Annotated in this window: 374 protein-coding genes, 9 tRNA genes, 3 rRNA genes, 15 pseudogenes, 1 CRISPR repeat array, 6 riboswitches and 1 other annotated feature (2 of these 409 only partly in view); of the genes and pseudogenes, 270 read left to right on the forward strand and 131 right to left on the reverse strand. The window is 45.1% G+C overall.

Translation table 11 applies throughout. From position 1 onward, the window contains the following. Together NST70_RS00925 and NST70_RS00930 are read right to left on the reverse strand one after the other, a co-directional pair. A protein-coding gene (locus tag NST70_RS00925) for a C45 family peptidase (protein WP_340714039.1) crosses the window boundary here: on the reverse strand, positions 1-614 show its 5' portion. 451 nt of this gene lie to the left of the window's left edge; only the first 614 of its 1,065 coding nucleotides appear in the window; its start codon is at positions 612-614; its stop codon lies beyond the left edge, outside the window. A 107-nt stretch (positions 615-721) separates the two neighbouring features. Further along, on the reverse strand, positions 722-1,462 hold the full coding sequence (locus NST70_RS00930; protein ID WP_014096467.1) for a polysaccharide deacetylase family protein: 741 nt from the start codon (positions 1,460-1,462) through the stop codon (positions 722-724). A 138-nt stretch (positions 1,463-1,600) separates the two neighbouring features. On the opposite strand from NST70_RS00930, the gene NST70_RS00935 reads away from it, so the two are divergent. The 19 genes from NST70_RS00935 to rocF all read left to right on the forward strand — a co-directional run bounded on the left by NST70_RS00935 (position 1,601) and on the right by rocF (position 17,068). Further along, positions 1,601-1,828, forward strand: a complete 228-nt coding sequence (locus NST70_RS00935; RefSeq protein ID WP_014096466.1) for a hypothetical protein — start codon at positions 1,601-1,603, stop codon at positions 1,826-1,828. A 331-nt stretch (positions 1,829-2,159) separates the two neighbouring features. Next, a complete protein-coding gene (locus tag NST70_RS00940) occupies positions 2,160-3,551 on the forward strand; it encodes a cytochrome ubiquinol oxidase subunit I (RefSeq protein ID WP_014096465.1) in 1,392 nt (463 codons plus the stop codon). Further along, complete coding sequence (gene cydB, locus NST70_RS00945; RefSeq protein WP_014096464.1) at positions 3,551-4,561, forward strand: cytochrome d ubiquinol oxidase subunit II; 1,011 nt, start codon at positions 3,551-3,553, stop codon at positions 4,559-4,561. Before NST70_RS00940 ends, cydB begins: the two co-directional genes overlap by 1 nt. A gap of 328 nt (positions 4,562-4,889) precedes the next feature. Then, positions 4,890-6,638, forward strand: coding sequence for a thiol reductant ABC exporter subunit CydD (gene cydD / locus NST70_RS00950; protein WP_017551209.1), 1,749 nt, complete (start codon positions 4,890-4,892; stop codon positions 6,636-6,638). Further along, positions 6,613-8,337 carry a thiol reductant ABC exporter subunit CydC gene (gene cydC, locus NST70_RS00955; RefSeq protein ID WP_035182943.1) on the forward strand — a complete coding sequence of 575 codons (1,725 nt, stop codon included), beginning with the start codon at positions 6,613-6,615 and terminating at the stop codon, positions 8,335-8,337. The genes cydD and cydC overlap by 26 nt, the downstream gene beginning before the upstream one ends. Positions 8,338-8,550: 213 nt before the next feature. Then, complete coding sequence (locus tag NST70_RS00960; RefSeq protein WP_026684497.1) at positions 8,551-9,339, forward strand: glucose 1-dehydrogenase; 789 nt, start codon at positions 8,551-8,553, stop codon at positions 9,337-9,339. A gap of 466 nt (positions 9,340-9,805) precedes the next feature. After that, positions 9,806-11,359: ribosomal RNA gene (locus NST70_RS00965) — 16S ribosomal RNA — on the forward strand. A 165-nt stretch (positions 11,360-11,524) separates the two neighbouring features. After that, a 23S ribosomal RNA gene (locus tag NST70_RS00970) occupies positions 11,525-14,457 on the forward strand. 406 nt (positions 14,458-14,863) lie between these two features. Continuing rightward, positions 14,864-14,979 (forward strand): 5S ribosomal RNA (gene rrf / locus NST70_RS00975). The 16S, 23S and 5S rRNA genes sit together here with 9 tRNA genes alongside, the layout of an rRNA operon. 7 nt (positions 14,980-14,986) lie before the next feature. Beyond that, a tRNA-Asn gene (locus NST70_RS00980) sits at positions 14,987-15,058 on the forward strand. A 6-nt stretch (positions 15,059-15,064) separates the two neighbouring features. Next, a tRNA-Thr gene (locus NST70_RS00985) sits at positions 15,065-15,137 on the forward strand. 11 nt (positions 15,138-15,148) lie between these two features. Next, positions 15,149-15,223 (forward strand) — tRNA-Glu (locus tag NST70_RS00990). A gap of 11 nt (positions 15,224-15,234) precedes the next feature. Next, positions 15,235-15,307 (forward strand) — tRNA-Val (locus tag NST70_RS00995). Positions 15,308-15,314: 7 nt separating this feature from the next. Beyond that, positions 15,315-15,390, forward strand: a tRNA-Thr gene (locus NST70_RS01000). 5 nt (positions 15,391-15,395) lie between these two features. Then, positions 15,396-15,480: transfer RNA gene (locus NST70_RS01005), tRNA-Tyr, on the forward strand. A gap of 64 nt (positions 15,481-15,544) precedes the next feature. Continuing rightward, positions 15,545-15,616: transfer RNA gene (locus NST70_RS01010), tRNA-Gln, on the forward strand. A gap of 47 nt (positions 15,617-15,663) precedes the next feature. Further along, a tRNA-Lys gene (locus NST70_RS01015) sits at positions 15,664-15,736 on the forward strand. Positions 15,737-15,776: 40 nt separating this feature from the next. After that, positions 15,777-15,848, forward strand: a tRNA-Gly gene (locus NST70_RS01020). A gap of 320 nt (positions 15,849-16,168) precedes the next feature. Then, positions 16,169-17,068, forward strand: coding sequence for an arginase (gene rocF / locus NST70_RS01025; RefSeq protein WP_014096460.1), 900 nt, complete (start codon positions 16,169-16,171; stop codon positions 17,066-17,068). 104 nt (positions 17,069-17,172) lie between these two features. Here rocF and NST70_RS01030 read toward each other — a convergent pair whose 3' ends face one another. Continuing rightward, positions 17,173-17,346 carry an aspartyl-phosphate phosphatase Spo0E family protein gene (locus NST70_RS01030; protein WP_014096459.1) on the reverse strand — a complete coding sequence of 58 codons (174 nt, stop codon included), beginning with the start codon at positions 17,344-17,346 and terminating at the stop codon, positions 17,173-17,175. 175 nt (positions 17,347-17,521) lie between these two features. On the opposite strand from NST70_RS01030, the gene sigW reads away from it, so the two are divergent. From sigW to NST70_RS01075, 9 genes are all read left to right on the forward strand, one after another. Further along, positions 17,522-18,085, forward strand: a complete 564-nt coding sequence (gene sigW / locus NST70_RS01035) for an RNA polymerase sigma factor SigW (RefSeq protein WP_014096458.1) — start codon at positions 17,522-17,524, stop codon at positions 18,083-18,085. A gap of 12 nt (positions 18,086-18,097) precedes the next feature. Further along, entirely contained in the window at positions 18,098-18,712 is a 615-nt protein-coding gene (locus tag NST70_RS01040) for an anti-sigma factor (protein ID WP_014096457.1), read from the forward strand. Between the two features lie 146 nt (positions 18,713-18,858). Further along, entirely contained in the window at positions 18,859-19,686 is an 828-nt protein-coding gene (cdaA, locus tag NST70_RS01045) for a diadenylate cyclase CdaA (RefSeq protein ID WP_014096456.1), read from the forward strand. Beyond that, the gene (locus NST70_RS01050; RefSeq protein WP_014096455.1) at positions 19,679-20,929 is read left to right on the forward strand and encodes a CdaR family protein; all 1,251 of its coding nucleotides are present in this window, start codon (positions 19,679-19,681) and stop codon (positions 20,927-20,929) included. Before cdaA ends, NST70_RS01050 begins: the two co-directional genes overlap by 8 nt. 36 nt (positions 20,930-20,965) lie before the next feature. Continuing rightward, positions 20,966-22,318: a phosphoglucosamine mutase gene (glmM, locus tag NST70_RS01055; protein WP_014096454.1), complete on the forward strand. Its 1,353-nt coding sequence runs from the start codon at positions 20,966-20,968 to the stop codon at positions 22,316-22,318. A 464-nt stretch (positions 22,319-22,782) separates the two neighbouring features. Continuing rightward, positions 22,783-24,585 carry a glutamine--fructose-6-phosphate transaminase (isomerizing) gene (glmS, locus tag NST70_RS01060; RefSeq protein ID WP_035182814.1) on the forward strand — a complete coding sequence of 601 codons (1,803 nt, stop codon included), beginning with the start codon at positions 22,783-22,785 and terminating at the stop codon, positions 24,583-24,585. A 1,205-nt stretch (positions 24,586-25,790) separates the two neighbouring features. Continuing rightward, entirely contained in the window at positions 25,791-26,216 is a 426-nt protein-coding gene (locus tag NST70_RS01065) for a hypothetical protein (protein ID WP_026683805.1), read from the forward strand. A 92-nt stretch (positions 26,217-26,308) separates the two neighbouring features. Further along, positions 26,309-26,824, forward strand: coding sequence for a ClbS/DfsB family four-helix bundle protein (locus tag NST70_RS01070; RefSeq protein ID WP_026683804.1), 516 nt, complete (start codon positions 26,309-26,311; stop codon positions 26,822-26,824). A 195-nt stretch (positions 26,825-27,019) separates the two neighbouring features. Beyond that, complete coding sequence (locus tag NST70_RS01075) at positions 27,020-27,772, forward strand: acyl-ACP thioesterase domain-containing protein (RefSeq protein ID WP_035182811.1); 753 nt, start codon at positions 27,020-27,022, stop codon at positions 27,770-27,772. A gap of 194 nt (positions 27,773-27,966) precedes the next feature. On the opposite strand, the gene NST70_RS01080 is transcribed toward NST70_RS01075, so the two are convergent. The 6 genes from NST70_RS01080 to NST70_RS01105 all read right to left on the reverse strand — a co-directional run bounded on the left by NST70_RS01080 (position 27,967) and on the right by NST70_RS01105 (position 34,838). Further along, positions 27,967-28,830, reverse strand: coding sequence for a hypothetical protein (locus NST70_RS01080; protein WP_035182809.1), 864 nt, complete (start codon positions 28,828-28,830; stop codon positions 27,967-27,969). Beyond that, a complete protein-coding gene (locus tag NST70_RS01085; protein ID WP_104851081.1) occupies positions 28,827-29,753 on the reverse strand; it encodes an oxidoreductase in 927 nt (308 codons plus the stop codon). Before NST70_RS01085 ends, NST70_RS01080 begins: the two co-directional genes overlap by 4 nt. A 627-nt stretch (positions 29,754-30,380) precedes the next feature. After that, entirely contained in the window at positions 30,381-31,592 is a 1,212-nt protein-coding gene (locus NST70_RS01090) for an MFS transporter (RefSeq protein WP_014096450.1), read from the reverse strand. Positions 31,593-31,684: 92 nt separating this feature from the next. Next, the gene (locus NST70_RS01095; protein WP_104851082.1) at positions 31,685-32,320 is read right to left on the reverse strand and encodes a glycine-rich domain-containing protein-like; all 636 of its coding nucleotides are present in this window, start codon (positions 32,318-32,320) and stop codon (positions 31,685-31,687) included. A gap of 640 nt (positions 32,321-32,960) precedes the next feature. Further along, entirely contained in the window at positions 32,961-33,833 is an 873-nt protein-coding gene (locus NST70_RS01100) for an MFS transporter (RefSeq protein ID WP_235601861.1), read from the reverse strand. Positions 33,834-34,106: 273 nt separating this feature from the next. Next, positions 34,107-34,838, reverse strand: a complete 732-nt coding sequence (locus NST70_RS01105; RefSeq protein ID WP_061565118.1) for an NAD-dependent protein deacylase — start codon at positions 34,836-34,838, stop codon at positions 34,107-34,109. Positions 34,839-35,187: 349 nt separating this feature from the next. On the opposite strand from NST70_RS01105, the gene NST70_RS01110 reads away from it, so the two are divergent. Continuing rightward, entirely contained in the window at positions 35,188-36,921 is a 1,734-nt protein-coding gene (locus NST70_RS01110) for a methyl-accepting chemotaxis protein (protein ID WP_035190179.1), read from the forward strand. A 78-nt stretch (positions 36,922-36,999) separates the two neighbouring features. Here the strand turns inward: NST70_RS01110 and NST70_RS01115 are convergent, their stop codons facing one another. From NST70_RS01115 to NST70_RS01125, 3 genes are read right to left on the reverse strand one after another with little or no spacing between them, the layout of a single operon-like run. Next, positions 37,000-37,857, reverse strand: a complete 858-nt coding sequence (locus NST70_RS01115; protein ID WP_342475523.1) for a DUF4097 family beta strand repeat-containing protein — start codon at positions 37,855-37,857, stop codon at positions 37,000-37,002. After that, a complete protein-coding gene (locus NST70_RS01120) occupies positions 37,850-38,410 on the reverse strand; it encodes a DUF1700 domain-containing protein (protein WP_276210794.1) in 561 nt (186 codons plus the stop codon). Before NST70_RS01120 ends, NST70_RS01115 begins: the two co-directional genes overlap by 8 nt. After that, positions 38,403-38,726, reverse strand: a complete 324-nt coding sequence (locus NST70_RS01125) for a PadR family transcriptional regulator (RefSeq protein WP_046721647.1) — start codon at positions 38,724-38,726, stop codon at positions 38,403-38,405. The genes NST70_RS01120 and NST70_RS01125 overlap by 8 nt, the downstream gene beginning before the upstream one ends. A 340-nt stretch (positions 38,727-39,066) precedes the next feature. Between NST70_RS01125 and NST70_RS01130 the strand changes: the two genes are divergently transcribed. Next, the gene (locus NST70_RS01130) at positions 39,067-40,821 is read left to right on the forward strand and encodes a methyl-accepting chemotaxis protein (protein WP_061565119.1); all 1,755 of its coding nucleotides are present in this window, start codon (positions 39,067-39,069) and stop codon (positions 40,819-40,821) included. A 173-nt stretch (positions 40,822-40,994) separates the two neighbouring features. On the opposite strand, the gene NST70_RS01135 is transcribed toward NST70_RS01130, so the two are convergent. Continuing rightward, on the reverse strand, positions 40,995-42,401 hold the full coding sequence (locus tag NST70_RS01135) for an MFS transporter (RefSeq protein ID WP_017550289.1): 1,407 nt from the start codon (positions 42,399-42,401) through the stop codon (positions 40,995-40,997). Between the two features lie 66 nt (positions 42,402-42,467). Continuing rightward, a complete protein-coding gene (locus tag NST70_RS01140; RefSeq protein WP_342475529.1) occupies positions 42,468-43,037 on the reverse strand; it encodes a cysteine hydrolase in 570 nt (189 codons plus the stop codon). Between the two features lie 102 nt (positions 43,038-43,139). On the opposite strand from NST70_RS01140, the gene NST70_RS01145 reads away from it, so the two are divergent. Continuing rightward, positions 43,140-43,751, forward strand: a complete 612-nt coding sequence (locus NST70_RS01145) for a helix-turn-helix domain-containing protein (RefSeq protein ID WP_326244451.1) — start codon at positions 43,140-43,142, stop codon at positions 43,749-43,751. Between the two features lie 151 nt (positions 43,752-43,902). Here NST70_RS01145 and NST70_RS01150 read toward each other — a convergent pair whose 3' ends face one another. Both NST70_RS01150 and NST70_RS01155 read right to left on the reverse strand, forming a co-directional pair. Continuing rightward, positions 43,903-44,361, reverse strand: a complete 459-nt coding sequence (locus NST70_RS01150) for a hypothetical protein (protein WP_026104499.1) — start codon at positions 44,359-44,361, stop codon at positions 43,903-43,905. Positions 44,362-44,366: 5 nt separating this feature from the next. Beyond that, positions 44,367-45,155, reverse strand: a complete 789-nt coding sequence (locus tag NST70_RS01155) for a hypothetical protein (RefSeq protein WP_026683802.1) — start codon at positions 45,153-45,155, stop codon at positions 44,367-44,369. A 586-nt stretch (positions 45,156-45,741) separates the two neighbouring features. Between NST70_RS01155 and NST70_RS01160 the strand changes: the two genes are divergently transcribed. The 6 genes from NST70_RS01160 to NST70_RS01185 all read left to right on the forward strand — a co-directional run bounded on the left by NST70_RS01160 (position 45,742) and on the right by NST70_RS01185 (position 50,698). Then, positions 45,742-46,908 carry an MFS transporter gene (locus NST70_RS01160; protein ID WP_014096437.1) on the forward strand — a complete coding sequence of 389 codons (1,167 nt, stop codon included), beginning with the start codon at positions 45,742-45,744 and terminating at the stop codon, positions 46,906-46,908. Positions 46,909-46,934: 26 nt separating this feature from the next. Further along, on the forward strand, positions 46,935-47,837 hold the full coding sequence (locus tag NST70_RS01165) for an ATP-grasp domain-containing protein (protein WP_014096436.1): 903 nt from the start codon (positions 46,935-46,937) through the stop codon (positions 47,835-47,837). Positions 47,838-47,897: 60 nt separating this feature from the next. Further along, positions 47,898-48,122, forward strand: coding sequence for a hypothetical protein (locus tag NST70_RS01170; RefSeq protein ID WP_046721642.1), 225 nt, complete (start codon positions 47,898-47,900; stop codon positions 48,120-48,122). Between the two features lie 15 nt (positions 48,123-48,137). Further along, on the forward strand, positions 48,138-49,226 hold the full coding sequence (locus tag NST70_RS01175; protein WP_014096435.1) for a metalloregulator ArsR/SmtB family transcription factor: 1,089 nt from the start codon (positions 48,138-48,140) through the stop codon (positions 49,224-49,226). A 180-nt stretch (positions 49,227-49,406) separates the two neighbouring features. Continuing rightward, positions 49,407-49,706, forward strand: coding sequence for a YkvR family protein (locus tag NST70_RS01180; protein WP_026104497.1), 300 nt, complete (start codon positions 49,407-49,409; stop codon positions 49,704-49,706). After that, positions 49,703-50,698: an LLM class flavin-dependent oxidoreductase gene (locus NST70_RS01185; RefSeq protein WP_014096433.1), complete on the forward strand. Its 996-nt coding sequence runs from the start codon at positions 49,703-49,705 to the stop codon at positions 50,696-50,698. Before NST70_RS01180 ends, NST70_RS01185 begins: the two co-directional genes overlap by 4 nt. 1,255 nt (positions 50,699-51,953) lie before the next feature. On the opposite strand, the gene NST70_RS01190 is transcribed toward NST70_RS01185, so the two are convergent. Beyond that, a complete protein-coding gene (locus tag NST70_RS01190; protein ID WP_014096432.1) occupies positions 51,954-53,183 on the reverse strand; it encodes an MFS transporter in 1,230 nt (409 codons plus the stop codon). A gap of 466 nt (positions 53,184-53,649) precedes the next feature. On the opposite strand from NST70_RS01190, the gene NST70_RS01195 reads away from it, so the two are divergent. The 3 genes from NST70_RS01195 (at position 53,650) to NST70_RS01205 (ending at position 56,403) form a co-directional block, all read left to right on the forward strand. After that, positions 53,650-54,885, forward strand: coding sequence for an IS256 family transposase (locus tag NST70_RS01195; protein WP_026684065.1), 1,236 nt, complete (start codon positions 53,650-53,652; stop codon positions 54,883-54,885). 174 nt (positions 54,886-55,059) lie between these two features. Beyond that, the gene (locus NST70_RS01200) at positions 55,060-55,599 is read left to right on the forward strand and encodes a GNAT family N-acetyltransferase (protein ID WP_014096430.1); all 540 of its coding nucleotides are present in this window, start codon (positions 55,060-55,062) and stop codon (positions 55,597-55,599) included. Positions 55,600-55,914: 315 nt separating this feature from the next. Further along, on the forward strand, positions 55,915-56,403 hold the full coding sequence (locus NST70_RS01205; RefSeq protein ID WP_014096428.1) for a GNAT family N-acetyltransferase: 489 nt from the start codon (positions 55,915-55,917) through the stop codon (positions 56,401-56,403). 387 nt (positions 56,404-56,790) lie between these two features. Here NST70_RS01205 and NST70_RS01210 read toward each other — a convergent pair whose 3' ends face one another. Further along, entirely contained in the window at positions 56,791-57,195 is a 405-nt protein-coding gene (locus tag NST70_RS01210; protein WP_014096427.1) for an NUDIX hydrolase, read from the reverse strand. Between the two features lie 682 nt (positions 57,196-57,877). Here NST70_RS01210 and NST70_RS01215 point away from each other — a divergent pair. The 5 genes from NST70_RS01215 to NST70_RS01235 all read left to right on the forward strand — a co-directional run bounded on the left by NST70_RS01215 (position 57,878) and on the right by NST70_RS01235 (position 62,557). Then, the gene (locus tag NST70_RS01215) at positions 57,878-58,498 is read left to right on the forward strand and encodes a hypothetical protein (protein WP_017550280.1); all 621 of its coding nucleotides are present in this window, start codon (positions 57,878-57,880) and stop codon (positions 58,496-58,498) included. Between the two features lie 212 nt (positions 58,499-58,710). Then, on the forward strand, positions 58,711-59,979 hold the full coding sequence (locus tag NST70_RS01220) for an MFS transporter (protein ID WP_014096424.1): 1,269 nt from the start codon (positions 58,711-58,713) through the stop codon (positions 59,977-59,979). Between the two features lie 197 nt (positions 59,980-60,176). After that, positions 60,177-60,617, forward strand: coding sequence for a GNAT family N-acetyltransferase (locus NST70_RS01225; RefSeq protein ID WP_014096423.1), 441 nt, complete (start codon positions 60,177-60,179; stop codon positions 60,615-60,617). A gap of 212 nt (positions 60,618-60,829) precedes the next feature. Next, positions 60,830-61,621, forward strand: coding sequence for a lipid II flippase Amj family protein (locus tag NST70_RS01230; protein ID WP_014096422.1), 792 nt, complete (start codon positions 60,830-60,832; stop codon positions 61,619-61,621). A gap of 195 nt (positions 61,622-61,816) precedes the next feature. Then, positions 61,817-62,557 (forward strand): CPBP family intramembrane glutamic endopeptidase, encoded by a 741-nt coding sequence (locus NST70_RS01235; protein WP_014096421.1) that lies wholly within the window; start codon positions 61,817-61,819, stop codon positions 62,555-62,557. Positions 62,558-62,627: 70 nt separating this feature from the next. On the opposite strand, the gene NST70_RS01240 is transcribed toward NST70_RS01235, so the two are convergent. Further along, positions 62,628-62,864 carry a hypothetical protein gene (locus tag NST70_RS01240; RefSeq protein WP_014096420.1) on the reverse strand — a complete coding sequence of 79 codons (237 nt, stop codon included), beginning with the start codon at positions 62,862-62,864 and terminating at the stop codon, positions 62,628-62,630. 555 nt (positions 62,865-63,419) lie between these two features. Then, entirely contained in the window at positions 63,420-65,105 is a 1,686-nt protein-coding gene (locus tag NST70_RS01245) for an IS1634 family transposase (protein ID WP_014096930.1), read from the reverse strand. A 397-nt stretch (positions 65,106-65,502) separates the two neighbouring features. Between NST70_RS01245 and NST70_RS01250 the strand changes: the two genes are divergently transcribed. The 3 genes from NST70_RS01250 to ltrA all read left to right on the forward strand — a co-directional run bounded on the left by NST70_RS01250 (position 65,503) and on the right by ltrA (position 70,705). Then, positions 65,503-66,918: an ISLre2-like element ISBco6 family transposase gene (locus tag NST70_RS01250; protein WP_342475533.1), complete on the forward strand. Its 1,416-nt coding sequence runs from the start codon at positions 65,503-65,505 to the stop codon at positions 66,916-66,918. A gap of 377 nt (positions 66,919-67,295) precedes the next feature. Continuing rightward, positions 67,296-68,585, forward strand: a complete 1,290-nt coding sequence (locus NST70_RS01255; protein ID WP_014096418.1) for a hydroxymethylglutaryl-CoA reductase, degradative — start codon at positions 67,296-67,298, stop codon at positions 68,583-68,585. A gap of 710 nt (positions 68,586-69,295) precedes the next feature. Next, positions 69,296-70,705, forward strand: coding sequence for a group II intron reverse transcriptase/maturase (gene ltrA / locus NST70_RS01260; protein ID WP_043052493.1), 1,410 nt, complete (start codon positions 69,296-69,298; stop codon positions 70,703-70,705). A 67-nt stretch (positions 70,706-70,772) separates the two neighbouring features. Here ltrA and NST70_RS01265 read toward each other — a convergent pair whose 3' ends face one another. After that, on the reverse strand, positions 70,773-71,957 hold the full coding sequence (locus NST70_RS01265) for a hydroxymethylglutaryl-CoA synthase (protein ID WP_017552043.1): 1,185 nt from the start codon (positions 71,955-71,957) through the stop codon (positions 70,773-70,775). Between the two features lie 143 nt (positions 71,958-72,100). Here NST70_RS01265 and NST70_RS01270 point away from each other — a divergent pair, with 143 nt between their 5' ends. Both NST70_RS01270 and NST70_RS01275 read left to right on the forward strand, forming a co-directional pair. After that, positions 72,101-73,516: an ISLre2-like element ISBco6 family transposase gene (locus tag NST70_RS01270; RefSeq protein ID WP_100183691.1), complete on the forward strand. Its 1,416-nt coding sequence runs from the start codon at positions 72,101-72,103 to the stop codon at positions 73,514-73,516. Positions 73,517-73,963: 447 nt separating this feature from the next. After that, the gene (locus tag NST70_RS01275; protein ID WP_014096414.1) at positions 73,964-75,142 is read left to right on the forward strand and encodes an acetyl-CoA C-acetyltransferase; all 1,179 of its coding nucleotides are present in this window, start codon (positions 73,964-73,966) and stop codon (positions 75,140-75,142) included. A 236-nt stretch (positions 75,143-75,378) separates the two neighbouring features. Here NST70_RS01275 and NST70_RS01280 read toward each other — a convergent pair whose 3' ends face one another. Beyond that, positions 75,379-75,717 (reverse strand): DsrE family protein, encoded by a 339-nt coding sequence (locus NST70_RS01280; RefSeq protein ID WP_014096413.1) that lies wholly within the window; start codon positions 75,715-75,717, stop codon positions 75,379-75,381. A gap of 129 nt (positions 75,718-75,846) precedes the next feature. After that, complete coding sequence (locus tag NST70_RS01285) at positions 75,847-76,305, reverse strand: CBO0543 family protein (RefSeq protein ID WP_014096412.1); 459 nt, start codon at positions 76,303-76,305, stop codon at positions 75,847-75,849. A gap of 162 nt (positions 76,306-76,467) precedes the next feature. Between NST70_RS01285 and NST70_RS01290 the strand changes: the two genes are divergently transcribed. The 7 genes from NST70_RS01290 to treR all read left to right on the forward strand — a co-directional run bounded on the left by NST70_RS01290 (position 76,468) and on the right by treR (position 86,455). Then, positions 76,468-77,445: a D-glycerate dehydrogenase gene (locus NST70_RS01290; protein ID WP_342475535.1), complete on the forward strand. Its 978-nt coding sequence runs from the start codon at positions 76,468-76,470 to the stop codon at positions 77,443-77,445. A 1,502-nt stretch (positions 77,446-78,947) separates the two neighbouring features. Further along, complete coding sequence (gene opuFA / locus NST70_RS01295) at positions 78,948-79,904, forward strand: osmoprotectant update ABC transporter ATP-binding subunit OpuFA (RefSeq protein ID WP_014096409.1); 957 nt, start codon at positions 78,948-78,950, stop codon at positions 79,902-79,904. Then, positions 79,897-81,426 carry an osmoprotectant update ABC transporter permease/substrate-binding subunit OpuFB gene (gene opuFB, locus NST70_RS01300; protein ID WP_017550606.1) on the forward strand — a complete coding sequence of 510 codons (1,530 nt, stop codon included), beginning with the start codon at positions 79,897-79,899 and terminating at the stop codon, positions 81,424-81,426. The genes opuFA and opuFB overlap by 8 nt, the downstream gene beginning before the upstream one ends. 532 nt (positions 81,427-81,958) lie before the next feature. Beyond that, positions 81,959-82,441 carry a PTS glucose transporter subunit IIA gene (locus NST70_RS01305; RefSeq protein ID WP_014096407.1) on the forward strand — a complete coding sequence of 161 codons (483 nt, stop codon included), beginning with the start codon at positions 81,959-81,961 and terminating at the stop codon, positions 82,439-82,441. 30 nt (positions 82,442-82,471) lie between these two features. Continuing rightward, positions 82,472-83,890 (forward strand): PTS system trehalose-specific EIIBC component, encoded by a 1,419-nt coding sequence (gene treP, locus NST70_RS01310; protein WP_014096406.1) that lies wholly within the window; start codon positions 82,472-82,474, stop codon positions 83,888-83,890. A 128-nt stretch (positions 83,891-84,018) separates the two neighbouring features. Next, positions 84,019-85,695, forward strand: coding sequence for an alpha,alpha-phosphotrehalase (gene treC / locus NST70_RS01315; protein ID WP_014096405.1), 1,677 nt, complete (start codon positions 84,019-84,021; stop codon positions 85,693-85,695). A 40-nt stretch (positions 85,696-85,735) separates the two neighbouring features. After that, entirely contained in the window at positions 85,736-86,455 is a 720-nt protein-coding gene (treR, locus tag NST70_RS01320) for a trehalose operon repressor (protein ID WP_061565655.1), read from the forward strand. A gap of 91 nt (positions 86,456-86,546) precedes the next feature. Here treR and NST70_RS01325 read toward each other — a convergent pair whose 3' ends face one another. From NST70_RS01325 to gnd, 4 genes are all read right to left on the reverse strand, one after another. Next, on the reverse strand, positions 86,547-87,875 hold the full coding sequence (locus tag NST70_RS01325) for a gluconate:H+ symporter (protein WP_035190551.1): 1,329 nt from the start codon (positions 87,873-87,875) through the stop codon (positions 86,547-86,549). 421 nt (positions 87,876-88,296) lie between these two features. Beyond that, positions 88,297-89,853: a gluconokinase gene (gntK, locus tag NST70_RS01330; protein WP_061565654.1), complete on the reverse strand. Its 1,557-nt coding sequence runs from the start codon at positions 89,851-89,853 to the stop codon at positions 88,297-88,299. 150 nt (positions 89,854-90,003) lie between these two features. Beyond that, positions 90,004-90,696 carry a GntR family transcriptional regulator gene (locus tag NST70_RS01335; RefSeq protein ID WP_017550602.1) on the reverse strand — a complete coding sequence of 231 codons (693 nt, stop codon included), beginning with the start codon at positions 90,694-90,696 and terminating at the stop codon, positions 90,004-90,006. 60 nt (positions 90,697-90,756) lie between these two features. Further along, complete coding sequence (gene gnd, locus NST70_RS01340; protein WP_061565653.1) at positions 90,757-91,665, reverse strand: phosphogluconate dehydrogenase (NAD(+)-dependent, decarboxylating); 909 nt, start codon at positions 91,663-91,665, stop codon at positions 90,757-90,759. A gap of 766 nt (positions 91,666-92,431) precedes the next feature. Here gnd and NST70_RS01345 point away from each other — a divergent pair. Both NST70_RS01345 and uvrC read left to right on the forward strand, forming a co-directional pair. After that, complete coding sequence (locus tag NST70_RS01345) at positions 92,432-92,893, forward strand: flavodoxin (protein ID WP_014096398.1); 462 nt, start codon at positions 92,432-92,434, stop codon at positions 92,891-92,893. Beyond that, positions 92,890-93,975 carry an excinuclease ABC subunit UvrC gene (gene uvrC, locus NST70_RS01350; RefSeq protein WP_052749688.1) on the forward strand — a complete coding sequence of 362 codons (1,086 nt, stop codon included), beginning with the start codon at positions 92,890-92,892 and terminating at the stop codon, positions 93,973-93,975. The genes NST70_RS01345 and uvrC overlap by 4 nt, the downstream gene beginning before the upstream one ends. Before the next feature lie 13 nt (positions 93,976-93,988). Here uvrC and NST70_RS01355 read toward each other — a convergent pair. Further along, a pseudogene (locus NST70_RS01355) lies at positions 93,989-94,105 on the reverse strand (ATP-binding protein); the annotation flags it as partial. A 114-nt stretch (positions 94,106-94,219) separates the two neighbouring features. Between NST70_RS01355 and NST70_RS01360 the strand changes: the two are divergent. The 7 genes from NST70_RS01360 (at position 94,220) to NST70_RS01390 (ending at position 102,625) form a co-directional block, all read left to right on the forward strand. After that, positions 94,220-94,972 carry a Crp/Fnr family transcriptional regulator gene (locus NST70_RS01360; RefSeq protein WP_035182739.1) on the forward strand — a complete coding sequence of 251 codons (753 nt, stop codon included), beginning with the start codon at positions 94,220-94,222 and terminating at the stop codon, positions 94,970-94,972. A 202-nt stretch (positions 94,973-95,174) separates the two neighbouring features. Further along, a complete protein-coding gene (locus NST70_RS01365; RefSeq protein ID WP_035182737.1) occupies positions 95,175-97,118 on the forward strand; it encodes a cation-translocating P-type ATPase in 1,944 nt (647 codons plus the stop codon). Positions 97,119-97,139: 21 nt separating this feature from the next. Then, positions 97,140-97,361, forward strand: a complete 222-nt coding sequence (locus NST70_RS01370; protein ID WP_014096394.1) for a heavy-metal-associated domain-containing protein — start codon at positions 97,140-97,142, stop codon at positions 97,359-97,361. 1,252 nt (positions 97,362-98,613) lie between these two features. After that, positions 98,614-98,810, forward strand: a riboswitch (cobalamin riboswitch). Further along, on the forward strand, positions 98,767-98,985 hold the full coding sequence (locus NST70_RS01375; RefSeq protein ID WP_158657222.1) for a hypothetical protein: 219 nt from the start codon (positions 98,767-98,769) through the stop codon (positions 98,983-98,985). (Overlaps the previous riboswitch by 44 nt.) After that, positions 98,936-101,170 carry a ribonucleoside-diphosphate reductase subunit alpha gene (locus NST70_RS01380; RefSeq protein WP_014096391.1) on the forward strand — a complete coding sequence of 745 codons (2,235 nt, stop codon included), beginning with the start codon at positions 98,936-98,938 and terminating at the stop codon, positions 101,168-101,170. Before NST70_RS01375 ends, NST70_RS01380 begins: the two co-directional genes overlap by 50 nt. Further along, a complete protein-coding gene (locus NST70_RS01385) occupies positions 101,155-101,637 on the forward strand; it encodes a flavodoxin (protein ID WP_014096390.1) in 483 nt (160 codons plus the stop codon). The genes NST70_RS01380 and NST70_RS01385 overlap by 16 nt, the downstream gene beginning before the upstream one ends. Beyond that, a complete protein-coding gene (locus NST70_RS01390; protein WP_014096389.1) occupies positions 101,582-102,625 on the forward strand; it encodes a ribonucleotide-diphosphate reductase subunit beta in 1,044 nt (347 codons plus the stop codon). Before NST70_RS01385 ends, NST70_RS01390 begins: the two co-directional genes overlap by 56 nt. A gap of 322 nt (positions 102,626-102,947) precedes the next feature. Here NST70_RS01390 and NST70_RS01395 read toward each other — a convergent pair whose 3' ends face one another. Together NST70_RS01395 and NST70_RS01400 are read right to left on the reverse strand one after the other, a co-directional pair. After that, the gene (locus NST70_RS01395; protein WP_014096388.1) at positions 102,948-103,562 is read right to left on the reverse strand and encodes a glycerol-3-phosphate acyltransferase; all 615 of its coding nucleotides are present in this window, start codon (positions 103,560-103,562) and stop codon (positions 102,948-102,950) included. After that, positions 103,559-104,644, reverse strand: a complete 1,086-nt coding sequence (locus NST70_RS01400; protein ID WP_168985818.1) for a glycosyltransferase — start codon at positions 104,642-104,644, stop codon at positions 103,559-103,561. The genes NST70_RS01395 and NST70_RS01400 overlap by 4 nt, the downstream gene beginning before the upstream one ends. 268 nt (positions 104,645-104,912) lie before the next feature. On the opposite strand from NST70_RS01400, the gene NST70_RS01405 reads away from it, so the two are divergent. From NST70_RS01405 to NST70_RS01425, 5 genes are all read left to right on the forward strand, one after another. Further along, on the forward strand, positions 104,913-105,842 hold the full coding sequence (locus NST70_RS01405) for an Rpn family recombination-promoting nuclease/putative transposase (protein WP_014096386.1): 930 nt from the start codon (positions 104,913-104,915) through the stop codon (positions 105,840-105,842). A 1-nt stretch (position 105,843) separates the two neighbouring features. After that, positions 105,844-106,080: a hypothetical protein gene (locus NST70_RS01410; RefSeq protein ID WP_014096385.1), complete on the forward strand. Its 237-nt coding sequence runs from the start codon at positions 105,844-105,846 to the stop codon at positions 106,078-106,080. Further along, positions 106,077-106,340 carry a hypothetical protein gene (locus NST70_RS01415; protein ID WP_014096384.1) on the forward strand — a complete coding sequence of 88 codons (264 nt, stop codon included), beginning with the start codon at positions 106,077-106,079 and terminating at the stop codon, positions 106,338-106,340. The genes NST70_RS01410 and NST70_RS01415 overlap by 4 nt, the downstream gene beginning before the upstream one ends. Before the next feature lie 132 nt (positions 106,341-106,472). Next, the gene (locus tag NST70_RS01420; RefSeq protein ID WP_014096383.1) at positions 106,473-106,970 is read left to right on the forward strand and encodes a thioesterase; all 498 of its coding nucleotides are present in this window, start codon (positions 106,473-106,475) and stop codon (positions 106,968-106,970) included. Positions 106,971-107,113: 143 nt separating this feature from the next. After that, complete coding sequence (locus tag NST70_RS01425; protein WP_014096382.1) at positions 107,114-108,043, forward strand: EamA family transporter; 930 nt, start codon at positions 107,114-107,116, stop codon at positions 108,041-108,043. Positions 108,044-108,056: 13 nt separating this feature from the next. On the opposite strand, the gene NST70_RS01430 is transcribed toward NST70_RS01425, so the two are convergent. The 5 genes from NST70_RS01430 to NST70_RS01450 all read right to left on the reverse strand — a co-directional run bounded on the left by NST70_RS01430 (position 108,057) and on the right by NST70_RS01450 (position 111,799). Further along, on the reverse strand, positions 108,057-108,371 hold the full coding sequence (locus NST70_RS01430; protein ID WP_014096381.1) for a multidrug efflux SMR transporter: 315 nt from the start codon (positions 108,369-108,371) through the stop codon (positions 108,057-108,059). Then, entirely contained in the window at positions 108,371-108,712 is a 342-nt protein-coding gene (locus NST70_RS01435; RefSeq protein WP_014096380.1) for a multidrug efflux SMR transporter, read from the reverse strand. Before NST70_RS01435 ends, NST70_RS01430 begins: the two co-directional genes overlap by 1 nt. Positions 108,713-108,805: 93 nt before the next feature. Further along, positions 108,806-109,588 carry a TSUP family transporter gene (locus NST70_RS01440; RefSeq protein WP_013858187.1) on the reverse strand — a complete coding sequence of 261 codons (783 nt, stop codon included), beginning with the start codon at positions 109,586-109,588 and terminating at the stop codon, positions 108,806-108,808. Positions 109,589-109,727: 139 nt separating this feature from the next. Continuing rightward, positions 109,728-110,753 carry an iron ABC transporter permease gene (locus NST70_RS01445; RefSeq protein ID WP_081355881.1) on the reverse strand — a complete coding sequence of 342 codons (1,026 nt, stop codon included), beginning with the start codon at positions 110,751-110,753 and terminating at the stop codon, positions 109,728-109,730. Continuing rightward, the gene (locus NST70_RS01450; protein WP_014096378.1) at positions 110,753-111,799 is read right to left on the reverse strand and encodes an iron ABC transporter permease; all 1,047 of its coding nucleotides are present in this window, start codon (positions 111,797-111,799) and stop codon (positions 110,753-110,755) included. Before NST70_RS01450 ends, NST70_RS01445 begins: the two co-directional genes overlap by 1 nt. Positions 111,800-111,955: 156 nt before the next feature. On the opposite strand from NST70_RS01450, the gene NST70_RS01455 reads away from it, so the two are divergent. The 4 genes from NST70_RS01455 (at position 111,956) to NST70_RS01470 (ending at position 116,963) form a co-directional block, all read left to right on the forward strand. Then, on the forward strand, positions 111,956-112,918 hold the full coding sequence (locus NST70_RS01455; RefSeq protein WP_014096377.1) for an ABC transporter substrate-binding protein: 963 nt from the start codon (positions 111,956-111,958) through the stop codon (positions 112,916-112,918). A gap of 346 nt (positions 112,919-113,264) precedes the next feature. Then, positions 113,265-114,680 (forward strand): ISLre2-like element ISBco6 family transposase, encoded by a 1,416-nt coding sequence (locus NST70_RS01460; protein ID WP_342475533.1) that lies wholly within the window; start codon positions 113,265-113,267, stop codon positions 114,678-114,680. Between the two features lie 398 nt (positions 114,681-115,078). Next, the gene (locus tag NST70_RS01465; protein WP_014096376.1) at positions 115,079-115,894 is read left to right on the forward strand and encodes an ABC transporter ATP-binding protein; all 816 of its coding nucleotides are present in this window, start codon (positions 115,079-115,081) and stop codon (positions 115,892-115,894) included. 31 nt (positions 115,895-115,925) lie between these two features. Continuing rightward, positions 115,926-116,963 carry an NAD(P)/FAD-dependent oxidoreductase gene (locus NST70_RS01470; RefSeq protein ID WP_328229864.1) on the forward strand — a complete coding sequence of 346 codons (1,038 nt, stop codon included), beginning with the start codon at positions 115,926-115,928 and terminating at the stop codon, positions 116,961-116,963. Between the two features lie 139 nt (positions 116,964-117,102). Here NST70_RS01470 and NST70_RS01475 read toward each other — a convergent pair whose 3' ends face one another. Next, the gene (locus NST70_RS01475) at positions 117,103-117,741 is read right to left on the reverse strand and encodes a hypothetical protein (RefSeq protein WP_017550727.1); all 639 of its coding nucleotides are present in this window, start codon (positions 117,739-117,741) and stop codon (positions 117,103-117,105) included. 1,054 nt (positions 117,742-118,795) lie between these two features. Here NST70_RS01475 and NST70_RS01480 point away from each other — a divergent pair. The 13 genes and pseudogenes from NST70_RS01480 to NST70_RS01540 form a co-directional block, all read left to right on the forward strand. After that, the gene (locus NST70_RS01480; RefSeq protein ID WP_235430871.1) at positions 118,796-119,362 is read left to right on the forward strand and encodes a membrane-spanning protein; all 567 of its coding nucleotides are present in this window, start codon (positions 118,796-118,798) and stop codon (positions 119,360-119,362) included. Next, positions 119,355-119,942, forward strand: a complete 588-nt coding sequence (locus NST70_RS01485; RefSeq protein WP_014096372.1) for a hypothetical protein — start codon at positions 119,355-119,357, stop codon at positions 119,940-119,942. Before NST70_RS01480 ends, NST70_RS01485 begins: the two co-directional genes overlap by 8 nt. Positions 119,943-120,326: 384 nt before the next feature. Continuing rightward, the gene (locus tag NST70_RS01490; RefSeq protein WP_035182699.1) at positions 120,327-121,046 is read left to right on the forward strand and encodes a YebC/PmpR family DNA-binding transcriptional regulator; all 720 of its coding nucleotides are present in this window, start codon (positions 120,327-120,329) and stop codon (positions 121,044-121,046) included. A gap of 196 nt (positions 121,047-121,242) precedes the next feature. After that, on the forward strand, positions 121,243-122,262 hold the full coding sequence (locus NST70_RS01495; RefSeq protein ID WP_014096370.1) for an STAS domain-containing protein: 1,020 nt from the start codon (positions 121,243-121,245) through the stop codon (positions 122,260-122,262). Between the two features lie 187 nt (positions 122,263-122,449). After that, entirely contained in the window at positions 122,450-123,694 is a 1,245-nt protein-coding gene (locus tag NST70_RS01500) for an acyl-CoA dehydrogenase (RefSeq protein WP_342475552.1), read from the forward strand. Beyond that, positions 123,672-124,445, forward strand: a complete 774-nt coding sequence (locus NST70_RS01505; protein ID WP_026685136.1) for an SDR family oxidoreductase — start codon at positions 123,672-123,674, stop codon at positions 124,443-124,445. The genes NST70_RS01500 and NST70_RS01505 overlap by 23 nt, the downstream gene beginning before the upstream one ends. An 85-nt stretch (positions 124,446-124,530) precedes the next feature. After that, a pseudogene (locus NST70_RS01510) lies at positions 124,531-126,145 on the forward strand (long-chain fatty acid--CoA ligase). Between the two features lie 68 nt (positions 126,146-126,213). Further along, entirely contained in the window at positions 126,214-126,777 is a 564-nt protein-coding gene (locus NST70_RS01515; protein ID WP_017550721.1) for a TetR/AcrR family transcriptional regulator, read from the forward strand. 265 nt (positions 126,778-127,042) lie between these two features. Next, positions 127,043-127,255, forward strand: coding sequence for a hypothetical protein (locus NST70_RS01520; RefSeq protein ID WP_017550720.1), 213 nt, complete (start codon positions 127,043-127,045; stop codon positions 127,253-127,255). A gap of 248 nt (positions 127,256-127,503) precedes the next feature. After that, positions 127,504-127,908, forward strand: a complete 405-nt coding sequence (locus tag NST70_RS01525; protein ID WP_017550719.1) for a thioesterase family protein — start codon at positions 127,504-127,506, stop codon at positions 127,906-127,908. A gap of 42 nt (positions 127,909-127,950) precedes the next feature. Further along, positions 127,951-129,009, forward strand: coding sequence for a phosphotransferase family protein (locus NST70_RS01530; protein WP_017550718.1), 1,059 nt, complete (start codon positions 127,951-127,953; stop codon positions 129,007-129,009). Positions 129,010-129,392: 383 nt separating this feature from the next. After that, on the forward strand, positions 129,393-130,811 hold the full coding sequence (locus tag NST70_RS01535) for an NAD-dependent succinate-semialdehyde dehydrogenase (RefSeq protein WP_342475554.1): 1,419 nt from the start codon (positions 129,393-129,395) through the stop codon (positions 130,809-130,811). Between the two features lie 327 nt (positions 130,812-131,138). Then, positions 131,139-132,614: pseudogene (locus NST70_RS01540) on the forward strand (IS1182 family transposase); the annotation flags it as partial. A gap of 979 nt (positions 132,615-133,593) precedes the next feature. On the opposite strand, the gene NST70_RS01545 reads toward NST70_RS01540, so the two are convergent. Further along, entirely contained in the window at positions 133,594-134,997 is a 1,404-nt protein-coding gene (locus NST70_RS01545; protein WP_342475555.1) for a glycosyl hydrolase family 28-related protein, read from the reverse strand. Positions 134,998-135,166: 169 nt separating this feature from the next. Between NST70_RS01545 and NST70_RS01550 the strand changes: the two genes are divergently transcribed. From NST70_RS01550 to NST70_RS01575, 6 genes are all read left to right on the forward strand, one after another. Beyond that, positions 135,167-135,472, forward strand: a complete 306-nt coding sequence (locus tag NST70_RS01550; RefSeq protein ID WP_017550713.1) for a TIGR04104 family putative zinc finger protein — start codon at positions 135,167-135,169, stop codon at positions 135,470-135,472. 325 nt (positions 135,473-135,797) lie between these two features. Continuing rightward, positions 135,798-135,902: riboswitch (SAM riboswitch) on the forward strand. Between the two features lie 91 nt (positions 135,903-135,993). Further along, positions 135,994-136,719 (forward strand): phosphoadenylyl-sulfate reductase, encoded by a 726-nt coding sequence (locus NST70_RS01555; RefSeq protein ID WP_017550712.1) that lies wholly within the window; start codon positions 135,994-135,996, stop codon positions 136,717-136,719. A 396-nt stretch (positions 136,720-137,115) separates the two neighbouring features. Beyond that, entirely contained in the window at positions 137,116-137,874 is a 759-nt protein-coding gene (gene cobA, locus NST70_RS01560; protein ID WP_017550710.1) for a uroporphyrinogen-III C-methyltransferase, read from the forward strand. A 6-nt stretch (positions 137,875-137,880) separates the two neighbouring features. Further along, positions 137,881-138,621 carry a sirohydrochlorin chelatase gene (locus NST70_RS01565; RefSeq protein WP_035190345.1) on the forward strand — a complete coding sequence of 247 codons (741 nt, stop codon included), beginning with the start codon at positions 137,881-137,883 and terminating at the stop codon, positions 138,619-138,621. A 286-nt stretch (positions 138,622-138,907) separates the two neighbouring features. After that, complete coding sequence (locus NST70_RS01570; RefSeq protein WP_013858204.1) at positions 138,908-139,534, forward strand: NAD(P)-binding protein; 627 nt, start codon at positions 138,908-138,910, stop codon at positions 139,532-139,534. Between the two features lie 144 nt (positions 139,535-139,678). Then, positions 139,679-140,209, forward strand: coding sequence for a YbaK/EbsC family protein (locus tag NST70_RS01575; protein ID WP_013858205.1), 531 nt, complete (start codon positions 139,679-139,681; stop codon positions 140,207-140,209). Positions 140,210-140,934: 725 nt separating this feature from the next. Here NST70_RS01575 and NST70_RS01580 read toward each other — a convergent pair. Next, on the reverse strand, positions 140,935-142,038 hold the full coding sequence (locus NST70_RS01580) for a glycerol dehydrogenase (protein WP_061565028.1): 1,104 nt from the start codon (positions 142,036-142,038) through the stop codon (positions 140,935-140,937). Between the two features lie 232 nt (positions 142,039-142,270). Here NST70_RS01580 and NST70_RS01585 point away from each other — a divergent pair, with 232 nt between their 5' ends. After that, a complete protein-coding gene (locus tag NST70_RS01585; protein WP_017550704.1) occupies positions 142,271-143,863 on the forward strand; it encodes a long-chain-fatty-acid--CoA ligase in 1,593 nt (530 codons plus the stop codon). Positions 143,864-144,346: 483 nt separating this feature from the next. Next, positions 144,347-144,432, forward strand: a riboswitch (cyclic di-GMP riboswitch). Positions 144,433-144,510: 78 nt separating this feature from the next. Next, entirely contained in the window at positions 144,511-145,551 is a 1,041-nt protein-coding gene (locus NST70_RS01590) for a GGDEF domain-containing protein (protein WP_046721611.1), read from the forward strand. Between the two features lie 291 nt (positions 145,552-145,842). Here NST70_RS01590 and NST70_RS01595 read toward each other — a convergent pair whose 3' ends face one another. Then, complete coding sequence (locus tag NST70_RS01595; RefSeq protein WP_026685146.1) at positions 145,843-146,067, reverse strand: hypothetical protein; 225 nt, start codon at positions 146,065-146,067, stop codon at positions 145,843-145,845. A gap of 124 nt (positions 146,068-146,191) precedes the next feature. Then, a complete protein-coding gene (locus NST70_RS01600) occupies positions 146,192-147,127 on the reverse strand; it encodes an EamA family transporter (protein ID WP_046721597.1) in 936 nt (311 codons plus the stop codon). A 215-nt stretch (positions 147,128-147,342) separates the two neighbouring features. On the opposite strand from NST70_RS01600, the gene NST70_RS01605 reads away from it, so the two are divergent. After that, the gene (locus tag NST70_RS01605; RefSeq protein ID WP_061565029.1) at positions 147,343-148,236 is read left to right on the forward strand and encodes an NERD domain-containing protein; all 894 of its coding nucleotides are present in this window, start codon (positions 147,343-147,345) and stop codon (positions 148,234-148,236) included. Between the two features lie 498 nt (positions 148,237-148,734). Then, a complete protein-coding gene (locus tag NST70_RS01610) occupies positions 148,735-148,962 on the forward strand; it encodes a hypothetical protein (protein ID WP_225620943.1) in 228 nt (75 codons plus the stop codon). On the opposite strand, the gene NST70_RS01615 is transcribed toward NST70_RS01610, so the two are convergent. The 3 genes from NST70_RS01615 to NST70_RS01625 form a co-directional block, all read right to left on the reverse strand. After that, a complete protein-coding gene (locus tag NST70_RS01615) occupies positions 148,954-149,895 on the reverse strand; it encodes a cation diffusion facilitator family transporter (protein WP_342475557.1) in 942 nt (313 codons plus the stop codon). The genes NST70_RS01610 and NST70_RS01615 overlap by 9 nt on opposite strands. A 295-nt stretch (positions 149,896-150,190) precedes the next feature. Further along, positions 150,191-152,026, reverse strand: coding sequence for a glutamine--fructose-6-phosphate transaminase (isomerizing) (gene glmS, locus NST70_RS01620; protein ID WP_026684856.1), 1,836 nt, complete (start codon positions 152,024-152,026; stop codon positions 150,191-150,193). Between the two features lie 477 nt (positions 152,027-152,503). Next, positions 152,504-153,160: a hypothetical protein gene (locus tag NST70_RS01625; protein WP_061086638.1), complete on the reverse strand. Its 657-nt coding sequence runs from the start codon at positions 153,158-153,160 to the stop codon at positions 152,504-152,506. Positions 153,161-153,767: 607 nt separating this feature from the next. On the opposite strand from NST70_RS01625, the gene mvk reads away from it, so the two are divergent. From mvk to NST70_RS01655, 6 genes are all read left to right on the forward strand, one after another. After that, positions 153,768-154,712 carry a mevalonate kinase gene (gene mvk, locus NST70_RS01630; protein ID WP_225620944.1) on the forward strand — a complete coding sequence of 315 codons (945 nt, stop codon included), beginning with the start codon at positions 153,768-153,770 and terminating at the stop codon, positions 154,710-154,712. Between the two features lie 485 nt (positions 154,713-155,197). After that, positions 155,198-156,178, forward strand: a complete 981-nt coding sequence (gene mvaD / locus NST70_RS01635; RefSeq protein WP_061577367.1) for a diphosphomevalonate decarboxylase — start codon at positions 155,198-155,200, stop codon at positions 156,176-156,178. Positions 156,179-156,522: 344 nt separating this feature from the next. Then, complete coding sequence (locus tag NST70_RS01640; RefSeq protein ID WP_251459981.1) at positions 156,523-157,623, forward strand: phosphomevalonate kinase; 1,101 nt, start codon at positions 156,523-156,525, stop codon at positions 157,621-157,623. A gap of 148 nt (positions 157,624-157,771) precedes the next feature. Then, complete coding sequence (locus NST70_RS01645) at positions 157,772-158,416, forward strand: SDR family oxidoreductase (protein WP_251459983.1); 645 nt, start codon at positions 157,772-157,774, stop codon at positions 158,414-158,416. Between the two features lie 195 nt (positions 158,417-158,611). Next, the gene (locus NST70_RS01650; RefSeq protein WP_017550691.1) at positions 158,612-158,803 is read left to right on the forward strand and encodes a hypothetical protein; all 192 of its coding nucleotides are present in this window, start codon (positions 158,612-158,614) and stop codon (positions 158,801-158,803) included. Continuing rightward, a complete protein-coding gene (locus tag NST70_RS01655) occupies positions 158,803-159,387 on the forward strand; it encodes a zeta toxin family protein (RefSeq protein WP_017553215.1) in 585 nt (194 codons plus the stop codon). The genes NST70_RS01650 and NST70_RS01655 overlap by 1 nt, the downstream gene beginning before the upstream one ends. A gap of 243 nt (positions 159,388-159,630) precedes the next feature. On the opposite strand, the gene NST70_RS01660 is transcribed toward NST70_RS01655, so the two are convergent. Continuing rightward, positions 159,631-160,968: an IS1380 family transposase gene (locus NST70_RS01660; protein WP_080966412.1), complete on the reverse strand. Its 1,338-nt coding sequence runs from the start codon at positions 160,966-160,968 to the stop codon at positions 159,631-159,633. A 723-nt stretch (positions 160,969-161,691) separates the two neighbouring features. Between NST70_RS01660 and NST70_RS01665 the strand changes: the two genes are divergently transcribed. The 3 genes from NST70_RS01665 to NST70_RS01675 are packed head-to-tail and all read left to right on the forward strand — an operon-like array spanning position 161,692 to position 166,890. Then, positions 161,692-163,614, forward strand: coding sequence for a PTS mannitol transporter subunit IICBA (locus NST70_RS01665; protein WP_035182661.1), 1,923 nt, complete (start codon positions 161,692-161,694; stop codon positions 163,612-163,614). A 46-nt stretch (positions 163,615-163,660) separates the two neighbouring features. Continuing rightward, complete coding sequence (locus NST70_RS01670) at positions 163,661-165,751, forward strand: BglG family transcription antiterminator (protein ID WP_035182659.1); 2,091 nt, start codon at positions 163,661-163,663, stop codon at positions 165,749-165,751. A 5-nt stretch (positions 165,752-165,756) separates the two neighbouring features. Continuing rightward, positions 165,757-166,890, forward strand: coding sequence for a mannitol-1-phosphate 5-dehydrogenase (locus tag NST70_RS01675; protein ID WP_035182663.1), 1,134 nt, complete (start codon positions 165,757-165,759; stop codon positions 166,888-166,890). Positions 166,891-167,887: 997 nt separating this feature from the next. Here NST70_RS01675 and NST70_RS01680 read toward each other — a convergent pair. Beyond that, complete coding sequence (locus NST70_RS01680; protein ID WP_014096333.1) at positions 167,888-169,057, reverse strand: MalY/PatB family protein; 1,170 nt, start codon at positions 169,055-169,057, stop codon at positions 167,888-167,890. Positions 169,058-169,174: 117 nt separating this feature from the next. On the opposite strand from NST70_RS01680, the gene NST70_RS01685 reads away from it, so the two are divergent. The 10 genes from NST70_RS01685 (at position 169,175) to hxlB (ending at position 178,046) form a co-directional block, all read left to right on the forward strand. Then, entirely contained in the window at positions 169,175-169,822 is a 648-nt protein-coding gene (locus NST70_RS01685; RefSeq protein WP_017550905.1) for a carboxymuconolactone decarboxylase family protein, read from the forward strand. Between the two features lie 206 nt (positions 169,823-170,028). Further along, entirely contained in the window at positions 170,029-170,313 is a 285-nt protein-coding gene (locus NST70_RS01690) for a hypothetical protein (protein ID WP_035182657.1), read from the forward strand. Between the two features lie 258 nt (positions 170,314-170,571). Then, positions 170,572-170,841 carry an ACT domain-containing protein gene (locus tag NST70_RS01695; protein WP_013858224.1) on the forward strand — a complete coding sequence of 90 codons (270 nt, stop codon included), beginning with the start codon at positions 170,572-170,574 and terminating at the stop codon, positions 170,839-170,841. Between the two features lie 15 nt (positions 170,842-170,856). Beyond that, positions 170,857-172,212 carry a PFL family protein gene (locus tag NST70_RS01700; protein ID WP_017550904.1) on the forward strand — a complete coding sequence of 452 codons (1,356 nt, stop codon included), beginning with the start codon at positions 170,857-170,859 and terminating at the stop codon, positions 172,210-172,212. A 154-nt stretch (positions 172,213-172,366) separates the two neighbouring features. Further along, complete coding sequence (locus NST70_RS01705) at positions 172,367-173,401, forward strand: LacI family DNA-binding transcriptional regulator (protein WP_017550903.1); 1,035 nt, start codon at positions 172,367-172,369, stop codon at positions 173,399-173,401. A 448-nt stretch (positions 173,402-173,849) separates the two neighbouring features. Then, entirely contained in the window at positions 173,850-174,605 is a 756-nt protein-coding gene (locus tag NST70_RS01710; protein WP_211062461.1) for a TIM barrel protein, read from the forward strand. Beyond that, positions 174,592-175,551, forward strand: a complete 960-nt coding sequence (locus tag NST70_RS01715) for a sugar kinase (protein ID WP_071452311.1) — start codon at positions 174,592-174,594, stop codon at positions 175,549-175,551. The genes NST70_RS01710 and NST70_RS01715 overlap by 14 nt, the downstream gene beginning before the upstream one ends. 25 nt (positions 175,552-175,576) lie before the next feature. Next, the gene (locus NST70_RS01720; protein ID WP_342475565.1) at positions 175,577-176,881 is read left to right on the forward strand and encodes an MFS transporter; all 1,305 of its coding nucleotides are present in this window, start codon (positions 175,577-175,579) and stop codon (positions 176,879-176,881) included. Continuing rightward, positions 176,878-177,498, forward strand: coding sequence for a 3-hexulose-6-phosphate synthase (gene hxlA, locus NST70_RS01725; protein WP_342475567.1), 621 nt, complete (start codon positions 176,878-176,880; stop codon positions 177,496-177,498). The genes NST70_RS01720 and hxlA overlap by 4 nt, the downstream gene beginning before the upstream one ends. Continuing rightward, positions 177,495-178,046: a 6-phospho-3-hexuloisomerase gene (gene hxlB, locus NST70_RS01730; RefSeq protein WP_151697632.1), complete on the forward strand. Its 552-nt coding sequence runs from the start codon at positions 177,495-177,497 to the stop codon at positions 178,044-178,046. The genes hxlA and hxlB overlap by 4 nt, the downstream gene beginning before the upstream one ends. A 369-nt stretch (positions 178,047-178,415) precedes the next feature. Here the strand turns inward: hxlB and NST70_RS01735 are convergent, their stop codons facing one another. Together NST70_RS01735 and NST70_RS01740 are read right to left on the reverse strand one after the other, a co-directional pair. After that, complete coding sequence (locus tag NST70_RS01735; RefSeq protein ID WP_258435242.1) at positions 178,416-178,550, reverse strand: hypothetical protein; 135 nt, start codon at positions 178,548-178,550, stop codon at positions 178,416-178,418. A 388-nt stretch (positions 178,551-178,938) separates the two neighbouring features. Then, a complete protein-coding gene (locus NST70_RS01740) occupies positions 178,939-179,490 on the reverse strand; it encodes a spore coat protein (RefSeq protein ID WP_285957667.1) in 552 nt (183 codons plus the stop codon). Positions 179,491-179,582: 92 nt separating this feature from the next. On the opposite strand from NST70_RS01740, the gene NST70_RS01745 reads away from it, so the two are divergent. The 4 genes from NST70_RS01745 to NST70_RS01760 all read left to right on the forward strand — a co-directional run bounded on the left by NST70_RS01745 (position 179,583) and on the right by NST70_RS01760 (position 183,711). Next, positions 179,583-180,515, forward strand: a complete 933-nt coding sequence (locus tag NST70_RS01745) for an aldo/keto reductase (protein ID WP_035182649.1) — start codon at positions 179,583-179,585, stop codon at positions 180,513-180,515. A gap of 89 nt (positions 180,516-180,604) precedes the next feature. Beyond that, positions 180,605-181,171: a nitroreductase gene (locus NST70_RS01750; RefSeq protein WP_179234154.1), complete on the forward strand. Its 567-nt coding sequence runs from the start codon at positions 180,605-180,607 to the stop codon at positions 181,169-181,171. 231 nt (positions 181,172-181,402) lie between these two features. Beyond that, on the forward strand, positions 181,403-182,770 hold the full coding sequence (locus tag NST70_RS01755; protein WP_014096321.1) for an amino acid permease: 1,368 nt from the start codon (positions 181,403-181,405) through the stop codon (positions 182,768-182,770). Positions 182,771-183,342: 572 nt separating this feature from the next. Beyond that, positions 183,343-183,711: a hypothetical protein gene (locus NST70_RS01760; protein ID WP_041817942.1), complete on the forward strand. Its 369-nt coding sequence runs from the start codon at positions 183,343-183,345 to the stop codon at positions 183,709-183,711. An 88-nt stretch (positions 183,712-183,799) separates the two neighbouring features. Here the strand turns inward: NST70_RS01760 and NST70_RS01765 are convergent, their stop codons facing one another. Continuing rightward, positions 183,800-185,293, reverse strand: coding sequence for a peptide MFS transporter (locus tag NST70_RS01765; protein ID WP_104851112.1), 1,494 nt, complete (start codon positions 185,291-185,293; stop codon positions 183,800-183,802). Between the two features lie 348 nt (positions 185,294-185,641). Next, positions 185,642-187,132, reverse strand: a complete 1,491-nt coding sequence (locus tag NST70_RS01770; RefSeq protein ID WP_017550893.1) for an amino acid permease — start codon at positions 187,130-187,132, stop codon at positions 185,642-185,644. A gap of 99 nt (positions 187,133-187,231) precedes the next feature. Further along, a riboswitch (Lysine riboswitch) is annotated at positions 187,232-187,425 on the reverse strand. 457 nt (positions 187,426-187,882) lie between these two features. Here NST70_RS01770 and NST70_RS01775 point away from each other — a divergent pair. From NST70_RS01775 to NST70_RS01810, 8 genes and pseudogenes are all read left to right on the forward strand, one after another. Further along, positions 187,883-188,425, forward strand: a complete 543-nt coding sequence (locus NST70_RS01775) for an XRE family transcriptional regulator (protein WP_026684611.1) — start codon at positions 187,883-187,885, stop codon at positions 188,423-188,425. A 26-nt stretch (positions 188,426-188,451) separates the two neighbouring features. Continuing rightward, positions 188,452-189,552, forward strand: a complete 1,101-nt coding sequence (locus tag NST70_RS01780) for an ABC transporter ATP-binding protein (RefSeq protein WP_017550890.1) — start codon at positions 188,452-188,454, stop codon at positions 189,550-189,552. Continuing rightward, the gene (locus NST70_RS01785; RefSeq protein WP_035182646.1) at positions 189,549-190,340 is read left to right on the forward strand and encodes an ABC transporter permease; all 792 of its coding nucleotides are present in this window, start codon (positions 189,549-189,551) and stop codon (positions 190,338-190,340) included. The genes NST70_RS01780 and NST70_RS01785 overlap by 4 nt, the downstream gene beginning before the upstream one ends. Before the next feature lie 3 nt (positions 190,341-190,343). Further along, on the forward strand, positions 190,344-191,153 hold the full coding sequence (locus NST70_RS01790) for an ABC transporter permease (protein ID WP_017550888.1): 810 nt from the start codon (positions 190,344-190,346) through the stop codon (positions 191,151-191,153). Beyond that, positions 191,150-192,223 carry an ABC transporter substrate-binding protein gene (locus NST70_RS01795; protein ID WP_035182645.1) on the forward strand — a complete coding sequence of 358 codons (1,074 nt, stop codon included), beginning with the start codon at positions 191,150-191,152 and terminating at the stop codon, positions 192,221-192,223. Before NST70_RS01790 ends, NST70_RS01795 begins: the two co-directional genes overlap by 4 nt. A 443-nt stretch (positions 192,224-192,666) precedes the next feature. Beyond that, complete coding sequence (locus tag NST70_RS01800; protein ID WP_342475578.1) at positions 192,667-193,005, forward strand: hypothetical protein; 339 nt, start codon at positions 192,667-192,669, stop codon at positions 193,003-193,005. 221 nt (positions 193,006-193,226) lie between these two features. Continuing rightward, the gene (locus NST70_RS01805; protein ID WP_026684065.1) at positions 193,227-194,462 is read left to right on the forward strand and encodes an IS256 family transposase; all 1,236 of its coding nucleotides are present in this window, start codon (positions 193,227-193,229) and stop codon (positions 194,460-194,462) included. A 51-nt stretch (positions 194,463-194,513) separates the two neighbouring features. Further along, a pseudogene (locus tag NST70_RS01810) lies at positions 194,514-195,935 on the forward strand (IS1182 family transposase); the annotation flags it as partial. A 608-nt stretch (positions 195,936-196,543) separates the two neighbouring features. On the opposite strand, the gene NST70_RS01815 reads toward NST70_RS01810, so the two are convergent. Continuing rightward, on the reverse strand, positions 196,544-197,935 hold the full coding sequence (locus NST70_RS01815) for a hypothetical protein (RefSeq protein ID WP_342475579.1): 1,392 nt from the start codon (positions 197,933-197,935) through the stop codon (positions 196,544-196,546). A 1,061-nt stretch (positions 197,936-198,996) separates the two neighbouring features. Between NST70_RS01815 and NST70_RS01820 the strand changes: the two genes are divergently transcribed. Next, positions 198,997-200,406 carry an amino acid permease gene (locus tag NST70_RS01820; protein WP_014096311.1) on the forward strand — a complete coding sequence of 470 codons (1,410 nt, stop codon included), beginning with the start codon at positions 198,997-198,999 and terminating at the stop codon, positions 200,404-200,406. A gap of 61 nt (positions 200,407-200,467) precedes the next feature. Here the strand turns inward: NST70_RS01820 and NST70_RS01825 are convergent, their stop codons facing one another. From NST70_RS01825 to NST70_RS01835, 3 genes are read right to left on the reverse strand one after another with little or no spacing between them, the layout of a single operon-like run. After that, positions 200,468-201,187, reverse strand: a complete 720-nt coding sequence (locus NST70_RS01825; RefSeq protein ID WP_014096310.1) for a lactate utilization protein C — start codon at positions 201,185-201,187, stop codon at positions 200,468-200,470. Further along, complete coding sequence (locus NST70_RS01830; RefSeq protein WP_017550637.1) at positions 201,184-202,614, reverse strand: LutB/LldF family L-lactate oxidation iron-sulfur protein; 1,431 nt, start codon at positions 202,612-202,614, stop codon at positions 201,184-201,186. The genes NST70_RS01825 and NST70_RS01830 overlap by 4 nt, the downstream gene beginning before the upstream one ends. A gap of 23 nt (positions 202,615-202,637) precedes the next feature. Next, complete coding sequence (locus NST70_RS01835; RefSeq protein ID WP_017550636.1) at positions 202,638-203,357, reverse strand: (Fe-S)-binding protein; 720 nt, start codon at positions 203,355-203,357, stop codon at positions 202,638-202,640. A 488-nt stretch (positions 203,358-203,845) separates the two neighbouring features. On the opposite strand from NST70_RS01835, the gene NST70_RS01840 reads away from it, so the two are divergent. Then, positions 203,846-205,249 carry an amino acid permease gene (locus tag NST70_RS01840; protein WP_061087278.1) on the forward strand — a complete coding sequence of 468 codons (1,404 nt, stop codon included), beginning with the start codon at positions 203,846-203,848 and terminating at the stop codon, positions 205,247-205,249. Between the two features lie 318 nt (positions 205,250-205,567). On the opposite strand, the gene NST70_RS01845 is transcribed toward NST70_RS01840, so the two are convergent. From NST70_RS01845 to NST70_RS01855, 3 genes are all read right to left on the reverse strand, one after another. Next, positions 205,568-205,861: a hypothetical protein gene (locus NST70_RS01845; protein ID WP_342475581.1), complete on the reverse strand. Its 294-nt coding sequence runs from the start codon at positions 205,859-205,861 to the stop codon at positions 205,568-205,570. A gap of 195 nt (positions 205,862-206,056) precedes the next feature. Further along, positions 206,057-206,185 (reverse strand): hypothetical protein, encoded by a 129-nt coding sequence (locus tag NST70_RS01850; protein WP_268810711.1) that lies wholly within the window; start codon positions 206,183-206,185, stop codon positions 206,057-206,059. A 56-nt stretch (positions 206,186-206,241) separates the two neighbouring features. Beyond that, positions 206,242-207,399, reverse strand: a complete 1,158-nt coding sequence (locus NST70_RS01855; protein ID WP_017550634.1) for an iron-containing alcohol dehydrogenase — start codon at positions 207,397-207,399, stop codon at positions 206,242-206,244. A gap of 270 nt (positions 207,400-207,669) precedes the next feature. Here NST70_RS01855 and NST70_RS01860 point away from each other — a divergent pair, with 270 nt between their 5' ends. From NST70_RS01860 to NST70_RS01875, 4 genes are all read left to right on the forward strand, one after another. Further along, on the forward strand, positions 207,670-208,923 hold the full coding sequence (locus NST70_RS01860) for an ammonium transporter (protein ID WP_061564838.1): 1,254 nt from the start codon (positions 207,670-207,672) through the stop codon (positions 208,921-208,923). 169 nt (positions 208,924-209,092) lie between these two features. Then, positions 209,093-210,694 (forward strand): sensor histidine kinase, encoded by a 1,602-nt coding sequence (locus NST70_RS01865; protein ID WP_061564837.1) that lies wholly within the window; start codon positions 209,093-209,095, stop codon positions 210,692-210,694. Beyond that, positions 210,691-211,371, forward strand: coding sequence for a response regulator (locus tag NST70_RS01870; RefSeq protein WP_014096293.1), 681 nt, complete (start codon positions 210,691-210,693; stop codon positions 211,369-211,371). Before NST70_RS01865 ends, NST70_RS01870 begins: the two co-directional genes overlap by 4 nt. A 316-nt stretch (positions 211,372-211,687) precedes the next feature. After that, the gene (locus NST70_RS01875) at positions 211,688-212,989 is read left to right on the forward strand and encodes a CitMHS family transporter (protein WP_035189148.1); all 1,302 of its coding nucleotides are present in this window, start codon (positions 211,688-211,690) and stop codon (positions 212,987-212,989) included. Positions 212,990-213,263: 274 nt separating this feature from the next. On the opposite strand, the gene NST70_RS01880 is transcribed toward NST70_RS01875, so the two are convergent. After that, positions 213,264-214,271 carry a glycosyltransferase family 2 protein gene (locus NST70_RS01880; RefSeq protein WP_342475583.1) on the reverse strand — a complete coding sequence of 336 codons (1,008 nt, stop codon included), beginning with the start codon at positions 214,269-214,271 and terminating at the stop codon, positions 213,264-213,266. A 550-nt stretch (positions 214,272-214,821) separates the two neighbouring features. On the opposite strand from NST70_RS01880, the gene helD reads away from it, so the two are divergent. Further along, complete coding sequence (helD, locus tag NST70_RS01885; protein WP_342475585.1) at positions 214,822-217,113, forward strand: RNA polymerase recycling motor HelD; 2,292 nt, start codon at positions 214,822-214,824, stop codon at positions 217,111-217,113. 896 nt (positions 217,114-218,009) lie between these two features. Here helD and NST70_RS01890 read toward each other — a convergent pair. The 5 genes and pseudogenes from NST70_RS01890 to NST70_RS01910 form a co-directional block, all read right to left on the reverse strand. After that, positions 218,010-218,279 (reverse strand): hypothetical protein, encoded by a 270-nt coding sequence (locus NST70_RS01890; protein WP_035189152.1) that lies wholly within the window; start codon positions 218,277-218,279, stop codon positions 218,010-218,012. Positions 218,280-218,302: 23 nt separating this feature from the next. Further along, a pseudogene (locus NST70_RS01895) lies at positions 218,303-218,458 on the reverse strand (IS200/IS605 family element RNA-guided endonuclease TnpB); the annotation flags it as partial. Positions 218,459-218,567: 109 nt separating this feature from the next. Continuing rightward, a complete protein-coding gene (locus NST70_RS01900) occupies positions 218,568-219,113 on the reverse strand; it encodes a hypothetical protein (RefSeq protein WP_035189154.1) in 546 nt (181 codons plus the stop codon). 289 nt (positions 219,114-219,402) lie between these two features. After that, the gene (locus NST70_RS01905; protein ID WP_071452323.1) at positions 219,403-219,654 is read right to left on the reverse strand and encodes a hypothetical protein; all 252 of its coding nucleotides are present in this window, start codon (positions 219,652-219,654) and stop codon (positions 219,403-219,405) included. Further along, complete coding sequence (locus tag NST70_RS01910; protein WP_014096284.1) at positions 219,644-219,859, reverse strand: helix-turn-helix transcriptional regulator; 216 nt, start codon at positions 219,857-219,859, stop codon at positions 219,644-219,646. The genes NST70_RS01905 and NST70_RS01910 overlap by 11 nt, the downstream gene beginning before the upstream one ends. A gap of 514 nt (positions 219,860-220,373) precedes the next feature. On the opposite strand from NST70_RS01910, the gene NST70_RS01915 reads away from it, so the two are divergent. The 7 genes from NST70_RS01915 (at position 220,374) to NST70_RS01945 (ending at position 229,355) form a co-directional block, all read left to right on the forward strand. Then, positions 220,374-220,934 carry a glycerol-3-phosphate responsive antiterminator gene (locus NST70_RS01915; protein WP_014096283.1) on the forward strand — a complete coding sequence of 187 codons (561 nt, stop codon included), beginning with the start codon at positions 220,374-220,376 and terminating at the stop codon, positions 220,932-220,934. A 468-nt stretch (positions 220,935-221,402) separates the two neighbouring features. Beyond that, the gene (locus NST70_RS01920) at positions 221,403-222,203 is read left to right on the forward strand and encodes an MIP/aquaporin family protein (protein ID WP_035189159.1); all 801 of its coding nucleotides are present in this window, start codon (positions 221,403-221,405) and stop codon (positions 222,201-222,203) included. A 12-nt stretch (positions 222,204-222,215) separates the two neighbouring features. Further along, positions 222,216-223,706 carry a glycerol kinase GlpK gene (gene glpK / locus NST70_RS01925; protein ID WP_251460352.1) on the forward strand — a complete coding sequence of 497 codons (1,491 nt, stop codon included), beginning with the start codon at positions 222,216-222,218 and terminating at the stop codon, positions 223,704-223,706. Between the two features lie 747 nt (positions 223,707-224,453). Further along, positions 224,454-226,082 (forward strand): glycerol-3-phosphate dehydrogenase/oxidase, encoded by a 1,629-nt coding sequence (locus tag NST70_RS01930; RefSeq protein WP_035182630.1) that lies wholly within the window; start codon positions 224,454-224,456, stop codon positions 226,080-226,082. Between the two features lie 270 nt (positions 226,083-226,352). Beyond that, the gene (gene dctA / locus NST70_RS01935) at positions 226,353-227,621 is read left to right on the forward strand and encodes a C4-dicarboxylate transporter DctA (RefSeq protein WP_071452328.1); all 1,269 of its coding nucleotides are present in this window, start codon (positions 226,353-226,355) and stop codon (positions 227,619-227,621) included. 304 nt (positions 227,622-227,925) lie between these two features. Further along, entirely contained in the window at positions 227,926-228,606 is a 681-nt protein-coding gene (locus NST70_RS01940; protein WP_014096278.1) for a Crp/Fnr family transcriptional regulator, read from the forward strand. 485 nt (positions 228,607-229,091) lie between these two features. Further along, positions 229,092-229,355 (forward strand): hypothetical protein, encoded by a 264-nt coding sequence (locus NST70_RS01945; RefSeq protein WP_342399944.1) that lies wholly within the window; start codon positions 229,092-229,094, stop codon positions 229,353-229,355. 282 nt (positions 229,356-229,637) lie between these two features. Here the strand turns inward: NST70_RS01945 and ric are convergent, their stop codons facing one another. The 3 genes from ric to NST70_RS01960 all read right to left on the reverse strand — a co-directional run bounded on the left by ric (position 229,638) and on the right by NST70_RS01960 (position 233,261). Then, positions 229,638-230,342 carry an iron-sulfur cluster repair di-iron protein gene (gene ric / locus NST70_RS01950; RefSeq protein WP_014096275.1) on the reverse strand — a complete coding sequence of 235 codons (705 nt, stop codon included), beginning with the start codon at positions 230,340-230,342 and terminating at the stop codon, positions 229,638-229,640. A gap of 561 nt (positions 230,343-230,903) precedes the next feature. Continuing rightward, a complete protein-coding gene (locus NST70_RS01955) occupies positions 230,904-231,440 on the reverse strand; it encodes a YceI family protein (RefSeq protein WP_014096274.1) in 537 nt (178 codons plus the stop codon). A 702-nt stretch (positions 231,441-232,142) separates the two neighbouring features. Further along, positions 232,143-233,261: an NADH-dependent flavin oxidoreductase gene (locus NST70_RS01960; RefSeq protein ID WP_035189164.1), complete on the reverse strand. Its 1,119-nt coding sequence runs from the start codon at positions 233,259-233,261 to the stop codon at positions 232,143-232,145. A gap of 143 nt (positions 233,262-233,404) precedes the next feature. Between NST70_RS01960 and NST70_RS01965 the strand changes: the two genes are divergently transcribed. The 5 genes and pseudogenes from NST70_RS01965 (at position 233,405) to NST70_RS01985 (ending at position 242,655) form a co-directional block, all read left to right on the forward strand. Next, the gene (locus tag NST70_RS01965) at positions 233,405-233,878 is read left to right on the forward strand and encodes a hypothetical protein (RefSeq protein WP_035189167.1); all 474 of its coding nucleotides are present in this window, start codon (positions 233,405-233,407) and stop codon (positions 233,876-233,878) included. A 1,140-nt stretch (positions 233,879-235,018) separates the two neighbouring features. After that, the gene (locus NST70_RS01970; RefSeq protein ID WP_035189171.1) at positions 235,019-236,041 is read left to right on the forward strand and encodes an HD domain-containing phosphohydrolase; all 1,023 of its coding nucleotides are present in this window, start codon (positions 235,019-235,021) and stop codon (positions 236,039-236,041) included. A gap of 433 nt (positions 236,042-236,474) precedes the next feature. After that, a complete protein-coding gene (locus tag NST70_RS01975; RefSeq protein ID WP_340703157.1) occupies positions 236,475-237,857 on the forward strand; it encodes a glycine--tRNA ligase in 1,383 nt (460 codons plus the stop codon). Positions 237,858-238,279: 422 nt separating this feature from the next. Further along, a pseudogene (locus NST70_RS01980) lies at positions 238,280-239,755 on the forward strand (IS1182 family transposase); the annotation flags it as partial. An 820-nt stretch (positions 239,756-240,575) separates the two neighbouring features. Next, a riboswitch (cyclic di-AMP (ydaO/yuaA leader) is annotated at positions 240,576-240,725 on the forward strand. Positions 240,726-240,834: 109 nt separating this feature from the next. After that, positions 240,835-242,655: an APC family permease gene (locus tag NST70_RS01985; RefSeq protein WP_014096266.1), complete on the forward strand. Its 1,821-nt coding sequence runs from the start codon at positions 240,835-240,837 to the stop codon at positions 242,653-242,655. A gap of 174 nt (positions 242,656-242,829) precedes the next feature. On the opposite strand, the gene NST70_RS01990 is transcribed toward NST70_RS01985, so the two are convergent. After that, a complete protein-coding gene (locus tag NST70_RS01990; RefSeq protein ID WP_014096265.1) occupies positions 242,830-243,666 on the reverse strand; it encodes an undecaprenyl-diphosphate phosphatase in 837 nt (278 codons plus the stop codon). A gap of 175 nt (positions 243,667-243,841) precedes the next feature. Between NST70_RS01990 and NST70_RS01995 the strand changes: the two genes are divergently transcribed. From NST70_RS01995 to NST70_RS02035, 9 genes are all read left to right on the forward strand, one after another. Next, positions 243,842-244,027, forward strand: coding sequence for a twin-arginine translocase TatA/TatE family subunit (locus NST70_RS01995; protein WP_013858271.1), 186 nt, complete (start codon positions 243,842-243,844; stop codon positions 244,025-244,027). Between the two features lie 390 nt (positions 244,028-244,417). After that, positions 244,418-245,443, forward strand: coding sequence for an AI-2E family transporter (locus NST70_RS02000; RefSeq protein WP_014096264.1), 1,026 nt, complete (start codon positions 244,418-244,420; stop codon positions 245,441-245,443). A 305-nt stretch (positions 245,444-245,748) separates the two neighbouring features. Then, positions 245,749-246,477: an amino acid ABC transporter ATP-binding protein gene (locus NST70_RS02005; protein WP_014096262.1), complete on the forward strand. Its 729-nt coding sequence runs from the start codon at positions 245,749-245,751 to the stop codon at positions 246,475-246,477. A gap of 209 nt (positions 246,478-246,686) precedes the next feature. Beyond that, on the forward strand, positions 246,687-247,034 hold the full coding sequence (locus tag NST70_RS02010) for a hypothetical protein (RefSeq protein ID WP_342475593.1): 348 nt from the start codon (positions 246,687-246,689) through the stop codon (positions 247,032-247,034). A 239-nt stretch (positions 247,035-247,273) separates the two neighbouring features. Further along, positions 247,274-248,089: a transporter substrate-binding domain-containing protein gene (locus NST70_RS02015; protein WP_014096261.1), complete on the forward strand. Its 816-nt coding sequence runs from the start codon at positions 247,274-247,276 to the stop codon at positions 248,087-248,089. A gap of 65 nt (positions 248,090-248,154) precedes the next feature. Next, positions 248,155-248,808, forward strand: a complete 654-nt coding sequence (locus NST70_RS02020; protein WP_035189180.1) for an amino acid ABC transporter permease — start codon at positions 248,155-248,157, stop codon at positions 248,806-248,808. A gap of 25 nt (positions 248,809-248,833) precedes the next feature. Beyond that, positions 248,834-249,541: an amino acid ABC transporter permease gene (locus NST70_RS02025; RefSeq protein ID WP_014096259.1), complete on the forward strand. Its 708-nt coding sequence runs from the start codon at positions 248,834-248,836 to the stop codon at positions 249,539-249,541. 175 nt (positions 249,542-249,716) lie between these two features. Then, the gene (locus NST70_RS02030; protein ID WP_026685189.1) at positions 249,717-250,118 is read left to right on the forward strand and encodes a GntR family transcriptional regulator; all 402 of its coding nucleotides are present in this window, start codon (positions 249,717-249,719) and stop codon (positions 250,116-250,118) included. Next, positions 250,106-251,191: a DUF5808 domain-containing protein gene (locus NST70_RS02035; protein ID WP_342475596.1), complete on the forward strand. Its 1,086-nt coding sequence runs from the start codon at positions 250,106-250,108 to the stop codon at positions 251,189-251,191. Before NST70_RS02030 ends, NST70_RS02035 begins: the two co-directional genes overlap by 13 nt. A 43-nt stretch (positions 251,192-251,234) precedes the next feature. On the opposite strand, the gene NST70_RS02040 is transcribed toward NST70_RS02035, so the two are convergent. After that, positions 251,235-251,558 carry a helix-turn-helix domain-containing protein gene (locus NST70_RS02040; protein WP_014096256.1) on the reverse strand — a complete coding sequence of 108 codons (324 nt, stop codon included), beginning with the start codon at positions 251,556-251,558 and terminating at the stop codon, positions 251,235-251,237. A gap of 359 nt (positions 251,559-251,917) precedes the next feature. On the opposite strand from NST70_RS02040, the gene NST70_RS02045 reads away from it, so the two are divergent. The 5 genes from NST70_RS02045 (at position 251,918) to NST70_RS02065 (ending at position 257,012) form a co-directional block, all read left to right on the forward strand. Next, complete coding sequence (locus NST70_RS02045; RefSeq protein WP_342475597.1) at positions 251,918-252,100, forward strand: hypothetical protein; 183 nt, start codon at positions 251,918-251,920, stop codon at positions 252,098-252,100. A 715-nt stretch (positions 252,101-252,815) separates the two neighbouring features. Beyond that, entirely contained in the window at positions 252,816-254,090 is a 1,275-nt protein-coding gene (locus NST70_RS02050) for a VTT domain-containing protein (protein WP_046722012.1), read from the forward strand. Positions 254,091-254,121: 31 nt separating this feature from the next. Next, on the forward strand, positions 254,122-254,721 hold the full coding sequence (locus NST70_RS02055) for a DedA family protein (protein WP_019720492.1): 600 nt from the start codon (positions 254,122-254,124) through the stop codon (positions 254,719-254,721). An 845-nt stretch (positions 254,722-255,566) separates the two neighbouring features. Next, positions 255,567-256,526 (forward strand): LCP family protein, encoded by a 960-nt coding sequence (locus NST70_RS02060; protein WP_342475599.1) that lies wholly within the window; start codon positions 255,567-255,569, stop codon positions 256,524-256,526. A gap of 66 nt (positions 256,527-256,592) precedes the next feature. Beyond that, on the forward strand, positions 256,593-257,012 hold the full coding sequence (locus tag NST70_RS02065; protein WP_342475600.1) for a hypothetical protein: 420 nt from the start codon (positions 256,593-256,595) through the stop codon (positions 257,010-257,012). A gap of 133 nt (positions 257,013-257,145) precedes the next feature. On the opposite strand, the pseudogene NST70_RS02070 reads toward NST70_RS02065, so the two are convergent. Continuing rightward, a pseudogene (locus NST70_RS02070) lies at positions 257,146-258,621 on the reverse strand (IS1182 family transposase); the annotation flags it as partial. A gap of 638 nt (positions 258,622-259,259) precedes the next feature. After that, a riboswitch (SAM riboswitch) is annotated at positions 259,260-259,361 on the forward strand. A gap of 67 nt (positions 259,362-259,428) precedes the next feature. Between NST70_RS02070 and NST70_RS02075 the strand changes: the two are divergent. Beyond that, the gene (locus tag NST70_RS02075) at positions 259,429-261,264 is read left to right on the forward strand and encodes a bifunctional homocysteine S-methyltransferase/methylenetetrahydrofolate reductase (RefSeq protein WP_342475601.1); all 1,836 of its coding nucleotides are present in this window, start codon (positions 259,429-259,431) and stop codon (positions 261,262-261,264) included. Positions 261,265-261,523: 259 nt separating this feature from the next. Next, positions 261,524-264,988 (forward strand): methionine synthase, encoded by a 3,465-nt coding sequence (gene metH / locus NST70_RS02080; RefSeq protein WP_342475602.1) that lies wholly within the window; start codon positions 261,524-261,526, stop codon positions 264,986-264,988. Positions 264,989-265,714: 726 nt separating this feature from the next. Here the strand turns inward: metH and NST70_RS02085 are convergent. After that, positions 265,715-265,900 carry a CsbD family protein gene (locus tag NST70_RS02085; RefSeq protein WP_017550938.1) on the reverse strand — a complete coding sequence of 62 codons (186 nt, stop codon included), beginning with the start codon at positions 265,898-265,900 and terminating at the stop codon, positions 265,715-265,717. Between the two features lie 489 nt (positions 265,901-266,389). Further along, positions 266,390-266,866 carry a competence protein ComK gene (locus NST70_RS02090; RefSeq protein WP_014096247.1) on the reverse strand — a complete coding sequence of 159 codons (477 nt, stop codon included), beginning with the start codon at positions 266,864-266,866 and terminating at the stop codon, positions 266,390-266,392. Between the two features lie 289 nt (positions 266,867-267,155). Between NST70_RS02090 and NST70_RS02095 the strand changes: the two genes are divergently transcribed. After that, the gene (locus NST70_RS02095; protein ID WP_276210883.1) at positions 267,156-267,749 is read left to right on the forward strand and encodes a sigma-70 family RNA polymerase sigma factor; all 594 of its coding nucleotides are present in this window, start codon (positions 267,156-267,158) and stop codon (positions 267,747-267,749) included. A gap of 8 nt (positions 267,750-267,757) precedes the next feature. Here NST70_RS02095 and NST70_RS02100 read toward each other — a convergent pair whose 3' ends face one another. Further along, positions 267,758-268,570, reverse strand: a complete 813-nt coding sequence (locus tag NST70_RS02100) for a hypothetical protein (RefSeq protein ID WP_342475605.1) — start codon at positions 268,568-268,570, stop codon at positions 267,758-267,760. Positions 268,571-268,860: 290 nt separating this feature from the next. Here NST70_RS02100 and NST70_RS02105 point away from each other — a divergent pair, with 290 nt between their 5' ends. The 14 genes and pseudogenes from NST70_RS02105 to NST70_RS02170 all read left to right on the forward strand — a co-directional run. Next, complete coding sequence (locus tag NST70_RS02105) at positions 268,861-269,598, forward strand: Wzz/FepE/Etk N-terminal domain-containing protein (RefSeq protein ID WP_342475606.1); 738 nt, start codon at positions 268,861-268,863, stop codon at positions 269,596-269,598. Then, complete coding sequence (locus tag NST70_RS02110) at positions 269,588-270,283, forward strand: CpsD/CapB family tyrosine-protein kinase (RefSeq protein WP_342475607.1); 696 nt, start codon at positions 269,588-269,590, stop codon at positions 270,281-270,283. Before NST70_RS02105 ends, NST70_RS02110 begins: the two co-directional genes overlap by 11 nt. Positions 270,284-270,409: 126 nt before the next feature. Beyond that, positions 270,410-271,174, forward strand: coding sequence for a CpsB/CapC family capsule biosynthesis tyrosine phosphatase (locus tag NST70_RS02115; RefSeq protein ID WP_342475608.1), 765 nt, complete (start codon positions 270,410-270,412; stop codon positions 271,172-271,174). A 319-nt stretch (positions 271,175-271,493) separates the two neighbouring features. Next, positions 271,494-272,387 (forward strand): annotated as a pseudogene (gene galU / locus NST70_RS02120) (UTP--glucose-1-phosphate uridylyltransferase GalU). 20 nt (positions 272,388-272,407) lie between these two features. Continuing rightward, positions 272,408-273,079 carry a sugar transferase gene (locus NST70_RS02125; protein ID WP_342475610.1) on the forward strand — a complete coding sequence of 224 codons (672 nt, stop codon included), beginning with the start codon at positions 272,408-272,410 and terminating at the stop codon, positions 273,077-273,079. Between the two features lie 49 nt (positions 273,080-273,128). Next, positions 273,129-274,409 (forward strand): oligosaccharide flippase family protein, encoded by a 1,281-nt coding sequence (locus tag NST70_RS02130; RefSeq protein ID WP_342475611.1) that lies wholly within the window; start codon positions 273,129-273,131, stop codon positions 274,407-274,409. Beyond that, the gene (locus tag NST70_RS02135; RefSeq protein ID WP_342475613.1) at positions 274,402-275,526 is read left to right on the forward strand and encodes a glycosyltransferase family 1 protein; all 1,125 of its coding nucleotides are present in this window, start codon (positions 274,402-274,404) and stop codon (positions 275,524-275,526) included. Before NST70_RS02130 ends, NST70_RS02135 begins: the two co-directional genes overlap by 8 nt. Further along, positions 275,519-276,778 carry a hypothetical protein gene (locus NST70_RS02140; RefSeq protein WP_342475615.1) on the forward strand — a complete coding sequence of 420 codons (1,260 nt, stop codon included), beginning with the start codon at positions 275,519-275,521 and terminating at the stop codon, positions 276,776-276,778. The genes NST70_RS02135 and NST70_RS02140 overlap by 8 nt, the downstream gene beginning before the upstream one ends. 87 nt (positions 276,779-276,865) lie before the next feature. Then, positions 276,866-277,939 carry a glycosyltransferase family 4 protein gene (locus NST70_RS02145; RefSeq protein ID WP_342475616.1) on the forward strand — a complete coding sequence of 358 codons (1,074 nt, stop codon included), beginning with the start codon at positions 276,866-276,868 and terminating at the stop codon, positions 277,937-277,939. A gap of 72 nt (positions 277,940-278,011) precedes the next feature. After that, positions 278,012-279,013: a UDP-glucose 4-epimerase GalE gene (galE, locus tag NST70_RS02150; RefSeq protein ID WP_342475618.1), complete on the forward strand. Its 1,002-nt coding sequence runs from the start codon at positions 278,012-278,014 to the stop codon at positions 279,011-279,013. Between the two features lie 36 nt (positions 279,014-279,049). Further along, positions 279,050-279,388: pseudogene (locus NST70_RS02155) on the forward strand (transposase); the annotation flags it as partial. A gap of 273 nt (positions 279,389-279,661) precedes the next feature. After that, positions 279,662-280,690 (forward strand): dTDP-glucose 4,6-dehydratase, encoded by a 1,029-nt coding sequence (gene rfbB / locus NST70_RS02160; protein ID WP_342475620.1) that lies wholly within the window; start codon positions 279,662-279,664, stop codon positions 280,688-280,690. Between the two features lie 407 nt (positions 280,691-281,097). Further along, positions 281,098-281,250, forward strand: coding sequence for a hypothetical protein (locus NST70_RS02165; RefSeq protein ID WP_342475622.1), 153 nt, complete (start codon positions 281,098-281,100; stop codon positions 281,248-281,250). Between the two features lie 173 nt (positions 281,251-281,423). Then, positions 281,424-281,657: pseudogene (locus tag NST70_RS02170) on the forward strand (transposase); the annotation flags it as partial. A gap of 210 nt (positions 281,658-281,867) precedes the next feature. On the opposite strand, the gene NST70_RS02175 reads toward NST70_RS02170, so the two are convergent. Then, positions 281,868-283,421 (reverse strand): IS5 family transposase, encoded by a 1,554-nt coding sequence (locus tag NST70_RS02175; protein ID WP_265114716.1) that lies wholly within the window; start codon positions 283,419-283,421, stop codon positions 281,868-281,870. Between the two features lie 447 nt (positions 283,422-283,868). Here NST70_RS02175 and NST70_RS02180 point away from each other — a divergent pair, with 447 nt between their 5' ends. From NST70_RS02180 to NST70_RS02195, 4 genes and pseudogenes are all read left to right on the forward strand, one after another. After that, entirely contained in the window at positions 283,869-284,480 is a 612-nt protein-coding gene (locus tag NST70_RS02180; protein ID WP_342475624.1) for a hypothetical protein, read from the forward strand. A gap of 51 nt (positions 284,481-284,531) precedes the next feature. After that, positions 284,532-284,888: pseudogene (locus NST70_RS02185) on the forward strand (xylose isomerase); the annotation flags it as partial. A 59-nt stretch (positions 284,889-284,947) separates the two neighbouring features. Next, a complete protein-coding gene (gene xylB, locus NST70_RS02190) occupies positions 284,948-286,447 on the forward strand; it encodes a xylulokinase (RefSeq protein ID WP_342475625.1) in 1,500 nt (499 codons plus the stop codon). A 346-nt stretch (positions 286,448-286,793) separates the two neighbouring features. Beyond that, entirely contained in the window at positions 286,794-290,633 is a 3,840-nt protein-coding gene (locus tag NST70_RS02195) for an Ig-like domain-containing protein (RefSeq protein WP_342475627.1), read from the forward strand. Between the two features lie 147 nt (positions 290,634-290,780). Here the strand turns inward: NST70_RS02195 and NST70_RS02200 are convergent, their stop codons facing one another. From NST70_RS02200 to NST70_RS02210, 3 genes are all read right to left on the reverse strand, one after another. Next, positions 290,781-292,130 carry an MFS transporter gene (locus NST70_RS02200; protein ID WP_342475628.1) on the reverse strand — a complete coding sequence of 450 codons (1,350 nt, stop codon included), beginning with the start codon at positions 292,128-292,130 and terminating at the stop codon, positions 290,781-290,783. Between the two features lie 102 nt (positions 292,131-292,232). Further along, the gene (locus NST70_RS02205) at positions 292,233-293,786 is read right to left on the reverse strand and encodes an FGGY-family carbohydrate kinase (RefSeq protein WP_342475630.1); all 1,554 of its coding nucleotides are present in this window, start codon (positions 293,784-293,786) and stop codon (positions 292,233-292,235) included. Between the two features lie 44 nt (positions 293,787-293,830). Beyond that, a complete protein-coding gene (locus NST70_RS02210) occupies positions 293,831-294,607 on the reverse strand; it encodes an SDR family oxidoreductase (RefSeq protein ID WP_035191019.1) in 777 nt (258 codons plus the stop codon). A 242-nt stretch (positions 294,608-294,849) separates the two neighbouring features. Between NST70_RS02210 and NST70_RS02215 the strand changes: the two genes are divergently transcribed. Both NST70_RS02215 and NST70_RS02220 read left to right on the forward strand, forming a co-directional pair. Next, the gene (locus NST70_RS02215; RefSeq protein ID WP_035191016.1) at positions 294,850-295,974 is read left to right on the forward strand and encodes an ROK family transcriptional regulator; all 1,125 of its coding nucleotides are present in this window, start codon (positions 294,850-294,852) and stop codon (positions 295,972-295,974) included. Positions 295,975-296,252: 278 nt separating this feature from the next. After that, positions 296,253-297,392, forward strand: a complete 1,140-nt coding sequence (locus NST70_RS02220) for a zinc-dependent alcohol dehydrogenase (RefSeq protein ID WP_035191013.1) — start codon at positions 296,253-296,255, stop codon at positions 297,390-297,392. Positions 297,393-297,794: 402 nt separating this feature from the next. On the opposite strand, the gene NST70_RS02225 is transcribed toward NST70_RS02220, so the two are convergent. Further along, the gene (locus NST70_RS02225; protein ID WP_003352379.1) at positions 297,795-297,935 is read right to left on the reverse strand and encodes a ribbon-helix-helix protein, CopG family; all 141 of its coding nucleotides are present in this window, start codon (positions 297,933-297,935) and stop codon (positions 297,795-297,797) included. 87 nt (positions 297,936-298,022) lie between these two features. On the opposite strand from NST70_RS02225, the gene NST70_RS02230 reads away from it, so the two are divergent. Then, positions 298,023-299,141, forward strand: a complete 1,119-nt coding sequence (locus tag NST70_RS02230; RefSeq protein WP_014095882.1) for an RNA-guided endonuclease TnpB family protein — start codon at positions 298,023-298,025, stop codon at positions 299,139-299,141. 180 nt (positions 299,142-299,321) lie between these two features. Next, positions 299,322-299,966: pseudogene (locus tag NST70_RS02235) on the forward strand (alpha/beta fold hydrolase); the annotation flags it as partial. Between the two features lie 119 nt (positions 299,967-300,085). On the opposite strand, the gene NST70_RS02240 reads toward NST70_RS02235, so the two are convergent. The 5 genes from NST70_RS02240 to NST70_RS02260 form a co-directional block, all read right to left on the reverse strand. Further along, on the reverse strand, positions 300,086-303,223 hold the full coding sequence (locus NST70_RS02240) for an SH3 domain-containing protein (protein WP_342475633.1): 3,138 nt from the start codon (positions 303,221-303,223) through the stop codon (positions 300,086-300,088). A 375-nt stretch (positions 303,224-303,598) separates the two neighbouring features. Continuing rightward, entirely contained in the window at positions 303,599-303,727 is a 129-nt protein-coding gene (locus NST70_RS02245; protein ID WP_017552072.1) for a hypothetical protein, read from the reverse strand. A gap of 761 nt (positions 303,728-304,488) precedes the next feature. Beyond that, complete coding sequence (locus tag NST70_RS02250) at positions 304,489-304,632, reverse strand: YjcZ family sporulation protein (protein WP_014096210.1); 144 nt, start codon at positions 304,630-304,632, stop codon at positions 304,489-304,491. A 154-nt stretch (positions 304,633-304,786) separates the two neighbouring features. Continuing rightward, a complete protein-coding gene (locus NST70_RS02255; RefSeq protein ID WP_017552073.1) occupies positions 304,787-305,044 on the reverse strand; it encodes a hypothetical protein in 258 nt (85 codons plus the stop codon). A gap of 130 nt (positions 305,045-305,174) precedes the next feature. Further along, complete coding sequence (locus NST70_RS02260) at positions 305,175-305,957, reverse strand: DUF2268 domain-containing protein (protein ID WP_328229124.1); 783 nt, start codon at positions 305,955-305,957, stop codon at positions 305,175-305,177. A 126-nt stretch (positions 305,958-306,083) separates the two neighbouring features. On the opposite strand from NST70_RS02260, the gene NST70_RS02265 reads away from it, so the two are divergent. Next, the gene (locus tag NST70_RS02265; RefSeq protein ID WP_342476180.1) at positions 306,084-306,797 is read left to right on the forward strand and encodes a class I SAM-dependent methyltransferase; all 714 of its coding nucleotides are present in this window, start codon (positions 306,084-306,086) and stop codon (positions 306,795-306,797) included. Positions 306,798-307,106: 309 nt separating this feature from the next. Next, the gene (locus NST70_RS02270) at positions 307,107-307,790 is read left to right on the forward strand and encodes an Rpn family recombination-promoting nuclease/putative transposase (protein ID WP_061577534.1); all 684 of its coding nucleotides are present in this window, start codon (positions 307,107-307,109) and stop codon (positions 307,788-307,790) included. 137 nt (positions 307,791-307,927) lie between these two features. Here the strand turns inward: NST70_RS02270 and NST70_RS02275 are convergent, their stop codons facing one another. After that, a complete protein-coding gene (locus tag NST70_RS02275) occupies positions 307,928-310,597 on the reverse strand; it encodes a glycoside hydrolase family 70 protein (protein ID WP_237340457.1) in 2,670 nt (889 codons plus the stop codon). A gap of 525 nt (positions 310,598-311,122) precedes the next feature. Here NST70_RS02275 and NST70_RS02280 point away from each other — a divergent pair. The 8 genes from NST70_RS02280 to NST70_RS02315 all read left to right on the forward strand — a co-directional run bounded on the left by NST70_RS02280 (position 311,123) and on the right by NST70_RS02315 (position 318,959). Beyond that, positions 311,123-311,875 (forward strand): HIRAN domain-containing protein, encoded by a 753-nt coding sequence (locus NST70_RS02280; RefSeq protein ID WP_061577535.1) that lies wholly within the window; start codon positions 311,123-311,125, stop codon positions 311,873-311,875. A gap of 946 nt (positions 311,876-312,821) precedes the next feature. Beyond that, complete coding sequence (locus NST70_RS02285) at positions 312,822-313,622, forward strand: SDR family oxidoreductase (protein ID WP_061577543.1); 801 nt, start codon at positions 312,822-312,824, stop codon at positions 313,620-313,622. A 36-nt stretch (positions 313,623-313,658) separates the two neighbouring features. Further along, a complete protein-coding gene (locus tag NST70_RS02290; RefSeq protein WP_235601146.1) occupies positions 313,659-315,638 on the forward strand; it encodes a BglG family transcription antiterminator in 1,980 nt (659 codons plus the stop codon). A gap of 26 nt (positions 315,639-315,664) precedes the next feature. Further along, positions 315,665-316,114, forward strand: a complete 450-nt coding sequence (locus NST70_RS02295; RefSeq protein ID WP_061577537.1) for a transcriptional regulator GutM — start codon at positions 315,665-315,667, stop codon at positions 316,112-316,114. Positions 316,115-316,133: 19 nt separating this feature from the next. Next, positions 316,134-316,682 carry a PTS glucitol/sorbitol transporter subunit IIC gene (locus NST70_RS02300; protein WP_061577538.1) on the forward strand — a complete coding sequence of 183 codons (549 nt, stop codon included), beginning with the start codon at positions 316,134-316,136 and terminating at the stop codon, positions 316,680-316,682. Between the two features lie 19 nt (positions 316,683-316,701). Beyond that, a complete protein-coding gene (locus NST70_RS02305) occupies positions 316,702-317,724 on the forward strand; it encodes a glucitol/sorbitol-specific PTS transporter subunit IIBC (protein ID WP_061577539.1) in 1,023 nt (340 codons plus the stop codon). Positions 317,725-317,868: 144 nt separating this feature from the next. Further along, positions 317,869-318,234, forward strand: a complete 366-nt coding sequence (locus NST70_RS02310) for a PTS glucitol/sorbitol transporter subunit IIA (RefSeq protein WP_061577540.1) — start codon at positions 317,869-317,871, stop codon at positions 318,232-318,234. A 35-nt stretch (positions 318,235-318,269) separates the two neighbouring features. Next, a complete protein-coding gene (locus NST70_RS02315) occupies positions 318,270-318,959 on the forward strand; it encodes a transaldolase family protein (RefSeq protein WP_061577541.1) in 690 nt (229 codons plus the stop codon). Between the two features lie 59 nt (positions 318,960-319,018). Here NST70_RS02315 and NST70_RS02320 read toward each other — a convergent pair whose 3' ends face one another. Further along, positions 319,019-320,539, reverse strand: coding sequence for an IS5-like element ISBco3 family transposase (locus NST70_RS02320; protein WP_043052461.1), 1,521 nt, complete (start codon positions 320,537-320,539; stop codon positions 319,019-319,021). Positions 320,540-320,832: 293 nt separating this feature from the next. Further along, the gene (locus NST70_RS02325) at positions 320,833-321,150 is read right to left on the reverse strand and encodes a helix-turn-helix transcriptional regulator (protein WP_061577637.1); all 318 of its coding nucleotides are present in this window, start codon (positions 321,148-321,150) and stop codon (positions 320,833-320,835) included. Between the two features lie 449 nt (positions 321,151-321,599). Between NST70_RS02325 and NST70_RS02330 the strand changes: the two genes are divergently transcribed. The 9 genes from NST70_RS02330 (at position 321,600) to NST70_RS02370 (ending at position 332,855) form a co-directional block, all read left to right on the forward strand. Next, entirely contained in the window at positions 321,600-322,595 is a 996-nt protein-coding gene (locus NST70_RS02330; RefSeq protein WP_061577638.1) for a LacI family DNA-binding transcriptional regulator, read from the forward strand. A gap of 45 nt (positions 322,596-322,640) precedes the next feature. Then, positions 322,641-323,072 carry an RbsD/FucU domain-containing protein gene (locus NST70_RS02335; RefSeq protein ID WP_061577639.1) on the forward strand — a complete coding sequence of 144 codons (432 nt, stop codon included), beginning with the start codon at positions 322,641-322,643 and terminating at the stop codon, positions 323,070-323,072. A gap of 61 nt (positions 323,073-323,133) precedes the next feature. After that, positions 323,134-324,642 (forward strand): sugar ABC transporter ATP-binding protein, encoded by a 1,509-nt coding sequence (locus tag NST70_RS02340; RefSeq protein ID WP_168985866.1) that lies wholly within the window; start codon positions 323,134-323,136, stop codon positions 324,640-324,642. A 29-nt stretch (positions 324,643-324,671) separates the two neighbouring features. Continuing rightward, positions 324,672-325,670: an ABC transporter permease gene (locus tag NST70_RS02345; protein WP_061577627.1), complete on the forward strand. Its 999-nt coding sequence runs from the start codon at positions 324,672-324,674 to the stop codon at positions 325,668-325,670. Positions 325,671-325,734: 64 nt separating this feature from the next. Continuing rightward, the gene (locus tag NST70_RS02350; protein WP_061577626.1) at positions 325,735-326,724 is read left to right on the forward strand and encodes an ABC transporter substrate-binding protein; all 990 of its coding nucleotides are present in this window, start codon (positions 325,735-325,737) and stop codon (positions 326,722-326,724) included. Positions 326,725-326,955: 231 nt separating this feature from the next. Continuing rightward, on the forward strand, positions 326,956-328,494 hold the full coding sequence (locus NST70_RS02355) for a rhamnulokinase family protein (protein ID WP_064505189.1): 1,539 nt from the start codon (positions 326,956-326,958) through the stop codon (positions 328,492-328,494). Next, complete coding sequence (locus tag NST70_RS02360; RefSeq protein ID WP_342475640.1) at positions 328,478-330,268, forward strand: L-fucose isomerase; 1,791 nt, start codon at positions 328,478-328,480, stop codon at positions 330,266-330,268. The genes NST70_RS02355 and NST70_RS02360 overlap by 17 nt, the downstream gene beginning before the upstream one ends. 196 nt (positions 330,269-330,464) lie before the next feature. Further along, positions 330,465-331,115: a class II aldolase/adducin family protein gene (locus tag NST70_RS02365; RefSeq protein WP_061577623.1), complete on the forward strand. Its 651-nt coding sequence runs from the start codon at positions 330,465-330,467 to the stop codon at positions 331,113-331,115. Between the two features lie 144 nt (positions 331,116-331,259). Next, the gene (locus NST70_RS02370) at positions 331,260-332,855 is read left to right on the forward strand and encodes an FGGY-family carbohydrate kinase (protein ID WP_168985867.1); all 1,596 of its coding nucleotides are present in this window, start codon (positions 331,260-331,262) and stop codon (positions 332,853-332,855) included. A gap of 120 nt (positions 332,856-332,975) precedes the next feature. On the opposite strand, the gene NST70_RS02375 is transcribed toward NST70_RS02370, so the two are convergent. The 8 genes from NST70_RS02375 to NST70_RS02410 form a co-directional block, all read right to left on the reverse strand. After that, positions 332,976-333,497, reverse strand: a complete 522-nt coding sequence (locus NST70_RS02375; RefSeq protein ID WP_061577621.1) for a YjbQ family protein — start codon at positions 333,495-333,497, stop codon at positions 332,976-332,978. Beyond that, positions 333,484-334,206 carry a triose-phosphate isomerase gene (locus tag NST70_RS02380; protein ID WP_061577620.1) on the reverse strand — a complete coding sequence of 241 codons (723 nt, stop codon included), beginning with the start codon at positions 334,204-334,206 and terminating at the stop codon, positions 333,484-333,486. The genes NST70_RS02375 and NST70_RS02380 overlap by 14 nt, the downstream gene beginning before the upstream one ends. Before the next feature lie 27 nt (positions 334,207-334,233). Continuing rightward, positions 334,234-335,070 (reverse strand): class II fructose-bisphosphate aldolase, encoded by an 837-nt coding sequence (locus NST70_RS02385; RefSeq protein WP_061577619.1) that lies wholly within the window; start codon positions 335,068-335,070, stop codon positions 334,234-334,236. Positions 335,071-335,146: 76 nt separating this feature from the next. Continuing rightward, the gene (locus NST70_RS02390; protein ID WP_061577618.1) at positions 335,147-335,431 is read right to left on the reverse strand and encodes a PTS sugar transporter subunit IIB; all 285 of its coding nucleotides are present in this window, start codon (positions 335,429-335,431) and stop codon (positions 335,147-335,149) included. Positions 335,432-335,461: 30 nt separating this feature from the next. Continuing rightward, positions 335,462-336,799 carry a PTS transporter subunit IIC gene (locus NST70_RS02395; RefSeq protein WP_061577617.1) on the reverse strand — a complete coding sequence of 446 codons (1,338 nt, stop codon included), beginning with the start codon at positions 336,797-336,799 and terminating at the stop codon, positions 335,462-335,464. A gap of 30 nt (positions 336,800-336,829) precedes the next feature. After that, positions 336,830-337,285 (reverse strand): PTS sugar transporter subunit IIA, encoded by a 456-nt coding sequence (locus NST70_RS02400; protein ID WP_061577616.1) that lies wholly within the window; start codon positions 337,283-337,285, stop codon positions 336,830-336,832. Positions 337,286-337,315: 30 nt separating this feature from the next. After that, positions 337,316-337,765 (reverse strand): PTS sugar transporter subunit IIA, encoded by a 450-nt coding sequence (locus NST70_RS02405; protein WP_061577615.1) that lies wholly within the window; start codon positions 337,763-337,765, stop codon positions 337,316-337,318. After that, positions 337,758-339,245, reverse strand: coding sequence for a PRD domain-containing protein (locus NST70_RS02410; protein WP_061577614.1), 1,488 nt, complete (start codon positions 339,243-339,245; stop codon positions 337,758-337,760). Before NST70_RS02410 ends, NST70_RS02405 begins: the two co-directional genes overlap by 8 nt. Before the next feature lie 298 nt (positions 339,246-339,543). Between NST70_RS02410 and NST70_RS02415 the strand changes: the two genes are divergently transcribed. From NST70_RS02415 to NST70_RS02450, 8 genes are all read left to right on the forward strand, one after another. Further along, positions 339,544-340,848 (forward strand): IS1380-like element ISBco2 family transposase, encoded by a 1,305-nt coding sequence (locus NST70_RS02415; RefSeq protein ID WP_104851506.1) that lies wholly within the window; start codon positions 339,544-339,546, stop codon positions 340,846-340,848. A 329-nt stretch (positions 340,849-341,177) separates the two neighbouring features. Continuing rightward, positions 341,178-341,519 carry a bh protein gene (locus NST70_RS02420; RefSeq protein WP_104851181.1) on the forward strand — a complete coding sequence of 114 codons (342 nt, stop codon included), beginning with the start codon at positions 341,178-341,180 and terminating at the stop codon, positions 341,517-341,519. Between the two features lie 177 nt (positions 341,520-341,696). Next, complete coding sequence (locus NST70_RS02425) at positions 341,697-343,361, forward strand: sigma 54-interacting transcriptional regulator (protein ID WP_328229191.1); 1,665 nt, start codon at positions 341,697-341,699, stop codon at positions 343,359-343,361. Between the two features lie 223 nt (positions 343,362-343,584). Continuing rightward, a complete protein-coding gene (locus NST70_RS02430; protein WP_118499574.1) occupies positions 343,585-344,694 on the forward strand; it encodes a DUF917 domain-containing protein in 1,110 nt (369 codons plus the stop codon). After that, on the forward strand, positions 344,678-346,231 hold the full coding sequence (locus NST70_RS02435; RefSeq protein WP_179234189.1) for a hydantoinase/oxoprolinase N-terminal domain-containing protein: 1,554 nt from the start codon (positions 344,678-344,680) through the stop codon (positions 346,229-346,231). Before NST70_RS02430 ends, NST70_RS02435 begins: the two co-directional genes overlap by 17 nt. Before the next feature lie 15 nt (positions 346,232-346,246). Beyond that, positions 346,247-347,563 carry a cytosine permease gene (locus NST70_RS02440; protein WP_104851185.1) on the forward strand — a complete coding sequence of 439 codons (1,317 nt, stop codon included), beginning with the start codon at positions 346,247-346,249 and terminating at the stop codon, positions 347,561-347,563. Positions 347,564-347,593: 30 nt separating this feature from the next. Continuing rightward, positions 347,594-348,688 carry a DUF917 domain-containing protein gene (locus NST70_RS02445; protein ID WP_014096174.1) on the forward strand — a complete coding sequence of 365 codons (1,095 nt, stop codon included), beginning with the start codon at positions 347,594-347,596 and terminating at the stop codon, positions 348,686-348,688. Next, on the forward strand, positions 348,688-350,265 hold the full coding sequence (locus NST70_RS02450; protein WP_328192666.1) for a hydantoinase/oxoprolinase family protein: 1,578 nt from the start codon (positions 348,688-348,690) through the stop codon (positions 350,263-350,265). The genes NST70_RS02445 and NST70_RS02450 overlap by 1 nt, the downstream gene beginning before the upstream one ends. Before the next feature lie 324 nt (positions 350,266-350,589). Here the strand turns inward: NST70_RS02450 and NST70_RS02455 are convergent, their stop codons facing one another. The 3 genes from NST70_RS02455 to NST70_RS02465 all read right to left on the reverse strand — a co-directional run bounded on the left by NST70_RS02455 (position 350,590) and on the right by NST70_RS02465 (position 352,735). Then, positions 350,590-351,573, reverse strand: coding sequence for a nitronate monooxygenase (locus tag NST70_RS02455; RefSeq protein WP_342475649.1), 984 nt, complete (start codon positions 351,571-351,573; stop codon positions 350,590-350,592). 2 nt (positions 351,574-351,575) lie between these two features. Further along, positions 351,576-351,932 carry an MmcQ/YjbR family DNA-binding protein gene (locus NST70_RS02460; RefSeq protein WP_061577657.1) on the reverse strand — a complete coding sequence of 119 codons (357 nt, stop codon included), beginning with the start codon at positions 351,930-351,932 and terminating at the stop codon, positions 351,576-351,578. Positions 351,933-352,216: 284 nt separating this feature from the next. Then, positions 352,217-352,735, reverse strand: coding sequence for a DUF1648 domain-containing protein (locus NST70_RS02465; protein WP_061577658.1), 519 nt, complete (start codon positions 352,733-352,735; stop codon positions 352,217-352,219). Positions 352,736-352,996: 261 nt separating this feature from the next. On the opposite strand from NST70_RS02465, the gene NST70_RS02470 reads away from it, so the two are divergent. The 7 genes from NST70_RS02470 (at position 352,997) to NST70_RS02500 (ending at position 361,899) form a co-directional block, all read left to right on the forward strand. Continuing rightward, positions 352,997-354,328, forward strand: coding sequence for a ComEC/Rec2 family competence protein (locus tag NST70_RS02470; protein WP_342475650.1), 1,332 nt, complete (start codon positions 352,997-352,999; stop codon positions 354,326-354,328). A 15-nt stretch (positions 354,329-354,343) separates the two neighbouring features. Next, on the forward strand, positions 354,344-354,556 hold the full coding sequence (locus NST70_RS02475; protein WP_260832379.1) for a DUF3006 domain-containing protein: 213 nt from the start codon (positions 354,344-354,346) through the stop codon (positions 354,554-354,556). Positions 354,557-355,232: 676 nt separating this feature from the next. Beyond that, entirely contained in the window at positions 355,233-357,380 is a 2,148-nt protein-coding gene (locus tag NST70_RS02480; RefSeq protein ID WP_061577661.1) for a CRISPR-associated helicase/endonuclease Cas3, read from the forward strand. Between the two features lie 3 nt (positions 357,381-357,383). Next, on the forward strand, positions 357,384-358,037 hold the full coding sequence (cas5c, locus tag NST70_RS02485) for a type I-C CRISPR-associated protein Cas5c (RefSeq protein WP_061577662.1): 654 nt from the start codon (positions 357,384-357,386) through the stop codon (positions 358,035-358,037). A gap of 18 nt (positions 358,038-358,055) precedes the next feature. Further along, the gene (gene cas8c / locus NST70_RS02490; protein WP_342475653.1) at positions 358,056-359,714 is read left to right on the forward strand and encodes a type I-C CRISPR-associated protein Cas8c/Csd1; all 1,659 of its coding nucleotides are present in this window, start codon (positions 358,056-358,058) and stop codon (positions 359,712-359,714) included. A 3-nt stretch (positions 359,715-359,717) separates the two neighbouring features. Beyond that, positions 359,718-360,641: a type I-C CRISPR-associated protein Cas7/Csd2 gene (cas7c, locus tag NST70_RS02495; RefSeq protein ID WP_211062502.1), complete on the forward strand. Its 924-nt coding sequence runs from the start codon at positions 359,718-359,720 to the stop codon at positions 360,639-360,641. A 515-nt stretch (positions 360,642-361,156) separates the two neighbouring features. After that, a CRISPR array of direct repeats spans positions 361,157-361,517; the repeat unit is 32 nt; unit sequence GTCACACTCCTTGCGAGTGTGTGGATTGAAAT. A gap of 37 nt (positions 361,518-361,554) precedes the next feature. Further along, positions 361,555-361,899 (forward strand): hypothetical protein, encoded by a 345-nt coding sequence (locus NST70_RS02500; RefSeq protein WP_260832380.1) that lies wholly within the window; start codon positions 361,555-361,557, stop codon positions 361,897-361,899. 968 nt (positions 361,900-362,867) lie between these two features. On the opposite strand, the gene NST70_RS02505 is transcribed toward NST70_RS02500, so the two are convergent. Next, entirely contained in the window at positions 362,868-363,218 is a 351-nt protein-coding gene (locus NST70_RS02505; RefSeq protein ID WP_328228352.1) for a hypothetical protein, read from the reverse strand. A gap of 824 nt (positions 363,219-364,042) precedes the next feature. Between NST70_RS02505 and NST70_RS02510 the strand changes: the two genes are divergently transcribed. After that, positions 364,043-365,698: an APC family permease gene (locus NST70_RS02510; RefSeq protein ID WP_260832383.1), complete on the forward strand. Its 1,656-nt coding sequence runs from the start codon at positions 364,043-364,045 to the stop codon at positions 365,696-365,698. Between the two features lie 126 nt (positions 365,699-365,824). Here the strand turns inward: NST70_RS02510 and NST70_RS02515 are convergent, their stop codons facing one another. Further along, positions 365,825-368,038: an Ig-like domain-containing protein gene (locus NST70_RS02515; protein WP_260832595.1), complete on the reverse strand. Its 2,214-nt coding sequence runs from the start codon at positions 368,036-368,038 to the stop codon at positions 365,825-365,827. A 498-nt stretch (positions 368,039-368,536) separates the two neighbouring features. Between NST70_RS02515 and NST70_RS02520 the strand changes: the two genes are divergently transcribed. Both NST70_RS02520 and NST70_RS02525 read left to right on the forward strand, forming a co-directional pair. After that, positions 368,537-369,505: an LCP family protein gene (locus NST70_RS02520; protein ID WP_061086658.1), complete on the forward strand. Its 969-nt coding sequence runs from the start codon at positions 368,537-368,539 to the stop codon at positions 369,503-369,505. Between the two features lie 341 nt (positions 369,506-369,846). Further along, positions 369,847-370,212 (forward strand): DUF5684 domain-containing protein, encoded by a 366-nt coding sequence (locus tag NST70_RS02525; protein WP_014096161.1) that lies wholly within the window; start codon positions 369,847-369,849, stop codon positions 370,210-370,212. Positions 370,213-370,349: 137 nt separating this feature from the next. On the opposite strand, the gene NST70_RS02530 is transcribed toward NST70_RS02525, so the two are convergent. After that, entirely contained in the window at positions 370,350-371,267 is a 918-nt protein-coding gene (locus NST70_RS02530) for an aldo/keto reductase (RefSeq protein WP_179234195.1), read from the reverse strand. Between the two features lie 181 nt (positions 371,268-371,448). Here NST70_RS02530 and NST70_RS02535 point away from each other — a divergent pair, with 181 nt between their 5' ends. The 3 genes from NST70_RS02535 (at position 371,449) to NST70_RS02545 (ending at position 373,073) form a co-directional block, all read left to right on the forward strand. Then, a complete protein-coding gene (locus NST70_RS02535) occupies positions 371,449-372,354 on the forward strand; it encodes a transposase (RefSeq protein WP_328228360.1) in 906 nt (301 codons plus the stop codon). Between the two features lies 1 nt (position 372,355). Continuing rightward, complete coding sequence (locus NST70_RS02540) at positions 372,356-372,619, forward strand: hypothetical protein (RefSeq protein WP_014096156.1); 264 nt, start codon at positions 372,356-372,358, stop codon at positions 372,617-372,619. Positions 372,620-372,749: 130 nt separating this feature from the next. Next, complete coding sequence (locus NST70_RS02545) at positions 372,750-373,073, forward strand: DUF3870 domain-containing protein (RefSeq protein ID WP_017550185.1); 324 nt, start codon at positions 372,750-372,752, stop codon at positions 373,071-373,073. Positions 373,074-373,340: 267 nt separating this feature from the next. Here the strand turns inward: NST70_RS02545 and NST70_RS02550 are convergent, their stop codons facing one another. Together NST70_RS02550 and NST70_RS02555 are read right to left on the reverse strand one after the other, a co-directional pair. Beyond that, positions 373,341-374,552, reverse strand: a complete 1,212-nt coding sequence (locus tag NST70_RS02550) for an acyl-CoA dehydrogenase family protein (protein WP_061577482.1) — start codon at positions 374,550-374,552, stop codon at positions 373,341-373,343. A 4-nt stretch (positions 374,553-374,556) separates the two neighbouring features. Further along, the gene (locus tag NST70_RS02555; RefSeq protein WP_046721832.1) at positions 374,557-375,735 is read right to left on the reverse strand and encodes a CoA transferase; all 1,179 of its coding nucleotides are present in this window, start codon (positions 375,733-375,735) and stop codon (positions 374,557-374,559) included. A gap of 725 nt (positions 375,736-376,460) precedes the next feature. Between NST70_RS02555 and NST70_RS02560 the strand changes: the two genes are divergently transcribed. The 7 genes from NST70_RS02560 (at position 376,461) to celB (ending at position 384,453) form a co-directional block, all read left to right on the forward strand. Continuing rightward, positions 376,461-377,474, forward strand: coding sequence for an NADP-dependent oxidoreductase (locus NST70_RS02560; RefSeq protein WP_046721833.1), 1,014 nt, complete (start codon positions 376,461-376,463; stop codon positions 377,472-377,474). 539 nt (positions 377,475-378,013) lie between these two features. Next, positions 378,014-379,213: an MFS transporter gene (locus tag NST70_RS02565; RefSeq protein ID WP_110133808.1), complete on the forward strand. Its 1,200-nt coding sequence runs from the start codon at positions 378,014-378,016 to the stop codon at positions 379,211-379,213. A 158-nt stretch (positions 379,214-379,371) separates the two neighbouring features. Then, positions 379,372-381,234 (forward strand): BglG family transcription antiterminator, encoded by a 1,863-nt coding sequence (locus NST70_RS02570; protein ID WP_328228353.1) that lies wholly within the window; start codon positions 379,372-379,374, stop codon positions 381,232-381,234. A 124-nt stretch (positions 381,235-381,358) separates the two neighbouring features. After that, complete coding sequence (locus tag NST70_RS02575) at positions 381,359-381,691, forward strand: PTS sugar transporter subunit IIB (protein ID WP_014096149.1); 333 nt, start codon at positions 381,359-381,361, stop codon at positions 381,689-381,691. A gap of 35 nt (positions 381,692-381,726) precedes the next feature. Further along, positions 381,727-382,038 carry a PTS lactose/cellobiose transporter subunit IIA gene (locus tag NST70_RS02580; protein WP_235801571.1) on the forward strand — a complete coding sequence of 104 codons (312 nt, stop codon included), beginning with the start codon at positions 381,727-381,729 and terminating at the stop codon, positions 382,036-382,038. A gap of 33 nt (positions 382,039-382,071) precedes the next feature. Next, positions 382,072-383,157 carry a MupG family TIM beta-alpha barrel fold protein gene (locus NST70_RS02585; RefSeq protein WP_342475662.1) on the forward strand — a complete coding sequence of 362 codons (1,086 nt, stop codon included), beginning with the start codon at positions 382,072-382,074 and terminating at the stop codon, positions 383,155-383,157. A 12-nt stretch (positions 383,158-383,169) separates the two neighbouring features. Further along, positions 383,170-384,453, forward strand: coding sequence for a PTS cellobiose transporter subunit IIC (gene celB / locus NST70_RS02590; protein ID WP_342475663.1), 1,284 nt, complete (start codon positions 383,170-383,172; stop codon positions 384,451-384,453). A gap of 62 nt (positions 384,454-384,515) precedes the next feature. Here the strand turns inward: celB and NST70_RS02595 are convergent, their stop codons facing one another. The 3 genes from NST70_RS02595 to NST70_RS02605 all read right to left on the reverse strand — a co-directional run bounded on the left by NST70_RS02595 (position 384,516) and on the right by NST70_RS02605 (position 387,823). After that, positions 384,516-385,928, reverse strand: coding sequence for a glycoside-pentoside-hexuronide (GPH):cation symporter (locus NST70_RS02595; RefSeq protein ID WP_342475665.1), 1,413 nt, complete (start codon positions 385,926-385,928; stop codon positions 384,516-384,518). 290 nt (positions 385,929-386,218) lie between these two features. Next, positions 386,219-386,395 (reverse strand): hypothetical protein, encoded by a 177-nt coding sequence (locus NST70_RS02600; RefSeq protein WP_014096144.1) that lies wholly within the window; start codon positions 386,393-386,395, stop codon positions 386,219-386,221. A gap of 9 nt (positions 386,396-386,404) precedes the next feature. Then, positions 386,405-387,823 carry an amino acid permease gene (locus NST70_RS02605; RefSeq protein WP_260832390.1) on the reverse strand — a complete coding sequence of 473 codons (1,419 nt, stop codon included), beginning with the start codon at positions 387,821-387,823 and terminating at the stop codon, positions 386,405-386,407. A 478-nt stretch (positions 387,824-388,301) separates the two neighbouring features. Here NST70_RS02605 and NST70_RS02610 point away from each other — a divergent pair, with 478 nt between their 5' ends. The 7 genes from NST70_RS02610 (at position 388,302) to NST70_RS02640 (ending at position 398,500) form a co-directional block, all read left to right on the forward strand. Beyond that, positions 388,302-390,608, forward strand: coding sequence for a helix-turn-helix domain-containing protein (locus NST70_RS02610; RefSeq protein ID WP_161788365.1), 2,307 nt, complete (start codon positions 388,302-388,304; stop codon positions 390,606-390,608). Between the two features lie 187 nt (positions 390,609-390,795). Further along, the gene (locus NST70_RS02615) at positions 390,796-391,986 is read left to right on the forward strand and encodes a glycine C-acetyltransferase (protein WP_035189687.1); all 1,191 of its coding nucleotides are present in this window, start codon (positions 390,796-390,798) and stop codon (positions 391,984-391,986) included. A gap of 60 nt (positions 391,987-392,046) precedes the next feature. Then, positions 392,047-393,033: an L-threonine 3-dehydrogenase gene (locus NST70_RS02620; RefSeq protein ID WP_152598486.1), complete on the forward strand. Its 987-nt coding sequence runs from the start codon at positions 392,047-392,049 to the stop codon at positions 393,031-393,033. Positions 393,034-393,410: 377 nt separating this feature from the next. Next, the gene (locus NST70_RS02625; RefSeq protein ID WP_029142376.1) at positions 393,411-393,839 is read left to right on the forward strand and encodes a MarR family transcriptional regulator; all 429 of its coding nucleotides are present in this window, start codon (positions 393,411-393,413) and stop codon (positions 393,837-393,839) included. Continuing rightward, the gene (locus tag NST70_RS02630; RefSeq protein ID WP_029142377.1) at positions 393,836-395,035 is read left to right on the forward strand and encodes an MFS transporter; all 1,200 of its coding nucleotides are present in this window, start codon (positions 393,836-393,838) and stop codon (positions 395,033-395,035) included. The genes NST70_RS02625 and NST70_RS02630 overlap by 4 nt, the downstream gene beginning before the upstream one ends. Positions 395,036-395,317: 282 nt before the next feature. Continuing rightward, positions 395,318-396,304, forward strand: a complete 987-nt coding sequence (locus NST70_RS02635) for a LacI family DNA-binding transcriptional regulator (protein WP_342475670.1) — start codon at positions 395,318-395,320, stop codon at positions 396,302-396,304. Positions 396,305-396,502: 198 nt separating this feature from the next. Beyond that, entirely contained in the window at positions 396,503-398,500 is a 1,998-nt protein-coding gene (locus NST70_RS02640; protein WP_342475672.1) for a beta-galactosidase, read from the forward strand. 387 nt (positions 398,501-398,887) lie between these two features. Here NST70_RS02640 and NST70_RS02645 read toward each other — a convergent pair whose 3' ends face one another. Continuing rightward, positions 398,888-399,565, reverse strand: a complete 678-nt coding sequence (locus tag NST70_RS02645) for an ABC transporter permease (RefSeq protein WP_014096133.1) — start codon at positions 399,563-399,565, stop codon at positions 398,888-398,890. Positions 399,566-399,976: 411 nt separating this feature from the next. Between NST70_RS02645 and NST70_RS02650 the strand changes: the two genes are divergently transcribed. Next, on the forward strand, positions 399,977-401,200 hold the full coding sequence (locus NST70_RS02650; protein ID WP_013858393.1) for an IS110 family transposase: 1,224 nt from the start codon (positions 399,977-399,979) through the stop codon (positions 401,198-401,200). A 155-nt stretch (positions 401,201-401,355) separates the two neighbouring features. Here the strand turns inward: NST70_RS02650 and NST70_RS02655 are convergent, their stop codons facing one another. From NST70_RS02655 to NST70_RS02665, 3 genes are read right to left on the reverse strand one after another with little or no spacing between them, the layout of a single operon-like run. Further along, positions 401,356-402,264, reverse strand: a complete 909-nt coding sequence (locus NST70_RS02655; protein ID WP_014096132.1) for an osmoprotectant ABC transporter substrate-binding protein — start codon at positions 402,262-402,264, stop codon at positions 401,356-401,358. Positions 402,265-402,279: 15 nt separating this feature from the next. Then, complete coding sequence (locus NST70_RS02660) at positions 402,280-402,933, reverse strand: ABC transporter permease (RefSeq protein WP_014096131.1); 654 nt, start codon at positions 402,931-402,933, stop codon at positions 402,280-402,282. Positions 402,934-402,944: 11 nt separating this feature from the next. Further along, the gene (locus NST70_RS02665; RefSeq protein ID WP_014096130.1) at positions 402,945-404,090 is read right to left on the reverse strand and encodes a betaine/proline/choline family ABC transporter ATP-binding protein; all 1,146 of its coding nucleotides are present in this window, start codon (positions 404,088-404,090) and stop codon (positions 402,945-402,947) included. A gap of 184 nt (positions 404,091-404,274) precedes the next feature. Between NST70_RS02665 and NST70_RS02670 the strand changes: the two genes are divergently transcribed. Together NST70_RS02670 and NST70_RS02675 are read left to right on the forward strand one after the other, a co-directional pair. Beyond that, positions 404,275-404,820: a GbsR/MarR family transcriptional regulator gene (locus tag NST70_RS02670; protein ID WP_014096129.1), complete on the forward strand. Its 546-nt coding sequence runs from the start codon at positions 404,275-404,277 to the stop codon at positions 404,818-404,820. Between the two features lie 14 nt (positions 404,821-404,834). Beyond that, entirely contained in the window at positions 404,835-405,395 is a 561-nt protein-coding gene (locus tag NST70_RS02675) for a maltose acetyltransferase domain-containing protein (protein WP_035189677.1), read from the forward strand. 262 nt (positions 405,396-405,657) lie between these two features. On the opposite strand, the pseudogene NST70_RS02680 reads toward NST70_RS02675, so the two are convergent. Beyond that, a pseudogene (locus tag NST70_RS02680) lies at positions 405,658-406,518 on the reverse strand (SDR family oxidoreductase); the annotation flags it as partial. A 99-nt stretch (positions 406,519-406,617) separates the two neighbouring features. After that, positions 406,618-406,758, reverse strand: coding sequence for a hypothetical protein (locus tag NST70_RS02685; RefSeq protein WP_014095675.1), 141 nt, complete (start codon positions 406,756-406,758; stop codon positions 406,618-406,620). 87 nt (positions 406,759-406,845) lie between these two features. Between NST70_RS02685 and NST70_RS02690 the strand changes: the two genes are divergently transcribed. Next, complete coding sequence (locus NST70_RS02690) at positions 406,846-407,964, forward strand: RNA-guided endonuclease TnpB family protein (protein ID WP_014095882.1); 1,119 nt, start codon at positions 406,846-406,848, stop codon at positions 407,962-407,964. 122 nt (positions 407,965-408,086) lie between these two features. Here NST70_RS02690 and NST70_RS02695 read toward each other — a convergent pair. The 3 genes and pseudogenes from NST70_RS02695 to NST70_RS02705 all read right to left on the reverse strand — a co-directional run. Next, positions 408,087-408,266, reverse strand: a pseudogene (locus NST70_RS02695) (SDR family NAD(P)-dependent oxidoreductase); the annotation flags it as partial. A 351-nt stretch (positions 408,267-408,617) separates the two neighbouring features. Then, positions 408,618-408,911, reverse strand: coding sequence for a hypothetical protein (locus NST70_RS02700; RefSeq protein ID WP_061087264.1), 294 nt, complete (start codon positions 408,909-408,911; stop codon positions 408,618-408,620). A gap of 150 nt (positions 408,912-409,061) precedes the next feature. Beyond that, on the reverse strand, positions 409,062-409,634 hold the full coding sequence (locus tag NST70_RS02705) for a cupin domain-containing protein (RefSeq protein ID WP_061087265.1): 573 nt from the start codon (positions 409,632-409,634) through the stop codon (positions 409,062-409,064). A gap of 303 nt (positions 409,635-409,937) precedes the next feature. On the opposite strand from NST70_RS02705, the gene NST70_RS02710 reads away from it, so the two are divergent. Both NST70_RS02710 and NST70_RS02715 read left to right on the forward strand, forming a co-directional pair. After that, positions 409,938-410,753, forward strand: coding sequence for an SGNH/GDSL hydrolase family protein (locus NST70_RS02710; RefSeq protein ID WP_013858392.1), 816 nt, complete (start codon positions 409,938-409,940; stop codon positions 410,751-410,753). Between the two features lie 623 nt (positions 410,754-411,376). Next, positions 411,377-412,093, forward strand: coding sequence for an MBL fold metallo-hydrolase (locus tag NST70_RS02715; RefSeq protein WP_251460587.1), 717 nt, complete (start codon positions 411,377-411,379; stop codon positions 412,091-412,093). A gap of 344 nt (positions 412,094-412,437) precedes the next feature. Here the strand turns inward: NST70_RS02715 and NST70_RS02720 are convergent, their stop codons facing one another. Continuing rightward, positions 412,438-413,916, reverse strand: a complete 1,479-nt coding sequence (locus tag NST70_RS02720) for a carboxylesterase/lipase family protein (protein WP_035191175.1) — start codon at positions 413,914-413,916, stop codon at positions 412,438-412,440. Between the two features lie 150 nt (positions 413,917-414,066). Here NST70_RS02720 and NST70_RS02725 point away from each other — a divergent pair, with 150 nt between their 5' ends. After that, the gene (locus tag NST70_RS02725; protein ID WP_342475680.1) at positions 414,067-414,615 is read left to right on the forward strand and encodes a magnesium chelatase domain-containing protein; all 549 of its coding nucleotides are present in this window, start codon (positions 414,067-414,069) and stop codon (positions 414,613-414,615) included. Between the two features lie 34 nt (positions 414,616-414,649). On the opposite strand, the gene NST70_RS02730 is transcribed toward NST70_RS02725, so the two are convergent. Beyond that, on the reverse strand, positions 414,650-414,790 hold the full coding sequence (locus tag NST70_RS02730; protein WP_014095675.1) for a hypothetical protein: 141 nt from the start codon (positions 414,788-414,790) through the stop codon (positions 414,650-414,652). A gap of 87 nt (positions 414,791-414,877) precedes the next feature. Here NST70_RS02730 and NST70_RS02735 point away from each other — a divergent pair, with 87 nt between their 5' ends. The 3 genes from NST70_RS02735 (at position 414,878) to NST70_RS02745 (ending at position 418,134) form a co-directional block, all read left to right on the forward strand. Then, positions 414,878-415,996 (forward strand): RNA-guided endonuclease TnpB family protein, encoded by a 1,119-nt coding sequence (locus NST70_RS02735; protein ID WP_014095882.1) that lies wholly within the window; start codon positions 414,878-414,880, stop codon positions 415,994-415,996. Positions 415,997-416,105: 109 nt separating this feature from the next. Continuing rightward, complete coding sequence (locus NST70_RS02740; protein ID WP_342475683.1) at positions 416,106-417,215, forward strand: ATP-binding protein; 1,110 nt, start codon at positions 416,106-416,108, stop codon at positions 417,213-417,215. Next, complete coding sequence (locus tag NST70_RS02745; RefSeq protein ID WP_014096120.1) at positions 417,160-418,134, forward strand: Rpn family recombination-promoting nuclease/putative transposase; 975 nt, start codon at positions 417,160-417,162, stop codon at positions 418,132-418,134. The genes NST70_RS02740 and NST70_RS02745 overlap by 56 nt, the downstream gene beginning before the upstream one ends. A gap of 69 nt (positions 418,135-418,203) precedes the next feature. Here the strand turns inward: NST70_RS02745 and NST70_RS02750 are convergent, their stop codons facing one another. Beyond that, complete coding sequence (locus NST70_RS02750; protein ID WP_043052461.1) at positions 418,204-419,724, reverse strand: IS5-like element ISBco3 family transposase; 1,521 nt, start codon at positions 419,722-419,724, stop codon at positions 418,204-418,206. A gap of 212 nt (positions 419,725-419,936) precedes the next feature. Here NST70_RS02750 and NST70_RS02755 point away from each other — a divergent pair, with 212 nt between their 5' ends. Next, positions 419,937-420,101, forward strand: a complete 165-nt coding sequence (locus NST70_RS02755; protein ID WP_013858399.1) for a hypothetical protein — start codon at positions 419,937-419,939, stop codon at positions 420,099-420,101. Positions 420,102-420,304: 203 nt separating this feature from the next. On the opposite strand, the gene NST70_RS02760 is transcribed toward NST70_RS02755, so the two are convergent. From NST70_RS02760 to nadB, 4 genes are all read right to left on the reverse strand, one after another. Then, entirely contained in the window at positions 420,305-421,387 is a 1,083-nt protein-coding gene (locus tag NST70_RS02760) for an iron-containing alcohol dehydrogenase family protein (RefSeq protein ID WP_251459683.1), read from the reverse strand. Between the two features lie 245 nt (positions 421,388-421,632). Further along, positions 421,633-422,730 carry a quinolinate synthase NadA gene (gene nadA / locus NST70_RS02765; protein WP_207369034.1) on the reverse strand — a complete coding sequence of 366 codons (1,098 nt, stop codon included), beginning with the start codon at positions 422,728-422,730 and terminating at the stop codon, positions 421,633-421,635. Next, complete coding sequence (gene nadC, locus NST70_RS02770; protein WP_110133825.1) at positions 422,727-423,578, reverse strand: carboxylating nicotinate-nucleotide diphosphorylase; 852 nt, start codon at positions 423,576-423,578, stop codon at positions 422,727-422,729. Before nadC ends, nadA begins: the two co-directional genes overlap by 4 nt. Then, positions 423,547-425,139, reverse strand: a complete 1,593-nt coding sequence (gene nadB / locus NST70_RS02775; RefSeq protein WP_110133826.1) for an L-aspartate oxidase — start codon at positions 425,137-425,139, stop codon at positions 423,547-423,549. The genes nadC and nadB overlap by 32 nt, the downstream gene beginning before the upstream one ends. An 83-nt stretch (positions 425,140-425,222) precedes the next feature. On the opposite strand from nadB, the gene NST70_RS02780 reads away from it, so the two are divergent. The 4 genes from NST70_RS02780 (at position 425,223) to NST70_RS02795 (ending at position 431,103) form a co-directional block, all read left to right on the forward strand. Beyond that, positions 425,223-426,350, forward strand: a complete 1,128-nt coding sequence (locus tag NST70_RS02780; protein WP_110133827.1) for an IscS subfamily cysteine desulfurase — start codon at positions 425,223-425,225, stop codon at positions 426,348-426,350. A 591-nt stretch (positions 426,351-426,941) separates the two neighbouring features. Next, the gene (locus NST70_RS02785) at positions 426,942-427,481 is read left to right on the forward strand and encodes an NYN domain-containing protein (RefSeq protein ID WP_014096110.1); all 540 of its coding nucleotides are present in this window, start codon (positions 426,942-426,944) and stop codon (positions 427,479-427,481) included. Positions 427,482-428,162: 681 nt separating this feature from the next. Beyond that, positions 428,163-428,954, forward strand: a complete 792-nt coding sequence (locus NST70_RS02790) for a formate/nitrite transporter family protein (protein WP_026104658.1) — start codon at positions 428,163-428,165, stop codon at positions 428,952-428,954. Positions 428,955-429,465: 511 nt separating this feature from the next. Further along, positions 429,466-431,103 (forward strand): methyl-accepting chemotaxis protein, encoded by a 1,638-nt coding sequence (locus NST70_RS02795; protein ID WP_035190228.1) that lies wholly within the window; start codon positions 429,466-429,468, stop codon positions 431,101-431,103. Positions 431,104-431,237: 134 nt separating this feature from the next. Here the strand turns inward: NST70_RS02795 and NST70_RS02800 are convergent, their stop codons facing one another. The 9 genes from NST70_RS02800 to NST70_RS02840 form a co-directional block, all read right to left on the reverse strand. Further along, on the reverse strand, positions 431,238-432,077 hold the full coding sequence (locus NST70_RS02800) for an energy-coupling factor transporter transmembrane component T (protein ID WP_017551918.1): 840 nt from the start codon (positions 432,075-432,077) through the stop codon (positions 431,238-431,240). Further along, positions 432,028-433,776 (reverse strand): ABC transporter ATP-binding protein, encoded by a 1,749-nt coding sequence (locus tag NST70_RS02805; protein WP_017551919.1) that lies wholly within the window; start codon positions 433,774-433,776, stop codon positions 432,028-432,030. Before NST70_RS02805 ends, NST70_RS02800 begins: the two co-directional genes overlap by 50 nt. A 20-nt stretch (positions 433,777-433,796) precedes the next feature. Next, complete coding sequence (locus NST70_RS02810) at positions 433,797-434,351, reverse strand: ECF-type riboflavin transporter substrate-binding protein (protein ID WP_014096104.1); 555 nt, start codon at positions 434,349-434,351, stop codon at positions 433,797-433,799. A 12-nt stretch (positions 434,352-434,363) separates the two neighbouring features. Next, positions 434,364-435,218 carry an S-adenosyl-l-methionine hydroxide adenosyltransferase family protein gene (locus tag NST70_RS02815; RefSeq protein WP_014096103.1) on the reverse strand — a complete coding sequence of 285 codons (855 nt, stop codon included), beginning with the start codon at positions 435,216-435,218 and terminating at the stop codon, positions 434,364-434,366. Positions 435,219-435,266: 48 nt separating this feature from the next. Further along, positions 435,267-435,530, reverse strand: a binding site (T-box leader). 226 nt (positions 435,531-435,756) lie between these two features. Then, on the reverse strand, positions 435,757-436,527 hold the full coding sequence (locus NST70_RS02820) for a 3-hydroxybutyrate dehydrogenase (protein WP_014096102.1): 771 nt from the start codon (positions 436,525-436,527) through the stop codon (positions 435,757-435,759). A gap of 25 nt (positions 436,528-436,552) precedes the next feature. Continuing rightward, positions 436,553-437,980, reverse strand: coding sequence for a GntP family permease (locus NST70_RS02825; RefSeq protein ID WP_061577403.1), 1,428 nt, complete (start codon positions 437,978-437,980; stop codon positions 436,553-436,555). A gap of 249 nt (positions 437,981-438,229) precedes the next feature. Further along, positions 438,230-439,687 carry a CoA-acylating methylmalonate-semialdehyde dehydrogenase gene (locus NST70_RS02830; protein WP_081106234.1) on the reverse strand — a complete coding sequence of 486 codons (1,458 nt, stop codon included), beginning with the start codon at positions 439,685-439,687 and terminating at the stop codon, positions 438,230-438,232. Positions 439,688-440,079: 392 nt separating this feature from the next. Continuing rightward, positions 440,080-441,276, reverse strand: coding sequence for an iron-containing alcohol dehydrogenase (locus NST70_RS02835; protein WP_328229146.1), 1,197 nt, complete (start codon positions 441,274-441,276; stop codon positions 440,080-440,082). Between the two features lie 141 nt (positions 441,277-441,417). Beyond that, the gene (locus tag NST70_RS02840; protein ID WP_168985893.1) at positions 441,418-443,196 is read right to left on the reverse strand and encodes a sigma-54-dependent Fis family transcriptional regulator; all 1,779 of its coding nucleotides are present in this window, start codon (positions 443,194-443,196) and stop codon (positions 441,418-441,420) included. 241 nt (positions 443,197-443,437) lie between these two features. Here NST70_RS02840 and NST70_RS02845 point away from each other — a divergent pair, with 241 nt between their 5' ends. The 4 genes from NST70_RS02845 (at position 443,438) to NST70_RS02860 (ending at position 450,882) form a co-directional block, all read left to right on the forward strand. Further along, positions 443,438-445,804, forward strand: a complete 2,367-nt coding sequence (locus tag NST70_RS02845) for a TIM-barrel domain-containing protein (protein ID WP_168985894.1) — start codon at positions 443,438-443,440, stop codon at positions 445,802-445,804. A 364-nt stretch (positions 445,805-446,168) separates the two neighbouring features. After that, the gene (locus tag NST70_RS02850) at positions 446,169-447,911 is read left to right on the forward strand and encodes a DUF2339 domain-containing protein (RefSeq protein WP_168985895.1); all 1,743 of its coding nucleotides are present in this window, start codon (positions 446,169-446,171) and stop codon (positions 447,909-447,911) included. Between the two features lie 241 nt (positions 447,912-448,152). Then, on the forward strand, positions 448,153-449,322 hold the full coding sequence (locus NST70_RS02855; protein ID WP_014096095.1) for an acyl-CoA dehydrogenase family protein: 1,170 nt from the start codon (positions 448,153-448,155) through the stop codon (positions 449,320-449,322). A gap of 66 nt (positions 449,323-449,388) precedes the next feature. After that, on the forward strand, positions 449,389-450,882 hold the full coding sequence (locus tag NST70_RS02860) for a long-chain fatty acid--CoA ligase (protein WP_260832404.1): 1,494 nt from the start codon (positions 449,389-449,391) through the stop codon (positions 450,880-450,882). A gap of 90 nt (positions 450,883-450,972) precedes the next feature. Here NST70_RS02860 and NST70_RS02865 read toward each other — a convergent pair whose 3' ends face one another. Both NST70_RS02865 and NST70_RS02870 read right to left on the reverse strand, forming a co-directional pair. After that, positions 450,973-451,968: an MBL fold metallo-hydrolase gene (locus NST70_RS02865; RefSeq protein WP_260832405.1), complete on the reverse strand. Its 996-nt coding sequence runs from the start codon at positions 451,966-451,968 to the stop codon at positions 450,973-450,975. Between the two features lie 70 nt (positions 451,969-452,038). Continuing rightward, positions 452,039-452,626, reverse strand: coding sequence for a TetR/AcrR family transcriptional regulator (locus NST70_RS02870; protein ID WP_061577408.1), 588 nt, complete (start codon positions 452,624-452,626; stop codon positions 452,039-452,041). Positions 452,627-452,815: 189 nt separating this feature from the next. Between NST70_RS02870 and NST70_RS02875 the strand changes: the two genes are divergently transcribed. Beyond that, positions 452,816-454,807 carry an FAD-dependent oxidoreductase gene (locus NST70_RS02875; protein WP_035182437.1) on the forward strand — a complete coding sequence of 664 codons (1,992 nt, stop codon included), beginning with the start codon at positions 452,816-452,818 and terminating at the stop codon, positions 454,805-454,807. Between the two features lie 154 nt (positions 454,808-454,961). Here NST70_RS02875 and NST70_RS02880 read toward each other — a convergent pair. After that, positions 454,962-455,248 (reverse strand): annotated as a pseudogene (locus tag NST70_RS02880) (ISLre2 family transposase); the annotation flags it as partial. A gap of 171 nt (positions 455,249-455,419) precedes the next feature. Here NST70_RS02880 and NST70_RS02885 point away from each other — a divergent pair. The 9 genes from NST70_RS02885 to NST70_RS02925 all read left to right on the forward strand — a co-directional run. Then, positions 455,420-456,505: a M42 family metallopeptidase gene (locus tag NST70_RS02885; RefSeq protein ID WP_026104662.1), complete on the forward strand. Its 1,086-nt coding sequence runs from the start codon at positions 455,420-455,422 to the stop codon at positions 456,503-456,505. A 334-nt stretch (positions 456,506-456,839) separates the two neighbouring features. Beyond that, a complete protein-coding gene (locus tag NST70_RS02890) occupies positions 456,840-457,244 on the forward strand; it encodes a DUF5082 domain-containing protein (RefSeq protein ID WP_342475695.1) in 405 nt (134 codons plus the stop codon). A gap of 3 nt (positions 457,245-457,247) precedes the next feature. Continuing rightward, entirely contained in the window at positions 457,248-457,535 is a 288-nt protein-coding gene (locus NST70_RS02895) for a hypothetical protein (RefSeq protein WP_014096087.1), read from the forward strand. A gap of 27 nt (positions 457,536-457,562) precedes the next feature. Beyond that, positions 457,563-458,330: a T7SS effector LXG polymorphic toxin gene (locus NST70_RS02900; protein ID WP_014096086.1), complete on the forward strand. Its 768-nt coding sequence runs from the start codon at positions 457,563-457,565 to the stop codon at positions 458,328-458,330. An 87-nt stretch (positions 458,331-458,417) separates the two neighbouring features. After that, positions 458,418-459,164 carry a hypothetical protein gene (locus tag NST70_RS02905; RefSeq protein ID WP_328228391.1) on the forward strand — a complete coding sequence of 249 codons (747 nt, stop codon included), beginning with the start codon at positions 458,418-458,420 and terminating at the stop codon, positions 459,162-459,164. A gap of 37 nt (positions 459,165-459,201) precedes the next feature. After that, positions 459,202-459,477 carry a hypothetical protein gene (locus NST70_RS02910; RefSeq protein WP_014096084.1) on the forward strand — a complete coding sequence of 92 codons (276 nt, stop codon included), beginning with the start codon at positions 459,202-459,204 and terminating at the stop codon, positions 459,475-459,477. Between the two features lie 221 nt (positions 459,478-459,698). Next, positions 459,699-460,130 carry a hypothetical protein gene (locus NST70_RS02915; RefSeq protein WP_230090520.1) on the forward strand — a complete coding sequence of 144 codons (432 nt, stop codon included), beginning with the start codon at positions 459,699-459,701 and terminating at the stop codon, positions 460,128-460,130. Between the two features lie 33 nt (positions 460,131-460,163). Beyond that, positions 460,164-460,379, forward strand: a complete 216-nt coding sequence (locus NST70_RS02920) for a hypothetical protein (RefSeq protein ID WP_035182436.1) — start codon at positions 460,164-460,166, stop codon at positions 460,377-460,379. 871 nt (positions 460,380-461,250) lie between these two features. Further along, positions 461,251-461,373, forward strand: partial view of a histidine kinase gene (locus NST70_RS02925; protein WP_225620958.1) — the beginning only. Its footprint extends 630 nt past the window's final position; 123 of the gene's 753 nt are visible here — the first part of the coding sequence; its start codon is at positions 461,251-461,253; the stop codon falls past the right edge of the window.

A 461,373-nucleotide genomic window follows, 5' to 3' on the forward strand; every position in this document is an offset into this window, starting at 1 on the left:
ACGACATAGCTGAATGAATGGCGGTGCGGAATTTCTTTTAACATGGCAACGGCTTCGTCAATATTTACGCATGATTCCAGCAGCAGCCTGCCAATCATGCAGCAAATAAACCCGTCGCCGGGACTTTTTCGATGGATAAACGTATAGCCGATGGCGAGCCCTTTTTCATTCATGCCGTCCATCCGCCCGGTGACGCGCTGGCTCGGCCCGGCAATCGCGTACCCCTGGTCGGTTGGCTGGTACAGGACATAGCGTCCTTCATAGGTTTTAGGATGGTAATCATAGTTGCGGATGAGATAGCCATCGCCTGTTAAAATCGAGCAGCCTGATTTTGTGTAATCCACCCGGTAGCCGCCAAATTCCTGCAAAACTTTTTCCATCGGCCATTTCAGTGCTTCCTGCAATCCGCACAACTCGTCCCAGATTCCGGGTGCAAAGCGGGTGATTGCGTCTTTCGTTTCGTTAAGGTCGATTACAAACCGCGGTTTTCTGACTTTCCATTGATTGTCGCGGTTTTGGATGGAAAGGGATTCTTTTAATGCAAGCCCCTGCATATAACCGAATTTTTCATGTGACCCGCGAAATTGGACCACCGTGCTGAAAATTTGCCTCATCATTTCAATTCACCTGCAAACCCATTGGGATATCCTTTCATATCATTTATTTTAACACATTGTATTTCTCTTCTCCTAACAACGATATACCAAGTGGGCCTGTGGCTTTAAGGAATCACTTTCGTTTCTGCTTTGCCGTTTGCAATCATTTCGGAAACGGTCACAAATTTTCCTTTATCCGACAAGTGGCGGATGATTTGCGGCAGGGCTTTGTTCGTCTGCTTTGCGGCATCAGAAGCGTGCAGCAGGATGATATCCCCGTTTTCGGCTGTGCTTGCTTTTTCAATAATTTTTGCGGTGCCCGGGTTTTTCCAGTCATCGGTGTTGACGCTCCAGTGAACCATTGTAAGCCCCAGTTGGTCCGCAATTTTTAATGCCGTTTTGTCAAAATGGCCGGTCGGGGAACGCAAAAGTTTTACATCCTTTATTTCAAGTTTTTTAAACACTTCTTGTGCCTTCTGCATATCATGCCGCACTTTAGCCGGTTCTTCATCCGTGTAATCCACATAGGCATAACCGAGGCTTCCGATCTCATATCCGGCTTTTTCAATCCTATTCACAATATCCGGGTGCTGTTCCGCCCACGCGCCTGACAGGAAAAAGGTTGCGGACTTTACGCCGTTTTTCTGCAGCGTTTTCAAGATAGGGACGGCTTTTTCATCGCCCCAGCCAATATTAAAAGTTAACGCAATGCCGTTTTCTCCTTTAAAAACGGCTTTCGGGGTGCCTTTTGCTGAAAAAGCTGCCGTCTGCGCCAGTGTTTGGGTATAGATCAATAAGGCAGTAAAAAACGAGACAATGACAATGAAAAGATACGGTTTCCAGTTTCGCGATTTCGTATGGTGCATGATTCAACCTCCCGTTAAAAACTGCACTTGTCTTATTGTATGCGCCATTTTTTCAGGATTATGCAAGGAAAAGTGCTGTGATATTTTCCTTAAATTTGGTAAAAATAGACGTACCATGAACAGAAAGGGTGCATGCGGGTGTTAGGTCTTGTCGTCCATGAAAAAGAGCTGCTGGAACTGCAGTATTTGTTGAAAAGAGAAATGGAAGAAATTTTACTTGACCTGAATGATGAGCGGATTGAGCGGGTCATCAAAAGGGCCATGAAAGAACGGTACCGGATTCTTTTTAAGCTCCTGACAAAAGTCGCGCCCCAAAGCGAATATGCCCAATTCGCCGTGTCCTATAGGCGGGAAATGAAACAGTAAAGAGCGGAGGCAGCCGCTCTTTTTTTTACGGTCTTTTGGAAAAGAAGAAGCGAAGAGCGTTCTGGAAAAAGGGAAATCACGGACCTTGACCGGAAAGAAGGACGCGAGTTGTCCCGGCCGCCCGGGTGAGCCGCACCCTTTTGATCACTCTTTCACAAAAAGTCAATAGGCCTGGAAGAATAATTTTCCAGAAAAATAATTTGTCAAATAATATTCGACAGTTTTTAACCGAATTGTCACATGGCTCCTATCTATACCATAAAAAGATTAAATATAATATAAGTGTAATGATAAAGTAACGGAAATATGGAAGAGGAGGGGATTTTGGGAAATGAGTGAAGTCATATTGGCACGGACCCAGTTTGCAACGACAACCTTGTTCCACTTCATTTTCGTGCCGCTTTCAATCGGATTGGCATTTATTGTCGCTGTCATGCAAACGCTTTACATGGTGAAAAAGAAAGAAATTTACAAGAAAATGACGAAGTTTTGGGGAACCTTTTTCCTCATCAACTTCGCAGTCGGAGTGGTGACCGGGATTATCCAGGAATTCCAATTCGGGATGAACTGGTCGACCTACTCGCGGTTCGTCGGGGACGTATTCGGCGCACCGCTTGCGATTGAAGCGCTGCTTGCGTTCTTTATGGAGTCGACTTTCATCGGCCTATGGATTTTCGGTTGGGACAGACTCCCGAAAAAACTGCATCTGGCCTGCATCTGGCTCGTCTCGATCGGAACGATGCTGTCGGCGCTCTGGATTATGGCCGCAAACTCGTTCATGCAAAATCCGGTCGGCTATACGATTCACAATGGCCGTGCCGAAATGAACAATTTTGCCGCCGTGCTGTTGAACCAAAAATTGCAGGTGGCTTACCCGCACATTATTTTCGGCAGCCTTGCCACCGGTGCGTTTTTCATCGCCGGCGTTTCGGCCTGGAATTTGATCAGGAAAAAAGAAGTGGCCTTTTTCAAACGGTCTGTTGCCATCGCACTTATCGTTGGTCTTCTCAGCGGGCTCGGCCTTGCCTTTTCCGGGCACAGCCAGGCACGTTATCTCATTAATGTCCAGCCGATGAAAATGGCTGCTGCGGAAGGCATCTGGCAAAACACCGGGGACCCTGCGCCGTGGACATTGTTTAGTGTCATTGATACGAAAAATAAAAAGTCGGAATACAGGGTGCAAATTCCGTACTTGCTGAGCTACTTATCCTATGGCAAATTTTCCGGATCTGTCAAAGGGATGAACGAGCTGCAAAAAGAATACACACAAAAATACGGGGCAGGCAATTATATTCCGCCTGTAAAAACAACGTTTTGGAGCTTCCGGATCATGGTTGCCACCGGCGGCATTATGATCCTGATGAGTTTGATCGGCCTGTACCTTGTCTGGAAGAAAAAAATTGAAAACAGCATGCGTTACTTGAAATGGCTGTTCCCTTGCATGTTTATCCCGACGATCGGCAACTCGTTCGGCTGGATTATGTCTGAAATGGGCCGGCAGCCATGGGTGGTAAACGGCTTGATGAAAACAAGTGCGGGCGTTTCGCCGAATGTTTCGGCCGGCGAGCTGCTGTTTTCACTGGTTGCGTTCTCGATTGTCTATACGCTGCTTGCCGTGGCAATGGCTTACCTGTTTATCCGCGTTATTAAACAGGGCCCGCAGGCAAAACCGATGGAAGACATTACTGCATCGGATCCTTTCAATACAAGGAGGGTTGTATAATGCAGTTAAATGAATTGTGGTTTTTGCTCGTTTGTGTGTTATTTGTCGGATTTGTATTTCTGGAAGGTTTTGATTTCGGAGTCGGGATGAGCACAAAATTCCTTGCCAAAAATGAGACGGAAAAACGGGTGCTCATTAATACGATCGGGCCGTTCTGGGATGCCAATGAAGTATGGCTCCTGACAGCGGGCGGCGCCATGTTTGCTGCTTTCCCGAACTGGTATGCCACGCTTTTTAGCGGCTATTACCTTGCCTTTGTCGTCCTGCTGCTTGCGCTTATTGCCAGAGGGGTTGCCTTTGAATTCCGCGGCAAACTCCAGGCAAGCAAATGGAAAGGTATTTGGGACTGGGCCATTTTGCTTGGAAGCCTCCTGCCGCCGTTTTTGCTTGGTGCTCTGTTTTCCGGGATGATCAAGGGGCTTCCGATTGACCGCTCGATGACGATGCATGCCGGATTTTTCGACATCGTCAACCTCTACACGATCGTCGGCGGGCTTGCTTTTGTCGCTCTTGTCTATCTGCATGGCCTGATGTTTATCCGTTTAAAAACGGATGGCGAAATCCGTGAACGTGCCGGAAAAGCCGCGATCAAAATGTATATCGCTACAGGCGCCGTCGTTGTCCTGTTTACCGTATTAACCGCTGTTTTTACAGACGCGTTTGTGAAACGGGGTGCCATTTTAATTCCGGTCTATGCCGTTGCCATCGTGCTTTATCTGGCACTGTATCCGCTTTTGCGGAATAAAAAAGAAGGATTGAGTTTTGCCGTAACCGGGTTGATTTTAATTCTTGTAACCGTCTCGTTTTTCATCGCACTTTTCCCGAACGTGCTGATCAGTTCAATGGGGGCGGCGAACAACTTGACGCTTTATAAAGCATCGTCAAGCCCGTATTCGTTAAAAATCATGACGATCGTCGCATGCACGATGGTACCGGTCGTGCTCGCTTACACGATTTGGAGTTACTACGTCTTCCGGAAACGGGTTACACCGCATGAATTGCATTATTAAAAAAGTTCAGGGGGCGGGGGTTAAAGATCGCCGTCCACTGCTCACCCGGGGAGCGGATTTCGGGCAAACCGGGTGTTTTCTTTTTCATTCGGCACCGTTTGGACGGGTGCGGAGAGAAGCAGATCAATACGGGAATAGGGAATGGATACTACTCCTGGAATGGAACCTTTTGGATGGGTACGGAGAGAAGCAGTCCGCATATTGCGGATTGAAGCAGGAACCTGGCACGATCTTAGGGACTCCGTACAGGTGAAAATATGCCAATGAACGAATCAAAAAAGCCCTGCGTATGGCGGAATGGCCCCATACCGGAGAGGAGCTGGTGCGGATGGATAAACATCTGATGCAGTATAAAGGCAGCTTAAAAACTTTTATCATTGCCGGATGCCTGACGATGATCCAATCGGTTGCTATTATCGTGCAGGCAGTATACCTGGCAAAAGCGATTGTCCATTTATACAAAGGGGTGCCGTGGCAGGAAGCAGCGGCTGAATTTGGCATCTTTTTCGCCGCCCATCTCATCCGCCACTTTTTGCAGTGGGCAAAGTCGCGGGTTGCGTTCCGGTTTGCCGGCCGCACGTCCCTCCATTACCAAAACTTGCTCGTTGAAAAGCTGTTTCGCATCGGACCGCGCGCCATCAGCAGGCATGGCACGGGCAATCTGGTGACGCTTTGCCTTGAGGGCATTCCGGAGTTCCGTACTTATTTAGAGCTTTTTATTCCACGGTTTATCGCGTGCCTGACGATCCCGGCTGTTCTCCTTGTGTATATTTTTTCACAGGATGTTGAAACCGGGATCACGCTGCTGGTTGTCATGCCGATTTTAATCGGGTTTTTGATTCTGCTCGGGCTCGCCGCGCAAAAGCAGAAAGAAGCGAGATGGGAAACGTACCAGCTGCTTTCCCGCCATTTTGTGGACTCGTTAAGGGGGCTCGTGACGCTGAAATTTTTAGGGCGGAGCAAAAGCCATAAAGAAGCCATTTGGGAAGTCAGCAACAAGTACCGGATTGCCACAAACCGCACGCTCAGGATTGCTTTTTTATCGTCGTTTTCCCTAGACTTTTTTGCGACTTTGTCCGTGGCGGTCGTGGCCGTGGAACTCGGGCTCCGGCTGATTAACGGGCAAATCGGATTTGAACCGGCCCTTGCGCTTTTAATTCTCGCGCCGGAGTATTTTATGCCGGTCCGCGATCTTGGCAGCGATTACCATGCCACGATGAACGGCAAAGAAGCGGGCGAGAAGATCCACCGCCTGCTTGCCGAAAAAGAAGACTTTGGAAACGGGCTTTCTTTTCCCGTCCCGGTTTGGAACGAACACAGTACATTAACAGTGGAAGGGCTCGAAAAACAGTCGCCGGAAGAAAACCGGGCGATCTTGCAAGATGTCACGTTTACCGCCCGCGGGTTTCAAAAAATCGGTGTGATCGGAATCTCCGGTTCGGGCAAATCGACGCTGATTGACCTGTTATCCGGGTTCTCCATGCCGGATGGCGGACGGATCAGGATTGACGGCCTGGAAGTTCCGCATTTGTCCTTTACAGAATGGCAAAAGCAGGTGAACTACATTCCGCAGCATCCGTATATTTTTGCAAAGACCGTACGGGAAAATATTGCCTGGTATGCGCCGGATGCGCCGCTTGAAAAGATTGAGGAAGCGGCCCGGACAGCAGGGCTTTCCGACCTCATCGCCAGCTTTCCGAACGGGCTTGATGAAAAAATCGGCCAGGGCGGACGGGTGCTAAGCGGCGGTGAAGAACAGCGGATTGCGCTTGCGCGGGCATTGCTGGATGCACGTCCGGTTATGCTTTTGGATGAGCCGACTGCGCATCTCGATATCGAAACGGAACAGGAAATTAAACAGCTGATGCTCCCGCTTTTTGAACGTAAACTTGTCTTTTTTGCCACCCACCGCCTGCACTGGGTAAAAGAAATGGATTTGATTTTGGTGATGGATGGCGGCAGGCTTAGAGAAGCGGGCACATACGATGAGCTGTACCGGAAAAAGGGCGCCTTTTACGAACTTGTCGAGGCGCAGCGGGGAGGGGTAGAACATGGCATACTTCAACCGGTATATTAAACCGTATATCCGCCAGTACCGGTGGCTGATGGCAGCTACTGTCCTGCTTGGCATTATTGCTTTTCTTGCTTCATCGATGCTCACCTTTACGTCCGGGTATTTGATCACAAGGGCTTCGGAAATGCCGGTGACGATTCTTTTGATTTATGTCCCGATCGTCGGCGTGCGCGCTTTCGGGATCGCGCGGCCGGTCGCCCGTTATTTTGAGCGACTTAGCGGGCATAATACGGTGTTGAAGATTCTTGCTGATATGCGCGTCAAACTGTATGAAATGCTCGAACCGCAGGCGCTGTTTATCCGCTCGCGTTTTCAGGCGGGGGATCTGCTCGGCACGCTTGCCGATGACATCGAGCACTTGCAGGACGCTTATATCCGCACCATTTTTCCTGTCGTGACGGCGCTGTTTTTGTTTTTATATTCTGTTTGCACGCTGGCTGCATTTGACTGGCAGTTTGCGTTATGGATTGCCTTATTAATGGGGATCGTCCTGTTTGTTTACCCGCTTTTATCCTTATATTTCATGAAAAAACGACAAATCGCGCTGAAAGAAACACAGAGCCGGCTGTACCGCAACGTCACGGATACTTTATTCGGCATCCGCGACTGGATCATCAGCGGAAAGAAAGAACGGTTTTTCAAGCAGTTTCATGAAGACAGCCAGGAAAGCCACGAAATGGAAAGGAAGATGTCCTTTTGGAATCATAACCGGAACTTTCAGCTACAGGTCATCTCGGGCATGATTTTAATATTGACCGGCATCTGGGCAGGGCATGCCGCAATGCATGGAGACATCGCCCCGACCTATATTGCGTCTTTTACACTTGTAACCCTTCCGATTCTGGAAGGCATCATCCCGGCATCCGTGGCGGTGGAAAAGATTCCGGCATACAAGGAATCCCTGCAACGGATTGACGCGATCCGGCAGTACGTCCCGGATAAAAGCAGGAATAGCGCAGTTCCTGGAGAGAAAGCGGATATCCGTTTGGAACATGTCTTTTACTATTATGAAAACGAACCGGCCGCAGCTTTGAACGATGTGTCACTCACCATTCCCCATGGGCAAAAAATCGCGGTGCTTGGCAAAAGCGGAGCGGGCAAATCGACGCTTCTCCATCTGCTGATTGGGGCGCTGCAGCCTGCTTCAGGGACCGTTTCCATCGGCGGGCATGCCCCGGCAGCATATGGCGAAGGGATTCACCAGCTGGTCAGTGTCTTGAACCAGAAACCTTATCTGTTCGCGACAACGGTCGAAAATAACGCTGCCCTCGGACGCCCCGGCGCCACATCAGAAGAAATAGAGGAGGCCATCCGGCAAGTCAAACTTGACCGGTATCTCCACTCCCTTCCAAATGGGATCCATACCCAAATGGAGGAAACCGGCCAGCGTTTTTCGGGAGGCGAGCGGCAAAGAATCGCCCTCGCACGGATCCTGCTGCAAAATACGCCTGTGGTCATTTTGGATGAACCGACTGTCGGACTTGATCCCCTGACAGAGAAAGACCTGCTCGATACGATGTTTGAAGTTTTAAAAGACAAAACGGTGATTTTCATTACTCACCATCTGGCCGGGATGGAAAAAATGGATCAGATCGTCTTTCTGGATGAAGGAAAAATCGCCATGCAGGGCACACACGCGGCATTGATGGAAAACCATGCGCGTTACCGCAAACTTTATCAACTGGACCGCGGGGACGCTTGACCAGCCCCCGCTTTTTCCAGTGCCACTGTTGCAGCATGGGTGCCTGCAAGTGAATTTGCCGTTTTTTATTTCTGCCCGTGCCGCGAAAGAAGCAGATGGGTTATCTATCGCCGGTTGCAAAAAATAGACACAATTTTTGAAAGCGTTACCATTGCTTTCTTCTTTACAAACCATTACACTGAAGATGAACCGAATTTGGAAAGGGTGGCGCCAGTGCAAACATTTGATTTCACAGGAAAAGTTGCAATCGTAACCGGCGGCGGGGGAGGAATCGGCCGCGAAGCATGCTTGAAACTGGCTGCGGGCGGAGCAAATGTCGTGGTCGCTGATTTATCTGATGAATTGGGAGAAGAAACGGCTGGAAAAATCCGTGAAAATGGTGGGGAAGCGATTTTTGTCCGGACCGATGTTTCCAAATCCAAAGATGTCCAACATTACGTCCGAACTGCGCTAGATACTTATGGAAAAATTGATATTCTTTTAAACAATGCTGGTTGGGAAGGAAAGATGAAACCGCTCATAGATTATCCCGAAGAAGTATTTGATAAACTGATGGGCATTAATGTACGCGGCGTCTTTCTTGGTATGAAGTATGTGTTGCCGCATATGATCAGCCAAAAAAGCGGCACCATTGTCAATACGGCTTCTGTTGCCGGCCTCGTCGGCACACCGGAAATGGTGGCATACGGCGCCAGTAAGCATGCGGTGATCGGCATGACGAAAACGGCAGGAATTGAGGCAGCTCCGTCCGGCGTCCGTGTCAATGCGGTATGTCCAGGGGTTGTGGACACAGAAATGATGAGAAAAATTGAAAGCGGTTTTGCCGGAGGTGATTCAGCAGCTGCTGAACAAACGAGGCAGCAAATGGCTGCATCCGCCCCGACTGGCCGCTATACACAACCGGAAGAAGTGGCGAATGTTCTGCTCTATCTTGCATCAGACCTGTCTTCCCATATCATTGGGCAAACGGTTGTCATTGATGGCGGGGCAGTCCTTTCCTAAAGTCCGGCTGTAATATCTATTATAAGAAATAACAATTTCGATAAATGGAGGGAAGCTCCCGGGTATACCGTCTGCAGTATAACGCCTGGCTGTACAGCGTAAACAAGTTGATTTGGCTTCCCTCCGTAAAGCTGAAAAAATATATAAAATAAATAAAATCTCTCAGCTCTGTTGCCTGCTGCAAAAAGTATCGTCATGCAAATCGGTGCCCAGGCTTGATGTAAAAACTCAAGTTCATTTTATATAGAATAAAAATATACAAAGGCTGTTGACATCGATTTGCTATCTTGGTATATTAATAAATGTCGCTGCTTCACATGAGGCAGGACAGATAAAAAAGTGTTGACAAAGCACTTTATACTTGATATAATATAAAAGTCGCTGTTATGAATAAACGGCGAAGATTGTTCCTTGAAAACTGGACAAAACGAAACGTCAAATTCTTTTTGAGCTTTTATCAAACATCTTTACTGAGAGTTTGATCCTGGCTCAGGACGAACGCTGGCGGCGTGCCTAATACATGCAAGTCGTGCGGACCTTTTAAAAGCTTGCTTTTAAAAGGTTAGCGGCGGACGGGTGAGTAACACGTGGGCAACCTGCCTGTAAGATCGGGATAACGCCGGGAAACCGGGGCTAATACCGGATAGTTTTTTCCTCCGCATGGAGGAAAAAGGAAAGACGGCTTCGGCTGTCACTTACAGATGGGCCCGCGGCGCATTAGCTAGTTGGTGGGGTAATGGCTCACCAAGGCAACGATGCGTAGCCGACCTGAGAGGGTGATCGGCCACATTGGGACTGAGACACGGCCCAAACTCCTACGGGAGGCAGCAGTAGGGAATCTTCCGCAATGGACGAAAGTCTGACGGAGCAACGCCGCGTGAGTGAAGAAGGCCTTCGGGTCGTAAAACTCTGTTGCCGGGGAAGAACAAGTGCCGTTCGAACAGGGCGGCGCCTTGACGGTACCCGGCCAGAAAGCCACGGCTAACTACGTGCCAGCAGCCGCGGTAATACGTAGGTGGCAAGCGTTGTCCGGAATTATTGGGCGTAAAGCGCGCGCAGGCGGCTTCTTAAGTCTGATGTGAAATCTTGCGGCTCAACCGCAAGCGGTCATTGGAAACTGGGAGGCTTGAGTGCAGAAGAGGAGAGTGGAATTCCACGTGTAGCGGTGAAATGCGTAGAGATGTGGAGGAACACCAGTGGCGAAGGCGGCTCTCTGGTCTGTAACTGACGCTGAGGCGCGAAAGCGTGGGGAGCAAACAGGATTAGATACCCTGGTAGTCCACGCCGTAAACGATGAGTGCTAAGTGTTAGAGGGTTTCCGCCCTTTAGTGCTGCAGCTAACGCATTAAGCACTCCGCCTGGGGAGTACGGCCGCAAGGCTGAAACTCAAAGGAATTGACGGGGGCCCGCACAAGCGGTGGAGCATGTGGTTTAATTCGAAGCAACGCGAAGAACCTTACCAGGTCTTGACATCCTCTGACCTCCCTGGAGACAGGGCCTTCCCCTTCGGGGGACAGAGTGACAGGTGGTGCATGGTTGTCGTCAGCTCGTGTCGTGAGATGTTGGGTTAAGTCCCGCAACGAGCGCAACCCTTGACCTTAGTTGCCAGCATTGAGTTGGGCACTCTAAGGTGACTGCCGGTGACAAACCGGAGGAAGGTGGGGATGACGTCAAATCATCATGCCCCTTATGACCTGGGCTACACACGTGCTACAATGGATGGTACAAAGGGCTGCGAGACCGCGAGGTTAAGCCAATCCCAGAAAACCATTCCCAGTTCGGATTGCAGGCTGCAACCCGCCTGCATGAAGCCGGAATCGCTAGTAATCGCGGATCAGCATGCCGCGGTGAATACGTTCCCGGGCCTTGTACACACCGCCCGTCACACCACGAGAGTTTGTAACACCCGAAGTCGGTGAGGTAACCTTTACGGAGCCAGCCGCCGAAGGTGGGACAGATGATTGGGGTGAAGTCGTAACAAGGTAGCCGTATCGGAAGGTGCGGCTGGATCACCTCCTTTCTAAGGAAATTAAGGAAAACTTCGTTTTCCACAATTAAGTTTGACGTTTCCGTTTTGTTCAGTTTTGAAGGTTCAATCCTTCAGTATGTGTTCTTTGAAAACCGGATAGGAGAAACAAACCAAGTAAACCGAGAATCGCTTATTTTTGGATTTAAACCTTTTTATGGTTAAGTTAGAAAGGGCGCACGGTGAATGCCTTGGCACTAGGAGCCGATGAAGGACGGTACAAACACCGATATGCTCCGGGGAGCTGTACGTAAGCTTTGATCCGGAGATTTCCGAATGGGGAAACCCCCTGTCTTTAATCGGACAGGATTCCTGCCTGAATCCATAGGGCAGGAAGGGCACACCCGGGGAACTGAAACATCTCAGTACCCGGAGGAAGAGAAAGCAATTGCGATTTCCCAAGTAGCGGCGAGCGAACAGGAAACAGCCCAAACCGGAAGGCTTGCCTTCCGGGGTTGTAGGACACTCATATGGGAGTTACAAAAGAACAGGTTAAGTGAAGCGGCCTGGAAAGGCCTGCCGGAGAAGGTAAAAGCCCTGTAACTGACACTTCGTTCTCTCCCGAGTGGATCCTGAGTACGGCGGGACACGAGGAATCCCGCCGGAATCCGGGAGGACCATCTCCCAAGGCTAAATACTCCCTAGTGACCGATAGTGAACCAGTACCGTGAGGGAAAGGTGAAAAGCACCCCGGGAGGGGAGTGAAAGAGATCCTGAAACCGTGTGCCTACAAGTAGTCAGAGCCCGTTAACGGGTGATGGCGTGCCTTTTGTAGAATGAACCGGCGAGTTACGGTCTCATGCAAGGTTAAGCTGAAGAAGCGGAGCCGCAGCGAAAGCGAGTCTGAACAGGGCGAAAGAGTATGAGGCCGCAGACCCGAAACCAGGTGATCTACCCATGTCCAGGGTGAAGGCAAGGTAACACTTGCTGGAGGCCCGAACCCACGCACGTTGAAAAGTGCGGGGATGAGGTGTGGGTAGCGGAGAAATTCCAATCGAACTTGGAGATAGCTGGTTCTCTCCGAAATAGCTTTAGGGCTAGCCTCAAGCGAAGAGTTTTGGAGGTAGAGCACTGTTTGGACGAGGGGCCCTCATCGGGTTACCGAATTCAGACAAACTCCGAATGCCAAAAACTTATGCTTGGGAGTCAGACTGTGAGTGATAAGATCCATGGTCGAAAGGGAAACAGCCCAGACCGCCAGCTAAGGTCCCAAAGTATACGTTAAGTGGAAAAGGATGTGGCGTTGCTTAGACAACCAGGATGTTGGCTTAGAAGCAGCCATCATTTAAAGAGTGCGTAATAGCTCACTGGTCGAGTGACGCTGCGCCGAAAATGTACCGGGGCTAAACGTATCACCGAAGCTGCGGATGGACACCATTTGGTGTCCGTGGTAGGAGAGCGTTCTAAGGGCGTTGAAGCCGGACCGGAAGGACCGGTGGAGCGCTTAGAAGTGAGAATGCCGGTATGAGTAGCGAAAGAAGGGTGAGAATCCCTTCCACCGAATGCCTAAGGTTTCCTGAGGAAGGCTCGTCCGCTCAGGGTTAGTCGGGGCCTAAGCCGAGGCCGAAAGGCGTAGGCGATGGACAACAGGTTGATATTCCTGTACCGCCTCTTCACCGTTTGAACGATGGGGGGACGCAGGAGGATAGGGCAAGCGCGACACTGGTTGATCGCGTCCAAGCAGTTAGGCCGGTGCGGAGGCAAATCCTTCGCGCCAAGGCGGAGCTGTGATGGCGAGGGAAATTTTAGTACCGAAGTTCCTGATTCCACACTGCCAAGAAAAGCCTCTAGTGAGGTGAAAGGCGCCCGTACCGCAAACCGACACAGGTAGGCGAGGAGAGAATCCTAAGGTGAGCGAGAGAACTCTCGTTAAGGAACTCGGCAAAATGACCCCGTAACTTCGGGAGAAGGGGTGCTTTTTGGGGTGTATGCCCCGGGAAGCCGCAGTGAATAGGCCCAGGCGACTGTTTAGCAAAAACACAGGTCTCTGCGAAGCCGCAAGGCGAAGTATAGGGGCTGACACCTGCCCGGTGCTGGAAGGTTAAGGAGAGGGGTTAGCCGTAAGGCGAAGCTCTGAACTGAAGCCCCAGTAAACGGCGGCCGTAACTATAACGGTCCTAAGGTAGCGAAATTCCTTGTCAGGTAAGTTCTGACCCGCACGAAAGGTGTAACGATCTGGGCACTGTCTCAACGAGAGACTCGGTGAAATTATAGTACCTGTGAAGATGCAGGTTACCCGCGACAGGACGGAAAGACCCCATGGAGCTTTACTGCAGCCTGATATTGAATTTTGGTACAGCTTGTACAGGATAGGTAGGAGCCTTGGAAACCGGAGCGCCAGCTTCGGCGGAGGCATCGGTGGGATACTACCCTGGCTGTATTGAAATTCTAACCCGCACCCCTTACCGGGGTGGGAGACAGTGTCAGGCAGGCAGTTTGACTGGGGCGGTCGCCTCCTAAAAGGTAACGGAGGCGCCCAAAGGTTCCCTCAGAATGGTTGGAAATCATTCGCAGAGTGTAAAGGCATAAGGGAGCTTGACTGCGAGACTTACAAGTCGAGCAGGGACGAAAGTCGGGCTTAGTGATCCGGTGGTTCCGCATGGAAGGGCCATCGCTCAACGGATAAAAGCTACCCTGGGGATAACAGGCTGATCTCCCCCAAGAGTCCACATCGACGGGGAGGTTTGGCACCTCGATGTCGGCTCATCGCATCCTGGGGCTGTAGTCGGTCCCAAGGGTTGGGCTGTTCGCCCATTAAAGCGGTACGCGAGCTGGGTTCAGAACGTCGTGAGACAGTTCGGTCCCTATCCGTCGCGGGCGCAGGAAATTTGAGAGGAGCTGTCCTTAGTACGAGAGGACCGGGATGGACGCACCGCTGGTGTACCAGTTGTCTTGCCAAAGGCATCGCTGGGTAGCTATGTGCGGAAGGGATAAGTGCTGAAAGCATCTAAGCATGAAGCCCCCCTCAAGATGAGATTTCCCACAGTTTGTACTGGTAAGATCCCTGAAAGATGATCAGGTTGATAGGTCCGGGGTGGAAGCGCGGCGACGCGTGGAGCTGACGAATACTAATCGATCGAGGACTTAACCAAATAGAAAAGCGGAGGTGCCTTGTTTAGCCCCGACAAGCGAATGTTCTGACCGGCATGGAGCCGTCTTTTGGCTCCGTGACGGGCAGGTTATTCGACCTCGAGGGGCTAGGCACCGGAGCTGGACAATAGAAAAGCGGAAGCGCCTCGCTCATCGGCGTACGGATTTCGGAGCTTTCGACTGAGATAAAGGAAACACGGCGAGCCCCTAAAGGCGAGCCGATGTTGACTTATCGTAGGGAGAAAGCGTAGAAATACGCTAGCCGATAGGCGCTGGAGCTAGACAATTCTCAAAGTTAGAAACGCATTCTCCGTTTACAGTTTTTTCTCCCATCCGGTTTTCAGGGAATCACATAATTCCTGTTGATAAGCAATGGAAACTTTGCTATAATGATTTTTGTCATTGAGGTCCGGTGGCGATGGCGGAAAGGTCACACCCGTTCCCATCCCGAACACGGAAGTTAAGCTTTCCAGCGCCGATGGTAGTTGGGGGTTTCCCCCTGCGAGAGTAGGACGCTGCCGGGCCCGATATTCCGCAGTAGCTCAGTGGTAGAGCAATCGGCTGTTAACCGATCGGTCGTAGGTTCGAATCCTACCTGCGGAGTTATATGCTTCCATAGCTCAGCAGGTAGAGCACTTCCATGGTAAGGAAGAGGTCATCGGTTCGAGCCCGATTGGAAGCTTATAGTTTTTTGGCCCGTTGGTCAAGCGGTTAAGACACCGCCCTTTCACGGCGGTAACACGGGTTCGAATCCCGTACGGGTCACCATTTACATATTTGGAGGATTAGCTCAGCTGGGAGAGCGTCTGCCTTACAAGCAGAGGGTCGGCGGTTCGAGCCCGTCATCCTCCATTTTTATGCCGGCCTAGCTCAATTGGTAGAGCAACTGACTTGTAATCAGTAGGTTGGGGGTTCAAGTCCTCTGGCCGGCACCATTTACGGAGGGGTAGCGAAGTGGCTAAACGCGGCGGACTGTAAATCCGCTCCCTCAGGGTTCGGCGGTTCGAATCCGTCCCCCTCCACCATCCATTTTTTTGGACATGCACTTTGGTGCATTTTTTTGGTGAGAGGGTTCATACTATAGATAATTGGGCCATAGCCAAGCGGTAAGGCAACGGACTTTGACTCCGTCATGCGTTGGTTCGAATCCAGCTGGCCCAGCCTTTTGCTATTGAATTGGCGTAGCCATTTGATATATAGATTTTTACGAGCCATTAGCTCAGTTGGTAGAGCATCTGACTTTTAATCAGAGGGTCGCAGGTTCGAATCCTGCATGGCTCACTCTTTTCTTTTTTTAAAGTGTGTGGTATTCTATAAATATGCGGAAGTAGTTTAGTGGTAGAACAACACCTTCCCAAGGTGTGGGTCGCGGGTTCGAGTCCCGTCTTCCGCTTCAAAGAGAAACGCTCAAAACCCTTTTTTATAAGAGGATTTTGAGCGTTTTTTATTTATCTGTAAATTGTTTTAACATCATGTACACTTCATTGTCTGTTAATGGGTGGTTGATGTTTAATCTAGTGGTGCAATTACCTTAGAAGCCCCCACCTGCAAAGCTAAAAAATCAGTGAACAAGAATGTTTGACTGCCGTCTGAAGGAGGATATTTTAACCAATTCCCATTTCTTCTGTATAATTATACAGAATTTTGTACAGTTGAGCCAATTGGAAAACAATTTTACAATGATAGATAGAGAGAAGGGAAGGGGGCAGTCAGATGGAGAAACATATTACAATAATGGGTGTTCCAATGGATCTTGGGCAGCGATATAAAGGGGTGGATCTGGGCCCGCAGGCGATCCGGTATGCAGGTGTGAAAGAAGGGCTCGAGAAACTCGGCTGCGCGGTTACCGATTTGGGCAATATTGAAATCGGCAGGGCGGAGCAGCTCCCTGATGATGAAGCCAATGCGAGAAATTTGAAATCGATTTCAAAAGCAAGCCAGTCCATTGCAGAGCATACAGATGAAATTGTAAAAAGCAACCGGTTTCCGCTTATTTTTGGTGGCGACCACAGTATTGCCATTGGCACAATTGCCGGCATCAGCAAGCATTACAGAAATCTCGGCGTCATTTGGTTTGACGCGCATGCGGATATGAACATTCCTGAGACAAGCCCTTCCGGAAATGTCCACGGCATGCCGCTTGCCGCCAGCCTCGGGCACGGGCATGCTTCTTTAACGGGCGTTTACGGCTATATTCCAAAACTGAAAGCGGAGCATGTTGTCCTGATCGGGCAGCGGGATTTGGACGAAGGGGAAAAGGATTTCATCCGTAATCTGGGCATAAAAATCTACACGATGGCTGAAATTGACCGGTTCGGGATGGAGAGTGTCATGACAGAAAGTATTAACTATTTAAAAGAAAGAACGGATGGCATTCATTTGTCGTTCGATTTAGATGCGCTCGATCCGCAAGAAGCCCCGGGTGTGGGAACGCCTGTATACGGCGGGATTCATTTCCGCGAAAGCAGGCTCGCCATGGAGATGCTGCACGATGCAGATGCCGTTGTTTCAGCCGAGGTTGTTGAAGTAAACCCGATCCTTGACAGCCGCAATCAAACGGCAGAAAAAGCTGTCCGCCTGATTGAAACATTGTTTGGAAAAAAACTTCTTTAAAAATAGCCCCTGCCGGCCGGTATCCGGCACTGCAAATAAAAAAACGGCAAATGATGTTTTGCCGTTTTTTTTATTTAAATCTATTCCATGGGTGTTCTGTTCACTTATCCCTGAAGTTTACTGCTTTTCAATTTGTTAAATTGATTGATGAGCTGGTCCAGATGCCTGCTTGCCTGTAAGACCTGGTCATCCCAGTATGCAGTGGTCGAAGCGAGCTGAATCATTTCACGTCTTTTTTCCTCAATTTCCAACATTAAGGCTCGGCTTTTCTGGTTCATCCCTGACTCCCCGTTCATATTCAAATTTGTAATATTTTATATCCATTTTACTAAAGATTTAAACATTTTTTCCATAACTTTGCTACAATAGACTTGAACATTTTTTTACTTTTTTTTGAAACCTTTTCAGGAGAAAACCGTAAAAATAACGTACCGCACAGGGCGGAGGGGGAAAATGGAAGCAACTGTAAACCGAAAAATTAAGCAGGTCATGAAGGGTGACCAAAATGCTTTTAATGATATCGTTGAATTATATAAAGATAAAGTATTCCAAATCTGTTTCCGCATGATCGGGAGCCGCACCGAAGCGGAGGATCTGGCGCAGGAAACATTTATCCGCGCCTATATCCATATTAAAAGTTTTAAGCAGGAACGGAAATTTTCATCGTGGTTGTACCGGATTGCTACTAATTTGTGTATTGACCGGATCCGCAAGAAGAAACCTGATTTTTATCTGGATGCGGAAATTTCCGGGACGGAAGGGCTGACCCTTTATTCAACCGTACCGGCGGAGGAAAAGCTGCCGGATATGCAGGTGGAGACACTTGAGATGCAGGAAATGATCCAGCGAGAAATTTTAAAATTGCCGGAAAAATACCGAATTATTATCGTTTTAAAGTATATTGAAGAATTATCTTTAAATGAAATCAGCGAAATGCTGGACATTCCGCTGGGAACGGTAAAAACAAGAATCCACCGCGGGCGTGAAGCGCTGCGAAAGCAATTGGGCAGGCTGTGAGGAGGGAAAAATATGGAGGCATGTTCTGAGAGAATTGTACTGTATATGCATGAATACTTAGATGAAGACATTCCGGAAGACCATAAAAAAATGCTCGAGTACCATTTGGAAACATGCCGCGCGTGCCGACAGCATTTTTATGAGCTGCAAAAAAGCATCTTTTACGTGCAAAGCCTTCCGAATGTCCAGGCGCCTCCCGGTTTTACAGGCCGCGTTATGAAAAATCTTCCAAGGGAGAAAAAGCGGGTCGGGGCGGGCCGCTGGTTGAAAATGCATCCGTTTCTCGCCTCCGCCGGCTTGTTCTTCATTTTAATGGCAGGCGCGATGTTTTCCGAGTGGCATAACCCGGACGAGTTTTCCGTAACGAAAAACAAAGACATCATTGTCCAGGGGCATACCGCAATTGTGCCGAAGGGAAAAGTGATTAAAGAGGACATTACGGTAACAAACGGCGATCTCCGGATTGAAGGGAAAGTGGAAGGGAATGTGACGGTGGTCCGGGGAAATGAATATATGGCCTCCGCGGGGGACGTTACCGGAAATGTGGAAGAAATTAATGAAGTTTTTGAATGGATTTGGTATAAAATAAAAGATACAGGACAGGATGCATGGAAGCATTTGAAATGAATATAAATATATTGGAGCGGGGCCGGATCCGGTTCCCGTTTCTTTTTCCAGATATACAAAAGCTGCTATTTCGCCGTGGGAAATGATATAATAGAACAGTTGAAGACAGAGGATATGAAGATTGATGAATTAATGGAGGCAGGGTCATGCATATTGCTGATTTCCCCATCTGGAGCTATCTCTCCAAAATTGTGGATATATTGGTCGTCTGGTATGTCATCTATAAATTATTAATGGTGATCCGCGGAACAAAAGCGGTCCAGCTTTTGAAAGGCATTTTTGTGATCATCATCGTCAGGAGTCTCAGCAGCTTGCTCGGGTTGCAGGCGCTGGCATGGATGATGGATCAGGCACTTACATACGGATTTCTGGTCGTGATTATTATCTTCCAGCCGGAGTTGCGGCGGGCCCTTGAGCAACTCGGCAGGGGAAAATTCTTTTCAAGAACGAACGGCCAGGAAGAAGATGAGCAGGCCCACCTCGTTGAAGCGATCGTCAAGGCGACCAGCTATATGGCGAAACGCAGAATCGGCGCCCTGATCTCGATTGAGCGCGGAACAGGATTAGGCGATTATATCGAAACCGGTATTCCGCTTGATTCTGTTGTGTCGGCTGAACTTTTGATTAATATCTTTATTCCGAACACCCCGCTTCATGATGGCGCCGTGATTATCCAGAAGCGGAAAGTGGCGGCAGCAGCCTGCTATTTGCCACTTTCCGAGAGCCCGTTTATTTCGAAGGAACTGGGGACAAGGCACAGGGCCGCGGTCGGGATCAGTGAGGTAACAGACTGTTTGACGGTGGTTGTATCCGAAGAGACGGGCGGGATAACGGTCACGAAGAATGGCGAGCTTCACAGGGATTTAAGCCTGGAGCAATTGCAGGAAATGCTGGAAGCCGAACTGAACTATACCCAGAAAACAAAGGAGCCTTCCTTGTCGAAATGGAACTGGAGGGTGAGAAAACATGGATAAACTGATGGACAATCGTTGGTTTATGAGGGTGCTGGCGCTTGTTTTAGCCATCCTGCTTTATATTTCAGTTGCGGTGGAAAACGGCGAAGGCAATAAAATTATCGGTTCCGCCACAAAAAACAGCAGTGGCGTAATTGAAAATATGCCGGTCCAGCTGATTTATGATAATAAAAACCTTGTTGTATCAGGCGCACCGAAAACGGTGGACGTGACTGTAACCGGCCCGAAAGTCATCGTCCAGCAGGTGAAAGCCGCTAGGGATTTCACCGTTTACATGGATTTAAGCAATGCACAAATCGGCAAGCAAAAAGCCAAATTGAAAGTAAAAGATCTTTCCGATAAACTGAAATACAAACTCAACCGTACGTATGCTACCGTATCGGTACAAGAAAAAGTATCCAAAATTTTCAACGTTGAGGCAGAATACGACAAAGATATGCTGGCAACCGGGTATGAAGCATCTGTGCCTGCTGTGGAGCCGGGTACTGTGAAAATTACCGGGGCGAAAAACGTCATTGACAGGATCAGTTATGTAAAAGCGACAGTGGAAATCAGCAAGCCGATTACGGAAAGTTTTACGAGGGCCGCGACAGTGAATGTCCTCGACCGGAATTTAAATAAACTGGATGTCTCGGTCAACCCGGATAAAGTGAATGTCTCGGTGAATGTGACCAATCCGAGCAAAACCGTCCCGATTTCCATTAACCCGGTTGGCAGTAACCGCGACAATTTGACAATAACAAGTATCACGACAAATCCGAAGAAGGTGACCATCTACGGCACCAGTGCCCGCCTTGCCGGGATTGAGACGCTGCCGGTTAACATCGACATCAGCAAAATTACGAAAGATACGACCATTGATGTTCCAATTACTCTTCCGGACGGTATCAATAAGGTGGATCCGGAAATGGTCACAGCGACCATCAAAGTGGAAGAAAAAAAGAATGAGGATGAGAAAACGCTGAGCAATATTCCGATTAAGGAAAAAGGACTGGCTGCCGGCTATCAAATGGATTTCCTTTCTCCAAAGAGCGGAACGATTGATATTATTGCAGACGGGAAAAAGAGCGATTTGGACAAGATTTCCGCCTCTGATTTTAACGTTTCGATCAATCTGTCCGGTCTGAAGGAGGGGGACCATGACGTTAGCTATATTGTATCGGGCCCGAAAAATGTAACGTGGAGGCTTTCCGGTGAAAAGGCGAAAATACGCATAAGTGACGCAGCACAAAAGACAGAATAACAGAACTGATATGCGGAAAAGAAGGAGCGAAACCTGATGACGAAATTTTTTGGTACAGACGGAGTAAGAGGCATAGCAAATTCTGAACTCACACCTGAACTTGCTTTTAAACTGGGACGTTTCGGCGGATATGTTTTGACCAAGCATGCGAATGAGCGGCCGAAAGTTCTGATTGGCCGCGATACGCGCATTTCCGGGCAGATGCTTGAGGGGGCGCTTGTTGCCGGGCTTCTGTCTATCGGGGCGGAAGCAATGCGGCTTGGCGTGATTACCACGCCGGGTGTTGCTTATTTGACAAAAGCATTGGGGGCGCAGGCCGGCGTCATGATTTCGGCATCGCATAACCCGGTGGAAGATAACGGCATTAAGTTTTTCGGCCCCGATGGTTTTAAACTGTCGGATGATGAGGAAGCGGAAATCGAAGAACTGCTCAATCAAGACACGGATGACCTGCCGCGGCCGGTCGGGAAAGATCTCGGCATTGTCAGCGACTACTTTGAAGGCAGCCAAAAATACCTGCAGTTCTTAAAACAGACAGTGGATGAAGAATTTACCGGTATTCATGTGGCGCTTGACTGTGCCAACGGTTCGACTTCTTCGCTGGCGACATATCTTTATGCTGATCTTGATGCAGATGTCTCGACAATGGGAGCATCCCCGAACGGTCTGAACATTAATGACGGGGTCGGGTCCACGCATCCGGAAGCGCTTGCTGCTTTCGTCCAGGAAAAAGGCGCGAATGTCGGGCTTGCATTTGACGGCGACGGCGACCGGTTGATCGCTGTTGATGAAAAAGGCCAGATCATAGACGGGGACCAGATTATGTATATTTGTGCCAAATACTTAAAACAAGAAGGGCTTTTAAAGAAAAATACCGTCGTTTCTACTGTAATGAGCAATCTCGGCTTCCATAAGGGCCTTGAAGCGCTCGGCATCAACAGTGTTCAAACGGCTGTCGGTGACCGGTACGTTGTCGAAGAAATGAAAGCAAACGGCTTTAATTTGGGCGGTGAGCAGTCGGGCCATATTATTTTCCTTGACCATAACACGACCGGGGACGGCCTTTTAACCGGACTGCAGCTGATCAACATTATGAAAATCGCGAACAAGCCGCTTTCCGAACTGGCTGCGGAAATGAAAAAGTACCCGCAGAAACTCGTGAATGTAAAGGTAACCGATAAATACCATGTTTTAGAAAACGAAAAAATAAAATCGGTGATTGATGAGGTGGAAAGGGAAATGGCCGGAAACGGGCGTGTTCTTGTCCGCCCTTCCGGAACAGAGCCGCTTGTGCGTGTCATGGTGGAAGCACAGACGGCGGAAGACTGCAGCCGGTTTGTTTCCCGGATTGCCGGGGCAGTGGAAGCGGAAATGGGTTTAAGAGAATAATTTTAAAAAATCCATCCCGGCTTTTCAATTGGTGCTGAAAAGAATTATTTTTTCCTGTGCATAAGGGGGCACGCAACAACCCTCTTATGCATATTTTATGTTGAGAATGGTAAAATATGTTGACGAAGTATCACGCATACGCTATGATAATGATGTTGTTTTCTCTTCACTTTACAGAAAAGGAGGATCGTTTGCGATTTTTTTCTAAAAGCGCCAGAACTGGGCCTGGGACGGATAGGTCCAGTTGACGAGGAGGAGGAGTATCGAGCTTTCGGCGGATGCCTCCCGGCTGCCACACACAGCCGTATGTTTTTCCACAAATCGGCGGGGCGACCCGGCGGACAAAGGGAAAAGCATGTGGGAAGAGAAAACGGATCAGCAGTTTTACAAAAATTTCAAGAGATAAGGGGGCAGGACTGCTCCCGGTAGTTCTTGCCCCCTTGTGATCCGAGGAGGAAGAACAAATGTGTGGTATTGTTGGTTATATCGGTACTGAAGATGCGAAGGAAATTTTGTTAAAAGGCTTGGAGAAGCTGGAATATAGAGGCTACGATTCTGCAGGGATCGCTCTCCGAAATGAAGCCGGCGTGCATGTGTTTAAAGAAAAGGGACGGATTGAAGATTTGCGCCGGATCGTGGATATGCGAATTGCGGCAACGATCGGCGTCGGCCATACACGCTGGGCAACCCACGGGGTTCCGAGCAGAGAAAATGCCCACCCGCACCAAAGTGCATCCGGCCGTTTTACGCTTGTGCATAACGGCGTGATCGAAAACTACACGCTTTTGCAAAAAGAGTATCTCACGGATGTTCCTTTAAAAAGTGATACCGATACGGAAATTATCGTGCAACTGGTGGAAAAATTTGCTTCAGAAGGCCTTGAAACGGCGGAAGCGTTCCGGAAAACGCTGACGCTTTTAAAGGGTTCTTATGCGCTTGCCCTCTTGGACGAAAAAGACGGCAATACGATTTATGCGGCAAAAAATAAAAGCCCGCTTTTGGTAGGCGTCGGCAACGGCTTTAATGTGGTAGCGAGCGATGCGATGGCGATGCTGCAAGTGACAGACCAGTTTATCGAACTGGCAGATGGTGAAATGGTCATCCTTACCCGCGGGCAAGTCACCATCCAGAATCTTGCCGGTGAAACGATCACCCGCCAACCGTATAAAGCAGAAATCGATGCAAGCGATATAGAGAAGGGTACGTACCCGCATTATATGCTGAAAGAAATCGATGAGCAGCCGCTCGTGATGCGGAAAATTATCCAGGCTTACCAGGATATCAACGGCAAATTGTCTGTTGACAGCCAAATTATCGATGCCGTAACCGAAGCTGACCGGCTTTATATTATCGCATGCGGCACGAGCTACCATGCCGGCCTTGTTGGCAAGCAGCTCATTGAGAAGCTGGCGAAAATTCCAGTTGAAGTCCATGTATCCAGTGAATTTGTTTACAATATGCCGCTTTTGTCAGAAAAACCGCTGTTCATTTTTATTTCGCAAAGCGGGGAGACAGCCGACAGCCGTGCCGTGCTTGTAAAAGTGAAAGAATTGGGTTACAAGACGCTGACGATGACCAATGTGCCGGGCTCGACTTTGTCCCGTGAAGCGGATTATACCCTATTGCTTCATGCAGGACCGGAAATTGCGGTTGCTTCGACAAAGGCATATACGGCGCAAATTGCCGTCCTTGCGATCCTTGCTGATGTAGCGGCAAAATCGCGTGGTTTCAGCGAAGACTTCGACCTGGTACATGAACTCGGCCTTGTGGCAAATGCGATGGAAGTGCTGTGTGGTTCAAAAGAAGAAATTGAACAAATGGCATATGACTACTTGACGGTCACCCGCAATTGCTTCTTCATCGGCCGTTCGATGGACTACTTTGTCTGCCTTGAAGGCGCACTGAAGCTGAAGGAAATCTCTTATATTCAAGCGGAAGGTTTTGCAGGGGGCGAACTCAAACACGGCACAATTGCCCTGATTGAGGACGGTACACCGGTTGTCGCGCTTGCTACGCAAAAAGACGTCAACTGGAGCATCCGCGGCAATGTCAAGGAAGTTGTCACCCGCGGGGCCAACCCTTGCGTGATCTCGATGAAAGGCCTGAATGAGGAAGGCGACCGTTTCGTCATTCCTCATGTACACGAATTATTGACACCTCTTATCTCAGTTGTACCATTGCAGTTGCTTGCGTATTACGCAGCACTGCACCGCGGCTGCGACGTCGACAAGCCGAGAAATTTGGCCAAATCGGTCACAGTCGAATAAACAAAAAAGCCCGGGGAAGCCAGAATGACTGGTTTTCCTGGGCTTTTTGTTTAATCAAATGATTGATTGAAGGGATGATACAAGGTAAAACAAGGCGATTTTATTGGCCCGGCTTCTTTGGATGAGGCCTTGTATCTCCCTGTTAAAAAGTCCGTCCCCTGCAAAAAAGTTGGTACCCGCTGTTAAATAGTTGGTACCTGACCGGCAGGAGACCAGGCCAATTCAGCAGGCAAATATGGTTGTTTTCCGGGTCATTTTCAACCCTAATTCAATAGAAAGACAAACTCGGGCTCGATCCAAAACGGGTCCAGTTTTTCTTTTGTACAGCGGCCCCAATCCTTTGTCCCGCATGGGCTCCGCCGTTCTCTAATCCTATAGCGTTAGAAGCTCCACTGTATGGAATTGGGCGATTCTCAGTCCTTTTTCATGTGGTTCCCAGCCAGCTCAGTTCCGTCATTTCTCCAATATTTTTTCTCTAATCAGGGAAGAACTTTTTGACATTTCCAGACTATGCTGAACAACCCAGCAACCTAATTTCTGGTAAAAATCAGGCGTTTTGGGAACCAACTTTTTAACATTGCCAGCGGTCATCAAAATGCGGTTGGAGCCTTGGGGGAGTAAGAGGAAAGGGGGATTTTGGCGGGGAAGGACTTTTTTACAGGGGAATAAATAGTAATATATATCTAAAATATCAAAAAATAGGTACCAATAATATTATTTTATGGTAAAATTTGTTGTGGTACTTCAAGTATCTTTTCAGGATCCGCAGCATTTGCTGCTGAGAAACCGAGTGAAACCACATCTTCTGTAGTACAACAAAGTCAGGCAACTCAAGCTCAAGCTTCATCTCTTGCAGTAGATCCTGGTATTCAATCTATTAACGGTCAGATGTCTACTCAATCAGAACCAACTTACATAAATAAGAAGGCTTTAAGATGGGCAATTGATAGTACTACTCCTATTACTAATCTAGTAGGTAAATATTTTGGTAAAACAGCTGTGAAAAAAGTAGGAAGCGTTATGCATAGTCATGTAAAACCTGCTCTACGTAAATTAGAAGCTTTAGATAAGGTAAACTAAAAGAAACTTTAATACGATGCTATGAAGGGACCACTTGGAGCTACAGCTGCAAGATTTGGTGCTAAAGCCATTGTAAAAGTGATTCAAATCTTTAGTCTCGTTTAAAAAAAGATAGGAGAATAAGTATGGATGCTAAAAATACCTCGCAAGTGATTGAAAATTTGGAGAACCAGGTAGAAAGATTAGATAAAGAAGTTTATAACTTAAATTCTAAGGTTGAACTTTTAGAAGGCCTTTTAATAAAAATTATTGAAAATCAAAAAATATCTCCTAATTTATTATTAGATATTGATTGCATTGCTGTAAAAAAAGATTTAAGTGGTGAAGAGCGAGCTGAGATTTCATTTTTCCTTCTCAAAGTTCAAAAAGAGTATATGCAAGAAGGTAAAGTTCCAAATTTAGAAGAATTTCATTCTGGATTATGTAATGTACTAGGTGTTACTCAAAATGAAAAAGAAGAATATCCAATTGAAATCTCAAAACAATTGCTTCAGAAGTATGACAAAATAGGTGAATTTCCAGTTGCAAAAGAAATTTTATCTAAAAGTTGAAATACCGAAATCTATTCTCACCCCTTGTTCTACAAGGGTTTAAAGCAAAAATAAAAGCATGAACACTCAAAACTCGGTAAGGGGTATTACGATTGCCAAAATATGAGAGTAAAAAAGCCTTGATTGATGAAATTACTAAGAGTGCAAAGTTATTTATTGATGAATTCCGTTCTATTAATAATCTTGATAAAGATGTATTTGTAAACGGAGTGGATAGAACGCCATCCCAGATGATTGCTTACCAACTGGGATGGTTAAATTTAATATTATCATGGGAACAAGATAACAAAGAGGGAAAAAATGTAATAACACCTGCGCCAGATTATAAATGGAATAACCTAGGGGGGCTTTATCAGAGCTTTTATGATAAATATGCAAATGATTCGATTGAAACGTTAATTGAACTGTTTAATCAGGATGTTCATAAAATCATTCAATTGGTTGAAAGCTATAATGACCAAGAATTATTTGGGCAAGGCGGCAGACAGTGGGCGTCTTCAACACCGTCCAATTGGCCAATTTGGAAGTGGATTCATATCAATACAGTAGCGCCATTTAAAACATTTAGAACTAAAATTAGAAAATGGAAAAAGATGAAAGGGATATAATTTTTAATGGATTTGCAGGATCAAATAAATTTAGAGACCTTTCGCAGCCGAAAGTGTACAAAAGGAGTGTCTTGGAGTACCCGGTATTTAAAACCCATCGAGAAAAATTTCCCACATAAGGTAAAGCGCTGTCTCTGCTCGTTTTCGAACGAATATGGTAAAATAAGGGCAGCTTATTTTAAGGGAGTTTTCAAAATGGCAAACGGATCATCTCTATATAAAGGACAGTATCATATAGAACTTAGGGATGTTGACTTTACGAAGAAGTTAAAGCTAAGCGCATTGTTCAGCTTGTTTCAAGACATTGCCAGCCTCGCTGCCGAGGATCTTGGTTATGGCATTGAGACATTGGAGAAGAAGTATAAGGTGGCATGGATTTTAACCCGCATTCGCGTGGATATCCTGCGCCATCCTACTTGGGATGAAAACATCACGATTGAAACGTGGCCGCTTCATCCAAGCAAGATTGATTTTGACCGCGACTTTCTTGTCAAAGATCACACCGGAGCGGTCATCACAAAAGCGGCATCAAAATGGGTCGTCATGGGTTTAAACGATCGGAAAATTAAACGAACAGAATCAATTAACATCCACTACCCTGAAAACCGTACGGAACGCGCTATTGAAGGGAAATTTGGGAAGTTCAAAGATTTTGGCGGATTAGAACCCGCTTATCAAAAAGTCATTGGGTACAGTGATATCGATTTTAACGGCCATCTCAATAACTCCAAATATGTCGATTACATCATGGATTGCTTTCTTCCGGATTTTCACAAAAGGCACCCCATTCATACAATAGAGATCAATTTCAATCAAGAAGCCTTGCCGGGAGATTCCATTACACTATACAAAGATATTTCCAAAATGGACGAGCACGAGCTTTATGTTGAGGGGATCAATCAAACCGATCATCATACCATTTTTAAATCGCACATCACGATTCATTAAGGGGCTCTCAATCAGGTCCAAGTTCATAAATTCCTTTAAATCATGGTGTCTGTGTTGTCTTATTTTTCAAAAGGATGAACCAATTGGCCATAACCAAGTTAATTAAGTCTGGCAGAACGAGTTTTATTGTTAAAGTTTGGTTTCAGAAATGACCGAATCCTATTGAGATTCGGTTATAATCGTTAGCCATATCATCACTTTTGCGATTGATCATGCAGAATGATTGGTTTATTATCTCGCATCGTCGCTTGATATAAACTTATGTCGCCGGTTTTCGGCACTCCAGATAATGCGGGAACGACAAAATTATCATTGAGTGAAATCGTCCAAACCGCCTGCTTTTGTTTCTCTAAAACGATGGCAAGCGTACCAAATTGTTTGATATGGCGCCAATCAAAAAATTCTGTACGCCCGCCCACAATAACCGTTATCCCTTTTGTATCGCTTACCACTTTGGTATTTTTTCCTTGCCACTTGCCTTGGATTTCCGACCCGACATAATAATAGGAACGACCATCTGACCGGTCACCGTATGTCGCAATGAATTGCTCGATCTTTCCGTCAGCTGTCTTATAAGTCACTGCGGCGATATCGTTGGCGAGCCATTTGACCTTAAACACCCCGTCTGTCTTATAGGGCAGTCTTTCTTTTGGCCGCGCAAGGATACCGAAATAAGACCTTAGATAGACGGCGTCGCCGGACTTCGTCTTTTCTTTGATCGACACCACATGTTTGTAATCGGGCGAGAGGCTTGTGATATTTTTTATTTCCTTGTTACTCGCAACAAGCAAGCCTCCACTTGCAAGGATGAAGACGACAGCCAAGCCACTGATAGCCCAAAGCCATATTTTTGAAGGTTTCAGGAGAAGTATAATGGCCAGCGCTAAAAAGATGAAGCAAAGGATATTGATGAAGTAAAAGAGCCTGTCATCGACATACTCCGCTTGAAATCTTTCATGCGCATATAGGCAGCCCATTTGCAAACAAAAGAAACCAACGGCGAAAAGAAGCAGCATCCACCCGGTCACTTTGATATATAATCCTTTTACCTGGCTCATTCGCCTACCTCCGTCGAAAACTCCCATGTCAACCCATTATCTTTTGATATGAACTTGCCTTTAACTTTTCCACCCTTATAATCGCCATTGGGACCTTGATTAACAAGTAGGACCAGGTGATCGCCTTCTTTTTTGGGGATTTCAGCCGTCACAAAGATCTTATGATACTTTGCCGGTATATTTATTTCCGCCCTCTTCCACGATTTTCCGCCGTCTTGCGTCACATGGAAATCCGGTTCCTCAGGATCAATCGTCCCATAAGACATAAATCCGGTTGATTCATCGATAAATCCACCGTCAGAAAGCAGCCGCGAATCCCCTGTAAAGCCGGTGATATGCCAAGTCTTACCGCCATCATAGGTTAAATAAGCATTTGAACCTTCTTGTGACATGGTCCGATAGCCGGTAAGAATCACATAACCGAAACGATCATTCAGAAACGCGACTTTTCGAATTCGTATGCCGGGAAAGTCTTTTTCAACAACCGCGCGCTGCCACGTTTTGCCTTGGTCAAGCGTATAAATGAGTAACGTTTCCTTATCTTCTGATTCATCTGAATAGAGGAATGCCGCCCGTTTTGCCGTGAGAACATAGCTATTTTCGATGAGTTCTTGTTCATTGCCGTTATATTCCCCCTTAAATAACTGATCTTTTTTTACCGGGACGGTGACCCAATGGCCGCCCTTATCAAACGTAATCTTAAGCTGATTGTTTGTTAACGCATAGCCATTCTTTTCATCCATATAATGCGGCTGAAGTGGCGTTGTTTGTTTAGGCTTTAATGGCGCGCCGTCGCCGTATTGTTCATCAATCGTTTGATCAAATGGAGGAGAGGGCAATCGCTGGGACTTATAGAACGAGATTGTCATGATGATGAAACCAATGATGATCACTCCGGCCACCATAAAGACGAATTTTTTCATCTTATACACCTTCATTTTTTAATAGTCCGAAGGCTTAAAAAGCGTCAAACATAAGAACGCTTTGTAAGTGTTTAGTACTTAAAATAAGCGGCCGAATTCGGTTAATCGCGGTCACTTATTCTTGGTATCAGATAAACAAAAATACGATCATTTTCAAACCGCGCCTGCAATTTTCAATCGGGTCAATTCGGTAGAAAAGAATTTGTATGTTAAGCCTTTGCCAGTTTTTTTCTTCTGAATTACGAAAGTAAAATAGAAGCTTAAAATAAAAAGGTGCCTCGAACCTCTGGTATAATTAGGTTTGACAAAAACTACTAAACCAGAAAGAGGAACCTTTAAGGTGAATTATATCACTTCTGTCTTGAAAATCAAATGTGTTTTTTATTTAAAGAAGAATACAAATTTTAGTCGGCTTCCCTCAATTTTGTAGTTTTTGAAAAAATGGAGTTGCGGAATATAGTCAAGAAAAAAGAAACTCTGCCCAAGATTAACCCTGGATCCTCTTTAGAGTAATAAGGGGGATGGCAACGATTCGTAAAATATATGGTCATTTTGGTGTTTTCTGCCGATAACCATGTTACCGGCAGCGTTTTTGGTGGCTTTCTCCAAAGAGTTTGACATATTCTCCTAAAGGTTTTTTGTTATATTCTCTATCGGGATATCTGATTTTATCTTAAATGAAGAATAAAACAAGGTAATCCGTAAGATGGCCATAACGGCGATTATCATACAAGTTATAAATATCCCAAAGGTTTCTATTAATCCCCAAGAAATGATCATAAAAGAAAGGGTGCCTAGATCTGCTGATGCCTCCATCACGCCCATTACTTTACCTTTTTCATATTGGGGGATCGCTTTAAAGGTTTCAGCTGAGAGCAAATTATTTATTACGGGGTTTCCCATCGTCATAATGGCAAATCCAACTATAAAGAATATCCAGTTTAAGGAGGCTCCCATCATAACAATGCCCCCACATACCAAAAAGACAGTTAGAAAATACAAAAATACCTTTGAAGCGAATAAAAGACTGGATCTTGATAATATCATATTGGATAAAATCACAAAAACACCACCAACGAGCCAAAAAATCGATATTTCAAAGTCAGCTACTTTAAAATGTCCTTCCAAAATATACACCGAAAGGCTCGTCATTACGGGGCCAATCATGCCACCTAGTAAATGTGAGAAAAAGTAAATCCGCAGTATTTTATCTTTTAAAGTCCTTTTCAAATATGCTAAGGAAAACCATGCAGTATCATGCGAGTGTTCGATTTGAATTTTTTCATCAAACCTCATGATTAAAAACGCGCACACGAGAAAAGAAGCAGAGTCTATGAGAATGGCGTACGAACTTAAAATACCAAAAATGAGTGGCCCGATAGTAAAACCTACAGTCTTACAAGTTGTAGTAAACGTGTTTTTCTTGCTTATTGCCCTTGCTAATCCTATGTTTGGATCTTTAATTGTCAAATCTCTAAACCATACTTCAAGACACAGATTAGCAAAATGCCCAAGTGATTGGGATAAGATCATCAAAGGGAATAAAAAAATAATAAAATGTTTAAATGATAGTAATGAAAATAATGTTATCATAACAAAGCAATTAAGAAAAAAGGAAGTAAATATCATCTTTTTAGAAGATACTTTGTCTATAAAATGTCCGCTTACAATGGTAGATATTATTCCCGCAATCGTTTCTGTAAGGTACAAACTTCCGGCATAAAGGAATGAGCCTGTTAGATTGAGGGCAAAAATGGGAAGACCGGTCCATGTTATTGCGGTACCTAGCGTATTAATGGTATCAACAAGTATTAATCTGTTTACTGCGTTGTTTAACATATTGGCACCCCCAAAAAATGCTTTTATGGCCAAAGGCAAGCCTAAATTAAAATAGGCTTGCCTTATAAACAATCGTTTGCTGACTTTTCACCTTAAATCTGAACCTTGGCTTGTTCAGTTTTTAATGGTTCGTTTAAGCAAGTCTTTTTTTCTTGTTCACCTTTCAACGGTTCATTATAGCAGGTTGCAGCTTTCAACGGTTCATTATAGCAGGTTCCAGCTTTCAATGGTTCATTGTAGCAGGTCGCAGCTTTCAACGGTTCATTGTAGCAGGTTCCAGCTTTCAATGGTTCATTATAGCAAGTCTTTACTTCAGCATTCGTGCTATTTTTGGCTAGTTCTTTAACTTTATCTGATAACGGTATATTATAGTCTTCTTTAAATTCAACGGACCATTTTTTCAAAGACTCCCTATATATATTCAATAAATGAGGAAGCTCAGATTCTTCTTTGCCATAACCAGGATTATGATCTAAAATACAACCAAAGTAATCCATGCAATCATTATAATATTTCTGTGGATGAAGAATATGAAGGTGCCACATTTCGTCAATATCATACGTAGGGCAGATTGAGGTGTAAGGATATTTTTTCACTAAATATAGGAATTTCAAGTATCTGTTTTTTATACATGTAAGTTCCTCTTCTGATAACCTACTTAAAACCCCATCACTCCTCCTAGCCGCCTCGATTAAGTCCACGCTCACATTTGGAAAATGTTTGCTCATATACTTTACCTCCCATATTTTATTTCCTACATCACTATAACTATGAGGGCTTACCGAAATTTATGTGTATGTTCATCAAATAAATGTCAACCTTATAGGACTTGCCTTAAAGGGAGATACTTATCTGCTCAAAAGTAACGGAGAGCTTTTTGTACCAAATAATTCCAATGGTCTCCGTGTCCCATTTTACATATTGAAACTATTTGCCGACAGCTTTCCTTACACATTATATTCGCGAAAAGTAGCCGAAATCCTTCTTTAATCTGTAATTTTTGCTTATTCAACAGGTCCTAAATAGCCAGTCCCGGATTCAACAGGAAAACAGTCCGATTTGGCAGGCAAAATTCAATTGAAAACCAAATTCAAACTGGATCCAAAACGGGTTCAGTTTTTCTTTTGACCAGTGTAATTTCTATCCTCGATGCAGATTAGGAGGGGAATTGAAAAAGTTTTTTAAGACTGTCGGTGAATGACATTGCATTGGCATTCATCATGATCTGGACCCAAGAAAAAGGTCATTTACGACATAAGACCATTTTATTAAGAAAGGTTGCGGGGTTGATCCTTTTCTAAGAGGAGGCAAGAAAGACCATCCTTTTTCGTTTTCAAGATGGTCTTTTTTAATCAAAATTCAATTTTTCTATCCCTTTCTTTTTGTTGATAAAATCACCAATTGTCCTAGTAAAGCCACTAGCACAAGACAGCCGGCTGCAAATGGAAGTTGGGAAGGTGTCAATCCAGCTACCATAACAACCCCTCCAAGCGCAGACCCTACTGAGCTCCCTAAATAATTGGCGGAACTGTTTAAAGCGACAACAGCGGGTCCGTGTTTAGGCTGTAGCTCGAGTAATACATGCTGTTGAGGGGCTAGTGAAGCCCATCCCATTGCACCCCAAATAAAGAAGGGTAGAAACATTAGAATAGGAACTCTAAGACCTAACGGCAGACTGAACATGGCTAATGCTAATAGAATTAATATACCGCCCGTAATCCAGCCTGGACGTCCTATTCGATCAATAAGAGTACCAATGAATAAGCTGCCGACAACACCACCAATGCCCCACGCCCAAAGATATGGTGTAACAGAATGGATTCCATCCAAGTTCTGCAAGATTGGAGCGATATACGTATAAAGCCCCAAACTTGCAATGCCTGTCACAAAAGTAATGCCAACCGTTGCTGTTACTCTTCCATTGGCCAGCATTGCAAGACGTTGCCGTAATGACGGTGGGGGCGAAGCTGGAATGTTTGGAAACCAGATGACAATCCCAATCATAGCAATGAGACCAAGTATCGTAATGAGCCATAACGTCCCATCCCAACCTGCATGCGCAGCAACTATCAATCCGAGTGGAACCCCCACGACCGTCCCCATGCTCATACCGCCTAATGTCATACCTAAGGCACGTCCGCGCTTCTTATCGGAAACAAGAGATGAAGCGGTTGCCGTGGCAAGCGGAGAATAAAGACCAGCTCCGATCCCTGCAATTCTTATACGATCAATCGTTTCCAAAGGGAATTTATCTATGCGGCTGGCGTACGAATGTCATCTTGAACATTTGTGAAATATACGCTCATAAAAAGGCATTCCGGCAAATATTTCAAAGTATACGGCTGATTGACTGGGTGTCGAAGCTGAAACGGAATACTGGAAATTGAAACGCCTGCAAATGTGGGGAGGGGGGAGTATGGCCATAACAACCCGAAAACAGGCAATTATAATTCCACTTTTAGCAATACCTTCAAACATATAATTCTAATTACTAAATATTTACCTATCGAATTTTCACACTTTTTTAATTGGGGATGATATCTTTTTATCCAGTTCTATAAGTAATTGACCGATCTTTTTATCATGAATCACTTGATCGGCATACCGATCAAATTGGGTCGGTTCCATGTTCACAATCACTAATTTTGCACCGTTCTCTTTGGCGATTAAAGGAAATTGGTTGGCAGGTGTAACGGATAAAGAGGAACCTAAAACGATAAAAAGGTTTGCTTTCTCCGCTTCCTCCAGAGCAAATTGAAAAGCTTCTTGTGGCAGCGCTTCACCAAATAATACGATATTTGGTCTTAGCACCCCGCCGCATTCACAGTAGAAATCGTTGTTGACATAGTTTTCACTACTATATTCTCTTCCGCACGTTTGGCAATGGACTTTTTTAAGGGTGCCGTGCAATTCAGCGACCCGCTTACTGCCCGCTTCCTGATGAAAGCCGTCCACGTTTTGAGTAATAATTGAGCGAATGAACCCTTGCTGTTCCCATTTGGCTAATATATAATGACCTTGATGCGGCCCAAATTCTTTTACGCCTAATACGCGTTCCCGATAAAACGCGATAAATGCTTCGACATTTTCATTCAGGGCTTTCGTACTGGCAATTTGACTTGGATCTTTCTTTTTCCACAGTCCGTTATGTCTTGAACGAAAATCCGGTAGTCCGCTTTCGGTTGACATCCCTGCTCCGGTAAAGACGACCGTATGACGGGATGACTTTAACCAATCTTCTAACATGAAATCCGCTCTCCTTATTTATGTTAGATAAGTTTCCCTACAAATCATTGTACGCTACCTGCCAGAAAACTTCAAAAAGCGAATGCTCTCTCTACATTTTCATTTCAAAGTGTACATTTAGATGTCAGAGTGCCCTCCCATTTTTTTGCTCATCTACCCCTTCGAGTAATATACAGAGTTTCTACTTTTTTAGCGAACCTTGCGTCATATTTTTAGCATACAATAGGACTTTAAATTCATTTCTATTCGCCAAATATAGCCGGAATATTGAATGGAAACGCTTGACTTGTGACTTTTTTCTTGTGAAAATAGTAATAATGTGGAAATCAATGGAAAGAGGGAGAGTGTTATGGGGATCTTTTTAAAAAAGTTAAAATCATGGGACCAGTACATGCATTATTGCGATGATACGGATATAACGGAAATTGGAGGAAGGGCACGGGAAAAATTAAATTACCTCGGTGTGGATCAGGAAACATTACAAAATGTTCGGGAAGCGGCAGCGATTATAGAGCCTTATAAGGAAAAGATGGTTCAAATTTTTTATGAAAGGCTTACTTCAGTTGAACAATTTCATAAACTCATTATGCGATATTCTACCCTCGACAGGCTGTATGAAACTTTAAAAACATATGTGGAGCAGTTTTTTCAAGCAGAAGTGGATCAAACCTATGTGCTTACAAGAATTAAAATTGGCAAAGTCCATAGCAGGATTAATTTAACGGCTGATAATTTTATTGCAGCCCACCATTTTTTGATTCAATCGATGGGCTCTATACTCATGAAGCATTTACATCATACGCCCGACAAAATGACAAAGGTTGTCCTTGCTGTTCAGAAGTTAGCTGCGTTTGACCAACAATTAATTGTGGAAGTCTATATGGAAGAAACGTTCAGAACTTTTTTGTTTGGTATGTCAGATATGCTGAATGAGACAACGAAAATTAATGAAACCAAACAATTAATTGAATCGATGAACAGGCAAATAGAAGAGACGGATAATGTTTCGGCGGCAACGGAAGAAATGAGCGCATCCATTCAGGAAGTGGCCCAATATGCAACCAAAGTTGCGGAAGGGACCGACCAGGCAGTCCAGTCTGTGTTCACAAGCAAAAGAGTAGTAGATCATGCGCTTGGGGATATTCAAATGGTCGGGCAAGTATATGAAAACGTGTTTGAAAAAGTGGAGCTGCTGGATAAAGAAATTCATAATACGAAAGATGTTATAAATGTGATCAGGGGGATAGCTGACCAAATCAATCTTCTTGCTTTAAATGCCAGCATTGAAGCTGCAAGGGCTGGAGAAAACGGGCTTGGCTTTGCTGTTGTTGCCTCAGAAATCCGGGAGCTGTCAGAACATACGAAAGTTCAAATTTCCAGTATTACATCGAACATGGAAGCGCTGCAAAAAGTGGCCAATGAGGTCATCCAAGAAATACAGCAAACAGGCAAAATTGTAAAGGAAAGTGTCGGCCATGCCGAACTTGCCGGTACAGAAATTATGGAAATTGTAAAAATGATGGAAAGTATCAATGAATCGATTACACAAATTGCCTCAATGAGTGAAGAACAATCCGCAACCATTAACGAAATTGCAAATTTAAATAATACAATAAGAAATCACAGTCAGCAGTCCCAGGAGATTGCACGAAAAACAGCAAAATTAGTATTTGATTTAAGCAAAAAAATGGATCACTTTAGGAAAAACTTTTTTACGATTAACATTAAGTTTAGCTCAAAAGATATTGTAAGAATCACGAAAACGGATCACCTGCTTTGGAAGTGGAAAGTATATAACATGCTGATGGGACTGGGAAATATTGATGAAAATGAGTTGACTTCTCACGAAACTTGCCGGTTAGGCCAATGGTATTACGGAAATTTGCCTGAAAATATCAGGAAAATAGATGCTTTTAAACAATTGGAAAAGCCGCATAAAGAAGTCCATCATTATGCAAGACAGGCAGTGGAAAGTTTTAAAAGGGGAGAGGTGAAAACTGGAGAAGGTGCGCTAAAACAGTTGGAAGAAGCCTCCAACCAGGTCTTAGAATTGCTGTCAAATATTGAAGCACAACTCCGGTAGCTTGTGCCCGGATTTAATAAATGCGAAAACACTATAGAAAAAGCGGGACATTACGAACGTCCCGCCGTTTTTAGAAATTCACTTTGTTTTTTCCACAGTGACACTTCCATCTGCAGTGAAAAGCTGGATCATAGATTTTCCCCTGCCGAACGTCATATTTCTGTTAGAGCTGCCAAAAACGTTAACTTTTCCATCTACTGTACTTGCACTGATTGTAGCATTATCCGGTTTTTTCTCCGTTTGTATTTTGATATTGCCGTCAATTGCTCGCAGTTCTACCGGATGATTCAAGTGACGAGTGATAAAAAGGATACTTCCGTCAGTGGTTTTACCCGAAACCCGGCTATCCAAATGCTTTAAAACTATTTTTCCGTCATCCGATTTTACTTTGACTAGGGAGGCTTTCACATTTTCAAAGGTGCTTGATCCGTCACTTGCCTCTGTCGTAATCGTATCCGCGTTGATACGGTTCTGTTCAATTTTTCCATCCCTTACATGGATGTGCATCTCTCTTGCCCGAAAATCCCCCGCCCGGACGCGCCCGTCGTTACTATTAATTTGCAATGATTCATACCATTTTTTCGGCACATACACTTTTAAAGACGAGGATGAAGGGAAGAAGTTGACGAAATTTCGTTGTTTATATTTTACATTGATGGAGAGCACAGCGTTCTTAACATCCGTAGACAAGTGATATGCAGAACCTTTTTCGGCCCTGCCTGATACTGTGATTTTTGCTGCCGAACCAGTCGCTGGTAAAATCTCAATTGCGGTATTATCGGTTGCGATCTGAATCCGGCTGAACTTTTCGTGGACGACTTTTTCTTCCAACTTGGCTTCTTGCCGGAAGACGGGCCTAAATGTAAGGAGGCTTCCAACAATCCCTACAAGTAACAGTACCAACGCCACAAGTGACATTTTCTTTATTTTATCCATTTTTCAGCCCCCCTTTGATCAGATTTACATTCCATCTTAAATAGCGGATAAAGCCTTGCATTAATGTACGGGTCGCAAAATACATCCCGATGACGACAAAAAACCCGATCCCGCAAGTGGCAATGGAAACAAATAAGTAAAAAAGCGTGAATGTTTCCGGATACAGGAGGATGTTTATGAGAAACAGGAAAGGAGAAGCCAAAAACACAATTCCTGTAATCCAGCCGGAAAAAATAATGCCGGCCAACGCAATAAATGGCCCCAGTACAATGGCCAAGTTGAAAAATCCCAATCCAATCGTGGCCCATACTGCGCGCAAAATATTTCCGAACGTTGCCTTTGTCTCCACTCTTTCCAGGTGGTAGGCCGCAACCATGTCTTTTGCAATCTGGTGCGGGGAACCAAGGGAAGCTGACATTTGTTCTTCTGTTTTTCCTTCCTGCAAGCCAATGGCGAAGTGTTCCTCAAAATCCTGCAAAATATCCTGGCGTTCATGGGCAGGAAGGCTTTTCAACGAAGATTCCAATTTGGATAAAAATTGTTTTTTATTCATGATTCACACCTTCTTTTATCAGTTGATTCACCCCATCAGAGAATGCCTTCCATTCCAGGAGCAGTTCGTGGAGAAAAGTCCTCCCGCTGTCTGTCAGTTTGTAATATTTGCGTGGCGGCCCCTCCGTAGATTCCTTTAAATACGTTGTGGAGTAACCTTCTTTTGTTAACCGCCTCAGCAGGGGGTAGATAGAGCCTTCGGAAATGTCAATCTGCTCCGAAATTTTTTGGACAAGTTCATATCCGTAGCGGTCCTGTTTATCTAATAAAACGAGCACACAGAGGTCCAAAACCCCCTTTTTAAACTGGACATTCAAACTTTCTTCACATCCTTCCCGTTGCACACCGGCCAGTACTGTTTTATATTCAGTACTGCCTTTAACAAGAGAATAACACACAGTATTAATTATTGCAAGGTACCGGAATCATTTTTTTCAAAAATCCGGAAAAAATTTTGGCAGTTGGTGCCGGGGAAGAAAGCGGCAGTGTAAAAACCCATTTTTGGAAAACATCCACTAGGACGAGGTTGGAACGCTGGTCAGAAAATTATAAAAGTAAAGGATTTCAAACTTTATCCGATAAAACAGGGTAGAAAACCGAATATTCTTGACCAAACGCGAGGTCTAAGAATGATTCTGAAAAAAGAGGGATAGCAAAATGAAGATCGCCAAATTGAAAGACTTTCACTCCATCCGGCAAAAGCTTATGGCCATTTCCATTGTTCTTTTGGTGGTGCCAATGCTTATTTTAGGTTTCTTAAGCTATAACCGCAGTGCCGCCAGTTTAAATGAACTGGGAAAAACCAATCTAAAAAATAATGTCAATGAAACAATCCGGTTGATAGCTGTACTGGATGAGGAAGTGAAAAGTGGGAAAATTTCTTTAAGTGACGCACAAGAAAAAGTAAAAATTGCCATTCTCGGTGAAAAGAAAAAGGATGGCACACGTCCGGTTAATAAAAGCATTGATTTGGGAAAAAACGGATACATGTTTATTTTGGATGATACAGGAACTGAAGTGGCGCATCCTTTTATAGAAGGAAAAAATATTTCAAATGAAAAAGATGCTGACGGGAATCATTATGCCAATAAAGTCCTTGGAGCCGGGAAAACAGGCGGATTTACCTATTTCTCATACAGTTACCCGAATGATCAACACAAAGTCGGCAAAAAAGTGGTGTATGCAAAAAAGGATCCTTACTGGGGATGGACGGTTTGTGCAGGCGCCTATATGTCAGATTTTAACCAGCCGGCCGAACAAATCCTTCACTCACTTTTAATCGTTATGGGCATCACACTTCTCGTCGGGCTGTTCATCATATGGCTGTTCACGAGAAGTATTGCAGCCCCGCTTGGAATGGTAATGGATCATATCAGAAAAATTTCGGGCCATGATTTAACGGCCGGGCACATCAAGGTCAAGACGAAAGATGAGATCCGCAAGCTGTCGGACGGCATTAACCATATGCAGGATGAACTGAAGGGCCTGATCCATGAGATTGCAGATTCTTCAGGGCTGTTGTCAAATTCCAGCGAGGAGCTTGCGCAAGCGGCTAATGAAGTAAAAACAGGGTCGCAGCAAATCACCGCAACGATGGAAGAACTGGCATCCGGAGCTGAAGAACAGGCAGATCAATCCGGAAAGCTGTCTGAAAATATGAAGCAGTTCACATCCAATGTGCAGGAGGCGAATGCACAGGCGGATGAGGTTCATCAATCTACAAATGAAATTATGACATTGGCGCATAAAGGGAATGAACTAATGGACCGCTCTTCGGGCCAAATGGAAAAAATTGATCAGGTCATCCAATCAGTTACCGGGAAGCTTCAGTCTTTGAATGAGCATTCGGAAAAAATTTCTAAACTGGTGACGGTCATTAAGGAGATTTCCGATCAAACAAATTTACTTGCTTTAAACGCAGCAATTGAAGCGGCGCGGGCAGGAGAAAGCGGAAGAGGATTTGCCGTTGTCGCAGAAGAAGTCCGGAAGCTGGCTGAACAAGTTGCAAGTTCCATTAGTGAAATCAGCGGGATTGTTGCAGGAACCCAAAAAGATGTGAAAGAAGTAACGGATTCTTTGCATGAAAGCTATGAGGAAGTACAGCAAGGCACAGAAACCGTTCGCGTAACAAAGGAAACCTTTACGCAGATCAATGAGCGGATTTCAGACATGGTTGCCCATATTCGAAAAGTGGCTGCCAATTTGTCAGGAATTTCCGGCACAACCGAAAAAATGAATGGTTCTATACAAGAAATCGTAGCGATTACTGAACAATCAGCAGCAGGTGTTGAGGAAACGTCAGCAGCAACCGAGCAAATTGGAAGTTCTATGGAGGAAGTGGCTGAAAGCGCGCATAAACTGGTGGAAATTGCGGAGCATCTTCATTCCCTTGTTTCAAAATTTAAGTTATAAGTGAACTGGTTTTTAAATAGCAAGCGGCATAGGCATTTAAGCGAAGGAAAGCAGACAACATCCGGCCAAAAGTTCACGCGGAAGGATTCTACATATCCCGCTGCACATGGCCAGAAAGAAACGGCATTTGCCCGGTTTAATCAAACGTTTGATTAAACCGGGCATTTTTAACTTTACCTTTTCACTCCGGCTTTATCGTTTACGATGCTTAACGAATGATCCAGCACGGTAATCAGGATGAGGAGCAAGGTGACGCCGCCACAAAATAAGCCGATATGATGAATTCCCGGCGTATTTGCCCCGGATTTTAAAAACAGCCCGTTTGCCGCCGAAGCAAGAATGGCGCCCAAGTACATAAATGTTCGGAGCAAGCCGGCTGAAGCCCCGATTTGTTTTGGATTCGCCTGATAATAGACGGCATTCTGGTTGCCCAGATTCAAAAGACCCTGTGGAATCCCCAGCAGAAGGACAATAAAGGCGATCAAAACAACACTCGTTGTATGATGAGTAAAAAGCAGCAATGAGACGGCGATAAACTGAACAATACTGCCAGCTATTAATTTTAAACGGATGGCGGGGCTTTTCCCGGTCACTCGGGTTACGGCAATGGCGGTTAAAGACATCGGCAACATCAGCAGCCCGCCGCTAGATGCGGATAAACCCCTTCCGTCTTCCAGCCATTGTGGAAACCCATAAATGAAGGAATAAGCAACCAGACCTGAAAGCAACCCTCTTGCATAAGTGAGAACCAGAGGGATATTCCCGCTGAATACCCGAATATCGATAAAAGGATTTTTTATTTTTAACTCGGCCGCAGCAAAAATGGCCCCTGCAATCCCTGCTACTATCAAAAAAGCAATCTTCGACAAGCTTGGATGCATGAGAAACAGCAAAAGGGAAGTTAATGTGATGCCAAATAAGGCAATGCCCGTAAAATCAATGGCAAGAAGCTTTTTCCCTTTCATCGCTTCTGGCGGGGCTTTAGGAAATCGGAAGTATCCCAATAAAATGCAAGCAAGCGATAATGGAATATTGACGATAAAAATGCTTTTCCAACCCCCGGCACCGATGAGTATACCGCCTAGGGCAGGCCCGATCACGGCAATCGTTTGGCTTGCTATTCCGAGCGTCGCCAGGATGCTTCCCGGGCTTGCTTCGCCTGTTCGTTCAGCTTCACTGCGAATCAGGTACATAGATGCGGGATACCCGGCGCACGTACCCAATCCGAGCAAAATTCTTGCTGCAACAAGCCACCAGAAACCCGGGGCAAAAATGGCAATGAAACTTGAAATTCCGACCAATGAAGTCGCTGTTAAAAAAAGGGAACGGGGTCCGAACAGATCAATCAGCTTCCCAACTACCGGCTGCCCAATGGCAGTAGCAAGATATAAAGCGGCAACAAGCCATGCGGTTTCTGAAGGCGGAACATGAAATGCCTGTCCGATTGGAATTAGCGCCACTGACATAATAGAAGAGTTGATGGGGTTGAGAATGGAACCCAAAATCATTGGCAATATCAGTTTTTGATTAAAGTGATTTTCAATTGCAGCTTTGTTTTTCTTTTTACCAGTGTGGAACAAGTTTCATTCCTTCCTTCGACTTGGTTGGCAGGGCCTGTTCTGCTGATTTCAAAACAGGCCCTTTTTTTAATCCAAAGTGCCGGCCCAGGTACTGACCGTCATTACTTTTGCCTGGACAGGGAATAATTTTTCCATCAGCATGTGGTGAATGTCGGGATTGCCATCATGGCAGGCATCCCGGAGTACGATTAAGGAATAATCTTTATCAGCGGCCTCCCGCAATGTCGATAAAACGACACCGCTTGTGGTAATGCCGCTAAGAATGAGTGTGTCAATTTCCTGGGCTTTCAAGATCATTTCGAGATTGCTGCCGGAAAAGGCGCTTATCCGGTATTTTGTAACAACCGGTTCATTTTCTAAAGGTTGAACGGATGGGTGGATCTGTGTCGCTTCATCGAAAATGGTCATGTCGCCGTATCCGGCAACCCGGGCATAAGTTGGATGGCCTTGGTTGATTTCAGGGTAACCTTTACTAAATCCAAGACGGACGAAAATAACCGGGATATGATGTGCACGGGCGCTTTCGATTGCTTTTTGATTCGGGCGCAGCATTGCTTCATTTCCGGCAAAACGGGATACCATGCCGTTTTGCATATCCAAGACCAACAATGCAGCTTTACTGGATTGATTTTGCATGAATTGTCAACTCCTGTTCATTTGGTTAATATTAAGAAGTGGAGAGCTCTCCAGTTCATATTAAACGGAGATGTCTCCGTTTGTCAACGATTTTTTCCGGGAGTGATAAAGTTGAAGGATGAAAAACCAGGCTCCGCACGGGCGGAACGGCGTGATGCAGCTGAGAATCGCCAACGTATATTGGCTACGGCAATCCGGCTGTTTGAGCAGTTCGGGGTTGAACAAGTCAGCATGAATCAAATTGCCACAGAAGCCGGGATTGGGCCGGGAACGCTGTACCGCCGTTATCGAAACAAAGGAGAATTATGTCTGGATTTGATAAAAGACAATGTGGTTTCGTGTTTCAAAGACATTCATACATATTTGGAACACAATCGGAAAGAGCCGCCGGAACAGCGATTAAACGGCGCTCTCCGTATATTTCTCCGTTTCAGGGAAAGCAAAATGCAATTGCTTAAAGGTGTGGAGGACGCCGGTACAACAAATCGAAAAAAGGCAGGAACACGCAGCCCTTTATATGATGAATTGCACCGGTTGCTGGTAGAACTGTATCATGAGATGAATAATGAAAAAGAAGCCGTTCGAAACAATGTCTTCAAAGCGGACATGCTGCTCGAGGCATTAAAAAGTGATGCCTACTTGTATCAACGGGAAGTGCGCGGATATTCCCCCGAGGAAATATTGGAACTGCTCTATATCACATTTGTTTCATGACGGATAAATTTATGGCCACTCGCCATGCATGTACACTGTATGTTGAGAGAATGGTAAGGGGAAGGGGAAACACTGTGGAATGTTTTTCACGATGTAAAGAGAGGCCATCCCCTTGGCAATGAGGATGGCCTGTTTGTACTTACAAAACCCATTATTTTAATTTTGCTACCCCTAATGCAAAATGGCTCCAAAGTATATTTTCAACCGATTCTGCTTGTGACAAATCACATTCAACAATTAAAATGATTTCAGCGTGTTTCCCTTTTAAAACACGCTTCTTTTTCTTTATGAACAGCTCCATTACAAGCCGGATGGCAAAACCCACAATAAACCCGGCAAATGCACTAATCAGCCCCCAGTAAATGGGCCCCCAGGCGAGTTTAAAGCCGATGCTTGCGCCGATTACAGAAAATGCAGTGGCGATCCCCATGCCGATATCAATTAGGCTTGTACCGTCCGAGCGGTGGAGCGTATCAAAAATTTTCCGTTCTTCTTTTCGGTTATCCAGCGGGACCGCAAATATATTTTCTTTCGGAATCCCTTTCTTTTCCAGTGTTGAAATGGCCATTTCCAAAAATCCGTTACTTTCGAATGTAGAAAAAAGCTGCAAACCAATCACTTCACTTTTTGTTCTTTTCGTATCCGGAAACCGTCCGGCTGGTAATGCCGGGTTAAATATTGTCGTAATTCTTTATCGAAAAGTTTGTTGTTTTCGACTGTATTCATATACGAATCATAAGCGGCAAACCCAAAGTGTGAAGGGATGAAAAGAAGCCATTCCGGGTTTATAACCGAAGTTGCTTCTTTTATTTTGCCCCAAAATAAAAGTATAACCGCTTCCTGGAAATGGGACTGGTAATAAAACACCACCAGCCATACGATGACAAAAATTGCTGTTAAAACTCTGTGTATATAGAGCTGCCCCAATCCCGGGACAAATAATGACCACATAACGGAAAGTAGGGGGTTGCGCTTATCCAGGTAGTTAATCTCCAATGCGCCCAATGAAAAAGAATTAAAACGGTGTTCCTCCCGTTCTGCTAACAGATAAATCTTATTCATATCCACGGTTGTGCGATAACTGTCCCAAATGCCAAAAAGGTAAACAGGAATATACATGAGAAGCCATCTTGTGTCCAGTACGGCTTTTGCCATGTCAATATTTCCTTGAAACGAGTAAATCATGGAAAGGTTCACATTTGCTTTCAAATTAACGACAACTTCCCAGATAAATAAAGCATATCCCCTGATATATTTGGATAACAGCAAATGCCCGAATCCGGGAAACGCTGCGGACCACCATGCAATGATATAAGGATTTCTTAAATGCAATTGCGTAGTCCCTAAAATACTAACATGTGCTTTATATCGCCTGGCTGTATTATCGTTACGATAATTGTCCATCTTATCCACCTTTAAAAAGCCCATTTAAGTTAGCTTGCCGAATACGGAGGACATTTATACGCGCGGTATTCTGACCGGGGTAATGGGATGAAACGGATTTGATTCTTAACATAACGGCATCCCCATAATGAAATGGTTGCCGTTCTTTACTGGTAAAAAGGGAAACCCCAAAAGCGGCCGCGCTTCATTGACAGTAATTTAACGGTTTTTGTACGTTTTATGGTTGACGTGTTGTTTCCCGCTTTATATAATTGATTGCGTAATTGTACAATTGCGCAATAGTAAAAATAAAGGAGATGACATGTTATGACTATGCCCTTAGAAAACCGGCGGAAATGGATGAGGCGCATTGAAACAGAAGCCCTCTTATTGCCGGAAAAAAAGCGTATGTCCTCCGGTGCAAATGATAGAGGGGTTTCATTATACAATTTAATAGAATTGGGTAAGAAAAAAGGGCTCCCATTATTTCCCTGGTTACCCGACATTGTACGGATTGTGGTTCACCGAAACATATCGGAGGAGCAAGTTGAACAAGCAGCCCGCATCATAAAAGATGTTTATGCAAGTTTTAAGAGGAGCGCCTTATATGTTTAGAAAAGTGAACGAAGGATGGATGTCCTTTTTAGTAAGATTTTTCAATTCCCTGGGGTTCTATATCTTTACCCCGCTTTTGGCACTATGGCTAACCGAAACCAAGTCCTTGGATTTGTCCAAAGCCAGTATCATTGTTGCCAGTCTGACTTTGTTTTCAAAAGCCGGGGGTGCATTCGTTGGCGGGTTGATCGACCGGCTGGGGGTGCGTTTAAGCCTCATCCTTGGATTATGGTCCAGCGGTGGTATACTGATGCTTATTCCCATCGTTCCATATTTTCCGTTATTCATTGCCCTGTCCGCATTGCTCGGTACTACCATCTCTTTATACAATGTCGCCTTGAAAACGCAAATATCGTTTATGAATGAGCATAAGCGCCTGCGCGCATTTGCGTTATTAAATATAGCCGTAAACCTCGGAGCTTCGATTGGGCCTTTGGCAGGCGGCTGGATCTTGGATTTAAAATCATTGTGGCTAATGTTTTTAGCCGCTGGCAGTTACTTTATAGCGGGAGGAGTGGCCTGTCTACTTCCTGAACCACCCATGGAAAAAGAAGAGAATCGTTTAAATCTATTTAAATACCTGTATTTAGAGAGATATCATTTGCTGAAAAGTCCGTTTTTCCGTTTTTTATTCGGATCAGGCTTACTCTGGTTCTTTTATATTCAAATGTTTTCCACTCTGCCTGTATATGTATCGGGTGAAATCAGCGGCAAGACAACGGGGCTTGTCTTCACACTGAATGCTGTAACGGTTATTGCCTTCCAAGGAATCTTTCCTTCCGTTCAGCCAAAGCTGAAAAAGGAACAATGGTATGCGTTGTCTTTTTTGTTGTTTGGTAGCTCCTTCTTTCTTCTTTGGATTGACCGAACAGTGTTTTCTATCTTTTTATCTATGTTCTTGTTCAGCCTGAGTGAAATCATTTGGACACCATTGATAGATACAGAGGTTTTACAAAAACATGGGAATTTGAGCTCTTCATGGGCCTTTGGCATTGCCGGCGTTGTATGGGGGCTATGGGAGTCCTTTGGAAGTTATGCAGGGTTAAGTTTGTTGAAATTCTTTCCGGGGAGATTATACTTGCTGTTGACTGTCATGACTGTGATAATCGGTTTAAGTTTGATTTTGCGATCACTGTCCATGAGAAAAGGTGAAAATTAAGAAATTGCGATGGGGGGTTGGAAACATTGAAGCGGCTCATCTTATTGGGCGCGAGTGAGGAGGGAATTTCAGCTGCTCACGCATGCGGGTATCATGTTATCGTAATTGAGCGTCCAAAGAAAAGCATTTCTGAAAAAGTAACTGCATTAGCGGAGGCCATCTATTTTGCGGATATTTGGGATACCGATGCCGCGCATAAAGTGGTCGAAAAAATTTTTTCCCAGTATGAAGATATTAAACTCATCCTTAGTTTTACGGAACTGGGACTTGAAACAGCAGCTTACTTGAGTGAGCGATACAATTTAAAAACCAATCCGTTTGAAACAGTAAGGCGGACAAGAAACAAAAATCTGATGAGAAATGCTTTTGCATCTCATGATGATTTGAAACTGCAAACTTTTTGCGGAAAGGCAGACAGACTCCCCGAAAAAATTTCCGGTCTGTTGCCGATGATCATCAAGCCCAATGACGGATTTGGCAGTCAAAATGTTGCTTATATAAAAAACCAATCGGATTGGGAAAAATGGCTGCGGACTCATGCCCAAAGTAAACTTGAGTGGATTTTGGAACCTTTTATTGAAGGCCCGGAGTTTAGCGTAGAAACAGTTTCATCTGAAGGGACGCATACGGTACTTGGCATTACGGAAAAGGAAACGAGTGGTATGCCAAATTTTATCGAAACCGGGCATATTGTGCCTGCGCTCCTGGAAACTGAGCAAAAACAGCAAATAGAAAAGATCGTCAAAAAAGCACTGACTGTTCTGGGCGTTCAATACGGTCCCGGGCATGTTGAAGTAAAATGGGATGTTGTCAACAAACGCCCGGTTGTAATTGAAGCACATACGAGACCGGGGCGGGGACTTTATTCCGTTTCTGCACTTTCTGTCCAGCGGTCTCAACCAATACGAACTTGGCATATTAAGCTTTGAAGGGAAACACAATCTTGATATGCAGCCACAGCATACAAAATTTTCACAAGTGAAGTTTTTATGCTTGAAGAAGGGCGATTGAGTGCTTTGGAGCTGAGGTCCTCTGTCCCGGAGCCTGTTGTGGAATGGAAAATTGCTTATCAAGTAGGGGAGCACATCCCCGGAAGCCGTGACTCGTTTACAAGAGGCGGGTACATCATTGCTTCATCCGATTCCAAAGCACTTGTCGCTAAAGCCATCGATGATTTTTATTCTCGTATTGTATGGAAAATAGATAAAATATAAGAAAGTTGTGGTCATATGGCAGTATTAACCCCTGATTCAAATGAATTTCAAATTAAATTGGAGTTTTTAACCTCTCCTGTCTTTGAAATGATGGCATCTTTAAGAAAATGCTATCTCATGCAAGGGCGGTTGGAATGGGAAGATATAAACTTGCAAAATTTTTATACGGAAAATCAAGGATTACTCAAAAGGTACTACGGCGGTTTTGAGATGGGGGCCCAGCTTGCTGAGCTTGTGATTGGGCTAAGCCAGCCCCATTCTATTCAGGATTTTATCCATTGGGTTCAACAGATGGATCGTCCCCGTTTTCTTTATTACTTATTGGGCCGGTATCTGGAGGTGGAGGAAATTGAAACCATTTTTGAAAACTCGCCCGAACCGTCAAATGAAATAAAGCAAAGAATTGAAAAAAAGGGCGGATTCGTGCACCAGGAACAGTTGGCTTTTGCGGAAAATTGGCCTGTTTGGCATCAAGAGTTGGTCGATTTATGGTCTGCATACTATGAGGAATATTTTTTTAAAATAGCAAGGCATGTGGCGTCTTTTTGGGAGCAAGCGAATGACAAACTGGCAAGGGACCTGAATACGAAAGGGCTAAATGAGGTTTTGAGAAGGCTGCTGAAGGGAAAAACGATTCCTGAACAATTTCCTGAGAATAAGCAAACCGAAGTGGTTCGCTTTTTTCCTTCTTACTTTGTTTCACCAAAGTTCATCCTGATTTGGGGATGGGGCGAATTAAATCTCGTTTATGATCTTACAGCATATGTGGACCAGCCATTGCCCGCTCCTTCCCCTTTTGAGATCAATGACACGCCGGCCACATTGGATGAAATCTCCTTTTTTGGCAAAGCGTTATCAGAGCCGATGCGTATACGGATTTTGTCTTTGATTGCAAGAAAGGAAGGAATCAAAGCCCAGGAGATGGCCGAAAAATTAGACCTGAACCCTGCCACGATCTCCAGGCACCTGAACATTTTGAAAAGTTGCAAGCTCATCACGGAAACCAAGCAAAAAAGCCATAATATTTACTTTATCAATCATAGCGAGTTCAGGCGCTGGGCAAAACAACTAGAAGGGGAGCAATTTTTAAAGGCTTTCGATTGATGCTTGATTCGGCCGGTTTGTTTTAGAAAGCAGCTAAGGTGCATTTCAAGCGCAACGGGTTGCTTTAGTCTGGGCACGTCCCTCGAGAAACACCGGCCGCACGGGCAAGCCTCTCTCCTGTACTTGGTGCAGCCGTGCATGTAGACTAAAAGGAGACAAAAGGTGAAAGCAGGTGTTGTTTTGGTATCCTATATCGTATTAAACAAACGGAAGATTGATGTGGAACGTTATCGGGAAGAGGACGTACAGGGGCTGAAGCAGATCGTGGTTGACTTCAAGGTCACAAGCGATGATTATCATGATATTGCCACCTTGCTGTATCAGGGAAAATTTGATGTGGAAGTGCCTGAAAAGGGGCTTGCTTTCAGGGGTGCGATCCGGGAATATTCTACTTCCATTACGAATCTATATGAAAAAGGCCAGGTCGGCGACTACCATTTAGCATTGCTGGAAGTGAAAGAAGGAGAGAACAAAGCGTGAAACTCAGTATTTTAGACCAGGCGCCTATTTCTTCCGGTCAAACAGCGAAAGACGCCCTGAACAACGCGATGGAACTGGCCCGTGCAGGAGAGTCATTCGGATACACGCGGTACTGGATTGCGGAACATCATGATTTGCCGGGTCTTGCCAGCAGTGCGCCCGAAGTGATGCTTGGATTTATCGGCGCGCATACGAGCACAATCCGGATCGGCTCCGGGGCCGTGCTTTTGCCGCATTATAAACCGTACAAAGTCGCGGAAGTGTTCAATTTGCTCTCCGTATTGTTTCCAGGCCGCATTGACCTCGGCATTGGCCGGGCGCCGGGTGGTTCTGCCGAAGCAACCAGCGCATTATCCGATCAATTTTTGCAAAAAGTGTACAAGATGCCGGAACTGGTGGAAGAATTGCTTCATTTTCTCCATCACGATTTTCCGGAAGACAATATTTTTTCCCGCGTCAAGGCTGCCCCTGTCCCGGCCGATCCGCCGCGTGCCTGGCTGCTTGGCACAAGTGGCAAAAGTGCCGTGTTGGCTGCCCGGTACGGCATGTCGTATGCGTTTGGCCAGTTCATGAGCGAACAGGATGGCACGGCAATTTTAAAGCAATATGAGCAGGCTTTTACGCCCCGTAAGCCGGGGGATGTGCCACAAACTTTGTTAACCGTTTCCGCAGTATGTGCCGAAACAGCTGAGAAAGCGGAAGAAGTGGCATGGAGTTCCCTGATATGGCAGCTGCAGGCGGAAAAAGGGGGACAAGCATCCGTGCCGTCTATTGAAGAAGCAAAATCTTATCCATTAACCGGAAAAGACAAAGAGAAATTGGCAAAAATGAAGCAAAACATGGTAATCGGGAATCCGCGACAAGTACACGCGGCATTCACCAGGTTACAGGAAAAATACGGAACGGATGAAATCATGATTTTGACGATTGCCCATTCTCCCCAGGACCGGATCCATTCTTACAGGCTTATTGCGGAAGAAGTGCTGGGGTGAAGCAAAGTACTGAATGGCCTTTAGCGGCAATAAAAGCCCACTTTTCCTAATTGATGGAAGATGTGGGCTTTTATCTATATGCTCCCCTAACTCGCCAAATGTCTAATGAAGGCTTGCTGAACGAATCCGATTTTAGTTTTCACCCAATTTATCAGCAAGCTCTAGAACTTTTTGCCAAAGCTGTCAGCATACTGTAAAAATCTGGGGATTTTGGTTATTCAGTAAGCCCTATGTTAAGGAAGCGCGGAAAAATGACATTGTTCCTTTACATAGAGGCTGTCTATGTTAAGGAAGTGTGGAAAAAAGACGTCCTTTCTTTACATAGAGTGCGTCTACGTTAAGAAAGCGTGAAAAAAAGACGTCCTTTCTTTACATAGAGCGCGTCTATGTTAAGGAAGCACGAAAAAACGACGTCCTTTCTTCACATAGGGCGCGTTTCAAAGTGTAAGCTTTTCCCTTCATTTTTTATAAAACCCTTGCATTAATTCTTGCCAAAGCTGCCAGCATCCTTGCCAAATCTAGAAATTTTGCTTATTCAATTCAGCAAGCCCTAATTAGAGGTTTTATCGAGACAGTTCTATCTAACCAGCGGATTGTCAATTAAACGCTCTCGTGCTTCAAGGTAATTTAATATTCGGGAAAAGTTCTAAGCATGTAAAGGAAGTATGGGATAAACCAAGTCAAGAGAAAGTCAAAGTACATTACGTGAAAGGCACAGATGTTTACTATTATTGGGGATATTCTCATGAAAATAACGAAATATCTTGTTTCATCATTTATTTTTAGTAGTATTATAGCCGAAAAAATAAATGGATCCAAAGAAGCATTGTTTAATAAAAAATACACTACAACTATAACCCGTCTTTAGAAACAGAGGCAGTGCCTTTTCTCGTAGATCCATCCATTTCATGACAAAATCGGAATTGGGAGAGGTGAAAAGGGTCTAATATCCCCAGCGTTGTTAACCCAAGTATGAACAGAACAACGCATGCAAAGAAAGGAATCGGCCAGGTTATTCCCGTCACCAAGTCAATGTTTTCCAATGAGTTTGGAAATCCTAAGACAACTGGTTAGGAGTGTGATCAAGTGGGATTGATGCAAATGGTTTTAATACTTGAACACCTAGCAATCCAAATACCACTTCAATAACCGCAAATTTTTTCAACCAGATCTCCTCCTGATCCAATCTTCCCGCCTTCCCGCTTTATCACCCGAATTGGCAAAAACCTGCTCGAAGTGAGAGCAGGTTTCTATTTTACTGTACATCTGAGGTGGTTTCATGCTGTTCCGTGATTAAAGTATTTTTCTTTTTTAAAAGAATAACAAAAGAAATCATCAAAAGCACGGATGCACCGATGAATGTAAAAATAATGTTGAACCGGTCTGAGACTGCCCCGGCCGCCACGGTAGAAAGCCCGAAAACGAGTGTGACCAAAGCATTTTGGGTGGAATAGATTTTCGGCAGCATCCGGTCGTCTGCAGTAGTTTGCAAGATCACTTGTAAAGAGATACCTTTAAGCTGGTCGAATATCCCGTTGGCCGCAATGAGCAGCAATGCTACCCATGGAACGGTATTGAAACCGAAAAACAGTGTGGTCAGGCACACCATCCCACTACCGGTGACCACAGTCAGGATCGGCCGGTTTTTGATGAGGGCGGACCTGTAGCCGACAAAGCCGGCCAGCAACATGCCGATAAAAAAGGCCGTGTTTAAGTACCCCCACCACGCAACCCCTGTTTTCAAGCGTTCCCGAATAAAAACATACAGGACGGCAGACAGCCAGGCCGTACTCGCAACTGTTTCAAAAACCATCAGCAAGTGAATCGTTCTTAACGCCCTGTTTTTAAAAATGATCTGCCATCCTTCCACCATTGCTTTCCTCAAAGCATTACCCTGTTTTTCCTGCCAGTTTGCGTGCTTCCTGTCCACAATGAAACCCATCATCAAGGTGGAAAGCATATACACACTAAAGGTGATCCAAAACATCCCGGTTGAACCGAATGAGGACAGGATGATCCCGCCAAGCGCCCAACCCCCTAATTGGATGGACTGGTCTGTAATAGAGACAAGGCTGTTTGCTTTTACGAGCTGATCCCGTGGAACAAGCCGGGGGATCATGGAACTCCTGGCAGGTGAAGCCCACCCGTCAAAAAATGAAATCAGCCCAACGAGCAGAAACAGCAAGGTAATTGTAGCAGGCTGAATGAAAACCATTGCGTAAACAGCTAATGCCATTAAGAGCAATGTTTTGATCAACTGCGAATACACCAGCACCTTTTTGAGCGAAAAACGGTCCAACAATATCGGTGCAATCAAGCCGCTGACAAACATCGTCAACGTGTTGGTGAATGGAACAAGCGACACAAACAGCGTCGATCCCGTGACAGAATAGACAAGGGAAATCAATGCGACAATATAAAACACATCCCCTGCATTCGCCAGGCACTGGCCAAACACCAGACATCCGAATGAGCGTTGCTTCACTGTGATCAAGCCCCTTTATTCAGTTTTTATAGCTGTTTAAGAGGCTTACATCACATTGGACAACGGCTCCTTTGGAAAGAATTTTTTGATAATAAATATTATAAAGTGTTTGGCGTTTGGCATCAATGCCAAAGTTGCCGCCTTTTAAATGTTTTAAGTCATGCATTGTACGGGATGTTAAGGATAAATCATAGTAATAAAGTTGGTGTATCTGAATGATTTTTTCCCTGTAGGAAAAGAGTTAAGTCCGTATAATTGTGTAAAAAGGGTTATCTGAATATGAGGGAATATGGAGTATAGGGGCTGTTTTTCTGGAGGGGGCTGGCCAGCCCCCTCCAGAAAAACAGCGGGATTTCATTTCTCTTGCCGTCTCTATCATTTTTTTATAGAAAATGAGCCAGAGCCCATCATCTCAGTTAGAATAGAGTTAACCAAAAAACTAAATTTCTAAAGGAGAGATTCAGGGATGGCTCAATTACAGATTACTCTAGATGAACAACTTTTGCATCAATTATTTCTTGGCGATTCAAAAGAATCGGGTATAAATGCCCTTTTGGAGGCGATTTTGAATCAAGTTCTGGAGGCACAGGCCAGCGAACAGCTGAAAGCCGAAAAATATGAACGTAATGAAGCTAGAATTGATTACCGAAACGGCTCCTACCCCCGCCAACTAAAAACCCGCGTGGGAAAGCTCTCTTTGTACGTTCCCAGGCTGCGCAACGGTCATTTTTCAACTGATCTCTTTCAGCGTTATCAGCGTAGTGAACAAGCACTGGTCCTGTCTTTGATGGAAATGGTGATTAATGGTGTTTCTACGCGCCGTGTCAGTCAAATCACCGAAGAGCTCTGTGGTTCAGACTTCTCGAAGTCGACCGTGTCGAATCTTTGTGGGCAGCTGGATCCCGTGGTTACGGGCTGGAATAACCGTCCCCTAGAGGGCAGCTATCCGTTTCTGTTTGTGGATGCAATTTATACAAAGGTGCGTGAAAATGGCCGTGTCCGTTCCCGGGGTGTATTGATTAGCTATGGTGTCAACGAGAAAGGCTATCGATCGATTCTTGGCCTAAAAGTCGATGACAGTGAAAGCACAGAGGCTTGGAAGAATTATTTTGATTGGCTAAAATCTCGTGGACTAAAGGGCGTAGATGTAATCGTTAGCGATGATCATGGCGGTTTAGTCAGCGCTGTTCAAAAAGCGTTTCAGGGAGCAACGTGGCAAAGATGTCAAGCTCATTTTCTGCGTAACGTACACGATCGGCTTCCAAAACATTTAGAGAGCGAAGGAACTGAACAAGTGAAAGCCATTCTCCACGCTCCAGACATTGAAACAGCACACACACTACTTCAGTCCTTTCTGAATACTTATCAGGATAAAGCGCCTAAAGTGACTGAAATGGTAGAGGAAGCCTTTGACGATGTCACTGCAGCACTCTCACTTCCGGAGCCGTATCGTCGTCGCCTGAGAACGACAAACGGCATGGAACGACTCAATGAAGAATTTCGCCGTCGGGAACAGGTTATCCGTATTTTTCCTAACCGGGATTCCGTAATCCGGCTAATGGGTTCTGTTCTCATGGAAAAGGATGAAAAATGGGCAGAAGGACGCCGCTATTTGAAGATGGAAGACTATTTTGAATGGAAAGCCAAACAACCGAAATCGTCTGACCAATCCAACAAAGCGACAGACATTTATTCGGGTTAATTACTCTATCCCGACTGAGAGGAATTTACACACAAAAAAAGACTTGACCTAGGAAAAGGGGGGTAATTTTCTCAATGGGTAATATTTTTCACAACAACAATGTCTTATCATTCGTTCTTGTGTCACCTTTTCATTATAATAGACTCAAATATTTAAAAAATGAGGGATCATATTATGCCATTATTAGCAAATAATAAAATTATATTGAGGAGCATATCTGAAAAAGACTTAGACGGTTTATTCAGTTTATATGCTAATGAAGAAGTCATGAGATTTTTTGGAAGAATGGCTGCTAAAAACAAGCAGGAGGTTTTAAAAATTATAGAACAAAATATTCAAATGAAAAAAGAAGGAACCGGCATAAGATATGCAGCTTATTTAAAAGCTACAGACGATTTTGTCGGAATCATCACGCTCAAAAGATACAATGCAAGAAATATGCGAGCTGAAATTGATTATATTGTAGCGCCTGAGCATCAGAGAAAAGGGTTGGCTACTGAAATGCTAGGGCTGTTTCTGAATGAAATATTTAACAAGTGGAATCTGGAACGAATCTCGGCATATGTTTTTTTGGAGAATACTGCATCATGTAAGCTACTGGAAAAGTTCAACTTCACAAGAGAAGGAATATTGCGCCATTGGACTTGTGTAAATGGTAAATTTTACGATTCTTACTCTTATAGTTTACTTTCTTCTGACCGGACACAAAAATAGTAAAAAAGAGTTGGGCGGTAACATGGAACTAAATTGGGGACTTCTGTCATGCATGGAATCGGGAAACGCGAAAGCCCTGAAGTATTCATTTGTTTTTTACTCCAAAACGAAAGAATTTCCGCAATTTGTCAGAGCAAATTCGCACTAGAAAATGCTTATGATTTTTTTAGGAGAGAAAAAGCAATTTCGTTTGACAAGTGATGATTTATTCAAGGTTCGATGGGAATATGAGGCATACGTCATGCTGCAACCGGGCGGTTCAGTTTTTTAGAAAGCCCGGCCGGTTTAATAACTGTATATTGTGAGGTTTTTACAATGGAAGAAATTCATTTAGAAAAGTTCGGATCTGATGATTTTGATGATTATTTAAAACTTTACTCTAACCCGGATGTAATGGCAATGATAACGGAACGGGCGTTGTCAATAGAGGAAGCAATGCAAAAATATCAAAAAGTATTAGATCGAAACCAAAAGTTTAAACAGTTTGGGACATTTAAAGTTTATGTCGGCTTAAAAAAATTCATCGGGCTCGGAAGCCTGGTTTTAAATGAAGAAGTGCCGAGTGAGGCTGAAATTGGATATATGTTACTCCCTGAATATTGGGGAAAAGGTTACGGCGGTCAAATTGCCAGTAAATTAATCAACGCAGCCAATCATGCCGGTCTGCATAAGCTTACTGCAATCATAGATCCAAATAACACTGCTTCAAAAAAGATTCTGTTAAAAAATGGTTTCTGTACTGTAAAGATTTGTGAGATGGATGGGCTTCCGGGAGAGATATTAGAAAAGCAGCTTAGTCAATAACAGGTAGTATTAACGGCCTTTCTCCCTTTTCTTTTTTTAATGCTTCAACAGGGTCACCCGGTATAAGACGAAGCCGGTCTGAATCTCCAAGACCTTGCACGTAAACAGGCCCATTTGTGTTATTAAGAATGGGCCTAAAACTATTTTAACTCACTGATGGTGCAGGCTCTCCAGCTTTTATTGTATTGGGGTGGGGGCTTTGTCCAACCTCATTTTTGTAGATCTCGATTGTTTTCGTCTGGTCACTTCTATTTCAAATCCTTGGGCTACAAGGAGCCTGTAACATCGTAAATACTCTCATATAAAATCGAAAACAGCATGCTGACAAACCGGATACAATCCAAAATTAGATTCGTTTAGCAAGCCCAAATTATAAGGGTTTGCTGACTATCCTTTTTTTTCGTAAACCAATTTTGCCGCCGCTGTTATTGAATGCCTGTATCCTTCTGGTATAAGTTCGTTTTCTAAATGGTTTATTTTAATCCATTTGTATTCTATATGTTCCTCGCTTATCTGAATATGTGACAAATTGTCGCATACACAGAAATATGTTACAATAAACACAAATTTATTTGGAAGGACTTCATATACCCACGAATCAATAATATTTTCAACGCTGCACTTTAAATTCAGTTCTTCTTTGATTTCACGTTTCACGCATGTTTCTGGACTTTCGTTTTTCTCGAGTCTTCCTCCCGGCAACTCCCATTCATTGCGTTCGTTTTTTAGCAGTAATACGTGACCGTTATGTATGATAATGCCTTTAACGGAAACAGGCAAAACAAAACTCATGTTATACCTCCAGTGGCAGTCATCTGTTTTTTATGCTCATTTTACTGCCAGGATTTTCACGTTCTTATTGTCTTTCCTGCTGCAAAAATAACACTGTTGTGGATGTAAATCAAGATTTGGAAAAACCAATAAGGAAAAAGTAGTTACGAGCCTGATAAGCGGTTTTCATTGCCTTTAAGCCAGTTCGGCCGTCATATGGCGGTCAAAAGCGTCATCTACAAAAATCAAGCAGGCAAGTCCATTGTGTAAGCCGGTATGCACCAGACATGATCAAACGAGTTTTATTTGCTAAAGATCTTTTTGACTGGTGTTTCAGCTTACCACCATTAAGTTTTTTTCTTTCGCCTTCGTTTTCCATATCGCAATCCTTCGTTCCACAGCCAATATACAATACTTTTCATTCTTCTATTCCTTGTCGAGGGAACAAGATTTAAGTTGAAAAATTTCTTAATAATATTTAGAATATATGATAAAATGAATACAAAAAACAGGATTTAATGAATAATCCGGCCATAGTGTTTAACGAAAAAGGGGACTGTTTTGCAGAATCTTTTACCAAAGGAGTTCTTGGTTCATTTAAGCGTACCGGGAAATACATACAAATCCAGCCTGCCCTGCCAGCTCAGTGTTAGAATCTGTACTTGATTTTAGAGTAATTTGGGAAAACTTGAGGAGGGTTCATATGCTGCTATTCCATTATCATTTTTGGACACCTCATTTAGAGGAAACAGAAAAATTCTATGTAGAGAATGGTTTTCGAACTTCACTTCGGACGGGGAAATACCAAGGAGAATATCAAACTTTCAATCCTCCTTTGGAATGGGATGATTTCCGGAACAAACCTATTACTTTCAGGATAATTGAAGTCAGGAGAGGTGCAATGAACATCACTTTTGGATTTGGGAAAAAGGTTATGTTTGATCACATTGGATTTTTAGTAACAAAAAAAGAACTCGATAAAATTTGTCACAATGCCCGGAGCATGAACTGGCCAGTTAACACGAATGATAGAAGAACTTTTATAGGAACGCCCTATGGTTTTAGAATTGAGCTTCAAAGTAATGCCGACTCAATAGATGGAACACGATCCAGTGAAAAAATGGAGGGATTGGAGTTAATTTTAAAAAAAGAGGGATTCGAAAGAGATTTATCTAAATTATTAAACAGTCCAGTTCATTTTATTCGCTCAAAAATAGGAGAAACCCCTACAATAAGTAAAGCAGTGATGAGTGGTATCCTTATTTCAAATCAAAAAGATCCCAATGGTGTAAATGTGATTGGGAAGGTTGGAGAAACGAATTAACAATAGCAGTACCCTGAAATGCAGCACAAAGCATTTAAAACAAAGCTATTAAAGAATAAGTGGGGAAGAAAAAGCGGAGGCCAAACTGATTATACGCTGTACCATCCCGGATGTGCACGATGTGATGCTGGTTGAAGACATATGAATCATTCGCTTAGGAATCATTTATAAACTTACCGAATCAGATTTTATGGCCTTGAGAGGATCAAATTATGAAATTTAGAGATTTTCACGTTAATATAAAAGTAAGAATTTTCGAATTATTTGCCAGCAGGTTAGTGGGTAACATGGTACTTCCCTTTATGTCTATATACTTGGCTGATCATTTTGGAACGAAAATTACCGGCTTACTGATCCTCATCAATGTATTTACCGGTATTACAATGTCACTTTTAAGTGGGTATATTGCGGATCAGTATGGCCGAAGAAATGTAATGATCACAGCTGAGTCTTTAAGACTTTGTTCATTTTTTATAATGACAGTGAGTAATTCCCCTTGGTTTGAATCTTATGGATTAACATTTATCGCAATGTGTATGAATAGTGTTTGCTGGGGACTTGCCGGACCTGCAAATCAGGCCATGCTTATTGATGTCAGTACGCCTGATCAGCGCAAGACGATTTATTCTATTATGTACTGGGCAAATAATATCTCTATGTCTATAGGCGGGATTATCGGAGCCTTTTTCTTCAAACGGTATCTGTTTCAGCTATTTTTAATTCTTACACTTATGACAGCGATCATCCTTATCGTCATTTTCTTGTTTATAAAAGAGACCCACAAACCTAGCAAATCGATAGCAACACCAAAAATGACGCCTAGAAAACATATTTTAGAAGTCTACTACACCTACAAGAAAGTAGTCCAGGACAGACTTTTTATAAGTTTTTTAACTGCAGCTGTCCTTTTGTTATCATTAGAAAACCAATTGACCAATTACATTGGAATAAAGCTGGATAAACATATGCCTATACAAGATTTTTTATTGTGGAAGATTGATGGATCCACCATGATGGGGCTATTAAGAAGTGAAAACACGATATTAGTAGCATTAATCGCTTTGTTTTCGGCCAAATTAACACAAAAATATAAAGATAAGAATATATTAGTAGTCAATTGTTTTATATATACAATTGGATTTTCCGGGATTGCGTTTTCAAATAATATTTGGGTTTTATTTATCATGATGGCGCTTCATACTTTAGGAGAAGTACTATTGGCTCCTGTTCAAGAATCTTACATGGCAACCATTCCTCCTGAAAACGCCAGAGGTGCATATTTAGCATTTTATAATTTACAATACGACTTATGTATGATCATAGTCGGAATAACTGTCTCGTTAAGTGGATTCCTGTCACCCTTCGTTATGGCTTGGATATTAACTGTAATCGGACTTTTAGGGACCTTTATTTTCTATTTCATCACGCCTAAGTTAGATATTTTAAAAGATAAAGCTATCAAAGAAGAAATGAGGATTTAGAGATTAATCATTGTAAAACAGTATAAGTGCAAGCAAGATACGTCTGTGGTATTTTCTTTCATTATGGTAAAGATGAAAAGCAGTTTTAGCGAATTTCTCGTGGAGAAAACGATGTACCAAGAAAAATATCGAGAGGATTAAAAATGGCCCTCAAGATTGGGGGATTTCAGTTCTATTGATCCGAGGGAGAGGGATAAATGGAAATAAGATTGCCGAATCAATTGGAAATGAAACAAATTCAACGTCTTACTTCGCAGGCGATTTATGAGGGGACAATGGGCGAAACAAAGCCAAATCTTGAAAAAGCAAAGGAAATCGTTGCATCCCTTTTAAAAAAGGGATGCAGCTACTTTGTTGCGGTTGAGGATCAGCAAGTTTTAGGATGGATACTAACCGGTATAAGCAAAGATTCTTTTACGGAGAAATCAGTCGGGTTTATTTATGAATTGTTTGTAAAGGAAGAGTTTAGAGGAAAAGGGATAGCGAAAGAATTAATGCTATACGCAAAACATTCCTTAAAAGAAGAAGGACTTACGGAGATACGCTTAAATGTATATGAGGGTAATCCGGCTATAAGATTATATGAAAAATTGGGGTTTCAAGTTAGAAGTGTTTCAATGGCTTTGAAATTGGAATAGCCAGCACTATTCTAAAACGTCCATTGGCGCTTAACCGGGTAAGATTTTGAGCAATGATAGAGGGAGAAATCATGGTTTTAAGTTGTTGGTAGCTAAATTGGTTTAGTAAAATGAAAGTTGAGCTTTGTGGCACCAAAGACTATGGAACAGAAGATAGAAGGGCTTGAATGGGAAGGATTGTCCGACGATCATTTACCCCAGGAGGTGGAAATATGGCCTTACAGATGATCATTGTGTTCATCTTGAATTTCATCATATCCTTGATTGGAACCCTAGCTTATTCGGTCAGAATGGTAGGGGTAAGAACAGGGAAGATTGCAGTATCTTTTGCCGTCTTCAATATTTTAACCTTGATTTCCAGGATTGCAGTGACATTTCAAGTACCGCTGCTGACGAAATATGTTGAAGGTCATACGGAGACAAGCGGCTTATTACATATTTTTAACCTTATCATCATTATTTCCGGAGTAGCCACTGCAGTTGGCGCTTTGCTCATTCCAACTTTCCAAAGACTATTTTACCGGGGCGTTTTGTACTTCTCGGCTGACCGGTCTATTCCTAAGCTGGTTCTGCACAGTTTTTCCAAGGCAGGTCTTCATTATATGAAGGACTGCGTTGCTGTACCTGTAAAAGAAAATATTTTACAGCTCAACTTTAGAAAGCTGCCGGTGAAAATTATTATTTACAATCTGGTAACAGTTGCTTTATTAACAGTTGGTTCTTTGGCGCCGATTTATGCGGGCAGTCTTGAACCGGATTTAAGGGCAACATGCATCACTTTATCTTCCATTATTAATGGAGTTGCAACCATTTTGATGTCGATCTTCATTGATCCGCAGCTATCCATCATGACCGATGATGTGATCGATGGCAAATGCAGTGAAGAGGATTTTAGAAAAGTGGTTGTTGCAATGGTAGGTAGCAAAACAGTGGGCACATTCGCATCGCTATTCCTGCTTATTCCTTCTGCCTATGCCATCGTTTTTGTAGCTAAAATGATTTGAAAATGGCCAAAAAGGGGCTTCCTAAATGTTCATTACAGCGGGATGCTAGAGGGTTGCTAGCATTTAAGAATGTTTCTTTTTTCCTTGATCAGCCATATGACACAGCTTATAAAAAGCGAACGCCGGAATACAGCCTGAGATTATGTTAAAATCATATTTGGTTTGAAAAATGATACGAATGGCTGGTGGGCGTTCATGAGAAAAACGCGTGATTGTTGGGTGATGATTTGTTCGATGGCATGGGTTGCCTTTGTTCTAATTTGTTTAAGATTCACCTTTGTCGCAAATTTTGGAGACATCACGAAAGTATTTGTTGAAGAATTGGTACTGCTTGTAAGTGTTTTCTTTTTAAATGTGTTGTTTTTAAAACAAAAAGTAACATGGCGGATAAAGTCTTCTTTTAAAGAAACACTGCTGATCATGATACCCGTTTTCTTTTTCTTTATGATTGATATATTGGTATCTTCCGGTCATGCATTGCTAAATATATTAAAGGCCGGCGGGATTTCAGTGATTGTCGCGCTCTTCGAAGAATATTATTTCAGGGGAATTATTTTTTCTAAAATCAATTTCTATTTAAACGAAGGAAAAGCGGCTTATGCAGGGAGAATAAAAGCCTGCCTGTATTCCGGGTTGATTTTTGGCGGATTTCATTTTATTAACCTTTTTCATCAATCATTTTATATTACAACGTTGCAGGTCATCCAGGTTACTTGTTTAGGCCTAGTTTTATGTGCCTTATATCTTCGCTCGGGAAGTTTAATACTCCCGATCATGCTTCATGCAGCAATCGATTTTATTAGTTTTATCAGTAGCGGGCCGGAAGTGGATGCCCATCTCACATTAAGAGGATGCCTTACGGGGGCAGTGGTTTATATTGTTATTGCATTTCTACTGTTAATTGGAGGCAGAAGGCGTATAGCTGCAAGGACATAACCTGCAAATGATGAAGGCATACTCCTCGCTTTATCTGTCTGCTGGTCCCATATAGTGAATCAGCAGCCGGTTAAATAAATGAGGGACTCCCATCAGCCATTGATCGACTATTGGGACAGCTCCTGTGCAGCCAACAATCTTTAGGAATATTTCTTTTTTCCTTGATGAGTTGTTCAAGTTCATTCAGATCTTCTTCTGTTGCCATGTTACGAATAAAAGAACGGGCGGAGGAGCGCAGGGGTAAATAGCGCCTGTGCTCTCTGTTTTTGTTATTATAAGAGGCCTGGTCGAACTTTTTATTTGTCATATGATTCCCTGCGTTTAAATAATTTTACGAAATACCATACAACAACGACTGTACCGATTACGGATAAAACAGCTCCGGAAACAAGATGAAGTGTTTGATTAAATCTGTCTCCGAAATAAAGATACAATGCAACAGCTGCCCAGAAGAAAATCAACAGTATTTTTTTCATAGTGTTTGTGCGATGCTAAGATATCGTTTTAGCGAGGAAGAAGATAATCCTCTCCACCTCTTTTCGGTTTGGCGGAAGGGTTTGATACAACCGTGTAGCGTTAATCTCCGCTGGTATTTATGCATCGGTGAAGTGATCCAGCATCGCTTTTCCCACTCCCTTTCTAAGATTAATTATACGAATGTATGATAAAACCGCCATAGAAAATAACAATTTTCTTATATCTTTTAACCCACATTTCGCACGTCTTAAATAAAATTCATTTTAATTTTTGAATGAACTATATTTAAACATTTTGGTGGGATGATATCTTCTTATTTTTGAGGAATTTTCGATAAAGTTCTATTGAATTCGACATTCTTTTCATGAATTCCTCCTGTTGTGTGTTATTCGCCTTTGTTTTCGACATTTTTTGACACGTATATTGATAGATCATACCCGCATAATTCAATGATTTTTTTGGCTTGTGAATCAATATTATCGGGTAAGAGCCTTAATTTTTGTCGATTTTGATTTATAAGGATCACGGTGATATCTTCTAATTGCTCTAACAATGCTTGACCTGTGGGTTGATAGAGTTTCCTTTTTCCTTTCAAGATTAGAGATAGGTTCTTTTCTTTCAGTTCTTTTCTAACTCGATATTCTAAAATTCCATAGATTAATAAAGCCATCACATACACAATCCCTAAGGCCTCAACCCTTTCCGGGGTTTTCAAGTAAATGGCATCAATCATTTGTGAATCTTTGATTAATCGGAAACGGGTCTCAACGGCCGACTGTCCTTTATAAACCCTCAAAACTTCTTGATTGGATAGTGTCTCCTCGTCTAATTTATTTGTGATTAAAACAAAAGTGCTGAGCATTCTTTTCTTATTTTCGATAAAATCATGATCTTTTTCAAACGATTCCAGTTGTATCTGATAGATTTGTTCTCGTTTTGTCTGTTCGTCCTTTTTAGGTCTTCCTCTCTTTTTTCGTTTGATAGGTTGATCACTCATCTGGACGTTTAGTTTATAACAGAAATATGAAGCCTTTTGTTTTTTCTTAAAAGATTGAATTGCTTCTAGTGCGTCCTCTTTACAATGAAAGATAACTTTACTTAGTTTTTCTATCTCTTTTTTTAATTTTATTTCTTCCTTTTCGATCGCCCGATTTAGGGTTTTCTCTTTTCGTTGATCTAAATTGTTTGAGTGGACAACAAGAAACCGGTAAGGAAGGTTTTGAATTTGTCTTTCAAAAGCTTGAATTTGGTAAATAGCTGCGTCTTTTTTATTGCTAAGTGAGCCTACCCTTTCCCAGTTATTGAGCAACCATGCCTCTTTCTTTAGTTCTGTGCTTAAACCGAATGTATCAGGTAAACGGGAAATAAACGATAAATTTTGTTGTTGAATTTCCGCTAGATTTTCCGTTGTGATTAATGCAGAATCGGCTTGATAAATGAGATTTTTCCAATCTTCATGGGAAAGGATTTTTCTCATCTTTTGAATGAATTCCACATTCCAAGATTTATCCGAAGTATTCCCATTTTCTACTTTTGCAAGGATAGGAATTCGTTCAGGTGTGACCCCCATCCCCAGAACGATTTGTTTTAAGTCAGGCCTATGGGCCTTACTATACCCGTACGTAATTTGCAGTCCATCTTCCTTCGGTTGTTTATATTCACCGTAAACAGAAATTGATGTTGTATCGTTATGGAGTACACCAATAGGAAGATTCAATTTTTTTAATGCTTTTAATGCAAGGGTGGAATATACTTTCCATGCTTCGGCTTTATACAAGTAATCTAATGCTCTTCCTAATGCATCATCATTTAATTGATCGGGTGAAATCGATGTATCGAAAAGCATCTCAGAATCTAGGTTTTGATAGAATTCATGAACCTTATAAAGGGGCTTGCCACTGCATAAAATGTTTAAGACAAGGGCTTTAATCCTTGTTCCGGGTGAGATATGACAACGGACAGAATCCCATTTGACTAAATTATTAATGGTCTTTTCGAGTTCTATTTCATCACACAGTTTAGATAAAAGTTGAGACGGCCCCACATGTAAGGTTAAAATTTGATCTGACATAAAAATTTCCTCATCTTCCTCTAGTTAGATAATCATTCAATTCTACAAAGAAGGAGAAAATTCCTTTAAAAAAATCACAAAATAGAAAAATTTACGTGCGGAATATGCGTTTTAACGAAAATCTCCGGCTTTTTTCGGAGATACCGAGAAAAAGGCAAAATTTTTATAATTCAACTATGAAGTGGAGAGCACCCCGTTTCTTCTGAGTAAACTAAATTATTAAAAAATTATCTACGTGGCTATTAAGATAAAAAAACGCACGAAGGAAGATGGCAAGCTGGAAAATTGTATGTGTAAAATTTTACTCGAAGGGGCAAATGAGTGGAAAAAAATGGGAAGACGCTCTATCATCTAATTGTACACTTCAAGATGAACATCTAGAGAGAGAGGTCTTCCCATGGATATTATATCAATAATTGCTGGATTATTAAAGGATACAAAGAGTCTTATCGAATTTGAAGAACAGCTTAAACTTCTGATGCAGAAGGCTTTTACACAATGGGTTGGGGAAATATTTGAAGAGTTAGATAAAACAATTAAACAGGAGAAGTTAGAGGAGGGCTGGGTGTACTGCCGGAGTGATAACAGAAACATTCAGTTTCTATTTGGAAGTGTGACCTTTAAACGCTCATTAATGCATGACAAGAGAGGAAATTCCCATTATCCTCTGGATGAATGGTTAGGGCTGGTACCACACCAACGATACAGCCCGTTAGTGGAATTAAAGGTGGCAGAGTTGGCAAGTGAGAACACCTATCGGGAAGTAGCTGATATTTTAAAAGAGTGGACAGCAGTGAGTCTTAGTCACACAACTGTAGGGAACATGGTAAAACACGTAGGGAAAACTCAGGCGGAAGCCGATAAGGCACTTGTAGAAGAGCTAGAAATAGCTGTTTCCCTGCCTGAGGGGAAGAAGGTAGACTACCTGTTTTCTGAAGCAGATGGTGTATTCGTTCGGGGACTAAAAAAGAAACAGAGTATGGAAGTCCACCACGCCATTCTCTATGAGGGATGGGAAACCAATGGTAAAAGGGTCTCCCTGCGTCAGCCCACAGTCATCATGACGACGGAAGACATTCAGACATTTTGGGATGAAGTCCAAGCCACAGCTGCCAACACCTATTCCCTCGAAAAAGCGCATGTCATTACAAACAGTGATGGAGGTGCTGGGTACACAGCTGAACGGTTTCAAACAGCATTCTCACAGTCGGAATTTCCGGTGCTCAACCAGCTGGATACCTACCACGTTGCACAAGCCATCATAAGGACATTTGGGGGCGGAAAGAGCGAGATCAAGGAGCAAATTAGAAAAGCGATTAGAACGCATGACCTGGACCAATTCACGTTATATTTGGATACGCACGAAAGCACCTTGACGGATAAAAAGGCCCTCAAGAAAATCAAGGAATTCCGTTCGTATATCTTGAAAAACTGGGACCGCATTTTTGACTGGAGAGACAGGGTGAAAAACGTGCCGGAAGGTGCGAGAGGCCTAGGAGCGATGGAATCGAATCAAAGGCATATCTCCTTCAGGATGAAAAAAAGGGGCATGCATTGGAGTGAACTTGGCGCAGAAGCCATGGTGAAAATCAAACAAGGCATACTCAATGGGACATTGAGAGAAGCCTATCTGAAACACCGTTCAAGAAGCGAGAGAAAGCAACGGAACTTGAAACAATTCATCAGGATGTCTCAACTACTCAAGCAGCCTGTACGCCCGTCAGTGGGCGTAAAGCACGGATCAGTTGCCCTGCATTCAAGCAGTTCATCGGCAATGGGACATTTAAGCAAAATATTAGAGCTTTCGTTTTAAGCCTGGCTCAGTGGGGACTGATCGTTGAGGCGCGCGAAATTTACGAGACTCCTGCGGGAAAAGCGAGCCAGGAGAGACCCCGCAGCGAGGTACGAGCGAGGAGGCTCGCCGGCCGCCCGCGGAAAGCGAGTGAATTTCGCGCGCCTCAACATCCCCGTTATCCATCTTTATACGGAAATATTACATCTTTTCCGAAAATTACACCGAGCAAGTAAAGCACGGTAGCCGAAAGTGTACAAAAAGAGTGTCTTGGAATACCCGATATTTAAACCTTGTCGAGAAAAACTTGACACATACGGAAAATTGGATGGCTGGTTTTCCCCCTGAAATGCGTTAAAATAAATGTATGCACTTTATCGCGCACAGAGGAGGAAAATATGGAAAAGCAACCTTTGCATAAATTTTACGAAAAAAACCGGCTTGAAAGAATCAAGGCGCTGGAACAGGCGAAGGCCATTTCAGCCGAAGATGCCGCGCTGCTTGAAAAAGGGCTTGTGCTGCCGGATGAAACGGCGGACCATATGATTGAAAACCAGATTGCCAAATATGAATTGCCATATGGTACGGCATTGAACTTTCTGATTGACGGAAAAGAGTATGTCGTCCCGATGGCGATTGAGGAGCCTTCTGTTGTGGCGGCGGCAAGTTCGGCGGCAAAAATCATCAACAAGGCAGGCGGTTTCCGAACGACAGTGAGCAATCGTATGATGATCGGGCAGGTGGCGTTAATGGAAGTTCCGGATCCGATCCGTGCGAAAACGGTGGTGATGGCCCATGAGGAAGAACTTTTGCAAACGGCAAATGAAGCCAAGCCTTCGATTGTGAAGCGGGGCGGCGGGGCCCGGAAATTGGAAGTCCGTCTGATCCCGGCTGATGAAAAAGCCGGCACACCTGCTTTTTTTGTTGTCCATCTCCATATTGATACGCTGGAAGCAATGGGTGCGAATATCATCGATACCATGGCGGAGGCGATCAAACCGCATTTGGAAGAGTGGACAGGGGGACGGGCATTAATGGGCATTCTCTCCAATTATGCCACTGAATGCCTGGCAACGGCCGAATGCCGGATTCCCGTGTCATTGCTTGAAAAAAACGGCATGTCCGGTGAAGAAGTCCGCGACCGGATCATTGAAGCCGCCCAATTTGCATACGCGGATCCTTACCGGGCTGCAACGCATAACAAAGGCATTATGAACGGCGTTGATGCCGTTGTGATCGCAACCGGAAACGATTGGCGCGCAATTGAAGCGGGTGCCCATGCCTATGCAGCAAGGTCCGGCAAGTATCGTTCCCTTTCTATTTGGAGCAAGGCAGAAAACGGAGACCTGCTTGGCAGCCTCACCCTTCCGCTTCCGGTCGGGACAGTCGGCGGCCAGATCAGCATCCACCCTGCTGCCGGTTTCAGCAAGCGGCTGCTGGGTTACCAAAATGCAAAAGAACTGGAATCGATCATTGTCTCCGCTGGGCTTGGCCAGAACTTTTCCGCCATCAAAGCTCTTGTAACAGACGGGATTCAAAAAGGGCATATGGCACTGCACGCCAAATCGCTCGCTATCACAGCAGGTGCCTCCGGAAGCGAAATTGACCGGGTTGCAGAAAAACTAAAACAAAGCGGGACAATTGATCTTGCTACGGCAAAGGAAATTTTAAAAGAAATCAGAGGATGACAGGCGGGGGCACTGAACACAGATAGGAAGAAAAAACACGCGGGTATGAAAAACGGCGCCAAGAATACCGAGGTACTGAACAAAATATAGAAAAAAAACGGTGAGACACGATTATGGTGATGTCCCACCGTTTTCTTCTTTTGGAGCTTTTCAGCGGCTTCTGGCAGGCAGGCGGTTTTTCCTAAAGCTGGATGGAACCACTGAGGCCCGTGCTTACGGCGACATCTCCGTTTTTGAAAAGTGGCCTGCGCTTATTCTCTTTAGCAAAAACGAGAGGCACGCTTTAAGCATGCCTCTCGTTTTTACAGTGCGCCGTGCATGGCGATTCGCTAGGCGGTGTAAGTCCGCTATGGGGGTAGGTAGCGACCAACCATTAGCCAAGAGCAAGGGTGTCCATCGTGAGATGGAATCTGAAGGAAGCTGGAGGCAAAATTCTGACCCGAGGAACACGAACATCATTAGGCGTACTCTCACAGGGTAAGGCTGCTGAACAAGTCAAAGCCCAAAAGCTATCCGGATGTGGAAACGTAAATGGTGCGGGTACATGGAATGAAAGTGAATCACCTTACCACGGGAGGTCTCATGGACAGGTGGAAACAGAGTATGAAACCTGGTTGAAACAAGATTTGCCGTGAGAAGTCAGCAGAAGCCATAGTACGGAGATGCCTGGAGCATCGAAGGAAGGGCTGAACTAAAGGAAGTGGAAGTCAATGAAAGTTACCGAAGAAACGAACAAATGCAGAAAACAGGAAGAAACCTGCTGTCAAAAAGATACTGCGGAACAGGAAGGATATGGCAGAGGGCATAGTTTCAAGAGGATAACTGAAAACAACACCACTAACACCAACAGACAGAACGAATGGATGCTCGAACGAATCCTTTCAAGTAATAACCTGCACCGTGCCTATAAAAAGGTAAAGAAAAACAAAGGTGCGGGCGGTGTCGATGGAATGAAAACAGGTGAACTTTTGGCATACCTAACTGAACATCAGAGGGAACTCGTCCTCTCCATTCGAAATGGGACATACAAGCCCCAACCCGTTAGAAGGGTAGAAATACCAAAAGACAACGGGAAAACAAGGAAACTTGGAATACCAACGGTAGTAGACCGAGTCATCCAACAAGCCATTTCGCAGGTCCTAGTCCCTATATATGAAAGAAAGTTCTCAGACAATAGCTATGGTTTCCGACCACATAGAAGTACACATCAGGCACTTCTCAAGTGCCAAAAGAATGTAAATGAAGGATACCAGTATGTAGTAGACCTGGACTTAGAACAGTACTTTGACACGGTAAACCATAGTAAGCTTATCCAGATATTGAGTGAAACAATTCACGACGGACGTGTAATCTCCTTAATCCATAAATTCCTAAATGCAGGTGTTATGATCAAAGGAATAAGGACAACAAATGATTTCGGTGTTCCACAAGGAGGACCACTAAGTCCGCTTCTTGCCAATGTAATGTTAAACGAATTGGATAAAGAAATGGAAGCAAGAAATCACCGATTTGTCCGTTACGCTGATGATGTGATCATATTCTGTAAGAGCCGAAGAAGCTGCGAAAGAACATACCATAACATTCTCCCATTCATTGAGAGGAAATTGCGACTCAAAGTGAATCGAGAGAAGACGATGATCACACATATTAGAAACATCAAGTTCCTGAGTTATGGATTCTACCTTTATGAAGGAAAATGCAAATTCCGGGTACACCCGAAGGGTGTTCAAAAATTAAAGGAGAAAATTCGCAGAATCACAGGAAGAAGCAACGGATTAAGCGTAGAGGAAAGAAAGAAAAGGCTAAACGACACTGTCCGAGGATGGGTAAATTACTACAAGCTAGCGGATATGAAAAGTCTGGTAACCAGACTGGACCAATGGACACGAAGAAGAATGCGAATGGTAACTTGGAAAAGATGGAAGAGAGTACGCACAAGATTTTATTGGCTCAAGAAATTAGGGATCAATAAAAGAAAGGCGTGGGAATGGGCTAACACAAGAAAAGGCTACTGGAGAATCTCCGGCAGCCATATATTAGCCAGAACCCTTACAAACGAACTCTTCCGAAGAGCAAGATATATAAGTTTTCTGGATTATTATCTGTCTGTACGGTCGTAAACTTTAGAACCGCCGTGTACGGAACCGTACGCACGGTGGTGTGAGAGGTCGGCTAATCAAATAATGATTAGCCTCCTACTCGATTGTTTTTATTAACGTATTGCCGCTTGTGCCCTTCGATTCCGGCAAGGCAAACGGTGGCCGGATCCTCGTTCACCGGCAAGGTAACGGCCGACCCGTCGTTTGGAAGCGATGTGGTAAAAATGGCTTCGTATTCGGCAACGCTAATTTCTTTTCGTGCCTCGAGCATTTGCTGATGGCGGGCCGGCTGCAAGGCTTTACGGTAGCCCGGCTGCAGGATCCCTGAGAAAAATTCCCCGACTGCGCCGGAACCGTAGCTGTACAGGCCGATCCTCGCACCTGCTTCTATATTTGTATTTTGTTCGAGCAGGGAAAGCAGGCTCAAATACAAAGCGCCGGTATAAATGTTCCCGACTATTTTGTTATAACTTTTGCTTGTTTCATAATGGGCCAGGAGTCTTTCGCGCCCGTCTTCATCCGTTTCATCCAACACCGTTCTCAGCGCTTTTAAGCCCATTTTTGTATACGGCATATGGAAGCAAATGGCTTTGAAATCACTTAGCGTAAAGCCGGTTTTTTCTCTGTACTGCTTCCAGACATTTTGGAAGAAACTGATGTATTTTTCATTGGAAAACTTGCCATCCACATAAGCGGAATCCGAATAGACCGGCCGCCAAAAGTCCATGATGTCTTCCGTATGATACACACTCGGTTCTTCAATCGCAAGAATTTTCGGATGGGCGCTTACGACCATAGCGACGGCGCCCGCCCCTTGGGTAACCTCTCCTGAAGTATTCAATCCGTATCTTGAAATATCGGACCCGAGCACGAGCACTTTGCTTTCCGGATGCAGGGCGATATGCCCTCTTGCCATTTGCAGCCCTGCCGTAGCACCGAAGCATGCTTCTTTCACTTCAACGGCCCGCACTTCCGGTTTTAAACCGAGCAGGCGGTGCACATAAATTGCAGCTGCCTTCGAGTGGTCGACGCCGGATTCCGTGCCGAAAATAACAAAATCGATCTTTTCTTTATCTTCGTCTGTTAAAATTTCGAGCGCCGCATTGGCTGCGAGCGTCACCGCATCCTGGGTCACCGGGGCGACGGCCATTTTTTCCTGGCCGATTCCGATTAAAAATTTTCCAGGGTCCTCATTCCGGGCAAGTGCCAGTTTTTCCATGTCAACATATAAATGCGGGGTATAAAACCCGATCTTGTCTATTCCGATTTGCAACTGCTATTCACACCTTTTTTACAGGAATTGTTAGTATGTGTAAAATTTTACTCGACGGGGCATATGAGTGGAAAAAAATGGGAAGACGCTCTATCATCTAATTGTACACTTCAAGATGAACATCTAGAGAGAGAGGTCTTCCCATGGATATTATATCAATAATTGCTGGATTATTAAAGGATACAAAGAGTCTTATCGAATTTGAAGAACAGCTTAAACTTCTGATGCAGAAGGCTTTTACACAATGGGTTGGGGAAATATTTGAAGAGTTAGATAAAACAATTAAACAGGAGAAGTTAGAGGAGGGCTGGGTGTACTGCCGGAGTGATAACAGAAACATTCAGTTTCTATTTGGAAGTGTGACCTTTAAACGCTCATTAATGCATGACAAGAGAGGAAATTCCCATTATCCTCTGGATGAATGGTTAGGGCTGGTACCACACCAACGATACAGCCCGTTAGTGGAATTAAAGGTGGCAGAGTTGGCAAGTGAGAACACCTATCGGGAAGTAGCTGATATTTTAAAAGAGTGGACAGCAGTGAGTCTTAGTCACACAACTGTAGGGAACATGGTAAAACACGTAGGGAAAACTCAGGCGGAAGCCGATAAGGCACTTGTAGAAGAGCTAGAAATAGCTGTTTCCCTGCCTGAGGGGAAGAAGGTAGACTACCTGTTTTCTGAAGCAGATGGTGTATTCGTTCGGGGACTAAAAAAGAAACAGAGTATGGAAGTCCACCACGCCATTCTCTATGAGGGATGGGAAACCAATGGAAAAAGGGTCTCCCTGCGTCAGCCCACAGTCATCATGACGACGGAAGACATTCAGACATTTTGGGATGAAGTCCAAGCCACAGCTGCCAACACCTATTCCCTCGAAAAAGCGCATGTCATTACAAACAGTGATGGAGGTGCTGGGTACACAGCTGAACGGTTTCAAACAGCATTCTCACAGTCGGAATTTCCGGTGCTCAACCAGCTGGATACCTACCACGTTGCACAAGCCATCATAAGGACATTTGGGGGCGGAAAGAGCGAGATCAAGGAGCAAATTAGAAAAGCGATTAGAACGCATGACCTGGACCAATTCACGTTATATTTGGATACGCACGAAAGCACCTTGACGGATAAAAAGGCCCTCAAGAAAATCAAGGAATTCCGTTCGTATATCTTGAAAAACTGGGACCGCATTTTTGACTGGAGAGACAGGGTGAAAAACGTGCCGGAAGGTGCGAGAGGCCTAGGAGCGATGGAATCGAATCAAAGGCATATCTCCTTCAGGATGAAAAAAAGGGGCATGCATTGGAGTGAACTTGGCGCAGAAGCCATGGTGAAAATCAAACAAGGCATACTCAATGGGACATTGAGAGAAGCCTATCTGAAACACCGTTCAAGAAGCGAGAGAAAGCAACGGAACTTGAAACAATCCATCAGGATGTCTCAACTACTCAAGCAGCCTGTACGCCCGTCAGTGGGCGTAAAGCACGGATCAGTTGCCCTGCATTCAAGCAGTTCATCGGCAATGGGACATTTAAGCAAAATATTAGAGCTTTCGTTTTAAGCCTGGCTCAGTGGGGACTGATCGTTGAGGCGCGCGAAATTTACGAGACTCCTGCGGGAAAAGCGAGCCAGGAGAGACCCCGCAGCGAGGTACGAGCGAGGAGGCTCGCCGGCCGCCCGCGGAAAGCGAGTGAATTTCGCGCGCCTCAACATCCCCGTTATCCATCTTTATACGGAAATATTACATCTTTTCCGAAAATTACACCGAGCAAGTAAAGCACGGTAGCCGAAAGTGTACAAAAAGAGTGTCTTGGAATACCCGATATTTAAACCTTGTCGAGAAAAACTTGACACATACGAATTGTTATTGAAATTTGAGAAACTGTACTAAATAATTTAATATAAACGGTGTCGAAATACAACTTATCACGATGCACGGACACCTTCCCATTATAGTACAAGTTGCTAGGATTGTGGATGGGAAATGACAGAGAGGGAGTAAACGTATATGCATGAAGTTGCGATTATCAGCGCCGTCCGGACCCCGATCGGGAAATTCGGCGGCAGTTTAAAAGATATATCTGCTGTGGAACTGGGTGCGATTGCCGCAGAAGAAGCGATCCGGCGCACCGGCGTTTCTGCACAGGAGGTCGATTATGCCGTTTTTGGCAATGTTCTGTCGGCGGGTCTCGGTCAAAATCCGGCCCGGCAAATGGCAGTCAGAGCCGGCATTCCGTATGAAGTGCCTGCCGTAACCGTGAATGAAGTATGCGGCTCTGGATTGAAAGCTGTGCTGCTTGCTGCCCAGATGATCCAGCTTGGTGAGGCGAAAATAATAGTTGCCGGCGGGGCGGAAAACATGTCGCGTGCGCCCTTTCTTGCAGAACAGGCACGCTGGGGCCATAAGCTTGGCAATATGGCGATGGCAGACAGCATGCTGCGCGACGGCCTGACGGATGCATTTGAAGGCATCCATATGGGTTTGACGGCGGAAAATGTGGCGACAAAATTCGGCATTTCCCGCGAGGAACAGGACCGTTTTGCGCTTCGATCCCAGCAAAAAGCCGCACAGGCACAAAAGACCGGCCGCTTCAAAGACGAAATTGTGCCGGTAAAAGTAAAACAGAGAAGAAGCGAGATGCTGTTTTCCGAGGATGAGCATGTCCGCCCCGATACGACGCTTGATGGGCTCGCGAAGCTGAAACCCGCTTTTCTCGAAAACGGTACTGTCACAGCAGGGAATGCTTCGGGGATCAATGACGGCGCAGCTGCTGTTGTTTTAATGGAAAAATCACTTGCGGATGAAAAAAAGATTCCTTATTTCGGGGTCATTAAAGGGTATGCAGAAGCAGGAGTGGACCCTTCCATCATGGGTTATGCCCCTTATTATGCAATTCAAAAGCTGCTTGAAAAGACTGGTGCATCCCTTGAAGAAGTGGATTTAATCGAGCTGAACGAAGCTTTTGCTTCCCAAAGCCTTGCCGTTATCAGGGATTTGGGGCTTGATCCGGAAAAAGTCAATGTTAACGGCGGGGCGATTGCACTGGGGCATCCGATCGGGGCATCCGGCGCAAGAATTCTCGTTTCACTTTTACATGAAATGGAAAAAAGAAATGTGCGCACCGGCCTTGCCTCGCTTTGTGTCGGCGGCGGCATCGGCATTTCGATGCTGGTCGGGCGCACCTGACACCACCGGGATTTTCCGGCTTTTTGGAAAAGTGAGGAAAAAATCTGTCAGACGCAAAACTTTTCCGCTGTTGCTCTTGCATGAAATGAAAAAAAGAAATGTGTGCACCGGCCTCGGTATTTCGAAGCTGGTTAGGCGCACGTGACATCGCCGGGATTTAGCAAGAACAGAAAAAGCCCTGCCTGATGCAGGGCTTTTTCTCTATTTTTTAGTCCGAATGAGATTTTCCCACCTGGTCAGGATAATGTAAGGACTTCATATTTGGATGCTAATTCTGCAAATTGTGCCATGCTGCTGATTTTTCCAGCTGTAAGTTTTTCGTTTAGCCCATAAAAGTCCACACAGGTTTTACAAGCAAGAACGTCCACGCCTTTTTCCTCCAATTCTTTCAATTGAAGGGAAACAAGCGAGCCTTCTGTTAACGTAAACACACCGCGGTTTACGCAAAAAACAGCGGCCGGCAGTTCTTCCTTTTGTTTCAGGATGGTAAAGAAGGTTTCCAACAATCCTTCCCCCAATTCTTGTTCTCCTTTTCCAAGCTGATCCGATGCAAGCAAAATAACTTTGTTTTTCAATGTCTCCACCTCAATGACTTTCTTTCTATTTTAGCAAATCCTGCCAGACTTTTCCCGTGCCAGATACGGCGGCTGCCACAAGCCCGGGGCGTTCAGTGCCGCGGTTTCTTTAACCATTTTTTTGGATGCCTAGCGGTTGAGGGTATATTTGAGCAAAAGCAGGTGAACAAGCTGATAGAATAACGCCAGGATGCAAAAGAGGATAGGGTACGCAATAGCAGAATACACAGGTTTCCAGCCATTGTAGTAAAACGTACCCGTCATGATGAACAAAAACTCAAAAACCATCGCCACGATCGTCCATCCTGCAATATAGAGGAACCGGGTGCGGAACCGGTTTGGAAAAAAGTTGATAAAGGTAATATTGATGGCCGGATAAATCCCAAACAAATAACAAAGGGCTTTCCAGTCGACTCCTTTTGTAAAGTATCCAAAAAGATCATACTTGAGATCCAGAAATAAATTGACGATTAATTCAAGGTACATGGCAAACAGGGTGGTGCACAGCATTTCAATGCCACTAAATTTTTTGGGCATGAGAAAAGCAAACAGATTCAGGACAATCATCAAAATGATAAGGAATACCATGCTTCAACACCCCGATTCCAGGATTGGCTTTTTCTTATCCTATCCTATTTTGGCCGGGAGATTACAAAAAATCGCACATTCCGGAAACCCGGTTAAAGGACGCTCGCCTTATTCTTTGTTATAATTTTACAAGAATAACGTAAACAAAGGGGGATGGCTCGGTTGGCGAAAAAAGTATTGGTATACAGCGAACTGTCTGGGGATTTGATTGAAAAGCTGAAGGAAACATTTGAAGTACGCTACATACCGGGGGGCAAGGATATTTCCGATCTTCTGCCTGACTTAGCGGAAGCGGACGGGCTGCTTGGTTCCTGGCTCCGGGCAGGAAAAGAATTGCTGGACCACGCACCGGCCTTGAAAATCATCAGCAATATAACGGTCGGATATGACAATCTCGATATCCCGTTGCTAACAGAGCGGGGGATTATGGCAACCAATACGCCGGGTGTGCTCGATGAAACAACAGCGGATACCATCTTTGGCTTGATGCTTGCAGCGGCGCGGCGATTTACGGAACTGGACCGGCTTGTCAAAAACGGAAATTGGAAAGCGCCTGTTTCCACTGAGCATTACGGCATTGATATTCACCATAAAACGCTTGGCATTATCGGAATGGGCAGAATCGGAAGCAAAATTGCGAAACGGGCCCATTTCGGTTTTGATATGGACATTTTATACCATAACCGTTCCCGCGACCCGGAAGCCGAGCAGCTGTATGATGCGGTATACTGTGAGCTTGATGAACTGCTGGAAAAATCGGATTTCATTTGCCTGATGGTGCCGCTTACCCCGGAAACGCACCGGTTAATCGGGGAACGGGAATTCAAAATGATGAAGAAAACGGCCGTTTTTGTCAATGGTTCAAGGGGTAAGACAGTAGATGAAGCGGCGCTTGTCAAAGCCCTTCAGGAAAAAATCATTTATGCGGCCGGCCTTGATGTATATGAACAGGAACCTGTTTCGCCGGATAACCCGCTTTTAAAAATGGATAATGTCGTCACCCTTCCGCACGTTGGCTCTGCTACACACGAAACACGCTATGCAATGGCAAAACTGGCGGTTGAAAATCTCACGAAAGGGCTGCTTGGAGAATGTCCGCCCAATTTGATTAACCGGGAAGTTTTCCGCGGCCGGGCGTAATCACGAACGCTTGCTGAACGATTCCGATTCGTTCGGCAAGCGCTGTTTTGTTTTGGCATGATGCAGGGAAAGCTTGAAAGACACGGGCGAAGAATCCTGATGGCAATGGAACGGTTCTGATAAACATGATTGCTGTATTTTTACAATGAGCGTTCCCCGGCCGGGTTGCTTGCCGGGGAACGCCACTGTTTTTACGGCGGGAGCATCCGCTTTTTTTATTTTCCAAGGGGTATATCAATGAGTAAGCGGGGATGTAGACAAACCATTCGTTAATGTAATATAATGAGGAACAATTGTTCTTTTTTGGCAGATTTATTTTATAAAAATATCCAATGTTGGCCTGATTCGACCAAGAGAGATCCTTATAAGGAATGGAACCGTGTGTAAAACGGTTGTCAGTGTGAAAATCCCGCAAAATTTTGGTTGAAAGGTGAATCTGGAGTGGCTCTATGTTAAGAAAGGGAGCCAAATTTGTCTTGTATCTTAACATAGAAGCGCTCTACGTTAAGGAAGCGAGCCAAAACCGCCGTGTATCTTAACATAGAAGCGCTCTACGTTAAGGAAGCAGCTGAAATTTTCCGTGTATCTTAACATAGAGAGGCTCTACGTTAAGGAAGCAAGTCAAATCTGCCGTGTATCTTAACATAGAGAGGCTCTACGTTAAGGAAGCAAGTCAAATCTGCCGTGTATCTTAACATAGAGAGGCTCTACGTTAAGGAAGCAGCCGAAATCTGTCTTGTATCTTAACATAGAGTGGCCCTACGTTAAGGAAGCGAACCAAATCCGCCGCGTATCTTAACATAGAGAGGCTCTACGTTAAGGAAGCAGCTGAAATCTGTCTTGTATCTTAACATAGAAGAGCTCTACGTTAAGGAAGCAGCTGAAATTTTCCGTGTATCTTAAACATAGAAGCGCTCTACGTTAAGGAAGCGCGCGAAAACAGCCGTGTATCTTAACATAGAGAGGCTCTACGTTAAGGAAGCAGCTGAAATCTGTCTTGTATCTTAACATAGAAGGGCTCTACGTTAAGGAAGCGAGCCAAACCTTCGCCGTATCTTAACATAGAGAGGCTCTACGTTAAGGAAGCAAGCCAAAACCGCCGCGTATCTTAACATAGAGAGGCTCTACGTTAAGAAAGGGAGCCAAATTTGTCTTGTATCTTAACATAGAAGGGCTCTACGTTAAGGAAGCAGGCGAAATCTGTCTTGTATCTTAACATAGAGTGGCTCTACGTTAAGGAAGCAGCTGAAATCCGCCGCGTATCTTAACATAGAAGCGCTCTACGTTAAGGAAACAAGCGAAATTTTGGTTAAAAGTAAACACAGACAGGTTATATATGAAGGAACAGGCCGATATTTTGCCAAAAATAAACGCGGATCGTGCTTAGTCTACGAATTCACCAAAAATTTGCCGGAAAATGAACGCAGAAGCATTTTATTCCGAAAACCCGGTGCAGTTCAAGTGCCGGATAATCGAGAATTCATTGATAAAGGAGAGATAAAATGATCCGGTTTGAACATGTATCGAAACAGTTTCCGAACGGGACCCTTGCTGTAAAGTCTCTGGATTTGGAAATAGAAAAAGGGGAATTTTTCGTTCTGATCGGCCCGAGCGGCTCCGGGAAGACGACAACATTAAAAATGATCAACCGCCTCATCGAACTGTCAAAAGGCTGGGTCCGAATTAACGGAAAGAAAATCAGCGATTATGATATTCATGAACTTCGCTGGGATATCGGATACGTGCTCCAACAAATTGCGCTTTTCCCGCATATGACCATTGCGGAAAATATTGCGGTTGTGCCGGAACTGAAAAACTGGGACAAAAAAAGAATCCGTACCCGTGTCGATGAATTGCTGGAAATGGTGGGCCTGGACCCGAAAGAATACCGGAACCGGAAACCTCATGAACTTTCCGGAGGGCAACAACAAAGAGTGGGCGTTCTACGGGCTTTGGCTGCCGATCCGGAAATCATTTTGATGGATGAACCATTCAGCGCGCTCGATCCGTTCAGCCGGGAAAAATTGCAGGATGATGTGCTTGAAATTCAACAGAGGCTGAAAAAGACAATCGTTTTTGTTACCCATGATATGCGGGAAGCATTGAAACTCGGGGACCGGATTTGTCTCATGAAAGACGGGGAAATCGTTCAGGTCGGGACGCCGCATGCATTTTTAACCAACCCCGCGAACGATTTTGTACGCGAATTTGTCGGGAACAAACAGGTGCCGGTCCGCCTGGAGGAACTCATGGTCCCGGTTACAGATGAACAGGCAATATTGCCCCAAACGAAAACCGTTTCTTTACAGGCTCCATTGGCAGAGGTATTCGAACAGCTGGCCTCGTTTGAACAGATTGCCGTTGAGGATGGCGGAAAAATGGTCGGGGTGATCAACCGCCCGCACGCCATGAAAGTCATGTCACAATACTTAAGGGATGGAGGCCGGATGCATGAGTAGTTTCATCACCACCTTTTCAAACCGGAGAGCCCAGCTTTTGGACGCCCTTTTACAACATATAGAGATTTCATTAATCGCGCTTTTTTTCTCATTATTGATCGCGATCCCGCTTGGTATTTATTTAACGCGGAAACAAAAAATCGCGGAAACCATTATTGGCATAACCGGCGTGCTGCAAACCATTCCTTCTTTGGCTTTGCTCGGCCTGTTAATCCCGCTTTTTGGCATAGGGACCGTCCCGGCTGTGATTGCGCTCGTCGCATATGCGCTGCTTCCGCTTTTGCGCAACACCTACACTGGCATTAAAGAAATCGACCCTTCATTATTGGAAGCAGCAAGGGCGATGGGAATGAACAGAAGAAAACGGCTGATAAAAGTGGAGCTCCCTCTGGCCATGCCGGTTATCATGGCGGGGATCCGGACGGCGGCTATTTTGATCATCGGAACAGCGACGATTGCGGCGCTGATCGGAGCCGGCGGATTGGGTGACATTATCCTGCTTGGCATTGACCGGAATGATTATGCCCTTGTCATTCTCGGTGCCATTCCTGCCGCCTTGTTGGCCATTCTTTTCGATGTTTTGCTCAGGCAGCTTGAAAAAGTTTCTTTTAAGAAGATGATGGTGGCATCCGGCATTTTTATCTTGATGATCGTGTTGATCGTTGGTTCACTGGTTGCGCCAAACTTGCTTCATAAAGACGGGCAAAAAACGATTGTGATTGCCGGCAAGCTGGGGTCGGAACCGGAAATTCTGGACAATATGTACAAGTTGCTGATTGAAGAGAACACAGATTTAAAAGTGAAGTTAAAAACAGGGTTGGGCGATACAACCTTTGTTTTCAATGCGTTGCAGTCAAAGGATATCGATCTTTATCCGGAATTTTCCGGGACAGCCATCGTCAACATGCTGAAAGAGAACCCTGTCAGCACAGACGGCAAGGAAGTGTACGCGCAAGCAAAAGCAGGCATGGCCAAAAAATACAAGATGGCATTGTTACGCCCAATGAAATTTAATGACACTTATGCGATTGCAGTTCCGCAAAGTTTTGCAAAGAAATACCATTTGAAAAAGATATCGGACCTTGTAAAAGTCGAACAGGACGTAAAAGCCGGATTTACCCCCGAATTTGCCGATATCAAAGACGGATATCCCGGTTTGTCAAAAAAATACGGGTTGCATTTTCATGTGGTGACAATGGATCCGTCTGTACGGTACCATGCCATCCAACAAGGCAAAGTGAATCTAATGAACGCCTACTCCACAGATGGCGAACTGCAAAGGTATCACCTGGTCGTTCTTGAAGATGACAAGCATTTCTTCCCGCCATACCAGGGTTCGCCTTTATTGCGGCAGGAAACGGTTGACAAATATCCGGAAATTGTGCCGGCATTGAACAAGCTGGCCGGGAAGATTACAAACACCCAAATGCAGAAAATGAATTATGAAGTCGGTGTCAAAGGTAAGAAAGCGGAAGATGTTGCAAGAGCCTTTTTAGTAAAAGAAGGGCTCCTGAAAAAGTGACCGGATTATGCCGGGGCGTGCCGCGGAAACGTTACGGTGCATCGTTGAATGCGTGAACCTCTTGTTGCAAAGGTAGTCCAAAGTTTTAATCTGTGCCGGGAATTTCGCCCCGTATCGGGTGGAAATTGCCCGGCACGAAATTTGTCTGCGATATAAAATGCACAAAATATTGCAGCCTGTTGCCTGCTGTAAAATGGAGTTATCATGCAAATGGGTGCTTGAGCTTATGGTAAAAACTTAAGTTTATTTTTGCCCTCGTCCATCGACATGTTAGGTTATTCCACGATCCTGCCACAATTTTTCAATTCCCTGCCCTAGCATCAGCATATCTAGTAGTCTGCCCCTTGCCTCTTCAATCAATGCCTGAATCGTATTTTCCCACCCCATGAAACACCGGCAGCATTTTATTTCTGGGAAAAAGAAAGCGCTATTGACAAACTTGTATATACAGGATATGATGAGAATGTAAGATGTATATACAAGATTACGAGTAAATGAAAACGGTTTTGTGAAATAAAGTGAGGTGGCAATCATGTTTAAATTATTTCAAAAGAAGCCAAAGGAAGAACGTATTTTTGCTCCGGTAAGAGGGCAGGTTGTTGCCATTGAAGAAGTGCCGGACCCAACTTTTTCCGAAAAAATGATGGGGGACGGCATTGCGATAAAACCAACCGAAGGCCTCCTCGTGGCGCCATTTGACGGGGAAGTGGTGCAAGTCTTTCCGACGAAGCATGCCATCGGGCTGCGCGGCGCATCCGGGCTGGAACTTTTAATTCATATTGGGTTGGAAACGGTGACATTAAACGGGGAAGGATTTGAAACCGCTGTAAAAGCAGGCGATAAGGTGAAAAAAGGCGATACGCTCATCACCTTTGATCTGGCATTGATTCAAGAAAAAGCGGCGGATACCATCACATCCATCGTGGTGACAAACGGCGAGGCAGTTCATCTTGACAAAAAAATAAATTTGGATGCTATGCCGAAAGAAACGGTGGTCATGGTTGCCCAGTTGTAAGATCGCCAACAAGACAGGAGGAATGACAACATGGCGAAAATCAGCAATGAATCTGTAAAACAAATTGTTGAAGCAGTAGGCGGAAAAGACAATATTGCCGTGGCAACGCACTGTGTGACACGGCTGCGGTTTGCATTAAAAGATGAAGGAAAAGTAGACAAAGAAAAACTGGGGAAAATCGATCTTGTCAAAGGTTCTTTTTCAGCAAACGGACAGTACCAGGTTGTGATCGGCCAAGGGACAGTGGACAAAGTATATGACAAAATGGTTGAACTGACGGGTATCGGGCACGCTTCAAAAGAAGATGTGAAAAACGAAGCCGCAAAGAAAATGAATCCGCTTCAACGATTTGTCAAAATGCTTTCCGATATTTTCATCCCGATTTTGCCGGCAATCGTGACAGCTGGTTTGTTAATGGGATTGAACAATCTTTTGACAGGCCAGGGCATTTTTTACGCCCATAAGTCTTTTATTCAAGTTCACGAAAGCTGGGCCGGGCTTGCGGACATGATTAACATCATTGCCAATACCGCCTTCACGTTCCTGCCGATCTTAATCGGGTGGTCGGCTGTGAAACGGTTTGGCGGCAATCCGCTTCTCGGGATTGTGCTCGGCGCGATGATGATCCATCCGGACTTATTGAATGCTTATTCATACGGTGAAGCACTGAAAAGCCACTCTATCCCGGTATGGAATCTGTTTGGCTGGCATGTCAATAAAATTGGCTATCAGGGGCAGGTGCTGCCGGTCCTCGTATCGTCCTTTATTCTGGCGAAACTTGAACTATGGCTGAAAAAACGGATCCCGGATGCCATTCAGTTGCTGCTTGTCGCCCCCATTGCTTTACTTGTAACCGGATTTGTGACATTCGTGGCAGTCGGGCCGCTGACTTTTGGCATCGGGAACTGGATTACAGGCCTTGTCGTATATGTATTTAACCATGTACCGGCAATCGGCGGCCTGCTTTACGGCGGCTGCTATGCGCTCCTTGTCATTACAGGGATGCACCAGGCTTTTCTTGCGGTCGACTTCCAGTTGATCTCGAGCGCTGGCGGCACGTATTTGTGGCCGATTCTCTGCATGTCCAATATTGCACAAGGTTCGGCTGCGCTTGCCATGATGTTTTTGGCAAAGAACAAAGTGGATAAAGGGATGGCCGGCACATCTTCCGTTTCTGCTTATCTCGGTATTACGGAACCGGCGATGTTCGGTGTCAATCTCCGCTTCAAATATCCGTTTGTTTGCGCACTGATCGGCTCAGCCATTGCAGGGATTGTACTGGCAACCGGACATGTGAAAGCCCCGGCCATCGGCGTCGGCGGGATCCCTGGATTCTTGTCCATCTTCCCGCATTCGTGGGGAACGTTTTTTACCGGTATGGCGATCGTCATTGTCGTGCCGTTCGTGCTGACCTTCTTGTTCGGTAAATTAAAAAGACAAAAAGCGTAAAGGACAGGAAAGCGGACTGTACAATGGCAGGCCGCTTTCCGGCTATATAAAATTGGATCGCTTTAACATCCAAATCATATTTCGAGCCTTCATGGCATTACGACGATAGCAATTTGGGAGTGGAAAAAATGGAACAACCTTGGTGGAAAAAAGCAGTTGTCTATCAAATTTACCCTAAAAGCTTTAAAGATACAAACGGGGATGGCATTGGCGACCTTGAAGGGATTATTGAGAAACTAGATTATTTGAAAAAGCTTGGCATCGATGTCATTTGGTTGACGCCGGTTTATCCGTCCCCGCAGCGCGATAACGGGTATGACATCAGCGACTACTATGCCATTGATGAGACGTACGGTACGATGGAAATATTTGAGCAACTGCTTATAGAAGCGCATGCACGAAATATAAAAATCATGATGGACATCGTTGTCAACCATACTTCAACCGCGCACAGATGGTTTATCGAAAGCGCATCATCGAAAGACAACCCGTACAGGGATTACTACATTTGGCGGGACCCGAAAGACGGGAAAGAACCGAACAACTGGGTCTCCAAGTTCGGCGGGCCGGCATGGCAATACGATGAAAAAACCGGGCAGTACTACTTGCACCTGTTTGATGTGACACAGGCGGACTTGAACTGGGAAAACGAAAAAGTCCGGGAAGCAGTCTACACCATGATGAAGTTTTGGCTTGAAAAAGGGGTTGACGGCTTCCGCCTTGATGTCATCAATTTGATTTCCAAAAACCAGGATTTCCCCGATGATGACGGATCAGTCCCGCCGGGCGACGGGCGCAAATTTTATACGGACGGCCCGCGCATCCATGAATTTTTGCATGAAATGAACGAGAAAGTGTTTTCAAAATATAATGCGATGACTGTCGGGGAAATGTCTTCAACCACGATTGAAAACAGCATCCGCTATACGAACCCGGCTTCCCGTGAGCTGGACATGGTGTTTCAGTTTCATCATTTGAAGGTCGATTACGAAAACGGCGACAAGTGGACGGCTGCCGATTTTGATTTTCTAGCACTGAAAAAGATTCTGTCCACATGGCAGACGCGCATGCATAAAGGCGGCGGCTGGAACGCCTTATTCTGGTGCAACCACGACCAGCCGAGAATCGTATCAAGATACGGAGATGACGGCAAGTACCGGGTGGAATCGGCGAAAATGCTGGCAACGGTGATCCATATGATGCAGGGAACGCCTTATATTTACCAGGGAGAAGAAATCGGCATGACCAATGCGCATTTTGACCGGATTGAACAGTACCGGGATGTCGAGTCCCTTAATATGTACAACATTTTACAGAGCCGTGGAAAAAGCCATGCGGAAATCATGGAAATATTAATGCGGAAATCAAGGGACAATTCGCGCACACCGATGCAATGGGACAGTACGAAAAACAGCGGGTTTACCGAAGGCACGCCATGGATTGCAGTCGCTTCCAACTATCCTGATATTAACGTAGAAAAAGCGCTGAAAGATCCGAACTCCGTTTTTTACCATTATCAAAAACTCATTCAGTTAAGAAAAACGTATGACGTCATCACAGATGGGGACTTTCAGCTATTGCTTCCGGACCATCCGCGAATCTTTGCTTATTTGCGGACAAGTGAAGACGGCAAGCTGCTGGTGGTGAATAATTTTTACGGAGAACCGGTGCAGTTTGAGCTGCCGGGTACACTGGACGGGGTAGCTGAAATATTGATTTCCAATTATCCCGATTCTCCTCTGGATTTTCATTCTTTCACTCTGCGTCCGTATGAATCTGTTGTGTACTTTTTGACAGAATCGTAATGCCGGTTTTGCCATGGTACAATACAAGTGGTGATCCCAAATGAAAGAAAACAAGTATTACACGATTTACCATCAGCTTGCTGAAAAAATCGAAAACGGGGAGATGGAAGCAGGCAGCCTCCTGCCATCCGAGCATATTTTGGCGGAACAATTCGGGGCTTCAAGGGAGACGATCCGGAAAGCCCTCAATCTGTTATCCCAGAATGGCTATATTCAAAAAATCCGGGGAAAAGGTTCTGTTGTACTGGACGTAAAAAAGTTTGATTTTCCGGTTTCAGGCCTTGTCAGCTTCCGTGAAATTGCGGAAAGCTCAGGGAAGCCATGGCGCACGAATGTCCATGAACTTGTCCTCATCAGACCGGACGATGCCCTGGCCCGGCAGTTGAAAATATCCGGAAAAGAAGAAGTATGGCAGGTAGTCCGGTCGCGGGAAATTGACCATGAGAACATCATTTTGGATAAGGATTACATCCGGAAAAAGTTTGTCCCGTCGATTACAAGAGATATTTGTGAAATCTCGCTCTACCAGTATTTTGAAAAAACACTCGGCCTTGTGATCAGCTTTGCGAAAAAAGAAATCACAGTCGAAAAAGCAACAGAGGAAGACTACAAGTATCTTGACATGGACGAGTACAATCATGTCGTCGTTGTCCGGAACCATGTTTATTTGGATGATGCAAGCCTTTTGCAATATACCGAATCGCGCCACAGGCTGGACAAATTCCGGTTTGTCGATTTCGCGAGGCGGGAGCACCGGTAAGCGGATTTGTTTAAAGCCAAGTGCAAAATACCCTGGCAATGTTCGCCAGGGTATTTTTGTGCATGGAGGAATCCTCCCGTGTTTTTCCTGATTATACAAACAGATTGATGATCAGGACAATAAAGAATGCTGCAAACGACAACAAGGTTTCCAATACGGTCCAGGTTTTAAACGTCTGTTTGACAGACAGCCCGAGATATTCTTTAACAAGCCAAAAACCGGCATCGTTGACATGGGAGAACATGAGTGATCCTGCACCGGTTGCAATAACCAACAGCGGAAGATTGATCCCCGTCATATGGACGACAATCGGATCGACGATGCCTGCTGCCGTGGTCAGTGCGACAGTCGCAGAACCGGTTGCGATCCGGATCAGGCCGGCTACAACAAAGGCCATGACAAGCGGGGAAAGTTGCCATTGCGTGGCAACATGGGCAATCGCATCACCGACACCGGAGGAAATCAGCACTTGTTTAAATGCCCCGCCTGCACCGATGATCATCATGATCGAGGCAAGAGGAGCGAGGGACTCCCCGGTCAGTTTATTGATCAAATTCCGCCCGATGCCCTGTCTGGTCCCAAGCAAATAATAAGCGACAAACACTGAAATCAATAATGCAATCAACGGGTTTCCGATAAAATTTAAAAAATGGGCCAATTGGGCAGGCATCCGGACGAACGGTACAATAACCGTTCCGATCATTAAGATAATTGGCAGTAAAATCGTAAAAAAGGAAACCCCGACAGACGGATAAGATGTTGCCGAAACATTTGCCGCCACTACTTTCGGTTCTGTTTCCGGTTTTACCCGTTTACTAATGTAATGAGCAAATAACGGGCCGCCAATGATACCGGCCGGCAAAGCGACAATCAATGAATAAAGCAAAACCTGCCCCACATCGGCATGAAAAATACCGATCGCTGCCATTGCTCCCGGATGGGGCGGGACGATGCCGTGTGAAATGGATAAAGCAGAAATCATCGGGATCGCAATCAGCAAAAGATTTTTCTTCGTTGTTTTTTGGATCGCAATCACAAGCGGCAGTAAAATGACAAGGCCGACTTCAAAAAATACCGGAATACTGATAATCAAGCCGGCAAAGAAAGTGGCCCATGGAAGATTCCGGTCACCGAATGCCCGGGTGAAATAATTTGAAATCTGTATACCGGCGCCTGATTCGGACATCATTTTCCCTAGAATGGTGCCCAGTGCAAGAATCCCCAGCAATGAACTGAGAATACCCCCGACACCTTGTTCATAATCTGTCACAATTTTTGTGATTGGCAGTCCGGCTGCAAGGCCAAGAGCCAAACTTGCAACCGACAGACTGATGAATGCATGCCATTTTAACCATGTGACCCCGACAATGACGAGTACAATGGCAAGGATGGTTATCGTGATGAGATACGCACTGCTCATGAAAATCACTGCTTTCTTTAATAATTTTTAGGGTACGATTGCTGATGAAGCGAATGCCTCTTATCCGTTGATGCAAAACAGGGGGCCCTTCCCCCGGCCGCAACACCGCTGATGTATAAATAGGACTTGTTTTTTGGAACCGGCTAAAAAGCGTTCCCGGTTCAAACGGCGAAAATACCCGGCTAGAGCCGGCATTCATCTGCGGCTTTAAAACGCGGCTGGCGTCAGGCAATGGAAGCTTCAAATCGTGGCTCATGCTTGCCCCGCATTCGTTATGCAAAGGCGGAACGGTTATTCAAGCCGCGGTCAATACCTGTATAAAAGGCACAAAAATATCGCAGTACTGTTGCCTGCTGTAAAAATAGGCATCATGCATGGGTGCTCGGGTTTGATATAAAAACTCAAATTCAGCTTATATCGTTCATGTTTCCGCGTCTGTTCCAAATTGCGATTGTTGAAAAGCAGCAATATCGTTCCATTCATCGTTCAGTTTGCGCGAAAGGCGGATGAAGATCGGGAATAGCTGCTCATAAACCGCCACGTTTTCCGGAATCGGCTGATGGCTGTGTACAGAACCAACCATTGTGGAAACGACATCCAGACTGTCCGCTTCTCCTACCGCATACAAACCAAGTACCGCCGCCCCCAAGCATGAACTTTCAAAACTTTCCGGGACATTGACCGGCTGATTGAAAATATCTGCCATCATCTGGCGCCAAAGCGGTGAACGGGCAAATCCCCCGGTTGCCTGGATCCGTACCGGTTCTCCGGTTCTTTCCTTCATGGCCAGCATGACACTGTAAAGGTTGTAAATAATGCCCTCCAGTACGGCCCGGATCATATGTTGTTTTTCATGATGCAGAGTGAGGCCGAAGAAGGCACCCCGGGCATTCGGGTTCCACAACGGTGCGCGTTCACCGCTGAAATACGGCTGAAAAATTAACCCGTCCGCACCCGGCTTCACACGCGATGCCATTCTTGTCAGCACATCATAAGGGCTGATGCCAAGCCGCTTTGCCGTTTCAACCTCGGAAGCTGCAAATTCATCCCTTGCCCATCTCAATATGCCGCCTCCGTTATTGACAGGCCCGCCTACCACCCATTTATCTTCCGTCAATTCATAGCAGAAAAGCCTGCCTTTTGGATCAGCAGCAGGATGGTCCAGTACGGTCCGGATCGCGCCGCTTGTGCCGATGGTGACTGCAACAACGCCCGGATCAATCGCGTCCACGCCGAGATTTGAAAGCACACCGTCGCTTGCGCCGAGCACAAATGGCGTATCTTTGCCCAACCCCATTTGGTCTGCATATTGGGGATCAAGCCCGCTCATGATCTGTGTGGTCGGAACAGGTTTGGATAACCGGTCCGCTGTTAATCCGGCCAGTTTTAATGCTTCTTCATCCCAGGACAAGGTGTCCATTCTCATCAGACCGGTGCAGGAGGCAATGGAATAATCGACAACGTATTGATGGAACAAACGGTAAAAAACATATTCTTTAATTGAAATAAATTTTGCTGCTTTTTGAAAGATTTCAGGCCTTTCATGCCGCAGCCACATCAGTTTTGGCAATGGGGACATCGGATGGATCGGCGTCCCCGTCCGCATATAGATTTCATGGCCACCCAATTCTTCTTTCAGTTTGCGGCACCAGCCGATGCTCCGGTTATCCGCCCAGGTGATGCAGCGCATAAGCGGTTTGCCTTCCCGATCTACAGGAATGACACTGTGCATGGCGCAGCTGAAGCTGACAAACCGGATTGTTTCGGGGCTTTGGCCGCTCTTCGCTGTAACAGCCTGAATGGTATGAAGGACAGCTTGGAAAATCTGCTCCGGATCCTGTTCTGCAGTAAATGCATCCGGCGTATACAACGGATAACCTTGATTGGCATTTGCGATGATGGTTCCATCGGTTTTGTAAAGTACAGCTTTGGTGCTGGTTGTGCCGATATCAACCCCTATCATACAGGCGTCATGCATCGTAAAAGCCTCCTTTTTAGTATGTTAAAGCGAACGTAGCAAATTCATTGAATACTTGTCGACAACTTGAATGTAATAAAAAGCGATGCCGCCGGGCCAGATTGCCGAAAAGGAATGGAAACATAAAACCCTGCGCCATGCGGGCTGCGCCTACTCCGTTTTTCCCTCTGCCGGAAAAGATTTATCGAGTGTTCTTTTTGAGTCTTTAAAATAAGCAGAAACAGATTGTTCCACGTTTTCTTCATTTCCGGTTAAAAGGCTGTTTACGATTTTCCGGTGTTTTTCAATGACCCATGCCAGATGGTCAGGGCCGTGGGCAAAAACATCTTCCGTTGTCACGAGGAGTACGGCCATGATCAAGGACTTCATGCCATTCCAAAGATTCAAGATCCGTTTATGGCCGGCATGGCGGATGATCCGATCATGGAAAGAAAAATCGTAATAGGCGAAATCGCTGTGATTCTCGTATTTTGCTGCAATCTTCATTTTATCGATCGTCTCGTTCAGGAATTGGATCAACTGTTCCTGAGGAGCAGCAGACACTCTTTGCTGCGCAAAAATCTCAATCATTTCACGTACGTCGTACAGTTCATGAATATCTGTCAGCCCCATTCCCAGTACGCGGGCGCCCATTCTTTCCAATTGAATAAGACCGTCGTTGGCAAGGGCTTTCAATGCATCACGGACCGGCGAACGGCTCGTCCCGTATTTCCGGGCAATCTGGTTTTCGGAAATGATGTCACCAGGCTTGATTTCATTTGTAAGGATCAGCAGGCGCAATTCATTTGCGATCTGCTCGCCAAGAGAAGCATTTTTCATCCATTGTTCAGGGAACTGTAGCATATTCAAAACTCCCGTTCGTGTAAATTTGATCCGAAAAGCCTGTCTCCGTTTCAGTGCGGCTTACTGGCCGGACCGGGTTACTGCATGTCCGCCAAATTCATTCCGGAGTGCGGCAACGACTTTGCCGGTAAAAGTATCTTTTTCAAGGGAACGGTACCGGTTCATCAAGGATAAGGCAATGACCGGTATGGATGCTTGCAAATCAAGTGCGGTTTCAACCGTCCATTTGCCTTCCCCGGATGATGCCATGACACCACTGATTTCATCGAGATGGGCGTCTTTTGAAAATGCATCTTCCAATAGTTCAACAAGCCAGCTGCGAATGACGGATCCGTGGTTCCACACTTTTGCAACAGCCTGGTTGTCGTAGTCATACGGGCTTTTCTCGAGAATTTCAAATCCTTCAGCCAATGCTTCCATCATGCCGTATTCAATACCGTTATGCACCATTTTGAGGAAATGGCCGCTTCCCGGTTTTCCGGTGTATAAATACCCGTCTTTTTCTGAAATTTTTTCAAAAAGGGGCTCCAACTGATCAAATACCGGCTTGTCTCCCCCGATCATCAGGCAGGCGCCATTCCGGGCTCCGTTGATCCCGCCGGACGTGCCGACATCAAGAAAATGAATGCCTTTGTTTTGAAGCAAAGTATAATGCCTGCATGAATCGGTATAATGAGAGTTGCCGCCGTCAATTACAATATCGCCGGCGCTGAGCAAGTTGCTGAGCTTGTGAATGGTTTCGTTTGTCGGTTCCCCGGACGGCACCATCACCCAAATTTTTCTAGGGGCTTCAAGATTTTGGATCAGCGCTTCCAATGAAGGAAAGCATTTTGCCCGTGAATCAAGGGATGACAACAGTGCGGTTGCATCTCTGGACGTGTCATACGCCTTTACATCCACTTGATGATCCAGCATATTGAGTGATAAATTCAACCCCATTTTTCCAAGTCCAACGATCCCGATTTCCATAAGAGATCCTCCTCTCGTAAGATTGTAAGATTAGTATACTTGTCGACAAGTTGAATCGTGAGCGCTTTCTTTTTTGTGAAAAAGTAAAATGTTTTCGTTTTCAAATCCATCATAGTTGATCGAACAGGGGTTGTCAAGGAAGAGAATGTATTCCTATTTTTTCCACTTATCTGCATACAAGCGTTCCATCGATCCGGAATGGGAAGTTTCAGGTGGTATAAAACTGGATCGGATCTCCCCAGACGCTCCAAGAGCTTTACCTCCGTTAAGTGTGGAGCCTCAAAACGGCTAGAGGTCTAAAGAAAGGCTCTTAAGCTGTTTCGAGGCTTTTTACTCTTTGATTCTTTCTTAATTGTACTCATATTGAGTAGAAGCTTATTATGCCAACAACCCAAAGGAACAATAGTATTCCAATAATTGTAAACAACATAATTTTTGTACTTTTTTTCATGACCCGGCCCCCTTTTTATTAACACTTTTTACCAATCCGCGTAATGCCTGTCCATCTTTTTCCATCACATTTTTACCAATTCTTCATCTATCATTATTAATCAAACAATAAGGAAATTCCTTTAAAAAATGGCCATTTTGTTGCGGGAAAGTAAAATATTTTCGATTTCAACTTTTTCATAGTCTGAGAGATATGCCCGCCGGTCCGCATGGAAATTTTCAGTTGGTATCTAAACTTGATGCAGATCAAATGCAGATTTTCACAATTGATATAGAATAAAGGGAGGGGGAATTCAACAGATCGGAGTGAAAAAAGATGAAAACGATCATTGTGTATTCAACCATGACAGGTACAACCGAATTTATGGCAGAACAAATTGCGGCAGCCCTGACAGAAGCGGGTTATGCCGTTGATATAGCAGAATCAACCAATACAAGCGCGCATGAACTTACCGGTTATGATCTGATTCTGATCGGCGCAAATACATGGGACGAGGGCGATCTTTGGGATGAGATGATCGATTTTTATGAGGAACTTCCGGAAGTCGATTTAACCGGCAAAAAAGGTGCGGTGTTTGGCGCCGGCGACTCTTTTTACGAGCATTTCGCCACCGCGGTGGATACGATGGAGGAAGCATTGAAAAAGCAGGGGTGCGAGCTGCTTTTGGACGGGTTAAAAGTGGATGTCGTCCCGGATGAGGAAATCGAAACCGCCTGCAAAGATTTTGCCCGGAAACTTGATTTGCGCTGCCGCGAGCTGGGGCTTGTGCAGCAATGAACACCGTCATCCTGCACAAGCTTTCCCTTTTGCCAGAAGAGCCGGGATGCTATTTGATGAAAAGCCGGGAAGGGGAAATCATTTATGTTGGAAAGGCAAAAAAGCTGAAAAACCGGGTACGCTCTTACTTTACCGGTTCCCATGATGAAAAAACAACCCAGCTTGTCGGAGAGATTTTTGATCTGGAATGGATCGTCACAGCGACCAACACGGAGGCTTTGGTGCTGGAAATGAATCTGATTAAGCAGTACCGGCCGAAATACAATATTATGCTAAAAGATGATAAAAGCTACCCCTTTATCAAAATTACGGATGAACGGCACCCCCAGCTCATTTTAACGCGTGAAGCAGGCCGTGATAAAGGGAAATATTTCGGCCCGTTTCCGAATGCCCGGGCGGCAGCGGAGACAAAAAAAGTACTGGACAGGCTTTATCCGCTCAGGCGTTGTCCGGAATCAAGCACCCGCCCCTGCCTGTATTACCAGCTTGGACTGTGCATTGGCACCTGTGCAAGGGAAGTGGGTGAAGAAGAATACAAGGAACAAATCCGCAAAATTGTCCATTTTTTCCACGGCGGTTACCGAGCAGTTTTAAAAGACATGAAAAAAGAAATGCTGCAGGCAGCAAAAAAGCTTGATTTTGAAAAAGCGGAACAACTGAAGGAACAAATCATGCAAATTGAAGTGACCATGGAAGATCAAAATATCGTGCTGAGCGACCCTGTAAGCCGGGATATATTCGGCTTTGCTGTTCAAGACGGGTTCATGTGTGTCCACGTTTTTTATATGCGGGACGGCAGGATTATGGAGCGGGAGGTTATTTTCAGGTCAATTGGAAGCAAGGAACCGAAAAGGGCATTTCTTGACTTTTTACAGCATTTTTATGGCAAGAGTGGCAATGCGTTGCCAAAGGAAATGCTCATTCCGGCTGCAGTTGGGAAGGAAGCGGCCAAAATATGCGTTTCCGCCCGTATCGTGCAGCCGAAACGCGGGCAGAAAAAAGAAATGGTGCAGCTGGCAACTAAAAATGCGCGTATTGCGCTGGAAGAAAAGGTTTCGTTAATGGAACTTGAAACGGTGTAGACTGCCGCATATTTCACGGCAATATCGGCAAAAGAATACGTACTGCAGTGCCTTTGCCAGGTTCGCTTTTTACATTGATAGAGCCCCCGTGAAGTTCCACGAGCTGTTTTGTAATCGCCATACCGAGGCCGGGATCACTTGTCTGTAAAGCGTTTTCCGGGTAAAATGGCATGAGAAGCTAAGCCATCATCATATGACAATAAGAGCTTGGGCAAAACTAAATTTTTTTTAGGGGGCTCATCACATGGAGTGCCATCATCATATCCATGGTTCCCATCCCGGGCATGGTTGTAAAAGCCATGCGGGATGCATACGGCTCGTGCCTATTTTCAACCATCTGGAAGAAGAACAGATGGCGAAGATCGGGGCGTCTGTTGAAACGCTGGCATTACAAAAGGGGGAAATACTTTTCCGGGCAGGGGAAAGAGATGATACGCTGTATATTATCCATACCGGAAAAGTAAGGATTTACCGGTTGGCAGATTCGGGAAAGGAGCAGCTTGTCCGCATATTAAATCCGGGTGATTTTACCGGCGAGCTGGCTGTTTTTCAACCGGGGGAAATTCATGAAAATTACGCAGAGGCCCTGCAGGATTCGACCATCTGCAGGATGAAACAGAAGGACCTTCAAGCCTATTTGCTGGCATATCCCCAAATCGCTTTAAAAATCTTAACGGAAATCACAAAGCGTTTGGAAGAATCGGAAAAACAAACGGCCCGGGTAGCGGTCGAAAATGTGGAATCCAGAATCATCTCCTTTTTAGCCAGTTGTGTGGAACAAAGCGGGACGAATGATACAGTGATTGCCTTGCCAATGTCTAAAAAAGATTTGGCTTCTTATCTTGGAACAACCCCCGAAACCATCAGCCGAAAGTTTACAAATCTGGAAAAACAGGGATTAATAGAACAGTTGCCAAATAAGAAAGTCAAAATTCCTGACTTGGACGAGCTGTTATTGTATGCAGATGAGGCAACGTCAGCCGGCGGCCACCACTGAAAAAGTGCTGAAAAAATAAACAAGCGGCGGGAAACCACTAATAATGGTGACCCGCCGCTTTTTGTGTGTCCAAAATTTTGCCTGCGCATTTTTTCAATGGACCCGGCCTGCGGTGTATTTTTAAAAAAATCTTGACAAGGGTCAATGATGAAAGCAAGTGGCTCTTTTAAAATAATCGTATAACAGGTGAGGGGGAGTTCCAATGTTAGAACAAATCCATCAACATAAGCATCATCTGGCATGGATCGCCGGCGTTTTGATCGTTCTTGGTTTATGGATGAACTGGATGGGCTTTTACGCCTGGAGGGACGGTTTTTTGATGGCGGCAACCGTTGCTGCTGTCCTTCCCATCGCCATCAAAGCCTGGCAAGCGGCGAGGATGAAAACGTTCAGTATTGAGTTGCTCGTTACGGTGGCGGTTGCAGGTGCCTTCCTGATCCACGAATATATGGAATCCGCAGCCGTCACTCTTCTGTTTTTGTTCGGCGATTATTTAGAAGCCAGGACATTAAAGAAAACCCGTTCGTCTTTAAAGCAATTGGCAGATATGGCCCCGCAGGAAGCGATCTTGCTTCAAGAAGACGGAACCCGAAAAAAAACGGCCGCAGATCGCGTCCGGGTAGGGAACAAGCTGGTTGTCCTCCCGGGCGGCAAAATTCCGGTTGACGGGACCATTGCAAAGGGCCGGGCATTCGTGAACGAATCAGCGGTTACCGGGGAACCGGCACCCGTCATGAAAAAAGAAAACGATCCTGTTTTTAGCGGCTCGATTTTAGATAACGGCTATATCGAAATGATCGCTGAAAAGGTCGGGAATGACACAACCTTTGCAAAGATGATTGAACTGGTGGAAGAAGCACAGGATGCAAAATCGAAAACCGAACGTTTCCTCGACCGGTTTGCAAACTATTACACACCGGCGATTGTCATCCTTGCACTCGCCGTGTTTGTTTTTACCCGTGATTTTCACAAAGCGATTACCTTCCTGGTCATTGCCTGCCCAGGTGCGCTCGTGATTGGCGCTCCCGTGTCAAACGTAGCGGGAATTGGAAACGGCGCGAAACACGGTGCGCTGATCAAAGGCGGGGATGTGATGGAAAAACTGTCAAAAGTGGATACGCTCGTATTTGATAAAACCGGCACGCTGACAAAAGGGAAGCCGGAAGTCACGGATTTGCACCTGCTTGGCACAAGGCGCGAAGAGGAAGTGCTCGGGCTTGTGGCCAAGGCGGAAACCGTTTCTGAACACCCGCTCGGCCAAACGATTGTGAAAGAAGCAGAAGCAAGGGGCATCCCGTTTAACCGGTATCACTTGCAGGAAGGTGAAGCGATAAAAGGGAAAGGCATGACGGCAACCATTGATGGCATAGCCATTACTGTGGGGAACCGCAAATTGATGGAAGCACAAGGCATCACCATTTCTCCATCAGCGGGCAGTTACGCAACCGATCGTGAAAAAATGGGGAATACTGCTATTTTTATTGCGGTCAATGGAAAGTTGGAAGCCATTCTGTCCATCGCCGACCAAATCCGTGAAGATGCCCGGGCTGCCTTGGAGGACATGCGCGCTGCCGGGATCAAAAGGATCGTCATGTTAACAGGCGATAACCGCCATACCGCCCGAGCCGTCGCCAACCAATTGGGTATTGATGCCTTTCATGCAGAGCTGCTTCCGGATGAAAAAGTGGACTATGTGAAGAAACTGAAAGAGGAAGGAGCTGTTGTGGCGATGGCAGGAGACGGCATGAATGATGCCCCTGCGATTGCAACGGCAGATATCGGGCTTGCCATGGGGAAAGGCGGAACGGATATCTCTATCGAAACGGCTGATATCGTTTTGATGGCAGACAAGCTTTCCCAATATGCCCATGCCTTTGCCCTGTCGAAAAAAACGATGCGGAATATGAAACAGAATATAGCAATTGCACTTTCGGTCGTCGTATTTTTGCTTGTTGGTGTTCTTCGGGGACAAGTAGACCTTGCAGCCGGGATGTTTGTCCATGAAGGAAGCGTTTTAGCTGTTATTCTAAATGCAATGCGGTTGATCGGATTTGCACCAAAGGGCGGACGGCAGAAGTTCAAGATCAGCAAAATCGGCCAACTTGATGGAGATCAATTACGGAAACCAGTGCGGCATGTAAAATAAAAACAAAAGGAGGGAAACGGAATGAAAAAAGCCGTGATGCAATTAGAAACGTTAACCTGTCCGTCTTGTATGAAAAAAATAGAAGGCGCGCTGGACAAAGTGGAAGGTGTGGAAAATGTGAAAGTACTTTTCAACGCCAGCAAAGCAAAAGTGGATTTTGACGAGGCAAAGGTTTCGGCAGATGAATTGAAAGAAATCGTTGAAAAAACAGGCTATCAAGTTCAAGCAGTGAAGACGAATTAAAAAAGGATAAGGTTGAGGCCAGTTGTTGGTCCCAACCTTTTCTTTTTTTGCAACCTGAAAGACGTATACGAATCAGCCCAGAAAGGTCGCGGTTGTTGGATCAACTTTTTCATTTTTGCAACTGCTGCTTGAAAGGGGCGGGAATAACGGGCTAATCGGGATTGCCTCTATAACGTAGACAGGTTCTATGTGAAGGAAGGCCTCCGTTTTTTTCAAGCTTCCTTAACAGGAAGATCTTCGTTATTTCGTGCTTCCTTAACGTAGCTGGGCTCTATGTGAAGGAAGGCCGTCGTTTTTGCATGCTTTCTTAACGTAGCCGGGTTCTATGTGAAGGAAGGCCGTCGTTTTTGCATGCTTTCTTAACGTAGCCGGTTCTACGTGAAGGAAGGCCGTCAATTTTGCAAGCTTCCTTAACATAGCCGGGTTCTATGTGAAGGAAGACCTCCGTTTTTGCATGCTTTCTTAACGTAGGCGGGCTCTATGTGAAGGAAGGCCGTCGTTTTTGCATTCTTCCTTAACGTAGCTGGGCTCTATGTGAAGGAAGGCCGTCAATTTTGCAAGCTTTCTTAACGTAGCCGGGCTCTATGTGAAGGAAGGCCGTCATTTTTTCAAGCTTTCTTAACGTAGCCGCACTCTATGTAAAGGAAGGCCGTCAATTTTCCGTGTTTCCTTAACGTAGCCGCCCTCTATGTAAAGGAAGACCTCCGTTTTTTCAAGCTTCCTTAACATAGCCGCGCCCTATGTGAAGGAAGATCTTCATTTTTCCGTTCTTCCTTAACGTAGATGGGCTCTATGTGAAGAAAGCCCTTCATTTTTCCACGCTTCCTTAACATAGCCGCGCCCTATGTGAAGAAAGGCCTTCGTTTTTCCATGCTCCCTTAACGTAGCCGGGTTCTATGTGAAGGCAGCAGCCCACATTTTCACCAGTGCTTTACGAAGAGCGCCCCTATGAGAAGGAAACGCTTAAAATTTTTGCCATTGTGCTTCTGGTTTTTTGCAATGTCATGTGTGGGGGAGAAATTTAATGGGTAAAGTCAAACCGATGTATTGTACCTGCTCCCTCAATCGTCTAAAATGGATAACGGACTGTGAAAATCCATTCCTTAAGGAAAAAGGCGAAGAAGGCTGCTCCGTATTCGGCATCTTTTTACGGACAAACTTGAAACATATTCAACGTAACTGAGGATTGATATCTTTTGTCGAATATGGTAGGATAACAACATATAGAAATTCTAAAACAAAAAAATACTAAATATAGTATGCGAGTATTGGTGGCTTTGAGATGCCTGAAAAGGGAATCCGGTGGGAAACCGGAGCTGCCCCCGCAACTGTCAGTGTGGACGAAAGAGCAAACCACTGTACCGGCTGCTTTTTTTGGCGGCGGTATGGGAAGGGCTTCATTAGAATGAAACACAAGCCAGGAGACCTGCCAATACTTGAAGTTTCTATTCTTCGGGGTGCGGGAACGGGAAACGGTAAAACAGATGATCACGGATGCTGTTTTTCTGCCGTTTTTGCCGTTCATCCCCCTGAAATGAACGGTTTTTTTGCGTTCAAAAAAGGGAGGAGAAAACGTGATATCTATTCAACTGGAATCAAAAGAAATGATTTTGCAGCTCATTGATCAAATGTCTGCAGGCCTGGAGATTGAAACCGGCGCTTATAAGGAAAAGATTTTAAAGTTATGGGACCAGGATGCCTCTTTGGTGGAAAAAACAGATCTACTTATTAAACATGCCCTTGAAAATATCGATGAAGCAGGTGCGGCCTGGACATTCTTTGCAGCGAGAATTTACTTACATAAGCTTTATGCCGAAGCCGCCAAAAACCGGCATTATGATCCAACCCTCAAGTACGGGTCTTTCTATGATTTGATCAGGCAGCTGGTAGAAAAAGGCATTTATTCTCCAAAACTGCTTGACAAATATACAAAGCAGGAAATAGAAACGCTCGGCCGCCTAATCGACCCGGAGAAGGATTTGCTTTTTACGTATCCCGGCCTCTATACGCTCGTAACCCGTTATCTGGCAAGTGATTTTGAAAAGCATGTCTATGAACTGCCGCAAGAGCGCTGGATGGTGATTGCGATGTACCTGATGCAGGATGAACAGCAGGAAACCCGGATGGAACATGTGAAGGAAGCGTACTGGGCACTCAGCAATCTGTACATGACGGTCGCAACCCCGACGCTCGCGAATGCGGGCAAAACGCATGGCCAGCTCTCGAGTTGTTTCATTGATACAGTGGCGGACAGCCTGCAATCAATCTATGACAGTAACACCGACATCGCCCAGCTTTCGAAAAACGGCGGCGGGATCGGTGTGTATATGGGAAAAATCCGTGGACGGGGAAGCGCGATTAAAGGTTTCCCGGGCATGTCGAGTGGTGTGGTGCCGTGGATCAAACAACTGAACAACACGGCAGTGAGCGTTGACCAGCTCGGGACAAGAAAAGGCGCCATTACCGTCTACCTCGATGTGTGGCACCGCGACATTGAAGATTTTCTCGATTTGAAGTTAAATAACGGCGATGACCGGCTCCGTGCCCGCGATATTTATACAGGCGTGTGCATCCCAGATTATTTTATGGAACAGGTGGAAAAGCGCGGGGACTGGTATGTTTTTGATCCGCATGAAGTAAAAGAAGTCATGGGGTTTGCTCTTGAAGATTTTTACGATGAAGAGAAGGGAAAAGGGAGCTGGCGTGAAAAATATGAGGCGTGCATCCATGCCGATCTCCGTTCGAAAAGGAAAGTTCCGGCGATCGAGATTATGAAGCGCATCATGAGATCGCAACTTGAAACAGGAGCGCCGTTTATGTTTTACCGCGATGAAGTGAACCGGCAAAACCCGAACAGCCACAAAGGGATCATTTACTGCTCCAATTTATGCACGGAAATTGCCCAGAACCAGTCCCCGACTGAGCTGATTGAAGAATGGATCAAAGAAGAAAATGTGATCGTAAAGAAATACCGTTCCGGGGATTATGTCGTCTGTAACTTGAGTTCCATCAATCTTGGGAAAGCTGTCCCGGACGGGGTGCTCGAACGGCTTATCCGCATCCAGGTCCGCATGCTCGATCATGTGATTGATGTCAATACGTTGCCCATTAAACAAGTGCAAATCACGAACAAAAAGTACCGTGCGGTCGGGCTTGGCACGTTTGGCTGGCATCATTTGCTGGCACTTGAGGGAATTGAATGGGAAACGGAAGCAGCCGTCGAATATGCGGATAAACTGTACGAAAACATTGCCTACTATGCGATTAAAAGCAGCATGGAATTAGCCAGGGAAAAAGGCAGCTATCCGGCATTTCCAGGCAGCAAGTGGAGCACCGGCGCTTATTTTACCGGTAAAGGCTACACAAGTGAACGCTGGTTGGCGCTTGCTGAAGAAGTGAAAAAATACGGCTTGCGGAACGGATATTTAATGGCGGTTGCACCGAATGCGACCACTTCGATTATTGCCGGCTCGACAGCAAGCATTGACCCGGTTTTCCAGCCTTATTATATGGAAGAAAAAAAGGATTACAGATTTCCGGTTACAGCGCCTGATTTAGACCACCGGACGTACAACATTTACCGCCGTTCGGCTTATAAACTTGACCAACGATGGTCCGTCCGGCAGAATGCGGCAAGGCAAAAACATATTGACCAGAGCATCTCTTTCAATTTTTATGTGCCGTACAATATCCGCGCGCAAGTGTTGCTTGATCTCCATCTGCAAGCTTGGAAGTCCGGCTTGAAAACGACCTATTATGTGCGCTCGACCTCCAATGAAGTGGAAGAATGCGAGTGGTGCCAAAGTTGAAAGTGCTGATTGCGTACTTATCCTATAGCGGCAATACAAAAGAAACGGCGGAACTGCTGGCATCCTGGTGCAGGGCGCGCGGGATGGCGGTGGACATGCACGAAATCGGCATTTCCCCGCCGTTTTCGCCGCGCGACTATGATTTGATCCTGGTCGGAACTTTCACATGGGAACGGGGCGCCACGCCTGAAGAAGTGAAGGATTTTGTTCTGGAAATTGGCTGGAAACCTCCCAATGTCGCTGTGTTTGGAACGGGGGAAACGCAATTTGGCGGTGATGATTTATTCTGCCTGGCCGCCCGCAAACTTGCAAAATTTTATAATAGCCCATGGGAACCGTTAAAAATTGAACAGTCTCCGAGGGGAAGCCAGGAAAAAGAAGTGGAAAAATGGATAGAAGGAGTGCTGGAAGATGTCAAACGCTTTGCTGGAAAAAGCGAAAACGTTGGATCCGGTTCACCCGAATAAAGCGACTGCCTTATTCGGAGGAAAGTCAAGCGGAATTTTAAACTGGAATGATCTTGCTTATCCGCACTGGTATAAGACGTATAAACGATTGTTGGGGAATTACTGGCAGTCGGATGAAGTGAATATGTCAACAGATGTGAAACAATTCCCGCTGTTATCGGAAAAAGAGCAGGAAACGTTTTTGAAAATCATCAGCCTGCTGGCAACGCTCGATTCTTCACAAACGAGGACGATTTTGCTTGCTTCACTGTATGCGACCGATCCGTCCATCCAATCGATTTTGGCGGTGATTGCCCAGCAGGAAGCTGTCCACAATGAGAGTTATTCTTATATTTTATCGTCCGTCGTGTCCCTTGATAAACAAAATGAAGCGTTTGAAATCGGGCGGAAAGATCCGGTGCTGCTAAAGCGAAACAAAAAACTGATGGAGCAATACAATGCGTTTGCCCAGCAGCCGGATGTGGAAGATATTGTGAAAACGCTCGTGTATTCGACACTGCTGGAAGGGTTGTTCTTTTATTCCGGTTTTGCTTTCTTTTATAATCTGGCGCGGCAGAACAAAATGGTCGGCACATCGACGATGATCAGTTATATTAACCGCGATGAGCTGGAACACGGGCGCTTTATTTCGGAACTGATCCGCGCGGTGCTTTCCGAACATCCGGAATTGAACACGCCGGCCTTTTCCGATTGGGTATATGCCCGGTTCCGCGAGTCCGTTGACTTGGAAACCGAGTGGTCGGAATACGTGCTCCAGGACGTGGAAGGGATCGATCTTGAGGAAATGGCAGGTTTTATTAAATACCGTGCCAATAAAATGCTGCGCATGATCGGATTAAGCGAGCTGTACCCGGAACATGTTGAAAATCCGATGAAATGGATTCGCGCCTATGCTGATAATTTCGATGCAACCAAAACGGATTTCTTTGAACAAAAGTCCCGTTCTTATACAAAAGTGAGCGATTTGAACGGATTTGATGAGCTGTAATCTGTCTAGAACACAGTTTGCAGCACGGTGAAAAAATATTTTCGGAAAGAAAACGGCAAAAAAAGATCTGATGGATGGCACTAGCAAAAAAGCGGGAGTGATTCCCGCTTTTTGCATGCCAACTAGGGCTTGCTGAATAAGCAAAATTTCTAGATTTGGCAAGGATGCTGACGGATTTGGCAAAAATTTAAATGCAAGGGTTTTACAACCAATTTAGGGAAAAACTTGCATTCAAAAGCCAATACAAACGAGATATTTTTAGACAGCGTTTACGGACAAATGGGGTGCAAACTCAGAATTGGATTCGTTCAGCAAGCCCCAATTACGTGGTGAAATGCTTTTCCTTTTTCAAACGCATGAGCGCTTTTTTATTTTTCCACAGCAGGATGATGAAGTTGCCTAGCCAGATCCATAAGAGAAAACGAGGATATTTTTGAAAAATGAGAAAGAGGGATAGCAGCAGGAATCCGGTTGTCGTTTGCAGGCTGTCTTCACTGCTGGTTGTTTTTTTGCCTTTTTTCACCACCTTTGCTAGGACATAAAAGCATGCAAGAATAACGGCATAAGTGAGGGATATGCGAAATTTGGTCAATGCGCTCCATACGCCGAAGCTTACGGCAAGGCCTTTTCCACCGTTTCCCTTTAAAAAAGGGGAAAAGGCATGCCCGGCAATCGGTGCCAGGGCAATGGGAATCAACGCCTTGTGCGATGGGACCGCCCCCGATTTTATGATCAGCCAAACTGGAAGAAAACCTTTGCCGAAGTCACCCGCAATGCCAAGCAGCCCAAATTTGTAACCGGCTTTTTTCCAAAGGTTTGCTGCACCAGGGTTTCCGTCCCCGGTTTTGCGAATATTGACGTTTAATAACAAGCCGATCCAGTAAGAAAACATCAGCGAACCGGAAAGAAAACAAAGTGCTGATAATAAAAAAGTCATTTGTTTTGCCCCCTTCCCACATCAATGTATCTGCCTTTCCAAAGCACTTTTTTACGAAAATGGGACTGATAAAGGGAATACAGGATGACAACCAGGAAAAAAATCATCGATAAAAAGTGAAATAAAGGATGCAGGATGCCAAAGTTTCCCGTATGCCGGTTAAAATAATAGATTTGGGCGGCATACAGCAAATACCCCGCAACAAAGTAAGGGATGCCGGAGAAGCAGCCGAGCTCGGATATGAGCAGACCGAGAATCCAGAAAACTACAGCCGCAATTGTAAAAGGATGAATGGCTGATGTGCTTAACACCGCCCCTTTTGCAAATCCTTGCAGCTCATGGCTGAAACCGCCGGGATACATGTGGAAGAAGACGAGCCCGCTTCCGGTAAAATTGGTGACCGGAATGCCAGCCTGTTGAAAACGGGCGCCTAAGTTCAGGTCGTCCAGCATTTCAGCGCGGATATTCCCGTGCCCGCCAATTTTGTCATAATCTTCTCTTGATACACAAATACAGGCACCATAAAGCCCTTTTTGTCGGTTTAGGCGCTCAAACGGCGAGGTGAATGAGAAAATCCCGAGCAGGTTCAGAACCATTGCCAGTTTCTCATAAAATTTTTCAGTAAGATGGTATGGAACGACAGAGATGGCGCCTCCCTGCTGTTTTTGTGCTGTAACAAGAGAGCTGATGGCGTGTTCAGCAAGGCGGATGTCGGCATCGAGAAAGATAAGCAGATCCCCGGTGGATTTCACGTAACCGTTCCAGACGGCCCACGTTTTTCCGGTCCATCCATCCGGAAGATCAGGCGCAGAAACGACGGTGACACCGAATTTTTCTGCTGTTTCTTTTGTTTTGTCTTCGGAATGGTCGTCCACCACAATGATTTCACCGGGTTTGGTTGTTTGCTTGTTTAAAGAATCCAACAGGGCAGGCAGGGTGTTTTCTTCATTTCTTGCCGGAATAATAACGGATATCTTTTCCCGCCCGGCTGTGCCGTGTGCTTGCGGTAAAGGGGGCTTACGGAAAAGGACGAATCCCGTCAGCAGGCCGCATAAAATAAACCAGAATAAAATGGCAGACATGTTCACCACTTCCTGTTCTGCTGTATAGAGTGAACGTAGGGTAAATTTGTATGGCAAAGCAGTTAAGATGAATTTTGTATCTCTATTTTACATCAGGGCTTCCCGGAAGGAAAAAGTTAGCATGCAGATAGAATGATGGTTTTGCGTCTGCCCCTCCTGTTCTGAGGGCATGGCAGATGAAATTTGAAAAAATAGTGTGCCCACCACTTGAAAAACGAACGTTTGTCCTTTATAATAAAACTGAAAAATAAGAAAAGGAGTGCTGCCTTTGGAACTTGTAATGGAAAAACATGCCGGTTATCACGTGCATGATCGTTTTTTTAAGGAGCTGATCCAAAACTTTTTTCAGGAGTTTATGGAGGCGTTTTTCCCGGATCTTTCAGCGGATCTCGACTACCGCCGGGTGCGGTTTTTGTCGCAGGAACAGTTTACGGACTTTCCGGGCGGTGAGCAAAAACGGGTTGACATCCTTGCCGAAACGAAGGTAAAAGGCAAAGATACCGTGATTCTCATCCATGTAGAGCCGCAGTCGTATTACGAGAAACCTTTTCCTGAACGCATGTTTCGTTACTACATGATGATCAGTCTCCGGCACCGGAAACCGGTATTGCCGATTGCCGTTTTTAGTTACGAGGAGAAAACAGAAACCCCTGATACATACACCTTTGCGTTCCACAACATTGAAATTCTTCGTTTTCACTATTTATCCATTCATCTGATGAAACAAAATTGGAGAAATTATATCCGGAGCAACAACCCTGTTGCCGCGGCATTATTAAGCAAAATGGGGTATACAGAAAAAGAACGGGTGCAGGTCAAACTGGAGTTTCTGCGGATGCTGGCCCGGATGGAACTTGACCCTGCAAAAATGAGGCTGTTACACGGTTTCTTTGATTATTATTTAAAATTGAACGAAAAAGAGGAGGCGGAAGTAATGGAAAACATTAAAATGCTGGATCCAGACGAAGCAGAGCAAGTATTGAAGCTGCCGAATTCCTATTTTGACCGCGGGTATAAGAAGGGGAAAGAGGAAGGCAGAGAAGAAGGAAGGGAAGAAGAAAGAAAAGAATTGCTACAAACGATTCCAATTGCCATCAAAATGTTGCAGGAGGGTATGAAGCTTCAATTAATTGTGGAAAAAACTGGCCTGAGCCAGAGAGAAGTGGAAAAAATAAAACAACAATTGGAGCATTCATAAGATGGAAGTCAGGCTGCCTGGTGTGGATGGAAAAGAAGTTGTCCTGGACTTGCCAAATTCTTACTTTGACCGCGGGTATAAGAAGGGGAAAGAGGAAGGCAGAGAAAAAGAAAGAGAACGATTGATTATCAATTTTCTAAAAAATCAAGTGGATGTGAAGGTCATTGCCCAGGGATCCGGCTTGAGTGAAGACGAGATCATGAAGATCAAAAGGCAGATAGAAGGGGAAAAGCCTTGAACCCGAGTTATGACGAGGCAGAGCAAGTATTGAAGCTGCCGAATTCCTATTTTGACCGCGGGTATAAGAAGGGGAAAGAGGAAGGAATTGAAATAGGAGTAGAGAAGGGAAGAGAAGAAGAGAGAAAAGAAATGTTACAAACGATTCCAATTGCCATCAAAATGTTGCAAGAGGGTATGGAGCTTCAATTAATTGTGGAAAAAACTGGCCTGAGCCAGAGAGAAGTGGAAAAAATAAAACAGCAACTGGAAAATTTATAAGTAAAAAAAGATTTTCACCGGACATCTGTTTGCCGGTGCTTTTTATATGGCCAAACTTTCTAAAAATACAGCTGTTAAAATTTCGTGCAAAATGTATTATAATTTTAAATAGAATAAAAAAGGGGTGAGGAAATGGAGGAAAGTGTTACAAAGGCAGTTCAGGATTACTATCCCGATTCATTTGCAACTTGTTACGGCTGCGGGCGGCTGAATGAAAAAGGCCATCATTTTCGCACGGGCTGGCTGGGGGACAAAACCATCACGATTTATACGCCGCTTCCTGAATATATGGGGGGGATCCCGGGGTTTGCCTACGGAGGGATCGTAGCATCGCTGATTGACTGCCATAGCGCCGGTTCCGCATCGCTGTATGTGCTCCGGAAAAACGGCAACGAACTTGGCGACGGGACAGAGCCGCCGCGGTTTGTAACCGGCACATTAAAAGTGGAATATAAACACCCTACCCCGCTTGGTGTGCCGCTTAAGGCAATAGGAACCGTTACCGAGATCCATCCCAAAAAGTACCGGATCAACACAGAAGTATTTGCGGAAGATAAAGTGGTCGTAACAGGGGAAGTTATCATGGTGATGATGCCGGAAAAATTCAGGGAGAAAGTAAAACAGCAGTAAAGCCTAGCGCGGCATCGGTCCTTGAAAGATGCGCCGGGTAAAAACAATCAAGCAGCATGGAAAGCATCTTCCGGGCAACCGGCACGGATGCGGACCGCCATTTCCACAAGACAGCCAAACAGAATAGAAAGATGGGGAATAGATTGGAAAAAGTTGTCCAGCAGCTTGCAACAGAAGCGCATACACTACGAGCGAAAGGAATCGCGCTTGTTTTATCAGGCGCGGTACTATGGGGTGTATCCGGTACGATTGCGCAATATTTGTTCCAGCATTTGCAAATGGATATGCAATGGCTCACGGTCATGCGGCTGCTTGTATCCGGCCTGCTTTTGCTCGGATTTTGTTACGGAAGAGAAAGAAATCGTGTCACAGGGGTATGGAAAGACCCGGCTTCACGGAGAGATCTGATTTTTTTTGCGGTTTTCGGCATGCTCGGCGTCCAGTACACCTATTTTGCCGCTATCCGGTACGGCAATGCAGCAACAGCAACCATTTTGCAAAGCCTCGAGTGTGTCATTGTGCCGTGTTTTCTGGCCGCCCGATTCAGGAGAATGCCTGGCCGGCGTACGTTATTTGCCGTCTTTCTTGCAGTTGCCGGAACATTTTTGCTTGTCACACACGGCAGTTTTACGACGCTATCCATTTCGGGAAAAGCGCTTTTCTGGGGTATTTTAACGGCTTTTACCGCTGCTTTTTACACACTCCAGCCGATAAAGCTCCTTCACCAATGGGGTGCGGACGTAACCGTCGGCTGGGGGATGCTAATTGGGGGCGCGGTCTTAAGTTTCATTCATCCGCCGTGGCATGCAGCTGGGAACTTTTCTCCGGCCGCGGTGCCGGGGATTGCTTTTGTCATTTTATTTGGAACGCTGGTTGCCTTTCTTTGCTATTTGGAAGGGCTGAAATATTTAAGTGCATCAGAAACAACCGTACTTGCCACAGCAGAGCCGCTTTCCGCCGCATTTTTAACTGTGGTGTGGCTCCATGTTCCGCTCGGTTTTTTTGACTGGGCCGGTGCGCTGATGATTATCAGCACCATTTTCATTTTGGCGTTAAAAGGAAAACATGCATAACACCGCGTGGCGGTCATGATACCAGCTTCAGCCCGACCGCTGCGCCTAAAATCATCGTGATAAAAACAATTCTCCGCCAGTCTCTTGATTCTCCAAAAAATAACATGCCGACAATTGCGCCCCCTGCTGCACCGATTCCTGTCCAGACGGCGTAGGCCGTGCCCATCGGCAATGTCCGCATCGCAAACGACATAAACAAAAAACTTCCGCCGAAAGCAAGCACCATGAGCAGCACAGACTGCAGATTGCGGCGGCGGTTTACCATATTCATGGCGGCCACGCCGAGCATTTCACATAACCCTGCAATGAGTAGAGAAGCCCAAGCCATCAAGAATCCGCCTCCCCGCTGCTTTTTTCATTTTCCGCAATCCTTAAGCCGATAATGCCCGCCAGCAGAATGAAAATCAAAACAATTTTTATGAAACTGAACGGCTCGCCGAAAAATACGATTCCGGAAAAAACCGTTCCGGCTGTGCCGAGCCCGACAAAAACGGCATACACCGTTCCGACCGGCAAATCCTTGCTTGCCGCAATGAGTGCGTAAAAGCTTGCAGTAATGGCAACCAGCGTGCCCGCCCATTCTAACAAATTATCCGCATGCTTTAGCCCGATGACCCAAAAGACTTCGAAAAAAGCACCAACAAGAACAATGAGCCAGGACTTGTTCATTTCAAACACCTCCATAAAAAATCCCGGCGAGCTGCACAAAAAGCATCCCCCGGGTTGCATGGCAAAAACGTGATCCTTCATCTAACCTTTTTGTCAGCCGAAAAGAAACGCGTGTACATAATCATATGTATTTTTGGCAAGCAGCAAAAATGTGACGGCGATAAACAGCGCGCGCACATAGCCGCTCCCCTTTTTGATCGCGAACCGCGAGCCGATGATGGAGCCGGCGATTTGCCCAAGGCCCATCGGAATCCCGTAGGCATAATGAACCTGCCCTAAAAAAATAAACATAAGGAGGGCCGAGATATTGCTGCCAAAATTTAAAAACTTCGCGTTTCCGGCTGCTTTTAAAAAGTCAAACCCGATCATGAGGTAGGCAAACATTAAAAAGGAACCGGTGCCCGGGCCGAGAAATCCGTCGTAAAAACCGATCAGAAAAATGAGTGCCGTAAACAAAATCAGCCGGCGGACGGATAACTTTTTATACGCCATGATTTTTCCCCAGTCTTTCTTCGTCACCGTATAGATGCCGACTGCGGCAAGCATGATCAGCATCAATGGTTTTAACACATCCGGATCCATGAGATGGACGGTGTAAGCGCCGAGCATCGAACCGAAAAAGGTGAGCGGAAACATTTTATAAATGGAAGATAAATCAAGTTTCCCGGAACGATAAAATACAAATGTGCTTGTAAATGACCCCATTGTCCCCGCGAGTTTGTTGGTAGCAACCGCTGCAGACGGCGAAAGCCCAGTAAACAGCAGGGCAGGCAGGGCAATCAGGCCGCCCCCGCCGACAACAGAATCAATAAAAGCTGCACAAAACCCAAAACCAACTAACAGTGCCAACATGGATGGATCGAGCCCGAATATCATAAAATCAGCCTTCCTTTTTTATCACTGTTGTTATCGTAGCGAAAAATTTAAAAATTGTAAATATCTTTCCGCTCTGGGCATGTGCAAAATTTTTCCAACGGAATGAATAAGGGACTTCCGTGTGCTTTACTATTATGCATTATGCTGTCCGTATCAGCAGATAAATAAAGTATGGTGCGCCGAGGATTGAAATGACAATCCCGACCGGCAGTTCCATGGAAGGTATCACGACTCTCCCGATTGTATCAGCCAAAAGCAAAATGTTTGCCCCAATCAGCGCCGTTAAGGGCAGGGAAAATTCATGTTTTGTCCCCATAATCCCGCGGGCAATGTGGGGCGCAATCAGGCCGAGAAACGTAATCCCGCCCCCGACCGCTACACAGCATCCGGCCAGCCCGACCGCGGTCCCGAGAAGTTTCAGCCTTTCTTTTTCAAGCGGCACCCCGAGCCCTGTGATGACCGGCTCATCCAGACGCATAATATTCAAGTAACGGGCTTTGTATATAGCAAATGGGAGCAGAACAACCAGCCAGGCCAAAGTGACAAGGACATAATCCCAGTTTGTTGCCCAAATGCTTCCGGATATCCAGGTCAGCGTTTTTGTAAAATCTTGGGGATCCATTTTCATTTGCAGGACTGTTGTTGCCGCATTAAAAGCCGCATTTAATCCAATACCTGTTAGAACGAGACGACCGGGCGCCACGCTTCCGCCTTTTTTTGCAAGCAAATAGACGAGGATCGCCGAAAGAAAGGCGCCGGTTAATGCGAAAAACGGCATGACAAAAATAGAAACTACCCCGGCAAGAAAGGCCGTGCCTTTAAAAAAGAATGTATATAATACAACGGAAAAGCTTGCCCCTGCATTCACGCCGATAATGCCGGGATCTGCAAGCGGGTTTCTGGAAATGCTCTGGAGAATGCCGCCTGAAACGGCAATTCCGGCGCCAATCAGCATCGCGAGCACGATCCGGGGCAGACGGAATTCAAACAAGGTCATCCGCTGGTTGCCAACATCACTGCCGAAAAAGGCAGACCATATTTGCGGAAACGGAATGTTCATCGTGCCCGTCCGGATGCTGGCAAAAAAGAGGACGATCAGCAAAACAAGTAGGATAGTGCAAAGCATGCTGAATTTCCGTTTGTCGGTTGCAAGCCGTTTTTCCACTACAATCCGCCCCCTTCTCTTCGTGCCAAATAGAGAAAGAATGGGACGCCGATGATGGCGGTTACTGCGCCTACTGGTGTTTCAAAAGGGGCATTGATCATTTTTGCAGCATCATCGGCAATGATCAACAAAAGGGCGCCCAGAATCGCTGAACAAGGGATGATCAAACTATAATCCGATCCGACAAGGAAGCGGGTAATGTGCGGGATGACCAATCCGACAAACCCGATCATCCCGGCAATGGATACAGCCGCCCCTGTCAGCAAAAGAACGGCCACAATGCCTGCGATATAAACAAATACCGTATTTTGGCCGAGTCCTTTTGCGATTTCCTCCCCGAGGCTTAAAATGGTGACGGCGCGCGAGATGGCAATGGCGATAATCACACCGGCAATGATGGCCGGAATGACATACTTGAGCTGGCTGGATTGCACACCGCTCACGCCGCCTGCATACCAGTAGCTCAAATCTTTTGATATGTTGAAACGAAGCCCGATCGCCGTAGATAAGGCGCTAAGCAGAGAAGTAACGGCTGATCCGGCAAGCGCCAGCTTCACAGTGGTGTTCCCGCCTCTGGATAAAGCTGTGATTAAAAAAACGAGGGCCGCCCCCAAACCGGCTCCGGCAAAAGATATGAAAATCAGGCTCTTGTAAGAAATGCCCGGAAAAAAAGCATAGGCAATCGCCATAAGAAAAAGGGATCCCGAGGTTACCCCCAAAATAGACGGGGATGCGAGCGGATTTCGCGTCATTCCCTGCATGACCGAACCGGAAACGGCCAGCCCGGCACCGACGCATAAAGCGGCAATGGCACGCGGCAGCCGCAATTCATGGATGACGACATGGGCCGGGTTGTTTGCATCATAAAAAAACAAACTTTTCCATACAGTTGTATAGCCGACATTCGATGCACCCAATTGAATGGAACCCGCGACGGCAAGTATGATAAAAATCCACCCGAAGCCGAGGATAAAATAAGCCAGTCGTTTTTTATACGGTTGATCCTGCACGCGGTGTGCCGCTTTACTTGTGTGCGCTTTTGCCATCCCTGACTTCCTTCCTTCTATTTCGATACGGTTAAAAATTTATGATTCAAAAAGAAAAAAGATTGACAGAATGAAAAATTTTCGCTTTAATTGATGTTGATAATCATTATCATTTATCTGTCTACAATATTTTAACATAATGCCAGGGGGATGAAAATGTCTTACAATCTAAAATTAAAAAAGATTTTCCAAATATGCGGGATTGTCTTTCTGTCCGTTGCCCTTGCTGCCTGCGGGAACAGCCAGTCCGGAAATGGAAACGGAAACAAGCCTGCCGGCGGTTCAAAAACCCGGACGGTAACAGACGTGATGGGGCATAAAGTAAAAGTGCCGGCTCATCCGAAACGCGTCATTGCGACTTATTTGGAAGACCATCTTGTTGCACTCGGGGTGAAGCCTGTCGCACAATGGAGTGTCAGCAACGGCATTCAGGAATATTTGCAGGACGATTTACTGAAAGGGGTACCGGCTATTTCTTACGACCTGCCTTATGAACAAGTGCAAAAATTCAAGCCGGATTTAATCCTGATTGACGATGCCAGTATGGTGGAAGGCGGGAAGTATGAACAATACAGCAAAATCGCTCCGACCTTTGTCGTAAGCAAAAAGCAAAACAGTGACTGGAGAAAAGAACTGCTTACTGTTGGGAAAGTGTTGAACAAGGAAGCAAAGGCAAAACAAGTGCTCGCAGATTATGAAAAAACAGCCAAGAAAGCAAAAGCACAACTGGCGAAAAACGGAAAAGCGCCTTCTGCTGCTGCAATCTGGCTTGTGAACAATAAATTTTTTATCGTATCGAAAAATGTATCAAGTGGGGACGTCCTGTACAATGATTTAGGTTTGAAGGTGCCGGCTGTTGTAAATGAAATTTCTGCAAAAGCAACCAGCAACTGGAATGCTATTTCGCTTGAAAAATTAACCGAGCTGGATGCAGACTATATTTTTTTGATTAACAGCGATAAAACCCACGCAACAGAGCTGGACAATGCATTATGGAAAAGCATTCCTGCCGTCAAGAAACACCATGTAGCTGAATTTTCTGCTGATACCGGCTGGCTTTACTCTGGCGCGATTGCAAACAAAGAGATGATCCGGGATGTATTAAAAACGATCAAATAATCCTTTTCGCGGCCTGCCGTCCATGTTGCATGGACGGCTTTGGCTGCGGGAAGAACATATTGATGTTTCCAAACCCGGCATCATGCGGATACGGGGGAAGAACACCCTTATTCCAACTGGAAAGGCCCAAAAAAGGAGAGCCTTTCCTCCGAAAAAAATTTGCAAAATTTCAAAAGTACAGGAAGGGCAGCAGGAAATGCTTAAATTGCGGAAAAACCTGGAGATTGCCGGTGAAAGTATGTGTAAAATTTTACTCGAAGGGGCAAATGAGTGGAAAAAAATGGGAAGACGCTCTATCATCTAATTGTACACTTCAAGATGAACATCTAGAGAGAGAGGTCTTCCCATGGATATTATATCAATAATTGCTGGATTATTAAAGGATACAAAGAGTCTTATCGAATTTGAAGAACAGCTTAAACTTCTGATGCAGAAGGCTTTTACACAATGGGTTGGGGAAATATTTGAAGAGTTAGATAAAACAATTAAACAGGAGAAGTTAGAGGAGGGCTGGGTGTACTGCCGGAGTGATAACAGAAACATTCAGTTTCTATTTGGAAGTGTGACCTTTAAACGCTCATTAATGCATGACAAGAGAGGAAATTCCCATTATCCTCTGGATGAATGGTTAGGGCTGGTACCACACCAACGATACAGCCCGTTAGTGGAATTAAAGGTGGCAGAGTTGGCAAGTGAGAACACCTATCGGGAAGTAGCTGATATTTTAAAAGAGTGGACAGCAGTGAGTCTTAGTCACACAACTGTAGGGAACATGGTAAAACACGTAGGGAAAACTCAGGCGGAAGCCGATAAGGCACTTGTAGAAGAGCTAGAAATAGCTGTTTCCCTGCCTGAGGGGAAGAAGGTAGACTACCTGTTTTCTGAAGCAGATGGTGTATTCGTTCGGGGACTAAAAAAGAAACAGAGTATGGAAGTCCACCACGCCATTCTCTATGAGGGATGGGAAACCAATGGTAAAAGGGTCTCCCTGCGTCAGCCCACAGTCATCATGACGACGGAAGACATTCAGACATTTTGGGATGAAGTCCAAGCCACAGCTGCCAACACCTATTCCCTCGAAAAAGCGCATGTCATTACAAACAGTGATGGAGGTGCTGGGTACACAGCTGAACGGTTTCAAACAGCATTCTCACAGTCGGAATTTCCGGTGCTCAACCAGCTGGATACCTACCACGTTGCACAAGCCATCATAAGGACATTTGGGGGCGGAAAGAGCGAGATCAAGGAGCAAATTAGAAAAGCGATTAGAACGCATGACCTGGACCAATTCACGTTATATTTGGATACGCACGAAAGCACCTTGACGGATAAAAAGGCCCTCAAGAAAATCAAGGAATTCCGTTCGTATATCTTGAAAAACTGGGACCGCATTTTTGACTGGAGAGACAGGGTGAAAAACGTGCCGGAAGGTGCGAGAGGCCTAGGAGCGATGGAATCGAATCAAAGGCATATCTCCTTCAGGATGAAAAAAAGGGGCATGCATTGGAGTGAACTTGGCGCAGAAGCCATGGTGAAAATCAAACAAGGCATACTCAATGGGACATTGAGAGAAGCCTATCTGAAACACCGTTCAAGAAGCGAGAGAAAGCAACGGAACTTGAAACAATTCATCAGGATGTCTCAACTACTCAAGCAGCCTGTACGCCCGTCAGTGGGCGTAAAGCACGGATCAGTTGCCCTGCATTCAAGCAGTTCATCGGCAATGGGACATTTAAGCAAAATATTAGAGCTTTCGTTTTAAGCCTGGCTCAGTGGGGACTGATCGTTGAGGCGCGCGAAATTTACGAGACTCCTGCGGGAAAAGCGAGCCAGGAGAGACCCCGCAGCGAGGTACGAGCGAGGAGGCTCGCCGGCCGCCCGCGGAAAGCGAGTGAATTTCGCGCGCCTCAACATCCCCGTTATCCATCTTTATACGGAAATATTACATCTTTTCCGAAAATTACACCGAGCAAGTAAAGCACGGTAGCCGAAAGTGTACAAAAAGAGTGTCTTGGAATACCCGATATTTAAACCTTGTCGAGAAAAACTTGACACATACCCGGTGAAAAATCGATTTGACACCTATTTGGAAACCTTATAGAATGAAATTGATATTAAGAATCATTTTCATTTAATGCCAGATTCATAGGAGGAACTGAGATGCCAAAGCTTTGTGCAGAAAATTTAAAAGTTGCCTATGGAGATCATGAAATTATTAAAAACTTAAATTTAAATATACCAGCCGGAAAAATGACGGCGATCATCGGCCCGAACGGATGCGGCAAATCCACTTTGCTGAAGGCATTGGCGCGCATTCTCTTTCCGAAAAACGGGTCCGTTTATTTGGATGGAAAAGAACTGGCAAGACAATCAACAAAGAAAATTGCGCAAAAGCTTGCGATTTTGCCCCAGTCTCCGAGTGTGCCGGAAGGACTGACGGTTTCGGAACTTGTATCTTATGGCAGGTACCCGCACCAAAAAAGGTTTGGAAAGCTGAATCGTGAAGATTGGAAAGCCATTCACCGGGCCCTTGAAATGACCGGGACGGAAGAATTGAAAGACCGTCCTGTGGATGCGCTTTCGGGCGGGCAACGGCAGCGGGTCTGGATTGCGCTCGCACTTGCGCAGGATACCGAAATGATTTTACTGGATGAGCCGACAACCTATCTGGACCTGTCCCATCAGCTGGAAGTGCTGGAACTCTTGCAGGAGCTGAACAGAATGGAGCACCGCACGATCGTGATGGTGCTGCACGATTTAAACCAGGCCGCCCGTTTTGCGGACCATATCGTTGCCATGAAAGATGGCGAAATCCTTTACGAGGGCAGCCCCGAAGCTGTGGTGACAGCGGAAATGATGCGGGAATGTTTCGGATTGGATGCCCAAATTGCGCTTGATCCGAGGTGCAAAAAACCGGTTTGCCTTTCCTATGATTTGATTAAACCGTATAAAGAAGTACGCGCACAAATGGCGTAGCCACTTTTTTTATGAGCGGGATTGGAGGATCTTGGCATTGGACCATGAAATCTACGATGTAACCATTATTGGCGGCGGGCCGATTGGCTTGTTTACGGCGTTTTACAGCGGCATGCGGAAATTAAAGACGAAAGTGCTGGAATCTAGCGGCCAGCTGGGCGGAAAAATCTCGATGTTTTATCCGGAAAAAACATTGCGGGATATTGGCGGGATCCGGAAAATAACAGGCGGGGATCTTGTGAAGGAACTGATCCGGCAGGCGGAAACTTTTTCGCCAACGATCCTTTTTCATCAGCATGTATCCGGATTACAGCGGCGCCCGGACGGTATCTTTATGTTAAGTACGGAAAATGGCGGCCTTCACTTGACCAAAACGGTTATCCTCACTGTCGGGGCGGGCATTTTTAAACCGATTAAGCTTGATATTCCGGGGGCAGAGCGCTATGAATCCGGCAATCTCCATTATGCCGTCGATGACTTGAATCGTTTTCGCAACAAGCGGGTGCTGATTTCTGGCGGCGGGAATGCGGCAGTCGACTGGGCAAACGAACTGGCCGGGATTGCCGAAAGCATTACGATCGTCCACAGGCGGGAAGCATTCAGCGGGCATGAATCCGATGTGTCCGAAATGGTGAAAAATGCACGCCTTTTTACCCCTTACTGCATCTCAGCCCTGCACGGAACAGGCAATAGGATCGAACGCGTTGCGGTGAAACAGGTCGGGACGGGCGAAGAAATGTGGCTTGAAGCCGATGAAGTTGTCGTGAACCACGGCATTCAGGGTGATTATGGTGGCATTTTAAACTGGGGTCTTAAAATGAAAGACGAGCGGATCGAGGTCAATGGCGCGATGGAAACGAATATACCCGGGATCTTCGCGGCAGGGGATGCGGCAATTTACCCGCACAAATTAAAATTGATTGCCGGGGGGTTTGCGGAAGGCCCGGTTGCTTTAAACAGCGCCGTCCGCTATATGTGCCCGGATGCAGAACCGATGGCCATGTATTCTACGCACCACGAAGATTTTGTAGATAAAAACGGCCGCGAAAAAGAACCACAGGCACGCTAAAAGCTAATAAGGGCGTTGAGATGTGTCTCAGCGTCTTTTTTGTGTGCACTGAAAAGCAGCAAAATGCGCATCCGCTCCTTTCTGTCCGCACATGGCGGTAATTACAGGGAAACGGCGGATATCATGACCCGCCGTCTGTTCATGCGCTGCGCTTGTTATTTTTAAATTCGCACCGCACCACTAAAAGGGTTGCGTAAGATTGTATTTCCTTTTTGTGTTTTTTCAGGTCTTCAAAGTCATGAAGCGGAGGGGCCGGGGCAGAATCATCTTTTGAAAAACCAATGGCTCCTAAAATCTTTTTGCCGCTTGCCGATTCCGCGCTGTCAACGCCGCTCAAGGAAAACGCGTTGATGTCTTTATCCCCTGCTGCCGGGAAAGTTTTAAATGTGCTGAAAGTGGTATTGCCTTTACCCGTATAGATGCCTTCGATGACCTTATAACGTTTGCTGTTTTCGCTTACCGGAGAGGCTGTGAACATAATTGTCCCTTTCTTCCCCGCTTCCCCTTCTAGTTCAAAAAGATGGTCATTCACCAATTTTCCGTATTTGTATTCTTCCAGCCAGATTCTAACGGATTTATACTTGTTAGGGTCGACACGGTATTGATAAAGAAAAGAGTTGTCCGTTGAAGCGTGTAAAATGGCTTCTTCATTTGCCGTTAGTTTTGCCGGTTTAAATGTGTTGGCATTGGCAGGCTTCCCGCTTTTCCCAAGCAGATTCCATCCGGTGAGAACACAGAGCAACAGCAGGGCCAAGCATGCAAACAAAACTTTTTTCATAAAACACCTCCCTAGCTTATTTTATCATTAAAATTGAAATGTTTTAAATACTTTTTGGAAAAGAAAACGCCGCTCATACGGATGTTTTTACGATCAGCGGTTTGTCGGCTATATAAGTTGGGCTTAACATTCCTGCTCCTTATGCGTTGCCAAAAGCCATATCTAACCTTGAATTTTGACGAGAAAAATCTATGTACGGTTTGCTGAATAAGCAAAATTCATAGATGTGGGCAAGGATGCTGACAGCTTAGGAAAAAATTTAAATGCAAGGGTTTTATGAAAGACCCATGAAAAAGTTGATCCAACGTATAGAGAAGACAGAATCGCATTTTCGCAGATGGATTCTTCTAGATCTTGCTGACAAATTGGGTACAAACGCAGAATTGGATCCGGGGTTCAGCAAACCCTAATATAGACGGGTTCTATGTGAAGGAAGGCCTTCGTTTTTTCGTGCTTTCTTAATGTAGACGCCTTCTATGTGAAGGAACAACGTCATTTTTCTACGCTTTCTTAACATAGACGGGCTCTATGTAAAGGAAGGCATTCGAATTTCCGTGCTTCCTTAACGTAGACGGGTTCTATGTGAAGGAAGGCCTTTGTATTACCGCGCTTTCTTAACGTAGACGGGTTCTATGTGAAGGAGGGTCATCGAATTTCCGTGTTTTCTTAACTTAGACGCGCCCTATGTGAAGGAAGGTCTTCGTTTTTTCGTGCTTTCTTAACGTAGACGAGCTCTATGTAAAGGAGCAACGTCTTTTTTCCATGCTTCCTTAACATAGGGTTTGCTGAATAAGCAAAATTCCTAAATTTGGCAAGGATGCTGACAGCTTAAGCAAAAATTTAATGCAAGGTGCAAGGATTTTATAAAAAATCCAGGGAAAAGCTTGCACCAGAATCGCATTTTCGCAGATGGATTCTTCTAGATCTTGCTGACAAATTGGGTACAAACGTAGAATTGGATTCGTTCAGCAAACCCTATGTTCATTTTATATAGGATGAAATGGAAAAAGAAAGGGTATCCTATTTTTGGAAAAGAACAGAACGGGGTGGAAAGGTGAAACGCATCATCATTATACTGCTCAGTACCGGCATGATGTTGCTTTTGGCCGGGCTTATGGTCTATTTTATTATAAAGCATGATACATTGCGGTGGGGAATTGCGGCCGGCGGGATTGTGTTAAGTGCGCTGCCGCTCGGCTTATTATTTTTAAAACATAACCGGATCAATACGCCCTCGATTATTGGCTGGTATATTTTCGTGATTTGTTCCATCTGCCTCGGTTCGATCGCCGGATTTTACGGGCGTTTTTCGTGGTGGGACACGTCCGTTCACTTTTATAAGGGCATTTTTACAGCTTGTATCGGCGTTACGCTGTATAAAATACTGGTTCCGGAGACGGCAAGGCGGGGCATGTCGCGCTTGATTCCCGCATTGTTTGCCCTCGGGCTTGCGATAACAGGGAGCGTTCTTTGGGAGATGTATGAATTTTTGGGGGATGTAATTGCCTCCCATACGATGCAGCGTGGCGGCAATACCGATACGATGGTGGACTTGCTGGCCGGATTTTTTGGCGGGGTGCTGATTGCGATATATACTGGATTCAGGAAACAAAATGTATAAGAAAGAAAGTGGAAATATGGACCGGAAAATTGTGTTTGGAATCAGCTTGGTTTATGTACTGTGGATGGCCGTTTTATGCGCCATGCAATATACGGCCGGCGCGTCCTGGAAGGCTGCGGTCGCTGCGGGCGGGGTGATCTCGGGCGCAATTCCGCTTATCCTTTCGTGGGTTCCGCGCCTTCGGTTCCACCTGCCCCTTGTCATTTCTTATTTTCTTTTTTTAACCGGCTCCCAATATTTCGGATCGATCCGTGGCTGGTACGGCTTAGGCTGGTGGGACACCTTCCTGCATTTCGTGAGTGGCCTTCTTCTTGGATTTGCCGCGATCGCACTTTATGAACGGCTTGTGCACCGGGATGCGGGCAAGGCGATCTCCGCATGGTTTGTATTTTTATTTGTGCTTGGGTTTGCCGCGCTTGGCGGTGTAATGTGGGAGATCTATGAGTTTTCGGGTGACCAATTTTTTGGCACTACTTTGCAGGGCGGCGGAAACAAGGATACGATGACCGATTTGATTGCAGATGTGCTCGGCGGCCTGGTTGTGGCAACAGGGTCCGGGATACGAACGAAACGAAAGTGAGAAACAAAAACCAGCATGCCGCATGCGTGTGGAGCCCTGTGTTTCTGGACCTTTAAGAATGGTGGAATTTTAAAAAAATCTGCGGTTTTCAAGAAACCGGCGAAATAGAAATGGCTTGAGGAAATAAAGCGGAACCAAAAATCAATGGAAAGCGGATCTGAAAAACCAGCCATTTTCCAAAAACCAATGAAAAATGGCAAAACTGCGGAAAGATCATCCGGGACACCGGCGAAAAGGAAGAAAAAATTGGCACATCATGAATCCCGGCTATCCAACCGGGATGTTTTTTCAATTATTTTCCCCCACCGGAAAGCTTTTGGTGTATAATTCAACAATGGGCAAGTACGGAAGCATTCGAATTTTTGTTGAAAGTGAGTGATCCCCGTGGGACGCAAATGGAATAATATAAAAGATAAAAAAGCAGCAAGGGATGCCAATACGAGCCGCATTTATGCGAAATTCGGCCGCGAAATCTATGTTGCTGCGAAACAGGGTGTGCCGGATCCGGTGGCAAACAGCGCGTTAAAAATGGTGCTCGAGCGTGCCAAAACATACAGCGTGCCGAAAGCGATCATTGACCGCGCGATTGAAAAAGCAAAAGGCGGCGCTGATGAAAACTATGACGAACTGCGTTATGAAGGCTTCGGCCCGGGCGGCTCGATGATCATTGTCGATACGTTGACGAACAATGTCAACCGGACCGCATCCGAAGTGCGCGCCGCTTTCGGGAAAAACGGCGGCAATATGGGGGTGAGCGGTTCAGTCGCGTATATGTTTGATAAAACGGCAGTCTTTGGCATTGAAGGAAAAACAGCGGATGAAGTACTGGAGCTTTTGCTTGAGGCTGATATTGACGTCCGCGATGTCTTTGAAGAAGACGGTGCCGTCATTGTTTACGCGGAACCGGACCAGTTTCATGCGGTTCAGGAAGCTTTTGAAAATGCCGGCATTACGGAATTCACCGTTGCCGAACTGACAATGTTACCGCAAAACGAAGTCACATTGCCGGATGAGGACCAGGAGAAGTTCGAAAAACTGATTGATGTGCTGGAAGACCTGGAAGATGTCCAGCAAGTTTACCATAATGTCAATTTAGGCGATTAATTAAGATGGACGGCGGGGCAATCCCGCCTTTTTTCGTATAAGCAAATTTCTTTGAAAGTAAGGCCCTGGTGTGTGAGCACATTTTCCGGCAAGCACGCGAATGTTGTCACATACAGAACCCGTATCAATAGACGCAAGAAAACTGAACCGGTATAATAAAAATACAATTTATTGTACATAATAGAGGGGATATTCTGTGAGCGAACATCCGAATATACATGTGGGCGGTCTTCAATTTGAATGGGAATTGGAAAAAGGAAGATTCATTTTCGAAGGGGAAGATGCGGTCCTTTTCTGGATTCCAACTGCGATGCGCGATCTGTTTACTACAATTGAAGAAATATCCGGGGAAGAAGCATCCAATGTTGTCTTTGAAACAGCGGGTTTCCGTCAGGGATTGCTCGTTGCCGATTATTTTAATAAAATCAAAGATTTCGATGTGAAAAAGGCGTCTGAACTCATTACCACTACTTACGCATCAGCGGGCTGGGGAAGAGCCGTGATGAAAGACATGAACTTTGATCAGAAGACATTGACGATTGAGCTGAAAGACAGCTGGGAGCATAAAATCAATGTGGCCCAGGGAAAGAAAACGGGCAGCAATTTTCTGCCTGCCCACTACGCTGGTATTTTTACCGGACTGTTCCATACAAATATATGGTATAAAGTCGTCCGGTATCAGATCGAAGGCCACGACTCCACGATCATTGAGTATTTCCCGTCGGATATCACGGTGTCACATAATATTCACCAGCTGGCGCGGAAAAAAGAAGCTGAGCAGATTATTCAGCTGGAGGCGCTCGTCGAAGATAAGACGCGGGAGCTGAAAGAACTCATCAAGCAGCTGTCCTCACCGATTATTCCGATTTTAGACGGCATTGTCGTCGTGCCTTTAATCGGGAAATATGACGATGAACGTGCCGAAGAGCTGGTAGAAAAAACATTGAAAAATTTGCCGCAGTACAAAGCAAAGTATTTGGTGCTTGATTTAACGGCACTCGATGTGGAAGACGATCCGCACAGCATCCAGTTTATTGAAAATATCGGAAAAGCATCTTCCTTAATCGGCACGCAAACGATCCTTGTCGGTATATCGCCGTCCATGAGCATGACCATTTCTTCTTCCGGGCTTGATTTCAGCCAGTTTGACTGCTTCCAGACGTTGCAGCACAGCATCCACTATGCGCTCGGACAATTGGGGAGGAAAATACTCTGATTGGCAAGGCCTGAAAAATCTGTTTCAAAAAGCGGGAGATTTGTTTCCCGCTTTTTTTATTTTTTACCGGGAAGATTCAACACAAATCGAGGAAATTCGGCTTATTTTTTTATTGAAATTTTCGAATGATTGTTTATAATGAAATTAACATACTAACCGGTTAGTCAACGGGGAGGGGATGAATCATATGGATTTTGATTACTCACCAAAAGTGAAGGCACTGATTTCAAAGCTTGAGCGTTTTATGGAAGAAAACGTCTATCCGGGTGAAAAGATCTTTGAGGAACAACTGAATGCACAGGAAACACGGTGGGCTGCTGTTCCGCCGATTATGGAAGAATTGAAGGCAAAAGCAAAGCAGGAAGGGCTTTGGAATTTGTTTTTGCCGGACAATGAATACGGGGCCGGGCTTTCGAACCTCGAGTATGCCCCGCTTTGTGAAATCATGGGAAGATCCATCATCGCCCCCGAAGTATTCAACTGCAACGCACCCGATACAGGAAATATGGAAGTGCTTGCCCGGTACGGAAGTGATGAGCAGAAGGAAAAATGGCTGAAACCGCTTTTAAACGGCGAGATCCGTTCGTGTTTTTCTATGACAGAGCCGGATGCTGCTTCGAGTGATGCGACCAATATTTCATGCAGTATTGTACGTGACGGTGATGAATATATTGTGAACGGGCGGAAATGGTGGTCATCAGGCGCCGGCGACCCGAGGTGCAAAATTGCGATTGTCATGGGAAAAACCAATCCGGATGCACCGCGGCACGAACAGCAGTCTATGATTCTCGTACCGCTCGATACACCCGGCGTGAAGATTGAGCGGATGCTCCCGGTTTTCGGTTATGATGATGCCCCGCACGGCCATGCGGAAATTACATACGAAAACGTGCGGGTGCCGGCTGAAAATATCATTTGGGGGGAAGGAAAAGGGTTTGCGATTGCGCAAGGGCGGCTTGGGCCGGGCAGAATCCATCACTGTATGCGGCTGATTGGAGCTGCAGAGCGTGCGCTTGAACTTTTATGCAAGCGCATACAAAACCGTGCGCCGTTTGGAAAGCCACTCGCCGAACAGGGTGTCATCCGGCAGTGGGTGGCCGAGTCGCGTATTGAAATCGAGCAGGCACGGCTTCTGACATTGAAAGCAGCGTATAGGATGGACACGGTCGGCAATAAAGTGGCGAGAAAGGAAATTGCAATGATTAAAGCAGTGGCACCGCGGATGGCGCTTGCTGTGATCGACCGTGCCATCCAAGCGTTCGGCGGCGCCGGCGTTTCGGACGATTTTCCGCTCGCCCGGCTGTGGGCCAACGCGCGCACATTGCGGCTTGCAGACGGCCCGGATGAAGTCCACCTCGACCAGATTGCAAGGCTTGAGATAAAACCATACCAGGAAAGGGGATCGGCCGATGAACGTGTTAGAACTGTTTAGTTTAAAAGGAAAAACCGCCATCGTGACAGGCGGCGGTAGGGGGCTCGGTGAACAAATCGCGCGGGCATTTGCGGAAGCGGGGGCGGATGTCGTGCTCTGCTCCAGAAAAAAAGCGGCATGCGAAGAAGCGGCTGCACGCATCGAATCGCTCGGGGTGAGAGCGCTTGCAATGGAGTGTGACATTACAAATCGCACCCAGGTTGATGAAGTAGTCGCGGAAACCGTGAAGCAGTTTGGCAAAATCGACATCCTCGTCAATAATTCCGGCGCAACTTGGGGGGCGCCTGCCGAAGAGATGCCGATTGAGGCATGGGAAAAAGTGATCAGCACGAATGTGACCGGCACTTTCCATATGAGCCAGGCAGCCGGAAAAGTCATGATCAAACAGGGGCACGGCAAGATTATCAATATTGCCTCCATTGCCGGGCTTGGCGGCGTCGATCCGCGCATCATGGACACGATCGGTTACAACACAAGTAAAGGGGCGGTCATCACGTTTACAAAAGATCTCGCTGCCAAATGGGGCAGATACGGCATCAATGTGAATGCGATTGCGCCGGGCTTTTTCCCGACAAAAATGGCCAAAGTCATCATTGAACGCGGCAAAAATCCGATATTGGAAGCAACGCCGCTCGGCCGATTCGGAAATGATCAGGATTTAAAAGGTGCAGCTGTTTTTCTAGCATCCCAAGCTTCGGACTATGTGACAGGGGATGTGCTGCTCGTCGATGGCGGCATGCATGTGCTTTAAAAACCGACATGCCGGACGGTAATCGGTGCCTTATTAAGCCTAGGGAAACAGTCCATTTGGCAATGAAAAACAAGGGGGATTTGGAATGGAAAACAAAGTATGGCATGCTGTCTATACCGATGAGATTCCGAAAGAAATTGAAGTGCCGGATACGCCGCTGTACCAAATACTTGTTACTGCAGCCGAAAAGCACCCGGACCGGACTGACCTCTCTTTTTACGGCAGAAAGACGACCTATGCGGAACTTTACAAAGCATCGCTTGCCTTTGCTTCCGCCCTTCAGAAAAGAGGCGTGCAAAAAGGCAGCAGAGTGGCGATCATGCTGCCGAACTGCCCGCAGTATGTCGTGTCCTATTACGGTGCGCTAATGGCAGGTGCTGTGATTGTCCAGATCAATCCGATGCTTGTCGAACCGGAGATCAGGCATATATTAAATGACTCGGGCGCAGAAACCATCATTGTCCTAGATGATTTGTACCCGAAAGTGCAGGCCGTCCGCCCGGAAACATCCTTGAAAAATGTTGTCACAGCCAGTTTTAAGCCGGCAGCCGGCCCTTTGGATGATGCTGAACCCTTTGATGCCTTTTTACAGGCAGGCACGGATTACAACCCTCCTGCGCTCGACCCCCGGGAGGATATTGCCGTACTCCAGTATACGGGCGGCACCACTGGCCGGTCAAAGGGTGCGAGGCTGACCCACCGAAACCTTCTTGCCAATCTGGTGCAAACCTATGCATTTTTCAAACCGGTCATGGGGCCGGGAGAAGAACGGATTTTGACCGTTATTCCGCTTTTCCACGTGTTTGGCATGACATGTGCCATGAACTATGTAATCTACACCGGTTCGGAATCGATCATGCTGCCGCGTTTTGATCTTGAAGAAGTTCTCCAGACCATCAAGGAAACGCAGCCAACCTATTTTCCGGGTGTCCCGACGATGTATGTTGCCATCACGAACCACCCGAAAGCGATGGAGTACGGGCTGGATTCCATTAAGACCTGCAACAGCGGGAGTGCACCGATGCCGCTCGGACTTTTGCGCCAGTTTGAAGAAAAAACGGGGGGGCGTCATTGTCGAGGGGTATGGCCTTTCGGAAGCTTCCCCGGTTACACACTGCAATCCGGTTTTCGGAAAACGCAAGCCGGGCAGCATTGGGATCGCGATACCATCAACAGATTATAAAATCGTCGATGTTGCAACCGGCACGGAGGAACTGAAACCGGGCGAAGTGGGCGAACTGATTGTAAAAGGCCCGCAAGTGATGAAAGGGTATTGGAACATGCCGGAAGAAACGGCGGAAGCACTTCGGGATGGCTGGCTGTACACCGGCGATATCGCGAAAATGGATGAGGAAGGGTACGCTTATATTGTTGACCGCAAAAAAGATATGATCATTGCAAGCGGCTATAACGTGTACCCGCGCGATGTCGAGGAGGTGCTGTATGCGCATCCCGCCGTCCAGGAAGCAGTGGTGATCGGTGTGCCGGATCCATACCGGGGTGAGACGGTCAAGGCGTTTGTCGTGTTAAAAGAAGGGCAGAAGATGACGGAAGAAGCACTGAGCGAATATTGCAGCGCCCATCTCGCCCCGTATAAACGCCCGAAGATCATAGAGTTCCGTGATGCGTTACCGAAAACAAATGTCGGGAAAATTTTGCGCCGCAAGCTGCGCGAAGAAGAAAAGAAAGTGCGCGAGTAAGAGCAGAAACGTGAAGCCGGGCATGTGATATAATTTTCTTAATATAGTAATAGATGGAGAGGACCGGCATGAAAGCGAAGATTACGGAACACAGCATACGCTTGTTTGAACAAAAAGGCTTCACGGAGACATCCATTCAGGACATCGTCGACAGCATCGGCGCGACAAAAGGCACGTTTTACTATTATTTTTCCAGCAAAGAACAACTTTTGATGGACATTCATATGGACTATATTACGAAACTTTTGGAAAAACAGAAGGCCATTCTCTCGGAAAACGCATCGTGCAAGGCAAAACTGCATGCGCTTGTCCTGATGCTGCTTGAAAGCATCAAAACGGAAAAAGCAAAAGCCCTGATCTTTTTCCGGGAGATCAAAAATTTAAGCGGTGAAAAGCTCGAACTGATTTTACAAAAACGCGAAGCTTTCCGCCTCGGGGTTGAAAAGCTGATCCGGGAAGGCATTGAGATCGGCGAGTTTGCGGAGCATCTGGACGCGAATCTTACTTCCTTTGCCATTCTCGGCATGGTGAACTGGAGCTACCAGTGGTTTAACCCGGAAGGTCGGAAATCGGCGGCAGAAGTGGCAGAACTGTTCATGGATATCGTCCTGCACGGGATTGAAAAAGCATAGAACCATGCAGCTGTCGTAATGGTGTTGTTTTGAGATCGAGCAAGCGGGCTGAACGGATTGAAAAAGCACATTACGTTACGGCGGCTGTATTTGAGAATGGCTTTGAGAAATAGAGGTTTAGTATCGGAATTATTCATAGCCAGGATCCTGGGATGTGCATCACCTACAGCTTCCGCAATGAGTTTGTATTGAGCGAGCTGCATGGGATGAAAAAGCGCATCACGTTATCGCAGCTGACAGAAAATGGCCTTGTGAAAAGAAGGGATTGCAGCAGCGGATCAATCATGGCCAGGACTTGGAAGGTGCAACACCCTACAGCTTTCGCAATGAGTTTGTATTGAGCGAGCTGCATGGGATGAAAAAGCGCATCACGTTACCGCAGCTGACAGAAAATGGCCTTGTGAAAAGAAGGGGTTACAGCAGCGGATCAATCATGGCCAGGACCTTGCAAGGTTGTAAAACCGTACAACTGCTGTAATGAGATTGTATTGCGGGACTGCACGAAATCGAAAAAGTGCATTACAATGCGGTAGCTGGAATTGGGGACGGCCTTGTGATGAGCAGACTGCACGGGATGAAAAAGCGCATCACATTGCGGCAGCTGTGACAAGAAATGGTCTTGGGAAAAAAAGGGATTGTAGCAACGGATCAATCATGGTCAGGACCTTGCAAGGTTGTAAATCTACAGCTACCGTAATGGTGTTCAAGCAAAAGGGAGGGATTTTTTTGCATGAATTGAAATTACGGACACGCTTTTGCGAAACAGATGCTATCGGACATATTAACAACACCAGTTACTTCATCTACTTGGAAGATGCCCGTTTGAAATTTTTTGAAAGCATTGGTGCAAGCGTAGAAATAAAAGATTTCAATATTATTTTAGCTTCAGTAAAATGCGATTTTGTCAGCCAGGCGTTTTATAATGAAGAACTCACGATCAGGACCGGTGTGGCAAAGCTCGGCAATACGAGCTGTGAACTGGCTCATGAAATTCTGGATGCAGAAACCGGCCGCTTGATCGCAAGGGGGAAAGCGGTTGTCGTTTTTTTTGACTTTGATAAGCAGCAATCCCGCCCGATTCCAGATGACATAAGGGGCATCCTGGAAAAGCATTTGCAGACGGCGATGTGAAAAACGATCTGCCTATTACGGGATACAAGGGGGAGAGGAAAAATGCATTCAGACACAATTCCGGTCCGCAAAGGGGAAGAACTGGACTTAACCAGGCTGCAGGAATACCTGCAGAAGAAGTTTCCGCAAATGCCGAATGTACCGCTTGGAATCGCACAATTTTCAGCAGGCCGTTCGAATTTGACCTATCAATTAAAAGCAGGTTCGTGGGAAGCAGTGCTCAGGCGCCCGCCGCTTGGCCCGGTTGCCCCGAAAGCGCATGACATGGGGCGCGAATTTCGCGTGCTGAAGGCGCTCCGGCCATTTTTCACACCGGCGCCGGAAGTGTTGCTTTTCGAGGAGGACCCGTCTGTGATCGGCGCTCCGTTTTTTCTCATGGAAAGAAAGCATGGTATTGTGCTTGACACCGCTTTTCCGCCGGGAGTGGAGCCGACAAAGGAGACGTGCCGGCGGATTTCCGGTATCATGGTTGACCGGCTTGTGGAACTGCATGCGATCCCATATGAAAAGACAGAGCTCCTTTCCATGTCAAAGCCGGATGGTTTTCTCGAACGCCAGGTGAACGGCTGGATTGAGCGCTACCTGCGTGCGAAGACGGATGAAATTCCGGAAGCAGAGCCGCTCATCCATTATTTGCGTGATCATATTCCGCCGCAACAAGGTGCAGCCGTGATTCATTATGATTATAAGCTGAATAACGCCATGTTTAACGAAGATTTTTCGGAAATGACTGGCCTGTTTGACTGGGAAATGGCGACCATCGGCGACCCGCTCGCAGATCTTGGCGCTGCGCTCAGCTACTGGACGGAAAAAGATGACCCGGATTTGATCAAAAATGGGCTCGGTGAACCGTCCGTCACGACGCTGGACGGCTTTATGACACGCCGCGAGTTTGTCGAAGCCTATGCGAAAAAAAGCGGGCGCGACGTCTCGAACATCGATTATTACTTGATTTTCGGTTACTTTAAGCTCGCCGGCATTTGCCAGCAAATCTACTACCGCTACAAACGCGGCCAGACACAAGACCAGCGTTTCGCCCATTTCGGCAACGTCGTCCGCAGCCTGATCCGTCACGCGGTGGAAGTGGCGGAAAGGGTGTGATTGGGGATTTTTCTTATAATGGGTGAAGGTGGATTCACGTTGTAGTTAAGACTTCCGGATCTGATTCTTTCCCGCAGTTAACTTTTGTTTGATTGGCATTTGGATTGTGCGTAACAAGGGCTTTGTATGAGCTTCTGTTACGTTTTTTTATGACCTGATTGTCGCTCCATTAAATTTTTGTCAACTGACAGGGTCAGCTTATCGTATGAAACATTTCAGCATGCTTCCTGACATCAAAATTATGTAAAAATGAGTAAGTCAGAGGTATTCTTTTTTAATTACAAAATCAAGAATACTCATGTCGGCGAAACAAATTTTGCAATCATAAAACGAGAAAAATCATCTGAAAAATCGTAAACTATTACTCGAAGGGAGATGGAGCTATGGAAGACTACTTGATGTACTTGAATGGTGAGTGGACAGGGGAAGGACTGCCAAAAATTAAAGTGGACAACCCTGCGTCCGGCGAAGTGATTGCGACGATTCCAAAAGGCGGAGAAAAGGAAGCCAGGCTTGCTGTGGATGCGGCGCATACGGCTTTTCCGGCGTGGGCGGCGCTTTCTGCCTATGAACGAAGTGCTTACCTCCGCACGTGGTTTGAACTGATCCGCGAAAATGAAAATGAGCTTGCCAGGACGATGACCATTGAACAGGGCAAGCCGCTAAAGGAAGCACTCGGTGAAATGCGTTACGCAAATGGCTTTATCGAGTGGTTTGCCGAAGAAGGAAAGCGTGTGTATGGCGAAACGATTCCGGCATCCACCACCAATAAACGCCTGTTTGTCCATAAACAGCCGGTCGGCGTTGTCGCGGCCATTACCCCGTGGAATTTCCCGGCTGCCATGATTACCCGCAAAGTTGCGCCTGCGCTTGCTGCCGGCTGCACCGTTGTCATCAAGCCGGCAAAACAGACACCACTTACTGCTTTGAAGCTTGCTGAGCTTGCTGCAAAAGCCGGCATTCCGAAAGGCGTCATCAATGTAATAACCGGGAGTGCGAAGGAAATCGGGGACACTTGGCTTGCCGATGAACGCGTCCGCAAACTTACTTTTACCGGATCGACCGAAATCGGGAAAGAGCTGATGCGCGGCTCAGCTGACACAGTGAAAAAAGTGTCGCTTGAACTTGGTGGGCATGCACCGGTGATCATCACAAAACATGCGGACCTCGATAAAGCTGTAGAGGGCACGGTTGCAGCAAAATTCCGCAACGCCGGTCAGACTTGTGTGTGCTCGAACCGCATTTATGTACAGGAAGAAGTGTATGAAGCTTTTACCAAGAAATTTACAGAAAAAGTGAAAGCACTCCGTGTTGGGGACGGCCTTGCAGAAGGAACGGATATCGGTCCGCTGATTGACCGGAATGCGGTTGAAAAAGTAGAACATCACGTCAAAGATGCAGTGGAAAAAGGGGCTACCGTGGAAACAGGCGGCAGCGCGAAAGATGGGTTGTTCTTTGAGCCGACAGTCATTTCCAATGTTACCGATGATATGATATGCATGAATGAAGAAACATTCGGGCCGCTTGCACCGGTAACGAAATTTACGGATATTGATGAAGCAATTCGGCGTGCCAATGATTCCATTTACGGTCTTGCTGCGTATGTGTTCACGGAAAATATTTCAGAAGGCATTCAAATTGCAGAGGGGCTGGAATATGGCATTGTCGGGCTGAACGACGGGCTTCCGTCCACGCCGCAGGCCCCATTCGGCGGTCTCAAGCAGAGTGGTCTCGGCAGGGAAGGCGGCCGTTACGGCATCGAAGAATTTTTGGAAGTCAAATATATTTCGCTCGGTTTATAAGTACCTGGATCGGCCTGCAGGAAAAAAGTGGGATCTCTAAAAATGGGGATCCCACTTTTTTGATCCTAAACCAGTTGCGGTACTTGGCTCGAATGTTTTTGAGGCAGATCCGGGGAAGTGGTCCAAAGGTCTTTTACAGGCTTTCAAAAAGACAAAAAGGGATCAGGCCAGAGCTCAAAATGTCCCCTAGAAGCCGTCGGGACCACTGAAAAAGTCAATCTGAAAATTCAAAATAATTATATGTACAATAAATTGAAAAAAAATACCCCCAGTATTTGGTATAATAAAGTTATACTACAAACCAAAACCAAACTGGGGGTATCTATCATGCTTAAAGAAAAAGATAATCAATTAAGCATCTATTCCATATTATACGATAAAATTCCTGAAAATCATACACTTAAATTATTAAGAGATGAAGTGGATTTTAGTTTTATCAATAAAATGCTTGAAAAAACTTACTGTAAAGAATATGGAAGGCCAGCAAAAGAGCCCGAACTTATGGTTAAAATCTTGGTGTTACAAAAACTCTATGACTTATCTGATGAGAAAGTTATAGAAAATTGCTCATTAAACCTTGCATATATGTATTTTTTAGGAATCAATCCGGAAGACGACCTCCCTCACCCAAGTCTTTTGGCAAAATTTCGTAAAAGTAGATTAGAAGGCAATCTCACTATAGATGAAATTATTATTGAAATCATAAACCAATGCATTGAAAAAGGAATTTTACAAAAGGTTTCTGGTATAACGATTGATTCCACTCATACAGAAGCCAACACCAAAAAATATAGACCGGAACGAGTCATGAAACAATTAGCGAAAAAAATCTTTAAAACCGTTAAAGAAGAAAACGGAGAAATACCAAGTGAAATCAACCAAGAAATCCCTGATTATAAAGAAATAGAAAACCATGATGAAGCTAGAAAAACAATGAAGTCCTATCTTGAAGAAACGGTATCAAAGGTAGAAGAACTAGTTGAACTGGAGAAAGCACCTGAAACAAAAGCACTCGTTAATAATGCGAAAGAAATTTTAGCAGACCCGAAGTTTATGGAGCAAAAAGGGGTACGATCGATTGTCGACCAAGAAGCGAGAATAGGGTATAAAAGCAAAAATGATCCTTTCTTTGGTTATAAAACGGAATTTATGATGACAACAGAAGATCGAATGATTACAGCTGTTCATACTGGTAATGGAGCTTATGTGGATGGAACGAAGTTTGATGAATTATTAGAGTTAACCAAGAAAACGAGAATAAAAATACCAGAAGTATATGGTGATAAAGCCTATTTTAAAAAGCCAATCTTAGACAAAATCTCTGAACTTAAAGCAAAGGCATACATCCCTGTAAGTGAAGCTGCATATCGCATAGACGAAGAAAGATTCAGTTATAACAAAGATTCTGACGAGTGGTTCTGTAGTCAAGGAAACAAAACAATCAAAAAGAAACACTATATAAGAAAATGTGGAAAAGAAACGTATAATTACTATTTTGACAGAGAACAATGTAGAAATTGCCCAATGCGAGAAGTTTGCATAACCGGAAAAACAGTCGGAAAAGTATTAGGGGTCGGAATCAACACCCCAGAATTTTATGAGTATAGTCAACAACAGAAATCGGAGGGATTTAAAGAGAAGTATAAAAAAAGAGCATGCCAAGAAGGGAAAAATGGCGAAATGAAGAATTTCCACGGGTTAGATCGTGCCAAATGGTACGGTCTAAAAAGCATGGGCTTACAAGCCAAGCTAACAGCCTTGGCAGTAAATTTAAAGAGGATAGCCGCCATACTATCCTCTAAAAAGGCGAATTATAGCCAAACATTTGTCATTTTTACTAATTTCTATGGTAAAGAGTACCATTTACAGAAAATTTCTTACACTACACAGCAAATTTTACATAAAAAAATGGCTTTTTTCAGTGGTCACGAGACCTTCAAAAAGACAAAAGGCAATGATTCTCGCCCCAAGATGTCCCCTAGACGCCTTCAAAAAGACAAAAAGGAGTGGGGATCGAGCCAAAATGTCTTTTTAAGATGCTCAAAAAGACAAAAAGGATCTGGGCAGTGGTCCAAGTGTCCTTTAGAAGCCTTCAAAAAGACAAAACGGGGGTGGGACTGAGTCAAAATGTCTTTTTAAAACTTTCAAAAAGACAAAAAAGGATCCGTACGATGGTCCAAATGTTTTTTAGAGGTCTTTAAAAAGACAAAAGGCAACAAATTTCCCGGGAAAGCGTCCTTTATGGTGAAAGGAAAATAACACAATTGGTCGGGAAAAGTATTCGCAACTTAATGAGAGAAAAATTGCGATAACATTACTGGCACGAGTGCTATGAAAGACATGTCACAACAAATTTCCGGGCATTGGCATCAAGGAAGACAAAATGTCTTTTACTCGAGAAGGAGCACAAAGTCGGCAAAAACTTTGTATAGAAATGTCTTTCCGCGCCCGCATTCATGACAAAAGACACCAAGTTTCCCCGGGAAATGATCTTCAAACGATGATGAAAAGGAAGAATCCAGGGCTTGCTGAATCAGCAAAATAATCGGAATTGGCAAGGATCCCAAGGATTTTGCCGAACTTTAAATGCAAGGGTTTTAAAAAGATGTAGAAAAAACTTTGAATTCGAAAGTCATTTTACCCCCCTTTTTTGCAAATATCGCTTCTATTGGTGGCAAACATGAAGGCTGGACTTGCAGGGTGAATCGGATAAGAAGCTATTATCCGATTCATTCGGCAAGTCTTGCTTAGATTCTCTCTTTATTTATGAACAATCCAAGCATTACAGCAGTACGCATTTGTCTTTGCCCCTGATCCGTTTTGCATTTTGAAACCCGCTGATTTCTACATTTTTCAAAATAACATTTTTTGCGCGGTACTGGATGGCGACAACAGGATTTCCCTTGAAATCGTAATCCGGGTCGCCAAGCGCAGTCAGCCCGTTAATTACAACGTTTCGGTAAGCGGAAACAACAAGGCTGCGCGGCGTTGAACCTTCATATAAATCCGTAAACACTGGCGCAACGGAAACTAGATTGGCCGCCACAATATGGTTCGCGCTTTTCGAATCGGCATCTTTGCCTTTATGGTGGCCAATATGCCGGAAATTAAAAGAACGATTGTCATGGACAGAAAGATGGCCATACAAATGCACATGAGAAGCAGCCGATGCATTGTGATGGGCTTTGATTTCAACACCTCCGAAACAGCCGCTTGATGCATTATTGCAAAGCCATACATGGCGCGAGCCGTCATCAATCTCAATGCCATTGGAGTTGGAAAACCCTTTTTTGTGGGCCCTTCCACTTGGGTTGTAACAGAAAGAATTTGAAATAAAACAATAGTCGCTATGGTGGGTGGTAATCCCGTCATCACCGAATCCGCTTGCCGTGAGCCCGTCCAGCCAGATATAGCGGCTCCTTCCTGGGGCGAGAAAGCCGTCTCCCAAATAATGATAACGGGCAGAGGATACATCAAAACCGTGCAGTCCGGCCCCCACCGCCTCCACATTTTTCACCCAGCCGAACGTGACGTGCGCAAAAGTCAGGCAGCTTGAACGGTTATTTCCTGCCGCCGTTCTTTCCTCTTGCCCGAGCCTTTCGACATTCCAATCGAGCGTGAGCCCCTCCACCGATATATGGTGATTGCCACGATGAAAATGGGCATTTTGGATGAGACGCGTTTTTTTCGGTGCATGCGGATGGAGTTTGATGATGGTTACGCCTTTTCCGCTGCCGCAAAGGCATGTCCATGAAGGCAGCTTAAGCCCCTTTACTAGAAAAACACCATTCGGTACGATCACTTTCACCCGGCCGTTTCCCAATGCTTTTTGGAAAGCCGCTGTGCAGTCGGTTTTTCCATCGCCGACCGCACCGTAATCTGCCACATTGACTGTACGGGATGCCACAGCCAGCAGACGGCTGTACGCTTGATCCAATATCGTTTTCCATTCCGGGTACACGAGGCCGTTCTGATCTGCAAGCGTTTTATACGGTTCAACCGGATATCGCCGGTTCAGCAGCAACCGTGAAAGGGAAAACGGTTTGTGAAATTCCGGCTGACAGTACTGTTGAAAAAGTGCTTCATTCTCCCGGATCAGGGTACCCGGCTGGACTGTCCTGCGTGAAAGTTGGCGCAGCAGTATGCCGTTTGTCCAGGGGTCATGATGCTTGTCCAAATGAATCATTTTTCCACCTCGCTTTGCCTTCATTCAGTCTGTGTCAATTGATATATGTAGTTTACCCCCGCAGGTTGGAAAACGCACTGAAAAAGAAGACTTTTCCAAACCATAGTTGTTAATATAAAAAATAAATTGAATTTTATGTTAGAATCAATGAAAAGGAAGGTGAAATTTAATGAGCCTGCCAAAATGTTTGAATTGTAACCATCAATTTAAGTGGATTTATATTTTTAAGAGACTATGGAAGTTTGACCAAACCATGGAATGTCCAAATTGTACAGCCAAGTTATATCCAAGTATGAAGTTTCGAAATAAAGTTGGTTATCTTTCTCTACTTTGCCTTTTCGTATCATTTGGACTGATGATATTGGGCATTCCAAAAGTTGCATTCATAACACTAATCGTCATTATTTGGGTTTGTTTGATTCTTACGATGCCTTATGTTTATTCGTTTGATAATAAGGAAAGACCTCTATGGTAAAAGGTAGCTGTTGCTCCTTTTTAAAAAGATGCTGCAGAAATCCGGGTGGTGATGGAGCGCAGATTTGAGCCTGGTACGACTGAGGACATCCGCAAGTTTAAAGATGAATGACCAATCTGGTACAGAAGCAAAATTTTGAAGAAAAGCCCAAGGAAGCTAGCCAAAAAATGAAGGGTTGGTTGGAAACTTTTTCCGTTCAATGAGGATCAAAAACGGACATATAACATCTTTCATGAAAATGGGCCTGATTTTCTTTATCAGAATTTTTCGTTGACGAATAGCATAAGAAGGTATACAATAAACTTCAAGCTTATATGTTGTTATTTTCTTATCAAGAGAGGTGGAGGGAAGGGCCCTGTGAAGCCTCGGCAGCAGGTCCGGAAACGGGCACTGTGCCAATTCCTGCAGGTGGTGGCCTGAAAGATAAGAAGATTTCCCGGGAATGGATATCTTCTTACTTCAGGGTAAGAAGATTTTTGTCGTTTAATCCTTAGTAATCGAATAAGAAAGAAGGGAATAGAGTGGAGCAAACGCGGCTCACATATGAACAGTTTACGTCGGATCCGTTCGCAGCGTTCGTGCCGGAAGATGAAACGAAGGGCGCATTGGAAATTTTGCAGTGGGCATATGGCACGTACGGCAAATCAGTGGTATATGCGTGCAGTTTCGGCGCAGAAGGAATGGTGCTGATTGATCTCATTTCGAAAGTCAGAGAAGATGCGGATATCGTATTTTTGGATACCGACCTGCACTTTCCGCAGACTTACGAATTGATTGAAAAAGTGAAAAAGAAATATCCGGCTTTAAATATACAAATGAAAAAACCGTCGCTTACGCTTGATGAACAGGCGGCGCAATACGGATCTGCCCTTTGGAAAAGGGATCCGGACCAATGCTGTTATATCCGGAAAATCAAGCCGCTTGAAGAAACGCTGCAGGGAGCTGTGGCCTGGATATCCGGCTTACGACGGGAGCAATCGCCGACAAGGGCGAAAACGAATTTTGTCAATAAGGATGAAAGGTTCCATTCGATTAAAATTTGCCCGTTGATTCATTGGACATGGGATGATGTTTGGAACTATATCCGGTCTAACAATCTTCCATATAACGAATTGCACGACCAGGGATATCCGAGCATCGGCTGCTTCCCGTGCACACGTGCTGTCGGAAACAGCGACTCAAGAGCGGGAAGATGGGCGGGCTTTAATAAAACCGAGTGCGGGCTGCATACGGTTCAGAAAAAATAAGGCTGCTATATAAAATGACATAGGTAATAAGAGTAAGCATCAGTCTGCATGACAAGATTTCGTTCATTTTATAAAATTCCTAGATTTGGTAAGGATGCGGCAATTAAAGGCAAATCGGTTTTATGAAAAAACCAGGGAAAAAATTGCACTTGGAAGCTGATTCAGCGTATAGAGAAGACAAAATCGCATTTTCGAAGATGGATTCTTTTATATTTTGAGATGGAGCTTGCTGATAAATTGGGTACAAACGCAGAATTGGACCCGTTCAGCAAGCTCTAGCGGCAAAAGCAGCCAGCTTTTTCAGGTGCCCGCTTGTAGCCAATCCAGACTAGGATCGTTCAAGTGCTCGCATCAACCGAAACAACGAGTCCGATTAAGTTTAAAGCAGGTGAAGAAATGAGAAAAGTATATTTAGTCGGGGCAGGACCCGGCGATCCGGAGCTGATTACAGTGAAAGGATTGCGCCTGATCCGGGAAGCGGATGTCATTTTATATGACCGGCTGGTGAATCCGGATCTGTTAAAAGAGGCAAGGCCGGATGCAGAACTTGTCTACTGCGGGAAAAAACCGGATGCCCATACGATGACGCAGGATATGATCAACCACCTGCTTGTGAAATTTGCTAACCAAGGCAAAACGGTTGTCCGTTTAAAAGGCGGTGATCCGTTTATATTCGGTAGAGGCGGGGAGGAAGCGGAAGTCCTGGTGCAAAAACATATTCCGTTTGAAATCGTGCCGGGAATTACAGCCGGTTCCGCTGTGCCCGCCTATGCCGGCATTCCGCTCACCCACCGCGGGCTCAGTACATCCGTTGCTTTTATCGCGGGCGTCACGAAAAAAGGCGAAGATCTTGATGCGTATTGGTCCAAATATGCGGGAATTGATACACTTTGCATTTATATGGGCGTGAAAAATCTGCCACTCATCTGTGCGCAACTGATAAAGCACGGCAAATCGCCGGACATGCCGGCTGCACTAATCCGCTGGGGCACGACTGAAAAACAGGAAACCGCGGTCAGCACGCTTGGAAATTTAAGTGAAAAGGCGGCTGGGCTGCGCAACCCATCGCTTTTGATCATCGGAGAAGTGGTAAAACTGCGCGAAGAGTTAAAATGGTTTGAACAGCTTTCTGCTGCTCCGGCCTGTACCGGGTGAACGGGTATGAAACAAGGCGTTTTATATGTCAGCCATGGCAGCCGTGTGCCTGAAACCGCCCGGGAAGCAACAGCGACGATCCGGCAAGCAATGGCGCAGGTGGATGCGGATCTCCAGGAAATTTGCTATCTGGAAATTGCGGAACCGGATATTGCGGCAGGGATTGATGCGCTTGTCCGGGGTGGCGCAGGGCGCATTGCCGTTGTGCCGGTATTGCTGCTGAGTGCCGGGCATTATTATGAGGATATCCCGCGTGCGATTCGGGAAGCGAAACAACGTTATCCGCATATTGTGTTTACGTACGGCCGCCCGCTCGGTGTCGGGGACCGGATCATCGGGATTCTGGCGGAAAATATTATGGAAACCGGCATGCCTCCGGGTGCTGAGATTCTGATTGTTGGACGCGGCAGCCGCAACCCGGAAACACTGTACGATTTTGCAAAAATTGCTGCCGGGTTGCGTGCGCAATTGGGGACAGAACAGATCAAAACGGCTTATTTGGCAGTGCTTGAGCCTCGTTTTGATGATGCGCTGAAGGAGCTGACCGCAACCGGGCACCCGGTAGTTGTGGCCCCTTATCTTTGGTTTACCGGCGTGCTCGTCCGGTCGCTGGAAAAGAAAGTGGGCATGCTGCAGCGGGAAGGATATGATATCCGGCTGGCACGGTACCTCGGCTGCCATCCGGATATGGCGGACGCATTGGCCGTTCGGGCAAAAGAAGCGTTGGGCGCAGAGGATTTTATTTGAGATCACGGGATTTTTACCCAGTCAAGCCTGCGGTGTTTTCTATTGTGCACCCCGGACTTTTTGGGGCGATGCAGTTTAAAAGGTGCCGGGGTGCAGCGTTCATTGCGCGTACCGGCACTTTTTTGGGTCCGATGCAGTTTGAAAAATGCCCGCGGCCCGGCGTTTTCCATTGCGCGTGCCGGCACTTACCCGATTCCGGCTTTCCAGGAAACGCTGGAATGGGAGCATGCCAAGCAGGGAGAACGGCGGGCTTTTTGCAATGGATAAACTGGAAAGGAGATCAGGAATGGTTTGGGTACCGGTTATGGTCGATTTAGACGGGAAGCAGGCTGTTGTTATCGGCGGTGGAAAAGTTGCGGCACGCAGATTCCGGCTTTTGCAGGAAGCGGGGGCATACGTTACCGTCGTGAGCCCGCACCTGAACGATGAATTGCAGGCTATGGCTCAACAACGCGCATTCATTTGGAAACAGAAAACATTCGAACCAGAAGACATCCGGCAGGCCGATGTGGTTATTGCAGCGACAAATGATCCGGAGACAAACAGCCGGATTGTTGCCCATGCCCCGGCCAAAGCCCTCGTGAACGATGCCGGCCATGCGGGAAATGGCAACCTTGCTTTTCCGGCGTTTTTCCAAAAGGGCAGGCTTTCCATCAGTGTTTCTACAGCCGGGGCAAGCCCGAAACTGGCTTCCAAAATTGCAAATGAATTATCCGAACATTATGATACGAACTACGCCCAATATGTGGATTTTTTATATGAGTGCCGCCAGCTTCTGAAGCAGCCGCAGTTTTCTGCATCGGAAAAAAGCGAGTGGCTGGAGAAGCTGCTTGGAGAAGCATACCGCCAGCCTGAAAAGCAGCAGGAAATCTTGTCTTTCTTTCACAGCCGCATACAGGGGAATACCCGTTGAAAGACGAATGAAGCTGCAGCTTTGGGAAATCAGCCGGTGTGCCCGGCGAAAAACTTGGCAAACCCATTTTCCAGTCCGTTTGCAACCCGGAATGGCTTCCGTTACAATGGGGTTAAAAATTTTCACAAAAAGGAGTGTCGCCATATGTCATTGGAAGATGTCAAAGCTTATTTTAAGCAGTGGGACCGGGAAGAAGATGTGCGCGTCCTGCCGTCATCAAGTGCGACGGTTGAACTTGCAGCTGAGGCGCTGGACACGGAACCGGAACGGATTGCAAAAACGCTTGCGTTCAGGGGTACCGGTGAGGAAGAAGCCCTTCTTGTTGTCGCCGCGGGAGATGCGAAAATCGACAATAAAAAATTCCGGCAAACATTCGGCGGGAAAGCGCGGATGCTGTCACCGGAAGAAACGCTTGAGCATACCGGCCATGCTGTCGGCGGCGTCTGCCCGTTCGGTTTGAAAAAAGATTTGCCGGTCTATATGGACGTCTCACTCAAACGGTTCACGACCGTATTTCCGGCATGCGGGAGCGGCAACTCGGCAATTGAATTGACCTGCGAAGAATTGTATACATACGGGAAGGCCGAAAAATGGGTGGACGTCTGCAAGGGCTGGAAAACGGTGGAAGATTACCAGCAAGTAGCTGGGACTGGTGTCTTATCGGATCCGCAATAATCTACGTGTCGCTTCAGACTTGCCTTTGAGATGGAAAGAGGCCCCGGGTACGCGCCGGAAAATGCTTGATATATAATTAGGGCTTCCTGAATAAGCAAAATTCCTAGATTTGGCAAGGATGCTGACAGCTTTGGCATAAATTTAATGCGAGGCCTTCGTTTTTGCTTGCTTTCTTAATGTAGACGCGCCTTATGTGAAGGAAGGCCATCTTTTTTTCGTGCTTTCTTAACGTAGACGGGCTCTATGTTAAGAAAGGCCGTCAATTTTTCGTACTTCCTTAACGTAGACGCCCTCTATGTGAAGAAAGACCTTCAATTTTCCGTGCTTCCTTAACATAGACGGGCTCTATGTGAAGAAAGGTCATCTTTTTTTCGTGCTTCCTTAACGTAGACGGGCTCTATGTTAAGAAAGACCGTCAATTTTTCATGCTATCTTAACGTAGACGCGTTCTATGTGAAGAAAGACCTTCAATTTTCCGTGCTTCCTTAACGTAGACGTACTCTATGTGAAGAAAGCTTGATAGCGGATTCAATATATAGAGAAGACAGAATCGCATTTTCAAAGATGAATTTTTCTAGAGATTACTAACAAATTGGGCACAAACGCAGAATTGGATTTGTTCAGCAAGTCCTAACTTAAGTTCATATGATATAGACAAAAACGGCGGGATACACGATCGTGTTTTCCCGTCGTTTTTGTGATGGATTCACATATGCTGCTTTGATTTAATCATGGTACTTTTCGGCAATGGCATTGGCGGCAACAATGGCATTGTACACATCTTCAGGCGTAACCGGGAATGGTTCGTTGCCCATTGTGTCATCCTCGGCACAGGCATCTTCCGCCACTTTCCGCCATTCGGCTTCTACAAATTCTTCAACGCCGAGGTCCTTCAGTGTCAGCGGCAGGCCGACTGCTTTGATAAAGCGGATGACAGTTTCAAGCTCTTCTTTCGGTGCATTTTCAAGGACGAGCTGTGCGAGCAGGCCAAATGTCACTTTTTCGCCGTGCTGTGCACGATGGAGGGCAGGGACAGCTGTCATGCCGTTATGGATGGCGTGTGCTGCGGCAAGACCGCCGGATTCCGCACCGACACCGCTCAAATAGATGGTCGCTTCAATGGTATCCTGCACCGCCCGGGTTGGCACTTTGTTTTTCACGGCTTCCACTGCTTTTACGCCGTTTTCGAGAATCGTTTCGTAGCAAGTGCGGGCAATGGCCAGGCCGGTGAGGGATGGCTTCATTAAAACAAGGTTGTCGCCGTTTGCCGCGTAGCAGGCGCGCGCTTCAAAATAAGTGGCAAGCGCGTCCCCGATCCCGGCGGCGAAAAAGCGGACCGGTGCTGCAGCTAAAATTTCCGTGTCTGCGAGCACGACATCCGGATTGCTCGGCAGGAACAAGTAACGGTCAAAAGCGCCGTCTTCTTTGTAAAGAACGGCAAGGGCCGTGCACGGTGCGTCAGTGGAGGCAATCGTCGGAAAAATGACAACCGGAAGTTTTTCATAATAAGCGGTTGCTTTTGCGGTATCAAGCGTTTTTCCGCCGCCGATGCCGACAATGACATTGGCGCCTGCTTCACGTGCAAGCCGGCGGTTACGGTCTACTTCTTCCTGGGTGGTTTGATAATTGAACTGTTCGAAAGTTGCTTTCCCGCCGCCTTCCCGGACAGATTTTCCGGCTTCTTCTTTTGCGCGGCCGAGGATGAATTCGTCACAAATCACATAGGCATTGTCGCCCAAATCTTTTATGTACGCATATAAATTGGCAAGCAGGCCGTTCCCTACGATAAACTTTTTCGGCGATGTAACGGATTTTACAGGAATTTTCATAACATGTACTGCCTCCTAAAATTTTTTTCTTTCTACACTCTCATTATATTAAAAATGTAAGCGGAAACCAAGGTAAAAGATGTGAAAATAAGATCATCCGATGTTATAAAAAAACAAATAAATATGATGATTGAAAACGCGTTCAAAAAATTTTATAATATTGTTATACAACAGTGCTGGTTTTTAAACAGCAAGGGGAAACAGGGAGAAAATGAAAATGGGAGGGGAGTCCATGAACGTGCCATTGGTGTTGACGGAATTTCTGGATCGCGCGGTGCTTTTGTACGGCGGGAAAACAGCGGTGTATTGCGGGGACCGGGCGTTTACATACCGGGAGCTGAACGGAAGGGTGAACCGGCTGTCGTACGGGTTAAAAAATCTTGGCATTGAAAAAGGGGATCGGGTGGCCTATCTCGCGCCGAATACAGTGGAAATGCTGGAAGGCTTTTACGGGATTTTCCAGCTGGGGGCGGTGATGGTGCCGCTGAATATCCGGCTGACCCCGGAAGACTACCGGTTTATTTTAAATCACAGCGGATCGAAAGTATTGTTTGTGGACCAGGAGATGTACCATTTGATCGAGCCGGTAAAGGATGAGCTTGAAACGGTGGAGCAAATTATTATCCACTATAAAGAGGATGACTGTGCTGAAATTGATTATGACCGCTGGCTGGACAGATTTCCGCCGGATCCGTTCCCGCGTGCCGGCCTCGATGAAAACGATGTGTGCAGCCTGCTTTATACGAGCGGGACGACCGGAAATCCTAAGGGCGTGATGCTTACCCACCGTAATAATTATTTGCATGCATTAAGCGCGATGCACCATTTGCGCGTTACGGACCGCGATGTCTATTTGCATGTGCTCCCGATGTTCCATGTAAACGGATGGGGCTCGCCGTTTTACTATACAGCAAACGGGGCGACCCATGTCTGCCTCCGCAAACCGTCGGCGGAAGCCATTTTCACGGAAATCATCAGGCATAATGTGACGGTGGTGCATATGGCGCCAACTGTGCTGAACAGCCTGTTGCAGTACAACGCGGAACACCATCCCGCTATTGAACAGGACGTGCGTGTTGTCATCGCCGGAGCTGCACCGCCGCCCGCATTTGTGGAACGCGTGGAAAAAGAACTCGGCTGGGAATTCATCCAGGTGTACGGCATGACGGAGTCAACACCGCTCACCCTTGTATCTGTCATTCGTTCGCAGCTTGGCGGGCTGGACCGTGATACACAATTGCGGTTGCGGGCGAAAGCCGGGTTTCCGATGATCGGAAGCGATGTCCGGGTTTTACGGGAAAATGACGAAGAAGTGGCCCATGACGGGAAAGAAATCGGCGAGGTCACGGTAAGAGGCCATGGTGTTATGCTCGGATACTGGAAAAACCCGGAAGAAACGATGAAAACGATCCGGAACGGGCGGCTCTATACAGGGGATATGGCGACCGTTGATGAATACGGCTATATCGATATCGTCGACCGTAAAAAAGACATTATTATCAGTGGCGGAGAGAATATATCCTCTATAGAAGTGGAAGGAGTGCTGTATGAGCATCCGGCTGTCCTTGAAGCAGCGGTGATTGCTGTTCCACATGAAAAATGGGGGGAGACCCCGCATGCGTTTGTCGTCCGGAAAGCAGATGCGGCCGCAACAGAAGAAGACATCATCCGTTTTTCAAGGGAAAGGCTTGCCCATTTCAAAGCCGTGACGGGTGTGACATTTGTGGATGAGTTGCCGAAAACGGCATCTGGCAAAATCCAGAAAGTCCGCCTGCGCAATGAATACTGGGAAAAGCTCGGGAAAACAGAGCGGTTTGTAAATTAGGGCTTGCTGAACGAATCCGATTCTGCGTTTGTCCCAATTGATCAGCAAGCTCAGAAGAATCTATCTACGACAATGCGTGATTCTGTCTTCTCTAATACGTTGAATCAGCTTTCGAGTGCAAGCTTTTCCCTCGATTTTTTATAAAACGCTTGCATTTAAATTTTGAATAAAGTTGTCAGCCTCCTTTCCAATTTAGAAATTTTGCTTACTCAGCAAGCCCTAATGAACATGTCTGAAACAGATCCGGCAAAACGCAAGGCCGCCGAAAAGCACAGGACAACGCGTTACATTTCGGCGTAAAACAGAGGAAAACATTTCACATCCATGCCCCTTGCTTCAGCGATGAGGCGGGGGGCGTTGGAGGAATCGCCATAAACGATTTCAGCAGCTGCAGACGGCAAATTTTAACCGAATTGCCCTTTCTTATCCTTTGACTGATGGTTTCTTTTGGACAGAAATACAGTATAATAGGATAAAAGACCTATATCAAAGGGGCAAATCCATTGAAAAATGGAGACGCAAAACTACAGGGGCTACCGGTTTTCTAACCATGCCAGCCAGTTGCTAATGCGCAGTGAAAAGCCGAAGTTTGGCCTTTGTTTTCGTTTGCAAGTTCCCCGGAGATTGATCAGAAAGGCGGGGCGGAAATGGGCAGGAAAATCGAGACATTGGAAGATTTTAAAAGAATCCTTTATCTTTGGATCAGCCCGCTTTTGATCGCTGCCCTTGCGATTTACAATTTGGTCCCTCACACAGGCACCCGTACAGCTTTATTTTATCTCGCCACGACGCGGATCCTGATTGCCTGGAACGCTCTGTTTCTCATCTGCATGGTTTTCAAGCGTTATTTCCGCTTGTTTGACTATGTGAATCTCGTGATCCTCACGGTTTATTATCTTGCCATCGTGATGGACTGTGTTTTTCAATACATGGTTCCGGGAAAAGAGGGAGCCATCGGAATTTCGATCATTTGGAGCCCGCTTCTATTTCTCTATATTTTTATCACGTTGAAAAAGCGGAACGGGATCATTTATTCGCTCGCTTTGTTCGTGACTACGCTTCTGATCGGAATGCCGCGGTTCCGCCATTTTTCCTTTGACTATAAAATATCCATGCTGATCTTTTACCTTGCCAATCTCGTCTATATCGCCATCTTTTGCATTTCTCATTATCTCTTAAAAGTATTTAGAGAATTGGAAGAGGAAAAGAAAAAGGCTTATTCGGACATTTTGACCGGGATTGCCAACCGACGCCAGGTGCAGGCATGGCTGGATGCTGCGGTTAAACACGCGGACAAAACCGGCACATCATTTTCCGTGATTTTTTTCGATATCGACTATTTTAAACAGGTGAATGACCAGTTCGGGCACCAGACAGGAGATGAGGTGCTGAAGGAATTTGTCCGTCTTTCCTCCCGGGTGATTTCAGCGAATGATTACATCGGACGCTGGGGCGGTGAAGAATTCATCATCATTACAAAGGATGAATTGCCCCAGGCAGAGGAACTGGCGGAATATTTGAAAGCAAGCATTAGCCGCCATTCATTTGGGCATGCGGGAAAGCTGTCCGCAAGTTTCGGTGTGACTGCATATACACCGGGGGATACAGCAGAAACCATTGTAAGGCGGGTGGACGAAGGGCTGTACAAGTCGAAGGGTCAGGGCAGAAACCGGATTACGGTGCTGTAAGGCAGGGAAAAGGCGGATTTTCTTCATTGCATGTGGCGAACATTTTAGCTGGCGGGTTTGCAATCAAAAAACCGTATGACAGCGGTAGTCCATTTAATTAACAGACTTGCTGCTCATAAACTGGGGTATGCGATTTGGCATGGAGAGTGCCTATAACCGCGGACGAACCTCAAAATTTGCAAAATCACTACGCGAGGCAGGGCATACGTTTGCGGCGGCACACTTCCGCTTGCGGAGCCTAAGCGGGGACTGCCATTTAGAAGTTCGCCGGTTTGCCCTGCCAGATGCTTTTTATACGGCGTATATATAATTTTCCATAAATGCATAAACCTGCTCGGCATCCGGTGGCTGTATGTTCAGCCGTTTTTCACAGGCTTCCAAATACGGCTTGAGCGTGCTGTCGCTTTTTGCCTCCTCGAGCGTAAGGCTGCCCTGTACGAGGCGGATTGCCGCTTCTTTTACCGTGTTATCATCCGTTTGAAACAAAAGATATGCCAAGCAACTGTACCGATCCATTGTTCTGCCTCCCGGAACCTTTTTATTCCCTTTTCGATAAAAGCGGCAAAAATTCCTGCAAATTTGCAAAAAAAGAAACAAAAAAGCAAGACCGGTGCGACAGGCCTTGCCTTATGATGCTATTTTAATCCGATATATTTTTTGGCGTTTCCATCCGGGGTGCGAGGCGCATCCTTTCTGGGAGCAACGAAATGGCAATTGCAGCCAGAATCAGGGCGCCGCCGAGAAAGAAGCGGCCGTTCAGGCTTTCATGGAGCAAAAGCCAGCCGAGAAAAGAGCCAGTGACAGGCTGCAAAAACATAAACAGTGACCCGCTGCCGGCCTCTACCATTTCAAGCCCTTTGTTCCACAAGAAGAAAGCGCCGGCTGTAGAGATGACGCCGAGATACAAAATACCTGCCATCCCCCAAAAACCGCCCGATGATACAGGCCAGGCCATCATGGCTTCGCGGGCGGCAAAAGGCGTTGTAAACAGCAGCCCGAACAAAATGGCATATGTTGTAATGGTTAACGAATCCATTTTCCAGGAAGCCACTTTTACATAAACGGACAGAAGTGCCCATGTAATCATCGCTCCAGCCAGAATCAGGCTGCCCCAAAAATAGGTTTGCACGTGAATGTCCCAGCCGATCACGATGACAACGCCCGCGGATGCGGTAATCAGCGCCAGTATTTTGCGCGCGGTCAATTTTTCTTTTAAAATGAAGCGCGCGAATATCACGATAAAAACCGGAGAAGCGGATGTAATGATCGCGCCGGTATGGGCGTCCGCTTTTTGCGTCCCGATAAACTGCATGGCAACGGATGCAAAATAGCCGATAAACCCGATCCAGGCGAGCAGCAGCCAGTCTTTTTTTGTAAGGCTTACCTTTTCCTTTTTCTTTCTGCCGGCATGCAATATCGCGTACAGTGCGGCAAAACCGATCATATACCGCAGCCATAAAAGCGTAAGCGGCGGTACGAAGTTTAAGACATATTTACTGACCACATACATCCCGCCCCAGATGCCGGATGCAAGTGCGAGGCAAAGTGCACCTGCCCATTTGTTTTTCACAGTCATCAACCTCCGTCTTTATTTTTTATCTAACAGCCAGACGGGGGTTTTGAAGCGGCTGTTCGTCCCCCGCATCAGGAACGAACAGGCTGGTCATTTTCAAACAGATCAAGATACAGACGCACAAACAGCACCTCCCACTATAATATTCTTAATTTTAACATATTTCCTCCCACGCAGCGAATAAAATAAATAAAATCATGAAAAAGGGGAAGTTGGACGTGATTGTAAAACAGCGGGAATATCCCGCACAAATCCGGGCGGGAGAGGCGTTGCTGGGGAGGCTGCCCAAAAGGCATCCGCTGTATGGGCAGATTGCGGAGGATGTAAAAAAGTGGAGGGCGAAATATAAAAGGGAGAAGCGGGCAGACCGTTTTTTGGAGATTCTTCCGTCCGACCAATTCCATGTTTACCATGCACTGCCCATTGCAAATACATGCCTGGACGGGTTAATTCTTACACGGAATCTTGTTTTGATTATAGGCTACACCCATTTATCCGGCGTGATTTTTCCGGATCCGGCTTTTTCCCAGCTTATCCAGCAAAAAGGCGGGAAGGAAAAAGGCTGGCCGGAACCGTTTGCGCGCCTGCAAAAACAAAGAGAAATCTTATGTACATGGGCCCGTATGCGGCATTTGCCCGAATTGACGCTGGAGTATTTGCTTGTCCTTTGCCATGAGGAGGCCGAGCTGAAAATGCCTGTTGTCAATTCAGCAGACGAATTGAAGATCTGCCCGGCAAGCCAGGCTGTTTATAAAGCTATAAAGATGCAGGACACATACAGCCAGCCGGTCCTGGACAGCAAGCATTTTAAAAAATGGCACAAGCATTTGCTGGAATGCCACGAAAAATCGGGGATCTTTCCGTGGCCGGTTGACCAAAGCGAATGGTATACGGGGGTCGGGTGCCCAGTGTGCCGCCGTTTCGAAATGGATTTTAATAATGGCATGTGGCACTGCCAGGTTTGCGGCCATACCAGTAAAGATGCGCACCGTAAAGCGATAGAAGAGTTCTATTTGCTTTTTGGCCAGGATGCGCCGGATGAGGCACTTTGTTCATTTTTGCGCGTGGATGCGCAAACAGCGGCAAAAATCGTGCGCGAGGCAGCGCATTAGTACACCAGTGCGATTTTAGCTGGAGGGCGCAATCGGAAAAAGTCTCCAACCAGAACGATGTGTGCACAGCCCTTGCTTTGATCCGCCAATCGCCACCGGGGAAGCAAACTGGACCTGGCGTACAAGTAAAAAGGCCCAAATCTATACCTTCCCTCACTGCCCATTTGGCGACTGTATAGAAATTGGCGGGTAACATAAGCTATTGAAAAAACGTTAACGCTGATTGCGAGGCTCAAACATGATTGGGTATGTTGTTTCCCTCATTGGATTTAATCTGGCTGTTTTTTGTGTAAAAAAGCGGCTTTCTCCCGGGCAGATCGTACAGATTTGGACGTTCACCATCGCTTCCCACTTGGTTTTTGATGTATATATCGATTACAAGTACCATGGCTACTGGTATTTTACAAAGGGAGTGGACTGGGAGAATCTCCCGGGTTTGGTTTGTTTACTTCCGCCTGTCAATATTTTATATCTCAACTGGTTCCCGTTTGGAAAAGCATGGATAAAAAGGTTTTTTATATTGCCGTTTGGGAAGTGCTGATGCTGGGGTGTGAGATGATCACCCTGTTGCCGGCACCATGGGGTTATTTTCATTACGGATGGTGGAATTTCACCATTTCGGCACTCGTAAATCCGTTCCTTTTGCTCAGTGTGGTCGGATTTTACAAATGGATTGTCTGGCTGGAAAACAAAAAAACTGTAACTGCTGAGCAGCAGCTACAGTGAAACGGTCCGGTCTTTCTGCCGGAGATAATCGGTATGATCATGGATGGTGGGGTCCTCTGTCTGGATGGTCGTATGGCGGATGCCGTATTTTTGTTCGAGCATCTGATTTACAGCCAAAATGACGCGCATCGGTTCGGATGAATGCCTGACAAATACATGGGCGGTCAGAGAACAATGGTCGGAAGAAATGTTCCAAAGATGCATGTCATGGACGTCTTCAACGCCCTCAATTTGATACATATCTGTGCGGATCTGTTCTAAATCAAACCCTTCCGGCACCGTGTCCATCAAAATCAAATAGGAAGCGCGGATGATTTTGGCACCGCCGTAAAAAATGATGCCGCCGATCACGATGCTGATGAGCGGATCAAAGAAATTCATTCCCGTAAAATAAATGAGCAGGGCGGAAACAATCACGCCGGCTGAATTCAATAAGTCACCAATAAAATGCCATAACGCGCTTTTGACATTTAAGTTTTCTTCTTCTTTTGTGCTCCGGTGCAGCACAATGGTGAGGATGATGTTCACAACAAGCCCGGTCACTGCAATGATAAACATCCACTTAAAATCAATGGGTTGCGGATGGACGAGGCGATTGATCCCTTCAATGAAAATACCGATTGAAATGCACGTGAGTGTAAGCCCGTTCAGGAACGATGCGATGATTTCAAACCGCAAATAGCCGAATGTATATTTGCAGTTTGGCGGGCGTGTCGCCATGAACAAAGCAAGTATACTGAAGAGGAGCGCAATGACATCAGAAGCCATATGTGCCGAGTCGGAAAGCAAAGCAAGCGAATGCGAAATCAGGCCACCGGCAATTTCAACAAACATGAAAAACAAGGTTAGGACGAGCGTTGCCCATAATGCTTTTTTTGATGCGGACTGGACTTTGACATGGGGAAGGTGGTGATAATCATATTCCGGCATCATCGCACACCTCTTCCTAAATAAACTTATTTTCACCTGTATTGTAGCACGAAGAAACGAAAAAGAATAGCGTTTATTCTCAATTAATATAAATTTTTTTGAATAATTGAGAATGGGAATCAATATGGATTAGGGGTTATTGCTGTAAACAAAAAGAAATAGAATCATTTATAATGCTTATTATATGATAAAAAATCAAATAGGAGCCTGCCCTAAAAGAGAAAAACCGCCAGAATCCTTTTCCCCGGCGGTTTTTGTGTGAAAGGCACGGCCTGAAAAAGTTTAACACGATTTCCCTTTACTCAACGGTTAAGCTCTTCGCTAGGTTGCGTGGGCGGTCAACGTCATAGCCGCGCACGATGCCGGCATAATAAGCAAGCAGCTGCAGCGGGATGGCGGCCAGGACCGGCATGAGAAAGGGGTGTGCTTCCGGAATGTAGAGCACTTCGTCCACGACGGCGCTCACTTCGTCATCTCCCGTGGTCGTAATCCCGACGACATATGCATCACGTGCCTTTACTTCTTTAATATTGTTTATGGCCTTGTCGCGCAAATGTTCCTGGGTGGCAAGGGCAATGACCGGAACACCCGGCGTGATCAAAGCCATTGTGCCGTGTTTCATTTCTCCTGCCGCGTAGGCATCCGCATGGAGATAGGCGACTTCCTGGAGTTTGAGCGCCCCTTCAAGCGCCAGGACATAATCGAGCCCGCGGCCAATCAGGAATAGATGCTCCTGGTCGTTTGTGACCTGTGCAAACTGGTCGATGGCATCCTGCGTCATCACCAGGCATTTTTCCACGTCATCAGCGAGTGAATGAAGGGCATCGAGCAAGGCAGGGATTTGGCCTTCGCCGGAACCGTGCAGTTTTTTTGCCAGAACAATCGAAAGCAGGACGAGCGCCGTAATCTGGGTTGTATAGGCTTTTGTTGCAGCAACCGCCAGTTCCGGGCCTGCATGCGTATAAATCACGCAATCCGATTTCCGCGCCAGCGTGCTCTTCCGGTAATTGCTGATCGCGATCACCGCCGCTCCTGACTTTTTCGCTTCTTTCAAGGCGGAAATTGTATCAGCCGTTTCTCCTGATTGGCTGATGGCAATGACGAGCGTTTTTTCGTCCAACCGCCCGTGCTCACATCTGAATTCAGATGCAATCGCGGCTTCAACCGGTATATCAAGCATGGTTTCGAGAATCTTTTTGCCGATCATGCCGGCGTGATGGGAGGTGCCGCTTGCGACAATGATGATCCTTTCCGGATCTGTAAGCTTGCGCTTTGCGAAAAAATCGTCCACTTCCGGAATGACGACACCGCTTTCTGTCAGCCGGTCTTTTAACGTGCGCTTGATTGCTTCCGGCTGCTCCATGATTTCTTTTAACATGTAGTGACCGTAATCCTGCAGGTTGAGTTCGTCTTGGTTCCAGCGCACGGATGTCTTTTCCGGCACAATTTTCTCCCCGGAAAGTGTCTTAATTTCCACATTGGTCTGGGTCAAAATGGCCATTTCGCCGTTTTTAATCGGATAAATTTCTTTTGTATACGAAAGCAGCGCCGGGATATCTGAGGAGAGATACGCTTCCCCGCTGCCAAAGCCGATAATGAGCGGATTATCATAAGAAATGGCGATAATCTGGTTCGGGTGATCTTTTGCCATGATTGCAAGCGCAAACGCACCTTTTAATTGCGGAATGACGATCCGCACGGTTTCTTCAAAATTGCCGGTATCATAATGCGCGAGAAGATACGGAATGACTTCTGTGTCGGTGTCCGTTTGTAAACGATGCCCCTGCGCGATAAGGAATTTTTTTAATTGCTGGTAGTTTTCAATAATTCCATTATGAACAACGTAGAAACGTGCTTCTTCATCGCATAACGGATGGGAATTTTCAACGGTCGGCATTCCGTGTGATGCCCACCTTGTGTGGCCGATCCCAAGGCATCCGGCGGGAATCGGTTCGAGCTGGAGGGAAGCTTCCAGATCTTCGACGCGCCCTTTTTCTTTGCGGACGCCGATGGTTTTCATATCGGAGACGGCAATGCCTGCTGAATCATAGCCCCGGTAATCCAGTTTTTTCAGGCAATCGAGCAGAACCGGCTGTGCCGAATGTCTGCCAATGTACCCAACGATTCCACTCATCTTCTTCACCTCAACGTATCGCTTTCCTTCTATCACGTGTATTCCTATCTTCATGCTAACATGAACCGAGCGGGGAATAAAGCGATTGTGCTGCAGGCAGCAATGCCAGAATTTCCAAAGTATACCAGGAGGGATATTCGAGCACACGGACAAAAAGCGCAACCCGATCGGATTGCGCCTTTTGCCTCATCCAAATCTGATATTCAGATGACGTCCAGTACGGACTTATCCAAACCTGGCCTCAGATAAGTCCGGGGCTTCAAATAGTAGGCGGACACGAACCTTCACCGAAAGTATATCGGTTCCGGACGGTTGTCCCACTTGCCCGCTGGACAAATGCAGTGCCAAATACGGAAGATGAAGTTGCTGTCAAGTCTTTCATCAAAAACTTTACCAGTCCCTTCTTTTAAGATGTATTGGCCTTGCACTGTTCCTATTCCCGGCAGGCACGAAATAAAACAAACCAAAATATGGAAATCATGCTCTTTTCCGCTGCTCCGTCGCAGCCGGGATGATCGAAACATTCCCATACTTTGTGACCGACAGCTCCCCGCATCTGCCATAGTTTCCGAGTTTCGCATGCGGATCGGCATGAAGGCGGAGTTTTTTCAGCAAAGTGCCGGCTTTGACCTCAAGAAAAAGATCCACCGTCTGCTGTAATGCAAGCCAGTCCGCTAAAAGCGCAATATCAACGGCAGCAACAAAGCGCATCCTTCTTTGCGGCAACAGCCGGATCACAGCCGGAATCCGCCGCTCCTCCTTTGTGGTGCGGTTTTGCAAAATCACCGTGATGCCCGCTTCCTGCTTTGAGCGCGGCGGCAAATAGCCGATCTGGCCGAACCCTTTTAAAGAAAGGGCGCGGTTGCATAAGTCGCCGGCAAGCAGTTCCGCTTTTTCCGGTTGTAACCCAGGCGGCACGCGGACAGCGTCAGGAAGCAGATGGTCGAAATCATGCTTTCCTTTAAAGGCGCGGAAATCAAAGCAGCCGTCCGGCATTACCGGCAAATACCCGCGCGAAACGCTTGCTGTTGCCGCAAATTCAAATGGCATTCCGTTGCGCAGGAAGAAATAGCGCGCCCGCACCAGCTCCGGTTCCGGCACATAGTAAACGGGAAGTATGACGCTGACTTTCACAAAACATCCTCCTTATCATTTCCAGTATATGCAAATCGTTGCGCTTTTATTGCAAATAAGATCAATTTTCGATAGAATGGACGGGGAATCACGATACGGTGAAAGTAATCCTGTGATCGCTCTGTTTGTGGATAGCCTCACAACCAGGAGCGGTTATTTTTTGGCACGGATTTAAAAATGGGATTCTCTCGTTTCATCACCTGTAGAAACGGGAATGGGCACAACTACCTTTCCACATCCGGCTCGCAAAAGACGGATGCTGCCCATAAGAGGTGAAGGCACGAACCCAATTTTATCAGTACCGGTATAAGCTAAATTTCCAACGGCCGGTTTTCTTTGGAACTTTCGTGAATCCGGCCCATATTTTTATGTATATGCTCAAGGCCCAAACCATTGTCATCCCGCGGCCTGTTGCGATAAAATAGGCATTGTCGAAAAGTGGCGATGCTCGATGGAATACGATTTGCCAGCGATCCATTCACCGCTGGATAACATAGATTTTTTTCTGTATGGCACCGTTTAAGGAGCCGGCACAATGAAGGACTTTTTTGAAAAAATTTTCCCGAAAACCGCGCATCGGTCTGGCAAGGGAAAGCGAGGGGTAAACATGATGAAAATTCCCGGCAATACAGCAACCGGGACGGCACACGGAAAATTAATTTTAGCGGGGGAACATGCTGTTGTTTACGGACAACCGGCGATCGCGCTTCCATTCGATCATGTGAAAATTGAAACGGCAGTTATCCAAAAACAAGGCCCGCTCTCCATTGACTGCCGGTTTTACAAAGGGGCACTGGATAAAGCGCCGGAAAGGCTTCACGGAATCAGAGCATGTGTCAAAGAAATCCTCCGTACGTTAAAAAAGCCGGCCGAAAATTTGGCGATTAAACTGGAGTCGACCATTCCGATCGGGCGCGGGCTTGGCTCGAGTGCCGCTGTTGCCGTTGCCATTGTCCGCGGGCTGTATGCTTTTTTTGAAAAACAATTAACGAAAATGGAACTCGAACGGTTTGTCCAAATTGCTGAGAATTTTGCCCACGGGAATCCGAGTGGCATCGATATGATGGCGGTCATCAGCAATGATCCGATCTGGTTTGAAAAAGGGAAGGCGGCCCGGCCGCTTCCGTTTTCGCTTCCGTTTTATCTGGTGGTCGCCGATTCCGGGCGCGTGCATAATACGGCAATGGCGGTCGGGAGCATCCGTGAAAAAAGCGGTTCTGACCCGAAAACGGTGGAGTCCGCCATCAACCGTTTAGGCGAAATCGTGCACGAAGCGGGAAGGGCATTGATTGAAAAAGACGGACTGCATCTCGGCCGATTATTTAATGAAGCACATGCACAACTTTCCGTTTTGGGTGTCAGCGACGAAGGGCTTAACGCATTATGCGCTGCAGCACGCTCAGCCGGCGCACTCGGTGCCAAACTGACCGGTGCGGGCCGGGGTGGTTGCATTATTTCGCTCGCCGAAAGCAGGAAAAAGGCTTTAGCAGTTGCGCAAGCCCTGCAAAATGCAGGCGCCGCCCAAGTATGGCAATTTTCGCTGGAAGGATGACCGTTATTCCGCAATCATGCAGCACAGCCCCGAAAACAGGAGATGCTTCATGTAAAAGAGGCTCCCTGTTTTTGCTTGTAGCGGGCAGCTCTTTTGGTCCGTGGCTTCAAAGCCGGGCGAATCATGAGAAGGCATTTTCCGTTGAGGCGGCTGGCAAAGGAGCCCCGCGGCTGCTGGGCTGGGGAATCGCAGGCAGTTGCCCTTTGCAATAAAATGGTTTGCGGCATTTTCCTTCGAGGCAGTTGGCCAGACAAAGCCGGATGGATCATGAGAAGATATTTCCTTTGAAGCGACTGGAAAAGGGGCCCCGAAGCTGCTGAGCTGGGGAATCACGGTCAGTTGATTCTTGCAATAAAATGGTTTGCGGCATTTTCCTTTGGAGATAGTTGGTCAGGGCAGCCTTTTTGTCCGGCAGCGAGAATAGCATTGACAGGGAAGTACCTTTTCAAAGCAAGAAGGCATTTTTACTGGAAGGACGATGAAAGATGGAGGCAACAGCGAGGGCCCATACGAATATTGCCCTGATCAAATACTGGGGGAAACGGGACGAAAAGCTTTTTCTCCCGATGAACAGCAGCCTGTCCATTACGCTGGACAGGTTTTATACGACAACAAAGGTGGCTTTTGATTCCGCTTTAAAGGCGGACGTGTTTTTTCTGAACGGAAAACCGGCCATTGATGCAGAAACGGCGAAAATTTCTCGTTTTATGGATAAGATCAGGGCATTTGCGGGAGAAAAAAGATATGCCTATATAGAATCGCAAAATGAAGTGCCGATCGCTGCTGGGCTTGCCTCTTCCGCATCCGGTATGGCGGCGCTTGCAGCTGCGGCTGTTAAAGCGCTCGGCCTTGAGGTGGACGGGCGTACACTGTCAATCTTGGCGCGCCAAGGTTCCGGGTCCGCCTGCCGCAGCATCTACGGCGGTTTCGTCGAGTGGCAAAAAGGTGAAAAAGCGGATGGCTCCGATTCACACGCGGTTCCGCTTCTCAGCGAAGACGATTGGGATCTCAGTATTTTATCCTGCCTGGTGGAATCAAAGCAGAAAAAAGTTTCGAGCAGGGAAGGGATGAAACGGACTGTCAGCACGTCGCCGTTTTATAAAGCCTGGCTCGAAACTGTGGAAACAGATTTGGCCGCCGCAAAATCCGCGATTGCAGCGCGCGATTTTACGATGCTTGGGCGCGTGCTTGAAGCAAATGCGTTAAAAATGCATGCGACAACGATCAGCGCCAACCCGCCTTTTTTATACTGGCAAAGTGCAACGCTCGATGTCATGCAGGAAGTGGCGCTTTTGCGCGAACGCGGGATTGAAGCTTATTTTACAATTGACGCCGGCCCGAATGTGAAAGTGCTGTGCGAACGAAAAGATGAAGAGACGGTATATCATGCGCTTTCTGCCATCCCGTCCGTCCGCGAAGTGCTGGTTTGCCATCCAGGTCCGGGCATTCAATACGGCCCGTTTTAATGCTTTTCGAAACGCTGGAACCCCGGCAGGAAGGCGCCAAAACATCCAGATGATGCCCTTTTTAAAAAATGCCGTTTTTCCTTCTGCAGCCGTGGCTGAAAAAACCATTTCGGCGGCACTGGCTGTTTCGCGCTATTTAACGGCACCATACCCGTAACGGGTTCTGGGCTGCTTCCTTTTCGTACGAGCATGGAAGTGCCATGGAACTTGTTTTGACGCGGGAAATGCAACCCCCGTCCGCTAGTTGGCCAGGGAGACGTGGTCGAAAAAAGCGGCGTGCAGCAGGCATTGGATGTGATGCTGGCAGATTTGACGGGTCACCGACCTAAAAAGGATTGAAAGAGATGAACGGGATGCAATTTCAAGTAAAGGCGCCGGGTAAACTAATGATTGCCGGCGAATATGCGGTCATTGAACCCGGTTGCCCTGCTATGGTTGCCGCGGTAGACCGATACATCACAATAGAGGTAAAAGAAAGCACGGAAAACCTTTTTTCTTTGCCGCAGATTGGCATTCCGCATGCAGCGTGGCGTGTGGAGAACGGGGAAGTCCGCTTTGACCGCGATGACCCGAAACTCCGGTTTATCCAAAATGCGCTCGCCGTTTTTAACCAGCTGCTTATGGAAAAATCGATTCCGCTCCGCCCGCTTCACATTACGGTAACGAGTGAACTGGATGATCCCGCAACAGGGCAAAAATACGGGCTCGGTTCCAGTGCTGCGATTCTTTCTGCCGTTCTTACCGCCCTTTTGCACGCCCACCAAGGGTTGCCGGAAACGAAGGAAGTCATTTTTAAACTGGCCGCCGTGGCCCATCTGAAAACACAGGGCAACGGGTCCGGCGCGGATCTTGCCGCTTCCGTGTACGGCGGCATGTTAAAATATGCCGCATTCAGGCCGGATTGGATTTTTTCCCGGTTGGAAGCGGGCTGCACAGTTTCGGAATTACTGGCAGAAAAATGGCCGTATTTGTCCGTTTCCAAATTGGTACTGCCGCCGGGCCTCATTTTTTGTGCGGGTTGGACCGGAAAAGCGGTGGCAACCGGGCCAATGGTGGAGCGCATCGGCAAATTGCGGGAGGCGGCAACGGAAACATACACGGCATTTTTACGAGAAAGTACCACCGCCGTGGATAAACTGGTGGAAAGTTTCATGCAGCAAGATATGGCTGGCATATTTGAGCACATCCGGCAAAACCGGCGTGCTTTGCAGAAACTTGAAGCAGCAGCCCATACCACCATTGAAACAGCGCCATTGAAGCAACTGGCAGACATTGCCAGCCGTTTCGGTGCCGGCAAATCATCGGGCTCGGGTGGCGGAGACTGCGGCATTGCCTTTGTAGCAGGGAAGGAAAAAGCTGCCGCGTTGAAAGCAGCATGGGAAGCTTCAGGCATTATCCCGCTTGCGCTTCATATTTCAGAACAAGGTGTGTCCATTATGGAGTAAAAATCCGCAAAAAAATGCGGATTTTTTGCTTTTCTGTGGAAACAACGGAAGTTCCACCGTCGAGTAAGCATCATCCCACTTTTCCCAATCATTTGCTTTTTCATACTCCTTTTGAAATAATAGAAAAAAACGAAAGGAGATGGATTGGATGAAAGTTCTTGTTGCAGGCGCAAACGGAAAGATCGGAAAAATGCTTGTGGACCTTTTACAAAAAAGTGACCGCCATATTCCGCGCGCCTTGGTGCGGAAAGAAGAACAGGTTCAATTTTTCAGGCAAAAAGGGGTAGATGCGGTCATATCCGATTTGGAAGGCACTGTCGATGAGCTGGCGGAAGCGGCGAAGGGATGCGATTGCATTGTGTTTACCGCTGGTTCCGGCGGGCACACAGGCGCGGACAAAACGTTACTTGTCGATTTGGACGGCGCGGTGAAAACGATGGAGGCGGCAGAAAAAGCAGGCATCAGCCGTTTTGTTATCGTGAGTGCGCTCCAGGCCCACCACCGCGAAAACTGGAGCGAGGCCATCAAGCCGTATTATGTTGCCAAGCATTATGCAGACCGCGTGCTCCAGTCAACCAAGCTGAATTATACGATCATTCGGCCGGGCGGTTTGCTGAACGATCCCGGCACCGGAAAAATCGAAGCATCGGAAAACTTAAAACGCGGCACCATTCCGCGTGAAGACGTCGCACGCACCATTCTCGCAAGCCTCGATGAACCGAAAACATACCGGAAAGCATTCGACCTCGTTTCGGGGGATACACCGATTGAGGAAGAGCTGAAACGCTTATAGAAATGGGCAAATCAAAAAAGCAGCGATTTGTAAAAAACCCCTTACCCCCTGCTTCATAGAAGAAGGGGGTTTCATAAAGGTTCGGCTTGCTGGATACATGCATTCAGCAAGCCCTGCTTCAATATTTGCCATGCAGGATGAAGCGCAGTAGCATCCATTTGTTATCAATGATTTATATGAAGGTGGTGTTTCTAGTTGGGAGAGCAAAATCATATTCCAAAAAGAAAATTTGCTTGGGCAGACAAATGGATCAAGATGACTGGCGAGCGAGCAAGAATTGATGCAAAAGTAAATAACACTTATATTGTGTACGAGAAAAACGGCAAGTTGGTAAAGGAATATCCTAATGGAGATATAGTCCCATTAAAGCATAATGGTGAGTCATAATGCATAAGCATAGCCCCATGTTTTATGTGTTTGCGGGGAATAATGGAAGCGGAAAAAGTACAATAAGAAACTTAATTATTGACAAAATTGGTATTGATATTAACATTGATCCGGATGCTACAGCAAGAAAAATTGATCCGGATAACCCTGAATCAAAAAGGGTAACAGCGGGAAAAGAAGTTATAAAATCAGTAAATGAATACATTCAAGAAGGTAAGGATTTTTCTATCGAGACAACGCTTGCTGGTGGAAATGTCATTAGACAAATGGAGAAAGCAAAAGCGATGGGTTATAAAATTACCATGTTTTACGTAGCTCTAAATAATGTGAATCAGAATATTGAACGGGTTGCAATGAGAGTTAAAAATGGTGGGCATGACATCCCAACTGAGGATATCCTCAGACGAAATAAAACGTCTTTTGAACATCTACATAACTATGCCACTATGGCTGATAATCTTGTGTTAATCGACAATAGTCTATATAACGGGGAAATTGTTTTGGAAGTAAATGATGGTCAGATTACTTTTGAAAAGAGTAATTTGCCAAAATGGGCTCTTCCTGTCTGGGAACGATTTAAATGACATTAACTATAACCTGAATCCGTGACGAAAATCTAACAAACATCGGTAATAGGTAGTTTTCCCAAGTGTGGATTTCTAGATGTAACTGATTATTCATAAAATATATCTTTGTAACTTTGGTAGGTAAATTTTTTCCTATTTCATTTATTTTAGGCACGAAACATAAACCTGCAAATTTCCATTTTTTTGCAAGTTTTCTGGTTTGTTTCGGCTTTTCTTCTTATCGCTTATTACCCTGGTTGTCTAGTAAAAGGCATCGTATAAGCGAGCAAAAGTCGGCAACCATTTGTTGGTCGCCGTCACTTTTAATTTCCATTGCCGACCTTGGTAAACAAGCTTTGAAGCCAGTGTAATCATATTCTGGATGACAGTTCGGATTCTTCTTCGTGTTGCTTTCTTTTTCAATGGTGCATCTTGTTTTTTCAAGCTTTCTTGTCCGATCAAACGAAGTAAATTATACGCAAATACACCAAAATGGAGCACAAGGCCATTCGTTTCATATTTGCCCGATGGCAACCGTTCCAGATCCAGTTCTGATTTAATTTCACTGTGAAACTGTTCGCATGTGCCATGGTCATGATAGAGAGAGATCACCACATGAGGCGGCACTTCAAGATCTGTCCAGTAGGTTTCAAATTCATATTCGGGAATCAAAAAAATCTGGCCGTCTCTTGAGATGGTTCTTTCGATCACTTTAAAGACTTTTCGGATGGTTCGTATCTGGTCTTTTAATTGAATGGTTTCGGGGATGGATCCAAGGTAAACCTTCTTTCCTTCCCGTTCTTCACAGCAGATCCCATATTTTTGGGCAATATGAAGCCAGTCTTCTGCTTTTTCCTTACGAGGATTGCGTTTGATAACAAAGCTTGCATGTTCTTCCAAGAAAATGATGAGATTATCCCGGCTGTCATTTCCGGAATCAAGCCTGAAAAGCAATGGCTGATCCGTTAGTCTCCTGGCAGATTGGATGGTTTCCTTGATAAAATTCGGCGTACCTTTTTGGCAGTGGTTATTTCCCTTTCGCATCTCAACATGCAGGCAGTAGCCTTCCTGCCCAATGTAACCGAACATAGGTGCATAACCGTCGCAGCCTTTATAGGTTCTTTCCACTCCTTCTTTTTTTGTTTTGGAGTTATCAAAAGGGGAGACATCCAGATCAACCGGGATATACGGCTTGTCTTTGGCGTAAACTGGGCTAATTTCCGCATTTGTATTGCGGATCAGATTCAGCGATTCTTCATGCAAGATCGCTTTCCATTTTTCCGTCAAGGCAGCTTGGTCCAGTCGCTGCCTTAAAGTCGGGCTGGAAGGAACCCTTTGGATATCCAAAGCCAGTGCAAAAAAGGCATCTTCGCGGAAGGTTTCAATATTGTCATAATCACTTTTTCCTTGGCAAAGCAGGCCAATATAGGATTTGGCTACATCAGCATTGGAACAGACGGGATTTCGGGAAATATCAGGGAGTCGATAGGCATTTAACCTGGAAGCTAAATTCGTTAGATTTAGTAAATTTCCTACTATCGCTAAACCGCTTTGGGCAACAATTCGTTCTTTCGTGGCTTCTATCACTAACTTTTTCATTATATCACCTGAATGTGGAATGAGTTAAATTTAATAGATATGCGTATTATACTAGATTTCATGCGAATGGGTTAACGTTAAGTGAAAATTTCGTCACGGATTCAGGTAAAATAGAAAGCACACCCTAAAAAGGCGCACGAATCCAATTACCCACAAGCGCTTTTTAAAATACTTTCCTGAATGTTGAAAGGCTAAGAAACAAAGCTCCTCACTTTTCAGCCTGGTTTTCTTTGATCATGCCTAAGGACAGGGCTAACATGACACGGAGTGCCAGCCCACAACCAGCTTCATCTTCATTAGTGGATTTCGACGGTATAACGGTTGATTTCCTAAAAGCCCAGCTCAAATACGGGATGAACGAAGTGGAAAGTACTTATACTTACTTTGGTGCCATGTTATAAACAGTTCAATCCCTCCAGTTGATAAGGCTCCCGCCTCTTATATTCAAACGCCTAGTTCGGATTGGTTCAAGCAGTCTATCTATACTACCGGATCAAGGTCTTCGTATAAATAAACATTTGTCAAAGGTAGTTTCGACAAAATCATATTTATGGATCATTGAATGCGTTGTCACCCCAACCTATAATAAAGATAAAGGAACTCCTTTTAAAATGAATTTGTGTAAACGTAAACAAACGGCGCGCTGAATGTTGAATTTCTAACCTTTAAATAGGATTTATAACGAAAGTTTTTGATAAATATGCAATTGTGGGAGGTATTATAATGAGCGAAGGCAAAAGTATTAAAGTAGCCGTCCAAAAGCTGGGAAACTCTCTTAGCACGATGGTATTGCCAAATATCGGGGCATTCATTGCCTGGGGTCTTATTACAGCTATATTTCTTTATCCTAGTGGGTGGATTCCTAATAAAACCCTAAATGAGTTGATCAGCCCGACCGTTACTTATCTTCTTCCGATTTTAATCGGCTATTCAGGTGGTAAATTGATTTATGAACACCGTGGCGGTGTTGTAGGTGCGATTGCAACAATGGGTGTTATTATTGGGACAGACATTCCAATGTTCTTGGGCGCGATGATTATGGGGCCGCTTGGAGGCTGGATCATCAAAAAATTTGATAAGATGATCGAAGGCAAAGTTAAAGCCGGTTTTGAAATGTTAATTGATAACTTTTCAGCTGGTATACTTGGAGGAGCTCTAGCTGTTCTTGCTTTCTTAGGAGTCGGTCCTCTCGTTGATGAAATTTCGAAAGCGTTGGCAGCAGGCGTTGAGTGGTTGATCCATACCGGTATTCTGCCACTTGTCAGCATTTTTATCGAACCTGCTAAAATTCTTTTCCTAAACAATGCAATAAACCATGGGGTATTGACTCCACTTGGAATTGAACAAGTAAAAGAGACTGGAAAATCGATCCTGTTCTTACTGGAAGCAAATCCTGGTCCAGGGATGGGCGTACTACTGGCTTATTGCTTATTTGGTAAAGGCACGGCAAAACGTTCTGCGCCTGGTGCAGCTATTATCCACTTCTTTGGCGGGATTCATGAAATATACTTTCCTTATATCTTAATGAAACCGTTGCTATTTTTCTCTGTTATTTTGGGTGGTGCAAGTGGTGTCCTGACTTTGGTAACTTTACACGGCGGTTTGGTTGCGCCTGCATCTCCTGGATCCATTATTTCGATTCTGGCGGTTACACCGCATGCATTAGGGAATTATATCGCTAATATTGCAGATGTACTTGTTGCGATGGTTGTTTCCTTTGTAGTATCTTTCTTCATTTTGAAAACGGATAAGAGCACAGATGAAGATTTGGAAAAAGCAACTGAAAAAATGGAAAGCATGAAAGGTAAAAAAAGCCGAGCTGCTTCCTTATTATCAAATAATCAAGGTGAATTGAATCCAAGTGAAGTAAAGAAGATTGTATTTGCTTGTGATGCAGGTATGGGTTCAAGCGCAATGGGGGCTTCTCTCTTAAGAAAAATGGTTAAAAAAGAAGGGCTTCCGATTACAGTTACCAATACTGCAATCCGCAATCTACCGAAAGATATGCAAATTGTAATCACTCAAAGAGAATTAACAAGCCGTGCGAAACAACAAGCGCCAAATGCTTACCATGTTTCTGTGGACAATTTCCTCGACAATTCACAATATGAGCGTCTGATTGAACAACTGAAAGGTAATGGTGGCAATGTCACGCAGCAGGATCAAACCCAAGTGCCGGAAGTTGAGGAAAATTCAAATAATGAAATTTTGCCTCCAAAAAATGTATTTTTAAATCAATCGTTTAAAAACAAAGAAGAAGCAATACGTTTTGCCGGACGTGTCTTGGTAGATAATGGATATGTAACGGAATCATATATTGATGCGATGATTCAACGTGAACAACTTACATCTACTTATATCGGTAATGAGATTGCTATTCCGCATGGGACAGATGAAGCAAAAGAGGCAATTTTGAAATCTGGGATTACAGTTATCCAAGTTCCGGAGGGAATTGATTTTGATGGGAATACGGTCCGCATGGTCATAGGCATTGCCGGAAAGAATGGTGAGCATTTAGGTATTCTGTCGAAAATAGCAGAGACATGCTCCGATTTAGAAACAGTTAAAAAAATGACTGAAGCAAAAACGGTCGATGAATTGTTAAGCTATTTTGGCAGCATTACTGAACAACCTGTTAATTCATAATCATATAAAAAGGGCTGTTCCACGAAAAAAGAAATGGGCTGATCAGATGTTTATTCGAAACAGGGAAAAAAACATACTGGAACTGCTCCTAAAAATGAGTGGGACCCACACAGTTTCTTCGCTTGCAAGTACACTTCATGTAAGCGAACGAACTGTGAACAGGGACATGAGAAACATAGAAAAGATTTTATCAGAATATAACTTGAAAATTTCAAGGAATAAAGATAACTTCTTATACATTAAAGGAAAAAATGAGGATATCTTCAAACTTTCCCAAAGTCTGTCAAGAATGCGTCCATTAGATTTTTCGGTTGATCAACGAAAATTAATAGTCCTAATAAAACTGTTGCAAGCGAAAGAACCGATAAAACAGCATGCATTGATTTCAGACCTTGATATTTCCGCAGCGACAATTGCCTCTTATCTGGATGATTTGCAGGCATTTGTGAAAGGATTCGGCCTTATGCTGATTCGGAAACGTAATTTTGGTATACAGCTTTCAGGCAATGAAGCTTCGAAAAGAAAGGCTTTGGGAAAGTTTTTTATCCAGCATTTTCACGAAGAGCTGATAGAAGCCCTATTTCAGCTAGATCACCACAGATTTAGGTATACGGACAGCTTATTTCTTCATTATTTTGAACCAGCGTATTTAAATGTAGTTCAAAATGCTGTCAATACAGAGCTGGAAGAAAAGAAAATTGATCTGGCAGATAGTGATTATATGGCTTTTATTTTACAAGTTTATATCACTTATCAAAGATACAGTAAGGGTTACAGATTGCAGGACGTAGACCATCATAGCGATCTTGAGGAAAGTGATATTGCGTTTGTTCAGTCAGTTTGCCACAGAATTGAAAATGAAATAAAAAACGAGATTTCAGAACTTGAAAAGCAGTATTTAGCGGAGTATTTTAAGGGTTCAAAAGTGCAAAGCGCCGAGTCAGTGTATGACGACAATGTGATCACAAGTAGGAATATTAAACATTTGATCGAATTGGTTTCACAAAAAATTAACGTTGATTTGACTTCTGATTTTTCGCTTTTTCAAGGCCTGCTAGCCCATTTAAAGCCTTCAATTTTCAGAATCAGAAAAAATCTTGGGTCGTATAATCCTTTGACAGAACAAATTAAACAGCAATATCCGAAATTATTCAAAGTCATTACAGACGTTACACAGAGGGTATTTAAGGATTTGTCTTTTCCAGACGATGAAATCGCCTATATTGTTCTGCATTTCGGTGCATCCTTGGAACAAAGACAGTCAAATATTAATCTGCATGCGTTAGTCGTCTGTCCGACTGGAATCGGTGCATCTAAAATGCTTGAAACTCGGCTGCGCAAAGAGATACCATGCATCACGAACATTGAAATTTCATCCATAAAAGAAATGAAGACAAAGGATCTTGATCAATATGATTTGGTATTTTCAACTGTAAGGCTTCCGTGGGCAAAACATACGTACATTTATGTCAATCCCTTATTGAGTAAAGAAGATGTGAAAAATATTGAGGGGTACATTAATAGCTATATTCACTCAGACCAGAAAGATTTTAGAGAAAAAAACGTAAAACCCATTGAAACTGACTTTTTGTCTGGACCCAAAACATTGGATAATCTAATGGATGACATGAAATATATGTATTCGAGCATATCAACCTTATTGAGGAATCTTAAAGTCTATACCGGTTTAAACGGAGAAGATTATCGGGGTATTATTCGTTTGATGGTTGAATCCTGCTTTCAGCAAGATATCATAAAAAATGTTGATTCGATATATAGGCGGCTGCTGGAACGCGAAAAAATTGCTGGCCTCGGAATTCCGGGAACAAATATGGCTCTCTTTCATTGCCAGGATCAAGGTGTGAAGAAACTGGCTTTTCAGTTGGGGCATTTAGATACGCCCTTCATTTTAAGGGGAATGGATGAAAAACCAATGAGTGTACGCAATATCCTTCTCCTTTTAGCGCCAGAAGAATTAACACCGATCCAAAGAGAGATCATGAGCCTTGTGAGCTCAACGATCATTGAGGACAATAAAAGCATCTTGATTTTTTCATCTGCCAATGAACATTTAATTCGCGAAAAACTGGAAAAATCTTTTTACCAGTTTATAAAAAATAAAATTCTAGAGGAATGATGATCATGAAACAAGCAGTCCATTTTGGAGCAGGAAACATTGGGAGAGGTTTTATCGGTGCACTATTTTCACAATCAGGATATCATGTTACGTTTGTAGATGTGGCTGACCAGATTATCCAGGAATTGAACAGTAAGAAGTCATATGATGTTTATATGGCTGCAGAGCATCAAGAAGTTCAACATATTACAAACGTATCCGGTATTAATAGTAAAACTGATCCTGAGGCTGTTGTAGAAGCAATTGAAAAAGCAACTTATGTGACCACTGCAGTCGGCGTCAGCATTCTACCAGGAATTGCTCCTTTAATTGCAAAAGGGATTACCAGCAGATTAGAGAAAACAGATGAAAAACTGTATGTCATTGCCTGTGAAAACCAAATCTCGGCAACTGATATATTGAAAGAGCATGTTGTAAAACTGTTAGATCCAGATACACGTACTAAAATGGAAAATCAGGTCATTTTTATGAATTGTGCGGTCGATCGTATTGTTCCTGCCCAGCATAATGAAAAATTACTGGATGTTTTGGTTGAACCTTACTTTGAATGGGTGGTTGAAACGAAAGACAGCATTCCTGAAGTAACAGGTATGAAGATTGTGTCTGATATTCAGCCTTATATTGAACGGAAATTATTTACGGTCAATACTGGGCATGCTGTCACTGCTTATATCGGCTATGCAGAAGGAAAAGAAACAATCGATCAAGCATTGGAAGATACGGAAATCTATCAGAAAGTGAAAGCAACAGTTGAAGAAACCGGCAATTATTTGATTAAACGGTATGGTTTAAATCCATCGGAACACCAGCAATATATTGAAAAGATTCTGGGACGTTTCCAAAATAAGTATTTTAAAGATGATGTGAGAAGGGTCGGGCGCTCCCCAATCCGCAAACTGGGTCCTGAAGACCGTTTGGTAAGGCCGGCAAGAGAAGCACAAAAATTAGGACTGCCGTTTACGCATCTTGCCCAGGCCATCGCCTACTGCTTAAAATTTGACGTCGATACTGATCCAGAAGCGGTCGAACTGCAAAAGCAGCTGAAAGAAAAAGGATTGCAGGCAGTCCTTCAGGATATTTGTAAATTGGATCATGAAAATCCAATTGCAGAAGAAGTTACCCGCTTTTATAAAAAATGAGCCGGCACCTGCTGTTTCGTGTTGGTATCTGGACAATAAGGCATCAAGGCTATCTGCTGGAAAGTAGGGATGCATCCAGTTCATTTTCAGTTTCAATTCAATTGTCAACTTAAACTTAGGCTGGATCCAATTCGGGTCCAGTTTTTCTTGGTTCATTAATATAGGTAATACCAAATCCGTGACGAAAATCTAACAATCGTGGTAATAGGTAGTTTTCCCAAGAGAAGGTATCTAGAGGTGTCTGAGTATTCGATAAATTTACTTTTGCTGCTTTGATGGGTAAATATTCCCTAATTCATGTATTTGTGGGTATACTAAGTAAACGTTATGATTTAATTTTTAAAGTTTTCTGCTTTGTTTCGGCTTTTCTATTACCATGATTGTCTAGAAAAGGCATTGTATAAGCGAGCAAAAGCCAGCAGCCATTTGTTGGTCCCAGTAACTTTCAATTTCCATTGCCGGCCCTGGTAAACTAGCTTAGAAGCCATCGTGATTATATTCTGGATGATGTTTAGATATATGGCCAATATTATAGAAGATGACTCAATCAAATCCATTTTTGAAGATCTATTAAAACCTTTTCAAATCAAAAACAGCGAATCAACATATTCTTAGAAAATGAAGGGCTTCCTGTTTCCATTGGATTTTACTGAGTCCATCCTGTTGAAAAACAGAGGTTGTTCAAAGATATATTTTGATTGAATCATTTATATATTACGACTTTGTGTTGTTGTGTTGCAGCACCGCATTACCTGTATCAGTTAGAAAAGACTTAAATACTCAACTTGAAAATGAAAAACATACCTCCGATATTGTGCCAGACCTAAGCCAAGTGATTAGAATCCTTGAAAAAGAAAGGTTTGTGGATATTGGTTAAACTTCCAAGGGGACTGCGAACATGCTCAAGGACGCGAAAAACATAAAGACTCCATCATCCCGCATTGCAAGCACCCAAAAACACCTAGGCCGGCCCAAACCTTTTGGGCCGGCCTTTTCCTTACGCAAAGGCCTTTTCGAGCCTGTTTAAGCCTTCCATCAAAATTTTGCGTGGGCAGGCGATGTTCATGCGGATAAAGCCTTCTCCGCCAGGGCCGAATTTGCTGCCAATTTCGACGCCGAGCTTTGCCTTTTTCCATAAACGGTCTTTCAATGCTTCTTCTTCCAGGCCATATGTGCGGCAGTCGAGCCACATTAAATACGTACCTTCTGTTTCCATCACCCGGATTTCCGGCAGGCGTTCCGCGATGAACCGTGCCGCTGTATCAATATTTTCCTTCAAGTAAACAAGGAGCGCATCCAGCCATTCGCTGCCGTGCCGGTATGCTGCTTCCATGCCGACAATGCCAAATGTATTCAAGGCAGATGTCCCGTTTACCGCCTGCACATCTTTGAACTTTTTGCGCAGTTCCGGGTTCGGAATGATGACGGCAGAAGCTTTGATCCCGGCTAGATTAAACGTTTTTGTCGGCGCAATGCAGGTGATGGTCATATCGCGGTACTTGTCCCCGAGCGAAGCAACCGGCACATGGGTATGCGGCGGGTATACAAGGTCGGAGTGGATTTCATCGGACAAAAACAAACAGTTATACTGCGCGCAAAGATCCGCCATTTTCATAAGCTCGTCTTTCGTCCAGACGCGCCCGCCCGGATTATGCGGATTGCAGCCTAAAAACAGCTTTGCCCCTTCTTTTAGCCGCGCTTCAACCTGCTCCCAGTCGATTTCAAACCGGTTTTCCACAAGCTTCAGCTGCGCGTTTACGACAACGCGGCCGTTTTTTTCAACCATATGGAAAAACGGATGGTACACCGGAGACATCAGCAGTACTTTATCGCCCGGTTCAGTAAATGCCTGAATGGCTGTGCTGATTGCCGGCACAATGCCGGTGCAGTACGCGATCCACGCCGGGTGGATGTCCCAGTTATGGCGCTTTTTCAGCCATGCCTGAATCGCTTCTGCAGTGGAATCCGGCACAAACGCATATCCGAGGATTTCGTGTTCAACCCGCTTTTTAATCGCTTCCGCCACTTCATACGGCGGGTTGAAATCCATATCGGCCACCCACATCGGGAGCACATCTTCTTCCCCGAAGACCTGTTTGACCTGCTCCCATTTAACAGAAGCGGTATTTTTTCTCTCAATGACTGTATCAAAATCAAACAAAACCATCACCATCCTGATATTGATCTTCTTCCCATTTTACCACACAAAAGCAGATGAATATTCATTTTCAGATGGAAGGGCTATAATGAAAAACAAGTATTCCAATTGGGAGGAGTGTCCTTTATGTCGTATTATGAAAAAGATATGCTGCAACATCTATCGAAATTAAAAGACCTTGCGCCGGAACAGGCGGCTGCTTTTGACCGCCTCAATGCCGAAGTGTTTAAAGACGGTGCCGTTTCTGCCCGGGACAAAGAAATCATCGCCGTCGCCGTGGCCCATGCGACAAAATGCCCGTATTGCCTCGACATTCATACGAAAAAAGCAAAAGCAGCGGGTGTCAGTCTCGAAGAACTTACAGAAGCGGCGTTTGTGGCAGCGGCACTGGAAGCAGGCGGCGCGGTGGCCCACAGTGTCCATATGCAGCTTGCCCTGATTGAAGATGCCAGTGATACGATTTACAAAAAATCCAATATGAAAAAACTTGCCAACATGAACCATCTTGCCAAAGACGGTTTCGCGGCCTACAATGCGTTCGGTGCTGCTGCTATGAAAGCCGGCAAACTGCCTGCACTTGTCAAAGAACTGGCTGCTGTTGCGGTCGCCCATATTACCGAGTGCCCGTATTGCATTGATTTTCATTCCAAACAGGCGCAAAAAGCGGGCGCAACGGAAGAACAACTTGCGGAAGCCATCCTTGTTGCGGGCGCGCTTGCAGCAGGCGGCGCCTACACGCATATCGCGAATATGATTGACAGCTACGAAAGCTAAGCCTGGGCAGTGCAAAGAAAAAACAGTTTGAGCGCAGGATCGTTGTTGACATGCTTACGGCAAGCGGCGCCTACACGCATATCGCGAATATGATTGACAGCTACGAAAGCTAAGCCTGGGCAGTGCAAAGAAAAAACAGTTTGAGCGCAGGATCGTTGTTGACATGCTTACGGCAAGCGGCGCCTACACGCATATCGCGAATATGATTGACAGCTACGAAAGCTGAGCCGGGCGGTATAAAGAAAGAACAGCTTGAGCACAGGATCGTTGTTGACATGCTTACGGCAGGCGGCGCCTACACGCATATCGCGAATATGATTGACAGCTACGAAAGCTTTACCCGGGCGGCGCAAAAAAAGAATAGTTTGAGCGCAGGATCGTTGTTGACATGCTTTAAGCAGGCAGTGCCTACACCGCATATCACGAATATGATTGACAGCAGAAAGCTGACCCGGGTGGCGGAAGAACAGCTTTTAACATATGATTTTTAGCAGACGGCGTCTCCACTCAGATTAGAATTATGCAACGAAAAACCGGCTTGCGGGTGCCGGTCTCGTTGCCGGTGTGCTTGTTCTCTATATGATACTGAAAGTTTGCGAAAATCCGTTTCCGGCGAAAAGGGCAGCAGGGGAGTTTCAATCTTGCTGCCCTATTTTTTAATGAAAAATTCCAAAAATATACATAGACAAGACCGGAAAAATTTGTGATAGTAAGGATATGAATTTTTTTACAAAACAGGAGTGGACAAAATGAGAGCAATTTTGACAGTAATCGGCAAAGATCAGGTTGGCATTATTGCCGGTGTCAGCACACAGCTGGCAGAATTAAAGATTAATATTCTCGATGTCAGCCAGACCATCATGAGCGGTTATTTCACGATGATGATGATGCTCGATTTGTCGAATGCTGAAGCGAATTTTGATGAAATCAAACAAGCCCTTGCGAAAAAAGGCGAAGCACTGCAAGTCCAAATCAAAATTCAGCGCGAAGAAATTTTCCAATCGATGCACAGCTTGTAAAAACGGGGGACAATCATGGAGACGAAACAAATACTTGAAACCATCCGGATGATTGAAGAAGAAAAACTCGATATCCGCACCATCACAATGGGCATTTCGCTCCTCGACTGCATTGACGCGGACGGGGAAAAGGCGCGACGGAAGATTTATGATAAAATAACGCGATTGGCAGAAAACCTTGTCCAAACCGGGGAAGAGATTGAATCGGAATACGGTATCCCGATCATTAACAAACGCATCTCGGTCACGCCGATTTCCCTCATCGCCGGGGCAACGGACGAAAAAGATTACATTGCTTTTGCCAAGACCCTTGATGCGGCTGCGAAAAAAGTCGGCGTTCACTTTATTGGCGGCTTTTCGGCGCTGGTGCAAAAAGGCTGCCACAAAGGCGATAAAATATTGATAGATTCGATTCCAAGGGCACTGGCTGAAACCGAACGGGTCTGTGCCTCGGTCAATGTCGGCTCGACTCGCTCCGGTATTAACATGAACGCGGTCCGTGATATGGGTGTCATCATCAAAAAGACGGCCGAGCTGACTGCCGATACGCAAGGGCTCGGCTGTGCAAAACTCGTTGTGTTCGCGAATGCGGTGGAAGACAATCCGTTTATGGCCGGCGCGTTCCACGGGGTTGGTGAAGCGGATGTCGTCATCAATGTCGGCGTCAGCGGTCCGGGTGTGGTGAAACGCGCCCTTGAAAAAGTGAAAGGCGAACCGTTTGATGTCGTTGCGGAAACGGTCAAGAAAACCGCATTTAAAATTACGCGGATGGGCCAGCTTGTCGGCATGGAAGCATCCAAACGGCTCGGTGTTCCGTTCGGGATTGTCGACTTGTCGCTTGCCCCGACACCGGCTGTTGGCGACTCTGTAGCCCATATTTTGGAAGAAATGGGCCTTGCGTCTGTCGGTACGCACGGAACAACGGCGGCGCTCGCTTTGCTGAATGATGCCGTGAAAAAAGGCGGTGTTATGGCATGCGGCCATGTTGGCGGCTTAAGCGGCGCATTCATCCCGGTTTCTGAAGACGCCGGCATGATTGATGCGGTCAACCGCGGGTCCTTGAATCTCGAAAAACTGGAGGCGATGACCGCGATCTGCTCCGTCGGCCTTGACATGATTGCAATTCCGGGCGATGTTCCGGCAGAAACGATTTCAGCAATGATCGCGGACGAAGCTGCAATTGGCGTCATTAACAATAAAACGACAGCGGTCCGCATCATTCCGGCACCGGGCACAAAGGTTGGCGATACGATCGAATTTGGCGGCCTGCTCGGACATGCGCCGGTGATGGGCGTCCATTCCTTTTCATCAGCGGACTTCATTGCCCGCGGCGGCAGAATCCCGGCCCCGATTCACTCATTTAAAAACTGAGCTCTTGAAAAAGAGCTCTTTTTCATATGCGGCGGCACAAAACCGGGAGGAGTCGGAAAAAATTTCCGTTCATTTTTGATTGACAGCTCCTCTCACTTTGTTATAATGAAATCAAATGGTACCGGTTTCATTTTAAAGATGGATGGTAAACAACATGAGGGGAAAAGAAGCGAAAGTCACGATTTACGATGTGGCAAAAAAAGCTGGCGTGTCGAAATCGACCGTTTCGAGATATTTAGGCGGCCGGTTTCATGAATTGTCACCGAAAACCCAGCAAAAAATCAAACAGGTGATCGATGAACTCCAATACCGCCCGAATAATTTGGCGAGAGGGCTGAAAAGCAGCCGCAGCTACTTGATTGGCGCGCTGGTTGCGGATATTACCAACCCGTATACAACGGCGATTTTAAGGGGAGCTGAGGATGTCTGCAAGCAGCATGGCTACAGTTTGCTGATTTGCAACTCTGATAACCAGCCGGCAAAAGAACGCGAGTATATTTCTATGCTGCAGTCCCACAAGATTGACGGGCTGCTGATTCAAACAACAGGAGGAAACAGCGACTTTTTGGAAACCTTGTCGGAAAACGGCAAAACTCCGATTGTCCTGGTTGACCGTAAAATTCCTGAGCTGCCGTTTGATACCGTTGAAATTGATAACCGCGGGGCCGTGATGCAGGCCGTGTCCTATCTGATAAAGAAAAATTATAAAAGAATCGGCTATTTTACAGAGCCGGTTGCACATTTCAGCCCGCGGCACGAACGGTATACAGGATTTCAGGAGGCTTTACGGCTTGTTAATCCCAGTCACCCGAGCCTGGAAGATTTGTTTGAAGTGGATCTCAATGACGAAAGCCAATTGGAGAAAAAGCTCAATACGTTTTTGTCCCGCACCAGCAAAGAACCAAGGGCCATCATTGCCGGAAACAGTGTCATCGCGTTAAAAATCATTATCAAACTGAAAGAACAGGGCTATAAAATTCCTGACGATACCGGTTTTCTGAGCTTTGACAATCCGGAGTGGGCAGCTGCCGTATTTTCAGGCATTACCACCATTGAACAGCCGACTTATCAAATTGGTAAAACAGTAATGGAACTCATTTTAAAACGGCTGGCGGACAACGAATCGCCGGTCCAGACGATCTCTTACCAGACGCGTTTGATTGAAAGGGAATCTGCCCCGGGGAGATAACTTCCCCCCTAAGGAAAAATGAGATCGGTTTCACCGAAAGAGGCGACGATACAGGCTGAAATCCTGCATCAAAGGATCAGCTCGCAGGATTGAAAAGCTGTCAACATGGGATTGGCCAAGACAAAAGTGGCAGCTTTCCCCTTTAATGGTACCGGTCCCATCTAAAAAGAAAAAGAGCTTCCGGAAACATCAAAAACAGGAAAAACGATAGATAGAGTAAACGGGAAAGTCCAAAAAATATCCCAACATCGCACTGCTCATGGAAATTTTGCAAACTATATAAGTTGTACTTAAGTTCCCAAGCACCAATTTGCACGATGACTATTTTTTACAGCAGGCAACAGAGCTGCGATATTTTGTTTATTTTATAAAATACAGGTCCGGCATCGAAAAATGGTACCGGTCCCAAGAAATCCGGTTCCAACACACAAGAAAAGAGGAAACACCAATGGCCCATTTATTTGTCACCATGAATGCATTTCAGGATACTGCCATTTTATCTTACCCGGTGTTATTCGCCGCCATCCGCAAGGCCGGATGTGACGGGGTGGAAATCCGGCGGGAGCTGCTTGAAGACCCGGCTTCTCTTTTACCCGCGGTGAAAGGCATGCTCGATAAGGCGGGGCTGATCCCTTACTATTCCTGCCCGGTTTCTTTATTTGGAGAGGATCACCAAGTTATCGATATGGCGCCTTATAGGCAGGAGGCTGTGGAGCTCGGGGCAAAACTCATCAAATTTTCATTGGGCAACTACCGGGAGGGCCTATCCGATATGGATGCGCTTGCCAAGGCTGCCGCCCGCTTTTCAGATGCCGGCATTCTGGTGACCATTGAGAATGATCAAACCGCCCTCGGGGGAAAAACAGAGCGGCTCGCGCCATTTTTTGCAGCATGCCGCAGCAAGGCTATTCCGATCCGTTTTACCTGTGATATCGGCAACTGGGCTTATACAGGGGAAGATGCTGAAGAGGCCGCTGCCGCTTTAAAAAACGAGGTGGTATACATTCACGTGAAAGAAGTGGTGGAAACGGCATCCGGTTATGCAACGATCCCAATTGGCCAAAACGGCAGGCAAAAATGGAAACGGTTGCTGCGTCTGTTGCTGAAAGATGCCGCGATTGCGCTGGAATTTCCGATTATAAGTGATTTGAAAGATTATATCGAACTGCTGAAAGAAGAGGTGTTCGTAAATGAAAGTGTATGATGTGCTGACATTCGGAGAAGCGATGGGTATGTTTATTGCGGAAGAACCCGGGCAGCTCGCCTCGGTCCGGCATTTTACAAAAGAACTGGCAGGGGCGGAAACAAATGTGGCAATTGGGCTTTCGCGCCTCGGGTACCGAGTGCTGTGGCTGAGCAAAGTCGGAACAGACCCGCTTGGCGATTATATCATCCAGGAACTGCAGCGTGAAAAAGTGGATACTTCCTTGATTAAAAGAGACGAAGAAAACTTGACGGGATTTCAATTGAAAGAAAAAGTATCGGAAGGCGATCCGGGTGTTTATTACTACCGTAAAAACTCCGCTGCAAGCCTGATGGGGATCAAAGATTTCCCTGAACTCGGGGAAATGCTTGCCAAACATTATCACTTAACGGGCATCCCGCTCGCCCTTTCCCCGTCTGTACGGGAACTGAGCGAAGCTTTCATACAAAAAGCCAAAAAAGAAGGCAGTACCGTTTCATTTGATCCGAATTTGCGCCCTTCCATGTGGAAAGACGAAAAAACGATGGCGGATACGATTCAAAGATACGCCTGCCAGGCCGATATTGTTTTTCCCGGCATCAAAGAAGGAAAAATTTTGACCGGCTATCAAGCACCTGAAGATATCGCGAACGATTATCTCGAACGCGGTGCCAAAATGGTGTTTGTCAAACTCGGGGCAAAAGGCGCCTATGTGGCAACGAAAAAGAAAGCGCATACCGTTCCAGGCTTCCCGGTTACCAAAGTGGTGGATACGGTTGGTGCTGGAGACGGATTTGCAGCCGGTGTATTAAGCGGCCTGTTCGACGGTTTAACTCCATTTGAAGCAGCGGAAAGAGGGAATGCAATCGGCGCTTTACAAACCATGTCTTCCGGGGATAAAAACGGGCTTCCGACCCGGGAAGAACTGTTGGCATTTATGAACGGGCATTCAGTGAAAAACGGTTAAACCCACAACAAAGGAGTGTTTTGGAATGGAAAAGTCGTTGAGAAATGTCGCAAGCAAGAAGAGATTTTTGCATCTGGTTCCAATCGCTTTCATTACCTACAGCCTTGCCTATTTTGACCGGGCAAATTACAGCTTTGGCGCAGCGGGCGGAATGGCACAGGATTTAAATATCACAACAGGTGTTGCCTCCTTTTTATCAGCATTATTTTTTCTCGGTTACTTCTTCTTCCAAGTTCCGGGCGCGGCGTATGCAGAAAAAAGAAGTGCCAAGAAGCTCGTATTTGTCAGCCTGATTCTCTGGGGCCTGCTTGCATCTGCAACCGGTCTGGTCCATAACGTTGCATGGCTGTACCCGATCCGGTTCTTCCTTGGTGTTGTAGAATCTGCCGTTATGCCGGCAATGCTCGTCTTTTTGAGCAACTGGTTTTTAAAGGAAGAGCGTTCCCGTGCCAACACCTTCTTAATTTTGGGCAATCCTGTCACCGTTTTATGGATGTCCATAGTTTCCGGTTATTTGATAAAGGCGCTTGACTGGAGGGGAATGTTTATTGTGGAAGGGATTCCGGCCGTCATTTGGGCATTTTTCTGGTGGAAGCTGGTTGAAAATAAGCCGGAAGAAGCAAAGTGGCTGACAGATGAGGAAAAGAAAAACATTGCATTTGAGATGAAAGAAGAACAAAAAGGGATGATTGCGATAGCGGGATATAAAGAAATGTTCCGCAACAAGACGGTGCTTATTCTCGCGATCCAGTATTTTGCATGGAGCATTGGGGTTTACGGATTTGTCATGTGGCTGCCGTCGATGATAAAAGCGGCCTCCCATATGGATATTGTAGCAACGGGCTGGTTGTCTGCCGCTCCTTACTTATTGGCGACAATCGGCATGATCGCTGTTTCCTATTTTTCCGATAAAACGTTAAACCGCAAAACATTTGTCTGGGTATCGCTTTTGATTGGCACCATTGCTTTCTACGGTTCTTATTTGATCGGTTCATCCAATTTCTGGTTCTCTTACGCGCTGCTTGTCATTGCGGGAGGCGCCATGTATGCGCCATACGGGCCGTTTTTCGCAATTATGCCGGAAATTTTGCCGAAAAATGTATCCGGAAGTGCCAATGCCTTTATCAATAGCATGGGTGCTTTAGGCTCTTTTGTTGGCGCATACATTGTCGGGTTTTTAAACGGGGCAACGGGCAGCACGCAGGCATCTTTTATCTTTATGGCGGTTTCGCTCCTTGTCTCGGTTCTGTTAACCTTGACGGTCCGCACAAAAAAGCAGGCGTCTCCTCTGGCGCCGGAAAATCTTGAAGCAAAGGCGGTTTTAAAATGAAGATTCAACTGGCATTAGACCGTTTCACGATCCAGGAAGCGATCGAAATTGCAGCAAAAGCGGAAAAAGCGATAGAATGGATTGAAGTCGGCACATCGTTAATTAAAGAATTCGGCGTCAAAAGCATTTATGACATAAAAAACCGGTTTCCGGACAAAACGGTGGTCGCCGATATCAAGACGTTCGACAATGCAAAGTACGAATTTGAACTTTGTTTTCGGGCGGGAGCCGACATTGCGACTGTGATGGGGGCGGCTCCCCCTGTCACGCTCCGTACATGTATGGATACGGCCGGGCAGTTTGGCAGGCAAGTGATGGTTGACCTTTTGAATACGCAGGCGCATCAACAGGCGGAGATTGCCCGTTTGGAAAACACCATCGTCTGCCAGCATATCAGCAAGGACCAGCAGGAAGAAGGCGGAGGCGGAACCTGGGGGCGCCGTGCAGCATCGCGCAGCCAGCAGCTTGCGGTGGCCGGGGGCATTTCACTGGAAAATTTGGCTGCTGTCCGCGCCCTTCAGCCGGATGTGCTCATTGTTGGTTCGGCAATCAGCAAGGCAAGTGACCCTTTGCTTGCGGCAAGAAAGATAAAAGAAACTTGGGAGGCATTGAAATGAATCGGGAAATAGAAGTCATTTTAAATGAAATTCAAACGGTATTTTCAAAAATAGACGGGGAACAAGTGGAAAAGCTTGCGGATATGCTTGCCTCTCCGAAAAGCATTTTCGTATTGGGCGAGGGGCGTTCAGGGCTGATGGCCAAGTCTTTTGCGATGCGGCTCATGCATCTTGGTTTCCATGTGTTTGTCGTCGGCGAGACGATCACCCCTTCCATTCAGCCGGGAGATTTATTGATTGCCGTCTCTGGTTCCGGCACGACTTCCAATGTGGTGCAAGCGGCGGAAAAAGCGAAAAAGAATGGGGTATCTGTTGTGGGCGTGACTTCTGATCCGTCTTCGAGGCTTGCGGAAACTTCGGATAGCGTGGTCCATATTCCGTCTGCCACGAAATACCGGAGGCCGGGAGAAATTGAAAGCAGGCAGCCGCTCAGCTCATTGTTCGACCAGTCCGTCCATCTGTTTTTTGACGCGGTTTGCCTGAAAATTGCCGGACAGCAGAAATCGGGGGATGAAGCGGCGTTGAGCCGGCACAGCAATCTGGAATAAGGATTGGCAAAAATCAATGGGCCGCGATTGACTATTCGGTTTCTGAATAAGACAAAATGGTAATGGAACACAGAAAAAAACAGCGGGTATGGCTTGTCTCACCGTTGGATATAGTGGGGCCGGATCCGGTTCATTCCGGTTGCGGACTGCTCGCTGTACCTTTTAAAGGATATACCGCGGATGAACAATCGATCCGCGGTTTTCCATTCTTTTATCCGGAACATTACACCGGCTGATTTTCATCCTTCTGCGGGCGCTATTTATTTTGCCGCCGGGCGATTACCCTGAAAATACGGGTCGTTCCACCGCTGGTACGCATTTATTGCAGCATGGGCGCCTATGTCGGTGGGTGACTTGCTGGCACTGCATTCAATGGGTATGGCTTTCTCCCTGAAAATAGGCACTGGCTGATTTCTGTTCCTGCGCTGGTGCTGCATTCATTGCGGCATGGAGCCTATCTTGTTGGATGACTTTCATTCTACGGCTGGTGTCATATTCAAGCATGGCTGTCTATCCCGAAAATTTGCAACTGGATTTTCATTCTTCCGCTGGTACCAGATTCTTTGCGGCATTGGCGTCTGCCCTGAAAATAGGTACCGGCTGATTTCTGTTCCTTTGCACTGGTGCTGCATTTATTGCGGCATGGTGCCTATTTCGCTAAATGACTTTCCTTGTTCGGCTGATGCCGTATTCATGCATGGCTGTCTACCCTGAAAATTTGCGACGGGATTTTCATTCTTTCGCTGGTACCAGATTCTTTGCGGCGTTGGCATCTACCCTGAAAATAGGTACCGGCTGATTTCTGTTCCTGCACTGGTGCTGCATTTATTGCAGCATGTGTGCCGGTTCACTCGCTAGTGCCGCATTTAATGCAGCACGGGCGCCGGATTCTTCACTCTTCTTCCCGCATTTGCAGCGCCCGGTTGGCGTTCCGGACATCGTTGTTCAGCAATTGGCTTAAGTTGTAGGCCTGGTACATACCATGTTCATGCATATAGTTGAATACGCGCGCATGCCAGTCGATCGCGCTGTTCAAATGGCGGACAAGCACGGTGCGCAATGCCGGCGTGGCTGTTTCTGTAATGGCAGTCGCATAATTTCGTACAGCCGTTTTGGAAGCGGTCAGCAGTTCACCGGCCTGAAAACCGGGATTGGTTTGCCGCTCCTCGTTTTCTTCTATTTCCTCTTCCCGCGGCGCCTGCGGATAAAACTGCAGAAGGTCGCGAATATTTTTTTCAAGTGCCCGGATCGAAAACGTATACAGTTCCCGAAGCCCCGCATCGGACACATTTCTCACGACGGATTTAAACCGGATCAAACAAATTGTCTGGGATGCAACCAGCTCATGAATTTCCAATGTTTCATGCCAAGCTAACGTTCTTGCCACAATAACCCCTCCTTTTTCTTTCACACGTTCCCATTTGTATGCAAACAGCCCGCACATGTGCCTGTTTGGCCGGAAACCGAAATATTTTTACATTTCTTTTCGATTTGCTATGATAAAAATTGAAATCTGAAGAGAAAGGCGGAGGTAAGATGGAAAAACAAAGAAGACTCGGCAAATCGGATTTGTATGTCAACCCGGTCGGCCTCGGCACAAACGCGGTCGGCGGACATAATATTCACCCGAATCTCAACGATGAAACCGGAAAAGAAGTTGTGCGCACGGCAATTGATCACGGCATCAATTTTCTTGATACTGCGTTTATTTACGGGCCAAAACGTTCGGAAGAGTTGATCGGCGAGGTGCTAAAAGAACACGGCGGCCGTGACAAGGTCGTGCTTGCCACAAAAGGTGCACATAAATTTGTCGATGGAAAAGTGGTGTTCGACAACTCCCCTGCATTTTTAAAAGAAGCGGTCGAAAGCAGCCTGAAACGCCTGCAAACCGATTATATTGATTTGTTTTATATCCATTTCCCGGATGACCATACTCCGAAAGACGAAGCAGTCGGCGCCTTAAAAGAACTGAAAGATGAAGGGAAAATCCGTGCAATCGGTGTTTCCAATTTTTCCATTGAACAATTGAAAGAGGCAAACAAAGACGGATATGTCGATGTGCTGCAGTCGGAGTACAATTTATTCAAACGCGAGGCTGAAAAAGACTTACTTCCGTACACAGCGGAAAACGGTATTTCGTTTATCCCGTATTTTCCGCTCGCATCCGGGCTGCTCGCCGGCAAATATACAAAAGATACCAAATTTGAAGGCGGCCGTGCGAAAAATCCGCTTTACCAAGGGGAAACCTATCTCCGCAATTTGGAAAAGGTTGAAAAACTCCGCCCGATTGCGAAAGAAAAAGGCGTGGATGTCGCACATGTTGTCCTTGCTTGGTATCTCTCCCAGCCTTCCATTGATGCTGTCATTCCGGGTGCCAAACGGCCGGAACAGGTGATTGACAATCTGAAAACATTGGAAGTCAGCCTGACGGAAGCAGACGTGCAAAAGATCAGCGCCATCTTTCAATAATGTATTTCCACGGTGGAAAAATGTTTTTTGTTGATTGACGTATTTTCCTGTCTTATACTTAAACTAGTATGGCTAAAGGAGTTGGGAAAATGGGTGTGATGGATCTGATCAAATCGCGCCGTTCCATCGGTGTGACAGACAATAAAGAGGTGCCCGATGATGTCATTAGAACGTTGCTCGAAGCTGCCACATGGGCGCCAAACCATAAGAAAACAGAACCGTGGAAATTCCGCGTGTTTAAAGGGGAAGGGCGCGCCAAACTCGGGGAGGAAATGGCCAGGATTGCAGCCGGGAAAGCGGAAGGCCTGAGTGAAGAAGAAGCGGCGAAAAAGATTGAAAAAGCGCGCAAAGGGCCGCTACGGGCGCCGGTGGTGATCGCGGTTGCTGTCAGCCCCTCCGGCATTGTTCCGGAAATTGAGGAAATCGTTGCGACCGGTTGTGCGATCCAAAACCTGCTGCTTACGGCAACCGAGCTCGGTTTGGCTACAATCGTGAGGACTGGCGACATCGCGCATGAACCTGAATTGAAAAACTATCTTAATCTCGAACCGGCAGATAAAATTGCCGGGCTCATCTATGTCGGCTATCCGAAAAGAGAATTGGACATCAAAGCGCAACGGACACCAGCAGAAGAAAAAACGCAATGGTTTGCTTAAACCCAGGCTTGCCGGCTCTTTTCACGGGCCGGTTCGCTTCTGCATGTTAAATTTTCTCAAAAATGGGAAGTTTTAGCCCGACGTTTTTGAAAGCGCACACAATAAAGGCTGCCTTGCAAAACCCTGACACGACCGCAGAGGCGTTTGCACATACGGTTTGTTTTTTTGCCGGCAGCAAATAAGAAGATTGTGATATAATCAAATTTATACATAGATAAGGAGTTGATCGGTATGGATCAAAGCCCGAATGGACAAGAACTGAGTCGCGGGCTGAAAAACCGCCATATTCAATTGATTGCGATCGGGGGCGCAATTGGAACGGGGCTTTTCCTTGGTTCCGGCAAATCGATTCACTTTGCCGGCCCGTCTATTATGCTCGTATACTTCGTAATCGGCTTGGCCCTTTTCTTTATGATGCGGGCACTCGGCGAACTGCTGATGTACAAGCCGATTACCGGATCGTTTACCCATTTTGCTGAAACATTTATCGGACCGTGGGCAGGCTTTATTACCGGCTGGACCTATTGGTTTTGCTGGATTGTAACCGGTATTGCCGAAATTACCGCAGTCGGTATGTATGTTCAATTTTGGGTACCCGATCTGCCACAGTGGATTCCTGCTTTGATTTGCGTCGCTGTTTTGTTTCTCATCAATATTGCGACAGTCAAAGCATTCGGGGAAATGGAATTTTGGTTTGCTATTATTAAAGTTGTCACCATTATTGCCCTGATTGTTATCGGCATTCTCCTCGTGTTCGCTGGTTTTCAAAGCAATGGGGGGCACGCCTCTTTTACAAACCTGTGGCAGCACGGCGGCTTTTTCCCGAATGGCTCAAAAGGGTTTCTGCTGGCGTTTGAAATGGCCGTCTTTTCATTTGTCGGGATTGAACTGGTCGGCGTAACAGCCGGGGAAGCAGAGGATCCATCAAAGACGCTGCCAAAAGCGATCAACCAGATTCCGCTGCGAATTTTACTGTTTTATGTTGGTGCTTTGTTTGTCATCATGTCGATTTACCCGTGGAACCGGCTGAATCCGGATGCGAGCCCGTTTGTCCGAGTATTTGCCGATATCGGTCTGCCGGCTGCAGCAGGTATCATCAATTTTGTGGTGCTCACTTCGGCGGCTTCCTCGTGCAACAGCGGCATTTTCAGTACAAGCCGCATGCTGTACTCTCTTGCAGAAGATGGAAAAGCGCCGAAAATATTTAAAAAGTTAAACAAGCGGAATGTCCCGGCACCTGCTTTGCTTGGTTCAACGATCATGCTGTTAATCGGCGTTATGCTGAATTATTTTATGAAGAGCACACAAGTCTTTACGCTTGTCACAAGCATTTCATCCATCTGTTTTGTCTGGGTGTGGGGCGTCATTATGGTTGCCCACTTGCGTTTCCGGAAGAATATGCCGGAAGAAGCGGCCAAAATCTCTTTTAAATTGCCGTTTGCCCCGGTCATCAACTGGATTGTACTCTTGTTCTTTGTTTTTGTCCTCGTGGTTCTCGGGATAGCAAAAGATACGCGTGTTGCCTTATTTGTGACACCGGTATGGTTCATCCTGCTTGTCATCGCTTACGGCCTGACACGAAAGAAGAAAAGCATTTAACAAAAACCCGTTTGGAAAGAGGATTTCCAAACGGGTTTTTCTCTTTTATATAGGGTCAACAACCTGTGTCTTAAAATATAGAAGACTTCATCTTTGAAAATACGATTCTGTCTTCTCTATACCTTGAATCAGCTTTCAAGTGCAAGCTTTTCTCTGGACTTTCTAAAAAAACCATTTAAATTTTTGCCAAAACTGTCAGCATCCTTGCCAAATCTAGGAATTTTGCGTGTTCAGCAAGCAAGGAGGCGTGGAAAAATGAAGGCCTTTCTTCACCTAGAGGGCGTCTACGTTAAGGAAGCGTGAAAAAACGAGGCTCTTCCTTAACCTAGAGGGCGTCTACGTTAAGGAAGCGCGGAAAAACGAAGGCCTTCCTTAACCTAGAGCGCGCCTATGTTAAGGAAGCGTGAAAAAACGAGGCTCTTCCTTAACCTAGAGGGCGTTTATGTTAAGAAAGCGTGCAAAAATGAAGGCTTTTCTTTACATAGGGCCCGTCTACGTTAAGGGAAGATGACTATGATGCAGCCGAGGAACTTGTATCCCAGCAAGATGATCTTAAAACGCAACTCGATACTTTGAACAAACAGGTCGATGTTGCACAAGCTGACTTGAAAAATGCAAAATCAGAATTAAAATCCACTCAAAGCAAAGTGGATGCCAAGAAAAAGGACCTTGCTTCATTGACAGGACAGGTGCAGAAAGCGAAAAGTGCACCAAAGACGTTGGCAGCCGGCAGATATGAAGTTGGCAAAGACATCCCGGAAGGAAGGTATAAAGCCACGCCGGTTGGTGAAGGATCGAACTTCGTCACTTTTGACGGAGAAGGTGTACCAGATGTGAATACGATTCTTGGCGTAAATGGCGAAGCTTCCTATACGTTTATGGTGTATGACGGCTACACCGTCCAGACAGAAGCAACGGTTAAGCTTACCCCAATCGATTAGCATCCACTCCAATTGTTACACGGCACATACCAGCAAATCCATTAAAAAAACCGGGGACCAATGCCCCGGTTTTTCATCACTTCATCTATTATTTTATCCCTCTCATCAGCCGTTTGATAACCGGTGCGTAGAGGAGCAGGAATATGCCCAAAATGACCGAAACAAGGCCGACGCCGCCGAAGTAGATCACTTCATGGTTGGCGCTGTACAGTTTGACAAGCTGGGCGTTCAACGTTTGGGCCGCAGCATCAGACAAGTTCCAGAGGCTGAGCATTTGCGCCGAGAATGCGGCTGGCGCCAGCTTTGTCGATACACTCAAACCAACCGGTGACAAGCAAAGTTCCCCGATCACGACAAGGAAGTAGCTCAATACAAGCCAGAGCGGGCTCACGAGCGACGAAGAGCCGTTAAAGTAAGCCGGGGCCATCATGACCATATAGGACAAACCAGCAAGGATAAGCCCAAACGAAAATTTAACCGGTGTAGACGGCTGCCTGTCTCCCAGCTTCACCCAAAGCGAAGCCAAAACCGGCGCAAAGACGACGATAAACAGCGGATTCAATGTCTGAAACCAGGACGGTAAAATATGAATGCCGGCAAAATTCAGCTGTGTCCGCTTGTCCGCATAGACGGCGAGCAAACTCGCGCCTTGTTCTTCAATCGCCCAGAAGACGATGGAAGCAATAAATAAAGGAATATAAGCCAAAATGCGTGAGCGTTCGTCTTTCGATGTTTTTTTGCTAAAGTACATCATAAAGAAGTACCAGGCAGGAATCAAAAATCCTAAAATGCTGACGATGGTAATAAAGCTGTTCAGATTTAAAATCCGTGTCGGAATGGTAATCGCCAGCAAAATAATCAGGACGACAGCTCCTACGCCGATTTTGGTGAAAGTCGATCTTCTTTCTTCCGGCTTCAACGGGTTGTGCACAACAGAGCCGGCAAGCCCAAGATTTTTCTTCCTGGACATGGTGAATGCGATCAAACCGAAAAACATTCCGATCGCTGCAATACTGAAGCCGAGATGGTAATTGTACCCCTGACCGATTGTTCCGACAATGAGCGGCGCAATGAAGGCCCCGAGGTTAACCGCCATGTAGTAAATGCTGAAACCGGAATCGCGGCGCAAGTCTTTTTCATCATACAATTCCCCGACGGTTGCAGCGGCATTTGGTTTTAACAAGCCTGTCCCAAGCACAATCAGTACCATGGAAACGATCAGCGCCGGGAACCCTCCCGGAAAGGACAACGCAATATGCCCGAGCATAATCAGCACTCCGCCGTAAAAAACGGTTTTGGCGGAACCGAGCAGACGGTCTGAAATCCAGCCGCCGATAATCCCCGACATATAAACAAGCGCGCCGTAAATCGAAGCAATCGATGCGGCTGTTGTCGGGTCCAATCCCAACCCGCCGTTTGACAGGCGGTCATACATGTAGTAAATCAGAATCCCTTTCATCCCGTAGTAAGAGAATCTCTCCCAAAACTCTAGGAAAAATAAAGTCGACAACCCTTTTGGATGACCAAAAAATCCGGTCTGTGGAACAGTTTCCAGAACTTTTTTCTTGTCGATTGTTGACATGCCATTGCCTCCTTGTAAAAATCACATATTGGCATAATTTGTGAAATTAACTGAAAAATAAGTGCTGGTTTTTTCGGGGAATGAATGCGATAGATTAAATATTAACGTAAAATGAGAAAAAAATAAAGATTAATTTTTTGGCAAATTTGTGTGCGTCATTGTTAAAAAAGGCTGGAATCCACATGAAATAAAGGATTCTGAGCTAGGAAAATATTTAAAATGAATTTTTTCCTAGATAAAGGAAACGTTTTCATAAATTAAAATAAAGGTAAATTTCATATAATTTATGTTAAAAGTAAGTTTCTGATGAAAGGAAAAAACCTGCGGCAGCCACCACAGGTTTTTCCGTTAGGATTCCCGGTTAAAATCGCATTCCTGTAAAGAAACGACTTTTGTCTTTTTCACAAATTTATAAATGAGCCATACGGCAATAAAGATGGGCAGGCCGATATACGAGACAAACACGCTTTCCCACTTAATATGGTCTCCCAGAAATGCCTGGTAGTTTTGCCCGAGAATGACGACCGTACAAACGGCAAACGCAAATAGCGGTCCGAATGGGAACCATCTCGAACGGTAAGGCAGGTCGCTCAACGCTTTGCCTTGCGCCACATATGCACGGCGGAACCGGTAATGGCTGATGGCAATCCCGAGCCAGGCGATAAAGCCGGATAAGCCGGATGCGTTCAGGAGCCAGTTGTACACTGCCCCGTCACCGAAGAAAGATGCAAGGAAAGCCACCGTTCCGACAAGCGCAGTGACAATCAGTGCATTCACCGGTACCCCGCGTTTATTCAGTTTTCCGAGGAATTTCGGCGCTTTGCCGTCACGCGCCAGTTCCCAGAGCATTCGCGTTGACGCGTACATACCCGAGTTGCCGGCAGAAAGAACAGCCGTTAAAATAATCGCATTCATGACAGAAGCAGCAAAGGCAATGCCGGCACGCTGAAATACAATTGTGAACGGGCTCATCGTAATGTCGTCGGCGGTTAGTCTCGAATCCGTGAACGGAATCAGCAGGCCGATGACAAAAATCGCCAGAATATAGAAAAGCAAAATTCTCCAAAAAACAGATTTCACAGCATGCGGAATGGTTTTTTCCGGATCTTCACTTTCACCGGCCGCAACCCCGAGCAGTTCTGTTCCCTGGAACGAAAACCCGGCTGCCATAAAAATCCCGAGTACGGCCAGGAATCCGCCGTGGACCGGGCCGTCTGCAATCGTAAGGTTATGGAAGCCGATTGCTTTTCCACCCATAATCCCGAAAATCATCAGTGCGCCGACAATGATAAAGGCAATGACGGTCACGACTTTTATGATTGCAAACCAGTATTCTGCTTCCCCGAACCCTTTTACAGATAAATAATTTAATAAGAACATGATGAGAAGGCAGGCCGCACTCCACACGATCGAAGGCGTATGCGGGAACCAGAATTTCATGATAATGGTTGCTGCCGATAATTCGGCCGCAATCGTGATCGCCCAGTTATACCAATAGTTCCAGCCAAGCGCAAATCCAAGTGCCGGGTCAACAAATTTCGTCGCGTACGTGCTGAAGGTGCCTGCAACCGGCATGTAGGCGGCCATTTCCGCAAGACTTGTCATTAAAAAGTACACCATGACGCCTATTAAGGCATAAGCGAGAAGCGCCCCGCCCGGCCCCGCGCTGTGGATTGCCCCGCCGCTTGCCAGAAAAAGCCCGGTTCCGATTGATCCGCCGAGGGAAATCATGGTCAGGTGGCGGGATTTTAATTTTCGCTTTAGTTTTGTCACTTCACCCTTTTTCGTAACGGGAACCGCTCCAGCTGTAGTGCTTTGCCCATGATAGAAGTCATCCATCCTTGATACACTCCTTTTTATATAGGAAGGAGCAGGGAATAAACAAAAATGCCGCAGTCGTGGAGACGCGGCATCAAAGCGTATACCCTCCATCAACCTTCCGAAGATAGCTCAACACATATGCGAGGGGGAATCGCATATGTGACAGTTCTGTTCCTGTTCGGAAACAGCCCCAACATGGCACCGCGGGATCCGGCACCACATTTCGGCAGCTTTTCCTTTCAACCGGAGTCTTAAACTTTACCCGTGTCTCGTCCGATTTACTCATAAAAGCTGCGACCTCTACCTCACCGGATTTGATGAGGATTTTTTTATTCAATTTGATTTACATATTATTATAGTTATGTTTTTAGGGAAAATCAATAGAAAAGGCAGCAGAACGGGGTGGCAAAAATAGGTGTTATATAAAATGGATTTCAGTTTTTACGTCAAGCCCGGCGCCAGTTTGCATGATTGACTTTTTGCAGCAGGCAACAGCGCGGCCATATTTTATATGCGGGCTTATTTTTACAAACATCTGCCTCTCTGTAAGAAAACGCCCGAGTGGGATTGTTCGTTTTCATAAACCGGCTGGAAAGGAGGGGAGCCGAGACAGCAGGGGGACAGCCATGATTTGTGTTTTTTTCAAAAAAACCTTTACATCTGCCTGCTTTTTTGTATAATACATATGAAAGTAAACTTAAAGTTTAACAAAACAAAACTTCCTTGCCTTTGAGTTTACAAATGCTAAACAAAATGGAAGGTTTTATGATGGAGATCGGGAAAAAAATTAAAAACTTAAGGTTAAAAAAAGGACTCACCCAGGAGGAACTTGGAGAGCGTACGGATTTAAGCAAAGGCTATATTTCCCAGCTTGAGCGGGATTTAAGCTCCCCTTCGATTGACACGTTTTTTAATATATTGGAAGTACTCGGCTGCACGCCGAAAGAATTTTTTGATGAAGAAGAGCGTGAACAAAAGGTCGTATACGGGGAAGAAGACCAGACCGATTATCTCGATGAAGAGCGCGGTTATAAAATCCAGTGGCTCGTCCCGGAATCGAATGAAAAGGAAATGGAACCGATCCTGCTTACGCTTGAGGAAAAAGGGGAGTTTAAAACGTTTGAACCTTCTTTATCGGAAACCTTTGCCTATGTACTGGAAGGCCGGATTGCGGTGCGGCTTGGCAAACGCCTGTACCGTGCGAAAGCCGGAGAAGCCATTTATTATCATGCATCCGATGAGCATCAGATCCTGAATGACGCGGAAGGCCGGTCCAGGCTTGTACTGGTTGCCACGGAATCGTATCTGTAAGCTGAACATAGAAGAGGAGGACAGCAATGAACAGCGATATCATCATTCGTTTTGAACATGTCACAAAACAATACGACGATGACCCTGCTATTTTGGATGACGTCAGTTTTGAAATAGAACGCGGAAAATTTTACACTCTGCTCGGACCGTCGGGTTGCGGAAAAACAACGATTTTGCGCCTGATTGCGGGATTTATTGCGCCGACAAAAGGAAATATTTACATCAATGGAAAAATCGTGAATGACGTGCCAGCCAACCGGCGCCAGGTCAATACCGTTTTCCAGGATTATGCGCTATTTCCTCATTTAAATGTGTATGAAAACGTCGCATTTGGGCTGCGCATTAAAAAAATGAAGGCAGCTGTGATTGAACAAAAAGTAAAAGAAGCCTTGAAGTTTGTGAATCTGGAAGGCTATGAAAACCGGGAAATCAGCGAAATGTCAGGCGGGCAGCGGCAGCGTGTTGCGATTGCGCGCGCGATTGTCAATGAACCGGAAGTGATTTTGCTGGACGAACCGCTTTCCGCGCTTGATTTGAAGCTAAGGACAGAGATGCAGTATGAACTGCGTGAACTGCAGCGCCGCCTTGGCATTACGTTTATTTTTGTCACGCACGACCAGGAAGAAGCGCTTGCGATGAGCGATGAAATTTTTGTCATCAATAACGGGAAAATCCAGCAGAGCGGTACGCCGACCGATATTTACGATGAACCGATCAACCGCTTTGTCGCGGACTTTATCGGCGAGTCCAATATCCTTCCGGGAAAAATGATCAAGGATTTTGTTGTGGAATTTAACGGCCGTGCGTTCGAATGCGTTGACCGCGGCTTTCATCCGAACGAGCCGGTTGAAATTGTCATCCGCCCGGAAGATTTAGAAATCACGACACCGGAAAAAGGGAACTTGAAAGTGCGGGTGGATACGCAGCTGTTCCGCGGCGTCCATTATGAAATTTGTTGCTACGATGAAGAGGGAAATGAATGGCTTGTCCACTCGACAAAAAAAGCAAAAGTCGGGGATACGATCGGCCTTTATTTTGAACCGGAAGCGATCCACGTGATGAGATTCGGCGAAACAGAAGAGGAATTCGACCGGCGCCTGGAAGCGTACGATGAGGTCCGGCCATGAAAGTAAATGCACGCACTTTTTATCTCGTTCCGTATTTGCTGTGGATCCTTCTTTTTGTAATCGCGCCGATTTTGCTCATTCTCTATTATTCTTTTTTTGATATTGAAGGGCATTTGTCGCTTGTCAACTATGAAAAATTTTTTACGCCTGTTTATTTGAAAATGGCGCTGAGCTCTTTTTGGTATGCGTTTTTGATTACGGCGTTTACGCTTTTGATTTCGTATCCGACGGCCTATCTTTTGACAAGATCGCGGCATAAGCAGCTCTGGCTCTTATTAATCATTTTGCCGACATGGATCAATTTGTTGTTAAAAGCGTATGCGTTTCTTGGGATTTTCGGCACATTCGGCCCGGCCAACTCGTTTCTTGAATGGATGGGCATTGGGCAAAAGCAGATTTTATTTACAGACTTCAGCTTTTTGTTTGTGTCTACTTATATTTTTATCCCGTTTATGATTTTGCCGATTTATAACGCGCTTGAAGAACTGAACCCGGTCTTTATGGATGCGGCGCGCGATCTTGGCGCCTCGAAATGGACCACGTTCCGCCGCGTTGTGTTTCCGCTCACGCTGGACGGTGTCAAATCAGGGTGCCAGGCTGTCTTTATTCCGTCTCTGTCACTCTTTATGATTACGCGCCTGATTGCGGGAAACCGCGTCATTACGCTCGGTACGGCAATTGAGGAGCATTTCCTTGTCACACAGGATTGGGGCATGGGGTCTACGATCGCCGTCTTTTTGATCATTGCCATGGTCGTCATTATGATTGTGACTGGCAACCGGAAGTGAGGGATGAAGTTGAAAAAAAGATGGAAATGGTCAAACTTATATCTGATATTTGTGTTTATCGTCCTTTACGCACCGATCTTTTATTTAATGTATTATTCGTTCAACAAAGCAGGGAACATGCATGAATTTAGCGGTTTTACATGGGAATGGTACAAGGAAGTGTTCCAGGACACGCGCCTTATGATCATTGTCATCAACACGCTTGTGATTGCGCTACTCGCATCCGCGATTTCAACGGTGATCGGTGTGATGGGGGCGCTCGCGATCCGGTTTGTGAAAAGAAGAAGAACGAAAAATGCGCTGCTTTCGCTCAATAATGTGCTGATCGTAAGCCCTGACGTCATTATCGGTGCATCGTTCCTGATTTTATTTACGATTGCAGGGATCAAGCTCGGGTTTACATCCGTTCTCGTTTCGCACATCGCTTTTTGCATTCCGATTGTTGTGCTGATGGTGCTGCCGAAACTGCAGGAAATGAGCCCGACTTTGATTGATGCGGCGCGCGACCTTGGGGCAAGCCAGTGGGATGTGTTGTCGAAGGTGATTCTCCCGTATATTACGCCCGGTATTTTTGCCGGTTTTTTCATGGCGCTCACGTATTCGCTCGATGATTTTGCCGTCACCTTTTTTGTCACCGGCAACGGCTATTCGACGCTTTCCGTTGAAATTTATTCGCGGGCACGCCAGGGGATTTCACTCACGATTAACGCGCTGTCAACGCTGCTCTTCTTCTTCTCTATTATCCTTGTGATCGGGTACTACCTCGTGAACCAGCGCCAGGCCCGTACGAACGGAATGGGGGTTAAAAGATGAAACAGCTGCTGCGTGTTTTTATTGCGATAATCGTTGTCGCCCTTGCCCTGCAATTTCTCGCTGGGCGCATGAACCAAACGGAAGGCTATGCAGGCGGAAATACGCTCACGATTTACAACTGGGGGGATTATATCGATCCCGCCTTGATTAAGAAATTTGAAAAGCAGACCGGCATCAAAGTCATTTATCAAACTTTCGATTCGAACGAAGCCATGATGACCAAAATTTCCCAGGGTGGTACAACGTTTGATGTTGCGGTTCCATCCGAGTATATGATCGAAAAGATGAAAAAGGAGAACTTGCTGATTCCGCTTGATCATTCGAAGCTGCCGAACTTGAAATATATCGATTCGCGCTTTATGGATTTGCCGTTTGACCCGAAAAATCAATACTCAGTGCCTTATTTCTGGGGGACGGTCGGGATTGTGTATAATTCAAGTATGCTCGGTGGCAAAAAAATTACAAGCTGGGACGACCTGTGGGATCCCGATTTGAAAAATCAGATTCTGCTTGTGGACGGCGCCCGCGAAGTGATGGGGATGGGGCTCAACAGCCTGCATTACTCGCTGAATGATACGAATGAAAAACATTTGCAGCAGGCAAAAGCAAAACTTGACCGGCTGATGCCGAATGTGAAAGCGATCGTCGGCGATGAAATCAAGATGCTACTGGCCAATGAAGAAGCTTCGCTCGGGGTTGTCTGGTCGGGGGATGCGGCTGAGATCATGTCAGAGAATAAAAAGCTGAACTATGTTGTGCCGAGCGAAGGCTCCAATCTCTGGTTCGACAACATGGTCATCCCGAAAACAGCGAAAAACGTGGATGGCGCCCTGAAGTTTATCAATTTTATGCTCGATCCGAAAAACGCCGCGCAAAACGCCGAGTATGTCGGTTATTCAACGCCGAACAAAGCGGCTCTGAAGATTTTGCCAAAATCGATTTCCGGCGACCGCCGTTTTTATCCGGATGCTGCACTCACAAAGAAACTGGAAGTATATAAAAACCTTGGCAAGAAAAAACTCGCCCGCTATAATGAGCTATTTTTGGAATTTAAAATGCATACCAAATAACGAAAGCCGTCCCGGATGCGCGGGGCGGCTTTCAAGTTGATCACGGGCGAAAATAACCGGCGGAATGTCTTTTGAAGCGGACACAGACATCACTCGGGTGGTGATTGAGATATTTTTTGGAGGTTTGAAAAGGCCAAAAGCGGCTTGGTTGGTGTTCGAAATGTCCTTTTGGGGGTTTGAAAAGGCCAAAAGCGGCTTGGTTGGTGTTCGAAATGTCTTTTTGGAGGTTACAAAAGGCCAAAAGTGGCTTGGGTAGTGTTCGAAATGTCTTTTTGGAGAGCTCAAAAAGACAAAAGGAACCCGGGCAGTGATCGAAATGTCCTTTTGGAGGGCTCAAAAGGAATCCGGGTAGCGATCGAAATGTCCTTTTGGAGGGTTCAAAAGGACAAAAGTGGCTTGGGTAGTGTTCGAAATGTCTTTTTGGAGGTTTGAAAAGGACAAAAGTGGCCTGGTTGGTGTTCGGAATGTCCTTTTGGAGGCTTCAAAAGGCCAAAAGCGGCTTGGGTAGTGTTCGAAATGTCTTTTTTGAGAGTTCAAAAGGACAAAAGGAATCCGGGCAGCGATTGAAATGTCCTTTTGGAGGCTTCGGGACCACTGAAAAAGTCAATCTGAAAATTCAAAATAATTATATGTACAATAAATTGAAAAAAAATACCCCCAGTATTTGGTATAATAAAGTTATACTACAAACCAAAACCAAACTGGGGGTATCTATCATGCTTAAAGAAAAAGATAATCAATTAAGCATCTATTCCATATTATACGATAAAATTCCTAGTTAAGTCCGTATAATTGTGTAAAAAGGGTTATCTGAATATGAGGGAATATGGAGTATAGGGGCTGTTTTTCTGGAGGGGGCTGGCCAGCCCCCTCCAGAAAAACAGCGGGATTTCATTTCTCTTGCCGTCTCTATCATTTTTTTATAGAAAATGAGCCAGAGCCCATCATCTCAGTTAGAATAGAGTTAACCAAAAAACTAAATTTCTAAAGGAGAGATTCAGGGATGGCTCAATTACAGATTACTCTAGATGAACAACTTTTGCATCAATTATTTCTTGGCGATTCAAAAGAATCGGGTATAAATGCCCTTTTGGAGGCGATTTTGAATCAAGTTCTGGAGGCACAGGCCAGCGAACAGCTGAAAGCCGAAAAATATGAACGTAATGAAGCTAGAATTGATTACCGAAACGGCTCCTACCCCCGCCAACTAAAAACCCGCGTGGGAAAGCTCTCTTTGTACGTTCCCAGGCTGCGCAACGGTCATTTTTCAACTGATCTCTTTCAGCGTTATCAGCGTAGTGAACAAGCACTGGTCCTGTCTTTGATGGAAATGGTGATTAATGGTGTTTCTACGCGCCGTGTCAGTCAAATCACCGAAGAGCTCTGTGGTTCAGACTTCTCGAAGTCGACCGTGTCGAATCTTTGTGGGCAGCTGGATCCCGTGGTTACGGGCTGGAATAACCGTCCCCTAGAGGGCAGCTATCCGTTTCTGTTTGTGGATGCAATTTATACAAAGGTGCGTGAAAATGGCCGTGTCCGTTCCCGGGGTGTATTGATTAGCTATGGTGTCAACGAGAAAGGCTATCGATCGATTCTTGGCCTAAAAGTCGATGACAGTGAAAGCACAGAGGCTTGGAAGAATTATTTTGATTGGCTAAAATCTCGTGGACTAAAGGGCGTAGATGTAATCGTTAGCGATGATCATGGCGGTTTAGTCAGCGCTGTTCAAAAAGCGTTTCAGGGAGCAACGTGGCAAAGATGTCAAGCTCATTTTCTGCGTAACGTACACGATCGGCTTCCAAAACATTTAGAGAGCGAAGGAACTGAACAAGTGAAAGCCATTCTCCACGCTCCAGACATTGAAACAGCACACACACTACTTCAGTCCTTTCTGAATACTTATCAGGATAAAGCGCCTAAAGTGACTGAAATGGTAGAGGAAGCCTTTGACGATGTCACTGCAGCACTCTCACTTCCGGAGCCGTATCGTCGTCGCCTGAGAACGACAAACGGCATGGAACGACTCAATGAAGAATTTCGCCGTCGGGAACAGGTTATCCGTATTTTTCCTAACCGGGATTCCGTAATCCGGCTAATGGGTTCTGTTCTCATGGAAAAGGATGAAAAATGGGCAGAAGGACGCCGCTATTTGAAGATGGAAGACTATTTTGAATGGAAAGCCAAACAACCGAAATCGTCTGACCAATCCAACAAAGCGACAGACATTTATTCGGGTTAATTACTCTATCCCGACTGAGAGGAATTTACACACAAAAAAAGACTTGACCAAATTCCTGAAAATCATACACTTAAATTATTAAGAGATGAAGTGGATTTTAGTTTTATCAATAAAATGCTTGAAAAAACTTACTGTAAAGAATATGGAAGGCCAGCAAAAGAGCCCGAACTTATGGTTAAAATCTTGGTGTTACAAAAACTCTATGACTTATCTGATGAGAAAGTTATAGAAAATTGCTCATTAAACCTTGCATATATGTATTTTTTAGGAATCAATCCGGAAGACGACCTCCCTCACCCAAGTCTTTTGGCAAAATTTCGTAAAAGTAGATTAGAAGGCAATCTCACTATAGATGAAATTATTATTGAAATCATAAACCAATGCATTGAAAAAGGAATTTTACAAAAGGTTTCTGGTATAACGATTGATTCCACTCATACAGAAGCCAACACCAAAAAATATAGACCGGAACGAGTCATGAAACAATTAGCGAAAAAAATCTTTAAAACCGTTAAAGAAGAAAACGGAGAAATACCAAGTGAAATCAACCAAGAAATCCCTGATTATAAAGAAATAGAAAACCATGATGAAGCTAGAAAAACAATGAAGTCCTATCTTGAAGAAACGGTATCAAAGGTAGAAGAACTAGTTGAACTGGAGAAAGCACCTGAAACAAAAGCACTCGTTAATAATGCGAAAGAAATTTTAGCAGACCCGAAGTTTATGGAGCAAAAAGGGGTACGATCGATTGTCGACCAAGAAGCGAGAATAGGGTATAAAAGCAAAAATGATCCTTTCTTTGGTTATAAAACGGAATTTATGATGACAACAGAAGATCGAATGATTACAGCTGTTCATACTGGTAATGGAGCTTATGTGGATGGAACGAAGTTTGATGAATTATTAGAGTTAACCAAGAAAACGAGAATAAAAATACCAGAAGTATATGGTGATAAAGCCTATTTTAAAAAGCCAATCTTAGACAAAATCTCTGAACTTAAAGCAAAGGCATACATCCCTGTAAGTGAAGCTGCATATCGCATAGACGAAGAAAGATTCAGTTATAACAAAGATTCTGACGAGTGGTTCTGTAGTCAAGGAAACAAAACAATCAAAAAGAAACACTATATAAGAAAATGTGGAAAAGAAACGTATAATTACTATTTTGACAGAGAACAATGTAGAAATTGCCCAATGCGAGAAGTTTGCATAACCGGAAAAACAGTCGGAAAAGTATTAGGGGTCGGAATCAACACCCCAGAATTTTATGAGTATAGTCAACAACAGAAATCGGAGGGATTTAAAGAGAAGTATAAAAAAAGAGCATGCCAAGAAGGGAAAAATGGCGAAATGAAGAATTTCCACGGGTTAGATCGTGCCAAATGGTACGGTCTAAAAAGCATGGGCTTACAAGCCAAGCTAACAGCCTTGGCAGTAAATTTAAAGAGGATAGCCGCCATACTATCCTCTAAAAAGGCGAATTATAGCCAAACATTTGTCATTTTTACTAATTTCTATGGTAAAGAGTACCATTTACAGAAAATTTCTTACACTACACAGCAAATTTTACATAAAAAAATGGCTTTTTTCAGTGGTCACGGAGGCTTCAAAAAGACAAAAGGACCCCGGGTAGCGATCGAAATGTCCTTTTGGAGGTTTCAAAAAGACAAAAGTGGCCTGGTTGGTGTTCAAAATGTCTTTTTGGAGGTTTCAAAAGGCCAAAAGCGGCTTGGGTAGTGTTCGAAATGTCTTTTTGGAGAGTTCAAAAGGACAAAAAGAACCCGCCCACCAATAGAAATCCTTCATCGAGATTATGAAAGACAAAAGAGAGACGGCAGCCCTCGGAAATGTCCTTCATCCCGCGCATGAAGGACAAAAGGGGATCCGCCCGCCCTCGGAAATGTCCTTGATCGCGGGCATGAAAGACAAAAGGGACCCCGCCCGCCCCCAGAAATGTCCTTCATCACAGGCATGAAAGACAAAAGGGGATCCGTCCGCCCGCAGAAATATCCTTCATCGCAGCCATTTGGGCGACCGCGTACTCGGCCATAAAAAAAGCAGGGTCTGGCCCCACTTTCGCCTTACGCTCTTCTTTTTTCCATATCAATATACAAATTTCGGTATGCGTTCGATTCCGCTTGCATGCCGAGTTCGTGATAAATTTTTGACAACCATTTGACCGGGGCGGGGTCGTTTTCCCGCAACTCCATTTCCCAGCTGAAACAGTCAAGCGCTCTGTCGTACTGCCCAAATTCAAAATACAATTCCCCGAGCAGGGATTGCTTGTCGGGATCGTCCGCCATTTGGTGCATTTGCTCCACTTTGCGGATGGCCGGCAAATGCCCGGCTGCTTTCTTGAACGGAAGCAGCCATTCCAGTATATAGGAAGTGTCCCGGTGCTGTAACAAATAGGAAATGCATTTTACCACGAATTTCTCTGCCTGTGCCGGATGCCCGGAAAAGAGCGGGGCAAGCCGGTTCAGTGCTTCTACATCTGTTTCACCATCATCCGGGCTCCATGATTCAAGCATCTTTTCCACTTTTTCTGCCTGTTTCGCACTCAACTGAATCTGTTCCTCAAGCATCATCGGGATCATTTTTTCCAGTTGTTTTGTCTCAATATAAAACTTTAGTAAATCTTGCTGCAGCGGTTCAAACTGCCGGATGCGGGCATAGAGATTTTCCAAAATGGCCATTTTTTCCGCCTCTTCGAAATGCGCGTCCAGCCGTTCAAGGAGCGCTTTGTAACCGGTATCGGTCGGCGACGATTCCATTTGCTCAAGGCTTAACGCGATTTCGTCCGCCCACCGGTTTTGCGCACGTAGTAGGTCGCAAAGTTTTGCAAAAGCTTCGGCATCCGGCATTTTCTCATATAAAAGTTTTTCGGCATAAAGGGGGTCTTTCCGGATCAGTTCGGGTGAATAGGATTGAAAGAGTTTGTCGTACTTAATCAGATTTAAATCGCGGGACATTTGCTTGACCCAGCTTTGCTTCGGCGCAAAGTCTTTTAAAATGCGAAGGATGCGCGCGCACTGCAATAGCTGGCCATTGCGGCGGTATTCATAAAAGATGGATTGGATATATTCAAAGAGCTTCCGTTTCGGGACAAACGATTCGAAAAACGTGGCAATCCAGGCGGCTTCAAGTGGCGGGAACAGTTTCTCCATTTTGCCAGTAAGCTGGGCAAAATGAATGGTTTTAAATGAGCAACCCGGCTGGAAAAGCAAATCAATCAGCGGATGGGGAGGCTCGAGCACAATGCAGTCACGGAAAGCCTGTGCCACTTTGGACCCCCGTTTGATTTTGGTTGCGGGTATCGCGTTCAAATAATGGTCCTTGTAAAAAAACACATACCACAGGCGGCCATCACCACCGGTTGCCTCGACAAATTTGCTCTGCAAAAAAACGGCCATCCTTTCTATATCCGCGTGAACCACATGTTTGCGGTCTGTAATGGTCAATTGGGCTGCCATAAAATCCCCTCCTTGATAGTTTGATTATACCATACGAGAGCGGGATTGCGACCATCGGATATTTCGTAACAGGTTTACGATGTTGAAGGATCGCAGGCCGTTTCAAGAAAGATTTTAGGCCCGGTTTTGGCTCTGAACCACAAGTAAAAGGTTCGTGGCCTCTCATCTGTGCAAAGTAAAAAATCCGCTGCATGGGGGAAATGCCAATTTTTAAATGAACAGGGTTAAATTGCCAAACGAAGTGATATGCGTTCCGGCCCCGGGTCAGCATTTCAGTACCTTCACGAAAAAACTTCGCGTACGTCCTTTTATTTAGTGTTTGCTGAACAAATCCGATTCTGAGTTGGTACCCAATTTGTCAACAAGATCTGTCTCAAATATAGCCTTTCTTCACATAGAACGCGTCTAAGTTAAGGAAGCGCAGAAAAACGAAGGTCTTCCTTCACATAGAGCCCGTCTACGTGAAGGAAGCGTGGAAAAACGAAGGTCTTCCTTCACATAGAGCCCGTCTACGTGAAGGAGGCGTGGAAAAAAGGAGGTCTTTCTTAACGTAGAGCCCGTCTACGTGAAGGAAGCGCGGAAAAAAGAAGGCCTTTCTTCACATAGAACGCGTCTACGTTAAGGAAGCGCAAAAAAAGGAGGTCTTCTTTAACATAGAACCCATCTAAGTTAAGAAAGCGCGAAAAACGAAGGTCAATCTTAACATATTCTAATCATTGAAACAGCTTTCAATCACAAAGTTTTCCTATATTTTGCATTTAAAGTTTCACAAAATCCTCAGCATCCCTTGCCGATTCTGTAGGTTTTGCTTATTCAGCAAGCCCTATTTCATGTGCAAATTTTTACTCTGCCGTGTTCCATGACGAAGCAAACAAAACAGTTTCTGCAGCCGCCAAGCAGATGCAGGCATATCCGGGAAGGATGGAAAAGAACGATAAGAGTTACAATTTCTTACAATCCAAATTTTTTCTTAATTTGTTATATTTCTATATTGATAAATTTTCAATGAAAAGTATAATAGAATTATGCAATTATCCAAAAATTCTTGGGGAGGATGAGAAATGAGCATCTTTCAGACAAAAGCAATCGCAAACCTTGTAGAAGGGACCCAGGGCAAGCAAGGGCTGAAAAAAGCGCTTGGTGCACTCGATCTCACTTTGCTCGGGATCGGCGCCATTATCGGCACAGGGATATTCGTGCTGACAGGTGTGGCTGCAGCAAACTATTCCGGCCCTGCACTCGTTATTTCCTTTATCCTGTCGGGGCTCGCATGTGGATTTGCTGCCTTGTGTTATGCAGAATTTGCATCAATGGTGCCGGTTGCCGGAAGTGCTTATACTTACGGGTATGCGGCGCTGGGTGAATTTTGGGCATGGATTATCGGCTGGGATTTGATTTTGGAATACGGCCTGGCTGTTTCAACCGTTGCGATCGGCTGGTCCGGATACGCCGTGAACTTGCTTGGAAATCTCGGAGTTCATCTGCCAAAAGCGCTGACGCTTGCACCGATGGACGGTGGCATTGTCAACCTGCCGGCCATTCTCATTATCGCTCTAGTTGCCTGGCTGTTGTATTCAGGGGTCCAGCAGACATCTCGCCTGAACGGCATCATCGTAGCCATAAAAGTAGCCGTTGTCCTGCTGTTTGTGGTGCTTGCTGTCGCACATGTGAAACCGGTCAACTGGCATCCGTTTATGCCGTTCGGATTTAAAGGCGTGCTTTCGGGCGCAGCGGTTATTTTCTTTGCTTACATCGGCTTTGATGCTGTATCGACAGCTGCAGAAGAAACGCGCCGCCCGCAAAAAGACGTGCCGCGCGGAATTTTGTTCTCCTTGTTAATTTGTACCGTGTTGTATATCATCGTTTCCGCCATTTTGACAGGCGTTGTCAAATTCAGCATTTTCAGCAGGCCGGAAGCTGCTTCTGCTCCCGTTGCGTATGCATTGCAGCAAATTGGCATTCACTGGGGTGCGGCACTGGTTTCCGTTGGGGCCATTTGCGGGATTACTTCCGTATTGGTTGTTATGGCATACGGGCAGACGCGTGTATTGTTTGCCATGTCGCGTGACGGACTTTTGCCTAAAATTTTTTCAAAAGTCAGTGAAAAGAGAAAAACTCCAGCGACTTCAACTGTTTTGGTCGGAATCGTCACCGCGATCACAGCCGGGTTCCTCCCGATCAATATTGTGGCTGAGATGACCAATATTGGGACGCTTGCTGCATTTGTGATTGTATGCGTGGCAGTCATTGTGCTCCGCTATAAACGCCCGGATCTGGAACGTCCGTTTAAAACACCGCTTGCCCCGGTTATACCGGCTCTCGGTGCAATTACTTGCGGCATATTGATCGCAAGCCTACAGCCGGCAACCCTGATCCGCTTCGTTGTCTGGTTCGCAATCGGCATGGTGATCTACTTCGGATACAGCATCCGCCACAGTGAGCTGCAACAAGAAGCGAAAAAAACAGCGTAAAACCAAAAATAGATGGCCTGTTTCAACAGGTCATCTATTTTTTTGAATTTTTTGCGTTTTATTATTTATCGTTCACAACAATGTAAGCCGCTTTGACTGGCCCGTGCACGCCGACGATCAAGTTCATTTCAATGTCAGCAGAGTTGCTTGGGCCGGTAATAAAATTGATGCATGACGGGACGGTTTCCCCGTTTTTGATCTTTTCGCGGATCTGTAAGGCGGCCTGCGTCATGCGCGGGACAATCGTGCTTTTCGGTACAATCGCGATATACGTCTTCGGCAGCAGGCTGACCGACCGGCCGCGTTCTTTGCTGCTGAACAAAACCACTGTGCCGGATTCCGCCAATGTGATATCACTGAACGTAATCCCGACATTCGCTTTTTCGCACAGCGCAATATTTTTTTCGCCGATTTCGGGATCCCAGACATGGGTTTCGATTCCCATTTCCGGCCAGCCTTCCTCAATCAGCGGGGTTAAGCCGAATTCCCCGAACCGCTTGTCATTCCAAAGCGAGACAGGCCCGCCGCCGTACAGTTCTACGACTTCGTTTAATTTTCCGGGCAAAGTTTTTGCATCCGTTTCAAAAAAATCAACATGGACACTGAGCGACTGCTGGCGCAATACTTCCAGCAGTTCCTCCTGGTTTGCATTTGGCAGTACATCATATTGCGGCTTATGCTTGTAATCCGGACGGGCAACGCCGGATACAACCGGTTTGCGGCCGAGCCTGCCGGCAATATTATTTAAAAATGCATCCCGGTTTTGGATGGCTCCGTTCATTTTTTCTGCCCCCTGTCTTTCTCCCGCTTTTCAAACCAGTCACGGAAAGGTTCTTTGTTCGGCGCAGGGAAATCGCGCACATCCGTCCACGGTTTCATCGGCCCCGGTCCTTTATGGATCAAATCGTCTTTTAAAAACGGACGGACGACTTTGGAAGCCATTTTTGCCCCGGCCCCGTAAAGTCCAGGTTTTGAAGCGCCGACGCCGAACGCTTTCATCAACAGCCGTTCTGCTACCGGTGAGCGTTTTTCTTTTTCCGCGATCACTTGGCGGTGCTTAATCAAAAGCTCATGCAGCGGAATTTTCACCGGGCAGGCTTCTGTGCAGGCTCCGCAAAGCGAAGAGGCGTACGGGAGTTCTTTGTATTTGTCGTATCCGCCTAAAAGTGGGCTTAATACCGCGCCGATCGGTCCTGGGTAAATGGAGCCGTACGAATGGCCGCCGATATTCCGGTAAACCGGGCATACATTGATGCAGGCTGCACAGCGGATGCACTGCAGCACCTGTTGGAATTCCGTCCCGAGAATATCGGAACGCCCGTTGTCGACAATCACGAGGTGGAATTCTTCCGGCCCGTCGACTTCGCCTGCTTCTTTCGGGCCGGTCACAGTTGTAATATAGCTCGTCAGCCGCTGACCGACCGCGCTCCTCGTTAACAGGCTCACCAAAACTTCGAACTCTTCGTAAGTCGGGACAAGCCGTTCCATCCCCATCACAGCGATCTGTGTTTTCGGAAGGGTTGTGACCATGTCGGCATTCCCTTCATTTGTGACAAGGCCGACCGAACCGCTTTCGGCAATGGCAAAGTTACAGCCGGTAATCCCAATTTCCGCCGATAAAAATTCTTCGCGCAAAACTTTACGTGCAAACGCGGCCAGTTCCTCCGGTTTTTCCGTGCCGGTATAGCCGAGACGGTCGCGAAACACGTCGCGGATTTGATCTTTGTTTTTATGCAAAGCCGGCGCGACGATATGGGAAGGATGGTCGCCGGCCACCTGTAAAATGTACTCGCCGAGGTCGGACTCGACAACAGTGCTGCCCGCTTCCATCAGGGCTTCATTCATGCCGATTTCTTCCGTCACCATCGATTTCGATTTAATCACTTTTTTCGCGTTTTTTTTCTGCACGACTTCCTTAATATACTGGCTCGCTTCTTCAGCGGTCTGGGCAAAGAAGACATGGCCGCCGCGTTTTGATACATTTTCGCTTAATTGATATAGATAATAGTCCAGATTGTTTAAAACGTGTTGGCGAATTTCTTCACCGAGCGAACGCCATTCTTCCCAGTTTCCGAGTTCATTGGCTGCCGCCAGCCGGTTGGTTTGCAGCCGTTCCTGGGCACTGCGGACGGCACCACGCATAAAATCATCGTTGATGCCTTCTTCGACCCTGCCTTTAAATTTTTCATCACTAATCGATAAACCCATTTTTTTCACCCCTTTGCCGTTTTTTAATCTCTGCTGTTCAAAACTTCTGCAATATGCATAATTTTCATCGGTTTGCCTTTACGCGTCATCCGGCCGCCAATATTCATTAAACAGCCGCAGTCGCCGCCGATTAAAACGTCAGCACCGGTTTCTTCGACGTGCTCCACTTTTTCGTCCACCATTTGCTCGGAGATTTCGCTCATTTTCACGGAGAACGTGCCGCCGAACCCGCAGCATGACAATGCATTAGGCAGTGGCACAAATTCAAGGCCGTCCACATGTTTTAACAGTTTCATAGGCGCGTCTTTTACTCCGAGCAGGCGCGTCATATGGCATGATGGATGGTAGGTGGCCTTTGCGTGCAGGCTTGCCCCGACGTCTTCCACTTTTAATACATCCACGAGAAATTGTGTAAATTCGTATGTTTTCGCAGCGAGCGCTTTTGCTTTTGGTTCCCACACCGGGTCGCCTGCAAAAATTTCCGGGTATTCTTTAAACATGTATGCGCATGAGCCGGAAGGAGATACGACGTAATCTGCGTTTTCGAACGCTTTCATCATTTGTTTCATCGCAGGTTTTGTATCTTCCAGATAACCGCTGTTATAGGACGGCTGCCCGCAGCAAATCTGGCCTTTTGGAAGATCAACTTCACAGCCCTGCCGCTCCAGCACTTCCACCATTGCTTTCCCGACATCCGCTTTGAACATGTCGACAAGGCAAGTGATGAACAAACTCACTCTCACAATATTCACCTTCTTAAAGTATTAGGTCAATCATCAGATGACCGGATTACAGTTATTATACTCCTTATAGTGAAAACTTGGCAATGAAAGAAATATAGGTTTTAAAACTTTTGCCCTACGAAACGGCAGTTCTGATTGGTTTCCATTCCGGAATCGAAAAGTTAATTCCATTCTATATATTTATTTTAATGGAAAGATACAAATAAAACACCTGATTTACCGCTTTTTTTCGGTACGGTCGCAAACTTGGAGATCAGGTTTTACCCTGGATTGGTTAGCATTTCCTTTTCTCTCCATCCGGCAGCATTGCCTGATTGATCTTGTCCTGACATCCCCGGTTTTGGTTTGTGCACTTGTAGGCTTCCCATCAAATTCCAAATCATTGTTTTACCACATTAGTAATTTATCACTTTACCAAGATAAAGAAATGCGTTAAAATAATGACATAAAATGAAGCGAAACCAAACCAACACAGAGGGTGAACATATATGAATAAAAAATGGGGACTTTGGACTTTAACCACGTTCGTTGTCGGCAATATGGTGGGCGGCGGGGTCTTCATGCTGCCGGCTAATCTCGCAAATAAGGCAGGGGCGCTCGGTTCAACACTTGCGTGGGTGCTGACCGGCTTTGGTGTTTTGATGATTGCGCTCGTGTTCGGAAACTTGGCCATCCGGAAACCGGAACTGAAAGCAGGACCGCAAAGCTACGCACAGTCGCTTTTTAAATCGAAACAGGCAGGCCGGGTCGCCGGCTACAGCATGGCATGGGGCTACTGGGCAGCGAACTGGGCGGCAACGGCTTCCGTCATTATTTCGTTTGCGGGTTATTTAACGACATTTTTCCCGATTATGCAAAGCACGAAAATCCTGTTTACGCTCGGATCTTTCCAAATGGAGACCGGAAAATTTTTGACATTTGCTGTGTGTACAGTCATGCTTTGGGGGATTCAATCGATTCTGTCGCATAGCTTTAACAGCGGCGGAAAAATGAATCTTGTCGCGACGGTCACAAAAGTACTCGGCTTTATGATGTTTATCGTCATTACCGTTTTTGCATTCGATGCCGCGAACTTCGGCAATGCGAAAGCTTTTACCGATGCGGACGGCCACGCTGTTTCTCTCTTCGGGCAAATTAACGGCGGCGCCATCTCCACATTGTGGGCGTTTATCGGCATAGAATCGGCAGTAATGCTGTCAAACCGCGCCAAATCACAAAAAGATGTGAAAAAGGCAACACTTCTCGGCCTGTTGATCTCGATCCTGATTTATGTCGGCATTACACTACTGACAATGGGCGCTTTGTCCCAGGCGGAACTGCGCGTTTCACATAAACCGCTTGTCGATGCGCTCGGTCAGGTGCTCGGTGCAAACGGCCAGTATATATTAGCCGCACTGGCGCTCATTTCCTTGTTTGGTTCAACTGTCGGCTGGATTATCGTCAGCTCCGAAGTGCCGTACCAAGCGGCAAAGGCCGGCCTTTTTCCGGCATTTTTCGGGAAAACGAACAGAAAAGGATCACCGTCCCGTTCGCTGCTGGTCACGAATATCATGACGCAAATCTTTTTATTCTCCACTGTGTCGGACACCATTTCGGAAGCGTATGATTTTGCCATTGTCGTGGCAACACTGGCTTATTTGATCCCGTATCTTGTATCGGTTATTTACCAGTTGAAGCTGGTGGCAGCCGGTGAAACTTATACGTCGCTAGGCGCTCGCACAACAGACGGTATCATTACCGGTATTGCGCTAGTGTATTCGGTATGGGTCATCATTACCGGCACTGCCGATTTAAAAACGTTCTTCCTCGGCATCGGGCTGTTTGTCATCGGCCTGGTTTTATACCCGGTTTTGATGCGGGAAAATAAAGTATATAAAGAGGTGCTGGAGTAACTGCGACCCGTTGGGAAAACTGCTTCCTGACGGGGCTCCTTTGCTTAGGCTAGTCACCCGGCCACAGCTACGGCGAGATGACTCAGAAGTGGAGGCGGGTTGTAACCCCATTTCTTAGGTTCCTTTCTTGGCCGGTTTCCAACGGTCCGCCACTATGACCAGTTGATTCAAGTGGAGGCGGGTTGTAACCCCGTTTCGCAGTCTCCGTTCTTGTGCCGGTTTCCAAGGGATCGACACTATGGCGAGATGATTCAGAGGTGGAGGCGGATTGTAACCCCATTTCGATTCTTGTGCCAGTTTCCAATGGTCGGTCCGCCGCTATGGCGAGATGATTCGGACGGAGACGGGTTGTAACCCCCATTTCGCAGTCTCCGTTCTTGTGCCGGTTTCCAACGGTCCGCCACTATGACCAGTTGATTCAAGTGGAGGCGGGTTGTAACCCCGTTTCGCAGTCTCCGTTCTTGTGCCGGTTTCCAAGGGATCGACACTATGGCGAGATGATTCAGAGGTGGAGGCGGATTGTAACCCCATTTCGATTCTTGTGCCAGTTTCCAATGGTCGGTCCGCCGCTATGGCGAGATGATTCGGACGGAGACGGGTTGTAACCCCCATTTCGCAGTCTCCGTTCTTGTGCCGGTTTCCAACGGTCCGCCACTATGACCAGTTGATTCAAGTGGAGGTGGGTTGTAACCCCATTTCGATTCTTGTGCCAGTTTCCAATGGGCTGCCACTATGCCCGAGATGATTCGGACGGAGACGGGTTCAACCCCCATTTCGATTCTTGTACCGGATTCCAATGGATCTACACTATGGCCAGATGATTGGAACAGAGGCGGTTTTCAATCCCCGTTTCGCAGTCTCCATTCTTGTGCCGATTTTCAACGGTCCGCTATGGTCAGATGGTTCGGAAGCGGAGGCGGGTTTTAATCCTCTCATTTCGCAGGCTCCCATCAAAAAGAAAAGGATGCCCTATAAAGGACATCCTTTTCTTTTTACAAACTCATCTTCAAAATTTCCCGCACATCTTCCTTGCCCAGTTTTTTAAAGTTGCCGATCGGGCCGAATGGCAAAGCTTTTTCTGCCATGACGTCGAGCTTGTCATCGCCGATATTGTAATCTGCAAGCCGGCTTGGCGCGCCGATTTCGTTAAAGAAAGCGCGGACTGCATCAATGCCAGCAAGTGCAATTTCCTCATCCGTTTTCCCTGCAGGATCCACGCCCCATACCTCAACGGCAAACCGTTTGAAACGCGGGATATTTTCTTTATAGACGTACTTCATCCAGTTCGGGAAGATGATCGCAAGCCCGCCGCCGTGCGGGATATCGTAAACAGCGCTGACGGCGTGCTCGATCGAGTGCGTTGCCCAGTCGGTTTCCACGCCGGTCGCAAGCAGGCCGTTGAGCGCAAAAGTGGAGCTCAGCATTAAGTTTGCGCGCGCATCATAGTCCTCAAGGTTTTGCAGCACTTTACGCGCATTTTCGATCACTGTTTTCATAATCGTTTCTGCAAAACCGGTTTGCAGCGGAATTTCTTTTGTATGCGAAAAATATTGCTCAAATACGTGCGAGAGCGTATCCGAAATGCCGTAAACAGTCTGGTTACGCGGCACGGTAAACGTATTTTCCGGGTCTAAAATCGAGAACGTCGGGAAAGTCATGCTTGCTCCGTGTTTTTGTTGCGTTTCCCAGTTCGTAATCACCGAGCCTTTATTCATCTCTGAACCCGTCGCAGCCAGCGTCAGCACAGTGCCAAGCGGCAGCGCTTTTTCCACTTTCGCCTTTCTTTCGTAAAAATCCCATACATCGCCGTCATACAGGGCACCGCCTGCGATTGCTTTCGAACAGTCGATGACGCTGCCGCCGCCGACAGCAAGAATCCAGTCGAGTTCATTTTCGCGGATCAGGGAGATGCCTTTTTTAACGGTGGACAGGCGCGGATTCGGTTCAACGCCCGCAAGTTCGCGCACATGGCAGCCTTTCTTCTCAAAAATTGCCTGCAATTTGTCATACAAGCCGGAACGTTTGATGCTGCCGCCGCCATATACAAGCAAGATCCGTTTTCCGAGCTGGTCGATTTTTTCATCGAGCTTTTCGAGCTGCCCTTTTCCGAAAATCAGTTCAGTCGGGTTGTAAAACGTAAACGGGTTCATCCAATTCCCTTCTTTCTTTGGAGTTTTACAGACAGATTGTACCACATTTTAGGATGCGCCAATCATTTTAAAAGCTTGCATGAGGAAAACAGTCCTTTTCGTTTAAAATTTGAAAGCGCGTTCTGACCGGTATGTAAGAAAACCTGACAACAAATATAAAAATTTTAAAAAAATTAACGAAAAAGTATTGAAAAAATGGCTGACATCACATATGATAATTTATATAACAAAGATGCGTTATAAAATCTAACATCAGAAAGGAAGAGGCAAATGGTTCCTGCAGATTCGGTCTTTATGTTTGTATCGACGGCGCTTGTTTGGGTCATGACACCTGCGATTGCGCTGTTTTACGGGGGGATGGTGAAAAGCAAAAACGTTTTAAGCACCGCGATGTACAGCTTCGGTTCGCTTGGGATTGTATCGGTATTATGGATTCTTGTTGGTTATTCGCTGGCGTTTTCAACCGGCGGCAACGCGATTCTCGGCGATTTAAGCTGGGCGGGGCTGCACGATGTCACGTTTAAACCGAATGCAGATTACAGTGCGACGATTCCGCATAACTTATTCATGATGTTCCAAATGACGTTTGCGGTTTTAACCATTGCCATTATTTCAGGCGGTTTTGTCGGACGGATGCGGTTTTCGGCATACTTGATTTTCATTTCCTTATGGTGCGTGCTCGTCTATGCGCCTGTTGCCCACTGGGTATGGGGCGTTGGCGGCTGGATCCGCAACCTTGGCGCACTCGACTTTGCAGGCGGCAATGTGGTTCATATTTCTTCCGGCGTGGCGGCCCTCATCCTCGCGCTTGTGCTCGGAAAACGGAAAGAATCCGAGACCGGACGGCATAACTTAATGCTTGTCCTGATCGGCGGCAGTCTCCTTTGGCTCGGGTGGTTCGGATTTAACGTTGGAAGTGCCTTATCGTTAAATGAAGTTGCTATGTATGCTTTCATCAATACCAATACTGCGGCGGCTTGCGGGTTAATCGGCTGGGCCGCGGTGGAATGGATTGTCAATAAAAAGCCGACATTGTCAGGCGCGATCTCGGGCGGCATTGCAGGGCTTGTAGCGATCACGCCGGCAGCCGGGTTTGTAACGCCAATGGCTTCGATCCTGATCGGCCTGGTTGGCGGCATCGTCTGCTTCTGGGGCGTCACGTATTTGAAATCGAAACTCGGCTATGATGATACGCTGGATGCATTCGGCATTCACGGCATCGGTGGCACATGGGGCGGCATTGCAACCGGCCTGTTCGCCTCTAAAGCGGTCAATTCTGCTGGCGCGAACGGTTTGTTCTACGGTGATCCGTCGCTCGTCTGGAAACAGCTCGTCGCCATTGTGTCCACCTATATTTTCGTTGGTATTGTCTCCTTTATTATCATCAAAGCGATCCAATTGTTTATGCCGATCCGTGTTGATGAAGAAGCGGAAAAAAGAGGTCTTGATATTACGTTGCACGGCGAACATGCTTACGGCCAGCCGTACGAAGATGCGGTTTACGAACAGGCTGCAGCAAAATAATAGAAGAAAAGAGCAGGTATATCCGCTTTTTCCAGGCTGCCGGGACATTCCCGGCGGCTTTTATTTTGCTTGGATTGGGAACGCGGTTTAGCACATCATGCCGTTTTCGCCGCAACATTTCCAAAAATCATGTAAAATGGAGATAAATCCTGTTTGGCGGGGGATGGGGATGCGTAAAAGAAAGGTTTCATTGCAGACAAAAATACTGGGGCTTGTGCTGCTTCTGTCTTTTTTGATCATCGGTGCGCTTTCCGGTTATTTTATGGTGCTGGAGCAACGCCAAATCGAACAACAGGAAGGGCGCCTAGCGTTAAATATTGCCAAAACGGTGGCGGCCATGCCGGCTGTTGTGAATGCTTTCCAAAGCAAAGATCCGTCCAAAACGATTCAGCCGCTTGCGGAAAAAATCCGCAAAGAAACCGGCGCCGAGTTTATCGTTGTCGGCAACAGGGAAGGGATCCGCTACTCCCATCCACTCCCGGGTCGGATTGGCAAAAAGATGGTCGGCGGTGACAATGAACGGGCTATTTTGAAAGGGGAATCCTATATCTCAAGCGCAAAAGGATCACTTGGCCCGTCATTAAGAGGGAAAACACCGGTACGCGACCGGAACGGAAACATTATTGGCATTGTATCGGTCGGGTTCATGTTAAGTGATGTGAACCGGCAGACCAACATGCACATGATGAAAGTGGCTGGAGTCGCGTTGCTTGCTTTTTTCGGGGCCATCATCGGAAGCGTGCTGCTTGCCCGGGATATCCGTAAAGACACAATGGGGCTTGAACCGTTCGAAATCGCGTCGCTTTATAAAGAAAAGCGGGCCATTTTACATGCGGTTAAAGAAGGGATTATTGCTGTGGATCGGGAAGGGTTTGTCACTACCATGAACCAGCCGGCGAAAAAAATGCTGCACATTGACGGATCGGTCAGGCGTACAAAGATTGACAAGCTGATACCGCCTTCCATTTTTTACGCCGTGTTAAAATCCGGCAAGCCGCAAATGGACCGGGAAATGGTATGGAAAGACCGGACGCTCATTGTAAACAGTACCCCGATTCTGAATGAACGAGGGAAAGTGCAGGGGGTGGTTGCTTCTTTTCGCGACCGTTCGGAAATTGAACGAATGGCCAATACATTGAGCGAAGTCCGCCAGTACTCGGAAGATTTGCGGGCCCAGTCCCATGAATACGCAAATAAGCTGCATGTCCTTTCCGGGTTGCTTCAGCTTGGAGCTTATGAAGACGCAATTGAATTTATCCGGGAAGAGACGGCATCTTTGAAAAACCAGCACGCCCGTGTTTTTGAGAAGATAAAAGACATGAAAGTTCAGGCGGTTTTGCTCGGCAAACTTGGCAAAGCATCCGAAAAAAAGATTCATTTTGATATTGATCCGAACAGTTCTTTAGAAAGGTTGCCAAAGCAAATCGATGTGATGCGGCTGATTGTCATGCTTGGCAATCTGCTCGACAATGCTTTTGAAGCAGCAGGGAAAACCGATCACCCGACTGTCTTGTTTTTTGCGACAGATATGGGGGATGACATTGTATTTGAAATCAGCGATAACGGGCCTGGCATGGAAGAAGCGGTCCTCGCACATATATTTGAAAGGGGTTTTTCAACAAAAACAAAAGAAACGAACAGAGGGTTTGGCTTATCCAATGCCGCTCATGCTGTGTCCGAACTCGGGGGTTTTATCGAAGTCCACAGCCACCCCGGGGAAGGAACGGTTTTTACGGTTTATTTGCCGAAAAGGGAGGGTGTCGACAGTTGAAAACAATAAAAGCGGTGATCGCCGAGGATGATTTCCGCGTGGCGCTTGTCCATGAAAAATTTCTGGCGGAGTTCCCTTGTTTCGAAGTGGTTGGCAAAGCCTTGAATGCAAAAGAAACGCTGGCGCTTGTGGAGGAAAAGTCTCCGGATTTTTTGCTTCTGGATGTATATTTTCCCGACCGGCTCGGTGTTGATCTACTTCCTGACCTGCGGGCATTGTCGCCGCATCTCGATATTATGATGATTACAGCCGCTGCGGAAAAGGATTTTATCGAAAAGGCGCTTCATTATGGGGTGGAACACTATTTAATCAAGCCGGTTTCACTTAAGCAGTTTAAGGAGGCGGTCGAAAAGTATCTGGATAAAAAGCGCCTCCTGGAAACAGCGGGTACGGTGGATCAGGCCTGGGTTGATTCGCTGTTCGGGTCGCCACGCCGGGAAGCGGGGACGCAGGAAACGGAGCTGCCGAAAGGAATTGATGCGATTACGCTGAGCAAAGTAAAAGCAGTGCTAATTCCGGACCAGGGGCAGTCCGCCGAACAGGTCGCTGAAAAAATCGGCGCCTCCCGGACAACCGCCCGCCGCTATTTGGAATACCTGGTTTCCATCCGGACGTGCAGAGCAGAAGTCGAATACGGCATCGTCGGCAGGCCGGAGCGGAAATATTATCTTGTTTAAACGCCTGTACGGCAGGTTGTGAAAACGAGGGTTACAAAAAATGGAAATCGGGTTTTCCATAAGTGTTGGGACCGTGACGGGATACTGGGGAGTACTGGGTACGTGTTGCTCTTGCACGAGGCTCACCGACCATTAGATCGGCCGGCTTCGTTAGCGAGTACTGGGCACATGTTGCTTTTGCACCCTTCCCCCTTTTCTGTTCGTGAACAAAATGAACAAAATAGTCAAAATAGATTTTATACCAAATATGTTGAAAACGCTTACAATGGTTGGTTCATTGGGTAAACTGAAAGAAATGAACGAAGGGGTGGCTGTTTTGTTGGCGTTCATGGGTTTTTTGATGATTATTGTTTTCATGTTTTTGATCATGACGAAGCGGCTTTCCGCCATGATTGCGTTGATGTTGGTGCCGGTCATTTTTGCGGTTATCGGCGGGTTTTGGAAAGGAATCGGGAAGATGGCGATCGAGGGGGTTACAAGCGTCGCGCCGACCGGCATTATGATTTTATTTGCCATTCTTTATTTTGGACTCATGATCGACGCGGGGTTATTTGACCCGGTGATCTCGCAAATATTAAAACTCGTAAAAGGGGATCCGCTCAAAATTGCGATCGGGACAGCGGTTTTAGCCGTTTTGGTATCGCTTGACGGGGACGGCACGACCACCTATATGATTACTATATCCGCGATGCTGCCGCTTTACCAGCGGATCGGCATGAAACCGCTCGTGCTTGCGGGCATTGCCGTTTCCGGATCGGGCGTGATGAACCTGCTGCCATGGGGAGGCCCGACAGCCAGGGCAATGAGCGCGCTCGGCCTCGAGACGTCAGATCTGTTCACGCCGGTGATTCCGTCTATGATCGGCGGCTTGCTATTTGTCTTTCTCCTTGCTTTTTATCTCGGGCGTAAAGAAAGAAAACGGCTGGGGATCATCAGCTCAGAAAATGAAGCAATTTTGGAACAGGCTGCAGCAGTTGCAGTCGGTGAGGGGAATGAATTAAAGCGCCCGAAACTCATTTGGTTCAACGGCCTTTTGACGATTGCGCTGCTTGTTGGGCTCATTATGGAAGTGCTGCCGACAGCGGTTTTGTTTATGCTCGGTTTTGCCATTGCGGCGATGGTCAACTATCCGAATATGGATGTCCAGAAAGAAAGGGTTGCAGCCTATGCTGGAAATGCGATGTCGGTTGTGGGGATGATTTTTGCAGCCGGGATTTTTACAGGCATTTTGTCCGGGACAAAAATGGTTGATGCAATGGCAAACACATTGATTACCCACGTTCCAGCAGCCTGGGGACCGCATTTTGCCGTCATCACGGCAGTCATCAGTGCACCGTTTACCTTTTTCATGTCCAATGATGCATTTTATTACGGCGTTCTCCCGCTCGTTGCAAAAGCAGCAGCAGCGTACGGCATTAGTGCGGAGGCAATTGGCAGGGCATCATTGCTCGGGCTTCCGGTCCATTTGCTGAGCCCGCTCGTCCCATCCACCTATCTGCTGGTCGGCATGGTCGGTGCCGAGTTTGGTGATTTGCAACGTGCTTTCTTAAAATGGGCGTGCGTATCGGCACTCGTTATGATCATTGTGGCATTGGTGATTGGCGTGATTCCATTTTGAAGCAGGAAAAGCGAAAGGATGATGTGTGCCTTTCGCTTTTTTGCACTTGAGGGAGCCTAGGTTTGGTTCCGGTTCTTACAGGCTGGTCTGTGATTTTCGCGGCTCTTTTCGTAAAATGACCTGAAAGAAAAGAAGCCCGTGTTTACGCGTTCACCGAGGTGATTTGCTGCATACGAAAACACGGCTTCCCAAAAAAGCGAGATAGAAGGAAGCGGCGGGGTGGAACAAGCCAACCACTGCTTCTGATACGACGTAAAAAGCGACAACAGGCTTGTCAATTAATCCTTTTTGCCGAATCCTGCTGTGTCCGCAACAATTGCTGGCTGATTGTCTCCTGCTGTGCATCCTGCGCAATCGTGTAGCGCGGACGCCTTTTTGTTTCCTGGTAAATTTTACCGATATACTCGCCGATTAACCCCATACTCATTAACATAAAGCCGCCTAAAAACCAAATGGAGATGATAATCGAAGCCCAGCCGTCATCCGCATGGCCGGAAATTTTTACAAAAAGTGCATACAAGCCGGCGATGGTGCTTGATAAAAAAGTAAACAAACCGACAAGGGTAATAAAGTGAATCGGCACCACACTAAAAGAAGTAAGGCCGTCAAAGGCAAACGCCAGCATTTTTTTGAGCGGATACTTGCTCTCGCCGGCTGCCCGTTCTTTCCGGTCGTAAAGCACTTCGGCCGTTTGCAAGCCGATTAACGGCACCATACCGCGCAAAAATAAATTTTGCTCAGGGAAGCGGGAAAGCTCCTCCAGCGCACGCTTACTCATCAGCCGGTAATCCGCATGATTGTATACGAGATCAACGCCGAGTTTTTTCATTGCCCGGTAATACCCCTGGGCAGTCGCTCTTTTAAAAAAGGTATCTTTCTCCCGCTTTTTCCGCACGCCGTACACAATGTCACAGCCGTCGTGAAACTTCAATAGAAATTCGCGCATAACCGAGATGTCATCCTGCAAATCAGCATCGATGGAAATGACACAGTCAGCCTCTTCTTTTGCTGTTTCGAGCCCGGCAAGCAGCGCTTTTTGGTGCCCGAAATTGCGCGAAAGCTTCAATCCTTTGACAAGCCGGTTTTTCCTTACAATTTCCTCGATCATCGTCCATGTCTGGTCACGGCTGCCGTCATCGACAAACAAAATACTGCTTTTCGGGCTGATCAGGCCTTCGTTCATCAAGGAATACACCATTTCCGTCAGCTGGCGTTCCGTTTCGTATAAAACAGCTTCTTCGTTGTAACAGGGAACGACAATGGTCAGTACTGGATTTTCCACGTTAGCAACCTCCAACAAACAGTATTACGGATAGGTTTTGCCAGCGTGCATCACTTTATGCTTGAAAAAGGGAAATGAAGAAAAAGAATGGCAAGATGAGAGATTATGCGGTCTTCTCTATAAAATAACTTAAGTTTTTACATCAACCCCGAGCACCCATTTGGCATGAGTACTACTTTTTGTGGCAGGCAACAGAACGGAAAAAAACATGGAATGGCAAAAGAGAACAGACCAGACATTGGAAAATCAGGTGGAAACGTGGTATACTAAGATGCGGAGTGCAACGGATGGGGAATATATATTTTACCATCTTAATTATATCATCTCCTCATCCCATTGTCAAATTTATTGGCTTGCGGTGCTACATTTTTCCCTACTGGTTGGGATGCCGGGGTATACCGCTTCATGCCATATAAAATGAACTTATGTTTTGACATCAAGCCAATTTGCATGATGACTACTTTTACAGCAGGCAACAGAGCTAAGATAGTTTGTTCATTTTTTTAAGAAAAATTTTCTATACTCTTACTGTCAGGAAGGGGCCGGTTCTATGCCACACGATGAAGAATGGTTAAAGGAACAAAAACGCGTTGATGATACAATTGAAAAAATGAAGCACGAAAAGGATACACTGCTCTCCAAAGTAAGGGCTGTCCGCGGCGAGGCACAGGAAATCCGCAATACGTTCTGGGAAGACGTAACGGTGAACCTCGATGAGCCGGATGATGTCGTAGAAACATCGGCGAGCGTCCGCCAGCAGGCAGAACTCCTTGCTGAACGCGAACGAAGCTATGGGCATATGGAAAAAGATGTGAAAAAACTTGATCGCCTCATTTATTCTCCATATTTTGCCCGCGTCGATTTTCATGAAGAAGGGGAACCTTCCGAGCCCATTTACATCGGCATTGCTTCCTACCGGGATGAGGATGAGTATCTCGTTTACGATTGGCGTGCGCCAATTTCCAGTATTTATTATGACGGAGTGCCCGGCCCGGTTTCGTACCAGGCGCCGGACGGCAGGCGCGAAGGCATCATGGATTTGAAACGGCAGTTTTTAATCCGGCGCGGCCATATTGAAGCGATGTTTGATACCGGGATCTCGATCGGCGATGAAATGCTGCAGGAAATGCTTGGGGCAAACGCAAACACCCATATGAAAAATATTGTGGCGACGATTCAGAAAGAGCAGAACCGGATTATCCGTGATGTTTCAAGCAATCTTCTGTTCGTGCAAGGGGCCGCCGGAAGCGGAAAAACATCGGTTGCCCTGCAGCGGATTGCGTATTTGCTGTACCGGTACCGCGATTCGCTCCATTCCGAGCAAATTGTTTTATTTTCGCCGAACCAGCTGTTTAATCATTATGTGTCAAAAGTGCTCCCGGAGCTCGGGGAAAACAATATGCAGCAGACGACTTTCCTGGAATTTGCCCAGGCACGTGCCGGCAAAAAGCTAAAAGTCGAAAGCCTGCTCGAGCAAATGGAAGAAGCGCTCGAAGGCAAAGCCGAAAACAGGAAAGAAGCACAAATCAAAGGCAGCCTTGCATTTTTCCATGCCGTTCGGGATTATGCGGAAAAACTTTTAAACGGCGGCATCATTTTCCGCGATATCCGTTTTAAAGGCGAGACGATCGTGCCGAAGGAAAAAATTGCGGAGATGTTTTATGCCTATGATCAAAGCTACTCGCTGCCGAACCGGTTTCAGCTTGTCAGCAAAAAGCTGCTGAAAGAACTGGAACATATTGCAAAAGAAGAGCGGAAAAAGCCTTGGGTCGAAGAAGAAATGGAACTGCTCGGGACGGAAGCTTTCCTTGCCGCTCATCAATATGCCGAGCGCAAATCGCGCAAGAGCAATGATGCGTTCAGCGAGTCCAATTATGAGAAAGAATTTCTGGCGCGTAAAATTGTCAACCGCCGCTTCAGCTCGATCCGAAAACAAATTAAAACGTTTCATTATCTCCATATCCGTGCCCAGTATCTGGACTTTTTACGGCGCGCACCAGAATTTGTTCCCGGTGCGGAAGAACGGCTTGATGTAAAAACGCGCGCCGCTTTCCGTGATGGCTGGTTGCCCTATGAAGATACCGTGCCGTTTTTGTATCTCTTTGACCTTTTGACAGGCAAAGCTACGAGCAGTTCGATCAAATATGTGTTTATTGATGAAATCCAGGATTATTCGCCGGTCCAGCTTGCCTATTTGCGCTATTTGTTCCCGTACAGCAAGTTTACGATGCTCGGTGACTTGAACCAGTCCATATTCGGCACAAGCGGCCGTTCGCAGATGGAGCTGATTAAGGAAATTTTCGGTGAAGAAAAAGCGCAGGTCGTATACTTGACGAAAAGCTACCGTTCGACTGCCCAGATCACCCGCTTTACGAAAGAAATTTTAGCGGGCGGGGAGAAGATTGAATGGTTTGAACGCGAAGGCGATTTGCCGGTTGTTGCGGTGGCCCGCGGCAAGGAAGAAGCTTTGGCAAAAGTTGTACGGTTTGCGAAAAAGTACGCAAAAGATAGCAATACCGTTGCGATCATCGGCAAGTCACGGAAACAGTGTGCCGAAGCGTATGAAACATTGCGGGAAGAACTGGATCTGACCTTTATTGAAAAAGAATACAGCGATCTTCCGGAAGGCATCATCCTGATCCCGTCTTATCTTGCGAAGGGGCTGGAATTTGACAGCGTCATCGTGCTCGATGCTTCCGCGTCTGTGTATAAAGATGAAGCAGAACGCACCCTGCTATATACAGTCGGGACGCGGGCAATGCACCACCTTGCCCTTGTCAGCAACGGTCCGGTGACCCCGCTTTTAGATAAAGTGCCCGAGACGCTATACGTAAAGGAATAAGAAACAGGATAACAACGGCCGGCTGCCAAACGCATCAGCCGGCCGTGATCTTTTCCAGTAAGTAAATCGGAACCCACGTTCTATCATGTTTGCGATGCGGAAGCAAATGGCGGGGACCTTTCCACCTGTTTTACGGCTTTCAAAGGGGGGGCTTGTTTTTTTTTTTAAAATCAGTGATGGTGTGGCGAAACAGACATCCTTGTTCGCGAAATTTAGCAGGAGTTTTGGGATGGGGTGCAGAAACATTAGAAAAAAGGAAATACCTTTTATATAGGGGGAACTTATGGAAAAGTTTATTAAAATATGGAGGAGTACTTATATTTGGCTTTTGATCTTTCTACCGGTTCTTTTATTCGCAACTTTCGATCATGTCCATATTTCTTTTTTCATCTTAGCCTTTTATTTCTTTGTTCACCTTATCATAGAATTTTATAAAAAAGTTGCAGCCAGGCAAAAAATTGGCACTGTCTGCTTGATCTTGATTTTTCTTTATTTTAGCTTTGTTTATTGAGACCACCAAGGCAGTTGCCCGGGGGATTTCGTGTATGGAGTCACAGCCACAAAACTTTGACATCTATAGACCGGGTAACGGCTTTTGTTATCGACGGTTCTCTTTACGCTCGAAACCTTAGTAAATCTGTTGAACTTCTGGCTAAAGTATTCCCATCACTGCTTTATGGGAGATTCCAAATACTGACAAGGAATTGAATAGACAGCTCTTCATTTATACCTGTTGACTCTGTTTTAATGTGCTCTGCCTAAAAGGAAAACGGATCCCAATCTGGATAAACGCACTTTCGGTTTCAAACACCAGCAAGCGCCCTCCAACCTCGTGGTTTGCGATGCTAATAAAAAAGCGACATGGTTTTGGCCATGTTGCTTTTTAATTCAGTTCGCTATGGTTGATTCCAAAAAAATGTAGTAACGATGACCGGCACAATAACAGCAATCATTAGAACAGCAAGATTCCCGATAATGCTAATTACTTTCATGAAGCCGCCACCTTTGCTACTAAAGGCAAGAATTAATCCAATAATAGGGAACACAGTTAAAATGATGATTGTTATTTGCCCAGGAAATAAGTCCACACCTCCATAAATAGAAATTAAATAAACCAATGCCAAAAAAATGAAGAGCACAAAGGATATTCCTTCGTATTTTTTCACAAAATTTTCTCCCTTTTTTAATATTAGCAGGCGATCCCCGCCATTCCTACGGTTAGAAGCCTTATGACTTCATTTTTAAGATTGATTCTTGCGTTTAAATCTCGGTTTGTATGGCGGGAATGGCAATTCGAGCATTCCCATTCCCGTACTGCCAGGTTTTTAACGTCTTTATTTTGGTAGCTTGTAGCATAACCGAAGTTGGAAACTAGGAAAATTTAGGATACAGCTACTTGGTCCATATTGAACGGAATTTTAGAGGCGTGACGAATATATCACACCTCATATTTTTCAATCATTTTTAAATTTATCAAGCAGAATATGAGATCCATTCATTGGATGATCGTGGATCGTAATAAAGTAATGCTGATCAGAATATATTTTCCGCTCTTTAGGCCCCTCATCAAAGATAATTTCCAAAAAAATATCGCCATCATATTTTTTGTTATTTGCAGCTAATTTCTCGTAAACATAGGGTACCCATACTTCTCCCTGCAATTCTAAGCTTCGATATCCGATTTCCCCAAACCAACAATTAAAAGTCCTTCGCAACAACCGATAATTCCTTTCACCATAATCGTTTTTGGAAAATAAACCTCGAAAATCAAATTTTTCCGCTAGCCAATATTGAATATCTTCTTCCTGTATATCAGAGCGCAAACATTCCCTCCATATTTCTTTACCCTTTTCTAAAAAAGACTTCCTATCAATAAAACCTTCGCTTTCAAGAGGCAGATAGGGAAACTTATTACCTTCATTTTCCAAATTGGTATAAGCGTTATGAATATAGATTAAAAAATTAAAGTTATAATTAATGACATCTCCTACGTTGATCACAATATTACCCTTTTCTGTATGGTGTTGGGGCACCGATACTTCAGCATTGGATACGATCCCAATTTTATAAGCTAAAGGTATCACCGCTTATCTTTTACTATTTTCTTTTGGATATAACCAGCCTGACAATTAAGTAACCGGGTTCTTATTTTTTTCTGGATAGATAGCTGGTAAGAGTAAAACCACCAAGCAATAGAATGCATAGAGCTAAGATCATATTCTCAATTGAAACAGACTTTATACCAAGTACAGCCATTACTCCTAAAGCAGCTATTACAAAAATCATAATCTAAAAAAGAAATATTCTGTTATATTTTTTTCTATTTTCGATAGTACGTTCATCTTCTACTACCTCATCATCGTCCTCTTGTTTTTTTAAATCCCTATTATATTCCCAGACTCCAAAGATTGCAATTACATCACCAACAAGTGACCAAATGGGGAAGGGATGCTCAAATATAGCAACAAATATATTAATTACAATTACAGTAGCAATACATAACCAAATATTTAGTGGCTTTCTTTTATAATTAGACGGCACTGTCTTCACCCTCCTCTAAAAAGAATATTTCTTCTACATTTTTGCCGAAAAACTTAGCAATTTTAAGCGCAAGCTCAAGACTGGGATTATAACGGTGATTTTCAATCGTAATGACTGTTTGCCGCGTAATTTTTAATTCTTTTGCAAGCTGTTCTTGCGTTATCCCGATTTCTTTTCTTAGTAACTTAATGTTGTTTTTAACCATAGCTGAGTAGCTCCTGATATGTATAAGTTTAAATGATTTTTCCTTTCCTCAATAAAGTAAGAGTATCTTTACAACCAGTATATCCGGTTTATTCAAAAATGTAAACATATTTTTACGTAAAAACATCTTTACATCAATGTCTTTACCGTTTTTGTTTGAAAACTCAATTTTGGGGATGCAAAATTACCTATAAAAAAAACCTATTTCAAAATATGTTGCTTTTAAAACCCGATCCTATACAATATACACGTGGAAAATGGCCTAAACTGAATAAAAAGAGAGCTGGCTTTTATGCAACCAAATGAGCCACTTGGTCTGATTCATATGCCCTTAGCTGCGCGAAACATTCACTCATCTTTTTCACGATGACAGCAGAAAATGAAAAATTCCCGGGGACAGTCCCCTCAAAAGACACGATTCACACACAGCCGGGAAAATCTTGACATATACACAATGCGTACCGGCCCATCGTACGTGGTAAACTAAATTTGCATAAACATAAGGAGGAGAAAAAATGGCCTTTTCTCAAAGAATTCTTCCGGCTTCTGTCAACATGAAGGAGTTTGAAAGGTTTTTAAAAAGTGATTATGAAATCGGGATTTTTCTGGAGCTTCACATTTCACAGCTCAAATATGTCGCGGCAATGGCAAAGGCGGAAGGCAAAAAAATGATTTACCATGTGGACTTGATCCAGGGCTTGAAGAGTGATGATTACGCAACGGAATATTTATGCCAGGAGTATCAACCTTTCGGGCTAATTTCCACGAAAGCCAATGTCATACAAAAAGCAAAGCAAAAGGGAGTCGTGTCGATCCAAAGAATGTTCCTGATTGATTCGCATGCGCTTGAGAAAAGTTACAAATTAATTGAACGGACGAAACCTGATTATATTGAAGTTTTGCCGGGAATCGCGCCATGGATGATCACCGAAGTAAAAGAACGGCTTGGCATTCCAATTTTTGCAGGCGGGTTGATCCGTACGCGGGAAGATGTGGAAAAAGCATTGAAAGCCGGAGCGGAAGGCATCACTACCTCGGACACGGAATTGTGGGAAGCCTTTTTGGAAAAGAAATAAAGATAAGCGGCTGTTCCGGGCGGCCGCAGTGGTTTTTTTGCATGGGACGGCACCCGGGTATACGGCGGGCATATTGACAAGCCGGCTTGTCATGACTCCGGGGAAGCCCTAACCGGAAGTGGGAGCGGACCTGATCAGGTATGCGAATCACTTTCCTTGCCGTATTGAATGCAGCCCAGCGGAATCCTAAATCTGCTGGCGCATATTTCAAGATAGAGAAGGGGGCTTGCTTCTTTCAACAAAACCAGGAAAAATCTGGCATGTATTTTTTTGTGAACATGGATTGACAAAATTTAAAGTAAGCGTTATCATCACACATAAGTTAATAAACTTGGCAGGAGAACAAAGAGATCCACTCCATTCGCAACAAATTTGCGGGCGTCGTGGGTTTTTTTGTTCTTTTTTTGATGAAAGGGACCGGATTATTGCCGGATCAGCTTTTAATTCATTCGAAATGGAGGAAGGGCTATGAATTCATATTTAGCAGAATTGGTTGGCACAGCCATCCTGATTATTTTTGGTGGCGGTGTTTGTGCCAATGTCAATTTGAAAAAGTCATTTGCCTACCAGAGCGGCTGGATTGTCATTTCGTTCGGGTGGGGACTTGGCGTCGCCATGGCGGCTTATGCAGTCGGAAAATACAGCGGTGCCCACTTAAATCCCGCACTTACCGTCGGGCTTGCATTTAACGGGGATTTTCCATGGTCGAAAGTGGCCGGGTATATTTTGGTGCAAATGGTCGGAGCCATGATCGGCGCTGCCGTCGTATTTTTTCACTTTTTGCCGCACTGGAAGGAGACGGACGATCCGGGAGCCAAACTTGGCGTATTTTCGACCGGGCCGGCCATTCCAAACTATTTTGCGAATCTTATCAGTGAAATGATTGGGACCTTTGTTCTTGTGCTCGGTGTTCTTACGATCGGGGCAAATAAGTTTACAGACGGGCTGAACCCGTTCATCGTTGGCATGCTGATTGTAGCGATCGGGGTTTCACTTGGCGGGACGACGGGTTATGCGATCAACCCTGCCCGCGACCTTGGCCCGAGAATTGCCCATTTTCTGCTCCCGATTGCAGGGAAAGGGCCTTCGAATTGGGGTTATGCGTGGGTGCCGGTTGCCGGTCCGTTGCTCGGGGGTTCTCTCGGGGGCGTTTTTTACCGGGCTGTGTTTAAAAATGATTGGACGCCCGCGTTTTGGTGTGTTTTGCTAACGTGTTTACTTGTATTATTGATAGTATGGATGATAGAAAACAAGAAAAAGAGAGCGTAAGGAGGAAACGGGATGGAGAAATTTATTTTATCCATTGACCAGGGGACAACAAGTTCAAGAGCTATTCTTTTTAACCAAAAAGGGGAAATTGTGCATACAGCCCAGCAGGAATTTCATCAGTATTTTCCACAGCCTGGCTGGGTGGAACATAATGCGAATGAAGTGTGGGCATCGGTGCTCGCGGTTACGACGACCGTTTTAACAGAAGCAGATGTAGAGCCGAAGCAGATTGCCGCGATTGGGATTACCAACCAGCGTGAGACAACGGTCGTCTGGGATAAAAAGACGGGTCATCCGATTTACAATGCGATTGTCTGGCAGTCGCGGCAGACAGCGGATATTTGCGCTGACTTAAAAGAAAAAGGCTATGCTGATATGGTCCGTGAAAAAACAGGGCTCCTCATCGACCCGTATTTCAGCGGGACAAAAATCAAATGGATTCTCGACCATGTTGACGGAGCAAGAGAACGCGCTGAAAAAGGCGAGCTCCTGTTTGGCACAATCGACACTTGGCTGATCTGGAAATTTTCAGGCGGCAAAGCCCATGTTACCGATTATTCAAACGCGTCCCGGACACTTTTGTACAATATTTACGATTTGAAATGGGATCCCGAGCTGCTTGAAATGCTGGACGTTCCTGCTGCGATGCTCCCGGAAGTGAAGCCTTCCTCCCATGTTTATGCACGGACTGCGCCGTACCATTTCTTCGGTGAGGAAATTCCGATTGCAGGCGTGGCGGGCGACCAGCAGGCAGCGCTGTTCGGGCAGGCTTGCTATGAAGAAGGGATGGCGAAAAATACGTACGGCACCGGTTGCTTTATGCTGATGAATACCGGCGAAAAAGCTGTTTCTTCCAAGCATGGCTTGCTGACGACGCTCGCATGGGGTATTGATGGAAAAGTCGAGTATGCCCTTGAAGGCAGCATCTTTGTGGCAGGGTCAGCGATTCAATGGCTGCGTGACGGGATGCGCATGATCAAAGACAGCGCTCAAAGTGAATCGTATGCAGAGCGGGTTGATTCAACAGATGGTGTGTATGTCGTGCCGGCATTTGTCGGGCTTGGGACACCGTACTGGGAAAGCGATGTGCGCGGCTCGGTGTTCGGGCTGACACGGGGCACCACGAAAGAACATTTTATCCGGGCCACGCTTGAATCGCTCGCCTATCAGACGAAAGATGTGCTTGCTGCAATGGAGGCAGATTCCGGACTGCCGCTTAAAACATTGCGTGCGGACGGCGGCGCAGTGAAAAACAATTTTCTCATGCAGTTCCAAAGCGACATGTTAGGCGTGCCGGTTGAGCGCCCGGTTGTGAGCGAGACCACTGCACTTGGCGCCGCATACTTGGCGGGGCTTGCGGTCGGTTACTGGGAATCGCGTGAAGAAATTGCCCGCCAGTGGAAAGTGGAACGCAAATTTGAACCGTCACTCGCGGAAAAAGAACGCGAAGCCTTATATGACGGATGGAAAAAAGCAATCCGTGCAACCATTGCCTTTAAATAGATTTGCAGATTGCTGCAGGCAGCGCGGTAATCTGGCTTAGCCTGCGACCAAATTGGGCAGTCATACGGAAGTGGGCATGCAGTAGGCAACGTGGTTTATCTGGGTTAACCTGCGACCCAAATTGAGCAGCTGTACGGAACCGGGCATGTAGTAGGCAACACGGGTAATCTGGCTTACCCTGCGACCGAACTGGGCAGCCATACGGAAGCGGGTATGCAGTAGGCAACGTGGTTTATGTGGCTTACCCTGCGCTAGCATTGCTGTTGCAGGCGGCCCCTGCTTTTAAAAAGCTTGCAGGGATACCATGGCAATAACACCTTGGATTCTGGGTAGCTGCAATACTAGCAGGCAACTAATAGTTTTGCGTAAGCTTTTACGTAGCCAGCTATTGCGTTGTTATCGCTCATCGTTCTGGCGCCATTGCGTCTATGTTTTAGCCGCAATACTAGCAGGCAATCAATAGTTTTGCGCCAGCTTAACCTGTGAGTTGATGTGGCCAGCTATTGCTATTCGGGCGGCGTTGCCTTCCATGTTTTTCCGGCGCTGCCTTATCTAACGGGGCAACGGCAAGAAACGGGGATTACTACATTTTCCCGGTGCATAACAGCTGAAAATCAGCGGAAGGTCTGTTATAATAAAAACAAGTTCATAAAATGTCAAGAGATGCAGAGAGACCTGGCTTGTTTTATGGGAGTTTTCCATAATGCATGGTTCAGGTCTCTTTTTATTTTATAGGAGGGGACAAAAATGGAATTTTCAGGAAAAGAGCGTGGGGCAGTTTTACAAAACATGAAGGATAAAACGTTCGATCTGCTTGTGATCGGTGGCGGCATTACAGGGGCCGGCATTGCGCTTGACGCAGTGTCGCGCGGCATGTCTGTAGCGCTTGTCGAGATGCAGGATTTCGCGGCGGGCACATCAAGCCGGTCAACCAAACTTGTCCACGGGGGCCTGCGGTACTTGAAACAATTTGAAGTAAAAATGGTGGCGGAAGTCGGAAAAGAGCGCGCCATCGTTTATGAAAACGGCCCGCATGTGACAACGCCGGAATGGATGCTGCTGCCGTTCCATAAGGGCGGGACGTTCGGCGCATTTACAACGAATATCGGCTTGCGGCTGTACGACTTTTTAGCCGGCGTGAAAAAAACGGAACGCCGGAAAATGCTGTCGGCTTCGGAAACCTTAAACAAGGAACCGCTGATCAAAAAAGATGGGCTGAAAGGCGGCGGTTATTATGTCGAATACCGGACGGACGACGCGCGGCTGACCATTGAAGTGATGAAAGCAGCAGTCGCACACGGGGCGCTGGCTGTCAACTATACAAAAGCGGAAGAGTATTTATATGAAAACGGCCGCATCTCGGGGGCCACTGTTCGTGACCAGATCAGCGGGGAAACCGTAAACGTGCGGGCGAAAATGGTCGTCAATGCGACCGGGCCGTGGAGTGACAAAATGCGCAATAAAGACGGGAAAGGGAGCAAAAGCCTCCGCCTCACAAAGGGCGTGCATATTGTGTTTGACCAAAGTATCTTTCCGCTCCGGCAGGCCGTGTATTTTGATACGCCGGACGGCCGCATGGTGTTTGCCATTCCGCGCGGCGACAAAACGTACGTCGGCACAACGGATACATTTTACGACAAAGACCCGATTCACCCGAAACCGCTCCCGAAAGATATTGATTACTTATTAAAAGCGATCCACTTTATGTTTCCAAAAGTCAAAGTGACAGCCCGTGATGTCGAATCAAGCTGGGCCGGCGTCCGTCCATTGATTTACGAAGAAGGAAAAGACGCCTCCGAAATTTCGCGTAAAGATGAAATTTGGGAATCCGACAGCGGCCTCGTGACAATCGCAGGCGGCAAACTGACCGGTTACCGGAAAATGGCGGAAACGGTTGTAGATCTTGTAGCACGCAGGCTTGGCGGCAATTTTCAGCCGTGCCAAACGAAGCACTTGCCGATTTCCGGCGGTGATGTGGGCGGCTCTGAAAATTTGCCGGCGTTTGTCAAAGCAAAAACAAAAGAAGGCGAAGCAAGCGGCCTGTCTGCGGAAGCAAGCCGGGCGATTGCGGAAAAATACGGCACGAACGCGGATCACGTATATGCATATGCGAAAAGCTGGAAAGACGACTATCCGCTACCGCGAGAAGTGTACGCCGTATTGAAATATGCAGTGGAACAAGAAATGGTGGTAAAACCGGTCGATTTCTTCATTCGCCGTACCGGTGCCCTTTTCTTCGATATCAACTGGGTCCGCAAATGGAAAGAGCCGGTTATAACATGGATGGCCGCTGAATTTTCCTGGGATGAAGAGACAGAACAGGCGTACAGGAAAGAATTGGAAGAAGCATTGCGGGAAGCGGTCCCGGAAGTGTAAACTTGTTCCGGGAAAGAGCACAGACCCTGGTTGCGAAAAAGGATTGGTTGACTATTCATATTGGAAGCATACGTCTCAGCGTTCTTGCAAAGACAGCTGGAAAAAGGCAGCGGGCACTGTTCCGCTGCTTTTTTGCGCTTTGCTTGCACCGATATTTTTTAAAAGCAAAATTTTTTTAATATAAAAATAGTGAAAACAGGATAAACCTGTACTATAATAGAAATATAGTTCGTGACACTAAAATGTAAGCGCAAACAGAGGGGATGACAAATGAGGATCAACTTTCGGAATCTTACAGTACAAGTCATTATCGGCATCATTCTGGGGATTATTGTAGGGCTTGTTTCACCTAAATTCGGCGCGGAACTGAATATTCTCGCGCAATGGTTTATTAAACTGATCAAAATGCTCGTCCCGCCGATTATCTTCTTTACGGTCATTATCGGGATCGGCGGCATGGGAGATTTGAAAAAAGTCGGTCGGATCGGCGGCAAGGCGCTTATCTATTTTGAAGTCGTCAGCACGGTTGCGCTCGCCATCGGTCTGATTATCGTGAATTTGATCCAGCCCGGCCATGGCATAGATACAAGCCATGCGAAAACAAGCCAGGTTTCACAATTCGTCACGCAGGCAAAAGACAGCGAACACGGTTTCATCGGTTTTATTTCCGGCATTATTCCGGAAAGCATCGCCGGGGCTTTTGTCAAGGGAGATCTTTTACCAATTTTATTTTTTGCGGTACTGTTCGGGGTTGCTGCCGCATCCCTCGGGGAGAGGGCAAAACCGGTTATCCGCTTTTTTGAAGATATGACGGAAGTTTTCTTTAAAATTGTCGGTATTGTCATGAAAGTGTCACCGATCGCTGCATTCGGGGCAATGGCCTATACAGTCGGCCAGTTTGGCGCAAGCTCGCTGATCAATCTCGGCGAATTAATGGGGTCTGTCTACCTGACAATGATCATTTTTATCGTGCTTGTCCTCGGTGGGATTGCAAAAGCGTTCGGTTTCAACATTTTCAAGTTCATCGCTTATATAAAGGAAGAACTTTTACTCGTGCTCGGGACTTCTTCATCGGAATCGGCGATGCCTTCCCTGATGAGAAAACTCGAAAACTTTGGTTGCTCAAAATCCGTTGTCGGCCTTGTCGTTCCAACCGGATACTCGTTTAACCTTGACGGCACCGCCATCTATTTGTCGATGGCATCCATTTTCATTGCGCAGGCGTATAATGTGCACCTGACGATCGGGCACCAAATTATGCTGCTGCTGATTTTAATGCTGACATCGAAAGGGGCGGCCGGCGTGACCGGTTCCGGTTTCATTACCCTTGCTGCGACTTTGTCTGCGTTCCCGGTTATCCCGGTTGCAGGGATTGCGCTGTTGATCGGCGTGGACCGGTTCATGTCTGAATCACGCGCGCTCACAAATATTATCGGGAATGCCGTCGCGACGGTCGTCATCTCCAAAACGGAAAAAGAATTTGACAAAAATGAAGCACTGGAAACGGCTGCCCATCCTACAGAATCGATTCCTTCTTAATAAGAGGCGCTCCGATTGGGGCCCTCTTCTTTTTTAACATTGGCTTTGGAGAATACGCGGGGTAATTGAGAGATAGTTGCACTTTATTGAAGGAAGGATAAGAGGCGTTCCGAGGGGGGACACTCTTATTTTTTTAACATTGACTTTGACTTTGGGCGGTGTGCTTATTTTTGTGTACAATAGGGTGTGTTGAGGGATTTGTCCAGCAGGCCGCCTGCAGCTACGTAATGATATCTATGAAATTTGGAGAATACCGAGTAATTGAGGGATAATTGCACTTTATTGAAGAAGGGAAGTGAGCGCTTTGGAAAACCTGCGTAAAATGCCGCTTTTTAAAGGACTCGGGGACGCGGATCTGGCTGTGATCGCCGATATATCTGTTAAAAAGCATGCAGAAAAGGATGCGCATATTTTTTTCCAGGGGGACCCGCAGGAAGCCGTTTATTTTATTGAAAGCGGGGAAGTGAAAATTTACCGCACCGATGCGAACGGCAAAGAGCAAGTTGTCACACTGCTTCGCGATGGCGACATGTTCCCGCATGTTGGTTTTTTCCGTAAAATAAGCTACCCGGCGAATGCGATGGCGGTTGTAGACACGAATCTCGTTGCGATCCGGATTACTGATTTTGAAAACGTGTTGCTCAACAATCCGCAGCTGACCATGACTTTATACGGTGTGATGAGTGATGAAATCCTTGACTTGCAGGACCGGCTCGAAGCCCAGATTTTAAACAACGCTTACGAGCAAGTAGTCAAACTTTTTCTGCGCCTCACCCGCACACATGGCGTTCAGGAAAAAGACGGGTTTGTCCTCGTGAAAACCCCGCTCAACAACTCCGACCTCGCCAACATGATCGGCGTCACCCGTGAAACGGTCAGCCGCACGATCCGCCAGCTTAAAGAAAAAAACCTCATCCTCCCGCAGGAAAAAGGCACATACCTCATTCACCAGGAAAAACTGACGGAGGAACTGCTCGGGGTATAAAGATTTTCCCGCCGGTAAGAATTAAAGCAAAGAAAGACAAGGGGGCGTCGTGGGAGCGAAATGTCTTTCATCGGGGTGATGAAGGACAAAAGTAAAGTGCCCGTGCAGCGAAATGTCTTTCATCGAGGTGATGAAGGACAAAAGAGGAGCGCCCGGGTCAGCGAAATGTCTTTCATCGGGGTGATGAAGGACAAAAGAGAGGCGTTCGGGCAGCGAAATGTCTTTCATCGGGGTGATGAAGGACAAAAGAGAGGCGTCCAGGCAGCGAAATGTCTTTCATTGGGGTGATGAAGGACAAAAGAGGGGCGTCCGGGCAGTGAAATGTTCTTCATCAGAGCTATGAAAGACAAAAGTGAAGTGCCCGCGCAGCGAATTGTCTTTCATCAAGGTGATGAAAGACAAAAGGGGGTTGCCCACGCAGCAAAATGTCTTTCATCGGAGTTATGAAAGACAAAAGAGAGCTGGAATCCGAGCAAATTGTCCTTTTGGGGGATTCAAAAAGACAAAAGAAAGCCGGACCCGGGGTGAATTGTCCTTTTGGAGGTCTCAAAAAGACAAAAGAAAGCTGGGATCCGGGCAAATTGTCTTTTTGGGGGATTCAAAAAGACAAAAGAGAGCTGGAATCCGAGCAAATTGTCCTTTTGGAGGTCTCAAAAAGACAAAAGAAAGCCGGACCCGGGGCAAATTGTCCTTTTGAAGGTCTCAAAAAGACAAAAGAGAGCTGGGATCCGTACAAATTGTCCTTTTGAAGGTCTCAAAAAGACAAAAGAGAGCTGGAATCCGGGCAAACTGTCCTTTTGGAGGTTTCAAAAAGACAAAAGAAAGCCGGACCCGGGGCAAATTGTCCTTTTGGGGGGTTCAAAAAGACAAAAGAGAGCTGGAATCCGAGCAAACTGTTCTTTTGGAGGTCTCAAAACGACAAAAGAGGAACGCACGCGCAACGAGTTGTCTTTCCCCGGGGCCAGGAAAGAAAAATAAAAAACAAACCGCCCCTTTTTAAAAGGCTGCCTGGGAGGACAGCCTTTTAAAAGTCAAACGGCTTCTTCGAGCAACCGCTTAAATAGAATATTATTCTCCAGGTGAATGTGCTGGAATGTATCATTTTCAAAATTTTCAAGGCGGTGGTATACGAGCTGGAATGTACGGCATGCCCCTTCCGGCAACGTATAGTCATTCGTAATTTCGCGGAGCCGGTGCAAAATTTCCCCGACAGCAGCATGTTCTGTTTCAAGATCGGTCAAACCGGCTGTCGCGGCTTTCAGGTTAGCGGCAGTTGGAAGGCTTTCGTATGCACGAATGGCCGGGAATTGTTCGGTATCTTCTTTTTCAGTATGCTCCAGCAGTTCTGTTTTTAATTGGTTAAACAGTTTATGCACTTCGATGAGATGCGGGTGGTTGCCGCCGTGGACACGCATCACTTTTGTTACATACGGGCTCAAGTTTGGCAGTTCCTCGCGCAAAAACGCGTGATGGGTGGCCTGAATATAGTTGACAATTTCCGTATAGCCCGCTTCATTCCAATTTTGCTCAGTGCCTTTTCCGGCATATTGGCCATAAAGGTTGCAAATAGCATCAAGTAGTTCATCTGCTGATAGGTTGCGCTTTTCCGCAGCTTCTTTCACAGACACATTGCCGCCGCAACAAAAATCGATACGATTTGCTTTAAACAGATCCGCCGCTTTTGGGAATAAGGTTACGATTTCCCCGACAGTCTGGCTCGTTGTAAAACGTTCCATCGAATTCACTCCTCCATTTCATTGCTGCCTTCATCATAAACCATCAGCACCTGCTTATTTGTGATGCACATCACAGCAATTGAGGAAAGTTCTTATTTATGTTAAGGAAGCGCGAAAAAACGAAGGCCTTCCTTCATATAGAGTGCGTCTACATTAAGGAAGCGTGGAAAAAAGAAAGCCTTTCTTCACATAGAGTGCGTCTATGTTAAGGAAGCGTGGAAAAACGAAGGTCTTCCTTCACCTAGAGTGCGTCTATGTTAAGGAAGCGCGGAAAAAAGACGGTCTTCCTTCACCTAGAGTGCGTCTATGTTAAGGAAGCGTGAAAAAAAGACGGCCTTCCTTCACCTAGAACCCGTCTACGTTAAGGAAACACAAAAAAAAGACTTCCTTTCTTCACATAGGGCGCGTCTATGTTAAGGAAGCACGCAAAAATGAAGTCCTTTCTTCACCTAGAGTCCGGCTATGTTATTTATATAGAAAAAAAGCATCCCAAAACCTTGGCCATAAGAAGCATGATCTGCCCAAAGAAAAAAGCGCCAATCTAAATTGGCGCCTCCGCAATTATTCCGCTTTGCTTGCTTCTAATTCCACCGTAAATTTGATTTCATCGCCAACGAGGACACCGCCTGTTTCAAGGGCTGCGTTCCAAGTAAGGCCGTAATTGCTCCGTTTTACGGTCCCTTCTGCACTAAAGCCGGCTGTTTCCGCGCCGCTCATCGGGTTTTTCGAAATCCCTTCAAATGTGACTTTAAATGTTTCTTCTTTTGTCACGCCATGAATCGTTAAATCACCGGTAACGTTATAATCATTGTCCCCTGCCTTTGTAACCGACTTGGAAACAAATGTAATATTCGGATATTGTTCAACATCTAAGAAATCTGCAGAACGAAGATGATTATCGCGGTCATCATTTTTCGTATGAATGCTGCTGGCATCAACAATAAAAGAAACTTTTGCATCCGTTAAATCTTGGGGATCAGCTTCGATTTCGGCTTCGAATTTTTGAAAAGACCCTTTTACTTTTGAAATCATCATATGTTTTACTGTGAAATCAATGGTGCTATGTGCATAGTCAACTGCCCATTTTGTTTTTGTCATCCTAAATTCCTCCTGTTTTTAAAACTTACTTTTCGTAACTTAGTTTAATATTGTAAGTGAAAAAAGTCAAGAAAACCGAACCCATTTTTTTAAAAGGGTTCGGTTTCTAAATCTGCAGGTAGGCAGAACCCTGCATGTTAACAGTGTTTTTGCACTTTCTTTCGCAGTATAGTGGTTCTTACACCAGGCAGAATCCTGCATGTTAACGGTGTTTGCGGGAACCAATCCGGGTACGCCGTAAGTCGCGCAAAAGCCGCGTGCTGAAAACCCGCATCAATGCGTGCCAGTCAATAACTGGAGAAGGCAGGTAATCCCAGCCCAAAAATTGCATGCCAACTTATATATAATGATGCCCATTCCATCGCATCTATATACTCCGGCTTTAGCTCTAGGCCAGATTGGACAGGTGCAGCCATTCATTCCTTGACCATTACATATGCTTCAATTCAGTTGTCAACCGAGCTTCGCGGCGCAGCCATTCATTCCTTGGTCATTACATATGCTTCAATTCGATCGCCAACCGAGCTCCGCGGCAAAGCCATTCATTTCTTGACAATTGCGTATGCTCAATTCGATCGCCAACCGAGCTTCGCGGCAAAGCCATTCATTCCTTGGCCATTACGTAAACTTCAATTCGTGTATCAACCGAGCCTCGCAAGCGCAGCCATTCATTCTTTGACAATGCCGTGCAACATGCAGATGTCATTCTGCAAACGGGAACCAGCCCGGCGTTGAGATGATCATCTTCCACAGCGGTTCCGGAATAACGAGCCGTTCGCGGTCGTCTTTTCTTAACGCGGTTTGAATTGCATCCTCCTGGCCGGCTTTAATTTTTTCCACCCAATGCGGCTCCATGACAAGCTCACGGCCGAGGGCAATAAGCGGTACATCGGTTTCCATTGCCTTCAAAACCTCGTCTCCTGTGTGCAGGGAGCCGACGCCGATCAAAGGCACGCGGCCTGCGACATGTTCCACGATCTGTTCCATGCGCGGACGGCCGGGTTCACCGCCGCGGCGGGCTTTAGACCAGAAGTGCTGCAGGGAAATATGCACATAGTCGAGCTCTTTTTTCATCAGCGCATCCAAAAGCGCGAACGTGTCATCCATCGTAATCCCCGGTTCGTACGGTTCTTCCGGGGATAAGCGGTATCCGACTAAAAACGGCCGGTCCGCATATTCCGCCACCGTTTTTTTCACAGCATCGACGACAGCAAGCGGGAATGCAAGCCGTTTTTCCAGACTGCCGCCCCACTCGTCTTCACGCCGGTTCGTATACGGGGAGAAAAATTGTTGAATCAGATAGCCGTTTGCGCCGTGAATTTCAACGCCATCAAAACCAGCTTCGATCACGCGGCGTGTTGCTTCGCCGAATGCTTTCACAATTTCAGCGGTTTCTTCTCCCGTCAACGCGCGTGCATGGACGCTGCCGTCTGACGAATCTGTTTCACTTGCGCTCACAACATCCCCGCCCGGCACGAGTTCAGCCGGGCATTCGCGGCCACCATGGTGGATTTGCACAACCGCTTTTGCACCGTTTTGCTGAATCGTTTGTGCTAGTTTTTTCATGCTCTCAACCATTTCGTCTGTATGCGCGCCAGGTTGCCCGGTAAACGCTTTGCCGTTTTCCGTAACATTGGCACATGCCGTCACGACCATCCCCGGCCCTTTGGCACGTTCTTCATAATAACGCAGCTCGGCAGCGGAAATCGTGCCGTCATCATTCGAGGAATAATGGGTCATCGGCGCCATCACGATGCGGTTTTCCGCCCTGACGCCGCTTTTAAACGTAATGGGTTCAAACAGTTTATCGTATTTGCTCATGGTCATGCTCCTTTCCTGGTTGCTTTCGCTTTTTTATTATGTTCCAATCTGTAAAAAAACGAAAATGAAAAGCACCGATCAAACCATGCAGGCATATCATATAGGAAAGTATTTTTTACATCATGAATTGGGAGACGTGAATGATGAGTGATGTCCTTTTACTGCTTCAAATGGTGGCAAAAAGGTTGAGTATCCTTTCGTTGATTACAGCGGTATTGCTGTTGTTGTCCCATTTATGGCTGTACGCTGTATTCACGTTCATCATAATGGGCGGGCTGATTTGCGTTGACAGGATCATCAGTGAAAAAGGCAATTCACGGGCAGCGGAAAACCAGCGCTATTATACTTTGATCGTTGTGACAGATGAAGATTGGCATGAAGAAGAGCATGTGCCGTTTCTTGAAATGGATCATGTCTCCTTAGAGCTGCATTATCAATATGAAGATATCCGTCGCATCAATCCGTTGATCCAGCTGCAGGCGTTTCCCGGATTTGTTCTCGTCGAAACGGATGATACAAAAAGAATAGAGGAATCGTTGCAAAACCCGGCGCTCGTTACAGGAAACTATGCGGAAGTCATCCGTTTTCTGAAACAGGAAAGCGCGGCGGAAAGCTGAAAAAGAAACAGGAATCCAAGCAAAGCCGATGCCCGTTTGTTGCGGGAAATTGCTCAGACTGTTTCCAAAACAGGAAACCGCGGCAGAAAATTGAAAAAGAAACAGGAATCCAAGCAAAGCCTGATCCCCCGTTTGTCTCGAAAATTGCGTGGGAGCAGTCTTTTTCCGAAACAGGAAGTGCGGCGGGAAACTGAAATAGATGCGGAAATCCAAGCAAAGATGATACTCATTTGTTGCGGAAAATGCATGGGAGCAGTCTTTTTCCGAAACAGGAAGTGCGGCGGAAAGCTGAAAAAGAAACGGGAATCCAAACAAAGCCGATGCCCATTTGTTGCGGGAAAATGAGTTGGCACAGTCTGTTTTCCGAAGTGCGGCGGGAAGCTGAAAAAGAAACAGGAATCCAAGCAAAGCCGATGCCCATTTGTTGCGGGAAAATGAGTTGACGCAGTCTGTTTTCCGAAGTGCGGCGGAAAACTGAAATAGATACGGAAATTCAAGCAAAGCAAAGATGATACTCATTTGTTGCGGAAAATGCATGGGAGCAGTCTTTTTCGGAAACAGGAAGTGCGACTAGAAAGCTGAAATAGATGTGGAAATCCAAGTAAAGCAAAGCCGATGCCCGTTTGTCTCGAAAATTGCGTGGGAGCGGTCTGTTTTCTGAAACAGGAAGTGTGGCGGGAAAGCTGAAATAGATGCGGAAATCCAAGTAAAGCAAAGCCGATGCCCATTTGTCTCGAAAATTGCGTGGGAGCGGTCTGTTTTCTGAAACAGAAAGCGCGGCGGGAAGCTGAAAAAACTGAATATCAAGCAACCATGCAAAGCCCGATGTCTGTCTGGAGAGGATTTTGTTTTTTGAAGTAGGAAACCCGCGCCAAAAGTTGAAGTAGAACGGGAAATTGCGTAGGCGAGATCTTCTGAAACGCAGGAAAGTGCGAGAAATTTGAAATGAGGCGGAGATTCAAAAAAACAAAGCTGTTCCCCGTTTGAGAATTGCGCGGAGATGGTCCGTTGTTTGAAGTCGAAAATCATGGCAGGCAGCGGAACATAAATGAACTTTTTAAGAAAAATCGGAAAGGCTCCTTTTCACGAACATTTCCTGTGTTAAAATGTAAAAAAGTACGTTCAAGGGGAGCTTTTTCAATGGTGTTTCAAAAAGGGGAAAAGTTAGAAGAAGATTTGTACTCCAATAGCGGCGTCCTGTTGCTGCGGAAAGGGACGTTTCTTACAGAAAGGCTCGCTGCCATTTTAAATAAATATGAAGTCCTGCGCGATCCGGAATTGGACGGCAGGCGCATTGCCACCGAAGTGCCCGGGATCTTCCATGACTTATTATATGAGAATATTTACCATGAAATGGAAGAACTCCAGCGCATCATTCAAGTGAAAACAACCCTTTGTGATGCAGAAGTGGAGAGTATGGAAAAAAATTTTCGCAAGTTTTACAAAGAAGTGTTTACGACCCGGACGTCTATTTTGGAACTAATGGAGCATTTCTCTGCTGACGAATATTTGTTCAAACACTGTATCCATGTCGGGCTGATCGCTGCTAATATTGGGAAAATTTTGAAGTTGCATCCCGAAAAGCAAAGCCTACTGGCGCAAATGGGGCTTTTCCACGATATTGGCAAGTTCACCATTGACCCGCAAATTCTCAATAAACCGGGAAGACTAACAGATGCAGAGTTTGCCTTGATCAAGAAGCATCCGGAAGCGGGTTACCGGCTGCTTGAGAAAACATCGCTCGACCCGATGATTTTAAAAGGGACCCTAATGCACCATGAACGGCTGGACGGCTCAGGCTATCCGGATGGCAGGAAAACCATTCCTTTTCTTGTCAGAATTTTATCGGTGGCGGATACGTTTGACGCCATTTGTTCCAACCGCGCATACCGCAGGAGGCAGCCGGTGTTTTTTGCAATTGACGAGTTAATGGCGGACGCCGATGCTGGCCGGCTCGATCGGGAAATTGTCCTCCCGTTTGCCAACTTTCTGATGGAAAATTACCGGAAACAGCCGATTACACTGCGTAACGGGGTGAAAGGGAGCATTCTCCGGATTCATCCGCTTCATCCAAACCAGCCTGTTCTTAAAGTCGAAGGTTATCCGGTTTTAAACCTGATGGAACAAAACCTGACCTTGTTTCAAATTGCCAATCCCTATTAACCGGGGATTCTTATGTACGTACCCAATGTAAAAAAGACAAAGCGTATCTTTATGGAGACGAAGAGCGAAGGGTGAGACAAAACGCCACAATAACGGATTACAACATTCATACCCAAGCCGGGCATTGACTTGTCCTGCCCGGTTTTGGTATAGTATTTCTATTCAAATAGCGACGATGAAGGATCAATAGTAGCCGGAACTTTTCCTTTTAAAGCGAGCCGGGGGCGGTGGAAGCTCGGCAAGGAACCCGGTGAAACGGCAGTCCGGAGTTTTTTTCATGGAAAGTGGGTGCGAAAATTTCGCATCAACTGGGGTGGAACCGCGGGAATTCAAGCTCTCGTCCCCAGGCTGTTGCCTGGAGCCGGGAGCTTTTTATATGGAAACATTCCCGTCCCCAGGGGAAACCATTTCAATGAAAAAAGGAGAGATGACAATGAGCGTCACGATGGATCAAATCGTCTCGCACGCGAAACACCGCGGGTTTATTTTCCCGGGTTCGGAAATTTACGGAGGGCTTGCCAACACTTGGGATTACGGCCCGCTCGGCGTCGAATTCAAAAACAACGTCAAAAAAGCCTGGTGGAAAAAATTCATCCAGGAGTCGCCGTACAATGTCGGCCTCGATGCTGCGATCCTGATGAACCCGCGCACATGGGAAGCAAGCGGCCACCTCGGCAATTTTAACGACCCGATGATCGACTGCAAACATTGTAAAGCCCGGCACCGTGCCGACAAGCTGATCGAAAATGCCCTGCATGAAAAAGGGATCGACATGATTGTCGACGGCCTGCCGTTTGAAAAAATGGAAGAGCTGATCAAAACGCATGACATCGCCTGCCCGGATTGCGGCAGCAAAGACTGGACCGGCATCCGCCAGTTTAATCTGATGTTCAAAACATACCAGGGCGTAACCGAAGACAGCACGAATGAACTGTATTTGCGCCCGGAAACCGCCCAAGGCATTTTCGTCAATTTTAAAAATGTGCAACGGACAATGCGCAAAAAATTGCCATTCGGGATTGCCCAAATCGGCAAAAGTTTCCGGAACGAAATCACCCCGGGGAACTTCATTTTCCGCACGCGCGAATTTGAACAGATGGAACTTGAATTTTTCTGCAGGCCGGGCGAAGAGCTCAAATGGTTTGACTACTGGAAACAGTATGCGCGCGAATTTTTGCTGAATCTCGGCATGAGGGAAGAAAACTTGCGGCTGCGCGACCATGAAAAAGAAGAACTATCCCACTACTCGAACGCGACCACCGACTTTGAATACAACTTCCCGTTCGGCTGGGGCGAACTGTGGGGCATAGCCTCCCGTACTGATTACGACCTGAAACGCCATATGGAATATTCCGGCGAGGATTTCACTTATCTTGACCAGGAAACGAATGAACGCTTTGTTCCGTACTGCATTGAGCCGTCGCTCGGGGCGGACCGTGTAGCGCTGGCATTTCTGATTGACTCTTATGCAGAAGAGACACTTGAAGACGGCACAAGCCGCACGGTCATGCACCTGCACCCTGCCCTTGCGCCATACAAAGCCGCGGTTTTGCCGCTGTCGAAAAAATTATCGGATGAAGCACGCGACATTTTTGCGGATTTGTCGAAAACGTTTATGGTTGACTTTGACGAAACCGGGTCGATCGGCAAGCGATACCGCCGCCAGGACGAAATCGGCACGCCGTTTTGCATCACATACGACTTCGATTCGCGCGACGACCATATGGTGACCGTCCGCGACCGTGACACAATGGAGCAAACCCGTGTGCCAATCACGGAACTTAAAGCCTTTTTGGAAGAAAAAATTAAGTTTTAAAAAAAAGCCCGCAGCTTGCGGGTTTTTTTCTTTGGTGGTGCGCCAGGTCAGCCATAAGCAAATCTATCCTGATCGTAATGGATTTTGGCGTTTGGAACGCCTAATTAGACCATAATTAGACATTTTTAACGGGTTTTACGCTTGGATTTGTCCAATTAGAACGCCTAACTAGACATTTTCAACGGGTTTTCGCCTAATTTGTCTAATTGGATGCGGCGTGTTTTGTCCTTTTGACAGGTTCAAAGGGACATTTCATTCCCGGATGCGGCATGTTTTGTCCTTTTGACAGGTTCGGGACCACTGAAAAAGTCAATCTGAAAATTCAAAATAATTATATGTACAATAAATTGAAAAAAAATACCCCCAGTATTTGGTATAATAAAGTTATACTACAAACCAAAACCAAACTGGGGGTATCTATCATGCTTAAAGAAAAAGATAATCAATTAAGCATCTATTCCATATTATACGATAAAATTCCTGAAAATCATACACTTAAATTATTAAGAGATGAAGTGGATTTTAGTTTTATCAATAAAATGCTTGAAAAAACTTACTGTAAAGAATATGGAAGGCCAGCAAAAGAGCCCGAACTTATGGTTAAAATCTTGGTGTTACAAAAACTCTATGACTTATCTGATGAGAAAGTTATAGAAAATTGCTCATTAAACCTTGCATATATGTATTTTTTAGGAATCAATCCGGAAGACGACCTCCCTCACCCAAGTCTTTTGGCAAAATTTCGTAAAAGTAGATTAGAAGGCAATCTCACTATAGATGAAATTATTATTGAAATCATAAACCAATGCATTGAAAAAGGAATTTTACAAAAGGTTTCTGGTATAACGATTGATTCCACTCATACAGAAGCCAACACCAAAAAATATAGACCGGAACGAGTCATGAAACAATTAGCGAAAAAAATCTTTAAAACCGTTAAAGAAGAAAACGGAGAAATACCAAGTGAAATCAACCAAGAAATCCCTGATTATAAAGAAATAGAAAACCATGATGAAGCTAGAAAAACAATGAAGTCCTATCTTGAAGAAACGGTATCAAAGGTAGAAGAACTAGTTGAACTGGAGAAAGCACCTGAAACAAAAGCACTCGTTAATAATGCGAAAGAAATTTTAGCAGACCCGAAGTTTATGGAGCAAAAAGGGGTACGATCGATTGTCGACCAAGAAGCGAGAATAGGGTATAAAAGCAAAAATGATCCTTTCTTTGGTTATAAAACGGAATTTATGATGACAACAGAAGATCGAATGATTACAGCTGTTCATACTGGTAATGGAGCTTATGTGGATGGAACGAAGTTTGATGAATTATTAGAGTTAACCAAGAAAACGAGAATAAAAATACCAGAAGTATATGGTGATAAAGCCTATTTTAAAAAGCCAATCTTAGACAAAATCTCTGAACTTAAAGCAAAGGCATACATCCCTGTAAGTGAAGCTGCATATCGCATAGACGAAGAAAGATTCAGTTATAACAAAGATTCTGACGAGTGGTTCTGTAGTCAAGGAAACAAAACAATCAAAAAGAAACACTATATAAGAAAATGTGGAAAAGAAACGTATAATTACTATTTTGACAGAGAACAATGTAGAAATTGCCCAATGCGAGAAGTTTGCATAACCGGAAAAACAGTCGGAAAAGTATTAGGGGTCGGAATCAACACCCCAGAATTTTATGAGTATAGTCAACAACAGAAATCGGAGGGATTTAAAGAGAAGTATAAAAAAAGAGCATGCCAAGAAGGGAAAAATGGCGAAATGAAGAATTTCCACGGGTTAGATCGTGCCAAATGGTACGGTCTAAAAAGCATGGGCTTACAAGCCAAGCTAACAGCCTTGGCAGTAAATTTAAAGAGGATAGCCGCCATACTATCCTCTAAAAAGGCGAATTATAGCCAAACATTTGTCATTTTTACTAATTTCTATGGTAAAGAGTACCATTTACAGAAAATTTCTTACACTACACAGCAAATTTTACATAAAAAAATGGCTTTTTTCAGTGGTCACGACAGGTTCAAAAGGACATTTCGGGCCCGGATGCAGCTCGTTTTGTCTTTTTGACGGCTTCAAAAGGACATTTCGGGCCCGGATGCAACTCCTTTTGTCCTTTTGACAGGTTCAAAAGGACATTTCATTCCCGGATGCGGCACGTTTTGTCCTTTTGACAGGTTCAAAAGGACATTTCGTTACCTGATGCAGCTCGTTTTGTCTTTTTGACGGCTTCAAAAGGACATTTTGGGCCCGGATGCAATTCCTTTTGTCCTTTTGACAGGTTCAAAAGGACATTTCATTCCCGGATGCGGCACGTTTTGTCCTTTTGACAGGTTCAAAAGGACATTTCGGGCCCGAATGGAGCTCCTAATTAGACAATTCCACCGGGTTCGCGCCTCTTTTGGTCTTATGTTTCCAATTGATCCGCCTGCCCCAAGAGGCCATCTTTTCATCCCCAGGTTTTACCTTCCTAACTCTGTTTATCTCTTTACTCCGGATTTGCCGAAAAACCTTGCTTTTTGCATGCTTTAGGCACATTCGGATATTCTACAAAAGAAGCATGATCGAAAATTAGGTACTGTGAATAAAGACAGTTTGCCCGGGGATATGGCGGGTAAAGATGGACATACCGAAACGCAATTGCGAAATAGTCTTTACAAACCATGGTAACGGGAGTAAGATAGGATGTCGTATGAAAAATTTGTGTTTCATAACTGAACCGCTTAATCCGGAAACGGAACGGGGGAACCAGGTTGGCGGCCGCGCGCCGCTTTGGGGTGAAGCCTTTTTTTAAAAAGGCAGGGCCACTCTTATGCCCGAACCCGACAGCTAACCCCGTCAGCGTTATAAGAGAGGATGTGAAACTGTGATCGGGCAATAGACCACAGGGGAGATAAATTCTCTTTGTGGTTTTTCTTATTTTTGGGGAAGCATTTTTGAAACACTGCAGATAAAAGGAGACAATTCAAATGTTCACCACGATAAAACGATTGTTAATTGGGAGACCGCTGCGTTCAAATGAACTCGAAGGCCAGAAGCTGACCAAGTTAAAAGCACTGGCCATTCTGTCATCCGACGCACTTTCATCTGTTGCATACGGGCCTGAACAGGTGCTGATTGTACTTGCCACAGTGGGGACGCTGGCATTTTGGTATTCTATTCCAATTACAGTCGGCATTTTAATTTTATTGGCTGCACTTATTTTATCTTATCGCCAGGTCATTTACTCTTATCCGCAAGGCGGCGGGGCATACCTTGTCTCGAAAGAAAATCTCGGCGTCACCCCCGGCCTTCTTGCAGGCGGATCCTTGCTGGTGGACTACATTTTAACGGTGGCCGTTTCCGTCTCAGCCGGAACAGATGCCATTACTTCCGCGTTTCAGAGCTTGCATCCGTACAGTGTGCAGATTGCGGTTTTTCTCGTTCTGATCATTACGATTTTGAATTTGCGCGGGCTGACGGAATCAGCCAATGTGCTCGCATACCCGGTTTACCTGTTCGTATTTGCATTGATTGTCATCATTGTTGTCGGTTTATTTAAAACCGTAACGGGGCAAGTTCCGCAAAACCTGCATCCGCATATCGGTACGCCGGTCGCCGGCATTTCACTGTTTCTTTTGCTAAAAGCTTTCTCATCCGGCTGTTCGGCATTGACAGGGGTCGAAGCCATTTCCAACGCGATCCCGAACTTTCGCGACCCGGCACCGAGAAACGCAGCCCGCACGCTTGCCATGATGGGTATCATTCTGGCATCGCTTTTAGCGGGCATCAGTTTTCTCGCATACTGGCTCGGCATTGCGCCGAAAGAAACAGAAACCGTTGTATCGCAAATGGCACACCGGACACTTGGCAACGGTGTTTTGTACTATTTCGTCCAGGCAACTACGGCTTTAATTCTCGTGCTTGCTGCGAACACCGGATTCTCTGCGTTCCCGCAGCTCGCTTTTAACTTGGCGAGGGACAAATTTATGCCGCGCATGTTCACGATCCGCGGTGACCGGCTTGGTTACTCAAACGGAATTATTTTTCTCGGCGTTGCTTCCATGATTTTAATTGTCGCATTCCAGGGCAATACCGAGCGCCTCATTCCGTTGTACGCAGTCGGCGTGTTCATTCCGTTTACCCTTGCGCAATGCGGCATGATTGTGAAATGGGTCACTCAAAGACCGAGAGGCTGGGCCGGCAAAATGTCGGTCAACTTTGTCGGTGCCATTATTACATTTAGCGTCCTTGCGATTTTATTCATTACGAAATTCACGCAAGTATGGCCGGTTTTGATTTTCCTGCCGATCGTCATGTTTATTTTCCGGAAAGTGAACCGGCATTACGAGGCGGTCGGCGAGCAGTTGCGGATTAAAGGGGTGTTTCAGGAAGAAATCCACTCCAATGTGATCATTGTCCCGGTGGCCGGCATTACAACGGTCGTGGAACGGACGATTAATTATGCAAAATCGCTCTCGGATCAGGTCATAGCCGTTTATGTCGCTTTTGACCATGAAGACGAGAAGAGAATGGAAGAAAAATGGAAAGAGTGGGACTGTGGTGTCCGCCTTGTCACCCTGCACTCGTCTTACCGGAGCATTGTCCAGCCGCTTGCCAAATTTTTGGAAATTATCCAGCGGAAAGCAAAAGAAAACAAGTACCAGGTCATGGTACTCATTCCACAGTTCATTCCGAAAAAACGCTGGCAAAACATTTTGCACAACCAGTCCGCGCTCCTCATCCGGATGCGCCTTCTCTGGGAAAAAGACGTTGTCGTTGCAACAATGCCCTACCATTTTAAAAAATAACAAATCTGGATGCACCATTTTCGTTGCAATACGGCTGTATCAAAAAAGGCTGCCCACCACGCGTTCGGCAGCCTTTTTTCATGAGCAGAACAAATTACCGTAGACGCTTCGTTCAGCATCAAACGCGGCAAAAGCCAAAATAAAAAAGCCGCGCAACGCTGCGCAGCCAAAATCTTATCGGTTCCAAATCAAAAGAAGCAAAACAATCGCCAAAAGGATGCGGTATACCGCAAATGGGATCAGCTTTACCTTGTTGATCAATGCGAGGAAAAACTTGATCGCGATTAAGGCGAAAATAAACGCGCTGATGAATCCGGTAATAAAGAACGGAATCGTCTCAGGTGTTACGGCGCCCCAGTGCTTTACAAGCGAAAGAAAGCTCGCACCAAACATGATCGGCACGGCCATAATAAATGTAAAGTCCGCTGCCGCACGGTGGCTCATGCCAAGCAGAACGCCGCCTGAAATCGTAGAACCGGAACGTGAAAAACCCGGCCAAAGTGCAAGACATTGAAAAAGCCCAATCACAAACGCCTGTCTATATGTAATCTCGTCAACCGTCTCTGTCTTCGGCCGGCGCGGGCGCGTGAGATCCGCCACAATCATCAAAACGGCCCCAGCCACAAGGGCAACAAGTACCGTATTTACCGAAAACAGATGGGCGTCAATATAGTCTTCAAACAAAAAGCCGAGCACAGCCGCCGGAACGAGCCCGGTAATCACATGCGTCAATCTCAGTCGTTCACCATACATCTGCTCTCTCGTAATATTTTTCTTCAGGCCGAGCAAATTTAAAAACCTGTCCCAGAATACGACCACCATCGCCATAATGGACCCAAGCTGGATCACCACTTTAAATACATTTGCCGCTTCAGTGCCATAAAGATGATTCGATTTCAAAATCAAGTCATCCACAATAATCATATGGCCCGTCGAAGAAACCGGGGCAAACTCTGTCAGCCCCTCCACAAGGCCGAGAATGGCGGCCACAAACAAATTCCACAAATGCAAAAACGTCACCTCCAGACTACATTATTCTACCATGGACGCCGGCCAAAACGAATAAATTTTTTTACGAACCCCGCCATGCTTAATCAGAAAATAAATTGAATTCAAGTGATTATAAGTTGAAAATGTTTACAATACACTATAAGATAAAGATAAAGAAGCCCGGGGAGGGGAAAAAATGCCTGGAAATCTCAGCTTTGGCGAAATTCTCATTATCCTTGTTGTTGCACTTTTAATTTTCGGCCCGTCGAAACTCCCGCAGCTTGGAAGGGCAGCCGGCCAAACATTGCGCGAATTCAAAAAAGGCGTGCGCGACGCCATTGACGAAGAAGAAAAGCCGCAAGTGAAAAAAAGTAAATCATAACCATAGGCCGCTGTAAAACGCAGCGGCCCATTTTTTGCATGCACCCCGCCATTTTCCGAACGCTTTTCACGGTAAAACACCGAAAGACGACCGTCCTGACACCTTCACGGGCCGAAAATGCAGCCGTAACGCCCTGTCCCCGGGGACGGATTCAATTTTCCTGATCGTAATTGATTTTGACGCGAAAAACTTAAGTTCTTTTTATATAGCAGCAGGAACGGAGGGCTCCCCATGGGCTGATTCATCTGTATGGTTTATTTCCTTTTATGGCAGGAAAAAATTTTACACATCCCTCGCCGGCTAAATTACTTGAACCGGCTATAAATGTGTTAAGATAAGGGTAAACAGAAAAATGGTTCCTTTGAATCCGGAGGGGGTAATAACAATACGATGGAAGACCGGCTGTTTTCATTATTTCAAAAACGGGGGGTCAGAAGGGTTCTTATCTTTGTGCTGATCACACTTATCCTGTATTTTCTGCGCAGCATGATGGACCTGATGCTGCTCACCTTTATTTTTTCCTATCTTGTCAACAGACTGCAAAAAATTGTGACAAGATGGTTTCCGATCAAACGCAGACTGGCTGTTTTAATCGTGTATATTTTGATTCTCGGCGGCCTCACACTCGGCGTGATCAAATATTTTCCGATCTTGGTCAATGAAATTACCCAGCTTGTTATGCAGATTTCCGATTTTTACACAAAACCTCAGCACAATGAAGTACTGAATTATATTGTGAAAAACATCCAGGAAAAGAAAATTGTCGACTACGCACAAAAAGGCGTTTCTATCCTGTTCGATTATTTTACAAGCATCAGCAAAGTCAGCATCCAGGTCTTCATGGCCATTATCCTGAGTTTGTTTTTCCTGCTTGAAAAAGAGCGGATCATCCGTTTTACAAAACAGTTTAAAAAGAGCAAACTTGCAGCGTTTTACGATGAAATCGAGTATTTCGGTGTCAAATTTGTAGGGACATTCGGGAAAGTGATCGAGGCCCAGTTCATCATCGCAGTTGTGAATTCCGTTCTTACTACGATCGGCCTCTGGATTCTCGGCTTTCCGCAGTTATTCGGGCTCGCCATTCTCGTTTTTGCTCTCGGCCTTATCCCGGTCGCCGGCGTTTTCATCTCGCTCATCCCGCTATGTATCATCGCTTACAGCATCGGCGGCGGAATGAAAGTGCTGTATGTCCTCATTTTGATTGTCATCGTGCATGCCGTGGAAGCCTATGTGCTGAATCCGCAGCTGATGTCCTCAAAAACGAATATGCCTGTTTTTTACACTTTTCTCATTTTAATTTTTTGTGAGCATTTTTTCGGCGTGTGGGGGCTCATTCTTGGCATTCCAATTGTGATGTTCTTCCTTGATGTCCTTGAAGTTACCGGCCGAAGTACGGAGCCAAAGAAAAAAACATAATGTGCACCAGCCGTTCCGAAGTGGGTAAGCATTTTGGAACGGCTTTTTTCACAGATGGCCCCCTTGCTAAACGCTTTCTGGCATTAAATTCTCACCAGACTTTAGTCCTAGAGACCACTTGGGTTTTTAATATTTAAAAAAAATAACTTTTCCCGGAAAATCCATCTTAAAAAACAGAAAAATACCTTCAATAAAAATATTGATGTTATCTGAATAGATTGATATACTCTAAAATAGGGAGTAATGGAAGGTTTCTAAATACTGGAAGCGCACACCAAAAAGATGAGCAGCCGGGAGGTGATGATGTGATTTCATTCCGTCATGTCAACAAATACTATGGTGATTTTCACGTTTTAAAAGATATTAACCTTGAAGTAAAAGAAGGGGAAGTCGTCGTTGTGATCGGGCCTTCCGGATCAGGGAAGAGTACAATGCTCCGCTGCATCAACCGTCTGGAAGACATCACGGACGGCGAGCTCTTCGTCCGCAATATGAAAGTCAATGACAAAAAAACCGATATCAACGATCTTCGCAAAAACATCGGCATGGTCTTCCAGCACTTCAATTTGTATCCGCATAGAACTGTCTTGCAAAATATCACGCTGGCGCCGATCAAAGTGCTGGGCCAAAGTAAGGAAGAAGCGGAAAAAAAGGCGATGCACTACTTGGAAAGGGTGGGCATTCCCGATAAAGCAAACGCCTACCCGTCACAGTTATCAGGCGGCCAGCAGCAACGTGTCGCAATTGCCAGGGGGCTGGCAATGGAGCCGGACATTATGCTGTTTGACGAACCGACATCTGCTTTGGATCCCGAGATGATCGGAGAAGTGCTCGACGTTATGAAAGCCCTCGCAAAAGACGGTATGACGATGGTAGTCGTCACACACGAAATGGGCTTTGCCCGCGAAGTGGCGGACCGCGTCCTTTTCATGGACCAGGGGAGAATCATTGAGGACAATACGCCGGAAGCCTTTTTCAAAAACCCGCGTGAAGAACGCGCCCGCACCTTTTTAAACCGTGTGCTGAACCATTAACCACAGGCCATGGTACATACACTTGCAAAACATGTGTATCCGGGCAGGATGCCAAAAATGGAAGCAAACGATCGCGGCTACCGGGTACACGCATGTCGGCCGTCGATCGCCGGTATGCTGGTTACGAATGGTGGCCAAACATCCTGCATCACGCCCGGGCAGGATGCTAAAAATCGGGTGCAAACCATATGCGGTTATCAGGTCCATACATGGCGGCATCAATCGCCGGAAAGCCGGTTACGAATGGTGGCCAAACATCCTGCATCACGCTCGGGCAGGATGCCAAAAACGGGTGCAAACCATATGCGGTTATCAGGTCCATACATGACAGCCGTCAATCGCCGGAAAGCCGGTTTCTCGTGGCGGCCAAACACCCTGCATCACGCCCGGGCAGGATGTCAAAATCGGGTGCAAACCATACGCGGTTATCAGGTCCATACATGGCGGCATCAATCGCCGGAAAGCCGGTTACGAATGGTGGCCAAATAACCTGTACCACGCGGGGCAGGATGCCAAAAATCGAAAGCAAACGATCCGCGGCTATCGGGTACACGTAAGGTGGCCGTCAATCGCCCGGAAAGCCGGTTCCAGTCGCAGTCATAAACCATTTGCATCTGCATATACATTCATATCCGGGGATGGTGCGCAATCATGGCCATAAGCCAAGGAATGGTAGGTGCCGGCCCGCGGGAATACCGTGCTACTCAAAGCAGTACCAGCATAAAACATTTATCATTGGGGACTTCCGCAAAGCGCTTGCTTTCGCGGTGACCATAAATAAAAAAGGGGGATTCAAATGGGAAAGGTCAAAAAATGGTTAGCAGCAGGATTGGTTTTCATTTTGGCAGCAGCACTGGTTGCAGGCTGCGGCAAATCAAAATCGACAGGCGGATCCGGTTCTGCAAGCGATGATCCGATCAAAAAAATCGAAGACAGAGGGAAATTGGTCGTTGGAGTCAAATATGATACATATCTATTTGGCTACAAAGACCCTAAAACCGGAAATGTGGAAGGCTTTGATGTAGACATTGCCAAAGCGATTTCCAAGAAAATTTTCGGTGACAAAGTTAAAGTCGAACTGAAAGAAGTCACATCGAAAACCCGGATTCCAATGCTGCAAAACGGCGATGTTGACATGGTTGTCGCTACCATGACGATTTCGCCGGATCGTAAAAAAGTGGTCGACTTCTCGGATGTTTATTTTGACGCCGGCCAGTCGCTCCTTGTGAAAAAAGGAAGCAAGATTAAGAGCGTCAAAGACTTGACGAAAGGCACAAAAGTCTTGACGGTAAAAGGTGCGACATCTGGTGACAACGTCAGAAAAGCCGCTCCGGATACAACCGTGTTAGAGTATGAAAACTATCAAGAAGCATTCACGGCTTTAAAATCCGGCAAAGGCGATGCACTGACAACCGACAACTCGATTCTGTACGGCATGGCCGCCCAAGACTCGAACTACCAGGTTGTAGGTGGCACTTTCACGAAAGAACCGTACGGCATTGCCATGAAAAAAGGCAATACGAAACTCGTAAAAGCCGTCAACAAAGCTTTGAAAGAACTGAAAGACAGCGGGGAATACGACAAAATCAAAAACAAATGGATCAAAGAATAAGGATAAGGGGTGGGCAAAATCGCCCATCCCTTTCTCCTGATTAAACCGCAAAGGAGTGAAACAGCGTGCTTGATTTTTCCATCCTCACCGACAATATCGACTTATACATGAAAGGTTTTGTCAATACGATTAAAATCAGCATCATCGGCCTTGTCGCCAGTTTCATTCTCGGCAACCTCATTGCCGTGTTCAGGCTGGCCCCTGTGAAACTGCTGAATTTTATCGGCGCAGTCTACGTTGAAGTCATCCGCAATATTCCGTTAATCCTGACCGGTTTCTTTTTCTATAACGGGCTCAGCTATTTTCATATTAATTTAAGCGGCTTTATCGCGGGCACCATTGCGCTCTCCATTTACACCGCCGCTTTTATTGCGGAAGCCGTTCGTGCCGGCATTCAATCGGTGGACAAAGGTCAGCTTGAAGCCGCACGGTCAACCGGTCTGACGTATACCCAGGCGATGCGTTACGTCGTCCTCCCGCAGGCGATCAAAATCGTCATTCCGCCGATCGGCAACCAATTCCTGAACCTGGTCAAAAACTCTTCGATTCTCGGTGTTTTTGCGGGACTCGACCTCATGTACTACGCCGATCTCATTCATGAAAAAACATGGGTCACTTTTGATACGTATATTTTTGTCGGCATGTTTTATCTCATTCTGACGATCCCGCTCAGCCTGCTTGTCAACTATCTTGAACGCCGGCTGGCCAGAAGCAGTTGAATCATATTTAAAGGAGGGAAATGCGATGGATTTTGCCGGAGCTTATTCAAGTGGAAACCTGGCGTATTTGCTGAAGGGTTTTGCGGTGACATTGGAAGTGGCTTTTGTTGCAATCGTGTTGAGTTTTCTCATCGGCTGTATTCTCGGCATCTTGCGTTACGCCAAAATTCCAATTTTATCGCCAATCGTGGCACTTGTTGTCGAAATCACCCGGAACTTGCCACTGATTTTGATTATTTTCTTTACATATTTTGCCTTGCCTGAAGTCGGCATGAAAATGAGCGTCACGGCAGCAGCCATTTCGGCGCTGACGGTGTTCGAATCCGCGATGATTGCTGAAATTGTGCGCGGCGGCCTGAACGCCATCCCGAAAGGCCAGATCGAAGCTGCCCGTTCATCCGGCTTGAAATATATCCAAACCTTGTGGTACATCATCCTGCCGCAAGCTTTGAAAAAAATGATCCCGCCGCTTGTGAGCCAGTTCATCTCGCTTTTAAAAGATACGTCGCTTGCGATCATCATTGCACTGCCGGAACTGTTACACAATGCAAAAGGGATTTACAACGGGGAAGGCGGATCAAAATACATCATCCCGATTCTGCTCATGGCAGCTTTCATGTATTTTGTTGTCAACTACTTGCTTTCGATTCTCGCGCGCCGGCTCGAAAAGCGCCTCGACCCGGACCGTTCCGCTGCCAAACAGCTTGTGAACACAACAGAAAATTTGCTCTAGGGGAACCTGTCCTGAGGTTCCTTTTTTTTTGCGCAGCTTTTCTCATGATAGAGATGTTTGCGATTGCTGATTTTCATTCGCAAAGTTGCAAAATAAATCAAATCCCCATTGCTTTTTTGTGCTAACTGTTATACATTATATATAACAAATAACTCAAATAAAAGAGATGATGTTCATGCTCATGAAAATCGACCTTGAATCGGATGTCCCTATTTACCAACAGCTGCATAACAGCATCATTGAAGGCATTGCGTCAAAAGAGCTGGCACCGGGCGATTCACTTCCATCGGTAAGGGCGATGGCATCCGACCTCGGTGTCAACATGCACACGGTCAATAAAGCCTACCAAATCTTGAAGCAGGAAGGCTTTATCCAGATCCACCGGCAAAAAGGGGTTGTCATCCAGCCTGAACAGATGCCCCCGGCCGATGAACCGTATCTTGAAAGCCTTACGGGAAAACTGCGCCCGCTCATCAGTGAAGCGATCTGTCGCGGCCTGGACGAAAAGCAATTTTTAAAAATATGTGAAAAGCTATACAACGATATTCAAAAGGTGGGAGAACAATGGAAACCATAATGGTATTGATCTTTTTCGGTCTGGTTGCCGTCATGATGGCAGTAACACCGTACATTACAAGAAAAACGGAAAGTTTTGGGGTCACCATCCCAGAGGCAGCCTACCTGGATCCTGAACTGAAAAAACTGAGGAAACAATACGCCGCAGTCATTATTGTCTTCAGCATCCTTCTGGCAGCCGCCCTGTTCATAGCTGTAAGCACAAGCCAGTTGCTTCAAACTGGTTTCGCTCTCGCAGTCCTTGTTGACATTGCCGGTAATTTTCTCATCTATCTTTATTTTCACCGAAAAATGAAGGCAATCAAGAAGACGCGGAACTGGGCAGCCGGGAAAAAGCAGGCGATCATCGTCGACCCGAAATTCCGGAGCCAGAAACTCATTTTTTCCAACGCATGGTTTCTGATCCATGCAAGCGTGACAGCAGCCACTTTCCTGATGACATGGTTGTGCTACGGACGGATTCCGGACCGGATCGCCATGCATTATGATTTTAACGGTACACCGACAGACTGGGTGGAAAAATCGTACCGGACCGTGTTTGAACTGCCAACTGTCCAGCTGTTCTTGCTTATCCTGTTCATTTGGCTGAATACGATGATTGCAAAAAGCAAACAGCAGCTCAATGCCGAAAGACCGGAAGCCTCCCTCGAGCAAAATGTCCGTTTCCGGCGCAGATGGTCAGCATTTATGATCATTACAGGCTTGCTTATGATTTTACTATTTTTTGCCATTCAGCTTTCCTTTATTGTGCCGGTCCCGATTGCCTGGTTGTCGTACGGAGGCATGGGCGCGGTCCTGTTGATTGTGGCCGGGGCGGTTTTGCTCTCGGTTATCACCGGGCAGGGCGGCAGCCGCATCCGCGTAGGCAATGGTGCCGTTCAGGGCCGCTTCCAGTATGATGACGATGCGTATTGGAAACTCGGCGTTTTTTACTTCAATCGCAACGATCCTTCCTTATGGGTGGAAAAAAGGTTCGGGAGCGGCTGGACCCTTAACTTTGCGCACCCGGCAGGCTGGATTATCCTCGGGCTCATTATTCTGATTCCGCTTTTGCTTGGTGTTTTCTTTTCTTAAAAAACAAGGGGGCTGCTCCAAAGAATGGAAGCAACCCCTTTTATTATTCACTTTCAAGATCAACCCATTTGTCTGCCCAATTTTGCACTTCATCAAGGACCGGCTTGATCGCCTCGCCTTTTTCTGTCAACCGGTATTCGATCCGGACAGGGCTTTCCGGGTACACTTCCCGTACAAGGATGCCCTGGTCTTCCAGCTCCTTCAGCCGCTCCGAAAGCACCTTTTGGCTGATATGCGGGATAAGCTCCGCCATTTCGTTAAACCGCATCGGCCCATTAGAAAGGACACGGATAATCACGCCAACCCAGCGTTTTCCCAATAGCTGAAACGCCTTTTCGAAACGCGGACATAAACTTTGGTTTCCCATTTTTGTAACGCACCTTTCTCATCAACCCTGCATTCCGGGGCTATATCAACAAAAGCCTTTTTAACCATTATACATGAATTGTAAACTTACTAAAAGTAACTAGCTAACAATCTCTGTCCAGTGGAACTGCTGCGTTCGGCCGAAAAAGCTGGCAAACCCGTGACGGAAATGGCCCTAAAAAATCCCCAAATAAAGACGAAAAAATGAAAATGGAAGGAAATCACGGTGAAACGGTGCCACCCCCAAACAAAAAAAGTAAAATGAGAAATGTTCCAATGGGTCCCCGGTCGGGTAAAGTTCTTCCAATCCATTGAATTTTCATATAAAATAGAGGGAGTAAAGAAAGGGAGGTTTTTAAGGTGAAAAAATTACTTTTCTATACGGTAGTAGGCTTTGCCGGCTACCAATACTTCAAATCAAAAGAAAACCGTGAAAAAGCGGCAGATGCCTTGAACAAGTTTTATGGAAACGTGGAAAAATGGCTCTCAAATTTTCAGCAATCAAATCGCAGCGGAAACAGACAATCCGACACACAAGCCTAAAGGCAGACAGTGATTGGGCGTAGTCACCATTGCGATCCAGTCAGTCGAACGCTTGAAATGATCTCCCACCTGCTCTTTGGCCATGAGGATGGAAGACTTCTTTCATAAATCCGTTAAAATGGACTTGATCATTCACGCCCTCTTCTAATCCCCGTTCACCCACAACTGTAAAATTTTCCCTGGACCATCACAACAGGGAAGTCGTGAACCTTCCAAATCTCAAATAAAATTTACAGGTGTAAAAACCATACGGAGACGGGTGAAGTATCATGGCCGAAAGCGGGTAAAATAAATACTGAATCTTGAATGTTCCCTGGCAAAATACGGAAACCGAAACAATAAGCCTCATGTAAAAAACTCCCCAAAGCCTGGTGAATATATAAAATGAACCTAAATTTTTCGCGTTAAAATCAATTACGATGGCTACACATACAGAAGTAGGAATGTTTAGTTCAACTTATACAGCAGCCGAAAGCAGAAAACGTGATTCTTAACTTAACGAAAAACGGGTGCGGGAACACGCTGGGTCCGGGAAAGAAGCTGGTTTTAAACCTGGATGGTTCCCTGCAAAGTGCCTATCATAAAATTGACAAATATCAAGTTTTAACCTTTTTGACAAACCCATCCTCATGCCCGAAAATGGCTGTAAGAAGAGTGAACTTTATGCAAACAAAAGCGGTCGTTTTTATTGACGCCGTTTAAGAGAGGGATACAAATGTCAGTGACATCATACGTCGATCAATATGGATATATTGTGCTGCTTTTGGCACTTTTGCTCGAAATGATTGCAGTTCCGCTTCCAGGCGAAGTGCTGATGAGCTATGCCGGTTATATGGTGCACCAGGGGCAGCTCAACTGGATCTTGAGCATTCTCATTGCCGCCACCGGTACATCTGTCGGCATGACAACGGCCTATTTTATCGGGCAGCGGCTCGGCGGCCCGTTTTTACATAAATACGGCCATTTTATCCATCTCGGCCCGTCCCAGCTTGAAAAAACATCGCGCTGGTTTAATAAATATGGGAATAAATTGCTTATCGTCGCGTATTTTATACCAGGTGTCCGCCACATCACCGGCTATTTTTCCGGAATTACGAAACTGCCATTCCGGTCATTTGCCACTTTTGCCTATTCCGGCGCTTTGATTTGGACAAGCACGTTTATTTCCCTCGGGAAGCTGCTTGGCTCGCAGTGGGAGCAGTTCCACGAAGCGGTAAAAAAATATCTCGTCATAGGCGGTATTGTAAGCGCCGGCTTAATCATCGCGTATTATGTGTTCCGCTATTTCCATAAGCAGATTTTCTGGGCGATGATGGCGGTGCTCCGGCGCGTTTTCATGATTTTCCGCAGCCGGGTGCGCGCCGAGTTTGTGATCATCGGCACCACGCTGGTGACATTGTTTTTGATTGTGTTAATGATCACAATGATTCAAAACCTTTTCAGCGAAGATTTCAGCGACTTTAACGAGGTGACCTCTTTAATCGTATCGCTTTTGTTCAAACACCATTGGGCAGGCGTCATGAAAGGGATGCTGGCGCTCAGCTCGCGGCAGGCGCTCATTCTCGTCATGGTGTTGACGGTTCTTTGGATCATTTGGAAAGGCAAAGATCGCACGCACGAATTTTTGATTATGCTGCTTGTCACAATCGGCGGGGAACTGTATCAAAATGTGCTGCATGAAGTGTTCCACCGGATGTCGGAAACGGAAATTCCGACGTTTTCCCACTTTGTCTTCTCATTTCCGAGCGACCAGGCGATGATGATTCTGATCATTTACGGCTATTTTACATATCTCGTTGTCCGGCACGCTGAGATGTTTTGGGTCCATACGTTTATGGATGTACTTCTTTTAGCTGTTCTGTTGTTCGCAGCTGTCAGCCATATTTATTTCGGCCTTGAAATCCCGAGTAACATTGCGGGCGGTTATGTATTCGGCGGCGTCTGGCTTGGCTTAAATATTTTATTGCTGGAAATTTTCCGTATGATATGATGGATAAGAAAGCAAATGTTGGAGGGGAAACATGTTCTCAGACTTTGTCACACAAATTTTAACAGCACTCGCTGATCTGGGTTACTTCGGTGTTGCGATCGGGCTTGCGATTGAGATTATCCCGAGCGAGATTGTCCTTGCCTATGCCGGCTATTTAATTTCCCGGGGAGAGATCAATTATTTCGGCGCCATTGCAGCGGGCACACTTGGCATTTTGATTGCCCAACTGATTTTATACTGGATCGGTGCATACGGTGGGCGCCCGTTCTTGCTAAAGTACGGTAAATATTTGCTGATTCACGAAAGGCATCTCGATGTCGCGGAAGAATGGTTCAACAAGTACGGCGCCGGTGTTATTTTTACGGGCCGATTCATCCCGGTCATCCGCCAGGCCATTTCGATCCCGGCCGGCATTGCCAAAATGTCGTATTTCAAGTTCATTTTTTTCACGCTGCTTGCGACCATTCCGTGGGCAGTGCTGTTTATCTTTCTCGGTGAACGTCTCGCATCAAACTGGGCACAAATTGATGACGTTGCGGCTCCTTATGTCAAGCCGGTTACCATTATCGCGATCATCATCATTGTGCTTTATATCGCTTACTCCATGTACCGCAAGAAAAAAAGAGCCTGACCCTCTATTTAGGGGGCCGGGCTTTTTCCATAGATGAGGGAAGAATGGAAACAGTGCGGTTCGGATCCCAAGAGCGGCTAACTCCCACTAAATCAAAGATACAGAGGGGATTAGCTGCTATAATTGTTCAAAATCCTTAACCAAAAAAACCGCCTGCACAAAGCAGACGGCGAAAAAGGGGGTTAACATGGATGAAAAAGCAAGCCTAGTTTGCATCTTGCCTGATTACAAGAAAAAGGATAACGCAGGAAGCTTAAAACAATCTTAACAGGCCGAAATTTTGAAAAAGAGGCATGTTTATCTGCTATGGCCGAAAAAAACCGCCTGCACAAAGCAGACGGCCAAAAAAGGGGGTTAACATGGATGAAAAAGCAAGCCGGATTTTCATCTTGCCTGATTACAAGAAAAAGGATAACGCAGGAAGCTTAAAACAATCTTAACAGGCCGAAATTTTGAAAAAGAGGCATGTTTATCTGCTATGGCCGAAAAAAACCGCCTGCACAAGGGCGGCCTAAAAAAGGGGGCATATAAAAAAGTAGGTTGTAAGCTCTCTTGCAAAGAAAAGGATACCTGCCGAAACTTAAAAAATGCTTAAAACCTCCGCGTCTCTGGCCATAAAAAAACGCCTGCACAAAGCAGACGAACCAGCAAAAGCTCTTACCTGATGACAAACATCAATATACCGCTGGAAAATAAAAAACGCCTTAACTTTGCATGAAAGTTATGTGAAATTCCCCACAAATTATGATCTCGACAAAAATAACAAAATTTCATCAAAATTTTCGTGACAAATTGCCGCTTTTAGATAATAATAATGAAGACAGACTACTAAAACGAGGGATTCTATGGAGTCAAGAGTAGCGAAAAAAAAGAAAAAACGGTCAAGAGTCCGCTGGCGCAGAGTGTTCCTTATGCTCTTTTTACTGCTCATCGTCGCCGGCGCGGGTTACACAGCCTATCAATACTACGCTGGCGTTCATCAGACAGACCCGAATGATGTCTTAAATATGGACAATCTGGAATTTAACGGTAAAAAGGATGCAAATGGCCGCACCAATATTCTCCTTCTCGGAATTGATCGGCGCGGGCAAGAAGATTCAAGAACCGATACCATCATGATTGCCCAATATGACCCGAAGAATAACCAGGTGAAGCTCATTTCGATTATGCGTGACATTTATGCCGAAATTCCGGGGTATAGAAACTATAAAATTAACACAGCCTACTATCTTGGCAATCTGAAGAATCAAAAAAAGGGTGTTGAATTGCTGCGTCAAACACTCAAAACCAATTTTGACATTGATGTGCAATATTATGCACTTGTCGATTTCCAAGGTTTTGTTAAAATTGTCGATACCCTGGCGCCTCAAGGCATTGAAATGAACGTGGAACATAAAATGTCGGAAAACATCGGCTTGACGCTTTATCCTGGAAAACAGCTGATGCATGGGAAACAATTGCTCGCCTACGCACGGTTCAGACATGATGCGCAAGGCGACTTTGGCCGGGTTGCTCGCCAGCAAAAAGTGCTTAAAGCGCTCCAATCTGAAGTCTTCAGCGTGAACGGCATCGCCAAAGCACCGAAACTGCTCGGAACCATCCAGCCGTATGTTGCCACCAATATGAGCAAAATGAACATTCTTGCGCTCGCCAAAGACGCCGTCGGAGGCAACCTCAAGGTAAAAACAATGACCGTACCGGTTGCCGGCACCTATACCAATGTCAGCTATCCGGGCGTCGGCGCCGCACTCGAAGTGGACAAAGAAAAAAATATAGAAGCCATCAAACAGTTTTTGGATGAATAACAGGGGCCGGTTCCGGCTCTTTTTTTTGTTGCAGACAGAAAGCCGTACCGGGAGCAAATTGTCCTTTTGGAGGGTTCAAAAAGACAAAAGAAAGCCGGACTAGGAGCAAATTGTCTTTTTGAAGGGTTCAAAAAGACAAAAGAAAACCGTACCAGGAGCCAATTGTCCTTTTGGAAGGCTCAAAAAGACAAAAGAAAGCCGGACCAGGAGCAAATTGTCCTTTTGGAGAGCTCAAAAAGACAAAAGAGAGCTGGACCAGGAGCAAATTGTCCTTTTGGAGAGCTCAAAAAGACAAAAGAGAGTCGGATCAGGGGCGAATTGTCCTTTTGGAGGGCTCAAAAAGACAAAAGAAAGCCGGACCAAGAGCAAATTGTCTTTTTGAAGGGTTCAAAAAGACAAAAGAGAGCCGTACCAAGAGAAAATTGTCCTTTTGGAGAGCTCAAAAAGACAAAAGAGAGCCGTACCGGGAGCAAATTGTCTTTTTGAAGGGTTCGTGACCACTGAAAAAAGCCATTTTTTTATGTAAAATTTGCTGTGTAGTGTAAGAAATTTTCTGTAAATGGTACTCTTTACCATAGAAATTAGTAAAAATGACAAATGTTTGGCTATAATTCGCCTTTTTAGAGGATAGTATGGCGGCTATCCTCTTTAAATTTACTGCCAAGGCTGTTAGCTTGGCTTGTAAGCCCATGCTTTTTAGACCGTACCATTTGGCACGATCTAACCCGTGGAAATTCTTCATTTCGCCATTTTTCCCTTCTTGGCATGCTCTTTTTTTATACTTCTCTTTAAATCCCTCCGATTTCTGTTGTTGACTATACTCATAAAATTCTGGGGTGTTGATTCCGACCCCTAATACTTTTCCGACTGTTTTTCCGGTTATGCAAACTTCTCGCATTGGGCAATTTCTACATTGTTCTCTGTCAAAATAGTAATTATACGTTTCTTTTCCACATTTTCTTATATAGTGTTTCTTTTTGATTGTTTTGTTTCCTTGACTACAGAACCACTCGTCAGAATCTTTGTTATAACTGAATCTTTCTTCGTCTATGCGATATGCAGCTTCACTTACAGGGATGTATGCCTTTGCTTTAAGTTCAGAGATTTTGTCTAAGATTGGCTTTTTAAAATAGGCTTTATCACCATATACTTCTGGTATTTTTATTCTCGTTTTCTTGGTTAACTCTAATAATTCATCAAACTTCGTTCCATCCACATAAGCTCCATTACCAGTATGAACAGCTGTAATCATTCGATCTTCTGTTGTCATCATAAATTCCGTTTTATAACCAAAGAAAGGATCATTTTTGCTTTTATACCCTATTCTCGCTTCTTGGTCGACAATCGATCGTACCCCTTTTTGCTCCATAAACTTCGGGTCTGCTAAAATTTCTTTCGCATTATTAACGAGTGCTTTTGTTTCAGGTGCTTTCTCCAGTTCAACTAGTTCTTCTACCTTTGATACCGTTTCTTCAAGATAGGACTTCATTGTTTTTCTAGCTTCATCATGGTTTTCTATTTCTTTATAATCAGGGATTTCTTGGTTGATTTCACTTGGTATTTCTCCGTTTTCTTCTTTAACGGTTTTAAAGATTTTTTTCGCTAATTGTTTCATGACTCGTTCCGGTCTATATTTTTTGGTGTTGGCTTCTGTATGAGTGGAATCAATCGTTATACCAGAAACCTTTTGTAAAATTCCTTTTTCAATGCATTGGTTTATGATTTCAATAATAATTTCATCTATAGTGAGATTGCCTTCTAATCTACTTTTACGAAATTTTGCCAAAAGACTTGGGTGAGGGAGGTCGTCTTCCGGATTGATTCCTAAAAAATACATATATGCAAGGTTTAATGAGCAATTTTCTATAACTTTCTCATCAGATAAGTCATAGAGTTTTTGTAACACCAAGATTTTAACCATAAGTTCGGGCTCTTTTGCTGGCCTTCCATATTCTTTACAGTAAGTTTTTTCAAGCATTTTATTGATAAAACTAAAATCCACTTCATCTCTTAATAATTTAAGTGTATGATTTTCAGGAATTTTATCGTATAATATGGAATAGATGCTTAATTGATTATCTTTTTCTTTAAGCATGATAGATACCCCCAGTTTGGTTTTGGTTTGTAGTATAACTTTATTATACCAAATACTGGGGGTATTTTTTTCAATTTATTGTACATATAATTATTTTGAATTTTCAGATTGACTTTTTCAGTGGTCCCGAAGGGTTCAAAAAGACAAAAGAGAGCCGTACCGGGAGCAAATTGTCCTTTTGGAGGGCTCAAAAAGACAAAAGAGAGTCGGATCAGGGGCGAATTGTCCTTTTGGAGGGCTCAAAAAGACAAAAGAGAGTCGGATCAGGGGCGAATTGTCCTTTTGGAGAGCTCAAAAAGACAAAAGAGAGCCGGACCAAGAGCAAATTGTCTTTTTGAAGGGCCCAAAAAGACAAAAGAAAGCCGGACCAGGAGCAAATTGTCTTTTTGGAGAGTTCAAAAAGACAAAAGAGAGCTGGACCAAGAGCAAATTGTCCTTTTGGAGGGTTCAAAAAGACAAAAGAAAGCCGTACCGGGAGCAAATTGTCCTTTTGGAGGGCTCAAAAAGGCAAAAGAAAGCCAATTAGACAAAAGGGACGAAACCGCATCCAATATGAATTTCAATTTCCCCCTTGTCATGTCACCCGGCAAAGTGTAAAGTATAAATAAGTCAAAATTTTAAGTACGTTCAATCGAATAGCCTTATCAAGAGAGGCGGAGGGACTTGGCCCGATGAAACCTCAGCAACCAGCCCATACGGCACGGTGCTAAATCCAACAGGTATACCTGAAAAGATAAGGAGAATGTTGTCATCTTGCCTCCTTTTCTGGGAGGCTTTTTTCATATCATTCAAAGGGAGTGTAAAAATTTGAACCTTCTCGAAACGTTAAAAAACCGCATCCTTGTTGCAGACGGGGCAATGGGGACACTGCTATATGCATACGGCGCCGACACATGTTATGAGTCATTCAACCTGACCCATCCGGAAGACATCCACGCGATCCACCGCGCCTATATCGAAGCAGGCGCATCGGTCATCCAGACAAACACGTACAGCGCCAACTATATCAAGCTGGCACAGTATGGCCTGGAAGAAAAAGTAAAAGATATCAACAAAGCGGCTGTCCAGATCGCAAAAGAAGCGGCAAACCGTGACACATTTATACTCGGCACGGTCGGCGGCATCCGCGGCCAGCGCAAAACCGAAGCAACACTTGCCGAAATCAAGCGCACGTTCCGCGAGCAGATTTTTCACCTCCTGGACGAAGGAGTTGATGCCCTGCTTTTGGAAACGTATTTTGACGCGGAAGAACTGTATACGGTCGTTGACATTGCGAAAAAAGAAGCGGATGTCCCGGTCATCGCCCAGTTCTCGCTTATCGAACCGGGCGTGCTCCAAAACGGAACCCCGGTCCGCGACGCGTTCAAGGAACTTGAAAACCGCGGCGCCGATGTGACCGGCCTGAACTGCCGGCTCGGCCCGCACCACATGATCCAGGCGTTCGAAGAAATCCCGATACCGAAGCGTGCCTTTTTGTCCGCATACCCGAATGCGAGTCTTTTAGATTACGAGGAAGGCCGGTTCACGTTCACAAATAACGCCGATTATTTTAAAACATGCGCCGAAAAACTGGTCGAACAGGGTGTGCGCCTGATCGGCGGCTGCTGCGGCACGACCCCAGCTCACATCAAAGCAATCGCAGACGGGGTGCAGGGGCTTTTGCCTGTCACAGAAAAAACGGTCCGCCCACCGAAAATTGAAATCGCAGCCGCCCCGGCGCAGCACGAACCACCGTTGCATGAAATCGTAAAAAAGCGCCGCTCTGTCATTGTCGAATTGGATACGCCGAAAACTCTGAACACGACTCGCTTTTTTGAAGGGGCAAAAGCGCTGCACGACGCCGGCATCGATGCCTTGACAATGGCCGACAACTCGCTTGCAAGCCCGCGCATCAGCAACACAGCGATTGCTTCAATTTTAAAAGAGAAACATGGCATCCGGCCGCTTGTTCATATTACATGCCGTGATCGTAATTTGATCGGGCTGCAGTCGCACTTAATGGGCCTTGCTGCGCTCGGGATTGACCAGGTGCTTGCCATCACGGGGGATCCGACAAAAATCGGCGACTTCCCGGGAGCGACGAGCGTATACGATTTGTCATCCATGGAACTGATCGCAATGATCAAGCAATTCAATGATGGCATTTCCCATTCCGGCAAATCGCTTCACAGGAAAACGAATTTTTCCGTCGCGGCTGCATTTAACCCGAACGTCCGCAATCTTGATAAAACGGTCGGGAGGTTGGAGCGCAAAATCCGCCACGGTGCCGATTATTTTATCACCCAGCCTGTGTTCAGCACGGAAAAAATCGAGCAAATCCATGAAGCAACGAAGCATTTGGACGCGCCGATCTATCTTGGCATTATGCCGCTTACCAGCTACCGGAACGCGGTCTTTCTGCACAATGAAGTGCCGGGCATCAAACTGACGGATGAAATTTTGGCGGCGATGGAAAAAACAAATGGCGACCCTGCGAAAGCGCGTGAAGAAAGCCTTGCGATCAGCCGTACCCTGATCGACGCGGCCCTCGGCTATTTCAACGGCATTTACTTAATTACGCCGCTCGAACGCTACGAACTGACGGTGGAATGCACGCGCTATATCCACGAAAAAACAGCAGTGCAAGGCGCAGGCATTGTCTGAGACTGCAACGAAAAAAGTACAGGCGGATTCATTAAAGTGAAACTTTGATAGCACTGTCCAATTGCAAGATTAAGAAAAGAGCTCAAGAAGGCAAAACGAAACCTTGGCCGGCTTCAGCCCCGGCGAGATGCATGCACTTTAAACTCAATCAAAAGTGGCACCGGCGCCGCCAGCATCGGAACGCGACCCAGCCAGGTACCAAATGTTACCGTACGTCGCAATCTCAATATCAAACGTACAACCAAAGGGGGAATTTTTCATGGGGCAAACGTTATTTGAACAGCAGCTTGCAAACCGCATTCTCATCCTTGACGGGGCGATGGGGACGATGATCCAGCAGCAACACCTTACCGCGGCGGATTTTGGCGGCGAAGCATACGAAGGCTGCAATGAATACTTGAATCTCACAGCGCCCGATATCATCCGCTCGATCCATGAAGCATATCTCGAGGCGGGGGCCGATATCATCGAAACTAATACCTTTGGCGCAACGTCCATCGTTCTTAACGAGTACGGCCTCGGGCACCTTGCTGAAAAAATCAACATCGAAGCCGCGCGCATCGCCAAGCAGGCTGCCGAAAAATATTCCACACCCGGCCGGCTGCGGTTTGTCGCTGGTTCGATGGGTCCGACAACAAAGACGCTCTCCGTCACAGGCGGCACCACTTTTGACGCGCTCAAAACCGCTTACCAGGAACAGGCTTGCGGGCTCATAAAAGGCGGCGCCGACGTGCTTCTCCTCGAAACATCGCAGGACTTGCTGAACGTCAAAGCCGCTTTTCTTGGCATTACGGATGCATTCAACGAAACCGGAAAAAAACTGCCGCTTCTCATCTCCGGCACCATCGAACCGATGGGCACAACGCTTGCTGGTCAGAACATTGAAGCATTTTACATTTCCGTCGAGCATATGCAGCCGGCCGCAGTCGGGCTTAACTGCGCGACCGGCCCGGAGTTCATGGCCGACTCGATCCGCACACTCGCGGGGCTCGCCAAAACGGCAGTGAGCTGCTACCCGAACGCCGGGCTTCCCGACGAAGAAGGGCATTACCACGAAACACCGGAATCGCTCGCTGTCAAAATGAAAGGCTTCGCCGAAAAAGGCTGGCTCAACATCGCAGGCGGCTGCTGCGGCACAACACCTGCCCATATCAAAGCACTGAATGAAGCACTTGCCGGGCTCCCGCCGCGCCAGCCTGCAAAACAAGAACACCACGCCGTCTCCGGCATCGAACCATTTATTTACGATGACCCGTCCACCCGTCCGATTTTTGTCGGCGAACGCACAAACGTCATCGGCTCGCGCAAGTTCCGGCGCCTGATCGCGGAAGGCAAATGGGAAGAAGCAAGTGAAATTGCCCGCACACAGGTTAAAAATGGCGCACAGATCATCGACATCTGCCTCGCCGATCCGGACCGCGATGAAATCAGCGATATGGAAAATTTTATTTCGATCGCCGTGAAAAAAGTGAAAGTGCCGTTTATGATCGATTCCACAGACGAAAACGTAATCGAAAAAGCTTTTACATACTGCCAGGGAAAAAGCATTGTCAATTCCATTAACCTTGAAAACGGTACGGAACGGTTTGAAAAAGTCGTGCCGCTCCTCAAAAAATACGGGGGTGCCGTTGTCGTCGGCACGATCGATGAAGAGGGGATGGCTGTCACTGCCGAACGGAAACTTGAGATTGCGCGCCGCTCTTATGATCTGCTCGTCGATACGTACGGGCTCAACCCGCGTGATCTTATTTTTGACACGCTCGTGTTCCCGGCCGGCACCGGCGACAAGCAGTATTTTGGCGCAGCAAAAGAAACGGTCGAAGGCATCCGCTTCATCAAAGAAGCGATGCCGGAATGCCAGACAATCCTCGGCGTCAGCAATGTTTCATTCGGGCTGCCGCCAGCCGGGCGTGAAGTGCTAAACTCAGTGTTTCTCTACCATTGTACGAAAGCCGGGCTGGATTACGCCATCGTGAACACAGAAAAACTCGAACGCTTTGCGTCCATCCCGGAAGAAAACGTGAAAATGGCCGAAAAACTGTTGTTTGAAACGAGTGACGAAGCCCTCGCCGCGTTCACCGAATATTACCGCGGCAAGGTGCAGGAGAAAAAAGCGCCAAAGAGCACGATGACGCTTGCCGAACGGCTTGCGAATGATGTTGTCGAAGGGACGAAAGAAGGCCTCATCCCGGACCTGGAACAGGCTTTAAAAGAATACCCGGATCCGCTCGCCATTATCAACGGCCCGCTTATGGACGGGATGGCGGAAGTCGGCCGCCTGTTTAACGACAACCAGCTCATCGTCGCAGAAGTCTTGCAGAGTGCGGAAGTGATGAAAGCATCCGTCGCATTCCTTGAGCCTTTTATGGAAAAAAATGAAACAAGCACAAAAGGGAAAGTGCTGCTCGCAACCGTGAAAGGCGACGTCCATGATATCGGCAAAAATCTGGTCGACATCATTTTGTCAAATAATGGATATAAAGTGGTCGACCTTGGCATCAAAGTGGCGCCGGCTGATCTTATCCACGCCGTCCGTAAAGAGAAACCGGATGTAATCGGGCTATCCGGCCTCCTTGTCAAATCCGCCCAGCAAATGGTCGTCACTGCCCAGGATTTGCGGGAAGCGGGCATCCGCCAGCCGATATTGGTCGGCGGCGCAGCCCTGTCGCGGAAATTCACGGTAAATAAAATCGCTCCGCAATATGAAGGGCTTGTGCTGTATGCAAAAGACGCAATGGAGGGCCTCACGCTTGCGAACAAATTGCAGGATGAATCGGAACGAAGCTCGCTCGAAACGGAACTTGCCAATCAGCGCAGCGGCGGGACAAGGGTGGCGGCCGTGAATGCCGGCGGAGCACCGGTTGCGACTTTACCGCGCCGTTCTTCGGTATCCCCGGATGCGCTCGTTTACCAGCCGGCGGATTTGAAGCGGCATGTGCTGCGCAATTATCCGCTTGCCCATATCGAGCCCTACGTGAACATGCAAATGCTCCTCGGCCACCATTTAGGATTGAAAGGCCGCGTCGAAAAGCTGCTTGCGGAGGGAGACGAACGCGCCCTCAAGTTGAAACAGCAGGTGGATGAACTGCGCGAATGGGTGATGAAAGAAAAATTGCTTCAGCTCTCCGCTGTATACCAGTTTTTCCCTGCCCAGTCGGATGGGAATACTTTGATTGTTTATGAACCAGCTGGAGAGCCTGGTACATTAGATCCGAAATCTTTATCCGTCCTAGAGCGATTCACGTTCCCACGCCAGGCAAAGCCGCCGTATTTGTGCCTTGCCGATTATGTCCGGAGCGTGGACAGCGGGGTCGTAGATTATGTCTGCATGTTCGCGGTCGTCGCCGGCAAAAACATCCGCCATCATGCACGCTATTTGAAAGAAGCGGGCGAATATTTCAAAAGTCATGCTCTCCAGGCGCTTGCCCTCGAAACGGCAGAAGGTTTCGCCGAGCGACTGCATGAACTGTTGCGCAGCCAATGGGGCTTCCCGGACCCGGCTGATTTCACAATGCAGCAGCGCTTTGCCGCCAAATACCAGGGCCAGCGCTACTCTTTTGGCTACCCGGCCTGCCCGAACCTCGAAGATCAGGCCAAACTGTTTAAATTGTTGCAACCGCAAAAAATCGGCCTCCACTTGACCGAAGGCTACATGATGGAACCCGAAGCCGCCGTCACCGCGCTTGTATTCTCCCATCCTGAGGCAAGATATTTTGCGGTATAACTCCCGAAGCGGGCCCTGGCCCGCTTCGGTTTTTTAAACCATTTACGACTTTTTCAGAGTCCAGTGCCATGTTGCTTTTTACAAAAAACCAAATGATTCGACAAAATCTGCGCTAACCCGATTTTTCTGTTCCGCCCTCAATGTTCCACGGGAAACATTCCACTGAAAACTGTGCATGTTGAACAGGATTTTCTGAACAAATTCCACTTGCCAGCAAGCCCTTCTTCGATATGATAGAAGAATAGACGTACGAACATGCTTGACCCGCTTTCTTTCTATATAAAATAACGCCATGCTTTCACCTACCACGTTCCCTGTGGCATTGAACGTCTACGCTAAATCAACGCCGGCTGAATAAAACCTGTACATCTCAAATTCGGCCAGTGCTGTCATCATCCTTGCATAACTTAACATTCCCAATGGCTGCGAATATTGACGTTTTTGGTGGCATGACAAGATGACAAGATACGATTCATCTCGACAAAACCAGCAATATTTCCACGGAAATACCCATATAAAAAAGCCCGAATACCGAAATCCGGGCTTTACATCCATCTATCTAAAAATGTGCGGCGACTGCGGCTAATTTTCATTCTTCCACTCATGCCGTATCCTTTACGGCATGAGTGGAAAATCCGCATTGAGCCGTTTCGTTCTTTTCTGTTCTTAGCCAATGAAAGTCCAAAAGCTCCATTGCTTTCTAGCAACTTACCAAATGCAAATGGCTTACTTACGGGAGAGGCGGTCTTTTGCACTACCGACCGAGTCCTGGGCCTCGCCTTTCAATTTGTCCATTTTGCCTTCAGCTTGTTTTTCCGCATCGCCGGTGATTTCACCCCACGTATCTTTTGCTTCGCCTTTCAATTTGTTCCCTTTTCCTTTGAGCTTATCCTTCGTGGAGTCTTGATCCATTTTCATTCCTCCCATTCATATTGTTCATCTTTCCTATTCCCTGATCACAGGCCGATAAACGAAAAATGCAAAAGAAATAAATGGACAGGCTAGTTATCCGACCGGCGCAGATCATTTGCGCAAAATTTGACCTATCACGTCCAAAAGCAAAAAAATAAAGGGTCAAAACCAAATCAAATAGGGGCACCGCCACAACCAAAAATACACCTATTACAACAGGAGAAAGAGATAGAGTTCAATATAAAAAGATTGCAACAAGGCGATATCCATTTGCAAAAAGCAGGCAACAGAGCTGTGATATTTTGTGGAGCGTGGGTAATCGGTGGGGAAAGGGAGCGCATGCGCATCATCTCCGTCCAGCTTCAAAACTGGAATGAAGGAAACGCATGCGTACATAAGTTGGATGGTGTTGCAGAGTGGATGTGCGTTCGGCGTAACGCCCAATTTCAACGATTGCACGCCCGTTCTCAAAGCACCTGAAAACAGCCCCTAGATCATTTTCTTCCATGGTATGTATTTGCCGAGGCCATGGTAATAGCTGGCACAAATAATCGTACGGCTGAATTGTTTCTGAAATGTATGCACGGAGCAGTTCAGTTTCAGCTGCTGCTGATTGGAAAAAGTAACATAAAGGCCGTCCGCCGTGGCATCAAAGTCTATTATGTTTGCCAGGAAAATGAACTGGCAGTCATACGATCTCGGGGATTTTGTCGGTGTTGCAATCAAACCATCCCCCACCACAATCGGTGCCTTATTAAAGTTAAAAATTTGTTTTGTTCCCTTGAGAACGCCTTCAAAATCGCACATCCGGTAATGGATGCAAGCGTCCCGTAATAATTCAAGCTTGCTCTTCCGTGAGCGAAAAACGCCGTCCTGATCATAAATGACTGTTTGATATTCCGGATCAAATGCGGTATCCAGCGCCATCGTTTCTTTCCTGATTAGGTAGTCAATTTTTTCTGTCACAAAAAATACCCCCTCATGTTAATTTGTGCTTTCCCTCCCGCTTCACTTTCAGGGGCAGAATTGCCAGGGGTGCCATGTCTTGCTGCCATCAAAGTATCCTTCCCCAAAAGAAGAGGGATATCATTGATTTTTATAGTCCTATTATACTATAAATTTCTAAAAAATAAAGCATGAATTTACAATTTTGTTATTATTTTTAATCCATGTAAATCTTGGCCAAAATTTCACGTTTTCCCATAAAAAACATCAAATTTTTCCGCAGAAAACTGGATGTTTTGGTAACCAAAAGATGACGATCGCCGGTTCGCTCTCTTCCTTTGAACCTGTTATTTTACAATCAACCCGGGAATTCAAGGAAAGCGCGCTTTCCAAAAGGGGAAGCAAAGTGGAAAATTTTGAAGAAGTGCTCAGGCAATACCGGCCGATGATTTTTCATATGATCCGCAAACTCCGCATTTACAAAAACATCGATGAGTTCGAGCAGATCGGTATGATTGCGCTGTGGGAAGCGTATCAGAACAGGCAGGACGACAAAGGGTCATTCACGAGCTATGCGTACAACACGATCCGTGGGAAAATGCTGACCGAACTCACGAAAAGGCGGCGGGAGGAAAAAATGTTTGCATTTCCGAAAGAGGAATTTTGGAATGTGAAAGTGGACGAGTCGCTTCGTCCCCCGCTTGAGCTTGAAACCCTGCTGTCCTATTGCGACGGTCTTACGGAAAAAGAGAAAAAATGGGTAGTGGCTACTTTTTATGAACAATTGAAACAAGGTGAAATCGCATTTCGCGAAGGCAAGTCCGTCGAGGCGGTAAAAAAATGGCGGAGACAAGCCCTCGAGAAAATCAGAAAGAGTATGGAGCAAAAAGAGAGGAAGCACTGACTGCTTCCTCACTCTGCGATGAAAAACTTGCGCAAGTAGTCATACCATGCTTTTGTGCCCTTGTTGCTTGGGGCGGTTTGTTCGCCATTTTGAAAGGTGACATACGATTTGAATGCGTCACTGTCCGGGTCTGGCCAGTTTTTCCAATGATCCAGGTATGTGTAACCTTCTTTTTTTGCGTACGACGCAAGCTCTTTCACCTGTGCCGGATAATTCGCTGCCTTATAGAGCGGGTATGACGGCTGGATCATCAGCACTGCATCATCCCAGGCAGCAGCGGCCGTTTTGATATCCTCAAGCTGATTGTCCATCGCCACAGCCCCGTTGTTGATTAAAATAAACGGCTCAAACAAAATGAGATCCGGTTTGAAATTGGCGACGTCTTTATACTTGCCTTCCCGGATAAACTCATCGGAATTTAAATGATAGGCAAAAAGGGAAACCGACACATGGCTGCCGTACGCATCTTGCAATGCCTGCTTTAACTGCGGCCCCCAGCCGTTCGTATCCGCCCCCATCGCATCCGAACCGACAATCGCAATTTTGTAGGCATGCTCCTTAGAAAGCGCGGTTTTAAAATCCGACCGGGCTTTTTTCGGCCAGTTTTTCGTATAATCAGCCAGGGAAGAAGCCGGCTTGTCTGTTTTGTTTGCCTCACGCTTTTTCCCGGCAGCCGGCTCCGCCTTTGCCTTTTCCGCTTTCACTTCCCAAGAAGCCGGCTTGAAACGGCTTGGATCCGTTTTATACCCCCAGTACAGGTGCCCGGCTACAAATACGGCAATGGCGGCAATAACCGACAAAATCGCCGTAAACATTTTCATCTCTCATACCTCCGCTCATTCTCATATGCAACGCCCCTACGAACCTACAAAAATTATGACAAAAAAAGACAAATTGCACAACCAAAATTGAAAGGAAATCCGCCAAAGGTAAATACAGGAAGATTTTTTAACCAGTTTCTTTTTGCAAAATATTGTGGTTTAATACAAAGTGTATCAAATTGTTTAAATTTATTTCAGTTTCCCGCAAATTTCGGGAGGATCTATGATATAATGTATGATAGTTTTCTATCTATTTCGCATTTGTACTGCAGATCTAAAGGGAGGAACTTATGGAAGAGACAATTAGTTTAAAAGAATTGATGCAGGTGCTGCGCAAACGGCTTTCCATGATCGCGCTGATTACACTGGGGGCGATGATTGTGACGGCCATTGTGACCTATTTTGTGATGACGCCTGTCTATGAATCTTCGACACAAATCCTTGTCAATAAAGCAAGCGATGACCAAACGATGTATACCACTAATGCCGTGCAAACAAATGTTCAGCTGGTCAATACATATAATGTGATTATTAAAAGCCCATCAATTCTCGATAAAGTGATTGACGAACTGAAACTCAACATGACAACAGACGAACTGAACAGCAAAATTGAAGTCAGCACGGAGCAAAATTCACAAGTCTTTACCTTGACAGTAAAAGATACAAACCCGTATATGGCAACCAAAATTGCCAACAAAATCGGGGAAGTGTTCAAAAAAGAAGTCAAAAACATTATGAAAGTCGACAATGTGACTGTCATTTCAAAAGCACAAGTGCCCGAGGGACCTGTCAGCCCGAAACCGCTTTTAAATATTGCAATTGCGCTTGTGGTCGGCCTGATGGCGGGTGTCGGGATTGCCTTTCTGCTTGAATACCTCGACAATACGATTAAAGATGAGCAAGATGTTGAACAAATTTTGCAATTGCCTGTCCTCGGCGTGATCGGGCAGATTGATGATCAGGAACTGAATGGTTTGCACCGTGCAGGAAAAAAAACAAAAGGAAAGGTTGAGACGGTTGGCGCCTAAAAAAACAAAGCTGTTGAACACGAGAAGAAAATTAATCGCAAAGCTAAATCCAATGTCACCGATTTCCGAACAGTTCCGGACAATCCGTACAAATATCAGTTTTTCTTCCGTTGACAATGACCTGCAGATTCTGATGGTTACCTCAAGCGGGCCTGGAGAAGGGAAATCGACGATTGTCGGCAACCTCGCTGTCGTTTTTGCCCAGCAAGGAAAAAAGGTGCTGCTCGCCGATGCCGATTTGCGGCGTCCGACCGTCCATTATACGTTTGGCATGACCAATACATTCGGACTGACAACGGTTTTGACCAAGCAGGGGACATTGCTGGAGACTGTTTCAAAATGTGATGTGAAAAATCTGCATCTCCTGCCGAGCGGCCCAATTCCGCCAAATCCGGCAGAACTGTTAAGCTCACGGGCAATGAAGGAATTTTTAAAAGAAGCAAAAGAACAGTACGACATTATTTTACTGGATACCCCGCCGGTTTTGGCTGTGACCGATGCGCAGGTGCTGACCAACCAGTGTGATGGCACGATTCTTGTCGTCTCAAGCGGGAAAGCGGAAGTGGAAGCTGTCAAAAAGGCAAAAGAATTGCTGGAATCTGCCAATGCCAATCTGCTTGGCGTTGTCCTGAACAACAAGAAAACCCAAAACACGCATTATTATTACTATTACGGAAAAGATTGACAATATTTGCGTGAAAAGTTTTCCAATCACTATTGAAAAATGGTAAGAATGCACTATAATTTTGTATAGGGTTTGGTTTTCATTGAAACGAAATTTCATTTTTTAACATGTTTGGAGGGGTACGGGATGATGGATATTCATTGCCATATTTTGCCGGGAATTGACGACGGTGCGCAAACGATATACGACAGCCTTGATATGGCAAAACAAGCCGTCTCCCAGGGGATCAAGCAGATTATTGCTACCCCTCATCATATGAATGGAAAATATGAAAACCGCAAAACTGGAATCATTCAAAAAGTAAATGAGTTAAATAAAAGATTGAAAGAAGAACAGATTGATCTAGAAATTCTGCCGGGGCAGGAAAACCGGATTTACGGCGAAATTTTGCAAGACTATGAAAAAGGCGAAATCCAAACGTTGGCCGGCACTTCTTACCTCTTTATCGAGTTCCCTTCAGGCCATGTGCCACGTTATGCGGAAACGCTTTTATATGAAATACAAGTAAAGGGCTTAATGCCGATTATCGTGCATCCGGAGCGGAACGCAGAGCTGATCCAGCATCCGGATCGGTTGTATGAAATGGTGAATAATGGTGTGGCAACCCAAATTACGGCTGCAAGCTTAACAGGCGCTTTCGGGAAAAAGATTAAAAAATTCACCGAACAGCTGATAGAAGCAAATCTCGCCCATTTTCTTGCATCAGATGCCCATAATGTGAAAACCCGTGCTTTTAAAATGGATGAAGCAACGGATGAACTCGAAAAGAAATACGGCACAGATATGCTCTATTTCTTTACGGAAAACGCCGAAATGCTTGCCAAAGGCCAAGCCATCTACAGAGAAATTCCGCAGCCGGTAAAACAAAAGAAACTGTTCGGTTTGTTTTAATCGGCTTTTTTTGGGATTCCGGGTATATGAATGATGCTATGGGGGCTGCTCCGCTGTTTTTAGCAAACAGTTTTATCCAACATTGTTTGATTTTGGAACAGCTATTTTCGGGTATGTCTCTCATCCGTTATCGTGCGAGGCACTCGGCCATGCTGTGGGTGCGCGTGCACCTTAGACGCCTGTCGTCAAGAGTGTGGTGTGAGGGCGGGTTAGATGCCCGATAATTATTTTTATACCCGAATGTTGGAAGAACAAACATCGATTGTTTTTATCGCACTGCGCAAATCTTAAAAATCAATTAGAATAAGGAGGAATTTACGTGAAAAAAGTGAGAAAGGCAATTATCCCGGCTGCAGGGCTCGGAACACGATTTTTGCCTGCAACAAAAGCCATGCCGAAAGAAATGCTGCCGATTGTAGACAAGCCTACGATCTAGTACATAGTCGAAGAAGCCGTTGAATCCGGCATCGAAGACATTATCATTGTTACCGGAAAAGGAAAAAGAGCGATCGAAGACCATTTTGATAATGCTTGGGAACTCGAACAAAACCTTGCTGAAAAAGGGAAGTTCGACCTTCTTGAGAAAGTCCGCTATTCATCCAACTTAGCCAATATCCACTATATCCGACAGAAAGAACCACTCGGCCTGGGGCATGCTGTCTGGTGTGCACGTAATTTTATTGGGGACGAGCCATTTGCGGTCCTGCTGGGCGACGACATCGTTCAAAACGATCCACCATGCTTAAAACAACTCATTGATCAATACGAAGAAACCCGCTTTTCCGTCATCGGCGTCCAGGAAGTTCCGGAAGAAGAAACACACCGGTACGGGATTATCTCACCAGCTTCCAAAGAAGGCCGCCGTTATCAAGTTGACAAATTTGTCGAAAAACCAAAACAAGGCACCGCACCATCCAATCTTGCCATTATCGGCCGTTACTTATTGACACCGGAAATCTTTATGTTCCTGGACAAACAGGAAAAAGGCGCCGGCGGCGAAATCCAGTTAACAGATGCCATCCAGCAGCTGAATCAGATCCAAAGAGTATTTGCTTATCAGTTTGAGGGTAAGCGGTATGATGTAGGGGAGAAATTGGGGTTTGTTAAGTCGACAATTGAGATGGCACTTCAACACAAAGAAATACAGAATGAATTGGTAAGCTTTCTTGAAAGTTTAGTTGAAAATAAACTGTACTCAAAAATGAATCAATAAATTCTTTGGGGGAGAAGGTATTGAAAAAAATAGAAGAATTAGATTTCTTTAATGAATATGCTGCTGCTCTCACTGATTCGTCTATTCAAGTTAATAGAAATATATCTACACATAACATCTATTTTAAAATGAAAAGGCTATTTGATATATTATTTTCAGTGATTGGTCTAATTATCACATTGCCAGTCATATTAATATTTTCAATTTTAATCAAACTAGAAACCACGGGCCCTGCCTTCTTTTTTCAAGAAAGAGTGGGGTTAAATGGTAGATATTTTAAAGTTATTAAACTACGTTCTATGAGAATAGACGCCGAAAAAAACGGGGCTCAGTGGGCGGCAAAGAATGATCCGAGAGTAACGAAAGTGGGTTCTTTTATACGGAAAACAAGGATAGATGAACTACCACAATTATGGAATGTATTGATAGGAGATATGAGTTTAGTAGGACCAAGGCCAGAGCGGCCAATGTTTACTGCAAAATTTAATGAAGAAATACCGGGATTTATTAAAAGACTAACTGTAAAACCAGGTTTAACTGGTTGGGCGCAGATAAATGGTGGATATGAGATAACACCAAAAAAAAAATTAGAACTTGATTTGTATTATATAAATAACGTTAATTTTTACCTTGATTTAAAAATCATTTTAAAAACCATAATTACATGTATTACTGGAGAAGGTGCAAGGTAAGTAATAAAAAATAATGTTTTAAAAAGCGACAAATTATATGAGGTGAGGTTTGACTTTTTTGGAGCACATTCTTTGGAAAGAAAAAGTTAGTAAAAACTCTTTAAAGGTAAATGTTTCATGGACATTTTTGGGAAATGCTATTTTTGCTATTTGTCAGTGGCTATTTATTATAATTTTTGCTAAGTTTGGAAATCAAATGATGGTTGGTCAATATTCATTAGCTCTTGCAATTACGGCCCCTATTTTTTTATTAACAAATTTGCAATTGAGAGATGTTTTAGCTACTGATGCAAAAAATACCTATAATTACAAAAGTTATTTTGCCTTGAGAGTTGTATCAATAATATTATCCTTGACAATAATATTCATTATTTCCCATATCGGTAGTTACGATGGAGATACTAGAAAAGTTATATTATTAGTTGCGATATCAAAAGCTATAGAGTCATTAAGTGATATTTCCTATGGAGTTTTTCAAAAAAATGAGACGATGAAAAATATAGCAATATCACTTATTTTAAGAGGGGTATCTTCAATTGTTTTTTTACTTTTACTTTTAGTAGGAACAAATAGTGTAGTTTTTAGTTTAGTTGGAGTAATTGTTTCTTGGGGTCTTGTTTTAGTTTTTTTTGATTTTAAAAATGTAATAAATTACATTGATTTTAATGCGGTAATTAAATTTAGGTTCTTAAAAAACATTTTTAAACTTAGTCTACCGTTAGGTATAGTAGTTATGTTAGTCTCCCTGAATACGAATATTCCGAGATACTTTATACAAAGTTACTTAGGGACAACATCAGTGGGTCTGTTTTCATCAATATCTTATATTGTAATAGCCGGTAATACGGTAATTACAGCTTTAGGACAATCTATTTCTCCAAGATTATCAAAATATTATTCAGAAGGTAATGTTTCTGGATATAAACACCTACTTTCTAAAATGCTAATTATATCAGTAATACTAGGTTTATTAGGTATATTTGTAGTTTTATTGTTCGGCGAGTTTATTTTAAGTTTAATTTATACAAAAGAATATAAAGGTTTAAATAATATATTCTTGCTAGTGATGATTAGTGCTTGTTTTAGTTATCTTAGTTCTATTTTTGGATTTAGTATGACTGCTGCTAGGAAATTTAATGTTCAGCCGATATTATTTATAACTGTGTTATGTGTATGTCTACTCTCTAGCATGCTATTAATTCCTAATTTTGGATTATATGGTGCAGCTTTAACGATGGTGATTTTTTCCTTTGTTCAGTTTGTTGGAAGTCTTATAGTAAATTTATTGATATTAAAGGAACAAGTAAAGGGGGACGGATTAATTGGATAAACCCATTAGAGTTCTGCACGTTGTGGCTGCTATGAATAGGGGTGGTGCAGAATCTTTTATAATGAATGTATATCGGGAAATTGACAGAAAAAAAATTCAGTTTGATTTTGCAGTTACAGCTGAACAAGAATGTCACTTTGATAAAGAGATTAAAGAATTAGGCGGAAAAATAATTAAACATCCGAATCCATCAAAGTATGGAATAAATCAGTTCTTAAATGAATTAAAAAAAACAATTATAAACGGACAATATAGAGTTATACACAGTCATGTCCATAATTTTAGTGGTTTTATTATGAAATTGGGAAAGAAATTAGGAGTGCCTGTAAGATTAGCACATAGTCATTCTACACAAGATGGCAAATCAAATTCTCTTCCAAGAATTTTATACCGATGGTATACCAAAAAACTAATTTTAAAATATTCCACCCATCTTCCAGGGTGTTCAAAAGCAGCTTGTGAAGCATTATTTGGTTCAAAATGCTGGGAAGATAAACGGACAATCGTAATTCCAAATGCTATAAATATTGAATTGTATAAAAAACTTTATAATGTGGAGGATAATTATCTAAGGGAAGAACTACAAATTCCAAAAAATGTTCCTTTAATTGGACATATAGGAAGTTTTAGTAAGCCAAAAAATCATGAATTTCTAATTGATATATTTCAATCATATAATAAAAGGATAACAGATTCACATTTGCTATTGGTGGGTGATGGAGAGCTAAAAGAGCAAATTGTAAATCTAGTAAAATTAAAGGGTTTAGAAAAAAATGTCCATTTTTTAGGTGTTCGGTCTGATGTTCCCAAAATTCTAAACTCAATAGACTTATTACTTTTTCCTTCGCTATACGAAGGGTTACCTACTGTTCTAGTTGAGGCACAAACCGCAGGGGTTCCTTGTGTTGTATCTAATACGATTACTAGGGAAGTGGATTTAGGGGCAGGTCTAATAAAGTTTGTTGATTTGGATGATAATTTAAATAACTGGCTGTCAGAAATTAATGGTAGTATAACAATAAAAAGGCCAGAATGGAATACGAGATTTTACGCTCTACAAAAGCATGGCTTTGATTTAAAAAAGGTAATTTCAACATTGGAGAGTATATATGTTTGAATTAATAAACTTTATAATCTTATTATGGGGATTTTTTTGGTTAATTTTAGCTGTAAAAAAAATAATAAGTGGAGAGAAATATACAATATATTTTGCGTTTATTATGTTTTTTTTCTTTTTCTATGTTCCTGTTTTGTTAGACACAATTATAGGGAAACCTAACTATACCTATGAACTAGGGTTTATACTTTCTTCTCAAGATAAGGTTACTTTATATATATATTTATTATACATTTTTATTATTCCTGTTATTTGGTGGGTGACAGGTAAAAATAAGAAAAGATTTAATAAATATGATAAAGATAATAGTATGCTAAATGGTTATATACTACGATTATTGCTCTACATATCTCTAGTATCGCCTCTTATTGCGGTAGTGTTTGCTCCCCAACCTAGTATTTATTTACACTATGGAGCGGTACTTACAGAGAATATGTATGGAGAAATATCGGACTATCACACCCTTTTATCTAGCTTAACTTTTTTAAGTGTAATTTCTGGTATTTCACTTATACTTACTAATAAGAACTTTTCTTTTTTGGTTTTTTTCTTAATTATATTTTTTATTGGTGTAGATTGTTGGATAAATGGTAAAAGAGCTATAATGGCATTAGCTGTTATGTTACTCATATATTCGTTATGGAATAAAAATGTTTTTAATAAATCTGTTCTGATATTAACATCTATTTGTTCTTGCTTATTTATTTTACTATTTTCAAACTTGTATCAAAATAGTTTGAGATATGAAAAAGAACAAATTAGTAGTTTTAACGAAAAATACCATAATTTCAGAGTAGATTTTGGTAGGGACGATGTAACTAAAATGGCAATTTATGCTGAGCTTCATCCGGAGAATTTAAAAATTCTGGAGTACAGGGGACAGAGTTTGCTGTTTGATCTAACTATGTTTATTCCTCGGGACTTTTGGCCTAATAAGCCTTGGCCCTATGCAGTTTATTTAACTTCTGCTCTTCTTATGCTGCCGATTCAGTATTTTGGTTGGAGCATGACAACAAGCTGGTTAGAAGAGGCTATTGCAAACTTTAGTTGGTTTGGTTTTATTTTAGGGCCTTTATGGATTTCAGTAATTTGTCGGATTGGCGATGCTCATAAGAATATATTGATAAAGTCATTAACAATAATTGTTTCTTGTTTGTTTATTGTATTGCAGTTAGCAGCTTTTGCACCATTTTTTATACTTTGGCTTTTATTAATTATTATCGATATGGTTAGAAGTAAAATAACAATATAATATAAAAGTATTATTCAACATATCGACTAATTTGTAAATAAAATTAAAAAGGAAGATAATAAATTTAACAGGCAAGGGGAAGTAAATTTGGAAAAGAAAAAAATTACATTGATTGTTCTTAACTCCTCTTATGGTGGTGCAGAAAAACATGTTTATGATCTAGTAAGGATGTTAGATAGAGAAAAATATTCTATTAACCTTATTACTACAAATAATAATAAACTTGCATTATTAGTAAATAATGAAGTTTGTACGTATAGAATACCTCGTGGTTTGAATTCAATTTTTAGAATGAGAAAAATTATTAAGGATATAAATCCAGATATAATACATATGCACAGTCCAAGGGCAACTTTTTTAGGCATGCTATCTGTAATTGGATTAAATAAAAATTTAGTTGTTACAGCACACGGGTGGATTCCGGAAAGACTTAAACTTAAAAGAATTTATGAAAAGCTTTTCATAGTCACTATAAGGAGATCATCCAAGATAATTGCTGTCTCAGAACAAGTTAAAGAACAATTAATCAAAAATAGAGTTAATGAAAAAAAGATTAGTGTTATATATAACGGTATAAATATAACCAGTAATTTTAATGTTAGCCAACCAAAAAAGATTGAAAATAAGATTAGATTTGTATTTTTAGGGAGATTTATTGAAGAAAAAGGAATACAATACCTTCTAAAGGCTATAGAAAAGCTAGAAAAAAAATACATTAATAAATTTGTTGTGGATTTTTACGGTAGTGGTCCTCTTGAAGAAGAAGTAAAAAAAACTGTAACTGTCCTAGATTTAAAAAGTGTTAATATTAATGGTTTTGTTGAGCCTGAAAATGTCATAAATATATTACAAAAGTATGACGTTTTTCTCATGCCTTCAATACAGGAAGGCTTTCCTTATACCTTAATTGAAGCTTTGTCTACTGGTCTTATAGTTCTAGCATCTGATGTTGGAGGGATATCAGATGCTATTAAAAACGGAGAGAATGGTTATTTACTAAAACCCAAGGATCCTGAGGATATTTTTAAAAAAATGGAAATAATCCTAAATTCCGCTGATTATAAAATTAAAAATATGAAAGTTATTGCGTACAGGAGCAGCTTAAACTTTACTCTTCAAAAGATGATTAAGTCTTTGGAAGAAGTTTATAATAATCTTTAGAGTTGAAAGATGCATAGAAGAGTTTGATAGCAAATAAAGCTTAATTTTTATTTTTTTTAGGAGGATAATAAAATGAATATATTAGTAAGCGGTGGATTAGGATATATAGGTTCGCATACTTGTGTTGCACTATTAGAAGCAGGACATTCAGTAATTATAGTTGATAATTTGTCTAACAGCAAAAAAGAGACTGCTGAAAAAATAATTAATATTACTAATAAACAAGTTATTTTTTATGAGGTGGATCTAACTGATGATAAAGCCGTTAGTATGATTTTTGATAATCATAAAATTGATGGTGTAATTCATTTTGCCGCCCTTAAAGCAGTAGGGGAGTCAATTAAAAAACCCATAGAATATTACTACAATAATTTAGTTAGCACAATGGTTTTAGTAAAATACTGTTTGAAATACAATGTAAATAAATTTGTCTTTAGTTCTTCTGCTACGGTTTATGGGGAGAATAGAGTACCATTTAATGAATTAATGGAATTGTTTCCAACAACTAATCCCTATGGTGAAACTAAAGTAATGAGTGAACGAATACTAAAGGATGTTGCACAAGCAAATCCAATGTTCTCTGTGTCTATTCTACGTTATTTTAATCCAGTAGGAGCGCATGAAAGTGGTTTAATAGGGGAGTCACCTAACGGTATTCCAAACAACCTAATGCCGTATATAACACAGGTAGCTAAGGGAAAACTTAAAAAGTTGAAAGTATTCGGAGATAATTATCCGACGGTAGATGGGACAGGGGTCCGTGACTTTATACATGTTGTCGATCTAGCTGAAGGACATGTAGCGGCATTAAATAATCTAAAAAAAGGTGTCCATATTTATAATTTAGGAACTGGCAAAGGAACTAGTGTACTAGAATTAATAAATGCTTTTGAGGAAGCTAACGGGATAAAAATACCATATGAGGTTGTTGATCGCAGACCAGGGGATATTGCTGAATGCTATGCTGATGTAACTAAAGCTTATCAGGAACTAGGGTGGAGAGCATCCCGAGACATTTTTAGAATGTGCAAAGATGCTTGGAATTTTGAAAAAAACAATAGCCTTGATTACTAAAGCAGAATATTGATTTATAATTTTGTATTTCAAATGAATGAAATCTTCATAGATAATTTGGCATACTGTAAATCTCTTGGCATTCGTCTGAGCGGGCCAAGGTTGGGACGTCCATCCAAAACGGAGGACAAAACCTTAGAACATGTGGCAAGGCAGGATGCCTCTGAACGTAATGCCGTTGAAGGCAAATTTGGCGAAGGCAAGCGCAAGTATGGGCTAGGCCTTATTCGAGCACGCCTCCAAGAGACCAGCGAAACAGTAGTAGCCCTTCAATTTCTCATACTGAATCTGGAGCGGAAGCTCAGGGTTCTTTTTTTAAAATTTTTACACAACAATATTCTATATTTTGATAACCAAAATTTGGATTGTTTGTGACCGAATCTGATTCGTTCAGCAAGCCCTAATTAACCGAGGAACAGATGAGAGGAACAGATCACAGAAAATCCGTATCTTCAATAATTTATCGATTTGCGTGGATGTCAGGAAAAAAGTTTTGTTTTGACTATTTTCACATATCACATTTTGGAACCATCTAGGTACAAATATCGTCAATAAATTGTATGAATTAATAATACCAGTCTGGAGAGAAGCGTAATTGTACTAGCCTTTATTAGTTGAATAGTAAAGCGAATGTTTGAGGGAAAAAAGATGGTTAAGGAAAAAATATTGGTAACTGGCGGAGCCGGTTTTATTGGAGGAAACTTCGTCCAGCACATGGTCAATAAATATCCGGATTATGACATTTATAATTTGGATTTGCTGACCTATGCCGGGGATTTGACAAAGCACCAGGAGATTGAGAATAAAGACAACTATCATTTTATTAAAGCAGATATTGTTGACCGGCAAACAATTATTCCACTGTTTAAAAAAGAAAACTTCGATTTTGTAGTGCATTTTGCGGCGGAAAGCCATGTAGACCGCTCTATTACGGATCCTGAAATTTTTGTGCGGACGAACGTACTCGGGACGCAAGTACTGCTCGATGCAGCAAAAGAAACCGGTGTGAAGAAATTTTTACATGTATCTACAGACGAAGTATACGGTGAATTGGACTTTGATCCAACGACATTTTTTACAGAAAAAACGCCGCTTCAGCCCAATAGCCCATACAGTGCAAGCAAGGCTTCTTCAGATTTGTTGGTTCGGGCATATCACGAAACATTTGGTTTGCCAATTAACATCACCCGCTGCTCAAATAACTATGGCCCTTACCATTTCCCGGAAAAACTGATTCCTTTGACCATTTCCCGTGTGCTAAATGACCAGAAAGTACCGGTTTATGGTAACGGCGGAAACATACGCGACTGGCTGCACGTGCATGACCATTGTGCCGCTATTGATTTGGTTTTGCATCAAGGTGTAAATGGTGAAGTTTACAATGTCGGCGGCCACAATGAAAGGACAAACCTGGAAGTCGTCAAAACGATTATTAAAACTTTAGGAAAATCGGAGGATCTCATAGAGTTTGTCAAAGACCGGCCAGGACATGACAAACGATATGCCATTGACCCTTCAAAACTTGAAAAACTTGGTTGGAAACCAACGTACACGTTTGAGACAGGAATTTCCCAGACAATCCAGTGGTATTTGGATAACAAAGAATGGTGGGAACAGATTATTAGCGGGGAGTACCAGAAGTATTTTGCAAAGCAGTATACATTTTCTATCAAGTAATAGAATTTTTTTACCCGGTAATGATGCTAACTGAAACAATTATTGTCAGACTTTTAACAGGTGGTTTCACATTAAAGTGACCTTGCCTTCTAGAAACAATGTATAAGATCCATGAGTAAAATAAGTTAACTGGCCAATTGCTCCTTAGCTAATCCTTTTCCGGTCTTTTGCGGATCCTTTTCTCCATTCCGTTGTGACAGCGGATAAACCTTGTTCTATACACCTTTTAAGATTCGTTAGGATTGAAAAAAATCAAAAAAACTATAACTGGTCTTATTATGAATATGATTGCCCCTTTGATTCGAAAGAGAAATTATTCCAATCTTTAACTCAAAAGTGGAAACGATTTGAGGGATGAGAAATGGGCAAAAACCAGTTAAACATACATGATTTAGGAGGAGAGTAAATTGGATGGAAAAGAAATACAAGACAATTTTAAGCAAGTTCTTGAGTTTGGATATAAAAAAGCAATTGAAAATCCAAAAATTTCGGCAAACCAATTGCTTAAGGAAATAACGAATAAACTAAGAGATCTTTATGCTAATATAGAGTCTAAATAGGGCTTCCTGAATAAGCGGAAATTCCCAACTTTAAAAGGTTTTTTGTCTACATTTGTCGAATGCAAGTTTTAGTGTAAAGATACAATAGGAAATACGTAAAAAATCCGAACACCAATTACTTTTGGTAGGAAATATTGTCCATTCGTTGGAAAATGAAGTGCCAAGTTCTTTATGAAAAAGTTAAGGGGGAAAAGGCTTATTCTGTCAGGATCTTTCTTGGAGATCTCTATATAAAAGAACGGCTTGGGCTATCTGATCGAGAAGCAGTCGAATAGATCACAGAGAATCCGTATTTTCAGTATTTTATTAGTTTGCCTAAGCTCCAAAAAAAATTCCTGTATGATCATTCTCTGATGACTTGCATTAGAAAATATTTGAATGCAAACATTATCAATGAACTGAACGAACTGTACACCGATCGTAATGCTTACCCTACAGGCCGTGGACTGTTGAACCAAACTCGTGAGAAACTGGACATAAGTACTGCATGAGAAACACAAGGAAGATTAGGAAAGCCGCGGACCATATAAAAAAACATAAGGATTATCTTTCTGTCTTTAAGCAAATGTTTTAAAAGCTTTGAAATAATTAGGGCTTGCTGAACGAATCAAATTTGGTCAGATACAAGCCAAATTCCGATTATCAAAATATAAAATAGTGTTGTGTAAAAATTTCAAAAAAAGAACCCTGAGCTTGCGCTCCAGATTCAGTATGAGGAATTGAAGGGCTACTACTGTTTCGCTGGTCTCCTGAAGGCGTGCTCGAATAAGGCCCAGCCCATACTTGCGCTTGCCTTCGCCAAATTTGCCTTCAACGGCATTACGTTCAGAGGCATCCTGCCTTGCGACGCGTTCCAAGGTTTTGTCTTCCGTTCTGGATGGGCGTCCTAACCTTGGCCCACTCAGACGAATGCCAAGAGATTTGCAGTATGCCAGATTATTACGGTTTCGGTAAATTTTATCTGCCAAGATCGCTTCCGGATAAAATCCGAACCGGTTGTAGTAGTTTTCAACAGATTCCTTGAGAGTGGTCCCTTCATTGTAATTTTCCCAGTCGAGGTGCTCAATCAAGGCATAACCATCTACGACACTGATGGCGACTTTTGAACCGAACTCCACGTTCGCTTTTGCCTTGCCGCGCACAATTGGACGGACATGTGGCTGGGAAATGCTTACAATCCGGTGGTCAACCCGGTGTGTTTTCTTTTTGTACATTTCTGCCTGTTGGCGGTAAAGTTCATGAATCACGAGAAGTTGCCTGTATTCATCTTTGCTTAAAAGAGACAGAGAGCTTTGGGAAACAAGATTTTTAATGATCTCCAGATCTCGTTTCACATATCCGAGCTGTTTGCCTACAGCTTTCCGGATTTTCCGGGCGCCAGCTTTACGTTGCTTAGCGACAGAAAGATAGTCCTTGCGGGCTCTTTTTCTGTAGGTCCGTGGCTTACGTAATTTCCCTTTGTGTGGTTCATGCAGGACATCAATGATATGTTCCAATTTCTCACGGGCTTCGTTCAACAACCCGAGGTCTGTAGGGTAAGCAATATCAGCCGGTGCACAGGTTGCGTCCAAAATGAGCTTTCCTCTGTTCTTCGTTTTGGGAGAAGCCGATTCAGTTGAATGCTTTTCTGAATCGGAACCGGAAGGCTGAAGATCGCCACGATCATGATCATGATCATTACGATCTTCATCATCATGATCGTCATCGTCGTGATCCTGATCATCATTGTTGTCGTTTTCCTTAGATGCTTCTTCCAATTGGCGTTTTTGTTCTTCCAGAACGATCCATTCATTCAGTTCGTTGATGATATTTGCGCCCAAACGTTTTCTAAAACGAGTCATCAGAGAATGGTCGAATGGGGCTTTTTCCTGGAATTCAGGCAAGCCGATAAAATACTGAAGATACGGGTTTTCTGTGATCTGTTCGACTGTTTCCCGGTCAGACAGCCCAAGCCGTTCTTTGATATAAAGAGCCCCAAGAGCGATTCTGACAGAATAAGCCTTTTCGCCTTTGAATTTCTTCTTGAAGGACTTGGCATACTTTTCTTCGGCCATCCACCAAGGAATCATTTCAGCAAGACGGACCCAGCGATTTTCTTTATTTAATTTCCCACCGAATGGTAGAAAAAAATCATCTACAAAAGTTAATTGATGTTCGGTCTTTTTGTACATCGTAACAGCCTCCAAGTGCAAGGTTTTTTACGTGTTTCCTTTGAAATCCTTACACTTTATATTCGACAAAAGTAGCCAAAATCCTTGTCAAATCTGGAATTTTTGCTTATTCAGCAAGCCCTACTTATATCTTAGCAAAGGAGTGGCTTTCATGGCTCTTTTTTTTCAAAAAAAAATCATTCTTTTCCGTTTTACAATATTTACCATGGGAATGAGTAGCCTAATCTATTAAAACTAGTCTAAAACCTAATGAAAAGTAAAAGTTCAGGCATTGAGAATAAGCGAATTTATCCATTGAAATCCACCACTCATCTGAATCTCGTTTTCTTCCAATTTTAAAAAAACATAGACTTTGAAAGTTGAAGCGTATACAATAAATTTATAAACATCTTGGGAGAATAGTCCTGCTTGAGATGATTTAATTTTGGAAAAGAAGGGGGATATCAAATGGATTCCAACACTAGGCAATCAGGACAGAAAAATAAGAACAAAAAACTTGTGATTTTGGTAAGCGGTTTCGTTTTAATAATTGCCGCTGTCTTTGCACTTGTAATATACAATAGTATTCAGCAGGAAAAAGCAAAAAGAATTGCTGCTGATAAAAAATATGTGCATGCTATGCATCAGTTTGTATCGGATGGATATAAAGCAGGAACAAAAGCTGAAGAAATGGTAAAAACACTTCAGGATGTGTGGCATGATGCTATTTTTGAAGCGACATATAAAATAGATGGAGAAGTTCACGTTTCCGGTATGGACTTTAATGACGCAATTCAAGCACAATATACATCATTCGAAAAGAATGGAGACCTATCAAAACTGGAAAGTCATCAGGCTGCGTTAGAAGCTGATATGGAAAAATTGAAAAATCCACCAGCAAAATACAAAGATATTTACCAGGATATTGTGGACGCATATGGATCTTTAAAGGAATTTATTGAAATGGCTGATGATCCGAGTGGTTCTTTGGAATCTTTTACAGACAAGGCCAATGAATTAGATAGCGAAGTTGCCAAGAAACTAAATGCTGTAGATGTTCAATTACCAGAAGAAAAGTAAAAGCTTGCCTCCGTATTTAGACAGTATCATTCTTAAGACAGTTTTTTATTAGGCGGTCTTGGCAAGGGCGGATTGAACTTTGATGCAAAAACACGCCGCGCTTCGTTTACAGATGAAGATCTGTTTTATGCCCATATTGCCGGCATGGACAGCTTTGCCCTTGGTTTAAAAGTGGCGAACCGACTGATTGAAGACCACGTATTTGATGTCTTTATCGAAGAACGGTACAGCAGCTATAAAGAAGGCATCGGCGCCGATATCGTTTCCGGCAAAGCTGATTTTAAATCACTTGAAAACTATATTCTTGATAAAAAAGAAATTACAAACCAATCCGGTCACCTGGAACAACTGAAAAACACGCTGAACCATTATATTGTGCAAGAAGCCTATCAAAGTGTAAATGCGTAAAATTCCGAACCGGTCTGCCTGGATGAAGGCCGGCCGGTTTATTCTATGGGGAGATTATGATGAAATATGCAATCGGTGTCGACCTTGGGACAAGTTCTGTTAAAGTATTGCTTGTTGACCAAAATGGACAGGTGGTTTCATCTGTTTCCAAATCCTATCCGTTAATGCAGCCACACCCGGGTTACAGCGAACAGGATCCGGAACAGTGGGTCGAAAAAACAGTTGAAGCTTTGAAAGAACTAACGGAAAAATCCGGGGTTCCCCGCGAGGAAATTGAAGGGCTCAGTTTTTCTGGCCAAATGCACGGGCTTGTGCTGCTGGACGAAAATCTGCAAGTCATCCGCAATGCAATTCTTTGGAACGACACAAGAACAACGGAACAATGCAAAAAAATCGATCAAGTACTGGGTGGCAAGCTGCTGGAAATTACAAAAAATCCGGCCTTAGAGGGGTTCACGCTCCCGAAGATGCTTTGGGTCCAGCAGTATGAACCGGAAAACTTCCGGAAAACGCGTGTCTTTCTCCTGCCAAAAGATTATCTTCGTTACCGGTTAACCGGAACGATTGGCATGGATTACTCGGATGCAGCGGGCACCCTGTTGCTAGATATCGTTAATCAGTCGTGGAGCACGGATATTTTGCGCACATTTGACATCCCAGCCGGCATTTGCCCGCCGCTTGTTGAGACGGAAGCAGAAGTCGGCACATTATTGCCGGACATCGCTACGACGTGCGGCCTTTCTCCTGCGACCAAAGTGTTTGCCGGTGGGGCGGACAATGCCTGCGGTGCGATCGGTGCCGGCATTTTAGAAGAAGGCAAAGCACTTTGTAGCATTGGCACATCAGGTGTATTCCTTTCCTATGAATCAGACAGCAATCAAAACTTTGGCGGCAAAGTGCATCTTTTTAACCACGGACAGAAAGATGCTTACTATATAATGGGCGTTACACTTGCTGCCGGATACAGTCTGTCCTGGTTTAAGGATACATTTGCAAAAGGTGAAGATTTTGCAACATTGCTGGAAGAAGCCGCACATTCTTCGATCGGGGCAAACGGCCTGCTTTTCACGCCGTTTATTGCCGGGGAAAGAACGCCCTATGCCGATGCAAAAATCCGCGGCACTTTTACCGGCATTGATTCTTCACACACCAGGCGGGATTTTACCCGGGCAGTGATGGAAGGCATCGTCTTCTCCATCAATGAAAGCGTTGAAATTTTTCGAAACTACGGCAAAAACATTGACACCGTGATTTCAATCGGGGGCGGTGCGAAAAGTGACCTGTGGCTGCAAATTCAAGCTGATATTTTTCAGGCAAAAGTCATCAAACTTCAGAATGAACAGGGTCCCGGTATGGGCGCCGCCATGATTGCAGCAAGCGGATTAGGATGGTTCTCTTCCCTCAAAGATTGTGCAGCCGCCTTTATCCGGACAGGCCGGACATTTGAGCCGGTACCGAAAAACGTCAAGCGTTACCGGGATTTTTACCAGGTTTATAAAAATGTCTATCCCCACACCGCAGCGATCAACCACCAGTTGTTTGATTTAAGGAAGGAATGAGGGGGGCTGCAGCAGTGTGGTGGCATCCCCCCAAAAAGTATCCAATTTGCGGAATGTACCAGATGTTGGCTTTTTATCCTCTTTTATCCGTTGAAACAGTTTTCAAGTGCAAAGTATTTTCTATAAAAAAATTACTTTTTAATATTCTGCTAAGCCCTGGAATTTTTGCCAATTCTGGGGTTTTGCTTATCCTATCTACAAAAAATTTGAGGGGAATTCTAGATATACCCTCGACAATATTTAGAAAATATCGTAAAGTTAAAGCAAAGTGGTTTTCACTTCTTTTTTATATGAAGGGATCCTGTAAAACTAGGGAGTGAGATCCACCAGATTAGGGGGGAATCATATGAAAAAAGTGAGATTAGTACTCTATGTATTGTTAGCGTTCTCTTTGATCGTCGGGTTGCCGATAGGGGCGCAGGCAAGCAGTAAGGCTGACCAGCAAAATAAGGTGGGATCCGCTGATGTTGGCCTGAATCAGAATACCAAGCCTCATCTGGATAAAAAAGGACAGCAAAACTACAAAAATCCGGACGATTATCCATTGGTTGGAGAGGGAGAATATGCCGGTGCTTTGAAAGACACCTATGGCAGCTATCATTATCTTACCTATCTCTCTACAGCGGAATACTCAGACACCAAAATGCAGCTGCTCATTCGCCATGCTTGCAATAGCAGTAGCACGGACCCTTATTTGTATGCTGAATTCTATACCAACCGAAATGGAGTAATGGATTATTTGGGGAGTGCCTATCACAATATAGGTGGGTTTACAGGAAATGTTAACTTGGGCTACACCATTGATAAATCACTCTATGAAAATGATCCCTATATTTATATAAGAATAGGTACATTAAGAAGTCTTTCGGATCAATATTTCAGCGGTGTGACTTACTTTAAGGTGGCAAATCCGTTTTATAAAGGCAGCGGTTCAAATGCCGGGGATACCAAGTACTATGAACTCATCAGCAATGAATCTACTGATGGCTCGGCCTCTGAATATACCGGTTCTTTCCGTATTAATAATGATGCCTATGCCGACAGCAAAAATCTCAGCCCGTCTGCATATCGTATGGATTATGTGGCACCGTTTGACACAGAGAAAAACCAAAATAAAGCTTTGAAAAAAGAGACAAAGTCGATTAAAAAAGACTATGTGAAAGGGGATAGCAAATCATTCTACGTCCAAAACTTAGAAACCAACGAGTTTTCATCCATTTCTGCAACGCTCCTTTATAGTGGCGCTCATGCCAACGTTTGGGTGAACAACAATGATATTACAGAGTACGAAGCAACGTTACTTGGAAAAGAATTCGATAATAAAATCTATCGATTAGATGTCGATAATTTCGGATTGCCATCTGATGTTGACCAAAACGGGAAGGTCAATATACTATGCTATGATATTCAAGATGGATTTAGTGGAAGTGGCGGTTATGTGGCTGGTTATTTTTCTCCGCGTGACCTGTATAATTACAGCTATTCCAATCAGTCGGAAATTTTCTATATTGATACCTATCCGCTGATGGGCATGTCTGGTACGAAAGATGTTTCGCAAGCTTATTCTACGCTGGCGCATGAGTTTCAACATATGATTAATTTTAACCAGAAAGTATTTGTGCAAGGATTGACCGATATGGATACTTGGATGAATGAGGGCCTCTCGATGGCGGCTGAACAAATTTACACCGGTGCGCCGTTGAATGACCGCATTGATTACTACAATGAAGATGCGGACATTACAAAAGGCCATTCGCTCCTGTATTGGGATTATGAGGGTGACACATTGGCAAACTATTCTTTATCATACCTGTTTATGGAATATTTAAAGGCCCAGTGTGGACAAGGAAACACGATTTATAAAGAATTGATTAGTGATCCACATACTGATTATCAAGCAGTGCAGAATATCATCCACAAATACATTGATCCGAACCTTAGCTTTGGCCAGTTTATGACAGATTTCCGTGCTGCACTTGTCTTGAAAGAAGACACCGGCCTTTACGGATTTAAAGGGGATACCGCTTTTGACGGGCTGAAAGTAAAAACCTACAGCGGTTCCTCCATCAATATAAAAGGCGGCGGAGCCATCGTCAAAGCTTTAAGCTCCAAAGATGATTTTCAAGTTCCTTCTGACAAAGGAACCGATATCACCTATACGCTTCTTGAAAAAGGAGATGCAGGCGCTGTAACGTCTCTGTCAAAACCGTCCGTTCAAACGGTTGGGGATAATGACACAGTGGTTACCGGTACGGCCGACCCGAATGTGACTGTGAAAGTAGCGGTGAGCGGAAAGGAAATTGGTTCCAATTCTACTGATTCAAATGGAAGTTTTTCGGTCAGCATCCCTAAACAAAAAGCCGGGACAGAACTGCATGTATATACAGAAGATGGCAAGGGCAATCAGAGTGAAGAAACCGTCGTCACTGTTCAAGACAAAACGGCTCCGGCAGTACCGACAGTCGGAGAAGTAAGCGATACAAGTACTGCGGTTACAGGAACCACGGAAGCGGGCGCGAAAGTTACAGTGAAATCCGGATCGAACATTTTAGGGACAGCAACGGCTGATCATACCGGTGCATTCAAGGTATCAATCGCAAAACAAAAAGCAGGAACGAAGCTTGTCGTTTATGCGGAAGATGCAGCAGGGAACAAGAGCGGTGAAACAACAGTAACGGTTATTGATAAAACGGCTCCGGCAGCGCCGAAAGTCGGAGAAGTAAGCGATACAAGTACTACGGTTACTGGAACCACAGAAGCAGGGGCAAAAGTTACTGTAAAATCCGGCTCAAACATTTTGGGTACGGCAACGGCTGATCATACCGGTGCATTTAAGGTAACCATTGCAAAACAAAAAGCAGGAACGAAGCTTGTCGTTTATGCGGAAGATGCGGCAGGGAACAAGAGCGGTGAAACAACAGTAACGGTTATTGATAAAACGGCTCCGGCAGCGCCGAAAGTCGGAGAAGTAAGCGATACAAGTACTGTGGTTACAGGAACCACAGAAGCGGGCGCGAAAGTAACAGTAAAATCTGGCTCGAACATTTTAGGCACGGCAACAGCCGATAGTACTGGTGCATTTAAGGTAACCATTGCAAAACAAAAAGCAGGAACGAAGCTTGTCGTTTATGCGGAAGATGCGGCAAGGAACAAGAGCGCTGAAACGGTGGTAACGGTCATTGATAAAACGGCTCCGGCAGCGCCAAAAGTGAAAGAAGTAAGCGATGCAAGTACTGTGGTTACAGGAACCACAGAAGCAGGGGCAAAAGTTACTGTGAAATCCGGCTCAAACATTTTGGGTACGGCAACGGCTGATCATACCGGTGCATTTAAGGTAACCATTGCAAAACAAAAAGCAGGAACGAAGCTTGTCGTTTATGCGGAAGATGCGGCAAGGAACAAGAGTGTTGAAACGGTGGTAACGGTCATTGATAAAACGGCTCCGGTGGCTCCGACCGTTAATCCGTTTGGCGATAATCAATTAACGATTACCGGAAAAGCAGAAGCCGGCGCCAAAGTGACGATTAAACGTGGCAAAACTGTGCTGGGGACAGGGACCACAAGCAACAAAGGCACCTACTCGGTCAAGATTAAATCGAAGCAAAAAGCAGGAACGGTTCTAACAGCCTATGCAACAGATAAAGCAGGAAATACGAGCGCAGGCAAATCGATTAAAGTGGAAGACAAAACAGCACCAACAGCCCCGACCGTCAATCCGTTTGGTGATAACCAAACAACAATTACCGGTAAAGCAGAAGCCGGCGCCAAAGTGACGATTAAACGTGGCAAAACTGTGCTGGGAACAGGGACCGCAAGCAGCAAAGGCACCTACTCGGTCAGGATTAAATCGAAGCAAAAAGCAGGAACGGTTCTAACAGCCTATGCGACAGATAAAGCGGGAAATACGAGTGCAGGCAAATCGTTTAAGGTTACAGATAAAACCGCACCTGGCGTTCCAACAGCCGGAAAGGTCACTTACAAATCAACAAAGGTTTCCGGCAAAGCAGAAAAATACGCCACAGTTTATATATACAACGGCAGCCATTATGTCGGAAAAGCAACGGCAAGTTCAAAGGGAGCATACACGGTGCATATGAAGAAGCAAAAAAGAGGTTCCACGCTTAAGATTTATGCAAAAGATAAAGCAGGGAATAAAAGCAAATACCGATATGTGAGAGTGAAGTAAGATGAAACGGCCTCCGGAAATGGGAGGCCGTTTCAGTATGAAAGAAACATTGCTTGGGGCTCACATACAAAAACTTGTGCCCGGCACTGCTTGAACAGATCCCCCTTTGAATATGAGGGGGATCTATTTTTAGAAAGAAGAGTCGGATTATACTGTTTCTGCCGATTGAGAGTTAAAGATTTGACGGCGGCGTTCCAGTTCGATACTCATTTTTTCCCGTTGTTGGTCCAGTTTATAAAAACAGGTGGTGATGCCGATAAGCAGGCAGATCAACATGGGAATCCATATAAATGAAGCTTCAATATATTTTAAAGCAGTCGGGGTCTGCGCTGCGTTCGGGACATAGCCGCCCATTTTTAAAAATATCCCGATCAGCGCGCTTGCCAGCCCCATGCTTAATTTCACACAAAAGCCCTGAAAAGCAGCAATCATACCGGATATGCTTCTTTTCTTCTGATACTCCGAGTAGTCGATGACGTCCGGTTGAATGGCAAATGTTGTCCCGAAAATGCCGTATATTCCGAGGCCCGTTACGGCTAACCCGGCAATCAGCACACCTGGGAATGCGCTTCCAAAGTAGATCATCAAATCGCCGATGATGTAAATCGCTGTGCTTAACAGCAAGCAAGCCCTTTTTGATAATTTTTTTTGTAAAAACGGAAGAACAAGCAGCATAGGCAAACCGGACAAAATACCGAAAAGCCCTACAAAAGTTAACCAGCCGGAACGACCCAAATTATAGGTGAAATAATAGATGACCGTGGTATTCCGGATTACAAATAATGCAAAGTAAAGAAAGTTTAAGATAAAGAACAGGATGCTCTGGCCGGTTAATCCTTTTAAATCCTCCAAAAACGAATGTTTTTCCTGTTTGACAGCCGGGGGCACGACTTCTTCTGTGTTCATAAAGGTAATCACAAATATCAATAAGGCGAGAACAGCATATAACGACATCGTAATGAGAAAACCTTTTTGTGTGCTTCCTTGCCCGAACAGGTTTACGAGTGGTGTTGTAATGGACATCACCAATGCTGTTCCCAATAAAGCGCAAATCATTCTGGTCGTTACAAGCCAGTTTCGTTCATGTACGTCTGAAGTCAGTCTTGGAACGATCGTGTTTAACGGAATATTGACAACGGTATATGCGATATTCAGCAAAGTAAACGTCACATAGGCCCAGATCAATTTTCCAGTCATTTCGGTATCCGGCACGATAAACGTAAGGATGGTAAAAACAGTAAAAGGAACAGCACCGATGATAAAATAAGGCCTCCCCTGGCCCCATCTCGTATGGGTCCGGTCAACGATCAATCCCATTCCGGTATCTGCAAATGCATCGATGATTTTCGTGACGAGCATCAATGTGCCGGCAGCGGCTGCTGTAATGCCGAAGACGTCCGTATAGAAAAACATCAGATAAGATGCCATTGTCCCGAACACAAGGTTACAACCTAAATCTCCTACACCATACCCCATTCTTTTCTTCCATTTCTCCAATTATCTCACATCCCCTTTTTTGATTTTCAGTTGGGCCATTGTATCGTAATGGCGCCACAACTGGACATGACGGCGGGGCTGGAAAACCAGCCAATAAGCAAATCATGCCTGCTCTGTCTGTCTTGCTGGTGATTCAACAAGGCGGGATACCGCTTTCATATCTTGTTTTAAATGTTGATAGGCAGATTGATAAACTTGATAGCAGGCATTATATTTTTCATGGTTTTCCGGATTTGGCAGGATCTTTTCATCTAACACCTGCCATTTTTTTGCGTCTTCGTAACTTAAAAGCCCTGTTCCGATTCCGGCAAGAATGACATCCCCCATATTGGCTTCCACATCATGGAGCGGGCAAATGACAGGATAGCCGGTTACGTCCGCAAAAATTTGCCGCCAGACTTTGGATTTTGTTACGCCGCCGGCAATGTAGATGGCATTCCCCACGTTTTCACCGGTTGCTTCCATGGCATTTCTTAAAGAATAGGCAACCGCCTCTAAGAATGCACGATAAAGATGCGCTTTTGTATGGGCAAGCGAGAGCCCGATAATGGTGCCCTTGGCATCTGAATCCCATATTGGGGCTCTTTCCCCCATAAAATACGGAAGGACGATAAGGCCATTACTGCCGGCAGGAATTTTCGATGCCTGTTCATTTAAAATATCATAAGCATTTCTGCCGCCATGTTTCTCTGCTTCCAATTCAAACTGGCACAGGGTTTGCTTGAACCATTTGACAATCGCGCCTGCCGTATTGGCTCCTGCGAAACAATACGATAATCGTTTGGCGTCATATAAATAAGGCCAGACAATCAAACCTTTTCCTTTCGCAGGCTGGTCGGAGATAAGTGCAGCACACATCGAAGTGCCGATAGAAGCGGCGTAAATGCCGGATTCCAATACCCCCAGCCCGATGTTTGCAGCGCCGCAGTCGATTCCGCCGGCAATGACGGGCATACCTTCAGAAAGCCCCAGTTCTTCTGCTGCTTTTTTCGTCAATCCGCCAACAATATCCGTTGACTCTACAATCCTTTGCGGCATCATCGACATAGGAATTCCCATTTGATCCATTAATGTTTTTGACCATGTCCTTGTATTCATGTCAAAGATCCCGCCAATATTGCCTGCCGAGGAATAGTCAATCGAAATTTCACCAGTCAAATGGTAGATGACGTAATCGTTAGGCGGGAGAAAGAGTTTCGTTTTTTTCCAGTTTTCCGGTTCATGGCGTTTCATCCATAAAATTTTTGTGTAGCCGTAATATGGATCTGCCCCGTTATAAGTGATTTCCTGCAAGTTTTCTTCCCCGATATGCTCGAGCACCCATTTCGTTTCTTCATCAGCTCTCCTGTCCATCCAGATCATGCAAGGCCTTACAGGTTTCATGTTTTCATCCAGCGGTATGCCGGAACCTCCGTAAAGCCCGCTAATTGCAATCCCGGCAATCTTTTCTTTTGAAATGCCGGATTTTTGCACCGTGTTGCGGATAGAGGCTTTGGCTGCGTCTAGCCATACGTCCGGCCACTGCTCCGCCCATAAAGGCCTGGGGGTGATAATGTCATATTCTTGCAAGTCCTGGGCAATCAGATGGCCTTCTGTATCCATCAGCACTGTCTTTGTTCCTGAAGTTCCAATGTCTGTCCCTAGTAAATAATTCATTAAAAATAAACTCCTTTAATAATAGAATCAAAGTTTTGCAGGCATTAAATACAAGTGAAGGCGCCATCTACAATAAAATCAGCACCGGTTGTAAATGTGCTCGTGTCACCTGCAAGGTATACACAAATCGATTGCAATTCTTCCGGCCTTCCCATCCGGTGAAGCGGGGCCATCTTGTTCCATTGTTCAATTAAAGGCTTCAGGCTTGGGGAATTTAATGTCAGTTCTGTGCCCATATATCCCGGGCTGATACAGTTGACCCGCACATTTTTGTCCGCCCATTCGACAGCCAGTGATTTCGTCAATTGAATAACGCCTGCTTTAGAAGCATTGTAGGAGCATTGCGGCTGCGGTACGTTGACAATATGTCCGGACATGGAAGCTGTATTGATAATCGAACCGCCGCCCTGTTGAATCATCACTTTGCCGGCTGCCTGCGCGGTTAAAAAGATCCCTGTAAGGTTTACATCTATGACTTTTTTCCATTGTTCGAAGGTCATTTCTTCAGCCGGGACATTCAGGCAAATTCCTGCATTGCAAAACGCCACATCAATCCGCCCGAATGCATCCAATATTTTTGTGGTCATTGCCTTTACATCTCCGGGTTTTGTCACATCGGCTTGTACTGCAATGGCCTGGACCGGATGATTTTCTTGCAGTTCTCTGGCGGTTTTTTCTGCTTCTTTTAAATCCACGTCAACAATTGCAATGTCTGCACCTGCTTCAGCAAAAGCAGTGGCAACGCTTTTACCAATCCCTCTTGCGCCGCCTGTTACGAAAATCTTTTTTCCATCCAATCTCATCTTTTCAATAATCCCCATTTGTGCTTACGCCCCTTTGATAAGTTATTTTATAAAATCATTTTATAAAACTTGTTTATATAATAAAACGCTTTTACGGGAGTGTCAATAGAAAGCGCTTAAAAACTGTATCCTAATATTTTAAAAAATTCTCAAAAATATCTGTACGATGCCATTCCTAAGTTGTGAGGCATTTGTCTGTATGTTATAGTGAATTTAAACAACTGTTTTTATCAATCGTATTTATATAATGGGGTCATCACATGGCGAATACCATGACATTGAAAGATATAAAAAAGAATAATTATTCCTTGATCTATCACTTGATTTATCAGCATAAAAAACTTTCCAAACAAGAAATTGCGAATATGCTTCATTTAAGTCTGCCGACCGTTAGCCAGCATTTGACGCAGTTGGAGAAGAAAAATCTAATTCAAAAAAATGGATACTTCGAATCTTCTGTTGGCAGGCGGGCTGCAGCTTATACTATATGTCAACAGGCGCGTATTGGGATCGGGGTTGAAATCCAAAAAGAGAAGGTCCGCATTTTGGCGGTTGATTTACGGGGCACAGTCTTTCAACAAAAAGAGCTGTATCTGACTTATGCCAATGATGGCCATTATTTCAAACAAGTTAGCCAGGAAGTACAGGCATTTATCGATCATTTTGATTATAAGAAAGAACAAGTGCTGGGAATTGGATTTGCAGTACAGGCCCTGACTTCTAACGACGGAGAAAAAATTGTGTACGGCAAAATATTGGATTGTACAGGATTGGATATCCATGTTTTTGCCCGGCATCTTGACTATCCTTGCAAGTTCTTGCATGATGCAAAATGTGCGGCTACAACAGAGCTTTGGATGAGAAAAGACATTGGGGATGCGGTATATTTATCGATCGGGACGCATCTTGGCGGAGCGATTATTATCAATGACCAAATTTATATGGGGAAAGATGGGCACAGCGGGACTGTCGAACATATGACAATTGATCCGAATGGTTCTTTGTGTTACTGCGGAAAAAGAGGCTGCATGGAAACGCTCTGTTCCATCCATGCACTACTAAAAAAAGAAGAATCCCTGGCATTTTTCTTCCGGCAAGTTCGGTCAGGGGTGCCTTCCTATGTGGAGAGATGGCATACTTTTTTAGAACATCTGGCTTTTTCCATTAATAATATTCGCCTTGTAATCAACCGGGATTTTATTTTAGGTGGGCATATTTCCCCGTATTTAAAAGATGAAGATTTATACATTCTTCATGAAAAGGTAAATGAGAAGACAGCTTTTCCAAGTGAAGAACCGTTTATCTTTATTAGCCGTTCCAATGAAGACGGTGTGCCGGTCGGTGCTGCCATACCGTTTATCCAATCGTTTCTGGACAGTATTTAACAGAGGCGGCAAATCAAAAACCATATTGAAAATTCAAGATGAAACGGCCTCCGGATATGGGAGGCCGTTTTAATATGGAAGGAATATGCTTGTGCCCCCTATACAAAAAACTTAGGCCCTGCACAGATCCAAGGATGTCAAATGTTGTCCCGAAAAAGCCGTATTTCCAAGACCGGTTAGATAATCAAGAATCCGTTTCCAAATTGATAAAAATCTCTTGATATACATAAGAATGAAAAAATATGGGTATAGGTCTGTATATAAGGGAGGTTATGGCAGTGAAGGCAGTTACATTTCAAGGTGCGAAAGACATACAGGTAAAAGAAGTTGATGATCCGTCATTAAAAAAGCGGGATGATATTTTAATCAGGATTACCTCAACGGCCATTTGTGGATCTGATTTGCATATTTATAACGGAGCTATGCCGGCGCGCCCGGGATTTGTGATCGGGCATGAGCCGATGGGAATCGTTGAAGAGGTTGGCTCGGAAGTCACAAAAGTAAAAAAGGGCGACCGGGTTGTGCTGCCGTTTACGGTTTCGTGCGGGCATTGCTATTACTGCCAGCACGGGATGGAGTCCCAGTGTGACAACTCGAATCCGAATGAAGAGGTCGACACAGGCGGTTTATTTGGTTACACAGAGCGGTACGGAGATATTCCGGGCGGGCAGGCTGAGTACCTGCGTGTACCGTTCGGCAATCAAATGCCGTTTGTGATTCCTGAATCTTGCGAGTTGGAGGACGAGGCGTTGCTGTTCTTGTCGGATGTGCTTCCAACGGCATACTGGAGTGTTGAAAATGCCGGTGTGAAGCAGGGAGACACGGTCGTTGTGCTCGGCTGCGGGCCGATCGGCTTGATGACCCAGAAATTTGCATGGCTGAACGGGGCCAGCAGGGTGATTGCAGTCGACCATGTGCCATACCGGTTAAAGCATGCCAAAAAAATGAATAGAGTCGAAGTTTATAATTTTAAAGAATACGATGAGATGGGGAAGTATTTACGTGAGATTACCAATGGCGGGGCTGATGTGGTAATCGATTGCGTCGGCATGGACGGAAAAAAATCCGCGGTTGAAAAGATCGAGCAAAAACTCAAGTTGCAGGGCGGCACAATCAGCGCGATTCAAATTGCGATGGAAGCGGTCAGGAAGTTTGGCACTATCCAGCTGACAGGGGTATACGGTTCGGTTTACAATGCATTCCCGCTTGGCAGGCTGTTCGAACGCAATATCACCCTGAAAATGGGACAGGCGCCGGCTGTACATCTGATGCCGAAACTCTTTCAAGACATTACAGAGAAAAAGTTTGACCCAACTGAAATCATAACCCATAAAATTTCGCTAGATAAAGCAAGCGAGGCCTATCAATTGTTCAATGATCATAAAGATGGCTGCATAAAAGTCGTATTAAAACCATAAAAAATGCCGGCTCCGTATATTTTTTAAAAGCGGGGCCGGCATTTTTTGGGATGTCTGTCAGCGCCCGATTTTGCCGGCAGTTGCCAACAGAACAAGGATTCAATTGGAAAAGGCATTTATGTCGTCCTCCGTGTGAGTGCGTGGATGAAATAAATAAATTGATTGAATTTGAAGGCGCTTACTCATAAAATAATAGTAAAACATGTAAAGGAGCCTCAAAAATGTCGAAAGTATTGGTTGTAAAAGCCCATCCATTTTCCGAAGAATACTCGCGTACTATGAAAGTGACGAATGCTTTTTTAACGTTTTTCCGAAAGAAGTCTCCCATCCTCAAGGAATGTGAAGGTGCGAATCGCACCAATGAGTAGGTGGGAGATGAATTTCGGTTGGCTTTAGCCAAAGTTATTTTTCCAATCCTTTTCTCAACAATTCTAAGATTGCGGCTGTTCTAGTTGGAATCCCATTTTCTTTTTGATATTGCTCCAATTTTTCTAATATCGTCTTAGGCATACGAATTTCTACACGTTCTTTCTCTTCTCTCATGATTATCACCTCATATTGATTGTACGGATTTTTTACGGTATAATCAATATATACGAAATTTTTCCGCACAAAGTGAGGTGAATTGATATGGCCAAGCAAAACAAAGCTTTCAAGTTTCGTTTGTTACCAAACAAAGAACAATCCGCATTATTAGCTAAGACATTTGGTTGTGTTCGCTTTGTCTACAATAAGATGTTAGCTGAACGCAAAGAAACGTATGAAAAGTTCAAGGATGATAAAGAATTGCTTAAAAAGCAAAAGTTTCCGACCCCTGCAAAATATAAAAGTGAATTTCCATTCCTAAAAGAAGTGGATTCTTTAGCTTTGGCAAATGCACAAATGAACTTACAGACTGCTTATAAGAATTTCTTTGAAGGAAATGCGGATTTTCCAAAGTTCAAAAATCGTAAAGCAAAACAATCCTATACAACTAATATGGTCAACGGAAATATTAAGCTAGAAAATGGTCATATCAAACTGCCAAAAATCAAAAAGCCAATAAAAATGAAACAGCATAGAGAGATACCTGCTGATTATAAAATCAAATCTTGCACTATTTCTAAAACAAAGACAGGCAAATACTACATTTCAATTTTGACAGAATATGAGAAAGATATTCGTCCAGTTAAAATACAGAAAGTTGTTGGTTTGGATTTTGCTATGGATGGTCTATATGTCGAGAGTGAACAGGGTAAGAAAGCCAATTACCCACGTTACTATCGGCAAGCCTTAGATAAATTAGCAAAAGCACAACGAATTCTTTCTCGAAGAAAGAAAGGTTCTGCACGTTGGAACAAGCAACGACTAGTAGTGGCTAAATTACATGAGAAAGTGGCGAACCAACGCATGAATTTTCTTCATCATAAGTCAAAAGAATTAGCTTCTAACTTTGATGCTGTCGTGATTGAGGACTTGAACATGAAAGGGATGTCTCAAGCCCTTCACTTTGGGAAAAGCGTTCATGATAACGGCTGGGGGATGTTCACTACTTTCTTAGCGTATAAGCTAAAAGAACAGGGGAAACAACTTGTGAAAATTGATAAGTGGTTTCCCTCCACTAAGAAGTGTTCATGTTGCGGCAAGGAAAAAGAAATGCCATTATCTGAACGTGTATATAAATGTTCTTGCGGCTTTGTATTAGATCGCGATCACAATTCAGCAATCAATATCAAAAATGAGGGATTACGCTTATTAGCGTTATCATAAGTAACAAAACTCTTGGAACAAGAGGGTTAGCTCGGTCAGTTTTCGTTGGCTAGTAAAAGCAACGATAAGTCGAGAAGCCCCCACTTCAATCAAACCGTAAGGTTGATAAGTGGAGGGTAGTTCACTGAGGCTGGTTTTGTCGTTTCCGCAGATGATCATGTCAGGCATGGAAAGACAGCGTATGATTCAGGTAACTGGGGAGACTGGGGAGACAAAGGATATATGACGATGGCGGAGGATGAGCATACGCTTCGTAAGATTGTGCAGGAACAATATCCTGATTTGCCTTATTTCATGTTCGGGCATAGTATGGGGTCAATGATTGCCAGAGGTTATGCTGCTGCCTACGGGGATGGTTTGTCCGGCTTAATTCTGTGCGGGACTTCGGGCCAATTCCCGAATGCAGGCAAACTGCTCCCTGTTTTGAAAGACCTGGTCGATGAAGGCAAAGGGGAAGAAACCGATTCTTCTTATTTGGAAGAACTGATGGGCTGGATGACAGAACGGATTGAACAACCGAAAACGCCAAACGACTGGATAAGCGGCGACCCGGATATTGTGGCAGACCACGCAAACGATCCGTTTAATAATTTTTCAACTCCGCCAAATATACACTCACTCTACTATTTTGTCCAGATGATGGAGAAGATTGTCGGAACGGAGTGGGCAGAAAAAGTGCCGGTATCGATCCCTGTTTATAACATTGCCGGTGACCAGGATCCGGTCGGCCAATATGGGGAAGGGTATATGCTGTATCGAACTGGCTGGTGCAAACCGGACATATTTTTTGCTTGTCCTGCACTTGTAAGCGAAAAATGCATCTGAACCTGGCTGCAGCTATAACAAAAAGCTTCTGCCCAAAAAAGGGAGAAGCTTTTGTCATTTGCCATGCTCTTTACAAGATCCTGAATAGCCTTCATGACCAGCCTAATGGCTGCAGGCAATTATTTATAACTTGGAACTTCCAATGTGATATTGTAATTGTCTAATAGGTTGTATAAGTTATAGATTTCATCCACTTGTTTGTAAGCCCAGCCAATGTCTGTTGCATATTGATGGGAGGCATAGCCATATGTTGCAGCGACATCTGGATTCCATCTCATTTTATACAAGGTATCTTGACCGGCGCCAAGGTAATTGCTGCTGATAAATTTAGCTCCGCCAATGATGGCCGCTTCCGGGGTCGTCCAACCATGTTGATAGGCATACCTGGCTCCATTTTGGACGGCATTGCCATCATTCGCCCCAGTCCCATACATATTATAAACTGTCTTGCCATTATACTTGACCCCATTTGCCAGCTGGGAAGTGCCATTTCCTGTTTCAAGTAAGGCATGAGCAATCAGATAAATTTCATTGATACCATTTTGTTTTGCTGCAGTTAAAAATGCAGATGCTTTCCCGGCTAAAATGCCTTTACCCGCAAGAATTTTTTGGTTCACTTCTGTTGCATTCAGATTGGCGGTCGAAGTTAATTTCAAAAATTGAAGTGAGCGGACTGGATCCGAAACAAAGTTATTCGGATTTAAATAGTATTTCACTTCATTTTTCGTGGCATTTTTCCATGCCTTGTTATAACTGATTTGATACCATGTATAGCCGTCATCCCCTTTTACAGTGGATAAGATGGTGACCTTTGTGCCTTCTTTAAGCGTTTCGCCGACTTCATGATTCTTTGTACCGGCACCATCTCTGATATGCCAGTTTCCGTTTTGGACAACACCTGTTGTATGGCTTGTCAGCTTAATGGCATCACTTCTGATATATCGTTCATTTGTATCTGTTTGAGGCGAAACTTTCATTTGAATATTTGCAAGTTCATCCAGTGAAAGATCATATTTTTTTACAATCGATGTCACCTTGCCATTGGATTGTTTTGCAGCGGATGTTAAATAATTTGTGCTGACATAACCAATTTTTCCACCGATTTCTACCTTTGCCCAGCCATCCTCTTCGGAGTAGACCTTTACAGCTGTTCCTTTATCAAGGACTTCAATCACACTTGTTAAGGTAGAAGGCCCTTTACGTAAATTCAAATCTGCTGTCGTGTATTTGGTTACCGTAGAATCTGGTGTTGGTTCGGAACTGTTATTGCCGTCATCTGCTGTGCTTGCATCAGGGTCTGAACTTGACAGATAGGATGCGAGCACATAACCGGTTATGCCTCTCGCTTTCACTTTTACCCATGGGCCGGAAGCGGTGTAAACCGTCACTTTTTCGCCTCTTTGCAGACTTGCTAATTTTTTGCCACTTGTGGAGGCTTTGGAACGCAATAACAGATGCGAACCTTTGTCCACATTGACATATTTCGTCGTTGTTTTGGCAGGAGTTGAAGTGCCTGCATGGTTGTCCGGATTTGAATTCGCCAAAAAAGATGCGTGGACATACCCCGTTTTGCTCCCGGCCTTTACTTTCGCCCAATCCCCGGAAATGGAGTAAACCGTCACTTTTTCTCCTCTTGCCAAGCTCGCTAAAATGCTGGACGAAGTGGAGGCTTTGGAGCGCAATATTAAATGGGAGCCTTTGTCCACATTGACATACTTCGTCGTTGTTTTGACCGGAGTAGAAGTGTCTGTGCTGCTATCGGGATTAGAGTTCGCCAAGAAAGATGCGTGGACATACCCTGTTTTGCTCCCGGCTTTCACTTTTGCCCAATCCCCGGAAATAGAGTAAACCGTCACTTTCTCGCCTCTTGGTAAGCTGTCCAAAATGCTGGACGTTCCGGAGGCTTTCGAACGTAAGATTAAATGAGAGCCTTTATCCACATTGACATACTTCGTCGTTGTTTTGGCCGGAGTAGAAGTGTCTGCACTGCTATCGGGATTTGAGTTCGCCAAAAAAGATGCGTGGACATACCCTGTTTTGCTGCCGGCTTTTACTTTTGCCCAAGCCCCGGAGATTGAGTAAACCGTCACTTTCTCGCCTCTCGGCAAGCTTGCTAAAATGCTGGACGAAGTGGAGGTTTTCGAGCGCAATATTAAATGGGAACCTTTGTCCACGTTGACATACTTCGTCGTTGTTTTGGCCGGAGTTGAAGTGCCTGCATTGCTATCCGGATTTGAGTTAGCCAAAAAAGATGCATGGACATACCCCGTTTTGCTGCCGGCTTTTACTTTTGCCCAAGCCCCGGAGATTGAGTAAACCGTCACTTTTTCGCCTCTCGGCAAGCTTGCTAAAATGCTGGACGAAGTGGAGGTTTTCGAGCGCAATATTAAATGGGAACCTTTGTCCACGTTGACATACTTCGTCGTTGTTTTGGCCGGAGTAGAAGTGTCTGCATGGTTGTTCGGATTTGAGTTCGTCAAAAAAGATGCGTGAACATAGCCCGTTTTACTTCCGGCTTTTACTTTCGCCCAATCCCCGGAAATAGAGTACACCGTCACTTTTTCGCCTCTTGCCAAGCTCGCCAAAATGCTGGACGAAGTGGAGGTCTTCGAACGCAATATTAAATGGGAGCCTTTATCCACATTGACATACTTCGTCGTTGTTTTGGCCGGAGTTGAAGTGTCTGCATGGTTGTTCGGATTTGAGTTCGTCAAAAAAGATGCATGAACATACCCCGTTTTGCTACCGGCTTTTACTTTCGCCCAATCCCCGGAAATAGAGTACACCGTCACTTTCTCGCCTCTAGCCAAGCTTGCTAAAATGCTGGACGAAGTGGAGGTCTTCGAACGCAATATTAAATGGGAGCCTTTGTCCACATTGACATACTTCGTCGTTGTTTTGGTTGTGCTCGTTGTCGTTGCCGTACTGCCGGGTTTTGTGCTGGTTAAATATTCCGCGCTAACATACCCCGTTTTTGTCCCGGATTTTACTTCTGCCCAACCATCAGACACATTGTATACCAATACAGCTGTTCCTTTTTTTAAGCTGTCCAATTTGGCGGCACTTTTTGAAGGCTTTGCTCTTAATGTCAAGCTTGAATTCGCATCAACATTGACATATTTTGTCTCTGTTTTTGCTGCGGCTTGTACACTTGAACTATGTAGGAATTTTGTCAGTGAAGCGCCCTGTACCGTTTTATCAAAAGCAGGAGTGGATAATACTGCAAAACAAAGTGGTATGACTAAGCCTTTTTTCATTTCAATCTCCTTTCCAATTGGATCTTTCAGCTCGAGGGTTCCTGAAATTTAAAATTTCATTCTTTTAGCCTTTGTTCTATCAAAATACCCTAAATCCTGTCAAATCCGTCTAGTAAATTTATCGTCTTTTTTTAGTACTTTTTAAGGGGAATACGCCGTTTTTATTGAAAATATAAACCGAAAGTCCCGAATCGTGTAAAAAATCTCTTTTGACAAATGCCGAAGAGCGTTCAATTGGAAGAAACCCAAAAAACCAGAACAGGTCAGCGATCACTGGCCAGCCAATTCACTAAAAGACGGTGAACACTATGAATGGTAGCGTTCACCGTTTTGCACCTTGCAGCAACCCTTTTTTGACAGTCTTCACGATAGAGCTTACTTCGATTTTGGTTGCGTTAAATCATAAAGGGTAACGCCATCAATTGGAACCTCTGCCCATGGCGCCATTTGGGGATTGTTTTCTATATTTTTGCCATCTTGCAAGGTTTTGCCCATTTGTTTCATATTGCCAAAGGAGCCTCTTCCATTATAAAGTAGTGGATCTTCCCTTGCCGGACATATTTTTTAAACGCGGAAAGGGTCGGGGCCGGGTCACTTCCTGTAAAACCGCCGATGTCCATCACGGGTTGATCTGTTGCAAGCTGATAAGTCGCCGGAGATGCGCACTTACCGTTGCAGCGACCCAAGTGTATGTTGAAGCACCTTTTTGTAACAACTTCACAATCTTTTTACTTGTGGATTCAGACCTTCCAGGAAATCCATCCTGTGCCTTTGGGGTTTATTACAGAAACTTAGTCTAGAGGGCTTCTTTTAAATTTTTCTTAATTTCGCTTGAAAGTTTCGGTAGGGGGGGACAGACCGAATTTTGCCGCAAGATTTATAGATTGGTGCGGAGGCGAAAAAGCGATCCTTAACTCCTGATCATGCTAAGCATGGCGTTATCGCAATTTGATTTGGATGTCCAGCGGATGCCGGCTTCGTGATTAGATAGCTGAATCGTTGATGAATCGGTATTAATGGAAACAGGGACAGCGGGGATTGCAAAAACGGCCGGCTTGTCCACCCAATCATTTAATGGGCATTTTAATGATAAGAAAACCCTAAAAACAAAACCGGGAGCACAATGCGTACCCCCGGTTTTGTTCCGGCTCTCATGATAAAGCTGTATAAGGCAGCATTCCCTTTTTCCGTGCAACTTTCGAGCATGTGAGGGGGGCATGGAAAACGGACTTTAAATGCCGGAGACCCTTACTTCATTGCATGGCTTACCAAAAACACCCGCCGTAGCCCCCATATCCGCCATAACCGCCGCCGTAACCGCCGACATATGAGGCACCGATGATGATCAACAGGATAAACAATACGACGACTAAAGCGAAACCGCCACTGTAAACGCCGCCATCAGACATCTTTTTAACCTCCTTTCGAAATAGCCATAACATACTATGTGAAATTCTCCATAAGGGAAGGGCGCTTTCTGTAAATCCGTACATGGCTGAACCCGATTATCACCGGCCGGGCTGCGCCAGTCCTATCTGCTTCTAAAAATGCTGCAAAAACTTCTTACCAGAAGAAGAAAGGAATTAAAGCCAAAGCAGCGATTGAACCGATGGCAATGCCCCAGCCAAATCCCCATCCCCAACCCCAGCCTCCGTAGCCAAATCCGCCAAGATTGCGGGGGCTTCCAAGCGGCCGAAGGAACACTCTGTTTCCGCTCACATGATGAATAATGCCTCTATGGATCCGTCCATCAACCGTCCGGATTTGGACCGCTCTGCCCCTGTATCGATGGCATAGTGCATGGAAGTGACGATATGACATAAAAATATCCTCCAATCCTTTAGGAATGGTACAGTATATGATTTTTGCCGGCGGATACGGTGGACAAAACGATCAGACTTTTTGTGGAATTATCGTGCGGGATTTTGAAACCCGGGTGCAGGGATGAAAATTACATGGAATCGATTTGTGCCAAAACCTTTGCATCGGTTTTGAGCACATCTTTTACGGAGAGGCTGGTTTTTTCAAGATATTGCTTGACGAGGTAGTATCCGACGCAATAACCGGACATTTTCGGATAGACACGTGAACCGTACAAAATCTCTTGATGTTGCTGTTTTGTTTTTTTAAGGTTTCTATGCGGGTACACGTATTGTCTCCATATCTTTTCCATTTCGTCATTGGAATAAGAAAAGGCCCAGGATGAAACGTATTTACGCCCGAATTTTTCCCTAACTGCATTTTCTGCCAGCCCTTCTAAAATAATCGTATCCAATAAAACATAATCGGCCTCCTCTTTCGGGTATTTTGTAAGCCGGCAAACATGGTTATACTCATGGACAAATAATGACCTGATTTCTGTTTCGCTGTTCCGGGCCGAAACAAATAAAAATAATTGATCTTTAAAGGCTAATCCTGATTTTCCGTTAAATTCTTTTTGAATCAGTAAATTGGCGGAGTCAGACGGAAAAATATAGATCGGAACATCCGGCCCATTCCATTCTTTTTTGCAGCAAAGAAATTCATTTTTTACGATTTCCCAAACATGCCGGTTTTGCAATTGCCGGACAATCCCGGCTCCGTTATCTTCCGGCTGGTACATGCCATGATAAGCCAGGTAGTCATAAATTTCCGCAGCACTTGCGCCTTTAAAATGCGCTTTAAACTTTTCGCAAATCGCTACAGGCTGGTGATATAATTGGCGCAGCCACTTGTCCGTTTCAACAACCCCCATATGCCTTCCTCCATTGCTTTTTCTTAACCAAAGTATGTTTTTAAACGATAACGGTTACCGATTTCTGCAATGGTACATACGGTATATAAACGAGCCAGCTGTTTGAATGGCAAGGGAGGGGTTAGAGTGGATCGGGAATATACTTACCTGAATTGTTTAGCAGAACTGGGAGTCGGCGGAGCGCATCCAGGCGGTTTCAAGCTGACACAGGATATATTATCGACTGAACATATAGGAAAAAAAACAACAGTGCTTGATGCGGGCTGCGGCACCGGCCAAACTGCTGCATACGTCGCGCAGCAGTACGGATGCCAAGTGACAGGGCTGGATCATCATCAATTGATGGTGGAAAAAGCCAGGAAAAGAGTCCGAACATTAGGTTTGCCGGTACAAATTGTGCATGGGAATACAGAGGCTCTCCCGTTTGCAGACAGTCAATTTGATTTGGTATTGTCAGAGTCGGTGATCGTTTTTACCGATATGCCCAAAACGGTTCAGGAATTTCAGCGGGTGCTGAAGCCCGGCGGATGTTTAATTGCGATTGAAATGGTTTTGGAGCAGCCTGTTTCGCCCCAAAGATTAGCACACATCAAAGACTTTTATGGAGTATCCCGAATTTTAACCGAGGAACAGTGGGTGCAGCTTTTTCAAGAAGCAGGGTTTCAATCCATCCATTCTGAAAAATATGATTTGCAATTTGGAGTTCAAAATGTCCCTGATTTTTCATTGTCGGAGGGCGTGGATGTGCAGTATTTTGAGATGCTTGAGCATCATATGATTATGTTTGAGTCAACCAAAGAGATCCTCGGCTTCCGGATTTTCAGATGCAAAACGGTTTAGGGTGCCGATCTGGAATGGCAAGTTTTGCGACACAAAATAAGGAAACTGGAATATTTGCAGGTTTGTCTTTTTAGGAGCCGGAGGAGTACGCGTGCATACCGGCTCCTTCATTTTTCGGTCCGTACACTTTTTATGGGCAATTTCAAATTCATAGATGGCCCGTTTGAGGAGAAATATTTTATGGGGGATGGGGGGCCGGCTGGAATTGGAAAAAATGGGGTTGACATCAGAAAAGATTTCAAATAATATCAAATTAATAGATTTACTCTATGAAACCCTCGCAAAACAACCCCGAAAGGAAGGATCCTCATGACAAAAGAATACCTTGACCTCAAAATGGACTTTATGTTCAAACAGCTTTTCGGCCACCCGAGCCGGAAAAACATCACCCTTGCCTTTTTGAATGACTTGCTGACCCGAAAAGGGCAGGACAGAATTGTCGATGTCCAGTATGAGAACACCGCACTCATTAAATCTGACTCGGACGGCAAAACAGGTCTGCTTGATATCCTCGTTTACACATCCAACCATGAGAGAATAAATGTTGAAATCCAGGTGGAAAATCAGCACAATATGCGGGAACGAGTGCTTTATTATTGGACAAAACTTTTCTCTTCCACGTTAGAGGCCGGACAAAATTATACAGAACTTGTTCCTACAATCATGATTTCTATCTTAAATTACCTGCTTTTCCCGCACCAAACCAAACGATTCCATAACCGCTTTCATGTTTATGAGGATTTGGAGTTTTTTATGTGGAGCCCGCATCTGGAATTACACACATTTGATTTGACAAAGTTCATGATAAAGTGGAAAAAATATAGACGAGGGATGAAAGCGAAACCACCAGCCTCATATCCATGGCTGATGATGCTTTCTGCTGCAGATTACCGAAAAAAGACGATAGACACGGATATTTTGCAGGAATTGGAGGAGTTAGCGATGAAAGAGCAGGAAGTACTTGATGCGATCAAAGAAACCCCCGAATTTTAAATGAACCCAATCTTTAAGGTGCCCTTCTTTCTGGTTTAAAGTATCTCTTCAAACTCAACTATAAGATGTTTGCGGTGAACAAAAAAGCGTACCCACCCCGTTGCCGGTTGTTGGGAACGCTTTTTGTTTAAAGAAATTTATTTGCTCTTAACCGCTTTGGCATTGATGTAGCCTATCCATTTGCCTTTGTTGTCATAAAGGGACAGGTAGCTTAACCCATTTATATGATAATAAATGTATTTCGCCAAGTATGTTTTGTTTATGGCTCGGATATTTTTCTTCTTCCAGTTAAAGTTTTGATATACGGCGTAGTTCTTGCTGGTTACTTTGACGGATTTGCCGTATTGTATGGCAGCCCCTTGCTTGCCACTTCCGGTTTTCGCTGCCTTGGCGTTGATATAACCGGCCCATTTTCCTTTGCCATCATAAAGGGACAGGTAAGTTGATCCGTTGCTGTGATGGTATTGGACCTTGGCAAGATACGTTTTATTCACTGCATTGACATTCTTCTTCTTCCAGTTGAAGTCTTGATATACGGCATAATGCTTGTTTGTTACCGTTACATACTTACCGTATTTAAGTGCAGGGCCTTGTTTTGGCGTTGCCGCTTTTTTTGCTGGGATCCAGACGCCAAGGTACCCTTTTACCCGGGCATTTTGCGTCCCTTTTACATGAACGGTTAAAATGCCTTTGCTATCTGTGACCAGCTTTTCGTTATGAAATCCGGTTGCATCCTCAAATGTCTGGTTGGCATGCCGGGATCCCATATTCACTTTAATAGTCGTATCGGTTTTCGGGTTATTTCCGATTACGGTTGCCACGCCGGTATTCCGGTCATTTCCATAGCGGACGCTTGAGATCAAATCTTTTCCCGCCGTGCCGGAAGTGTTCGACTTATAGTTGGTTACTTGCTGGTTCCCGTAGGCATAGTTTTTACGCACTTTCAGCAATTTCACAATTGTATCATAATACGGCGTACGTTCACTCATGTAAGAAGCATTCGTTTTGTATAAGTCGCCGTAAAAGACAGTCGGGACGGTATCTTTATTCGTCAAAACATATGCGTACTGGCTTGGCACATTGGATGGCGCATATTTTTTTACCGTGCTTTCCATGTCTTTTTCATAGATGTCCAAAGCTTTTGCCTCTGTCTTTTTATCATACAGATCCTGGAAAGCCTTCGGTGTGGATGTGCCATAATGCGTCCCCGGCTTAATGCCATACTGGTCCAGCATGATACTGTTCACTCGATTCTTTTCCTGGTCATGATTATTAACAAATGACCAGTTTGGCGTTGCGTTCGCCGTGCCTGCACCTGCCCTGTTGACAACAGCGTTTGTAGCAATGGTGGAAAGGTTGTTTGATGGCGAATTTTTGCCCAAAGCATTTTGCAAAGAATAGAACAGGGCATAATCCATCATTAACTGCGGATTCCCGTTTGCGTTTTCAAAATTTGTCCCGGCACTTTCATAAGTCTCAATATAGCTTAAATGGTCGTTTAAATTATTGCCAAAATGCTGTTTCATTACGTCGGCTTCATCCAGCAACACTTGTTGATCATAATGGCTTGCAGCATCAATTCTGAAGCCGTCAAACTGATACGTATCGAGCAGCCAGTTCATCCAGTGGATCTGTTCTTTTTGGACAGTTGGATTCCCGTTGTCTATGTCCATTCCTAACAGAAACTGTTTCTTCCCGCTAATTGTGTTGTTAAGGTTGTGAAGGGTTGTCCCATTCTTTTTCACAAATAGAAACTGATCCTGGTCATCTGATCCGGAATTATCATTTTTGAACGATCTTTCTTCCGATCCAAAGCCGTAACCGGGTTGTGATGCAATATAGGCATCTGTTAAACTTGCGATTTCCCCGTTGTCGCCATTCAGTATATCGTCAACAGTTGAATAGCCATGGCTTTTCATGTACTTTAAATAGCCGGGGTCATAGTTCATTAACATCGGTTTCCAATAATTATCCGAAGTCGAAGCGTCTTTAGCAGCATACCAGCCGTCTACTGACAAATAAGTATCAACTGTATTGATTTTATTTGCCGCTGCAGCTTCATTGAGCCAACTTGGCAAATGGTTTTTCGGGTTGTTTGGCCCAAAATATCGATACGGAATGCCCTCGCTGTCTTTCATCACCCGATCCATACCCTGTCCTTGTACGGAGGTGCCGTTAAAATACTTTTTATTCCATTCTTTAATGTAGCCATATTTCGCCTGTCCTTCGCCGCCACCTTTTGTATAAGCGAGGTACAGGTCGGCCCTGATTTGCGTTGTAAGTCCTGTTGTATAAGGATTTTTAAACAAATTTCCGTTTTGATCTACGCGTGTGACGTAAACCGCTTCCCTTTTGCCCAATCCGAGAACCTGGTTGGGTACAAGATCTTCTTGCACTTTTAAACCACTTGCGTGAAGCGCGGAAACCATACTTTTCAATTCATCGCTTGTCCCGTATTTGGTCGGCCGGGTGTTATTCGGCCCCTGGTTAAATTCACCGAGGTCATAACGGTCGGCAATGGCGTAGCCTTCCATGTAACGCGCCATGTTGAAAGAACGGTAAGCCGGAGGGAGCCATATATCCGTAATGCCCCAATCTTTCAATTCGCTGCCTTTCGCTGAAAGAATTTTGTACATATTGCTTTCATATGGCATGTACAGGCTAAAGCTTTGAAAAATTACGCGGTTATCGAGCGATGTGCCGGATGTATAAGCCTTGGCAGATTTAGGAAAATAACTGATCGAACCGGCAACCAGTAACAAAGACAACATCAATATTGACAATCTGCTAAAAAATTTCTTTTCCAACGTATTCCCCCCTTTAAAAATGTTGTTGTAACAGTAAAATACTACTACATGATGGGGGAATATTCTATATCATTTTTGCGGGTTTCACATAAAATTCTAATGTTTTTTTCATTTAAGGAAAAAACCTTTGAGCAACGCTGGACACCTCTTCGAAGGGGGGATTTTGTATCCGGAGATGGCCTGAAAAATGAAGGAGGAAATTTGAAGGTTTGTGTCGAATGTAAAGTATGTTTTTGAGGGAATGGGCAACAGGGTTCCACTCCCTTCAGCAATAAAGTGAATCCCCCATTTTATAAAACTTATGAATACATCATCCCGGTTCAACTGATCTGTGCGTATGTCCCGCAGTTAAAAGGGATCGACCCAAGTACGCCAAAAGACAAGGATTTCCATAGAAAACTGGGGAGCAAGAAACTGGCCTGGTGATTTGTTCAAGTTGTCCTTTTAAGAAAAAATAGCGGCATAACGCCATTACTCCTCTATCGTAAAGAATGGCTCTTGATCTGGTACAAAGGAGGTGCTTGAATGCAAAAAAATCCATGTGTCTTATGGCTGATCTGGAAAAATCAGGAGACAAGGCAGCGTTATCATATTGGCAATTTATTTCATGAAAATGGAAAATACATTTTTTCATATGAATTAAGCGGGAAGCGCAGAACCTTAAAAGAGGCTTTGGAAAATGGATATAAACCGCATCTGTCATTTCGTAATCTAAATAAGACATACGTTTCTGATCGCTTATTTGGACCATTTGAACGGCGGTTACCGGATAAAAGGAGACCGGATTTTGATAAGATTTTAAAAAATTATGGGCTGCCTCCGGATTATACAGAAATGGATTTATTGCGGGCTACTGGTGGACGGCTGGCTACTGATCCGTATGAATTTGTTGCCCCGATTAGTGTTTTTGAAGACCGGTTTAATTTTGACTTTTATATCGCGGGGTGGCGCTACTATGACGGAGAAAAAGTAATTAATCAGTTGAAAGAAGGCGCGGCTGTGCGTTTTCAATTGGAGCCTTCAAACAAGGAAGATGAAAAAGCTGTAATCGTTTTGTCAGAAAAAGGGGAATATAAATTAGGATATTTTCCGGCTTTCTATAGTGGCTTTATGTATGAGATGATTGAAGAACATTTCGTTTATGAAGCAAGAATTGAAAAAGTGAGCCCTATGGCAAGGCCGCAATCAAAGGTAAGTATTTCAGTTACCGGATGTTTGGCGAACGGTTTTTTCGTAAAAAATGGCGAAAATGTTGAATCAGTACATGTGCTTGTTTAAAAACAGCTTACTCTGTATAATCGTTTCCCGTATACATTACTAGGAAATGGTGTTTCTGGATTGAGCCGGAAGATGGGTATTCTTGGCGGTGTGTCTAGCCGTTAGCCTTATTGATTCACCATAGCATGAACTTCTGCAACTGAATGCATTCCGTGAAGTGACAGCACCACTTGAATGTGGATGCCCGATCGTTTTTTGAAGCTGAAATTTAGGATGCCCATCTGCAAAAACCCTTGGTGCCATTTGGCTCCAGGGGTTTTTGATTTCTCACTTACATATCAAAAAAGACGAGATTTTTATGCTATCAAACCTCAGGGATCTGATCCGACCATGACCGCATTGAGTTTTGTACAGGCTAACGAAACAAAGGCCGACCTGCAACTTAAAAAAATAAATAAGGGATTCCCTTCCGGTTCACAAAGTCCTGCTGCCCCCCTCGATTGGCCCCCATTCACAGTTGTATCAAAAATTTTTTAGGAAGTGAAAAACGCTGAATATAATCAGGAATTGCTGAACGAATCCACTTGTCAACAAGCTTCACCTCAATATATAGAAGAATGTATCTGCGAAAATGCGTGATTCTACCTTCTCTATACGTTGAATCACGCATTTGTTATAAAATCTTTGCATTACATTTCGGCAAAAGCTATTATCACCTTTGCTGAATCTAGAAATTTTTGCTTATTCAGCAACCCCTAATTAAAATCTTCTTCCAATCCCCCATTTACTCTGTTGTCACGCAGTGCCCATTGCTTGCAAAACGTCCGGTTATGTTTCATATCGTCTAAGCTGTATTCCGGCTTGCTTAGTGAAAAGATAAAGGAATTTGCCGGAATCGTACCGGATTTTTCACATTCGTGTGAAAAAAGCCGCATTAATTACAGGAAGTGATTTTCTTATAATTGAGATCGTAATAAAGAATAAATCACAATTTGAGGTGAGATCGATGAAAAGTTCATGGCTAGATTTAGAAGGAAAAGTTGCCATTGTTACGGGCGGTGCATCAGGTATTGGACAAAGTATCGCAAAAGCGTTACTGGAAAACGGGGCAAAAGTAGTTGTTTCAGATTTGGCAGTTGAAGATGGTGAGCAAGCAGACGGTTTTTACTATGTGAAATGTGATGTAACCAAAAAAGAAAGCGTTGACGAAATGGTGAGAAAGACGGTAGAACGTTTTGGCGCTATCGATGTTCTTGTCAATAATGCCGGTATCAATCTGCCAAGGCTGTTGGTTGATACAGCCGGAGAACGGCCGGAGTACGAACTGGACGAAAAAGCCTTTGATCTCATGGTGAATGTAAACCAAAAGGGACCGTTCCTGTGTGCGCAAGCTGTTGTAAAAGAAATGTTAAAACAAGGAAAAGGTGTTGTTGTCAATATGGCATCTGAAGCCGGCCAGGAAGGATCTGCAGGCCAAAGTTGTTATGCAGCAACAAAAGGCGCGTTGATTGCTTTCACTCGGTCATGGGGAAAGGAGCTTGGAAAGTTTCATATTCGCGTAGTGGGTGTAGCCCCGGCAATTATGGAAAAAACCGGATTGCGAACGGATGCCTATAACGAAGCATTAGCTTATACAAGAGGCGTGACGGTTGAAGGATTGGCAACAGACTACAGTAAATCGATTCCGATCGGGCGGGAAGGAAAACTATGTGAGGTTGCCGATCTTGTATGTTTCCTTGCTTCGGACCGTGCCAGCTATATTACGGGGACGACCTATAACATTTCTGGCGGGAAATCACGCGGATAACTAACAGACAGGCAAATAAAAGCCCCAACCTTGTGAGTGCTGTACCATAAAGCCCAGAGGATATATCTGCATACTTTAAAAAAGGGGGTTTTACCGTTATCTTGTCGAGTCTTGGATTCCCGGCTGTTATCGCTGATTGAAATTCTGCTTCATAAAGATTATTGCACTTTGGATGAATTCGCACAACGATTGGGAGTGAGCACAAGAACCATTCGTAAAGATATTAAACAGTTAAAACTTGAAATGAAAGGTATTGCGGAACTTATTAAAGATAAAAGTAAGGGCTACCGCTTAGTGATCGAGAATGAAGAAGCATTTCGGCGTTTGTGGGAATGTTCAAAAACCGAAAAAGCGTCGGAAGATTCCCCGCAGTCGCGATTGGCTTTTATTATTAGCAGGTTAATGAACCACGATCGCGCCATCACGCTGGATGAACTGGCTTTTGAAATGAATATAGGAAGAACAACGCTTGTATCTGAAATGAAAAAAGCCAAAATGTCACTAAGTTCCTATAATCTGGTTATTCGGGGAAAGCCGAATAAGGGCATTTATTTAAGTGGCGCTGAATTAGATTTACGTTTTTTCATATTGGACAATTTATATGACTACTTATATAGCCATGATCATTTAGAAGGAGAACTGGAGAGAAAAATTAATGGAATAGTCAAAAAGCAGGCACTTGAATTAAGTACAAGAAAAAAGTTATTGCAATTTATTATTGTGATGCTAGACCGGCTTACAAAGGGCCGATCATTGACGGTGATGAAAGAAAAGTACATGAAACTTTTGGAAACAAAAGAATATCAGCTGGCATTAGAAATTGCTTCTATTCTTGAGGATGGTTTATCTATTAAGATTCCTACATTTGAAGTTTTATTTATCACCATCCCGATTGCCGGCAGAAGGACTCCGATAAGCAGTAAGATCATGATGGATATTTCCATCTCTGAAGATATGATAAAGCTGGTACATTTAATTGTTGAGGAAATCGGGTTTCATAAAAACATCATTAGCGAAAACCAAGCTTTCTTTACGGATCTTGAGTATCATTTAACGCTGATGTTAAATCGCTTGATGTTTGATTTACACCTTGAAAATCCATTACTGTCTGATGTGAAAGAGAAGTATCCGGTCGCCTATAAGATGGCTGAGATTGCAGGTCAGGTAATTGAAAAGGAATATCATCTGAAAGTTCCTGCCAATGAACTTGGCTATATTGCCATCTATTTTGAAGTACTAAATTCAAAAAACGAATTGAAAACAAAGCGCCTGCAGCGGGTCGCCGTTGTATGCGGAACAGGAAGAGGAACTTCGGAACTGGTTGCCATGCAATTGCGGCGCATCCTAAAACAGGGCACAAAAATTGATCTGTTTTCAGAACATGAAGTGGATAAAGAAACCTTTACAGATTACGATATTGTTTTTACGACAGTGGACCTTGACTTTGAAACAGAGCCGCCTTTGATCCGGATCAATGAGATTTTTGATGAAGACAGAATTGAACAGGAAATTGAAAAAGTCACCTTCTTGCACAAGTTCAACATCAGAAACGGCGGAAATGACTCATTTATTATAAAAGCACTGATAGATCGTGATAAGTTTTTCATTTTAGACAGCACGAAGAGTTACCGGAAAAATGTAAACTTCATGGTAAATGAGCTGATTGCAAAGGGACATCTGGACCGGGGTTTTATGGAGCGTTTGAGGAAAAGAAGTGAAAAAGGGTCTATGGTGTTTGACCAGTCTATTGCCCTGCCACATACGATCCATTACCAGTCTTCCGAAATTGTCCTTTCTGCCGGGGTGTTTCCAGATCCAATTAAAGAGGATGGCAAAGTTATTAAACTGGTTTTTCTCCTTGGATTACCGGAACAAGCACATAGCGACCCTAGTCTATTAGTTAGAATTTATGATGAAATTATCCAGATGGCAAAGGATAAAACGCTCATTGACAGGCTATCCCGATCAAAGAACTATGAAGAATTTATCGCATCTCTCAATCAGACCGGGAAATAGGGATTTTCAAAAAGGGGAGTGATGAAATGCAAATCATTTTTATCATGGTTTTTATAGCAAGTGCCTTTTTATTTCAGTTTGTCTTGGGCTACTTCCAAATTAGGCAATTTTCGAAAGCGTATACACAACTGCGAAAACTCGGAAAGGTAGCTATCGGCAAACGGCCTGGTAAAATCCGCTCCGGAACGATTGTACTTTTTGCATTGTCCCATAACGGCACTATTTTAAAAGCGAAAAAAATCCAAGGTGTCACCGTAATGGCGAGGGTACGGGACTTACAGGGATTCGAAGGAAAAAACATCAAAACGATAAGTGAAGCAGATATGGCGAAATGCAACAAATTATTGCGGCTTGCTATTTTAGACGCCGTCAATAATTACAACATCATCATGAGCGGCGGCCAAATTCCGGATAAACCGAGCCTGTTGAAACGCATGATGCATCAGGCGGACCGTTTAGCCACCTTAAAAAAATAATATGAAGAGGTGAAAGGTAATGGATATTCTTGTTCATTTGGCACAAGGATTTATGTCCTTGTTCCAAACAGGTGCAAAAACTTTTGTTTCGTGGATGAATAATATTGTTCCGGTCGTTTTGCTTTTACTCGTTGCCATGAATACATTAATCCGATTAATTGGGGAACACCGCATTAATCGTTTGGCAAAGGCATCAAGCAAAAACCCGCTGTTAAGATATTTAGTCCTTCCATTTTTGGCATCCTTTATGTTGGGCAATCCGATGGCCTTGTCAATGGGACGGTTCTTACCGGAAAAATACAAACCGAGCTACTATGCTTCGGGCGCCTATTTCTGCCATACGAGCAATGGCTTGTTCCCGCATATTAATCCAGGTGAATTGTTTATATGGATGGGGATTGCACAAGGGATTCAGAAACTTGGCCTTAATACAGCCGATCTGGCAGTCCGGTATTTCCTCGTCGGATTGGTTATGAACTTTTTCGCAGGGTGGATCACAGACTTTACGACAAAAGTTGTAGAACGGCAGCAAAAAATCAAACTGAAATCTGAAATAAATTTAGACTGAGGATAAAGGAGGATGCTCCATGGCTAAATATCGTTCTGTAAAAATAGTGAGAGGAAGCGGCGGTTTTGGCGGCCCGTTAACGATCACACCGACTGAAAAAAGAAATAAGATCCTTTATATCACAGGTGGCGGGGCAAAACCGGATATTGTCGATAAAATTGTTGAATTGACCGGCGCTGAAGCTGTAAACGGATTTAAAACATCCGTCCCTGAAGAGGAGATCGCCCTGGCGATTATTGATTGCGGTGGTACATTGCGATGCGGCATTTACCCGCAAAAACGGATTCCGACCGTTAATATTATGCCAACTGGAAAAAGCGGCCCATTAGCAAAATATATTACAGAAGATATTTATGTATCAGCTGTCGGTGTCGACCAGATTCATCCCGTCGAGGTGGACGAGCATGCAGATGTGGCGGCTGCAGCAGAAAAAGCATCCGAGGCCGAACCCGAAAGAAAATTTAAGTATAGTACCGATAAAAAGATATCACAAACGCTGGCAGCACAAAAAGAACAAGGGATTATGACAAAAATCGGCCTCGGTGCCGGGAAGGTGATCAACACCTTCTATCAGGCAGGCCGTGATGCAGTCCAAACGATGATCAATACAATTATCCCATTTATGGCATTTGTCTCGCTATTGATTGGAATTATTGAAGGATCGGGCGTTGGTAATTTGTTTGCAAAAGTAATGTCACCGCTTGCAGGAAATATTTGGGGTTTGCTTTTGATTGGTTTTATTTGTTCATTGCCATTCCTATCCCCATTGCTTGGGCCTGGAGCCGTTATTGCGCAAATCATTGGTACTTTAATTGGGGTGGAAATTGGCAAAGGCAATATTCCTCCTCACCTGGCACTGCCGGCATTATTTGCGATTAACACGCAAAATGCCTGCGATTTTATTCCGGTTGGTTTAGGCTTGGCGGAAGCGGAAGCTGAAACAGTGGAGGTCGGGGTGCCTTCGGTTTTGTACTCAAGATTCCTGATCGGGGTTCCAAGGGTGTTTGTTGCATGGCTGGCAAGTTTTGGGCTATATCAGTAATATAGAATATCATAGCATAATAGGGTACAGATCCATCCTGCTGCTTCAGCGCCACAACTAGCAGAGAATTGGAAAATTACCAAGACAGAAAAAGAAACTTAAAGGAGGTTGAAAGACGCGGTGTAAGACCGTTGTCCGTATTATATGAAAACCATCTATGAAAATACAATTAAAACAAAAGGGCCAATGGCGGAAAACTTTTTAAATGAGAAAATGATTATTTTATTCGGGGAAAAGGCGCCACAAGAACTGAAAGATTATTGTTATTTGATTGATGTAGTGGAACCGGCCGGAGAGATACAACCTGGTCAAGCATTATATATAGGAAATAAAGTTTTTAAAATCACATCGGTTGGAGATCTTGTTCAACGCAATCTAGCAGCATTAGGCCATATTACACTGCGTTTTGATGGCGCTTCAACGCCTGAATTGCCAGGTACCTTGTATTTGGAAGATAAAGAGGTCCCCCTGATGGATAGCGGAACAGAAATCAAGATTGTCAGTGCTTAAACAGGTTGGAAAAATGATTAAGGGAGGGAAAATGGTTGAGACTATACGTTGATTCTGCAGATGTCAAACAAATTGCGCATCTGGTTGAATATTTTCCCATTGCAGGCGTTACAACGAACCCGTCCATTCTCGTCAAGGAAAAGCGCCCTTATCTGGCAGTTTTAAAGGAAATCAGAGAAATCATCGGTGAAGATAGGGAACTCTTTGTCCAGACGCTTGGTGAAACGGCTGATGAAATGGCAGAGGAAGCCCAGTTCATCATCAGTAAACTGCCTGGCAAGACCATTGTGAAAATTCCGGTTACAGAAGAAGCAATCAAAGCGATGAAAATGCTTGCGCAAGAAAAAATCCCTGTGCTCGGAACGGCTATATACGCACCCTTTCAGGCATTAATGGCCGCTAAAGCGGGGGCAAAATATGTTGCCCCTTACGTAAACCGAATGGATAATCTAAACGGAAATGGGGTCAAAGTCGTTTCTGAAATTGCAAAGCTGTTTTCTATCTATCATTTGAAAACGGAAATATTGGCAGCCAGCTTTAAAAATATCCAGCAAGCAATGGATGTCTGCCTTGCTGGAGCTGAAGCGCTGACTTTATCTCCTGATTTTATTAATAAACTGGTATCATACCCGGCAACCGTAAATGATATAAAAGATTTTAAAGCACAATGGACCGCGCAATTTGGGTCTGCTCATTCGGTTTTGGGGAACTATGGTGAAGTTTAATCCGGCCGGTTTGAAAAATTGGAGTCCTAAAAAGGGCTTGCTGAACGAATCAGATTCTGTCAGATACAAGCCAAATTACGGTTATTAAAATATAAAATAGTGTTGTACAAAAATTTCAAAAAAAGAACCCTGAGCTTCCGCTCCAGATTCATTATAAGGAATTGAAGGGCTACTACTGTTTCACTGGTCTCCTGAAGGCGTGCTCGAATAAGGCCTAGCCCATACTTGCGCTTGCCTTCGCCAAATTTGCTTTCAACGGCATTACGTTCGGAGGCATCCTGCCTTGCCACGCGTTCTAAGGTTTTGTCTTCCGTTTTGGATGGGCGTCCCAACCTTGGCCCACTCAGACGAATGCCAAGAGATTTACAGTATGCTAGGTTGTCACGGTTTCGGTAGATTTTATCTGCTAAAATCGCTTCTGGATAAAATCCGAACCGGTTGTAGTAGTTCTCAATAGATTCTCTAAGGGTGATCCCTTCATTGTAATTTTCCCAGTCGAGTTGCTCAATCAAGGCATAGCCATCTACAACGCTAATGGCGACTTTTGAGCCGAATTCCACGTTCGCTTTTGCCTTGCCACGCACAATTGGACGGACATGCGGCTGGGAAATGCTCACAATCCGGTGGTCAATCCGATGTGTTTTCTTTTTGTACATTTCTGCCTGTTGGCGGTAAAGTTCATGAATCACGAGGAGTTGTCGGTATTCATCTTTGCTCAAAAGAGACAGGGAGCTTTGGGAAATGAGATTTCCAATGATCTCCAGATTCCGTTTCACATATCCAAGTTGTTTGCCGACAGCTTTCCGGATTTTCCGGGCTCCAGCTTTGCGTTGCTTAGCGACAGAAAGATAGTCCCTGCGGGCTCTTTTTCTGTAGGTCCGTGGCTTTGGTAATTTTCCTTTGTGCGGTTCATGCAGTACATCAATGATATGTTCCAGTTTCTCACGGGCTTCGTTCAAAAGCCCCAGATCAGTAGGGTAAGCAATATCAGCCGGTGCACAGGTTGCGTCCAGAATGAGCTTTCCTTTGTTCTTCGTTTTAGGAGAAGCCGATCCAGTTGAATTCTCTTCCGAAGCAGGACCGGAAGGTTGATGATCACCACTACTATGATCGTCATCATCATGGTGATCATCATCGTTGTCATTTTCCTTAGATGCTTCTTCCGATTGGCGTTCTTGTTCTTCCAGAACAATCCATTCATTCAGTTCATTGATGATGTTTGCACCCAAACGTTTTCTAAAACGAGTCATCAGAGAATGATCGAATGGGGCTTTTTCCTGGAATTCAGGCAACCCGATAAAATACTGAAGATACGGGTTTTCCGTGATCTGTTCGACTGTTTCCCGGTCAGATAGCCCAAGCCGTTCTTTGATATAGAGAGCCCCAAGAGCAACTCTGACAGAATAAGCCTTTTCACCTTTGAACTTTTTCTTGAAGGACTTGGCATACTTTTCTTCAGCCTTCCACCAAGGGATTAATTCAGCAAGACGGACCCAGCGATTTTCTTTATTTAATTTTCCACCGAATGGTAGAAAAAAATCTTCTACAAAAGTTAATTGATGTTCAGTCTTTTTGTACATCGTAACGGCCTCCAAGTGCAAGGTTTTTTACACGTTTCCTATAAAATCCTTACACTTTATATTCGACAAAAGTGGCCAAAATCCTTGTCAAATCTGGAATTTTTGTTTATTCAGCAAGCCCTAAAAACGAAATGGCAGAGGACTTGAAGGTGAAATTCGGGTATTTTTCCTAAGAAGCATCCAGCGATAGTTCAGCCGGAAACAGCCCGGAAAGTTAAAGGAATGTCATTAGTGAATAAAAGGGTTAGATACAGTTGAAAAAATAGCGGCATAATGCCGCTATTTTTTTAGCATTATGGATTTCCGGAACTCCGCTTTAAAAAAGCCTCAAGAAAATCCGATAAATGCCTCCGCTCTTCTTCAGTCAGCTTTTGCATGTTGTCTAACAACCGTATCATATCAGCAGATAATTTGGATTCATAGCCGAAGAATTCAGCCAGTGAAATTTCAAGGGCATCACAAATGGTTGAAAGTTTGTCTAAAGAAGGGGTAGTCCTGCCATTTTCAATGTCGCTCAGATAAGACTGTGAGATGAAAGCTTTTTTGGCTACTTCATTGCCTCGCAAGCCTTTAGCTGTTCTTATATTTTTAATTCGGATCCCGATGTCCACTGATTATCACCTATTGCCATTATATATTGATCGAGCTGGCTAGGCAGGAAAAATTCAACAAAATAATACACAAATAACGTATTTTTATATTGACAATACGTTATTAGCGGAATATAATACAAATCAAATAGAAATTCCTTCAAAAGTCATAACTTTTGGCATCTCGTTTCCGATTTCTTCAACTCCTATGACATCCGCAAAAAGGAAACTGTTGTTGCATCATTTCTGTTCTCATCATGGATGGATTGCCGATCTTTTAATCAGAAATTCAACAGGTCCTATCCAAGAGCTATGTCCCTTTAGAGGAGAGACTGCGATAACTGATTATCGCCAAAATTTAGTAAGCGGTGGTTGGTGCCCCTAATAGTGGCACAAAATGTAAACGATTAAGTAATCGTTTACACAAAAATTTTCCTATAAGTAAACGATTACTTTTCCAGGTGATTAAAATGGTGAAATCTACAATCAAAGATGTTGCATTGGAAGCAAATGTTTCTACAGCCACTGTATCCCGGGTGTTAAATGAAAGCGGGTTCGTTAGTGAAGAGATTAAGCAACGTGTTTACTTAGCGGTAAAGAAACTGAATTACCAGCCAAACGCAATTGCCAGAAGTTTAAAGCAGGATAAGACGAATACCATTGGTGTTGTGATCCCAGATATTACAAACATGTATTATATGACGATCGCAAAGGGGATTGAAGATACCGTTCAGGAAAAGGGTTACAATCTGATTTTCTGTAGCAGTAACGAAAACCCTCAAAAAGAAAAGAATCTTTTGCAGCTGTTGGTTGAACAAAGGGTGGACGCGATCGTATTGGCTACGGCTGGCAGTAATGAAGAAAAAGTGAAGGAAATTTGCCAATCCGGGTTGCCAGTTGTATTGGTTGATAGAACTTTTGATGTTGAGGGGCAAGAATTGGATTCTGTAACAGAAAATAATTTTGAAAGCACTTATGAGTTAACCCGTTTTCTTATAAACCAGGGGCATCAGTCTATTGGCGTGGTAAACGGACTGCTAAATGTCAGCACAGGGAGGGAACGATATGACGGATTTAGGAAGGCGATGCAAGAATATGGGCTTGAGATAGATACAAAGTATATTTTTAACGGTTCCTTCACCCAAGAGGACGGAATAAAAGCAGTTGATTATTTTCTTAATTTCCCCCAAAAACCCACTGCTATTTTGTCCTTTAACAATGAAATGACATTCGGCGTTTTGCTTGAATTGACAAGAAAAGGATATTCTGTACCGGAAGATATGGTTGTAGCTTCCTATGGCGACCTTGAAGCAGCCAAATTATTAAAATCGTCTGGGATTATATCATTGGTTCATAAACCTTATGAAATGGGGGAGAGGACAGGGAATATCCTATTGAAACGCTTAAACCAGGAAGAAGGGCCCTTTACGGAAATATTTCAGCCGGAATTAGTTGTAAGCAAATAAAATTTATGCAATAAGCAGCCGTAGAAACGAAAAGGAGATGGAGAAGTGTTAAAAGGAATACCAAAAATAATCGGCCCGGATTTAATGAAGATCCTGTTGGAAATGGGGCATGGGGATGAAATTGTGATTGCAGATGGAAATTTTCCTGCTGCATCCCATGCAACAAAATTAATTCGGTATGATGGCCACAATGTCACAGAATTATTAGAAGCAATCTTACCATTCTTTCCTTTGGATACTTACAGTTCTTATTCTGCCACACTGATGGCAGTTGATGAACATGATCCTGTTAAGCCATCCATTTGGGATGAATACAAATCTTTGATTCGAAAATCCGGCCAACCTTTTACGTCATTTGAAATGGTGGACAGGTTTAAATTTTATGAGCGGGCAAAACAAGCCTATGCCATTGTAGCAACAACTGAAAAAGCGCTTTATGCAAACATTATCCTTAAAAAGGGGGTTGTGGCTGATTAAGTCATTTTGAGTTATACTTTGCAAATTATTTTCTCAAAATACCAAAAAAGAAGGTGGAATGATGGGGAATCTGCTGCTGAAAATGGAAGGCATTAGTAAAACTTTTCCTGGAGTGAAAGCGCTATCCAACGTCCGATTTGACTTGTATGAGGGAGAGGTTCATGCCCTTCTTGGAGAAAATGGGGCGGGAAAATCTACGTTGATGAAGATCCTCACAGGGATTTATCAAAAAGATGAAGGCACGATTGAGTATTTAGGAGAGCAAATTGAAGTAAAGGACATAAGAGAAGCACAAAAACTGGGAATCAGTATGATTCATCAGGAACTCAACCTAGCACCGCACTTAACAGTTGCCCAAAATATCTTTATCGGGAGAGAGCCAAAAGGATCTTTAGGGCTTTTCCTTGATGAGAAAAAATTAAATAACGAAGCCCAAAAATTGTTCGACAGGTTGAATATAAATTTAAACCCACGTGAACTTGTAGGGAATTTGACAGTTGCAAAGCAACAGATGGTTGAAATCGCGAAGGCACTGTCTTTTGATTCAAAAGTATTAATCATGGATGAACCCACTGCTGCTTTAACCGATGCTGAAATTGAAGCATTGTTTGTGATGATCAGGAAATTGCGTGCAGATGGTGTCGGCGTGATTTACATCTCGCACCGGATGGAAGAGCTTCAAAAAATTACCGACCGCCTATCCATCATGCGGGATGGCACATATGTCGGCACATTAAATACGAAAGATGCAACCATTGATCAAATTATCGGAATGATGGTTGGAAGAAAAATTGATTATAATCGAAAGCCGGCAATCAAACAAAGCAGCAAAGAAGTTGTCCTTGAAGTAAAAAATTTAAACAGGGGCAGAGCCATTAAAGATGTAAGCTTTAGCCTTCATAAAGGTGAAATTCTTGGTTTTGCCGGTTTGATGGGAGCTGGAAGGACAGAAGTTGCCCGGGCCATTTTCGGGGCAGACCGCTTGGATTCAGGTGAAATTTTTATAAAAGGGCAGAAAGTGCAGATTAACAGCCCTGAAGATGCTGTAAACCATGGAATTGGCTATCTCTCAGAAGACAGAAAACAATTTGGATTAATGGTGGATATGGATGTGAAAACCAATATTGTGATGGCATCCATGAAGGATTTTCAAAGGCCGCTTGGGTGGATAAATGCTCCAAAGATGAAACAACAGTCTGAAAAAATGGTCCAAAGATTACGGATTAAAACACCATCCATTAAGCAAACGGTGAAGAATCTTTCAGGAGGCAACCAGCAAAAAGTGATTATCGGAAAATGGCTGACCCGGGATACGGATATTTTCATATTTGATGAACCGACACGCGGGATTGATATCGGGGCAAAAGATGAAATCTACAGGTTGCTGGATGAACTGGCCCAACAAGGAAAATCCATTATGATGATCTCCTCGGAGCTTCCTGAAATCTTGAGATTAAGCCACCGGATTATTGTCATGTGCGAGGGCAGAATTACCGGTAAATTGGAAAATGATAAAAACGCTACACAGGAATCCATCATGGCTCTTGCTACAAAACGAATCAGCTCATGATATTCAAATTTTAAAGGGGTGAATGACAAATGGAAATTCAAAAAACGGCGGAACTGCCTGCTGGAAAGAAAATGAAAAAGAATAAAATCAATTCCAGTTTGTTACAGCAAATTCTGGCATTTGCAAGTTTAATCGTACTTTTTCTTTTCTTTTCAGTCGCTTCATCAAATTTCTACCAGTTTGATAATATTGTAGGAATCCTTTTGTCAACGGCTGTCACAGGCATTCTTGCTTTAGGTGCCACGATGATTATTGTTACTAGCGGGATTGACTTATCATGCGGTACAGTCATGACTTTATCATCAGTCATGGCCGGTGTCTTTACGATTCAGCACGGATTTCCGATTTGGCTGGGTATTTTGGGCGGTATTTTAACTGGGGCTGTGGCCGGGCTTATCTCTGGCCTTGCGATTGCAAAAATGAAAATTCCGCCTTTTATTGCAACATTAGCCATGATGATGGTGGCAAAGGGCTTATCTCTTGTGATTACGAACGCTTCCCCTATCTATTTTTCTCCTAAACCAGGCTTTCAAAAGATGGCCATGGGGACGCTTATTCCGGGGATTCCAAATGCAGTTCTTATCTTTTTTGTAATGGCCATCATTGCAAGCCTGATTTTAAGTAAAACCGTTCTTGGGAGATATACATTTGCATTGGGCAGCAATGAAGAAGCAACCCGCCTTTCCGGTGTAAACGTTAACAAATGGAAAATCATGATCTACATGCTTGCTGGGGTTTTTACCGGGATTGCAGGAATTGTAATGGCATCCCGTTTAGATTCTGCACAACCGGCATTAGGCGAAGGATATGAGTTGCAGGCCATTGCAGCTGTTGTCATAGGGGGAACCTCATTAAGTGGCGGTACCGGAACCATCCTTGGTACGGTTATTGGGGCATTAATTATGAGTGTCTTAACAAATGGTTTGCAAATTTTGTCAGTGCCAGACCAATGGCAAACGGTTGTAGTCGGGATTGTCATCATTTTAGCCGTTTATAGTGATACATTGCGTAACAAAAAATCGAAATAATACAGGTACTAATTTCAAAGGAAATTCATATATCACTTCACTTTCATTTTAAGGGGGAATCATTTTGAAAAAGCCAGGTATTTTCGTCTCAATCGCGCTTGTATTATCCTTGGTTCTTGGTGCATGTTCTTCAAATCAGACGAGCAGTAAATCGGAAGGGAAGGGAGAAAGCGCAAAAAAATCCGGTAAGCCTTATATTGCCATCATTTCTAAGGGATTTTCGCAGCAGTATTGGCAGGCAGTTAAAAAAGGTGCGGATCAGGCAGCCGCAAAATACAATGTAAAGATTACGTTTGATGGCCCGGATAATGAATCGCAAGTAGACCAACAAGTGAATATGCTTCACAATGCACTTAACAAAAATCCGGATGCTATTGGCTTTGCCGCTTTGGACACCAAGGCAGCGATGTCTTATTTGCAGCAGGCCAAAAGCAGAAACATCCCGATTATAGCTTTTGATTCAGGGGTCGAGGGCAATATTCCGGTAACGACGGCCGCAACAAATAATAAAGCTGCAGGGGCACTTGCTGCAGATAAGCTGGCTGAATTAATTGGAAAAAAAGGAGAAGTCGCGGTTGTCGCGCACGACCAGACGAGTAAAACGGGTGTAGATCGCCGGGACGGATTTGTGAATGAAATCAAGAAAAAGTATCCGAAAATTAAGATAGTTGATATTCAGTATGGGGATTCGGACATTCTTAAATCAACCGATGCTGCTAAAGCAATTATGCAATCGCATCCCAAATTAAAAGGTTTTTATGGAACAAATGAAAACTCTGCAATTGGGATTGATAATGCGATCAGCGAAACAGGCAAAAAAGGGATAACCGTCGTTGGCTTTGATGCTGGGAAACAACAACTCGACGCTATAAAAAATGGTATTGAGGCTGGGGCAATTACCCAGAATCCAATTGGTATCGGATATGCAACAGTTGAGGCTGCAGTTAAAGTGCTTAAAGGACAAAAAGTGCCGAAAACAATCGATACCGGTTTCTATTGGTATGACAAATCAAATATGGACAGCAAAAAAATCAAACCGCTTCTTTATCAATAAAATGCTGGTTTGGATGTTTAAGAGACCTTTACAATGAAACGCTCACGGGGAATGAAAACAGTCAGATACCTTTTTTCCTGGAGAGAAAAGGTTGAAGGATTGGCGTGGGTGTAAGAGCTTTATATCCCATGCCAGCCCTTGCCGAACTCGCTTTTAAAGCAACTGATATTAAATGCAGAGTTGAAATGGGTGACACCTGAAAATCAAGCCGTTCATGCCGAGTGTAGCGGAATGCTAAAAAGTAATCTAAAGGGGGGTGGATTCGTGAATCGTGTGTGGGCTTTTGATTTGGGGGCATCCAACGGCAGGTTGATGGTAAGTGAATTTGACGGGGAGAAAATTTACCTAGAAGAAATTCATCGTTTTTCTAACCATCCCGTTCATTTAACCGGTCACTATTATTGGGATATCCTGCGAATTTTTCAGGAAATGAAAAAAGGGATGGAAAAGAGTATTCACAAAGGATACCGGTCCATTGAGGGAATGTCGGTTGACACATGGGGAGTAGATTTTGGGCTGATTTCGGATACAGGTGAGTTGGTCGGCAACCCGTACTCTTACCGGGACTATCGTTCACAGGACAGTTTAAGGGAAATGGAAAAGGTTATACCGGAAAAAACTTTATTTGCCAGAACCGGGGTGCAGCCGGCAGCGATCAATACGATTTGTCAGCTTTATACAATGAAATACAACCATCCCGAACTTTTGGACAGAGCAAAAACACTATTATTGACACCCAATTTAATTAACTACTTTTTTTCCGGTGTAAAGGCAAGTGAATACACGATTAGTTCAACTACGTCTTTGCTTAACATTCAGAACCGTAACTGGGACATTGAATTAGTAAAGAAATTGGAACTTTCGGCGGAAATGTTTCCTGATATTGTCATGCCCGGAACCATCCTTGGGCCAATCCGTGCATCTATTCAACATGAATGCGCTACCGGCCCCGTTCAAGTGATATCCGGTGCGGGGCATGATACGGCTTGTGCCTATGCCGCCTTGCCGATTAAATTGGATCATGCCGTTTTTATAAGTTGCGGTACATGGACTTTAATAGGTGTGCAAGTAAAGGCCCCTGTGATTTGTGACGAGGCGCTAGAGTGGGGGTTTACAAACGAAGGGACAGCCGATGGAGCAGTACGCCTTCTCAAAAACATGATGGGGATGTGGCTTATCCAGGAATGCAGGGCAGCATGGGCAAAAGAAGGTATGCACTTTACCTATGAAGAAGAGGACCGGCTTATTCGGAATGCTGCCGCGTTTACCAGTTTAATCGATCCGGATGATCCAAGTTTCTTTAACCCGATTCATATGCCAACGCAAATCAGGAATTTTTGTATCCATTCCGGTCAGCAGCCCCCTGAAAAACCAGGGGAATATCTTCGCTCTATTCTGGTTAGCTTGTCGCTGAAATGTCGTTGGGTTGTAGAAAAGTTGGAACATTTAACAGGCCGGCAAATTGGCACCATTCATATGGGAGGCGGAGGCATTCAAAATGAGTTATTTTGTCAATTCATCGCAAATGCAGCCAATCGCCCGGTCGTAGCCGGGCCTGTTGAAGCAAGTGCGATTGGCAATGCATTAACACAATGGATAGCCCTCGGGGAAATAAAGAATCTAACTGAAGGGCGTGAAATGGTCCGGAATTCATTTCCTCTTAAAATCTATGAACCTCAGGATCTATTTGAATGGCAGGAAGCATATGGCCGCTTTATAGATCTGTTGAATACCAATGCGAGGAGGCATTATCATGAAAACAGTAAATAATAGATTTTTTGGAAAATTGCCGAAAGTGGGGATCAGGCCGGCTATTGATGGAAGAAGAAAGGGAATACGCGAGTCTTTAGAAGATGTGACGATGAATATGGCTAAATCGGTTGCCAAATTGTTAACGGATAACCTTCGCCATTATAACGGTGAACCCGTTGAATGTGTCATTGCCGATACTTGTATTGGCGGAGTAGCAGAAGCAGCCCAGACAGCCGCAAAATTTGCAGAAGAAGGTGTGGGGCTTTCCATTACTGTCACGCCATGCTGGTGCTATGGATCGGAAACGATGGATATGACGCCTGAAATTCCAAAAGCTGTATGGGGATTTAATGGCACAGAACGCCCGGGGGCCGTATATTTGGCAGCCGTATTAGCCGCCCATAATCAAAAGGGTATTCCCGCTTTTGGCATTTATGGCAAAGATGTTCAAGACTTGGATGATGCTACAATTCCGGAAGATGTACAGGAAAAATTATTGCAATTTGCCAAAGCCGGACTGGTTGTTGCAACCTTGAAAGGAAAGTCCTATTTGTCCATCGGATCTGTATCAATGGGAATTGCCGGCAGTACGGTTAATCCGGATTTCTTCCAGGAATATTTGGGAATGAGAAATGAATATGTTGATATGTCTGAATTTGTAAGGCGTATGGATGAGGAAATTTATGATAAGGAAGAGTACATTCGTGCTTTAAAATGGGTTAAAGAAAACTGCCCTGAAGGACCGGATCATAATCCGGAACACATGCAGAGAACCCGGGAGCAAAAGGATAGAGATTGGGAAGTCAGTGTTAAAATGGCGCTCATTGCCCGTGACTTAATGGTTGGGAACCCGAAACTAAACCAAATAGGGTTCGGTGAGGAGGCTTTGGGGCATAACGCGATTGCTGCCGGCTTTCAGGGACAGCGCCAGTGGACAGACCATTTTCTAAATGGGGATTTTATGGAAACCATTTTGAATTCCTCGTTCGACTGGGACGGGATTCGTCCTCCTTACATCATGGCAACAGAAAATGATAGTTTAAACGCTGTATCCATGCTTTTTGGACATCTGTTAACTAACTCAGCGCAAATTTTCGCCGACGTCCGGACGTACTGGAGTCCTGATGCTGTAGAACGTGTGACGGGATATAAACCGGAGGGATTGGCATCTGAAGGTTTTATTCACCTGATCAACTCCGGGTCTGCCGCACTTGACGGGACGGGAGAACAAACAAGAGAAGGAAAACCGGCAATGAAGCCGTTCTGGGACATTACTGAAGAAGAAGTGCAAAAATGCTTGGCAGCAACTTCTTGGCGGCCGGCAGCGACAGGATATTTCCGCGGCGGCGGCTTCTCCAGCGACTTTCTAACAAAAGGCAATATGCCTGTAACCATCCTTCGAATCAATCTTATTAAGGGATTGGGGCCGGTATTGCAAATTGCAGAAGGGTACACCATTGAATTGCCGGAAAAAGTTCACGATATTTTAGACAATCGTACAGACCCTACTTGGCCAACGACTTGGTTTGTTCCCAACCTTACTGGAGAAGGCGCATTCAAAGATGTCTACACTGTCATGAATCATTGGGGAGCCAATCATTGCGTGATGAGCTACGGGCACATTGGCAGCGACTTAATGACATTGGCTTCTATGCTTAGAATTCCTGTAAATATGCACAATGTGAGTGAAAAGAAGATTTTCAGGCCAAGCGCCTGGGCGATGTTTGGAACAAAAGACCCTGAAGCAGCAGATTATCGGGCTTGCCAAAATTTTGGCCCGTTATATCGATAGAATGAAACAGGTGTCTTAAAAAGAAGATCATCTTTTTAAGACACCTTGCCTATATATTGCGAACTTGAAAGAAAAAATTTTCGCGAAGGTAGAGAAATAACGGTTCGAACCAAATGAAGTTGTGCCAAAGTTTAAGCTTTGCCAAAGTGCCATTGTATGTTGATCTTTTTGGTTTTTATGAAAGGAGCATTTCATAATGAAATACAGTGAAAAAGAACTGCGTGAACTTATATGTGATATCGGTAGAAATTTATTTAACAAAGATTATGTAGCAGCCAATGACGGAAATATCTCCGCGCGTTTATCAGAAAATGAAGTGATTGCAACGCCAACTGGTGTCAGTAAGGGATATTTGACTCCGGAAAAACTGGTAAAAGTGACTTTAGAGGGGGAAATTGTTGAGGCGAAGGAAGGATACCGCCCTTCTACCGAATTGAAAATGCATCTGAGAGTTTATCGCCGTTTGCCGGAAATGAATGGAGTGGTTCATGCCCACCCGCCTTTTGGGACAGCTTTTGCAATTAAAGGCGAAGTTCTAGATAAAATGATGATGCCGGAATCAGTTATTGCTATGGGGGAAATTCCGCTGGCGAAATATGGCACGCCTTCGACTGAGGAAATTCCTGACTCTATTGAACCCTTTTTAGGAAATAAACAAGCGGTATTATTAGAAAGTCATGGGGCTTTAACCTGGGGGAAAGATGTGATGGCGGCTTATTTAAATATGGAACGTTTAGAGTATACCGCAAAGTTAACATTTATTACCAGAATGCTCAATGGTGAAAGGGAATTGCCTAAAAATCGTATTGAAGAGTTAGTGAATTTGCGCTCGTTTTATGGGATGTAGGGAACAAGGCTTGGAGTAACTCCGTGATGCAGCAGTTTGAGATCCGGCTTGGCTTTGAAGCATTCAAGTATTGCGTATACACCGGATTAAATAAAATGCAGAAACCCTCATCGGTGTTTCTACATGAAAGGGGAGGAAGAGGATATGGGCCTTAATGTTAAAAAATCCATTCAAAACGGTCATACAGCACTTGGCATAGAGCTAGGTTCCACCAGAATGAAGGCTGTTCTCATTGGAGAAGATCATCAACCTCTCGCATCTGGCAGCCATGATTGGGAGAATCAATACTTGAACGATATTTGGACATACAGCATAGATGATATTTGGCGGGGCATACAGGAATGCTATCAAAAAATGGCTGCTCAGGTAGAAAAGAATTATCATGTTACACTGAAAACAGTTGGTGCAATCGGTATCAGCGGGATGATGCACGGCTATATGGCTTTTGATAAAGATGGGGTGCTCTTGGTGCCTTTCCGAACATGGCGAAACAATATTACAGAGCAGGCTTCAAAAAGGCTTACAAAACTTTTTAACTATCCTATTCCTCAAAGATGGAGTATTGCTCACTTGTATCAAGCTATCTTAAACGGAGAAGAGCATGTTGCGAACTTTGATTACATCACAACTTTAGCCGGTTATATTCACTGGAAATTGACCGGCAGGAGGGTTATGGGTATTGGTGAGGCATCCGGGGTATTTCCAATTGATTTGAATACAAAAGATTTCAACCAAACGATGATCCGTCAATTTAATGAAGCAATCGCATCTGAAGATCTGCCTTGGCAACTTGAAGATATTCTGCCCCAAGTTTTGGTAGCTGGAGAAAAAGCCAGTGTATTAACGGAAGAAGGAGCAAAGCTTTTGGATCCTGCGGGAGAGTTGGGAGCGGGTATCCCTCTTTGTCCACCGGAAGGCGATGCAGGAACTGGGATGGTTGCAACCAATAGCATTGCTCGCCATACCGGGAATGTTTCTGCCGGAACTTCCGTATTTGCTATGGTTGTCCTGGAAGAAGAGCTTTCCAAAGTATATCCGGAAATTGACCTTGTAACGACCCCTGCAGGTCATTTGGTTGCTATGGCTCATTCTAATAATTGCACATCGGATTTGGATGCATGGGTCGGGTTATTTAAAGAATTCACCGACGTAATAGGGGTGGATATAGATACAAATACGTTGTACAAAACTTTGTATGGTTTGGCACTAAAAGGTGATCCGGATTGTAGCGGTTTGCTTGCTTATGGTTATTTGTCCGGTGAACATATGACTCATTTTAAAGAAGGACGGCCATTGTTTGTTCGTTCGCCGGACAGCCATTTTACCCTCGCTAATTTTATGCGAGCACATTTATTTACAGCTTTGGGAGCATTAAAAATTGGAATGGATATTCTCGTTAAACAGGAAAAAGTAAAACTGAAGGAGATCGTAGGGCATGGCGGCTTATTTAAGACTGAAGGTGTCGGGCAGCGCATGATGGCCGCTGCGCTCAATGTTCCTGTTTCCGTTATGGACACAGCAGGAGAAAGTGGAGCATGGGCAATTGCTGTGCTGGCGTCTTATATGGTTAACAAAATGGCCGATGAAACATTGGAAGCGTATTTAGACCATATATTTGCAGAAAAAACTGTAAGGACAGTGTATCCGGATCCAAAAGACGTAAAAGGGTTTGAGCAATTTATGGAACGTTACCTCAAAGGCCTTGCGATCGAAAGAGCAGCCGTAAACAGCCTAACCTAAGACGGCGGTGCCCACCTTTTAAATCAGCAAAATTTTGGAGGGTGAGGCACCGCTTGTTATTTTTATCATTAAGATCGGAAGTGCGCTGTTGTTTTTCGACAATGAGAGTGAAGATAATATTTATTCACCAATTACAATGACTCTACATTTTCGTTCACGTGGTCTTGCACGGTCAAAATCAACAAAATAAATATAACCCGTTTTTCCAACTCCGAGTCTCCCGCTATCAACCTCAAATGTCTCGCTGGAACCAATTATTGTTGATTTTAGGTGTGCGTCACAGTTGAAAAGCACTGTGCGATCCCCATTTGGAATATACTGTTCGATATCCGGCCATGAAGCAACAGCTTTATAATGCTCTTCACCAGGATAGTTATATTGGCCTTTTTCAACTTGATCCGGAATGATTTTTTGAAGAACATAATTTAAGTCAGCTTGTAGAAATTCATCGCCATTTTCAGTGAAATCATGAACAAACTCTTCAAAAAACACAGAACAAGTCGTGTGTGGAGAAATTACGACGCAAATGCCATTTTGAATTTTACTATTTTTAATAGCTTCTTTTACGGCAGGCGTTATATTAAAAAAAGTTGGCTTTCCTCCATGCGATTTCAAGCTAATTTGTTCTTTATAAACAGTCATTGGATAACCTCCTCACTTGCTCCTGCTCTCTATCTTGCACTGCTTTTAACATTGCGTTTGCCCATTCTTTAATACGCTCTTTTGGATCAGGCGCTTTCAATATACCGCTTGTTCCTCCTGTACCATCTGATCCGAGTTTAATAACGTTATAAACATCCCCGGCAGTTGTCACACCTGAAGCGATCATTATTAATATATCTGGATCTATATTCCTGATCTTAGTAACAGTTTCAATAACATAGTGAGAGTCTGCAACTTTTCCAGTACCAATTAGTTCAGTAGGTTCTGCTAAGAGAATGTTCGGCTTTAATTGTGCAAGTGCAACGGCCTCATTTACTGAATCAGCACATACTATGGTGATCATATTTAGCTCGCGAGCTCTTTCTATCGTTTTTGATAAATCTGCAATTGTCATGGGATGTTCAGCATGGTTTAAAAAAACGGCTTCAGCGCCGGCTTCTTTTAACGATTCCGGCAATATATGCCCCATACTACGCCCTGGTTTTATTGGCTCCATATGTTGGGCCGTAACAATTAAGCGCTTTGTATTTTCTTTTATATACCGAATGTCTGCATATGGACACGTAAAGAACAATTCGAGTCCTGTTTCCTCTGCGATCTTGTCAGCGGCCAAAGCCAAATCCAAGGATTGATTTCCATATAAGTAAGATTTTGGATTCACAACTAAGAATGGTGTTCTTATTTTCATTATATTGACTCACCCCTCCAAATTAAATTATTTTTCGTTATAACGTTTAGTATGAAAGACATGGTAGTAATGTTTTGCCATTTCTTTCATGCCTAAGTAAGCATCCTTTTCCAGTTGGATGTAATTTTGATATTCTTTTTCTCTCGTATTTTGTAGTGCGGCAATTGTAATGTCTGTAAAAATATTTATTTTACATATGCCCAGTTCAGTTGCTTTTGAGAGATTATCATCGCCTGATGAAGATCCTCCATGTAAAACGAGAGGGACAGGGACATGGGCAGACAGTTCTTTTAATCTGTCAAAATTAATATGAGGAGCTCCTTTATAAGTTCCATGTGCTGTTCCAATCGCAACCGCTAAAGAGTCAACATTGGTTTGATTTACAAATTCGACAGCAGCTTCTACTTGTGTGTAATTTGAGTCATCATTAATATCATAATTCGTTGCGGAGCCAACGTGGCCAAGTTCTGCTTCTACAACCACACCTTTATTGTGGGCATATTCTACAACTTCTTTTGTCTTTTTCACATTATTTGCAAACGTTTCTTGGGAAGCATCAATCATCACTGATGTAAATCCGTTATCAACCGCATATTGAATGTTAGAAAGGTTTACGCCGTGATCCAAGTGCAAGACAACTGGAATATCAGCTTTTTTCGCATAGTATAAACCGAATTCTGCGGCTTCTTCCGTCGTCATGTACGAACTGTGGGATTCAGCACAGGCAAGGATAACCGGCAATTTTAATTCTTGGGCAACGTCTAAATAAGCCAATAAGGAAGCACGGCTCCAAAAGTTAAAATGGGGTATGGCAAAATGCTTTTTTTTCGCAATTGCCAATAGTTCTTTTGACGTCACAAGCATCTTTTTGCACCTCCAATTAAATTAAAAGGGAAGATCTAAGGTTGGAGCTGGATCCTCCCTTGGTTATAACGATTGCTTAATTTTCTATTTCTTTCTTAATTGTTTCAAAGACTTTGTCGGCGCCGATCCCTGTTAATAATGGTACGCCGTTAATTACTTTTTCTTTTAAGTGATCCGGAACGATTGTGGTGCTGAGTACGATGTCATAATCATCGAGGCGATTAACTTCATCAGCGATTTTGCTTTGATATAAGGTAACTTTTTTTTCTAAGCCGTTCTTTTTTAAAAAGTCTTTTACTTTCCCAGTTACAACTGTACTGGTCGCTACGCCTGTTCCACAAACAATTAATAATTTTTTCATGATCAATTCCTCCTTCATTATTCTCTTGCATTATCCATTATCCGCGTCAACATCTTTTCTGATTTTGTTAAAGTAAATTAAGCCTGCCAAAACAATGACTCCAATGATTGTTATTCCACCCCAGCTAAGCAGTTTGCCCAGCCCAACAATCATCCAAGTTGTCCATACACCGCCATCACTTAATACGCTGATGGAATGGCTGCCATTTAAGTTAAAGTTTGCTGCTATAGCAGATTTTGTAATCATAGGTGCGGCCCATGTCGCAATATATAAACTTAGAGCAATATTAATTGCACCTCCAATAACCGTCCTGAAAATATCCCCCCTAAATACGGCAGCCATTAATGCAATCATGAAAGGGATCGTGGCTAAATCGCCAAATGGTAATACTTTATTTCCGGGTAAGAAAACGGCAATCAGTAATGTTAACGGTACCAAAATTAATGATGACGAAAGTACGGAAGATTGGCCTACTGCAAGAGCACTGTCCATCCCAATATACAAATGGCGACCGGGGAATTTTTTTTGGACAAATTCATTTGCTCCTTCAGAAATTGGGGTTAGTCCTTCCATTAACAATGAGACCATTCTTGGCATGAGCATCATGACTGCAGCAGTGTTAATCCCTAATTGAAGGGTTTTTGCTATTGAATATTTTGCCAATAATCCAATGACGATCCCGATGATTGTACCCATGACAGTTGAATCGCCAAATATGCCTAGTCGTTTTTGGACTGTTTCCGGGTCAAGATGGATTTTATTAATCCCAGGAATTCGGTCAAATAGCCAATTCAATGGGATTGCAACTAATAAACCAGGTGCAGAAGACCCATGTGGAAATGTGATATTTGGCAGATTATAATATTTTTGAACGGTCTTTGCTCCCATATCAGCTAAGAGATAGATAAGCATGGCATGTACAACCATGGTATAAATACCCAGCCAGAAGTTTGAAGTTGCGGCATAGACGAGTGATCCAGTAAATGCAACATGCCAATAATTCCAAATATCTACGTCTAATGTTTTTGTAATACCAATAAACAAGAGAATGATGTTGACAATAATGCTTACGGGGATGGCCATACTGCCTAATACTGTTCCGTAAGCGATTGCAGATGCTGCTGGCCAGCCAACATCAATTGAGCTGAGGTGAAGGTCGTAATTTTTTACCATTGCTTGAGCTGCCGGGCCCAGATTTGATGTTAATAGATTGATGACTAAGTTTAGGCCTACAAAACCTATACCAACAGTTAAACCGGCTTTAAATGCTCTGCCGGGTTTAATTCCAAGAATAAGAGCAAAGATAAAGAGCAATATTGGAAGCATGACACTTGCACCTAAACTAACAAACCATTGTATAACCTCCATTATTAAGTCCCCCTAACGATTTATATTTGGCTAATAAATACCTTTTTGTTGCATGATTTCGATAAATTGTTTATTGCTGCTACATGTTCTTAGAATGGTCACCAATTGTTCATCTTGAAACAGAGATACCAATTTTTGTAGCATATTAAGTTGATCATTTGCTTTTTTCAGCGCCAGCATAAAGATTATACTGACATCGACTGTTCCTGTCTCACTCCCCATTTCCCTGAATTTTACAGGTTTGCTAAGAGACATAAAACCTACTTGGGAATGAATGACTTTGTCACTGTCTGTATGAGGTATGGCAATCCCTATATTATTCATTTTTAAACCAGTCGGATAATTTTTTTCCCTTTTTAAAATGCCGTCTTTAAAAGAACTCGTTACCAATTTTTTCTTCATAAATTGATCAGCCAATAATTCCAATGCATTTTCACAGCCCTCTACTGATTGATTGAACAATATAATCTCTTGGTCGAAATACATATCAAACTCTCCTCTAATTTTATAAAGTTACTAAGATAGTAAACGAATCACATCCTTTTCGGTTGCAGCCTTCTTTAAGTTTTTCATGATTTTTTCATCTGCAATTTTTCCAATCACCTTTTTTACAAGTGTTTTTCCAGGATCTTGCTGGCTGTTCTTTTTAATTGCTAATAATATAACAATGCGTACCATACCTGCGTCTTGTTCCCAAAGAATGCCATGCTCGCTTAATCCAATGACAACCGCTGAATTTGAGAGTTTTTCAAATTCTCCATGGGGCAGTGCAACTTCCGGATCGATTAATGTTGCTCCTTGTTTTTCTCGCATGAGCACTTCTTTGATAAATTCTCCACTATCATTTAAAAGGTTATAATCCACCATTACATTAGATAATTCAATCAAAGCCTCATTCTTATTTGCCGCTAATAGCCGGTGTGTTATGAGTTTTAAATTGAATGCGCCGCGTTTCCCATCATCCATGCTCAATACCTCCCAGAAACTCTGCTAGCCGGTTTTTATCCTTATTTGTGAACATGGCACTTACAAGCAAAACAGGTGTCTCAATTTGTATATTCAGGTCCACTGTTGTGATGATTAAGTCAACATCGGTGTATTGATGTTCATTATGAAGATATTTTATGGTGGATATAACATCAACGATCTCTAATTCAGGAAAAGCTTTCTGAACTTTAACTTTTAGCAATTCTGATGTGCCGACACCGCTTGTACACATGATCAGTACCCGTTTCTGCTTTTGCTCTTGTTCAATGTATTTTGCAAAATATAAGGTAATAAATCCGCTTTCATCCTCACTGATTTTTCCAATTTGAAAATATTCTTCAACCTTTTTAGATATTTGTGCAACTGAATTAAATAAATGTCCGTATTCCAATTTAATTTCATCTAATAAATTATTTTTAATATAAATATGGTTGTAAATTCGATTGAGCATTGGTTTAATATGATTAGCAAGATCATTTTTCACCAACTCATAGCGGATATTTTGGTGTTCAATTTCATTGAACTTTGTGATATAAAATTTTGTGACTCTCTTAACAAGAGAGGGCAGTTCATCTGTGAGATTTCTGTCTTGATTGAATCGGGTTGAAACAAGATACTGTAACAAATAAATTGATTCCAACGATGACAGTTTTGCATTTAAATAATGGCTCGTATCAGTGATGACTTTTTTCGCGATAGCATATAAATGCGGATTTTCCTTTATAATTTCTTGTTGTTCCTTATGAACAGAGTTCTCTTTATTTTCGATAAACTTACCTTCTCTGAACCGGTTAATTAAAATATACAAATGAGAAAAAATATTAATATTATAGGGATAGGGAATCGTCATATTTAAAGAGCGTTCAATTTCTTCGATTTGAGAAATAATGAATTCCTTATCATATTGGTTCAGGGTGTGTCTGTCAGATGAAAAATCATATAAATTCTCCGCATCAAATAGGTTCATCTTTAAGATAGTTGTATTAATGGCTCTTCGAATGTCAATCTCGCTTCCTATAATTGAAATGCTTTTTCCTTTGTGTACCATCTTGATACCGTATTTTTTTAACGTATTCGATATAATGTTAAGATCGTTTTCGATTGCAGATTTGCTCACATAGTACTTTTCATAAAGTCTTTCAAGCCGGATTGAGTAAGGTGATTTAAATAGCAAGTTCAGGATAATGCTATTTCTTCGTTCAATCGGGGTGTAATCCAGAAATTCACGGTTCTTAAACCTTTTCTCTTTCATGTAGTTCTCATAATTGATTTTATAACCACGCCCTCTCGACGATTCTATTATTTCTCCACAGCTGGACGAGTCATTCATTTTTTTAATTATCCGGTAGACTGTTTTGGTTGATATTCCTGCAAGATTTGCGATTTCTTCGGCAGTTATATAATCGCTTTTCTGCAATAAAATGTCCGCTAGCACTTGTTCTCTTCTACTGAGCTGCATATTCAATATCACCTCACACATTTATTATAATGGTTTTTTGAAAACGCAATCACTGTTTTATGTCCATTGCAATGGACATATGGAGATTAAGAATTCTAAAAAATTTCTTCTGCTAATAAGGTTCAATTAACGCTTACTTAAGTATGTTAGCACAAGATAAAAGTTAGAATATTTCATTGTAACGGATAAACCCAGATTACGAAAGTAAAATAGTAATTTAAAATAAAAAAGTGCCCCATCCTTTGGTATAATTGATTTTGAGAAAAAAACAATAACCAAGAAAGGGGGCACCTTTAAGGTGAATTATATCATTCCTGTCTCAAGAATTAAATATGAATTCAATTTAAAGAATAGTACAAAATTTAGTGGCATCCTCCCATTTCTGCAATTTCTGGAACGGATGAAAATCCAGCAGACTTTCCGGGGGTTTGATTGCTTAAAGAAAGACAATGCCAAATTTCCTCTAAGTAAAATATTTGTATATCTGATTGCGGGCTGGATGGCAGATTGCTCCCGTATGTTTCATTTTCAATCACTCCAGAATGACCCTTTGATTCGTGCTTTCTTAGGAGGAAAATGCCCGCATTATACGCTTTTAAGCAAGGATCTATTAAGGTTGGAGAAAATCGAGGATGCTGCCATAGAATTCAAAGAACGGGTGATGGACATCATCGAACCATGGCTGGATTCCGATCTCATTCTTGACTTTGATTCAAGTGTCGAAACGGTTTATGGAAACCAGGAGGGAGCGAAAATCGGGGTGAACCCCCATAAGCCGGGCAGAAAAAGCTACCACCCCCTTCTCGTTTTTGAAGGAAAATCCCATCTTTGCTTAAACGGTGTGCTAAGACCGGGAAACGTCCATTCAGCTGACAACGGAATTGAATTTGCCGAGGAAACCTATCGATTGCTTTCCGCTCAGTACCTTATCCGGTACGCCCGTTTTGACAAGGGATTTGGCGGAGAAAAGTTTTACAGTTATTGGGAGCAGCAGAAGATTAACTACGCCGGCAAACTGAAATGGACATCAAGATTGAAAAAGTATGTTGAAAACGACAATTCTCCGTGGATCCGGTATGTTGATGATGAGCTGATTGTTATAGAGGGAAAAACAGTCTACTACCAAGCAACTTCCTGGGAAAAGCCAAGAAGAGTTGCGGTCATCCGAAAAGCTGACAAGTATGAGGAAGACCAGCTTCAATTGTTTGATTTTCTCTGGGATTATGAAGCCATTGTGACAACGATGGACTGGGAACCTATGGATATTTGGAGATTTTACAATCAGAGAGCCTGTCTGGAAAACTATATCAAAGAGTCTAAATATGGTTTTTCGATGGACAAGATTCCAACAGATTCTTTCGGGGCAAATCATATGGATCTTCTGATTAAATTACTGGCGTACAATTTATTCGAGATCTTTAAAAAGGACCATTGCCCGGCTGCGTTCAAGTCCTATACCATCAGGCGGTTTCGAAGAGAGTTTATTTATTCGGCCGGCGTGCTGACATCTCACAGCCGGAGGGTCTCATTGAACATTTGTGAGACATATGCCCACAAATGGGCATTCCGGAAAATGATTCAAAGTGTGCGCATGATTGATTGAGAGACAGGAACTGAATACTGGAAATTAAAAAGCCCGCAAAGGTGGGGAGGGGGAAAGTATACCTTCAACCACCTGAAATTATAGATTTGGATTCCATATTTTACATTTACTTCCACGTGTGTGGATTTTAGCTATCAAATCGCTGCACTTTCGTAATTTGGGATAAAATTTTTTAAAAGTAAATTGACTTAATAAAGAGAGGTGAATTACCCTTAAAGTAGTTATTTTTTTCCTGCTCAGTGGATTTTATAAAGATAGTGATGATAAGGGTAACAGGCATATTGAATTTGCTGTAGAAAGCTGAGAAAAATCACAGGGAGGAAAATCAAATGAAAAAGTTCGAAATGGAAGCTGACTTATATTGTATACGTTGTAAAACAGAAGTCGCGCATAAAGTCACATATATTAATGATATAATCACAAAAATAGAATGTGAGCAATGTCATCGGGTAATTGATAAAAATATTGATTTTGGAAAAGTATTTTATCAAGAAATTTATAATAGGATATCAACAAAACCGTTAAGACTAACTGAGGAATACAAACAAGACCTTAGTGAATTTCTTTCCAAATTACCTTTTCGGGTAATCACGAAGCCTTACAGAGTGATGAAAGATCTAAACGAGACCAGAAAGATTATTGTGGAATATAAGACACATCATCATAATTAATGATCTTTCAGTATAGCCTTGGTACGGTATAGGTAAAAGTCTTGGAGCAATTTTTGGAATGTTACATCGAAAGATTTGCGATCGAATGAGTGGTAATAAACAAATCAAGCAGAGCGGTGCCTGTCACTCTTTTTTGGGTATGCAGGTACCGCTCATGACTTTTGGAGGGAGTTGCAGATGCCATACACAGAATTTGAACAGTCATTAAATGAAGCCTTTTTTTTCGCTACTCCTGGTTTTGTGGAGATAAAGGAAAAGGATGCGTTGTTACAGTGTGAGGGTTTGGATCAAGCGTATATAAAAGAAATGTTCAAATCGGGCGTAAGAATGGATGCGGGACGGGAAGAGGCGGGAGCCGTTTGCTATTTTCCGATTGTTCAGGAGATGAAAGTGGTCTCTGTCTTATTGTTGCGGCCGAAGCAGGGCGAGAAAGAAGGGTTCGCCCGGGACATCCAATACTTAAAGTTATTGTCAGAACTGGCCTGCCAATGGGTGGCTGAGAAATTAGAAAGGGAAACATGGCAAAAAAGGTTCGGGGAGATCCATCTCGAAACCCGGAAACTGATTCAATCCATTACCGAGCCTTTTTGTCTAGTGGACCAGGACGGACTAATCCAGGAAATGAATGAACATATGGCTTCGCTCTTTCGCAAAAGAAGAACCACCTTAATGGGTGAAAAGATTATGCAATATATCACAAAGGAAAAATGGGAAAGCATCAAAAGCAGGAACGAAAAGGATGAGATGGTGGTGCAGGTGCCGGGAAACCAGGGGGAAGCCTATTTTGCCACCATTCAACCGGTAAAAAGCAAACAAGGGATTGTCTCGTATATGATCCTTTTAAAATCAAAGAAGACAGAAAAACCGGAGCAGGCCGGCCGGCGCCTTTACCATTTTGAAGATATTCTCGGCGTCAGTGAGATACTAAAACAGACGATCCAGTCAGCAAAAAGGGTGTCTAAAAGCGATGTAACCATCATGCTGCGCGGCGAGAGCGGAACGGGAAAAGAAATGTTTGCCCAAGCCATCCATCATGAAAGTGAGCGGAAAGATCAGCCTTTTGTTGCCTTAAATTGCGCGGCGATACCTGAAAACTTGCTGGAAAGCGAACTGTTTGGCTATGAAAAAGGGGCCTTTACGGGAGCAGAAAAAGAAAAACCGGGGCGTTTTGAACTGGCCAATCACGGCACGCTGTTTTTAGACGAAATCGGGGATATGTCCTTGTACCTGCAGGCAAAAATACTCCGGGTGCTGCAGGAAAAAACTTTGGAAAGGATTGGCTCAAACAAAAGCAGGAAGATCGATGTCCGTATTATCACAGCAACACACCGGAATTTGGAGGAATTGATCAGAAAGGGAGAATTCCGGGAAGATTTGTATTACCGGATCAGTGTAATTCCCATTTATATTCCGCCACTCAGGGCAAGAAAAGAAGACCTGTCTGTCCTGATTGAGCATTTTACCCGGAAATATTCAAAAGATTTGAATAAGCATCCAAAAAGTTTAGCGGCGGAAACGCTCGACAGGCTTATGCAATATGATTGGCCGGGAAATATCCGGGAGTTACAAAATGTGGTCCGCCATTTTGTGGAATTGGAAATTGGGGATACGGTAACATTGGAGAGCCTCCCATCCTCTTTGCAAACGGGGTCAAAATCATTGCCTCCATCTGTAAAAAAATCGGCACGGACCAATCATTATCAAACCAGGCTGGACAAAAGGCAAGTACTGGAATTGTTGGAACGGAACGGCCGGAGTACAGAGGGGAAGAAAAAAACAGCAGCGGATTTGGGAATCAGTTTGGCTACTTTGTACCGTTATTTAAAGAAAATGCAGGGATAAAAATGAGAATCATGAGAAAACGTGCGAAAAGATGAGAAAAAAAGAGAAATTTAAATACAATATGTTGAAAACGGCAAATTTGCGTGCCTTTTTCTCAAACCATAAAATGAGAAAAACGATTTTATAAACTTTAAAAATGTCCGAATACATTGCGAAATGAACGATTCTGTCCGTTTATATTTTTGGCACGATATTTGCATTGTATTTGGTGAGGGGTGAGGTCGTGAGCTGGTTCATTCACAAGGAAGACATTGCTTACATAAGCGCCGGCGCAAAATTTTTATCCAGCGGAGGCGGCGGGGATACGAAAATAGCAGCGTATTTGCTTTTGTCTGCTATGGAAGAAGATGACGTGATAGAAGTAAAAACCGCAGTTGAAATGGCAGACGAGTGGGTCGTGCCGGTCGCAGCCGCAGGGTCCACGGTGTTAATGAAAGAAGATCTGCCTGCAGGGGAAGAAATTGTAAAAGCTTTGAAAGAATATGAATCTGTGTCAGGCAGAAAAGCAGACGCTGTGATTTCAATGGAGATTGGGGGGATCAATGCATTAACCCCTTTACTGGCTGCGTTCAAATGCCATCTTCCGGTCATTGATGGCGATGGGATGGGCAGATCCTTCCCCGAACTGGAGATGGTGCATTTCTATCATGCTGGAATCCCGGCCGTTCCGCTCGCCGCCTGTTCAAAAGACGAAACGCTTGTAATAAATGAAGCAAAGCATGTCTCGCGCACTTTGAAAGAATTTATGTTTCAGCAGGATGGGTATTGCCATTTTGCCTGCTTCGGGGCTGCCGGGTCCCGTATGAGGGCGGCCATGGTACCGGGAACATTGAAGCTGGCACTGGAAATTGGAAAAATACTTGCCCAAAACGCCTCTATCTGGGTGAAAGTGCAGCAGTTGCGCCATGCCTTTTTTCAATCTGTATACGGGGAGATGGAGATTGCGTTTGCCGGGAAAATCCGGGCCATCAATCGCTGGTTTGAAGAGGAAATGCTGGTGGGCGCGTTGGAACTGGCCGGGCAGATGGAATACCATAAGCAACGCGCAAAACTGTATTTTCAAAATGAATTTCTTTCTTTTCAAATTCCGGATGCGTGCCATTGTACAACCCCTGATTTAATCATTTTCGTTCATTATGAAACCGGGCTGCCTGTAGCTGTATCGGAACTCCGTGAAGGGATGATGGCCATGGTTTTAACGGTAAAGGCTCCGGGACTGTATCAGACGAAAAAAATGCTTGCACAAACGGGTCCTGAAATGTTCCGGATTCCAAATCAGTTTCTTCAGAAGGAAACGGCCGGGAGGAGGCAGCAAGGTGAAAATTGGCATTGATATTGGCGGGACCAACACGCATGCCGTTTTGGTTTCCGGTGATGGGAAGCTCAAAATGGTTTCCAGTTCTTTGACCACCCCTGATGTCTATACAGGCGTATATCGATCAATGAAGGCCCTGCTGCAAAAATCAGAGATCAGGGCAGAGGAAGTAAAAGGGATTTATATCGGAACAACAGAACTAATGAATGCCGTATACGATGAGAAGGTTTTAGCAAAAACAGCTCTAATCCGCATTGCGAGAAGGCCTGTCAATATCACCCCGGCGCTTAAATGGCCGGCAACACTTCGGCGTTTGATCACAGAGCCGTATTTTATGGAAAGTGATCATGGCTACAACAAGAGCGGCGGCCGGATCGCGGATTTCAAACCGCTCGAACCGCTTTACCAATCCATTGCTGATGGAAAAGTTGAAGCTGTCAGCATCGTGGGCAGCTATTCCCCTTTGTATGAAAATGAAGAAGTTGCGGTAAAAAATGAAATTCGGAAAAGATTCCCGGAAATGCCTGTTACGGTTTCCCATTCATTTGGCTCCCTTGGGTTTGTGGAACGGGAAAATGCCGCTTTGCTCAATAGCTTATTGTCGAAAATGCTCGAAAAAATGCTTGCCCATTTAGCGGATGGTTTCTCCTCTCTCTTGCTGGAATGCCCTTTTTGGCTGACGCAAAATAACGGATCGTTAATGTCTGTTGATCAAGCGATGAAATTCCCGGTTTTGACGCTTGCTTCCGGAGCGGCCAACAGTTTGAAAGGGGCGGCGAAACTTTCCGGGCTTCAAGATGTGATTGCGGTGGATATCGGCGGAAGCAAAGTGTATGCTGCGCGTGTTGCCGGCGGGGAGTTGCCTGAAGTAATGGGCTCTTCCGATTTTCCCGGCTTGGAAGTAGGGCTTGAGATGCCGGAAGTCATTTCCCTCCCTTTTGGCACAGGGAACAGGCCAGTTATCCGGAAGGGGGAAGTGGAGCTGTTGCCGCTGCTTTCCAATGATATTAAGCAATACGGCGTTGCCTGGGGAGGGGATGTACTGACAGTCAGTGATTGCTTTCTTAAGCTCTTTCCTGATGCTTTTTATGATCCTGAACTCCACACAGAAAAATTAAAATATGTACCAGCAAATGAGTGTGCGATGGTTGTCCAATATGTGGTGCGAAAAATAAAAGAAATCCTGGACCGGCTGCAAAATGAAGAAAGAAACCTCCCCATTGTACTGGTCGGCGGGGGCAGCCCGCTTTTTAACCCGAAATTATTCGGAAAGTACGAAAAAGTGCTGAATCCGGCCGGCTATCCGTATAGCGGGGCAATCGGGGCTTGTGATGCGACCATCAGCGAAGTATCGGATAAAGTGTACTGGTTAAATGACCGCTCCAAAGAGGAAGTGGTCGCCGGAGCAGCTTCTGCCTGCAAATTAGAAGCCATCAAAAAGGGCGCAGATCCTGATACCGTCAAACTTGCTTATATAGAAGAGTATCCCTTTGAGTACATGAAAGGGGAAATTCTCCGGATCAAAATAAAAGCTGTAGGCGAGCAAATTTTATAAAACGGAGGCTGCAAAATGCAAAAAAAATCAAGTCTTGGTGATGATTATTCTCTGTCCCGGGTGCCATCGTCCGGACGCCAATCTTTGTGGAATATTACCATTGTCCGGGTTGGCTCATTAGCGACGATTTCACAGTTTATTTTGGGGGCTTCATTAGGATACGGGATGGACTTTTGGCAGGCTTTTTGGGCAACGATGTTCGGCAGTGTCATCCTTGAAGTCATTAGTTTTCTGCTTGGGTATGCGGGTGCAAAAGAAGGAATGTCAACCAGCCTGTTATCCCGGTGGACGGGTTTTGGCAGGTACGGGTCAAGCATTATTGGCGCTGTGATTGCCATTTCTTGCATCGGCTGGTTTGGCGTACAAAACTCGGTCTTTGCCCAGGGGATCGTCCAATCCACGAACGGGGCAATCAGCCTGCCGGTTGCGGCCGCGATAACAGGCTTGGGTGTAACGGTTCTTGTCATCTTTGGTTTTAAAATTTTAAGTGTAACAGCATCCATTGCTGTTCCTGCGTTTCTATTGGCAGTGGCAGTCGGCATTTATGATGTGCTCAATAAATCCTCTATTACGGAGTTAATGGCAAGCGCACCTGCCGGAAAACCGCTGACGATGGGAGTGGCCGCAACAATGGTGGCAGGCGGATTTATTATCGGAGCCGTGATTACGCCGGATTTCAGCAGATTTGCCAAAAACGGGAAAGACGTTTTCTGGATGACGATGATCGGCACCATTGTCGGGGAGCTTGGGATCAATATGATTGCCGTATTAATGGCACTTGCCGCCAAAACAAGCGACGTGGCGAGCATCATGATGCAAACTTCCGGGTGGCTGGGTGCATTGGTTGTTGTTTTTTCCACCGTTAAAATCAATAACTTGAACTTGTATTCATCATCACTCGGTTTTACAAATATCTTTGACACCATATTGAACGTCAAATTGAATCGGGGCCTCGTGACGCTCGCGATCGGCATCATTGGGACGTTATTGTCTGTGATGGGCATCCTCGGCCGCTTTACGGATTTTCTTGTTTTTCTCGGGGTTCTGGTGCCGCCGATTGCTGGCATCATTGTCGTGGATTACTTTGTACTAAGAACGCACAAGAAGGAATTGGATGCCAGCCGGATGAAAGGAACCTTGCCGGAGACAGAAGAAAATGTAAACTGGGTTACGATGATCTCCTGGGCTGCGGGTTTTGCAGTCGGATACTTTGTGAAAATGGGGATCCCGTCCATCAATTCATTGGCGGCGAGTGCGGCGGTGTATCTGGCAGGCATGCTGATTGTCCAGGCCGTCAGGAAAAACCCCGCTGAAGAAAAAATGGCATCTTAAAGAATCTGAATATTGGAGGCCTAAAAAGCAATGAGAAAAATCGGAATACAGGAAATAGAAGATATCGCAGTTGGAGCCGCCTTGCTGGGCACAGGGGGCGGCGGTGACCCGTACATCGGGAAGCTGATGGCAATCCAGGCAATTGAAGAATACGGCGAGGTCACTTTATTGGATGCGGAAGAAGTGCCGGATGATGCCCTGGTGGTTCCTTCCTCCATGATGGGCGCACCGACTGTCATGCTGGAAAAAGCGCCTAGCGGTGAGGAAGCATTCGTTGCCTTTCAAAAATTGGAAACGTATCTCGGCGATAAAATTTATGCTACTTTTCCCATTGAAGCCGGCGGGGTAAACTCCATGCTGCCCTTTGCGTTAGCTGCGAAACTGGGGTTGCCTGTTGTCGATGCGGATGGAATGGGGCGGGCTTTTCCGGAACTGCAAATGGTGACATTTTATCTGGACGGGATAGCTGCAACGCCGGCCGTTTTAGCGGATGAAAAAGGAAATACCGTTGTCCTTTCTACCATCGATAATGTTTGGACAGAAAGGATTGCCCGGGCAGCAACGGTCCAAATGGGAGGATCTGCGATGACTGCCATGTACGCGATGAAAGGGAGAAATTTAAAAGAAAGCGGCGTCCGCAATATTTTAAAACTCGAAGAAACCATTGGCAAAACGATCCGGAAAGCAAAGGAAAACAACGCAAATCCAATTCGGGAAGTTGTCAAAAGCGTCAAAGGGTTTCCGCTGTTTTCCGGCAAAGTGAAAGATATTAACCGTAAAACGGAATCCGGATTTGCAAGAGGGACAGCAACGTTTGAAGGCATGCATGAAAATAAAGGAGAGACGCTTACGCTTCGGTTTCAAAACGAGCATCTTTTGGCCCGGACGGAAGAACGTTTATTGTGCATGACCCCGGATTTAATCGCTGTTTTGGATGCGGAAACGGGGCTCCCGATCACAACAGAGGGAATTCGTTACGGCGCCCGGTGTGTTGTCATTGGAATTCCGTGCCATCCAAAATGGAGAACAGAAAAAGGACTGGCAACGGTCGGCCCGAAATATTTCGGATATGATGTGGACTATGTTCCGGTGGAAGAACTTGCAAAAGAAGGAGTGCGTTCATAATGGGAGTTTACCGTGTTGGAATCGACGTTGGCGGCACACATACAGATGCCGTTTTACTGGATGAAAAGAATACTGTGATTGCGGAAACCAAATCGCCGACAACGGAAGACGTGGCAACAGGCATATACCATGCGATGCATAAGATCATCAGTGATGCCAATGTTCCGCGCGATCAAATACAGTATGCCATGCTTGGCACGACACATTGTACAAATGCCATTGTAGAGAGAAAAAGATTAAACAATATTGCAGTTGTGAGGATCGGCGCGCCGGCCACATTGGCTGTGAAACCGTTGATCGGCGTCCCGGAAGATTTAAGGGAAGCGTTAGGGAAACACGTTTATCTCGTTCGCGGCGGCCATGAGTTTGACGGCCGGGAAATTACAGCGCTTGATACCGATCATCTTTTTCAAATTGCCAGGGAAATGGAAGGAAAAGTGGACTCCATTGCGATCACTTCCGTCTTTTCACCTGTTTCCCAGGGCCATGAGCACAGGGCAAGCGAAATTTTCAGGGAAGTATTGGGAGATGGCGTTGCGATTTCGTTGTCGTCCGAAATTGGTTCCGTCGGCCTGCTTGAACGGGAAAATGCAACCATTTTGAATGCAGCGGTTGTCAATGTTGCCAAAACAGCCGCAGAAGGATTTATTCAGGCACTTAAAAATGAGGGCATCAAAGCACACGTCTTTTTCGGGCAAAACGACGGCACGCTGATGTCGGTTGATTATGCCGTGAAATATCCGATTTTTACGGTTGCTTGCGGCCCGACCAATTCACTGCGCGGCGCTTCTTATTTAAGCCAATTGTCTGATGCGATCGTGGTCGATGTCGGGGGGACGACTTCGGATGCCGGCGTACTTGTCAACTCTTTCCCCCGGGAGTCATCGCTTGCCGTTGAAATCGGAGGGGCGCGGACAAATTTCCGCATGCCGGATCTCATTTCAATCGGTCTTGGCGGCGGGACAATCGTACGCATCCGCGATAGCGGGGAGTTCACAATCGGGCCGGACAGTGTCGGTTACAGGCTTCCGGAAAAAGGTTTGGTTTTCGGGGGAGACACCCTCACCACAACCGATGTGGCAGTAGCACTTGGAAAAGTGGAACTGGGCGACCCGGAAAAAGTAGCGCATCTTGACAAGAAAGTGATGCAGCAGGTGTATGGCAGAATGGTGGAAATGGTCGAAGAAGCCATCGATAAGATGAAAACAAGTGCGGCACCGGTTCCGGTCATCCTTGTCGGCGGCGGGAGTGTATTGCTGCCGGACTCTTTAAAAGGCGCGTCACGGGTCATCCGCCCGGAACATTCCGGTGTTGCCAATGCGATAGGTTCTGCGATTGCACAAGTCAGCGGCCAAATTGAAAAAATTTACGTCCTTGACGAAATAGGCAGGGAGCAGGCACTGGAATCTGCCAAATCCCAGGCGAAGCAAGAAGCGATCAAAGCGGGGGCAGATCCCGGCAGCCTTGTCATTGTGGATATAGAAGATGTCCCGCTCGCCTATCTTCCGGGAAATGCGACAAGAATCCGGGTGAAGGCAGCCGGGGAGCTGGGGCGGATGCCAGTTGCCTCGATTTAAATTCTTGGATGTTGAAGCCGGGAAAGCACGTGAATTCTAACTGGTGCCGGATAGAAATGAGAAATCTGCCAATGATGGATCTTTGGCAGATTTGCAGATGTCAGATGCTGCGATTTACATTTTCGGGTGCCCGCGACTATGTTGAACCGGGAAGCACGTTAAATCTAACTGGCGCTGGATAAAGTAAAGCCCCCTTTCATTGGAATGGTGGAATAAAAAATCTGCCAATGATGAATCATTGGCAGATTTTTAGCGGGGGGTCAATTTTTCTCCAACCAAACGAGTGTTGGGCAGGGAGCCCCGTCAGGTTTGTCAATTGTTGCTTCACGATGATCTATGGGTTTGTTCTTTCATAATATGATCTAATCGGGATAACCCTTTTTCTGCAGTATGCATCATCTCGTCAAACAATTCCTGCACTGTCGGAATCGTATGAATAAGGCCGACGACCTGTCCGGCCCAAGCATAACCTTTTTCTTCATTCCCGTCATAAATATAGTTGCAATTTGCGCTACCGCTAATCATCTCTTTCAGGTCTTCGTAGGATGCCCCTTCCTGTTCACGTTCCATAATATTCAAGGCAAAGCGGTTTTTCAAAACCCGGCCCGGTGCCCCTAATGTTCTCTTAATCACTACTGTATCCGTTTCTTTTGCATGCACGATTGCCTGCTTATATTTCTCGTGTGCATGAATACATTCTTTGGTGGCAATAAAACGGGTCCCCATTTGAATTCCTTCTGCGCCAAGAGCAAGGGCAGCCAATAATCCACGCCCGTCCCCAATGCCCCCGCCGGCGATTACAGGAACGGATACTTCGTCTGCAACCCGGGGAATGAGCACCATGCCGCCAATGTCGTCCCGGCCTAAATGGCCCCCGCCTTCCTGCCCGACGGCGATCACTGCGTCTGCACCCAATTGTTCAGCTTTTTGTGCTTGTCTTGTTCCAGCCACAAGCACAAGTGTACGAATGTTTTCTCCTTTTATCCTTTCGAAGACCGGTTGCGGGTTACCGCCACTGATGGAAATGGCTGGAACCTTTTCTTCAATGGCCACTTCAAGCAACTCCTCGTACCGGCCGTTATACCTTGCGATTGCAAAGTTTACACCGAAGGGCTTCCCGGTTAATTTTCGTACTTTGTGAATTGCATTGCGAAGTTTTTCAGGTGTTCGCAGCGTCGCGGCAGTGATTTGCCCCAGGCCGCCCGCATTGGAAACAGCAGCAGCTAATTCTGCATACCCGAGATAAGCAAGGCCTCCCTGGATAATAGGGTATTTTATTTTAAATATCTCCGTAATGCGTGTTCTCATTTTTACCGGCTCCTATTTGACTGAATTCCTTTTTTCTTTGTTAGGTGATAGCTTTGCCTTATCATATCACAGATTTCTTCCTCCGGGACGGTGCCGTCAAGAATAATGGAATTCCAATGCTCTTTGTTCAGATGGTATGCCGGAACAACAGCATGGTATTTCCGGCGATAAAAATCCAGCCAGCCGTTTTCACATTTCACATTGATCCAAATATGGCCGTTTCTTTCAAAAATCCAGGCGAATACTTTTTTGTTTTCTTTGTGGCGCATTAATGTCCAATTTTTATCTTTAAAGGGATAATCTTTATATGTATTTTCCAGTTTTAAACAGTAATGAATAGCGTCCTCTCTTGTTTTCATTTATGACCGCTCCTTCAACATGCTGCTATTTATATTATATAAAAACGTTAGGGGTTACCGTCATTTTTTCCTGCTTTCTTAACGTAGGCGTGCTCTATGTTAAGAAAGGTCATCGAATTTTTCTGCCTTCTTAACATAGGCGTGCTCTAAGTAAAGGAAGGACGCCGAATTTTCTCGCTTTCTTAACGTAGACGGGTTCTATGTTAAGGAACAGCGCCGTTTATTCGTATTTTTTGCTTTATATTGGTTTGAGTGGTGAAACTTTTTCAGCGTTCATCCTTCCTTTATCGTATTGTTGTTATTTTATTTTTTTGCGTCACGATTCCTGATGCAATTGGAATTCCCATGCCAATGATTACGATAGGTAAAAACCATTTACCAAACCCGTTTCCCCATCCCATTGCAATCACAATGGATTCCAATAAGATTAAAGCAAAGAAAATCAGACAAATATTTTTCAATTGATTTAGCAGTTTCCGGCTATGCACATAAAATTGTTTTGCATTTGATTCATTTAATCGATCAGGATAATTATAAATATGAGGGAATTTTTCCAAAACCTGCATCAATAGCGCAAGGATTGCCCCCACGCCGGGTAAAATCAAAAGTTCCCATTTTGATCCCCAACGATCGACTTTACCGGAGGCATCATAATGTCCGGGAACTTTTTCTGGAAGTTTCCCCCAAACGCTAACCAGAAAAATAATCGAACCAAAGAAAAATAAATAGCCAATGATGTCCCAAAACCATTCGCTTTTTGTCTTGGGAATTTTCAATTTGGGCCGCTTCCGGGAGTTTGGCATGCCATTTCCCCTCCAATCCAGTTTAAAAATTTTTTGTATACGACAGCGTCTCCAAGTGCAAGCTTTTTTACATTCCATGCCATCTTTATTTATATACGACAAAAGCAGCCAAATTCCTTATCAAATTTGAAATTGGTTTTTTTATCCGGACTTCTCTCTAGAGCGGGTTGTGTATGGTAAACTAATGATGTCTTTGCCACTTTGAAAGGGGCTCCAGTTTTTTCACCATTTGAGTCCATATGGAAAGAAGGAGAATAAAATTTGAAAATTAACCGGACGGGCGCATGGTTTCTGCTATTATTCTTCATGCTCTTTTGCAGCGGTTGCGGCCAAACCCAACCCGCTAACAGCCAGCCGGCAAAAGAAAAGCAGGTTCAGCAGGTAAGCACGGAAAAATCAGAGAGTAAAGCAGACAGCAAAACTGTTAACAAGACAGACAGCCATCATAAAAGTACTGCATCACTTCCAAAAGGAAAACTAAAGGTTTATTTTTTTGATGTCGGGCAAGGGGACAGCATTCTCATCCAAACGCCAAAAGGAGAAAATGTGTTAATTGATGGCGGGAATAATGACAAAGGTGATGATGTTGTCCGGTATCTTCGCCAGCTGCATGTCAGCCAATTGGATGATGTGATTGCCACCCATCCGGATGCCGATCATATCGGGGGCCTGGATACGGTTCTGGAAAACTTAAAAGTAAAAAATGTATATGCGCCGCGGGTCGTGAATACAACCAGAACCTATGAAGATTTTTTGCTGGACGTGAAAAATAGCAGACTTAAAATCAAGCAGGCAAAAGCGAACGTTGATACTGGACTGCAGGGGGCATCGATGAAGTTTGTCGGTCCTGTAAAAGATTATCACGAAGAGATGAATGACTGGTCGGCTGTTGTAAAACTTTCCTATGGGGAGAAAGGCACTTTTCTATTCACGGGAGATGCCCCTATCCGTTCTGAAGAAGATATGATTGCAACGCACCAGGATCTTTCGTCCCAGGTATTAAAAGTGGGGCACCATGGTTCAAAGACTGCAACAAGCCAGGCGTTTTTGGATGCCGTAAAACCGAAGTACGCGATTATTTCGGTAGCGAAGGTTAATTCGTACGGCCTTCCAAATGACGAGGTGATCAGTCGTTTAAAGGCGAATCATATTCAAATTTTCCGGACAGACGAAATGAAGACCATTTTAGCGGTGACAGATGGGCATTCCATTGAATTCCAGCCGGTTCCGTCTTTAACGCCGAATTATTCGTCTTCGGAAGAGGGAAATGCAACGGCTTCCGGAAAGGCTGCTCCGCCAGTAAAGCAGCCATCCCAGCAAACCACTTCTAACGGTACATTACAGGCGAATCTTGATGATCCAACGCCTCAGCAGTATGGTAAAATCAATTTAATGGTTACAGGTTTGACAGGCGCAACGTATCAGGCCACTTTTCATTATAAAAGCAAAGACACCGTCTATCAGGGAACGGTAGGGACGCCGCTTTCGGTTCGAATCAGCAGAGCGGCTCCTGGTTATGAAGTGCGGATTGATATAAAAGCTGTTGTAAAAGGGAAAACATATACCACCCATACTTCTTTTACCCCGCAATAAAGGAGGCCGTTTTTGATGACATATATTGTGGATCGGATCGAAGGGGAATTTGCTGTTTGTGAAAAAGAGGACCGGACGACTGTGGATATCCGTCTAAGTGAGCTCCCATCCGCTGTCAAAGCCGGAGACGTTCTCGTCGTCGAAGATGGAACACTGCGCATTGACAGGCAACAAACAAAGGAACGAAAAGCCCAAATCGAAAAATTGGCAGATGAGCTTTTTGAATAGGTAGCAGGGGGAAAAGGGTCAAACGGGGTACCAGTTGGGATATGGTCTTATCCAATAAGGGTGCGCACTGCCCAACTTTGAAAGAACGCGGGAATCCTTAAAGTATGCAGTGTTCAATTAGATTTTGGGGAGGGGGATTGTCTTATGCTATATTTGTAAGGACAAAATGAAGGTAAATAGAGACGGTTTGAAACTTTTAATCATCTCTGATAAACTACGCTATATATTTTATTCGCATTTTATGGGAGTACATTAAGGTTTAAACATCAACACGATTGATGCGTTGTTTATATCTTGGTGTACGCAGTAAGTGCGTGGATTGAAATTGTGAATTGGAAATTTACGTTTTTCTTGATTTTTACGTGTGTAGGCCAAACTACCAGGGTATGGGTATTGCCCCGATAGTTTGGCCTTTTTTTGTTCGGCAGCGGAATTTCAATATTAACAGACATTTATATGATATGAGTCCAATGAAAACAGATATAAAAAACATCTCTTTTTTTATGAACTCGTCACTTTTGATGCGGGGTTTAAAAAATATTAAATGTTCAAATTTTTGTGTTGCAGAGCAAGAAAATTTTTACTATAATTAATGTATGGTTAAATTTCCAATTCACAGAAGGTGGTAAAAATCAGATACATTGCCCATTTTGCTGAAAATAAAGAGCCTCATTATTTGGATGAGCATATTAAGGGGACGTATTTTCAAGCAAGACGTTTTAGCCATACGTTTGATCGTTACGGGATCACGGCCATTGCTGCGATTGCACATGACTTGGGGAAAAAGTCTAGTGCGTTTGTACAATACTTAAAAGCAGACAAAAAAATTCGCGGGTCAGTCCAACATGCTATTGGTGGTGTGATTGCGCTTTGTGACATTCTACAAGAGGTGCGGGATGAACGACTTATCATGGCTGCTCTGATAGTAGCGGGTCATCATACAGGGATGCCGGATCTACCAAGGTTGTCTGAGGAAAAGGTTCGTGAAGCCCCGCAATATTTGAAAGCAATTCCGGAGTTGTCACAAACAGAAATGCAAATGATTAAAGACATATTGAAACGATTTCCGGGATTGCCGCTCGGAGGAAAATCTGATCGTAAATCTTCATTTGCGTACAAAGAAATGCTGATGAGAATGTGTTTTTCTGCACTTGTAGATTCTGACTTTCTGGATACAGAACGTTATTTTGATTATGGAAAGAGTATAAAACGGCGGGGAAAAGCATTCAGTATACAACAACTGGATGAACAATTACAGAACTATATGCTTAAGTTGCGCATGGAAAGCCAGGATAAAGAGATAAATAGATATAGAAATGAAGTATATATGGCTTGCAGAGAAGCGGCAAAACAACCTTTGTTTTTTCGGGCGCTGGTTGTACCGACCGGGTTGGGGAAAACGTTGGCTTCGATAGCTTTTGCACTTGAGCATGCAAAAAGATTTAACAAAAAACGGGTGATTGTGGCGTTGCCGCTCGTGAACATCATTGATCAAACAGCCAGACAGTATCAAAAGGTTTTCGGGAAGGCATCCGTTTTGGAACAGCATTCCCAGCTAAGTTATACAGATGATAAAGGTGAGTCAATGGAGCGGGCAAGGTTGGCAGCTGAAAACTGGGATTCATTTCCGATTATTGTAACAACGACAGTGGAATTGTTTGAGAGTTTATTTTCAAACCGCACAAGTAAAGTAAGAAAGCTTCACCGTTTAGCAAACAGCGTGATTATTTTAGACGAATTTCAAAAATTGCCCATCCATGTTCTTGCACCTATTTTTCAAGCTCTGCACATATTAATGGAACATTTTAATGTCACTGTCGTTTTATGCAGCGCAACACCGTTGTCTTTCAAAAATGCTGAATTGGTTGGAAATATGGGTACGCCGGTAGAAATTTGTAAAAACCATGATCAACTGTTTGCAAGCATGAAACGGGTTGAATATACCCGGATTGAAAAGCCGCTAACTGTCTCAGAGCTTGTGGCCAGAATGAGAGAACACCCTGCTGCACTTTGTATCCTAAATACGAGGAAAGATGCCTTTCAGGTATATCGCGAAGCAATCAGCCAAAAGGTGAACGGACAGAAATTATATCATTTATCGAATCGGATGTGTCCTGACCACCGGAAAAAGGTGATCGAACAAATTAAAGAGGATTTAAAAAAAGAAAAGCCCATTCTTGTCATAACAACAACAGTAGTAGAAGCAGGAGTGGATTTGGATTTTCCAACAGTGTTTCGCGCAATGGCCCCGATTGACTCAATTGTTCAGGCTGCAGGAAGAAGCAACAGAGAAGGAAAACTGGACAAAGGAAAAGTGTTTATTTTCGAATTGATTGGAGGGGGGATGCCTGGCGGAATGTACCGCAAAGGAACGGAGCAAACGAGAATTTTATTGAATCATCACGGCACCGTTGCATTGCATGAGCCTTGGATTTTCGAAAAATATTTTCGGAGTTTATATACCCTCGGTGGAGACGACTTGCTGGATTCATATGGAATAACAAGCCTTAAACCTTTTTCATTTGAGAAAGCGAGCCGCTTGTTTCAAATGATTGATCAGAATACGGTATCCATCCTTTGCAAAAATTACCAAGATGAAAATGGACAAATTGAAAGATTGATTTGGATGTACAAAGAAGCTCCATATTTAACAAAGGAATGGTATCGTGAGGCACAGTTATTTGCTGTAAATGAATATGTGGACAGCAGTTTTTTTAGAGAGAATCAAAATCAGTTGGAAAAGATATCGGAAGGTTGGTATATTTGGCACGGTGATTATGACATGAAAACCGGGATTATGGATATGGACGAGGGAGGAGATTGATAGATGGGGAAAATTTTCCGGCTGAAAGTATGGGGCGAGTATGCACTGTTTACCAGGGTGGAAGCGAAAGTGGAACGGGTATCTTATCCAGTAATGACTCCGTCTGCGGCAAGGGGCATTTTAGAAGGCATTTTTTGGAAGCCAGAATTCAAGTGGCGAATAAAAAGCATCCATGTGTTGAAGCCCATTCAGTATTATTCTATTTTGCGGAATGAAGTTGCTTCAATTGTGCCTGGTAACATCGTCACGAGTAGACGGGATTATTTCACAGATGATAACCGGGAACGGCAATTGCGCCATTCAATCATGCTGCGTGATGTTGCCTATATTATAACGGCAGAAATGCAACTAGTAAACCTGACGATGGAAAATAAGAGGAAGTATGCATCTATGTTTTTGCGAAGAGTGAACAAAGGGCAGTGTTTTTATCGCCCTTATCTCGGGACAAGGGAATGTTCACTTCACTTTTCCCTGCCTGAAGATGATGATAAGGCAATACCCGATACAATGGACATTGGCCCAATGTTATTCGACTTAAAATATCCCAAAGATCCCGGACAAAAAAATGCCCGTGTCATTCCCTATTTCTTTGATGCCAAATTGGACCGGGGTGTATTGCATGTGCCTGAGTATCTGTATAAGGAGGTGGATGGCTGAATGTATATGCGCAGACTGGTGGAGTTTGCCGAACAGCATGCCAATGATTTGCCGCCGGTCGGATATGCCCGGAAAAGTTATCAATGGTTTGTTGTAATTACACATGATGACCGTTTTGAGTTTATTCAGGCTGAGCGGGGTGAACAGCGTGTTATTCCGAATCGCAGTCGTCAATCGGGTGTATCGCCTATTTTGCTTACTGACAAGGCGGAGTATGTATTTCAACTGCCTAAAAATCCCGCCAATGCAAATAGAGCAGCGGAACGCCACCTTGCATACCTGAAATTATTGAAAGAATGTTGTGAGGCCACACGCAATGAAGTTGTTCAAAAGATCGTGCGGATATTGGAAAGTAAAAGCTGGCAGCTCCCAGATGGCATGAAACCGGATGATTTTATCTTGTTTCGGACGGAAGCGGGTGACTTTCCCCACGAAGACAATAAAGTAAAAAAGTTTTGGGAGGATTTTCTATTAAAGAATAGCTCAAAGGAAGAGAACGATAGTGTTTGCTTCATTTGCGGACGTACTGCACCGGCAGTAAAACGCCATACCATTGAATTTTCTTTGGGGAAAGAAAGGACAAAGCTTATTTCGGCCAACAAAAGTGCCTATTTTTCATACGGACTAGAAAACTCAGAAATTGCACCTACATGTTTTGCATGTGAACAAAAATATGGACAAGCTCTCTCGTACTTATTGAGAAAATATCCTAACAAAAAGCAGCACGGTGGCCCTCATATGATGGAAATCGGCAATGTGACGTACGTGTACTGGACTGTGCAAAACGATCCGGAAACGACCAGCATGTTTACGTTTCTATCCGACCCGGATCCTGTTGCAGTCCGGAGAATTCTATCATCGCCGTTCAAACGGGCCGAAAATCACGGTTCTTTAGATCGTATATGTATTTTAGCACTTTCAGCAAACAAGGCCAGAATGGTTGTCCGCGACTATGCAGAGCCGCCTGTATGGAAGGTGAAAAACCAAATCCGGCAATTTTTTGATGCACAACAAATTGTGGGAGCGCCAAAACCGGCCAGCATTTATTTATTGGCGGCGTGCATGTACCGTGACGGCAGAAAGGAAATGCAGAAGGAAGATGTTCAGGACTGGATGAACTGGGCCATTTACGGGAAAAGGCTCTCCGGGCGGATTATAGCAAAAATGGTAAAAAGAATTCAGGCAAGAGGCGGTATGGCATGGATACATGCAGCAGCAATAAAAAGCTGGTTGATTAGTCAAAAAAAGGAGGAATGGACAGTGGATTTGGATCAAGCCAGAGTCACGCCGGCTTACTTGTGCGGCAGGTTGTTTGCGGTATTGGAAGCGGTACAATACGAAGCAGTAAAGGGAAACGAAACGATTGCTTCAAGGTTCTATGCGGCAGCTTCATCTACTCCAAGGACAATTTTCGGGCTTTTAATGAGAAATAGCAAATGGCATTTAAGTAAAATTAGTAAAGAAAACAAAGGATATGAAGTTCGTTATCAGCAAAGGATTCAATTAATAACCGGCCAATTGAAAGAATTCCCAGCTGTCCTTGATTTGCAAGGACAGGCTGAGTTTGCGCTAGGCTACTATCATGAAAGACAAGATATATACAAGAAAAAAGAAAATATGCCTGCTGATGCTGCCAATGTAAGTGATTTAAATAAAACCGTTGTTGAGGGGGAGTAATACATGAACATAAATTCAATTATTGATCCAAACAAACGCTACGATTTTGTGCTCGTCTTTGATGTGACGGATGGAAACCCGAACGGTGATCCGGACGCAGGCAATCTGCCGAGAATTGATCCGGAAACAATGCAAGGTATCGTAACGGACGTTGCAATAAAAAGAAAAATAAGAGATTACATTTACTTGACCAGAGGGAATTTGGAAGGTTTTGATATTTACGTCAAGCATCGCGGAATTCTTACAAATGAGCAGAAGAAGGCTTATGAGCAATTAGGAAAACCGGAAAACGACACCAACTTGAAAACAGTAAAAGATGCGCGGCAGTGGATGTGCGAACATTATTTTGATACACGTATGTTTGGTGCTGTCATGTCCACAAAAAAATTTAATGCAGGTCAAGTACGGGGAGCCGTACAACTGACATTCGCACGCTCGGTTGATCCGATTTTTCCTGCTGAATCGAGTATTACTCGTGTTGCATTAACAAATGCTGATGATATTAAAGGCGGGGAAGCTGCTGATAAAGAGGCACGTACCGGACAAATGGGGAGGAAAGCCCATGTGCCATACGGTTTATATATCTCCTATGGTTTTTATACACCATCATTTGCAGTTCAGACAGGAGTAAGAGAAGAAGATTTAAAAGGGCTGTGGGAGTCGCTTATTAACATGTGGGATCTGGATCATTCAGCCTCGCGCGGTCGGATGGCATGTCGGGGATTATATGTATTTTCACATGAAAGTTATTTAGGTAATGCACCATCTAATCAATTGTTCGAGAAAATTGAAATCCATCGAATCGATCACAGTAAGGTTGCAAGATCGTATAAAGATTATACCGTCGTTTTTGATGAAAAAATGCCCGAGGGAGTAACGCTGTATAAAATTGTGAATTCTTTTAAAGATGTCAAAGCTGTCAACTGAGTTGTTGTCTTTGGATACAGGGCTTTACTTCAGTGCCACTCTTTGGTTTGGGTCAGACGCTTACCAGATGCTTAAAACCTAACAGCGGGGAAGGTCCTTAGAATGATTTTTAGTTTTAATAGGATATTCAACATCTGTCGAATTAGACGCCGATGCTGAAATTAATCGTAGTAGTACTGATGACTTTTTGCAGCAGGAAACAGAGTAACACGTTTTAGTTCATTTTATATAGCAGAAAAACAAAAATTAACCAGTCCAATTTATCTCGTAAGAACGATTAGTTAAAAAGTGGTTTTTTAACGTGCTGCTTTTTACGACATAGCAGTCTGTAATAAGAATGCTTTTTGGTGAAACTGTGCGAATGAATAGTGTACATGAATTTCCCATGGGATTCGCACCAAAAATCCAATAGACTTTTCCATATAAAGGAATTTTCGTGTAGCAAAACTTGGGATAATATGGGGTAATTTGTAGATATTCGTCAAAATCTATTAAATTTCTACACGATAATAGCTGTCACACTCCTTGCGAGTGTGTGGATTGAAATTTCCACAGTCTCTTTCGCCGGCACATCCGCAAAGTCACACTCCTTGCGAGTGTGTGGATTGAAATATGCCTTCAAACGCAATGATGATGGTTCACAACCGTCACACTCCTTGCGAGTGTGTGGATTGAAATGGGAGTAAAGGTAAGTGTATCCGGTGTTAGGGAAGTCACACTCCTTGCGAGTGTGTGGATTGAAATTTTAGGAGCCCGATTGCTTCTTGGTATCGCACTGGTCACACTCCTTGCGAGTGTGTGGATTGAAATACGTCTTTTCCTGTCATTATTATCACCCCCTTTAGTCACACTCCTTGCGAGTGTGTGGATTGAAATTGAAGTAAGGGACGTAACAGCGGAATTGGGGAAAGTGTTGGAAGAACAGCAGCAGCGAAAAGAACAGCGGAAAAAAGAGGAACTGCTAAAAATTGAGCAAGAGCAGGCGTTGCGTGAACAACAGAAAGCAGAGGCCCGCTTGGCGGCGATGTCCGAGGAAGAAAGATTGCTCTTTGCCATACAATCATTAACAGAATCACAAGCAGACCTGGAAAAAAGCAAATCGGAGTTATATGAGGAGGTAATCGCACAGCAAAATCAAGAAGCTGCCTTAGCTCTCCGACAATATTGGGAAAAAACAGGCCAGTGGAAAGTCAATAAGAAAAAGAAAAAACAGTATGATAAAGTCCTATCCATTAAAAAACTGTTAAATATAGAGTAAAGGCACGGGATCACTGTAAACAGCTTTTTTTGATGTAAATAGCGAAGGGAAGAAAACTCTTATTCAAGATTTCTTCCTTTTTTCTATGGAAAATATTCAGCTGCTTCAAATTTATCGGCTTCCTGCCGGGCCGGGCGGGAGTATAGATATCGCATCTATAAATGAGCACCCAGGGAGCTGATGTAGAATACATTTGCATCTTTTCCAGTGTGGTTTTTCTTTCCCATAACTTAGAGTTTGCTGAACGAATCCGATTCTGAGTTTGTCTGCAAGCGCTGTCTCAAAATATAGAAGAATTTTTTTGCAAAAATGGATGATTTTATCTTCTCCATACGTTGAATTGGCTTTCGAGTGCAAGCTTTTCACTGGATTTGTTATAAAACTCTAGCATTTAAATGGTTGCCAAAGCTGTCAGCAACCTTGCTAAATCTAGGCATTTTGCTTATTCAGCAAGCCCTATCTTAGGTAAGTCGGATTTTCATGATAAAACGTTTCTAGTCAGGCAGCGTACGCTTGTTAATAAACTGCCGATTTTTTTGAACTTCAGTATGGGTAAAGCTTTCTTTAAGAGTGCCGGGGTTACATATTTTTCCAGCTTCATGGAGAATCTCAGCCAATGCGTGGTCTAAGTTGGATTCGTCAGCGAAGGGGAGGAACGCATGACTGTATACACGTTAGTCTTGTATCCTAACAGCTTAAAGTGGTGAAAAAGGAGAGATCCGGGGGCGTAATGCGTGATATTCCATCAAAAGGATAATTCGTTCGTTACGCGTGTCCCGGCGTTAAGGCGTCAAGCGTGAACCATGATTCGTTCGCAACCAGTTGTAAATAGTGAGTGTCAAGCAATTTGATATGCTCAAATCTAAGCAGCAAGCCCCCAGATCTCCTTTTCCTTGCCGGCATGAGATCCGGCGGCAAAAGGCGGAATCCAAGCTCCGCCCCTTGCCGCCGGGTCTCATGCCGGGTGTTTACTGGTACTCCTCTACAAAGTCCAGGTCAACCGCTGCGTTAAAATTGGCTTTGTCAATCAGTATCGACAAACGGTTGGCTTCTTTTTCGGTTTTTTCAGCCTGCTTTTTAACCGCAGGGGGGTCAAACAGCGCTTTCTTGTAGACAACATTTGCGTCAAAAGCGCCTCTTGCTATCCGTTCCACTTGTTGGCTGTTGCCAAACTCTTGGAGCATTTCAGCTTCGGCGCGAAGTTGTTTCACAAGCTCTAGCGCCTCTACGATGGATATTTTTTCACCCTTCCATTCAATCGTTGTGCGTAAGTTGGATGCTGCCAGTGCCTTTGTGACCGCCCGATAGTGGTTTCGCACTTGCTGAATTTCGCGCTCACCACCTGAAATGTTCGTGCATGCGGCGTATATTCTTCACCTTTTTCAAATTCAACGTAGGCAATCTGGCTTCGATCCTGAATCAAGTCATGCAGTTTTTTGGACACCGCATTTTTAAGCAACCGTGCTTCCGCGACCGTGATTTGCATTTAACGCCCCACTCCCCTCCGACTTTTTCAATTTGCTATTATTATACAATTCCTGCTTTTAAGAGTGCAATGGTGGATTTGTAGTTCTTGCGGCAGTCATCTCTTTTTATTTAGAGGTTGCTGAACAAGATTTTGTCGAACTTTAAATGAAAGGGTTATGAAGGAAATACAGAAAAAACTTTGCACTCGAAAGCATTTTAACGGTTAGAAGAGGACAAAATCACCCCCTTTTTGAGATACTTCTTCTATTGGTGGTAAACATTCAAGCCGGTTTGCTGGGTAAATCGGTTAAAATGCCAAAATCCGATTCGTTCAGCAATCTCTATTATGGATCGATTTTTTTTGTGCCAACTGTTGAATCCGAATTAAAAGGAGAGCCGGCCCGTCCATTTACAGTCTGAAATCTGGCCGGGAATCCACTTGCTTCAAGAGGGAAAAGATATTGTATAGATTCTATTCAAATTATTGGGCATTCGTATTTTTTAAAGATAAAATGGAATTATGCATTTATAAATTTTGTCATTATTAGAGGAGGCGGATGAGTTTCTCTTGCTTGTGCCGGGGTAAAATAAAGTAAAATTTTAATCAAATTTTTCATGTCAGCACTTTTTGTATTTTCAACTTGGCCAACACAGAAAAAAGAAAGAAGGATACTGTATGAACACGATGCATCGTAAGTTGGGAACTTTTGCGCTTACCATGACCGGTCTTGGGTCCATCATCGGGTCCGGCTGGTTGTTTGGTGCCTGGAAAGCAGCTACGATTGCCGGCCCGGCAGCCATTTTTGCTTGGGTGATTGGGATGGTCGTTATCTTATTTATTGCCCTTTCTTACAGTGAACTGGGGGCCATGTTTCCGGTAGCGGGGGGAATGGTAAAATACACCCAATATTCCCATGGTTCTTTTGTTGGCTTTCTTGCTGCATGGGCGAACTGGATTGCCATTGTTTCCGTTATTCCGAGTGAGGCCATGGCTTCTGTGCAGTATATGAGCTCATGGCATTGGAGCTGGGCACAAAGTTTGGCACATAGCGGAATGCTGACGCCAAAAGGACTCGGCCTTGCTTCTTTGCTGCTATTGATTTATTTTTTTCTGAATTACTGGGCAGTCAGTTTATTTGCAAGGGTAAACTCACTGATCACCATATTTAAAATCGTGATTCCGGGGTTGACGATTTTTGCACTTCTGATTGTTGGATTCCATGGCAGTAATTTTACATACGGCCATGCCTTTGCCCCATATGGATGGTCAAGTGTGCTTACGGCGGTGGCGACATCCGGGATTGTGTTCGCGTTTAACGGCTTTCAAAGTCCGATTAATATGGCGGGTGAAGCGAGAAAGCCGGGCCGGTCGATCCCGATTGCAGTCGTTGGATCTGTTTTAATTGCAACGGTGATTTACGTTCTGCTGCAAATTGCGTTTATCGGGGGTGTCAGCCCTTCTGTCCTGGCACATGGCTGGAATCATTTGAATTTTAACTCCCCGTTTGCAGATCTTGCCATTGCGTTAAATATTAACTGGCTCGTGATTGTCTTGTATTTGGATGCGTTTGTATCTCCATCCGGCACCGGGACTACTTATACTGCAACAACTGCGCGTATGCTGTATGGTATGGAGAAAAATGGATATTTGCCGCGGTTTATCGGCAAACTGCATCCGGTTTATGGCATTCCGCGCCCGGCGATGTTTGTCAATTTAGTCATCTGTTTTATTTTCCTGTTTGTATTTAAAGGATGGGGTTCACTGGCAGAGGTTATTTCTGTTGCTACGTTGATTTCTTATATCACCGGGCCTGTAACTGTCATGGCATTAAGAAAAACCGCGGGGTACTTGTACCGTCCGCTCCAGGTGAAGGGCATGCAGATCATCGCGCCATGCGGATTTATTTTTGCTTCGCTGACGCTATACTGGGCACGGTGGCCGCTTACCGGGGAAGTTTTCCTCATTATTATGATTGGGCTTCCCATTTATTTTTACTATCAGGCGAAAAGGAAATGGCAGTCTTTTTCGAAAAATTTCAAGTCCGGCATTTGGATGGTCGCCTATCTGATTGTGATGATGGGCATCTCTTATTTTGGAAGTGAGAAATTTGGCGGCCTTAACATGATTCCGTACGGCTGGGACATGGTCCTCATTGCTTTCGTTTCGCTCGGTTTTTACATCTGGGCAGTGAAAAGCGGATACGAAACACCCGACCTGCTTGAAGCTGCAAAATTAAACAAAGCATTGAAAGAGCACGACATGGGTGTGGATGATGATGAAAATGGAAACGGGAAACGAAACCCGGCTTATTCAACGGATTGGCCACACTGATTATCGTAGAATTTGTCTAACAGGGGAATCCCTTCAAACACGTACAAAAAGCAGCAACCCATTTATTATTGAAAAACTGAATACCAAAAAAGCGCAGCTGAACCACTGCGCTTTTTTGATGCCTTTTTATTTCACTTTCACCGTCCGGTATCCACTGCTGTTGCCGGACTTATCCGTAGCTTTTACTTTGATCGCAGTCCCTTTTTTCTTCGGGCTGATTTTTATTTTGTAACTACCATGTTTATCAGCTTTGGCAGAGCCGATTTTTTTACTGCCGGTATAAGCGGTGACCGTTGCATATGCTTCCGTTTTTCCGGTGATATAACGGGAAGTATGGCTGACAGTGTTAACAGACGGTGTACTTGGTGCAATTCTGTCAACCACCGTCACGCTTTTTGTTCCACTTTTGCCATAAGTGTTTGTAGCATACACATAAATTTTTGTTCCGGATTTTTGTTTAGGAATAGAAACTTTATAGTCGCCTTTGCTGTTGTTTTTGCCTTTATAGGTTTTGGAACCGATTTTGACATAAACGGTGCTTGATTTGCTCGTCTTCCCGCTAACGGATGTGCTTTTATTGCTGACTGTGTTCACAGACGGCGTTGCAGCCGGTGATCCGACGGTCGTTACTTTTGTTCCACTTTTCCCATAAGTGTTTGTAGCATACACATAAATCTTTGTTCCGGCTTTTTGTTTAGGAATAGAAACTTTATAGTCGCCTTTGCTGTTGCTTTTGCCCTTATAGGTTTTGGAACCAGCTTTAACATTAACCGTGCAGTTTGCGTCTGTCTTGCCAGATACACTTGTACTATTGGTACTTACCGTATTAATAGATGGTGTAGATGGGTACAAAGGTGCATTGACGGATAAAACGTACTTGCCGGTATTATAATCACTGCTAATTTTTAAATAGTATGTTCCCGCTGGCAGGCTCTCACTTTTGTTCCATTGTTTAGGTGTTTTAATGGAGCCGTAATAAATATCGTCATCCCAAAGGGCGGTTCCCTTTGAATTTGTGAGATGAAGATCGACCCCCTCCATATAGGAATCTATATTCATCGTAACTTTTACAGCTTTTGGCAATGTGAATTTATAGCAATCTGTATGATCACTCTCGCTCAGAAAACCGGTTATTTTTTGCGTATTAAAGGAAATCTGCTGGGCCTGGGTCGTTCCATTATTGGGTTCCGATTCATTGTTTCCGGCGGCAGTAAACCAGGTTGACAAGTCATAAGTGCCGGTATCAGGGCCGTGAATTTTGATATAATAGGTTCCAGCCTCTAAATCAGCATCTTTTATCCATTGCTTGGGAGTCTCTTTGGTTCCGTCATAGACAGGTTCTTCGCCCCAGATGTTGTTTCCGTTCGCATCTGTAAAATCCACATAAGCCCAATCTATACTGGAGTCAAGACTGATTTTAAGGTTTCCTGCTTTTGTTAGCTTTACTTTATAAACGTCCGTATCGTCACTCCAACTCAAAAAACCGGTGACTTTTTGGCCGTTTGACAGCCCCTGTGCCTGCGATGTACTGTTATTTGGCTCCACTTCATTATTCCCTGCTGGTGTGTAATTGACATATAAATTGTATTTACCCGTTTCAGTATAATCGTTGGCCTGGGAAATCTTGATATAATAGGTTCCGGCTTCCAGATCATCACTCCTTGACCATTGCTTCGGCGTTTGAGCGGATCCACCAAATATGCCCTCACCTATTCCCCAAACCTCATTTCCATTTTCATCCAGAAGATTCAGCGAAACATTATAAATGTTTGAATCTACGTGAACATCAATGGTGCCTGCTTGTTTCAAAATTAATTTATAGCAATCCGTATCATCATTTAAGCTAAGAAAACCGTTGATTTTCTGGGTATTAAGTATAATAGGCTGTGCTTGTGATGTGCCATTGTTCGGCTCTTTTTCATTGCTTCCTGCAGTATTAAATCCAACCTTTAAATCATATTTTCCGGTATAATCATCGGCCTGGGAAATCTTGATGTAATAGGTTCCGGCCTCCAAATCAGCTTGATCCGACCATTGTTTTGGCGTGGAAGCAGATCCATCGTAAATGTCTCTGCTATAACTCCATACACTCTTTCCATTTTCATCTGTCAGATCCAAGGTAACAGCTTCGATATATGAGTTTAAATTGACTTTCACTGTACCAGCTGAAGGCAGTGTAATTTTATAGACTTGCTCAGTATTTTTGTTACTTATTGTGTTAGTAACTGTCGTATTAAAGTTTAAAGTTTGCGTGGTGCTCGCAGAAGCATGACTTGTTTGCGAAAAAAGTGATGGAAAAATTAATGCAATTGCCAAGATAAAGTAAATTGTTTTCTTCATAATCTTCACTATTCAACCCCTCCAGTATGATTAATTAAAAACGAGCGGAAAAAAGCGTCTCCTTTCTTTGTAAAATTAAAAAAATACCAATTCCATTATAAAAGAGATTGGAAGAATAATCCACAATTTTTATAGGACTTTTGTATGAGGGATTTATCGTATTTTTAAAGCTGCTAACCCTGATTTTCAGAGTAGTTCAGTAATTCTGCGGAGGTCAGTTAGTACCAACTGATCAGCAGCGGGTCTGCGGATGGATTCCAATTAAAAGTTGGGACTTTCAATCTGAAAAAATATGACAAGGTTCTTCATAGGACAGGAAACTATGGACTCATTGTTATGGTGACAGACAAATTTTCAACTTGTGGCATCATGGGGAAGGTGAGGCATTATATGAATAAGTTGCCAACTACAACAAAATTTTGTCGAAATGTATAGTCTTGGATGGAAAAATGTTATATAATTTAAATAGTTTACACATAAACGATTTTGGGGGAAATGATGAAAAAACTGAGGATCTTTTTATCCATTTTACTGGCGGTTGTTGTATTGGGCGGCGGGGTGGCTTATTTTGCATACCAAAAGCTGCAGCCGGAGAACCATTTTAAAAACGTACCGACCGTCTCTAAAACTGGGAACAACCCGGGCAGCCAAGGCACAACAACACCCAAAATGAAGGAAAACGTATTCAATGTCCTTTTACTCGGTTCAGACGAACGGAAAGGGCAGAAGGTAGGACATTCGGATTCGATTATCTTGCTTCATGTCGATCTGAATAAGCACAAGTATAACATGGCCAGCATTCCCCGTGACACGCGCGTGTATCTTGATGGCTACGGCTATACGAAACTGACAAGCGTGCAATATATTAAACAAGCTACAGGTGGCACAACAGCCGGGATTAAAGCCGCTATCAATTCAATCAGCCAATTGACAGGCGTACCGGTCAACTATTATGTGGAAACGAATTATGAAGGCTTGCAGTCGATGGTGGATGCGCTGGGGACGATTGATGTGGATGTGCCGTTTGATGTAAAACTGACACACCCCTGGTACCCGGAAAACAAAGGAAGAGTAATTGCACAAGGTACGCAGACGCTTGACGGAGAAATGGTGACAGAGCTTGTACACGAACGCTATTCGTTGAAAAACGTGGACTATGACCGCCAGCTGCTGCAGGAAAAAGTGTTGATCGGTATTGCCAAAACCGCACTTCAACCGAAAAATTTAACGAAACTGCCAAAACTGGTGGACAAATCATCTGAATTTGTCATTGCTACCAATATGTCAAAAACAGATATCGCGAGTCTTGGTCTGCTTGTAAAAAATCTTAACACAGATAAGCAAGTGACCTATTACCAGCTGAACGGCACATCGAAAAGCATGTACGACGATATTTTAAAAAACAACAACTCGGAAATCGTCCTCGACCAGACGGCATTGAAAAAGACAATGGAGCATTTTGAATAAAAGGATTCGGAATTGGGATTGTGATTTGCATGATGGAGCTGGGATAAGCGGGGACAATTTAGGTTTCAAACGAATTTTATCCACTTGAATTTTTTGGAAAGTGAACGGCCAGAAAAAGCGGCCATCTACTTTGCGTGGAAAATAAACAGATTGCTACGTAAGCTAATAGGGTTAATTACTTTTTCTGTATGTAAAGGCCCGGTATTTTGAAGGCAGACAAGAGCAAGGCTCCAGATAAGGTTGCTTTGTTTTTACGGAGGCATGATGGGAGGGGCCGGGTCATAAATATTTTATAAGTCTGGTGTACAACGCCGGAAATCTAATTCAGTGGGGGTATCATAATGGCAACAATTTTATACGCCGTCTTTATTGCAATTGCGCTTTATGTTTTAAATGGCATGGCATTTATGAAGTTGGCCCAAAAAGCCGGGCGCGGAGACATTGCCTGGATGGCTTGGGTCCCGGTCTGTAATGTGATCCAGCAGCTTCTTTTGATTAAGAAAAGCGGCTGGTGGGTGCTCATTCTGCTCGTCCCGGTTGTGAACTTTATTTTTATTATCATTTGGCAAGTGAAATTGCTTCAAGCATTCGGCAAGCATGGCGCCTATGTACTGTTGTATATTTTTATTCCCATAGTTTATCAAATTTTATGGATCGTTTGGGCATTTTCCGACGAGACGAAGTACGTGGAAAGGGAAGCAGTGTAAGGATGATAAAAAGATGCCGTTGTTTGGTACGGCATCTTTTTATCATTATGAAGCTAAAGCGGGAAAGCTGTTCTGTTGTTTTAAAAGGGAAACGATCACGAGGCCCACTGCTGTTTTTGGATCCAACAATATACCCGTTAAGGCAAATCGTTGCCGGCAGCAAAATAAATATCATACCAGTCTCGGCGGGTAAGACTTACTTTTGATGCTTCTGTGATTTTTTTCAGCCTTTCCGGGTTCATTGTTCCGGCAATGACTTGGATTTTTGCCGGATGCCTTAAAATCCACGCGGTCGCGACTGCCTCTTTGGACACGCCTTGTGCTTGTGCCAATTGGCCAAGTTTTTCGTTCAATTCCGGGAATTTTGGATCATCGATAAAGACGCCCTCAAAGAATCCGTACTGGAACGGCGACCAAGCTTGAATGGTGATATCATGCAGGCGGGAATATTCCAGAATTCCGCCGTCATGGTTGATGCTGCGTTCGTCTTTCATATTGACGTGCATCCCGAAGTCAATCATACCGGTATGCGCGATGCTGAACTGCAACTGGTTGACAATCAGTTTTTGAGAAATGTATTTTTGGACAAGATCTACTTGGTACGGATGGAAGTTGCTGACCCCGAACTGGCGGACTTTGCCGGCATTTTGTAGCTCTGAAAAAGCTTCGGCAATTTCTTCTGGTTCCATTAACGGATCAGGACGGTGAAGCAGGAGTATATCCAGGTAATCGGTTTGGAGCCGTTCTAGGATGCCGTCAACCGCTTTTAAAATATGCGATTTGGAAAAGTCATACATCTTGTCGCCAATGCCACATTTTGATTGGAGAACGATATCTTCCCGCTTGATGGAACTGTTTTTCAGCGCATTTGCAAAAATTTTCTCTGATTCTCCTTTTCCGTATATATCGGCATGGTCAAAGAAATTAATGCCGTGCTCGACTGCTGTTTCAATCATCGTTTGCGTTTCTTTTTCCGACAACCCGTTCATCCGCATGCAGCCTAACGCAACTTCTGATCCTAATATACCGCTCTTGCCAAGATTGATCCGATTCATCTTCATCCCTCCTGTAAAATGCTTCACATTTTATTATGGATTTGGATCATCTGCAAAGTCAAAGAAAAGCACTCGCATAACCAGGGGACGCCGGATCAAATTTGCAAATTGAAAAATCTACTTGAAAAACGAACGTTTGTCCTTTATAATAAAGCTGAAAAATAAGAAAAGGAGTGCTGCCATTGGATTGGTAATGGAAAAACATGCCGGTTATCACGTGCATGATCGTTTGTTTAAAGAGCTGATCCAAAACTTTTTTCAGGAGTTTATGGAGGCGTTTTTCCCGGATGTGTCAGCGGATCTCGACTACCGCCGGGTGCGGTTTTTGTCGCAGGAACAGTTTACGGACTTTCCGGGCGGTGAGCAAAAACGGGTTGACATCCTTGCCGAAACAAAGGTAAAAGGGAAAGACACGGTGATTCTCATCCATGTAGATCCGCAGTCGTATTACGAGAAGCCTTTTCCTGAACGCATGTTTCGTTATTACATGATGATCAGTCTCCGGCACCGGAAACCGGTATTGCCGATTGCCGTTTTCAGTTATGAGGAGAAAACAGAAACCCCTGATACGTACACCTTTGCGTTCCACAATATTGAAATTCTTCGTTTTCACTATTTATCCATTCATCTGATGAAACAAAATTGGAGAAATTATATCCGGAGCGACAACCCTGTTGCTGCGGCATTATTAAGCAAAATGGGGTACACAGAAAAAGAACGGGTGCAGGTCAAACTGGAGTTTCTGCGGATGCTGGCCCGGATGGAACTTGACCCTGCAAAAATGAGGCTGTTACACGGTTTCTTTGATTATTATTTAAAATTAAACGAAAAAGAGGAGGCGGAAGTAATGGAAAACATTCAAATGCTGGACCCAGACGAAGCAGAGCAAGTATTGAAGCTGCCGAATTCTTACTTTGACCGCGGGTATAAGAAGGGAAGAGAAGAAGAGAGAAAAGAAATGTTACAAACGATTCCAATTGCCATCAAAATGTTGCAGGCGGGTATGGAGCTTCAATTAATTGTAGAAAAAACAGGCCTGACCCAGACAGAAGTGGAAAAAATAAAACAGCAACTGGAGCATTCATAAGATGGAAGTCAGACTGCCTGGTGTGGATGGAAAAGAAGTTGTTTTAGACTTGCCGAACTATTATTATGACCTCGGATATAAAAAAGGATTTAAAGAGGGATTTAAAGAAGGATTTAAAGAAGGAGTAAAGGAGAGAAGAGAAGAAGAAAGAACACGATTGATTATCAACTTGCTAAAAAATCAAGTGGATGTGAAGGCCATCGTCCAAGCATCCGGCTTGAGTGAGGACGAGATCATGAAAATCAACAGGGAGAACAATTGGTAAGAACACCATTGTACTTCAAAACTGCCAGCCTGCAGTAGGCGGTTTTGAAGTACGCTCGTTTGCCTGTACAAGGAATTCTCCGCCATGCTGCTGAATAAAGAATAAAGCTTTACACGAATGGGGGATGTTGATGCAAACTGCTTTTATCGCGGGCCATGCGAAGCTTCCGTCCGGGATGGCGGCCCAAAATATTTATGATACTTTGACGATAACGGCGGAAATTGAGATGAGGTACGGTGTCATTCTTGATGTCTCCTGTACACTGGCTACGGAGCACGGAAGGAAATTTATTTCCCATCTGCTTAAGGGTTACAGTTTAAATGATGGAATTGAGGAACCATTGAAGCAACTGCAGGAATTTTACTTAGGCAAAGCTTCAAATGCCTTAATTTCTGCTTTTAAAGATTTGTATAAACAGTATCATCTCGTATTGAAAACAAAACAGGGGGAATAGCCCCCTATCCAAATCGTGCTTTCACCATATTCTGAGCCCTTTAGTAAACTTTATAGGCAAGTTTTTTATAGAAAATGAGAAAAAGCTTTGCACTCGAAAGCCATTTTTGCAGATATCCTTTCTATGGATGGCAAACATTGCAGCACTTGCTGAATGAGCCGGAAAAAAAGCCACAACGGATTCGGCCAGCAAGACTGTTGCCGCTTATGACGCCGTTAAAAATTTCTATACCGAGGCTACTGGTATTTCATTGAAGATGTTGCGCCGTTACGATTCCTCCGCACCGCTTTCTGTAAACGGCCAGCCCGGCAGCATTTTGCTGAGCGGTTTGTCCGTACGATAACCGAGGACGTATTCTGCCTGCATGATCGTGTGAATTTCGCGGGTGCCTTCGTAAATGACCGGTGCCTTCGAGTTGCGCAAGTAGCGTTCAACCGGGTATTCGCTTGAGTAGCCGTACGCGCCATGAATTTGGACGGCATCGTTGGCGGCTTCATTGGCGAAGTCGCACGCTTGCCATTTGGCGAGCGAGGTTTCGCGGGTGTTGCGCTTCCCTTGGTTTTTCAGTTCGCCAGCGCGGAAAACGAGGAGACGGCTCATTTGGTAGCCTGCTTCCATTTTCGCAATCATTTGCTGGACAAGCTGGTGTTTGCCAATTTCATGCCCGAATGTTTTCCGCTCATGGCAGTATTTGACGCTTGCTTCAAGGCAGGCCTGGATTAACCCGCACGCGCCGGCTGCCACGGTAAAGCGGCCATTGTCGAGCGCCGACATGGCAATTTTGAACCCTTCGCCTTCTTCTCCAAGCAGGTTTTCTTTTGGCACCCGCACATTGTCAAAGAACAGTTCCCCGGTGTTTCCGGCTCGGATCCCGAGTTTGCCTTTAATGGCTTTTGAAGAAAAACCTGGCATTGTACGCTCCACGATAAATGCGGAAATGCCGTGATGCTTTTTCGCTTTATCAGTGTAAGCAAATACGAGAAAATGGTCCGCGACATCGCAAAGCGAGATCCATGTTTTCTGCCCGTTTAAGATATAAAAGTCCCCGTCTTTTTCGGCCGTTGTGCCAATGCCGGCAACATCCGAGCCCGCGCCAGGTTCCGTGAGGCCGAATGCCCCGATTTTCTCGCCTTTTGCCTGCGGGACAAGGTATTTCTGCTTTTGTGCCTCTGTTCCCCACTGCAAAAGGGTCAAGCTGTTTAAGCCAGTGTGGACGCTCACGGCCGTTCGGAAGGCGGTATCCCCCCGCTCGAGTTCTTCGCAAACAATCGCGAGCGCGTTATAGTCCATGCCGCTTCCGCCATATTTCTCCGGGATGCAGACCCCCATCAGGCCGAGATCCGCCAGCTTTTTCAACAGGCTTGTTTCAAAATGGTGGTTTTCATCCCATTCGCGAATAAAAGGCATAATCTCTTTATCTACAAAATTCCGTACGGTTTTCTTTAAAAGTTCCTGTTCTTCCGTCAGTTCAAAATGCATGATTTCATTCCTCCTTGTACGCTTCAATTTCTTCTTGTGAAAATCCGATTCTGCGTAAAATCTCTTCTGTGTGCTCTCCCGGCATGGGCGGGTGTTGCACGTACCGGACAGGGGTTTCAGATAGTTTCAACGGGCTTGCAACAAGTTTGATTTCCCCGGCAATCGGGTGCTCCATTTTAATCAACATTTCCCTTGCCTCAAGCTGCGGATCGGCCGCCACCTGCTCGAGGTTTTGGATTGGACCGCACGGAATTTTCCGCTTCTCCAATGCTTCCCGCCAAAAGGAAACCGGTCGGGTTCGAAAAACTTTTTCCAAAATCGGGATCAATGTCTCACGGTTTTCTACCCGTTTCGGATTTGTCGCGAATCTTTCATCCGATGCAAGTTGCCCCAGGTCGAGCAATTCACAAAGCGTCTGAAACTGGCGGTCGTTTCCAACGGCGATCGCAATCTCCCCGTCGCTCGTTTGAAAAGATTGATAGGGAACAATATTGGGATGCCGGTTGCCTAGCCGTCCGGGAATGTTACCCGACATAAGAAAGTTGCTGGCAATATTAACAAGGGCCGTTGTAGCTGAATCGTAAAGCGAAAGGTCGATTTTCTGCCCTTTCCCCGTATGCTCCCTTGCCAAAAGGGCAGCCTCTATGCCGATGCAGGCGTAAAGCCCTGTTAAAACATCGGTAATGGCGACGCCTGTCTTCAGCGGCGGCCCGTTTTCTTCGCCTGTGATGCTCATCAGCCCGCTCATCGCCTGGATGATAAAATCGTAGCCGGGCAAATCTTTGTACGGGCCGGTTTCCCCGAACCCCGTAATCGAACAGTAGATGAGCCGCGGGTTGAGTGTCCGGAGCGTTTCGTATCCAAGCCCAAGTCGCTCCATCGTACCGGTTTTAAAATTATGGATGACAACATCGCTATTTTTCGCCAGCCTGCGAATGATTTCTTTTCCGCTTTCACGCTTTAAATCTAGCGTAATGCTTTTTTTATTTCGGTTGGTGCACAAATAGTAAGCGCTTACGTTTTGCTGAAACGGTGGTCCCCATCCCCGTGTTTCGTCACTGCCGCCGGGTGCTTCGACTTTGATCACCTCTGCACCGAGATCGCCAAGGATCATCGTGCAGAAAGGCCCGGCCAGCACTCTTGTTAAATCAAGCACTTTTATCCCGGACAATGCGGATTTCAACCTATCCACTCCTTTCAAAAAGTAGAAAAAGCCAGCATTGCATCCATGAGGCACGGATAAAATGACTGGCTTTTTCTGCCGGACAGCTTATCTTGCGGGATAAGCAGGCAGAATAAACAGTTATGTCTTTCTTTAATTGGGGCTTGCTGAATAAGCAAAGTTCCTCGATTTGGCAAGGCTGCTAACAGCTTTGGCAACCATTTAAATGCAAAGGTTTTACCACAGATCCAGGGAAATGCTTGCACTCGAAACCCGATTCAACGTATGGAGAAGATGAAATCTCCCCTTTTCGCAAAAGGATTCTTCTAAATTTTTGAGACAGAGCTTGCAGACAAATTGGGTACAAACTTAGAATCGGATTCGTTCAGCAAGCCCTAATTGGATTACCCCCGGCTGGCTTTGTTCACGCATTCCGGGAAGGTAACATCGCACAAAGCTTGGCGGATGTTATGTATATAGGATAATCCAATCCAGCGAAATTGTAAATCGTTTTTGAATATTTTTATTAGAAAATCAAAACAAACAGTCAGATTGGCCATGCTGATAGCGGCGGCCTATCCATACAGTCCTAAAGTGCATTCGCATAGCGCGTGATCGTTTCGGATTTCATTCTTATCCAATGTAGGTTGAATGCCAATATCCGGAAAAACTTGATTGTTTTATTTTTGACCGCGGAATTGGGGAATGTTAAATTATAGGAAAATGGTTGTTCAGGAGGGATTTTCATGGATGGGAACAAAAAACAGATCCGGCTGGCAAGAAGGCCTGTTGGAACGCCAACAATGGAGGATTTCGCTTTTACCGAAGCGCCAATTGGCACACCAGGTGAAGGCGAAGTGCTAATTCGAAATGTATATATTTCCGTTGATCCGTACTTAAGGGGAAGAATGGAAGATGTGAAATCGTATATCCCGCCTTTTCAGCTGAATGATGTCATTGTAAGCGGCGTGATCGGACAGGTTGTCGCATCGCAGTCCGCCCAATTTAAAAAGGGCGACATCGTGATCGGCACGCTTGGTTGGGAAACGTATTCTATTGCGCATGAAAAAACGATCCGGAAGCTGGATCCCGATCTTGCACCCATAACGACCCATCTTGGCATTATTGGAATGACCGGGCTCACTGCGTATTTCGGTCTGCTCGATATTGGGAAGCCGAAAGCAGGTGAGACAGTGGTTGTATCGGGTGCTGCAGGGGCGGTTGGCTCCACTGTCGGCCAGATCGCAAAAATCAAAGGAGCGCGTGCTGTTGGAATTGCCGGATCTGAGGGAAAATGCCGCTATCTGACAGAAACGTTAGGGTTTGATGCAGCCATTAATTATAAAACGGAAAATGTCAGAAAGGCACTTAAGGAAGCATGCCCTGACGGTGTTGATGTCTATTTTGACAATGTCGGCGGTGAAATTTCCGACGCGGTCTTCCCGCTGTTGAACGATTTTGCGCGCATTCCGGTATGCGGTGCCATATCCGCTTACAATAAAACAGAGCCGGATGTCGGGCCGCGTGTACAGCAATATTTAATCAAAACGAGTTCGCTGATGCAAGGTTTTACAGTTGGCCATTACAGTTCCCGCTTTAAAGAAGCCGGCGCCCAGCTTGCTGCCTGGTTGAACGAAGGCAAATTAAAATATGAAGAAACGATAACAGAAGGTTTTGATTCGATCATTGACGCTTTTCTCGATTTGTTTAAAGGAAAAAATATCGGAAAGCAGCTGGTGAAAATCAGCGAATTTGAATAATGTAGAAAGAAACAATCATCATTGGTGTATGGCTGCACCAGTCGGGACATAACGATGCATTGATTAGGTATGGGTCGAGGATCGAGGCTGCCATACTTGACAACAAGTTATGTCCTTCTTTTGTGCATTCACCCAGCTATATGGAATTTCACAATAAGGCCGGGCATTGTTCTTGCTTCTTTTATATAGAAGAATTCCTGATTATGCTGTAAAGTCGGCCAAAAATTTGGACCGTGGCTGAATCCGCGTTTATAAACCGGAGTGTAATGAGAGAAAGGCAGAGCAAGATGTCTTTTCCCCAACGCTTTCTGTTTCCCGCGTGTTTCTGGAATCTAACAGATGTTCAAAAAGGCTAAAAGCACAATGAAAAACCGAACAGGTCTCATGCAAATCTTCCTTTTTATTGGCGGAGTTTTCATGATTTCACCACAAGAATCCGGCTGTGCGGAGGGAAAATCGTCAAATATCTTTACCTTGCACACGCCTGGTGATTCCGGTATGATAGGGGCACAATGGTGTCGGCGCAGGGGGATATAAATTTGAGAGAACTGCTAACTAACCGGTTTGTCCGGATGATCTTTTTATCGGAACTATTTTTGCAAGCCGGGATCTGGGTACGGAATTTTGCCGTCCTGTTGTTTGTTACAGATAAAACGAACGGAAATCCGCTTGCGGTATCAATGATTTCAGTCGCAGACTATTTGCCCATTTTCATCTTTAGTTTTATCGGCGGGGCATATGCGGATCGCTGGCAGCCAAAGAAAACGATGATCTGGTGCGATTTGCTGAGTGCCACCTCGGTTTTTGTCGTGATCGGGGCGCTTATATTTGGTTCGTGGCAGGTGATCTTTTTTGCCATGCTCGTTTCTTCCACTTTATCGCAGTTTTCACAGCCGTCAGGTTTAAAGCTGTTTAAAATACATCTGGAAGAACGCCTGATTCAGCAGGGGATGGCGGTCTACCAGACGATTTATGCCGTGTTCATGATTTTTGGCCCTGTGATCGGCACGTTTGCTTATCAAAGGTTAGGCATTGATCTTTCGATAACCATTACCGGCGTAGCTTTCCTGCTCTCCGCAGCGGCCTTGTCTTTTATTCCGCGCGATGAAAAGGTAAAAAAAGCTGAAAATGCGACAAATATTTTCCAGGAAATGAAAAGCGGGGTTCGTTATGTGCTTGCAAAAAAGGAACTCAAGCTGCTTGGCTGCGGATTTCTTACTGCCGGGCTCGGCGTTGGTCTCATTCAGCCGATGAACATTTTTCTTGTAACCGATCGCCTCGGCCTGCCGAAAGAATACCTCCAGTGGCTCGTAATGGTAAACGGGATCGGCATGATTGCAGGCGGCGCGTTTTCAATGTTTTTTTCGAGATCCGTCTCCCCGCTTAAATTGCTCTTTACCGGGTTGCTCGCGAATGCCCTCGGGCTTGCGGTGATTGGCGCGTCAACTTCTCTTTGGCTGACGCTTGCTGCGGAGCTGGTTTCCGGCCTGTTCTTGCCAAGCATTCAAATCGGGATTAGCACGATGGTTTTACAAAATACGGAAGCGGACTATATTGGTAGGGTGAACGGCACGCTTTACCCGCTTTTCACGGGGGCAATGGTGATCACGATGAGCCTTGCCGGCCTGGTGAAAACATGGCTGTCAGTGACGGCTGTTTTCGAAATTGCGGCGTTATTTTTTATCATTGGCCTCTGCTTTGCCTTCCCGTTAATGAAAGAACGATCACATGCGAGGTGAAGTCTTTGCGGTAGGGGCAAGAGGCGAATAGTTTTTCAAAAAAGTTTTCCAAAAGAGGATGCTTCGAAACGGCGGAAGCACCCTTTTTCGTATATCGTTCTGTAAAATATGGATGGACAGCTTCTTTTAAACAGGGCAGTGAAAGGGGAATAGAAGCTTTGATTTCGAATCGGCAAAAACAAATATTATGGTTGTTACAAAAGTCGGCAGGCCCTCTGAATGCGAAGGCCATCGGTGAACGGCTGGGCATTAGCGACCGGACGGTAAGGGAGGAAATTCGGCAAATCCAACAGAAGAGCGATGCGCTTGGCGTAAAATTGAAAGTGCTCAGGGGAAAAGGATATCTCCTTGAAAAAGTGGACTATCGTCGTTTGCTCCAGTTAGAGGAAAACGGGCTTTTTGCAGAACAGGAGGAAAGGGTCAAGTACATTTTAAAGCGTTTGCTGCTGGAAAAAGATTATGTGAGGCTGGAAGATTTGGAAGCAGACCTATATGTTTCAAAGTCGACACTTCATACTGATTTGAAAAAGGTAAGAAAAATATTAAAAAAGTACGACTTAACTCTGGCTAACCGTCCGCATTACGGAACAAAAGTGGAGGGCGGTGAATTCAAAAAAAGGCTGTGCCTGGCGGATTCCATTTTTGGCTGGCAAAATAAGCCGGGTCAACAAAATACCCCGTTCAATCAGGATTTATTCCAAAAAGTAAAGCAAATCTTGATTCGCATTATTTCCAAATACCGGCTACGCTTTTCCGATATAGAATTGCAAAATTTGGCAACCCATATTACCCTTGCATGCAAGAGAATCGAGGACGGGTTCACGATTGAGCCGTTGCCATTTCACTTTAAAGAATCCTACACTTTTGAAAGGAAAGTGGCAAAGGAAATTACCGGGGAAGTGGAAAAATCGGTCGGCATCCCGTTTCCCCCTGCAGAAATAGACTATATTCTCGTCCATTTACTGGGGACAAAACTGATTTCCAAGCATGTAGCGCGGCAAGTATCCGATGAGATTGATGATATTGTTAACGCCATCCTCCATAAACTAAAAACTCAGTTTCGTTGGGATTTTAGCAATGACAAGGAATTCAGAAACGGGCTGACATTGCATCTGCACACATCTTTGAATCGGATGAAATATAAGATGCATATCCGGAACCCATTGCTGAATGAAATGAAAACCAAGTTTCCCATCGCCTTTGAAGGGGCAGTCGCTGCCGGCGAGTGCATTGAAGCGGTTATCCATAAAAAGGTGAATGAGGACGAAATCAGTTATCTTGCCATTCATATTGCCATCGCGCTTGAGCGAATGAGAAAGAAGAAGCGTGTTCTTGTTGTGTGCGCGACAGGGTTGGGCAGCGCCAAAATTTTGTCCTATCAGCTGGAAAACAGATTTGCAAATGAGATGGAGATTGTGGACACGATCAGCTATTACACTCTCTCTGATTATGATTTGTCACGGGTAGACCTGATTGTCAGCACGATCATGATTCCCGATCATTTAGAAGTGCCTGTTGTGGTGGTCAGTCACTTTTTGGAAGAGAATGATGCTATCCACATCCAACGGGAAATCGGCCGTCTGAAAGGGAATGTGCAGAAATATATGGCGCCTTCCAAAATATTTATCCATCAGGAGCTGGACAGCAAGGAGAAAGTCATTCAATTTTTATGCAAAAAACTGGTTGAACAGCATGCCGTTCCGGAAAATTATGCAACACTTGTTTTGAAAAGGGAAGCGATTGCATCCACTGCTTTTGGCAACCTGGTCGCAGTCCCGCATCCGCTTGAACCGGTTACCCACCGCACCTTTTGGACAATTTGTACACTTGCCCGGCCGATTCAGTGGGATGAAGACAAAAAAGTGCAGTTGGTTTGTTTGCTTAATGTCGGAAAAGAAGGCGGCAATCTGAATGCGATGTATAAGTATTTAACCGGGATCGTCCAAAACAAAGCAGCCGTTCAGAAGATCATCAAAAGCAACACAGTGGAAGAGTTGATACAATGCATGGAGGCGGGCTGATTGCTTTTTGCAATTGGCTTTTTTGTTTGATTTTTTCCACTTGCAAGCGGAAAAAAACCGGAATAAAAGTAAAACTTTTTCAAATTATAATGAAAGTGTCAAGAAAAGACAGGAGGAGAGCATCATGGGAGACGAAAAAATCCGGATCTTATTGGTTTGCTCGGCAGGCATGAGCACCAGCCTGCTGATGGAAAAAATGCAAAATTCCGCCCGGGACCGGGGGATCAACGCAGAAGTAATGGCCATGTCCTCAACGGAAGCGGATAAATTTTTGACAAAGGAACATGTGGATGTGCTGCTTTTGGGCCCGCAAGTCCGTTATATGAAAAAGAAATATGAAAAAACGCTGGCAAAAACGGATATTCCTTTGGCCGTCATTGACATGAAAGACTACGGAAAAATGAATGGCGAAAAAGTACTGGATGCTGCGTTGCAACTTGTAAACGCCGGCAAATAAGGAAGGGGGTGTGCAATTTGGAAGAACCGCAAACAATGGATGTCGTCATGGATTTGATTGTTCACAGCGGCAATGCCAAAAGCATTGGGATGGAGGCGCTGGACGCTTCGAAGCAAGGGGACTTTCCGATGGCCCGGCAAAAGCTGGAAGAGGCGGATCAGGAATTACTGGTGGCCCACCAGGCTCAGACCAATCTTTTAAAACAGGAAGCATCCGGCCAAACGATTTTCGTATCACTTCTTATGGTACACGGGCAGGATCATTTGATGAATGCCATTACTTTTTTAGATCTGGCAAGGGAATTGGTAGAAGTCTATCAAAATATGAAGGTCACGACAAAAGGGTAACTGCAGCCATTTACAGAGAGGAGCGTGTGCCATTTGGGACAAATCGGTATTTCTATTTATCCGTCGCGCAGCCGTTTTGAAGAGGACAAAGCTTATTTGGATCTGGCAAAGAAATACGATTTTACAAGAATTTTTGCAAGTTTGCTGGAAATTCAGGGGAATAAGGAAGAAGTTATTCAGAAATTTAAAAATATTATCCACTATGGAAACGCAATCGGTATGGAGACGATACTCGATATCAATCCGGGTTTGTTTGAACAATTGGGGATCCGTTACGATGATCTCGGCTTTTTTAAAGATCTTGGGGCATCCGGCATCCGTCTTGATCTTGGATTCACCGGGGCTGAAGAAGCCAAAATGACGCAAAACCCGTACGGCCTCAAGATTGAAGTTAATATGAGTTCAGGAACAAGGTATATCGATCATATCATGAGTTACAGGCCGAATACAGAAAAACTATATGCCTCCCATAATTTTTATCCGCAGAGATACTCGGGCCTTTCACAGAAACATTTTGAACAAACGACAGCCGTTTTCCGGGGATACCCTATTCATACTGCAGCGTTTGTCACTTCCCGCTATGGGGATCTCGGGCCGTGGCCGGTCCAGTCCGGGCTTTGCACACTGGAACAGCACCGCAAACTCAGCCTGCTGACCCAGGTGGCGCACTACCGCATCATGGGAACCATTGATGATATTTTGATTGGCAATGCGTATGCAACGGAAGATGAGTTGCGCGCCATGTCAGCAGTTTATTTGAATGTCCATCCTTCTTTGGAAGTGGAATTGCAGCCGAATCTGTCAAACATTGAACATCAGATTTTGCAGGAAGTTCACCAGTACCGGGGGGATTGTTCCGAATATATGATCCGTTCTTCTGTGACAAGAAGAAAATTCCGGGACCACGACATCGAGCCCGGTGATACGCGCCCGATTCAACGCGGGGATCTGTTAATTTGCAATGATCGTTTTGGACAGTACAAAGGGGAGCTTCAGATTGCATTGAAAGAGATGGAGAACGAAGGAAACCGCAATGTTGTCGGCCGTGTGAAAGAAGAAGCCGTTTTCTTATTGGATTACCTGCAGCCTTGGTCCACTTTCAAATTGATCTTTTCATAGGGGGTAAAAGAGATGCTTGAGAAAATTGAGGCCATTGCCGGCGCGATTGGAAGCCAGAGACATTTACGGGCGTTGAGAGACGGAATTTTGCTCAGCATGCCGCTGATTATTATCGGTTCTTTTTTTCTCATACTGGGCAATCTGCCGATAAACGGCTACACCGATTGGTTAGCAAAGATTGAGCTAGCACCTGTCTTCAATAAAATTGTAAACGGTTCTTTCGGCCTGATGGCGATTATCGCCGTGTTCGGCATTGCCAGGAGCCTTGCCGACCATTATGAAGTCGACGGGGTAAGCGCAGGGGTTGTGGCTTTGGCCAGTTTTGTCATTGTAACGCCGGATGTGGTGGCAAAAACCGGTTCTGGCATTCCATATGCTTTTGTAGGCAGCGGCGGGTTGTTTGTTGCCATTTTAATCGGACTGATTTCGACTGAAATTTTTAGATTTTTTGTCCAAAAGAATTTTACCATTAAAATGCCTGAAGGGGTACCGGTAGCGGTTGAAAAGTCATTTGCGGCCTTAATTCCCGGGTTCATGGTCATCCTCGTTTGGAGCTTGGTCTACTTGCTGCTTGGTTTAGCCGGTGTGGAAAATATTCATACTTTATTAACCGGTATTTTAGGAAAGCCGCTTGGTGCGTTGGGTAGCAGTTTATGGGGAACGTTAATCATCATTGCCTTAAACTCCCTGTTCTGGTTTGTCGGCATCCATGGGGCGAATACGATCAATCCGGTCATTCAGCCGATTTGGCTGCAAAACACGGATGCCAACCGGATTGCATTTCAGGCGGGGCATGCGCTGCCACATATTGTAACGAATGAGTTTATGATGAATTTTGTCTGGATGGGCGGCGGCGGCACCACGATCGGCCTTGTCATTTGCCTGTGGCTGTTTGCGAGAAGCAAAAACAATAAAGCGATGGGCTCGCTTTCTGTCGCGCCGGGTGTTTTTAACATCAATGAGCCGGTACTGTTCGGGCTGCCGGTCGTGCTGAACTTTAAACTGCTCATTCCTTTCGTGCTGACGCCTATGGTTACTGCTATCATCACTTATTTTTCAATGGCAACCGGCCTGGTGGCAAAACCTGCAGGAATCGTCGTTCCATGGACAATGCCGCCTGTGATCAGCGGTTACCTTGCAACCGGAGGGAAAATCAGCGGGGCAGTCATCCAGCTCATTACCCTGGCTTTATCTGTCGGCATTTATTACCCGTTCGTTCGCAGCATGGATAAGGCTGAGCTGAGAAATGAAACGGACGAACAACAGGAACCAACGACGAAGGATAGCATTGCTTAATCCATTTAAAAGGCGCTTGTCCTATTTGGCAAGCGCCTTTTAATGGAAATAAAAGAGCAGTATTATTTTGCGCTTAATTTATGCTCAAGCTGTTTTACAATTTGTGCGTGTTTTTCTTCTGTCAGCCTGATTTTGAAAAAGTAGAGCAATGCTGCAATGACGATTAAAATCATCGGGCCGAAGAAAATGAAAAGTTTAAAGGTAAACAACCCATGGCTTGAGATATCACTTGGAAGGGCATTCCCTGTCATACCAGCAAGTACGGCCGCTATCCCAACAATCCCGTTGGAAAAGGCGCCGGCGAGTTTATCAAGCAAAGGGCGTACGGCTAATGTGACAGACTCATTCCGGTTCCCATTTTTTAATTGCCCGTATTCCACACTGTCGGTAATCGTCATCAGCGCAGCCAGGAAAATCATCGGATAAGGGAAAAAGTACAGTGAAACGGCAACCAGAACAGGAATTAAATGTTGCCCGGCCGTTAAAAACAGCACATAACCACAAAGCATGAATATAATGCCGCCGGTGTAAATGGTTTTGCGTTTCACCCATTTCACCATTACCGGGAACAGGGCGACAGAAATCATTCCTAAGATGGCCGTAATGACGCCGACTAAATAATAATCACTCTGTCTTCCTAACACATATCTAAAATAGTAAATTAAAAGCGAGTTTGTAATCGTATACCCGAAAGCAAAAAGAAAATAAGAGAGTGCCAGCCACATTAACTGGTCATTTTTGCCGAGCACTTTAAAAACATCGCGAAGGCGAATCTTCTCGGTGTTTTCGCGGATCAAGTTCTTTGTTTCTTTCGTTCCCCAAATGGTGGCCATTGCCCCTAAAAAGGAGACAAGTGCAATGACTATTGCAAAACCGAGCCACCCGGCGCGTGTTTCCGTCTCACCCGATGTACCGGAAAAAATATGGGAGAAAAAAGTAACGAGCGGTACAACCGCGATGACAACGCCCTGAGCTCCTAAAGTAGAGCCAAAACGGGAAATCGTGCCGAATTTGGCCCTTTTATCCGAGTCAATCGTTATGGCCGGCAGCATCGACCAGAAAGAAATATCTTTAATAGAATAAAATACATCAAGAATCACAAAAATAATGCCAAACAGAATCAAATAAAGATACGGGCTTTTTGTTGTTAAACCGCCTAAATTGGTAAAAATAAGAATCAACGCGATGGAGCTTACAGCCGCTCCGACAAACAGCCATGGCTTAAATTTTCCGTACCGCGTTTCCGTATTATCAATGACGCCGCCAATAAACGGATCTAACGTGATTTCGGCGATACGGATCACGACGATCATGGTTGTTACAATCCCGATCATTTTCGCCCCCAACCCCGAATGGGTGCTGTCGAAAAGCTGGCTGGTGACAAAGATCATAAAATAGGTGCTTAAAGCGCTGTAAAAAGCATCATGGCCAAAAGCCCCGAATGCATATGACAAATACTGTTTCAACTGTTTCATTCTTAACGCCTCCTACCTGGTTTAAAAAGTACATCACACCGCCTGAACAACTTCAAAATTTTTACTAAAAAGTTATGAAGTTTAAAACGAGAATAATAGAAGAAATCTATAAAAACGCTAACATAAACCGCTTACAAGGTAAAGGATATGCCAATCCTACTGCAATGTCAAGCGATTTTTAGTAAAGTTTTACTAAAATACAGCATACTTTTCTCTACGAACATGTTCCAAAACGTTTTCCAAAAAGGAGAAAGCCTCCTTCCAAAAGAGGCTTCCCTTTTTCAACTCTTCTATTCCCTTTTAGGTTCCCCTGTAAAACGTCTGTCTCTTTTCTTATGATCGTGCGTTTCCCCGGCGTCTTCCCGGACAAATGCAAGTCCGTAGCCGGTCGGGCTGATTTCAAGTGTTTCCCGCTGATTCTTTTTCGACGGCGGGTTCAAGTTTGGGTCAAATTGATTGGTTTCCATAAATCCTCCCTAAGTGGATTCCGGGGTTTTCTGTTCTGTACGTCTCCCCGCTTTTTTCCATACGGCATAAGCAGCTGTAATGAGCAAAAAGAAACATAAAGCGGCATAAAATCCCATCCGGAAATCGGCCACGCGTAGGCTCATCACAAACAGTACCATTATGGCAAAAAGCGAGGCATAAGCGCCCGGAACGCCCCAGATCAGTTTTGATTGATACGTTTCGTGTTCACTCCGTTTTTTTCGCCAAACAAGAAATGTAATTAAATTCAACGCCCAGTTCAAAAAGGTGATATAGGACGATGCCGAAACCAAATAGTTATATAAAGCAGCAGGTAGGAGAAAGGACAGTCCGACAACGAGCAGGCAGCCCGCCCCGGCTGTCAGCCATGCGTACCGGTACAAGCCGTTTTTAGCATGTCTTAAAAACAGGTGCGGCCCCTTTTTTGCCTCTGAAAGCGAAACGATTAACTGGACAGATGTATAATAACTGGCCGCCATGACGGAAAAAGCTGCAAGCAGGATTACAATATTGAAAAAGGAAGCCGCACCACTCATGCCGATCACATCCAATGCATGAACAAAAGGTGATTTATGGACGGAGACGGTATTCCATGCAGTCAGCATGACAAGCACGAGCATCGACAACACATACAGGCCGGCCGAACCGAAAACCATGAACCCGGCTGCCCGCGGAATCTGGATGCGCGGCTTTGCCACCTCCGTGGATGCCATTGCGACCGCGCTGATCCCGGAAAAAGAAAAGATGACAACCAGCATGGATTGAAGCAGCCCGGAAATGCCTTTCGGGAAAAAGGCATGTGGGCTTGAAAAAGGGTTGCGGGCCGCCATCCCGTTCTGCGTGAATAGCACCCAGGCCCCCACGGCAATAAAAGCAATGAGTGCTGCCACTTTAACAACTGCCATTCCCGATTCAATCGGCCCGAAAATCTCAATATTCATGGCATTCAGCACAATAATCACGGCCATAAAAACGATTGCGAGCACGGGAAGCGGCACTTTCGGCAGCCAGTAGTGCGCAAAAACGCCCATCGCGATTGCTTCCGACCCGATCGCCAAAATACTTGAAACAAATAGCGCCCAGCCAATTAAAAAGCCGGCATACTGCCCCAGAAAATGTTCAATATAGACCCGGAAAGACCCTTGCTGCAGGCGGTTTACATTGATGCTCGTCATTGCCCCGAGCACCTGCATCATGAGAAGGCTGCCGATCAAAAAAGCAAGCGAAACGGACGGCCCCGCTTCCCTGACAGCAAGCCCCGAACCTAAAAAGTACCCGGCCCCGATCACTCCACCGATCCCAAGTCCGGCCAAACTGTACTCATTTAATTTGCCGCCCCTTTTTCTCGCCGCTTTCCGCTGGTGCTTGGACACCGTTCCGACATTGATCGTTTTTTGAATTTTGCACACCCTCTTTATCTGCCTTTTCCGTTATCATGCGCCGCCACGGGGGGATCCATACGAAAAATCGTGTCGCTTTAGGTTTTGCCCGGCTTCTAAACGGGGGAGTAAAGAATAACCATGCGATTCGCCGGCAAACCTTCGTTCATTTCCTGGCCTTTTATGCCCGGTTGCCGGCGCTTTTTCCCGGCATAGGTTTTTTTCACCCGGCGCGGAACTTTCCAGCGTCGTATGCGTTTTCCCTGTTTTAATGAAAAATCGAGTATAATAAGGGCAAAGAGGCCGGTTTGGTTTGCACCCTTACTTTGCGGCTGAAGCCAAATATTATTTGATTTTTTAGATCGCATCCTGCAAACCGCGGCCCTTCCTGCAGCATGCTTTTTTTCATAAAAATGCGCAATGGCAGGTTCCTTTTCGCCATTCCAGCCATCAAAAACCTCGCGCTACTGCAGCCGGGGGAGCTTGAAAAACGTGAAAGGTGATATTCATGAATGATCCGTTAAAAGATTATCAAATCAATTTGCAAAATATGGAATACGACCCGCCCCATATCGGTTTGGGGATTGAGCTGCTTCTTGTCATAAAGGGTGAGCTAGAGGTGACGGTCAATCAACATGCGTGCCATTTATCGGAAAATCATCTTTTGCTTATAAACGCCAATGATATCCGTTCGATGAAGGGCAACAAGGAAAATGTGGTGTTATCGCTGCAAATCCCGCTGGAAATGATCGAGGCATATTATCCTGCCATTCATGAATGCCGGTTTGATTGTGACTCCTCCAATGAAGACAATGGGATGTATATGTTTTTTGACCAGATCCGCCAGCTGATGGCAAAAATTTTCATTGCCCACTACCAGCAGAAAGAGGGCAGTGAAATTGAGATTTACAGTATGATTTTTCAGATTGTGCTGATATTAATCCGGAATTTTAAAACCACCTATCTTGGCCGCCATGCCCACTCCAGGATCAACGATGAACGGATGAAAGAGATTCTCGCTTACATTGGGAAAAATTACCGGAAACCAATTACACTCGCGGAAATCGCCAACCGCCATTACTTGTCGCTTTACTACTTATCCCGCTATTTTAAAGAACAAGTGGGCGAAAGCTTCTCCCAATATATCAAACAGCTCCGTTTAAAATCGGCGGTGCGCGAGCTTGTTTATACGGACCACCCGATTACCCGGATTTCCCTGAATAATGGTTTTCCAAATGTAAAGGCATTCAATAAAGCTTTTAAAGAAAAATACCGGCAAACGCCCTCTGAATATCGCCGTCTTCACCAAATTGAACTTTCGGATACGGAGGAAGATTGCGGAAAGAAAAAATCTACATTGCTGACATCGCCCCAGTTTTTCATGGAAGTCAGCAAATACATTTCGGAGCGGGAAAAAAGCACGATGCTGACGGAACTGGCTGTTTCCACCGTTTATATCGCCCTGCCGCCGGAGCCTATGTTCACCGGCGAAAAAGGTGCAAAAATACTGGCAATCGGGAACCTGGAATATGCTTTACATGAAGAGGTGCAGGCGGAGTTGAGGCTCATCCAGGAGGAAATTGGATTTGACTATGTCTATTTTTCCAATCTGTTTTCGGACAGCTTTGCGATGACAACGCCCCTCTATCAAATTGGCGGGCAATTTTACCAGATGGATGCCTTGTTGAACAGCTTCCAACGGCTTGGGCTTGTGCCTTTCATTCGCGTGGAGGTTGAAAAAGAAGCAGCAGACAGCGCCGGATATTTGAAGAAGCTGGATGCCTTTTTACAGCACAGCCTTCAATACTTTGGTAGCGCTTTTCTCGGAAAGTGGCGGTTTGAATTGGTTTTCCGGGAGTGGGGCGGCACGCAAAAAAACTTTTACCACGCCTTTTATCAAACAGTGAAGAATCGGGCTTCTGCTGTGAAAGTGGGCCTGCATGTGCCGGTTTCTCTGGAAGCCTCTAAAGATGCCTTTTTAAAGCAAATTTCCGGCGAGTGTGAGTTCGTTTGTTTTACCTGCAACCCAAATGAAAAAGTGGATTTTACCGATATGAATAACCGCACTTTTGAAGGTGTAAAAAACTTCGTAAAGAAAACGTGTAAGCAATTAAAGGATCGTTTATCGTCTGCCGGTTTGGCCAAGGTGCCAATTTTTCTTACGGACTGGAATACACTTTACGGAAATACGATGGATTTAAGCGGCACTTTTTTTCGTTCGGCCCTTATTTTTAAAGAAATGCTCGATGCCATGAAAGAAATAGACGGTTTAGGATTCTGGATTGATACCCATTCTCTCGAAAAAAACAATACAGGCCGGGGCCATATTGCGATGAACGGCATTGCCCTTTTGTATTATTACCAAATCAAACGCCCTGCTTATTTTAACTTGCAACTGATGGAAAAAATGGCGCTGCAGATTTTAGCTGAAGGGGAGGATTTTGTCATGGCAAAAGGGGAAAACGGTTACCAATTGGCCGTGTACAACCCTTCTTATATCAATCCTTCTTATTCTGTTGAAAGTTACTTTCTCCATTCTGTCACGAAGGAAAAGAAAATGGTGATTTCAGGACTGCCGCCCGGGCGTTACCAAATCCGGAAGCATATTCTGGATCAACATCATGGGGAATTTTATACGAGTTCGATCAATTTGCAGCATCAGGATATTTACGATCCAGAAATCATCACGTTTATCAAGCAGGGAACCCACCCTGATTTGCAAATTTATGAGAAGACAGTGGACTCGGCGCTGTATTTGCAATCCACTCTGACCTTTAATGCATTTCATCTTTTCGAAATCAGGCCATTAGGTTAAAACTTAACGGCCTTTTTTTGCAATTTATCCGGCAATAACAGAAAGGAAAGGCAAATATGGAGGATACACACAGCAAAAATGGAAATGCAAGTGAAGGAAAAGTCATTTAAAATGATAAAATAAAAGCGCTTTCATTCGCGGATTGCGGAAGATAGATTGAAAAATGCATGAACGGAGGTTTTTTGTCATGTCCGGAAAAGTGTTAGAGAACATATTAACCCCGCAACTGGAGGAACTGCGTGAAAAGGGGCTGTACAACATCATTGATACACTGGAAGGCCCCAACGGACCGGTTGTTAAAATTGGCGGCAAAGAAGTCATCAACATGTCTTCAAACAATTATCTCGGGTTAGCAAACGATGAAAGGCTGGTCCAGGCAGCGATTGATGCGACAAAGCAGTACGGTGTCGGGGCCGGCGCTGTCCGGACCATTAACGGAACGATGACAATACATGAAGAGCTGGAAAAAAAGATTGCCGAATTTAAGCATACGGAAGCGGCGATTGCCTTTCAATCCGGATTTAACTGCAATATGGGTGCAATTTCAGCGGTCATGACAAAAAAGGACGCCATTCTTTCTGATGAATTGAACCATGCGTCCATTATTGACGGTTGCCGTTTGTCCGGGGCAAAAATCATCCGGGTGAAACACCAGGACATGGATGACTTGTGGCGGGCTGCAAAAGAAGCGGTTGAAAGCGGCGCCTACGAAAAAATCATGTATATTACCGATGGCGTTTTTTCCATGGACGGGGATGTTGCGAAGCTTCCGGAGATCGTGGAAATTGCCGAGACGTTCGGTTTATTGACGTATGTCGATGATGCTCATGGCTCAGGCGTAATGGGAAACGGCGCAGGAACGGTAAAGCATTTTGGCCTTTCCGATAAAATTGATTTCCAAATTGGCACCCTTTCAAAGGCGATTGGTGTTGTAGGCGGCTATGTGGCCGGCACCCGGCAACTGATTGACTGGCTGAAAGTGCGCGCCCGCTCGTTTTTGTTTTCGACAGCCATGACGCCGGGATCTGCCGCAGCCTGCATAAAGGCGATCGACATCTTAATGGATTCAACAGAGAGAGTCGACCGGCTGTGGGAAAACGCGCGGTATTTAAAAGAAGGCTTGAAAAAAATCGGGTTTAATACCGGGCAATCGGAAACCCCGATTACGCCTTGTATCATCGGCGAAGAAACGGTCACGCAGGAATTTTCGCGCCGTCTTATTGAGGAAGGGGTTTACGCCAAAGCCATCACTTATCCGACCGTGCCAAAGGGAACCGGCAGAGTGCGCAATATGCCTACTGCCGGCCATACGAAAGAAATGCTCGACCAAGTGCTTGCTGTATATCAAAAAGTCGGCGAAGCGCTGAGCGTTATCTGAAACGGCTGTGTGGCGCCCTTTCCAACAGGGGCTGGACCCATTTTCATTTTTAACGGGAGGTTGTTTGCGATGAAAAAAATACTTCTAACCGGCAGCCTGGGGCAAATCGGTACAGAATTAACGATCAGGATCCGGGAACTTTACGGAGCAGAAAATGTCCTCGCCACGGATATCCGCCATGTGGATGACAGCCCGGTTGTAACCGATGGCCTGTTTGCGACACTGGATGTCATGGACGGCGAGCGGATGCAAAAACTGGTCAATGACTATCAGATTGATACGATCATCCATTTGGCGGCGCTCCTGTCCGCAACAGCTGAGGAAAACCCGCTTTTCGCCTGGAATTTGAATATGGGCGGTCTATTGAATGCGCTAGAGGTGGCGCGGCATTCCAACTGCCAGTTGTTCACGCCAAGCTCGATCGGCGCTTTTGGCCCGTCAACGCCGAAAGACCATACCCCCCAGGACACCATTCAGCGGCCAAATACGATGTACGGTGTTACGAAAGTAAGTGCGGAATTGCTCTGTGATTATTATTTTACAAAATTCGGCGTGGATACCCGCGGCCTCCGCTTTCCCGGCCTGATTCCCCACAAAGCGCTTCCGGGCGGCGGGACGACAGACTATGCGGTGGATATCTATTATGAAGCGTTAAAGCACCAAAAGTATACATCTTATATTGCGAAGGGCACGTATATGGATATGATGTATATGCCGGATGCGATTGATGCGATTATCAAATTAATGGAAGCGGACCCGTCTGGATTAAAACACCGAAATGCCTTTAATATAACGGCCATGAGCTTTGACCCTGAAGAAATTGCCGCTTCAATCCGGAAATATATACCGGCGTTTACGATGGATTACAAGGTTGACCCTGCCAGACAGCAAATTGCCGATTCCTGGCCAAACAGCATTGACGCCACAGCGGCCAAAGAAGAATGGGATTTCAACCCCCAATACGATTTAGACCGCATGACAAAATCGATGCTGGAAAACTTAGCGAACAAACTGGGGGTCGAGTGCAGGTTGATGGAGTCGGTTTGAGTTTTTGCCTGGTTACATGATGAAAATCACAAAGAGGATAGATGAGCAGCATCAATGCTCTATCTATCCTCTTTTTGTAACCGCCGCATGATATGGCATGTTATTTTGTTGCTTCGACACCATCAGTGGCTCGGAGGATTTTTTCAGGAACTGAACCGTAGGGTACAACCGCCCATTGACAACGATTGAATTAACCTGTATATTTCGTCTTGCGAAATGTTGCTTAGGGTAACGAAACTGTTTGTATGATGCCTGCGCTTCTGATGTGGGCGCGGGTGGATGGTGAAGGCGTGTTGATTACGAAAATGATCTCGCTGTGGCCAGTGCTTTCTAATAAGGGTCAGGGCGGATGTTCAAGAAATTGAAGGAGGTTTTGGATGCAAGGGCTGTTTTACCGCTATATACGCTTGTACCGCGTACTGATCAAGAAATTGAACGGCTTATTGGCACAGTTCGGGTTGTCCTATTCGCTCTGGCAGGTGACGTTTTATGTGCGGAATTTCGGCCCGTGCACACTTGTGGAAATTTGCAAGTATTATCAAATTGAAAAACCGAATGTGACAAGGATTGTCCAAAAGCTGGAAGAACAGGGAATCGTAGAACAGATCCCGGGAAAAGACCGCCGTGAAAAAGTGATTCGGATGACGGAAAGAGGCGAAAACCTCTACCGGCAGTGCCGCGCGGAAATTACCGGATTGGAACAGCAGGCAATGAAGGGGATTCCGGAAGCGGAGCAAGAGATGGTATTCGAACTGCTGCCGCAAATCAGAGACAATTTAGATCACAAAGGGGAGGAAACAAATTGAGCAGGCCGAAGTTATGGACAAAGGATTTTATAATTGTTTCGACCGCGAACTTTTTTCTGTATTTTACATTTTACTTATTGATGGCGACCGTTACGATTTTTGCGACTGACCGGTTTCATGCATCACCAAGCGCGGCCGGCCTGGCATCAGGGATTTTCGTCGTCGGGGTCCTGGTTGCGCGGCTCTTTGCCGGCAAATCGATTGACCGCATCGGCAGGAAAAAGATGCTTTATGCTGGTTTTATTGCGATTATCATCATTTCATTATTTTATTTTGTGACGAATCAACTAGGTGTTTTACTGGCTGTCCGCTTTTTAAACGGCGCAGCGCTTGGGATAGCTTCAACTGCAACGGGAACCATTGTTGCCGGGATCATACCAAATGAACGCCGCGGGGAAGGCACGGGTTATTATGCATTGAGTGTGACACTTGCCGCGGCTGTTGGGCCTTTTGTCGGCATGTTCCTCATTCAGCACGCAAGTTTTAATATGGTATTTGCTTTATGCCTTGTGCTATTGGCTTTGAGCTTTATCTCCGCCCTCTTTTTAAAGATGCCGAAAGTGGTACTTTCAAAAGCGGATCTGGAAAAGATGAAGGGGCTCAAAATCAGCAATTTCTTTGAGCCGAAAGTGTTCCCAATTGCCATCATCAGTGCATTTGTCGGGCTCGGCTACTCTAGCATCCTGTCTTTTTTGACTTCATATGCGAAAGAAATGAATCTTGTTGATATTTCAAGCTTTTTCTTTATTGTTTATGCTGTAACGGTGCTTGTGTCCAGGCCGTTTACGGGAAGATGGTTTGATACAAAAGGCGAGAACTTTGTCATGTATCCTTCGTTTCTTTTGTTTGCGGCAGGGCTCGTGCTGCTGAACCAGGCTGACAGCGGACTATTAATTTTATTGGCCGGAATTTTCGTCGGGCTTGGGTACGGCACTTTCTCGGCAAGCGGGCAGGCGATTGCAGTCAAAGTATCGCCGAAAAACCGGATTGGGCTTGCAACTTCAACGTTCTTTATTTTTCTTGATGCCGGTGTCGGGGTCGGGCCGTTTTTGCTCGGGCTTTTGGTTCCGTTCGCTGGTTATCACGGCTTGTACGCCATCATGGCTGTTGTCCTTGTCCTTTGCGTATTTCTTTATTATTTTGTCCATGGGAAAAAAGCTGCATCTATGCAAGGCGTGGTGGAAGAAGCAGAATAATTTGTCTGAACACAAACCCGGGGATTGCCCCCGGGTTTGTTTTTTTTAGCCGTTTGCCCGGTTCAAAAGCAAAGGCCGGGGAATCAAAAAAGAAGCAAGAGGCAGGCTCTTTTGACTGCACAGCGTAAGGTCCCTGTTTTTTCATAAGATAAGTTAAAAAATATTTTATAAAAAATTTGATTATCACTAATTGTTCCGTTTACAATAAACATAAGCGGAGTTTTTTACGTAAAAATAAATAAAAATTTACATATAGTTTTCGTAAAGGATAAGGTGGTTATTATGGCGACAATGGCTGATATTGCCAAAATGGCGGGGGTATCCATTGCAACCGTGTCCAGAGTTCTGAATTATGATGATAAGGTAGTGGCATCTGATGAAACAAAGCGAAAAATATTTGAAGCAGCCGAAAGTCTGAACTATACAAAACATATAAACAAAAAAACGGCCAGGAGGGAAAAAATCGCAATTGTACAATGGAGCTCGCAGGAAGAAGAACTGAATGATATTTACTATATGTCCATCCGCTTGGGGGCTGAAAAATACGCAGAGGAACACGGCTTGTCCATCTCCCGGGTTTATGCCGAATACGAAAAGATCCCGGGTGATGTGGAAGGAATTTTAGCGATTGGGAAATTCTCAAAACAGCAGATTCAAGTGCTTCAATCTTTTCAAAAACCGATTTGCTTTGTGGATACTTATTATGAGGTGGGAAGTGCTGATCAGGTTATGGTAGATTTTGAACAGGCAGTTAAAGATGTCATTGATTACTTTGTACAACAGGGGCATCAGCGGATTGGATATATCGGGTCGTTGGCTGAGGATGAAATGAATTCCGGAATTGATCCGCGCAGTCTTGAATATACCAGATATATGCAAAAGTTAGGGCTCTATCGTAAAGAAGATGTTTTTGATTTTAAAGGGAAATATGATGTTCGTGCCGGCTACCAGCAAATGATTTCTGCCATTCGGAACTTGGGGGATCATTTGCCGACAGCTTTTTTTATTGCAAATGATCCGATGGCGATCGGCAGTTTAAAGGCCCTTCATGAAAATAACATCCGGGTTCCGGAACAAGTGAGTTTGATCGGTTTTAATGACGTAAGTGTGTCCCAATATACGGTCCCCGCCTTGAGCACAGTAAAAGTGTATACCGAAGTGATGGGCGAAGAAGGGGTGGCATTGTTGCTGGAACGTATAAACAGCCGGGAAATCCCTAAAAAAGTCAGACTGGGGACAAAACTTGCCATAAGAGAAAGCAGTAAATGAACGCTTCCTCTGCAAAATATTTACGTAAAAATTATGCAAAAAGGAAGTTAAAAGGTTTAAATTTTTATTGATTTTTGCGTAAAATTGCAGTACGATGGTGTTGGTTTATGGTAACGTTTTCAAAAAAGGAAGCATTGAAGCATTGGAATTTACAGGGTGGCGTGTACTTAAATAACGTACAACTTGGAGGAATGCGTGATGCTAAAAAAACATGAAAAATTTTATTACGGCGGGGATTACAACCCTGAACAATGGGATGAATCTGTATGGAAAGAAGACATGCGGCTGATGAAAAAAGCCGGCGTCAATTATGTAAGCATCAACATTTTCAGCTGGGCAAGGCTGCAGCCGGATGAAGAAACATATGATTTTTCAACGCTCGATAAAATCATGGATATGCTTGCGGAAAACGGCATCGGGGCGGACCTGGCCACTGCAACTGCGGCACCGCCGGCATGGCTGTCGCGGAAATATCCCGATTCGCTTCCGGTTGACAAGGACGGGTCGCGCTTTTTGCCGGGGTCGCGCCAGCATTATTGCCCGAACAGCAAAGACTACGCTCGGCTTGCGGCGAAACTGGTCCGCAAAATTGCGGAACGGTACAAAAGCCATCCCGCGCTTGTCATGTGGCATGTGAACAATGAGTACGGCTGCCACATTTCCGAATGCTATTGCGACAACTGCAAAAAGGGTTTTCAAACATGGCTCAAAGAAAAATACGGCACGATTGAAAACTTGAATAAAAGCTGGTCAACAGACTTCTGGAGCCAGCGTTATTATGAATGGGAAGAAATCTGTCTGCCAGGGAAAACGCCGACTTTTGCCAATCCGATGCAACAGCTCGATTACAAAGCCTTTATGGATGATTCACTGCTTGCACTTTATAAAATGGAACGCGATATCCTGAAAGCATATACGCCGGATGTGCCGGTAATGACAAACTTAATGGGGCTGCACAAACCGGTGGACGGATTCCATTGGGCGAAAGAAATGGATCTTGTGACATGGGATGCCTACCCAGATCCGTTTGAGGACATCCCGTATGCGCAATTCATGGCCCATGATTTGACGCGCAGTTTGAAAAAACAGCCGTTTTTGCTAATGGAACAGGCAGCCGGCGCGGTGAACTGGCGGGCGCAAAACGCTGTGAAAGCACCGGGTGTGATGCGGCTTTGGAGTTATGAAGCGGCTGCGCACGGGGCGGACGGCATCATGTTTTTCCAATGGCGCGCATCCCAGGGCGGTGCGGAGAAATTCCATAGCGGGATGGTGCCGCATTCCGGGGATGAAGAAAGCCGGAATTTCCGGGAAGTGGTACAACTCGGCAATGAATTGAAAAATTTGGAAAAGGTAACGGGTTCAGCATATGCATCCGATGTTGCGATTGTTTTTGACTGGAAAAACTGGTGGGCGTTGGAACTCGATTCAAAACCTTCTTCGCTTGTAACCTATATCAAACAGCTTCTGCCGTTTTATAGGGTGCTTCATACCCAAAACATTGGTGTCGATTTTATTCACCCGGACGAGGCAATGGACCGGTATAAAGTGGTTTTCGCGCCGGCAAGTTACCGGGTGACAAAGACATTTGCGGATAAAGTAAAAGCCTATGTCGAAAACGGCGGTTATTTTGCCACCAATTTCTTCAGCGGAATTGCGGATGAAAACGACCGTGTGTATCTTGGCGGCTATCCGGGCGCGTACCGGGATATTCTTGGCATTTATGTTGAAGAGTTTGCGCCGATGAAAAAGGGGGCAGTACATCAAATCCGGACCGGGTATGGCGATGCGGCTATCCGCGTGTGGGAGGAAAAGATCCACTTGAAAGGCGCCGAAGCTTTGGCCTGGTTCAAAGACGGCTATTTGGCCGGGTCGCCTGCTGTCACCGCGCATCATTGCGGAAAAGGAAAAGCTTATTATATCGGGACACAGCCGGATGAACAATATTTGTCTTCTCTTTTAAAAGAAATTTTAAAGGAAGCGGATGTCCGGCCGGCATTGGATGCTCCTCGTGGTGTGGAAGTGGCAGTGCGCAAAAATGGGCATGAAAAATTTTTGTTCCTGCTGAACCATACGGATCAGGTTCAGTTTGTGGATGCAGGCGGCACGTACCCGGAACTGATTAACGGGCATACTGAATCAGAAACGGTCCGGCTCTCACCCCGGGACGTAAAAATTTTGCAGGTGGTTGAAAAATAGGAAGCGCCCGGATTGGAAAACTGCCCTTTGCCTACTCCAGAAAAACCGCCTGTTTTTAGAGGCCACTCCGGGTTCTCAAGTTGGATTGCCGGCGCTCGTCAGCCGGGCAAAGCGGCCATTCGAGACGTATCGGGGAAGAAACCCGGTGAACCGTTGAGCCGCAGTTCCGGCAGCACGGATACGAGAAATGCAATAGACGCCCATGCTGTAGCGGACATGTATCAGCAGAGGGATAAAAAACAGCAGGCATAAATTTCCAGGATAGAGATGTTGCAATTGCACATCAAAAGGATACGAACACGACCGCAACATCCGGCACAAAGCTGTACCGGGTCCGTCCGGTAATGCCTATCAAAAAGGATACCCCGCGTCACGCGGGGTATCCTTTTATGCTGCCTGTTCTACAGTCTGTTTGCGTGTTTTCTTTTTTACCGGAGAAAGGCGGCGTTCAATCCAGCCCATGATAAAGTCGGCGGCGACAGCCATCAAGGCAGTCGGAATGGCACCGGCTAAAATAATCGATGTGCCATTTGAGACGCTGGTTCCGCGGACGATGATATCTCCGAGTCCGCCTGCGCCGACAAATGTGCCCATGGCTGCAATTCCGATCGCAACGACGAGTGCGGTCCTGAGGCCGGCCATAATGACAGACAATGCAAGTGGAAGTTCCACCATCCGCATGATCTGGAACTTTGTCATCCCCATTGCCTTGCCGGACTCAAGCAAAAATTGATCGACGCTGAGGATGCCGGTATACGTATTTTTTAAAACCGGCAAAAGCGAGTAAAGAAACAGGGCAAGCACGACCGTATTGGTGCCGAGTCCCATAACGAGCATCAACATGGACAGCATCGCCAACGACGGGACCGTTTGGATGATATTGGCAAGTGTGAGAATCCAGGCGCTTAGCTTGCGGCGGCGGGCCATGAAAATCCCGAGCGGAATCGCGACGACCGCTGCAAACAGAACACCATATGCCGACATCAGGAAATGGCGGTAAAATTGTACCCATACATAGTTGCCGTTTTCCCCGTAATAATGAAGTACGCTCCTGATCGTTTCCATGATCACCCCTCCTCGTATAATAAGTTTAAATCCAAAGTGGATGTCAATTTCCAGTTCATTCTGCTGCTCATTGACAAGTGAATATAAGATTTTGTATTCCGGGCTCGCCCGGAATACAAGTTCGGACTTGGACGCTTCGCGATGTTCCCGGATAATGGTCTTAGGATCGTTTGGGTCAATGCTTCCCCTCCTTGTAGCCTGACTACTCGAAAAGTCTGCATCCCCAGGTTCTTGCTTGAACGTCTAACCCGTAGGCCGTTCCTCCGGATCTCCGTGCTGGAAATGAGCAGTTCCAGGCAGCCCACGGCCCGGATGAGTTCTCATACGCGAGGCTGACAGATCGGCAAGCCATCTGGGGATATCCCGAAGCGTCCGATTCCATCGATCCCAATACAGAGAGGAGGAAATCATATGCCCTTATTTGTCGGTATTGACGTGAGCTCCAAAAACCTCGATGCCTGCCTGATGGATGGAATGGGGGAAACGTTGGCCACCCAAACGGTGACAAACAATCTTCCCGGTGCCTCTGAGTTAAGAGACGCCATCCTCCAACATGCGGAGGCGGATGACACCATCCAGATCGCCATGGAGGCCACATCTGTGTATAGTTGGCACCCGGCAATGTTTTTCCATGAAGATCCCGAGCTGAAACAGCGTCGTACAAAGGTGTTTACCCTGAATCCGAAGCTGGTGAGAAATTTCAAAAAGGCTTATGCCGAGATGGACAAGACCGATCCCAAAGATGCCTGGGTAATTGCGGACCGCTTGCGTTTCGGGAGATTGCCGAAATCCGTGATTCAGTCAGAACAATACCTTGCCCTTCAACGGTTAACACGGATGCGCTATCACCTGATTCAAAGTTTAACCCGGGAACAACAGGTATTTTTGAATCATCTGTTTTTCAAATTCAGTGCCTTTAACCTTGAAGTGGATACACCGGTCTTCGGCCATGCCATAACGGAATTTTTGCTTGAGGCCTATAGCCTCGATGAAATTGCCCAAATGCCTCTAGAGGACTTAGCGATGTATCTCCAGACCAAAGGCCATGGCCGCTTTAGCGATCCCGAGGATTTGGCCGCATCCATCCAAAAAGCTGCCCGGTCCTCTTACCGGCTTTCTAAATGTGTGGAGGATTCGATTGACTTGGTCCTGGGCAGTTCTATTGAGATCATCCGGCATCTTAAACGCCAAATCAAGGATTTGGATAAGGCGATTGCCCGCGTTCTTGATGGAATCCCGAATACCCTCCAGACCATTCCGGGAATAGGCCCGGTGAGCTGTGCTGGGATTCTCGCTGAAATCGGCGACATTGAGCGCTTTGACGACCAAGCCGCGATCGCAAAATTTGCTGGATTGTTCTGGCCCCGCCACCAATCGGGTGATTTTGAGGCTGATGACAAAATGCTTGCGCGTACAGGCAATCGTTATCTCCGGTATTACCTGGTTGAGGCTGCCAATCTGGTCCGGCGACACGAACCTGAGTACCGCGCCTTTTACCAAAAGAAATATCGTGAGGTGCATAAGCACTCACACAAACGCGCCCTCGTCTTAACGGCAAGAAAACTGGTGCGCCTGATCGATGCGCTGCTCCGCAACGATCAAATTTATGCGCCGAAAAAGAAGGTGACGCGATGAGGTAACCAGGTAACCATCATCGATAGCCTGAACTTGAAAACTTCCAGATTATTCCAATTATCTGGAGGCTTAGTTCAGTATTGCCATTTTTACGACATAGAGCCAACAAAATTTCCAATTCACTTGTTTTTAACCCTTGACATCACACCGTAGGACTATTCAAAGTAATGATGTTTTTCTAGAAATTCTTTTGCCACCGTCGACGGTTCTTTCATTTCGACGTCACTTTCATAATTCAACTGCTGCATTGTTTTCGTATCAATTTTTCCAACAAGCTTTTGTAAAACTTTCCTGAGTTCAGGATGTTGTTTTAACGTGTCGTCGCGTACGACAGGGGAGGCGTCATACGGCGGGAAAAAGTGTTTGTCGTCTTTCAGCATAACGAGGTTGTATGCATTGATTCTTCCGTCGGTTGAATAGGCAAGCACAACATCCGCCTTTCCGCTTTTGACGGCTTTATAAACAAGCCCGAGTTCCATCGGGTACGTTTTTCCAAATGTAAATCCGTACGTTTTCACAAAACCGTCGTAACCGTCGCCTTTCCGTTTCAGCCAGGAGTTATCCACGCCAAGCCGCAAATCTTTTGCCACTGGTTTTAATTGGGAAACTTTTGTCAAGTGGTCTTTGTCTGCTAAGGATTTGGTAACAGTAAAGGCATAGGTGTTGGCAAATCCGAAAGAGTCGAACCATGTTTGGTGGAACCGTTTTTCAAACTGTTGTTTGACAATTTTTAACGCTTTTTCCGGGTCGGTCACCGGTTCCATGCCGAGTGCGCCTGCTAGATCCGTCCCGGTGTAGCGGACAGCGGAAATATTGATCTGCCCGCTTGTCATCGCTTTATGGAGCACAATCGAGGAACCAAGATTGTTGACCATATCGACTTTTATATTGGTATAATGTTCGATCATATCTTTTTCCATATAACCGATAATTTGTGTTTCCGTTGAGTTGGTCATGCCGATTTTTACGGACTGGCTGTCTGCGGCACTTAGGCCTGGCAGCGTACAGCCGCCCGCAAAGATGCTTAAGCAGAAAACAAGCAAGAGGGCTGCTAATTTTTTCATGTGCCGTCATCCTTTCTAAGCGGCCTGTTTTTGTTTCCGGATGCCTTTTGGAGTAGCAATCGTTTCAAGCTTTCCAAACAGGTAGTCCACGATAAGCGCCAAAATGGTTACCGGTACTGCGCCGGCCGCGATCATTTCCGGCTGGTACAAATTAAGGCCGCTGAAAATATAGTCTCCGAGGCCGCCTGCGCCGATAAAAGAGGCAAGGGTTGCCCAGCCAATTAAATAAACAGTGGAAAGGCGGATACCGGCCATGATCACAGGGATGGCAAGGGGAAGTTCCAAATGGATCACTCTTTCCCATCCGGTCATCCCCATCCCGCGCCCTGCTTCCACCAGTTTCGGGTCGATCCCCTTTACGCCGGTGTACGTGTTCCGCAAGATAGGCAGGACCGAATAGAAAAACAACGCCGCAATGGCGGGAAGCTTTCCAATACCGAAAATCGGAATGAAGAAGGCTAAAATGGCAAGGCTTGGGAAAGTTTGGATAACGCCCGCAATGCCCATCACAATATTTGCTGCCCGCCGGTATTTTGTCAACCAGATGCCAAGCGGAACAGCGACAACGATGCCTAAGATGACAGCCGTGATGGAGATATAGAAATGCTGCCATGTTTTGAACAACAGTTCGCTCCAATTGGCTTCCATAAACTGCATGAAGGCTTCCATGATTTTTCCTCCTAACTGATGATTTCAGATACGGGTTCCTCTTCGCCCCAGATGGAGTCGTAAACGATATCGACAAGGCTTGCTCTCGTGACAATGCCAACAAGCCGGTGTTCATGGTCGACAACAGGCACGTATTTAATGCCTCGTTTTAAAATTTTCCGGACTGTATCGCGGACGAGGGTGTCTTTTTCCACTGCGATTAAATTCGTTTCCACCACGTCTTTGACAAGAACCGGTTTCCTGCGGTTTCGATCGATGATTTCGACATCGATATAGCCGAGGAGCACTTTCCGGCTGTCTACGACAAGTAGGGAGTCAACCCGCTGTTCTTTCATGATTTGGATGGCTTCTGTTAATGTTTTATCGACTGTGACTGTAACGGCTTTCGGGCTCATGATTTGTTCAACGGTCTGGATATTCGGCCGGGCCTGAAGCAGCCGTTCTTTGCCGATAAACGTTTCCACAAATTCGTTGGCCGGTTCGCGGAGAATTTCATCCGGCGTGCCGGTTTGGACCAGTTTGCCGTCGCGCATGATGACAATCTGGTCGGCGAGTTTAATCGCTTCATCCATGTCGTGGGTAACAAATACGATGGTTTTGCCAAGTTCCTTTTGCAGCTTTTTCAATTCGTCCTGCAGGCTGTCGCGGGTAATCGGGTCAAGCGCGCCAAACGGTTCATCCATTAAAATGAGCGGTTGGTCTGCCGCCAGTGCCCGCAAAACGCCGATGCGCTGCTGCTGGCCGCCGCTCAGTTCATGCGGGTAACGGTCCAAAAATTCTTCTGGCATATCGACGAGCTGGAGCAGTTCTTTGGCCCGCTCCCGTTGTTTTTCTTCAGGCCATTTTAGTAATCGCGGGACAAGAGAGATGTTTTGCTGGATTGTCATATGGGGAAATAAACCAATTTGTTGAATCACGTACCCGATTTCTCTTCTCAGTTTAACGGGGTCCGTATCTTTGATGTTTTTGCCATTGATATAAATGGTGCCTTCTGTCGGTTCAATCAGCCTGTTGATCATTTTCATCGTGGTCGTTTTACCGCAGCCGCTCGGGCCGATAAAAACGATAAAACGGCCGGACGCAAATTCGAGATTCAAATCGTCCACGGCGCGTTTGCCGCCCTTATAAATTTTCGAGACGTGGTCAAACTTTAACAATTTTCGCACCTCCAGTTTGTTTTGGGTAGAGATTGGTTACAATATAAGTATACCGTAAAATTTGTAAAATGAAAAGTTTACGTATTGTACTTATTATATAGATGATATATATTGTAATTGAAGGCAATTGGTTCATCATTTTTTACAGTACTTCGGCAAAGCGGCCAAAAGGAGCATTTCTGGAATGGAAGAAAAAACGTTGGACAAAGTTGTCCGGGCGAAAGAACAATATATTGAAAAAATTGCGGACCATATTCGTGCTTTCGGCATCCCGCCAACCGTCGGGCGTGTCCTCGGCATTATCTACATAAATCACCGGCCGATGACGCTCGATGAATTGTCCCAGGCAACAGGCATGAGCAAGACAAGAATGAGCCAGGTAGTCCGCGAAATGGTCGATATGAATATCGCGGAAAAAGTGTTTGAAAAAGGGGTCCGGAAAGATCTTTACAATGTCGGCCTCGATTTTTACGACACTTTTGTTGCCATTTTTACGTCCAATTTGCGGAAAATCATTCATCGCAACAAATTCTTCGAAAAAAAATTTGCGCGTGAGTTGGCAGAACTGAAGGACAATGAAGAGCTGCCGCCGGAAATGGAGAAGCAGCTGAATCATTTTTTAAATGAGCTTTTCAATCTTGCGGAATATTATGATTGGCTTTCGCGGCTTGTCGATTTTTTTGAGAGTGGAAAAATTTTTGAGTATGTACCGAAGAAAAAACAGGAATAAACGGAGGCTGGCCCATGAGCACAGAAAAAGAAAAAATGATCGCCGGGAAGTTGTATAACGCGGGAGACCGGGAACTCACGCAGGCGAGATTGAAGGCCAGGCGCCTCGTCCGTACATTCAATGAAACAGATGAAACCGATTTGGAAACCCGGACAGCATTGTTGAAAAAATTATTCGGTTCGACGGGGGAACGCCTCTTTATCGAATCTGATTTCCGCTGCGATTACGGGTTTAACATTCATGTCGGAGAGAATTTTTATGCGAATTTCGATTGTGTCATTCTCGACGGGGGACCGGTTGAAATCGGGAAAAACTGCATGCTGGCGCCGGGTGTCCATATTTATACGGCAACACATCCGCTTGATGCAAAAACGCGCGTGTCCGGCCTGGAGTTGACCAAACCGGTGAAAATTGGCGATAACGTCTGGATCGGCGGACGCGCGGTGATTAACCCGGGCGTTACGATCGGCAACAACGCGGTGATCGCTTCCGGAGCCGTCGTGGTCAAAGATGTGCCCGACAATGCAGTCGTCGGCGGAAACCCGGCGCAAATCATCAAGATGGTGGAAGCATAAGGGAGGCGGCGCCTTCCTTTTTTTGTGGATGTAAGCCTGGTATCAGCGAAACGCGATGGAAACCCCGGGAAGTTGGGAAAAACCGGGAGAGCAGTTAAAGCCAGGGAAAAGAGAGGACGTGGAAAAAAACACTCTCAAAATTGGGGTTATGTAAACATAACCTATCGAGTGACCAGAATCAGTGAAAACTGGCGGCCATCAGTAAAAAAACAGCGGAACGCCAACCATAACAAGCCACCCTGCGGTCAAGGTGGCTTGCCCCTTAATCTTTTTGCCTGGGTGAAACGGCAGCCCAGAGCGCTGCCCCGACAAATGCAGCTATGGCGGCTGATGCAAGCGGATATTTGCTCATCTTGACATAATAACTGTTTCTGCGCATCCAGCCTTTATTCGTGCCCCGTTCATGCAGGCCGTAACCCGGATGGTAGAGGGCGCTGTCCGCTTTCGACTTTGACGGCCGGTCGCTGTGCTGCGTCCGGTACATGGTCAGCTCCATTAATTTATCCATGAACCGTGGCAAGAAGCGGCCTAAGACTGCGACCATTTTTGCCTGCGATCCGACATACATATCCCGCTTCGGGTGCTCGGCTGCAAACAGGATGGCTTCCGCGACGGCTTGAGGCGGGTAAATCATGGACATATAATGCGCCGGTTGTTTCTTAAGGTAGCTGCGCGCATGCTCATTATACGGCGTATCGATCCGGCCGGGGTGAACGAGCGTAATCGAAACGGGCGCATGCTCTTTTTCAAGTTCCATCCGGATGCTTTCCGTAAAACCGTGCAACGCAAATTTAGAGGAAGCATAGGTGGACTGGATGACGGTTCCGCGGTCGCCGAACAGGCTGCCGATATTGATCACAGCGCCGGGCACGCCGCGGCTTTTGTAATGCTGGACGGCTAACCTTGTCCCGTATACGGCGCCCCAGAAATTCGTGTCATACATGCGTTTCATGTCTTCAATGCTGACGTCCATCGCTTCGCCAAAAATTGAAACGCCGGCATTGTTCACCCAGGTGTCAAAGCCGCCGAACGTTTTAATGGCGGTTGCCGCAATATGCTTCACATCTTCTTCGCGGCCGACATCCGCCCGCACCCAGATGGCGGAACTGCCATTATTTTTTAACGTCTTTCCGAAAGAAGTCTCCCATCCTCAAGGAATGTGAAGGTGCGAATCGCACCAATGAGTAGGTGGGAGATGAATTTCGGTTGGCTTTAGCCAAAGTTATTTTTCCAATCCTTTTCTCAACAATTCTAAGATTGCGCCTGTTCTAGTTGGAATCCCATTTTCTTTTTGATATTGCTCCAATTTTTCTAATATCGTCTTAGGCATACGAATTTCTACACGTTCTTTCTCTTCTCTCATGATTATCACCTCATATTGATTGTACGGATTTTTTACGGTATAATCAATATATACGAAATTTTTCCGCACAAAGTGAGGTGAATTGATATGGCCAAGCAAAACAAAGCTTTCAAGTTTCGTTTGTTACCAAACAAAGAACAATCCGCATTATTAGCTAAGACATTTGGTTGTGTTCGCTTTGTCTACAATAAGATGTTAGCTGAACGCAAAGAAACGTATGAAAAGTTCAAGGATGATAAAGAATTGCTTAAAAAGCAAAAGTTTCCGACTCCTGCAAAATATAAAAGTGAATTTCCATTCCTAAAAGAAGTGGATTCTTTAGCTTTGGCAAATGCACAAATGAACTTACAGACTGCTTATAAGAATTTCTTTGAAGGAAATGCGGATTTTCCAAAGTTCAAAAATCGTAAAGCAAAACAATCCTATACAACTAATATGGTCAACGGAAATATTAAGCTAGAAAATGGTCATATCAAACTGCCAAAAATCAAAAAGCCAATAAAAATGAAACAGCATAGAGAGATACCTGCTGATTATAAAATCAAATCTTGCACTATTTCTAAAACAAAGACAGGCAAATACTACATTTCAATTTTGACAGAATATGAGAAAGATATTCGTCCAGTTAAAATACAGAAAGTTGTTGGTTTGGATTTTGCTATGGATGGTCTATATGTCGAGAGTGAACAGGGTAAGAAAGCCAATTACCCACGTTACTATCGGCAAGCCTTAGATAAATTAGCAAAAGCACAACGAATTCTTTCTCGAAGAAAGAAAGGTTCTGCACGTTGGAACAAGCAACGACTAGTAGTGGCTAAATTACATGAGAAAGTGGCGAACCAACGCATGAATTTTCTTCATCATAAGTCAAAAGAATTAGCTTCTAACTTTGATGCTGTCGTGATTGAGGACTTGAACATGAAAGGGATGTCTCAAGCCCTTCACTTTGGGAAAAGCGTTCATGATAACGGCTGGGGGATGTTCACTACTTTCTTAGCGTATAAGCTAAAAGAACAGGGGAAACAACTTGTGAAAATTGATAAGTGGTTTCCCTCCACTAAGAAGTGTTCATGTTGCGGCAAGGAAAAAGAAATGCCATTATCTGAACGTGTATATAAATGTTCTTGCGGCTTTGTATTAGATCGCGATCACAATTCAGCAATCAATATCAAAAATGAGGGATTACGCTTATTAGCGTTATCATAAGTAACAAAACTCTTGGAACAAGAGGGTTAGCTCGGTCAGTTTTCGTTGGCTAGTAAAAGCAACGATAAGTCGAGAAGCCCCCACTTCAATCAAACCGTAAGGTTGATAAGTGGAGGGTAGTTCACCTCATTGGCAAGAATTTTCAACGCGTGCTCATTCCTTGCCGCGAGTACAAGCCGTGCGCCGCGGGCTGCAGCCATTCTTGCGGTGGCAAGCCCGATCCCGCTCGAAGCGCCGGTGATCACGATGACCTGGTCTGCCAGTTTTTTCAGTGATAATGGTTTTTCCATACTGGCATCCATACTGCCGTTGCCTTGTTGTACATAAGATTGGTCCAATGTATGCCCTCCTTGAAGTTTTTTTGCTGTGTTTCGTAATATATCTATACTCTGATTGCGGTTATTTTTGCAGCAGCAGGATTTGGAAATGGGAGGTTCCGGAATTGAAAAAGCAGGGAAGGCGCGGTTGGGCTTTTTTTTAAGGGATGCATGGGAGAAATTGCCGAAACCGCGATTGCGGAAATCATTTGGAGAGTATTGGCTTCCTTGTCCAAAATCGTTGCCCGGTTCGCGCTACATGGATGGAATAACAGAAAAACCTTGGAAAATCCAAGGTTTGAATGGAGCACGATGTTGTTTTTAAAAATCTGCCTTTTAAAATGGATCATTATTTTCCGTTCCAGAGAAAGACTCAATGGCATGCTCAAGGGCGTTGTATGCCTGGCCGAATGCGCCTGCCGCCGAATCAGTACCTGCATGGCGGTGTTCCGGGATCGAATGTTTCGCCTGTTCGATCGCCGTAATGGCATCTTCAATCATCGTCCCTTTGTCCCCGTACTGCTGGCGGGCATCCTGAAGCTGCCGGATGCAGGCATCTAAATCTGCTGAATCGAGATGATTATAAGCGTTTTCGAGCTTTTCCTTCACTTGTTCCAAAATTTCCTTCATGATTCACACCCATTTCTGTAAAGAATACAAGGCTAGTCTTTCAAGTTGGGTTTCATTTTATGCAATATGGAATGCAAACTAGAAAGAAATTTCATCTTTTGCGCTGGAACCAGCCTGCCCTGGCGGCCGTTTCTGCCCGCGAACTGCCGCTCATCCTGCTTTGCCGCCCGGTTCAGGGGTCCAGTAGGAAAAAAGCGGCCCGTTTTTTCCAAACACGGGATCGGTTTCCGGCATGCCGGTTTTGCGGATATTTTCGCGCAAGGTTTCATCGGCCCTCATTTGGGTATCATAATCCTGCCCGCCCGGATAACCCCCTGTCACCGCGAACCCGCCTCCTGACTCAATCCGTTTATGCCCGGTTCCGGCCGGCATCAGCACACAATCACCTTCAGAAATTGTAAAAATTTTACCTTGAGGGCCGCCAAGCTGCACTTTGGCATGGCCGCTCCGTACCGCAATCACTTCATGGGAATTGCTGTGGAAATGATGGTAAGGGAAAATGGTCCATACCCAGTTGTTTCCCCAATTATTTTTTTGAAACACTTTCTCAATTTCGTCTGTCCGTCCTTTAAAAACACCGTGGTAAATGAGCACAGGGAGAAACGGATTATTCGGAATACCGCCGTTCTCCTCAAAATAAAATGCAGAAACGTTATCGTTTGCTGCCGTGCCCCCTGCATCTTTGCCGTCTGAAGCTGACATAAATGGAAGCAATCGTTTCATGGTTGTTTCCCCTCCTCTTTTAATCAGGTTTCATGATTTCCTGGCTTCTCGTTCATCTGCACGATACAGGCAGAATTTTCTTTTTGGTATGCTCCGCCCTTGTTATTGTTTTTCCCCGCCTAACCTATCGGAAACTTTCACTTTTTGCCAAAAATCCGCGGGCTTTTTTAATAAAGGCATCCATGGTGTAATGGGATACGGCAAAGCAAGTTTTTTTGGATACCCAACCACATCCTATCCTTTTTCCCTCTTACAGGCAAATCTTGTATAATAGTCTCAGAAACCATTCAGGAGGACGGCAGTTTGGGAAAAAAAGGATGGCTCGTAGTCTTATTGTTTTTCATTACGGCTGGTGTGCTGGGAATCGGTAACTGGTATTATCAGGCGAACACCGGAAAAACGATTGAAAAAGCACAGCAGCAATATAAAAAAGACTTGGCAAAAGAAAAGAAGCGCAGCCTGGAGGCAAAGGCAGCAAAGGAAAGCGCGGCAAAACAGATTTACGAAAAACATAAAGGGAAAGAACTGGTGTATTTGCCGGTCGGCTCCAGCCTGACAGCAGGGGATTTTGCAACGAAAAAAAGCAAAACGTATGCCGCTTTGTTGGCTGCGCGCATTCACCAAGGCCTTGGATATAAAGTGAAGACCATCAATGGCTACGGCAAGAGCGGGGCCGGCCTGAAGGAACATGGGGCAGACAGTCTTCCCCATATTATTTTCAATCATCCTGATCTTGTGACGATTGAGTTCGGTACGTTTGATCTGAACCGGAATGCCAAAAACACTTACGTTTCTGCCGGCCAATTTAAGAAAGATCTCGAACATTTTGTGGATGAAATCAGAAAGAGTACCGGCAAGAAAACAAAAATCATTTTGCTCACCACCTGGAACAGCGGGCAGTTGTCTTTTACTTATGACCGCGCCATTGAAGAGGTGGGGAAGGCAAAGGGTGTTCCTGTTGCCAATATTGAATCTGTCTGGCTGAACCGTTCCGATACACACGGCCAGAAAGGAGAGAAAGCGGCCACGGGCAAAAGCGATGGCTGGCTTGCCAATGACAAAGGGCATAAAGAAATTGCAAATACGGTGTACAAAAAAGCGTATGGGCTGTTAAAGTAAAATACTGGCTGCTTTTCGGAAGGGCAACCCCCGGTCTTTTGGCAGGCGCTCAAGGATTGTGAATATATCGCCCTGTCTTTCAGAAGGCTATCTCTGAAAGACAGGGCTTTTTGCTGTTTCCGGATAAATCACCTCAGTGAAAAACGAATTGTTCGTAATATAAAACAATTTGTTCTTAATATATTTTTAAAAAGCAAGGAAAACAAAGGAATGTAGCGAAAAAGAAAGTATTTTGTTCGTTATTACGAAAAAATGGCGCCGCTTTCAGCTGCATTTATTTTGAGAGACAGTTGATGCAATGCCCATTGTAATTCGTTATCAAGAACTATCGAGATGCAAAAGGTTAACATGCCGTTTCCAATTGTGGTTTTATAAAGTTGGCGTTGCCGGCGTGGCCGGGAGTTCTTCACCGAGAAACGGATTTAGTACGGTGCTGCCTAATACGGCCACCCATGTTTTTAACGTTCTCGTGCCAGGAGTCCTCCTTTTTCTTATTGGTGCAGCGATGGCGCGCACCAGCGCCATAAGCTCCAGCTTCGGAAGGAATAGCGAAAGGCAGCAGAATAGGGCTGTCTGTTTTTTGTGATAAGATGGAAAAGACAATGCAGATGGGAGGGATTCAATTGAAAAAAATTGCCGAGGGCGTTGCGATGCTGGAAATCAACCTGAACCATTTTATCATTCACCCCACTTTGATCTGGGATGAACAGAAAGCGGTTTTGGTAGATGCCGGCATGCCGGGTTCGCTTGATTTGATCCGTGCAGAAATGGAGAAGGCGGGCGTGCCGTTTGAAAAATTGGACGCAGTTATTCTGACGCACCAGGATATGGATCATATTGGCAGCGTGCCGGAAATATTGGCAGAGTCCGGCCATTCCATTACGGTGTACGCACACGGGTTGGACAAGCCATATATCGAAGGGGAGAGGCTTCTGATCAAAGCGGATCCGGAAAAGATCGATCCGGCAAGATGGGAATCGATGCCGGAAGAAATGAAACAGATGTATTTGAATCCGCCGAAAGCGAAAGTGGACAAAGTGATCGGGGATGGAGAAGTTCTGCCTTTTGGCGGCGGAATAGAGGTGATTTTTACACCGGGGCATACGCCTGGCCATTGCTGCCTGTATCTTAAAAAGAGCAAAACATTGATCGCTGCGGATGCGATGGTTGCAGACAACGGCAAACTGCATGGCCCCAGACAGCAAGTCACGCCTGATATGGGAACCGCAATGGCTTCATTGAAAAAGCTGCTTGATTTTGATATTGAATCCGTCATCTGCTACCACGGCGGCCTGTGCCATGAAAATGTAAATGAACAGATTCGCAAGCTTGCAGAATGAAATAAGAGCGTGGCAAAAAAGCCACGTTCTTATTTCATAAGCCAAACCGATGGCTGGAAAAGATGCCGGACATGGGGAAGAAAAGTCCCTGTCTTTCTGTTTTTTCCTTTTCTGGTGTGGGCCGTTTTTTGTCGTTTTTGAGTCATATAGCGGCCGACCTTGCCCCGCAGCCTTCCTTTTCTGGTGCAGGCCGTATCGCCGGTGTGTGATATAAAATGGGTTTTGTTGCCGCTCATGTTCCGGGCGGCCTTGTCATCCTGCCCCCCTGCCTGGTGCAGGTTCGCCGGCATGTTGATTTAAAAAATGCCCGCCGCCCGAGTTATTTTGCTTTTTGCCGCGGCTTCTCATTCCCCCAAGCTGCCCCACAATGCCCGCTCGGCTTGGTGCGGATCATTTTCCACTCTGCAATCCTGGCCAAAAGTCATCGCGGGCCGCTGCCTTTTGTCATATGGCGGCCATTCGGGGAGCAGGCTGCAATTCGGATCGCCATTTTGGGCAAAAGCAATCCATGCCTGATGCATCCGGTCTGCAAGCGCATGCCGACCGGGTGCATTTCCCGTTAAGTTTTCCGTGCCGGGTTGTTCCAGCGTATGCCACACAAATGGAATTTCCAGGGCATGGCAGGCTTTAAGCGTCCCGTTATAAACGGGGCTTTCCCAGTCAAACTGGTACATCCACACCTTTTCCCCGGTTTGTGCGCGGGTATCTGCCAATTTTAAGGCAGGACCGGTAAATACAAAGTATGTCATGATCCGGTCGTATAATTCCTGGGTAAATGCACTTGGATCTGTAATTTTTGCGGAAAGGGCGTCCCAATACTTTGCAAATGTTTTTTGGAAAACGTCCTGCATCTCTTTAGGGTCCTGCCTTTTCCACACCGGATCGAAAACAGTGAACAATCGGTATTCGTCCTTATTTGTTCCGATTAAAACCGGAATGTCCTTTGCCGCATTTTCAAGAGCCCTTTCCGGATGTTCCGGCAGCACAATGCCATCTGTAACCGGAAGTAGGCTCATGAAAGGGAGCGAATTCACAGCCTCTGCTAGATTTTTTGCCGGCACCTCTGCCAGTTTTGCAACATCTTTTTTCTCCAGACCAAGCGTTTCCAGTATGCGTCGTGCATTTTTGGCTGCCCGTTCAGGTGTAGCGGTAAAATTGGCCGCCCCGCTTTCGAGAATGGCCTTATGAAACAACCCGCTTGCGGCAGGGGAAGAAAGCAATGCCGCAACACTCATGGCACCTGCAGATTCGCCGAAAATGGTCACGCAGTCCGGATCCCCGCCGAAAGCAGCAATATTTTCTTTTACCCATTTTAAAGCTGCGATCTGATCGAGGATCCCGCAATTTCCGGAGGCCTCATATTTTTCTCCGCCCATTTCGCCAAGATACAGAAAACCGAGCGCCCCGAGCCGGTAATTGATCGTGACCACAACAACATCCCCGTTTTTGGCAAAAGCAGAGCCGTCATAAGAAGGCGCTGAACCTGCCCCGTTAGCAAACGCGCCGCCGTGGATCCATACCATAACAGGACGCCTCTCCCCGTCTGCTCCAGGCGTCCAAATATTAAGATTCAGGCAGTCTTCGTCCATATTTTCAGCCGGATTCCCGAGAAAATCCATCAGTTCAACCGGCGGCTGCCATGCAATTGGCCCGAACTGCGTGCAATCTTTTACGCCTGCCCAGGGTTCGGGCAGTTCCGGCGGGCGGAAACGCAAAGGTCCGATTGGCGGTTTTGCATAGGGAATCCCTTTCCAGATTTGCACACCTTTTTCCTCGTATCCCCGGGCCTTTCCGAAAACGGTTTCAACAATTGCTGTCTTCATTTTTATTCTCCTTTCCGGAATGGATTTCTAAAGTATTCGACGGGAATGTGCAAATTTCCTTTCAGTTTTTTTGAAAAATAGATTGACAACGAACGTACGATCTTTTATTCTGTTTATAGAATGTAAGTTCGGGTGAAGGGGTGCGAAAATATGGCAACCATCATAAGCAGTATTGGCCTAAAGGGAATAGAAGGATATTGTGTTCATGCCGAAGTGCAGATGATGTTGGGGTGCGGGTCCGGGATCACCATTGTCGGGTTGCCGGATGCTTCGGTGAAAGAATCTAAGGAACGAATACGGGGTGCATGTTCATCGATTGGATGTATGCTGTTCCAAAGCAAAACGATTGTCAATCTTTCCCCGGCAGACGAGCGGAAAAACAGTCCTGCACTTGATCTGCCCATTGCAATCGGGCTGATGGCAGAAAACCACTTTTTTCATGCCAGAATTCCTGATCATACTGCCTTTTTGGGCGCGCTCTCACTGGACGGGTCTGTTCAGGCAGTGGCTGGGATGCTTCCGTATGTGATGGCAGCAAGGGGATTAGGCATGAAAAGATTGTATTTGCCAGCCTCTGCGGAACTTCCCTTTTCACAAATGGACGGGATGGATATTATATTTGTCCAGCATTTAACGGCTTTCCGAAAAAAGTCTCCCATCCTCAAGGAATGTGAAGGTGCGAATCGCACCAATGAGTAGGTGGGAGATGAATTTCGGTTGGCTTTAGCCAAAGTTATTTTTCCAATCCTTTTCTCAACAATTCTAAGATTGCGCCTGTTCTAGTTGGAATCCCATTTTCTTTTTGATATTGCTCCAATTTTTCTAATATCGTCTTAGGCATACGAATTTCTACACGTTCTTTCTCTTCTCTCATGATTATCACCTCATATTGATTGTACGGATTTTTTACGGTATAATCAATATATACGAAATTTTTCCGCACAAAGTGAGGTGAATTGATATGGCCAAGCAAAACAAAGCTTTCAAGTTTCGTTTGTTACCAAACAAAGAACAATCCGCATTATTAGCTAAGACATTTGGTTGTGTTCGCTTTGTCTACAATAAGATGTTAGCTGAACGCAAAGAAACGTATGAAAAGTTCAAGGATGATAAAGAATTGCTTAAAAAGCAAAAGTTTCCGACTCCTGCAAAATATAAAAGTGAATTTCCATTCCTAAAAGAAGTGGATTCTTTAGCTTTGGCAAATGCACAAATGAACTTACAGACTGCTTATAAGAATTTCTTTGAAGGAAATGCGGATTTTCCAAAGTTCAAAAATCGTAAAGCAAAACAATCCTATACAACTAATATGGTCAACGGAAATATTAAGCTAGAAAATGGTCATATCAAACTGCCAAAAATCAAAAAGCCAATAAAAATGAAACAGCATAGAGAGATACCTGCTGATTATAAAATCAAATCTTGCACTATTTCTAAAACAAAGACAGGCAAATACTACATTTCAATTTTGACAGAATATGAGAAAGATATTCGTCCAGTTAAAATACAGAAAGTTGTTGGTTTGGATTTTGCTATGGATGGTCTATATGTCGAGAGTGAACAGGGTAAGAAAGCCAATTACCCACGTTACTATCGGCAAGCCTTAGATAAATTAGCAAAAGCACAACGAATTCTTTCTCGAAGAAAGAAAGGTTCTGCACGTTGGAACAAGCAACGACTAGTAGTGGCTAAGTTACATGAGAAAGTGGCGAACCAACGCATGAATTTTCTTCATCATAAGTCAAAAGAATTAGCTTCTAACTTTGATGCTGTCGTGATTGAGGACTTGAACATGAAAGGGATGTCTCAAGCCCTTCACTTTGGGAAAAGCGTTCATGATAACGGCTGGGGGATGTTCACTACTTTCTTAGCGTATAAGCTAAAAGAACAGGGGAAACAACTTGTGAAAATTGATAAGTGGTTTCCCTCCACTAAGAAGTGTTCATGTTGCGGCAAGGAAAAAGAAATGCCATTATCTGAACGTGTATATAAATGTTCTTGCGGCTTTGTATTAGATCGCGATCACAATTCAGCAATCAATATCAAAAATGAGGGATTACGCTTATTAGCGTTATCATAAGTAACAAAACTCTTGGAACAAGAGGGTTAGCTCGGTCAGTTTTCGTTGGCTAGTAAAAGCAACGATAAGTCGAGAAGCCCCCACTTCAATCAAACCGTAAGGTTGATAAGTGGAGGGTAGTTCACAGGACGTACTCGATTCATTGTCCGGAAAGAAGCTGCCGCCTGTCCGGAAAAAGAGGCAGCTGCAACCAGATGAGTATTCATTCGAAGCAGATTTCAGCATGATTCTTGGGCACCGGCATGTGAAAAAAGTACTGGAGATTGCCGCCGCCGGAAGCCACAATGTTTTAATGTACGGCCCGCCCGGAAGCGGAAAAAGTATGCTGGCTGAGGCTTTTCCTTCGATTTTGCCGCCGCTTTCGGAAACGTCTTCTTTTGAAGTGGCGGGACTCTATCAGCTTGCAAACGTGAAAAGGGGATTTCACCGGAAACCGCCGTTTCGCGCGCCGCATCACGCTTCATCTGCAGTTTCACTCGTCGGTGGGGGTTCCCGGCCGCATCCGGGTGAAATTTCATTAGCCCATCACGGGGTGCTGTTTCTCGATGAAATGGCCGAGTTTCCAAAAAGAACGCTTGATATGCTCAGGCAGCCGCTTGAAAATGGGAAAGTAACCATTAGCAGAGCCGCTTCCACGGTGACTTACCCTGCCCGGTTTATTATGCTTGCGGCCATGAACTTGTGCCCATGCGGTTATCTCGGGTCGCCCCATGCGTATTGCACATGCACGCCAAAACAAATTCAAGCTTATCAAAACCGGATTTCCGGACCGCTGTTAGACCGCTTTGACATATTTTTGCCAGTCGGGACAGTACCGTTACTGGAAGAGTCCGGGAAAATAAACGAAACTTCAGAACAGATCCGAACCCGCGTCACGGAAGCAAGGAAAAGGCAGTACGAAAGGTACGGGGCGGAAGTTTGTAACGGTACAGTGCCAAACGAAATCTTTCTACAAAAAAATCCGCTCGCAAACAGCAGCAGTTTAATGCTCAGGCAGTGGGCAAGCAAGGAAAACTTCAGCAGCCGGGCACAAATGAAAATTCTCAGGCTGGCAAGGACGATTTCAGATTTGCAAGGCAGCCGGGAGCTGTCAGAAGACGCGCTCTGGCAGGCATTGCAAATGAAAAGAAATCATCTTTTTGGAAAAAGAAAGGTGGATGCATATGCAACTTATAATGGAAGAAAAAGCGGAGTATTTGCCGCACGACCGCTTGTTTAAAGAACTTATCCAAACTTTTTTTGCAGATTTCATGGAAGCCTTTTTCCCGGAAGTAGCGCGGTGGATGGACTTTTCTGATGTGGAATTCCTCCAGCAGGATCTGTTTACAGACATCACAGCTGGTGAACAACGCAGAATTGATATTTTGGCAAAATTGAAATTAAAAGGGGAAGACACGGTTGTCCTCATCCATGTGGAACCGCAGTCTTATTATCAAATGGAATTTCCGGAACGGATGTTTATTTACTATTCCCGCATTTATGAAAAATATCGCTTGCCGGTTTTGCCAATTGCTGTTTTCAGTTATAATAAACGCAGGGAAACTCCTTCTCTTTTCACCGTAAGAATCCGCAACTTTGAGTCCATCCGTTTTCGTTATATGTCCATACACTTAATCAGGAAAAACTGGAAAGAATATATTCGAAGCAACAATCCCGTTGCGGCTGCACTGCTCAGCAAAATGGGGTATACAAAAAAAGAAAAAGTACAGGTAAAAGTAGAGTTCTTAAGAATGATGGCCCGCATGGAACTCGACCCGGCAAGAATGGCACTAATCTATGGATTTTTTGATTCTTATTTTAAATTAACGGATAAGGAGGATGAACTTGTGATGTCAAGCATTAAAAATCTGGATCCGCAAGAAGCCGACCAAATCCTGCGCCTGCCAAATTCCTTTTACGACAAAGGGTACAAAAAAGGGAAGGAAGAAGGAAAAGAAGAAGGAAAAGAAGAAGGAAAGGAAGAAGGATTGAAAGAGGGGTTGAAAGAAGGGGAAAGGAGAGCGGCATTAAGGATTGCCAAAAGAATGCTGGAAGAGAACCAGGATCTGGCATCAATCGCAAAATACACCGGGCTGGCAGAGGAAGAATTGAAAAAGCTGAAACAGAGCGGAGCAACCAGACTTAGGTGTGATCAATAAATACACTGGGTTGCCGGAAGAAGAAATTCAAAATTTTAAAATAGGGCTTGCTGAACGAATCAGATTCTGTCAGATACAAGCCAAATTACGGTTATTAAAATATAAAATAGTGTTGTACAAAAATTTCAAAAAAAGAACCCTGAGCTTCCGCTCCAGATTCATTATAAGGAATTGAAGGGCTACTACTGTTTCACTGGTCTCCTGAAGGCGTGCTCGAATAAGGCCTAGCCCATACTTGCGCTTGCCTTCGCCAAATTTGCTTTCAACGGCATTACGTTCGGAGGCATCCTGCCTTGCCACGCGTTCTAAGGTTTTGTCTTCCGTTTTGGATGGGCGTCCCAACCTTGGCCCACTCAGACGAATGCCAAGAGATTTACAGTATGCTAGGTTGTCACGGTTTCGGTAGATTTTATCTGCTAAAATCGCTTCTGGATAAAATCCGAACCGGTTGTAGTAGTTCTCAATAGATTCTCTAAGGGTGATCCCTTCATTGTAATTTTCCCAGTCGAGTTGCTCAATCAAGGCATAGCCATCTACAACGCTAATGGCGACTTTTGAGCCGAATTCCACGTTCGCTTTTGCCTTGCCACGCACAATTGGACGGACATGCGGCTGGGAAATGCTCACAATCCGGTGGTCAATCCGATGTGTTTTCTTTTTGTACATTTCTGCCTGTTGGCGGTAAAGTTCATGAATCACGAGGAGTTGTCGGTATTCATCTTTGCTCAAAAGAGACAGGGAGCTTTGGGAAATGAGATTTCCAATGATCTCCAGATTCCGTTTCACATATCCAAGTTGTTTGCCGACAGCTTTCCGGATTTTCCGGGCTCCAGCTTTGCGTTGCTTAGCGACAGAAAGATAGTCCCTGCGGGCTCTTTTTCTGTAGGTCCGTGGCTTTGGTAATTTTCCTTTGTGCGGTTCATGCAGTACATCAATGATATGTTCCAGTTTCTCACGGGCTTCGTTCAAAAGCCCCAGATCAGTAGGGTAAGCAATATCAGCCGGTGCACAGGTTGCGTCCAGAATGAGCTTTCCTTTGTTCTTCGTTTTAGGAGAAGCCGATCCAGTTGAATTCTCTTCCGAAGCAGGACCGGAAGGTTGATGATCACCACTACTATGATCGTCATCATCATGGTGATCATCATCGTTGTCATTTTCCTTAGATGCTTCTTCCGATTGGCGTTCTTGTTCTTCCAGAACAATCCATTCATTCAGTTCATTGATGATGTTTGCACCCAAACGTTTTCTAAAACGAGTCATCAGAGAATGATCGAATGGGGCTTTTTCCTGGAATTCAGGCAACCCGATAAAATACTGAAGATACGGGTTTTCCGTGATCTGTTCGACTGTTTCCCGGTCAGATAGCCCAAGCCGTTCTTTGATATAGAGAGCCCCAAGAGCAACTCTGACAGAATAAGCCTTTTCACCTTTGAACTTTTTCTTGAAGGACTTGGCATACTTTTCTTCAGCCTTCCACCAAGGGATTAATTCAGCAAGACGGACCCAGCGATTTTCTTTATTTAATTTTCCACCGAATGGTAGAAAAAAATCTTCTACAAAAGTTAATTGATGTTCAGTCTTTTTGTACATCGTAACGGCCTCCAAGTGCAAGGTTTTTTACACGTTTCCTATAAAATCCTTACACTTTATATTCGACAAAAGTGGCCAAAATCCTTGTCAAATCTGGAATTTTTGTTTATTCAGCAAGCCCTAAAATAGAACCGAGCAATCGGCTGCAATCGCATAAATTGTGAGCATCCGTGGAAAACTAGCCGCATCACTTCAATAAGGATGTGGAGAGAGTGGAAAAAGAGAACGGACGTGTTGAGCCGACACTTGCGACTGGCCTTGACGACCAGGAAGAGCTCGACCAAAAAGCAACGCCGGAAGAAATAGCAAAAGGTGAATATACGAAAGTGGTCAGATTGTCTCTGGATGAAGCAGATCCAAGTAAGGGTGAAGATTAATATGGCATCGAATTTTTTGGCAGGCCTAATTGCCTCCATAACCGCATTTTAAATGGCGATCCCGTATGAAAGTCCGCTATGGCGGCCATTTCTATTGCAAGTGATGCAAACAGAAAAGGCGGAAACTTTGAAAAAATGGTGCAACAAACGGATTGCATTTAAGCAGGGTGAAGGCGGCCTTGTTCCGGGGCCGCCCGTGCCAATCATTTGATATCAGCCTTTTCAGCCGTGAGCTGTTCGATTGTTTCCATTGCTTTTGCAATTTGCGCCTTCGTAAAGCTGCCAAGCAGGCGAAAGGATTCTTCGGGTTTTGCGGCATATGCTGCGACTTTTTCAATGGCCGCGCCATGATTTTCCGTCACATGCAGTGTATCCAGATTATAAGGAAAACCGAGTTTTTGATACAACGGAAGCAGTTTTTTCACTTCATTGATATCGCCTGTTGCCGCTAATTGGACAAGGATGCCGTAAGCCACTTTGGAACCGTGCAGAATGGAATGCGTTTCCGGCAGGAAGGACAGCCCGTTATGGATGGCGTGGGCCCCAGCCATTCTTCCGTATTCGCCGGCAAAGCCGCCGACTGTCCCGGCTGCGCCAATGATAATTTCAACTATATTGCGGAAAGCGTCGGTTATCTTCCCTTCGTTTCGGTCGTGTAATGCCTGCTCACTGTCGCGCAAGATCCCTTCATAAATCGCTTTTGCGGAGCGGAGGCCGAGTTCGACCATCACCGGCAAATGTTTCATGGAACGGGTGATGCCTTCTGCTTCATACCATTTGGCTAAAGAATCGCCAATTCCGCCCAGCAAATATTCGGCTGGTGCGTTCAGAAGAATACGCAAATCGATCAGGGTTAAAAAGGCGGAACGTTTGTAATAAGCGACATGACTGAATGAGCCGTCTTCATGATAAACAGCGGATAAAGGCGTATAACCGGCACACGTTCCGGCTAGCGTTGGAACGAGCACGACTTCACAGTTGAGCAGTTCTGCTGTTCCCTTTGCCGTATCGAGCACTTTGCCGCCGCCAATCCCGACGATGACATCTGCACGGCCTGCCTGTTCCGCCAGTGCTGCCATGTTTTTCTCACTTGCAGTATGATCGTACCGGAGTACCGGCCAGTTTTGCGGTATTGACGCAAATTTTTGAAATGCTTTGAATGATTTTACCCCGGTAATGACAACCGGATATTTGAATTCTTCCAGCTTTTCTTCCAAATATTTGGCTGCATCTTCTTCACATATGTATTGGTTTGGACCGCTTCTTATGACTTGGCTTAGACGCATTTTACAGGACCTCCGTGATATAAAAATTTGATGTATGTCCAGCTTACGCCTAAATAAATTATATTTCAATATTTTTTCATCATTCAGCTATTAATATATCAATGGTTCGATATATGGGAGTTGCAAAAGAAAAGTGTGGTTTTAAAGCAAACAGACTCAGGAATCTGCCAAAAAGACAAAAAGGGGTTCCCGCAGTAACCGGGGCCCCTGAGTCCAAGCACGTGCCAATTTGAAACCGGGAATCATTAAAGTTTTAACATCCGCTCTAACGCCAAAACCGCATCCCGCGCTGTATTTTCCTCTACTTTGATCACGTTTGTTTCTTTGCCCTCGATGATATTTTCCAGTGACCATAAAAGATGGGGCAGGTCGATCCGGTTCATGGTCAGGCACGGGCACATGACCGGATTTAACGAAATAATCTTTTTATCCGGATGATTTTTGATCAGGCGCTGCACCAGGTTCATTTCAGTGCCAATTGCCCAGGCGCTCCCGGCCGGCGCGTTTTCAATCGTATCAATGATGTATTTTGTGGAGCCGCTGAAATCTGACAGGGCAACCACTTCATGCGCACATTCCGGATGGACAATGATTTGCATATCCGGATATTTCGCGCGCACGAATTCGATATTTTTAATGGTAAAGTGCTCGTGCACGGAGCAGTGCCCTTTCCATAAAATGACTTTCACATTTTCCAGCGCGCCTTCGTAGATAAGTTCGTTCCGGATCGGGTCCCAGACTGCCATATCTGTGAGTTCCACGCCCAAATCAAATGCAGTGTTCCGGCCGAGATGCTGGTCTGGTAAAAAGAAAACCCGTTTTTTCTGGGTGAAGGCCCACTTGACCATTTTTTTCGCATTTGAAGAGGTAACGGTTGCCCCGCCGTTGCGCCCGACAAATGCTTTTATCGCTGCTGTGGAGTTGACATAGGTAAGGGGCAGCATCGTATCCCCGAACAAAGATTGCAACATATCCCATGCCCGTTCCGTCTGGTGGATGTCGGCCATGTCTGCCATCGAGCAGCCTGCGCGCATGTCGGGGAGAATGACAGTTTGTTCCGCTGATGTTAACATATCCGCCGTTTCTGCCATAAAATGTACACCGCAAAACACAATATATTTGGCATTGCGGTTTTTTGCCGAAATTTGCGCGAGCTGCAGCGAATCACCGGCTGCATCGGCAAACTGGTATACTTCTTCACGCTGGTAGTGGTGACATGGGAGGAAAAGTTGCGCGCCCATTTCTTTTTTGATGTCCCAAACCCGGTTTTCCATTTCTTCTTGCGAAAGAGACTGATATTTTTCCGGCAAAGTCGTAAGTTGTAACGTTTCCAGCAGGCTCATAAAGCAACCTCCTTCGTATTTTCCACGATTGCACTGATATCAAGTATTTGATAGGAATGGGTCAAAAATCCGAGCGAGATCCAATCGACGCCGGTTTCAGCATAGCTCCGGATATTTTCCATTGTGATGCCGCCTGATGCTTCCGTCGCAATATGGGGCGGCACGAGCGGCAGCCATTCGCAGACTTCTTCCGGTGTGCGGTTGTCAAACATGATGATGTCGGCACCGGCACGGACAGCCTCAAGCAGATGGTCCTTTGTTTCAATTTCGACTTCAATTTTTACGGTATGCCCGATGGATGCTTTCACTGTTTCCACGGCTTTTGTGATGCTGCCGGCAAATGCGATATGGTTGTCTTTCAGCATGACACAGTCGTACAGCCCGCGCCGGTGGTTGAATCCGCCGCCTGCTTTAACGGCGTATTTTTCAAGCATCCGGAGGCCAGGGGTTGTCTTTCTTGTATCGCAAATCTTTGCATGGGTGCCTTTCGTCTCACGGACTGCAGCGTTTGTTGTTGTTGCAATGCCCGACATGCGCTGGACGAGATTCAGGATTACCCGCTCTCCGGAAAGGAGGCTTACAATGGGCCCGTGGATTTCTGCAATGACCGTACCTTTTTCAATCCAGGCACCGTCCCGGGGGAAAATGCGGGGTCTCACCGTACTGTCCAGGATACGGAAACCTTCTTCTATCACATCTTTCCCACAGAAAATCCCGTTTTGCTTTGCAATGAACGTTAATTTGCCCGGCTGATCCGGCGAAAAAATATATTCCGTATTGATATCGCCTTCCCCAATGTCTTCCATGAAAAAATCTTTAAGCATGGATTGAAGTTTGAGCTTGTTCATAAAGTCCCCTCCTTGCGATCAAGCCTTTGTTTTTTGCATGAATGAGATGGATACCCTGCCAGTCGCTGCTTTCATCCGGGTAATCGGCGCGGATATGGGCACCACGCGATTCTTTCCGGAAAAGCGCCGATTGTGTGATGAAAAAGCTGTTGGTAAACATAAAGACTTTTTCTATTTCTTCCTTTGTAAGATGGTCGAGTGAAAAAGCGGAAAACGTATCAGCCCCGCGTGCTTCGAGCCACCGCAAAAGATGCCGCAACCCGGTTTCCGTACGGATCACACCGGCATTTTCCATCATTTTTTCCTTCAATGCTGCGGTGTCTAGCCGGCGGGCAATTTCCGGATTTAAAGGAGGGCGGGCGATTTCTGCTGTTTCGCCGCCCGATGCTTCAGGTTCCAATGCATTTAAAAACGCTGCGAGCCGTTTGCCAAATACGAGCCCTTCCAAAAGCGAATTGCTGGCGAGCCGATTTGCACCGTGTACGCCGCTTGCCGCGGCTTCCCCGATGGCATACAGCCCGTTTACCGTTGTTCTGCCATATGTATCCACTACGATGCCGCCCATAAAGAAATGGCTGCCCGGGACAACAGGCAACAGGCCGGAATGGATATCAATGCCGCTTTCCCGGCAAATCCGGGAAATGGTCGGGAACCTTTTTTCAAAGTGTTTGATTTTACGGATGTCCAGAAAAACTTTCTTTCCGCTATGAATCGTTTGATGAATTTGGTGGGCGACCACATGCCTGGGTGCCAGGTCTTTTAACGGGTGGACACCCGCCATGACAGGCGATCCGTTTTCGTCCACGAGTACTGCACCTTCTCCGCGGACGGCTTCGGACACAAGGCCTTTCGCGCGGCCTTCCGCATACAATAATGTCGGGTGGAACTGGACGAACTCCATATCTGCAAGTTCCGCGCCGGCCCGGTATGCCATTGCAATCCCGTCGCCGATGATTTCCGGGTGGTTGGAGGTGAAAGGATACAAGCTCCCAAGCCCGCCGGTTGCGATCACGGTATGATCGGAAAAATAGTGGCGGATGTTGCCGTTGGCCGTTTTTGTTTTTACACCGGTTACGCGTCCTGTTTCTGCGGATACCATGAGTTCAAACGCCAGCTCATGTTCGATAATCCGGACGCTTTTTCCAAGTTGCCCGAGAAGATGCTGAATGACAAATTTTCCGGTTGCATCGCCGCCGCAGTGGAGAATACGGTGCACTGTATGTGCGCCTTCAAGCCCTAAATCAAGCCCGCCGTCCGGCCGCCTGTCTGCGGGAAGCCCGCTTTTTACGAGTTCTTCTACTACGGCCGCACCCTCTTTCACCAATTTTTCCACTTCTTTTTCATTATGGTGCCGGCAACCCGCCCGGATTGTGTCTTTCACATGGAATTCAAAACGGTCTTCCGGCGAGAGGACGGCTGCGATCCCGCCTTGTGCTTTGTAGGAATTGCTCGTCTTTGTTTGCGACTTTGTAATGATCGTCACGTCGTAGCGGCTGTCCAGGTGCACGGCCAATTGCAGGGCGGCAATCCCGCTTCCCAAGATACATATTTTTTCTTTCATCCGTCTCCCTACTTTACATCTGTCTTGACACCTATCTTTGCACAAAATTAAACTGAATACAAGTACTTTTTAGGAGGCCAGCCATGTTTTATTTTGATTATGCGGCAACGACAAAAATGAGCGAACGGGCACGGGAGACATTTATGGAAGCAGCCGAATCTTTTTACGGAAACAGTGAAAGCCTGCATGACATCGGGACGGATGCGCGGGCGGTGCTTGAAAAATCGCGGGGCTTGATCAGCGGTTATCTCGGCGTACCGGCTGAAGGGCTGTATTTTACTTCAGGTGGCACGGAGGGGAATTTATTGGCGATTGTTTCGCTTGCAATGGGAGCTTCCGGAAGGGGAAAACATATCATTTCGTCGATGGCGGAGCATGCGTCCGTCCATTCAGCGCTCGGATTTTTGGAAAGGCTGGGATTTGAAGTGACAAGGCTCCCGTTTACGGAAAAAGGGACGGTGGATTTAAAGAAGCTTGAAGCAGCGATCCGGCCGGACACGGTGCTTGTTTCGGTTCAGCATATTAACCAGGAAATCGGCACCATCCAGCCCATTGAGGAAATTTCCCTGATGGTAAGAAGGCGGGGGATCCTGTTTCATTCCGATTGTGTGCAGTCATTTGGCAAAGCAGATGTAGCACGCATGATCCCTTACGTCGACAGCATCACCCTCTCTTCACACAAAATTCACGGGCCAAAAGGGGTCGGAGCAGTGTACATTCACCCCTCTTGTGTCATGGCGCCTGTTTTTCCGCATTTATCCCATGAAAAGGGGTTCCGCGGCGGGACGGTGAATGTGCCCGGCATTGCCGGATTTGCTGCCGCTGTCGAGGAAATTTTGATAGAAAGTGAGCGGGACTGGGAATACCGGACTGCATTAAAAGAGGCAACCGGCGGGGCGGTTGTTTTTATAGAAGGGGAACGGGCGATGCAGCTTCCTTCCATCGTCGGCTGTATGATTACAGGCGTTCAGGGGCAGCTTGTTTTATTGGAGTGTAACAAAGCGGGATTCGCGATTTCAACCGGGAGCGCCTGCCAGGAACATCATGAAGGCGGGAGCAAAGCGGTTGAAGCCATGGGATACCCGAAGGAAGCGGCTGATCAGTTTTTTAGAATTTCCTTTGGACGCCATACTAAAAAAAAGGAGATCGTTTCACTCGGAGAAACATTGAAAAAGATTGCGGCTGTGCACAGTGTCGGAACCGCGAGATGAAATCTATTTGCCCGCTGAACAGACACTGAGTGACTTGTGTTTCAAGCAGTTGGTAACGTGGAAAGAGGGTATATGGAAGAACATGTATGGGTAAAATTTTACAGGAAGGATCAGATGAGTGAAAAAAGGGGAAGACACGCTATTACTTAATGTATGTGTAAAATTTTACTCGAAGGGGCAAATGAGTGGAAAAAATGGGAAGACACTCTATTATCTAAATGTACACAGCTAAATGAACATCTAGAGAGAGGTATTCCCATGGATATGATATCAATAATTGCTGGATGATTAAAGGGTACAAAAAGTCTTATGGAATTTGAAGAACAAATTAAAATTCTGATGCAGAAGGTTTTTACACAATGGGTTGGGAATTTTGCTGTTGACAGCTTCCTAATGTGGTGATATATTTACCTCGAAAAGGCCAAGAAGCTCGGAAACTTAACCAAAAAGGGATATGGTAAGACCGTCAGTCGGAGGCGGTGTCTTTCAGTGTTGTGAGGTGCTTAGCAATCGAAGCTAAGTACAAGAGAATCAGAAAAGGCGTCAGCATCGAAGCTGGCGCCTTTAGTATGTCAAAGGGGGAAACCAAATGTGAAGAGAGTGATGGTCTTTATTGATGGCAATAATTTCGAAGCGGCTCTTACTGCCTTGTACGGGTCTCAGCAGAGGCTGGACTATTTAAAGTTGGCAGAATACGTGGCTGCCCGGAGAGATGGGATCCTTCAGCGCATTTATTATTACACAGCAGTCGGAAGTTTGGATAAAGAAAAAGCGGCAGCAACGAAATTATTTATTGATCATTTAAACAAAAAGGTTCCAAAATGTATCGCGAAACTGGGTTATTTAAGTGTTGTGGGAATAAATGCGCTAGGCAAGCCAATTTTTACAGAAAAAGGAACAGATGTAAATATAGCGGTAGATTTGGTGTCACTTGCTTTTAATAACGGTTATGATGAGGCAATTTTATTCAGTGCTGATACGGATTACGAAGCAGCCATTAAAATGGCCAGAAGTTTGGGGAAAAATGTGGTTGCCGGTGTCGTAGATCAACAAAAAGCGGGTTATATGAAGGATCTTTGTGATGAGTATATTACTTTAAAAAAAGAAGACTTTAATCAGTGCATGCGTTAATGAAAAAGTAAAGCTGCCCGGAGTCCGAGCCTCAAGGCAGCCAATGATGCGCTTGGCTGTATAGTTCGAATCTGTACAGCCTTCTAATCATGAGTATGAACGGACAACACGGGTTCATACCCATTTTCTTTCGACATTTTTATTCCCATTTGAAAGAATGAAAAAACCTGTCTGCCATGCCATCCGTGTGGGAATCGCTTTATGGATTAAAATACGCGTGGTTTCCGCCATAAGAGGAATAGCCTTCCTAAAGGGCACAACTTTTAATATACATAATATCTGAATTTTTTTAAAAGGAAACAAAAAGTTTCCTGCTTGTCTGTTTAAGCATGCGCCGAAGTGGGGAAAGGTATTTTGCAAAATGTACAGAAGCGCCAAAGTGCATTTGACTTCATTGAAAGTTTGGATATATTATAAATTAGAAATTTTTCCATCATGGAAGCTTCAAAAAATATCATGCAAAGAAAACTGGATAAAAAAATTTTGCTTATACATCCTAAAAGATAGCAATACCCGCCGGACATCCCGGGAAAAATACGGGTGTAGCGGGAAGAAACACGCTGGCACTTAAATATAGCCTGATTTCGAATGATCTATTTTGCGAATTTGCGTTGATGCTGGTACGGTGAGCAGCAGCAGGAATGTTTTTATTCTCTATCATATAAGAAATGAGAGGTGGGTATGATGGACTTAAGTCCGAAAGAAATTGCGGATGTAGCAATTGAAAAAGGAATAGCGAAAGCGAACAGCTCGTTTTTGTCGATGGTGGTGCTTGGTTTTTTGGGCGGGGCTTTTATTGCAATCGGTTATTTGGCTTATATCCGGGTGACCGGCACGATGCCAGCGAGCTGGGGCAGTTTTGACACATTTATGGGTGCCGCAGTGTTCCCGACCGGTCTGATCTTGATTTTGGTTGGCGGCGGCGAGCTTGTCACCGGCAATATGATGGCCGTCAGCATGGCCTGTTTTGACAAAAAGATTAACATCCTGCAGCTTATCTGGAACTGGTTGTGGATCACCATTTTTAACCTGATCGGTGCGCTATTTGTGGCCTACTTTTTCGGGCATTTTATCGGCCTGACAGAGGGGGATTTTTTGGCGAAAACAGTTCACACGGCAGAAATGAAGACAAGCGCGCCTTTTTGGCAGGCATTTGTCTCCGGGATCGGTTGTAACTGGCTTGTCAGCATGGCCGTCTGGCTTTGCTACGGCGCCAAAACGTTTGCAGGCAAAATCCTCGGCATCTGGTTTCCGATCATGGCTTTTGTGCTAATCGGGTTCCAGCACGTTGTTGCTAATATGTTCATTATTCCGGCCGCTATTTTTGCGGGGCATCTTTCATGGATGTTATTTTTGAAAAATATCATTGCCGTTTTCCTCGGGAATGCGGCAGGCGCAGTTGTGTTTGTCAGCATGCTCTACTTTATCGCATATAAAAAAGAAGGGGTTCAAAAGACAGACACTGCACTTTGAAACGGAGGGCTTCTCACAAAATGGGAAGCCTCCCTTTTTTGGCTTTCGGTAAAAACAGAATCGCTTTTTCAGCCATTGCAGAAAAGGATGCAAATTTGAATAGGCTACGCAGAATGGGAGTGAGTCAGCAAGAATGCAAATATCTGATAGAAAAAGCAGCAAAAACTTTGTACCCCGCCTGGTTCTAACGGAGAAAGAGCCATTACCAAGCCCTTCGTAATAATGGGTATCACAGTGCTTCCCGAGCAAAGCTCCACTTGCTTCCGCTCCCTATTCACACAAATTTTGCATGATTCTACAAATTTCCGCAAAGGATTGATATAATAGATATATAGTCTCAGACATTGGATCTGTTACTTATGGGACATCGTTTTTTGGAAAAACAACCTGTTCATAAATTGCAGATTGATGCTGGGTACATTGTCCTATGGATATCTTTACGGATTCCGGTTTGCAAGGGGATACCCATTTTAAAAAACAAATCTATCGCGGTGGAACCAGGGGGAAGAGGATGAGCAAACTACTACATACGACTGCAGCAAAAAAAGCACTGGCTAAAGTTGAAAGGGTGGCTGAAAAGGTAAGGCAGGTTTGGGATTCGCAAAAGTCCATTGAAGAACAGGCCGATTCCATTCGTTCCCTGCTTGATCAGGAACTTGCGCGGGATGAATACTTTGTGATTGTGGATGAAAACGGTGTGGGTTATATCCATACGAACCGCCTCTGGGAAGGAACCATTTTTAATGACAAAGTGGGGCTGGCTGCTGCCAGTACCAATACTGGCCTATTACAGATGTACCCAAGAGATACGGGGGAAGTGCTCATTGATGCCTCGTGCCCGCTTTTGACTGGCCCAAATGGAAAGCGCTTTAATTTGCGGATGGGCAGGCTTGTTCATCAGCCGTTTATCGGTCTCCTTTTTGGGGGGATAGCGGTGGTGTCGAGTGTAGCAGCATCATTGGCCGCCTATTTTTTTCATCAAGACCTGGTGGAAACAGGCAGTGTGTTCAGCATTACCCTTTTCGTCAGTCTTGTGCTTAGTTTGGTCGCCTATTTGATCATCACTCATCAGCTGCGACATTGGTATGCGGTTACAAGAAAAATTTCATCGGGGGACTTGAGCGCAATGGTGAAGACAGTAGGGCTGCGCAATGAGTTCCATCAAATCGGCTATGAAATAAATAAAATCATTTTAGGGATCCGGGCAATGATCCGTGACTTTAAAAATGGAAGCGAAACAGTGGAACAGATAAGCAAGGAACAAGAAATGGAATTGCAGCACATTTCCGCAGCTTTTGAACAAATCTCTGCAGCCGTCCAAACTTTTCGGGGCGGCGCTGAGATTCAGGGCAACTCGGTTGGAAATGCGAATGAGATGGTGGAAAAGATGATGGAAAAGGTATGGGAAATGCAGGAAGAAGCGGAGAATGCTGTTGCCGGGGCGGATGAAGCACTGAGGGATGCAAGTAAGGGAGAACAGGCTGTACAATTGGCGAAAAACCAAATGAAGGCGATTCAGGATGAGGCTTCAAATACAGCGTCTAATATCCGTTTGGTAGCCGAAGAAGCGAAAACGGTCATGGAAAAGGTGTCGGCCATTACGGAAATTTCCAAGCAAACGAATATGCTGGCACTTAATGCCTCGATTGAAGCGGCACGGGCTGGCGAGGTCGGAAACGGTTTTGCGATTGTCGCCAATGAGGTGAGAAAACTGGCGGAAGGGACAAATGTATTTGCCGAACATATCATGTCCTCTATGAAAAAAACAAGGGAAGATTTAGAAGCAGCTGTTGCGCAGGTTGAACATAATGTAAAGGCGATCGATAAGGGAATGGAGATTGTTTCGCAAACCGGTGAGACCATTATGCAATTAACAAAGAGCGCCGTCCGGACACAAGACATGGTCATCCATAATCGCAAGTCTGTTCAAAACATCACGGAGGAGGGGGAAAAGCTTCAGGAAATGATAAAAGAAATAAAAACGATTACGGAAGATTTCACCAAAACAGTGGCTGAAACGAACGCCAGCATGGAAATTCAGGTGGAAGGCGTAAATTCGATCGCTCAGAATGCAACACAGCTGGCATCGGAAGCCAAGCATCTTAACCGCATTGTGAAAAGATTTCGGGATGGAAAAGACATTTTTTAAAAAGGGGACGCCCATTTCGCAAGCGCGACGTGGACGCCCATTCTGAAAATAGGGGGAGTGATTTTCATTTTTTACGGATGCATTCATTGCGGTAGGGGTGTTCCTCCTAAAAAGAACCCTAAACCAAGCCTTAATTAAGATAACTTAAGAAACGGGTTATAAAAGCGGCTGCCGTTGTGAAAGGTGACAAGCAGTGAAGCAACCAAGATGGCCAAAAAGACAGCCATTGTTGCATAGTCCTTTAACTGAAAAGGGCGTGCACTGTACCAGGTGCGTTTTTTATTTTTTCCGAAGCCGCGTAGTTCCATCGCGTTGCTGATGGTTTCGATTTTATCAAGGCTCGACAAGATGAGCGGAATCAGGATGGTTGCCGCATTTTTTATCCGTTTCGGCAGCTTTTCTTTGCGTGACATATCTAAGCCTCTTGCCTGCTGGGAAAGGGCGATATTGTGAAAGTCCCGCTGAATATCGGGAATATAGCGGAGCGCTAGGGCAACCGCAAATGAAATCCGGTAGCTGATCCCGATTTTATTGAGCGATGCAGCAAACTCGCTTGGATGCGTCGTTACAATAAACAGAAGTGCGGCTGGAATGACCGTGAAATATTTGAGTGTAATGTTAAACTGGTAAAAAAGCTGTTCCCACGTGATATTGTACCGGCCGGCAATCGAGAACAGCACATGGCTTGTCCCGTAAATTTTTACACCCTGTCCTGGCGAAAAAATATAAATCGCAATGTTATTCAAAAGCAGAAAAGCCAAGATAAAAAGCAAAATAAATAATACTTCCCGGATCTTGATGCGTGAAATGTAAAAAATAACAAGGCTTAAAAGAAAAAGGAAAAGAAGCACACGTGTATCATAGGTAAGCATGGCAGCAAAAGACCACATCAAAAAGAGAATCAATTTTGTCGCACCAGTCAATTCATGGACGGGGGATTTCCGCTCGATATAAGACAGCATTTCGGTTGCCATTTGTCTGTAGCCCCCTTTCGTACGTGATAAAGCGTTCCGTGAAACTTTCCGGGTTCAAATGTAGCCGGTTTGCAAGCGCATAGAGGGATGTCTCTTTTAAATTGGCACGTCGGATTATATCAGGATGAGTTAAAATTCCGGCAGCCGAACCGTCGGCAATTTTTTCTCCGTCTGCAAGTACAATGGCGCGCGGCGTATACTCCAGCATGAGGTGCATGTCATGGGTGATGAAGAGAATTGTGATGCCTTTTTTGTTCAGTTCCACCAAAAACTCCATGATTTCATGGTAATGCATATAATCCTGGCCGGCAGTTGGTTCATCGAGAATCAAAATATCCGGTTCCAGTACGAGAATAGAAGCAATGGTCACCCTTTTTTTCTGTCCGAAGCTGAGCGCGGAAACAGGCCAATTCCGAAAAGGGTAAAGACCGCAAAGCCGCATGGCATTTTCTGTGCGTTTTTTGATCTCTTCCGGGGCAATTCCCCGGTTGGCCAGACCAAGCGCAATTTCATCGAAAATCATATGTTTTGAGATCATCTGGTTCGGGTTTTGCATGACCATGCCAATCCGAAGCGACCGTTCTTTAATGGTGTCGTTTGTGACGTCTTTCCCTTTGTAAAAAATTTTTCCGGAAGAAGGTTGTTCAAAGCCGCAGATCAGACGTGACAATGTTGATTTTCCTGCACCATTTTTCCCGACAATGCTTACCATTTCCCCTTTTTGGATGGTGAAAGAAAGGTTTTTGAGCACAGGCTGCCCGGGTTTATACGAAAAAGACAAATGATGGATTTCAAGCACCGGCTCTGTTTCGATGCGGGCAACCGGCTTTTTGGCATGTTTATACCAGTTTAAAAGGGCGTCTTTGCACCGGCTGAGTTGAAATGTATCCAGGTGGGCCGGATGCATTTCAGGTGTAATGCGGCAGCCGGCATATTTTGCAGCTTTGACATAAAGCGGCTCCCGGATATGGCACGTTTCCAGCACGGAAGAAGAAAGCAATTCATCCGGCGTACAATCGCTGATCATGTTGCCTTCATCCATCACAATGACTCGGTCTATTTTTTCAGCCAGTACATCCTCAAGCCGGTGTTCAATGATTATGACGGTCACGTTTGCTTTTTTTCGGATGTCCGAAATAAGCTGAATGGCTTGCTTTCCGGTTGCCGGGTCGAGATTTGCGAGCGGTTCATCAAACAAAAGAATTCCTGTATGGTCCACCATTACACCAGCAAGAGACACTTTCTGCTTTTGGCCGCCTGATAATTCATGTACATGTGCTGAAAGCTTGTTTTCAATACCGACTGTCCGAGCTGCTTTATCAACGGCATCATGCATGTCACGGAGCGCGAGACCCTCATTTTCCAGGGCAAAAGCGATGTCCTCGCCGACGGTTAAGCCAATGAACTGTCCGTCCGGATCCTGTAGCACTGTCCCGACTAATTTGGATATGGAGAAAATGTCCATATCTTTTGTTTCTTTTCCGTTTATCTTTAGACTTCCGGATACTTTGCCTTTATATGAAAAAGGAATGAGACCGTTAATGCAGTGGCCAAGTGTGCTCTTCCCCGACCCGGACTGCCCGAGGATCAGCACGCTTTCCCCCTCATAAATCGTTAAATTGATATCATGCAGGGTAGGGGTGGCCTGACTTCTGTATTGAAACGTATAATTCTGGAATTCAATGACGGGCTTTTTCATCTTTTCCTCCCGGTATTCTATCATTCTTTTCGGAGACTACCGCTTTTGCTTCTCGTTTTCGCGTAAGCAGCAATCAGCAATGTTCCGATAATCCCGACTGTCACCATGTTGGACACACCCGCGACAATGCCTTGTAAAAATACTTTATTGGCAGGTTCCGCATAGATAAGGATGTCGAGCAAAGGGGCAACAAGAAACCATCCGATTGCTTGGGCAATGACTTGTACGATATTAAACAGAAAAATCTTTTTGCCGTTTAGAATGCCGGATTCGATGTCTATTTTTTTCGAAACAAGGCCGAATAAGAAGCCGACAAGGGTAGAAACGATCACCCAGCTCCACCAGATAGACCCGTAAGAAATGGCATCCTTTAAGGCATGCCCGATCAAGCCAATCAGGGCGCCTGCAACTGGGCCGTATACAATCGACATAAGGGCAAGAAAAGCATAAGACGTTTCAATGGTCGTATTCGGGATGCCGGTCGGGATGGAAACAAACCTGCCCAAAATAATAAAAACGGCAGCGCCAATCCCGATTGCAACAATTGTGACGATCGATCTTCTGTTTGATTGCATGTCGTGTTCCCCCTATTTTTGATATACAATTTTCGGTGCTTTGCGGATGGTAATGTTCCATTTGATACCGGTATCGATATGGTAGGCTTTTGCGAAAGAGCCCTGGTTGATGGCGATGCCGAGTTTGTACAGGGAATTGATGTACAAAAGCGGTTCGCCAATATGGCTGTCGGCAAAAGAATGGCCGAATGTCATAATGTTTTTATAATGCTGGCGGGATTCGTTAAAAATCGTGACTTCGAACGAATCGCCGTAGTTGACGTCCAATTGCCTGAACAAGGAAGAATCAATATTGGTCCATAAATTGCCGAAACGGACATCCAGCGTATCGATCGTGCCTGTAATCACGCCATCCTGAAGCTCCGGTGCTTTTCTCGGCAGTTCAATAATGGAGTCAGCCGGAATTTCCGGCCCGATTTCTTCAAAACGGATCACCCCGGCAGCCAGCTTTGCGCCGGTGTAGGCATATACATCACGGCCGTGAAACGTATACGATTCTTCTGAATGCGGGAGCCGGTTGGTGGTTTCGTCAATTTCTCTGGCGGCCACAATCGTGTCTTTAATGTGGGTCAGGGTGCCGTTATCCGGTGTGATGATGTACTGGCCGTTTGCCGTTTTGGCGGCAATGCTGCGCCGATCGGATCCGACACCGGGGTCGACCACGCTCACAAACACGGTATCCGCCGGCCAGTAGGAAATCGTCTGGTACAGCCGGTAAGAAGCTTCCCAAATATGGTAGGGTGGAATTTCATGGGTCAAGTTAAAGATTCGGAGCGCTGGGTCAACCGAGACTGCTACCCCGTTCATCGCGGCTACGGCGCCGTCGCATAATCCGAAGTCTGTTTGAAGTACCAATGGTTTTGTCATATCATTTCCTCCTTGAATTTTGAAAAATAAAAAACCACGCCCCTATACGATAAGGGCGTGGTTTGAATTCACGCGGTACCACCTTCGTTCACTGTTTACTCACATAAACAGCCTTAGCCAGTACGGGAGCCTGCAATCTCCTTATACTGCGGCGCTTTAACGGGCGCTCTTCCCGCCGGAACCTACTTACGGTTAAGCTTTCAGCACGGAACTCCAAGGCCATTTTTCCGGTTCGTCCTTTTGCTTCTTTTCAGCAACCGAAGCTCTCTGTGAAAATTCGTGAACCGTACTTTTCCTTTTCCTCGTTTTTGGAATGAACTTTGAATTCATTATAGGATTAATCATTTGAAATTTCAAGATAAAATTTTATAATTTTGCTTTTTCATCAAATCCCGTCTTCTATCCTGAAAATATACATCAGCTGATTTTCGTCTTTTTGCTGGTGCCGCGCTCACTGCTGTATTGGCGTCTAATTGCGGCCGTGCCGTTTCCGGGTTGGTTGCAGATGAAAACGGCACGATTTCTGACGCTCCGCCGGTTATTGCGCCGTATACCCTCCGTCAAGCACGGCTGCCTGGCCGGTGATACCTTTTGCTTTATTGCTAACCAAAAAAACGGCATAATCAGCGATTTCTGTGACAGAAAGCAGCCGTTTTTGCGGGACAAGGGGATAAATCACTTCCTCAAGTACTTTTTCAAAAGGCACTTTCCGCGTTTCTGCCAGGTCTTTCAGCTGGTTGCGTACAAGCGGCGTGTCGACATAGCCCGGGCAAATGGCGTTGACACGAATGCCATGCTCCGCCCCTTCCAAAGCGGCTACTTTCGTCAACCCGATCACCCCGTGTTTGGCGCTGTTGTAGGCGGCTTTGCCGGCAAACCCGATCAGACCGTTAACGGATGCCATGTTTAAAATCGTGCCGCCGCCCTGTTTTTTCATGATGGGGAAAGCATATTTGATGGCCATAAAAGGGGCTGTCAGCATGACTTTAATCAGCAGTTCAAATTTCTCTGTCGGAAAGGCTTCAATCGGCGAGACGTACTGGAGCCCGGCGTTGTTAACGAGAATATCCAGACGGCCGAATGTGCCTGCCGTTGTTTCGATCACTTGCTTCAAGTCCTTTTCGATCGTGACATCACACGGTGCAGAGACAGCGCCCAATTCATCAGCTGCTTTCTGGCTTGCTTCGGCGTTTTTATCGGAAATCACGACATTGGCGCCTTCTGTTTTAAAAGCGCGCGCAATGGCAAGGCCGATGCCGCTTCCTGCTCCTGTCACAAGCGCGGTTTTTCCTTCAAGGCATTTTTCCATCCCTTTTTCCTCCCTGTAATTCGGATCAAATGATGCCAAATATGGTGTAGAGTGCAATGGCAAAGAAAACAGAAACGGTTTTAATGATGGTGACGGCAAAAATATCACGATAAGACTGCTTGTGCGTCAAACCTGTAACGGCAAGCAGCGTAATGACCGCACCGTTATGCGGAAGGGTATCCATACCGCCGGATGCCATGGCAACAACACGGTGCATGACTTCGGGCGGAATATGGGCAGCGGCAATGGCTTTGTTGTACTGATCCGCCATCGCGCTCAGTGCAATCCCCATGCCGCCCGATGCCGAGCCGGTCACCCCGGCAAGCGTTGTTGTTGTTACTGCGCCGTTTACAAGCGGATTTGTAAACGTATGGGAAATGCCGTGGCTGATCGTTGTAAAACCGGGAAGCGAGGCAATAACGCCGCCAAACCCGTATTCAGCTCCGGTATTCATCGTTGCGAGCAGAGATCCGCCGATACTTGCATTCAATCCTTCTTTTATATTTTTCGGTACCCTTTTCCAGTCAAAAGCAACCGTTGCCAAAATGCCCATGACAAGCGCCATTTCCACCGCCCAAATGGCAGCCACCGCGTTGATGTCCACCGTGCCAAAAGCGTCAAGGCCGATTTTGGAAAAATCGAATCCGTCCGGGTACCATTTCGGGATATAGGTGGTAAAAACTTTGTTCATGACACCGACAAGAACGAGCGGGACGAAAGCAAAAATCTGCCTGGCCAGCGATTGGCTTGCGGAAAGATCCGGTGCTGGTTCCTGTTCGGCTTCAAGCGCCGCGGCCGTTTCTGAAGGAAAACCGTAATAGCCCTCGCCGGATTTTTCCGCTTTTTTCCGCCTGTATTCCAAGTATAACAGGCCGCATATCAGCACGAATGCACCGCCGAGCAGACCGAGAATCGGTGCTGCATAAATGTCCGTTTTAAAGAAAGTGGTGGGGATCACGTTTTGGATTTGCGGCGTGCCAGGCAAAGCATCCATCGTAAACGTTAAGGTTCCTAAAGCGATTGTCCCGGGAATGAGCCGTTTCGGAATATCCGCTTCCCGAAACATTTGGGCGGCAAACGGATAGATCGCAAACACGGCTACAAACAAGCTTACACCGCTGTAGGTCAGAATCGCTCCAAGCAGCACGATGGCAAGCATCGCCCGTTTTGCGCCGATGAGCTGGACGATCGTTTTGGCAATAGATTCTGCAATCCCGCTCATTTCCACCACTTTGCCGAAAATGGCACCTAAAAGGAAGACAGCAAAATAAGATTTAATAAAGCTGACCATCTTTTCCATAAACACATTTGAAAAGAACGGGAGCACATATTCCGGCGCCGTCAATAGTACGGCGAGCAGCGCGCACAAAGGGGCAAACAGGATCACCGAGTACCCCCTGTATGCAACAAATATTAATAGGCCCAGCGATAATAAAATGACGAAAAAGTCCATCTTCATCCCCCATTTTTCAATTTGAGAAAACGGTTACATTTATGAGCGTATCCGATTTGCCAGCAAACCTGTTTCCATAATCATAATAAAATGCAGCTGCCACAGTTGAATCAGCTTTCGATTGCAAGCATTACCCCAAAGTATTGTTGCAAAAGCGTCCGAGGATCTGCCCGGGTTTTTCAACTCATTCGGACAACCGGACTGCAAAAAAGAAAGCAGAAGCCGCCACGCCGGGCAGCTCCTTGATTTTTACCACCTTGCTGTCAGCATTTTCCGGCGGGTGTAGAATTCGACGCCGTCTGTGCCATTTGCGTGAAGGTCGCCGAAGAAGGAATTTTTCCAGCCGGAAAACGGGAAAAAGGCCATGGGCGCAGGCACCCCAATATTAACGCCAAGCATGCCGGCCTGGATCTTTTCCCTGAAGTAGCGGACATTGCTGCCGTCTTTCGTAAACAGACAGGCGCCGTTACCAAACTCAGACTGGTTTGCCACTTCAATGGCTTCTTTCAGGCTTCCCACGCGCACAACGGAGAGGACCGGCGCAAAAATTTCATCTTTCCAAATGCGCATATCCGGGGTGACTTTGTCAAAGATGGTCGGCCCGAGGAAATAGCCATCGCCGTGCGTAGCCGCATCTTTTCTGCCGTCCCTCACCAAAACGGCGCCTTCTGCTATTCCGGTTTCGATATATTTTTCCGTACGTTCTTTATGGTCCTGTCTGATAACCGGTCCGAGGAACACACCTTCATCGAGGCCGTTGCCGATTTGGATTTCATCCGCTTTCTGCTTCAGTTTTTGCAAAAGCGGTTCGGCTGTGTTTCCGACAGCGACCACAACCGAGCAGGCCATGCACCGTTCGCCGGCTGACCCGAAAGCAGCGCCGATTACTTCTTTTACCGCGGTGTCCAGATCGGCATCCGGCATCACGATCGTATGGTTTTTGGCGCCTGCTAATGCCTGCACCCGTTTTCCGTTGGCTGCCGCGGTTTTATACACATATTCAGCCACTGGTTTTGACCCGACAAAGGAGATTGCGGGCACGTCTTCGTGTTCCAATAGACGGTTGACAACATCATGTGCGCCATGGACGATATTGAGCACGCCATCCGGCAGACCTGCTTCCCGGAACAATTCTGCAAGCCGGTTGGCAAGAAGTGGTGTGCGTTCCGACGGTTTCAGGACAAAGGTATTCCCCATCGCGATAGCCAGTGGAAACATCCAGCACGGCACCATCATCGGAAAATTGAACGGTGTAATGCCGCCTACAACACCGACCGGGTAGCGGTACATGCCGGATTCCATATTGGTTGCAATATCCGGCAGCTGTTTTCCCATCATGAGTGAAGGGGCACCTGCGGCAAACTCCACACATTCAATGCCGCGCTGCACTTCCCCGTAAGCTTCCGTATAGCTTTTTCCATTTTCCTCGGTAATCATTTTGGCGAGTTCATCCCAATGGTCCACAAGCAGCTGCTGGAATTTGAACAAGATACGCGCACGTTTCGGAACGGGCGTTGTACTCCACGTTTTGAAAGCCTCTTTTGCTGCTTCTACCGCTTCATCGACATCAAGCGCAACGGAGAGCGGCACTTCTGCAAGCAGGTCGTCTGTCGCAGGATTCGGGACAGCCTGGTAACGGGTTGTTTGCGGCTCAATCCATTTGCCGCCCACATAGTTTTTTAAAATATTTTTCGTCGTTGTGTTCAACGTCAACAGCTCCTTTTTAGAAATGAAATACAATATGTTTTCAATGATGGGGCACAGCTGCAAAGGCAAATCAGCTGTGAATTTGTATTTAAGTTTTGCCCCAGTTTGCACGATGGTTGATTTTTGACAAAACAGGGTACAGCGTAGCAATGATCCGGCCATTTTATACCGAAAAAATTTTCAGAGTGAGCGCTCATGCCGCTTTTTCCCGTTGTAAATTTTCCGGATAAGCACGCCGTCCGCAAATCAGCGGCCGCAATTTTTCAGGATAGGCGGCCATTTAACGCGGTACCAGCCGAAGATTAAAAATCAGTCGCTGCAAACTTCCAGAATCGGCCAGCCTAAAACATGGACCGACATGCAGCATATGGAATCTGAAAAGGCCGGCTGCTCTATCCCCGGGCCTGCACTTCCCCGGAAAACTGGTAATCATAGCAAACAAGATATAAATCTTCTATTTCCTTTTGCGAAGGAACCCTTGGATTGTTTTGCGGGCTGCCGCTGGCAAGGGCATCAGAAGCCATTTTGTTGATGGCGCTTTCAAACGGTTGCTGTGGAATGCCCCAGCCTCTTAAATTCGGGATATTTAAATCAAGGCACAGCTGCTTGACGGCACGGACGGCAAGATCAGCCGCTTCTTTGCCGGACAGGTCTTTCGCTTCCGGTGAAAAAATTTTCCCGATATCCGCGAGCCTTTCCAAACAGACGGATTTACTGAATTCAAGCACGGCAGGCAACAGCATGGCATTCGATACGCCGTGCGGGACGTGGAAGAGTGCGCCGATCGGCCGGCTCATTCCGTGCACAAGGCAGACAGAAGCGTTGGAAAATGCCATCCCCGCTTGCAAAGAACCGAGCGCCATGGCATCGCGAGCTTCCATATTTTCCCCATCTTCGTAGGCACTTTTTAAGTTCGGGATGATCAGCCGCATAGCGGACAGGGCAAGCGTATCGGTTAACGGATGCGCCCTTCTTGAAATATACGCTTCAATCGCATGGCTTAAGGCATCTACACCGGTCGCCGCTGTCACCGATTTCGGGGAAGACTTTGACAAAACAGGGTCCACAATCGCGACAGCCGGCATAAAGGCAGGCTGCTTGATCATCATTTTGACATCATTGGCCGTATTCGTAATGATCGTGGCGTCTGTCGCTTCTGATCCCGTTCCGGCCGTTGTCGGAACCGCAATATGCGCGACAGGCGGCTTTTCTGCTATTTTCCTTGCCCCCATATAATCGCCGATATAACCGCCGTTCGTTGCTACAACGGCAACGGCCTTGGCTGTGTCAATGCAACTGCCGCCCCCGAGAGAAACCAGCAGGTCGCAACTTTCCTGTTGAAAAAGGGCGAGCGCTTCAGAGACATAGTGGTCAACCGGTTCTGAATGGACACCTGCATACACGGCGCTTTTCACGCCGGCTTCCTGCAAAATGTGCTGGCACGCATCCGCATTGCCAAGCCCGGCCATGATTTTATCTGTGACAATTAAAGCTTTTTTTCCTCTTCGGGCCGCCTCTTCACCGATTTTTTCAAAAGCTTGTTTTCCGTAGAGAATGGTTTGCGGGGTCCGGAATACGGCTTGCCTCATTTTATTTTCACTCCTTTTGTGATGCTGCCTTTTTAAATGCAAAAAGCATGCCAAAAGCGTCTCGCAGAACCGGGCCTGTTTCATGCCGGGAAAGTGTAGGAAAAACACGACAATTGTAGCGGACTGGCTACACTACAGGCGCTACAAGTTATATTTTTTGATTTTCTGGTAAAGCGTTGTGCGGTGGATACCGAGCAGTTCCGCCGCTTTCGTCTTATTGCCGCCCGCATTTTTCAGCGCCCGGATAATGAGTGCTTTTTCTTGCGCCTCGCCCGCTTCTCTGGCGCGGCTGATCAAAGATTCAGCGTAGATGTCTTTTGCCGGTTGAACCTCATGAATCGCTTCCGGCAGATCGCCACGGCTGATTTCCGGCCCGTCGGCGAGTGTCACAAGCCTTTCCACCGTATTGGCCAGTTCCCTTACATTTCCTTTCCATCCGTAAGCCATCATCGCTGCAACTGCCTCTGAACTGATCCTTTTTTCAGGCAAATCGTAACGCCGGCAAAACGCCTTCAGAAAATGGGAAACCAAATCCGGTATATCTTCTTTTCGTTCGCGGAGCGGGGGCAAATGGATCCGGATAATATTCAGCCGGTAATATAAATCCGCCCGGAACGTGCCGGCTTCTACCATTTCTTCAAGATTGCGATTGGTAGCGGCGACAATCCTCACATTCGTTTTATATTTTTTTACGCCGCCAACCCGCTCGGCTTCTTTTTCCTGAATGGCACGCAGCAGTTTCGTCTGCATGGCGGGCGATAATTCCCCGATTTCGTCCAAAAACAGCGTGCCATTTTCCGCCAATTCAAATTTCCCGGGCTTCCCGCCTTTTTTTGCGCCGGTAAACGCGCCTTCTTCGTAACCAAACAGCTCGGATTCAAACAAAGGCTCCGGAATCGCGCCGCAGTTGACGGTAATAAACGGCCCCCGTGCATACGGGCTCAATTGGTGGATGCTTTTGGCAAACAGCTCCTTTCCAGTTCCGCTTTCCCCTGTTATCAAGACCGTTGCCGAAGTCCGTGCCGCCCTTCTTGCCAGCCGTTTTACGCGGGAGATGCTTTCGCTCGTTCCTAAAATTTGTGTGAAGCCGGCTTGATCCGGCATCTTTTTGGAACCTGTTTTTTCTTTCCGGGCGGACAAAGTATCCTGCTGCAGCCGCTCAAAAATTTGATACAATTCCGAGACGCCTTCAAAAATCAGCATGCCAATCGCGCCGACTACCCGGCCCCCTTTCCAAATCGGGATACGGTGGACGACCATTGCCTGCCCCTGAATATATTGGATGACACCGCGCTCAGGGATGGCCGTTTTAACAGTGACATGCAGATTGGTATTTTCAATGACTTCGGTGACATGCCGCCCGATCGCATCTTCCCGTTTGATGCCTGTAAACCGGCTGTATGCCTCGTTGAATTCGATGAGAATACCGTTTTCATCAACAACGGCAATGCCTTCATAGGCGCTCTCCAATACGGCGTTTAAAATCTCTGCTGCGTTTATTGTTTGTGTCATTTGCCGGATATAGTGCGCAAGGCCGTCCAATAGATCATGCCTTGTAAGGATGCCGGTGCATTTCCGGTTTTCGTTCACGACTGGAAATGCAGAAAAAGGCAGGGACAGCACGTCAAGCAGGCTGTCTTGTTCAGAGATTGCAGCAAAATTTCTCTTCGGCAGGGCGCGCAAGACCGGTTCGTTTTCCATATGATCCAACAATGCGGCGAGGACATGATGCAGCGTCAGCATCCCGACTGGCTGGTCGGTTTCATCTGCGACCACAAGGCTGCTTAAATTTTGCTCGCGCATGATGCATGCTGCTTCCTGGAACACGGTCCCCGGCCGGATGATATAAGGGCAAGGGGACATCCAGACACCTGCTTTTAACATGCTTTCCGTTTTTTCATAGTAAAGCGGTTTTGCCATTTCTCATTCCCCTTTTTGAAACGAAGGCTGCCGGCATACCCGGCACCATTCCGTTTAAATCGTTTTTAAGCAAGCAACGAATAACTTCTTCTTTTCTTGCCGATTTCCTTTTGAAAAGTGCCATTTGTAAAATTTTTTTGCCGGATCATCATAATTTATAATGGGAAAAGCGTTGCTGTTTGGAGGAAAAAGGGAAAAGGTTGCATGAGCGTATAGTAAAATGAAAAAAGGGTGGTCCGTGATGAAGGAAGAAAAAATACGTTTTCCATTAAGCCCTAAGGCCAATCCGCAGGCTGTTATAACAGGGGAGCATTACCGGTTTACCGTGCTGACGCCGAAGCTGATTCGCTTGGAATACGCGGAAAACGGCATGTTTGAAGACAGGGCGACACAAACCGTGCTGAACCGGGAGTTTCCGGTTCCGGCATTCCGGAAGCTGGAAAACGATGTTTCGCTTGAAATCATCACCGAAGCTTTCCATCTGCACTACCTTAAGAAAGGCCCGTTTTCGCCGAATGCACTTTTTATTGATGTGAAAAGCAATTTTACAAACCACAAGAACCGCTGGTATTTCGGAACACCGGTGGAAACATTGAAAGGCACAGCCAGAACGCTGGACCAGGTGGACGGGGAAACCGAATTGGAAGAAGGCATTCTTTCTAAAAAAGGCTACGCGGTGCTGGATGATTCGGAATCTTTTATTCTTGTTGATGAAGAGACGATTGAACCGCGCAAGAACAAAGGCGTGGATCTTTATTTTTTTGCGTACGGCCGCAGTTATCTGGAGGCATTGCGTGATTTTTACAAACTGGCAGGGGCGCCGCCGCTTTTGCCCCGGTTTGTGTTCGGAAACTGGTGGAGCCGGTACTGGCCGTATAAAGAGCAGGAATATAAAACGCTTGTGGAGCGGTTTGAAAACGAGGATATTCCTTTTTCTGTCGCCGTGCTGGACATGGACTGGCATCTTGTGGATATTCCGGCAAAATACGGGAGCGGCTGGACAGGCTATACGTGGAATAAAGAGCTGTTTCCGGATCCGAAAGCATTTTTGGACTGGCTGCATGCGCGGCATTTAAAAGTAACGCTCAATCTGCATCCGGCCGACGGGGTGCGTGCCTATGAGGAAATGTATCCGGAAATGGCTGTAAAAATGGGCATCGACCCGGAGACGGGAGACCCGATTTTATTCGATATCAACAACCGCTTTTTCCGTGATGCGTATTTTGCGTACTTGCACCATCCGCAGGAAAAAGACGGCGTTGACTTTTGGTGGATTGACTGGCAGCAGGGGACAAACAGTTCGATTGAAGGGCTTGATCCTTTGTGGCTTTTGAATCATTTCCACACGCTGGACAGGTTGAAGTCTGGAAAGCGCCCGCTCATATTATCGCGTTACGCCGGCGCCGGCAGCCACCGCTATCCTATCGGTTTTTCCGGCGATACCGTTGTATCCTGGGACTCTTACCGGTTTCAGCCGTATTTTACGGCAACGGCTTCAAATATTGGCTACTCATGGTGGAGCCATGATATCGGCGGCCACTTCGGCGGGGCGCGTGATGACGAACTGGCTGTGCGCTGGGTGCAGTTTGGCACTTTCAGCCCGATCTTGCGCCTGCACAGTACGCAGAGTGAATTCATGGGGAAAGAGCCGTGGAAATACGGGAAAGAAGCGGCGGATGCAATCAAGGCATTTCTACGGTTAAGGCACCGGCTGGTTCCGTATCTTTACACGATGAACTGGCGGACGCATCATGACTTACTGCCGCTTGTCATGCCAATGTATGATTTGTATCCGCTTAATGAAGAAGCGTATGATGTCCGGCACCAGTACTTTTTCGGCAGCGAACTGGTCGTTGCACCGGTGATGGAAAAAAGAAATCCGGCGCTTGGTCTCGCGTGTGTAAAGGTATGGCTGCCGTTTGGCACGTGGTACGACTTTTTTACCGGCCACCGTTATGAAGGCGGCACGAGGTTAAACGTGTACAGAGGGCTTGGCCGTTTGCCTGTTTTTGCGAAAGCCGGCGCGATCATTCCACTTGCGGGGCACTGCCCACATAAAAATGGAACCGGAAATCCGAAGCAACTGGATGTACTGGTTTTTCCGGGGAGCACAAATACCTTTGTACTGTATGAAGATGACGGGGAAACGCTGGCATATGAAGATGGGGCGTATGCCTTGACGAGATTTGAACTCGACTGGGAGGAGCAGAAATTTATTGTGCATCCGGTTGAGGGCGACTTGCGTGTTTTGCCTGTTCCAAGAGAGATCCGGGTGCTGTTTCGCGGATTCGGAAACATCGAAATATCCGGGTATTCGGCATCCTATGAGGAGGCAACAGATACAACGATTGTGCGGATTGCAGCATACGATCCGGAAAAAGGGGCTGCGGTTTCATTTTCGGCCGGCACGCACGATGTTCGCGCACGCCGCTTGCAGGATTTTTACGGGCTGCTGAACGCGGCACAGATTGCTTATCGTTTGAAAGAGGAGATTTATGCCTTGGCCCGGGAAGAAGAGGCGCCTTTGAAAATACTGGCCCGACTGCGCACCATGAATCTCGACCCGGATTTGTTTGATGCGGTGTTTGAGCTGATCTACAGGGAATAAAGCGGCTGCCTGCCGGGGACAGCTTTTTTGGTGCTGCCTGATGTATTTCATAGGTGTGCTGATTGGATTTGGCGGATAATTCCCGGAAGGCATACTATTAGATTTGGCAAATGCATTTTGAATGTAAAGTACAAGTATAGAAAAGATGAATTCAAAAAATCCGGAACTTAAGCCAGTGGAATTATTGCCATTGGAAAGGGAACTTGCAGTTGGGTTATCCGGATTTGGAAAACGGTACGCTTGCTGGTTGCGGGTCAACCGGCAAAATCCGCCTCAACCTGTCGAAAAAAGACAAAATGAGAAGGAAACCAGACTGCCTGCTTCGAATATCTTTATAGAAGAAGAGAAATTGAGGGGGGACCAAATGGACCGGATTGAACAGCTTGAACAAAGAGTGGCCGTTTTGGAACAGGAAGTGGCAACATTAAAAACTGACCTTGCAGCGAAACAGGGAAACCAGCCGGCCAAAAGGGAAGCCGGTCAAAGCGCCATACCAACCACAACCGGCACGCCGGATAAACGGGTTGAGAAAACCGCACCACGCATAGAGGATGCTGAGACACCGGTGCAGAAAACACCGGTTCAGGCGAAGCCGGAACCGGTTGATTGGGAATACCGGCTCGGAAGGGTGTGGCTGCCGAGAATCTTTATTTTCGTGCTGCTTCTAGGCATCATTTTTGCCTTTACCATTGTGGCCATTGCGGGGACGGAACTAATCAGGGTTTTGCTCGGTTTTGGCGTGGCCGCTGTGCTGTACTTTTTTGGGGAGAGACAGATTAAGAAACAAATGGTGGCACTTGGAACCGTGCTGCTGTCCGGCGCCGTTTCCGTTGCCATTTTGACGACGTTTGCGATGCATGTTTTGTACGGCTTCGTGCCGCCTTTCATTGCATTTATCCTGAACCTGATCTGGATCGGGCTTGGGCTGTTTCTTTCTGACCGGCACCGTTCGGAAGCGATTGCGATTTTAACTGCATGTGCCGGGTATCTTGTGCCGTTTTTGGTTGAAGGAAAGGAACATGCCGCCCATTTTGTTATTTGGTATGAAACGGCATTTTATGCGCTTTTGCTCTTGTTTGCCGTCCGGAAATCTTACAAAGCGCTGTTTTATACGGCAAGTGGGCTGTGGCATGCCGCCGTTTTTATCCTTTATATCAATCTTTTGATCAATCAAGTTGGTGCAGGGATCTCGTATTCTGTTGTGCTTGGGGCGATCATTCAGCATGCGTTGCTTTGCTGGGTCGCTTTTTACAAGAAGGGAATAGGAGAGGCAACGGTGCCGGTCTTATTCTCAAGCTTTGTGCTGACAACCGGATGGGCTTATAGTACGCTGGAGGAAGTGCCGGGCATATTGCTGCAAGCATCGCTTCAACATGCGCTGTTTAATCTATACTTATTGGCCGCTGCAGTCGCTTACGGCTGGTTTGCCTACTACGGCCGGGAAAAACAAAACCGGGAGCAGATCTCTGTCTCCATTTCCATTTGTACAGTAAGCGTTGTTTATTTCCTGTACCAAATTTTGCCTGATCATGTGTTAAATCTTGCCGTGTATTTTATTGTAGCCACGGTCGCCATTTATCTTGGCTTTCATTTTAAAGCAGTCATTCAGCAGGTTATCGGGTTATTGCTTTATATTTTTACAACTTTTCAATTATTTTCCACTGCATGGATCCGGGATGTGTTCAGTGCGGAGACTTTCGTGTGGCTTGTTGTGATCGGGACGATGCTGTTTTTCTACCGGATGCTGGCTGCAGCTTCGTTGAAACAGGAAGGGCTGAAAAACTTTATGATCGCCGTAAATGCCTTTTTTCATCTTGTTTTTCTTACCCAGCTGGCAGGTGCGGTTGCAGAAAGCTGGTCCGTCAGCCTGTGGATGATGCTCCAGTCTTTTGTCTGGATGGTATATGCTGCAGCTGGAGTGGCGCTCGGGGTTTGGAAAGACAACAAGAAGATCCGGCTCGCGGGGATGATCCTGCTTTTGATCACGCTTTGTAAATTGATTTTTGTCGATATGCATACCGTCAACCTTTTCATCCGGACGATTTTGTTTATTGCCCTCGGGACAGTCGGGTTGCTTGTGTCAAGGCTGTTCTATGTGAAAAAATAGTGTGTTATTGCCTTGCACCTATCCCCTGAAAGAAGGCAGGTGATAGGTGCAGTTTTTTTAAAAAAATATGGCTGAAGAGGCGAGCAGTTTCATACGAAACCTGCGCAAAAACAGGGCTGTGCCAGGCATTTCCGGTACAGCCCTGTCCTATTTTCCAAGTATATCCGCCTGGACGATGCATATATTGTATTGATAAACGATGAAATGAAAGCGTAATCATTATTAAAAAGGAGGACAACCCATGGATTTCACGCTGTCAGATGAGCAAAAAATGATTCAGCGAACGGTGCGGGAGTTTGTAAAAAAAGAATTGATGCCACTCGAGCAGGAGGTTTTAAAAAATGAACGCGAGGGGCGGCCGGGCCTGGCGGATAGCGTCATAAAAAATTTGCAAGAGAAAGCGAAGGCAGCCGGTTTCTGGGGGATTAATACGCCGGAAGAATATGGCGGCGCGAACCTCGGCCCCGTGATGACGGCGCTCCTCCAAATGGAACTCGGGCGCACCTTTGTCCCGTTCAGCTTCGGCGGTTCGGCGGATAATATTTTGTATGACTGTAATGAGGAACAAAAGCAAAAATATTTAATCCCGGTCATCAATGGAGAGCGGCGGTCATGCTTTGCCTTAACGGAACCGGGGGCGGGGTCTGATGCCGCGAATATTAAAATGACGGCCGTAAAAGACGGGGACCATTGGGTATTAAACGGCGAAAAAGTGTTCATTACAAACGGCAATGAAGCCGATTTTGCGATGGTATTTGCCGTCACGGACAAGGAAAAAGGGGCAAACGGCGGGGTAACCTGCTTCCTTGTTGATCGTGATATGGGGTGGCGGTCGGAATACATCCAGACGATGGGGGAGTGGGGGCCTGCTTCGCTCGTGTTCGAGGATGTCCGGGTGCCTGAAGCAAATATTCTCGGCGAACTGGGCAAGGGGTTCAGCCTTGGGATGAAGTGGATCGGCCAAGGGCGCTGGCTCATTCCGGCCAGAGCGGTCGGTGCCTCGGAACGGTTATTGCAAATGGCAATGGACTACGCAAAAACACGCGTTACTTTTGGCAAGCCTATTGCAGAACGGCAGGCGATCCAATGGATGATTGCCGATTCTAATGTTGAAATTGAAGCAACACGGTGGCTCGTTCTCCATGCGGCATGGCTTTCTGAAACGGGAAAGGACAACCGTCACTATGCCTCGATTGCAAAACTGTACGGCAGCAATATGGCCAACCGGGTTGTGGACCGGGTGCTGCAAATTCACGGCGGCATGGGATATACGAAAGAACTGCCGATTGAGCGGTGGTACCGGGAAATGCGGTTGTGGCGGATTTTCGAAGGCACGGACGAAATCCAGCGCTACATCATCTCCCGGAATCTGCTGCGCGGGCATGTGAAAGTGGGAGAGTTAATGGATTAACAGCTCATGCCCGGGTGGATAGAAAAAGCGCGTCTCCCGTCACTTTAACATAAATGGGGTGAAAAAATGCCGTTGCTACAAGATTTGCTGGAACAAAACATTGCACAGTTTGGCGAATACCCACTGTTTTATTACAGTGGGAAGACTTACAGCAATCTGGATGCGCAAAAATACGCCAACCGGATTGCCGGGAACCTGCAAAAAAACGGTATCCGGAAAGGGGACCGGGTGCTCGTTTGCATGCCCAACTGCCCGGAAGTGCTGTTTTCCTATCAGGGCATCGCAAGGACCGGCGCCATCATCGTACCGGTCATGTTTTTGCTGCATGCTGAAGAAATCGCCTATATTCTTCGGAATTCCGGTGCCAGGGCTGTTATCACAGACGCCGCTACAATGCCAAAACTCAGGCAGGCCATTTCCGGATTGCCGGAAAAACCGGTTGTTTTTTCGGCGGACGGTATAACATCCGACCCGTTGGAAAATGCCTTCACGCCGGTAACGGGAATCCGGGAAGACCATCCCGCTGTCATTTTATATACATCGGGCACAACCGGCAGTCCAAAAGGGGTCATCTTAACGCACAGGAATTTGTATTCGAATGCGGTGAATGCCGCAGCAAACACGAAAGAGGGGCGCGAAGTGACAATTGGTGTCCTGCCGCTTGCCCATGTGTACGGACTGACTGTTTCAAATGTATGCTATATCAAAGGGTATTCTGTCGTTGTTTTTGCAAAATTTGAGCCGGAACAGATTTTTGCAGCAATTGAAAAATACCGGGTCCGGTCTTTCTCAGTTGTCCCGGCAATAGTGTATGCGATGTACCATCACCCGAAGGCAGAAGCGTACGACCTGTCGAGCCTCGAATCACTTGGCTCCGGTTCAGCGCCGCTGCCGGAAGCATTACGGCGGGGATTTCTGGATAAATTCGGGGTGGAGGTGCTGGAAGGCTACGGGCTGTCGGAAGCCGCGCCGGTTGTCAGTTCTTATAAGGAGGGCATGCCGTATAAACCAGGGTCTGTCGGTGTGCCGATCCCTGGCGTTGAGATTAAAATTGTGGACCCGAATGATTTGGAAGTGCCGGCTGGCGAGGTCGGGGAGCTGGTCGTCCGCGGCGATAACATCACCCCTGGCTATTACCAAAATAGAGAAGAAACAGCGCGGGTTTTAAAGAACGGCTGGCTTTATACAGGGGATCTTGCGAAAGTGGATGAAGACGGCTATTTGTATATCGTCGACCGTAAAAAAGATTTAATCATTCGTGGCGGTTTTAATATTTATCCGCGTGATATCGAAGAACTGCTTGCCCGCCACCCCGCTGTGCTGGAGACAGCGGTGATCGGTGTGCCGGATGAGCGGATGGGGGAAGAAGTGCTTGCTTTTATCGTGAAGAAGCCGGGAGACGAAACATCAGCGCAGGATTTGGCCGCATATTGCCGCAAGCATCTCGCGAAAAACAAAGTGCCGAAAAAATTTGTCTTTCTAGATGACCTGCCGCGCAACGGGGTCGGGAAAATTTTAAAAACGCAGCTGAGGAAACAAGCTGCCGATTTGCAACCGTAATGGCGGTTGTTTTTTTTGTGCAAGCGCTGTGTCCGGCACAGAAAAAGGCTTTTACAGGAAAAATAGCGGCGAAGCGGGCGCCGCTACCTGTTATTGGAGTTGTGCCGGGACAGAAGATGTGTGATAGAAAATATTTTCCCTTGTTAACTGAAAGTGCTGCAAAAATGCCTCAAAATAAGCTTCAAATGGTTCCCCATTACGCACAAGCCTGTCGAGGTGCTTGGCGATGCCGACAATTTCGGAAATCACAAGTTGCGGGTTCTGTTCTAGATTTTTCCGGAAATAAAAAATTTCTTCGTGGATCATTTCGTCCGGCGCCACACCCCGCTTTACAGCAGACCGCGTTTTTTCTTCGCGCTCATAAATTTTGTTGATATACCGCTTCAGCAATTCTTCATATGTTTTTCTGTCCACCACCCCTTTATGGTGTGAAGTGATGAAAATTTGCGCATCTGTTTCCAACGTGGTTTTCGCGGATGCGATAAAGGCGTCAATGTCAGAGTCGGCGTTGTTGTACCACGGTCCGAAAGAAGCCAGGTCAAAATCGCCGGCAAACAGGACACCGTGTTCCGGAAAATACGGGCAGCAGTATCCTTCCGTATGGCCGGGCGCATGGATCATCAACATTTTCGTCCCATAAACATTGAGCTCTTCCCCGTACGGATACCATTTTTCCGTAAGGTTCAGCACTGGCTGCCAGTGCGGGCGGTTCCAGTTTTCAGGCGGCTTTTCAAACAGCTGCTTCATCCACTTTTTGCGGCTCTCCGGGTCGGCCGGGCTCAGCATACCGCTCGCTTTTGCCAGCTCTTCAACATCATTCAGTTTTTTTACATCATATGGATTGATTTGAATTTCGGCGTCTTTAAACAGGTACGCGCCCCAAATATGGTCCAGATGGTAATGGGTCAAATAAACAGACCGAATGGCGTATTCCTTTTTTATGTCATTTAAAATTTGAAAGCCGCTGCCGCAGTCAATGAGCGCCGTCCCTTGCCCGCCCTCGACGAGAAGCGAGGTACTGAACGGGACGCGGCTGCCGTTTTCCCCCGGAATGACGGTAAGCGGCCCGAATTTCGTATATGGCATGGGTAAGTCCCCCCTTTAAAATGAATGATCATTCATTTTTCTTTATTATAATGAATTTGAACCATTTTGTCTATTGCAAAAATACTTTTAACAATCTTCCCATATACGCTCTCATTGCCTTTTCCAAATCATAACCCCCATCATGCAAGCACCAGTCATACGTGACGCCCCGTGCTGCAATGAAGAGGTATTCCGTGATTTTTTCTGCAGGCATATCACGAACCATTTCTCCTGCTGTCTGGCCGTCTGCAATGATTTGTGCAAGTGTCTCCTGCATGCCGCGCCCCTTTTGGATAAACAGGCGGTTTTCTGCATGGTAAAGCTGCTTCATCATACTGATTCCTGTTTTTTCATTGTATTGTGCATAAATGGCAAAAAAGGCTGTGATCTTGTGTGGAAAATCGAGGTGTTTGAGACGTTCGCGCACTTGTTCTGCAAAATACACATCTGCCCGGCTGTACATTTCAAGAAGTAAGTCATTTTTCGAGGGAAAATAATGATAAAAAGCACCGACTGAAACGCCGGCCAGCCGGCAAATATCTTCAATTTTAATGTCTTTGTATCCTTTTTTGGCAAACAGCTCCATCGCTGTTTCGAAAATCCGGTTTTTCGTTTCCATCGCCTGTTTTTTCCTTTTGGTCAACGGCTTTTCATCCATCTTTCATTCCCCGATTCTTCATGATATGTAAAAAATTATGAAAGCAAGCCGCAGCCTTTGTCAATGCTTCCTCTACATATGTGAAAAATTTCACATTTTGTCTACCGATTTTTTATTATACCCATTCTATAATGAAAATGTTCACCGAATCCATTCGATGAAAATGGAAAATCCGGGGAGGCCTTTAAAATGAAATACAAAAAGCTATTTGAAACTGTGAAAATAAGGAATGTGGAACTCAAAAATCGTTATGCAATGGCACCAATGGGTCCGCTGGGTCTTGCCGATGCAGAAGGCGGTTTCAACCAGCGCGGGATTGAGTATTATACAGCCCGTGCGCGCGGGGGAACCGCTCTGATTATTACCGGCGTCACTTTCGTTGATAATGAAGTGGAAGAGCACGGAATGCCAAACGTACCTTGCCCGACCCATAACCCTGTCCATTTTGTCCGGACTTCCAAAGAAATGACAGAGCGCATCCATTCATATGATTCGAAAATTTTTCTGCAAATGAGCGCCGGTTTTGGCCGGGTGACGATCCCGACAAACCTTGGCGAGTACCCGCCGGTTGCACCGTCGCCAATCCCGCATCGCTGGCTGGATAAAACATGTCGCGAACTGACAGTTGAAGAAATTCATTCCATTGTCCGCAAATTCGGGGATGGGGCGTTCAATGCGAAGCGCGCCGGATTTGACGGGGTGCAAATCCATGCTGTGCACGAAGGCTATTTGCTCGACCAGTTTGCGATTGCGTTTTTCAACAAACGTACCGATGCATACGGTGGCCCGCTTGAAAATCGCCTTCGTTTTGCCCGGGAAATTGTCGAGGAAATTAAACAGCGCTGTGGCGAAGATTTTCCTGTGACGCTCCGCTTCAGCCCGAAAAGTTTTATCAAGGATTGGCGGGAAGGGGCACTGCCTGGCGAGGAGTTTGAAGAAAAAGGCCGCGATTTGGATGAAGGCATCGAGGCAGCAAAGCTGCTCGTTTCCTACGGCTATGATGCTCTGGACGTCGATGTTGGTTCTTATGATTCATGGTGGTGGAGCCATCCTCCGATGTACCAGAAGAAGGGGCTTTACATTCCGTATGCCAGGCTGGTGAAGGAAGCTGTCGATGTGCCTGTCCTTTGCGCGGGCCGCATGGACAATCCGGATCTTGCACTTGCCGCACTGGAAGACGGAGCATGTGATATTATCAGCTTGGGCCGCCCGTTATTGGCTGACCCGGATTACGTCAATAAGCTCCGAACCGGGCAGGTTGCCGATATCCGCCCGTGTCTGTCATGCCATGAAGGCTGCATGGGTCGGATCCAGGAGTATTCTTCCTTAGGCTGCGCAGTGAATCCGGCTGCCTGTCGAGAAAAAGAAGCAGCATTGACACCTGCTTTAAAAAAGAAACGCGTACTGATTGCAGGCGGCGGCGTGGCCGGATGCGAAGCTGCCCGTGTGCTTGCATTGCGCGGCCATGAACCGGTCATTTTTGAAAAATCGAACCGTTTAGGCGGCAACTTGATCCCTGGCGGCGCACCTGATTTTAAAGAAGATGACCTGGCGCTTGTTGCCTGGTATGAGCATACGTTGGAACGCCTTGGCGTAGAAATTCATTTGAATACTGCATTGACAAAAGAAGAAATTTTGGCTGCAAACGTGGATGCCGTGCTGATTGCAACGGGTTCGAATCCGAAAATTTTGCCGCTCGACGGAAAAAACAAAGTATTTACAGCAGAAGATGTTTTGCTCGATAAAGTGGATGCCGGGCAACATGTTGTCATTGTCGGCGGCGGTCTTGTCGGCTGCGAACTGGCTTTGAACCTTGCAGAAAAAGGAAAAGATGTCTCGCTTGTGGAAATGCAGGACAAACTGCTGGCAGTTAATGGTCCGCTTTGCCACGCTAACTCGGACATGCTGGAAAGACTCGTACCGTTTAAAGGTGTTCAAGTCTACACTTCTTCAAAAATAGTAGATACGACAGAAAAGACAGCCGTTGTGGATGTTGACGGCGAATTGCGTGAAATTGAAGCAGACAGCATTGTGCTCGCAGTCGGCTACTCGGCTGAAAAATCACTCTATGAAGATTTAAAGTTTGAGGTTGCCGATCTTCATGTGGTTGGCGATGCCCGCAAGGTCGCAAACATCATGTATGCCATCTGGGATGCTTACGAAGTCGCGGCAAATCTGTAAAGTTTAAGGAAACCCGCCAAAGATTTTCCGGCGGGTTTCCTTGTTTTTAAAGCAGGAGACCTTGTGGTTATTTTGATTATTTTTGTTTTTGCTGATTTTTTTCATAACAGTCATCTTCAAAAAACGGACGGGAAGATTTGCCGTATCTCGGCGTACCTCCATCACTGTTTGTAATAATATGCGCTTTTTCGAGGGAATAGGTGTTGGCAGCTGTGGCTTGGACTTCATCCCAAAATATCTGAATGGCTTCCGTCCTCATGATGACTGTGGGGCTGACGCAGGAAGCCCCTTTTGCCATTGATTTCCCATCCCTCATAGAGAATGGCGTGGTGGACTTCCATATGCTGTTTCTTTTTCAGTCCCTGAATTGCCATCTGCTTCAGAGAACAGGTAGTCTGCCTTCTTCCCATCAGGCAGTGAAGCAGCTATTTCCAGCTCTTCTTGGTTGGATGAAGCTCTCTAAAGCATGCTGCTTCTGACATATAAAAAGAGTATCAGGAAATACCCGGCATAGTCCGACGTGATATAAAATAGAAGGCTGAAACTTTTTACACTTTTTGCGATTTTGATTATAATAGGCTTTGTACATATCGGGACGAGGAGGAAATGCCAGTGGCAAAGTTAGATGAGACATTGTCCATGTTGAAAGATTTAACCGATGCAAAAGGGATTGCCGGCAATGAAGCAGAAGTGCGTGCCGTTGTCAAAAAATACATAGAGCCGTATGCCGATGAACTTGACACAGACGGCCTCGGCAGCTTAATTGCAAAGAAAACGGGGCAGGCGGACGGCCCGAAAATTATGATCGCCGGCCATATGGATGAAGTTGGTTTCATGGTGACACAAATTGATGAGTCGGGCTTTCTGCGCTTCCAAACGATCGGCGGCTGGTGGTCACAGGTGATGCTTGCCCAACGCGTTACGGTTGTAACAGATAAAGGTGATGTGACAGGTGTGATCGGATCGAAGCCACCACATATTTTATCACCGGATGCACGCAAAAAATCGTACGAAATCAAGGATATGTTCATTGATATTGGTGCCACAAGCCGGGAAGAAGCGCTTGAATGGGGCGTAAAACCGGGCGACATGGTGGTGCCTTACTTTGAATTTACGGTTATGAAAAATGAAAAAATGCTGCTTGCCAAAGCCTGGGATAACCGGATCGGCTGTGCAGTTGTCATTGATGTGCTAAAAAATCTGCATAAAGAAAACCATCCGAACATCGTTTACGGTGTAACAAATGTCCAGGAAGAAGTGGGCTTGCGCGGCGCGAAGACGGCAGCCAGCAAAGTGAAACCGGATATTGCCTTTGCACTTGATGTCGGGATTGCCGGGGACACCCCAGGAATCTCCGAGAAAGAAGCACTCAGCAAAATGGGCAAAGGTCCGCAAATCGTGATTTACGACGCTTCAATGGTGGCGCATAAAGGCTTGCGCGATACGGTTGTGAAAGTTGCTGAAGAGTTAAATATCCCGTACCAGTTTGAATCGATTCCGGGCGGCGGAACAGACGCCGGCTCCATTCACTTAACGGGCAGCGGCATTCCATCTCTTGCCATCACGATTGCAACACGCTATATCCACTCGCACGCCGGCATCTTGCACCGTGATGATTACGAAAATACTGTTAAACTAATAACAGAAGTGATCAAACGTCTCGACCGCAAAACAGTAAACCATATTATTTTTGACTAAAATCATAAAAATTCCGGGCACTTTTTGATGTCCGGATTTTTTTATGAATAAAGTTTTCCGATAGTCCACCAAAAAGCTCTTTATGCAAAAATTTGCCACCAAGTATTCTCTTCTTTTGTCCGCCTTTCCTCTTATTGGTATCTCATGGGGATGATGATTGCCGCCACCATCTGAATATCCTGGTTTTAGTTAGTGGAGAAAGGGAAATAAGTAACCAAGTTAGCTCAAAAGACCTAATTTTTGAAAAAATATTAAAACGAGAAGCTGGTTGATAGAAAATAGTGGTAAAATAAACCGTTTGTACACTCGAACAAGGGGAGGCGGTGAGCGAAGGATGGATAAAAGCGATCTGATCCGCAAAAGGGAAAACATGCAGGCTCAGGCAGCAGCAGCGAGGCAGGATGCTGCACTGCTTGAAGAAAAAATCGAGCGGCTGTATCGGGCAAAGGGGCGAATGGAGGGAGTCATTGAAGGCGCATGGCAGCACGAAAGGAAGGTGGCGCATATTAATTTTCATCCACCCTCTTGGAAAGGCACAACGAAAAATAAGTATTTGAATCACTTGCATAAAATAGAGTCGTCTGTACGCCAATATGTGCATCATCTCCGAAATACGGAGGACAGGCTGGAAGAAGAAATCCGGCGCCTTGCGAACCAGCTGAATGAGGCACAAAGCAATTTATCATATTTGCAGTCGTATATTTCTAACTTGAGCCAGGAAATTGTGGAAGGGGATTAAGTGATGGGAGAAATTGCGATCAATCAAACCGTCTTCCGTGCAGTGCTCAGCCAAGCGGACAGTACCAGGTCTACGCTTGAGGGCATTAAGCCGGTAAAAATAACACTGCAGCAGCCGCCGGATTTAAAAAGCATGAGAGAACAGCTTGAAATAGTGGGGAAACTGCAGAACACGTTGAAACTGTACAGCGCGCTTCTCGATGCGGACTTGCGGAAACTGGAACAATTAGGGAATGAGATGGTACAGCAGGATGATCACATCGGCCAGTCTTTTCACAGGCTTGAGAATTAAAGAGGGGAAAGGGTTGAATGTTGCACCATGAAAGTTGAATTTGAAGAACTGCTGCATCTGCAAAAAGAAATCGACCGGAGCACAAAAGAAATGGCGGCAAGGCTGGAAGTTGTAAGGCAAAAAACAAACGCGATCAGTAGGCTGCAATCTTTTAAAGGGAAAGCGGCAGATTCAGCAAAACATTATTTTCACACTACCCACGGTGAAATGATTGAAGCACTGGTGACAGCTGCCCGGCAAGTTCAGCACCGGTACAACCAAATCATTTCCGAATTTGAGGGTACAGTGGATGATTCGCCAGGCGCGGTACTGCACGCTGATTATATGCATGACCTTAATCAAAAAACGCGCATATTGAAAAACCAAATGATGGACATCTACCATGAAGGATTACAAGTTTTGCACAGCATTTCCGATATTGTATCCATTCCGGCACCGGACTTGGGCCATTTCATAGAAAGCGCTGAAGCATCACAAAAATTTGCGAATGAAGTGAATGAAAAACTCCACGCCTTTGACCGCAAAGCCCTGCAAATCGTCGAAGAAAGCCGCCGCGACGTGGACAGGGTGATGAAGAAAGTGATGGAAGCAGGAGAAAGGAGTTTGGTTGGGGGCGGACAAGCTGACTGTTTGAATGATAATGATTCGTCACTACATGAACAACAAGTGTTTGTCGATAAATTAGCAATATTTATTTTAATGAGCAATGGCTTTAAAGCAATGCAACGTACTTATAAATACATTAATAAGTCTAACACCCTGTTGATTGCTGCTATCCAGTTCTATATTTATTAGAAACTGGATAAGGGGAGGCGCAAAGCATTTAAAAGTGAGCTTTTCCATAATTTTACAAAGGAAGAGTATCGAACATTTAATAATTATATGAATAATACAATCTATAAAATAAATGGAAAAGCTCTTTTAAATCATCTGGCTAAATACAAAGGGAAGGCACTTTCAAGAGAAAATTTTAATCATTTACTTGAGTCTATTGAAACGTTTGGCAGAGAACGTGGGAAACTTGCAATGAAGAAAGAATTTGAAAACCTTTATGGAATAGATAAATTTAGAGAGATGAAGAAACTATCTCCAATTAAAAAAGCTGTGAAAATATCAACAACATTTGTAGACGAATTTGCTGGAAAAAAATATAAAGCAATTAAAAAAACTGTCAGATCTCTCCCAGAGTGGAAAAAACCAAAAGTTGCATACAAAAATTTGACAGAAGAAATAAAAGAAAGTTTTAAAGGCCTGAATACATTGGGAAAAGGGGCAAAAGTAGCCGGAAAAGCACTAGGCCCGCTAGGTTACGGACTTATAGCTGCGGATAATTACAAAAAGTATAAGGGTGACACGCAAAAAGTTGTAGTTGGAACTGTTGTAGACGGTGCTTTTGGCACGGCAGCTACTGCGGCAGGTACAGCAATTGGTTCCGCATTCTTTCCTCCGATTGGCACGGTAGTTGGATTTGGAGTTGGGACAATGGTTAGTTACGGGATAAATTATAAGTGGGGAAATTCATCCAAGAGTATATCTGATCAAAGTAAAAAGGGAATAAACAAGGGAATAGATTCGATTGAAAAAGTCAGCAAAAGTATAGGAGACAGTGTAGCGAAATGGTTTAAATAAAAATTAAGAGTTAATAATGAAGAAAAAATAGGATGATATGAAGGAGAGAGAAAAAATCTTAACGAAAGAAAACTTTGAAGAAATCAAGTTAGAAGTTCAAGAAGGCCGATTAACAATGGATCGAATGAAATTTTTCTTAATCGCTGCTTTTCTCTACTCAATCGTTTTTGTTGGAATAGGATATGCAGTAGCCCATGCGAATACAGTAGGATGGGACAATTTATCAGCAGGCTGGCATTTTATTTATAATGAGGATGAGGCATTTATGAGTATTATATTTCGTTCTTTATTTGGTTACTTATTATTGGGCTAGTAGTTCACGTGGCTGTTATGCTTGTATAGATAAACAAACTAAAAAATTACGGATCAGAATGTCGGGAGAAAATATATGAAATACGGTATTGCTGGCATTGGTTATTTTTTTCTCATTGTTGTAAAACAGTTTGGAACGTTTTACGAAAAAAGGACCGTTATGATGAATAAGTTAAAATCTTAGAATAAATGACACTTAAAAATTATTAAGGGGTTAAGTTAATGGAGAATTCCAAATATGAAAAGAAAGAGATTATAAGCGGTAGAATGAATTTTAATGTTATGAAAGATCGCTTGCAGCTCGATAAAAAGGATTTACTGACACTTTTCATTTTCATGGACCACATGATAAAACTCGAAAGTCATTACCAAAAGGAATTTAACCAGGAAATCAAAAATTGGGAGGGCGGCACGATGATAACGTATGAAGATGAACTAAAACAAGAAGCAAGAGAAGAAGGGAGAAAAGAAGGAAGAGAAGAAGGGAGAAAAGAAGGACTACAAGAAGGTAAACGAGAAGGAAGACAAGAAGGAAAAATAGAAATCACCCGAAACCTCATTAAACTTGGGGCATCCCTTGATTTTATCAAAAAGGCAACAGGCTTTTCTGAAAAAAAGGTCCTTGAAATAAAAGAGAAGCTGGAAAAGGAATAAGGTCTGATGGCTTTGAAATAGGAGGGCGGCATGATGATAACGTATGAAGATGAACTAAAACAAGAAGCAAGAGAAGAAGGGAGAAAAGAAGGACTACAAGAAGGTAAACGAGAAGGAAGACAAGAAGGGAAAATCGAGATCACCCGAAATCTCATTAAACTTGGGATGCCACTAGATTTTATCAAAAAGGCAACAGGCTTTTCTGAAAAAAAGATCCTTGAAATAAAGGAGAAGCTGGAAAAGGAATAAGGGCTGATGGCTTTGAAATGGGAGGGCGGCATGATAATAACGTATGCGGATGGACTAAGAAAAGAAGGGAAACGAACATGAACCGACTGTGCGTAAAGATGTAAATTCCAAATTCAACTTATATAGTCTTCGCATATGCGATGCGATAAATGCCTCAAATGTCTGAGTTGGCGTTGTTGTACCACAGGTTAAAAGAGGCCAGGTCAAAATCGCAGGCAAAAGGATACGTGCTTCGGAAATATATGGGCAGCAGTGTCCTTCCGTATGGCCGGGCGGATGGATCATCGACATTTCATTCCATTTACATCAAACTTTTCCCCGTACGGATATCATTTTTCCGTATGGTTCAGCAACGGCTGCCGGTTTTCAGGCGTTTTTCAAACAGCTGTTTTGTCCACTTTTTGCGGTTCTCCGCGTCGGCCGGGCTCAGCATGCCGCTCGCTTTTGTCAGTTTTTCTATCTCATTCAGTTTTTTACATCTTAAATTTTGGCACTTTTAAAAAGATACGCCTCCAAAATATGGTCCAGATGGTAATGGGTAAGATAAACAGACTGGACGGCGTATTCCTTTTTTTATTTCGTCGAAAATTTCAAAGCCGCTGCCGCAGTCAATCAGCCCGCCCTCTGCCCGCCATCCACGAAAAGCAGGTACTGAACGGGACGCGGCTGTCATTTTCCCCGGAAAATAGTAGTGGCACCACGAATTTAACGTAGACACGGGTAATTCCTCCTTTAAAATGAATGATTGTTCATCCCCTTTATTATATTTAAATCCGCTTGTTCTATCTATTCAACAAAACAGATAAAATCATTGGCCTGATTTGTGATATAATTTGATCTTAAAAGAGAGAGAAATAACAATTATTGAGAGGTGAAGCCATTGGCTGAAACCATTTTTACAATACTGGTTATGCTGTCACTGGGCGCCCCAATTGCAGCTTATGTTGTTCTTCTGCTGCTTGGTTTTTTGGATAAGGAGCTGGATTATTTGCAG

This window comes from Weizmannia sp. FSL K6-0777 (assembly GCF_038593185.1).
GTDB lineage: Bacteria > Bacillota > Bacilli > Bacillales > Bacillaceae_C > Weizmannia > Weizmannia faecalis.

Bases quoted from the DNA above. Each gene is read 5' to 3' on its own strand.
- NST70_RS00930 (WP_014096467.1), bottom strand. From the start codon at position 1,462: ATGCACCATACGAAATCGCGAAACTGGAAACCGTATCTTTTCATTGTC.
- NST70_RS00940 (WP_014096465.1), top strand. From the start codon at position 2,160: ATGAGTGAAGTCATATTGGCACGGACCCAGTTTGCAACGACAACCTTG.
- cydB (WP_014096464.1), top strand. From the start codon at position 3,551: ATGCAGTTAAATGAATTGTGGTTTTTGCTCGTTTGTGTGTTATTTGTC.
- cydD (WP_017551209.1), top strand. From the start codon at position 4,890: ATGGATAAACATCTGATGCAGTATAAAGGCAGCTTAAAAACTTTTATC.
- cydC (WP_035182943.1), top strand. From the start codon at position 6,613: ATGGCATACTTCAACCGGTATATTAAACCGTATATCCGCCAGTACCGG.
- rocF (WP_014096460.1), top strand. From the start codon at position 16,169: ATGGAGAAACATATTACAATAATGGGTGTTCCAATGGATCTTGGGCAG.
- NST70_RS01030 (WP_014096459.1), bottom strand. From the start codon at position 17,346: ATGAACCAGAAAAGCCGAGCCTTAATGTTGGAAATTGAGGAAAAAAGA.
- sigW (WP_014096458.1), top strand. From the start codon at position 17,522: ATGGAAGCAACTGTAAACCGAAAAATTAAGCAGGTCATGAAGGGTGAC.
- NST70_RS01040 (WP_014096457.1), top strand. From the start codon at position 18,098: ATGGAGGCATGTTCTGAGAGAATTGTACTGTATATGCATGAATACTTA.
- cdaA (WP_014096456.1), top strand. From the start codon at position 18,859: ATGCATATTGCTGATTTCCCCATCTGGAGCTATCTCTCCAAAATTGTG.
- NST70_RS01050 (WP_014096455.1), top strand. From the start codon at position 19,679: ATGGATAAACTGATGGACAATCGTTGGTTTATGAGGGTGCTGGCGCTT.
- glmM (WP_014096454.1), top strand. From the start codon at position 20,966: ATGACGAAATTTTTTGGTACAGACGGAGTAAGAGGCATAGCAAATTCT.
- glmS (WP_035182814.1), top strand. From the start codon at position 22,783: ATGTGTGGTATTGTTGGTTATATCGGTACTGAAGATGCGAAGGAAATT.
- NST70_RS01065 (WP_026683805.1), top strand. From the start codon at position 25,791: ATGGATGCTAAAAATACCTCGCAAGTGATTGAAAATTTGGAGAACCAG.
- NST70_RS01075 (WP_035182811.1), top strand. From the start codon at position 27,020: ATGGCAAACGGATCATCTCTATATAAAGGACAGTATCATATAGAACTT.
- NST70_RS01080 (WP_035182809.1), bottom strand. From the start codon at position 28,830: ATGAGCCAGGTAAAAGGATTATATATCAAAGTGACCGGGTGGATGCTG.
- NST70_RS01085 (WP_104851081.1), bottom strand. From the start codon at position 29,753: ATGAAAAAATTCGTCTTTATGGTGGCCGGAGTGATCATCATTGGTTTC.
- NST70_RS01090 (WP_014096450.1), bottom strand. From the start codon at position 31,592: ATGTTAAACAACGCAGTAAACAGATTAATACTTGTTGATACCATTAAT.
- NST70_RS01095 (WP_104851082.1), bottom strand. From the start codon at position 32,320: ATGAGCAAACATTTTCCAAATGTGAGCGTGGACTTAATCGAGGCGGCT.
- NST70_RS01105 (WP_061565118.1), bottom strand. From the start codon at position 34,838: ATGTTAGAAGATTGGTTAAAGTCATCCCGTCATACGGTCGTCTTTACC.
- NST70_RS01110 (WP_035190179.1), top strand. From the start codon at position 35,188: ATGGGGATCTTTTTAAAAAAGTTAAAATCATGGGACCAGTACATGCAT.
- NST70_RS01115 (WP_342475523.1), bottom strand. From the start codon at position 37,857: ATGGATAAAATAAAGAAAATGTCACTTGTGGCGTTGGTACTGTTACTT.
- NST70_RS01120 (WP_276210794.1), bottom strand. From the start codon at position 38,410: ATGAATAAAAAACAATTTTTATCCAAATTGGAATCTTCGTTGAAAAGC.
- NST70_RS01130 (WP_061565119.1), top strand. From the start codon at position 39,067: ATGAAGATCGCCAAATTGAAAGACTTTCACTCCATCCGGCAAAAGCTT.
- NST70_RS01140 (WP_342475529.1), bottom strand. From the start codon at position 43,037: ATGCAAAATCAATCCAGTAAAGCTGCATTGTTGGTCTTGGATATGCAA.
- NST70_RS01155 (WP_026683802.1), bottom strand. From the start codon at position 45,155: ATGGACAATTATCGTAACGATAATACAGCCAGGCGATATAAAGCACAT.
- NST70_RS01160 (WP_014096437.1), top strand. From the start codon at position 45,742: ATGTTTAGAAAAGTGAACGAAGGATGGATGTCCTTTTTAGTAAGATTT.
- NST70_RS01170 (WP_046721642.1), top strand. From the start codon at position 47,898: ATGCTTGAAGAAGGGCGATTGAGTGCTTTGGAGCTGAGGTCCTCTGTC.
- NST70_RS01175 (WP_014096435.1), top strand. From the start codon at position 48,138: ATGGCAGTATTAACCCCTGATTCAAATGAATTTCAAATTAAATTGGAG.
- NST70_RS01195 (WP_026684065.1), top strand. From the start codon at position 53,650: ATGGCTCAATTACAGATTACTCTAGATGAACAACTTTTGCATCAATTA.
- NST70_RS01200 (WP_014096430.1), top strand. From the start codon at position 55,060: ATGCCATTATTAGCAAATAATAAAATTATATTGAGGAGCATATCTGAA.
- NST70_RS01205 (WP_014096428.1), top strand. From the start codon at position 55,915: ATGGAAGAAATTCATTTAGAAAAGTTCGGATCTGATGATTTTGATGAT.
- NST70_RS01210 (WP_014096427.1), bottom strand. From the start codon at position 57,195: ATGAGTTTTGTTTTGCCTGTTTCCGTTAAAGGCATTATCATACATAAC.
- NST70_RS01215 (WP_017550280.1), top strand. From the start codon at position 57,878: ATGCTGCTATTCCATTATCATTTTTGGACACCTCATTTAGAGGAAACA.
- NST70_RS01220 (WP_014096424.1), top strand. From the start codon at position 58,711: ATGAAATTTAGAGATTTTCACGTTAATATAAAAGTAAGAATTTTCGAA.
- NST70_RS01225 (WP_014096423.1), top strand. From the start codon at position 60,177: ATGGAAATAAGATTGCCGAATCAATTGGAAATGAAACAAATTCAACGT.
- NST70_RS01230 (WP_014096422.1), top strand. From the start codon at position 60,830: ATGGCCTTACAGATGATCATTGTGTTCATCTTGAATTTCATCATATCC.
- NST70_RS01235 (WP_014096421.1), top strand. From the start codon at position 61,817: ATGAGAAAAACGCGTGATTGTTGGGTGATGATTTGTTCGATGGCATGG.
- NST70_RS01240 (WP_014096420.1), bottom strand. From the start codon at position 62,864: ATGACAAATAAAAAGTTCGACCAGGCCTCTTATAATAACAAAAACAGA.
- NST70_RS01245 (WP_014096930.1), bottom strand. From the start codon at position 65,105: ATGTCAGATCAAATTTTAACCTTACATGTGGGGCCGTCTCAACTTTTA.
- NST70_RS01250 (WP_342475533.1), top strand. From the start codon at position 65,503: ATGGATATTATATCAATAATTGCTGGATTATTAAAGGATACAAAGAGT.
- NST70_RS01255 (WP_014096418.1), top strand. From the start codon at position 67,296: ATGGAAAAGCAACCTTTGCATAAATTTTACGAAAAAAACCGGCTTGAA.
- ltrA (WP_043052493.1), top strand. From the start codon at position 69,296: ATGAAAGTTACCGAAGAAACGAACAAATGCAGAAAACAGGAAGAAACC.
- NST70_RS01270 (WP_100183691.1), top strand. From the start codon at position 72,101: ATGGATATTATATCAATAATTGCTGGATTATTAAAGGATACAAAGAGT.
- NST70_RS01275 (WP_014096414.1), top strand. From the start codon at position 73,964: ATGCATGAAGTTGCGATTATCAGCGCCGTCCGGACCCCGATCGGGAAA.
- NST70_RS01285 (WP_014096412.1), bottom strand. From the start codon at position 76,305: ATGGTATTCCTTATCATTTTGATGATTGTCCTGAATCTGTTTGCTTTT.
- opuFA (WP_014096409.1), top strand. From the start codon at position 78,948: ATGATCCGGTTTGAACATGTATCGAAACAGTTTCCGAACGGGACCCTT.
- opuFB (WP_017550606.1), top strand. From the start codon at position 79,897: ATGAGTAGTTTCATCACCACCTTTTCAAACCGGAGAGCCCAGCTTTTG.
- NST70_RS01305 (WP_014096407.1), top strand. From the start codon at position 81,959: ATGTTTAAATTATTTCAAAAGAAGCCAAAGGAAGAACGTATTTTTGCT.
- treP (WP_014096406.1), top strand. From the start codon at position 82,472: ATGGCGAAAATCAGCAATGAATCTGTAAAACAAATTGTTGAAGCAGTA.
- treC (WP_014096405.1), top strand. From the start codon at position 84,019: ATGGAACAACCTTGGTGGAAAAAAGCAGTTGTCTATCAAATTTACCCT.
- treR (WP_061565655.1), top strand. From the start codon at position 85,736: ATGAAAGAAAACAAGTATTACACGATTTACCATCAGCTTGCTGAAAAA.
- NST70_RS01325 (WP_035190551.1), bottom strand. From the start codon at position 87,875: ATGAGCAGTGCGTATCTCATCACGATAACCATCCTTGCCATTGTACTC.
- gntK (WP_061565654.1), bottom strand. From the start codon at position 89,853: ATGCATGACGCCTGTATGATAGGGGTTGATATCGGCACAACCAGCACC.
- NST70_RS01335 (WP_017550602.1), bottom strand. From the start codon at position 90,696: ATGCTACAGTTCCCTGAACAATGGATGAAAAATGCTTCTCTTGGCGAG.
- gnd (WP_061565653.1), bottom strand. From the start codon at position 91,665: ATGGAAATCGGGATCGTTGGACTTGGAAAAATGGGGTTGAATTTATCA.
- NST70_RS01345 (WP_014096398.1), top strand. From the start codon at position 92,432: ATGAAAACGATCATTGTGTATTCAACCATGACAGGTACAACCGAATTT.
- uvrC (WP_052749688.1), top strand. From the start codon at position 92,890: ATGAACACCGTCATCCTGCACAAGCTTTCCCTTTTGCCAGAAGAGCCG.
- NST70_RS01360 (WP_035182739.1), top strand. From the start codon at position 94,220: ATGGAGTGCCATCATCATATCCATGGTTCCCATCCCGGGCATGGTTGT.
- NST70_RS01365 (WP_035182737.1), top strand. From the start codon at position 95,175: ATGTTAGAACAAATCCATCAACATAAGCATCATCTGGCATGGATCGCC.
- NST70_RS01370 (WP_014096394.1), top strand. From the start codon at position 97,140: ATGAAAAAAGCCGTGATGCAATTAGAAACGTTAACCTGTCCGTCTTGT.
- NST70_RS01375 (WP_158657222.1), top strand. From the start codon at position 98,767: ATGAAACACAAGCCAGGAGACCTGCCAATACTTGAAGTTTCTATTCTT.
- NST70_RS01390 (WP_014096389.1), top strand. From the start codon at position 101,582: ATGTCAAACGCTTTGCTGGAAAAAGCGAAAACGTTGGATCCGGTTCAC.
- NST70_RS01395 (WP_014096388.1), bottom strand. From the start codon at position 103,562: ATGACTTTTTTATTATCAGCACTTTGTTTTCTTTCCGGTTCGCTGATG.
- NST70_RS01400 (WP_168985818.1), bottom strand. From the start codon at position 104,644: ATGTCTGCCATTTTATTCTGGTTTATTTTATGCGGCCTGCTGACGGGA.
- NST70_RS01410 (WP_014096385.1), top strand. From the start codon at position 105,844: ATGGAAGTCAGGCTGCCTGGTGTGGATGGAAAAGAAGTTGTCCTGGAC.
- NST70_RS01420 (WP_014096383.1), top strand. From the start codon at position 106,473: ATGGAGGAAAGTGTTACAAAGGCAGTTCAGGATTACTATCCCGATTCA.
- NST70_RS01430 (WP_014096381.1), bottom strand. From the start codon at position 108,371: ATGGCTTGGGCTTCTCTACTCATTGCAGGGTTATGTGAAATGCTCGGC.
- NST70_RS01435 (WP_014096380.1), bottom strand. From the start codon at position 108,712: ATGAACAAGTCCTGGCTCATTGTTCTTGTTGGTGCTTTTTTCGAAGTC.
- NST70_RS01440 (WP_013858187.1), bottom strand. From the start codon at position 109,588: ATGATATTCGGGCTCGATCCATCCATGTTGGCACTGTTAGTTGGTTTT.
- NST70_RS01450 (WP_014096378.1), bottom strand. From the start codon at position 111,799: ATGGCAAAAGCGCACACAAGTAAAGCGGCACACCGCGTGCAGGATCAA.
- NST70_RS01455 (WP_014096377.1), top strand. From the start codon at position 111,956: ATGTCTTACAATCTAAAATTAAAAAAGATTTTCCAAATATGCGGGATT.
- NST70_RS01460 (WP_342475533.1), top strand. From the start codon at position 113,265: ATGGATATTATATCAATAATTGCTGGATTATTAAAGGATACAAAGAGT.
- NST70_RS01465 (WP_014096376.1), top strand. From the start codon at position 115,079: ATGCCAAAGCTTTGTGCAGAAAATTTAAAAGTTGCCTATGGAGATCAT.
- NST70_RS01475 (WP_017550727.1), bottom strand. From the start codon at position 117,741: ATGAAAAAAGTTTTGTTTGCATGCTTGGCCCTGCTGTTGCTCTGTGTT.
- NST70_RS01485 (WP_014096372.1), top strand. From the start codon at position 119,355: ATGTATAAGAAAGAAAGTGGAAATATGGACCGGAAAATTGTGTTTGGA.
- NST70_RS01500 (WP_342475552.1), top strand. From the start codon at position 122,450: ATGGATTTTGATTACTCACCAAAAGTGAAGGCACTGATTTCAAAGCTT.
- NST70_RS01505 (WP_026685136.1), top strand. From the start codon at position 123,672: ATGAACGTGTTAGAACTGTTTAGTTTAAAAGGAAAAACCGCCATCGTG.
- NST70_RS01515 (WP_017550721.1), top strand. From the start codon at position 126,214: ATGAAAGCGAAGATTACGGAACACAGCATACGCTTGTTTGAACAAAAA.
- NST70_RS01530 (WP_017550718.1), top strand. From the start codon at position 127,951: ATGCATTCAGACACAATTCCGGTCCGCAAAGGGGAAGAACTGGACTTA.
- NST70_RS01535 (WP_342475554.1), top strand. From the start codon at position 129,393: ATGGAAGACTACTTGATGTACTTGAATGGTGAGTGGACAGGGGAAGGA.
- NST70_RS01545 (WP_342475555.1), bottom strand. From the start codon at position 134,997: ATGATTCATTTGGACAAGCATCATGACCCCTGGACAAACGGCATACTG.
- NST70_RS01550 (WP_017550713.1), top strand. From the start codon at position 135,167: ATGAGCCTGCCAAAATGTTTGAATTGTAACCATCAATTTAAGTGGATT.
- cobA (WP_017550710.1), top strand. From the start codon at position 137,116: ATGAGAAAAGTATATTTAGTCGGGGCAGGACCCGGCGATCCGGAGCTG.
- NST70_RS01565 (WP_035190345.1), top strand. From the start codon at position 137,881: ATGAAACAAGGCGTTTTATATGTCAGCCATGGCAGCCGTGTGCCTGAA.
- NST70_RS01570 (WP_013858204.1), top strand. From the start codon at position 138,908: ATGGTTTGGGTACCGGTTATGGTCGATTTAGACGGGAAGCAGGCTGTT.
- NST70_RS01575 (WP_013858205.1), top strand. From the start codon at position 139,679: ATGTCATTGGAAGATGTCAAAGCTTATTTTAAGCAGTGGGACCGGGAA.
- NST70_RS01580 (WP_061565028.1), bottom strand. From the start codon at position 142,038: ATGAAAATTCCTGTAAAATCCGTTACATCGCCGAAAAAGTTTATCGTA.
- NST70_RS01585 (WP_017550704.1), top strand. From the start codon at position 142,271: ATGAACGTGCCATTGGTGTTGACGGAATTTCTGGATCGCGCGGTGCTT.
- NST70_RS01590 (WP_046721611.1), top strand. From the start codon at position 144,511: ATGGGCAGGAAAATCGAGACATTGGAAGATTTTAAAAGAATCCTTTAT.
- NST70_RS01595 (WP_026685146.1), bottom strand. From the start codon at position 146,067: ATGGATCGGTACAGTTGCTTGGCATATCTTTTGTTTCAAACGGATGAT.
- NST70_RS01600 (WP_046721597.1), bottom strand. From the start codon at position 147,127: ATGACTGTGAAAAACAAATGGGCAGGTGCACTTTGCCTCGCACTTGCA.
- NST70_RS01610 (WP_225620943.1), top strand. From the start codon at position 148,735: ATGGATAAAAAGGTTTTTTATATTGCCGTTTGGGAAGTGCTGATGCTG.
- NST70_RS01615 (WP_342475557.1), bottom strand. From the start codon at position 149,895: ATGATGCCGGAATATGATTATCACCACCTTCCCCATGTCAAAGTCCAG.
- glmS (WP_026684856.1), bottom strand. From the start codon at position 152,026: ATGAGTGGAATCGTTGGGTACATTGGCAGACATTCGGCACAGCCGGTT.
- mvk (WP_225620944.1), top strand. From the start codon at position 153,768: ATGATGAAAATTCCCGGCAATACAGCAACCGGGACGGCACACGGAAAA.
- mvaD (WP_061577367.1), top strand. From the start codon at position 155,198: ATGGAGGCAACAGCGAGGGCCCATACGAATATTGCCCTGATCAAATAC.
- NST70_RS01640 (WP_251459981.1), top strand. From the start codon at position 156,523: ATGAACGGGATGCAATTTCAAGTAAAGGCGCCGGGTAAACTAATGATT.
- NST70_RS01645 (WP_251459983.1), top strand. From the start codon at position 157,772: ATGAAAGTTCTTGTTGCAGGCGCAAACGGAAAGATCGGAAAAATGCTT.
- NST70_RS01655 (WP_017553215.1), top strand. From the start codon at position 158,803: ATGCATAAGCATAGCCCCATGTTTTATGTGTTTGCGGGGAATAATGGA.
- NST70_RS01660 (WP_080966412.1), bottom strand. From the start codon at position 160,968: ATGAAAAAGTTAGTGATAGAAGCCACGAAAGAACGAATTGTTGCCCAA.
- NST70_RS01665 (WP_035182661.1), top strand. From the start codon at position 161,692: ATGAGCGAAGGCAAAAGTATTAAAGTAGCCGTCCAAAAGCTGGGAAAC.
- NST70_RS01670 (WP_035182659.1), top strand. From the start codon at position 163,661: ATGTTTATTCGAAACAGGGAAAAAAACATACTGGAACTGCTCCTAAAA.
- NST70_RS01675 (WP_035182663.1), top strand. From the start codon at position 165,757: ATGAAACAAGCAGTCCATTTTGGAGCAGGAAACATTGGGAGAGGTTTT.
- NST70_RS01680 (WP_014096333.1), bottom strand. From the start codon at position 169,057: ATGGTTTTGTTTGATTTTGATACAGTCATTGAGAGAAAAAATACCGCT.
- NST70_RS01685 (WP_017550905.1), top strand. From the start codon at position 169,175: ATGTCGTATTATGAAAAAGATATGCTGCAACATCTATCGAAATTAAAA.
- NST70_RS01695 (WP_013858224.1), top strand. From the start codon at position 170,572: ATGAGAGCAATTTTGACAGTAATCGGCAAAGATCAGGTTGGCATTATT.
- NST70_RS01700 (WP_017550904.1), top strand. From the start codon at position 170,857: ATGGAGACGAAACAAATACTTGAAACCATCCGGATGATTGAAGAAGAA.
- NST70_RS01705 (WP_017550903.1), top strand. From the start codon at position 172,367: ATGAGGGGAAAAGAAGCGAAAGTCACGATTTACGATGTGGCAAAAAAA.
- NST70_RS01710 (WP_211062461.1), top strand. From the start codon at position 173,850: ATGGCCCATTTATTTGTCACCATGAATGCATTTCAGGATACTGCCATT.
- NST70_RS01715 (WP_071452311.1), top strand. From the start codon at position 174,592: ATGAAAGTGTATGATGTGCTGACATTCGGAGAAGCGATGGGTATGTTT.
- NST70_RS01720 (WP_342475565.1), top strand. From the start codon at position 175,577: ATGGAAAAGTCGTTGAGAAATGTCGCAAGCAAGAAGAGATTTTTGCAT.
- hxlA (WP_342475567.1), top strand. From the start codon at position 176,878: ATGAAGATTCAACTGGCATTAGACCGTTTCACGATCCAGGAAGCGATC.
- hxlB (WP_151697632.1), top strand. From the start codon at position 177,495: ATGAATCGGGAAATAGAAGTCATTTTAAATGAAATTCAAACGGTATTT.
- NST70_RS01735 (WP_258435242.1), bottom strand. From the start codon at position 178,550: ATGCTTGAATATGACACCAGCCGTAGAATGAAAGTCATCCAACAAGAT.
- NST70_RS01740 (WP_285957667.1), bottom strand. From the start codon at position 179,490: ATGTGCGGGCTGTTTGCATACAAATGGGAACGTGTGAAAGAAAAAGGA.
- NST70_RS01745 (WP_035182649.1), top strand. From the start codon at position 179,583: ATGGAAAAACAAAGAAGACTCGGCAAATCGGATTTGTATGTCAACCCG.
- NST70_RS01750 (WP_179234154.1), top strand. From the start codon at position 180,605: ATGGGTGTGATGGATCTGATCAAATCGCGCCGTTCCATCGGTGTGACA.
- NST70_RS01755 (WP_014096321.1), top strand. From the start codon at position 181,403: ATGGATCAAAGCCCGAATGGACAAGAACTGAGTCGCGGGCTGAAAAAC.
- NST70_RS01765 (WP_104851112.1), bottom strand. From the start codon at position 185,293: ATGTCAACAATCGACAAGAAAAAAGTTCTGGAAACTGTTCCACAGACC.
- NST70_RS01770 (WP_017550893.1), bottom strand. From the start codon at position 187,132: ATGGATGACTTCTATCATGGGCAAAGCACTACAGCTGGAGCGGTTCCC.
- NST70_RS01775 (WP_026684611.1), top strand. From the start codon at position 187,883: ATGGAGATCGGGAAAAAAATTAAAAACTTAAGGTTAAAAAAAGGACTC.
- NST70_RS01780 (WP_017550890.1), top strand. From the start codon at position 188,452: ATGAACAGCGATATCATCATTCGTTTTGAACATGTCACAAAACAATAC.
- NST70_RS01785 (WP_035182646.1), top strand. From the start codon at position 189,549: ATGAAAGTAAATGCACGCACTTTTTATCTCGTTCCGTATTTGCTGTGG.
- NST70_RS01790 (WP_017550888.1), top strand. From the start codon at position 190,344: ATGAAGTTGAAAAAAAGATGGAAATGGTCAAACTTATATCTGATATTT.
- NST70_RS01795 (WP_035182645.1), top strand. From the start codon at position 191,150: ATGAAACAGCTGCTGCGTGTTTTTATTGCGATAATCGTTGTCGCCCTT.
- NST70_RS01805 (WP_026684065.1), top strand. From the start codon at position 193,227: ATGGCTCAATTACAGATTACTCTAGATGAACAACTTTTGCATCAATTA.
- NST70_RS01815 (WP_342475579.1), bottom strand. From the start codon at position 197,935: ATGGCAGCCCAATTGACCATTACAGACCGCAAACATGTGGTTCACGCG.
- NST70_RS01820 (WP_014096311.1), top strand. From the start codon at position 198,997: ATGAGCATCTTTCAGACAAAAGCAATCGCAAACCTTGTAGAAGGGACC.
- NST70_RS01825 (WP_014096310.1), bottom strand. From the start codon at position 201,187: ATGAACGGAGCCATCCAAAACCGGGATGCATTTTTAAATAATATTGCC.
- NST70_RS01830 (WP_017550637.1), bottom strand. From the start codon at position 202,614: ATGGGTTTATCGATTAGTGATGAAAAATTTAAAGGCAGGGTCGAAGAA.
- NST70_RS01840 (WP_061087278.1), top strand. From the start codon at position 203,846: ATGAATAAAAAATGGGGACTTTGGACTTTAACCACGTTCGTTGTCGGC.
- NST70_RS01845 (WP_342475581.1), bottom strand. From the start codon at position 205,861: ATGGGGGTTACAACCCGTCTCCGTCCGAATCATCTCGCCATAGCGGCG.
- NST70_RS01850 (WP_268810711.1), bottom strand. From the start codon at position 206,185: ATGAGAGGATTAAAACCCGCCTCCGCTTCCGAACCATCTGACCATAGC.
- NST70_RS01855 (WP_017550634.1), bottom strand. From the start codon at position 207,399: ATGAACCCGTTTACGTTTTACAACCCGACTGAACTGATTTTCGGAAAA.
- NST70_RS01860 (WP_061564838.1), top strand. From the start codon at position 207,670: ATGGTTCCTGCAGATTCGGTCTTTATGTTTGTATCGACGGCGCTTGTT.
- NST70_RS01865 (WP_061564837.1), top strand. From the start codon at position 209,093: ATGCGTAAAAGAAAGGTTTCATTGCAGACAAAAATACTGGGGCTTGTG.
- helD (WP_342475585.1), top strand. From the start codon at position 214,822: ATGCCACACGATGAAGAATGGTTAAAGGAACAAAAACGCGTTGATGAT.
- NST70_RS01910 (WP_014096284.1), bottom strand. From the start codon at position 219,859: ATGGTTAAAAACAACATTAAGTTACTAAGAAAAGAAATCGGGATAACG.
- NST70_RS01915 (WP_014096283.1), top strand. From the start codon at position 220,374: ATGGCCTTTTCTCAAAGAATTCTTCCGGCTTCTGTCAACATGAAGGAG.
- NST70_RS01920 (WP_035189159.1), top strand. From the start codon at position 221,403: ATGAATTCATATTTAGCAGAATTGGTTGGCACAGCCATCCTGATTATT.
- glpK (WP_251460352.1), top strand. From the start codon at position 222,216: ATGGAGAAATTTATTTTATCCATTGACCAGGGGACAACAAGTTCAAGA.
- NST70_RS01930 (WP_035182630.1), top strand. From the start codon at position 224,454: ATGGAATTTTCAGGAAAAGAGCGTGGGGCAGTTTTACAAAACATGAAG.
- dctA (WP_071452328.1), top strand. From the start codon at position 226,353: ATGAGGATCAACTTTCGGAATCTTACAGTACAAGTCATTATCGGCATC.
- ric (WP_014096275.1), bottom strand. From the start codon at position 230,342: ATGGAACGTTTTACAACGAGCCAGACTGTCGGGGAAATCGTAACCTTA.
- NST70_RS01955 (WP_014096274.1), bottom strand. From the start codon at position 231,440: ATGACAAAAACAAAATGGGCAGTTGACTATGCACATAGCACCATTGAT.
- NST70_RS01960 (WP_035189164.1), bottom strand. From the start codon at position 233,261: ATGAGCAAATACGATAAACTGTTTGAACCCATTACGTTTAAAAGCGGC.
- NST70_RS01965 (WP_035189167.1), top strand. From the start codon at position 233,405: ATGAGTGATGTCCTTTTACTGCTTCAAATGGTGGCAAAAAGGTTGAGT.
- NST70_RS01970 (WP_035189171.1), top strand. From the start codon at position 235,019: ATGGTGTTTCAAAAAGGGGAAAAGTTAGAAGAAGATTTGTACTCCAAT.
- NST70_RS01975 (WP_340703157.1), top strand. From the start codon at position 236,475: ATGAGCGTCACGATGGATCAAATCGTCTCGCACGCGAAACACCGCGGG.
- NST70_RS01985 (WP_014096266.1), top strand. From the start codon at position 240,835: ATGTTCACCACGATAAAACGATTGTTAATTGGGAGACCGCTGCGTTCA.
- NST70_RS01995 (WP_013858271.1), top strand. From the start codon at position 243,842: ATGCCTGGAAATCTCAGCTTTGGCGAAATTCTCATTATCCTTGTTGTT.
- NST70_RS02000 (WP_014096264.1), top strand. From the start codon at position 244,418: ATGGAAGACCGGCTGTTTTCATTATTTCAAAAACGGGGGGTCAGAAGG.
- NST70_RS02010 (WP_342475593.1), top strand. From the start codon at position 246,687: ATGGCGGCATCAATCGCCGGAAAGCCGGTTACGAATGGTGGCCAAACA.
- NST70_RS02015 (WP_014096261.1), top strand. From the start codon at position 247,274: ATGGGAAAGGTCAAAAAATGGTTAGCAGCAGGATTGGTTTTCATTTTG.
- NST70_RS02025 (WP_014096259.1), top strand. From the start codon at position 248,834: ATGGATTTTGCCGGAGCTTATTCAAGTGGAAACCTGGCGTATTTGCTG.
- NST70_RS02030 (WP_026685189.1), top strand. From the start codon at position 249,717: ATGCTCATGAAAATCGACCTTGAATCGGATGTCCCTATTTACCAACAG.
- NST70_RS02035 (WP_342475596.1), top strand. From the start codon at position 250,106: ATGGAAACCATAATGGTATTGATCTTTTTCGGTCTGGTTGCCGTCATG.
- NST70_RS02040 (WP_014096256.1), bottom strand. From the start codon at position 251,558: ATGGGAAACCAAAGTTTATGTCCGCGTTTCGAAAAGGCGTTTCAGCTA.
- NST70_RS02050 (WP_046722012.1), top strand. From the start codon at position 252,816: ATGTCAGTGACATCATACGTCGATCAATATGGATATATTGTGCTGCTT.
- NST70_RS02055 (WP_019720492.1), top strand. From the start codon at position 254,122: ATGTTCTCAGACTTTGTCACACAAATTTTAACAGCACTCGCTGATCTG.
- NST70_RS02060 (WP_342475599.1), top strand. From the start codon at position 255,567: ATGGAGTCAAGAGTAGCGAAAAAAAAGAAAAAACGGTCAAGAGTCCGC.
- metH (WP_342475602.1), top strand. From the start codon at position 261,524: ATGGGGCAAACGTTATTTGAACAGCAGCTTGCAAACCGCATTCTCATC.
- NST70_RS02085 (WP_017550938.1), bottom strand. From the start codon at position 265,900: ATGGATCAAGACTCCACGAAGGATAAGCTCAAAGGAAAAGGGAACAAA.
- NST70_RS02095 (WP_276210883.1), top strand. From the start codon at position 267,156: ATGACGATCGCCGGTTCGCTCTCTTCCTTTGAACCTGTTATTTTACAA.
- NST70_RS02100 (WP_342475605.1), bottom strand. From the start codon at position 268,570: ATGAAAATGTTTACGGCGATTTTGTCGGTTATTGCCGCCATTGCCGTA.
- NST70_RS02105 (WP_342475606.1), top strand. From the start codon at position 268,861: ATGGAAGAGACAATTAGTTTAAAAGAATTGATGCAGGTGCTGCGCAAA.
- NST70_RS02115 (WP_342475608.1), top strand. From the start codon at position 270,410: ATGATGGATATTCATTGCCATATTTTGCCGGGAATTGACGACGGTGCG.
- NST70_RS02140 (WP_342475615.1), top strand. From the start codon at position 275,519: ATGTTTGAATTAATAAACTTTATAATCTTATTATGGGGATTTTTTTGG.
- galE (WP_342475618.1), top strand. From the start codon at position 278,012: ATGAATATATTAGTAAGCGGTGGATTAGGATATATAGGTTCGCATACT.
- rfbB (WP_342475620.1), top strand. From the start codon at position 279,662: ATGGTTAAGGAAAAAATATTGGTAACTGGCGGAGCCGGTTTTATTGGA.
- NST70_RS02175 (WP_265114716.1), bottom strand. From the start codon at position 283,421: ATGTACAAAAAGACCGAACATCAATTAACTTTTGTAGATGATTTTTTT.
- NST70_RS02180 (WP_342475624.1), top strand. From the start codon at position 283,869: ATGGATTCCAACACTAGGCAATCAGGACAGAAAAATAAGAACAAAAAA.
- xylB (WP_342475625.1), top strand. From the start codon at position 284,948: ATGAAATATGCAATCGGTGTCGACCTTGGGACAAGTTCTGTTAAAGTA.
- NST70_RS02195 (WP_342475627.1), top strand. From the start codon at position 286,794: ATGAAAAAAGTGAGATTAGTACTCTATGTATTGTTAGCGTTCTCTTTG.
- NST70_RS02205 (WP_342475630.1), bottom strand. From the start codon at position 293,786: ATGAATTATTTACTAGGGACAGACATTGGAACTTCAGGAACAAAGACA.
- NST70_RS02210 (WP_035191019.1), bottom strand. From the start codon at position 294,607: ATGGGGATTATTGAAAAGATGAGATTGGATGGAAAAAAGATTTTCGTA.
- NST70_RS02215 (WP_035191016.1), top strand. From the start codon at position 294,850: ATGGCGAATACCATGACATTGAAAGATATAAAAAAGAATAATTATTCC.
- NST70_RS02225 (WP_003352379.1), bottom strand. From the start codon at position 297,935: ATGAGAGAAGAGAAAGAACGTGTAGAAATTCGTATGCCTAAGACGATA.
- NST70_RS02230 (WP_014095882.1), top strand. From the start codon at position 298,023: ATGGCCAAGCAAAACAAAGCTTTCAAGTTTCGTTTGTTACCAAACAAA.
- NST70_RS02240 (WP_342475633.1), bottom strand. From the start codon at position 303,223: ATGAAAAAAGGCTTAGTCATACCACTTTGTTTTGCAGTATTATCCACT.
- NST70_RS02245 (WP_017552072.1), bottom strand. From the start codon at position 303,727: ATGAAACAAATGGGCAAAACCTTGCAAGATGGCAAAAATATAGAAAAC.
- NST70_RS02250 (WP_014096210.1), bottom strand. From the start codon at position 304,632: ATGTCTGATGGCGGCGTTTACAGTGGCGGTTTCGCTTTAGTCGTCGTA.
- NST70_RS02255 (WP_017552073.1), bottom strand. From the start codon at position 305,044: ATGTCATATCGTCACTTCCATGCACTATGCCATCGATACAGGGGCAGA.
- NST70_RS02260 (WP_328229124.1), bottom strand. From the start codon at position 305,957: ATGGGGGTTGTTGAAACGGACAAGTGGCTGCGCCAATTATATCACCAG.
- NST70_RS02270 (WP_061577534.1), top strand. From the start codon at position 307,107: ATGACAAAAGAATACCTTGACCTCAAAATGGACTTTATGTTCAAACAG.
- NST70_RS02280 (WP_061577535.1), top strand. From the start codon at position 311,123: ATGCAAAAAAATCCATGTGTCTTATGGCTGATCTGGAAAAATCAGGAG.
- NST70_RS02285 (WP_061577543.1), top strand. From the start codon at position 312,822: ATGAAAAGTTCATGGCTAGATTTAGAAGGAAAAGTTGCCATTGTTACG.
- NST70_RS02295 (WP_061577537.1), top strand. From the start codon at position 315,665: ATGCAAATCATTTTTATCATGGTTTTTATAGCAAGTGCCTTTTTATTT.
- NST70_RS02300 (WP_061577538.1), top strand. From the start codon at position 316,134: ATGGATATTCTTGTTCATTTGGCACAAGGATTTATGTCCTTGTTCCAA.
- NST70_RS02305 (WP_061577539.1), top strand. From the start codon at position 316,702: ATGGCTAAATATCGTTCTGTAAAAATAGTGAGAGGAAGCGGCGGTTTT.
- NST70_RS02310 (WP_061577540.1), top strand. From the start codon at position 317,869: ATGAAAACCATCTATGAAAATACAATTAAAACAAAAGGGCCAATGGCG.
- NST70_RS02320 (WP_043052461.1), bottom strand. From the start codon at position 320,539: ATGTACAAAAAGACTGAACATCAATTAACTTTTGTAGAAGATTTTTTT.
- NST70_RS02330 (WP_061577638.1), top strand. From the start codon at position 321,600: ATGGTGAAATCTACAATCAAAGATGTTGCATTGGAAGCAAATGTTTCT.
- NST70_RS02340 (WP_168985866.1), top strand. From the start codon at position 323,134: ATGGGGAATCTGCTGCTGAAAATGGAAGGCATTAGTAAAACTTTTCCT.
- NST70_RS02345 (WP_061577627.1), top strand. From the start codon at position 324,672: ATGGAAATTCAAAAAACGGCGGAACTGCCTGCTGGAAAGAAAATGAAA.
- NST70_RS02355 (WP_064505189.1), top strand. From the start codon at position 326,956: ATGCTAAAAAGTAATCTAAAGGGGGGTGGATTCGTGAATCGTGTGTGG.
- NST70_RS02360 (WP_342475640.1), top strand. From the start codon at position 328,478: ATGAAAACAGTAAATAATAGATTTTTTGGAAAATTGCCGAAAGTGGGG.
- NST70_RS02365 (WP_061577623.1), top strand. From the start codon at position 330,465: ATGAAATACAGTGAAAAAGAACTGCGTGAACTTATATGTGATATCGGT.
- NST70_RS02370 (WP_168985867.1), top strand. From the start codon at position 331,260: ATGGGCCTTAATGTTAAAAAATCCATTCAAAACGGTCATACAGCACTT.
- NST70_RS02375 (WP_061577621.1), bottom strand. From the start codon at position 333,497: ATGACTGTTTATAAAGAACAAATTAGCTTGAAATCGCATGGAGGAAAG.
- NST70_RS02380 (WP_061577620.1), bottom strand. From the start codon at position 334,206: ATGAAAATAAGAACACCATTCTTAGTTGTGAATCCAAAATCTTACTTA.
- NST70_RS02385 (WP_061577619.1), bottom strand. From the start codon at position 335,070: ATGCTTGTGACGTCAAAAGAACTATTGGCAATTGCGAAAAAAAAGCAT.
- NST70_RS02390 (WP_061577618.1), bottom strand. From the start codon at position 335,431: ATGAAAAAATTATTAATTGTTTGTGGAACAGGCGTAGCGACCAGTACA.
- NST70_RS02395 (WP_061577617.1), bottom strand. From the start codon at position 336,799: ATGGAGGTTATACAATGGTTTGTTAGTTTAGGTGCAAGTGTCATGCTT.
- NST70_RS02400 (WP_061577616.1), bottom strand. From the start codon at position 337,285: ATGTATTTCGACCAAGAGATTATATTGTTCAATCAATCAGTAGAGGGC.
- NST70_RS02405 (WP_061577615.1), bottom strand. From the start codon at position 337,765: ATGGATGATGGGAAACGCGGCGCATTCAATTTAAAACTCATAACACAC.
- NST70_RS02410 (WP_061577614.1), bottom strand. From the start codon at position 339,245: ATGCAGCTCAGTAGAAGAGAACAAGTGCTAGCGGACATTTTATTGCAG.
- NST70_RS02420 (WP_104851181.1), top strand. From the start codon at position 341,178: ATGAAAAAGTTCGAAATGGAAGCTGACTTATATTGTATACGTTGTAAA.
- NST70_RS02425 (WP_328229191.1), top strand. From the start codon at position 341,697: ATGCCATACACAGAATTTGAACAGTCATTAAATGAAGCCTTTTTTTTC.
- NST70_RS02440 (WP_104851185.1), top strand. From the start codon at position 346,247: ATGCAAAAAAAATCAAGTCTTGGTGATGATTATTCTCTGTCCCGGGTG.
- NST70_RS02445 (WP_014096174.1), top strand. From the start codon at position 347,594: ATGAGAAAAATCGGAATACAGGAAATAGAAGATATCGCAGTTGGAGCC.
- NST70_RS02450 (WP_328192666.1), top strand. From the start codon at position 348,688: ATGGGAGTTTACCGTGTTGGAATCGACGTTGGCGGCACACATACAGAT.
- NST70_RS02455 (WP_342475649.1), bottom strand. From the start codon at position 351,573: ATGAGAACACGCATTACGGAGATATTTAAAATAAAATACCCTATTATC.
- NST70_RS02460 (WP_061577657.1), bottom strand. From the start codon at position 351,932: ATGAAAACAAGAGAGGACGCTATTCATTACTGTTTAAAACTGGAAAAT.
- NST70_RS02465 (WP_061577658.1), bottom strand. From the start codon at position 352,735: ATGCCAAACTCCCGGAAGCGGCCCAAATTGAAAATTCCCAAGACAAAA.
- NST70_RS02475 (WP_260832379.1), top strand. From the start codon at position 354,344: ATGACATATATTGTGGATCGGATCGAAGGGGAATTTGCTGTTTGTGAA.
- cas5c (WP_061577662.1), top strand. From the start codon at position 357,384: ATGGGGAAAATTTTCCGGCTGAAAGTATGGGGCGAGTATGCACTGTTT.
- cas7c (WP_211062502.1), top strand. From the start codon at position 359,718: ATGAACATAAATTCAATTATTGATCCAAACAAACGCTACGATTTTGTG.
- NST70_RS02510 (WP_260832383.1), top strand. From the start codon at position 364,043: ATGAACACGATGCATCGTAAGTTGGGAACTTTTGCGCTTACCATGACC.
- NST70_RS02515 (WP_260832595.1), bottom strand. From the start codon at position 368,038: ATGAAGAAAACAATTTACTTTATCTTGGCAATTGCATTAATTTTTCCA.
- NST70_RS02520 (WP_061086658.1), top strand. From the start codon at position 368,537: ATGAAAAAACTGAGGATCTTTTTATCCATTTTACTGGCGGTTGTTGTA.
- NST70_RS02525 (WP_014096161.1), top strand. From the start codon at position 369,847: ATGGCAACAATTTTATACGCCGTCTTTATTGCAATTGCGCTTTATGTT.
- NST70_RS02530 (WP_179234195.1), bottom strand. From the start codon at position 371,267: ATGAATCGGATCAATCTTGGCAAGAGCGGTATATTAGGATCAGAAGTT.
- NST70_RS02540 (WP_014096156.1), top strand. From the start codon at position 372,356: ATGGAAGTCAGACTGCCTGGTGTGGATGGAAAAGAAGTTGTTTTAGAC.
- NST70_RS02545 (WP_017550185.1), top strand. From the start codon at position 372,750: ATGCAAACTGCTTTTATCGCGGGCCATGCGAAGCTTCCGTCCGGGATG.
- NST70_RS02550 (WP_061577482.1), bottom strand. From the start codon at position 374,552: ATGCATTTTGAACTGACGGAAGAACAGGAACTTTTAAAGAAAACCGTA.
- NST70_RS02560 (WP_046721833.1), top strand. From the start codon at position 376,461: ATGGATGGGAACAAAAAACAGATCCGGCTGGCAAGAAGGCCTGTTGGA.
- NST70_RS02575 (WP_014096149.1), top strand. From the start codon at position 381,359: ATGGGAGACGAAAAAATCCGGATCTTATTGGTTTGCTCGGCAGGCATG.
- NST70_RS02580 (WP_235801571.1), top strand. From the start codon at position 381,727: ATGGATGTCGTCATGGATTTGATTGTTCACAGCGGCAATGCCAAAAGC.
- celB (WP_342475663.1), top strand. From the start codon at position 383,170: ATGCTTGAGAAAATTGAGGCCATTGCCGGCGCGATTGGAAGCCAGAGA.
- NST70_RS02595 (WP_342475665.1), bottom strand. From the start codon at position 385,928: ATGAAACAGTTGAAACAGTATTTGTCATATGCATTCGGGGCTTTTGGC.
- NST70_RS02600 (WP_014096144.1), bottom strand. From the start codon at position 386,395: ATGGAAACCAATCAATTTGACCCAAACTTGAACCCGCCGTCGAAAAAG.
- NST70_RS02610 (WP_161788365.1), top strand. From the start codon at position 388,302: ATGAATGATCCGTTAAAAGATTATCAAATCAATTTGCAAAATATGGAA.
- NST70_RS02615 (WP_035189687.1), top strand. From the start codon at position 390,796: ATGTCCGGAAAAGTGTTAGAGAACATATTAACCCCGCAACTGGAGGAA.
- NST70_RS02625 (WP_029142376.1), top strand. From the start codon at position 393,411: ATGCAAGGGCTGTTTTACCGCTATATACGCTTGTACCGCGTACTGATC.
- NST70_RS02635 (WP_342475670.1), top strand. From the start codon at position 395,318: ATGGCGACAATGGCTGATATTGCCAAAATGGCGGGGGTATCCATTGCA.
- NST70_RS02640 (WP_342475672.1), top strand. From the start codon at position 396,503: ATGCTAAAAAAACATGAAAAATTTTATTACGGCGGGGATTACAACCCT.
- NST70_RS02645 (WP_014096133.1), bottom strand. From the start codon at position 399,565: ATGGAAACGATCAGGAGCGTACTTCATTATTACGGGGAAAACGGCAAC.
- NST70_RS02650 (WP_013858393.1), top strand. From the start codon at position 399,977: ATGCCCTTATTTGTCGGTATTGACGTGAGCTCCAAAAACCTCGATGCC.
- NST70_RS02655 (WP_014096132.1), bottom strand. From the start codon at position 402,264: ATGAAAAAATTAGCAGCCCTCTTGCTTGTTTTCTGCTTAAGCATCTTT.
- NST70_RS02660 (WP_014096131.1), bottom strand. From the start codon at position 402,933: ATGGAAGCCTTCATGCAGTTTATGGAAGCCAATTGGAGCGAACTGTTG.
- NST70_RS02670 (WP_014096129.1), top strand. From the start codon at position 404,275: ATGGAAGAAAAAACGTTGGACAAAGTTGTCCGGGCGAAAGAACAATAT.
- NST70_RS02675 (WP_035189677.1), top strand. From the start codon at position 404,835: ATGAGCACAGAAAAAGAAAAAATGATCGCCGGGAAGTTGTATAACGCG.
- NST70_RS02685 (WP_014095675.1), bottom strand. From the start codon at position 406,758: ATGAGAGAAGAGAAAGAACGTGTAGAAATTCGTATGCCTAAGACGATA.
- NST70_RS02690 (WP_014095882.1), top strand. From the start codon at position 406,846: ATGGCCAAGCAAAACAAAGCTTTCAAGTTTCGTTTGTTACCAAACAAA.
- NST70_RS02700 (WP_061087264.1), bottom strand. From the start codon at position 408,911: ATGAAGGAAATTTTGGAACAAGTGAAGGAAAAGCTCGAAAACGCTTAT.
- NST70_RS02705 (WP_061087265.1), bottom strand. From the start codon at position 409,634: ATGAAACGATTGCTTCCATTTATGTCAGCTTCAGACGGCAAAGATGCA.
- NST70_RS02720 (WP_035191175.1), bottom strand. From the start codon at position 413,916: ATGAAGACAGCAATTGTTGAAACCGTTTTCGGAAAGGCCCGGGGATAC.
- NST70_RS02725 (WP_342475680.1), top strand. From the start codon at position 414,067: ATGGCAACCATCATAAGCAGTATTGGCCTAAAGGGAATAGAAGGATAT.
- NST70_RS02730 (WP_014095675.1), bottom strand. From the start codon at position 414,790: ATGAGAGAAGAGAAAGAACGTGTAGAAATTCGTATGCCTAAGACGATA.
- NST70_RS02735 (WP_014095882.1), top strand. From the start codon at position 414,878: ATGGCCAAGCAAAACAAAGCTTTCAAGTTTCGTTTGTTACCAAACAAA.
- NST70_RS02745 (WP_014096120.1), top strand. From the start codon at position 417,160: ATGCAACTTATAATGGAAGAAAAAGCGGAGTATTTGCCGCACGACCGC.
- NST70_RS02750 (WP_043052461.1), bottom strand. From the start codon at position 419,724: ATGTACAAAAAGACTGAACATCAATTAACTTTTGTAGAAGATTTTTTT.
- NST70_RS02760 (WP_251459683.1), bottom strand. From the start codon at position 421,387: ATGCGTCTAAGCCAAGTCATAAGAAGCGGTCCAAACCAATACATATGT.
- nadA (WP_207369034.1), bottom strand. From the start codon at position 422,730: ATGAGCCTGCTGGAAACGTTACAACTTACGACTTTGCCGGAAAAATAT.
- nadC (WP_110133825.1), bottom strand. From the start codon at position 423,578: ATGAACAAGCTCAAACTTCAATCCATGCTTAAAGATTTTTTCATGGAA.
- nadB (WP_110133826.1), bottom strand. From the start codon at position 425,139: ATGAAAGAAAAAATATGTATCTTGGGAAGCGGGATTGCCGCCCTGCAA.
- NST70_RS02780 (WP_110133827.1), top strand. From the start codon at position 425,223: ATGTTTTATTTTGATTATGCGGCAACGACAAAAATGAGCGAACGGGCA.
- NST70_RS02790 (WP_026104658.1), top strand. From the start codon at position 428,163: ATGATGGACTTAAGTCCGAAAGAAATTGCGGATGTAGCAATTGAAAAA.
- NST70_RS02795 (WP_035190228.1), top strand. From the start codon at position 429,466: ATGAGCAAACTACTACATACGACTGCAGCAAAAAAAGCACTGGCTAAA.
- NST70_RS02800 (WP_017551918.1), bottom strand. From the start codon at position 432,077: ATGGCAACCGAAATGCTGTCTTATATCGAGCGGAAATCCCCCGTCCAT.
- NST70_RS02805 (WP_017551919.1), bottom strand. From the start codon at position 433,776: ATGAAAAAGCCCGTCATTGAATTCCAGAATTATACGTTTCAATACAGA.
- NST70_RS02810 (WP_014096104.1), bottom strand. From the start codon at position 434,351: ATGCAATCAAACAGAAGATCGATCGTCACAATTGTTGCAATCGGGATT.
- NST70_RS02815 (WP_014096103.1), bottom strand. From the start codon at position 435,218: ATGACAAAACCATTGGTACTTCAAACAGACTTCGGATTATGCGACGGC.
- NST70_RS02820 (WP_014096102.1), bottom strand. From the start codon at position 436,527: ATGGAAAAATGCCTTGAAGGAAAAACCGCGCTTGTGACAGGAGCAGGA.
- NST70_RS02825 (WP_061577403.1), bottom strand. From the start codon at position 437,980: ATGGACTTTTTCGTCATTTTATTATCGCTGGGCCTATTAATATTTGTT.
- NST70_RS02835 (WP_328229146.1), bottom strand. From the start codon at position 441,276: ATGAGGCAAGCCGTATTCCGGACCCCGCAAACCATTCTCTACGGAAAA.
- NST70_RS02840 (WP_168985893.1), bottom strand. From the start codon at position 443,196: ATGGCAAAACCGCTTTACTATGAAAAAACGGAAAGCATGTTAAAAGCA.
- NST70_RS02845 (WP_168985894.1), top strand. From the start codon at position 443,438: ATGAAGGAAGAAAAAATACGTTTTCCATTAAGCCCTAAGGCCAATCCG.
- NST70_RS02850 (WP_168985895.1), top strand. From the start codon at position 446,169: ATGGACCGGATTGAACAGCTTGAACAAAGAGTGGCCGTTTTGGAACAG.
- NST70_RS02855 (WP_014096095.1), top strand. From the start codon at position 448,153: ATGGATTTCACGCTGTCAGATGAGCAAAAAATGATTCAGCGAACGGTG.
- NST70_RS02860 (WP_260832404.1), top strand. From the start codon at position 449,389: ATGCCGTTGCTACAAGATTTGCTGGAACAAAACATTGCACAGTTTGGC.
- NST70_RS02865 (WP_260832405.1), bottom strand. From the start codon at position 451,968: ATGCCATATACGAAATTCGGGCCGCTTACCGTCATTCCGGGGGAAAAC.
- NST70_RS02870 (WP_061577408.1), bottom strand. From the start codon at position 452,626: ATGGATGAAAAGCCGTTGACCAAAAGGAAAAAACAGGCGATGGAAACG.
- NST70_RS02875 (WP_035182437.1), top strand. From the start codon at position 452,816: ATGAAATACAAAAAGCTATTTGAAACTGTGAAAATAAGGAATGTGGAA.
- NST70_RS02890 (WP_342475695.1), top strand. From the start codon at position 456,840: ATGGATAAAAGCGATCTGATCCGCAAAAGGGAAAACATGCAGGCTCAG.
- NST70_RS02895 (WP_014096087.1), top strand. From the start codon at position 457,248: ATGGGAGAAATTGCGATCAATCAAACCGTCTTCCGTGCAGTGCTCAGC.
- NST70_RS02900 (WP_014096086.1), top strand. From the start codon at position 457,563: ATGAAAGTTGAATTTGAAGAACTGCTGCATCTGCAAAAAGAAATCGAC.
- NST70_RS02905 (WP_328228391.1), top strand. From the start codon at position 458,418: ATGAATAATACAATCTATAAAATAAATGGAAAAGCTCTTTTAAATCAT.
- NST70_RS02910 (WP_014096084.1), top strand. From the start codon at position 459,202: ATGAAGGAGAGAGAAAAAATCTTAACGAAAGAAAACTTTGAAGAAATC.
- NST70_RS02915 (WP_230090520.1), top strand. From the start codon at position 459,699: ATGGAGAATTCCAAATATGAAAAGAAAGAGATTATAAGCGGTAGAATG.
- NST70_RS02920 (WP_035182436.1), top strand. From the start codon at position 460,164: ATGATAACGTATGAAGATGAACTAAAACAAGAAGCAAGAGAAGAAGGG.